Source organism: Buchnera aphidicola (Chaitophorus sp. 3695), assembly GCF_964058985.1.
Lineage (GTDB): Bacteria > Pseudomonadota > Gammaproteobacteria > Enterobacterales > Enterobacteriaceae > Buchnera_J > Buchnera_J aphidicola_BQ.
The window spans coordinates 1-461,373 of the sequence record NZ_OZ060379.1 but is presented as its reverse complement, the minus strand read 5'-3'; the positions used below and the strand labels follow the sequence as shown (position 1 = coordinate 461,373).

402 protein-coding genes, 30 tRNA genes, 3 rRNA genes, 3 other RNA genes and 5 pseudogenes (1 of these 443 only partly in view) are annotated in these 461,373 nt (G+C 20.3%); 213 read left to right on the top strand and 230 right to left on the bottom strand.

Annotated features, from left to right (window positions below; all coding sequences use genetic code 11):
- The 4 genes from rho to AB4W58_RS02200 form a co-directional block, all read left to right on the top strand.
- Positions 1-39 carry the 3' portion of a transcription termination factor Rho gene (gene rho, locus AB4W58_RS02215; protein ID WP_367674048.1) on the top strand. Its footprint begins 1,221 nt before the window's first position, so the window shows 39 of its 1,260 coding nt (coding positions 1,222-1,260); the start codon falls outside the window, past its left edge; it ends in the stop codon at positions 37-39.
- A 216-nt stretch (positions 40-255) separates the two neighbouring features.
- A tRNA-Arg gene (locus AB4W58_RS02210) sits at positions 256-329 on the top strand.
- A 77-nt stretch (positions 330-406) separates the two neighbouring features.
- A tRNA-His gene (locus AB4W58_RS02205) sits at positions 407-482 on the top strand.
- Between the two features lie 61 nt (positions 483-543).
- Positions 544-617: transfer RNA gene (locus AB4W58_RS02200), tRNA-Pro, on the top strand.
- 22 nt (positions 618-639) lie between these two features.
- Here AB4W58_RS02200 and cyaY read toward each other — a convergent pair.
- Entirely contained in the window at positions 640-966 is a 327-nt protein-coding gene (cyaY, locus tag AB4W58_RS02195; RefSeq protein ID WP_367674047.1) for an iron donor protein CyaY, read from the bottom strand.
- Positions 967-1,112: 146 nt separating this feature from the next.
- Here cyaY and dapF point away from each other — a divergent pair, with 146 nt between their 5' ends.
- The 3 genes from dapF to AB4W58_RS02180 all read left to right on the top strand — a co-directional run bounded on the left by dapF (position 1,113) and on the right by AB4W58_RS02180 (position 4,856).
- Positions 1,113-1,949 carry a diaminopimelate epimerase gene (gene dapF / locus AB4W58_RS02190; RefSeq protein WP_367674046.1) on the top strand — a complete coding sequence of 279 codons (837 nt, stop codon included), beginning with the start codon at positions 1,113-1,115 and terminating at the stop codon, positions 1,947-1,949.
- Positions 1,950-2,031: 82 nt separating this feature from the next.
- On the top strand, positions 2,032-3,291 hold the full coding sequence (locus tag AB4W58_RS02185; protein ID WP_367674045.1) for an MFS transporter: 1,260 nt from the start codon (positions 2,032-2,034) through the stop codon (positions 3,289-3,291).
- Between the two features lie 611 nt (positions 3,292-3,902).
- Positions 3,903-4,856: a hypothetical protein gene (locus AB4W58_RS02180; protein WP_367674044.1), complete on the top strand. Its 954-nt coding sequence runs from the start codon at positions 3,903-3,905 to the stop codon at positions 4,854-4,856.
- Between the two features lie 217 nt (positions 4,857-5,073).
- Here AB4W58_RS02180 and AB4W58_RS02175 read toward each other — a convergent pair whose 3' ends face one another.
- The 3 genes from AB4W58_RS02175 to hslV form a co-directional block, all read right to left on the bottom strand.
- Positions 5,074-5,826, bottom strand: a complete 753-nt coding sequence (locus AB4W58_RS02175; protein ID WP_367674043.1) for an FAD-binding oxidoreductase — start codon at positions 5,824-5,826, stop codon at positions 5,074-5,076.
- A 160-nt stretch (positions 5,827-5,986) separates the two neighbouring features.
- The gene (gene hslU / locus AB4W58_RS02170; RefSeq protein WP_367674042.1) at positions 5,987-7,321 is read right to left on the bottom strand and encodes an ATP-dependent protease ATPase subunit HslU; all 1,335 of its coding nucleotides are present in this window, start codon (positions 7,319-7,321) and stop codon (positions 5,987-5,989) included.
- Positions 7,322-7,330: 9 nt separating this feature from the next.
- A complete protein-coding gene (hslV, locus tag AB4W58_RS02165) occupies positions 7,331-7,861 on the bottom strand; it encodes an ATP-dependent protease subunit HslV (RefSeq protein ID WP_367674041.1) in 531 nt (176 codons plus the stop codon).
- Between the two features lie 159 nt (positions 7,862-8,020).
- On the opposite strand from hslV, the gene rpmE reads away from it, so the two are divergent.
- Positions 8,021-8,230, top strand: coding sequence for a 50S ribosomal protein L31 (gene rpmE, locus AB4W58_RS02160; protein WP_367674040.1), 210 nt, complete (start codon positions 8,021-8,023; stop codon positions 8,228-8,230).
- A 186-nt stretch (positions 8,231-8,416) separates the two neighbouring features.
- On the opposite strand, the gene AB4W58_RS02155 is transcribed toward rpmE, so the two are convergent.
- The 4 genes from AB4W58_RS02155 to orn all read right to left on the bottom strand — a co-directional run bounded on the left by AB4W58_RS02155 (position 8,417) and on the right by orn (position 11,770).
- Entirely contained in the window at positions 8,417-8,995 is a 579-nt protein-coding gene (locus AB4W58_RS02155) for an aminodeoxychorismate/anthranilate synthase component II (protein ID WP_367674039.1), read from the bottom strand.
- Positions 8,996-9,014: 19 nt separating this feature from the next.
- On the bottom strand, positions 9,015-10,562 hold the full coding sequence (locus AB4W58_RS02150) for an anthranilate synthase component 1 (protein ID WP_367674038.1): 1,548 nt from the start codon (positions 10,560-10,562) through the stop codon (positions 9,015-9,017).
- Positions 10,563-11,032: 470 nt separating this feature from the next.
- Positions 11,033-11,105, bottom strand: a tRNA-Gly gene (locus tag AB4W58_RS02145).
- Positions 11,106-11,203: 98 nt separating this feature from the next.
- A complete protein-coding gene (gene orn / locus AB4W58_RS02140) occupies positions 11,204-11,770 on the bottom strand; it encodes an oligoribonuclease (RefSeq protein WP_367674037.1) in 567 nt (188 codons plus the stop codon).
- Positions 11,771-11,959: 189 nt separating this feature from the next.
- On the opposite strand from orn, the gene pgi reads away from it, so the two are divergent.
- The 8 genes from pgi to dut all read left to right on the top strand — a co-directional run bounded on the left by pgi (position 11,960) and on the right by dut (position 19,973).
- A complete protein-coding gene (pgi, locus tag AB4W58_RS02135) occupies positions 11,960-13,624 on the top strand; it encodes a glucose-6-phosphate isomerase (RefSeq protein WP_367674036.1) in 1,665 nt (554 codons plus the stop codon).
- Positions 13,625-13,679: 55 nt separating this feature from the next.
- On the top strand, positions 13,680-14,633 hold the full coding sequence (gene miaA / locus AB4W58_RS02130; RefSeq protein WP_367674035.1) for a tRNA (adenosine(37)-N6)-dimethylallyltransferase MiaA: 954 nt from the start codon (positions 13,680-13,682) through the stop codon (positions 14,631-14,633).
- A 394-nt stretch (positions 14,634-15,027) separates the two neighbouring features.
- Entirely contained in the window at positions 15,028-16,341 is a 1,314-nt protein-coding gene (locus AB4W58_RS02125; RefSeq protein ID WP_367674034.1) for an adenylosuccinate synthase, read from the top strand.
- A gap of 48 nt (positions 16,342-16,389) precedes the next feature.
- A complete protein-coding gene (locus tag AB4W58_RS02120; protein ID WP_367674255.1) occupies positions 16,390-18,030 on the top strand; it encodes a VacB/RNase II family 3'-5' exoribonuclease in 1,641 nt (546 codons plus the stop codon).
- Between the two features lie 195 nt (positions 18,031-18,225).
- Positions 18,226-18,594: a 30S ribosomal protein S6 gene (gene rpsF / locus AB4W58_RS02115; RefSeq protein WP_367674033.1), complete on the top strand. Its 369-nt coding sequence runs from the start codon at positions 18,226-18,228 to the stop codon at positions 18,592-18,594.
- A 72-nt stretch (positions 18,595-18,666) separates the two neighbouring features.
- The gene (gene rpsR, locus AB4W58_RS02110) at positions 18,667-18,894 is read left to right on the top strand and encodes a 30S ribosomal protein S18 (RefSeq protein WP_367674032.1); all 228 of its coding nucleotides are present in this window, start codon (positions 18,667-18,669) and stop codon (positions 18,892-18,894) included.
- Positions 18,895-18,965: 71 nt separating this feature from the next.
- Positions 18,966-19,418: a 50S ribosomal protein L9 gene (rplI, locus tag AB4W58_RS02105; protein WP_367674031.1), complete on the top strand. Its 453-nt coding sequence runs from the start codon at positions 18,966-18,968 to the stop codon at positions 19,416-19,418.
- Positions 19,419-19,517: 99 nt separating this feature from the next.
- Positions 19,518-19,973 carry a dUTP diphosphatase gene (dut, locus tag AB4W58_RS02100; protein ID WP_367674030.1) on the top strand — a complete coding sequence of 152 codons (456 nt, stop codon included), beginning with the start codon at positions 19,518-19,520 and terminating at the stop codon, positions 19,971-19,973.
- Positions 19,974-19,979: 6 nt separating this feature from the next.
- Here dut and pyrE read toward each other — a convergent pair whose 3' ends face one another.
- Together pyrE and AB4W58_RS02090 are read right to left on the bottom strand one after the other, a co-directional pair.
- A complete protein-coding gene (gene pyrE, locus AB4W58_RS02095; protein ID WP_367674029.1) occupies positions 19,980-20,627 on the bottom strand; it encodes an orotate phosphoribosyltransferase in 648 nt (215 codons plus the stop codon).
- 82 nt (positions 20,628-20,709) lie between these two features.
- Positions 20,710-20,783: transfer RNA gene (locus AB4W58_RS02090), tRNA-Ile, on the bottom strand.
- A gap of 139 nt (positions 20,784-20,922) precedes the next feature.
- Here AB4W58_RS02090 and AB4W58_RS02085 point away from each other — a divergent pair.
- Positions 20,923-20,995, top strand: a tRNA-Asn gene (locus AB4W58_RS02085).
- Positions 20,996-21,010: 15 nt separating this feature from the next.
- Here the strand turns inward: AB4W58_RS02085 and AB4W58_RS02080 are convergent.
- Entirely contained in the window at positions 21,011-21,364 is a 354-nt protein-coding gene (locus AB4W58_RS02080; protein WP_367674028.1) for a DUF496 family protein, read from the bottom strand.
- A gap of 71 nt (positions 21,365-21,435) precedes the next feature.
- Between AB4W58_RS02080 and sbcB the strand changes: the two genes are divergently transcribed.
- A complete protein-coding gene (sbcB, locus tag AB4W58_RS02075; protein ID WP_367674027.1) occupies positions 21,436-22,875 on the top strand; it encodes an exodeoxyribonuclease I in 1,440 nt (479 codons plus the stop codon).
- A gap of 32 nt (positions 22,876-22,907) precedes the next feature.
- Here sbcB and AB4W58_RS02070 read toward each other — a convergent pair whose 3' ends face one another.
- Both AB4W58_RS02070 and AB4W58_RS02065 read right to left on the bottom strand, forming a co-directional pair.
- The gene (locus AB4W58_RS02070) at positions 22,908-23,144 is read right to left on the bottom strand and encodes an oxidative damage protection protein (protein WP_367674026.1); all 237 of its coding nucleotides are present in this window, start codon (positions 23,142-23,144) and stop codon (positions 22,908-22,910) included.
- A gap of 17 nt (positions 23,145-23,161) precedes the next feature.
- On the bottom strand, positions 23,162-24,208 hold the full coding sequence (locus tag AB4W58_RS02065; protein WP_367674025.1) for an A/G-specific adenine glycosylase: 1,047 nt from the start codon (positions 24,206-24,208) through the stop codon (positions 23,162-23,164).
- A 150-nt stretch (positions 24,209-24,358) separates the two neighbouring features.
- Between AB4W58_RS02065 and trmB the strand changes: the two genes are divergently transcribed.
- A complete protein-coding gene (trmB, locus tag AB4W58_RS02060) occupies positions 24,359-25,054 on the top strand; it encodes a tRNA (guanosine(46)-N7)-methyltransferase TrmB (protein WP_367674024.1) in 696 nt (231 codons plus the stop codon).
- Positions 25,055-25,074: 20 nt separating this feature from the next.
- On the opposite strand, the gene hemW is transcribed toward trmB, so the two are convergent.
- The 5 genes from hemW to dusA all read right to left on the bottom strand — a co-directional run bounded on the left by hemW (position 25,075) and on the right by dusA (position 29,991).
- Positions 25,075-26,208, bottom strand: coding sequence for a radical SAM family heme chaperone HemW (gene hemW, locus AB4W58_RS02055; protein ID WP_367674023.1), 1,134 nt, complete (start codon positions 26,206-26,208; stop codon positions 25,075-25,077).
- A 242-nt stretch (positions 26,209-26,450) separates the two neighbouring features.
- Complete coding sequence (gene ruvX / locus AB4W58_RS02050; RefSeq protein ID WP_367674022.1) at positions 26,451-26,867, bottom strand: Holliday junction resolvase RuvX; 417 nt, start codon at positions 26,865-26,867, stop codon at positions 26,451-26,453.
- Between the two features lie 3 nt (positions 26,868-26,870).
- Positions 26,871-27,443 (bottom strand): YqgE/AlgH family protein, encoded by a 573-nt coding sequence (locus AB4W58_RS02045; protein WP_367674021.1) that lies wholly within the window; start codon positions 27,441-27,443, stop codon positions 26,871-26,873.
- 134 nt (positions 27,444-27,577) lie between these two features.
- Positions 27,578-28,987 carry a replicative DNA helicase gene (gene dnaB, locus AB4W58_RS02040; protein WP_367674020.1) on the bottom strand — a complete coding sequence of 470 codons (1,410 nt, stop codon included), beginning with the start codon at positions 28,985-28,987 and terminating at the stop codon, positions 27,578-27,580.
- Between the two features lie 23 nt (positions 28,988-29,010).
- The gene (gene dusA / locus AB4W58_RS02035) at positions 29,011-29,991 is read right to left on the bottom strand and encodes a tRNA dihydrouridine(20/20a) synthase DusA (RefSeq protein WP_367674019.1); all 981 of its coding nucleotides are present in this window, start codon (positions 29,989-29,991) and stop codon (positions 29,011-29,013) included.
- Positions 29,992-30,099: 108 nt separating this feature from the next.
- Between dusA and ssb the strand changes: the two genes are divergently transcribed.
- Positions 30,100-30,606: a single-stranded DNA-binding protein gene (gene ssb, locus AB4W58_RS02030; protein ID WP_367674018.1), complete on the top strand. Its 507-nt coding sequence runs from the start codon at positions 30,100-30,102 to the stop codon at positions 30,604-30,606.
- Positions 30,607-30,695: 89 nt separating this feature from the next.
- On the opposite strand, the gene AB4W58_RS02025 is transcribed toward ssb, so the two are convergent.
- Positions 30,696-31,457, bottom strand: a complete 762-nt coding sequence (locus AB4W58_RS02025; protein ID WP_367674017.1) for an alpha/beta fold hydrolase — start codon at positions 31,455-31,457, stop codon at positions 30,696-30,698.
- A 148-nt stretch (positions 31,458-31,605) separates the two neighbouring features.
- Here AB4W58_RS02025 and AB4W58_RS02020 point away from each other — a divergent pair, with 148 nt between their 5' ends.
- Positions 31,606-32,181, top strand: a complete 576-nt coding sequence (locus AB4W58_RS02020; RefSeq protein WP_367674016.1) for a NifU family protein — start codon at positions 31,606-31,608, stop codon at positions 32,179-32,181.
- Positions 32,182-32,239: 58 nt separating this feature from the next.
- Here AB4W58_RS02020 and ansA read toward each other — a convergent pair whose 3' ends face one another.
- Positions 32,240-33,253, bottom strand: a complete 1,014-nt coding sequence (gene ansA, locus AB4W58_RS02015) for an asparaginase (protein WP_367674015.1) — start codon at positions 33,251-33,253, stop codon at positions 32,240-32,242.
- A gap of 201 nt (positions 33,254-33,454) precedes the next feature.
- Between ansA and AB4W58_RS02010 the strand changes: the two genes are divergently transcribed.
- Positions 33,455-35,056, top strand: coding sequence for a peptide chain release factor 3 (locus tag AB4W58_RS02010; RefSeq protein ID WP_367674014.1), 1,602 nt, complete (start codon positions 33,455-33,457; stop codon positions 35,054-35,056).
- 1,619 nt (positions 35,057-36,675) lie between these two features.
- On the opposite strand, the gene AB4W58_RS02005 is transcribed toward AB4W58_RS02010, so the two are convergent.
- Positions 36,676-36,762 (bottom strand) — tRNA-Ser (locus AB4W58_RS02005).
- Between the two features lie 265 nt (positions 36,763-37,027).
- Here AB4W58_RS02005 and aroK point away from each other — a divergent pair.
- The 39 genes from aroK to rplQ all read left to right on the top strand — a co-directional run bounded on the left by aroK (position 37,028) and on the right by rplQ (position 61,310).
- Positions 37,028-37,552: a shikimate kinase AroK gene (gene aroK / locus AB4W58_RS02000; protein ID WP_367674013.1), complete on the top strand. Its 525-nt coding sequence runs from the start codon at positions 37,028-37,030 to the stop codon at positions 37,550-37,552.
- Between the two features lie 23 nt (positions 37,553-37,575).
- Positions 37,576-38,673, top strand: a complete 1,098-nt coding sequence (aroB, locus tag AB4W58_RS01995) for a 3-dehydroquinate synthase (protein ID WP_367674012.1) — start codon at positions 37,576-37,578, stop codon at positions 38,671-38,673.
- 58 nt (positions 38,674-38,731) lie between these two features.
- Complete coding sequence (gene rpe / locus AB4W58_RS01990) at positions 38,732-39,418, top strand: ribulose-phosphate 3-epimerase (protein ID WP_367674011.1); 687 nt, start codon at positions 38,732-38,734, stop codon at positions 39,416-39,418.
- Between the two features lie 27 nt (positions 39,419-39,445).
- Positions 39,446-40,459, top strand: a complete 1,014-nt coding sequence (gene trpS / locus AB4W58_RS01985; RefSeq protein WP_367674010.1) for a tryptophan--tRNA ligase — start codon at positions 39,446-39,448, stop codon at positions 40,457-40,459.
- A gap of 1,571 nt (positions 40,460-42,030) precedes the next feature.
- The gene (tusD, locus tag AB4W58_RS01980; RefSeq protein WP_367674009.1) at positions 42,031-42,420 is read left to right on the top strand and encodes a sulfurtransferase complex subunit TusD; all 390 of its coding nucleotides are present in this window, start codon (positions 42,031-42,033) and stop codon (positions 42,418-42,420) included.
- A gap of 30 nt (positions 42,421-42,450) precedes the next feature.
- A complete protein-coding gene (gene tusC / locus AB4W58_RS01975) occupies positions 42,451-42,810 on the top strand; it encodes a sulfurtransferase complex subunit TusC (protein WP_367674008.1) in 360 nt (119 codons plus the stop codon).
- Between the two features lie 7 nt (positions 42,811-42,817).
- The gene (gene tusB, locus AB4W58_RS01970) at positions 42,818-43,108 is read left to right on the top strand and encodes a sulfurtransferase complex subunit TusB (RefSeq protein WP_367674007.1); all 291 of its coding nucleotides are present in this window, start codon (positions 42,818-42,820) and stop codon (positions 43,106-43,108) included.
- A gap of 57 nt (positions 43,109-43,165) precedes the next feature.
- A complete protein-coding gene (gene rpsL / locus AB4W58_RS01965; protein WP_265226446.1) occupies positions 43,166-43,540 on the top strand; it encodes a 30S ribosomal protein S12 in 375 nt (124 codons plus the stop codon).
- Between the two features lie 48 nt (positions 43,541-43,588).
- Complete coding sequence (gene rpsG, locus AB4W58_RS01960) at positions 43,589-44,059, top strand: 30S ribosomal protein S7 (protein ID WP_367674006.1); 471 nt, start codon at positions 43,589-43,591, stop codon at positions 44,057-44,059.
- Between the two features lie 27 nt (positions 44,060-44,086).
- Positions 44,087-46,198, top strand: coding sequence for an elongation factor G (gene fusA / locus AB4W58_RS01955; RefSeq protein ID WP_367674005.1), 2,112 nt, complete (start codon positions 44,087-44,089; stop codon positions 46,196-46,198).
- A gap of 46 nt (positions 46,199-46,244) precedes the next feature.
- Positions 46,245-47,429, top strand: a complete 1,185-nt coding sequence (gene tuf, locus AB4W58_RS01950; RefSeq protein ID WP_367674004.1) for an elongation factor Tu — start codon at positions 46,245-46,247, stop codon at positions 47,427-47,429.
- 314 nt (positions 47,430-47,743) lie between these two features.
- A complete protein-coding gene (gene rpsJ / locus AB4W58_RS01945) occupies positions 47,744-48,055 on the top strand; it encodes a 30S ribosomal protein S10 (protein WP_367674003.1) in 312 nt (103 codons plus the stop codon).
- Between the two features lie 31 nt (positions 48,056-48,086).
- Positions 48,087-48,740: a 50S ribosomal protein L3 gene (gene rplC / locus AB4W58_RS01940; protein WP_367674002.1), complete on the top strand. Its 654-nt coding sequence runs from the start codon at positions 48,087-48,089 to the stop codon at positions 48,738-48,740.
- Complete coding sequence (rplD, locus tag AB4W58_RS01935; protein WP_367674001.1) at positions 48,731-49,339, top strand: 50S ribosomal protein L4; 609 nt, start codon at positions 48,731-48,733, stop codon at positions 49,337-49,339. The genes rplC and rplD overlap by 10 nt, the downstream gene beginning before the upstream one ends.
- Positions 49,333-49,632, top strand: coding sequence for a 50S ribosomal protein L23 (rplW, locus tag AB4W58_RS01930; protein ID WP_367674000.1), 300 nt, complete (start codon positions 49,333-49,335; stop codon positions 49,630-49,632). The genes rplD and rplW overlap by 7 nt, the downstream gene beginning before the upstream one ends.
- 16 nt (positions 49,633-49,648) lie before the next feature.
- Positions 49,649-50,470 carry a 50S ribosomal protein L2 gene (rplB, locus tag AB4W58_RS01925; RefSeq protein ID WP_367673999.1) on the top strand — a complete coding sequence of 274 codons (822 nt, stop codon included), beginning with the start codon at positions 49,649-49,651 and terminating at the stop codon, positions 50,468-50,470.
- A 24-nt stretch (positions 50,471-50,494) separates the two neighbouring features.
- Positions 50,495-50,773 carry a 30S ribosomal protein S19 gene (gene rpsS / locus AB4W58_RS01920; protein WP_367673998.1) on the top strand — a complete coding sequence of 93 codons (279 nt, stop codon included), beginning with the start codon at positions 50,495-50,497 and terminating at the stop codon, positions 50,771-50,773.
- Between the two features lie 30 nt (positions 50,774-50,803).
- A complete protein-coding gene (rplV, locus tag AB4W58_RS01915; protein ID WP_367673997.1) occupies positions 50,804-51,136 on the top strand; it encodes a 50S ribosomal protein L22 in 333 nt (110 codons plus the stop codon).
- Between the two features lie 17 nt (positions 51,137-51,153).
- On the top strand, positions 51,154-51,852 hold the full coding sequence (gene rpsC / locus AB4W58_RS01910; RefSeq protein WP_367673996.1) for a 30S ribosomal protein S3: 699 nt from the start codon (positions 51,154-51,156) through the stop codon (positions 51,850-51,852).
- An 18-nt stretch (positions 51,853-51,870) separates the two neighbouring features.
- Positions 51,871-52,284 (top strand): 50S ribosomal protein L16, encoded by a 414-nt coding sequence (gene rplP / locus AB4W58_RS01905; RefSeq protein WP_367673995.1) that lies wholly within the window; start codon positions 51,871-51,873, stop codon positions 52,282-52,284.
- A complete protein-coding gene (gene rpmC, locus AB4W58_RS01900; RefSeq protein ID WP_367673994.1) occupies positions 52,281-52,487 on the top strand; it encodes a 50S ribosomal protein L29 in 207 nt (68 codons plus the stop codon). The genes rplP and rpmC overlap by 4 nt, the downstream gene beginning before the upstream one ends.
- Positions 52,471-52,716, top strand: a complete 246-nt coding sequence (gene rpsQ / locus AB4W58_RS01895) for a 30S ribosomal protein S17 (RefSeq protein ID WP_367673993.1) — start codon at positions 52,471-52,473, stop codon at positions 52,714-52,716. Before rpmC ends, rpsQ begins: the two co-directional genes overlap by 17 nt.
- A gap of 87 nt (positions 52,717-52,803) precedes the next feature.
- Positions 52,804-53,172 carry a 50S ribosomal protein L14 gene (gene rplN / locus AB4W58_RS01890; RefSeq protein ID WP_367673992.1) on the top strand — a complete coding sequence of 123 codons (369 nt, stop codon included), beginning with the start codon at positions 52,804-52,806 and terminating at the stop codon, positions 53,170-53,172.
- Positions 53,173-53,191: 19 nt separating this feature from the next.
- Positions 53,192-53,506 (top strand): 50S ribosomal protein L24, encoded by a 315-nt coding sequence (gene rplX / locus AB4W58_RS01885; protein ID WP_367673991.1) that lies wholly within the window; start codon positions 53,192-53,194, stop codon positions 53,504-53,506.
- Between the two features lie 14 nt (positions 53,507-53,520).
- On the top strand, positions 53,521-54,060 hold the full coding sequence (gene rplE, locus AB4W58_RS01880; protein WP_367674254.1) for a 50S ribosomal protein L5: 540 nt from the start codon (positions 53,521-53,523) through the stop codon (positions 54,058-54,060).
- Between the two features lie 22 nt (positions 54,061-54,082).
- Positions 54,083-54,388 carry a 30S ribosomal protein S14 gene (gene rpsN / locus AB4W58_RS01875; RefSeq protein WP_367673990.1) on the top strand — a complete coding sequence of 102 codons (306 nt, stop codon included), beginning with the start codon at positions 54,083-54,085 and terminating at the stop codon, positions 54,386-54,388.
- 32 nt (positions 54,389-54,420) lie between these two features.
- On the top strand, positions 54,421-54,813 hold the full coding sequence (gene rpsH, locus AB4W58_RS01870) for a 30S ribosomal protein S8 (RefSeq protein WP_367673989.1): 393 nt from the start codon (positions 54,421-54,423) through the stop codon (positions 54,811-54,813).
- A 14-nt stretch (positions 54,814-54,827) separates the two neighbouring features.
- Positions 54,828-55,373: a 50S ribosomal protein L6 gene (gene rplF / locus AB4W58_RS01865; protein WP_367674253.1), complete on the top strand. Its 546-nt coding sequence runs from the start codon at positions 54,828-54,830 to the stop codon at positions 55,371-55,373.
- A gap of 1 nt (position 55,374) precedes the next feature.
- Positions 55,375-55,740, top strand: coding sequence for a 50S ribosomal protein L18 (rplR, locus tag AB4W58_RS01860; RefSeq protein ID WP_367673988.1), 366 nt, complete (start codon positions 55,375-55,377; stop codon positions 55,738-55,740).
- A 13-nt stretch (positions 55,741-55,753) separates the two neighbouring features.
- Complete coding sequence (gene rpsE / locus AB4W58_RS01855) at positions 55,754-56,257, top strand: 30S ribosomal protein S5 (protein ID WP_367673987.1); 504 nt, start codon at positions 55,754-55,756, stop codon at positions 56,255-56,257.
- A 7-nt stretch (positions 56,258-56,264) separates the two neighbouring features.
- Positions 56,265-56,441, top strand: a complete 177-nt coding sequence (gene rpmD / locus AB4W58_RS01850) for a 50S ribosomal protein L30 (RefSeq protein WP_367674252.1) — start codon at positions 56,265-56,267, stop codon at positions 56,439-56,441.
- A 10-nt stretch (positions 56,442-56,451) separates the two neighbouring features.
- Positions 56,452-56,883 (top strand): 50S ribosomal protein L15, encoded by a 432-nt coding sequence (rplO, locus tag AB4W58_RS01845; protein ID WP_367673986.1) that lies wholly within the window; start codon positions 56,452-56,454, stop codon positions 56,881-56,883.
- A gap of 9 nt (positions 56,884-56,892) precedes the next feature.
- Positions 56,893-58,230 (top strand): preprotein translocase subunit SecY, encoded by a 1,338-nt coding sequence (gene secY / locus AB4W58_RS01840; protein WP_367673985.1) that lies wholly within the window; start codon positions 56,893-56,895, stop codon positions 58,228-58,230.
- Between the two features lie 29 nt (positions 58,231-58,259).
- Entirely contained in the window at positions 58,260-58,376 is a 117-nt protein-coding gene (gene rpmJ / locus AB4W58_RS01835) for a 50S ribosomal protein L36 (protein WP_265226468.1), read from the top strand.
- A 72-nt stretch (positions 58,377-58,448) separates the two neighbouring features.
- Complete coding sequence (rpsM, locus tag AB4W58_RS01830; RefSeq protein ID WP_367673984.1) at positions 58,449-58,805, top strand: 30S ribosomal protein S13; 357 nt, start codon at positions 58,449-58,451, stop codon at positions 58,803-58,805.
- A gap of 20 nt (positions 58,806-58,825) precedes the next feature.
- Positions 58,826-59,215 (top strand): 30S ribosomal protein S11, encoded by a 390-nt coding sequence (gene rpsK / locus AB4W58_RS01825; RefSeq protein WP_367673983.1) that lies wholly within the window; start codon positions 58,826-58,828, stop codon positions 59,213-59,215.
- 41 nt (positions 59,216-59,256) lie between these two features.
- Positions 59,257-59,877 (top strand): 30S ribosomal protein S4, encoded by a 621-nt coding sequence (rpsD, locus tag AB4W58_RS01820; protein ID WP_367673982.1) that lies wholly within the window; start codon positions 59,257-59,259, stop codon positions 59,875-59,877.
- A gap of 22 nt (positions 59,878-59,899) precedes the next feature.
- Complete coding sequence (gene rpoA, locus AB4W58_RS01815; RefSeq protein WP_367673981.1) at positions 59,900-60,892, top strand: DNA-directed RNA polymerase subunit alpha; 993 nt, start codon at positions 59,900-59,902, stop codon at positions 60,890-60,892.
- Positions 60,893-60,920: 28 nt separating this feature from the next.
- Positions 60,921-61,310 carry a 50S ribosomal protein L17 gene (gene rplQ / locus AB4W58_RS01810; protein WP_367673980.1) on the top strand — a complete coding sequence of 130 codons (390 nt, stop codon included), beginning with the start codon at positions 60,921-60,923 and terminating at the stop codon, positions 61,308-61,310.
- Positions 61,311-61,393: 83 nt separating this feature from the next.
- On the opposite strand, the gene fmt is transcribed toward rplQ, so the two are convergent.
- Both fmt and def read right to left on the bottom strand, forming a co-directional pair.
- Complete coding sequence (gene fmt, locus AB4W58_RS01805; RefSeq protein ID WP_367673979.1) at positions 61,394-62,338, bottom strand: methionyl-tRNA formyltransferase; 945 nt, start codon at positions 62,336-62,338, stop codon at positions 61,394-61,396.
- Complete coding sequence (gene def / locus AB4W58_RS01800) at positions 62,325-62,834, bottom strand: peptide deformylase (protein ID WP_367673978.1); 510 nt, start codon at positions 62,832-62,834, stop codon at positions 62,325-62,327. The genes fmt and def overlap by 14 nt, the downstream gene beginning before the upstream one ends.
- 115 nt (positions 62,835-62,949) lie before the next feature.
- On the opposite strand from def, the gene AB4W58_RS01795 reads away from it, so the two are divergent.
- From AB4W58_RS01795 to cspE (AB4W58_RS01770), 6 genes are all read left to right on the top strand, one after another.
- Positions 62,950-63,510 (top strand): Sua5/YciO/YrdC/YwlC family protein, encoded by a 561-nt coding sequence (locus AB4W58_RS01795; RefSeq protein ID WP_367673977.1) that lies wholly within the window; start codon positions 62,950-62,952, stop codon positions 63,508-63,510.
- Positions 63,503-64,330 (top strand): shikimate dehydrogenase, encoded by an 828-nt coding sequence (gene aroE, locus AB4W58_RS01790; RefSeq protein ID WP_367673976.1) that lies wholly within the window; start codon positions 63,503-63,505, stop codon positions 64,328-64,330. Before AB4W58_RS01795 ends, aroE begins: the two co-directional genes overlap by 8 nt.
- A gap of 228 nt (positions 64,331-64,558) precedes the next feature.
- A tRNA-Glu gene (locus AB4W58_RS01785) sits at positions 64,559-64,631 on the top strand.
- Between the two features lie 146 nt (positions 64,632-64,777).
- Positions 64,778-67,701: ribosomal RNA gene (locus tag AB4W58_RS01780) — 23S ribosomal RNA — on the top strand.
- 134 nt (positions 67,702-67,835) lie between these two features.
- A 5S ribosomal RNA gene (rrf, locus tag AB4W58_RS01775) occupies positions 67,836-67,951 on the top strand.
- 221 nt (positions 67,952-68,172) lie between these two features.
- Positions 68,173-68,382, top strand: coding sequence for a transcription antiterminator/RNA stability regulator CspE (gene cspE, locus AB4W58_RS01770; protein ID WP_265226478.1), 210 nt, complete (start codon positions 68,173-68,175; stop codon positions 68,380-68,382).
- 90 nt (positions 68,383-68,472) lie between these two features.
- Here the strand turns inward: cspE (AB4W58_RS01770) and AB4W58_RS01765 are convergent, their stop codons facing one another.
- On the bottom strand, positions 68,473-68,736 hold the full coding sequence (locus AB4W58_RS01765) for a DUF493 family protein (RefSeq protein WP_367673975.1): 264 nt from the start codon (positions 68,734-68,736) through the stop codon (positions 68,473-68,475).
- A gap of 72 nt (positions 68,737-68,808) precedes the next feature.
- On the opposite strand from AB4W58_RS01765, the gene cysS reads away from it, so the two are divergent.
- Entirely contained in the window at positions 68,809-70,185 is a 1,377-nt protein-coding gene (gene cysS / locus AB4W58_RS01760) for a cysteine--tRNA ligase (protein WP_367673974.1), read from the top strand.
- Positions 70,186-70,187: 2 nt separating this feature from the next.
- Here cysS and folD read toward each other — a convergent pair whose 3' ends face one another.
- Positions 70,188-71,054 carry a bifunctional methylenetetrahydrofolate dehydrogenase/methenyltetrahydrofolate cyclohydrolase FolD gene (gene folD, locus AB4W58_RS01755; protein ID WP_367673973.1) on the bottom strand — a complete coding sequence of 289 codons (867 nt, stop codon included), beginning with the start codon at positions 71,052-71,054 and terminating at the stop codon, positions 70,188-70,190.
- A 128-nt stretch (positions 71,055-71,182) separates the two neighbouring features.
- On the opposite strand from folD, the gene AB4W58_RS01750 reads away from it, so the two are divergent.
- A tRNA-Arg gene (locus tag AB4W58_RS01750) sits at positions 71,183-71,256 on the top strand.
- Positions 71,257-71,277: 21 nt separating this feature from the next.
- Here the strand turns inward: AB4W58_RS01750 and AB4W58_RS01745 are convergent.
- From AB4W58_RS01745 to dnaX, 3 genes are all read right to left on the bottom strand, one after another.
- Positions 71,278-71,928: a nucleoside monophosphate kinase gene (locus AB4W58_RS01745; RefSeq protein ID WP_367673972.1), complete on the bottom strand. Its 651-nt coding sequence runs from the start codon at positions 71,926-71,928 to the stop codon at positions 71,278-71,280.
- 57 nt (positions 71,929-71,985) lie between these two features.
- A complete protein-coding gene (locus AB4W58_RS01740) occupies positions 71,986-72,318 on the bottom strand; it encodes a YbaB/EbfC family nucleoid-associated protein (RefSeq protein WP_367673971.1) in 333 nt (110 codons plus the stop codon).
- A 98-nt stretch (positions 72,319-72,416) separates the two neighbouring features.
- Positions 72,417-73,505: a DNA polymerase III subunit gamma/tau gene (gene dnaX, locus AB4W58_RS01735; RefSeq protein ID WP_367673970.1), complete on the bottom strand. Its 1,089-nt coding sequence runs from the start codon at positions 73,503-73,505 to the stop codon at positions 72,417-72,419.
- A gap of 167 nt (positions 73,506-73,672) precedes the next feature.
- On the opposite strand from dnaX, the gene ffs reads away from it, so the two are divergent.
- Positions 73,673-73,759, top strand: an RNA gene (ffs, locus tag AB4W58_RS01730) — signal recognition particle sRNA small type.
- 27 nt (positions 73,760-73,786) lie between these two features.
- Here the strand turns inward: ffs and AB4W58_RS01725 are convergent.
- The 8 genes from AB4W58_RS01725 to AB4W58_RS01690 form a co-directional block, all read right to left on the bottom strand.
- Positions 73,787-75,532, bottom strand: a complete 1,746-nt coding sequence (locus AB4W58_RS01725) for a SmdB family multidrug efflux ABC transporter permease/ATP-binding protein (protein ID WP_367673969.1) — start codon at positions 75,530-75,532, stop codon at positions 73,787-73,789.
- A 1-nt stretch (position 75,533) separates the two neighbouring features.
- Complete coding sequence (locus AB4W58_RS01720) at positions 75,534-77,294, bottom strand: ABC transporter transmembrane domain-containing protein (protein ID WP_367673968.1); 1,761 nt, start codon at positions 77,292-77,294, stop codon at positions 75,534-75,536.
- Positions 77,295-77,388: 94 nt separating this feature from the next.
- Complete coding sequence (locus tag AB4W58_RS01715; RefSeq protein WP_367673967.1) at positions 77,389-79,272, bottom strand: SurA N-terminal domain-containing protein; 1,884 nt, start codon at positions 79,270-79,272, stop codon at positions 77,389-77,391.
- Between the two features lie 77 nt (positions 79,273-79,349).
- Positions 79,350-81,683, bottom strand: a complete 2,334-nt coding sequence (gene lon, locus AB4W58_RS01710; protein WP_367673966.1) for an endopeptidase La — start codon at positions 81,681-81,683, stop codon at positions 79,350-79,352.
- A gap of 135 nt (positions 81,684-81,818) precedes the next feature.
- Positions 81,819-83,075 (bottom strand): ATP-dependent protease ATP-binding subunit ClpX, encoded by a 1,257-nt coding sequence (gene clpX, locus AB4W58_RS01705; RefSeq protein ID WP_367673965.1) that lies wholly within the window; start codon positions 83,073-83,075, stop codon positions 81,819-81,821.
- 45 nt (positions 83,076-83,120) lie between these two features.
- Complete coding sequence (locus tag AB4W58_RS01700) at positions 83,121-83,762, bottom strand: ATP-dependent Clp protease proteolytic subunit (RefSeq protein WP_367673964.1); 642 nt, start codon at positions 83,760-83,762, stop codon at positions 83,121-83,123.
- A gap of 40 nt (positions 83,763-83,802) precedes the next feature.
- A complete protein-coding gene (locus tag AB4W58_RS01695; RefSeq protein ID WP_367673963.1) occupies positions 83,803-85,134 on the bottom strand; it encodes a trigger factor in 1,332 nt (443 codons plus the stop codon).
- Between the two features lie 55 nt (positions 85,135-85,189).
- Positions 85,190-85,486, bottom strand: coding sequence for a BolA family protein (locus AB4W58_RS01690; protein WP_367673962.1), 297 nt, complete (start codon positions 85,484-85,486; stop codon positions 85,190-85,192).
- 283 nt (positions 85,487-85,769) lie between these two features.
- Between AB4W58_RS01690 and cyoA the strand changes: the two genes are divergently transcribed.
- Genes cyoA through cyoE form a run of 5 tightly spaced genes read left to right on the top strand, consistent with a single transcriptional unit; the run spans position 85,770 to position 90,461 of the window.
- The gene (gene cyoA / locus AB4W58_RS01685; RefSeq protein ID WP_367673961.1) at positions 85,770-86,597 is read left to right on the top strand and encodes a ubiquinol oxidase subunit II; all 828 of its coding nucleotides are present in this window, start codon (positions 85,770-85,772) and stop codon (positions 86,595-86,597) included.
- Positions 86,598-86,640: 43 nt separating this feature from the next.
- Positions 86,641-88,626, top strand: a complete 1,986-nt coding sequence (cyoB, locus tag AB4W58_RS01680) for a cytochrome o ubiquinol oxidase subunit I (RefSeq protein WP_367673960.1) — start codon at positions 86,641-86,643, stop codon at positions 88,624-88,626.
- 10 nt (positions 88,627-88,636) lie between these two features.
- Positions 88,637-89,260 carry a cytochrome c oxidase subunit 3 gene (locus AB4W58_RS01675; RefSeq protein ID WP_367673959.1) on the top strand — a complete coding sequence of 208 codons (624 nt, stop codon included), beginning with the start codon at positions 88,637-88,639 and terminating at the stop codon, positions 89,258-89,260.
- On the top strand, positions 89,257-89,586 hold the full coding sequence (locus AB4W58_RS01670; RefSeq protein ID WP_367673958.1) for a cytochrome o ubiquinol/quinol oxidase subunit IV: 330 nt from the start codon (positions 89,257-89,259) through the stop codon (positions 89,584-89,586). The genes AB4W58_RS01675 and AB4W58_RS01670 overlap by 4 nt, the downstream gene beginning before the upstream one ends.
- A 35-nt stretch (positions 89,587-89,621) precedes the next feature.
- The gene (gene cyoE / locus AB4W58_RS01665; protein WP_367674251.1) at positions 89,622-90,461 is read left to right on the top strand and encodes a heme o synthase; all 840 of its coding nucleotides are present in this window, start codon (positions 89,622-89,624) and stop codon (positions 90,459-90,461) included.
- A gap of 3 nt (positions 90,462-90,464) precedes the next feature.
- Here cyoE and AB4W58_RS01660 read toward each other — a convergent pair whose 3' ends face one another.
- From AB4W58_RS01660 to ribH, 4 genes are all read right to left on the bottom strand, one after another.
- Positions 90,465-90,749 carry a TusE/DsrC/DsvC family sulfur relay protein gene (locus AB4W58_RS01660; protein ID WP_367673957.1) on the bottom strand — a complete coding sequence of 95 codons (285 nt, stop codon included), beginning with the start codon at positions 90,747-90,749 and terminating at the stop codon, positions 90,465-90,467.
- A 93-nt stretch (positions 90,750-90,842) separates the two neighbouring features.
- Entirely contained in the window at positions 90,843-91,259 is a 417-nt protein-coding gene (nusB, locus tag AB4W58_RS01655) for a transcription antitermination factor NusB (RefSeq protein WP_367673956.1), read from the bottom strand.
- A 29-nt stretch (positions 91,260-91,288) separates the two neighbouring features.
- On the bottom strand, positions 91,289-92,404 hold the full coding sequence (gene ribD, locus AB4W58_RS01650) for a bifunctional diaminohydroxyphosphoribosylaminopyrimidine deaminase/5-amino-6-(5-phosphoribosylamino)uracil reductase RibD (protein ID WP_367673955.1): 1,116 nt from the start codon (positions 92,402-92,404) through the stop codon (positions 91,289-91,291).
- Positions 92,405-92,489: 85 nt separating this feature from the next.
- A complete protein-coding gene (gene ribH / locus AB4W58_RS01645) occupies positions 92,490-92,963 on the bottom strand; it encodes a 6,7-dimethyl-8-ribityllumazine synthase (RefSeq protein WP_367673954.1) in 474 nt (157 codons plus the stop codon).
- Between the two features lie 155 nt (positions 92,964-93,118).
- Between ribH and AB4W58_RS01640 the strand changes: the two genes are divergently transcribed.
- Positions 93,119-93,192 (top strand) — tRNA-Met (locus tag AB4W58_RS01640).
- A gap of 3 nt (positions 93,193-93,195) precedes the next feature.
- Here AB4W58_RS01640 and recD read toward each other — a convergent pair.
- From recD to AB4W58_RS01605, 7 genes are all read right to left on the bottom strand, one after another.
- Positions 93,196-94,989 (bottom strand): exodeoxyribonuclease V subunit alpha, encoded by a 1,794-nt coding sequence (recD, locus tag AB4W58_RS01635; RefSeq protein WP_367673953.1) that lies wholly within the window; start codon positions 94,987-94,989, stop codon positions 93,196-93,198.
- A gap of 11 nt (positions 94,990-95,000) precedes the next feature.
- Entirely contained in the window at positions 95,001-98,480 is a 3,480-nt protein-coding gene (gene recB / locus AB4W58_RS01630) for an exodeoxyribonuclease V subunit beta (protein WP_367673952.1), read from the bottom strand.
- An 18-nt stretch (positions 98,481-98,498) separates the two neighbouring features.
- Complete coding sequence (locus AB4W58_RS01625) at positions 98,499-101,633, bottom strand: exodeoxyribonuclease V subunit gamma (RefSeq protein ID WP_367673951.1); 3,135 nt, start codon at positions 101,631-101,633, stop codon at positions 98,499-98,501.
- A gap of 85 nt (positions 101,634-101,718) precedes the next feature.
- On the bottom strand, positions 101,719-102,381 hold the full coding sequence (locus AB4W58_RS01620; protein ID WP_367673950.1) for a mechanosensitive ion channel domain-containing protein: 663 nt from the start codon (positions 102,379-102,381) through the stop codon (positions 101,719-101,721).
- 229 nt (positions 102,382-102,610) lie between these two features.
- Positions 102,611-103,696, bottom strand: coding sequence for a class II fructose-bisphosphate aldolase (fbaA, locus tag AB4W58_RS01615; protein ID WP_367673949.1), 1,086 nt, complete (start codon positions 103,694-103,696; stop codon positions 102,611-102,613).
- 28 nt (positions 103,697-103,724) lie between these two features.
- Complete coding sequence (locus AB4W58_RS01610) at positions 103,725-104,894, bottom strand: phosphoglycerate kinase (protein WP_367673948.1); 1,170 nt, start codon at positions 104,892-104,894, stop codon at positions 103,725-103,727.
- A 238-nt stretch (positions 104,895-105,132) separates the two neighbouring features.
- Entirely contained in the window at positions 105,133-105,726 is a 594-nt protein-coding gene (locus AB4W58_RS01605) for a YhgN family NAAT transporter (RefSeq protein WP_367673947.1), read from the bottom strand.
- Positions 105,727-105,981: 255 nt separating this feature from the next.
- Between AB4W58_RS01605 and asd the strand changes: the two genes are divergently transcribed.
- A complete protein-coding gene (gene asd, locus AB4W58_RS01600) occupies positions 105,982-107,097 on the top strand; it encodes an aspartate-semialdehyde dehydrogenase (protein ID WP_367673946.1) in 1,116 nt (371 codons plus the stop codon).
- A 21-nt stretch (positions 107,098-107,118) separates the two neighbouring features.
- On the opposite strand, the gene AB4W58_RS01595 is transcribed toward asd, so the two are convergent.
- The 9 genes from AB4W58_RS01595 to prfB form a co-directional block, all read right to left on the bottom strand.
- On the bottom strand, positions 107,119-107,346 hold the full coding sequence (locus AB4W58_RS01595) for a sulfurtransferase TusA family protein (protein WP_367673945.1): 228 nt from the start codon (positions 107,344-107,346) through the stop codon (positions 107,119-107,121).
- A 57-nt stretch (positions 107,347-107,403) separates the two neighbouring features.
- Positions 107,404-108,396, bottom strand: a complete 993-nt coding sequence (gene holA / locus AB4W58_RS01590; RefSeq protein ID WP_367673944.1) for a DNA polymerase III subunit delta — start codon at positions 108,394-108,396, stop codon at positions 107,404-107,406.
- 50 nt (positions 108,397-108,446) lie between these two features.
- Entirely contained in the window at positions 108,447-110,948 is a 2,502-nt protein-coding gene (leuS, locus tag AB4W58_RS01585; protein WP_367673943.1) for a leucine--tRNA ligase, read from the bottom strand.
- Positions 110,949-111,041: 93 nt separating this feature from the next.
- Positions 111,042-111,590: a CBS domain-containing protein gene (locus AB4W58_RS01580; RefSeq protein WP_367673942.1), complete on the bottom strand. Its 549-nt coding sequence runs from the start codon at positions 111,588-111,590 to the stop codon at positions 111,042-111,044.
- Positions 111,591-111,677: 87 nt separating this feature from the next.
- Positions 111,678-112,124, bottom strand: a complete 447-nt coding sequence (ybeY, locus tag AB4W58_RS01575; RefSeq protein WP_367673941.1) for an rRNA maturation RNase YbeY — start codon at positions 112,122-112,124, stop codon at positions 111,678-111,680.
- Between the two features lie 68 nt (positions 112,125-112,192).
- Positions 112,193-113,512 (bottom strand): tRNA (N6-isopentenyl adenosine(37)-C2)-methylthiotransferase MiaB, encoded by a 1,320-nt coding sequence (gene miaB, locus AB4W58_RS01570; protein WP_367673940.1) that lies wholly within the window; start codon positions 113,510-113,512, stop codon positions 112,193-112,195.
- Between the two features lie 646 nt (positions 113,513-114,158).
- A complete protein-coding gene (gene lysA / locus AB4W58_RS01565) occupies positions 114,159-115,403 on the bottom strand; it encodes a diaminopimelate decarboxylase (RefSeq protein WP_367673939.1) in 1,245 nt (414 codons plus the stop codon).
- 28 nt (positions 115,404-115,431) lie between these two features.
- The gene (gene lysS / locus AB4W58_RS01560) at positions 115,432-116,931 is read right to left on the bottom strand and encodes a lysine--tRNA ligase (protein WP_367673938.1); all 1,500 of its coding nucleotides are present in this window, start codon (positions 116,929-116,931) and stop codon (positions 115,432-115,434) included.
- A 3-nt stretch (positions 116,932-116,934) separates the two neighbouring features.
- Positions 116,935-117,993 carry a peptide chain release factor 2 gene (gene prfB, locus AB4W58_RS01555; RefSeq protein WP_367674250.1) on the bottom strand — a complete coding sequence of 353 codons (1,059 nt, stop codon included), beginning with the start codon at positions 117,991-117,993 and terminating at the stop codon, positions 116,935-116,937.
- 250 nt (positions 117,994-118,243) lie between these two features.
- Between prfB and ygfZ the strand changes: the two genes are divergently transcribed.
- Together ygfZ and gmk are read left to right on the top strand one after the other, a co-directional pair.
- Positions 118,244-119,200 carry a tRNA-modifying protein YgfZ gene (ygfZ, locus tag AB4W58_RS01550; RefSeq protein WP_367673937.1) on the top strand — a complete coding sequence of 319 codons (957 nt, stop codon included), beginning with the start codon at positions 118,244-118,246 and terminating at the stop codon, positions 119,198-119,200.
- Positions 119,201-119,340: 140 nt separating this feature from the next.
- Entirely contained in the window at positions 119,341-119,967 is a 627-nt protein-coding gene (gene gmk, locus AB4W58_RS01545) for a guanylate kinase (RefSeq protein WP_367673936.1), read from the top strand.
- Positions 119,968-119,977: 10 nt separating this feature from the next.
- Here gmk and typA read toward each other — a convergent pair whose 3' ends face one another.
- Positions 119,978-121,795: a translational GTPase TypA gene (gene typA, locus AB4W58_RS01540; RefSeq protein ID WP_367673935.1), complete on the bottom strand. Its 1,818-nt coding sequence runs from the start codon at positions 121,793-121,795 to the stop codon at positions 119,978-119,980.
- 227 nt (positions 121,796-122,022) lie between these two features.
- Between typA and yihA the strand changes: the two genes are divergently transcribed.
- Positions 122,023-122,631 carry a ribosome biogenesis GTP-binding protein YihA/YsxC gene (gene yihA / locus AB4W58_RS01535; protein WP_367673934.1) on the top strand — a complete coding sequence of 203 codons (609 nt, stop codon included), beginning with the start codon at positions 122,023-122,025 and terminating at the stop codon, positions 122,629-122,631.
- Position 122,632: 1 nt separating this feature from the next.
- Here yihA and AB4W58_RS01530 read toward each other — a convergent pair whose 3' ends face one another.
- From AB4W58_RS01530 to AB4W58_RS01520, 3 genes are all read right to left on the bottom strand, one after another.
- Positions 122,633-123,541: a 5'-3' exonuclease H3TH domain-containing protein gene (locus AB4W58_RS01530; protein ID WP_367673933.1), complete on the bottom strand. Its 909-nt coding sequence runs from the start codon at positions 123,539-123,541 to the stop codon at positions 122,633-122,635.
- A 317-nt stretch (positions 123,542-123,858) separates the two neighbouring features.
- Positions 123,859-125,166, bottom strand: coding sequence for a phosphopyruvate hydratase (gene eno / locus AB4W58_RS01525; protein WP_367673932.1), 1,308 nt, complete (start codon positions 125,164-125,166; stop codon positions 123,859-123,861).
- 1,058 nt (positions 125,167-126,224) lie between these two features.
- Positions 126,225-127,889, bottom strand: coding sequence for a glutamine--tRNA ligase/YqeY domain fusion protein (locus AB4W58_RS01520; RefSeq protein WP_367673931.1), 1,665 nt, complete (start codon positions 127,887-127,889; stop codon positions 126,225-126,227).
- A 267-nt stretch (positions 127,890-128,156) separates the two neighbouring features.
- Here AB4W58_RS01520 and AB4W58_RS01515 point away from each other — a divergent pair.
- The 4 genes from AB4W58_RS01515 (at position 128,157) to rpiA (ending at position 129,309) form a co-directional block, all read left to right on the top strand.
- A tRNA-Met gene (locus AB4W58_RS01515) sits at positions 128,157-128,230 on the top strand.
- 45 nt (positions 128,231-128,275) lie between these two features.
- Positions 128,276-128,359: transfer RNA gene (locus AB4W58_RS01510), tRNA-Leu, on the top strand.
- Between the two features lie 18 nt (positions 128,360-128,377).
- Positions 128,378-128,449: transfer RNA gene (locus AB4W58_RS01505), tRNA-Gln, on the top strand.
- Positions 128,450-128,643: 194 nt separating this feature from the next.
- Positions 128,644-129,309: a ribose-5-phosphate isomerase RpiA gene (gene rpiA / locus AB4W58_RS01500; RefSeq protein WP_367674249.1), complete on the top strand. Its 666-nt coding sequence runs from the start codon at positions 128,644-128,646 to the stop codon at positions 129,307-129,309.
- A 319-nt stretch (positions 129,310-129,628) separates the two neighbouring features.
- Here rpiA and AB4W58_RS01495 read toward each other — a convergent pair.
- The 4 genes from AB4W58_RS01495 to alaS form a co-directional block, all read right to left on the bottom strand.
- Positions 129,629-129,702, bottom strand: a tRNA-Arg gene (locus AB4W58_RS01495).
- A gap of 57 nt (positions 129,703-129,759) precedes the next feature.
- A tRNA-Ser gene (locus tag AB4W58_RS01490) sits at positions 129,760-129,849 on the bottom strand.
- A gap of 140 nt (positions 129,850-129,989) precedes the next feature.
- Entirely contained in the window at positions 129,990-130,172 is a 183-nt protein-coding gene (gene csrA / locus AB4W58_RS01485) for a carbon storage regulator CsrA (RefSeq protein WP_367673930.1), read from the bottom strand.
- Between the two features lie 80 nt (positions 130,173-130,252).
- A complete protein-coding gene (gene alaS / locus AB4W58_RS01480) occupies positions 130,253-132,919 on the bottom strand; it encodes an alanine--tRNA ligase (protein WP_367673929.1) in 2,667 nt (888 codons plus the stop codon).
- Positions 132,920-133,164: 245 nt separating this feature from the next.
- Between alaS and AB4W58_RS01475 the strand changes: the two genes are divergently transcribed.
- Positions 133,165-134,124, top strand: coding sequence for an RluA family pseudouridine synthase (locus AB4W58_RS01475; RefSeq protein WP_367673928.1), 960 nt, complete (start codon positions 133,165-133,167; stop codon positions 134,122-134,124).
- Positions 134,125-134,275: 151 nt separating this feature from the next.
- Here the strand turns inward: AB4W58_RS01475 and aroQ are convergent, their stop codons facing one another.
- Positions 134,276-134,728, bottom strand: a complete 453-nt coding sequence (gene aroQ, locus AB4W58_RS01470) for a type II 3-dehydroquinate dehydratase (protein ID WP_367673927.1) — start codon at positions 134,726-134,728, stop codon at positions 134,276-134,278.
- Between the two features lie 188 nt (positions 134,729-134,916).
- Here aroQ and tldD point away from each other — a divergent pair, with 188 nt between their 5' ends.
- Positions 134,917-136,365, top strand: a complete 1,449-nt coding sequence (gene tldD, locus AB4W58_RS01465; protein WP_367673926.1) for a metalloprotease TldD — start codon at positions 134,917-134,919, stop codon at positions 136,363-136,365.
- Positions 136,366-136,481: 116 nt separating this feature from the next.
- Here tldD and rplS read toward each other — a convergent pair whose 3' ends face one another.
- The 7 genes and pseudogenes from rplS to AB4W58_RS01430 all read right to left on the bottom strand — a co-directional run bounded on the left by rplS (position 136,482) and on the right by AB4W58_RS01430 (position 140,735).
- Positions 136,482-136,826, bottom strand: coding sequence for a 50S ribosomal protein L19 (gene rplS / locus AB4W58_RS01460; RefSeq protein ID WP_367673925.1), 345 nt, complete (start codon positions 136,824-136,826; stop codon positions 136,482-136,484).
- A 5-nt stretch (positions 136,827-136,831) separates the two neighbouring features.
- Positions 136,832-137,553, bottom strand: a pseudogene (gene trmD / locus AB4W58_RS01455) (tRNA (guanosine(37)-N1)-methyltransferase TrmD).
- 69 nt (positions 137,554-137,622) lie between these two features.
- Positions 137,623-138,132 carry a ribosome maturation factor RimM gene (gene rimM / locus AB4W58_RS01450; protein ID WP_367673924.1) on the bottom strand — a complete coding sequence of 170 codons (510 nt, stop codon included), beginning with the start codon at positions 138,130-138,132 and terminating at the stop codon, positions 137,623-137,625.
- Positions 138,133-138,375: a 30S ribosomal protein S16 gene (rpsP, locus tag AB4W58_RS01445; RefSeq protein ID WP_367673923.1), complete on the bottom strand. Its 243-nt coding sequence runs from the start codon at positions 138,373-138,375 to the stop codon at positions 138,133-138,135.
- Positions 138,376-138,435: 60 nt separating this feature from the next.
- Positions 138,436-139,779: a signal recognition particle protein gene (gene ffh / locus AB4W58_RS01440; RefSeq protein ID WP_367673922.1), complete on the bottom strand. Its 1,344-nt coding sequence runs from the start codon at positions 139,777-139,779 to the stop codon at positions 138,436-138,438.
- 105 nt (positions 139,780-139,884) lie between these two features.
- Positions 139,885-140,301 (bottom strand): prephenate dehydratase domain-containing protein, encoded by a 417-nt coding sequence (locus tag AB4W58_RS01435; protein ID WP_367674248.1) that lies wholly within the window; start codon positions 140,299-140,301, stop codon positions 139,885-139,887.
- Positions 140,302-140,318: 17 nt separating this feature from the next.
- Entirely contained in the window at positions 140,319-140,735 is a 417-nt protein-coding gene (locus AB4W58_RS01430; RefSeq protein ID WP_367673921.1) for a chorismate mutase, read from the bottom strand.
- 271 nt (positions 140,736-141,006) lie between these two features.
- On the opposite strand from AB4W58_RS01430, the gene rplM reads away from it, so the two are divergent.
- Both rplM and rpsI read left to right on the top strand, forming a co-directional pair.
- On the top strand, positions 141,007-141,435 hold the full coding sequence (gene rplM, locus AB4W58_RS01425) for a 50S ribosomal protein L13 (RefSeq protein WP_367674247.1): 429 nt from the start codon (positions 141,007-141,009) through the stop codon (positions 141,433-141,435).
- A gap of 20 nt (positions 141,436-141,455) precedes the next feature.
- On the top strand, positions 141,456-141,848 hold the full coding sequence (gene rpsI, locus AB4W58_RS01420; RefSeq protein ID WP_367673920.1) for a 30S ribosomal protein S9: 393 nt from the start codon (positions 141,456-141,458) through the stop codon (positions 141,846-141,848).
- 116 nt (positions 141,849-141,964) lie between these two features.
- Here rpsI and cgtA read toward each other — a convergent pair whose 3' ends face one another.
- The 4 genes from cgtA to AB4W58_RS01400 form a co-directional block, all read right to left on the bottom strand.
- Positions 141,965-142,963 carry an Obg family GTPase CgtA gene (gene cgtA / locus AB4W58_RS01415; protein ID WP_367673919.1) on the bottom strand — a complete coding sequence of 333 codons (999 nt, stop codon included), beginning with the start codon at positions 142,961-142,963 and terminating at the stop codon, positions 141,965-141,967.
- A 96-nt stretch (positions 142,964-143,059) separates the two neighbouring features.
- Positions 143,060-143,329, bottom strand: coding sequence for a 50S ribosomal protein L27 (gene rpmA / locus AB4W58_RS01410; RefSeq protein ID WP_367673918.1), 270 nt, complete (start codon positions 143,327-143,329; stop codon positions 143,060-143,062).
- Positions 143,330-143,332: 3 nt separating this feature from the next.
- Positions 143,333-143,653, bottom strand: coding sequence for a 50S ribosomal protein L21 (gene rplU / locus AB4W58_RS01405; protein ID WP_367673917.1), 321 nt, complete (start codon positions 143,651-143,653; stop codon positions 143,333-143,335).
- 161 nt (positions 143,654-143,814) lie between these two features.
- A complete protein-coding gene (locus AB4W58_RS01400; RefSeq protein WP_367673916.1) occupies positions 143,815-144,060 on the bottom strand; it encodes a BolA/IbaG family iron-sulfur metabolism protein in 246 nt (81 codons plus the stop codon).
- Positions 144,061-144,324: 264 nt separating this feature from the next.
- Here AB4W58_RS01400 and greA point away from each other — a divergent pair, with 264 nt between their 5' ends.
- The 12 genes from greA (at position 144,325) to AB4W58_RS01340 (ending at position 158,351) form a co-directional block, all read left to right on the top strand.
- Positions 144,325-144,804, top strand: coding sequence for a transcription elongation factor GreA (gene greA, locus AB4W58_RS01395; RefSeq protein WP_367673915.1), 480 nt, complete (start codon positions 144,325-144,327; stop codon positions 144,802-144,804).
- 217 nt (positions 144,805-145,021) lie between these two features.
- Positions 145,022-145,651 carry an RlmE family RNA methyltransferase gene (locus tag AB4W58_RS01390; protein WP_367673914.1) on the top strand — a complete coding sequence of 210 codons (630 nt, stop codon included), beginning with the start codon at positions 145,022-145,024 and terminating at the stop codon, positions 145,649-145,651.
- A 56-nt stretch (positions 145,652-145,707) separates the two neighbouring features.
- Positions 145,708-147,501: an ATP-dependent zinc metalloprotease FtsH gene (gene ftsH / locus AB4W58_RS01385; protein WP_367674246.1), complete on the top strand. Its 1,794-nt coding sequence runs from the start codon at positions 145,708-145,710 to the stop codon at positions 147,499-147,501.
- Positions 147,502-147,714: 213 nt separating this feature from the next.
- Positions 147,715-147,945, top strand: coding sequence for a preprotein translocase subunit SecG (secG, locus tag AB4W58_RS01380; protein ID WP_367673913.1), 231 nt, complete (start codon positions 147,715-147,717; stop codon positions 147,943-147,945).
- 50 nt (positions 147,946-147,995) lie between these two features.
- A tRNA-Leu gene (locus AB4W58_RS01375) sits at positions 147,996-148,086 on the top strand.
- A 234-nt stretch (positions 148,087-148,320) separates the two neighbouring features.
- Positions 148,321-149,802 carry a transcription termination factor NusA gene (nusA, locus tag AB4W58_RS01370; protein ID WP_367673912.1) on the top strand — a complete coding sequence of 494 codons (1,482 nt, stop codon included), beginning with the start codon at positions 148,321-148,323 and terminating at the stop codon, positions 149,800-149,802.
- 201 nt (positions 149,803-150,003) lie between these two features.
- Positions 150,004-152,166: a translation initiation factor IF-2 gene (infB, locus tag AB4W58_RS01365; RefSeq protein WP_367673911.1), complete on the top strand. Its 2,163-nt coding sequence runs from the start codon at positions 150,004-150,006 to the stop codon at positions 152,164-152,166.
- Between the two features lie 51 nt (positions 152,167-152,217).
- Positions 152,218-152,568, top strand: coding sequence for a 30S ribosome-binding factor RbfA (gene rbfA, locus AB4W58_RS01360; protein WP_367673910.1), 351 nt, complete (start codon positions 152,218-152,220; stop codon positions 152,566-152,568).
- Positions 152,569-152,608: 40 nt separating this feature from the next.
- Positions 152,609-153,583: a tRNA pseudouridine(55) synthase TruB gene (gene truB, locus AB4W58_RS01355; protein ID WP_367673909.1), complete on the top strand. Its 975-nt coding sequence runs from the start codon at positions 152,609-152,611 to the stop codon at positions 153,581-153,583.
- Between the two features lie 25 nt (positions 153,584-153,608).
- Positions 153,609-153,878, top strand: a complete 270-nt coding sequence (gene rpsO, locus AB4W58_RS01350; RefSeq protein WP_367673908.1) for a 30S ribosomal protein S15 — start codon at positions 153,609-153,611, stop codon at positions 153,876-153,878.
- Between the two features lie 180 nt (positions 153,879-154,058).
- Positions 154,059-156,143 (top strand): polyribonucleotide nucleotidyltransferase, encoded by a 2,085-nt coding sequence (pnp, locus tag AB4W58_RS01345; RefSeq protein WP_367673907.1) that lies wholly within the window; start codon positions 154,059-154,061, stop codon positions 156,141-156,143.
- A 405-nt stretch (positions 156,144-156,548) separates the two neighbouring features.
- Positions 156,549-158,351, top strand: coding sequence for a DEAD/DEAH box helicase (locus tag AB4W58_RS01340; RefSeq protein WP_367673906.1), 1,803 nt, complete (start codon positions 156,549-156,551; stop codon positions 158,349-158,351).
- 126 nt (positions 158,352-158,477) lie between these two features.
- Here AB4W58_RS01340 and AB4W58_RS01335 read toward each other — a convergent pair whose 3' ends face one another.
- Positions 158,478-158,861 carry a Rid family detoxifying hydrolase gene (locus AB4W58_RS01335; RefSeq protein ID WP_367673905.1) on the bottom strand — a complete coding sequence of 128 codons (384 nt, stop codon included), beginning with the start codon at positions 158,859-158,861 and terminating at the stop codon, positions 158,478-158,480.
- Positions 158,862-159,254: 393 nt separating this feature from the next.
- On the bottom strand, positions 159,255-160,271 hold the full coding sequence (gene argF, locus AB4W58_RS01330; protein WP_367673904.1) for an ornithine carbamoyltransferase: 1,017 nt from the start codon (positions 160,269-160,271) through the stop codon (positions 159,255-159,257).
- Between the two features lie 553 nt (positions 160,272-160,824).
- On the opposite strand from argF, the gene AB4W58_RS01325 reads away from it, so the two are divergent.
- The 4 genes from AB4W58_RS01325 to AB4W58_RS01310 all read left to right on the top strand — a co-directional run bounded on the left by AB4W58_RS01325 (position 160,825) and on the right by AB4W58_RS01310 (position 167,633).
- On the top strand, positions 160,825-163,695 hold the full coding sequence (locus AB4W58_RS01325; protein WP_367673903.1) for a valine--tRNA ligase: 2,871 nt from the start codon (positions 160,825-160,827) through the stop codon (positions 163,693-163,695).
- A gap of 81 nt (positions 163,696-163,776) precedes the next feature.
- A complete protein-coding gene (locus AB4W58_RS01320) occupies positions 163,777-164,718 on the top strand; it encodes a rhodanese-related sulfurtransferase (protein WP_367673902.1) in 942 nt (313 codons plus the stop codon).
- A 219-nt stretch (positions 164,719-164,937) separates the two neighbouring features.
- Complete coding sequence (asnS, locus tag AB4W58_RS01315; protein ID WP_367673901.1) at positions 164,938-166,323, top strand: asparagine--tRNA ligase; 1,386 nt, start codon at positions 164,938-164,940, stop codon at positions 166,321-166,323.
- Positions 166,324-166,499: 176 nt separating this feature from the next.
- Complete coding sequence (locus tag AB4W58_RS01310) at positions 166,500-167,633, top strand: porin (protein ID WP_367673900.1); 1,134 nt, start codon at positions 166,500-166,502, stop codon at positions 167,631-167,633.
- A 302-nt stretch (positions 167,634-167,935) separates the two neighbouring features.
- Here AB4W58_RS01310 and AB4W58_RS01305 read toward each other — a convergent pair whose 3' ends face one another.
- The 11 genes from AB4W58_RS01305 to AB4W58_RS01255 all read right to left on the bottom strand — a co-directional run bounded on the left by AB4W58_RS01305 (position 167,936) and on the right by AB4W58_RS01255 (position 175,737).
- Positions 167,936-168,277 carry a histidine triad nucleotide-binding protein gene (locus tag AB4W58_RS01305; RefSeq protein WP_367673899.1) on the bottom strand — a complete coding sequence of 114 codons (342 nt, stop codon included), beginning with the start codon at positions 168,275-168,277 and terminating at the stop codon, positions 167,936-167,938.
- A 113-nt stretch (positions 168,278-168,390) separates the two neighbouring features.
- On the bottom strand, positions 168,391-169,824 hold the full coding sequence (gene ptsG, locus AB4W58_RS01300) for a PTS glucose transporter subunit IIBC (protein ID WP_367673898.1): 1,434 nt from the start codon (positions 169,822-169,824) through the stop codon (positions 168,391-168,393).
- A 25-nt stretch (positions 169,825-169,849) separates the two neighbouring features.
- The gene (locus AB4W58_RS01295) at positions 169,850-170,377 is read right to left on the bottom strand and encodes a TatD family hydrolase (protein ID WP_367674245.1); all 528 of its coding nucleotides are present in this window, start codon (positions 170,375-170,377) and stop codon (positions 169,850-169,852) included.
- A gap of 35 nt (positions 170,378-170,412) precedes the next feature.
- The gene (locus AB4W58_RS01290) at positions 170,413-170,655 is read right to left on the bottom strand and encodes a TatD family hydrolase (protein WP_367673897.1); all 243 of its coding nucleotides are present in this window, start codon (positions 170,653-170,655) and stop codon (positions 170,413-170,415) included.
- 32 nt (positions 170,656-170,687) lie between these two features.
- The gene (locus tag AB4W58_RS01285) at positions 170,688-171,671 is read right to left on the bottom strand and encodes a DNA polymerase III subunit delta' C-terminal domain-containing protein (protein WP_367673896.1); all 984 of its coding nucleotides are present in this window, start codon (positions 171,669-171,671) and stop codon (positions 170,688-170,690) included.
- Entirely contained in the window at positions 171,671-172,303 is a 633-nt protein-coding gene (tmk, locus tag AB4W58_RS01280) for a dTMP kinase (RefSeq protein WP_367673895.1), read from the bottom strand. The genes AB4W58_RS01285 and tmk overlap by 1 nt, the downstream gene beginning before the upstream one ends.
- Positions 172,304-172,453: 150 nt before the next feature.
- Positions 172,454-172,687: an acyl carrier protein gene (gene acpP / locus AB4W58_RS01275; RefSeq protein ID WP_367673894.1), complete on the bottom strand. Its 234-nt coding sequence runs from the start codon at positions 172,685-172,687 to the stop codon at positions 172,454-172,456.
- 42 nt (positions 172,688-172,729) lie between these two features.
- Positions 172,730-173,458: a 3-oxoacyl-ACP reductase FabG gene (gene fabG, locus AB4W58_RS01270; RefSeq protein ID WP_367673893.1), complete on the bottom strand. Its 729-nt coding sequence runs from the start codon at positions 173,456-173,458 to the stop codon at positions 172,730-172,732.
- 32 nt (positions 173,459-173,490) lie between these two features.
- The gene (locus tag AB4W58_RS01265; protein WP_367673892.1) at positions 173,491-174,393 is read right to left on the bottom strand and encodes an acyltransferase domain-containing protein; all 903 of its coding nucleotides are present in this window, start codon (positions 174,391-174,393) and stop codon (positions 173,491-173,493) included.
- 43 nt (positions 174,394-174,436) lie between these two features.
- Positions 174,437-174,607 (bottom strand): 50S ribosomal protein L32, encoded by a 171-nt coding sequence (rpmF, locus tag AB4W58_RS01260; protein ID WP_367673891.1) that lies wholly within the window; start codon positions 174,605-174,607, stop codon positions 174,437-174,439.
- Positions 174,608-174,738: 131 nt separating this feature from the next.
- Positions 174,739-175,737, bottom strand: coding sequence for an RluA family pseudouridine synthase (locus tag AB4W58_RS01255; protein ID WP_367673890.1), 999 nt, complete (start codon positions 175,735-175,737; stop codon positions 174,739-174,741).
- Between the two features lie 33 nt (positions 175,738-175,770).
- Between AB4W58_RS01255 and AB4W58_RS01250 the strand changes: the two genes are divergently transcribed.
- The gene (locus AB4W58_RS01250) at positions 175,771-176,958 is read left to right on the top strand and encodes a ribonuclease E/G (protein ID WP_367673889.1); all 1,188 of its coding nucleotides are present in this window, start codon (positions 175,771-175,773) and stop codon (positions 176,956-176,958) included.
- Between the two features lie 143 nt (positions 176,959-177,101).
- Here the strand turns inward: AB4W58_RS01250 and AB4W58_RS01245 are convergent, their stop codons facing one another.
- On the bottom strand, positions 177,102-178,031 hold the full coding sequence (locus tag AB4W58_RS01245; RefSeq protein ID WP_367673888.1) for a FlgK family flagellar hook-associated protein: 930 nt from the start codon (positions 178,029-178,031) through the stop codon (positions 177,102-177,104).
- Positions 178,032-179,419: 1,388 nt separating this feature from the next.
- Here AB4W58_RS01245 and AB4W58_RS01240 point away from each other — a divergent pair.
- Positions 179,420-180,391 carry a hypothetical protein gene (locus AB4W58_RS01240; RefSeq protein ID WP_367673887.1) on the top strand — a complete coding sequence of 324 codons (972 nt, stop codon included), beginning with the start codon at positions 179,420-179,422 and terminating at the stop codon, positions 180,389-180,391.
- 183 nt (positions 180,392-180,574) lie between these two features.
- Here the strand turns inward: AB4W58_RS01240 and AB4W58_RS01235 are convergent.
- Positions 180,575-180,659, bottom strand: a tRNA-Ser gene (locus tag AB4W58_RS01235).
- Between the two features lie 257 nt (positions 180,660-180,916).
- Between AB4W58_RS01235 and AB4W58_RS01230 the strand changes: the two genes are divergently transcribed.
- Both AB4W58_RS01230 and AB4W58_RS01225 read left to right on the top strand, forming a co-directional pair.
- Positions 180,917-180,989: transfer RNA gene (locus tag AB4W58_RS01230), tRNA-Cys, on the top strand.
- Positions 180,990-181,035: 46 nt separating this feature from the next.
- A tRNA-Leu gene (locus AB4W58_RS01225) sits at positions 181,036-181,121 on the top strand.
- 33 nt (positions 181,122-181,154) lie between these two features.
- On the opposite strand, the gene AB4W58_RS01220 is transcribed toward AB4W58_RS01225, so the two are convergent.
- Positions 181,155-182,171, bottom strand: coding sequence for a methyltransferase (locus tag AB4W58_RS01220; RefSeq protein WP_367673886.1), 1,017 nt, complete (start codon positions 182,169-182,171; stop codon positions 181,155-181,157).
- Between the two features lie 231 nt (positions 182,172-182,402).
- Between AB4W58_RS01220 and minC the strand changes: the two genes are divergently transcribed.
- Genes minC through minE form a run of 3 tightly spaced genes read left to right on the top strand, consistent with a single transcriptional unit; the run spans position 182,403 to position 184,187 of the window.
- On the top strand, positions 182,403-183,089 hold the full coding sequence (minC, locus tag AB4W58_RS01215) for a septum site-determining protein MinC (protein WP_367673885.1): 687 nt from the start codon (positions 182,403-182,405) through the stop codon (positions 183,087-183,089).
- Between the two features lie 34 nt (positions 183,090-183,123).
- Entirely contained in the window at positions 183,124-183,933 is an 810-nt protein-coding gene (gene minD, locus AB4W58_RS01210) for a septum site-determining protein MinD (protein WP_367673884.1), read from the top strand.
- A gap of 2 nt (positions 183,934-183,935) precedes the next feature.
- Positions 183,936-184,187, top strand: coding sequence for a cell division topological specificity factor MinE (gene minE, locus AB4W58_RS01205; protein WP_367673883.1), 252 nt, complete (start codon positions 183,936-183,938; stop codon positions 184,185-184,187).
- 46 nt (positions 184,188-184,233) lie between these two features.
- Here minE and tsaB read toward each other — a convergent pair whose 3' ends face one another.
- The 5 genes from tsaB to zwf form a co-directional block, all read right to left on the bottom strand.
- On the bottom strand, positions 184,234-184,887 hold the full coding sequence (tsaB, locus tag AB4W58_RS01200; protein ID WP_367673882.1) for a tRNA (adenosine(37)-N6)-threonylcarbamoyltransferase complex dimerization subunit type 1 TsaB: 654 nt from the start codon (positions 184,885-184,887) through the stop codon (positions 184,234-184,236).
- Positions 184,888-184,977: 90 nt separating this feature from the next.
- Positions 184,978-186,534, bottom strand: a complete 1,557-nt coding sequence (locus AB4W58_RS01195) for a TerC family protein (protein ID WP_367673881.1) — start codon at positions 186,532-186,534, stop codon at positions 184,978-184,980.
- Between the two features lie 223 nt (positions 186,535-186,757).
- Complete coding sequence (gene cspE, locus AB4W58_RS01190; protein ID WP_367673880.1) at positions 186,758-186,967, bottom strand: transcription antiterminator/RNA stability regulator CspE; 210 nt, start codon at positions 186,965-186,967, stop codon at positions 186,758-186,760.
- 268 nt (positions 186,968-187,235) lie between these two features.
- The gene (gene htpX / locus AB4W58_RS01185; RefSeq protein WP_367673879.1) at positions 187,236-188,117 is read right to left on the bottom strand and encodes a protease HtpX; all 882 of its coding nucleotides are present in this window, start codon (positions 188,115-188,117) and stop codon (positions 187,236-187,238) included.
- 285 nt (positions 188,118-188,402) lie between these two features.
- Positions 188,403-189,878 (bottom strand): glucose-6-phosphate dehydrogenase, encoded by a 1,476-nt coding sequence (gene zwf / locus AB4W58_RS01180; protein WP_367673878.1) that lies wholly within the window; start codon positions 189,876-189,878, stop codon positions 188,403-188,405.
- 338 nt (positions 189,879-190,216) lie between these two features.
- Here zwf and pyk point away from each other — a divergent pair, with 338 nt between their 5' ends.
- Complete coding sequence (pyk, locus tag AB4W58_RS01175) at positions 190,217-191,662, top strand: pyruvate kinase (protein ID WP_367673877.1); 1,446 nt, start codon at positions 190,217-190,219, stop codon at positions 191,660-191,662.
- A 627-nt stretch (positions 191,663-192,289) separates the two neighbouring features.
- On the opposite strand, the gene aspS is transcribed toward pyk, so the two are convergent.
- The 3 genes from aspS to trxB form a co-directional block, all read right to left on the bottom strand.
- Positions 192,290-194,035 carry an aspartate--tRNA ligase gene (gene aspS, locus AB4W58_RS01170; protein ID WP_367673876.1) on the bottom strand — a complete coding sequence of 582 codons (1,746 nt, stop codon included), beginning with the start codon at positions 194,033-194,035 and terminating at the stop codon, positions 192,290-192,292.
- 202 nt (positions 194,036-194,237) lie between these two features.
- On the bottom strand, positions 194,238-194,456 hold the full coding sequence (infA, locus tag AB4W58_RS01165) for a translation initiation factor IF-1 (RefSeq protein ID WP_367673875.1): 219 nt from the start codon (positions 194,454-194,456) through the stop codon (positions 194,238-194,240).
- 99 nt (positions 194,457-194,555) lie between these two features.
- Positions 194,556-195,506, bottom strand: coding sequence for a thioredoxin-disulfide reductase (gene trxB, locus AB4W58_RS01160; protein WP_367673874.1), 951 nt, complete (start codon positions 195,504-195,506; stop codon positions 194,556-194,558).
- A gap of 185 nt (positions 195,507-195,691) precedes the next feature.
- On the opposite strand from trxB, the gene serS reads away from it, so the two are divergent.
- The 6 genes from serS to tpiA all read left to right on the top strand — a co-directional run bounded on the left by serS (position 195,692) and on the right by tpiA (position 202,927).
- Positions 195,692-196,984, top strand: coding sequence for a serine--tRNA ligase (serS, locus tag AB4W58_RS01155; protein ID WP_367673873.1), 1,293 nt, complete (start codon positions 195,692-195,694; stop codon positions 196,982-196,984).
- Positions 196,985-197,087: 103 nt separating this feature from the next.
- Positions 197,088-198,173 (top strand): 3-phosphoserine/phosphohydroxythreonine transaminase, encoded by a 1,086-nt coding sequence (gene serC, locus AB4W58_RS01150; protein ID WP_367673872.1) that lies wholly within the window; start codon positions 197,088-197,090, stop codon positions 198,171-198,173.
- Positions 198,174-198,245: 72 nt separating this feature from the next.
- Positions 198,246-199,532: a 3-phosphoshikimate 1-carboxyvinyltransferase gene (gene aroA / locus AB4W58_RS01145; protein WP_367673871.1), complete on the top strand. Its 1,287-nt coding sequence runs from the start codon at positions 198,246-198,248 to the stop codon at positions 199,530-199,532.
- 63 nt (positions 199,533-199,595) lie between these two features.
- A complete protein-coding gene (gene cmk / locus AB4W58_RS01140) occupies positions 199,596-200,285 on the top strand; it encodes a (d)CMP kinase (RefSeq protein WP_367673870.1) in 690 nt (229 codons plus the stop codon).
- An 88-nt stretch (positions 200,286-200,373) separates the two neighbouring features.
- Complete coding sequence (gene rpsA / locus AB4W58_RS01135) at positions 200,374-202,035, top strand: 30S ribosomal protein S1 (protein WP_367673869.1); 1,662 nt, start codon at positions 200,374-200,376, stop codon at positions 202,033-202,035.
- 130 nt (positions 202,036-202,165) lie between these two features.
- On the top strand, positions 202,166-202,927 hold the full coding sequence (gene tpiA, locus AB4W58_RS01130; protein WP_367673868.1) for a triose-phosphate isomerase: 762 nt from the start codon (positions 202,166-202,168) through the stop codon (positions 202,925-202,927).
- Between the two features lie 35 nt (positions 202,928-202,962).
- On the opposite strand, the gene pfkA is transcribed toward tpiA, so the two are convergent.
- The 6 genes from pfkA to AB4W58_RS01100 form a co-directional block, all read right to left on the bottom strand.
- A complete protein-coding gene (gene pfkA / locus AB4W58_RS01125) occupies positions 202,963-203,925 on the bottom strand; it encodes a 6-phosphofructokinase (protein ID WP_367673867.1) in 963 nt (320 codons plus the stop codon).
- Positions 203,926-204,012: 87 nt separating this feature from the next.
- Positions 204,013-204,702 (bottom strand): 2,3-diphosphoglycerate-dependent phosphoglycerate mutase, encoded by a 690-nt coding sequence (gpmA, locus tag AB4W58_RS01120; RefSeq protein WP_367673866.1) that lies wholly within the window; start codon positions 204,700-204,702, stop codon positions 204,013-204,015.
- 245 nt (positions 204,703-204,947) lie between these two features.
- Positions 204,948-206,087: a dihydrolipoyllysine-residue succinyltransferase gene (gene sucB / locus AB4W58_RS01115; RefSeq protein WP_367673865.1), complete on the bottom strand. Its 1,140-nt coding sequence runs from the start codon at positions 206,085-206,087 to the stop codon at positions 204,948-204,950.
- A gap of 21 nt (positions 206,088-206,108) precedes the next feature.
- Complete coding sequence (locus tag AB4W58_RS01110) at positions 206,109-208,883, bottom strand: 2-oxoglutarate dehydrogenase E1 component (RefSeq protein ID WP_367673864.1); 2,775 nt, start codon at positions 208,881-208,883, stop codon at positions 206,109-206,111.
- A 53-nt stretch (positions 208,884-208,936) separates the two neighbouring features.
- Positions 208,937-209,683 (bottom strand): Nif3-like dinuclear metal center hexameric protein, encoded by a 747-nt coding sequence (locus tag AB4W58_RS01105; RefSeq protein ID WP_367673863.1) that lies wholly within the window; start codon positions 209,681-209,683, stop codon positions 208,937-208,939.
- Positions 209,676-211,106, bottom strand: coding sequence for a deoxyribodipyrimidine photo-lyase (locus AB4W58_RS01100; protein WP_367673862.1), 1,431 nt, complete (start codon positions 211,104-211,106; stop codon positions 209,676-209,678). Before AB4W58_RS01100 ends, AB4W58_RS01105 begins: the two co-directional genes overlap by 8 nt.
- Positions 211,107-211,305: 199 nt before the next feature.
- On the opposite strand from AB4W58_RS01100, the gene fldA reads away from it, so the two are divergent.
- On the top strand, positions 211,306-211,812 hold the full coding sequence (gene fldA / locus AB4W58_RS01095) for a flavodoxin FldA (protein WP_367673861.1): 507 nt from the start codon (positions 211,306-211,308) through the stop codon (positions 211,810-211,812).
- Between the two features lie 85 nt (positions 211,813-211,897).
- Here the strand turns inward: fldA and gap are convergent, their stop codons facing one another.
- Entirely contained in the window at positions 211,898-212,893 is a 996-nt protein-coding gene (gap, locus tag AB4W58_RS01090; protein WP_367673860.1) for a type I glyceraldehyde-3-phosphate dehydrogenase, read from the bottom strand.
- 285 nt (positions 212,894-213,178) lie between these two features.
- Between gap and mfd the strand changes: the two genes are divergently transcribed.
- Together mfd and AB4W58_RS01080 are read left to right on the top strand one after the other, a co-directional pair.
- Positions 213,179-215,239 carry a transcription-repair coupling factor gene (mfd, locus tag AB4W58_RS01085; RefSeq protein ID WP_367673859.1) on the top strand — a complete coding sequence of 687 codons (2,061 nt, stop codon included), beginning with the start codon at positions 213,179-213,181 and terminating at the stop codon, positions 215,237-215,239.
- 50 nt (positions 215,240-215,289) lie between these two features.
- Positions 215,290-216,303, top strand: a complete 1,014-nt coding sequence (locus AB4W58_RS01080; RefSeq protein WP_367673858.1) for a beta-propeller fold lactonase family protein — start codon at positions 215,290-215,292, stop codon at positions 216,301-216,303.
- 2 nt (positions 216,304-216,305) lie between these two features.
- Here the strand turns inward: AB4W58_RS01080 and bioA are convergent, their stop codons facing one another.
- Complete coding sequence (gene bioA / locus AB4W58_RS01075; RefSeq protein ID WP_367673857.1) at positions 216,306-217,604, bottom strand: adenosylmethionine--8-amino-7-oxononanoate transaminase; 1,299 nt, start codon at positions 217,602-217,604, stop codon at positions 216,306-216,308.
- 87 nt (positions 217,605-217,691) lie between these two features.
- On the opposite strand from bioA, the pseudogene bioB reads away from it, so the two are divergent.
- Both bioB and bioD read left to right on the top strand, forming a co-directional pair.
- A pseudogene (gene bioB, locus AB4W58_RS01070) lies at positions 217,692-218,609 on the top strand (biotin synthase BioB); the annotation flags it as partial.
- A 226-nt stretch (positions 218,610-218,835) separates the two neighbouring features.
- Positions 218,836-219,516, top strand: coding sequence for a dethiobiotin synthase (gene bioD / locus AB4W58_RS01065; RefSeq protein WP_367673856.1), 681 nt, complete (start codon positions 218,836-218,838; stop codon positions 219,514-219,516).
- A gap of 10 nt (positions 219,517-219,526) precedes the next feature.
- Here bioD and glyA read toward each other — a convergent pair whose 3' ends face one another.
- Both glyA and hisS read right to left on the bottom strand, forming a co-directional pair.
- A complete protein-coding gene (gene glyA, locus AB4W58_RS01060; RefSeq protein ID WP_367673855.1) occupies positions 219,527-220,780 on the bottom strand; it encodes a serine hydroxymethyltransferase in 1,254 nt (417 codons plus the stop codon).
- Between the two features lie 54 nt (positions 220,781-220,834).
- Positions 220,835-222,121: a histidine--tRNA ligase gene (gene hisS, locus AB4W58_RS01055; RefSeq protein ID WP_367673854.1), complete on the bottom strand. Its 1,287-nt coding sequence runs from the start codon at positions 222,119-222,121 to the stop codon at positions 220,835-220,837.
- A gap of 241 nt (positions 222,122-222,362) precedes the next feature.
- Here hisS and AB4W58_RS01050 point away from each other — a divergent pair, with 241 nt between their 5' ends.
- The 6 genes from AB4W58_RS01050 to yciA all read left to right on the top strand — a co-directional run bounded on the left by AB4W58_RS01050 (position 222,363) and on the right by yciA (position 228,255).
- A complete protein-coding gene (locus AB4W58_RS01050) occupies positions 222,363-223,136 on the top strand; it encodes an inositol monophosphatase family protein (RefSeq protein ID WP_367673853.1) in 774 nt (257 codons plus the stop codon).
- A 132-nt stretch (positions 223,137-223,268) separates the two neighbouring features.
- Entirely contained in the window at positions 223,269-224,273 is a 1,005-nt protein-coding gene (gene trpD, locus AB4W58_RS01045) for an anthranilate phosphoribosyltransferase (RefSeq protein WP_367673852.1), read from the top strand.
- Positions 224,270-225,658 carry a bifunctional indole-3-glycerol-phosphate synthase TrpC/phosphoribosylanthranilate isomerase TrpF gene (trpCF, locus tag AB4W58_RS01040; RefSeq protein WP_367674239.1) on the top strand — a complete coding sequence of 463 codons (1,389 nt, stop codon included), beginning with the start codon at positions 224,270-224,272 and terminating at the stop codon, positions 225,656-225,658. Before trpD ends, trpCF begins: the two co-directional genes overlap by 4 nt.
- The gene (gene trpB, locus AB4W58_RS01035; RefSeq protein WP_367674238.1) at positions 225,655-226,857 is read left to right on the top strand and encodes a tryptophan synthase subunit beta; all 1,203 of its coding nucleotides are present in this window, start codon (positions 225,655-225,657) and stop codon (positions 226,855-226,857) included. The genes trpCF and trpB overlap by 4 nt, the downstream gene beginning before the upstream one ends.
- Positions 226,857-227,663, top strand: a complete 807-nt coding sequence (gene trpA, locus AB4W58_RS01030; protein WP_367674237.1) for a tryptophan synthase subunit alpha — start codon at positions 226,857-226,859, stop codon at positions 227,661-227,663. Before trpB ends, trpA begins: the two co-directional genes overlap by 1 nt.
- A gap of 169 nt (positions 227,664-227,832) precedes the next feature.
- Positions 227,833-228,255 carry an acyl-CoA thioester hydrolase YciA gene (gene yciA / locus AB4W58_RS01025; RefSeq protein WP_367674236.1) on the top strand — a complete coding sequence of 141 codons (423 nt, stop codon included), beginning with the start codon at positions 227,833-227,835 and terminating at the stop codon, positions 228,253-228,255.
- 123 nt (positions 228,256-228,378) lie between these two features.
- Here the strand turns inward: yciA and ribA are convergent, their stop codons facing one another.
- The 9 genes and pseudogenes from ribA to mnmA all read right to left on the bottom strand — a co-directional run bounded on the left by ribA (position 228,379) and on the right by mnmA (position 237,670).
- A complete protein-coding gene (ribA, locus tag AB4W58_RS01020) occupies positions 228,379-228,975 on the bottom strand; it encodes a GTP cyclohydrolase II (protein ID WP_367674235.1) in 597 nt (198 codons plus the stop codon).
- Positions 228,976-229,016: 41 nt separating this feature from the next.
- Positions 229,017-229,757, bottom strand: coding sequence for an orotidine-5'-phosphate decarboxylase (pyrF, locus tag AB4W58_RS01015; RefSeq protein ID WP_367674234.1), 741 nt, complete (start codon positions 229,755-229,757; stop codon positions 229,017-229,019).
- A gap of 50 nt (positions 229,758-229,807) precedes the next feature.
- Positions 229,808-230,665 (bottom strand): annotated as a pseudogene (lipA, locus tag AB4W58_RS01010) (lipoyl synthase); the annotation flags it as partial.
- 100 nt (positions 230,666-230,765) lie between these two features.
- On the bottom strand, positions 230,766-231,431 hold the full coding sequence (gene lipB, locus AB4W58_RS01005; protein ID WP_367674233.1) for a lipoyl(octanoyl) transferase LipB: 666 nt from the start codon (positions 231,429-231,431) through the stop codon (positions 230,766-230,768).
- Between the two features lie 77 nt (positions 231,432-231,508).
- On the bottom strand, positions 231,509-232,165 hold the full coding sequence (locus AB4W58_RS01000; protein WP_367674232.1) for a YchE family NAAT transporter: 657 nt from the start codon (positions 232,163-232,165) through the stop codon (positions 231,509-231,511).
- Positions 232,166-232,214: 49 nt separating this feature from the next.
- On the bottom strand, positions 232,215-234,149 hold the full coding sequence (locus AB4W58_RS00995) for an exoribonuclease II (RefSeq protein WP_367674231.1): 1,935 nt from the start codon (positions 234,147-234,149) through the stop codon (positions 232,215-232,217).
- Between the two features lie 163 nt (positions 234,150-234,312).
- Positions 234,313-235,083, bottom strand: coding sequence for an enoyl-ACP reductase (locus AB4W58_RS00990; protein ID WP_367674230.1), 771 nt, complete (start codon positions 235,081-235,083; stop codon positions 234,313-234,315).
- 39 nt (positions 235,084-235,122) lie between these two features.
- Positions 235,123-236,505, bottom strand: a complete 1,383-nt coding sequence (gene purB, locus AB4W58_RS00985; RefSeq protein WP_367674229.1) for an adenylosuccinate lyase — start codon at positions 236,503-236,505, stop codon at positions 235,123-235,125.
- Positions 236,506-236,539: 34 nt separating this feature from the next.
- Entirely contained in the window at positions 236,540-237,670 is a 1,131-nt protein-coding gene (gene mnmA, locus AB4W58_RS00980) for a tRNA 2-thiouridine(34) synthase MnmA (RefSeq protein WP_367674228.1), read from the bottom strand.
- Between the two features lie 261 nt (positions 237,671-237,931).
- On the opposite strand from mnmA, the gene lepA reads away from it, so the two are divergent.
- From lepA to acpS, 5 genes are all read left to right on the top strand, one after another.
- Positions 237,932-239,731, top strand: a complete 1,800-nt coding sequence (lepA, locus tag AB4W58_RS00975) for a translation elongation factor 4 (protein WP_367674227.1) — start codon at positions 237,932-237,934, stop codon at positions 239,729-239,731.
- A gap of 15 nt (positions 239,732-239,746) precedes the next feature.
- Positions 239,747-240,616, top strand: coding sequence for a signal peptidase I (gene lepB / locus AB4W58_RS00970; RefSeq protein ID WP_367674226.1), 870 nt, complete (start codon positions 239,747-239,749; stop codon positions 240,614-240,616).
- Between the two features lie 74 nt (positions 240,617-240,690).
- Positions 240,691-241,371 carry a ribonuclease III gene (gene rnc, locus AB4W58_RS00965; RefSeq protein ID WP_367674225.1) on the top strand — a complete coding sequence of 227 codons (681 nt, stop codon included), beginning with the start codon at positions 240,691-240,693 and terminating at the stop codon, positions 241,369-241,371.
- Complete coding sequence (era, locus tag AB4W58_RS00960) at positions 241,368-242,246, top strand: GTPase Era (protein WP_367674224.1); 879 nt, start codon at positions 241,368-241,370, stop codon at positions 242,244-242,246. The genes rnc and era overlap by 4 nt, the downstream gene beginning before the upstream one ends.
- Positions 242,247-242,285: 39 nt before the next feature.
- Positions 242,286-242,666 (top strand): holo-ACP synthase, encoded by a 381-nt coding sequence (gene acpS / locus AB4W58_RS00955; protein ID WP_367674223.1) that lies wholly within the window; start codon positions 242,286-242,288, stop codon positions 242,664-242,666.
- A 4-nt stretch (positions 242,667-242,670) separates the two neighbouring features.
- On the opposite strand, the gene tadA is transcribed toward acpS, so the two are convergent.
- From tadA to dnaQ, 5 genes are all read right to left on the bottom strand, one after another.
- Positions 242,671-243,171 carry a tRNA adenosine(34) deaminase TadA gene (tadA, locus tag AB4W58_RS00950; RefSeq protein WP_367674222.1) on the bottom strand — a complete coding sequence of 167 codons (501 nt, stop codon included), beginning with the start codon at positions 243,169-243,171 and terminating at the stop codon, positions 242,671-242,673.
- Complete coding sequence (gene smpB, locus AB4W58_RS00945) at positions 243,165-243,641, bottom strand: SsrA-binding protein SmpB (RefSeq protein ID WP_367674221.1); 477 nt, start codon at positions 243,639-243,641, stop codon at positions 243,165-243,167. The genes tadA and smpB overlap by 7 nt, the downstream gene beginning before the upstream one ends.
- 144 nt (positions 243,642-243,785) lie before the next feature.
- Positions 243,786-244,316 (bottom strand): nucleotide exchange factor GrpE, encoded by a 531-nt coding sequence (locus AB4W58_RS00940; RefSeq protein ID WP_367674220.1) that lies wholly within the window; start codon positions 244,314-244,316, stop codon positions 243,786-243,788.
- 447 nt (positions 244,317-244,763) lie between these two features.
- Positions 244,764-244,837 (bottom strand) — tRNA-Asp (locus tag AB4W58_RS00935).
- 56 nt (positions 244,838-244,893) lie between these two features.
- Positions 244,894-245,616 carry a DNA polymerase III subunit epsilon gene (gene dnaQ / locus AB4W58_RS00930; protein ID WP_367674219.1) on the bottom strand — a complete coding sequence of 241 codons (723 nt, stop codon included), beginning with the start codon at positions 245,614-245,616 and terminating at the stop codon, positions 244,894-244,896.
- Positions 245,617-245,672: 56 nt separating this feature from the next.
- Here dnaQ and rnhA point away from each other — a divergent pair, with 56 nt between their 5' ends.
- Together rnhA and AB4W58_RS00920 are read left to right on the top strand one after the other, a co-directional pair.
- A complete protein-coding gene (gene rnhA, locus AB4W58_RS00925) occupies positions 245,673-246,143 on the top strand; it encodes a ribonuclease HI (RefSeq protein ID WP_367674218.1) in 471 nt (156 codons plus the stop codon).
- Positions 246,144-246,156: 13 nt separating this feature from the next.
- Positions 246,157-246,915 carry an MBL fold metallo-hydrolase gene (locus AB4W58_RS00920; RefSeq protein WP_367674217.1) on the top strand — a complete coding sequence of 253 codons (759 nt, stop codon included), beginning with the start codon at positions 246,157-246,159 and terminating at the stop codon, positions 246,913-246,915.
- 2 nt (positions 246,916-246,917) lie between these two features.
- On the opposite strand, the gene AB4W58_RS00915 is transcribed toward AB4W58_RS00920, so the two are convergent.
- From AB4W58_RS00915 to AB4W58_RS00905, 3 genes are all read right to left on the bottom strand, one after another.
- A tRNA-Ala gene (locus AB4W58_RS00915) sits at positions 246,918-246,990 on the bottom strand.
- Positions 246,991-247,048: 58 nt separating this feature from the next.
- Positions 247,049-247,123: transfer RNA gene (locus AB4W58_RS00910), tRNA-Ile, on the bottom strand.
- A 60-nt stretch (positions 247,124-247,183) separates the two neighbouring features.
- Positions 247,184-248,742, bottom strand: a 16S ribosomal RNA gene (locus AB4W58_RS00905).
- 259 nt (positions 248,743-249,001) lie between these two features.
- Here AB4W58_RS00905 and argS point away from each other — a divergent pair.
- Together argS and proS are read left to right on the top strand one after the other, a co-directional pair.
- A complete protein-coding gene (gene argS, locus AB4W58_RS00900) occupies positions 249,002-250,750 on the top strand; it encodes an arginine--tRNA ligase (protein WP_367674216.1) in 1,749 nt (582 codons plus the stop codon).
- Between the two features lie 762 nt (positions 250,751-251,512).
- Positions 251,513-252,715: a proline--tRNA ligase gene (proS, locus tag AB4W58_RS00895; protein ID WP_367674215.1), complete on the top strand. Its 1,203-nt coding sequence runs from the start codon at positions 251,513-251,515 to the stop codon at positions 252,713-252,715.
- A 39-nt stretch (positions 252,716-252,754) separates the two neighbouring features.
- On the opposite strand, the gene dnaE is transcribed toward proS, so the two are convergent.
- From dnaE to rpsB, 7 genes are all read right to left on the bottom strand, one after another.
- Positions 252,755-256,249: a DNA polymerase III subunit alpha gene (gene dnaE / locus AB4W58_RS00890; RefSeq protein ID WP_367674214.1), complete on the bottom strand. Its 3,495-nt coding sequence runs from the start codon at positions 256,247-256,249 to the stop codon at positions 252,755-252,757.
- A 62-nt stretch (positions 256,250-256,311) separates the two neighbouring features.
- Positions 256,312-256,755, bottom strand: a complete 444-nt coding sequence (gene fabZ, locus AB4W58_RS00885) for a 3-hydroxyacyl-ACP dehydratase FabZ (protein ID WP_367674213.1) — start codon at positions 256,753-256,755, stop codon at positions 256,312-256,314.
- Positions 256,756-256,877: 122 nt separating this feature from the next.
- Positions 256,878-259,415: an outer membrane protein assembly factor BamA gene (gene bamA / locus AB4W58_RS00880; RefSeq protein WP_367674212.1), complete on the bottom strand. Its 2,538-nt coding sequence runs from the start codon at positions 259,413-259,415 to the stop codon at positions 256,878-256,880.
- Between the two features lie 692 nt (positions 259,416-260,107).
- Positions 260,108-260,665, bottom strand: a complete 558-nt coding sequence (frr, locus tag AB4W58_RS00875) for a ribosome recycling factor (protein ID WP_367674211.1) — start codon at positions 260,663-260,665, stop codon at positions 260,108-260,110.
- Between the two features lie 104 nt (positions 260,666-260,769).
- On the bottom strand, positions 260,770-261,498 hold the full coding sequence (gene pyrH, locus AB4W58_RS00870) for a UMP kinase (protein WP_367674210.1): 729 nt from the start codon (positions 261,496-261,498) through the stop codon (positions 260,770-260,772).
- A 97-nt stretch (positions 261,499-261,595) separates the two neighbouring features.
- Positions 261,596-262,393, bottom strand: a complete 798-nt coding sequence (gene tsf, locus AB4W58_RS00865) for a translation elongation factor Ts (RefSeq protein ID WP_367674209.1) — start codon at positions 262,391-262,393, stop codon at positions 261,596-261,598.
- A 98-nt stretch (positions 262,394-262,491) separates the two neighbouring features.
- The gene (gene rpsB, locus AB4W58_RS00860; protein ID WP_367674208.1) at positions 262,492-263,211 is read right to left on the bottom strand and encodes a 30S ribosomal protein S2; all 720 of its coding nucleotides are present in this window, start codon (positions 263,209-263,211) and stop codon (positions 262,492-262,494) included.
- A 253-nt stretch (positions 263,212-263,464) separates the two neighbouring features.
- On the opposite strand from rpsB, the gene map reads away from it, so the two are divergent.
- On the top strand, positions 263,465-264,235 hold the full coding sequence (map, locus tag AB4W58_RS00855) for a type I methionyl aminopeptidase (protein ID WP_367674207.1): 771 nt from the start codon (positions 263,465-263,467) through the stop codon (positions 264,233-264,235).
- A gap of 48 nt (positions 264,236-264,283) precedes the next feature.
- Positions 264,284-265,108 (top strand): 2,3,4,5-tetrahydropyridine-2,6-dicarboxylate N-succinyltransferase, encoded by an 825-nt coding sequence (gene dapD, locus AB4W58_RS00850; protein ID WP_367674206.1) that lies wholly within the window; start codon positions 264,284-264,286, stop codon positions 265,106-265,108.
- Positions 265,109-265,202: 94 nt separating this feature from the next.
- On the opposite strand, the gene AB4W58_RS00845 is transcribed toward dapD, so the two are convergent.
- Complete coding sequence (locus AB4W58_RS00845; RefSeq protein WP_367674205.1) at positions 265,203-266,723, bottom strand: trypsin-like peptidase domain-containing protein; 1,521 nt, start codon at positions 266,721-266,723, stop codon at positions 265,203-265,205.
- 592 nt (positions 266,724-267,315) lie between these two features.
- On the opposite strand from AB4W58_RS00845, the gene ilvB reads away from it, so the two are divergent.
- The 6 genes from ilvB (at position 267,316) to erpA (ending at position 273,548) form a co-directional block, all read left to right on the top strand.
- Positions 267,316-269,028, top strand: a complete 1,713-nt coding sequence (ilvB, locus tag AB4W58_RS00840) for a biosynthetic-type acetolactate synthase large subunit (protein WP_367674204.1) — start codon at positions 267,316-267,318, stop codon at positions 269,026-269,028.
- Between the two features lie 12 nt (positions 269,029-269,040).
- A complete protein-coding gene (gene ilvN / locus AB4W58_RS00835; protein WP_367674203.1) occupies positions 269,041-269,271 on the top strand; it encodes an acetolactate synthase small subunit in 231 nt (76 codons plus the stop codon).
- Between the two features lie 197 nt (positions 269,272-269,468).
- Positions 269,469-270,401 (top strand): 16S rRNA (cytosine(1402)-N(4))-methyltransferase RsmH, encoded by a 933-nt coding sequence (gene rsmH / locus AB4W58_RS00830; protein ID WP_367674202.1) that lies wholly within the window; start codon positions 269,469-269,471, stop codon positions 270,399-270,401.
- Between the two features lie 185 nt (positions 270,402-270,586).
- Positions 270,587-271,834: a cell division protein FtsA gene (gene ftsA / locus AB4W58_RS00825; RefSeq protein ID WP_367674201.1), complete on the top strand. Its 1,248-nt coding sequence runs from the start codon at positions 270,587-270,589 to the stop codon at positions 271,832-271,834.
- A gap of 65 nt (positions 271,835-271,899) precedes the next feature.
- A complete protein-coding gene (gene ftsZ / locus AB4W58_RS00820; protein WP_367674200.1) occupies positions 271,900-273,048 on the top strand; it encodes a cell division protein FtsZ in 1,149 nt (382 codons plus the stop codon).
- 155 nt (positions 273,049-273,203) lie between these two features.
- On the top strand, positions 273,204-273,548 hold the full coding sequence (gene erpA, locus AB4W58_RS00815; protein ID WP_367674199.1) for an iron-sulfur cluster insertion protein ErpA: 345 nt from the start codon (positions 273,204-273,206) through the stop codon (positions 273,546-273,548).
- 695 nt (positions 273,549-274,243) lie between these two features.
- Here erpA and lpdA read toward each other — a convergent pair.
- From lpdA to truA, 5 genes are all read right to left on the bottom strand, one after another.
- Positions 274,244-275,656 (bottom strand): dihydrolipoyl dehydrogenase, encoded by a 1,413-nt coding sequence (lpdA, locus tag AB4W58_RS00810; protein ID WP_367674198.1) that lies wholly within the window; start codon positions 275,654-275,656, stop codon positions 274,244-274,246.
- A 52-nt stretch (positions 275,657-275,708) separates the two neighbouring features.
- Positions 275,709-276,941, bottom strand: coding sequence for a 2-oxo acid dehydrogenase subunit E2 (locus tag AB4W58_RS00805; RefSeq protein WP_367674244.1), 1,233 nt, complete (start codon positions 276,939-276,941; stop codon positions 275,709-275,711).
- A gap of 26 nt (positions 276,942-276,967) precedes the next feature.
- Positions 276,968-279,634: a pyruvate dehydrogenase (acetyl-transferring), homodimeric type gene (gene aceE / locus AB4W58_RS00800; RefSeq protein WP_367674197.1), complete on the bottom strand. Its 2,667-nt coding sequence runs from the start codon at positions 279,632-279,634 to the stop codon at positions 276,968-276,970.
- A gap of 522 nt (positions 279,635-280,156) precedes the next feature.
- A complete protein-coding gene (gene secA, locus AB4W58_RS00795; RefSeq protein WP_367674196.1) occupies positions 280,157-282,874 on the bottom strand; it encodes a preprotein translocase subunit SecA in 2,718 nt (905 codons plus the stop codon).
- Between the two features lie 241 nt (positions 282,875-283,115).
- The gene (gene truA, locus AB4W58_RS00790; RefSeq protein ID WP_367674195.1) at positions 283,116-283,898 is read right to left on the bottom strand and encodes a tRNA pseudouridine(38-40) synthase TruA; all 783 of its coding nucleotides are present in this window, start codon (positions 283,896-283,898) and stop codon (positions 283,116-283,118) included.
- A 202-nt stretch (positions 283,899-284,100) separates the two neighbouring features.
- On the opposite strand from truA, the gene dksA reads away from it, so the two are divergent.
- The 5 genes from dksA to thrC all read left to right on the top strand — a co-directional run bounded on the left by dksA (position 284,101) and on the right by thrC (position 292,045).
- Positions 284,101-284,553 carry an RNA polymerase-binding protein DksA gene (dksA, locus tag AB4W58_RS00785; RefSeq protein WP_367674194.1) on the top strand — a complete coding sequence of 151 codons (453 nt, stop codon included), beginning with the start codon at positions 284,101-284,103 and terminating at the stop codon, positions 284,551-284,553.
- A gap of 159 nt (positions 284,554-284,712) precedes the next feature.
- Positions 284,713-285,906: a polynucleotide adenylyltransferase PcnB gene (gene pcnB, locus AB4W58_RS00780; RefSeq protein ID WP_367674193.1), complete on the top strand. Its 1,194-nt coding sequence runs from the start codon at positions 284,713-284,715 to the stop codon at positions 285,904-285,906.
- 1,428 nt (positions 285,907-287,334) lie between these two features.
- Positions 287,335-289,794: a bifunctional aspartate kinase/homoserine dehydrogenase I gene (gene thrA, locus AB4W58_RS00775; RefSeq protein ID WP_367674192.1), complete on the top strand. Its 2,460-nt coding sequence runs from the start codon at positions 287,335-287,337 to the stop codon at positions 289,792-289,794.
- Positions 289,795-289,812: 18 nt separating this feature from the next.
- Entirely contained in the window at positions 289,813-290,763 is a 951-nt protein-coding gene (gene thrB, locus AB4W58_RS00770) for a homoserine kinase (RefSeq protein WP_367674191.1), read from the top strand.
- Positions 290,750-292,045 (top strand): threonine synthase, encoded by a 1,296-nt coding sequence (gene thrC, locus AB4W58_RS00765; RefSeq protein WP_367674190.1) that lies wholly within the window; start codon positions 290,750-290,752, stop codon positions 292,043-292,045. Before thrB ends, thrC begins: the two co-directional genes overlap by 14 nt.
- 57 nt (positions 292,046-292,102) lie before the next feature.
- On the opposite strand, the gene ychF is transcribed toward thrC, so the two are convergent.
- From ychF to AB4W58_RS00750, 3 genes are all read right to left on the bottom strand, one after another.
- Positions 292,103-293,152 (bottom strand): redox-regulated ATPase YchF, encoded by a 1,050-nt coding sequence (gene ychF / locus AB4W58_RS00760; protein WP_367674189.1) that lies wholly within the window; start codon positions 293,150-293,152, stop codon positions 292,103-292,105.
- Positions 293,153-293,242: 90 nt separating this feature from the next.
- Positions 293,243-293,776, bottom strand: coding sequence for an aminoacyl-tRNA hydrolase (gene pth, locus AB4W58_RS00755; protein WP_367674243.1), 534 nt, complete (start codon positions 293,774-293,776; stop codon positions 293,243-293,245).
- A gap of 149 nt (positions 293,777-293,925) precedes the next feature.
- A complete protein-coding gene (locus AB4W58_RS00750; protein ID WP_367674188.1) occupies positions 293,926-294,540 on the bottom strand; it encodes a superoxide dismutase in 615 nt (204 codons plus the stop codon).
- 293 nt (positions 294,541-294,833) lie between these two features.
- On the opposite strand from AB4W58_RS00750, the gene rnt reads away from it, so the two are divergent.
- A complete protein-coding gene (rnt, locus tag AB4W58_RS00745) occupies positions 294,834-295,487 on the top strand; it encodes a ribonuclease T (protein ID WP_367674187.1) in 654 nt (217 codons plus the stop codon).
- Between the two features lie 128 nt (positions 295,488-295,615).
- Here rnt and grxD read toward each other — a convergent pair whose 3' ends face one another.
- Positions 295,616-295,951, bottom strand: coding sequence for a Grx4 family monothiol glutaredoxin (gene grxD, locus AB4W58_RS00740; RefSeq protein WP_367674186.1), 336 nt, complete (start codon positions 295,949-295,951; stop codon positions 295,616-295,618).
- Between the two features lie 154 nt (positions 295,952-296,105).
- Here grxD and ssrA point away from each other — a divergent pair.
- Positions 296,106-296,502: a transfer-messenger RNA gene (ssrA, locus tag AB4W58_RS00735) on the top strand.
- Between the two features lie 308 nt (positions 296,503-296,810).
- Positions 296,811-297,386: a nucleotide exchange factor GrpE gene (gene grpE, locus AB4W58_RS00730; protein ID WP_367674185.1), complete on the top strand. Its 576-nt coding sequence runs from the start codon at positions 296,811-296,813 to the stop codon at positions 297,384-297,386.
- A gap of 68 nt (positions 297,387-297,454) precedes the next feature.
- On the opposite strand, the gene ung is transcribed toward grpE, so the two are convergent.
- Positions 297,455-298,108, bottom strand: coding sequence for a uracil-DNA glycosylase (gene ung / locus AB4W58_RS00725; protein ID WP_367674184.1), 654 nt, complete (start codon positions 298,106-298,108; stop codon positions 297,455-297,457).
- Positions 298,109-298,292: 184 nt separating this feature from the next.
- On the opposite strand from ung, the gene AB4W58_RS00720 reads away from it, so the two are divergent.
- Entirely contained in the window at positions 298,293-298,892 is a 600-nt protein-coding gene (locus AB4W58_RS00720; RefSeq protein ID WP_367674183.1) for a redoxin domain-containing protein, read from the top strand.
- A 180-nt stretch (positions 298,893-299,072) separates the two neighbouring features.
- Here the strand turns inward: AB4W58_RS00720 and AB4W58_RS00715 are convergent, their stop codons facing one another.
- On the bottom strand, positions 299,073-299,936 hold the full coding sequence (locus AB4W58_RS00715) for a DUF2076 domain-containing protein (protein WP_367674182.1): 864 nt from the start codon (positions 299,934-299,936) through the stop codon (positions 299,073-299,075).
- A gap of 250 nt (positions 299,937-300,186) precedes the next feature.
- Between AB4W58_RS00715 and gyrA the strand changes: the two genes are divergently transcribed.
- The 4 genes from gyrA (at position 300,187) to yfaE (ending at position 306,516) form a co-directional block, all read left to right on the top strand.
- Positions 300,187-302,685, top strand: coding sequence for a DNA gyrase subunit A (gene gyrA, locus AB4W58_RS00710; RefSeq protein WP_367674181.1), 2,499 nt, complete (start codon positions 300,187-300,189; stop codon positions 302,683-302,685).
- Positions 302,686-302,792: 107 nt separating this feature from the next.
- On the top strand, positions 302,793-305,075 hold the full coding sequence (gene nrdA / locus AB4W58_RS00705) for a class 1a ribonucleoside-diphosphate reductase subunit alpha (RefSeq protein WP_367674180.1): 2,283 nt from the start codon (positions 302,793-302,795) through the stop codon (positions 305,073-305,075).
- A gap of 34 nt (positions 305,076-305,109) precedes the next feature.
- A complete protein-coding gene (nrdB, locus tag AB4W58_RS00700) occupies positions 305,110-306,237 on the top strand; it encodes a class Ia ribonucleoside-diphosphate reductase subunit beta (RefSeq protein ID WP_367674242.1) in 1,128 nt (375 codons plus the stop codon).
- The gene (yfaE, locus tag AB4W58_RS00695; protein WP_367674179.1) at positions 306,238-306,516 is read left to right on the top strand and encodes a class I ribonucleotide reductase maintenance protein YfaE; all 279 of its coding nucleotides are present in this window, start codon (positions 306,238-306,240) and stop codon (positions 306,514-306,516) included.
- 1 nt (position 306,517) lies between these two features.
- Here the strand turns inward: yfaE and pta are convergent, their stop codons facing one another.
- The 5 genes from pta to prfA all read right to left on the bottom strand — a co-directional run bounded on the left by pta (position 306,518) and on the right by prfA (position 312,836).
- Positions 306,518-308,647, bottom strand: a complete 2,130-nt coding sequence (gene pta, locus AB4W58_RS00690) for a phosphate acetyltransferase (protein WP_367674178.1) — start codon at positions 308,645-308,647, stop codon at positions 306,518-306,520.
- 35 nt (positions 308,648-308,682) lie between these two features.
- The gene (locus AB4W58_RS00685) at positions 308,683-309,897 is read right to left on the bottom strand and encodes an acetate kinase (protein WP_367674177.1); all 1,215 of its coding nucleotides are present in this window, start codon (positions 309,895-309,897) and stop codon (positions 308,683-308,685) included.
- Between the two features lie 124 nt (positions 309,898-310,021).
- Positions 310,022-310,831 (bottom strand): tetratricopeptide repeat protein, encoded by an 810-nt coding sequence (locus tag AB4W58_RS00680; protein WP_367674176.1) that lies wholly within the window; start codon positions 310,829-310,831, stop codon positions 310,022-310,024.
- Between the two features lie 89 nt (positions 310,832-310,920).
- Positions 310,921-311,754 carry a peptide chain release factor N(5)-glutamine methyltransferase gene (prmC, locus tag AB4W58_RS00675; protein ID WP_367674175.1) on the bottom strand — a complete coding sequence of 278 codons (834 nt, stop codon included), beginning with the start codon at positions 311,752-311,754 and terminating at the stop codon, positions 310,921-310,923.
- Positions 311,751-312,836 carry a peptide chain release factor 1 gene (gene prfA / locus AB4W58_RS00670; protein ID WP_367674174.1) on the bottom strand — a complete coding sequence of 362 codons (1,086 nt, stop codon included), beginning with the start codon at positions 312,834-312,836 and terminating at the stop codon, positions 311,751-311,753. The genes prmC and prfA overlap by 4 nt, the downstream gene beginning before the upstream one ends.
- Before the next feature lie 357 nt (positions 312,837-313,193).
- Here prfA and AB4W58_RS00665 point away from each other — a divergent pair, with 357 nt between their 5' ends.
- Positions 313,194-314,141, top strand: a complete 948-nt coding sequence (locus AB4W58_RS00665) for a ribose-phosphate pyrophosphokinase (RefSeq protein ID WP_367674173.1) — start codon at positions 313,194-313,196, stop codon at positions 314,139-314,141.
- Between the two features lie 59 nt (positions 314,142-314,200).
- On the opposite strand, the gene AB4W58_RS00660 is transcribed toward AB4W58_RS00665, so the two are convergent.
- From AB4W58_RS00660 to ndhC, 15 genes are all read right to left on the bottom strand, one after another.
- The gene (locus AB4W58_RS00660; RefSeq protein ID WP_367674172.1) at positions 314,201-314,686 is read right to left on the bottom strand and encodes a TIGR00645 family protein; all 486 of its coding nucleotides are present in this window, start codon (positions 314,684-314,686) and stop codon (positions 314,201-314,203) included.
- 97 nt (positions 314,687-314,783) lie between these two features.
- Positions 314,784-315,233 (bottom strand): CvpA family protein, encoded by a 450-nt coding sequence (locus AB4W58_RS00655; RefSeq protein ID WP_367674171.1) that lies wholly within the window; start codon positions 315,231-315,233, stop codon positions 314,784-314,786.
- A gap of 891 nt (positions 315,234-316,124) precedes the next feature.
- Positions 316,125-317,591: an NADH-quinone oxidoreductase subunit N gene (locus AB4W58_RS00650; RefSeq protein ID WP_367674170.1), complete on the bottom strand. Its 1,467-nt coding sequence runs from the start codon at positions 317,589-317,591 to the stop codon at positions 316,125-316,127.
- Positions 317,592-317,643: 52 nt separating this feature from the next.
- On the bottom strand, positions 317,644-319,116 hold the full coding sequence (locus AB4W58_RS00645; RefSeq protein ID WP_367674169.1) for a NuoM family protein: 1,473 nt from the start codon (positions 319,114-319,116) through the stop codon (positions 317,644-317,646).
- A gap of 53 nt (positions 319,117-319,169) precedes the next feature.
- Entirely contained in the window at positions 319,170-321,032 is a 1,863-nt protein-coding gene (locus AB4W58_RS00640; RefSeq protein WP_367674168.1) for an NADH-quinone oxidoreductase subunit L, read from the bottom strand.
- Entirely contained in the window at positions 321,029-321,331 is a 303-nt protein-coding gene (gene nuoK, locus AB4W58_RS00635) for an NADH-quinone oxidoreductase subunit NuoK (protein WP_367674167.1), read from the bottom strand. Before nuoK ends, AB4W58_RS00640 begins: the two co-directional genes overlap by 4 nt.
- A 15-nt stretch (positions 321,332-321,346) precedes the next feature.
- Positions 321,347-321,853: an NADH-quinone oxidoreductase subunit J gene (locus AB4W58_RS00630; RefSeq protein WP_367674166.1), complete on the bottom strand. Its 507-nt coding sequence runs from the start codon at positions 321,851-321,853 to the stop codon at positions 321,347-321,349.
- Between the two features lie 12 nt (positions 321,854-321,865).
- Positions 321,866-322,408: an NADH-quinone oxidoreductase subunit NuoI gene (nuoI, locus tag AB4W58_RS00625; protein ID WP_367674165.1), complete on the bottom strand. Its 543-nt coding sequence runs from the start codon at positions 322,406-322,408 to the stop codon at positions 321,866-321,868.
- Positions 322,409-322,421: 13 nt separating this feature from the next.
- On the bottom strand, positions 322,422-323,399 hold the full coding sequence (nuoH, locus tag AB4W58_RS00620) for an NADH-quinone oxidoreductase subunit NuoH (RefSeq protein ID WP_367674164.1): 978 nt from the start codon (positions 323,397-323,399) through the stop codon (positions 322,422-322,424).
- Position 323,400: 1 nt separating this feature from the next.
- Positions 323,401-326,118, bottom strand: a complete 2,718-nt coding sequence (gene nuoG / locus AB4W58_RS00615; RefSeq protein ID WP_367674163.1) for an NADH-quinone oxidoreductase subunit NuoG — start codon at positions 326,116-326,118, stop codon at positions 323,401-323,403.
- 118 nt (positions 326,119-326,236) lie between these two features.
- Positions 326,237-327,550, bottom strand: coding sequence for an NADH-quinone oxidoreductase subunit NuoF (gene nuoF, locus AB4W58_RS00610; RefSeq protein ID WP_367674162.1), 1,314 nt, complete (start codon positions 327,548-327,550; stop codon positions 326,237-326,239).
- Positions 327,547-328,047, bottom strand: coding sequence for an NADH-quinone oxidoreductase subunit NuoE (gene nuoE / locus AB4W58_RS00605; protein WP_367674161.1), 501 nt, complete (start codon positions 328,045-328,047; stop codon positions 327,547-327,549). Before nuoE ends, nuoF begins: the two co-directional genes overlap by 4 nt.
- A 7-nt stretch (positions 328,048-328,054) precedes the next feature.
- Positions 328,055-329,845 (bottom strand): NADH-quinone oxidoreductase subunit C/D, encoded by a 1,791-nt coding sequence (gene nuoC / locus AB4W58_RS00600; protein ID WP_367674241.1) that lies wholly within the window; start codon positions 329,843-329,845, stop codon positions 328,055-328,057.
- A gap of 72 nt (positions 329,846-329,917) precedes the next feature.
- Positions 329,918-330,580, bottom strand: coding sequence for an NADH-quinone oxidoreductase subunit B (locus AB4W58_RS00595; protein WP_367674160.1), 663 nt, complete (start codon positions 330,578-330,580; stop codon positions 329,918-329,920).
- A gap of 18 nt (positions 330,581-330,598) precedes the next feature.
- Positions 330,599-331,000 (bottom strand): NADH-quinone oxidoreductase subunit A, encoded by a 402-nt coding sequence (gene ndhC, locus AB4W58_RS00590; protein ID WP_367674159.1) that lies wholly within the window; start codon positions 330,998-331,000, stop codon positions 330,599-330,601.
- 335 nt (positions 331,001-331,335) lie between these two features.
- Between ndhC and dnaK the strand changes: the two genes are divergently transcribed.
- Both dnaK and dnaJ read left to right on the top strand, forming a co-directional pair.
- Positions 331,336-333,258, top strand: a complete 1,923-nt coding sequence (gene dnaK, locus AB4W58_RS00585; RefSeq protein ID WP_367674158.1) for a molecular chaperone DnaK — start codon at positions 331,336-331,338, stop codon at positions 333,256-333,258.
- 109 nt (positions 333,259-333,367) lie between these two features.
- A complete protein-coding gene (dnaJ, locus tag AB4W58_RS00580) occupies positions 333,368-334,504 on the top strand; it encodes a molecular chaperone DnaJ (RefSeq protein WP_367674157.1) in 1,137 nt (378 codons plus the stop codon).
- Positions 334,505-334,598: 94 nt separating this feature from the next.
- On the opposite strand, the gene rpsT is transcribed toward dnaJ, so the two are convergent.
- Entirely contained in the window at positions 334,599-334,865 is a 267-nt protein-coding gene (rpsT, locus tag AB4W58_RS00575; RefSeq protein ID WP_367674156.1) for a 30S ribosomal protein S20, read from the bottom strand.
- A gap of 177 nt (positions 334,866-335,042) precedes the next feature.
- On the opposite strand from rpsT, the gene ileS reads away from it, so the two are divergent.
- The 5 genes from ileS to carB all read left to right on the top strand — a co-directional run bounded on the left by ileS (position 335,043) and on the right by carB (position 343,786).
- Positions 335,043-337,865, top strand: coding sequence for an isoleucine--tRNA ligase (gene ileS / locus AB4W58_RS00570; RefSeq protein WP_367674155.1), 2,823 nt, complete (start codon positions 335,043-335,045; stop codon positions 337,863-337,865).
- The gene (lspA, locus tag AB4W58_RS00565) at positions 337,866-338,345 is read left to right on the top strand and encodes a signal peptidase II (RefSeq protein WP_367674154.1); all 480 of its coding nucleotides are present in this window, start codon (positions 337,866-337,868) and stop codon (positions 338,343-338,345) included.
- 166 nt (positions 338,346-338,511) lie between these two features.
- Entirely contained in the window at positions 338,512-339,324 is an 813-nt protein-coding gene (gene dapB, locus AB4W58_RS00560) for a 4-hydroxy-tetrahydrodipicolinate reductase (protein WP_367674153.1), read from the top strand.
- 79 nt (positions 339,325-339,403) lie between these two features.
- Positions 339,404-340,537, top strand: coding sequence for a glutamine-hydrolyzing carbamoyl-phosphate synthase small subunit (carA, locus tag AB4W58_RS00555; RefSeq protein WP_367674152.1), 1,134 nt, complete (start codon positions 339,404-339,406; stop codon positions 340,535-340,537).
- An 18-nt stretch (positions 340,538-340,555) separates the two neighbouring features.
- Entirely contained in the window at positions 340,556-343,786 is a 3,231-nt protein-coding gene (carB, locus tag AB4W58_RS00550) for a carbamoyl-phosphate synthase large subunit (protein WP_367674151.1), read from the top strand.
- Between the two features lie 422 nt (positions 343,787-344,208).
- Here the strand turns inward: carB and AB4W58_RS00545 are convergent, their stop codons facing one another.
- Both AB4W58_RS00545 and rsmA read right to left on the bottom strand, forming a co-directional pair.
- Complete coding sequence (locus AB4W58_RS00545; RefSeq protein WP_367674150.1) at positions 344,209-345,027, bottom strand: symmetrical bis(5'-nucleosyl)-tetraphosphatase; 819 nt, start codon at positions 345,025-345,027, stop codon at positions 344,209-344,211.
- A 79-nt stretch (positions 345,028-345,106) separates the two neighbouring features.
- Positions 345,107-345,925 (bottom strand): 16S rRNA (adenine(1518)-N(6)/adenine(1519)-N(6))-dimethyltransferase RsmA, encoded by an 819-nt coding sequence (rsmA, locus tag AB4W58_RS00540; protein WP_367674149.1) that lies wholly within the window; start codon positions 345,923-345,925, stop codon positions 345,107-345,109.
- Between the two features lie 597 nt (positions 345,926-346,522).
- Here rsmA and AB4W58_RS00535 point away from each other — a divergent pair.
- Positions 346,523-347,287 (top strand): DedA family protein, encoded by a 765-nt coding sequence (locus AB4W58_RS00535; RefSeq protein WP_367674148.1) that lies wholly within the window; start codon positions 346,523-346,525, stop codon positions 347,285-347,287.
- Between the two features lie 137 nt (positions 347,288-347,424).
- On the opposite strand, the gene rplY is transcribed toward AB4W58_RS00535, so the two are convergent.
- Entirely contained in the window at positions 347,425-347,709 is a 285-nt protein-coding gene (rplY, locus tag AB4W58_RS00530; protein WP_367674147.1) for a 50S ribosomal protein L25, read from the bottom strand.
- 70 nt (positions 347,710-347,779) lie between these two features.
- Positions 347,780-348,625: a deoxyribonuclease IV gene (gene nfo / locus AB4W58_RS00525; protein WP_367674146.1), complete on the bottom strand. Its 846-nt coding sequence runs from the start codon at positions 348,623-348,625 to the stop codon at positions 347,780-347,782.
- 228 nt (positions 348,626-348,853) lie between these two features.
- On the opposite strand from nfo, the gene glyQ reads away from it, so the two are divergent.
- Both glyQ and glyS read left to right on the top strand, forming a co-directional pair.
- On the top strand, positions 348,854-349,735 hold the full coding sequence (gene glyQ / locus AB4W58_RS00520) for a glycine--tRNA ligase subunit alpha (RefSeq protein WP_367674145.1): 882 nt from the start codon (positions 348,854-348,856) through the stop codon (positions 349,733-349,735).
- Between the two features lie 20 nt (positions 349,736-349,755).
- A complete protein-coding gene (glyS, locus tag AB4W58_RS00515; protein ID WP_367674144.1) occupies positions 349,756-351,828 on the top strand; it encodes a glycine--tRNA ligase subunit beta in 2,073 nt (690 codons plus the stop codon).
- 498 nt (positions 351,829-352,326) lie between these two features.
- On the opposite strand, the gene pheT is transcribed toward glyS, so the two are convergent.
- From pheT to ydiK, 8 genes are all read right to left on the bottom strand, one after another.
- A complete protein-coding gene (gene pheT, locus AB4W58_RS00510; RefSeq protein ID WP_367674143.1) occupies positions 352,327-354,729 on the bottom strand; it encodes a phenylalanine--tRNA ligase subunit beta in 2,403 nt (800 codons plus the stop codon).
- Positions 354,730-354,741: 12 nt separating this feature from the next.
- Complete coding sequence (gene pheS / locus AB4W58_RS00505; RefSeq protein ID WP_367674142.1) at positions 354,742-355,728, bottom strand: phenylalanine--tRNA ligase subunit alpha; 987 nt, start codon at positions 355,726-355,728, stop codon at positions 354,742-354,744.
- Between the two features lie 171 nt (positions 355,729-355,899).
- Positions 355,900-356,259, bottom strand: coding sequence for a 50S ribosomal protein L20 (rplT, locus tag AB4W58_RS00500; RefSeq protein WP_367674141.1), 360 nt, complete (start codon positions 356,257-356,259; stop codon positions 355,900-355,902).
- Between the two features lie 45 nt (positions 356,260-356,304).
- The gene (gene rpmI / locus AB4W58_RS00495; RefSeq protein ID WP_367674140.1) at positions 356,305-356,502 is read right to left on the bottom strand and encodes a 50S ribosomal protein L35; all 198 of its coding nucleotides are present in this window, start codon (positions 356,500-356,502) and stop codon (positions 356,305-356,307) included.
- A gap of 53 nt (positions 356,503-356,555) precedes the next feature.
- Positions 356,556-357,092, bottom strand: a complete 537-nt coding sequence (gene infC, locus AB4W58_RS00490) for a translation initiation factor IF-3 (protein ID WP_367674240.1) — start codon at positions 357,090-357,092, stop codon at positions 356,556-356,558.
- Positions 357,093-357,113: 21 nt separating this feature from the next.
- Entirely contained in the window at positions 357,114-359,024 is a 1,911-nt protein-coding gene (gene thrS, locus AB4W58_RS00485) for a threonine--tRNA ligase (RefSeq protein ID WP_367674139.1), read from the bottom strand.
- A gap of 83 nt (positions 359,025-359,107) precedes the next feature.
- Complete coding sequence (locus AB4W58_RS00480) at positions 359,108-360,154, bottom strand: 3-deoxy-7-phosphoheptulonate synthase (protein ID WP_367674138.1); 1,047 nt, start codon at positions 360,152-360,154, stop codon at positions 359,108-359,110.
- A gap of 479 nt (positions 360,155-360,633) precedes the next feature.
- Positions 360,634-361,725, bottom strand: coding sequence for an AI-2E family transporter YdiK (ydiK, locus tag AB4W58_RS00475; protein ID WP_367674137.1), 1,092 nt, complete (start codon positions 361,723-361,725; stop codon positions 360,634-360,636).
- 215 nt (positions 361,726-361,940) lie between these two features.
- Here ydiK and AB4W58_RS00470 point away from each other — a divergent pair, with 215 nt between their 5' ends.
- On the top strand, positions 361,941-362,309 hold the full coding sequence (locus tag AB4W58_RS00470; RefSeq protein ID WP_367674136.1) for a HesB/IscA family protein: 369 nt from the start codon (positions 361,941-361,943) through the stop codon (positions 362,307-362,309).
- Positions 362,310-362,339: 30 nt separating this feature from the next.
- Here the strand turns inward: AB4W58_RS00470 and tyrS are convergent, their stop codons facing one another.
- The 3 genes from tyrS to AB4W58_RS00455 form a co-directional block, all read right to left on the bottom strand.
- Positions 362,340-363,620: a tyrosine--tRNA ligase gene (gene tyrS, locus AB4W58_RS00465; protein ID WP_367674135.1), complete on the bottom strand. Its 1,281-nt coding sequence runs from the start codon at positions 363,618-363,620 to the stop codon at positions 362,340-362,342.
- A gap of 33 nt (positions 363,621-363,653) precedes the next feature.
- Positions 363,654-364,286: an endonuclease III gene (nth, locus tag AB4W58_RS00460; RefSeq protein WP_367674134.1), complete on the bottom strand. Its 633-nt coding sequence runs from the start codon at positions 364,284-364,286 to the stop codon at positions 363,654-363,656.
- Between the two features lie 148 nt (positions 364,287-364,434).
- The gene (locus AB4W58_RS00455; RefSeq protein WP_367674133.1) at positions 364,435-365,043 is read right to left on the bottom strand and encodes a riboflavin synthase subunit alpha; all 609 of its coding nucleotides are present in this window, start codon (positions 365,041-365,043) and stop codon (positions 364,435-364,437) included.
- Positions 365,044-365,181: 138 nt separating this feature from the next.
- Here AB4W58_RS00455 and AB4W58_RS00450 point away from each other — a divergent pair.
- Together AB4W58_RS00450 and tilS are read left to right on the top strand one after the other, a co-directional pair.
- A tRNA-Val gene (locus AB4W58_RS00450) sits at positions 365,182-365,255 on the top strand.
- 53 nt (positions 365,256-365,308) lie between these two features.
- Positions 365,309-366,628 (top strand): tRNA lysidine(34) synthetase TilS, encoded by a 1,320-nt coding sequence (tilS, locus tag AB4W58_RS00445; RefSeq protein WP_367674132.1) that lies wholly within the window; start codon positions 365,309-365,311, stop codon positions 366,626-366,628.
- Between the two features lie 6 nt (positions 366,629-366,634).
- On the opposite strand, the gene metG is transcribed toward tilS, so the two are convergent.
- Together metG and dcd are read right to left on the bottom strand one after the other, a co-directional pair.
- Positions 366,635-368,266, bottom strand: a complete 1,632-nt coding sequence (gene metG / locus AB4W58_RS00440) for a methionine--tRNA ligase (protein ID WP_367674131.1) — start codon at positions 368,264-368,266, stop codon at positions 366,635-366,637.
- A 105-nt stretch (positions 368,267-368,371) separates the two neighbouring features.
- The gene (dcd, locus tag AB4W58_RS00435) at positions 368,372-368,953 is read right to left on the bottom strand and encodes a dCTP deaminase (RefSeq protein WP_367674130.1); all 582 of its coding nucleotides are present in this window, start codon (positions 368,951-368,953) and stop codon (positions 368,372-368,374) included.
- A gap of 298 nt (positions 368,954-369,251) precedes the next feature.
- Between dcd and leuB the strand changes: the two genes are divergently transcribed.
- The 4 genes from leuB (at position 369,252) to leuA (ending at position 374,045) form a co-directional block, all read left to right on the top strand.
- On the top strand, positions 369,252-370,343 hold the full coding sequence (gene leuB, locus AB4W58_RS00430) for a 3-isopropylmalate dehydrogenase (RefSeq protein WP_367674129.1): 1,092 nt from the start codon (positions 369,252-369,254) through the stop codon (positions 370,341-370,343).
- Between the two features lie 2 nt (positions 370,344-370,345).
- Entirely contained in the window at positions 370,346-371,761 is a 1,416-nt protein-coding gene (gene leuC, locus AB4W58_RS00425; RefSeq protein ID WP_367674128.1) for a 3-isopropylmalate dehydratase large subunit, read from the top strand.
- Positions 371,758-372,381: a 3-isopropylmalate dehydratase small subunit gene (gene leuD / locus AB4W58_RS00420; protein ID WP_367674127.1), complete on the top strand. Its 624-nt coding sequence runs from the start codon at positions 371,758-371,760 to the stop codon at positions 372,379-372,381. The genes leuC and leuD overlap by 4 nt, the downstream gene beginning before the upstream one ends.
- A gap of 122 nt (positions 372,382-372,503) precedes the next feature.
- Positions 372,504-374,045: a 2-isopropylmalate synthase gene (leuA, locus tag AB4W58_RS00415; RefSeq protein WP_367674126.1), complete on the top strand. Its 1,542-nt coding sequence runs from the start codon at positions 372,504-372,506 to the stop codon at positions 374,043-374,045.
- A gap of 179 nt (positions 374,046-374,224) precedes the next feature.
- On the opposite strand, the gene gndA is transcribed toward leuA, so the two are convergent.
- The 10 genes from gndA to smrB all read right to left on the bottom strand — a co-directional run bounded on the left by gndA (position 374,225) and on the right by smrB (position 383,552).
- Entirely contained in the window at positions 374,225-375,640 is a 1,416-nt protein-coding gene (gndA, locus tag AB4W58_RS00410) for an NADP-dependent phosphogluconate dehydrogenase (RefSeq protein WP_367674125.1), read from the bottom strand.
- Between the two features lie 97 nt (positions 375,641-375,737).
- Positions 375,738-376,352 carry a bifunctional phosphoribosyl-AMP cyclohydrolase/phosphoribosyl-ATP diphosphatase HisIE gene (gene hisIE / locus AB4W58_RS00405; RefSeq protein WP_367674124.1) on the bottom strand — a complete coding sequence of 205 codons (615 nt, stop codon included), beginning with the start codon at positions 376,350-376,352 and terminating at the stop codon, positions 375,738-375,740.
- Entirely contained in the window at positions 376,346-377,122 is a 777-nt protein-coding gene (gene hisF, locus AB4W58_RS00400; RefSeq protein ID WP_367674123.1) for an imidazole glycerol phosphate synthase subunit HisF, read from the bottom strand. The genes hisIE and hisF overlap by 7 nt, the downstream gene beginning before the upstream one ends.
- Positions 377,092-377,838, bottom strand: coding sequence for a 1-(5-phosphoribosyl)-5-[(5-phosphoribosylamino)methylideneamino]imidazole-4-carboxamide isomerase (hisA, locus tag AB4W58_RS00395; protein WP_367674122.1), 747 nt, complete (start codon positions 377,836-377,838; stop codon positions 377,092-377,094). The genes hisF and hisA overlap by 31 nt, the downstream gene beginning before the upstream one ends.
- Positions 377,835-378,434 carry an imidazole glycerol phosphate synthase subunit HisH gene (hisH, locus tag AB4W58_RS00390; RefSeq protein WP_367674121.1) on the bottom strand — a complete coding sequence of 200 codons (600 nt, stop codon included), beginning with the start codon at positions 378,432-378,434 and terminating at the stop codon, positions 377,835-377,837. The genes hisA and hisH overlap by 4 nt, the downstream gene beginning before the upstream one ends.
- Positions 378,434-379,501, bottom strand: coding sequence for a bifunctional histidinol-phosphatase/imidazoleglycerol-phosphate dehydratase HisB (hisB, locus tag AB4W58_RS00385; protein ID WP_367674120.1), 1,068 nt, complete (start codon positions 379,499-379,501; stop codon positions 378,434-378,436). Before hisB ends, hisH begins: the two co-directional genes overlap by 1 nt.
- Positions 379,502-379,530: 29 nt before the next feature.
- On the bottom strand, positions 379,531-380,598 hold the full coding sequence (gene hisC, locus AB4W58_RS00380) for a histidinol-phosphate transaminase (protein WP_367674119.1): 1,068 nt from the start codon (positions 380,596-380,598) through the stop codon (positions 379,531-379,533).
- Positions 380,595-381,905, bottom strand: coding sequence for a histidinol dehydrogenase (hisD, locus tag AB4W58_RS00375; protein WP_367674118.1), 1,311 nt, complete (start codon positions 381,903-381,905; stop codon positions 380,595-380,597). Before hisD ends, hisC begins: the two co-directional genes overlap by 4 nt.
- A 7-nt stretch (positions 381,906-381,912) precedes the next feature.
- Entirely contained in the window at positions 381,913-382,812 is a 900-nt protein-coding gene (gene hisG, locus AB4W58_RS00370; RefSeq protein ID WP_367674117.1) for an ATP phosphoribosyltransferase, read from the bottom strand.
- Positions 382,813-383,027: 215 nt separating this feature from the next.
- Positions 383,028-383,552, bottom strand: coding sequence for an endonuclease SmrB (gene smrB, locus AB4W58_RS00365; RefSeq protein ID WP_367674116.1), 525 nt, complete (start codon positions 383,550-383,552; stop codon positions 383,028-383,030).
- A 225-nt stretch (positions 383,553-383,777) separates the two neighbouring features.
- Between smrB and aroC the strand changes: the two genes are divergently transcribed.
- Together aroC and dapA are read left to right on the top strand one after the other, a co-directional pair.
- Positions 383,778-384,863, top strand: a complete 1,086-nt coding sequence (aroC, locus tag AB4W58_RS00360) for a chorismate synthase (protein WP_367674115.1) — start codon at positions 383,778-383,780, stop codon at positions 384,861-384,863.
- A 157-nt stretch (positions 384,864-385,020) separates the two neighbouring features.
- A complete protein-coding gene (gene dapA, locus AB4W58_RS00355) occupies positions 385,021-385,935 on the top strand; it encodes a 4-hydroxy-tetrahydrodipicolinate synthase (RefSeq protein ID WP_367674114.1) in 915 nt (304 codons plus the stop codon).
- 118 nt (positions 385,936-386,053) lie between these two features.
- On the opposite strand, the gene dapE is transcribed toward dapA, so the two are convergent.
- The 4 genes from dapE to AB4W58_RS00335 all read right to left on the bottom strand — a co-directional run bounded on the left by dapE (position 386,054) and on the right by AB4W58_RS00335 (position 391,554).
- Complete coding sequence (gene dapE, locus AB4W58_RS00350; protein ID WP_367674113.1) at positions 386,054-387,187, bottom strand: succinyl-diaminopimelate desuccinylase; 1,134 nt, start codon at positions 387,185-387,187, stop codon at positions 386,054-386,056.
- A gap of 49 nt (positions 387,188-387,236) precedes the next feature.
- Positions 387,237-389,237, bottom strand: a complete 2,001-nt coding sequence (tkt, locus tag AB4W58_RS00345) for a transketolase (protein ID WP_367674112.1) — start codon at positions 389,235-389,237, stop codon at positions 387,237-387,239.
- 45 nt (positions 389,238-389,282) lie between these two features.
- Positions 389,283-390,239: a transaldolase gene (gene tal / locus AB4W58_RS00340; protein ID WP_367674111.1), complete on the bottom strand. Its 957-nt coding sequence runs from the start codon at positions 390,237-390,239 to the stop codon at positions 389,283-389,285.
- Between the two features lie 73 nt (positions 390,240-390,312).
- Complete coding sequence (locus AB4W58_RS00335) at positions 390,313-391,554, bottom strand: beta-ketoacyl synthase N-terminal-like domain-containing protein (RefSeq protein WP_367674110.1); 1,242 nt, start codon at positions 391,552-391,554, stop codon at positions 390,313-390,315.
- Positions 391,555-391,636: 82 nt separating this feature from the next.
- Between AB4W58_RS00335 and rsmI the strand changes: the two genes are divergently transcribed.
- Complete coding sequence (rsmI, locus tag AB4W58_RS00330) at positions 391,637-392,485, top strand: 16S rRNA (cytidine(1402)-2'-O)-methyltransferase (RefSeq protein WP_367674109.1); 849 nt, start codon at positions 391,637-391,639, stop codon at positions 392,483-392,485.
- A 35-nt stretch (positions 392,486-392,520) separates the two neighbouring features.
- Positions 392,521-392,896: RNase P RNA component class A (rnpB, locus tag AB4W58_RS00325), an RNA gene on the top strand.
- 62 nt (positions 392,897-392,958) lie between these two features.
- On the opposite strand, the gene pmbA is transcribed toward rnpB, so the two are convergent.
- A complete protein-coding gene (gene pmbA / locus AB4W58_RS00320; RefSeq protein WP_367674108.1) occupies positions 392,959-394,308 on the bottom strand; it encodes a metalloprotease PmbA in 1,350 nt (449 codons plus the stop codon).
- Between the two features lie 161 nt (positions 394,309-394,469).
- Between pmbA and ppa the strand changes: the two genes are divergently transcribed.
- The 3 genes from ppa to rpmG all read left to right on the top strand — a co-directional run bounded on the left by ppa (position 394,470) and on the right by rpmG (position 395,511).
- Positions 394,470-395,006, top strand: coding sequence for an inorganic diphosphatase (gene ppa, locus AB4W58_RS00315; RefSeq protein ID WP_367674107.1), 537 nt, complete (start codon positions 394,470-394,472; stop codon positions 395,004-395,006).
- A gap of 102 nt (positions 395,007-395,108) precedes the next feature.
- The gene (rpmB, locus tag AB4W58_RS00310; RefSeq protein WP_367674106.1) at positions 395,109-395,333 is read left to right on the top strand and encodes a 50S ribosomal protein L28; all 225 of its coding nucleotides are present in this window, start codon (positions 395,109-395,111) and stop codon (positions 395,331-395,333) included.
- Positions 395,334-395,343: 10 nt separating this feature from the next.
- On the top strand, positions 395,344-395,511 hold the full coding sequence (rpmG, locus tag AB4W58_RS00305) for a 50S ribosomal protein L33 (RefSeq protein WP_367674105.1): 168 nt from the start codon (positions 395,344-395,346) through the stop codon (positions 395,509-395,511).
- Between the two features lie 1,012 nt (positions 395,512-396,523).
- Here rpmG and AB4W58_RS00300 read toward each other — a convergent pair.
- The 4 genes from AB4W58_RS00300 to gltX form a co-directional block, all read right to left on the bottom strand.
- Entirely contained in the window at positions 396,524-397,264 is a 741-nt protein-coding gene (locus tag AB4W58_RS00300; protein WP_367674104.1) for a flagellar type III secretion system pore protein FliP, read from the bottom strand.
- 46 nt (positions 397,265-397,310) lie between these two features.
- Positions 397,311-397,649, bottom strand: a complete 339-nt coding sequence (locus tag AB4W58_RS00295) for a flagellar biosynthetic protein FliO (RefSeq protein ID WP_367674103.1) — start codon at positions 397,647-397,649, stop codon at positions 397,311-397,313.
- Positions 397,650-398,110: 461 nt separating this feature from the next.
- On the bottom strand, positions 398,111-399,673 hold the full coding sequence (locus tag AB4W58_RS00290; protein WP_367674102.1) for a hypothetical protein: 1,563 nt from the start codon (positions 399,671-399,673) through the stop codon (positions 398,111-398,113).
- A gap of 518 nt (positions 399,674-400,191) precedes the next feature.
- Positions 400,192-401,601 (bottom strand): glutamate--tRNA ligase, encoded by a 1,410-nt coding sequence (gltX, locus tag AB4W58_RS00285; RefSeq protein WP_367674101.1) that lies wholly within the window; start codon positions 401,599-401,601, stop codon positions 400,192-400,194.
- A 145-nt stretch (positions 401,602-401,746) separates the two neighbouring features.
- On the opposite strand from gltX, the gene AB4W58_RS00280 reads away from it, so the two are divergent.
- Positions 401,747-401,819 (top strand) — tRNA-Val (locus AB4W58_RS00280).
- Between the two features lie 14 nt (positions 401,820-401,833).
- Positions 401,834-401,906 (top strand) — tRNA-Lys (locus AB4W58_RS00275).
- Between the two features lie 8 nt (positions 401,907-401,914).
- On the opposite strand, the gene ligA is transcribed toward AB4W58_RS00275, so the two are convergent.
- Positions 401,915-403,933 (bottom strand): NAD-dependent DNA ligase LigA, encoded by a 2,019-nt coding sequence (gene ligA, locus AB4W58_RS00270; protein ID WP_367674100.1) that lies wholly within the window; start codon positions 403,931-403,933, stop codon positions 401,915-401,917.
- 385 nt (positions 403,934-404,318) lie between these two features.
- Between ligA and AB4W58_RS00265 the strand changes: the two genes are divergently transcribed.
- From AB4W58_RS00265 to crr, 3 genes are all read left to right on the top strand, one after another.
- Positions 404,319-404,576: an HPr family phosphocarrier protein gene (locus AB4W58_RS00265; RefSeq protein WP_367674099.1), complete on the top strand. Its 258-nt coding sequence runs from the start codon at positions 404,319-404,321 to the stop codon at positions 404,574-404,576.
- A 110-nt stretch (positions 404,577-404,686) separates the two neighbouring features.
- On the top strand, positions 404,687-406,414 hold the full coding sequence (gene ptsI, locus AB4W58_RS00260) for a phosphoenolpyruvate-protein phosphotransferase PtsI (protein ID WP_367674098.1): 1,728 nt from the start codon (positions 404,687-404,689) through the stop codon (positions 406,412-406,414).
- Between the two features lie 17 nt (positions 406,415-406,431).
- On the top strand, positions 406,432-406,938 hold the full coding sequence (crr, locus tag AB4W58_RS00255; protein ID WP_367674097.1) for a PTS glucose transporter subunit IIA: 507 nt from the start codon (positions 406,432-406,434) through the stop codon (positions 406,936-406,938).
- A 102-nt stretch (positions 406,939-407,040) separates the two neighbouring features.
- Here crr and AB4W58_RS00250 read toward each other — a convergent pair whose 3' ends face one another.
- Positions 407,041-408,273, bottom strand: coding sequence for a tRNA CCA-pyrophosphorylase (locus AB4W58_RS00250; RefSeq protein WP_367674096.1), 1,233 nt, complete (start codon positions 408,271-408,273; stop codon positions 407,041-407,043).
- Positions 408,274-408,472: 199 nt separating this feature from the next.
- On the opposite strand from AB4W58_RS00250, the gene ribB reads away from it, so the two are divergent.
- On the top strand, positions 408,473-409,114 hold the full coding sequence (gene ribB, locus AB4W58_RS00245) for a 3,4-dihydroxy-2-butanone-4-phosphate synthase (protein WP_367674095.1): 642 nt from the start codon (positions 408,473-408,475) through the stop codon (positions 409,112-409,114).
- On the opposite strand, the gene tsaD is transcribed toward ribB, so the two are convergent.
- Positions 409,115-410,125 (bottom strand): tRNA (adenosine(37)-N6)-threonylcarbamoyltransferase complex transferase subunit TsaD, encoded by a 1,011-nt coding sequence (gene tsaD, locus AB4W58_RS00240; RefSeq protein WP_367674094.1) that lies wholly within the window; start codon positions 410,123-410,125, stop codon positions 409,115-409,117. It lies immediately after the preceding gene.
- 116 nt (positions 410,126-410,241) lie between these two features.
- On the opposite strand from tsaD, the gene rpsU reads away from it, so the two are divergent.
- The 3 genes from rpsU to rpoD all read left to right on the top strand — a co-directional run bounded on the left by rpsU (position 410,242) and on the right by rpoD (position 414,231).
- A complete protein-coding gene (rpsU, locus tag AB4W58_RS00235; RefSeq protein WP_367674093.1) occupies positions 410,242-410,457 on the top strand; it encodes a 30S ribosomal protein S21 in 216 nt (71 codons plus the stop codon).
- A 94-nt stretch (positions 410,458-410,551) separates the two neighbouring features.
- Complete coding sequence (gene dnaG, locus AB4W58_RS00230; RefSeq protein WP_367674092.1) at positions 410,552-412,324, top strand: DNA primase; 1,773 nt, start codon at positions 410,552-410,554, stop codon at positions 412,322-412,324.
- A gap of 80 nt (positions 412,325-412,404) precedes the next feature.
- Positions 412,405-414,231 (top strand): RNA polymerase sigma factor RpoD, encoded by a 1,827-nt coding sequence (gene rpoD / locus AB4W58_RS00225; RefSeq protein ID WP_367674091.1) that lies wholly within the window; start codon positions 412,405-412,407, stop codon positions 414,229-414,231.
- Positions 414,232-414,366: 135 nt separating this feature from the next.
- On the opposite strand, the gene secB is transcribed toward rpoD, so the two are convergent.
- The 5 genes from secB to metF all read right to left on the bottom strand — a co-directional run bounded on the left by secB (position 414,367) and on the right by metF (position 419,131).
- On the bottom strand, positions 414,367-414,825 hold the full coding sequence (gene secB, locus AB4W58_RS00220; protein ID WP_367674090.1) for a protein-export chaperone SecB: 459 nt from the start codon (positions 414,823-414,825) through the stop codon (positions 414,367-414,369).
- Positions 414,826-414,901: 76 nt separating this feature from the next.
- A complete protein-coding gene (locus AB4W58_RS00215; RefSeq protein ID WP_367674089.1) occupies positions 414,902-415,333 on the bottom strand; it encodes a rhodanese-like domain-containing protein in 432 nt (143 codons plus the stop codon).
- 153 nt (positions 415,334-415,486) lie between these two features.
- Entirely contained in the window at positions 415,487-416,875 is a 1,389-nt protein-coding gene (gene argH, locus AB4W58_RS00210) for an argininosuccinate lyase (RefSeq protein ID WP_367674088.1), read from the bottom strand.
- Between the two features lie 45 nt (positions 416,876-416,920).
- Positions 416,921-418,123, bottom strand: a complete 1,203-nt coding sequence (locus AB4W58_RS00205) for an argininosuccinate synthase (protein ID WP_367674259.1) — start codon at positions 418,121-418,123, stop codon at positions 416,921-416,923.
- A gap of 135 nt (positions 418,124-418,258) precedes the next feature.
- A complete protein-coding gene (gene metF / locus AB4W58_RS00200) occupies positions 418,259-419,131 on the bottom strand; it encodes a methylenetetrahydrofolate reductase [NAD(P)H] (RefSeq protein WP_367674087.1) in 873 nt (290 codons plus the stop codon).
- 453 nt (positions 419,132-419,584) lie between these two features.
- Here metF and AB4W58_RS00195 point away from each other — a divergent pair.
- The 14 genes and pseudogenes from AB4W58_RS00195 (at position 419,585) to purH (ending at position 433,932) form a co-directional block, all read left to right on the top strand.
- Positions 419,585-419,657 (top strand) — tRNA-Thr (locus tag AB4W58_RS00195).
- A 36-nt stretch (positions 419,658-419,693) separates the two neighbouring features.
- Positions 419,694-419,775 (top strand) — tRNA-Tyr (locus AB4W58_RS00190).
- Positions 419,776-419,787: 12 nt separating this feature from the next.
- A tRNA-Gly gene (locus AB4W58_RS00185) sits at positions 419,788-419,859 on the top strand.
- Between the two features lie 49 nt (positions 419,860-419,908).
- Positions 419,909-419,982, top strand: a tRNA-Thr gene (locus tag AB4W58_RS00180).
- Positions 419,983-420,035: 53 nt separating this feature from the next.
- Positions 420,036-420,416, top strand: a complete 381-nt coding sequence (gene secE / locus AB4W58_RS00175; RefSeq protein WP_367674086.1) for a preprotein translocase subunit SecE — start codon at positions 420,036-420,038, stop codon at positions 420,414-420,416.
- Positions 420,417-420,452: 36 nt separating this feature from the next.
- A pseudogene (gene nusG, locus AB4W58_RS00170) lies at positions 420,453-420,986 on the top strand (transcription termination/antitermination protein NusG); the annotation flags it as partial.
- A gap of 28 nt (positions 420,987-421,014) precedes the next feature.
- Positions 421,015-421,449 carry a 50S ribosomal protein L11 gene (rplK, locus tag AB4W58_RS00165; protein ID WP_367674085.1) on the top strand — a complete coding sequence of 145 codons (435 nt, stop codon included), beginning with the start codon at positions 421,015-421,017 and terminating at the stop codon, positions 421,447-421,449.
- Positions 421,450-421,454: 5 nt separating this feature from the next.
- Entirely contained in the window at positions 421,455-422,132 is a 678-nt protein-coding gene (gene rplA / locus AB4W58_RS00160) for a 50S ribosomal protein L1 (protein WP_367674084.1), read from the top strand.
- A 226-nt stretch (positions 422,133-422,358) separates the two neighbouring features.
- A complete protein-coding gene (rplJ, locus tag AB4W58_RS00155; protein ID WP_367674083.1) occupies positions 422,359-422,856 on the top strand; it encodes a 50S ribosomal protein L10 in 498 nt (165 codons plus the stop codon).
- Between the two features lie 28 nt (positions 422,857-422,884).
- Positions 422,885-423,250, top strand: a complete 366-nt coding sequence (gene rplL, locus AB4W58_RS00150) for a 50S ribosomal protein L7/L12 (protein ID WP_367674082.1) — start codon at positions 422,885-422,887, stop codon at positions 423,248-423,250.
- A gap of 171 nt (positions 423,251-423,421) precedes the next feature.
- Positions 423,422-427,444, top strand: coding sequence for a DNA-directed RNA polymerase subunit beta (rpoB, locus tag AB4W58_RS00145; RefSeq protein ID WP_367674081.1), 4,023 nt, complete (start codon positions 423,422-423,424; stop codon positions 427,442-427,444).
- A 70-nt stretch (positions 427,445-427,514) separates the two neighbouring features.
- Positions 427,515-431,747, top strand: coding sequence for a DNA-directed RNA polymerase subunit beta' (rpoC, locus tag AB4W58_RS00140; RefSeq protein WP_367674080.1), 4,233 nt, complete (start codon positions 427,515-427,517; stop codon positions 431,745-431,747).
- A 152-nt stretch (positions 431,748-431,899) separates the two neighbouring features.
- On the top strand, positions 431,900-432,172 hold the full coding sequence (locus AB4W58_RS00135) for an HU family DNA-binding protein (RefSeq protein WP_367674079.1): 273 nt from the start codon (positions 431,900-431,902) through the stop codon (positions 432,170-432,172).
- 179 nt (positions 432,173-432,351) lie between these two features.
- On the top strand, positions 432,352-433,932 hold the full coding sequence (purH, locus tag AB4W58_RS00130) for a bifunctional phosphoribosylaminoimidazolecarboxamide formyltransferase/IMP cyclohydrolase (protein WP_367674078.1): 1,581 nt from the start codon (positions 432,352-432,354) through the stop codon (positions 433,930-433,932).
- Positions 433,933-434,112: 180 nt separating this feature from the next.
- On the opposite strand, the gene metE is transcribed toward purH, so the two are convergent.
- From metE to ftsY, 3 genes are all read right to left on the bottom strand, one after another.
- Positions 434,113-436,386 carry a 5-methyltetrahydropteroyltriglutamate--homocysteine S-methyltransferase gene (gene metE, locus AB4W58_RS00125; RefSeq protein WP_367674258.1) on the bottom strand — a complete coding sequence of 758 codons (2,274 nt, stop codon included), beginning with the start codon at positions 436,384-436,386 and terminating at the stop codon, positions 434,113-434,115.
- 85 nt (positions 436,387-436,471) lie between these two features.
- A complete protein-coding gene (gene rpoH, locus AB4W58_RS00120) occupies positions 436,472-437,338 on the bottom strand; it encodes an RNA polymerase sigma factor RpoH (protein ID WP_367674077.1) in 867 nt (288 codons plus the stop codon).
- A gap of 133 nt (positions 437,339-437,471) precedes the next feature.
- Complete coding sequence (ftsY, locus tag AB4W58_RS00115) at positions 437,472-438,605, bottom strand: signal recognition particle-docking protein FtsY (protein ID WP_367674076.1); 1,134 nt, start codon at positions 438,603-438,605, stop codon at positions 437,472-437,474.
- Positions 438,606-438,703: 98 nt separating this feature from the next.
- Between ftsY and rsmD the strand changes: the two are divergent.
- Together rsmD and AB4W58_RS00105 are read left to right on the top strand one after the other, a co-directional pair.
- Positions 438,704-439,267, top strand: a pseudogene (rsmD, locus tag AB4W58_RS00110) (16S rRNA (guanine(966)-N(2))-methyltransferase RsmD); the annotation flags it as partial.
- Between the two features lie 58 nt (positions 439,268-439,325).
- Positions 439,326-440,066, top strand: coding sequence for an ATP-binding protein (locus AB4W58_RS00105; protein WP_367674075.1), 741 nt, complete (start codon positions 439,326-439,328; stop codon positions 440,064-440,066).
- Positions 440,067-440,101: 35 nt separating this feature from the next.
- Here AB4W58_RS00105 and efp read toward each other — a convergent pair whose 3' ends face one another.
- The 3 genes from efp to AB4W58_RS00090 all read right to left on the bottom strand — a co-directional run bounded on the left by efp (position 440,102) and on the right by AB4W58_RS00090 (position 442,800).
- The gene (efp, locus tag AB4W58_RS00100; RefSeq protein WP_367674074.1) at positions 440,102-440,671 is read right to left on the bottom strand and encodes an elongation factor P; all 570 of its coding nucleotides are present in this window, start codon (positions 440,669-440,671) and stop codon (positions 440,102-440,104) included.
- A gap of 136 nt (positions 440,672-440,807) precedes the next feature.
- On the bottom strand, positions 440,808-442,463 hold the full coding sequence (groL, locus tag AB4W58_RS00095; RefSeq protein WP_367674073.1) for a chaperonin GroEL: 1,656 nt from the start codon (positions 442,461-442,463) through the stop codon (positions 440,808-440,810).
- Positions 442,464-442,506: 43 nt separating this feature from the next.
- On the bottom strand, positions 442,507-442,800 hold the full coding sequence (locus AB4W58_RS00090) for a co-chaperone GroES (protein WP_367674072.1): 294 nt from the start codon (positions 442,798-442,800) through the stop codon (positions 442,507-442,509).
- Between the two features lie 193 nt (positions 442,801-442,993).
- Here AB4W58_RS00090 and AB4W58_RS00085 point away from each other — a divergent pair.
- Positions 442,994-443,066, top strand: a tRNA-Phe gene (locus AB4W58_RS00085).
- Positions 443,067-443,146: 80 nt separating this feature from the next.
- On the opposite strand, the gene mnmE is transcribed toward AB4W58_RS00085, so the two are convergent.
- The 4 genes from mnmE to rpmH form a co-directional block, all read right to left on the bottom strand.
- Positions 443,147-444,505 carry a tRNA uridine-5-carboxymethylaminomethyl(34) synthesis GTPase MnmE gene (gene mnmE, locus AB4W58_RS00080; RefSeq protein ID WP_367674071.1) on the bottom strand — a complete coding sequence of 453 codons (1,359 nt, stop codon included), beginning with the start codon at positions 444,503-444,505 and terminating at the stop codon, positions 443,147-443,149.
- A gap of 64 nt (positions 444,506-444,569) precedes the next feature.
- On the bottom strand, positions 444,570-446,195 hold the full coding sequence (gene yidC / locus AB4W58_RS00075; RefSeq protein ID WP_367674070.1) for a membrane protein insertase YidC: 1,626 nt from the start codon (positions 446,193-446,195) through the stop codon (positions 444,570-444,572).
- A gap of 166 nt (positions 446,196-446,361) precedes the next feature.
- Positions 446,362-446,679, bottom strand: coding sequence for a ribonuclease P protein component (rnpA, locus tag AB4W58_RS00070; protein WP_367674069.1), 318 nt, complete (start codon positions 446,677-446,679; stop codon positions 446,362-446,364).
- A 46-nt stretch (positions 446,680-446,725) separates the two neighbouring features.
- Positions 446,726-446,869: a 50S ribosomal protein L34 gene (rpmH, locus tag AB4W58_RS00065; protein WP_367674068.1), complete on the bottom strand. Its 144-nt coding sequence runs from the start codon at positions 446,867-446,869 to the stop codon at positions 446,726-446,728.
- A gap of 214 nt (positions 446,870-447,083) precedes the next feature.
- Between rpmH and dnaA the strand changes: the two genes are divergently transcribed.
- The 3 genes from dnaA to gyrB all read left to right on the top strand — a co-directional run bounded on the left by dnaA (position 447,084) and on the right by gyrB (position 452,008).
- The gene (gene dnaA, locus AB4W58_RS00060; RefSeq protein ID WP_367674067.1) at positions 447,084-448,406 is read left to right on the top strand and encodes a chromosomal replication initiator protein DnaA; all 1,323 of its coding nucleotides are present in this window, start codon (positions 447,084-447,086) and stop codon (positions 448,404-448,406) included.
- Between the two features lie 7 nt (positions 448,407-448,413).
- The gene (dnaN, locus tag AB4W58_RS00055) at positions 448,414-449,520 is read left to right on the top strand and encodes a DNA polymerase III subunit beta (protein ID WP_367674066.1); all 1,107 of its coding nucleotides are present in this window, start codon (positions 448,414-448,416) and stop codon (positions 449,518-449,520) included.
- A gap of 76 nt (positions 449,521-449,596) precedes the next feature.
- Positions 449,597-452,008, top strand: coding sequence for a DNA topoisomerase (ATP-hydrolyzing) subunit B (gyrB, locus tag AB4W58_RS00050; RefSeq protein ID WP_367674065.1), 2,412 nt, complete (start codon positions 449,597-449,599; stop codon positions 452,006-452,008).
- A gap of 97 nt (positions 452,009-452,105) precedes the next feature.
- On the opposite strand, the gene atpC is transcribed toward gyrB, so the two are convergent.
- The 9 genes from atpC to mnmG all read right to left on the bottom strand — a co-directional run bounded on the left by atpC (position 452,106) and on the right by mnmG (position 460,840).
- Positions 452,106-452,525, bottom strand: a complete 420-nt coding sequence (atpC, locus tag AB4W58_RS00045; RefSeq protein WP_367674064.1) for an ATP synthase F1 subunit epsilon — start codon at positions 452,523-452,525, stop codon at positions 452,106-452,108.
- A gap of 18 nt (positions 452,526-452,543) precedes the next feature.
- The gene (gene atpD / locus AB4W58_RS00040) at positions 452,544-453,959 is read right to left on the bottom strand and encodes a F0F1 ATP synthase subunit beta (RefSeq protein ID WP_367674063.1); all 1,416 of its coding nucleotides are present in this window, start codon (positions 453,957-453,959) and stop codon (positions 452,544-452,546) included.
- A 27-nt stretch (positions 453,960-453,986) separates the two neighbouring features.
- Positions 453,987-454,865 carry an ATP synthase F1 subunit gamma gene (atpG, locus tag AB4W58_RS00035; RefSeq protein WP_367674062.1) on the bottom strand — a complete coding sequence of 293 codons (879 nt, stop codon included), beginning with the start codon at positions 454,863-454,865 and terminating at the stop codon, positions 453,987-453,989.
- A gap of 42 nt (positions 454,866-454,907) precedes the next feature.
- Positions 454,908-456,452 (bottom strand): F0F1 ATP synthase subunit alpha, encoded by a 1,545-nt coding sequence (gene atpA / locus AB4W58_RS00030; protein WP_367674061.1) that lies wholly within the window; start codon positions 456,450-456,452, stop codon positions 454,908-454,910.
- An 11-nt stretch (positions 456,453-456,463) separates the two neighbouring features.
- Entirely contained in the window at positions 456,464-457,000 is a 537-nt protein-coding gene (atpH, locus tag AB4W58_RS00025; protein ID WP_367674060.1) for an ATP synthase F1 subunit delta, read from the bottom strand.
- Positions 456,997-457,482 (bottom strand): F0F1 ATP synthase subunit B, encoded by a 486-nt coding sequence (locus AB4W58_RS00020; RefSeq protein WP_367674059.1) that lies wholly within the window; start codon positions 457,480-457,482, stop codon positions 456,997-456,999. The genes atpH and AB4W58_RS00020 overlap by 4 nt, the downstream gene beginning before the upstream one ends.
- 128 nt (positions 457,483-457,610) lie before the next feature.
- Complete coding sequence (gene atpE / locus AB4W58_RS00015; protein WP_367674058.1) at positions 457,611-457,850, bottom strand: F0F1 ATP synthase subunit C; 240 nt, start codon at positions 457,848-457,850, stop codon at positions 457,611-457,613.
- Positions 457,851-457,907: 57 nt separating this feature from the next.
- A complete protein-coding gene (gene atpB, locus AB4W58_RS00010) occupies positions 457,908-458,729 on the bottom strand; it encodes a F0F1 ATP synthase subunit A (protein ID WP_367674057.1) in 822 nt (273 codons plus the stop codon).
- A 209-nt stretch (positions 458,730-458,938) separates the two neighbouring features.
- A complete protein-coding gene (gene mnmG / locus AB4W58_RS00005; RefSeq protein ID WP_367674056.1) occupies positions 458,939-460,840 on the bottom strand; it encodes a tRNA uridine-5-carboxymethylaminomethyl(34) synthesis enzyme MnmG in 1,902 nt (633 codons plus the stop codon).
- Positions 460,841-461,373: the final 533 nt, after the last annotated feature.

Genomic DNA, 461,373 nt, shown 5'->3' with positions numbered 1-461,373 from the left:
ACTAATGAAGAATTTTTTGATTTAATGAAACGTGGTTAAATATATTACTAGAATTTTTGTATATAAATTATATTTATAAATATATTAAATTAATATAATTCTTTATTTTTTTTTTTTTTTTTTTGTAAGATTTTTAAGTATTAAAAAAAAATAATTTATCTAATTTATTTTTTAATTATAATTAATATTTTTATAAATATTAGTAAAAAAAATTTTTTATTATTATATTATATTTTTAAGAATATATTTATAGATACGCCTGTAGCTCAGTTGGATAGAGCACTATTTTCCGAAAATAGAGGTCTCAGGTTCAAATCCTGTCAGGCGTATATAAATAGAATTATTATTATTTATATTGATAATTTTTTTAATTTATAATATATTTATTTAAATACAAATAAATTTGGTGGCTATAGCTCAGTTGGTAGAGTCCTGGATTGTGATTCCAGTTGTCATGGGTTCAAACCCCATTAGCCACCCCATAAAATTATATTTAATATTTTTTAAAAAAAATTAAATATTTTTATTTATAAATAATTTTATCGGCGAATAGCGCAGCTTGGTAGCGCAACTGGTTTGGGACCAGTAGGTCAGAGGTTCAAATCCTCTTTCGCCGAAATAATAATTTAAAATATTATATTACTTCAAATCTTTAAAAAATTTTTTTATAAATTGAAATATTTCACATTTATTTCTTTTGCAAAACCATTTATTTTTAATATATTCAAAATAATATCCTTTATATTTTGTAGCAATCCAAATTTGTTTTAAAAATTCTTGTTTACTAATAATTATTTCTTTTTGACATTTAATACTTATTTGAATGATTTGAAAATTAGATTCATAATCTATATCCATTTTCCCATTATAATTATCTAAATATTTTTCTATTTTGAAAAATATTTTATTAACTAAATTATTAAATTTAAATGTATTTATTTTTTTTATTTTATCTTTTTTAATCATATTTTTTCCAGAAAGACAATTTTAATATTATTTAATAATATTTTTTCTTTATTATTAAAATTTTATTATAATAATTTTTATTTTTTTTATATTAGTTTTTTTTTATCTTCTTTAAATTACATTAATTTAAATTTAAATATAATATTATGCAAAATAAACTATTTTTTTCTAAAATGCATGGTTTGAAAAATGATTTTATGGTAGTAGAAACTTTAACTCAAAAATTTTTATTAACAAAAAAAATTATTCAAAAATTATCGCATCGTTATACAGGTATAGGTTTCGATCAATTATTAGTTATTGAATCTCCTAAAATTAAAAATACTGATTTCAATTATCGTATTTTTAATTCTAATGGATTAGAAGTAGAACAATGTGGAAATGGAGCAAGATGTTTAGCTAAATTTGTTTTTCAAAAAAAATTTATCAAAAAAGATAGAATTATAGTAAGCACTAAGAATAGAATTATGACTTTGAAAATTAAAAAAAAAAATAAAGTTTTAGTAAATCTTGGAACTCCAAATTTTAATCCAAAAAATATTCCTTTTTTAAGTTCAATAGAAAAAAATATATATTCTTTAAAAATTAATTCTACAAAAGTTTATTTTGGAGTTGTTTCTGTAGGAAATCCGCATTGTGTAATTATAGTTAATGATATTTTAACGGCAAAAGTAAAAGAAATTGGTTCTATTTTAGAAAGTCATAAATTTTTTCCTAATAAAGTGAATGTAGGATTTATGCAAATATTAAATCGAAATAATATATCTTTACGTGTCTTTGAAAGAGGAGTTGGAGAAACACAATCTTGTGGTAGCGGTGCATGTGCAGCAGTTATGATCGGAATTAAACAAAATAAATTATCGAATATAGTTCATGTAATATTAAAGGGAGGAAGTATTACTGTAAAATTTAATCCAAAAAAAAATTGTATATATATGCTTGGATCTGCTGATCATGTATATGATGGATATATATATTATTAAAATTTTTTATATTAAGTTTTTAAATATTTATTTTTAAAAAATTTTATAGATTCATAAAAAAATGTAATTAAAGGAAATTTAGATGTGTCGAAATATCATACAGATAAAGGTTATGCAAAAAAAAAATACTTTAAGAGCTCAGTATGTCAAAAAAATGTATTTAAAAAATTATATCCAAAAAGATACAAAAGAATTTTATAAAGTTGTAATATCTTTATTTTTAGCTGGTTTTTCAACTTTTTCAATTTTATATTCTATACAGCCTATTTTACCTATTTTTTCAAGAATTTTTTTTTTAACTCCTGCAGAAAGTAGCTTATCATTATCTATTGCAACCGCTTCTATGGCTTTTGGAATATTATTTATTAGTCCAATTTCTAATAAGTTAGGTAGAAAAAATGTTATGTCAATTTCTTTATTAATTGCTGCATTTTTGACATTAATATGTTCTTTTTCTACAAATTGGATAGAGATTATTATTATTCGAGCACTAATTGGTATATCTCTAAGTGGAGTAACATCGGTTGCTATTATTTATTTAAGTGAAGAAGTAGATTTAAAGATTTTACCATTATGTATTGGATTATATATTAGTGGAAATACTATTGGTGGTTTTGTAGGAAGATTAATTAGTAATGTAATTGTTCGTTTTTTTTCATGGCGTTATGTATTTATAGTTATTGGATCTGTATCTTTATTTTTTACAATATTATTTTTTTTAAATTTACCTCAATCAAAAAATTTTAAAAAATCTGTTATAAATTTTAAATCTTGTATAAAAAATTTTTTTATTCCATTTAAAATACAATCTTGTGTAATATTTTTTATAGTTGGTTTTCTTTTTATGGGAAGTTTTGTAGCTTTGTTTAATTATATTGGATACAGATTTATTATGAAACCATTTTTATTTCATCCAATATATATATCTTTTTTGTCAGTAATATATTTGATTGGTGTATATAGTTCTCCTAAAGCAAGTCTTTTATCTGAAAAATATGGAAGAATGAATGTATTTATTGGAGCTTTATGTTTAATGATTCTAGGTGTAATGTTTACATATTATAATTTTATTATTTTAATATTATTTGGTTTAATATTATTTACTACTGGTTTTTTTATTGCACATTCTACAGCAAGTAGTGCAATTAGTATTATGTCTAAAAAAAATAAATTAGATATGTCTTCTTTATATTTTTTTTTCTATTATTTAGGTTCTAGTTTATTTGGAAGTTTTGTTGGTATATTTTGGTTTTATTGGGGATGGAATGGTGTTTTTTTAATATTAAATTTAGTGTTAATCTTAAGTGTAATACTTATTAATAAAATTAAAGATGATATATAAATTTATTATTTAATAATATATATAATGAATTATATTTAATTTTTTTTTAAAATATTTTTTATTCAAAAATTTTAAATTAAAAAAATTTAGTTTTAAAAAATTTTAATTTTAAAAATTTTTTTAATTTATAAATTTTTTTATAATTTTTTTAAATATTTGAAATATTTGAAATATTTTTTTGTATTATAAGTATAATTAAATTTTATTTAAAATTCTTAATTATAATAAATGTATTTATTTTATATAAATAATATGAATTTTATTAAAAAAATTATTTTATTAAATTAAATTTTTATATTTATTAAATTATATAATTTTAATTATAAATTTATAAATATTAATAAAATTATTTAATTTTTTTAAAATATTAATTATTTTTAATATGAAATAATTTTATTTTTTTTTTTTAGAATTTTTATTTAATATATTTTATTATCAAATATTCTTATAATAGTAATGATTTATAAGATTTTTTTAATATAAAAATATTTTATAATTTTTTAATATAAATTTAAAAAAAAAAAGAAATAAAAAATATATAATTTTTTTAAGAATTTGTATTTAAAAATTTAAAATATTTTTAAATAAATTTGATATTAAGGAATTAATATATGATACATAATTTTTATGTGAAAATGAAAATTAATCCAAACAATGATAATAATTTTTCTTATATGAATCAAAAAGTTTACATAAATTATGATATAAGTAAAATTTTATCTCAAGAAAAAAATATTAATAAAATTCCAAATATATTTTTTGAAAAAAAGTTTAAAACAGATGCTAAATTTACTTATGAAATGAATAATTTTATTATGTATACACAAATTTTTTTTAAAAATAAATTATATTCAACATATAATAAATTACACTCTGATATAACATATAAACCACAGTTTTTAAATCAAAAAAATAATATACAAAAAGATCATGATGAAGACAAATATTGTTTTAATAGTTTACAAATAAAATTATTAGATATTTGTAATTTAATTTCAGATTCATCTTATCAAGATAGTATTTTTATGCCTGAAATAAGTAATATAAATTGGATTAATATAGAAAATATAATTGATCCACAATCAAATGCGATGTTATTAGAAGATTTACAAATAAATTTTAATTTTTTAAAAAAGACTCATCATTTAAGTGTAAATTTTGATTTAGATGATTTAAAAAATACTCATTATCAATTTAATGATGTGTATGTAGATTCAGAATTTTCTAGAGTAGTAACTGAAAGTTTGCAAAAAAACTTTCCAAATTTAAAAGATAGACAATTAATTTCTAATTATTCTAATCATAAAATTTTATCTGAAGCTGTAAAAACTTTTTTAAGTTTATTTCCACAATTTAAAAATTATCCTCAAATAGATGGATCCACTACTTATATTATAAAAAAATTATCAGATGGAAACATTGCATTTACGTTATTATATCATTCTCGTTTAATCAATCCTAATATGACATTAAGTTTTCCTTTTAAATATTTTGGAATTCGTGCACAGTGTATTTTATCTAAAGATAGTATTCCAGTTGCTCAATATTCTTATTTTCTTCAATAATCTTACATTTTTTTTTAAAAAAGTATAATATTATAAAAATTATTAAAAAAAAACAGAGTACATATTTTAAAATATGATATTTTGCACTCTGTTTTATTTTTTATATTAAAAATATTTTTTAGGAAGTTTATTAATTACATCAATTTTTTAAAATATTTTTTATTAAAATTTAAAAATATTAAATATATAGAAAATAAAATATTATATAAAAATATATTTACCAATAATTTTCTCTAGTAATATTTCCAGGTTTTTTTCGAAGATTTTTTGTCATATTTTTTTCTTTAACTAAAATTTTAAATAAATCTTCAACCATATTAGGATTTCCACATAACATAATATTAGAGTTTTTTGGATTCATATTTATAGAGATATCTTTTTCAAGTTTATTATTTAATAATAGTTTTTGAATTCTTCCATAATAAAAATGTTGTTTATTTTCTCTACTAATTGTAATGATTGTTATTAATTTTCCTTGATATGTTTTTTTTATATTTTGAATTAATTTTAAATATTTTAAATCAGAAAAATATCGTACTGAATGCACTAAAATAATTTTTTTAAATTTTTTTGTATCATTTTTTTCTTGTAATATAGAAAGATATGGACCAATTGCAGTTCCAGTAGAAAACATCCATAAGATTTTTGATGGTTTAATTTCTTTCAGAGTAAAAAAACCATAAGATTTTTTAGAGATTAAGATTTCTTGTTTTATTTTTAAGCTGGCTAGTTTTTTACTCATTATTCCGTTTTTAATTAATGTTATAAAAAACTCTATTTTATTTGATTGAGGAGGATTGACAAATGAATAAGCTCTTTGAATTTTTTTATGCGTATATGAATTTTCAATACGTATTTTAGAAAATTGTCCAGCAATAAATTTATCTATTGGAGCTTTTAAAGATATATATAATAAATTTTTTTTCCAATATTTGATTTTTTGAACTTTAGCTTTTACCCATAAGGTCATATATATATCCTGTAAATTATATTTTTTAAATATTAATATATCGTTTTATTTACATATTAATATTTAAAATTTAAATTTCTATATTATTAAAAATTTTTTATAATTTTCTATAAAATAGAATAAAATTTTTAAATACAAATTATAATTGATAAAAATAATTTTATAAAATATATTTATTTAAATCTTCTTTAGAAATTAGTTGATTTAAATGTTTTTTAACATAACTAGAATTAATAATAATATTTTTTCCATAATTTTCACTAGCATAAAAAGATATTTCTTCTATTAATCTTTCTAACACTGTATATAATCTTCGTGCTCCAATATTTTCCATACTTTCATTAATTTTCCATGATGTTTCAGCAATTTTTTTAATTCCATTTTTTGTAAATTCTATATTTACGTTTTCTGTCTTTAGCAAAGCTTTATATTGTGTAGTTATTGAAGCTTTTGGTTCTGTTAAAATTTTTTCAAAATCATTTATAGTTAATGCATTTAGTTCAACTCGAATAGGTAGCCTGCCTTGTAATTCAGGTATTAAATCTGATGGAGAAGATATTTGAAATGCTCCAGAAGTAATAAATAATATATGATCTGTTTTTACAGTACCATATTTAGTTGAAACAGTACAACCTTCTATAAGAGGTAATAAATCTCTTTGTACTCCTTCTCTAGATACGTCAGGTCCTGAAGAATTATTTCTTTTACAAATTTTATCGATTTCATCAAGAAAAACTATTCCATTTTGTTCTACTGCATGAATAGCATTTTTTTTTAAAGATTCAGGATTAATTAATTTTGAAGCTTCTTCTTCAATCAAAAGTTTCATAGCATCTTTTATTTTAAGTTTTCTTATATTTTTTTTTGATCCACTTAAGTTTTGAAATAATGATTGTAATTGATTAGTTAATTCTTCCATTCCCGGAGGTGCCATAATTTCAATTCCCATAGAAGATCCTAAGACATTTATTTCGATTTCTTTATTATCTAATTTTCCTTCTTTTAATTTTTTACGAAAACTTTGAATAGTTTTTCTAGGGCGTTCGTTGGTTTGATCATTTTCTTTTAAATGTTTTTTTGCACCTGGAACTAAAACATCTAAAATTCTTTCTTCTGCAAGTTTTCTAACTTTTTTTTTATTTTCTTGTAGAGTTTGTACTCGAAGCATTTTAATTGAAATATCTGTTAGTTCTCTAATAATAGAATCTACTTCTTTTCCAACATATCCTACTTCTGTAAATTTTGTTGCTTCTACTTTAATAAATGGAGCATTAGCAAGTTTTGCTAATCTTTTAGCAATTTCTGTTTTTCCTACTCCTGTTGGTCCAATCATTAAAATATTTTTTGGAGTAATTTCATTTCTTAATTCTGGATTTAATTGCATTCGTCTCCATCTATTTCTTAATGCAATAGCGACTGCTTTTTTTGCTTTATCTTGACCAATAATAAATTTATTTAATTTTTTTACTATTTTTTGAGGAGTCATATTAGGCATATTTTTTCCTTATTCTTCTATCGATAATTCTTTTATAGTAAAATTATGATTTGTATATATACAAATATCAGCAGCAATTTTTAAAGATTTTTTTACAATGGTATAAGCATTAAATTCTGTATTTTTTAGTAAAGCTAATGCTGCAGATTGAGCGTAATATCCTCCTGATCCAATTGCTATTATATTGTTTTCTGGTTTAATAACATCTCCATTTCCTGTAATTATTAATGAATATTTTTTATTAGCAACTGCTAATAGTGCTTCTAATTTTTTTAAAATTTTATCATTTCTCCAATCTTTAGCAAGTTCTATAGCTGATCTTTTTAAGTGTCCATTGTACATAGCTAATTTTTTTTCAAATAATTCAAATAAAGTAAATGCATCTGCTGTACTTCCTGCAAAACCAGCCAATATTTTATTGTGATATAAAGATCGAACTTTTTTAACATTACTTTTCATCACTGTATGGCCTAAAGTTGCTTGTCCGTCTCCACCAATTACTATTTTATTTTTAGATCGCACGCTTAATATAGTTGTCATTTTTTTTTCTTTATAAAAGTTTTTTAAAAAATTTTAAATTAAATTATTATATTTTTATATTTTTAAAATTATATAATTTTATTTTTCTAAAAATAAATATTTATTTTTTATATTTAATATATTATATTAACTCTATACATTTTTTTTATGGGAATTTTTATGAAAAAAAATATTCATCCTAAATATTTTTCTAATTCTGCACGTTGTTCTTGCGGGAATATTATTACTTTTTTTAATACTTTAGGAAAAGATATAAATTTAGATATATGTTCTAAATGTCATCCATTTTATACAGGAAAACAAAGAATTATTGATACCGGAGGAAGAATTGAATTATTTAATAAACGATTTAATATTTTAAAAAAATAAATATTTTATAAATAAAAAAATAATATAAAAATATTAAATAATTGTTTTATTTTTAAAAATATTATTTTAATAAATTATTAATTTATTAATGAAATATATGTTAAAAATTTTTTTATAATTTTAAATATATAATAAATACATTATTTAATATTTCTATATTATAAGTGATTTAAATAAAGTTATTTATTATGTATCCATCCATTGAATTGTATTTTTTAAGATTTTTTCTCCTATAGGTGTTAAAATAGATTCAGGATGAAATTGAAAACCACATATTTTAGAAATATTATCTCGAACAGACATTACTATATTTTTTTTTTGTGCATTAATAATAAAATTTTTTGGAATATTTTTGCAAATTAAAGAATGATAACGTGCTACTTTCATTGGATTTTTTATATTATGAAACATTTTTTTTTGATCATGATATATTAAAGAAGATTTTCCATGAATAATTTTTTTTGTATGACAAATCTTTCCTCCATATAATTGTATGATTGCTTGATAACCTAAACATATTCCTAAAATAGGAATTTTATTTTTAAAAATAGAAAGTATTTGCATCATATTTCCTGCTTTTATTGGATATCCTGGACCTGGAGATAATATTAATATAGGATTTTTCATATGAGAAATTTTTTTTATAATTTCTGATATAGATACATTATTTCTATACACAGTAACTTTACTTGAATTTTTTCTTAATAAATCTACTAAATTATAAAGAAATGAATCAAAATTATCTAAGAGTAATATTTCAGACATGTGTTTATATTTTCCTAATTCATTTATAATCATTAATAGATTTAATTACAGCATATGCTTTATTCCATGTTTCTAAACATTCTTCTCGAGGAATAGAATTTAATACGATTCCTGCTCCAACTTGTATAGTAGCAATGTTTTTTTCAATATAAGCAGATCTAATAATTATACAAGTGTTAAAATTTTCTTCTCCAGTAAAATATCCAATCGATCCTCCGTAACTCCCTCGTGTTTCTTGTTCTATATTTGCAATTAATTTCATAGCTTTAATTTTTGGTGCACCTGTTAAAGTTCCCATATTCATGCATGCACGATAAGCATGTAAAATATCTAATTTTTTTTTTAAAATTCCAGTAATAATTGAAACTAAATGCATTACATGTGAATATTTTTCTACTTTAATTAATTTTTTTACGTATCTACTTCCTGTTTTACAAATTCTAGATAAATCGTTTCTTGCTAAATCTACTAGCATAATATGCTCTGATAATTCTTTTTCATTTGTTTTCATTTCTAATTCTATTTTATTATCTAAATCATAATTAATATCTCCGTTTTTAAATCGTCCTCTAGGCTTAGTTCCTGCTATAGGATGAATTTCTATATTTCTAGTATATGGATCATATTTTAAAAAACTTTCAGGAGATGCTCCAAATAATGTAAATTCTTCATCTTGCATGAAAAACATATAAGGACTAGGATTATTTTTTTTTAAATTTTTATATGAATATAATGGTGATAAACATTGCATATAAAATTTTCTAGATGGAACGATTTGAAATATATCACCGTTTTTGATATATTTTTTTGTATATCTTATTATTTTTGAAAATTGAGTATCATTTTTATTGCATGTGATTTTAGAATTATTTTTTTTATATTTAATTGAATTAAATTTTTTTGTATTAATTATTTCTTTAATAAATTTAATTCTTTTTCTAATTTTATTTATTTCATAATTTTTTTTATTAAAAATTGTAGATTGAATTATACATTTTTTTTTTGTATGATTAATAAAAATCATTGTTTCAGATAAATAAAAACAAAAATCTGGACATTTTTGTACTTTTTTAATTTTTGGTAATGATTCAAAATACGATATTAAATCATATGAAAATAAACCTCCAAAAAAAATAGATTTTGGATATTTTTTTATATGTTTAATATTATCTTTAATTATTCTAAATATATCAAAAACAGATTTTTCTTTTAATTTAGAATCTTCATCTATATTTTTATTTAATATATTTGGAAATTTTAGTTCTAAAATATTTTTTTTTTTTTTTTTTTTAATATATTTTGGAATAATTAATTTTAGATATTTAATAAAATTAGATCCATTTTTTGTTAATGATTTTATGTAAACAATATTTTTTAATAAAGATATTCTTAATGCACTATCTATAATAATAATACTTTTTAAAATTTTTTTATTGCTTACATTAGCCGATTCTAAAAGTAATGTATTTTTATTAGTTTGACAAATATGATTAAATATTTTTAATGGATTTTTATAATAATTAGATTTTTTTTGAATGACTTTAATTTTACATTTCCTATTTTCCATTTTTTTTTCCATGTTTTTTTATAAAAAATAAATAATTATTTGAATATAATAAAATAATTTTAGATTTTTATAAAAATATTTTTAAAAAGTTCTTTGAGAGAAATTTTATACAATATTATTTATATTAATCAAATTTTAAAAAAATAAATATTTATATTTTATAAAATATTTTTAAAGTGATTCATTAACATCATTTATAAATAATTTATTCAGAGCAGATTGTTATAATAAAATTTTTAAATTATATGCAATATTTTTATAATATATAAATTTTTAATTTAATAAACTTTAAAATATTTTATATTTTAAAAATTATTTTCAGATTTTAAATAAATATTAAAAAATTTATTTTTTTTAAAAAAAATATATGTTTAAAAATTATATGATTTAAATAATTTATTTCATTATATTAATTTTTTATTTAATAAATTTATGTTTTATTAAATTTTTTTATAATGTTTAAAAATTTGAGCGGGAAACGAGTCTCGAACTCGCGGCCTTAACCTTGGCAAGGTTATGCTCTACCAACTGAGCTATTCCCGCATATGAAGATTTGATCGGAATAAAATTTTTTTAAATATACTTATAATTATATCTTATATAAATTATATTTTCAAGTTTTCTATAAAAGACATAATTTTTTAGATTGGATTCTTTATATTAAAAAAATTTTTTTTATAATATCTGAGTTCTAAAATAGATTCTTGAATATCATATAATGCAGAATGTTTATTAGCTTTATTAAATTTTTTAAATGAATTTTGATTCCATCTTGAACAGAGTTCTTTTATAGTACTTACATCGATATTTCGATAATGAAAATATGATTCTAATTTTGGCATATATTTTTTTAAAAATTCTCGATCTTTCCAAACAGTATTTCCACATATAGGAGATTGATTTATTGGAACCCATTTTTTTAAAAATTGAAGAATTTCTATTTCAGTTTTTTTTTCATCATATTGACTATAAACAACTTTTTGAATCAGTCCGGTTTTATTGTGAGTTCTTTTGTTCCAATTGTTCATTCTTTCTAAAATTTTTTTAGGTTGATAAATACTAATTACTGGACCTATTTTTAAAACATTTAAATTAGAATCTGTAATTATTACTGCAATTTCTAAAATACGATTTTTTAAATGACATAAACCTGTCATTTCTAGGTCAACCCAAATTAAATTTCTTGCGTAATTATTTTTAATATTCATATTTTTTTAAAAATTATTTAAGTAAAATATTAGATATATAATATAATAAGATGAAAAAGATTTTTTTAAAAATTTATTTTATAAAATTAGTATATTATTTATATTTTATTTTTATAGATATATATTTATTTAAAATTACTATATTTTTAAAATTTTATTATTTTAAAAAATTGCAATATGAGACAAATTATGAAAAGTTTAAATCCTACGACTACTAAATCTTGGAAAGATTTAAAAAAACATTATTTAAAAATAAAAGATATCCATTTAAAAGATTTATTTCAGAATGATTCTAATCGTTTTGAAAAATTTTCTTTAAATTTTAAAGATATAATTTTGTTTGATTATTCTAAAAATAGATTAACTACTAAAACTATGTCTTATTTATTAAATTTAGCACAAGAATTTAATTTAAAAGATTCTATTTTATCTATGTTTGAAGGTAAAAAAATTAATTTTACAGAGAATAAACCAGTTTTACATACTGCTTTAAGAAATTTTCATAGAAAAAATATTATTTTAAATAAAAAAAATATTTCATTAGAAATAAAAAATGTTTTAAAAAAAATTAAATTATTTTCAGATGCTGTCATTAATAAAAAATGGAAAGGTTACAGTGATAAGTCTATTACAGATGTAGTAAATATTGGTATTGGTGGATCAGATTTAGGTCCTTTTATGGTTACTGAAGCATTAAAACCTTATAAAAATCATTTAAATATGCATTTTATTTCAAATCTTGATGGAACTCATGTAATAGAAACTTTAAAAAAAATAGATATGAGTACAACAATTTTTTTAATTTCTTCCAAAACTTTTACTACACAAGAAACTATAACAAATGCTAATACAATTAAAAAGTTATTTTTAAATCAAAATAAAGTTTTAGAATCTGATATGTCTAAACATTTTTTTGCTATATCTATGAATAAAAATGAAGTATTAAAATTCGGTATTTTAGAAGAAAATTTTTTTCCTATATGGGATTGGGTAGGTGGAAGATATTCTGTGTGGTCAGCTGTAGGTTTGTCTATTGCTTTATCTATTGGATATAAAAATTTTTCTTTATTTTTAAAAGGAGCTGATGTAATGGATGAACATTTTTTAAATACTCCTTTAAAAAAAAATATTCCAGTATTATTAGGTTTAATTAGTATATGGTATAATAATTTTTTTAATGCTCAAACAGAAGCGATATTTGTATATGATCAATATATGTATAAATTTTCTACATATTTACAACAAACAAATATGGAATCTAATGGAAAAAATATAGATCGTAATAAAAATATTGTATCCTGGCAAACTGGATCAATTATTTGGGGAGAACCTGGAAGTAATGGACAGCATTCTTTTTATCAATTATTACATCAAGGTACAAAATTAATTCCTTCAGATTTTATTATTCCTATCAATACTCATAATCAAATTAATAATCATCATATAAAGTTATTATCACATTTCTTTGCGCAAACGAAATCGTTAGCTTTCGGAAAATCTATAAAAGAAATTCTAAAAGATAATAATTTAGAAAAAAATACGTTCCAATATATAAGTGATTTAAATAATGATATAAATATTTATAAATTATGTCATGGAAATCAACCAACTAATTCTTTTTTATTAGATAAAATTACTCCTTATACTTTAGGTATTTTAATGTCTTTATATGAGCATAAAGTTTTTACACAAGGTGTAATAATGAATATATTTAGTTTTGATCAATGGGGAGTTGAATTAGGGAAATCTGCAGCTAATAATATTTTAAATGAATTAAAAAAAAAAAAATTAACTAAAAAATATGATTCTTCTACAAATGCATTAATAAATTTTTATAAATTAAATAAAAAATGAGATTTTTATTTTTTATAATAAATTTATTTTTATAATTTTAAAAAATAAGAAATATATGCATAAAAAAAAAAAAATAATTTTTCTAATGGGTCCAACTACTTCTAATAAAACTAAATTTGCTATAAAATTAACTCAAATTTTACCTATTGATCTAATTAGTGTAGATTCTGGTTTAATTTATAAAGAATTAAATGTTGGCACAGCAAAACCTAATTTGGAACAATTACGTATTGCTCCACATAGTTTAATTAACATAAAAAACATTACAGAGTATTATTGCGCACAATCTTTTAGAAAAGATGCTTTATGTGAAATTGAAAAAAGTCTTTCTAATAAAAGAATTCCTTTATTAGTAGGAGGAACCATGTTTTATTATCATGCTTTAATACATGGTTTATCTCCTTTACCTTCGAGAAATATTCATATTAGAAAAAAAATTTTAAAAAAATTTTATTTGAAATCTCAAGATGATTTATATAAAAAATTACTATCTATAGATCCTATTTCTGCATCACGAATTCATCCTAATGATTTTCAAAGAATATTAAGAGCATTAGAAGTTTATTTTTTATCAGGAAAGACAATGAGCGATTTAATAAAAAATCATACATATAAATTTCCATATCATGTATTACGATTTATTTGTTTTCCGAAAAATAAATACATTTTGCACAGAAAAATAGAATATAGATTAAGAAAAATGTTATCTTCCGGTTTTAAAGAAGAAGTAGAGAATTTACTTATTAATAGTAATTTTAATAAAAACAATCCAGGGATGAAATGTTTAGGATATCGAGAAATGTGTGACTATCTTTTAGATAAAATTAGTTATAAAGAAATGTTTTATAGAACACTCTTATCTACTAAAAGATTAGCAAAAAATCAAATTACTTGGTTAAAAAAAGAACAAAACTCTTTTTGGTTAGACAGTGAAAAACTTACTTCTATAAATTTTATTATAAAAAAAATTTGTACGTATTTTAATAAAAAAAACAATAAATATTACTGATTAATTTATTATATATTTATTTCAGATAGATATTTTACTCTTTAAAATTTATAATTTTAAAGATTTTTTTAAAGTTATTTATTTTTATTTAATTTTTATATAATTCATAAAATTATAATAATTAATTCTACATTGAAATATTTTTTAAATTATTTTATATAATATAAATTTATTTAATAATAAAATACAATGTTTTTATTTTATTTGTTTAAAATTATATTAAAAATTTTATATAAATATATTTATATCAAAATTTCTATTAAATATAATTAATAATTAAAAAATATAATTGATAAAACAAATATAATTTTAGTATATAAATATAAATAGTATAATACTATATTATAAATATATTTTTTTGTATTATAAATACAAATTTTGGAGTAAATAAATTTTGATTAATAGTATTGTTATTTTAGGTATACAATGGGGTGATGAAGGAAAAGGTAAAGTTGTTGATTTGTTATCTAAAAAATCTAATTATGTAGTTAGATATCAAGGAGGAAATAATGCTGGTCATACTTTGTTAGTTAATAAAAAAAAAACAATTTTACATTTAATTCCTTCATGTGTTTTACATAAAAATGTGATTGCTGTATTGGGAAACGGTGTTGTAGTATCTTTAATAGATTTAGTAAATGAAATTAATTTTTTAAAAAAAAAAGGAATATTAATAAAAAATCGTTTAATATTATCTCCGTCAATTCCTTTAATATTTAAATATCATATTAAATTAGATAAAGCTCGTGAATCTAGTATTTTAAATAAATCTGTTATTGGTACTACGCATAAAGGAATTGGACCTGCGTATGAAGATAAAATTTCTAGACGCGCAATTCGAATGAATGATTTATATAATTTAGATTATTTTTATAATCTTTTAAAAAAAAACGTAAAATATTATAATTTTCAATTAGAACATTTATATCATAAAAAAACTATAAATTTTAAAAAAATATTTAATCAATCAATAACAGCATTTGAAAAAATTAAACATATGATTCAAGATGTTTCATATTTATTAAATAATAAAATTGATAAAAATAAAAAAATAATATTTGAAGGTGCTCAAGGTTCTCTTTTAGATATTGATCATGGAACATATCCATATGTAAGTTCTTCTAACAGTAGTATTGGAGGAGTGATTACTGGTACAGGTATTGGTATTAATAAAATTAAATATATTATTGGTGTATCTAAAACATATTGTACAAGAGTTGGAAACGGTCCTTTTCCAACTGAAATATTTAATCATATTAGTAAATATTTATGTACAAAAGGAAAAGAATTTGGTGCTACGACAGGAAGAAAAAGAAGAATTGGATGGTTAGATTTATTTTTACTAAAAAAAATGATATTAATTAATTCTTTATCTGGATTATGTTTAACAAAAATAGATGTTTTAGATTATTTACCAGAAATTAAGGTTTGTACTAAATATCTAGATAAAAATTCTAATAAAGAAATATATTCTTACCCTTTTACTATAGAAAACTGGAGAAATATTATACCAGTTTATAAAACTTTTAAAGGATGGAATCAATCTACAAGAGGTTTAACTTTATTTTTAGATTTACCTATAGAAGCACAAAATTATATTAATTTTATTTCATCTTTTTTAAATATTTCAATAGATTTAATTTCCACAGGACCTAATAGACATGAAACGATTATAAATAATAAGTTTTTAAAAGATTTTATTCAGTAAAATGAAATTTATTTAAAAATAATTTTGTTTTATGTTGTAGGTGTATAAATTAAAATATATAAATTAAATAAAATTTTTAATACTATAATATTAATATTATTAAAAATTAACTTTATATTTAATAGGATAATTAATATTAAAATATTTAAAAACAAAATAAATTTTATTAAAGTGTATCAGAAAGCTTTGAGAAAATATAATATTCCTTCAAAATGGTCAAAAAATGTAAAAAATGAAGTAAATATTATTAAAAATAAAGATATATCTAAAGAAATATATATTAGAAAAGACTTAAGATTATTTCCCTTTATAACAATTGATGAAGAAAATTCATATGATTTTGATGATGCTATTTACTGTTATTTAATAAAGAATACTTTAAAATGGAAGTTATTAGTAGCTATTTCAGATGTTAGTTTTTATATAAAAAAAAATTCTATTTTAGATAAAGAAGCGTTATGTCGAGGAACATCAATATATTTTCCTTTAAAAGTTATACCTATGTTTCCAGAAGATTTATCTACAAATTTTTTATCTTTATTACCAAATAAAGATCGTTTATGTGTAATTTGTGAAATGACTTTATCTGAATCTGGAGATTTAATTAAATATAAATATTATGAAGCTATTATTCAATCGCATGCTAGAATTACATATAAAAATATTATAAAAATATGGAATAAAGATCATTTTTTATGTCATAAGTTTAAAAAAATAAAAAAATCTTTAATAGATTTAAATAATTTAAATAATATCTTATTAAAAAATAAAATGTTAAAAAAAATTATTTCATTTAAAAATGATGAACCTTATTTCGTTTTTAATACTTTTCATATGATAGAAAAAATTGTATTACAAAAAAGAACTTTAGCACATGATTTAGTAGAATCTTGTATGTTATTAGCAAATAAAGCTTCTGCTTTGTTTATACATAAAAATAATACAATATCTTTATTTAGAAATCATGCATATCCAACATATCATAAAATTAAAAATTTTAGAAAAATTTTAAATAAATTTAATTTGAGATTAAAAGGAGGGAAAAAACCTATTTTAAAAGATTATTTTCAATTATTACACCAATTAAGAAATAAACATTTTAAGGAAATAATTGAATTATCTTTGTTAAAATCTACAAAAAAAGCTTTTTATAGTGAAAAAAATCTTGGTCATTTTGGTTTAGCAGAAAAATTTTATACCCATTTTACTTCTCCAATTAGACGTTATTCAGATTTGATTATTCATAGAATTATTAAAAATATTATATATTTTCAAAAGAAAAATATTATTCAAAAAAATATTTTTTTCAAAAAAAATGTATATAATTTAAAAAATTTAAAAAAAATTGCAGAAAAATGTTCTATATCTGAAAAAAAATCAGATAAAGCATGTAAGTTTGTTATAAATATATTAAAATTTGAATTTATAAAGAAAAAAATTAAAAAAAAATTTTATGGGATAGTTTCTCATATTACAAAATTTGGACTTTTTGTTAGAATAAATAATTTATGTATAAATGGATTAGTTCATGTTTCTACATTAAAAGATGATTATTATTATTATAATAAAAATACAATGATTTTACACGGGAAATATTCTAAAAAAAAATTTTTTATTGGAGATCAAGTTTATGTAAAATTAATTTCTATTGATCCAAGAAAGCAAATAATTTATTTAAATTTAATATAATTATGTTTAAAAATATTTTTTTAAATCTCTATATTTCTTGTGTTAAGATAAGATTATATTTTTGTAAAATGATTTAATTAAAAATTTTTAAAATTAAATATTATATATTATAAATGTATATATTTTAAATATTTAAATTATTAGGTTATCTTATAATTATTTTAATAAAAATTTTTAAATAAGGAGATTATTTAAGTGCGTCATTATGAGATCATATTTATGATTCATCCAGATAAAAGTGAAAAATCAAATACTATTGTAACAAATTATACAAATATTATTAAAAAATTTTCAGGAAAAATACATCGTTTAGAAGATTGGGGAAAAAGACATTTATCATATCCAATTAATAAATTAAAAAAAGCACATTATATTTTAATGAATATAGAAATTTCACAGAAAAATATAAAAAAAATAGAAAATTTATTTAAATTTGATGATGCTATTATAAGAAATATGATTCTTTCTATGAAAACAGCAGTTTTAGAAGTTTCTTCGATATTAAAAGAAAATAATGTAGAATCAAATAAAAAAGAGTCAATAGTAATCAAAAAAATAAATTAATAATTTTTAAATATTTTATAAATAAATTTTTATAAATAATTTTTTAAAATATAAATAATAAGGATTCAAAATATGGTTAGATATTTTCGTCGTAGAAAATTTTGTAAATTTACTGCAGAAGGTATTAAAGAAGTAGATTATAAAAATATTTTAATTTTAAAAAGTTATATTACTGAAAGTGGAAAAATTATTCCTAGTAGAATTACTGGAACTAAAGCAAAATATCAACGTCAATTATCAAAAGCAATTAAAAGAGCTAGATATCTTGCTTTAATTCCATATACAGATCATCATAAATAATTTTAAAATTTAATTTAAAATTGTAATTTTAATGTAATATATATTTTTTTATATTTATTAGGACACTTTTTATGAAAGTAATTTTAATCACTTCTTTTAGAAATTTAGGTGAAGTAGGAGAACTTATACAAGTAAAATCAGGTTATGCAAGAAATTTTTTATTTCCTAAAGAAATTGCTTTACCTGCTATTAAAAAAAATATAGAATATTTTGAAAATCGTAAAAAATCTTTAGAAGCAAAAAAAATTAAAAAATTAAAAATAGCTAATTTTCGTATTCAAGAAATTAAAAAAATTAAATCTATTAAAATATTTGCTAAATCTGGAGATAAAGGTAAATTATTCGGATCAATCAACACAAGAGATATTTCTAGAAAATTAAATAAAATGGGAATTAAAATACATAAATCAGAATTAAAATTAAAAAATGGAGGATTGCGTTCTATAGGAGAATATGTAGTTTTATTCCAACCACATAAAGATATTTATACAAATATTAAGTTAATTATTTTACCTAAAGAATAGTTATTTTTGTTTCAATTAAATCTTTTATTATAATTTCTATATATTATAATATTCCAATATAAATATTTTATTTTTCTAAAAAAAAATATAAAAAAAAAAATGAAAAATATTGATATAAAAATTTTAAATAAAAATATAAAACATAAAAAATTATTTCCAAAGTATGCGACTTTAGGATCAGCAGGAATCGATTTAAGAGCATCCATAATCAGTGAAATTAACATAAAACCTAATCATTCTTATTTATTTCCAACTGGTATCTCTATATATATTAAAGATATGTCTATAGGAGCGATTATTCTTCCGCGTTCTGGATTAGGACATAAATACGGAATTATATTAGGAAATTCAGTAGGTTTAATTGATTCAGATTATCAGGGAGAAATTATGATTTCTTTATGGAATAGAAGTTGTAATAATTATCTTATACATCCATATGATAGAATTGCACAAATAGTTTTTATTAAAATTGAACAAGTAAAATTTAATGTAGTTCAGAGTTTTTCAGATCAAAGTGTAAGAGGTAAAAGTGGTTTTGGACATACTGGACAGTAAATTTTTTTATTCTAGATAACTTTTTTCTTGATGTTTGATAAGAATATTTAATTGTTCTTTTAGAATATTTTTATTTTTTAAATATAAAATAATATCGTTTATGTCAATTATTGAAGATATTTGACATAAATATTTATTTTGAATTTCTTTTTTTGCAGATATTTTATTTTTTTGATGTTCTTTTCTATCAATTGCAACTAAAATATGTAATATTTTAGAATTTTTATTTTTATTTATAATGTTTATTGCATTTTTTATTGCTGTACCAGCAGTAATTATATCATCTATAAGAACAATTCTTCCTTGTATTTTATGACCTACAATTTCGCCTTTTTCACCATATTTTTTTATTTCTTTTCTATTAAAAGAATATGGTATATTTAAATTAAAATCATTTTTTAATGCTAGAATTGTAGAAATTAAAATAGGAATACCTTTATAAGCAATTCCAAATAATACATCGAATTTTATATTTAAATTTATTAAGGCTTGAGCATAGAATTTTCCAATTTTTTTTAGATCGTCTCCAGTAGAAAGTAAAGACATATTAAAAAAATATGGACTTTTTTGATTAGATTTTAATACAAAATCTCCAAAAATTAGAATTTTTTTATTTAAAATAAATTCAATAAATTGATTTTTCCAGATTTTCATTATAAACCTTTGTTTTAATTCAAAATTTTGTATTTTTTTATAAATTTAAATTATTAGAAAAATATTTATAATTAATTTTCTATGGCCCTTGCTGGATTTGAACCAGCGACCAAGCGATTATGAGTCGCCTGCTCTGACCAACTGAGCTAAAGGGCCTATATTTTAATTTACTCTATAAAATAAATTATAATAGAAATATTAATAATAATCTAGTAGTCTTTTAGCAAAATTAAAAAATTTTTAAATATATATTTTAAAATTGATTTTAAAAAAAAAATATGATAAAATTTAATTTTCCTCTGTAGTTCAGTTGGTAGAACGGCGGACTGTTAATCCGTATGTCACTGGTTCGATCCCAGTCGGAGGAGTATTAAAAATTAATTTTAAATATTTTTTTTTATGATTCCAATAGATTTTAATTCATAAGTAATTTTTCTTTTTTCTTTAGATATATCAGCACATTGTACAACATAATCATCAATACGGTCTTCATAATCGTTTTTCATACTTAAAATTATTTTTTTAATATCTTTATATTTCATCTCTGGTTTAATATAATCATTTAAATTTTTAATTAATAAAATTCTTTTTTGATTATCACGTATTTTTTTTCCAAGATCATTTATTTCTCTTTGCAATTTATTTTTTCTTCGAAATAAATGCACAACGTTTAAAACGTTTTTAAAAGACTCTTTAGAATTATTACTATCATTTATAATTTTATTATTTTTTTTCATTTTTTTTCATTTTTAATTGAAAGTTTATTATATATATCATACATTATTTTATAAGAAAAAAAGATTTTATTATGAACAATATCTTTAAACAGAATTTTTTATTTTATGATTATGAAACTTTTGGAATTAATCCTGTTTTAGATAAACCTGCACAATTTGCATGTGTGAGAACAGATTTTAATTTAAAAGTTATTTCTCAACCTGTGATATTATATTGTTATCCTCCTATAGATTATTTACCTAATCCTAAATCTGTATTAATCACTTCAATTACTCCACAACTTACTTTACGTTTAGGATTAAATGAATCAAATTTTTCAAAAAAAATTTATTTTTATTTAAATAAACCTAATTCTTGTATAATAGGATATAATAATATTTCTTTTGATGATGAAATTACTCGAAATATTTTTTATAGAAATTTTTTTGATATTTATTCATGGAGTTGGAAAAACAATAATACTAGATGGGATGTAATTAATGTTGCTCGCGCTTTTTATGCATTACGTCCTAAAGGCATTAAATGGCCTAAAAATAAAGATAATATAGTTTCATTTAAATTATCAAAATTAACTCAAGAAAATTTAATTAATCATACAAAATCTCATGATGCTTTATCTGATGTATATGCTACAATTAATTTATTAAAATTATTTAAAAAAACTAATGAAAAGTTTTTTAATTTTTTATTTTTAATTAGAAAAAAAAAAAATATACTAAAATTAGTAAATAATTATTATCTGAAATCTTTAATTTATATTTCTAATTTTTATGGATCAAAAAAAAAAAACTTAGGTTTTGTTTTTCCTTTAACTTTACATTCTGAAATTAAAAATATTTTAATTGTATTTGATTTGGATATAGATTATTCATCTAAAAAAAGTATAAAAAGTTTTAAAAATTTTAATTATGATTTAAATTATTTATTCTGTTTAGGTATGAAATTAATTTATTTAAATAAATGTCCAATATTAATTCCTATGACTGCGTTACGTGATTCAGATATTATTAGATTAAAAATAAATACAAATCAACATAAAAAAAATATAATTTTTTTAAAAAAATTTATGAGTTTTAAAAAAATTTCAAAGATTTCCAAGATTTCTTTTAAGAAAATAAATTATAAACATGTAGATTTAAGATTGTATGAAAAATTTTTTAGTTATTCCGATCAAAAAAAAATAAATATTTTACGTTTTTTTATTAATCAGAATAAATTTAATGATAAAATAAAAATTAAAGATAAACGTTTTTCTAAATTAATATTTTTTTTTAAAGCAAGAAATTTTCCACGTTATTTAAATATCAAAGAAAAAATACTTTGGATTAAGTATTTAAAAAAAATTTTTCATAAAAAAAAAATCTTGAAATATAAAAAAAAAATTTATATTTTAAAAAAAAAATATTTATCTCAACAAAAAAAAATAAATTTGTTAAATAGTTTGTTAAATTATTTAAAATATTTAAAAAAGTCTATTCAAATATTTCAAAAAAGTATATTTTTTAAATAAAAAAATTTTTTTATGGATATTTTTGTTTTATATTATTTTTTTTTGAAAAGAAAATTATACATTTTTTTATATATTATTTTTTGATCTTTTAAATTAAGCATATTTAGTTTGTTTTCATTAATTAATATGGTTTGTTTTTTAATCCATTGATTCCAAGCTTTTTTTGAAATATTCTTATATATTTTTTCTCCTAATTTTCCTGGATATACAATATATTTTAAACCTGTCATTTTCTTTTTAAAAAAAACACAATATATTTTTCTTTTCATATGATCTTACTCTGTTGTTATTTTTTTTTATTTTTTTCTAAAATACTTGAAAAAATTTTTTTTACTGGAGAAGGAATACCAATTTCTGGAGGTTTAAATATATTAAACCAAATATTTTTTGTTTCTTTAATTTTTTTTTTTATATTGATTGAAACTGAAATAAGATGAATAAAAAAAGAATAATGATTAAAATGATGTAAAAATTTTTTTGTATGTTTTATTTTTTTAAATTTTAATTTATTTTTTTGTATCCATATAATTGCTTTTTTTTTTTTAAAAAACATGGGGAAGTAATATAAATTCTTCCAAACATTTTGTTTTTGTTGTTTTAAATAAAAAAAATTTTTATATTTTAATAATATAAACCAACATTTCTTTATGTTTTTTTTTTTATTTTTTTTTAGGTTTATTTTTTTTAGATAATATTTTTTTTTATAAAATAAACATTTTATTTTTAGAGGGCATTGAATACATATAGGATTTTTTATTTTACAAATTAATGTACCTAAATCCATTAAAGCTTGATTAAATTTTCCACAGTTATGTATTGGGATTAAAAAATTTATTTTTTTCCATAATTTTTTTTCTAATTGATATTTTTTTAATTTATAATTATAAAATCTTTTTAAAATTCTTTTTACATTTCCATCTAGTATTGGAAAAGAATAATCATATGTTAAAGATAATATTGCTCCTGCAGTAGATTTTCCTATTCCTGGAAAATTTATTAATTCATTAAAGTTTTTTGGAAATTGATAATTGTATTTTTTTTTAATAATTTGAGAAGTTTCATAAATATTTTTAGCTCTTTTATAAAATCCTAATCCACTCCATATATAAAGAACTTCATCTAAAGAAGATTTAGATAACTTTTTAATATTAGGAAATTTATGAATAAATTTTTTAAAATATGGAATAACTACTTTAACTTGTGTTTGTTGTAACATAATTTCAGAAATCCATATTTTATAAATATTTTTATTTTTTACCCAAGGTAATTTTTTTCTACCATAGATATGAAACCAATTTAATATATTATTTGAAAAATTAAAAATATCATTCATATTTTTTAAATATCCTATTTTCAGAATATATTAACAAAATATTTATTTGTGTTTTAATTATATCAGATATATTTATATATTTTAAAATATATAATATATTATAATACAATATATAATTTAAAAATTTTTATTATTTATAATCATAAAATTATGCACAACAAAACTAATAAAACTAATAGAACTATTAAAACATTTAGAATAAGAAGTAGAAAATTAAGTATAAAACAACGTAATAATATAAATATATATTGGCCTTTAATAGGAGTGAATTTAATACAAGAAAAATTTTTAATAAATGATTTTTTAAATCCATATACTCCTATTATTTTAGAAATTGGTTTTGGTTTTGGAGAATATTTAATTAATTTATGTAAGAAACATAAAAATATTAATTTTATAGGTATTGAAGTATATGTTCCAGGAATATCTTTTTGTTTAGAAAAAATATTTAAATTAAATTTAAAAAATATAAGAATTATTTATAGTGATGCATTATATTTTTTTTTAAATTATAGTCAAAATATAAAATTTTATAAAATTAATATATTTTTTCCTGATCCTTGGCCTAAAAGAAAACATCATAAAAGAAGAATTATTCAAAAATCTTTAATAAAAATTATTTTTAAAAATTTATTTATTAATGGAATTTTACATATTATAACTGATTCTTTTTCTTATTATGAAAGTATTTCAAAAATTTTAAAAGAATTTCATGGATTGCATGATATATCTAAAATTTTTAAAAGTTTTTTAAGTACGAAAAATATTTTTAATAGTCGTTTTCGAAATAAAGCATTAATGAAAAAAAATAAAATATATAATATGGTTTATAAAAAAATTTTTTAAATATTTTTATATTATATATTTTAAAAAACAAATAATTCTAATAAATTGTTTAAAAATAATTTACCTTTTTGAGTAGTTGTCCAAGATTTTTTATTTTGAATTAAAAATTTTTTTTTTATAGCTTTTTGGATAGGTTTTTGAATAAAATTTTCTTTAAGACCAGTGTATTTTTTAAAATTTTTGCGTAAACATGGTTGATATAATCTAAAATTATTCATAAAAAATTCTAATGGTATATTTTTTTTTTTAACGAAATATTTTTTTTCTATATATTTTTTATTCATAAATTCATAAATCTTTGTATTTTTTATTATACGTATAATTTTATTTTTTTGTATAGTAATTTTACTGTGTGCTCCGCAACCAATACCTAAATAATCTCCAAATTTCCAATAATTTAAATTATGTTGACATTGATATTTTATTTTTGAATAAGAAGATATTTCATATTTTAAATAATCATATTTTTTTAAAATTTTAATACTTTGAGAATGCATTTTAAATATTTCTTTTTCTTTAGGTAAAATAGGAGTATTTTTATAAAATATAGTGTTAGGTTCTATAGACAATTGATATAAAGATATATGTTGTGGTTTAAAATTTTTTGCATATTTTAAGTCTAAGATAAAATCTTTTAATGTTTGTTGTGGTAAACCAAATATTAAGTCAAAATTTAATGAATTAAAATTTATTTTTTTAATAATATTAATTGTCTCTATTAATTCTTGAAAAGTATAGTGTCTTTTAATAGTATTTAAAATCTTTTCATTAAAACTTTGAATACCTAGAGATAAACGGTTAATACCAGCTTCTTTATATTCAAAAAATACCTCTTCATTAATAGATTTTGGATTAGCTTCTAAAGTAATTTCAATGTCTTTATAAAAAGGTACTTTTTTTTTTATTTCTTGAATAAGAAATCCTATATGTTTTGGATTAATAAGGTTTGGTGTACCTCCACCGATAAAAATAGAATATATTTTTCTAGATTTTATTAAATGAATACTTTGATTGAAATCTATTAATAAATGTTGTATGTATTGTTCTGAAGGTATGTTTTTAATATCTATTGTTTTAGAATAAAAATCACAATAAGGGCATTTACTTAAGCACCATGGGATATGAATATATAAACTTAATAATGGAAATTTCATAGTTAAAATATTTTCGATATTTTTAAAAAATCTTATAATTGGATTATTTTGATTATAAAAAAATAGTTTTGATAAAATTTTTTAAGATTTATAGTGTATATAAATAAAAATTTATAGTTAAAAATATTATTTTTTGTATTTTTATTAATTTAATTTAAATATTATAAATATTATTTATTATAGTTTTAATTAAAATTTTTTTATATTATTTTTGTATAATTCTTTATTTTTTTTTAAAATTATTATTTTTTCGTATTTTGATTAAACCAACTATTTAAAATTATTAATGCTGACATAGAATGAATTCTAGATGGAGTTAAAAATTTTTTTCCTCCAGTATCAAATAAAATAGATTTTGCTTCGATTGTAGTGTATCTTTCATCGTGTAATTTTACTTTTATATTAAATTTTTTAAATAATTTTAATGCAAAAATTTCTGTTTTAATAGTAGTTTTTTGTTTTTTTCCTTTAATGTTTAAAGGTAATCCTACAATAATTTTTTTCGGTTTCCATGTAGATAATAAAATATTTATTTTTCTCCAATACATTTCTTTTTTCGTATAAGAAATGAAATTTAATTGTCTTGTAGTATAAGTATAACATTCACCTATAGCGACACCTATGTTTTTTGTTCCAAAATCAAAAGCTATAATAATCATTTTTTAAATTATTTGTCCATATGTAAGGTTAAGTTGATTAATATTTTTTATTCCTAATAATTTTATAGAATTTTTCCATTTATTTTTTATTTTTGTATGAAATAAAATTTTTTTATTAGAAGGAGATATTAACCAATCGTTATTTGAGATTTCTCTTTCTAATTGTTTTTTTTTCCATGAACAATGTCCTAAAATAATTAATGTGTTTTGTAGATCTTTTTCTTTTAAGGATTCTAGAATATCTTTGGATAAAGTAATAGAAATAGATGAAGAAACGTATATATCAGATAAAAAATTTTTTTTTAAAGAGTGTAAAATTAATCCTTTGTTATTTTCAAGAGGTCCGCCTAATATAATTGATTTATTTATATTATTTTTTTTTTTTAAATAAAAATTAATTTTAATTTTTTTATAAAAATTTTCTATTTTTAAATTTTTTATTTTTTTATTAATTATTACTCCATTAATTCCATAATAATCATCTTGATATATATATATTACAGAGCGATCAAAAAATGTGTTTGATAAATTAGGCATAGAAATTAAAAAATGATTTTTAAAATTAACAATATTCATTTAATATACTCAATTTAAATAAAAACGTTTAAAGTACAAAATTAAATTACATAAATTTTTTTAGAAAAATAAATTTAAATAAACATTTTAATATATTAAAAAATTATTAAACATGTATTTCTATATTTTTTAATTTAATACATAATTTCATTTTTATTATTATATAAATTTTCAGCATAGTTATCAAATCTAGAGAAATGCCCATTAAATGTTAAACGTATAGTACCTATAGGTCCGTTTCTTTGTTTACTAATAATAATTTCTGCAATACCTTTTAAATTTGTATCTTGATGATATATTTCATCTCGATAGATAAACATTATTAGATCTGCATCTTGTTCAATAGATCCAGACTCTCTTAAATCAGAATTAATAGGTCGTTTATCAGATCTTTGTTCTAAAGATCTATTAAGTTGAGAAAGAGCAATAATGGGTATTTTTAATTCTTTAGCTAATATTTTTAATTTTTTTGAAATTTCTGCTATTTCTAATGTTCGATTTTCAGAAAAAGATGGAACGCTCATTAATTGTAAATAATCTATCATAATTAAGCTAATTCCATTATTTTCTTTATATATTTGATAAGCACGAGTTCGAATTTCATTTGGAGTGAGAGAAGAAGAATCATCAATATATATGTTTTTTTTTTTTAGTAAAATATTTATGGTACTAGAAATTCTAGACCATTCTTCATCATTTATATTTCCTGTACGTATATTTGTTTGATCTACTCTAGATAAAGAAGATAATATTTTTATCATAATTTGTTCACTAGGCATTTCTAAACTAAATATGAGAATTGGTTTGTTGTATAACATAGAAGCATTTTCACATAAATTCATAGCAAATGTAGTTTTTCCCATAGAAGGTCTAGAAGCAATAATAATTAAATCTGATGCTTGTAATCCAAATGTTTTTTGGTTTAAATCTTTATATCCAGTATCAAGTCCTATTATTTTTTTATGTGGGTTTTTTATAAGTTTTTCAAGATTTGAAATAGTAATATTTAAAATTTCTTCAATGTTTTTAGGTCCTGTATTATTAATTTTATTTTTTGAAAGTTTTAGAAAATAAGATTCTATATAATTTAAAATATCGTTACTATTTTTTCCGTTAGGAGAATATCCTAAATTATAAATTTTTTTAGAAATATTAATTAATTTTCTCATTATTGCATGCTCTTTAATAATGTTAGAATAAAAAGAAATATTTGAAATACTAAAAGTATTTTTAGTTAATTTAGCTAAATAAGAAAAATTTATAATATTTCTAAATTTTTTTTTATTTTTAAAAGATTCTGATAGTGTAATTAAATCTATAGGTTTATTTGCATGTACTAATGTTCTCATTTCTTTAAAAATTATTTTATGTAATGAATTAAAAAAATCTTTTTCTGTTAAAATTTTTTCGATTTTATTCCATTTTTTATTATTTAACATTAATCCACCTAAAACAGATTTTTCAGCTTCTATTGAATGAGGTAATATTTTATTTTTTTTAAAATCATTTTTTAAATATATATCTTTAATTTTTTTTTTGAACATAAATAATTATCCAGAATTTATTTTTATTTATTATTATTTAATAATAAATACATTTTATGTAATTTTTTTTCAAAATTTATATTTTCTTTTGTTTTAATATTTAAGTTATTTAAAAAATATTTCCATTTTTTTGATCCTTTTTTTCCGTAAAAAATTCCATACATATGACGTGTAATAGCTTTTAAAGGTGTATTTTTTTGTCTTTCTTTATAAATATATTCAGACATATAATGTAGAATTTTTTTTATTGTTAACTTTTTGTTTTTTTCAAAAAATATTTTTCGGTCTATTTTTTTTAAAATTAACGGATTTTTATATGCTTCTCTTCCAATCATTACTCCATCAACTTTTTTAAAATGATTTTTAATTTCGTTAACAGACTTAATACCACCATTAATAATAAATGTTAAATGAGGAAAATCTTTTTTTAATTGATATACATATTTATATTTTAGTGGTGGAATATTACGATTTTCTTTTGGATTAAATTTATTCAGAATAGCATTTCTTGCATGAATAATAAAAATTTTACATAATTTATTTTTAGAAATTTCATGAATAAAATTACTGAGAAAATTATATGTATTGTTATTGTTAAATCCTGTTCTTGTTTTAATACTTACAGGTATTGGAACAGATTTTTTTATTAAATATAAAGATTTTAAGATAATTTTAGTGTTTTTCATTAAAATTACTCCTAAATTATTTTTTGTCATAGATAAAGAAGGACAACCAATATTTAAATTAATTTCATTATATTTTTTTTTATATGCTATTTTTGCACATTTTGCTATATCTTGAGGTTTGTTTCCTATTATTTGTAATGAAATTTTTTTTTCTGGATCTTTATTTTTAATTAGTTTAAATTTTTTATTTAAAATATTCTGAGTAGTGAGCATTTCCGTATATAAAAATGCATTTTTTATCAATAATCTATGAAAATATCTGCAATGTTTATCTGTATAATTAAACATTGGAGCTACACAAAAACGTTTTTTTTTCATTTATTTTAAAAATAATTTTTTAGTATAATAATTAAATTAATTATAAAGTATTTATTTTTTAAATATAGTACTATTAAAATAGTTTTTTTATATTGGAGATATATTAATATGGCAAGTCGTGGAATCAATAAAGTTATTTTAATAGGATATCTTGGACAAAATCCAGACATTCGATATATGACAAATGGATCAGCAGTAGCAAATATTAATGTAGCTACTTCAGAGAATTGGAAAGATAAAAATACAGGTGAAATTCGAGAGAAAACTGAATGGCATAAAGTAGTTTTATTTGGAAAATTAGCTGAAATTACAGGAGAATATTTAAAAAAAGGATCACAAGTATATATTGAAGGATCTTTACAAACTAGAAAATGGAAAGATCAAAATAATTTAGAAAGATATACAACAGAAATTATTGTAAATATTAATGGATCTATGCAAATGCTTGGTAGTAGACAAAATAAATTTAGTACAGATCAATTAGATAATAAAAAAACTTTTTTTAAGAAAAATTCTTTATCAAAAAATAATAAGCATTCTAAAAAAAAATCTAATAAAAATTTATTATTAGAAGATGAATCAAATATAGATTTTGAAGATGAAATTCCTTTTTAAATATACAATATTCATTTAATTTAATTTAAATTTTAACTTTCGTATCATTAGATTGTTTAATATTTAAATCTAATTTTACGAAAGTTTTCTCATAAGATAAAATTTTTTAAATATATATTTTTTTGAATAAATTTTAAAAGTATATTATTAAAATTATCTAAATGAGAAATAAAAGGAGCATGATTAGATTTTTTTATAATATAAGAATTATTATCATTTAATAAATTATTTAATAAATATGAAATTTTTTTTGGAACTATAGCATCAAATTCTCCATATATTCTTAAAATTGGAATTTTAATTTTTTGAATGATTTTTCTTAAATCAATTTTTATTAACATTTTTACATTAAATTTAATAGATAAAATATTAGGTTTAGCTATAGATATGATTTTTTTTTTTAATATTTTAATATTTTTTTTATTATTTTTATTTTTTTGTAAATTTATAAAGTTTTTTATAGAATTTTTATAATTATAAATAAGTTCTTTTTGTAATTTTTTAATTTGAGAGTATTGCATTCCCGGCCAAAATTTTTTTTTTAGAAAACATGGAGAGGATGAAATAGTAACTAATGATAATATTTTTTCTGGAATTTTTAAAGTTAATAAAGTTGCTAGTATACCTCCTAATGACCATCCAATTAATATAGAGTTGTATGGAATTTTTAATATTTTTTTATAAATAAATTTATTTAATTCTATATAGAAATTTTTTGTTGTATTTGGAGTAGGGAGATTAATCATATATATTTTAAATTTTTTTTTTAATTTTTTTCTTAGAAAAAACCATATTTTTTTATTAAATCCAAGTCCATGTATAAATATTAAATTTATTTTTTTTGTATTCATATTATCTTTTTTCTTATTTTTTATTATTTTTTAATGTATTATAATTTATTTTAAAAAATATAAAATTAATATATTGTAATTAAATATATATTTAATTGAATTTTTAATATAAAATTAAGTTTATTAATAAATAAAAGTTTATATTATTATGATTAAAATTTCTAAAAACGCGCAAAAATATATTCATAAATTATTATCTAAAAAAGATAAACATACACATATAAAAATTTTTGTAACTAATCCCGGTACTGAAAAAGCGGAATGTAATATAGAATATTTATATAAAAAAAATATAAATAATAAATATAAAAAATTTAAATATAAAAAATTTAATGTTTATATTCAAAAATCTCATCTTGCTTTTTTACAAGATTCTGAAATAAAATTAGTTCAAAATAATTTAAATTTTGAATTAATTTTAAGATCTCCTTATATAAAAAAAAATATACAAAAAAATTTTACATCATTTGAAGAAAAAATTAATTATTTTATAGAAATTAATATAAACCCGCTTTTATATTCACATGGTGGAAAAATAATTTTAATTAAAGTAAATAAAAAAAAAGAAGTTATAATTCAGTTTCAAGGTGGTTGTAACGGTTGCTCTATGGTCGATTCTACTTTAAAAAATATGATTGAAAAGCGTTTACTTGAAAGATTTCCTGATCTTACTGCGGTATGTGATGTTACTAATCACAAACCAAGTTTGTATTCTTATTATTAATTATATATATAAATAAAATAAAGTTATAAATATATTATTTGAGATAATATAAAATAATTTAACTAGAATCTGTGATTTCTCCTCTTAAATTTTTTTGGATTTTTGTTTTAATTAAATTAAAAGAAAATTTTTGACTGAATAAAAAATGTAGTTTTGTAATTGCAGCTTCAAGAGTTAAATCTTTTCCGCTAATAATTCCTGAAGTAAAAAGAGTTTTTCCAGTGAAATAGTTATTCATATTAACTCTTCCTGAAAAACATTGAGTAAGATTTAATATAATAATTTTTTTTTGTGCTGCTTTATGTAACTGCATTAAAAATTTTTTATTTTGAGGAGCATTACCTGTACCATATGTATATAAAATTAAACCTTTAGTCGGTTTTAAAAGACAATTTTTAATAATTTTATTCGAAATTCCTGGATATATTGTAAGTACGTTAATTGGTTGAGAGGAAATATTATGAACAATTAAATTTTTTTTAATTTTTTTTGGTAATTTTCTTTTGATATATTTAATATCTATTCCAATTTCTAATAAAGGATGTAAATTAGGTGAAGAAAATGCATTTAATCCATTTGCATGCATTTTTGTAGTTCTATTACCTCTATATAATTTATTATGAAAAAGTAATGTTACTTCATTAATAGGATAATGTGCTGCAATAAATAGAGCGTTAATTAAATTTTGACGACCATCTGATCTTACTTCAGAAAGAGGAATTTGAGATCCTGTAATTATTATTGGTTTATTTAAATTTTCTAAAATAAAAGACAAAGCTGATGCAGTATAAGACATAGTATCTGTGCCATGTAAAATAATAAATCCATCATATTTTTTATATTTTTTTTGAATATCATATGCAATTTTTTTCCAATTTTTAGGTGTCATATTAGATGAATCTATCAAAGGTCGATATTCATTAATAATAAATATAGGAATTTCTGTTTTATAAAATTCTGGCATATTTTTTATTTGTTTTTGTAAAAAACCTGGAATTGGAATATATCCTTTTTTAGATTTTTTCATTCCAATAGTTCCACCTGTATATGCTATATAAATTTTTTTTTTCATATATATATTTTTTGAGATAAATAATCTTAGCTTAGCATATTTTTTAAATAAAATTTTTACTTAATTTTTCTAAAAAATTAAATTTTACATAATAACTTTTTAAAATATTGTAAAATAAAATACAATATATGAAATTTTATTTATATAATTTATGATTTTTAGAGAAATATTAATAAATTTATAAGAGAAAATATTTAATTAATGAATAAAAATACAATATTAAATAAAAATAATTTTTCAAAAATTAAAAAAAGACGAACTTTTGCTATTATTTCTCATCCAGATTCAGGAAAAACTACTGTTACAGAAAAATTTTTATTATTAAGTAAAGTGATTCATCAAGCTGGTACTATTAAATCCAAAAAATCTAAAAAGTATGCTAAATCAGATTGGATGGAAATTGAAAAAAAAAGAGGAATTTCAGTTACTACTTCAGTAATTCAGTTTTCTTATTTAAAACATTATTTAAATTTATTAGATACCCCTGGACATGAAGATTTTTCTGAAGATACATATAGAGTGCTTACAGCAGTAGATTCATGTTTAATGATTATTGATGCTTCTAAAAGTGTAGAAAAAAGAACAAAAAAATTAATTAAAGTAGCTCGTTTAAAAAAAATTCCCATTATTACTTTTATTAATAAATTAGATAGAAATACATATGAATTTATAAAAATTTTAGATGATATTGAAGATAAATTAAAAATTTTTTGTATACCTATGACTTGGCCTATTGGTAGTGGAAAAAATTTTAAAGGAATTTTTAATTTTTATAATCGTCAAGTGTTTTTATATTTTAAAGATTTTAAAACAGGTCATTTTACTTCAATTAAGTCTATTTCAATTATAGATTCTTTTAGTTTAAAAAAATACTTAAGTAAAACTGAAATATCTACTTTATTAGAAGATTTAGATTTAATTAAATCGTATTATCATAAATTTAACCAAAAAAAATTTTTACAAGGATTAGAAACACCAATATTTTTTGGAAGCGCGTTAAATAATTTTGGATTAAATGATGTTTTAGATGGATTAATTAAATGGGGTCCTCATCCAAAATATAGAATTAGTAAATTTAGGAAAATTTATTCAACAGAAAAAAATTTTTCAGGTTTTGTTTTTAAAATTCAAGCTAATATGAATTTAAAACATCATGATAGAGTAGCTTTTATACGTATAGTATCTGGAAAATATATTAAAGGTATGAAAATTTTTCATGTACAAACAAAAAAATTTAGCATTATAAATAATGCTATGAATTTTGTTGCAGGAGAAAGATTTATTATAAATCAAGCTTATCCTGGAGATATAATTGGAATATATAGTAAAGGGAATATTAAAATTGGAGATACTTTTACAGAAGGAGAAAATATTCAATTTTCTGAAATTCCAAAGTTTGCACCAGATTTTTTTAAATGTATCTTTTTAAAAGATTCATTTAAACAAAAAACATTATTGCGTGGATTAAAGCAACTTTCAGAAGAAGGTGTAGTACATATATTTAGACCTATGGTAAATACTTCTTTAATATTAGGAGTAATAGGAAATTTACAATTTGATGTGATATTAGATAGATTAAAAATAGAATATAAAGTTTTAGCATGTTATAAAAGTACTAATATATCTCATATTCGATGGATTCATTCAGATAATATAAAATTATTAGAAAAATTTAAAAATGAAAATTATTCTTCTTTAGCATATGATTATGATAATTCTATAGTTTATTTTTCTACAAGTTTGTTTAGATTAAAGACAATTATTTCTAAATATAAACATATAAATTTTTTAAAAATTAAATAATTTTACAAAGATAGATATTTTAAAATATAAAAAGATGTATTTATACATAAATAAAATTTTTATGAGAAAATATATGAAAAGAGTTTTTCATTTTTTTTTTTTTTATATATTTTTTTAAATTTTTTAAAAGTTAGATCTAAAAATATTTATATAAATTTAATGATTACAGAGTAAATACTTTAGAAAATAAATATATTTAATATTTATATACAATAAAATTAAATTTATTAAAAAAGAATTCTTAAAATTTTTGTATTGAGTTTTTTAGAATTATTTAAATTTTTATAAAAACTTCATAAAGAAATTTTTAAAAAAAAATTAAATATATTGAAACTCAACAATTATAGTAGTTATTTTTATAGTATTTAATATTTCTAAAGATACAGATATTTTTTCTAGACATTAGAAAATAAAATTTTATTTTATATGAAAAAAAATAAGATATTTTAAAAAATTTAATAATAGTATTTAAAATTCTTTTGATAAAAATTTTTTACAAAAAACAATTTTTTATGTTTTAAGAAATAAATATTTTTTAGGAATAAATATTATAAATTTTCATAGAATGAAGAATATTCAAAAAAATATTTAATTATATATTTTATATAATTCTTTAGCATAAATTTTTCATTATAAAAATTATTTTGGATAAAAAAATATATTCTTTATTCAAAATAATGAGATTTATTTGAAATAATACTGAATATAATATTTATAAAATAAGTTAAATATTTTTTTAGGAATAAATAAAAATTTTATATGTATTTAAAATAGAAAAAATATTATTTAGTAATATCTATTTATAATACGATCTTAGACAATTTTTATTAAAAATAATTTTATTTTTATAGAAAAATTTATAATATTTTTTAAAAAAAATTTTTTATGAAAAATTTTATTTATATTTTATTCCAGATATTTTTAAATTTTTAAAGAAAAAATTATTAATTAAAGTACAGAATAAATAATAGAAATATAATTATTTGTATTAATTTTATGATTTCTATTTTTATATAGATATCAAAGAGATATATTGAAATATAGAAAAAAATTAGAATAATTTAATTACAAATGATATCAATTTTTAAATTTAATAAAATTTAATAATTTATTTATTTTAATATCTTATTATGAATATATTTTGATTTGGATAGGTATAGATTATATTATATAAAATATATCTATCATTTTTATATAAAAAGTTTTTAATATAAAATAATTTATATTATAGAAAAAATTTTTCAGATATTTTATAACTTATTTCTGAATTTTTTATATATTTACAATAAAATTTTCTATAATTTTTTTAATTGATATTGTTTTATATATTTAAATAAATTCTTTTTATTTTAAGAATTAAATATTTTTAAATCTAATAAATATTTTTAAAATATGAGATTTAGATATAGATAATTTTAAATGATATGTTTTTTATCTGATGAATGATATGTAAAATTTATACTAATATATTATTTATTTAAACGATATATTAAGTAAATAAAAATAATTTCTTTCGATTATGAAAAAATTTTATATAATATTACTTAAATTTATTTAGAAATATTTATGTTATAAATTTTTAAGTTTTAAATTTAATATTTAAATATACCAAAAATTTTTGGTGAGAAAGGGATTCGAACCCTTGATACAATTTCTTGTATACACGCTTTCCAGGCGTGCTCCTTAATCCTCTCGGACATCTCACCTTTATTTTTTTATTAATATATCTATTTTATATAGTTTAGTTTAAAAAAAAAAAACGTCAAGAGTTTTATATAGAAATTCAAATTAATATATTTTTATTATTTAAAATAAAATTTAAAATATATAAATAAATATAAATTTAAAAATATTAGATTTTGTATATAAATTTATTTTTTAAATGTTATTTATTTTTAAATTCATTTTTACATTTTAGAATAATAAAATTTATAATATTATTCACTTATTAATTTTTATAGATCAATGAATATGAAAAAAAAAGATAATTTATTTTTAATAGGACCTATGGGTGCAGGAAAAAGTACAATTGGAAGGTATTTAGCGAATCAACTTAAAATGAAATTTTATGATTCAGATCAAGAAATTGAAAAACGTACTGGAGTAGATATAAATTGGGTTTTTGATATAGAAGGAGAAATAGGTTTTAGAAAAAGAGAATCGCGTATTATTTATGAATTAACTAAAAAAAAAGGAATTGTTTTAGCTACTGGAGGAGGTTCTGTAATTTCTAGTAAAAATAGAAAATATTTATCTTCTCATGGAATAGTAATTTATTTAAATATTACTATAGAAAAACAATTAATTAGAACTAGAAAAAATAATAAAAGACCATTATTGCAAACTTCAGATTCTGTGCGATCTACTTTAGAAAATTTAGAAAAAGAACGTAATCATTTTTATAAAAGTATCTCTGATATAATTATTAATGCTGATGATTATAGTCCTCGTAAAATAGTGCAAAATATAATTCAATCATTAGATTTGCAAATATAAATACTTATAGATGAGAAAAAAATATGTTAAAAAAATTTATAGTTAATTTAAAAGAAAAAAGTTATCCAATTATCATCGGTTATAAATTGTTTAATAAAGATTATATATTAAAATATTTTAAAGAAAAAAAAAAATATATTGTAATTACTAACAATACATTACTTAATTTATGGAAAAATTATTTTCATAAATATTTAAAAAAAAATAATATCTTTATTGATATTATATCTATATCTGATGGAGAAAGTTATAAATCTTTAGCTCAAGTTAATGATATTATTACAAAACTTTTAATTAAAGATTATGGTAGAGATTCTATTTTAATAGCATTTGGGGGAGGTGTAATAGGAGATTTAACAGGTTTTATAGCATCTATTTATCAAAGAGGTATTGAATTTATTCAAATTCCTACAACTTTATTATCTCAAGTAGATGCTTCAGTTGGTGGTAAAACAGGAGTAAATCATAATTTAGGAAAAAATATGATTGGATCTTTTTGGCAACCAAAGTATGTTATTATTGATTTATTTTTTTTATCTAGTTTACCACAAAAAGAATTTTTATCTGGATTTGCAGAAGTAATTAAATATGCGATTATTTTTGATAAAAAATTTTTTTGCTGGATTGAAAATAATGTTCATAAATTAAAAAATTTAGATAAAAATACTTTATCATATTGTGTGCAGAGGTGTTGTGAATTGAAAACAAAAATTGTTTTATTAGATGAAAAAGAAAAAAATTGTCGGGCGTTATTAAATTTAGGACATACTTATGGTCATGCTATTGAATCGCATATGAATTACAAAAATTTATTGCATGGAGAAGCTGTTTCTATAGGTATTGTACTTGCATTAGAAACTTCAAAAATAATAGGTATTTTAAAAAAAGATGTGTATCAAAGAATTATTTTATTATTAAAATGTTTTAATTTACCTGTAATGCCTCCAAAAAATATTCCTTTATCAAGTTATATTTTATATATGAAGAAAGATAAAAAAAATATTTTAGGTAAAATTAGATTAGTTTTACCATCTAACATTGGTATAGTTAAAATTTATAATAATATTAGTCCAAAAATTATTTTATCTGCTATTAAAAAAACATTAATAAAAAAACATTAAAATATTTATTTTAATTATTAAATGTTTATAACATTTATGAATATGGTTATTTAAAATTATGAATAAAATATTTATATCACCTTCTATTTTATCAGCAAATTTTTCTACATTAGGAAAAGAAATACAAAATGTTTTAAAAGCAGGTGCAGATATTATTCATTTTGATGCTATGGATAATCACTATGTACCAAATTTAACTTTTGGACCAATAGTTTTAGAATCTATAAGAAGATATCCAATTTTAGCACCTATTGATGTACATATAATGGCTAAACCAGTAGATAATTTAATTCCATTATTTGCTAAAGCAGGTGCAACGTCTATTACTATTCATCCTGAATCTACATATCATTTAGATAGAACTTTAGATATTATTAAAGAAAATGGTTGTAAAGTAGGATTAGCTATTAATCCATCTTTATCTGTTAATATTATAGATAATGTTATAGATAAATTAGATTTAATTTTATTGATGTCTGTAAATCCTGGTTTTCCTGCACAAAAATTTATTTTAAACACTTTTAAAAAAATTTTTGAAGTTAAAAAAAAAATAAATTCAATAGAAAAAAAAATATATATTTCTGTTGATGGTGGAGTAAAATTTTGTCATATTCAGCCTTTATTAAGATCTGGAGTAAATATTTTAGTTATAGGATCATATATATTTAATAATATAAATTCTAAATCGATTATAAAAAAAATTAAAAATGAAATTAAGAATTTTAAAAATATTTCGATAGTTTAAAAATGATAATTGAGTATATTAAAACTAATGAAAAAAAAAAAAATAACAGTGTTTAGCGCAATTCAACCTTCAGGGAATTTAACTATAGGAAATTATATTAGTGTTTTAAAACATTGGAAAAAAATGCAAGATAAGTATAAATGTATTTTTTGTATAGCAGATTTACATTCATTAACTTCTATTAAAAAAAAAAATTTTTCATATAAAAAATCTATTCTAGATACTTTAGCTTTATATTTAGCATGTGGAGTAAATCCTAAAAAAAGTATTGTTTTTATACAATCTTTAGTTCATGAACATGCAGAATTAAATTGGATATTAAATTGTCAAACATATTATCAAGAACTTATTAGAATGACTCAATTTAAAAGCAAAGTACATGAAATAAAAAAAAAAATTAATACTGGTTTATTAAATTATCCTACATTAATGGCAGCAGATATTTTATTATATCAAACAGATAAAGTACATGTAGGTCAAGATCAAAAACAACATATCGAATTAACGCGAAATTTAGCTATACGTTTCAATACTTATTATGGAAATGTTTTTAAATTACCAGAACTTTTAATGTTTAAGTTTGGTTCAAAAATTATGTCTTTATTAGAACCTAATAAAAAAATGTCTAAATCTGATTTAAATCAAAAAAATGTAATTTATTTATTAGAAAATTTAAATGAAATATTCAATAAAATTAAATCTTCTATAACAGATTCAGATAATCCTCCAAAAATATTATATGATACTGTACATAAACCAGGTTTATCTAATTTATTAATTATTTTATCTACTTTAAGTGGACAATCTATATTTGAAATAGAAGATTTTTTTTTAGGAAAATCATACTTAGAATTAAAAAAAGAAGTTTTTAATATTATAAATAAACATCTGAGTAAAATTCAAAAAAAATTTTTTATTTATAGACATGATAAATCATATTTATTAAATATTGCACATGAAGGAGCAAAAAAAGCTTCTATTATAGCAAAAAAAACTTTGAATCGAGTTTATAAAAATTTAGGTTTTTTAAAAAAAAATTAATTTTTAAGACATTCATGCTATTTTTAAAAATATATTATAGTTAATTTTTAAGATTTATTTTATTTCCAATAATTTTTTATATTTTTTTTTATTATTTTTTTTTAAAAAATACAATAAAAAATTATAAATATAACATATACAATTAAATATAATATATTAGATATGATAAAAAATATTTGTAATATTATTATTTTTATAATTTAAAAATTTATAATAAGATATTTAGATAATTCCTATTTTTCAAAATTTAAAAGTAAAATTAATAATTTTTAAAGATAGTATGTTATGTAAAAAATATAAAAGATTGATAATCATGCTATAAATTAAATTTGAAAAAACTTAATAATCAAAAAAAAAAAAAAAAAAAAAAAAAAAAAAAAAAAATAAAAATAAAAAAAAAAAAAAAATAAATAAAAAAAAAAAAAAAAAAAAAAAAAAAAAATAGTTATTATTATAAATAAATAAAAATATTATAGTAGATAATTTTGAAAAAAATATGTTTATTTTTTAAAATTAAAAAATTTTAAAAGATAAATATAAAATTATATTCTAATTATATAATTTTTATAAAAATTCTAATTATGTGACTAAATTTTTAAAGTTTAATATAAATATTTTTATAAAATATTAAAGAATGAAAAAAATTAAGTTAATTTGATCTAAAATATGAAATTAGGTAGATATATAAAATTATATTTTAACACTTAAATATTATGGTTAATTTATTAAGTAATTTTTATTTTGATATCGAAATTGCATTAATAATATTAATTTTTTTAATAAGAAAAATATAATTATATAAATTAAATATAATGATATTACATAAATAGTTCTAATAAATTTTATAAGATATAAGTAATACATAAATTATTGTAAAAAAATACCAGATATATTAAAAAAATAATTTAGCAATAAAACTTTTTGATACGTTATTTCTTTATATAAATTTTTTAAAAAAATTTGTTGATTGACAGAAAAATCATTCTACTTAAAAAATAAAAAATACAATAAATAAAAAAGTATTAAATTTTTTTACGAAAATATTATTTGAATTATATAAAATTATTTAAAATTAAAATTATTTTTTAATAAAAATTTCTATAGATTAAAAATTAAAAAATATAGAAATAGTATTTTTATATTTAAAAAATTAAATTATATTACTTATTTGAAAAAATATATATTTATAAACATGATTAAATAAATTATTTATGATTTGTCTTATTATTTTAATTAAAGTACTTATCAATATACATAACATAATACCAATATAAATTAGTTAAATATTATTATATATATCACAATTAATTAAATAATCTTGATAAATAAATAATTTTATAAGTTTAATATTATTTTTTTAGAAAATAAAGTTATTTTACTTTATAAAAAAATTTAAGTAAATTTTATATTTTAATATTTTTAACAAAATAATTTTAAAAAAATATTTTATTTTTTTTTTTTTTTTTTAAAATGAGATTTTAAATGTATTGTACATATTTAAAAAAACATAAAAAAATAATTATGAATATATGTTAAATTTTAAAAAATAATTTTTTTTAGGAGAAGTATTTTTGATTTATACATTAATAGTTAAAGGTCCTGCATATGGAACAGAAAACTCCATCAGTGCTTTATTTTTTGCTAAAGCATTAATATCTAAAAATAAACATATTTTAAAAAATATTTTTTTTTATTGTGATGGTGTATTAAATGCTAATAAATTTTTATCACCTGCAAAAAATGAATTTGATATGAGAAAAAAATGGAGCATGTTTAGTTTAAAAAATCAAGTAAGATTAAATGTTTGTTTTAGCGCAGCGTTAAGACGTGGTATTATTGGTATAAAAGAAACATGTAATCAAAAAATTTTAGAAGGAAATTTAGATATTTTTTTTAAAATTTCTAGTTTAGAAAATTTATCTAGAGATATAAAAAATTCTGATAGAGTTATACAGTTTTAATAAAATTTATAAATTTTAAGAATAATGTATATGAAAAATATAGGATTTATTTTTTCTTATTCTCCTTATGGAAACAGTTTCAGTCAAGAAGGATTAGATTTTTTAATTTCTTTAACTGGATATACAAATAAAATTGGAGTGTTTTTTATTGGAGATGGTATTTTAAATTGTATAAAAAAACAATATGCAGAAAATATTGGTTTATTAAATTATACTAAAAGATTTCAAATATTAAATATTTTAGGAATTAAAAAATTTTATTGTAATATTTCTACTTTAAAAAGTAGAGGTTTATTAGGGACAAAAAATTTTTTTTTAAAAATAAAAATTTTAAATGATTTTAATTTTAAAAATAAATTATGCACTTTTGATCATATTATAAATTTTTAGGAAAAAAATGTTACATACGTTTATTAATTCTCCTTTTAAAAGTGATTTTTTATTATTTTCTACAATAGTTACAAAAAGAGACGCTGTAATCTTATTACAAGATGGTGTTCTATTAGCTTTAAAAAATAATTGTTTTTTACAAAAAAAAGATTTTAATTTTAAAAATAGTTATGTTTTAATAAATGATTTAAAAGCTAGAGGTATTTTACATTCTCAAATATCAGATTTTTTTATTCCGATAAATTATATAGGTTTTGTTCATTTAACTGAAATACATAAACAACAAATTATTTGGTAAATAATTTATTATATTTAATAAAAAACTATTAAATAATTGAAATATTAGGATTTTATTATGACTACAATTAATCAATTAGTACGTAAACCTAGATTAAAGAAAAAATTTAAAAGTAATGTTCCTGCTTTATCTAAATGTCCTCAAAAAAGAGGTGTGTGTTTAAGAGTTTATACGACTACTCCAAAAAAACCAAATTCTGCTTTAAGAAAAGTGTGTCGAGTGCGACTAACAAATGGATTAGAAGTTACAGCTTATATAGGTGGAGAAGGTCATAACTTACAAGAACATTCTGTAATTTTAATTCGAGGTGGTCGAGTTAAAGATCTTCCTGGAGTAAGATATCATATTGTTAGAGGTGCTTTAGATTGTGCTGGTGTAAAAGATCGTAAAAACGCACGATCTAAATATGGAGTCAAAAAGAAAAAAAATTAATTTTTTATTAATTATTTTGTGAGATATATTTATATAAAAGGAAAGTATATGCCTCGTCGTAAAGTGATTGGTGCTAGAAAAATTTTACCAGATCCAAAATTTTCTTCTGAATTATTGAGTAAGTTTATTAATATATTAATGGTAGACGGAAAAAAATCTATTGCTGAAGTAATTATTTATAGTGCTTTAAAAATGTTATCTAAAAAAATTGGAAAAAAACCACTAGATGCATTTGAAAATGCATTAGAACAAGTTCGTCCTGTTGTGGAAGTTAAATCTAGAAGAGTAGGTGGGTCTACATATCAAGTACCTATTGAAGTAAGACCAATTAGAAGAAATGCTTTAGCTATGAGATGGATAATTGAATCTGCTAGAAAAAGAACTGATAAATCTATGTCTCTTAGATTATTAAATGAATTATTAGATGCTATTTCTAATAAAGGAAACGCTGTAAAAAAAAAAGAAGATATGCATAAAACAGCAGAAGCAAATAAAGCTTTTGCGCATTATAGATGGTAAGTTTAATTTTAAATTAAAGGCAATAAAATGGCTCGTCTAACACCTATTATAAATTATAGAAATATTGGAATTAGTGCTCATATTGATGCAGGTAAAACTACTACTACCGAAAGAATTTTGTTTTATACAGGTGTAAATCATAAAATTGGAGAAGTACATGATGGAGCTGCTACTATGGATTGGATGGAACAAGAACAAGAAAGAGGTATAACTATTACTTCAGCAGCTACTACAGCATTTTGGTCAGGTATGGCAAAACAATATTCATCGCATCGAATTAATATAATTGATACTCCAGGACATGTAGATTTTACAATTGAAGTAGAAAGATCTATGCGAGTTTTAGATGGAGTCATTATGGTTTATTGTGCTGTAGGTGGTGTTCAACCACAATCTGAGACGGTTTGGAGACAAGCTAATAAATATAATGTTCCGAGATTAGCGTTTATAAATAAAATGGATCGGTTAGGTGCTAATTTTTTAGAAGTTGTAAAACAAATTAAAAAACGTTTAGGTGGAAATCCTGTTCCTATACAATTATCTATAGGTTCAGAAGATAATTTTATCGGAATTATAGATTTAATTAAGATGCAAGCAATTTATTGGAAAGATAAAGATCAAGGTGTTAGTTTTATTTATAAAGATATTCCTCAAGAATTATTAGAAGAATCTATATATTGGAATCAAAAAATTATTGAATTAGTTGCTGATTCAAATGAATATTTGATGGAAAAATATTTTAATGAAGAAAAGTTTTCTGAACAAGAAATTAAAAACGTTTTAAGAAAAAAATCCTTGAATAATGAAATTGTTTTAGTCACTTGCGGATCAGCATTTAAAAATAAAGGTGTACAAGCTTTGTTAGATGCGGTTATCGATTATTTGCCGTCTCCTATAGATGTAAGTAATATAAAAAATAAAAAAAATTCTAATAATAATACTAATAAAAATCTTCAAAAAGATCAAGACAAAGACTCGTTTTCAGCTTTAGCTTTTAAAATTTCCACAGATCCTTATGTAGGAAATTTAACTTTTTTTAGAGTATATTCAGGAATGATTTCTTCTGGTGATACTATTTTAAATTCTATAAAAAATAAACGTGAACGTGTAGGTAGAATAGTTCAAATGCATGCAAATAAAAGAGAAGAAATTAAAAAAGTGTATTCTGGAGATATAGCAGCAGCTATTGGTCTAAAAGATGTTAGTACTGGAGATACTTTATGTCATCCAGAGCATCCTGTGATTTTAGAAAAAATGGAATTTCCAGAACCTGTAATTTCAATTGCTGTTGAACCTAAAACTAAAGTTGATCAAGAAAAAATGGGTATTGCGTTAAATAGATTAGCTAAAGAAGATCCATCTTTTAAAGTATCTACAGATATAGAGTCGAATCAAACAATTGTTTCTGGTATGGGTGAATTGCATTTAGAAATTATTATTGATCGCATGAAAAGAGAATTTAGTGTTGATGCGAACATAGGAAAACCACAAGTAGCATATAGAGAAACGATTGGAATAGAAGTAAAAAATATTGAAGGAAAATATATCAAGCAATCTGGAGGAAGAGGTCAATATGGACATGTAGTAATAGATATTTTTCCATTAAAGCCTGGTAAAGAAGGTTATCAATTTATTAATAAAATTAAAGGAGGAATTATTCCTGGAGAATATATTTCTGCAGTAAATAAAGGTATTCAAGAACAATTAAAATTTGGACCTTTAGCTGGATATCCTGTTGTTGATATTGGAATTATATTACATGATGGTTCTTATCATGATGTGGATTCTTCTGAAATTGCATTTAAATTAGCTGCTTCTATGGCATTTAAAAATGCATTTAAAAAAGCTCAACCAATTTTGTTAGAACCAATTATGTCTGTTGAAGTAGAAACACCAGAAATTTATATGGGGGATGTCATTGGTGATTTAAATCGACGTCGTGGAATAATTGAAAGTATGCTAGACCAAGATTTAAGAAAAATTATTAAATCTTTAGTACCTTTGTCTGAAATGTTTGGATATGCTACTGATTTACGTTCACAGACTCAAGGTAGAGCTTCATATTCCATGGAATTTTTAAAATATATTGAAGCTCCATCTAATATTTCAAAGAAGATTATTGAAACAAAGAATAAATAATATATCATTAAAATGAATAAATTTTAATTTTTTATAAGGTAAAATTATGTCAAAAGAAAAATTTGAACGCTCTAAAGTTCATATTAACGTTGGAACAATTGGTCATGTTGATCATGGAAAAACTACTTTAACTGCTGCAATTACTACTGTTTTATCTAAAAAATATGGTGGTTCAGCTCGTGCTTTTGATCAAATTGATAACGCTCCAGAAGAAAAAGCTAGAGGTATTACAATAAATACTTCTCATGTAGAATATGATACTAAAAATAGGCATTATGCTCATGTAGATTGTCCTGGACATGCGGATTATATAAAAAATATGATTACTGGAGCAGCGCAGATGGATGGAGCAATATTAGTAGTTGCTGCTACTGATGGTCCGATGCCGCAAACTAGAGAACATATTTTATTAGGTAGACAAGTAGGAGTTCCATATATCGTTGTTTTTTTAAATAAATGTGACATGGTAGATGATGATGAATTATTAGAATTAGTAGAAATGGAAGTAAGAGATTTATTAACACAGTATGAATTTCCAGGAGATGATACTCCAATTGTTCGAGGTTCAGCGTTAAAAGCATTAGAAGGAGATACGAAATGGGAATCTAAAATTATTGATTTAGCAAATTTATTAGATTCTTATATACCAGAACCAAAAAGAGCAATAGATGAACCATTTTTATTACCTATTGAAGATGTTTTTTCTATCTCTGGAAGAGGAACAGTAGTAACTGGAAGAGTAGAAAGAGGAATTATAAAAGTAGGTGAAGAAGTAGAAATTGTAGGAATTAAACCTACTACAAAAACTATTTGTACTGGTGTAGAAATGTTTCGAAAATTATTAGATGAAGGGCGTGCAGGTGAAAATATTGGTGTACTTTTAAGAGGTACAAAAAGAGAAGACATTGAAAGAGGTCAGGTTTTATCTAAACCAGGAAGTATTTTGCCTCATATAAAATTTGAATCTGAAGTATATGTTTTATCTAAAGAAGAAGGTGGTAGACATACTCCATTTTTTAAAGGATACCGACCTCAATTTTATTTTAGAACTACAGATGTCACTGGTTTAGTTGAATTACCAAAAGATATTGAAATGGTAATGCCTGGAGATAATATAAAAATTACAGTAACTTTAATACATCCTGTAGCTATGGAAGATGGATTACGTTTTGCTATTAGAGAAGGTGGAAGAACTGTAGGTGCAGGAGTAGTATCTAAAGTTATTAGTTAAAGTATAAGTTATAATATATTAAGTTTTCAAATATAACTTTTAATCAAGAAAAGAAATGTTTCTTTTCTTGATTTTTTTACAGTAATTTTATATTTTAAAATTAATATTAATATAGTATAAACAATAATAAAGTATTAATTTGTAAAAAAATTTGTTTTATAATATTATTTATACATAAATTATTAAAATTTAATTATTTTTTTAAAAATATTTAATGTTTTTAATATAAAGTTACTTATCTCTAAGATACTTTCTATATTTTGTAGAAAGAAATTTTTAGTTTTTATTATAATTATAAATGGAGTTCTGACCTTATGCAGAACCAAAGAATTAGAATACGTTTAAAAGCATTTGATCATAAATTAATAGATCATTCAACTGCAGAAATTGTAGAAACTGCAAAACGCACTGGAGCTCAGGTAAATGGTCCGATACCCTTACCTACAAAAAAAGAAAAGTTTACAGTTTTAATTTCTCCTCATGTAGATAAAGATGCACGTGATCAATATGAAATTCGTACTCATAAAAGATTAATAGATATTGTAGAACCAACAGAAAAAACTGTAGATGCATTAATGAGACTAGATCTTGCAGCAGGAGTAGATGTTCAGATAAGTTTAGATTAATAATTTATTTTAAAGGAGTTAATAAAAAATCGTGCTTGGATTAGTAGGTAAAAAAATTGGAATGACAAGAATTTTTAATAAAGAAGGAAGTTCAATTCCGATAACTGTTATTGAAATAGTTGAAAATAGAATCACACAAATTAAAAATCAATATTTAAAAAAATTTTTTACAGTACAATTAACTACTGGAGAAAAAAAAAATAAAGATTTAAATAAACCAAAATTGGGACATTTTAAAAAAAATGATGTGAAACCAGGTCGTGGATTATGGGAATTTAAAGTATTAAATAAAAGTAATTTTTTTATAGGGCAAAATTTTTATGTAGATTTTTTTAAAGATATTAAAAAAGTGGATGTTACAGGAATATCTAAAGGAAAAGGTTTTGCTGGAACTATTAAACGTTGGAATTTTTCTTCTCAAGACGCTTCACATGGAAATTCTTTATCGCATAGAGCACCTGGATCGATTGGACAAAATCAAACTCCAGGACGTGTTTTTAAAGGTAAAAAAATGTCAGGTCATTTGGGAAATAAAAAGGTGACTATACAAAGTTTATCAGTAATTGAAATAAATAAGAATAAAAATTATATTTTAATTAAAGGTTCGGTTCCTGGCATGTTAGGTGGAGATTTAATTATTAAACCTTCTATAAAAAACATTAAAGGAGTAAAATCATGGAATTAACCTTAAAAGATACTCAAGAAACAATAAAAATATCATCTAATATATTTAACTGTGATTTTAATGAATTATTAGTAAATCAAGTTTTAAAATCATATTATTATTCTCAAAGACAGGGTACTAAATCTCAAAAAAGTCGAGCAGAAGTTTCTGGATCTGGAAAAAAACCTTGGCGTCAAAAAGGTACAGGAAGAGCTCGTGCAGGATCTTTAAGAAGTCCTCTATGGCGTTCTGGAGGTGTTACATTTGCTGCTAAACCTAAAGATTATTTTAAAAAAATTAATAAAAAAATGTATCGTGGAGCATTAAAATGTATATTATCTAAATTAATTAGAGAGAATTGTATTATTGTATTTAAGACATTTGAAATTAAATTTCCTCGTACAAAAGTATTATTAAAAAAATTAAATACAATTTGCATAAAACATGTAATGATTATAAAAAAAGAAATTGATAAAAATATATTTTTAGCATCTAGAAATTTATATAAAATTACAGCTGTAAGTGTAAATTCTATAAATCCTTTAATTTTATTAAATTATAGAAAAATTTTAATAACATTAAAAGCGTTAAAAAAATTAGAGGAAATTCTTTCATGTTAAAGAAAAATTTTTTATTTCAGACTATTCAATCTATATATGTTTCGGAAAAATCTAATCAATCTAAAGAAAATAATGTATTAGTATTAAAAGTCAATAAAAATGCTACAAAAAAAGAAATTAAAATATCTGTCATAAATATGTTTCAATTAAAAGTAAAAAAAGTCAATCTCTTAAATGTTAAAGGTAAAAAAAAAAATAAAGGAAAAAATATATTTTTTAAAAAAAATTGGAAAAAAGCATATGTTTTTTTAAAATCTGATCAAAATTTAGATTTCTTGAATAATTCAGAATAAATTAGAGAATAAATTAATGACAATTATTAAATGTAAACCAACTTCTCCTGGCCGTCGTCATGTAATAAAAGTAGTAGATCCTAATTTATATAAAGGTAAACCTTTTTCAAATTTATTAAAAAAAAATAATAAAAGTGGTGGAAGGAATAATAAAGGTAGAATTACTACTAGACATATTGGAGGAAGACATAAAAGATCATATCGAATCATAGATTTTAAAAGAACAAAAGATAATATTTTTGCTGTTGTAATTCGTTTAGAATATGATCCTAATCGTTCTTCAAATATTGCTTTAATTTTATATAGAGATGGAACATATAGTTATATTTTAGCTCCCAAAGGTCTTAAAGTTGGATCTAAAATATGTTCTGGAAAAAACGTAAGTATTAAAATAGGAAATTCTTTACCATTAAATAAAATTCCTGTAGGTTCATTTATTCATAATGTTGAATTAAAACCTGGAAAAGGAGGACAATTAGCTCGTTCTGCTGGAAGTTATTTACAAATTATTTCTAAAGAACATGATTATGTTAGTGTACGTATGCGTTCTGGAGAAATGAGAAAAATATTGTCATATTGTAGAGCTACTATTGGTGAAGTAGGAAATACAGAGCATATGTTACAAGTTTTAGGAAAAGCAGGAGCTTCTCGTTGGAGAGGAATTAGACCTACTGTACGTGGAACTGCTATGAATCCTATTGATCATCCACATGGAGGAGGTGAAGGTAGAAATTTTGGAAAACATCCAGTGACTCCATGGGGTATACAAACTAAAGGTAAGAAAACAAGAAGAAATAAAAGAACAACAAAATTTATTATTCGTTCTCGAAAAAAATAATTTATTACATATAGGATATATTTTATGCCACGTTCTTTAAAAAAAGGACCATTTATTGATGTAAGTTTATTAAAAAAAATAGATATATCTATATCTCAAAAAAGTCGTAAACCAATTAAAACATGGTCGAGAAGATCTACTATTTTTCCAAATATGGTAGGTTTAACTATTGCAGTACATAATGGAAAACAACATATTCCTATTTTTATTACAGAAGAAATGGTTGGTCATAAATTAGGTGAATTCTCTTTAACTAGAACGTATAGAGGGCATTCAGCTGATAAGAAAATTAAACAACGTTAATTCCCGTTTAGATATACAAGGAAAATATTTGTGAAAGTTTGCGCTACGTATAAAAAAGCTCGTTCTTCTGCTCAAAAATTAAGATTAATTGCAGATGAAATTCGTGGAAAAAAAGTAGAAAAAGCGATTAATATACTGAATTTTTCTAAGAAAAAAGCAGCGTTATTAATAAAAAAAGTATTAGAATCAGTAATTTCTAATGCAGAAAATAATCAAGGATTAGATATTGATTTATTAAGAATTTGTGAAATTTTAATAGATGAAGGTCCAACTATAAAACGTATGATACCTCGTGCAAAAGGAAAAGCAGATCAAATATTAAAACGTACCAGTCATATTAAAATTGTAGTATCAGACTTGTAATTTGGAGAAATATAATAATGGGACAAAAAGTACATCCACATGGTATGAGATTAGGGATTATAAAAAAATGGAATTCGATATGGTTTTCTAATAGTAAAAATTTTTCTGAATATTTAAGTAATGATTTTGAAGTGCGTCAATTTTTAATGAAAAAGTTGGTTCGTGCGTCGATCTCTAAAATTATTATAGAAAGGCATTCTAAAGCTATAAAAGTCATTATATATACTTCTAGACCAGGAATTGTAATTGGTAAAAAAGGTGAAGATATAGAAAATTTAAAAAAAATTATTTCTAAAATTGCTAATGTATCAGCACAAGTTACTATTTCAGAAATACGAAAACCAGAATTAGATGCAAAATTAGTAGCAGATAATATTGCTTCTCAGTTAGAAAAAAGAGTTCTTTATCGTCGAGCTATGAAACGATCTATTCAAAATTCTATGAGACATGGTGCGAAAGGTATTAAAGTAGAAATTAGTGGAAGATTAGGTGGTTCAGAAATTGCTAGAACAGAATGGCAAAGAGAAGGACGTGTTCCATTGCATACTTTACGTGCAGACATTGATTATAGTTCTATACCAGCACATACTATTTATGGTGTAGTAGGCGTAAAAGTTTGGATTTTTAAAGGAGAAATTTTAGGAGGCATGCCTAATATTGAAAATAAAAATAATTCTAATATAAATTTTAATAAAAATAGAATAAAAAAAAGTTAGTAAGGAGAATTTTTTATAATGCTTCAACCTAAACGTACTAAATTTAGAAAAATGCATAAAGGTCGTAATAGAGGTATAATTGTAAATGATAACATTGTTTTTGGAACTTTTGGTTTAAAAGCAATTACTAGAGGTCGTCTAACATCTCGTCAAATTGAGTCTGCTAGAAGAAGTATTGCTCGATATGTTAAAAGATTAGGAAAACTATGGATACGTATTTTTCCAGATAAACCTATTACTCAAAAACCTTTAGAGGTTAGAATGGGAAAAGGAAAAGGAAATGTTGAATATTGGGTTGCATTAATTCAACCAGGAAAAATTTTATATGAAATTACTGGAATTTCTGAGGAAGAATCTCGTCAAGCATTTAAATTAGCTTCAGATAAATTACCTGTAAAAACTATATTCGTTTATAAAATGGAAGAATTATGAAAATTATTGAATTAAGACAAAAAGAATTGTCTTTTTTAAATATAGAGTTATTAAATTTATTTAAAGAACAATTTAATTTAAAATTACAATTTTCTTCTAATAAGTTAAAACAAACTCATTTATTAAAAATAAATAGAAAAAATATCGCGATTATTAAAACAGTCATATCTGAAAAGGATCGAGTCAATGTTCGAAAAAAGTAAATTTTTACAAGGAATTGTCATAAGTAATAAAATGCAAAAATCAATTATTGTTCTTGTAGAAAGGTTTATAAAACATAACGCATATAAAAAATTTATAAAAAAAAGAACAAAATTTTGTGTACATGATGAAAATAATACATGTTCTATTGGAGATTATGTGTATATTAAAGAGTGTCGTCCAATTTCTAAGAATAAATCTTGGACATTAGTAAATATTATAAAAAAATAAATTTAATAAAATACTTTAAAACATAATATTTTATTGAATTTTATTTTTTTTTAAATTTTAAATTTTTTATAACAAGGTAAATGAAAAGTGATTCAAGAACAAACTATATTAAATATAGCAGATAATTCTGGAGCTCGTTCTGTAATGTGTATTAAAGTATTAGGTGGTTCTAAACGTAGATACGCTAATATTGGAGATATAATAAAAATTGCTATTAAAGAAGCTATTCCTAGAGGAAAAGTTAAAAAAGGAGATGTATTAAAAGCAGTGATCGTTAGAACTAAAAAAGGTATTCGCAGATCAGATGGTTCTGTATTAAGATTTGATAATAATGCATGTGTAGTTTTAAATAATAACGAACAACCGATTGGAACACGTATTTTTGGTCCAGTAACTCGTGAGTTACGTACAGAAAAATTTATGAAAATTATTTCTTTAGCACCTGAAGTATTATAAAATTTATAGGTATAATAAAATGGCATTAAAAATTCGAACGAATGATAAAGTAATAGTTATATCAGGAAAAGATCGAGGTAAGATTGGAATAGTACAAAAAATTTTATCGATGAATAAGGTTATTGTTAAAGGTATTAATATAGTAAAAAAACATATTAAACCTGTTCCAGCAGAAAATAAATTAGGAGGTATTATAAAAGTAGAATCTTATATTCATATTTCTAATATTGCTCTGTTAAATCCTAATACAAATAAACCAGATAAAATAGGATTTAAATTTTCTCAAGGAAAAAAAGTTCGCTTTTTTAAGTCTAATAATTTATCTATTCAATAAATTGGAATATAATGATGATTGACATGTATAGTTTTTATAAAAAAAAAGTAATTCCAAAATTTATTAAAAAATTTAATTATACTTCTATAATGCAAGTTCCAAAAATAGATAAAATTACATTAAATATGGGAGTCGGAGAAGCATTAAATAATAAAAAAAAGTTAGAATATGCGATTTCTGATTTAACTTTAATTTCTGGACAAAAACCTATAGTGACGAAAGCTAGAAAGTCTATTGCAGGATTTAAAATTAGACAAGGAAATTCAATTGGATGTAAAGTAACCTTAAGACGTTTAAGAAAATGGCAATTTTTAAATAAATTAATTAATATTGCTATGCCTAGGATTCGAGATTTTAGAGGTTTTCCGAAAAAATCTTTTGATAAATATGGAAATTATAATTTTGGTATCAAAGAACAAATTATTTTTCCTGAAATAGATTATGATAAAATTGATAAAATTAGAGGGTTAGATATATCAATAGTGACTACAGCTAAATCTAATTTAGAAGCATTTTATTTATTATCAAAGTTTAATTTTCCTTTTCGTAAATAATTAAATTTAAGGTATTGACTAAATGGCTAAGCAATGCATGAAAGAAAGAGAAATCAAAAGAAGATACTTATCTAAAAAGTTTTATACTAAAAGAATGCAATTAAAATCTATAATTATAAATACAAAATTGTCTAAAGAAAAACGCTGGAAAGCTGTTTTAAAGTTACAAAAGTTACCTAGAGATTCTAGTATGTCACGTCAAAGAAATCGTTGTTATATTACAGGTAGACCGCATGGTTTTTTAAGAAAATTTGGTTTTAGTAGAATTAAATTAAGAGAAGCAGCTATGAGAGGAGAAGTTCCTGGTTTAAGAAAATCAAGTTGGTAAAAGTATTTTAATTTGTATTAGGGAAATATATTATGAGTATGCAAGATCCTATATCTGATATGTTTGTGCGTATTAAAAATGCTCAGTTTTCAAATAAAATTTCAGTAAATATACCTTTTTCTAATTTTAAAAAAGAAATTACTAAACTTTTAAAAAAAGAAGGTTATATAGAAAATTATTCTGTAAAAAATTTTAAAAAATCTAATTTAAAAATTTTTTTAAAATATTTTAAAGGCAAACCAGTAATAGAAAATATAACAAGAATAAGTAAACCTGGACTAAGAATATATAAAAGAAAAAATGAAATTCCACAAGTAATTTCTGGTCTAGGTATTGTAATTATGTCTACATCTAAAGGTGTATTATCTGATAAAGAAGCTAGAAAAAAAGGTTTAGGTGGAGAGATTATTTGCTATGTCTCTTAATTAAAGGAAAGAATATGTCTAGAATTGCTAAACGTTCTATTATAGTTCCTAATGATATTAAAATTATATTAAAAAATCAAGATATGATCATTACAGGTAAAAAAGGTACATTAAAACGAACTTTTAATAAATTAGTTAGTATTAGTTATATAAATAATATATTAAGTTTTAAAGCGTATTCTGTATCTGATTCATTAGGATGGATGCAAGCAGGTACTGCTAGATCATTAACTAATTCTATGATTATTGGAGTTACATCTGGTTTTTCTAAAAAATTAACTTTAATTGGAGTTGGATATAAGTTTTTTATAGAAGATGTGAATAAAAAGAAACTTGTATTATCTTTAGGATATTCACATAATATTACATATATTATACCATTAAGCATTAATATTAAATTAATTTCATCAACAGAAATTCTAATTGAAGGTATAGATAAACAATTAGTAGGACAAGTTTCTGCAAATTTAAGGAATTATCGTAAACCTGATTCTTATAAAGGAAAAGGTGTACGATATTTTAATGAATTTGTAAAAACAAAAGAGGCAAAGAAAAAGTAATATGAAAGTTTTAAATTTAACGCATAAATCTAGAAAAAAAAGAGCTTTAAAAATACGTAAAAAATTAAAATCTTTAAATAAAATACGTTTAGTAGTACATAAAACTTCTCGTCATATTTATGCTCAGATTATTTCTTCTAATCATTTTTCTGTTTTAGTGACAGCATCAACTTTAGAAAAAAATATTAATAAAAATTTAGGATATACTGGAAATAAGATTTCTTCTGAAATAGTGGGTAAAATTATTGCACAACGCGCTTTAAAAAAAGGAATCATAAAAGTGTCTTTTGATCGTTCAGGTTTTAAATATCATGGAAGAATTGAATCATTAGCAAATTCTGCTCGTAAATATGGTCTTCAGTTTTAAGGTATAAAATTATATGATGTATTTTGAAAAAAAAAATATTAAAGATTTACAAGAAAAATTAATTACTTTAAATCGAGTTTCTACAACTGTTAAAGGTGGAAGAATTTTTTCATTTAGCGCATTAGTTGTAGTAGGAAATCATAAAGGTAAAGTTGGTTTTGGATATGGAAAATCTAAAGAAGTTCCTTTTGCTATTCAAAAAGCAATGGATAAAGCAAGAAAAAATATGATTAGTTTTCAATTAAAAGATCATACTTTACAACATACTATTTATGAAACTTATATTAGTTCTAGAATATTTATGAAACCTGCAGCTGCAGGAACAGGTATCATTGCAGGTGGTGTAATGCGTTCTGTATTAGAAGTATCTGGAATTAAAAATGTGTTAACAAAAGTATATGGATCTACGAATCCAATTAATGTAGTTAGAGCAACTATTAATGGATTATGTAATATGAAATCTCCACAAGATATTGCTAATAAAAGAAATAAATCAATTCGAGATATTTTTGAGTAAAAATACTATGGAAAAATTTTTAATAATTCAACAAGTTAAGAGTAAGATCGGTATCTTACCAAAACATAAAGCTATATTAAAAGGTTTAGGATTGCGTTATATTAATCATATTGTGCAAAGAAAAAAAAATAAATCGATTTTAGGTATGATTAAAAAAATTTCATATATGTTAAAAGTAAAATAGGTAAATATTCATGTATTTAAATACTATATTTAAAAATTCCTATCAAAAGAAAAGAAAACGTGTGGGTAGAGGTATTGGTTCTGGTTTAGGTAAAACAGCAGGTAGAGGACACAAAGGACAAAAATCTAGAACTGGTAGTAGAATTAGAAGAGGTTTCGAAGGAGGTCAAACTCCTTTATATAGAAGAATACCAAAGTTTGGTTTTAATTCAAATAAAAAAAAATATAGATCAGAATTAAAATTGTCAGAATTATTAAATTTAAATAAAAAATTTATTGATTTAAATCTTTTAAAAAAAAGAAATATAATTAAACCATATATTAAATATGTAAAAATTATTTCTTCTGGAAAAATTTTCATTCCTTTAATTATTAAAGGATTGTCTGTAACAAAAGGAGCTCGTTTGCATATTGAATCTTGTGGGGGAAAGATTGAGGAATAATAATATCAAATGGATAAAAAATTAGGTTTAAATTTTAAAAATATTGGAATAAATTTTTATGAAATTAAAAATAGATTATTTTTTTTAATTTTTGCTTTAATAATTTTTCGTTTAGGTTCTTTTATTCCTGTACCTGGAATTGATACAGTATCTTTATCGAAATTATTAAAAAATCAACAAGGTACAATTATAGAAATGTTAAATATGTTTTCTGGAGGATCTTTAAGTCGAGCCTCGATTTTTTCTTTAGGTATTATGCCTTATATTTCATCTTCAATTATTGTACAATTATTAACTTTTATTTATCCAACTTGGAAAGATTTAAAAAAAGAAGGAGAAATCGGTCGTGAAAAGATTAATCAATATACTAAATATTTAACAGTATGTTTATCGATTATACAAGCTTTAGGAATTGCTTTAAGTTTACCTAATATGCCAGGTATGAGAACATTAATTTTTAAGTTAGATATATGTTTCTATTTAACAACTATAGTAAGTTTAGTGACTGGAACAATATTTTTAATGTGGATTGGAGATTTAATTACAGAATATGGACTTGGAAATGGAATTTCTGTAATCATTTTTGCAGGAATTATGGCAAATTTACCAATAGCTGTTTTTCATACTTTAGAAGCATTAAGATTAAATAATTTAAGTATATTACTTTTATTTGTAACGGTTATTTTAATTTTTTTAATTATTTATTTTGTTGTTTTTATTGAACGAAGTCAAAGAAAAATAGTTATTCATTATTCTAATAGACAGCAAAATAAAAGAATGCATATTTCTAATAATATTGCTCATTTACCATTAAAAATTAATATGTCCGGAGTGATTCCAGCAATTTTTGCTTCTAGTATAATACTATTTCCAACAACTATTGCATCTTGGATTAAAGAAAATAATCATAATTCTTGTTATTTGTTAAATTTATTTTGCATAAATTTACAACCAGGAACATTTTTATATATGATTTTATATACTTGTGCTATTATTTTCTTTTGTTTTTTTTATACTAATTTAGCTTTTGATTCTAGAGAAACTTCAGATAATTTAAAGAAATCTGGAGCTTTTATTCAAGGAATTCGACCTGGAGAAAACACTTCTAATTATATTAAAAAAATTATGTTTCGATTAACCTTTATTAATGCAATATATATTGTTTTTATTTGTTTAATTCCAGAATTAATGCATTTTTTAACACATGTTCCATTTTATTTTGGAGGAACTTCATTATTAATAGTTGTTGTAGTAATTATAGATTTGATTACTCAATTGCAAACATTAATGGTGTCTAGACAATATAAATCATCTTTTCGTAGAGCAAATTTAAATTTAACAAGATAAATTATATTGATATTAATTCCGGAGATCTAATGAAAGTTCGTACTTCTATAAAAAAATTATGTAGAAATTGTAAAATTATACGAAGAAAAAATGTAGTGCGAGTAATATGTAGTAATGATCCAAAACATAAACAAAGACAAGGATAAAAAATAAAACACAACATTTTTATATTATAAAAATTTTAAAATAATTTTATTAATGATAATAAGGAGTTAAAATTGGCTCGTATAGCAGGAATCAATGTTCCTGATCAAAAGCGTACTATAATAGCTTTAACATCTATTTATGGAATTGGAAAATCTCGATCTAAAATTATTTGTAACACTTTAAAAATAAATAATATAACAAAAATTTCAGAATTAAGTAAAGATCAAATAGAAGAATTAAGATTAGAAGTTGCAAAGTTTATTGTAGAAGGTGATTTAAGAAGAGAAAATACTTTAAATATAAAAAGATTGATAGATTTAGGTTGTTATAGAGGTGTACGTCATCGTAGAAAACTTCCTGTAAGAGGGCAACGTACGAAAACTAATGCTCGTACTAGAAAAGGACCTCGTAAATTAATAAAAAAATAATTTAGGTAATTAAAATTATTATGCAAAAAAAAAAAAATAGAATTAAAAAACGTGTTAAAAAAAAATTTTTAGATGGTATCGCACATATTTATGCATCTTTTAATAATACTATTGTTACTATTACCGATAAAAAAGGAAACACTTTAGGATGGGCTACTTCTGGTGGTTCTGGTTTTCGTGGTTCTAGAAAATCTACTCCTTTTGCTGCACAAGTAGCTGCAGAAAAATGTTCTGAAAAAGTTAAAGATTATGGTATAAAAAATTTAGAAGTAATGGTCAAAGGTCCTGGACCTGGAAGAGAATCTACTATTAGAGCATTAAATGCTGCAGGATTTAAAATTACAAATATTACAGATATTACTCCTATTCCTCATAATGGATGCAGACCACCTAAAAAAAGACGAGTATAAAATTTTTAAAAATTTAAAAAGAAATTAAAAAGAGTATTTCTATGGGAAAATATTTAGGTCCAAAATTAAAATTATGTAGACGCGAAAAAACAGATTTATATTTAAAATCTGGCTTAAGATCAATTGGTTCAAAATGTAAAATGGATCATTTACCAGGACAGCATTGTATAAGAAAAAAAAGAGTTTCAGAATATGGTAAACAATTGAGAGAAAAACAAAAAGTACGTCGTTTATACGGAATTTTAGAAAAACAATTTAGAAATTATTATAAAATTTCTGCTAAATCTAAAGGTAATACTGGAGAAAATTTATTAAGATGTCTAGAAAATAGATTAGATAATGTAGTTTACAGAATGGGATTTAGTACGACGCGCTTAGAAGCAAGACAGTTGGTTAGTCATAAATCTATTACTGTTAATAATATTATAGTAAACATTCCTTCATATCAATTATCTCCTAATGATATTATTGAAGTTCGAGATAAGTTTAAAAAACATTTAAGAATTAAAGCTGCTTTAGAGCTTTCTGAACAAAAAGAAAAATCAGCTTGGATTGAAGTAAACTCTTTAAAAATGAAAGGAACTTTTATTAGAGTACCAGATAGAATAGATTTATCTTCTGAAATTCAGGAGCATTTAATAGTAGAACTTTATTCGAAATAATTTTTTTTATACAGGTTTAATAATGGAAGACTCATTAATAAATTTTTTAAAGCCTAGATTAGTAAATATTCAACAATTTGATTATAAACATTCTAAAGTTACTTTAGAACCTTTAGAGCGTGGATTTGGACATACTTTAGGAAACGCATTACGTAGAATTCTTTTATCTTCTTTACCTGGATGCGCTGTAACTGAGGTAGAAATAGAAGGTATTTTACATGAATATAGCACGAAAGAGGGAATTAAAGAAGATATATTAGAAATTTTATTAAATTTAAAAGAATTACCTATAAAGATTTATGATAAAGATTTTTCTTACTTAACTTTGCAAAAACAAGGTATAGGTGTAGTTACAGCCTCTGATATTCAATGTGATTCGAGTGTAGAAATTGTAAATTTAAATCACATGATATGTAATTTAACTAATCGTTCATCTTCTATTAATATGAAAATTAAAGTAGAAAAAGGGAGAGGATACTCTCCAGCGTCTACTCGTTTTAAAAATAATACACATGAACATAATAGCATCGGAAAATTATTTATTGATGCATGTTATAGTCCGATTGAACGTATTTCTTATCAAGTAGAAGCTGCTAGAGTAGAGCAAAGAACAGATTTAGATAAATTGATAATAGAAATAGAAACTAATGGTACAATTGATCCAGAAGATTCTATTCGAAAAGCAGCTACTATTTTATCAAATCAATTAGAACATTTTATTGATTTAAAAGATATGCGTGAACCAATAGTACCAGTTGTACAGCCTGAATTTGATTCAATTCTATTAAAACCTGTAGATGATTTAGAATTAACTGTAAGATCTGCAAATTGTTTAAAAGCAGAATCAATACATTATATTGGTGATTTAATACAAAAAAATGAAATAGATTTATTAAAAACTCCTAATTTAGGAAAAAAATCGTTAACAGAAATTAAAGATATATTAGCAGCTAGAAATTTGTCATTAGGAACTAAATTAGAAAATTGGCCTCCAAAAAGTATTTTAGAAGAATAAAATAGATTTAAAAGGAATCTTATAAATTATGCGACATCAAAAAGTTGGTCGTAAATTAAATAGAAAAGGTAGTCATTTAAAATCAATGTTAATAAATTTATCATGTGCATTATTTTTACATGAGAAAATTAAAACTACTTTAGCAAAATCAAAAGAATTAAGAAGAATAGCAGAACCTATGATTACAGTTTCTAAGATTGATAATTTATCTAATCGAAGATTACTTTTTTCTAAAATTAGAAATAATAGTATTTTACATAAGCTATTTTCAGATTTAGGTCCTTTTTTTAAAAAAAGACCAGGTGGATATACTAAAATTATTAAATGTGGTTATAGAAATGGAGATAAATCTCCTATGGCGTATGTATTGTTAGTAAATAGAAATAATATACAAAATAAAATTTTAAAAAATAAATAGAAATTATCTTATGTATAAAGAACAAACGGCATAGGAATGCCGTTTTGTTTTTTGTAGAATTTTTTAATTTTTTAAAATTTTTTTTAAAGTAAAACACGACCTATTTTAAATAATTTTTTATAAGAATGTATTATTTTGCATACTTTGTTTATTTTTTTTCCAGAAATTTGTAATTCTGTAACGTTAATTAAATTATTTTTAGTACTTATTAATATTCCATTTTTATCGGCTTGAATAATTTTTCCTGGTGTTATTTTTTTAGTAGACTTAATAATATTTACTTTCATAATTTTAATCATAATTTTTTTTATAAAAAAGAAAGTTCCTGGCCATGAATTAAAAGCTCTAACTTTTTTTTCTATTTTTGATGCTTTTTTATTCCAATTAATTAAACCATTTTTTTTATATATTTTTTTTGTATAAGTTGCTTTATTTTCATTTTGCGGGATAGATAGTGTTTTTTTTAAAACAATATTTTTTAAGAATTTAATTAAAGATTTTTTTCCTAATATAGTTAGTTTTTTTTTTAATGTATTATATGTATCTGTTTTTTTTATATTAATTGATTTTTTATATAAAATATTTCCTGTATCTAATTTATTATTTATTTGAATTATACTAATTCCTGTTTTTTTTTCTCCTTGTAGTATAGCTGATTGAATAGGTGATGGACCTCTAAACTTTGGCAACAAAGAAGTATGAATATTAATACATCCTAACCGAAAGATTTTAATTATTTTATTTGGTATTATTAATCCAAATGAAACAATAATCATCATATCTGGTTTTTTTTTTTTTAAAATCTTAGAATATTTTTCTAAATTTAATGAATCTAATTGTATAAGTTGTAATTTATGTTTAATAGCTGTTTTTTTTACTTCAGAAAATTGAATTTTTTTTCCTCTACCGATTTTTTTATCTGTTTTTGTAATTACGGTTAATATATTAAATTTTTTTAAAATTAATTCATTTAAATGTATAGAAGAAAATTTATCAGTTCCTGCAAAAATTATTTTAATTTTTTTCATTATATTTTTTTTTTATTAATTTTTTTTTAATTCTATCTTTTTTTAAAGATGATAAATAATCTATAAATAATTTACCGTTTAAATGATCTATTTCATGTTGTATGCAGACAGAAAGTAAATATTCTGCGTCTAAAATAAAATTTTTTCCATAAATATCATATCCAGAAACAGTAATATTTTTAAATCTAGAACTAATTTCATATTCATAATTTGGAATAGATAAACATCCTTCTTTTATTTTTATTTTTCCATTTTTTTTTTGAATTTTAGGATTAATTAAAACTAATGGATATTTTAAAGGATATATTTTATCTATAACTATAATTTGTAATTGAATATTAACTTGTATTGCAGCTAAACCAATTCCTTTTTTTTTATACATTGTTTGAAACATTTTTTTAACTATATATTGAATTTTTTTATCAAAAATTTTTACAGGTTTAGCAATTTTACGGAGATTTTGATCTGGGTATTTTAATATTTTAAAAATATGCATTGTTTTAATTTTTTGATTTTTAAATGTGCAATATTATACATTATTATATGAAAAGAATTTTATAAAATAAAAATATATTTTTATAAAATAATTTTTTATAAAAGGATTATATGTTATGAATAAAAGTTTGTTGTTTTCTTTAAAAAATTGTATAAAAAAATTACATCAAAATGAAGTGATAGCTTATCCAACAGAATCAGTTTTTGGATTAGGTTGCAATCCGGATAGTGAAATTGCAGTAAAAAAATTGTTATTTATAAAAAATAGAAATATAAATAAAGGATTTATATTAATATCTTATCATTACAATCAGTTAATTCCTTATATTATTGAAAAAAAAATTTTAAAAAAAAAACATCTTTTGTTAAATAAAAAAAAATTTTTTACTTATCTGGTTCCCGCTCATTCTAAAGTACCAATTTGGTTAACGGGTAATTCTAAATTAATTGCTGTACGAATTACTCAACATAAATTAATAAAAAACTTATGTTTGTATTTTAATAAACCTATTATTTCTACAAGTGCAAATATATCTGGAGAAAAACCTTGTAAAAATATAAAACAAGTTAAAAAAATTTTTGGAAAAAATTTTCCAATTTTAAACGGATTTTTAGGAAATAAAAAAAAACCTTCTAAGATTATTAATTTATTAACTGGAGAAATTGTACGTGATTAATTTGAATAAAAATATTTATTATGCTGTATTTGGAAATCCAATAAATCATAGTAAATCTCCTAAAATACATAATTTTTTTTTAAAAAAGTATGATTTAAATGAAAAATATATTCGGATTTGTGCATCAAAGAAATTTTTTTTAACAGAAATTTTAAGTTTTTTTAAAAATGGAGGTAAAGGAGCGAATATTACTCTACCATTTAAAGAAAAAGTGTATTCTATTTGTACAAATTTAACAAAAAGAGCAAAGATATCTGGTTCTATTAATACGTTAAAAAAAAATTATATAGGTGAAATTATTGGAGATAATACAGATGGAATTGGTTTACTTACAGATTTAAAATTTAAAAATTTAATAAATAAAAATGATAATATATTAATTTTAGGTGCAGGTGGAGCAGCTAGAGGAATTATTTACCCTTTATTAAAATTTGGATGTAATATTTATATTACTAATAGAACTATTAAAAAAGCTCAAATTTTATCAAAAAAATTTAGAAAATTTGGATATATTAAATGTTTAAAATTACATCAATTAAATAAAAATAAATTTCAAATTATTATTAATGCTACTTCAGCTGGAATTTCTAATAATTCACCTTTAGTAATACCTTCTGATATTTTTAATAAAAAAATTATTTGTTATGATATGTTTTATGGAAATACAGATACTTTTTTTATGAAGTTTTGTAAAAAATTAGGTGCAACAAGAGTGTATAATGGAATAGGAATGTTAGTTAATCAAGCAGCTCATTCATTTTTTTTATGGACTAATATTTTTCCTAATATAAAAAATATTTTAGATATTTTAAAGAATTAATATATTATTTTTTATATTCATTGTTATTATTTTTTTTATAAAATTTATTAATATTTTAAATATATATTTTATATTTTTTTTTATTAATTATTATAAATTACTTGACTCTTATTTTTGAATATGTAAAATAGTTACATTAGCAAAAAAAAAAAAATATTTTATTTTTAAATATTTTGTAATACAATTATAAAAATTTTTTCAAAAATAAAATAATTATTGTAAAAATTAGTCCCCTTCGTCTAGCGGTCTAGGACACTGCCCTTTCACGGCAGCAACAGGGGTTCAATTCCCCTAGGGGACAACATTTAAAAAAAATATTTATTATTTTAAATTATTATGATATAATTGTTTTTTAAGTTAAACTTTATTTAAAATATTATTTTTTTTAAGTTCTTTAAAAATTCGGAACAAGTATAATTTAATTATTAAAACACCTGTGGGTTGTAAGGTTAAGTAAAAAAGCGTATATGGTGGATGCCTTGGCAGTCAGAGGCGATGAAGGACGTACTAATCTGCGAAAAGCGTCGATAAGTTGATAAGAAACGTTATAGTCGGCGATATCCGAATGGGGAAACCCATCATATTTTTATATGATATTATTTATTGAATAAAATAGATAAATAAAGCAAACCAAGGGAACTGAAACATCTAAGTACCTTGAGGAAAAGAAATCAATTGAGATTCCCTTAGTAGTGGCGAGCGAAAAGGGAAAAGCCCAGAGCATAAATTATAATTTTATTTTTAATAGAATAATTTGGAAAAATTAGCGATACAAGGTGATAGCCCTGTAAATGAAAAAAATATATTGTAAGCTCGAAAAGTAAAACGAGACACGAGAAATCTTGTTTGAAGATAGGGGGACCATCCTCTAAGGCTAAATACTCCTGACTGACCGATAGTGAACTAGTACCGTAAGGGAAAGGCGAAAAGAACCCCTGTTAGGGGAGTGAAATAGATCCTGAAACCGTATACGTACAAGCAGTAGAAGCTCAATTTTATAGAGTGACTGCGTACCTTTTGTATAATGGGTCAGCGACTTGTACTCTGTAGCAAGGTTAACCGAATTTTTAAAAAAGGGGAGCCGTAGGGAAACCGAGTCTGAAATGGGCGTTTTAGTTTCAGGGTACAGACCCGAAACCCGGTGATCTAGCCACGGGCAGGTTGAAAGTTAGGTAAAACTAATTGGAGGACCGAACCGACTGATGTTGAAAAATCAGCGGATGACCTATGGCTAGGGGTGAAAGGCCAATCAAACCGGGAGATAGCTGGTTCTCCTCGAAAGCTATTTAGGTAGCGCCTCGTGAAATTCATCTTCGGGGGTAGAGCCACTGTTTCGGTTAGGGGGTCATACTGACTTACCAATCCGATGCAAACTCCGAATACCGTAGAATGTTATCACGGGAGACACACAGCGGGTGCTAACGTTCGTTGTGGAAAGGGAAACAACCCAGACCGCCAGCTAAGGTCCCAAAATCATAATTAAGTGGGAAACGATGTGAGAAGGCATAAACAGCCAGGATGTTGGCTTAGAAGCAGCCATCATTTAAAGAAAGCGTAATAGCTCACTGGTCAAGTCGGCTTGCGCGGAAGATTTAACGGGGCTAAATTATGTACCGAAGCTGCGGCAGTATTTTTTTTACTGGGTAGAGGAGCGTTCTGTAAACCGTAGAAGATATATTGTGAAGTATATTGGAGGAATCAGAAGTGCGAATGCTGACATGAGTAACGATAAAGCAGGTGAAAAACCTGCTCGCTGAAAGACTAAGGTTTCCTGTCCAACGTTAATCGAGGCAGGGTAAGCCGACCCCTAAGGCGAGGCTGAAAAGCGTAGTCGATGGACAACAGGTTAATATTCCTGTGCTTGAATTTATTGCGACGGGAGGACGAAAGAGGTTAAATTATCCAAGCGACGGTTGTCTTGGTTTAAACGTGTAGACGTAAATATTTAGGAAAATCCGAATATTTTTTAAGTTAAGGCGTGATGACGAGTTATTACGGTAACTAAGTAATTTATACCATATTTCCAAGAAAATTCTCTAAGCATCAGATAAATTCAAATCGTACCACAAACCGACACAGGTAGTTAGGTAGAGTATACTAAAGCGCTTGAGAGAACCCAGATGAAGGAACTAGGCAAAATGGTGCCGTAACTTCGGGAGAAGGCACGCTAACTCGTAAGTAAGAGGATTTACTCCTTTAGCTGAAGTTAGTCGAAGATACCAGCTAGCTGCAACTGTTTATTAAAAACACAGCACTGTGCAAACATGAAAATGGACGTATACGGTGTGACGCCTGCCCGGTGCCGGAAGGTTAAATAAAGGAGTTAAAGGTAAAACTTAAAGCTCTAAAATGAAGCCCCGGTAAACGGCGGCCGTAACTATAACGGTCCTAAGGTAGCGAAATTCCTTGTCGGGTAAGTTCCGACCTGCACGAATGGCGTAATGATGGCTAGGCTGTCTCCATCTGGGACTCAGTGAAATTGAAATTGCTGTGAAGATGCAGTGTACCCGCGGCAAGACGGAAAGACCCCGTGAACCTTTACTATATCTTGACATTGAATGTTGATATTTAATGTGTAGGATAGGTGGGAGACGTTGAATCTAATACGCTAGTATTAGTGGAGTCAACCTTGAAATACCACCCTTTAAATATTAATATTCTAACCTAGCACCGTTAACCGGTGTAGAGACAATGTCTGGTGGGTAGTTTGACTGGGGCGGTCTCCTCCCAAAGAGTAACGGAGGAGTACAAAGATTGGCTAATTACGGTCGGAAATCGTAAGTTTAGTGCAAAGGCATAAGCCAGTTTAACTGAGAGCGTGATAACGCAATCAGATGCGAAAGCAGGTCTTAGTGATCCGGTGGTTCTGTATGGAATGGCCATCGCTCAACAGATAAAAGGTACTCCGGGGATAACAGGCTAATACCGCCCAAGAGTTCATATCGACGGCGGTGTTTGGCACCTCGATGTCGGCTCATCACATCCTGGGGCTGAAGCAGGTCCCAAGGGTATGGCTGTTCGCCATTTAAAGTGGTACGCGAGCTGGGTTTAGAACGTCGTGAGACAGTTCGGTCCCTATCTGCCGTGGGCGTTGGAAGATTGAGGGGATCTATTTCTAGTACGAGAGGACCGAAGTGGACGCATCACTGGTGTTCGGGTTGTCATGCCAATGGCATTGCCCGGTAGCTATATGCGGAAAAGATAAGTGCTGAAAGCATCTAAACACGAAACTTACCCCAAGATTAATCTTCCCTGAAACTCTTGTAAGTTTACTGAAGGGACGTTGGAGACTACAACGTAGATAGGCTAGATGTGTAAGCACAGCAATGTGTTCAGCTAACTAGTACTAATGACCCGAGCGGCTTAACCTTACAACACCAGAGGTGTTTTTAAAAATATTAATTAAAAAAATACTTGTTACCGATTAAAAATAAATATATAAAATATGTATACTTTAATATATAATTTTGTATATTAAAGTATACAAAATTTAAAAATTTAATAACCTGGTTAAAATAGTGTAATGGTACCACCTGAATCCATTTCGAACTCAGAAGTGAAACATTATAACGCCGATGGTAGTTCAGGGTCTCCCTGTGTGAGAGTAGGAAATTTCCAGGTTATTAATATTTTTTAAAACATTTCAAAAGTATAAAAATAAAATAAACTTTTATTTTCAAAAAATTAAAATTTGAAAATAAAAGTTTATTTTTTCACATCGTTAATTTAATAATTTATATTAATTTAATTTTTAATATTTCATAAAATTTATTTTAATAAAATTTTAATTAACATTTAATGTAAGTAATTATATATCATTTTCATGTAAAGGTAATAAACAGATGTCAAAGATTAAAGGTAATGTTAAATGGTTTAATGAAGCAAAAGGTTTTGGATTTATTACTCCTGAAGATGGAAGTAAAGATGTTTTTGTACATTTTTCAGCTATTCAAAGTGATGGATTTAAAACTTTAGCAGAAGGACAAAGTGTGGAGTTTGAAATTACAGAAGGAGAAAAAGGTCCATCTGCAATTAACGTTACCGGTTTATAAGAATATCTTATAAAATTTTTTTAAATGTTTTAACACTGTTCAGTGCTTTATTTTGTATAACAGGTGCTGAACAGAATATAATATAATTTTTTATAAAATCATTTTTACAGATTTTAATATTCCAACTTTTTTATAAATATATTCTATATATTTAAATTTATTTGCATATATAGTTAAAGAAAATGATATATATTTTTTTTTTTTACTGTAATGTATATTTTTTTTTTCTATTTTTATTTTTTTTTTTTGAAATATTTTAAAAATATCTTTTTCAATATTTTTTTTATTAAAACATATAATTTTAAAAGTAAAATATAAAGGAAATTTTATAATTTTTTTTAATTTTTTATACATAATTTTCTTAATTATATTTGAGTAATATTCATTTTTATATAGATTCTAAATTAATTTTATAGAGAAATATTAATGTTAAAAATTTTTAATACTTTAACTCGAAAAAAAGAAATTTTCAAATCTATTCTTCAAAAAAAAGTTTCTATTTATGTATGTGGTGTTACTGTATATGATAATTGTCATATTGGTCATGCAAGAACATTTATATTCTTTGATATTGTAAATCGTTATTTTAGAAATTTAGGATATTCTGTAAAATATGTTAGAAATATTACTGATATAGATGATAAAATTATTGAACGATCAAATTTAATTAAAAAAAATATTATTTCTTTTACAAAAAATATTATTAATCAAATGAACATTGATTTTAATTCTTTAAATATTTTAAAACCTTCTTTTGAACCTTGTGTTACTTCTCATATAGTAGATATAATTAATATGATTAGTGTATTAATTTTAAATAAAAATGCTTATATTGATAAAAAAGGAGATGTTTTATTTTCTATTAAAAGTTATGAAAATTATGGTCAATTATTGCATAAAAAAAATAATTTTAATAGTTCAGAAAATAATAATATTTATAAAAATGACTTTGTTTTATGGAAAAAAAGTAAAAATAATGAAATATCTTGGAAATCTCCTTGGGGAGATGGAAGACCAGGTTGGCATATTGAATGTTCAGCAATTAATTATTTATATTTTAAAAATACATTAGATATCCATGGAGGAGGAAATGATTTAATTTTTCCTCATCATGAAAATGAAAGAGCGCAATCAGAATGTTTTTATAAGAAAAAATTTGTAAATTATTGGATGCATACAGGGATGATTATTTTAAAAAATAAAAAAATGTCTAAGTCTTTTGGAAATACTTTTTTAATTAAAGATTTAATAAATTATTTTAGTTCTGATGTAATACGTTATTATTTTTTGTCAACTAAATATAAACATCCAATTTATTATAACGTAAATAATTTAATTAAAATTAATAAAATATTAAAGAAATGGTATTTTTGTATTAATTTATCTATAAATAAAAATTTTAATTTTTCTTTAAATAATTCTTCTTTATATTATGTTAATTTGTTTAAGAAAGCTATGAATGATAGTTTTAATACACCATTAGCAATTTTAATTCTATCAAATTTAGTTAAAAAAATAATTATTTTATATGATATGAAAAAATTTGAAAAAGCTATATTTTTTTCTTCTAAATTATATTACTTAGGTAGTATTTTAGGTTTTTTTAATTTTAATATCGATTCTAATAATTTAAATTATATTAAAAATATAAAGTTATATAAAAAAATAAAAAAAATTATTCAAAAAAGAAATCATGCAAGAAAATTAAAATTATGGGATAAAGCAGATTTTTTGAGAGAAAAGTTATTAAAATTAGGAATACATATTCAAGATACAAAAAATGAAACATTTTGGAACTTTTAGATTTAAAGATTTTTTTTATCATAATAATTTTCACAAATATATAAGGTATTTTGAAGTAAACTAGTTACTGTCATTGGTCCTACTCCTCCTGGTACAGGTGTAATATATGATGCTTTAAGATAACTTGAATTAAATTCTACATCTCCAACTATATTACCATTTTTTAATCTATTAATTCCTACATCTATAATAATTGCTCCTTTTTTAATCCATGTACCATGTAAAAAATTTGGTTGACCAATCGCAATTACTATTAAATCTGCATGTTTAATATATGTATTTAAATTTTTAGTAAATCTATGTGTAATAGTTGTAGTGCATCCGGCTAATAATAATTCTAACATCATAGGTCTTCCAACAATGTTAGATGCTCCTATTATTAATGCATTTAATCCTTTTATATTAATTTTATATTCTTTTAAAAGATTCATAATTCCTAAAGGAGTACAAGCTCTTAAACGTGGATTTCTTTGGCATAACAATCCTGTATTAAAAGGATGAAATCCATCTACATCTTTTTTATATGAAATTTTTCTTAATATTTTTGGTGTATTTAAATTTTTTGGTAAAGGTAATTGTATTAGAATTCCATGTATTTTAGGATTTTTATTAAAATCTTGAATGATATTAATAATTTTTTTTTCTGGAGTAGATTCATATAATTTACATATTTTTGAATTTAAACCAACTTTTTTACATGCAATTTTTTTATTTTTAACATAAATTTTAGAAGATTTATTTTTTCCTATTAATATAACTGCTAATCCTGGTCTAAATAAACCGTTTTTTTTTCTTTCATTAATTTTTTTTTTAATTTTTTTTTGAATTTTTTTTGCTATTTTTAATCCATTAATTATTTTTGCGATCATAGTATTTGATAATCCTATGTATTATTTTTTTTAAAAAAATAAATTTTTAGAGGTATAAACTAGTATTTTTTATAGAAATAATTTATAATATTAAAGTAAAAATTTATATTTATATATTAAAATTATAAGCGCTTTTAGCTCAGTTGGATAGAGCAACGGCCTTCTAAGCCGTGGGTCACAGGTTCGAATCCTGTAAAGCGCATAAAAATATAATACAATAAATTTATTGATTTAAAATTTTCATGATTTTTTTTTGTATTATAAATACTTTTTTTTTTCCATTAATTTTAAAAAATTTTAATTGATTAAGTTTATTTTTTTGTTTATAGTATTGTATAATTTTTTTTTTAAATAAGTTATATTCGTTTAATCTTTTTATAATTACTTTTTTAGTATCATCTTTTCTTGTAATTAATTGTTCTCCTGTAATATCATCTTTATTTTTATGTAAAGGAGGGTTATAAACCTTATGATATATACGTCCAGATTTCATATGAATTTGTCTACCAAGCATTCTTTTTAAAATTTTTTTTTTTGAAATGAGCAATTCAATTACATAATCTATTTTTATTTTATTTTGATCTATGATTTTTGCTTGATTTATAGTTCTAGGAAATCCATCTAAAATATATCCATTTAAACAATCTTTTTCAGCTAGTCTTTTTTTTATTATAGAGATTATTATACTATCTGAGATTAATTTTCCTTGTTCAATTTTTTTTTTTATATCTAAAGATTCTTTGTTTTTTTGAGTTAAAATAATTGATCTTAATAAATCTCCTGTAGAAATTTTAGGAATATTATATTTTTTTGAAATAAATTTAGCTTGAGTTCCTTTTCCTGAACATGGATAACCAATTAAAATAATTCTCATTATGAGTCCTTTTTAAAATTATTTGGATATATATTTTTAATGATAATTATCTATAATTTATATTGGAAATTTAAGATTATTAGACAAAGGCATAATTTCAGATAATTCTGACATTTTTTTTTTTTGTTCTTCTTTAATTTTTCTTGATGCATCATTGAAAGCAGCTATAATTAAATCTTCTATAATTTCTTTATCGTCATCTTTAAATAAAGATGGATCAATTTCAACTATTTTACAATGATGTTCTCCATTTAAAGTTATTTTTATTAATCCAGCTCCAGATTCTCCTGTTACTGTGATAGATTTCATTTTTTTTTGAATTTTTTTCATGTTTTCTTGCATTTTTTGAGCTTTTTGCATTAAATTTCCAAATTGATCTTTTTTAAACATATTATTCTCTTATTGAATTTTAAAATAAAAATAAATTTTTTTATATTTTATACTTTAAAATATTTTTTAATAGTTATAAATTATATTTTTAATGTATATTATTTAGAATCTAGAATTTGTAGTAAAGTTAATTCCATACCTAATTTTTTAGAAGGTGCATATTGTATATTTTTTCTACCATTTAAAATTATAGAATAATAATTTTTAATTTGAGAAAATTTATTCTCTTTGACTATATTATTTAAAATTTTTTTTTGTTGTTGATTGTATGTATTAGATTTCCATTCTATTGTAGAAATTTTTTTAATATATAAATAATGTAATAATCTTAAAATTTCAATTAATATTTTTTCAGGTTCGACATCTAAAGATAAAATTTTTTCTGTAGTATTCATAATTTTTCTTACATCTTTTTTAAATAATGAAATTAATAGAAAAATAAAATTTTCATATTTAAACGTTCCTAACATTTTTTTTACATGATCTATTTTTATTTTTCCATTTCCTATAGAAACTATTTGTTCTATTAAACTTAAAGCATCTCTCATGCTTCCATCAGCTGCTGTTGCGATTAATTCTAAAGTTTTTTTTTCAAATAATATTTTTTCTTGTTTTAAAATGTATTGAATTTTTTTTAAAATTTTTTTTTTTTTTATAGTTTGTAAGTTTAATTTAATACATCTAGATAGAATAGTTTTAGGTAATTTTTCAATATTTGTTGTTGCTAAAATAAATTTAACGTGTGCAGGTGGTTCTTCTAATGTTTTTAAAAGAGCATTAAAACTATATCTAGAAAGCATATGTATCTCATCTATTAAATAGATTTTAAATCTTTCTTTAATAGGAGGATATTTTGCGTTGTCTAGTAATTCTTTTATGTCTTCTACTTTTGTTTTGGATGCTGCATCAATTTCGATTAAATCAGGATTAAAATTTTTATCAATTTCTTGACAAGAATCACATTTTTGACATGGAATAGAAGTAATTTTTTTTTTACAGTTTAAACATTTAGCTAAAATTCTTGCAATAGTAGTTTTTCCTATTCCTCTTGTTCCATATAAAATCCATGCATGATGTATTCTATTTAATTTTAAACTATTAGAAATTGCTTGAATAATATATTTTTGACCTACTACTTCTTTAAAATTTTTAGGTCTCCATTTTCTAGCTAAGGCTTGATATATCATATTTTTCATTTTTTTTTAAAAGATTTTTATATGCTATCATAATTATATTTTTTTTTCATTAATCTTGTGAATTTCTTTTTAAATAAATTATAAAGAATTCTTGTATTTTTTTTATAAATAATGTATATTTCAGAATATATAAATAATATTTTAAAGTGTTTTATTAGTGTTTAATACGATGTTAAATTTTGAATACTTAGTCAGGTCTGAAAAGAAGCAGCTAGCTCAAAATAAAACATGCATATTAAAAATAATTAATAAAGCACTTTAAAAATATTTTTTTATTCTGATTTAAACAACTGTGATTTATACATAGAATAATATTTATTTTTTATATTCATTAATTGTTTATGTGTTCCTTTTTCAATTATTCTACCTTTATGTAAAACAATTATATGATCTGCTTGTACTACTGTAGATAATCTATGAGCGATCATAATTAAAGTTGTATTATTTTTAATTTCTAATAAAGATTTTTGAATTAATTTTTCTGTATAAGAATCAATATTAGCTGTTGCTTCATCTAAAACTAATATTTTTGGATTTCGGATTAGAGCTCTAGCAATAGAAATTAATTGTTTTTGACCAACGGATAGATTATTTCCTTGCTCGCTTAAATTAGTATACATTCCTTGTGGTAAAGATGATATCAATTTATCTAAATGTACTAATTTAATTATTTTTTTAATTTTTTTTGTTGAAACTTTTTTTCCTAAAGTAATATTTTCTAATATGCTTACAGGTAATATCATAGGTTCTTGTTGTATTAATCCAATAGAGTTTCTTAAAGAATAATGACTTAAATTTTCTATTTTATGTCCATCTAAATAGATTGCACCGCGATTAATTTTATAATATCCCATTAATAAATTGGCTAAAGTACTTTTTCCACTTCCTGTTTTTCCAACAAAAGCAATAAATTTATTTGGTTGAATATTAATATTTATATTAGATAAAATATAATTTTCTTGTTTTTTATATTTAAAAAATATTTTTTTAATATAAATTTTTCCGGTACTAATTTTTTTTTTAATTTTACCATATTTTTGTTGTGGAATATCCATAAGTTCAAAAATTCTTTCTCCAGCAACAATAGCTTTTTGTAATAAAGGCTGTTGGCTTGCAACAGAAATTAACGGTTCATTTAAACGAGATAAATAACTAATAAAAGCATATAAAACACCTACTTTAAATGTATTAATATCAGATATAATACATAAAAATATAATTCCACATAATATCATAGATGAAAGCAAGCTTAGTAAAGGTCTTAATAAAATACCTTCTAACTTTAGTATTTTCATTTTAAATTTATAATGCATATAACTAGTTTGAATGATATTTTTTCTAAACTTTTTTTCTTGTTTAAATTGTTTAATTACTTTAATACCATTTACAATTTCATTAAATTCATGATAGATTTTTGATAGATAATATCTTGTTTTTCTTAATAAAGGTACGCTATAGTATTGATAAGTAAATATTATAAATATAACAATTGGAATTAATATTATTGCAATAAGAGCCATTTTCCAAGATAATATAAACATTGCTATTAAAACTATAAAAACTAAAACAGAACTGTTAACTATTGAACCTAATATAGTATCGTATAATTCGCGTATAGATTCAGTATCATTTGTAATTTTTGATATAATATGTCCAATAGGTTGATTATCATATATTTTAATTGGTAATGTTAAAGTAGATTTCATTATATCATATCTAAGATTTTGAATAATTTGAATAGAGATTTTATTAAATATTATATTTTGTGAATAATATAAAATCACTGATGTTATTTGTAAAGTAATGAATCCAATAATATTAAATGCTATAATTGTTTTTGAAAATTCATGTTTTTCTAATATGTTTTTAATAAAATTACTAATTAAGATAGGTCCTAATACTTCAGATAAAGCTGCTGATAGAAGTAAAAAGACTCCAAAAAAAAGTAATTTTTGAAAAGGTTTTCCATATGTTGCTAATCTTTTAAGAGTAGGCCAATATTTCATAAAATTACACATTCTATTTCCTTTTATGGATTTTTTTACTATTTTTATTAATAATTTTGTGATTAGATATTGAATGACTATACCAATTTTTATTTTTAATTAGTTCTATATGTTTTCCTTTATGTTTAATTTTTCCTTTTTTCATGACTATAATTTTATCTGATTTTTGTAATGTAGAAAGTTTATGTGAACTCATAATGATAGTTGTATTTTTTCTTTTCCATTTAAAAATATTTTTTAAAACTAAATATTCTGTATTTCCATCTATTGCAGATAAAGCATCATCTAAAATTAAAATTTCTGGATTTAAAATTAAAGCACGAGCAAGAGCTATTCTTTGTTTTTGTCCTCCAGATAATAATATTCCTTCCGCTCCTATTAAAGTATCATAACCATCTTTTAAAGATAAAATTTCTTTATGCATGTTTACTATTTTTGCATATTTTTTTATTTCAGAAAAATTTAGGTTTTTATTACCCAAAGAGATATTATTTTTAATAGTATCAGAAAATAAAAAAGTTTCTTGATTAACTACTGCAATTTTTTTTCTCCAAGTTTTTAATTTAATTTTATATAATTCAATGTTATCATATAAAATTTTTCCTATAGTAGGATCAAATTCTCTTTGTATTAATTGTATTAAAGTGCTTTTTCCAGATCCTGTAGGCCCACAAATTCCTAATATTTCTCCATTTTTTATTTTTAGATATATATTTTTTAATTGTAAATTATTATTTTTTCTATAGAAAAATTTTTTTATAGAAATTTTTAATGATTTGTTCTTTTTTAAAGTTTTTATACTTCCATCTTTTATTTTAATTGGAGAATTTATTATTTTTTGTATTCTATTCCAAGCTGAACTTCCCCTTTCTACAATATTAAACATCCATGCTAAAGCTAACATAGGCCAAATCATTAATCCAAGATACATAATAAAACTAGTTAATTGTCCTAAGGTTATATGATTATTCCAGACTAACCAACTTCCGAAAGAAATAGCTAAAAGATTAGAAAAAGCAATAGATAAATATATTACTGGATCAAATTTAGCATCTATTTTAGTCACGTTAATATTTTTTTTACTAGATTTTTTTATTAATTTTAAAAAATCTTTTAATTGTGATTTTTCTAATCCAAAAGCTCTAACTATTCTAATACTAGTTAGAATTTCTTGTGTTTTATTATTTAAAATAGAAAAAGAACTTTGGTATTTAAAAAATTCTCTATGTAGTTCTGCTCCATATTTTTTAATAAAAATAGTCATAATAGGCATTGGAAGTAATGCAAAAAATGTTAATTTATAACTAATTTGTGTACACATGACAATTAAAACAGAAATTCCCATGACAGATGAATCTACTAATGTTAAAACGCCTTCTCCAGCAGCAAATATTACCCTTTCAATATCATTACTTACACGTGTAATTAAATCACCAGTTCTATTTTCTAAATAAAAATCTATGTTCTGTTTAATAATAGAATCATAAAAAATAGTTCTTAGTTTAATTGCTAATTTATATGAAGCTCCAAAGAGTAGTATTCTCCATATATATCTAAGAATATAAACTATAATAGCTATTGCTATCATACAGTAAATCCATTTTATAGATGCATCAAAGCACATTTTCTTTTTTACAATTAAATCTACGAGTATTCCAACAATTTTTGGAGGCATTACTTGTAGAAATGCAATTATAATTAATATTAAAACAGACCCTAGATATCTTTTCCATTCTTGAATAAAGTACCAACTTAATTGCTTAAATAGTTGCACAGGATAATCCTAATATTTAATTTTTATAAAAAAATAATTAATAAATTTTTAAATATTATAAAAAATTTTAAAAATAAAATTTTATTTTTAAAATTTAATATTTATTTATATTGTATTGTATTTTAGCTTTAGAACGTAAGGATTCTAATATTAATGTTATTAACAATTTCTGATTTTTAATTTTATATTTTGTATAAATTCTATTTATTTCATTTTTTTTTAATTTAATATAATATTTTTTGTATAGTTTTAATATTACCCATTTATTGTTGTAATTTGTTACTTTGATATAAATAGGTTTTTTATACATATACTTTTTATTAAATTTTTTTATTAACATTAAAGAATTTCTGTTTTTATTTTTTATGAGAAATTTTTTTTTATCAAACAAAATATTTTTTAAATTAAGATTTTTATATGATTTTTGATTTAAATCTTTTTCAAGTTTTTCAATTTTTTTAAATGCTTGAATTTTTGACTTTTTTATTTTAATTAAATCTATAATTTTTTTTTTTATTTTATATAGAGGTTTTATAGTATTGTTTTGATAATCTAGGATTTGTATAAATATATTTTTATTTTTATCAAAAAACCTATAATTTAAAATTTTGTTTTTATTTTTTTTTGTAAATTTGATGTTTTTAAAAAAAAATTTAATATTTTTTAGATTTATATCTTTAGGAATAGAATTTATTGTAAACCAATCAGTTATTATAGGTTTTTTATCTATATTTTTTGTTAATAAATTAAAATATTGGGTATTATTAATAGACATTGAATTAATTTTTTGAATTAATTTTTTATAATTTTCTTTTTTTATCTGATTTTTTAAATTTTTTTTAATATTATGTTTAATTTGATCAATATTTTTATTTTTATATTTTTTAATGTCATCTAGTCGAAATATTATAAATTGATTTTTAAATTTAATAATTTGAGATATTTGATTAATTTTTTTTAAATTTATTTTATTTATAATTTTTAAAAGTTCTGTATTTTTAATCCAACTTAAATGTAAATTTTTTATACAATTATTATTATTCAAGAAAATTTTTTTAAGATTAAATGTTTTGTTTTTATGATTTTTAATTTTTTTTAATTCTAGTATAGCTTTTTTTTTATTATTAAAATTTATAAAACTAATTTCTTTATTTTGTATAATAGAATATTTTTTTATATTATTTTGAAATTCTTTTAAAATATCTGATTTTTTAATTTTTTGATTTGGTTTTAAAAACGGAATAATTTTTAAAAATTTTATTCGAAATTTTTTTTGATAAGTAAAAAATTTTTTATATGTATTATAAAAGTTATTTATTTCTTGTTCAGTATATGTTTGTTTAGAAATATTTTTTTTAAAATTTATAATATATTTTTTACATAATATTCTTTCCTGGTTTAAATTTTTTAAAAATATTTTGTCTTTTTTAAAGAGATTTTCTGAATTTATAATATCATTAAAAAAAAATTTTTCATTTATTTTATTACCTATAACTTCTAAATATTCATTTTCATTAAAGTTAATTTTATTTAAAAATTGATGATATAAATTTGAATCAAATTTATTATTTTTTTTGAAGAGATCTATTTTCATAATTAAATTTTTAGTATTTTTTTGATCATTTTTGATATCATTTTTTTCAATATAATCTTTTATTAAATATTTATTTATTAAGTTAGATAAAATATTTTTATATAAATTTTTGATATATATTTTATTTTTTAACATATCATATGTGTTATTCATAGATTTTTTTTCTAATAATAATATATTATATTCAAATATTTTTTGAATTTGATTTACTTCAATTATTTTATTATTAACTTTAATTAACCATAATTTATCATTATTATTTCTAGTATAGAAATTATTTTTATAATAATTTTTTAAATTTACCATAAAAACAGATGTTAATAAAGTTATTATAATTATACTTAAAATTATTTTTTTAAACCATTTATTACTTTTCAAATTCATTATTTTAATCCTTTAATAAAATATTTAAATTTTAATTATTAACATTATTATTAATTTTTTTAAAAAAATTTTTAAATTTATTTATAAGGATTGTTTTGTAAAGCATATTGGAATACTTCTGTAATATTTTTAACTAAATGTATTTTCATTTCAGAAAGAATTTTTTTTGGAAGTTTTTTTAACTGTCTATGATTATCTTTTGGAATAATAGCTTTTTTTATTCCTTCTCGATGAGCAGCTAATAGTTTTTCTTTTAATCCACCAATAGCTAATACATTTCCATTTAGAGTAATTTCTCCTGTCATAGCCATATTAGCTTTAGCAGGATTTTTTGTTAAAGAAGAAGCTAAACATGTACATATTGCAATTCCTGCACTAGGTCCATCTTTTGGAATCGCACCTTCTGGAATATGAACGTGTATATCTTTTTTTTCAAAAAAATCATCAGATATTTTAAGTTTTTTAGCTTGAGTTCTAATTACAGTCATAGAAGCATAAATAGATTCTTTCATTATTTTTCCTAAATATCCAGTTAGAAATAATTTTCCTTTTCCATTTATACAAGAAGTTTCTATTTGTATAGTTTCTCCACCACAGTCAGTCCAAGCTAATCCTGTTACTTGACCGATCTGATTGACAAAATTTTTTCTATCTGTTGTAAATTTTTTAATACCTAGATATTTATTTAGGTTTTTTTTATTAATTTCTATTTTTTTTATTTTTTTATCTAATAATATTTTTTTTACTACTTTTCTAAATATTTTTGCAATATTTTTTTCTAAACTTCGCACTCCAGATTCACGTGTATATGATCGAATAATTTCTAAAATAGTAGAATTATTAATAATAATTTCATTATTTTTTAATGCATTTTCTTTTATTTGCTTTGGTTTTAAATAAGAATTATATATTTTAATTTTTTCATCTTCTGTATATCCTGGTAATGTAATTATTTCCATTCGATCTAATAATGGATCAGATATATTAAATGAGTTTGCTGTTGCAATAAATAAAACTTCTGATAGATCATAATTTACTTCTAAATAATGATCATTAAATGCAAAATTTTGTTCAGGATCTAAGACTTCTAGTAAAGCAGATTCTGCATCACATCGTGCATCATAAGACATTTTATCAATTTCATCTAATAAAAATAATGGATTTTTAACTCCAGATTTTGAAATATTTTGTATAATTTTACCAGGCATAGATCCAATGTATGTTCTTCTATGACCTCTAATTTCAGCTTCATCTTTAATTCCTCCTAATGACATTCTGATATATTTTCTTCCTGTAGCTTCTGCTATAGATTCTGCTAATGATGTTTTTCCTACTCCTGGAGGTCCTACTAAACATAAAATTGGTCCTTTGATTTTATTTGTTCTTTTTTGTACTGCTAAATATTCTAATATTCTATCTTTAACTTTTTTTAATCCATAATGATTAGAATTTAATATATTACGTGCACTAGAAACATTTTTTTTAACTGTAGTGCGTTTACTCCAAGGAATTTTTATCATCCATTCAATATAACTTCTTACTACAGTAGTTTCAGAAGACATATATGGCATAAATTTCAATCTATTTAATTCTTTTTGAATTTCTTTTTTAATATCTTTTGGTATTTTAGATGATTTAATTTTTTTTTTAAAACTAGAATATTCATTTAAATCTGGATTTTTTTTTCCTAATTCTTTTTGTATAGCTTTAATTTGTTCATTAAGATAGTATTCTTTTTGATTTGTTTCCATCTGATTTTTAATTCTATTTCTAATTTTTTTTTCTATAGTAAATAATTCTATTTCAGATTCAATAATAATCATTAATGTTTCTAATCTTTTTTTAATATCTATATTTTCTAATATTTCTTGTTTTTTATGTAATTTAGATGGAATATGTGTAGCAATAATGTCTATTAATTTTTCTAAATTTTTAATTTTTTTTAATGAATTTAATAAATCAGAAGAAATTTTTGTATTAAATTTAGAATAAGTTTCAAATTGATTAATTAATGTTCTTTTTAATGCTTTATTTTTTTTATTACAGGAATCTTTAGAAAGAATAATTTCAACTTTTCCTAAAAAATTATTTTCTTTATCGCCTAGTTCAATTATTTTAGCTCTTTTTAATCCTTCTATTAATATTTTTACTGTTCCATCTGGTAATTTTAATAACTGTAAGATATTTGATATAGTTCCTATTTTATATAGATCTTTTATATTTGGTTTATTTTTAGAATGTTTTTTTTGAGTTACTAACATAATTTTTTTATCTTTTTTAACTGCGTTTTCAATATATTGAATAGATTTTTTACGCCCTACAAATAATGGCACTACCATATGAGGATATATTATTGTATCTCTTAATGGTAGAATATTTATTTCTACATATTTTGATTTGGTTTTATTCATAAAATTCTCTTTTTTAATATATTTAAAAAAATTATTTTGAAATAACTATTTTTTAAAATTTTTTTTTAATATTTAATTTAAAAATTAGTAATTATAATTTTATAAATTTTTATTTATATTATTATAATAACAACTTTATTTATTTGTTTTTAATAAAATTTTTGGAGCATGATTTTGAGTAATTGTAGATTCATTAATAATTACTTTATCTACATTAGCAATAGATGGTAAATTATACATTGTTTCTAGTAAAATATTTTCTAATATTGATCTTAATCCACGAGCTCCAGATTTTTTTAAAATAGATTTTTCAGCTATTTTTTCAATAGAATTTTTACAAAATTTTAATTTAACTCCTTCTATTTGAAAAAGTGTTTGATATTGCTTAATTAAAGAATTTTTTGGTTGATATAAAATTTTTATTAATTCTGATTTATTTAAATGATTTAATGTTGTTATAATTGGTAATCTTCCTATAAATTCTGGAATCAATCCAAATTTTATTAAATCTTGTGATTCTAATTTTTTTAAATTATTTATTTTAATTTGTGTATGATGTGATTTATTTTTTTTTTGAAATCCTATATTTGATTGTTTGTTTAATCTATGAGAAATAATTTTTTCTAATCCTAAAAATGTTCCTCCGCATATAAATAAAATTTTAGATGTATCTATTTGAATACATTCTTGTTGAGGATGTTTTCTTCCACCTTGAGGAGGAATACATGCAATTGTTCCTTCTATAATTTTTAAAAGAGATTGTTGTACACCTTCACCAGATACATCACGTGTAATAGATAAATTATTTGATTTCTTAGATATTTTATCTATTTCATCTATATAGATAATTCCAGATTCAGCTTTTTGTACGTTATAATCGCATTTTTGTAATAATCTTTGAATAATATTTTCTACATCTTCACCAACGTATCCTGCTTCTGTTAAAGTAGTTGCATCAGATATTGAAAATGGAACGTTTAATGATTTAGCTAAAGTTTCTGCTAATAAAGTTTTTCCACTTCCAGTAGGTCCTATAATTAGGATATTACTTTTTCCTAATTCAATCATTTTTTTATTTGTATTTATTTCTATAGTATGTAATTTTTTATAATGATTATGTACAGCAACTGATAATACTTTTTTTGCATGTTTTTGTCCAATAACATAATCATCTAATTTTTTTTTAATTTGACGAGGTGTAGGTACATCTTTATATTTTTTAAAAAAATATTGGTTTTTTAAATTTTCTTCATGCAAAATATTATTACATAAATAAATACATTGATCACATATATATGCTTTTGTTCCAGCTATAATTTTTTTTACCTCTTTTTGGCTTTTTTTACAAAAAGAACAAAATAATTTTTTATTTTTTTTTTTGTCTTGATCCATAATTATTATCTCTATGATTAAAAAATTTCTTTATGTTTTAAAATATTACTTTAAATCTTGATGCGAATTTTTTTTATTTTTTAAGATAGAATCTATTATGCCATATTTTAATGCTTTTTTAGCTGAGAGAAAATAATCTCTTTCAGTATCTTTTTCTATTTCTTTTATATTTTTATTTGTATTATGAGACAATATTTTATTAATATTTTTTTTTACTTTATCTATCTCTTTTGCGTGTATTTGAATATCAGAAGCTTGTCCTTGAAACCCTCCTAAAGGTTGATGTATCATAATTCTAGAATTAGGTAAGCTAAATCTTTTTCCTTTTTTTCCAGAAGATAAAATTAATGCAGCCATAGAAGACGCTTGTCCTAAACAGACTGTATTTACATCTGGTTTTATAAATTTAATAGTATCATATATAGATAAACCTGAAGAAACAATTCCTCCTGGTGAATTGATATATAAAAATATATCTTGTTTAGAATTTTCAGATTCTAAAAATAAAAGTTGTGCAATAATGAGATTAGATAAATTATCATCAATTGATCCTGTTAAAAATATTATTCTATCTCTTAATAAACGAGAATATATATCAAATGATTTTTCTCCAAGATAATTTTTTTCAATTACTATAGGTATTATATTTTGATTATTTCTTATTGAAAAATTTTTTTCATATACCACGTGATAATCCTTTTAAAATTATTAAATTTTTAAAAAAAATTTATAAATAATTATTTTTGTTTTTTTTTAAAGCGTTTTTGAAGTCTATTTTTTTATTTTTTATAACTACATTTTTGAAAATAAAATTAAATGCTTTTTCTTGTAATAAAAAATTTTTAATATGTTGTATAATAATTTTTTTATTAACTACAGTATTTTTTTGTTTGTCTTTTAAAAAGTCTTCTGATGTACTTTTAAATATTTTTTTTATTAATTTTTGACTTATAGATAAAGATTTTTTATGAATAATTTTTTTAATTAAAATATCTATTATAGATTTTTTTTGAGAAGCTTTATGAATATTTTTATTATACAATTTTTCGAAAATGTTTTTATTTTTTTTATATTGAGATAAAAATGTTTCTTTATATTTAAATATATTTTTTTTTATAATTGGAGTTATTTTATTGTTTTTTTTAAGATATTTTTTTATTTTTTTTATTTTAATCCATTTTTTAATAAATTGTTTTTTTAAATATTCTCTTGTTATTTTTTTTGATTCTTCTTGCATTTGTATGTAAATATTTTTTTTTAATTCTTCTATATTTTTCTCGATAAAACCAAATTTTTTGAATTTTTTAAAATTTATTTTTTTGATTTTTTTTTCTTGAACATTAATAATTTTTATTAGAATAGTTGTTTTTTTTCCAGCAATTTTTTTTTCTGGATGATATTTAGAAAAATCTATGTTTAAAGTGATTTGATCTCCTATCTTTTTTTCAATTACAGCATAAAAAATTTTTCTTAATAAAAAATTTTTATTCATAAATATTAAAAAATTTTCTTTTTCTAAAATATTTATATTATGATTTTTTAATTTTAAGTAATAATTAATAGTCACTTTATCATTTTTTTTAATTGCTGTATTTTTTACTTTCCAGTTTGAAATATTTTTTTGAAAATTTAATATAACTTGATTGATATTTTCTTCAGATATATATATATTTAAATTATATAAAGTGATTAATTTAAATTGTTGTATTAATTTGTCTAAAATAACATCAAATTTTATTGTATAATTAAAATCGGTTCCTGGAGTGTATTTTCCGAAGGAATATTTAATATTTTTGTAATTTTGAATATTTTTTTTTTGAATAAGTTGAATAAAATTTTTATGTATTATTTTTTTTAAAATTTTATTAAAAATATTATTTTTATAACGTTCCTCAATAATTTTTTTTGGTACTTTTCCTTTACGAAATCCATTTATTACAATTTTTTTTTGTAAATCTAATAATTTTTTATTAATTTTTTTTTCTATATCAGATGTAGAAATAATATATTTTTTTTGGATAGAAGTGATATTTTTTTTTTTGATTAAGATAGAATTCATTTTTTTCTCGATTTCAATAAATTTTAATAAATTTTTAATAATATAATTTATGAAATTATTTTTTACATTTTACAGAATATATTTTTTTTTTTGATTTTTTTATCCATTCTATTGGAGTATATGTAAAAATTTCTATTCCATGTATTATTTTTTTTAATTCTTTAGATAAAATATTATAAATTATTTGATGTCTTCTTAATATATTTATTTTAAAAAAATTTTGAGCAACAATAATGATTTTAAAATGAGAGTTATTATTTTTTAATTTTGGATGCATAAAACTTATATTATATATTTTTAAATAACTAACCTGAATGGTTTTTTTTATTTTTTTTTCTATTAAATTTATCATATTTAGTATTTTTTTTTATTTATAAAAATTTTTTATTTTTAGTTGTACATATAAAATAAAATAATTTAGTTTAAAATTTTTTATTTATATAGTATATAAATTATTTTTTAATTTAAAATAAATTTATTAAGATAATATTATAATGTTTATAAAAATTTTTAGTATTTTTTAATTTTTTAAATATCTATTTATTTTAATAAGTTAAAAAATTATATTATAAAATAGTTTAAAATTTTAATTTTATAAAATATAAATTTTATTTAAATGGTTTGAGGTTTTAAGTATGAATTTTGATGAATTTAAAAAATCTTTAGTATTTTTTTTATCATTTTTATTAATTGGATGTCGTGGAGGCATTATTTCTCCTAAAGGCCAAATAGCTTTAGAGCAAAAAAAATTAATTATTATTGCATTTTTAATAATGTTAATTATAGTGATACCAGTAATTTTTATGACTATTTTTTTTTCTATAAAATATTATCATAAATATAAAAATTCTATGTATAATCCTAATTGGAATCATTCCTATATTATTGAATTTTTTTCTTGGGGTATTCCTATAGCTATTATTTTATTTTTATCTGTTTTGTCATGGAATAAAACACATGATTTAGATCCTAAAAAATCTATTTATATAAATAACTTAAAACCTTTAAAAATATATGTATTATCTACAAACTGGAAATGGATATTTATATATCCTCAACAAAAAATTATTACAATAAACAAATTAATTATTCCTAATAATATCCCAATCAAGTTTTATATAACTTCTAATACAGTTATGAATTCTTTTTTTATTCCATCTTTAGGAAGTCAGATATATTCTATGCCAGGAATGATTACAAATTTAAATTTAATTTCAAATATTTCTGGTTTATATAAAGGAATTTCTTCAAATTATAGTGGAAAAAAATTTTCTGATATGAAATTTAATGTGTTTTCTGTATCTAATCATGATTTTTTTTATTCATGGATTAATAAAGTACATAAAAAATGCAAAATAGTTTCAAGTTTTAATAATCTTAATAATTTTTATAAAATTAATCATGTAAATTTTTTTTATTTTACAGATATGAAATTTATAAAAGATATTATGAATATAAAATAGTTATTTAATAAAATTTATTTTATAAAATTTAGGAAAACATTATATGTTTGGAAAATTATCATGGGCAGATATACCTTTTCATGAACCAATTATTTTAATTACATATATTTTTATTTTTTTAACTACAATATTTATTGTATCTGGGATTACGTATTTTAAAAAATGGAAGTATTTATGGAACCATTGGTTTACTACTGTAGATCATAAAAAAATTGCTATAATGTATATAATATTATCTTTCATAATGTTATTTCGAGGTTTTGTTGATGCTATTATGATGAGAATTCAACAATATTTAGCTTCTTTTGAGAATCCCGTTGGATTTTTACCATCTTATCATTATGATCAAATATTTACTGCTCATGGCGTTATTATGATTTTTTTTGTAGCAATGCCATTAATTATTGGTTTGATGAATTTTGTTGTACCTTTACAAATTGGTGCTCGTGATTTAGCATTTCCATTTTTAAATAATTTAAGTTTTTGGATAACTGTAAGTGCAGTTATATTAATTAATTTATCTTTAGGAATAGGTGAATTTGCAAAAACAGGTTGGTTAGCATATCCTCCTTTATCTGAAATGCAATTTAGTCCAGGAGTTGGAGTAGATTATTGGATTTGGTGTTTACAAATTGCTGGTTTAGGAACTACTTTAACTGCAATTAATTTTTTAGTAACTATATTAAAGATGCGAGCTCCAGGAATGACAATGTTTAGAATGCCAGTTTTTACATGGACTGTTTTATGTTCTAATCTTTTAATTATTGCTTCTTTTCCAGTATTAACAGTAACTTTAACTTTATTAACTTTAGATCGATATTTAGGATTTCATTTTTTCACTAATGAATTAGGTGGAAATATGATGATGTATATTAATTTAATTTGGATTTGGGGACATCCTGAAGTTTATATTTTAGTACTTCCTGCTTTTGGTATTTTTTCTGAAATAGTATCTACATTTTCTAGAAAATCTTTATTTGGATATGTTTCATTAGTTTGGGCAACTTTAGTTATTACTGTTTTATCTTTTATAGTATGGTTACATCATTTTTTTACCATGGGAGCTGGAGCTAACGTAAATGCTTTTTTTGGAATTACTACAATGATTATTGCAGTACCTACTGGAGTAAAAATTTTTAATTGGTTGTTTACGATGTATAGAGGGCGTATTTATTTTCATTCTTGCATGTTATGGACTATTGGTTTCTTAATAACTTTTTCTATAGGAGGAATGGCTGGAGTATTATTATCTTTACCTCCGGCAGATTTTGTTTTGCATAATAGTTTATTTTTAGTTGCTCATTTTCATAATGTTATTATTGGAGGAGTGGTATTTGGTTGTTTTGCAGGAATTACATATTGGTTTCCTAAAGTTTTTGGATTTATATTAAATGAATTTTGGGGAAAAGTTTCTTTTTTCTTTTGGATTATAGGTTTTTTATTTGCTTTTATTCCATTATATTTTTTAGGATTTATGGGTATGACTCGTAGATTAAGTCAAAATATAGATTTTAATTTTCACTTTTTATTATCTATTGCTTGTATTGGAGTATTTTTAATTGGTTTAGGAATTATATCTCAGGTTATACAATTTATAGTTTCTATTGTACAACGTAAAAAAAATTTAGATGTTACAGGAGATCCTTGGAATGGAAGAACTTTAGAATGGAGTATATCTTCTCCAGTTCCAGATTATAATTTTTTTATTATACCAAAAGTATATGCTAGAGATATATTTTGGAAAATAAAAGAAAAAAATTCTTTTTTAAAAAATGATTTAAAAAATTTGTATAAATATAAAGATTTATATATTCCTCAAAATAATATATATGGAATTATTATTAGTTTATTTCTATTAATTTTAGGATTTTCTGCGGTATGGCATATTTGGTGGCTTTTCTTTTTTTCTATTATTAATGTTATTTTTATTTTTGTATATAAAAGTTTTTTTAAAGATAAAAAGAAACGTATTAAAAAGAAAATAATTAGAAAAATAGAAAATAATTATTATAAAAATTTAAATAAATAGAGTAAAAATTATGCTTAAAAATTTTTTAAATAACTTTTTTCCAAAAAAAAAAAATAATTTATCAGAAAAAGTTAAAGTTTGTCGAAAAACTATTTTTGGTTTTTGGATTTATATTATGAGTGATTGTATTATTTTTTCTACTATTTTTGCAGTTTATTTTGTAATGATTCATAATATTTCAAACGGTCCATCTGGAAAAGATTTTTTTAATTTAAAATTTGTTTTTTTAGAAACATTTTTTTTATTATTAAGTTCTTTATGTTTTAGTATAGCAATTAATTTTGTAAAAAAATGTAATTCGTTTATGGTAATGTTATTTCTATTTTTTGTATTTATATTAGGATTTTTTTTTATTACTATGGAAGTAATAGAATTTTTAAATCTATTTAAAAATAATTATCTTCCTAGTAGAAGTGGATTTCTTTCATCATTTTATACTTTATTATGGTTACATGGTTTTCATGTAATTTGTGGTTTATTTTGGATTATTTTAATGATTTTTCAAATTTATATTTTAGGAATAGACAAAATTGTTAGAACTAGAATTTTATGTTTAAGTATTTTTTGGCATTTTCTTGATATTATATGGATTTTTTTATTTACTTTTGTTTATTTATGTGGAGCAATACAATGATTTTAAATATTAAAAAAAAAAGTTTTTTTAAGACATCAATTTTTTTTTATATATTAGTTTTTATTTTATCTTTAATTTTATCTATTTTTCCTTTTTATATAGTAATTTATAATATATTTTCAAAAAATTATTTATATTTTTTTATTACATTATGTTGTTTTATACAAGTTTTAATGCATATATTATTTTTTTTACATCTAGATGATTTTAATAAAAACTATTGGAATTTTTTCTCCATAATATTTACATTAACCATTGTATCTATTATTTTAACTGGTTCTATATGGATTATGAGGAATATCAATCATTATGCAATATGTTTTTAAAAAATATGTAAAATTTTTTTTTTTATTATTTTGAAATTATAAAACCACGGATTATTGTAGCTAATATATTTTCAGCTTTAGCTGGATATTTTTTTGCTTTAAAAACAAATATTTTTAATTATAGAATATTTCTAGCTATAATTATAGGTTTATTTTTTATGATAGCTTGTGGATGCGTTTTAAATAATATTTTAGATATAAAAAATGATAAAAAAATGAAAAGAACGAAAAAAAGAGTTTTAGTAAATAAATATATTTCAATAAATTCTGCTTATATTTTTTCTTTTTTTTTATTTTTTCTTGGAAGTTTAACATTATTATTATTTTTAAATAAATTAGTATATATGATATCTTTATTTGGTTTATTTATTTACGTTATTATATATACTATTTTATTAAAAAAAAAATCTCAATATGCTACTATTATTGGAGCACTTTCTGGATCATGTCCAATTATAATAGGATATTTTTCAATAGAACATTATTTTAATTTTATTTCTATTATATTATTTTTAATTCATTTTTTTTGGCAAATACCTCATTCATATGCAATTTATTTAATATATTTAAAAGATTATAAAAAAGCTAAAATACCTGTTTTTCCTATAGTAAATAATTTTCGTACAACTTTAGATCATATGTATTTTTATGTAATTATTTTAACTTTTTTAATTTTTATTTTAAATATTGTATATTTTTTAAATTTTTTAAATAGTTTTATTTTTTTATTTTTAGGTTATTTTTGGTTATCAATAATTTCAGAAGGTTATTATAATATTTATTTTTATAAAAAAAAATGGGCAATAAAAATTTTTAAATTTTCTATTATTTATATAATTTTATTTAATATTTTTTTATGTATTGATTTTTTTTAAATTTTATAAACATTTATTCGGTTTTGGAATACCAGCAATTTTACTGATTTGCATTGAGGGATTTTTAGGAAATAATTTAATTAAAGAAAAACTATTAATTTTTTTTTGAGATTTTTTATTAATAGCTATTAATAATATTCTTATAGGAGGAGACATATTAAATTTTAAATAAAAATTTCTTGCAAAATAAATTATGTTCCAATGTTTAGATTGCATTTTAATACCTTCATTTTTTGCTACATTAATAGCATATTTTTTATTCCATTTTTTTATTTTTTTTATCATCATAATTATTTTAATACTTATATAAATTTTAAGAATTATTATTTTTTATAATTATTGTAAATTATTTATATTTTTATGGAAATATATAAATAAATATTATGCAATTTTTTTAAAACGTATTTTAAATGCTGCTTTATCTAATACACCGTTAATAAATTTATGACTATCTTTAGATCCAAAAATTTTAGATATTTCTATTCCTTCATTAATAATTACTTTATAAGGAATATCTTTTCTTTTAAACAGTTCATAAACAGACATTCTTAAAATTGATTTTTCTACTTCACTTAATCGATTTAAATTTCTTAAGATATATGGTTTTATTAAATTATCTATTTTAATTTTATTTTTTATAATTCCTGTAAAAACTTCATTAAAATATTGAAAATCTATTTTTTTATACTTTTCATAAAAAAATTTTTTTATTTTATAAATTTTATTATTAGATAATTGCCAAGAATATAATGCTTGTACAATACATATTCTAGAATTTTTACGTAAATAAATCTTCATTTTTTTCTCATTAGATTGGATTATATAATTTATTGTTTTTTTTTAAAATTAATTTTAATACATAAATCTTTACCTATTTTAGATATTTTTCTAAAAATTATTTTTTTAGATTGAGAAATTTTTTTTATATGATTAAGTAAAAAAATAGGTTTAGATTTATTACCTAATATAATTGGAGCGCAATATATTATAAGTTCATCAATGATATTTAATGATAGTAAAGAAGATGAAAAAATAGATCCGGATTCTACTAAAATATTTTTTATATTTAAGGTTCCTAAAAATTTAAATAATAGTATTAAATTTATTTTTTTTTTATATTCCGGAATAATTATTTGTTTTACATGATTTGGCCAATTTTTTTTATCTTTTTTTAATCTAATTAAGAAAATTTTACTCTTAATTTGAATTATTTTATGATTTTTTTGAATTCTATTTTTACTATCGATTATAATTCTTATAGGTTGTATAAATTTTTTTTTATAAAAATATTTTTTATCTAAACAGTTCATTTCTTTTAAACGAACGTTTAATAAAGGATTATCATGAAGAACTGTATTACTTGTTGTCAGTATTGCTGCATTTTTTGCACGTAATTTATGTACTTCTTGTCTTGATTTTTTTGATGTAATCCATTTACTTTCTCCAGATTTAGTAGCTATTTTACCATCAAATGACATTGCTATTTTAAGATTTATCCAGGGATTTTTTGTTTTAATCCATTTAAAAAACTCTCTATTTAGAAATTTATTTTTTTTTTTTAATAATCCCACATGTACTTTTATTCCTGACTTTTTTAATTTTTGTATACTTGTACCATTTACTTTAGGATTAGGATCTTTAATAGAAATAAAAATTTCACGTATTCCAGAAGAAATAATTTTTTTATAACATGGACTTGTTAAACCATAATGTGAACATGGCTCAAGTGTAACATACATTATTGCTCCGTAAGATAGATTTTTAGCCATATTTAAAGCAATAATTTCAGCATGTTCAGAACCTCTTTTTTTATGCCATCCTTTTCCCACTATAATATTATTTTTAACAATAACACAACCTACTATTGGATTTGAAGAAGTAGTAAAAGTTCCTTTTTTTGCTAATTTTATTGCATATTTCATATATTTCTTATGATTAATCATATGTTCTCTATGAAAATTATTTAGAAATAGTGAATGATTTAATCAAGTATAAAATATTTTATATAAAGTATTTTTTTAAAAAATTTTATTTTTGATTAATTTTTTTAATAATATTAATAATTTCTAAAGTGGATATAGCTGCTTCAGATCCTTTATTATTTATTTTAATTCCACATCTTTCTAAAGTTTCATTAATATTTTTTGTCATTAATATACCTGTAATAATGGGAATTCTATGTTGAATACTAATTTTAGATAATCCATATGTAAGTGAATTTTCTATAAATTTATTATGCCTCGTTTCTCCTTTTATAATAGTTCCTAAAACTATAATTGCATGATATTTTTTTTGATATGCAATAATTTCTGAAATAATAGAGATTTCATATGCACCTGGTATTTTTATTACAGTTATATTATTTGATTCTATATTTCCGATTCTCTTTAATGTTTGAATACAACTTTTTAGTAATTTATCATTAATAAATTCGTTAAATCTTGTAGTAATAATAGCGATTTTTGCTTTTTTTGTTATTAGTTTAGCTTGAATAATTTTCATTTTTTTCCTTTGTAAAAATTATTTTATAAAATAATTATTTTGCGTAGATATTTTTATTATATATTAAATATTTTTTTTTCATAGATATTAAAATAATATATTTATATATAAAAATATTGTATTTTAATAATATAAATGTTATATTAACTAAATATCGCGGGGTGGAGCAGTTTGGTAGCTCGTCGGGCTCATAACCCGAAGGTCGTTGGTTCAAATCCAACTCCCGCAAATATTAAATTTTTATTTTCTTTATAAATCCACTTTGTCTAATAATTTTATTTTTTGCTGATTTTAAAAAAATACTTTTTTTAGAAAATATATGTATTTTTTTTTTAGACCTAGTTATTCCTGTATAAATAATTTCTCTACTCATAATTTTATTAATTTTTAATGGAAATATTATATTTATTTTTTTAAATTCTGATCCTTGTGATTTATGAATAGTAATAGCCCATGTAGTTTTATATTTAGGTAATAAATTTATTGGAATATTTTTTATTTCTCCATTATTCATTAAGAAAAATACCTGCATATTTTTTTTTTTATCTAATAGAGTAATACCAATACTTCCATTAAATAAGTTTAAATTTTTTTTATTTTTTAAAATAATTATAGGTTTACCTATATACCATTTATTTGTTTTGATAGATTTAATAAAATATTTTTTAAAAATCATTTTTTTAAATATTTTATTAATCCCACTTACACCAAAAATTCCTTTTTTTAATACACATAAAATTCTTATTTGATTAAAGTATTTTAAAATTTTTTTATATGGATATTTTTTAAAAATCATATTCCAATAATTTTTATACATTTTAAATATTTTTTTAATCATATTTTTATATGAAAAACAAGAGTTATTTATAACAAAAAATTTAATGTTATTAAATTTATTATTAAAAATATTTTTAATTTTTTTTTTTTGAAAGTTTTTAATTATTTTAGCGCATTTGTTAATATCAGATTTTTTTTTAAATCGATATTTTTTTTTTAAAAAAAAAATATTTTTTTTTATAAATTTTTGGTTTTTTTTAAAATATTTTTTTTTAATTAGATCTATTAATTTTAAGTATATATCTTTATTTTCTATTTTTTTATATATAGAAAAAATATCTTTTAAAAAAGATCCACTGTTGATAGAAGGTAATTGATTTGGATCTCCTAAAAATATTACTTGTCCATTTTTATCAATACTATCAATAATTTTTTCTAACATAAAAATATCTATCATAGATGATTCATCAATGATTAATAAATCATAATTAATTTTTTTTATTTTATAAAAAAAATTATTTTCATAATAATTATTTATTTTAAATAAATCATGCAAAGTAAATGCAATATTAGGAATATATTTTTGATATTTATTTTTGATATTTAATAAATATTTATTTTTTTTAATAGATTCAATTAATACTGAACTTGCTTTTCCTGTAGGAGAAGCTAAGATAATTTTTCTTTTTTTTGAAATTTTAATAAATGCATAAATAATCTTAGAAATTAATTGTGTTTTTCCTGTTCCTGGAGAACCTAATATAATTGTAAATTTATTTAATAAACATAAAATAATTGCTATTTTTTTTTCAATATGAGATTTTTTATAAAAATTTTCTTGAAAAATTTTTTTCCATACATTTAAACTATATTCTTTTAGATTATATTTATATGTTAAAAACTTTAATATTTTTTGTTCAATAATCCATATTTTATTTAAATATAAATTTTTTCTATCAATTATTAATGGAAAATTTTTATTTTTTTTTCCTACAGATTTGCTTTTTAATAATTCTTTTTTTATATTTTTAATATTCTTAATTTTATCAATAATTTTTTTTGAAAATATTTTATTTTTTTTAATTTTTTTTAAAGACAAAAAAGTGTATCCTTTTCTATTTAATAAACTTATATATGCTGCAGTGATCAATAGTAATGATTCAGATTTATCTGCTATATTTTTTGCAAAATAATAATCTATTTTATGAAATATTTTTTGTTTAACTAGTTTTTTTATTAATTTAATCATGATTTAATATTTTATTTTTTTTTTGTTTGTTTTTTAAAAAAATAATTATTTAATTTTTTAATTAAATAATATTTAGGTTTACAAAAAAAAATCCCATTTTTATTTTTTTGATTGATTCCACGTAAAAAAATATAATAAAACCCTCCAAAATTTTTTTTAAATTTATAATTTTTTAATTTTAATTTAAGAAATCTATGCAGTGCAATAGAATATAAATAATATTGAATATAGTATTTATTTGTTATAATTTCTTTTTTTAAATATTTTTTATTATAAAATTTAGAATTTTTTCCTAAAAAATTAGATTTATAATCTATTACATAAAATTTTTTATTAAATGTAAAAATTAAATCAATACTTCCAGTTAAAATTTTATGTTTTGTATTAAAATTTTCTTTAAAATTTTTATTGATATTTTTATTTTTTATATTTAATATTTTATCAATTAAATGAATATTAATATTTTTTTTTAATGGTAAAGAAAATTTAAATTCTTTTATGTAATCTTTTTTATTTAAACTGTATAGATTTATTTTAATTTTATTTAAAGGTTTTAATAAAATTAAATTAATCCATTTTTCTATTATAGAAAACCAATTTTTTTTTAATTTTATATTTTTTAAAAATTTTAAAATTAAATAATGATTTTTTTTTTTAAAATTTATGTGTTCAAGTATTTTATGTAAAAAAATTCCATATTTTTTTCCTTTAGGAAAATAATTTTTGGTTAATTTATTTGTTTTATTTTGACAATTATTTTTTTTATTTTTTTTTTTTATATTTTTTATTTCTATTTTTTTTTTACATATTTTAGTATAACTTGTATTTTCTTCTATTTTAAAGATTCTTTGAAGATAATTTTTTTCTATAATATTTTTTTTATTTTTATTTTTTTTTATATAATCTGGAATTAAATTTTTAGAAGTAATATGAATATTTTTATTTAAATTAATTTTTTTAATTTCATTTTTAAATTCTTTAATATTCATTTTTTTTCCTTTCTGCAATATGTATCCTAATCCACTATTATGAAATTTTGTTTGATTGTGTATTTTTTTCATATTTATAAATGGACTAACACCTATACTGCAATGAAATATAGCGCGAGTGATAGCAACATATAATAAACGAATTTCTTCTGATAATTTTTCTTCTTTTTCTAATTTTATTTGTTTTTCTTTTTTTTTAATATTTGTTAGAATATGAAATTTTTTTCTATCATGGAAAATAAGTTTTTGAAAAGATAAAAAATTTGAAATAAATGGAATCCAAATAATTGGATATTGTAATCCTTTAGATTTATATATAGTAGTTATATTAATACAATTTTTATTATTATAAGTTAATCTTTGAGAATAATTTTCATTATATTGATTATCTTGATATATTTTTTTTTTAAGCCATGTTAATAAAAAAAATAAATTTTTTTTCAGTATAGATTTTTTTTCTAAAATTTCTCCTAAATGAATTAAATTTGAAATACAGTTTTTTTTTTGACCATTAAAAAAATATTTTTCATAAATAGGGCTTTGATAAATAATATTTTTAATGAGATTTAAAATTCCTTTTTTTTTCCATATATTCAAAAATTGAATAAATTTGTTTTTTAATTTTGATAGTTTAAGATATTTTTTTTTTAATTGAATTAAAGTATAAAAATTTTTTGATATAATAGAAGTAGTAATAGCTCTATTAAAATAATATTCATTCGAATAATTTAAAATAGATTGTAGTATATAAAAAATTTCTTTTATGATGCTTTTTTTAAAAATAGATTTTTTATTAGAAGTATAATAAGTATTGATATTTTTTTTTTTAAATTGTAATTTTAATATTTCAAATTCTTTAAAATTTTTTACTAAAATACAGATATCTTTTATTTTTAATTTTTTTTTATTATTTTCAGTTTCTAAGATAGCTTTTTTATTTTTTATCTTTGAAATTAAATAAGAAATATTCTCAGCGCATTTTTTAGAAATCCAGTTGTTATAATCATCTATTTTTTTATTTTTATTTTTATGTAACCAAAATGTAATTGCAGGTTGTTCTTTGTTATCAATAATAAATTTTTTTTTTGAAGAATTTTGAGAAGATAAAATAGATTTATATTGTATTTCTTTAAAGATAAAACTATTTTTATGTCTTTTAAATAATAAATTTATACTATCTATTAATTTTTTTGAAGATCTCCAATTTATTTTTAAAGTATATAAATTAGATATTTTAAATGTATTTTTTAGATAAAAAAATATATCAGCTCCTCTAAAATTATAAATAGATTGTTTAGGATCTCCTATTAATATTAAAGAAGATTTTTTTTTATTTCGGTATATTTTTTTAAAAATATTGTATTGTTGATTATCTGTGTCTTGAAATTCATCAATAAATGCTATCGGAAATTTTTTTTCTATAAACTGTGCTAAATTTTTTTTATTTTTTAAAAATAACAGCATAGAAGTAATTAAATTATCAAAGCAAAATTTTTTTTTTTTAATTTTTTTTAAAATTTTTGGTATTTTTTTGATTGCATAAAAAATAATGTTTTCTTTTAAAGAAAATTTAATTTTTAAAAATTTTTTTATAATTTTTAAAAATAAAAAATCTGTTTTATGAAATTTATAACAATTTAATTCTATCTTTTCTTTTACAAAATATTTCAATTCGTTTGGAATGCTATAATTTTTAGTTTTTTTTAAAGTCCATTTTGTAATTTTTTTTATCCATCTAGAAATGTTTTTCTGATTATATATTCTTTTATTAAATTTTTTTTTTAAAAAATTTTCGTTTAATAAAATATTTATGTTAGTCCATTTTTTTTTAAAATTTTTTATTTTTTTTATATTATCATAATGTTTTTCATAAATATTTTTTACTTTTTTTTTATTTTTAAAATATATTTTTGATTTAATGCTTAAAAATTGAACAATTTCTAATAAAAGATTATCTGGATTTTTCCAGTATTTAAAAATTATATTTGATATTTCTGTGTCTAAAGGATAAAAAAATTTTCTCCAAAAAGTATATACAGATTTTTTATATAAAATTTCTTCTTGATATTTTTTTTTTGTACAAGAATAATCATGATTAAAATTTTTAATGTTTAATATATATTTACAAAATCCATGAATAGTATAAATTGATGCATTATGAATTTCTATATAAGCTTTTTTTAATAAAATACTTGCATTTTTATAATCTTTAATTTTTTGAAATAATTGTTTAAAATGCAAATTTTTTGTTTTTTTAGACAAACAGTCTATATAGCAATGATAGATGTTTTTTTCTAATCTATTTTGAATTTCTATTTTGGCATTTTTAGTGTAAGTAATAATTAAAATTTCTTTTACTAAATATTTTTTTTTATTATTAATTCCTAATAATAAACGTAAATATAATAAAATAATTGTAAATGTTTTACCTGTTCCTGCTGAAGCTTCAATTATTTTAATTCCTTTAAATGGAATTAAAAATATATTATTTAATATATTCATTTTTTAATAGTAAAAATTTTATATTGAATTTTCATATATTGGAAGCATCCAATATTTGCATGTTTGACATGTTTTTTGTATAAAGTTATGATGAAATAATGTATAAAGTTTTTTAATATACGGATCTTTTTTTTCTCCTAATACATATTTATTTCCATTCCATATATCTATAATTTTTTTTTTACTATATTTAATAATTTTATTTTTATTGGAGATCTTTTTTTTTTTTTTATCATACATATAATGAAACCAACTTAATCCTGTGTTTGTTAAAATTATTGGTTTTTTTAATCCTTGAATATATCCTAAAATATATTTTAATAAATATTTTTCAGCTAAATCTTTTTTAAGATTTCTAAAAGTAATTTTATTATTCATACCTATATAAGAGCTATGATATTTTCCATTTTGAATACAATATATTAAATGTTCTATCCAGAAAGTAATTTTGTTATAGTGATTTAAATTAAAAGATTTCCAACGTAATAAACCTTTTTCAGTAATATTTTTTAAATTTCCTTGAATAATATATCTATTTATTTTAAATTCAATATATTTATTTTTTAAAGATATATTCATTTTTTTAATTTTTATAAATATTTTTTTTATTTTTTTAAATTGATAATTTAAGTAAGTTTTGCCAAGATTTCCATGAGGTAAAATTCCCATAGAAGATATTATTTTAAATAAACTATCTAGATCTTTTTTAAAAATCATATAGTTAAGAATTTTTTCACTTAATAAATAATGATTTTTTTTATCTATGTAAAAAGGTTCTTGATTATAATTATCTAATATTTCTCTTTGATAAAAAATTTTTAATCTATTATGAAAAAAATATTTAATAGGATTATTCCAAAAAGATAATAAATTTTTGATATGTATATTTTTTATTTTATATGATAATGGTATTTTAATATTTTTTTTAAAGCTAATTTTTTTTTTTGTATTTTTTGATAAAATCCATTTTGAATGAAAACTATGAAAATTATTTTTTATATGAAAATTTTTTCTTTCAAAACTATATTTTGGATGTATAAATAATAAATTTTTAAAGAAATCTTTTTTTAAAAAAAAATTTTCTTGTATGTATATATTAAATTGATTTAAAATTATAGAATAAGATTGGTTTTTTATTGAATCATATGAATTATTTATATAACTAATAAAAATTTTTTTTTGAGTAAAATATAATAGTTCTAAGAACATAAAATATTCTTCTGAATTTTTTTTATAGTTATTATTTTGTTTGTCTATATATAATAAATTTTCATGTTTTTGAATATTTTTTTTAGGAAATTCATGATAATTCATACCTAATATATAGGTAATTTTAAAAGGGATTGTTCTAAAATTTTTAAAATGAGAAAATGTTATACAATTATAATTATTTTTGTTATATGTTAAAATATTTTTTAATTTTTTATTAATTTCATATTGAATAATTTTAATTGATATTCTTTTTTTATATGAACTGTTTGAAATATTTTTTAAAATTATATTCCATTCTTTTTCAATATATTTAATTTTTTTTTTTTGTTTTACATTTAAATAAAAAAAATCATTAATTATTTGTAAATATATTTTTTTCCAAGAATAAATATTTTTTTTAGTAGATAACTTTTTTCTCCATTTTTTTAAAATTTTTATAAAAAATAAAATCTTTTCTAATATTTTGATTTCTTTTTTTTCGTTAATATTATATGGAAGAATTTTTTTCCATAAAATATAATTTTTTACTCCATATCCCATAATAATTTTTTTAATACCTTCATTCCAAGTATTTTGATTAATAGGGATATGATGTATTTTTTTTTTATGATTTTGATCAATTCCCCATCTAATATTTGTATCTTTAATCCATTTTTTTATTATTTTAAATTCTTTTTTATTAATTAAAAATTTTTTAGAAATAAAAGAAAAATTTAAAAAATTTAATATTTTTTCAGATTTAAATTTATTTTCTGGTAATTCTAAAATTTTATTAAAAATATACAAAATTTTACTATTAGAAAATTTTTTTTTATAAATTTTAAAAGGAATTTTATTTTTTTGATTTTCTGAAATGAAAACTGATTGAATAAATGGAATATAGTTTTCAATGTTTTCTGTTTTAACGATAATATGTTTAGGTTCAATATTTTTATTTGTATTTAAGATGTATGATATATTATCATATAAAATTTCTATTTCTCTTAAATAACTATGGCATTCATGAATTGAAATTGAGTCATCATTAGAAAAATTATTTTTTTTTTTTAAAATATTATTTGTATGTATATTTTTAATTTGATTTTGAATATTTCCTAATAAGGTTTTATTATAATTAATGATATATTTTTGTTTAATATTTGTTGTTAAATTAAAGATGTATTTTATTTGTTTTAAATGATCTTTATACCAATGAGAGATAAAAGAATTTGAATTATTATAATTTTTTTTTTTCAGAGAATTTAAATTTTGAAATGGAGTACATATAAAAAAATAAATTTCTGTAATATTACTAATTTTTTTTAAAATTTTAAAATATGTAAATGCATAATTACATGGATTTAATAAGAATAATCGATTAGGTAAATTTATAGATTGAATATTATTTTTATTAAAATTTTTAATTAGATAGGGAATATGATATTTTTTTTGTATTTTTTTAGTATAAATTATTTTATTCCAGATTTTTTTTTGTATATTATATAGTGTATTATTTTTATTTAATATAGTATATTTTTTATTTTCCCAATCTACAATCCAATTTGGACGATGAATAGAGTATTCATATAAAATTTTTGATAAAGTTTTAAAATATTTAAATTTAATTAAATCTGAATCTTTTTTGTTAAATGAAAAATATTTCGTATATTTTGGAGATAAACTTATTAATTCCCATAAAATGCATGATTCGTTGAATAAAAATTTTTTATTATATATATTTTTTTTTAAAATATTAAATATAAATTTTTTAATTGAAATATAAGAAATATTACTATTTATTCCAAGAATTTTTGATATTTTATTTTCAATAAAAGAAATCATTGCTTTATCTTCTACAATAATTATTTCTTTTAAAAATATATTGTTATTTTTTTTTTTTATAAAACTACATATTTTTCTTATTAAATAATTTAAATCATTAGAAGTATAAATTTTTATCATAATTTTTTTTAATACATTTCAAGTAATTAAATTGAATTATTTTAATGCTAAATAATTTTATAATTTAATTACTTTTTATGATTTGTTATTTTTTTTTTGATATTTTTTTTATTTTTTTAGATTTTAGAAATTTTGAAAAATGATCAGAACATGCAATGTGAATATTATTTTTATCTAATTCTTTTTTAAACTTATACATTAGGTCCCAATATACTATTTGTAATTCTTGTGTTTTACTCCAACATCTTACTACAAAATTTAAAGAATTTGGAGATAATTCATGAAGTCCAATTAATACATCTGGATTTTGCACAACGCGTTCTTCTTTATTGACAACTTTTTTCAATACTGAAATTACTAGTTTGATATCAGAATCATGAGCAACATGTATAAAAAATTCATTTCTTCGAATAGAAGCTCTAGAATAATTTACAATTTCTCCAGACATAATTCTATTATTAGGAATAACAGCAATTTTACCATCTATTGTACGTAAAATTGTATAAAATATATCTATGTTTAATATTGTTCCTGATATTTTTTCTAAACTGACATATTCTCCTAACTTGAAAGGTCTAAAAATTTTTAATAAAATTCCAGCAGTAAAATTTGATATAGTTCCTTGCAGAGTTAATCCTGTAGCCATTCCTAATGTTCCAAGAATTGCAATAAAAAATGTTGGTTGAACAGTACTTATATGACCTAATGCTAGAACGATCGCAATAATTATAAGTATGTATTTCAACATATTTTTAAATCCAATGAAATTGTATTTATTAAATAAATGAAATATTTTTAAAAAATTTCAATTATTATAAATAAAGTTATAGTTTTATAAAATAAAATTTCTTAATAATTTTATTTTGTTTGATCTTTTATAATAAACGATTTTATATTTTTTTAAAATATTAATTTTTATTTTATATTATAAAAGATTGAATAAATTTATATAAATAATGATAAATTATAATAATTTTTTATAGTATATTGATTGCATTTAAATTTTTAAAGATTTTTTGTAGTTTTAAATAAGTATTATTTTGCGATTTTTTTATCCAATTTCTTGGATCATAATATTTTTTATTAGGTTGGTTAATACCTTGAGGATTACCTAATTGACTTTGTAAATAATTTTTATATTTTTTATAAAATTTTAATATACCTTCCCATGTAAACCATTGTATATCTGTATCAAAATTTATTTTTACAACACCATATTTAATAGATTTATGAATATCTGATAAAGATGATCCTGAACCTCCGTGAAAAACGAAATTTAAAGGATTAACTTGAGATATATTGTTTTTGTGTTGTACATATATTTGAGATTTTTTTAATATTTTAGGTTTTAAATCTATATTTCCTTTTTTATATACTCCATGAACATTTCCAAAAGATGCTGCAATTGAAAAAAGTGGACTAATTTTAGAAAGTTTTTGATAGGCGTAATTGACTTCTTTTGGTTTTGTATACAAGTATTTTTTTTCTAAATTTGTATTATCAATTCCGTCTTCTTCTCCTCCAGTACAACCAAGTTCAATTTCTAAAAGCATATTTATCTTATTCATTTTTTTTAAATATTTAGAACAAGTTTTGATATTATTTTTTAATGATTCTTGTGATAAGTCTAACATATGAGAAGAAAATAAAGGACGTTGATGATCTTTAAAAAATTTTTCTCCAACCTTAATTAAACCTTGAATCCAAGGTAATAATTCTTTATTACAATGATCAGTATGTAAGATAATTGGAATATTATAATATTTTGACATTAAATGAATATGTTGAGCTCCTGATATAGCTCCATCTATTGCTTCTTGAAATAATTTTTTATTATTAGTGTTTTCTTTTCCAGAAAGAAAAGTAGATCCTCCATATGAAAACTGTATAATTACAGGAGATTTCATATAGTTAGCTGTTTTTAATATAGTGTTTATAGAATCAGTATTAATACAATTAATAGATGGTATAGCATAATTATTTTTTTTAGCTAATTCAAAAATTTCTTTAGTTTCAGATCCATTTAAAACACCTATAGGCATTTTTTTATTAATTTTTTTCATATAATTTTTATAATTCCTTATAGTTATATTAATTTTTTATATATTTTTTTTGTAACATTTGAATAGATGGCAATTTTTTTCCTTCAATGAATTCTAGGAATGCTCCTCCTCCAGTAGAAATATATGAAATTTTTTTTTTTATATTAAACATCTCTATAACAGCTAATGTATCTCCTCCTCCAGCCAAAGAAAAAGAATTTTTATTATTTGCAATAGCATAAGAAATTTTTTCTGTTCCTAAACGAAATTTTTTAGATTCAAAAACTCCTACAGGACCATTCCAAATAATAGTTTTTGCTTTTTTTATTATTTTAATTATTTTTTTTATACTTTGATCACCTATATCCATAATTTCTTCATTATCAGAAATTAAATTAGAATCTTTCATTAGATATGTATTTTTTTTATCATGTACATTTAATGTTCTTGAATCAATAGGTATAATAATATTATATTTTTCTAGAAGTTTTTTAGCTAATTTAACAAAATTTTTTTCATAAAGAGATTTTCCAATATTATTTTTAATGGCTAAAAACGTATTTGCTATACCTCCTCCTACTATTGTAGTATCTGATATTTTAGCTAATTTTTTTAAAACATTAAATTTTGTAGATATTTTTGATCCTCCTAATATTGTTATTAATGGTCTTTTAGGTTTTTTTATAGATTTTTTTAAAGATTTAATTTCAGACATAAGTAAAGGTCCTGCACATGAAATTTTTGCGAACATTCCTACTCCGTAAGTAGATGCTTCCATTCTATGAGCAGTACCAAATGCATCCATAACAAAAATATCACATAAAGAAGCATATTTTTTTGCTAATTTTGTATTATTTTCTTTTTCACCGAGATTAAATCGTACGTTTTCAAATATTATAATTTCTCCATAATTAATTTTTATTTGATCATATATGTTTTTTAAAAAATGAATCTTTGTATTTTTTATTTTCTTTTTTAAATATTTAAATATTGGAAATAATGAATATTTTTTATCAAATTTATTTTCTATAGGTCGTCCTAAATGAGATAAAATCATAATTTTTGATTTATTTTTTAATGCTAACTTTATTGTAGGCAAAGATGCTTTAATACGAGCATATGATGTAATTTTATTATTTTGAATAGGTACATTTAAATCTAATCTAATTAATATTTTTTTTTTTTTTATATTAATTTTTTTCATTTCATTGATAAGCATATTTTACTCTTAAAATTTTTTATAATTAATGAAAATATATAAAGAATTTTATATTTAATATATTTTTTTATTTATATTAAATATAAATTATTTTGTTATTAAAGATAATTTAATTTTTAAAAAATTTATATTTATTAAATATAAAAAATTTTTTTATTTTGTATTAGATAATAAATTTTTTATATTCGATTTTTTTCTAAATATTTATGTAAAATATAATTTTTTAATTTGTTTTAAATTAACTTTTTAACCATATTTTTATACCGTTAAGAAACATTTGTGTGGATAACATAATTAATATTAGTCCCATTAATCTTTCTAAAACATTTACTACTTTTTTTCCAAAGATATTTAGAAAAGCATCAGACATTAATAATGTAATTAATGTTATACTCCAAGAAATGAATAAAGAAATAATTAAATAATTCATATTTTTTGCATATTGATGAGATAGTAACATTAAAGTAGCTAAAACAGAAGGTCCAGCTACTAAGGGTACTGCTAAAGGCACTAAAAATGGTTCTTCATGAACAACTTTTACATGATTTTCATTTTCATGATTTGGAAAAATCATTTTTATAGCAATGAAAAATAATATTATTCCTCCAGAAATAGATACAGTTTCTGTTTTTAAATTTAAAAAATTTAAAATATTTTCTCCAGAGAATAAAAAAAGTATCATAATACATAAAGCGATACACATTTCTCTAATTAATATTAGACGACGTTCTTTTGAATTAAAGTTTTTTAAAACAGTCATAAATACAGGTAAATTACCTAATGGATCCATAATTAAAATTAGTAATATAGTAATAGAAATTATTGTTTGCATTATTTTTTTCCATTTTTATTTTTTTTTTTAAAATCGGTTATAATAAATATTATTAATTATATAATAATAATTTATTTAAAATAATTTTATTTTTTAAATTTTATATATATAAAAATATTTTTTTAAAATATTTTAATATAATATTATAAAATTAATTTTTTAAATATTTTTATTTTTTTTTAAAAATTCTAAGAGGTGATTATTTTTTAAAAATTTTATTAAAAAATTTTTAATATTTAATCTTTAATGAATATTATGAAAAAAAAAGTTGGATTTATTGGTTGGAGAGGTATGGTAGGATCTGTATTGTTAAAAAGAATGTTAGAAGAAAAAGATTTTTTACATATTAAATCAATTTTCTTTTCTACTTCTCAAATTGGTGAAAAAAATCCTAAATTTAGTAATTTTTTATTTCCAGGTTTCTTAAAAGATGCCTATAATATAGAAGAATTAAAGAAATTAGATATTATTATAACATGTCAAGGTAGCTTATATACTCAAAAAGTTTTTCCAATTTTACGTTCTTCTGGATGGTCAGGATATTGGATAGATGCGGCATCAGATTTAAGAATGAATAAAGATGCTTTAATTGTTTTAGATCCAATTAATCATATGCATATAAAAAATGCTATTTATAATGGAATTAAAACTTTTGTAGGTGGAAATTGTACTGTTAGTTTAATGATGTTAGCTTTAGGTGGATTATTTCGTCAAAATTTAATTAAATGGGTTTCTTTTTCTACTTATCAAGCTGCTTCTGGAGCTGGATCCAAATATATTAAAGAATTATTAGAGCAAATTAATTTTTTAAATCAATATTTATCTAAAAAATCTACGTTTTCTCAATCTATTTTAAAAATTGAAAAAAATATTACTAGTATTACAAAAAATTTTGATTTTCCAAAAAAAAATTTTCTGATACCTTTAATCTTAAATTTAATTCCATGGATTGATTCTAGTATGCCAAATGGGCAAAGTAAAGAAGAATGGAAAATGGAATCAGAAACTAATAAAATTTTATCAACTGAAAATAACAACAGAGTTTTAATTGATGGAACATGCGTACGAGTAAGTTCTTTGCGTTGTCATAGTCAATCTTTTGTTATCAAATTAAAAAAAGATATAAGTTTACATAAAATAGAAGAAATATTATCAAATGATAATAAATGGGTGAAAGTTATTTCAAATGATAAAGAATCTACTTTAAAAGAATTAACTCCATTATCTGTAACAGGAACTTTAAACATTCCTATAGGTAGATTGAGAAAATTAAACATTGGATCAAAATATTTATCTGCTTTTACTATAGGAGATCAATTATTATGGGGAGCAGCTGAACCATTAAGAAGAATGTTAAAATTTTTAGTTTAAAAATTTTTAAATTTAAAATATTCATTTTTTTTTTAAAAAATATGAGTAAGGAATTTTTAAAATATTAGATTTGATTAAAATATAATTTAAAAAATTACATAAAAGAGGTATTTCTTTTTTTGTTGTTATATCATCTGTGATAATTATAATTAAATCTCCGATTTTTAATGATCGGAGTTTTTTTTTTAAGAAAAGCATAGTATCCGGACATCTAAGTCCTATTAAATTTAAAATATTTTTTTTTTTCATTGTTTATATAATTTAATTATCAATCTTTATAAAATTTTTATATTAATTTATTTTTTTTTAATTAAACATTAAAGATATTTCTTTTAGAATTATCCATATTGATTTTTTCTTAATTTTTTTAATAGATACTTCGATTCTCGTTAAATACCTTATAATTTTTAACAAACTTTTATAATTATTTTTTTTACTAGCATAAATATAAAATTTTTGTGTATTTTTCCAAATTCTTTTTTCATTCAAAATTTTTTTTTTTTTAATATAATTTTTTTCTTTTTTTAACAAAATCAATATAATTATTTGATTTTCTAAGTATCTTATTAAACTTAAAGGAGAAATTTTATTTTTATATAAATTATTTAATATTAATAAAGATTTTTTATATTTCCCTAAAAATAAATAATGAATCCATTGAAATATTGTATATGTTTCTTCTGTAAAAATTATTTTTTTTATATGATTGATAGTAATTTCTTGGTTTGGAAAAACTAACGCAATCATATCTAAATTTTGATGTAATAATTCAATATTTGAATAATAATTTTTATATAAAAAAATTTTTGCTGTATTTTTAATTAAATTATTTTCTAGATATTCTTCGATCCAATTTAAAAATTCTTCTTTGTTTAATTCAAAACATGGAATAAAAGTAAAATTATGTAAAAAAATATTTTCCATATTTTGTTTAATAATATTTTTATAATTTTTTTCGTTTAAAATTAATAAAATAATATTAGATTTAAATAAAATATTATTTTTTTTTATTTTATCAATAATTTTTTTTTGTATATTATTAGTAAATATTTTTAAAATAATTATTTTTTTTTTAAATAAAAAATCTTTTTTTTTACATTCATAAAAAAAATTTTCCCAATTTTTTTGATTTTTTATTTCAATTTTTTTATAGTTTATAAGATTTATCTTATTAAATGTTTTTAAAATTATATCTTGATACTTTTGTATGAGAATATTTTTTGTTCCATAAATTATATAGTTATATTTTTTTTTTTTATAAATATTATTTATAATTTTTTTTAAATTTATATGATTCATTGAATATACATATGATGTTATTATTTTTTATTTTTTAAAAACTCATTTAACTATGTTGTGATTAAATTTAAAATTTTTTCAGGAATAAAAAATGTTTTTATAATTTTTTTTGTATTAAGTTTTTTTATGACTTGATTTTTTTTGATAGCTTTATTAAAAATTTCTTTTTCAGATAATTTTTTTTTAGTTGAAATAATGCAACATATTTTTCCGTTAATTTGAATAATAATTTTATTTATTGGAGATAAAATATATTTTTTATTTATTTCAGGCCAATTATGTATATTAAAATTAGATTGTTTTTGAAATTTTTTTAAAATTTTATAACTAAAATGTGGAGTAAATGGATTTAATAATTTTAAAATAACAATTAAACATTCTCTAATTATTATATAATGATTATTTTTTTTTATAACATTTTTTTTTAAATATTTAAAAAATTTCATAATATGAGATATAGCAGTATTAAACGATTGTTTTTTTTGAATATCTTGAGAAACTTTTAATATTGTTTCAAATAAATAAGAGTATGTTTTATGATTTTCTTTTTGATATGAATTAAAATTTTTTTTTTTATTTTTTTTAAAAATAGATATATTTATATAACATATATTCCATATTTTTTTTAAAAATTTATGCATTCCTTTTAATCCACGTTCATTCCAATATAAATCAGATTCTACTGGTGCTGCAAACATAATAAATAATCTTATTGAATCTGCTCCATATTTTTTAATAATTTTTTGAGGATTGACGCCATTATTTTTAGATTTAGACATTTTCATTATTCCTGCATAAATAACTTTTTTGTGATTTAAGTTTTTTATAGAAATAATTTGTCCTTTATCATTTTTTTTTATTTTAAGATTTTTTTGATTAATCCATACTCGTGTATTTTTATTTTTTAAATAATAAAATGCATCTGATAAAACCATACCTTGGCATAATAATTTTTTGACTGGTTCATTATGCGAAACTAAATTAAAATCTCTTAATAATTTATGATAAAATCTAAAATATATTAAATGCATAGTAGAATGTTCAATTCCTCCTACATATTGATCTATTGGTAACCAGTATTTTGCAGTATTAAAATCAATCATACCTTTTGAAAAGTTTGGACATGTATATCTAGTATAATACCAAGAAGATTCCATAAAAGTATCAAATGTATCATTTTCTCTTATTGCGTTTACTCCATTTATTTTTATATTAGTCCATTTTTTTAATTTATCTTGATTATGATAATCATTAAATTTAGGCAATAATACTGGTAATTTTTTTTCTGGAATAGTTATGATTTTATTGTTTTTTGTTGTTGCTATTGGAATTGGAGCGCCCCAATATCTTTGTCTAGATATGTTCCAATCTTGTAATTTATATTTTTTTGTAATTTTTCCTATTTTTTTATTTTTTACTTGAAATAATATTTTTTTATTAATTTTAAAAATATTTTTTTTTGAAATTTTCAAAGAATTATTTTTTAAATAATTTATATTTTTTTTATAAAAATTAAATTCTATTAAATTATGTTTAGGAGATGCAATAATAATATTTTTTCCATATTCAATAGAAACAAAATTAGCGATCCAAATTGGTAATTCTTTTTTATTTAAAGGATTAATTGCAATTTCATTTGTATTTATTCCGATATTTTGAATTTTTTTAAAATTTGAAACAGATGCTAATTTTTTTTTTTGTTTTTTAATAAATTTATAAAGTTTAGAATTATTTTTAATTAATTCTATAACAGATTCATGATCTGGAGCTATTGCTATATATTCTGCATCTAATAGACTATAAGGTCTAATAGTATATCCTTGAATAATTTTTTTATTTTTTTTTAATGTTAAATTTATTTCTATTCCTTTAGTTCTTCCAATCCAGTTTTTTTGCATATTTTTAACTTTTTTAGGCCACATTTTTAATGTTTTTATATCTTGATATAATTCTTCTGCATATTTTCTTATTTTTAGAAACCATTGTGGAATATTTTTTAAAATAACTTTAGTATCACATCTCCAACATTTTCCTTTAATAACTTGTTCATTTGCTAAAACAGTTTTATCTTTTTTACACCATTTTACTAAAGAAGTTTTTTTATATACTAATTTTTTTTTATATAGTTGAATAAAAAACCATTGTTCCCATTTATAATATTTTGGATTACATGTAGAGATTTCTCTGTTCCAATCATAACTAAAACCTAAAGATTTTAATTGTTTTTTCATATATTGAATATTTTTTTGTGTCCAATCTTTTGGTTTTTCTTTATTTTTGATTGCTGCTATTTCAGCAGGTAATCCAAATGCATCCCATCCTATTGGTTGTAAAACATTTTTTCCTAGCATTCGTTGATATCTTGATATGACATCACTAATTGTATAATTTCTTACATGACCTATATGTAATTTTCCAGAAGGATAAGGAAGCATAGGAACACAATAATATTTTTTTTTTTTTAAATTTTCGAAAGCTTGAAAACTATTTTTTTTTTTCCATTTATATTGTATTTGTTTTTCAATTTTAATAAAATCATATTTTTTCTTCATTTATATTCCTTATATGTAATTTCTTATAAATACTTTAAAATTTTTTATTATTTTTTTAAAAAAAATTATATGAGAATCTTAAAAGAATTTTAATTATTTTATTTTTTTGAACAAATGCTTTAAAATATCTTTAATAGTTATTAATCCAGTAATAATTCCAAATTCATCTATAACGATAGACATATAATTTTTATTAAGATAAAATTCTTTTAAGGTTCTATTAAGATTTTGGCTATCAGGAATAATTACAGGTTTTTTAATTATTTTTTTTAATAAAAAATTTTTTTGATCATTGTATATATTTTTAAATAAATCTTTAGCTATTAAAAATCCTATGATGTGATTTTTATCATAACTCATGATTGGAAATCTTGAATACGATGATTGAATAGTGATTTTTAAACATTTTTTTAATGTATCATGAATATTTAATGTAATCATTTGAGTTCTAGGAACCATGATATCTTTTACTTTTTTATTTTCTAAATTAATTACTTTTTTAACAATGTTATAAGTATTTTGTACAATTAATTTATTTTTTTTAGATTTATTTATAAAATATAATAGTTCTTTTTTATCTTGTGGTTCTTCGCTAAAAATTTTGTTAAAAAATTTTAAAATAAATCCTTTTTTGTTATACATATTCTGTATATCTCTTTTAAATTAATATTATAAATATTTTTATATAAATTATATTTATAATTAAAGTTAAATATTTTTAAATTAACATTATTTATTATAAAAATATGGATTTTTAAATCCTAAAGAAATCATGTTTTTGATTTCTAATGTTTCCATTTTTTTTTGACTAGATAAATTATTATGTACATAACCCATTAAATGCAATACACCGTGAATAATCATATGTGCCCATCGTTCAGATATTTTTATACAATATTTTTTTGATTCTTTTTCAATAATGCTTTTACAAATTACTAAATCTCCCATTAAGAATGTATTATTATTTTCTTGAGGATCTATAATAGTAAAAGATAAAATATTTGTTTGTTTATTTTTATGTTTATAAAGATAATTTAATTTTTTTATTTTATTTTTATTAACAATTTTTATTGTAATTATTGTTTTTTTTATAGAATTTTTTATAATTTTTTTAACCCATTTTTTTATTAATTTTTTTTTTGGAATATTTTTTTTTATTTCTACGGAATATTTCATATTTATTTTAATCATTTAAAATTATATAAAATTAAATATTTTAAAAATTTTTATTTTAATAAAATATTTTATAATTCTCCTTTTAAAGTTTGCATATGTGCGTTTTTAATTTTAACATTAATAATTTTTCCAATTAATTTTTTAGATCCTTTAAATAAAACTGTTCTATTATTTTGAGTTTTTCCAAATAATTTTTTTATATTATTTTTGTATATAAATTTTTCTACTAATACTTTTTGACGTGTTCCAATCATTTTTTTACTCCAAAATTTTGTATTTTTTTGTATTTTTTTTTGTAAAAAATATAATCTTTCTTTTTTTTCTTGTAAACTAACAGAATCTAATAAACGTGCTGCTGGTGTACCAGGTCGTTTTGAATAAATAAAACTAAAACTCATATCAAATTTTATTTCATCAATTAATTTTAATGTTTTTTGAAAATCTTCTCTTGTTTCTCCAGGAAAACCAATAATAAAATCAGAAGTAATTTGTATATTCGGTCTATATAAAATTAATTTTTGTATAATTTTTTTATATATTGAAATATTATAGGCTCTTCTCATTTTTTTTAAAATTCTATTTGAACCACTTTGTACAGGTAAATGTAAATAGCTAACTAATTTTGGTACTTTTTTATAAATTTTAATTAAATCATCTGTAAATTCCATAGGATTGCTTGTAATAAAACGTATTCTTTTTATTTGATCAATTTTAGATATTAATTTTATTAAATTTGATAATTTTAAAATAGATTTATTAATAGATTTACCTTTATATGAGTTTACATTTTGCCCTAATAAAATTATTTCTTTAGTTCCGTTATTCGCTAAAAAATTTGCTTCAGATAAAATTTCTTCAGGATTTCGACTGATTTCTTTGCCTCGAGTATGTGGAACAATACAAAACGAACAGCATTTATTACACCCTTCCATAATAGAAATATATTCACTAATCTTTTTTAAAGAATGATGTTTATAAAATTTATATTTTTTTAAACTATTTGATTGAATATTTATAATTTTTTTTCTTTTTTTATAAATTTTTTTAATGATTTTAGGTAAACGATGAATTGTTTTTGGTCCAAAAATTATATCTACATATGGTGCTCTTTTATAAATATTTTTTTTTTCTTGTGCAGCTACACATCCTCCTACAGCTATAATTAATTTTTTATTTATATGTTTTAATTTTTTCCATCTTCCTAATTGATCAAATAGTTTCTCTTGTGCTTTTTCTCGTATAGAGCATGTATTTAAAATGATTAAATCAGATTTTTCTGCATTTTTTGTTGCAATATATTTTAATTTTTTTTGAAGTACATGAAATATTATAGATGAATCATATTCATTCATCTGGCAACCCCATGTTTTTATATGTATTTTTTTCATGATTTTTTTTAATAACATTTATATTTTGAAATATATTTATATTTTAATATCAGACTTTATGTAAAAAACAATATTTTTAATTTTTTAATTTTAAAATTTTAGATTTTATTTTTTGTATTTTTATATTATTTTTATAGATTAATTAATTTTAAATATTTTTTTTAAAATATATTGAATTTTTTTAATAAATATAATATTTTGAAATAATAATAGAAATATTATTTTTTTAAAATAATTTATATATTATTTTTTTTAAAATTGATTTTTTATTTAGTAACTAAAAAAAATAAAGTTCTAATTTTTTTTATATTGTTTATTTTTCTTATTTTTTAATAATTTGAAATATATTTTTAATTTTTTTAATTTTTTATATGTAAAAATATTAGTAATGTCTTTTATAATATAATTTATTTAATTATTTTTTATAAAATTAATAAATATATTAAATTATTTAAAAATTTTAAATATAAAATAATTTTTTATTTATATAAAATATTGTGTTAATTATAATTAAAAATATTTAAAATAATTTTTTAAATAAACATTTAAAAATATTATTTTAAAGAAAACAAACATATTCTATTTGTTGTTTCAATTTAATATTTAAAATATTAATAAATATTTTATATGAAATTTAAGCATAGCATTAAAGTTCTAAAGATAACATTTCTTTTATAGTTTGTCGTCTTCTTATTTGTATAAAACTATTTTTTTTTACTAAAATTTCAGGAATTAAAGGTCTGCTATTATAATTAGAAGACATTGATGATCCATATGCTCCTACATCATGAATTATTAAGTAATCACCAATTTTAACTATTGGTATTTTTATGGTATATAAAATATTATTTTCTTTTTGTGTAAATATATCTCCTGATTCACATAAAGGACCGCCAACAATTACTTCTATTTTTTTTGCATAATCTAAAGTTCTATTATCCATAGGTAACACAGAAATATAATGGTAACTTCCATATAATACTGGACGTATTAATTCATTAAATCCACAATTTAAAAGTATAAATGTTCTATTTTTTACAATTTTTATACTTTCTATTTTAGATACTAATAAACCAGATTCAGCAACTAAAAATCGTCCGGGTTCTATTTCTAGTTTAATTTTACAATTTAGTTTTTTAGAAATTTGATTTCTGGATTTATTCCATATTTGATAATAGTCTTCAATATTAACTTTGTCCTGATAACTTTTATAAGGAATAGTTAAACCTCCACCTGCTGATATATAAGATATTTTATGATTTATAGATGTTGCTTCTTTTAACATTGCATGACAGACTTTTTTTAAATGAATATAATTTACACCAGATCCAATATGGATATGTAGTCCAATTAATTTTAAGTTGAATTTTTTAATTAATTTAAAAGCTTTTTTTAAATTCCAAATTCCATGTTTACTATTTTTTCCTCCTGTATTTGTTTTTTTATTATGTCCATGTCCAAATCCTGGATTTATTCTTATCCACACTTTATGTTTTGGAGATCTTTTACCAATTTTTTTAATCATATCTATAGATCCAATATTAATTGGAATATTATGTAAAATAACTTTTTCTAATGTATCATCTTCAATAATATCAGAAGTATAAATAATATCTTCACTGTTTCCTTTAAAACCAGCGTATAAAGCTCGTTCAATTTCTCCTAAAGAAACAGCATCAACTTTTACTTTATTTTTTCTCATAATTTTTAATATATGAATATTCGAACATGCTTTTTGAGCAAATCTAATAATATCAAATTTTTTTAGTTTTGATATTTTTTTTTGAATTGTTTTTTTATTATATATCCAAATTGGAGTTTTATACTTTTTAATAATTTTTAAAATTTTTTTTGAATTAACTTTATTTTTTTTTCTTATTAGAATGTTCATTTTTTATTATTTTTTTATTTAGTAAAGTTTATTTTTTAATAAATCTCATATTAGGAAACATTATGACATCTTTAATGTTTTTTTGATTTGTAAAAATCATGGTTAATCGATCAATTCCAATACCTAATCCAGCTGTAGGAGGCATACCATGTTCTAAAGCTAATATATAATCTTTATCGTATTTTTTTTTTTTATTTTGCATTTTAAATCTTTTCTTTTGTTCTGTAGGATCATTTAATTCTGAAAATCCATTTCCTATTTCATAACCTCCAATAAAAAATTCAAATCTGTCAGAAAAATATTTATCGTGATTCTTTTCTCTTGCTAAAGGAGATACTTCTATTGGATATTCTGTAATAAAAGTTGGATTTATAAGTTTTTTTTCTACTGTTTTTTCAAATATTTCTGTAATAATTTTTCCTATTCCCCATGTATGTTTAATTTTTAATTGTAATTTATTTGTAATTTTTTTTAATTGAGTTAAATTTTTTAAATCTTTTGGATCTATAAAATTATTAAATTTAATAATAGATTCTTTCATTGTTAGTTTTAAAAATGGTTTACTTAAATCAAAAAAATTTTTTTTATATTCAATTATATAATTATGGTGAATTTTTTTTGATAAATATTGCATTAAATTTTCTAAAAATTTCATTAGATATTTATAATTAGAGTAAGCAATATATATTTCCATCATTGTAAATTCTGGATTATGACGTGAAGATACACCTTCATTTCTAAAATTTCTATTAATTTCAAATATTTTTTCAAATCCTCCTATAATTAAACGTTTTAAATATAATTCCGGAGCAATTCTTAAATACATTTTTTTGCTTAAAGAATTATGATATGTAATAAAAGGTTTAGCAATAGCTCCTCCAGGAAGATTATGTAACATAGGTGTTTCTACTTCTAAAAATTTTTTTTTATGCATATAATTTCTAATCATAGATATTAATTTAGATCGTATTTGAAATGTTTTTTTTAAACTATTATTAGAAATAAAATCTAAGTATCTTTTTCTATATCTTGTATCTTTATTTACTAATCCATGAAATTTTTCTGGAAGAGGTCTAAGTGCTTTTGTTAATAAAATAAATTTTTGACAATGTATAGTTAATTCATTCGTTTTAGTTTTAAAAATTATACCAATTACTCCTATAATATCTCCTAAATCAAGACTTTTAAATTTTTTAAAATTATTGGTTTTAGAAGTTAAAGAATTTTGTTTAGAATATATTTGAATTTCTCCTTCAGAATCTTGTAAACGCATAAAAATTGCTTTACCCATAATTCTTTTTTGGATTATTCTTCCTGCGGTTTGAATGTTATTTTGATTATCTTGAAGTTCATTTCTATTTTGAGAATTATATTTAATATATATTTGATTAAAATAATGTTTTTTTTGAAATTTATTTGGAAAGTTAAATCCTTTTTTTTTTAGTTCTTTTAGTTTTAATTTTCTATTTATAAATTCGTTATTTGTATCTTTTTTTTTAAAGGGAATTTTTTTAATTTTTTTTTTCATATTTTATAATCCTAGTTTTAAGCTTTTTTTAATAAATTTATTGATGTTTCCATTTAAAAATTTTTGTGTATTTCTCGTTTCTAATTTCGTTCTTTCATCTTTAATACGAGAATCATCTAATATGTATGATCTAATTTGATTTCCCCAATTAATTTCTAACTTTTTAAAATCGATCTCTTTTTTTTTTAAAGCTTGATTTTTTAATTGCATAGTAAAAATTTTTGAAATGATTTGTTGAATTGCATATTTTTTATTTTTATGTTGAGATCTATTATTTTGACATTTAACAATAATTCCAGTTGGTATATGTTTGATTCTAACAGCTGATTCTGTTTTATTTACATGTTGGCCTCCTGCTCCAGAAGCTTTATATACATCTATTTTTAAATCTGATTTTTTAATGTTAATTTTTTTATTTTTTTTAATAATAGGATAAACGAAAATTGAACTAAAAGAAGTATGTCTTTTATTTCCTGTATTAAAAGGACTTTTACGTATTAATCGATGTATTCCTGACTCTGTTCTCAGCCATCCAAATGAATATTGTCCTTTAATTTGAATAGTAGCAGATCTTATACCATTAAATTCATCATATAATACTGAAATTATTTTAGTGTTAAAATTTTTTTTTTGAGCCCATTTTAAATACATTTTAAATAACATTTTAGACCAGTCTTGAGCTTCTATTCCACCAGATCCAGATTGAATTTCAATATAACAATTTTTTTTATCATATTCTTTTTTAAACATATTATAAAAATTTAAATTTTCAATTTGATTTTTTATTTTGGATAAATTTTTTTTAATTTCATGTAATATTGATAAATCATTAAGTTCATGAGATAAATTTAATAAATTTTTATTTTCTTTTAATTCATTTTTTATAGATATTAATAAATTCATTTTTTTATTAATATATTTTTTTTTTTTATTAAGATTTGTAATTAAATTTATTTTTTTCCAATTTTTTTTATTTTCTAATTTTTTATTAATTTCTTTAGATTTTTCTTGATATTTTGTTAATTTAAAGATATTCCTTAGTTTTTTTAAATTTAGTAGAATATTTTAAAATTTTTTTTAAAATTTTTTTAATTATTTTCATATTTTTATTTTCTTATTTAAATAAATATAATATAAATGATATTTATTAGAAATTCCTTATATATTTTTTAATGTATAAAGATTTAATATTTTAAAATGATTTAAAAAATTATGTATTTTAATTTAAATATTTTTCTTTTCAATAATTATATTTTCATATAATATTTAATTATTATTTATTTGAAAAAAATTTCTCGATAAGTTTAAAATTATGAAAAATTTCTATTTCCAAAAGAATGTTATTTTACCTACAGAAAATATATTTTTTTCTATTGTATGTTTAGATAAATTGATTTTAGTAAAAATTTCTGGAAAAGATAAAAAAAAATATTTGCAAAGTCAAATTACCGCAGATATTAAATTTTTTTCTATTAATCAATATTTTTTTTGCGGACATTGTAATTATCAAGGAAAAGTTTGGAGTACAATGTTGCTTTTTAAAAAAAAAAATAGTTATTTTTATATTTTACATAAAAGTACATATAAAAAACAAATTAAGGAAATGAAAAAATATGCTGTATTTTCTAATGTAAGAATTACTGTAGATAAAAAATTTACTTTATTAGGAATATTAGGAAAAGAAGCACGTTTTTATTTAAATAAAAAAATTAAAATTTTACCAAATAAAAAAAGTCCTGTCGTACATAAAGATGATATAACAATTTTATGGTTTAAAAAAAATATAGAAAGATTTTTATTTATTTATCCGCGTCAAAACGTTTTCAATTTTTTAAAAAAAATTCAAAAAAATGCTGTATTTAATCAAAGTGAACAATGGTTATCTGTAGATATTGAAGAAAATATTCCAATTATTGAGAAAAATAATTGTATTAATTTTTTTCCACAAAATATTAATTTACACAAATTTCCTTATGCAATAAGTTTTAATAAAGGATGTTATATTGGACAAGAACAAATATCTAAAATAAAATATAAAAAATTAAATAATAAATGTTTATGTACTTTATATAGTTTATATCAATATGATAAATTTATTTCTGGAGATTTAGTTTACATAAAAAATAAACATTCTTGGATAAAAAAAGGTGTTTTATTAACTTCAGTAATAATAAATAAAAAATTTGTTTATGCTCAAGTAGTTCTAAATAAATTTTTTAAAAATAATTTTATTTATAAAATAAATAATAGTTATTTCTATAATTATTAAAATTTTTATTGTGTATGAAAATTTATATATTTAAATTTTTAATAAATAATAATTTTATGAAAATTTTTTTAAATCTTTTAATAAAGAAATATTTTAAGTAATTTTTATTATATTAACATTTATGAGTATAAACTTTTTATATGAAAAAATTAGGAATGCTTTTTATAATTTCTGCACCTAGTGGTACTGGTAAATCTAGTTTAATTAAGTCTTTTATAAAAAAAGAAAAATCTTTAAAAATGAATATATCTATTTCATTTACAACTCGAGATATCAGATCTCAAGAAATAAATGGAGTAGATTATAATTTTATTTCTAAAAAAAAATTTAAATTAATGATTTATAAAAAAGAATTTTTGGAATATGCTAAAGTTTTTGATCATTATTATGGAACGTCATTAAAAAATATTAATTTATTATTATCTACAGGAAGAAATATATTTTTAGATATAGATTGGCAAGGAGCTCAACAAATAAAAAAAAAAATTCTTAATGTAAAAAGTATTTTTTTATTACCTCCATCTAAGAACGAATTATTTTTAAGATTAAAAAAAAGGAATCAAGATAATGAACAAGTAATTTTAAATAGAATGAAAAATTTTTCAAAAGAAATTAAACATTATTTAGAATATGATTACTTAATAATTAATGATAATTTTAATTTAGCTCTTTCTAATTTAAAATCTATTATTTCTTCTTGTAAATTATCTATTTATTATCAAAGTCTTAAATATAAAAGTTTAATTAGTAATTTATTAAAAAAATAGATTTTTTAATTTATATTTTTTTTCTAGAAGCTTGTTTTCTTTGACTTTCTGTTAATATTTTTTTTCTTAAACGAATAGATTTAGGTGTAATTTCTATTAGTTCGTCATCATTAATAAAACTCATTGCTTGTTCTAGTGTAAAATTTATTGGTTTAACTAAATTTATAGCTTCATCAGTTCCAGAAGCTCGCATATTAGTTAATTTTTTTCCTAATAAACAATTTACAGTCAGATCGTTAGATTTACTATGCATTCCAATAATTTGACCTTGATATACTTGAGCTCCATGACCTAAAAATAATTTTCCTCGATTTTGTAAGTTAAATAAAGCAAAAGCGACTGCATTTCCTGTATTATTTGATATTAATACTCCATTTCTTCTTTGTCCAATATTTAATTTAGAGGATTTTGCATAATGACTAAAAGATGAATAAAATAATCCTGTTCCAGAAGTAATATTTATTAATTCAGAGCGAAAACCAATTAAAGCTCTGCTAGATATAATGTATTCTAATCTAATTCTATCTTTATTATCTGAAATCATATTTTTTATTTCTCCTTTTCTTTCTCCTAGATGTTTCATAATCACTCCTTGATGTTTTATTTCTATATCTAAAACAATATTTTCAAATGGTTCATTTTTTATTCCATTTATTTTTTTAAATATTACTTTAGGACGTGATACTTCTATTTCATATCCTTCTCTTCTCATATTTTCTATTAAAATAGATAAATGCAATTCACCTCTTCCTGATACACAAAAAACGCTTGCATCGTTTGTTTCTTCTACTTTTAGTGCTACATTATGTTTTTTTTCTTTGTTTAATCTTTCTAAGATATGTCTTGAAGTAATATATTTACCTTCTTTCCCAGAAAAAGGAGAAGAATTTACTGAAAAAAACATTTTTACTGTTGGTTCATCAATATTTAATTTAGGAATAGGTTTATTATTTTTTATATCACATATTGTATCTGAAATTTTCAAATTTTCTATACCAGTAATTGCTATAATGTCTCCTGAATATGCTTTTTTTATTTCAATTTTTTTTAATCCACAATATGTTAATAATTTGTTAATTTTTCCAAAATAGTTTTTTCCCTTTTTATCGATAATTTTTATATTTTGATTTAATTTTACACATCCTGATCGAATTCTTCCTATACCAATAACTCCAAGATAATTATCATAATCTAATTGTGAAATTTGCATTTTAAATTTTCTTTTAATATTTTTTTTTGGAGCAGGAGTGTACTTAATTATAGATTTAAATAGTGGAGTCATATTTTTTTCTAATGCGTTGTAATCTAATCCAGATAAACCTAATAAAGCAGATGTATATATTATAGGAAAATCTAATTGAGAATCAGTAGCATTTAAATTAACAAATAAATCAAAAATTTGATCTATAACCCAATCTGGGCGTGCGTTTTTTCTATCTATTTTGTTAATTACTAAAATTGGATGAATATTATATTTAAATGCTTTTTCTGTAACAAATCTAGTTTGAGGCATAGGTCCATCTAAAGCATCAACTACTAATAAAACTGAATCTACCATTGATAATACTCGTTCTACTTCACCTCCAAAATCAGCATGTCCTGGAGTATCTACGATATTAATTTTATATCCATTCCATATTAAAGAAGTATTTTTGGAAGTAATAGTAATACCTCTTTCTTTTTCTAAATCATTGCTGTCCATTACTCGTTCTTTTTTTTCTTCATGATTTTTAAATACTCCTGATTGTTGAAGTAATTTATCGATCAATGTAGTTTTTCCATGATCCACATGAGCAATAATTGCTATATTTCTAAATTTTTGATTCATTAAAATAATCCTTATAAAATATCTAGTTTGTATAAAAAGATAATATATGATTTTTAAAAAAAAAAATAGATTTTTTAATTTAATTAATATTTATGAATATTATATATAATATATATGATATTTATAAAAATTATATTATATAATATATATTTTAATTTTTATTTGTATAAAAATATTCTTATTTTTTTTTTATTTTTAAAAATTTTTAATTTAAATATAAGGAATACATGAAAAATTTAAATTTTCATTCTGCTATTTTTTTAAAGAGTTTTTTAAATATTTATGATATAAATATTTATTCTGGCATTGAAGTAGCGTGCCTTGGTTATTCAAATACAGGAAAATCTACTTTGATAAACGTATTATGTGATCAAAAGAAATTATCTCGTGTTAGTAAATCACCTGGACGTACTCAATTAATAAATTTTTTTCAAATTCATGAAAATTTTAGAATCATAGATTTTCCAGGATATGGTTATTCTAAATTTAGTAAAAATTTTAGTATGATATGGATACAAAAAATTAAAGAATATTTAAAGTTAAGAAAGATTGTTGTTGGCGTAATAATTATAGTAGATATTAATTTTTTTTTTAAAAAAATTGATTTAGAAATTATGAATTTTTTAAATAAAATGAATGTTAAAATAATTATTTTATTAAATAAATGTGATAAAATTAATTATAATTTAAGATATAAAAAATATATTTTAGCAAAAAAAATACTTTCATGTTTAAAAATTGTTGCATCAGTTCAATTATTTTCATCTGTAAAAAAAATTGGAGTTTTAGAATTAAAAAATATTTTAAATAATTTATATATTGAAAGATATAGATAATTTATTTTGGGATATTTTCATTGAACCAATTTTTTTTTTTAAAAGATTTTATTAAACTAGTAAAATCATTTTTTTTAAATTGATTTAAAATTTTTTTTATTATAGGTTTTTTTAATTTAAATTTTTTTTTTAGTAATGATGGTTCTATTTTTAATTGTATTTTTGATAAATTATAAGACATAAAAGCAATTTTTTTATTTTTTTTAAATATTTTATGTAAATTTTTTGCATTTCTAATATTTAATAATGATAATTTTTTTAAATTTTTATAAATTTCTTTTAAAGATTTAAATTTTTTAAGAATTTTTTGAGCTGTTTTAATTCCAATTCCAGGTATTCCAGGAATATTATCTGATTGATCTCCAGCTATTGCTAATAAATATTTTATTAATTTAGGTTTTATACCAAATTTTTTAATTACTTCTTTTTTAGTAATGATTTTATTTTGATGATTTAATATTTGTATTTTAGAATTAATTAATTGTGTAAGATCTTTATCATTTGTTAAAATTAATATTCTTTTTTCAATTTTACTTTGATTTTTAGCAACTGTTCCAATAATATCATCTGCTTCAATTCCTGGTATTTGTAAAACTGTAATTCCCATATATTTTATAATTTTAATAATTTTTTTAATTTGATTTTTTAAATCTTCTGGGATTTTAACTCTATTAGATTTATATTTTTCATATATTTTTTTTCTAAAAGTTTGTTTTTTATGATCAAAGACTATAATTATTTTTTTAGGTTGATATTCATAAAAAATTTTTCTTAACATGAGTAACATGCCATATATTGCTCCTGTTGGTTGACCATTTTTATTTTTAAATTTTTTAAAAGTAAAGTATGCTCTATATAAATAATTTGTTCCATCAATAATTATAACAATTTTTTTTTTATAAAATTTCATGTGTATAATATTTTTTTATAGTAATAAATATATTAAATGTTTAGAATAATTTTATTAGAAATATTAATTTATTTTTAGAGTATTTTGTATATTTAAATTAATTAAAAATAATAAAAATATTTTTGATAAATAGTTTGATTCTATTAATTTATTTTTTTATAAATTAGATATCAATACATAATAATAATATTAATTTTTTATGTATTTTATAATACAATATTTTTAATTTTAAAAAAATTTACAAATATTAGATGTAGTAAAATAGAATATTTTTCAATAAAGTATTTTACTACGTATTTAATTTTTTAAAAAATATATTATTTTTTTTTAATTCTTAATTCTTTAATACCATTATATTTTACGTGAGAGTGTCCTAAATATTCTTCAATTCTAATTAATTGATTGTATTTTGCAATTCTATCTATTCTACTTAATGAACCAGTTTTAATTTGTCCAGCTGATGTACCAACAGATAAATCTGAAATACTAACATCTTCAGTCTCTCCAGAACGATGTGAAATAATTACATTATAATTTGATTTTTTTGCTGTTTGAATAGTTTTTAATGTTTCTGTTAATGTTCCAATTTGATTTGGTTTGATTAAAATAGAATTAGCAATATTATTTTTAATTCCTTTTTTTAAAATTTTATTATTTGTTACAAACAAATCATCTCCTACTATTTGAATATTTTTTCCTAAAATTTTAGTTTGATAAGAAAATCCTTCCCAATCAGATTCATATTGTCCGTCTTCAATAGATAAAATGGGATATTTAGATGATAGTTCTTTTAAATATTGAGTAAATTCATAAGAATTAAATTTTTTATTTTCTCCTTTTAAATAATATGTTTTAGAATTAATATCATATAATTCAGATGCTGCACAGTCTATTGCTAGAGTAATATCTTTTTTAATAATATATCCAGATTTTTCTATTGCTTCTAATATTAAAAGAATAGCTTCTTCATTAGAATTTATGTTTGGAGCATATCCTCCTTCATCTCCTACAGCTGTACTCATATTCTTTTTTTTTAATATTTTAGATAATGAATAAAAAATTTCACATCCTATTCTCACAGCATGTTTAAAATTTTTAGCAGATATTGGTTGTATCATAAATTCTTGAATATCAATATTATTATTTGCATGTTTTCCTCCATTAATGATATTCATCATAGGAAGAGGCATAGAATATTTTTTAGAAGTATGATTTAAATCTGCAATATGTTCAAAAAAATAAATTTTTTTAAACATAGAAGCAACTTTTGCGTTAGCTAGAGAAACAGCTAATATAGTATTTGCTCCTAATATAGATTTGTTTTTAGTTCCGTCTAATTCTATCATTACTTTATCAATATTTTTTTGATCTAAAGAGTCTTTATATAATAAATTTTTAGATATTAAATTATTGATTAATGAAATAGATTTTTTTACACCTTGACCGTGAAAACGTTTTTTATTTCCATCTCTAATTTCTAAAGCTTCTTTAGAACCTTTAGATGCACCAGAAGGAACTGAAGCTCTTCCAATTAAACCATTTTTAAGATGTACTTCTGCTTCTACAGTAGGATTTCCTCTAGAATCAATAATTTCTCGACCAATAATTCTCATTATTTTAGACATTTTTACCTCATCATATTTTTATATATAAATGAATATTATTATTTTATTAATTTTTTATGTTTTTTAGATTTTTGAATTAATCCTGTAAATAAGAAATGTTTATTTTGAGATTTAGATATAAATTCTAAATGAAATTTATATGTAATAAAAAAAAATACTTTTTAATAATTTTAATTAATTTTTTTTTCACAAATTCTTTGATTTTTTAAATCATTTATTTTTGATTTTATAAAAAATTTTTGTTTTCTTAGTTTTTATATTTATTTCATTTTAAAATAGTATTTTTTGATATAAAGAGTTAAGATAAATTACTTTTTTAAGATATAATTTTTATTTCTCAATCTCATATATTTAAATTTTTTTATTAACATGTTTTAAAATAATTTATCTTTTATTTGATTTTTTAAATTAAAGATATAATAAGAGTTTTTTATAATATATAAAGAAAATTCAATAGAATTTTATTTTTTATTTCTATTGTATTTCTTAAAAATTTAATAATAAAAACTTTTAATTTTCAGTAAATTTTTAAAAATATTATATTTTTTATTTAATATATTGTATATAATAGTTTAACACTAGATACTTTTATTTTTAAAATCTTTGAGGAATTAATATTTTATTTAATTTTTATCTCATTTTAATAAATTTCTTTTTGGTTTATTTAAATTAAAAGATTTATAAGTATAATTTATTTAATTTTTTTTAAAATTTTTAAATATACTTGATCTATAGTAATGCATTATAAAGATTAATTTTTAGTATAATTAAATATTTTATAGCAATTTAGATCTTAATCTTTTTATATAATCTTTTATTATAAATTTTTTTATATTTTTAATAAGTATTTATAATACTTTGATTTAACTTAATATAGTTTTAATTTTATAATTATATAAATTTAATTTATTTTTTTTTTTTTAAATATACTTTTAAGATAGTATAGTAATTTATTTTTTTAAAATAATATTACTTTATTAACAAAATACTTTTTTATTCTTTTAGATAATAATTTTTATATATTTTATATAAAAATATTTATTATAAAATTCTAATTATTAGTATTTTTTTCCTTTTAACGAGATAGTTTTATTAAAAGTAATTTTTTTATTTTTAATAGTTTCTTTTTTATCAATTATAAAATAACCTTCTCTTTCAAACTGAAAAAATTTTTTTTTGACGTTTTTAATAAGACTTTTTTCAACAAATCCATTTTGAATTTTAATTGATTCATGATTAATATATTTTAAATAATTTTTCACTGAATCTGGATTTTTAATTGAAAAAATATGTTGAAATATTCTAAATTTAGCTGGAATAGAATTTTTTTTAGAAATCCAATGAATAACTCCTTTTATCTTTCTATCTACAGGATTTTTATTTAAAGTATTTTTATCATATGTACAATAAATTTTTTTTATATAACCAAGACTATTTTTTTTAATTTTTTTTACTTTAATAACATATGAATAACGTAATCTTACTTCTTGATTTATAGTTAATCTTCTATATTTTTTATTTGCTACTTCCTGAAAATCATTTTTATCAATATATATAATTTTATTAAAATAAATTTTATGAGTTCCCATATCTGGATATAAAGGATGATTATTAACGATTATTTTTTCTTTATATTTTCTAGGTAAATTTATAATAACAATTTTTAATGGATTTATAATCGCCATAAATCGACAAGCGATATTATTCAAATGATTTCGTATACAATATTCTAATAAAGAAAATTCAATTAAATGATTCTTTTTAGATACTCCTATTTTTTTACAGAAATTTTTAATGGATTTAGGAGTATATCCTCTAATTCTTAATCCAGATATTGTTGGCATTCGAGGATCGTTCCATCCTGAAACAATTTTTTTTTCTATTAAAACTTTTAATTTTCGTTTAGAAAGAATAGTATATTCTAAATTTAATCTAGAAAATTCATATTGTTTAGCATGTTTTTTTATGTTTAAATTTCTTAAAATCCATTGATACAATTGATTATTATCTAAAAATTCTAATGAACATAAGGAATGAGTGATTTTTTCTATAGAGTCTGAGATACAATGACTAAAATCATATGTTGGATATATACACCATTTATTTTTTGTACGATAATGTAATTTTTTTTTTATTCTATATAGAACAGGATCTCGCATAACTATATTTGCAGAATTCATATTAATTTTTGCTCGGAGACATAAATCTCCATCTTGAAATTTTCCATTTTTCATATCTTTAAATAGTTTCATATTTTTTTCAATAGTTTGATTTCTATAAGGACTATTTTGTCCTTTTTTTTTTAAAGTACCTCTATATTCCTTTATTTCTTTTTTAGATAATTTATCTACATATGCTAAATTATTTTTTATTAATTTTTGTGCATATTTATATAGTTTATTAAAATATTGAGATACGTAAAAACTTTTTTTATTCCATATATAACCCATCCATTTAATATCTTTTTTAATAGATTTAACATAAATTTTACTTGCAGTATTAGGATTAGTATCATCAAATCTTAAATTACATTTTCCATTGTATATTTTTGAAATTTCAAAATTTAAATATATTGATTTAGCATGTCCAATATGTAGAAATCCATTTGGTTCTGGTGGAAATCTAGTATGTATTTTTTTATATTTTTTATTTTTTAAATCTTTATTAATAATTTTATAAATAAAATTATTAATTTTATGAATTTTCATTATTTTATTTTCCATTAATTTATAAGATAAAAGATATTATTTTCATAAATATTTTTAATAAATAATCTTTTTAAAATGTTTATTTCTTAATAGAATTTTTATGTTTTATATGATATAATTTTAAAAATTTAAATTTAAGAAATATTAATAAAATTATAATTTTTATGTTAAAATATTAATTCATCATATTTTTTTATAAAGAGTATTTTTTAATTTATTTTTATAATTAAATAATAAAAAATATTTTAAATTCATTTTAGAATAATATAATATAAAAAAATTAGCTATGTAGCTCAGTTGGTCAGAGCACAGCACTCATAACGCTGAGGTCATGGGTTCAATTCCCATCATAGCTAAAATTATTAATTTATATTATAATATAGAAAGTTAAATATAAAAAAGCGGAAGTGGCGAAATTGGTAGACGCACCAGATTTAGGTTCTGGCGCCTAATTGGGTTTGCGAGTTCAAATCTCGCCTTCCGTATATTTTAATTAAAAAATTTGGGGTATAGCCAAGAGGTTAAGGCATCGGTTTTTGATACCGACATCCCTGGTTCGAATCCAGGTACCCCAGTTAAATAAATATAAATGTAATTTAAACTTTTTTTTTAAAATTAAATAAAAAAATAATATTATTTTTAAATTTATTAAAAATATTTCTTTAAATATTTTTATATTTTAACTTGAATTAATTTTATTTTTTAATATAAATAGTATTTATAAAATTATATTAAAATGTTTTATAAAATAATTATTGGTATTGATCAAATGACATTAAAAAATTTAAAGAAAATAGTAGCAAAATATGCTTTAAGATATATACCTAAAAAAAAAATAATTGGTATAGGAACGGGTTCAACTATATCTTATTTTATTAAATATTTAAGAAAGATTAAAGATAGTATTCAAGGCGCTGTGTCTTCATCTAATCATACCACAATTAGTTTAAAAAAAAATGGTATCCCTGTAATTGCATTAAATGATGTAGATTATATTTCAATTTATTTTGATAGTGCAGATGAAATAAATAATAATATGGATATGATTAAAGGTGGAGGAGCTGCTTTAATGCAGGAAAAAATTATAGCATCAGCATCTAAAAAATTTGTTTGTATGATTGATTATACTAAAAAAGTAAATGTTTTAGGAAAATTTCCTTTACCAATAGAAGTTTTGCCTATGTCTTATAAATATGTAAAAAAAGAATTAGAAAAACTTGGTGGAATAGTGAAAAAAAGAAAAAAAGTTATTACCGATAATAATAATTATATATTAGATATTAAAAATCTGTATATTAATAATCCTATATACTTAGAAAAAAAAATTAACAATATACCTGGAGTAATTTCTGTAGGAATTTTTTCACAAAGACAACCTGATATTTTATTAATTAGTAATTATACTCAAGTTCAAACTATTTTAAATAAAAGTTAAAATTTGTTTAAATATTTTTTTTAATTTTTTTTTAAAATATATATTTAAAATGAATTATATAAAAATTTCAGATCTATTTTAATTGAATTTTTTTTTAATTTTATATAATATTTTTTTTAAATATAATTATCAGATAAAAAAATTTTATAAATTATGTATTTTTTAAATTTAATATTTATAAAAAATTTTTTATTTTAGACAAGATATTTTAAATATTGTATAAATTATAATTATAAATTTATTTTAAATAAATATTTTTAATAATTTTATAAATTTACAGATTTTATTAAAAATAATTTTTTATTTTTTAAATTTTTATTACATCCGGAAGGATTTGAACCCTCGACCTCTCGGTTCGTAGCCGAGTGCTCTATCCAACTGAGCTACGGATGCGTAAATCAAATATATTTAAAATATAATTTTTATTATTAAAAATAAAATTTAAGAAAATAGTGAGAGAGGGATTTGAACCCTCGATGCATTTTTTAAATACATACTCTCTTAGCAGGAGAGCGCCTTAAACCACTCGGCCATCTCACTTTAATAAATTTTATTTTTTAAATAATTTAATACATCTATTTTATACTTTTTTCTTTTATAAAGTCAATTTTTTATATTTTTTTTATATAATATAAATATTTATAGAAAATAATTTTATTGAAATATTTTTTATAAAAAATTTATATTTTTTTATTTTTTTTTTCAGCTTGTATTCTTTGATATATTTCTTCTCTATGTACAGAAATTTTTTTTGGAGCGTTAACACCTATACGTACTTGATTTCCTTTTATTCCTAATACTGTTACTGTAATCTCATCTCCTATAATTAATGTTTCTCCAATTCTTCTGGTTAAAATCAACATTTTTTTTCTCCTTAAAATATTTTTTTTAAAATTCCATATAATTTTAGTATATAGATATAAAATTATTTTATATAATTTTTTTAATAATTTTTTGTACTAAATTTATAATTATTTATTTTTTTTTGAATTTTAGCAAAAGTTAATTTTTTGCATTTTTTTATTATTTTATTTATAGATAGAGAAGAATTTATAATTCCTTCAGAAAAATTCATATTTCCTCCTCCTTTACCTGAAATTTTTTTAAAAATTTTTAAAATAAGTGTATTTGCTGGAATAATTTTACTTAATTTTTTACTAATTTTAATTTTTAAATAAATTTTTTTTGATATATTTATTAATATAATAACACTTGATTGAAATTTTTTTTGTAACTGATCTATAATTTTTAAAATATATGAATTTTTTTCATTATATAGTATGTAAAAAAAGATATAATGATTATTAATTTTAATATATTTTTTAGATATTTTTTTTATTAATAAAATTAATAATTTTTCTGTAATATTTTTATTATTTTTTAATAATTTTTTTTGCATTATTAAAATATTTTGAATTTTTTTTATTAAATCAGAATCATTTGATTGTATTAGCTTTTGTATGGTATTTAATTTTTTTTCTTTTTTATAAGTTTCTTTAAAAGCTTTTTTATAAGTTACAGCTTCAATTCTTCTAGTTCCAAATGATATACTACTTTCATTTATTATTTTAAAAAGAATAATTTCTCCTGTTTTAGATACATGAGTACCACTACATAATTCATTTGAAATTGAATTAATTGAAATAATTCTAACATTATTTTGATAAATTTTATTTTTAAGAAATACGTATTTTTTTTTTTTAGCATTTTTAAATTTTGTAGTAAAGCTTATCACTTTAATATTTTTTTGAATATATTTATTAACTGTTTTTTCAATTTTTTTAATTTTTTTAAAACTTAAATTTTTAAAATAAGTATAATCAAATCTAATTTTTTTTTCGTTAACTAAAGAACCTTTTTGTAAAACATTTTCTCCTAAAATTTTTTTTAATCCAGCGTGTAGTAAATGCGTAGCAGTATGATTTTTTTCAATTAATTTTCTTTTTTTTATATCAATTTTAGCTGTAACTAAAGTATTTTTTTTTATTTTTCCTAAAGAAATTTTTCCATGATGAATAATAATGTTTCCATATTTTGTGGTATTGTAAACTTTAAAAATTCCATCTTTTGATTTTATTGTTCCACTATCTCCAATTTGCCCACCAGATTGTCCATAAAAAGGAGTGCTTTGTAAAATTATTTGTCCTTTATTTTTTTTATTAATTTTATTAATTGATTTATTTTCAATATAAATTTTTTTTACAATAGTTTTTTGTTTACTAAAATTATATCCAATAAAATTTGTTTTTTTATTAATAGATATTGATAATTTATTTTTATTTTGATATTTTTCTTGTATATTTAATTTTTTGTGTTTTTTGATTTTTTTTTTAAGTTTATTCATATCTATTTGAATATTTTTTTCTTTGCAAAAGTCTTGAGTTAAATCTATTGGAAATCCTAATGTATCATATAAATAAAATACTATATTAGCATCTAATATATTATTTTTTAAATTCTTGACTTCTTCTTTTAAAATTTTTAATCCTTTATTTAAAGTATCTGAGAATTGTAACTCTTCCATTTTTAATATGTTTTCAATTTGATTTTTATTATGAATTAAAATATGATTAGCTTGATTCATAGATTTAATTAATATAGGTACTATCTTATAAAAAAAACATTTTTTTAATCCAATAGATCGTCCATGTCTAATAGCTCGTCTAATAATTTTTCTTAAAACATAACCTCGATGTTCGTTAGAAGGAAAAACATTATTAGCAATAATATACGCACTAGAACGAATATGATCAGATATTACTTGTAAAGCTTTATGGTTTACTTTATTAGATATATTAAATTTTTTTTTAATACCTTGTATAATTTGACGAAAAATATCTATATCGTAATTTGATTTAACATTTTGCAAAACAGAAGATATTCTTTCTAAACCCATACCTGTGTCTACTGATGGAGATTTTAATTTAATAAATTTTTTTTTTGGTAATTTATGATATTCAATAAAAACAATATTCCATATCTCTAGAAAACGATCTCCTATATCTTTTTTAGATCCGGGAATATTTCCATGTACACTTTCTCCATAGTCATAAAAAATTTCTGTACAAGGACCGCATGGTCCATATTTTTCCATATTCCAAAAGTTATCTGATGTATATTGAACATTATTTTTATTTTTTATAGAAATTATTTTATTATTAGATAATCCTATGATATTTTTCCAAATTTTATATGATTCTATATCATATTCATATATAGTTACTAAAAGTTTATTTGGATCAATATTAAACCATTTTTTTTCAGTAAGAAGTTCCCATGCGTATATGATAGATTTTTTTTTTAAATAACTGCCAAAACTAAAATTTCCTAACATTTCAAAAAATGTATGATGTCTAGATGTATAACCAACATTTTCTAAATCATTATGTTTTCCACCTGTACGTAAACAATATTGTGCACTTGCAATTTTTTTATCTTTAGTTGTTTTATAACCTAAAAAAATATCTTTGAATTGATTCATTCCTGCATTAGTAAATAGTAATGTTGGATCATTATCAATAATTAAAGAGCTGCTAGGATAAATTATATGATTTTTATTTTTAAAAAAATTCAAAAATGTTTGACGTATTATTTCTGTTTTTTTATACATATTAATCCAAAATATTATGATGATTTAAAATTTTTTTATTAATTTTTTAATAATTAAATAATTTTATTATATTGAATATTTAATTAGTAATAATTTTAAATAACATTTATATATTTTTAGTATATAAAAAATTTTTATTAATTTTTACTAAATGATATACTTTATAATTAATATTTAAAGTTTTTAATAAGTTATATTTTAAATTAATTATTTTAAAATTTAAATTTTACAAAGGATAAAGGTATTTGAAAAATTTTATTTTATTAGAAAAAAAAGTTCCTAAAAAAATATTTAATCAATTTAGAATCGATAAAGCGTTATCAAAATTATTTCCTATATGTTCTAGAAATTATTTTAAGAGATGTATACATAAAGGTTATGTTTTAGTAAATAATATAATTATTAAATCTCCTGATTTTAAAATTATGGAAGGAGATATTTTAAATGTGAAAAAATTTTTTAAGAAAGACAAGTCCTTAGTATCTGAAAAAATAAATCTAAGTATTGTTTATGAAGATAAATTTTTATTGATAATAAATAAACCATCATCTTTAGTTGTGCATCCAGGCTATGGAAATAAACATAATACTTTATTAAATGGATTAATATTTTATTATAAAAATATTAAAAAAATTCCTCAAACAGGAATAGTTCATCGATTAGATAAAGATACTACAGGATTAATTATTATTGCTAAAACAATTTCTTCATATTTTATTTTAAAAAAAATGATAAAATTAAGAAAAATTAATCGAGAATATGATGCTGTTGTTTTAGGAAAAATAAAATTTGGAGATGTAATTAATGCTCCTATTAAAAGACATAAATTTTATAGAACTCATATGACAGTTTCTTTAGATGGAAGGAATGCAGTAACACATTATAAAGTTAGAAAAAAATTTAGTACATGTACATGGTTAAAAATTAGATTGGAAACAGGTAGAACACATCAAATACGTGTTCATATGTTATATATTAAACATCCTATAGTTGGAGATAAAAAATATAAATATTATTTAAATTTTTTTAAAGATTTAAATAATAATAGCAAATTATTTAATGTAATTAAAAATTTTCCTAGACAAGCTTTACATGCTTCTAAATTGAAATTTTTTCATCCAATTACAAATAAAAAAATGTCTTTTAAGATTGGTTTACCGCAAGATATGATTGAATTAATCTATAAACTAGATCAAAAAATTTAATTTAAATTCAAAATTTTTTATTTAATAAAATTAAAATTTATACAGATATTTTTTAAAATACACATTAAATATTTAAAATTTTTTGTATAAGTATATTAAATATTTATATTTTTATAAGTATTTTTATACTATATAACATAAAAAATATTAATTATATTTTTTTATATAATCTTTGAATTGCTGTTTTTAATGCCCATTTATAACCGTCTATACCTAATCCACAGATAACTCCATTAGAAATGTCTGAAATCCATGAATGTGAACGAAAATTTTCTCGAGAATAAATATTAGATATATGTACTTCGATAAATGGAATATTTACAGCTAATAAAGCGTCTCTTAAAGCAATACTAGTATGTGTAAAAGCAGCAGCATTAATGATTATATAATTAATTTTTTTTTTTGCACGATGTATTTCATCAATTAATACATGTTCCGCATTAGATTGTATATGACTAATTTTTATATAATATTTTTGAGCATATTTTTTTAAATTTTTGACTAATTTTAATAAAGATATATTCCCATAAATTTTTTTTTCTCTAGATCCTAAAAGATTTAAATTTGGTCCATTAATTAATAATATATTAAATTTATTTTGCATATTATATTTCTGTTGATTAATTAAATTAAATTATATTATACAATATATATTATAAGATACAAAATATAAAATAAATTTTGAAATATAAAATTTTTTTATATCTAAAAAATAAAATTTAAAATAATTTTATAATTTATTTTATAAAATTTGAAGATCTTAAATAATTTGTATTTAAAAAGTGAGCGTATATGAATTTTAATACAGTGATAAATAATATATTATTAAAAAATAATATTAGTATAGAAGATATTTTTTCTATATTATCTGATTTATCTAAGAAAACTATAGATTATTCTGATATATATTTTCAATTAAAATTAAGTGAATCATGGATATTAGAAAACAAAATTATTAAAAATGGAACATATGATGTTGATACAGGAATAGGATTACGAGCAATTTATAATCAAATGAATGGCTTTGCTTATACAAATCAAATAAATTTAACTGGATTAAAAAAAATTACAAATCTAGTACAAAATATTTTAAAAAATAAAGAACGTCAAAAAAATAAAAATTTTATTTATAATTCGAATAAATCTTTTTATAGATCTGAAAATCCTTTAAATTCTTTAACAAATAAAGAAAAATTAAATATTTTACGTCAAGTAGATGAAATTGCTCGTAGATATGATTCAAGAATTTCTCAAGTAAACGCATGTTTATCTGGAACATATGAAAATATATTAGTTGCATCTACGGATGGTGTTTTATCTACAGATATTAGACCTTTAGTATCTCTTTCTATTTATATTTTATCTGAAGATCATGGAAAACGTGAAATTGGAACTAATGGAGGAGGTGTTAGAAGTACATATCAATATTTTTTAAAAAAAAATAAAAATGGTTTTTTAAATTTAGAAAATTTAACGAAAGAAGCAGCTAGAATTTCTATTTTAAATTTAAATTCCAAAAAAGCTCCTTCAGGTTCATTTCCTGTAGTATTAGGTTCAGGATTTCCAGGAGTATTATTACATGAAGCTGTGGGTCATGGGTTAGAAGGTGATTTTAATCGTAAAAATTTATCTATATATAGTAATAAAATAAATAAAAAAGTAGCTTCTAATTTATGTACAATAGTTGATGATGGTACAAAAAAATATTCTAAAGGTTCTATATCAATTGATGATGAAGGAACTCCAGGTAAATACAATGTTTTAGTAGAAAAAGGTATTTTAAAAAAATATTTACAAGATAAATTTAATGCGCACCTTATGAATACAATTTCAACAGGAAATGGGAGAAGAGAATCTTATGCATATCTTCCTTTACCTCGTATGACTAACACATATATGCTTTCTGGAAAATCTACTATATCAGAAATTATAGAAAGTGTAGATTATGGAATATATGCAGTTAATTTTAGTGGAGGTCAAGTTGATATTACTTCTGGAGAATTCGTTTTTTCTACATCTGAAGCATATTTAATTAAACAAGGAAAAATTATTTATCCAATTAAAGAAGCAACTTTGATTGGTTCTGGAATAGAAATTATGAAAAAAATATCCATGGTTGGAAATGATTTGAAAATGGATAATGGCACTGGTCTATGTTCTAAAGAAGGACAAAATATTTCTGTTTCTGTAGGTCAACCAACTATTAAAATAGATTCTTTAACTATAGGAGGAACAAATTAATTTTAAATTGTATAAATTTATAAATTTTTAAATATTTTTATATGCAGTCACACTTAATGCTATGACTGCTTTTTTTTATTTAAAAAATAATTAATTATAATAAATTATTTAACGAATTAAATTTTTTCTTTAATTCTTGCAGATTTACCAAATTTTTTACGTAAATAATATAATTTAGATTTTCTAACAAAACCTTTACGTTTGATAAATATTTTTTCAATATTTTTAGAATGAGTTTGAAAAACTCTTTCTACTCCTTCACCATTTGATATTTTTCTAACACAAAAAGATGATTGTAAAAATCTATTTTTAATAGAAATAACAATTCCTTCAAAAGATTGTAAACGTTTTTTAGTGCCTTCTATCACCCAAACTTGTACTTCTATTGTATCTCCTGAGCGAAATTTTGGTATATCTTTTTTTATTTGTCTTTTTTCTATAATATTTAATATATTATTCATTTTTTTTATTTTTTAAAAGTAGTGATATTTTTATTTTTTAATTGAAGTATTTTACTTAAAAAAATTTTTTCTTTGGCATTAAATTTTTTTTTTTTAAATAATTTTGGTTTTTTAAAAAGAGTATATTCAATGGATTTTTTTAATCTCCAAATTTTAATTTTTTTATGATTTCCTGATAAAAGAATATCTGGTACTTTCATCTTGTCTATAATTCTTGGTCTAGTATAATGAGGATAATCTAATAAAGTTTTAGAAAAAGAATCTTGATGTTTAATATTTTTTTTTTTAATAACACCTGGTATAAATCTGCAAATTGCATCTATAAATACCATTGCTGCCAATTCACCGCCTGTTAATATATAATCTCCAATAGATAATTCTTGATCTACAAATTTTTTTATAAATCTTTGATCAATTCCTTGATATCTTCCACAAATTAATATGATGTTTTTAATTTTAGAAAAGTTTTTTAAATTATTTTGATTAATCTTTTTTCCTTGAGGAGATAAATAAATTATATAATATTTTTTTTTTTTATATATTTTATTATTGCCATTTTTAATGGAAGAAAACTCATAATCATTCCTGGTCCTCCTCCATAAGGTCTATCATCTACACTTTTATTTTTTTTTTTACTAAAATTTCTCAAATTTAACACAGTTAATTTTATAATTTTTTTTTTTATTGCTCTTGAGAGAATTCCATAATTTATTATTGAATTAAACATTTCAGGAAAAATTGTAATTATTTTAAAATTTATAAAAAATTTTTTTATAATATTTTTTTTTTTCAAATTCTATTCTCTCCAATTAACTAGAATTATTTTTTTTTTAATATTAATTGTTTTAATAATTTTTTTTTTTACAAAAGGAATTAATATTTCTTTATAGTCATTTTTTTTAATTACTAAAATATCATTTGTATGTGTTCTAATAATATTTATTACTATTCCTAAAAAATTTTTATTTATATTAAAAACTTGACATGAAAGAATTTCTCTCCAAAGATACTCATTATTTTTTTTTTTGATTTGTTCAGAATAAATAAATATATTTATATTTTTAAATGAAGAAGCTTTATTTCGATTATTTATATTTTGAATTTTTATTAGAAAATAATTTTTTATAGTTTTCCATTGAATAATTTTTAAAGAATATATAATATTTTTTTTACAATAAAATAAAGGATTATATTTAAAGATAGATTTTTTGTTTTCAGTAAAAGAAAACATTTTATTCCATCCTAAAATTCCATAAGGTGAACAAATTTTACCTATAATGATTTGATTTAAATGTTTATTAATCATTTATTTAATATATATTTTCATTATTTTTTTTACTCTTTTAGAAGTTTGTCCGCCTTTTTGAATCCAATATTTTAATTTATCTAGATTAATTTTACATGAATTTAATTTATTTTTACAAATTGGATCAAAAAAACCTATTTTTTCAATAAAACGACCATTTCTTGCTGATCTACTATCAGTAACAATAATTTGATAAAAAGGTTTTTTATTAGATCCGTGTCTAGATAATCTTATTTTCACCATTTTTAATCTTCCTTTAAAAATTAAATAAAATTTTGTATTTATATAAGAGAAATTATATATTTATAAAATCATTTGTTTAATTTTATTAAATAGTTTTATAAATCCAATATTTTTTATTTTTTTCATAATTTTTTTTATAGATTTAAATTGTTTTAAAAGTTTATTTATATCTTGTATGGTTGTTCCAGAACCTAATGCAATTCTTTTTTTTCTCGATATTTTAATAATATTAGGATAATTTCTTTCTTTTATGGTCATAGACTTAATTATTGATTCTATTTTTAATATCATAGAATCATTCATTTGAAATAAAATATTATTTTTAATATCAGAACTAATTGGTAATTTTTTTAATAAAAACTGAATATTTCCGATTTTTTTTATTTGATATATTTGTTTTAAAAAATCGTTTAAATTAAATGAATTATAATCTTTAATTTGTGTATTTAATTTATTAATATAATTTTTATCAAGTTTTTGTTCTATAGATTGAATTTCAGATAAAATATTTTCCATGCCTAAAATCTTAGAAGCAATATTTTTTGCATTAAAAAGTTCGATATCATCCACTTTTTCTCCATTACCAATAAATTTAATTGGAATATCCGTTAAATATTTTATTGATAATGCAACTCCACATCTTGCATTTGAGTCTAATTTAGTTAAAAAAATGCTTGTGATTAAAATAAATTTTTGAAATTTTTTAATTATATTAATAGAATCTTGACCAATCATTGAATCAATTACAAAAATTGTTTCTATAGGATTAATATATTTATGCAAATTTTGTATTTCTTTCATTAATTTTGTATTAATATGTAATCGTCCAGAAGTATCTATAATTAAAATATCGTATTTTTTTATTTTAGCATATTCTATAGCTTTTTTTGAAATATCTATTGGTATTTCTGAATTGTTAGATTTAAAAACATCAATTTGAATTTTAGAAGCAATAATTTTTAATTGTTTAATGGCAGCAGGTCTATATATATCTGTAGACGTTACTAAAACTTTTTTTTTAAATTTATCTCGAAATACTTTAGATAGTTTTCCAATACTTGTAGTTTTTCCTGCTCCTTGTAATCCTATAATTAAAAAAATAGATAATTTTTTTGGCAAGATTTTTATAGAATGATTTTTATTTCCAATTATTTCTATCAATTCATGCTTAACAATTTTTATAAATTCTTGTCCAGGTGTTAAAGAATTATTTATAACTTTACCAATACATTTTTTTTTAATTTTTTTAATAAATTTTGTAATAACTATCAAAGATACATCTGCTTCTAGTAATGCAATTCTTATTTTTCTCAATGTTTCTTTAATATTTTTTTCTGTAATTCGTCCTCTATTAGAAATATTTTTTATAATTCTTTTAAAACGCTTAGTTAGGTTTTTAAACATTTGATTTTACTCAAAATTATTTTAATAAAATTATTTATTTTAATAAATTTTTATATAATAGTTATTTTTTATAATTTTTTTTTTAATAAAATTATTTTAACATTTTTAATGATTTTTTTTTAATACATAAAACAATGTTTTATTTTTTTTGTGATTAGAAATATTTTTTTTAATAATATATAAATTATAAAGTATACAAGATTCTTTATTTCCTATTGCTGCTATATATTTTTTTTTTTTTTGAGATATTTTTTTTATAGCTTCTGAAGAACTATTAGTGTATTTAATTTTCCATAAAGGAAATTTTTTTATAAATAATTGACATTGTTTAATAGGTTCTATATGGCTATAAATTAATTTTATATTTTGAAAAGAATTTTTTTGTGCTGAAATAAGACAATGATTAATGTTCATTATAATTTTTTTTTTAATAAAAAATTTATTTTTTTTTAATAATTTGTTAGTTTCTTTAATATTTCCAGAAGAATTATTTTTTACAGGTAAAATAGCATATTTTACAATATTTTTTTTTAATTTTTTTATAACTTGAGTAAATGTTTTACATGGGACTTCATGGAAAATTTTATTTTTTTTTTAACATATTTTAAAGCAGCTAGATAAGAATATGATCCTTTAGGACCTAAAAAAGATATTTTAATAATTTTAGATTTTTTTTTTTTATAAATTTTATTTTGAATTTTTACTGAATTTTTGATAATGATTGTAAAAATTTTTTTTATATATTTTTTATTCAAATTATATTTTTTTCCTTTATCTGTAATTTTTTTAAAAATTTCTTTTTCTCGCACAGAATCTTTTATTGGATAATTAATATTAATTTTTTCATTTATAATTTTTTTTGAAATTAATTTTCTTTTATATAATAATTTTAAAAAAGATTTATCAATACGATTAATTTTTTTTCTCAATTTAAGTAAATTTTTTTGATTTTTCATAAGTAACCTATTTTTTATTTGTATTTTTTTATTTTATATAAAACAAAGTTTATTAGTTCTTATTATAAAGATTTTTATTTTTTTTTAAATAAAATTTTTATTTTAAATAACATTTTTATAAAATTTTTTCATGTAAAAAAAATGTATTTAAAAAAAAATAATGTTATTATTTTAATAATTCATAAAAAATTATATTTTGTCTTTTTTTTTTTTTTTTTTTTTTTTTTTTTTGATTTCTAAAAATTATATATTATAAGGATAAGATATGAATATAAAAAGTTTTTCAGCATCTAAGAAAGATTTTGTAAGAAATTGGTATTATGTTGATGCGACTGGAAAAATACTAGGACGTTTATCTAGTGTAATTGCACATTATCTTCGTGGAAAGCATAAAAGTATATATACTCCAAATATTGATGTTGGAGATTATATTATCGTAATTAATTCTTCTAAAATTCATGTTACGGGAAAAAAATTTAAAAAAAAATTATATTATTACCATACTGGTCATGTGGGAGGATTAAGAAAAAAGAAATTTTCTGATCTTTTTTTAAATAATTCGGAAGAAATTATTAAAAAATCTGTATATGGAATGTTACCAAAAGGCCCGTTAGGAAGATTAATATTCAAAAAATTAAAAGTATATTCTAAAGATTTTCATAATCATCAATCTCAAAAACCGATTTTACTTACAATTTAAATTTAGGATATAAAATTAAAATGGAAAAAGTACGAAATTATGGTACAGGTAGAAGAAAATCATCTTCTGCACGTGTTTTTTTAACACTTGGAAATGGAAATATTATTGTTAATAATTTAAAATTAAATAAATATTTTAGTCGAAAAACATCATGTATGCTTATTGAACAACCTTTACAAGCTGTAAATATGATTAACAAATTAAATTTTTATATTACTGTAAAAGGCGGAGGTATTTCTGGACAAGCAGGAGCAATTAGACAAGGAATTACACGTGCTTTAATTGAATTTGATAGTACTTTTTTAAAAATTTTAAAAAAATTAGGTTTTGTGACTCGTGATTCTCGTCAGGTAGAAAGAAAAAAAGTTGGATTTAGAAAAGCTAGACGTAGACCGCAATTTTCTAAAAGATAATTTATTTTATATTATTATATACAAGTTAAATATTTTAAATTTTTTGCGATCAATTTTTAACTTGTATAAGAGCATCTTTATTTAAATCTTAAATTAGATTTGATATTAAGATGTATCTATATAGTTTTAATTAAATTTTTACACAGAGTATTTAATCCATTTTTTTTAATTGCAGAAATAATAAAATATTTTGTAATATTTTTTTCTTGTTTTAAAATTTTATTTATTTTATATTTAATATCTTTTTTGTGTAAAGTGTCTGATTTATTAAAAACTAACCATTTTTTTTTTTTATATAAATCTTTTTTATAAAGTTTGATTTCTTTATTTATAATTTTTATATCTTCTATAATTTTTTTATAACACGGTATAGAAAGATCTATTATGTGAAGAAGAATTTTACATTTTTCAAGATGTCTTAAAAATTTTAATCCTAGTCCTGCTCCTTTTGATGCTCCTTTTATAATTCCTGGAATATCTGCAAATGTAATACTTTTTTTTGATTTTGTAAAAAACACTCCTAAATTAGGTTGTAAAGTAGTAAAACAATAATTTCCTATTTTAGGTTTAGCAGAAGAAATACTTCTAATAAAAGTAGATTTTCCAACGTTTGGTAAACCAATAATCCCAACATCTGCTAGTAATGATAATTCTAATTTAATTTTTATGGTTTTTCCAATTTTTCCTACAGTTCTTTTTTTTGGAGTACGATTAGTAGAAGATTTAAACCGATAATTTCCTAATCCATGCCATCCTCCTTGTAAAATTAAAAATGATTGTTTATGATATGTAAATTCTTTAATTATTTCGTTCGTATCATAATTAATTATTTTTGTTCCTAATGGTACAAAAAGATTTATATGTTTTCCTTTTTTTCCAGATTGATTACGATTTTTTCCAGATTCTCCATTTTCTGCTTGTATAAATTTTTTAAAAGTATAATCAATTAGTGTATTTATATTTTTATTAGCTTCAAAAAATATACTTCCTCCATCTCCTCCATCTCCTCCATCTGGACCTCCTTTAGGATTGTTTTTTTCACGTTTAAAACTAATAATACCATTTCCTCCGTTTCCTGATTTTAATGTAATAATTGCTTGATCAATAAATTTCATAATAAGAATTACTCCAAGATTTATTTCTTTATAATACTTCCTCTAATATTTAAAAGAGGAAGATAATTTTATAATAAAAATATAAATATAAATTATTTATAAAATTTTATTTTTTTCAATAATATTAATAATTTTTTTTTTATATAGACCATTTTTTTTAAATTCAACAATCCCAGATTTCACTGCATAGATTGTATGATCTCTTCCGCATTTAGTATTTAAACCTGAATGAAATTTTGTTCCTCGTTGTTTAATGATTATTGAACCTGCATTTACAAATTCCCCACCAAATCTTTTTATTCCTAATCGTTTCGAATGTGAATCTCGTCCGTTTCGACTAGATCCTCCAGCTTTTTTCTGTGCCATTTTTTATTCCTTAAATAAATTAATATGTATAATTTTTACACTTGTATAATTTTGTCTATGTCCTTGTTTTTTTTTATAATGTTTTCGACGATTAAATTTAATTATATTAATTTTTTTTTTTCGTCCATGTTTATAAACACAAGCTTTTATGACAGTATTTTTTAAAATAGGTTGACCTAAAAAAATTTTTTCATTTTTTTTAACTAGTAAAATATTATTAAATTTTATAACTTTTCCAATTTTACAATTAATTTTTTCTAGTCTTAATATTTGACCTATTTTAACTCTATACTGTTTTCCTCCATTCATAAGTACTGCATACATAAAAATACTCCAATTTATAGTTGTATTTATATTTATAAGTAAAAGATATTAAATACATAAAATTTTTTGTATAATGTCAACAAAAAATAAAAAATTTTATTGTATATAAAATTTTTTTAAAAATTTATATTTTATACAAAAATTTATTTATTCAAAATTTTTTATTTTTTTTTATTAATTTTTTTCCATTCATTCGTAGAATATGCTTTAATTGAAATTGCATGTATTTTATTTTTTTGAATATAAGATATTAAAGGAGAATATATTATTTTTTGTCTATTAACTATGTTAATTTCGGAAAATATATCTCCTACTGCTATTATTTTATAATAATTATTATCTTGTATAATTTTTATATAGTTTAATTTTAATTTTTGGTTTAGAATTTCTTTTATTTTATTTTTCATTTTTTTTTAAAATTTTTTAACTTATAATATATTTAAAATTTATTCATAATATATTTTTTTAAATAAAATTAATTTTATTAATATATCATGTATTAAAATAAAATTTTATATTTTTATTTATAGATTAATGTATTTATTATTTTACTATTGAATTTTAATTTATTTATTAATTAATATATTATATTTTTTTAAATTAAATTTATGATAAGTCAATATAATTATTTTTTTTTCGTATAAATCAATTATAAAAATCAAGGCATAAATGTGATCAATAAAATTTTAATGACGGTACAAGGTCAAAAAAAGTTGTTAAAAGAATTAAATTTTTTAAAGAAAATCAAGAGACCTAAAATTATTTTATCTATTGCTATAGCTCGGTCTCATGGAGATTTAAAAGAAAATGCAGAATATCATGCTGCTAAAGAAGAACAAAGTTTTTGTGAAGGAAGAATTAGAGAAATTGAATTTAAATTATCAAATGCTAATGTTATAGACATAAAAAATCTATCTACGTTTAAAAAAATATTTTTTGGTGCTACAGTGACTGTTTTGCATGTTTTATCAAAAAATATTTATACTTATAAAATTGTTGGAGATGATGAATCTAATTTTAAAAAACAAATGATTTCAATTAATTCTCCTATTGCAAGAAGTTTAATAGGTAAAAAGAAAAATGATTTTTTAAAAGTTCATACTCCATCTGGAAAAGTAACATATAAAGTATTAAAAATTGAATATATATGATAAATATATTTTTAATATACTTTTTTATTTAACCTTTATTAGATCTTTATTATTTTTTATAAAAAGTGTTAATATAAATTTAAATTAAAATAATCTTGATTATAACTGATAATATCAGTTTTAAATGATTTTTTAAAATAAGTTTTTTAAAATATTTTTTCTGAAATTTTTAAAATTAATAATTAAACATATTTTTTTAAATATTTTAAAATGATATATGAATAACAAAAAAAAAAATTCTAGTTCTAAAATTTGGTTAAGACGTCATTTTAAAGATTTTTATGTACGTAAAACTCATCAAAATAAAATACGTTCTCGCGCTTGGTTTAAATTAGATCAAATACACAACAAATTTAATATTTTCAAAAATGGAAATATTATTTTAGATATTGGATGTTCTCCAGGCAGTTGGTCAGAATATGCTTTACAAAAAATAGGATCTCAAGGGAAGATTATTGCATGTGATATTTCTTTTATGAAACCTATTTTAGGTGTAATTTTTATAAAAGGAGATATTCAAGATATGCATACATGTTCTTTAATATTGAAGAATTTAAAATATAAAAAAGTAGATGTATGTATGTCTGATATATCTCCAAATATAAGTGGATATCCTATAATTGATATGCATAAATCAATATCTTTAAGTAGATCTGCTTTAAATTTATCAATTAAAATATTATCAAAAAATGGTGTATTTATAACAAAAAGCTTTCAAGGAGAAAGTTTTAATATATATTATCAATTTATAAAAAAAAAATTTTCTCAAGTTAAAATTTATAAACCACAAGCTTCTAGATTCCGATCTCGTGAAATTTTTATTATTGCAAAGTATATAAAAAAATAGTTTTTAAAGTTTAAATATTTTAATTTAAGTAATGAGGAGTGAATCTCTTGAGAAAAATAGTTAAAAATTTTATTCTGTGGTTTATTTTAATTATGATTACAATGTCCATATTTCAAAATTTTAACTTTACACATTCACATAATTATCAAGTGAATTATTCTACTTTTTTATCAGAAGTAAATCAAAATAAGATTCGTGAAGTAATTTTAGATGGACACAATATTCATGTTTTTAAAAAAAATCATAGTAAATATTTTACATTTATGCCTATGAATGATCCAAATTTATTAAATACTCTTTTAAAAAAAAATATTAAAATTGTAGGGATCAAACCTTATAAAATGAATTTATTTTTATCTATGTTTATTTCTTGGTTTCCTATGATAATATTATTTTTAATGTGGATGTTTTTTATTAAACAAATACAAATGGGAGGAAAAGGAGCGTTATCTTTTGGTAAAAGCAAAGCAAAATTTTTAAAAGAAAACGAAATTAAAATAAATTTTTCAGATGTTGCAGGTTGTGATGAAGCTAAAGAAGAAGTAAAAGAATTAGTAGACTATCTCATAAATCCAAAAAAATTTCAAAAAATAGGAGGGAAAATACCAAAAGGAGTTTTAATGATAGGACCTCCAGGTACTGGAAAAACTTTATTAGCAAAAGCTATAGCTGGAGAAGCTAAAGTACCATATTTTACAATATCAGGATCAGATTTTGTTGAAATGTTTGTAGGTATAGGTGCATCGCGAGTAAGAGATATGTTTGAGAATTCAAGAAAATTATCTCCATGTATAATTTTTATTGATGAAATTGATGCTGTTGGAAGAAAAAGAGGAACTGGTTTAGGAGGAGGAAATGATGAAAGAGAACAAACATTAAATCAAATATTAGTTGAAATGGATGGATTTGATAGAAATCAAGGAGTAATCGTAATAGCAGCAACAAATCGTCCAGATGTTTTAGATCCTGCTTTATTACGACCAGGAAGATTTGATCGTCAAGTTTTTGTACCATTACCTGATATCAAAGGTAGAGAAGAAATATTAAAAGTGCATTCTAGAAAAGTTTTATTAGAAAAAGATTTTGATCCTTTAATTATTGCTCGTGGTACTCCTGGATTTTCTGGAGCAGATTTAGCAAATTTAGTTAATGAAGCTGCTCTTTTTGCTGTTCGTCATAATCACGCTTTTGTTGCTATGGAAGATTTTGAACAAGCTAAAGATAAAATTATGATGGGCGCAGAAAGAAAATCTATGATTATGACTGAAATACAAAAAGAAGCTACTGCATACCATGAAGCAGGTCATGCTATTGTAGGTAGATTAGTTCCAGAACATGATCCTATACATAAAGTTACCATTATTCCTAGAGGAAGAGCGTTAGGTGTAACTTTTTTTTTTCCTGTTGAAGATCATTTAAGTATTAATAAACAAAAATTAGAAAGTCAAATTTCTACTTTATATGGAGGAAGATTAGCAGAAGAAATAATATATGGAAAAGAATATGTTTCTACAGGAGCATCAAATGATATTAAAGTTGCAACGAATTTAGCAAGAAATATGGTTACACAATGGGGTTTTTCAAAAAAATTAGGTCCTTTATTATATTTACAAGAAGAAGAAGAAATGTTTTTAGGAAAATCATTTCAAAAAAATTTAAATTGTTCGAGTAGTACAGCAAAAATTATTGATCAAGAAATAAAATTTTTCATTGATAATAATTATAATAGAGCTAAAAAAATTTTAAAATCAAACATAGATATATTACATGCTATGAAAAATGCATTAATGAAATATGAAACAATTAATTCTGATCAAATAGATTCTTTAATGCAAAGAAAAAAAATATAAATTTATATATTTTAAAACATTTATTTATATAAATAGATTAATATTATTTTTATATAAAAATATAAGTTATATTAAAATTTTTTTTAAAAATTTTTAATTGAATATTTCATGAGTTTTATTATATTTATTTTTAAAAAAAATTATTTAAAATAATTTTTTAAGTCAATATTAATATAATATATAAAAATTATAATTTAAAATAGGTATTTTACAGTGCGTATTTTCTTTTTATGTTTATATTTATTTATTTCGATAACATTAATTATTTTAATTTTATTGCAAAAAAATCTTAGTTCTATAAATATTGGAACTAAAAATATTAATAAAAATTTATTTGATATATCTACTTCGAATGAATTTTTGACTCGTTTAACTATTATTTTTGCATTTTTATTTTTAATATTAAGTCTTTTGCAATGTAATATAAATAATTGTATATTATAAAATATTAGTTTTACTATAGAAATTATAGTGTGTTTTTATAATTTTCAATAACCGAGGTGGTGAAAATGGTATACACGCTACTTTGAGGTAGTAGTATCTAAAATAACATTAGATGTACGGGTTCAAGTCCCGTCCTCGGTATTAAATAATATTTAAAATTAAATCTTTTTTAAAGATTTTATTATAAATGTTTATTTTTAAAATATTTTAAAATTATTATTTTGAATAAAAACCCCGTATAAACGGGGTTTTTTATTAAAATAAATAAATTTTTTAAAAATTTTTTAATTAAAAAAAAGTAAATAATAATTTTATATTATATAATTTTAAAAAATTTATAAAATGCATTAAAAAATTTTATATAAGGTAAATTAAATGAAAAAAAATATTTTATCAGTAATTGAATCTGTTTCTAACGAAAAATCTATTCCTAAAAAAATTATTTTTAAAGCATTAGAAAAAGCGTTATCTAAAGCTACAAAAAAAAAATATAAGCAAGATATATGCATTAAAGTAGTTATTAACGAAATAGATGGAAGTTTTAAAACATATCGTAGATGGTTAGTTGTACAAAATGTTACGCATCCTACAAAAGAAATTACTTTTGATGCAGCATATTATGAAAATAAAAATATTAAATTAAATGATTATATAGAAGAACCAATTAAATCAATTAAATTTGATAGAATTACTACACAAACAGCTAAGCAAGTAATTGTTCAAGAAGTCAGAGAAGCTGAAAGATCTATTATTGTTAAGAATTTTAAAAATAAACAAGGAAATATTCTTACTGGAATAGTAAAAAAAATAAACAGAAGTTTCGTAATTTTAGATTTGGGAGATAATGCAGAAGGATTATTATTTAATAAAGAGATGCTTCCTAGAGAAAATTTTCGTTTAGGTAATAGAGTGAAAAGTATACTTTATAAAATTAAATATGAAAAACAAGGATCTCAATTATTGTTAAGTAGATCTAGACCAGAGATGTTAACAGAATTATTGAAAATTGAAGTCCCAGAAATCGGAGAAGGAATTATTCAAATTAAAAGAATAGCAAGAGATCCAGGTTCAAGATCAAAAATAGCTGTTAAAACTACTGATCAAAGAATTGATCCTGTAGGAGCTTGTGTTGGTATGCGAGGAGCTCGAGTACAAGCAGTATCAAATGAACTTTTTGGAGAAAGAATTGATATAGTTTTATGGAATAAAAATCTTTCTTCTTTTGTTTTAAATGCAATGGCTCCAGCGGAAATAGTTTCTATTACAGTGAATAAAATTAAAAAATTTATAGATATTTCTGTAGATTTTAGAAATTTAGCTCAAGCTATTGGTAGAAATGGACAAAATGTTAGATTAGCATCACAATTAAGTAGATGGGAATTAAATGTAATGACTACACAAGAATTAGAGATAAAAAATAAAAAAATTCAAAACAAAACTTATCAAATTTTTAAAAAATGTTTAAATATTGATAAAAAAACTTTTTCTTTGTTCTTTAAAAATAATATTAAAACAATTGAAGAGATATTATCAATTCCTGAAAATATTTTTTTAAAAAAAACTAATATGAATAAAGAATTATTTTTATCAATAAAAGAACGTGCAAAACAAGCATTATCATTAACATCTAAAAATTTTGAAAAACCAAAAAATCTTATTTTTTTAAAAGAACAAATGCTGAATATAAAAGGTATGAATGAATCTATTGTATCTAAGTTCTTTCAACATAAAATATATACTATAGAAGATTTAGCTAATCAAAGTATAAGTGATTTATTAGATATTCAAGAATTAAGTTCTAAAAAAATAGGAGAATTTATCATGTCTGCAAGAAATATTTGTTGGTTTAATAAATAATTCATCATATTATAAATTTTTCATAATTTGTTTGGAATTAAAAAAAAATACATGTAAAATATTATTATATAATATGTATTTCTTATTTTTTTTTTTAAAGTAATTAAATTAATAAAAAATATTATATTAATAAAAAAATAGATAAAAATAATTAATTCGTAAAGTTATTGTATTTTTTAAACTAAATAAATAAGAGAAAAAATGAGAAAAAAAGATTTTAAAAAAGATATAAAAAAAAAATATATATATAATGTTGATAAAAAACCTTCATTTAAGAACAAAAAATCTGTCTTTAAAAAAGTTTTGAATAGTTCAAAAAAAAAAAATAAAAATGATTTTAAATTTAGTAAAAAAAATGCTCAATCAAAAAAATCTTTCTTAAAAAAAAAAAATATATACAAAAAAGATTCTTTTTTTAATAAAAAAAAAAAAAATATAAAAAATTTTAAATCAGAATTAAATATAAAAGATAAATTAAAAAAAAATTTTATAAAAACAAAAAAATATTATAATATTTCTACTAGATTTAAAAAAAATTTTAAATATTCACAACAAAATATTCAAAAAAATTTTTTAAAACAAGTTTTTCATAAACCTAAAAATATTATAAATAAAAAAATTACTATTTTTGATAAAATAACTGTCATAGAATTATCTAATAAAATGGGTATAAAAAATTCTATAGTAATTCAAAAAATGTCCGATGCAGGTATTAATCTTTCTATAAATCAATCTTTAAAATTAGATCTAGCTCAACTTATTTCTGAAGAAATGGGATTTCAAGTAAAACTAATTCATAAAAACTTTTTAGAAAAATCTATTATAAAAGATAGAAAATTTGATATATCTAAAGAAAAAATTTTAAGACCCCCAATTGTGACTGTTATGGGTCATGTAGATCATGGAAAAACTTCTTTATTAGATTGTATTCGTAAAACTTCTATGGCTTTAAAAGAAAAAGGAGGTATTACCCAAAGTATAGGAGCTTATCATGTTGTAATAAATAATAAAAAAATTACTTTTTTAGATACTCCAGGGCATGCAGCTTTTACTTCTATGCGCGCGCGAGGAGCTCAAATTACTGATATTGTAGTTTTAATAATTGCAGCAGATGATGGAGTGATGCCTCAAACTATTGAAGCCATTCAACATGCACAATTTGCTAAAGTTCCTATTATCGTTGCGATTAATAAAATTGATAAAAATAATATTAATCTTGAAAAAATTAATAATGAATTAATGAAATATAATATTTTACCTGAAGAATTAGGTGGAGAAAATATTTTTGTTAAAATTTCTGTAAAATTAAAAAAAGGAATTAAAACTCTATTAAATAGTATATTATTACAATCTGAAATTTTAGAATTATCTACTTATTCAAAAGGAATGGCTACAGGAATTGTAATAGAATCTTTTCTTGCAAAAGGTCGAGGAATAGTATCAAATATTATAATTAAAGAGGGTGAATTAAAAAAAGGAGATATAGTGCTATGTGGATTAGAATATGGTAAAATTAAATCTATCAAAAATGAGCATAAAAAAGATCTTTTAAAAGTAGGACCTTCTATTCCAGTAGAAATATTAGGATTATCTGGTTTACCTGTTTCAGGAGATATTTTAACTGTAGTACGTAATGAAAAAAAAGCTAAAGAAGTTGCATTATATAGAAAAGAAAAATATAAACAAAAATTTTTTTCTAAACAAAAGAAAATTAATTTAGAAAATTTATTTGATAATATTAATAAAAAAAATGTTTCAGAATTAAATATTATTTTGAAATCTAATTCTAAAGGATCTTTAGAAGCTATTTCTTCTGCTATTAAAAAATTATCTCATAAAGAAGTAAATATAAATATTATTAGTGCAAATGTTGGTAGAATTAATGAAACAGATGCATATTTAGCACATACATCACATTCAATTATTATAGGATTTAATGTACGTGCAGATATTTCTGCTAAAAAAATTATTAAAAAAGAAAATTTAGATTTAAGATATTACTCTGTTATATATAATTTAATTAATGAACTTAAATCTTCTATGTATGGTATGTTGTCTCCAGAATATAAACAAGAAGTTATTGGATTAGCAGAGGTAAGAAGTATTTTTAAATCTCCAAAATTTGGTTTTATTGCAGGATGTATGGTAACTGAAGGATTAATTAAAAGAAAACATCCTATTAAAATTTTAAGAGATCATATAGTAATTTATGAAGGAGAATTAGAATCAATAAGACGTTTTAAAGAAGATGTTAAAAAAGTTAGAAATGGAACTGAGTGCGGTATTGGAATAAAGAACTATAATGATATTCGTGTTAATGATATAATAGAAGTATATAAAATTAAAAAAATTAAAAAATTATAGTAAACTTTATTAAATAAAAATTTTTAAATAAATTTTGGAAAGAATGAAATAGTGTATAAAAACATTTATAGATTAAATAGAATATCTCAAGAAATCAAAAAAGAAATTTCTTATATTATTCAAAAATTTCTTCATGATCCTAGATTAAATCAATTTTCTACTATTTTAGATGTTATAATTTCTAAAGATTTATCTTATGCTAAAATTTATGTTAGTGTGAATAAAATTAATAATAATTTAAAAACATCTTCTATAAAAATTTTAAATCAGGCATCTTCTTACATACGATTTTTATTAGGAAAAAATTTAAAATTAAGAATTGTTCCTCAATTAGTTTTTATAGATGATTGCTCTTATATAGAAGGAAATAAAATATCTAATTTATTAAAAACATTACAATAATTTATTTTTTTTAATATATTAGTTATAATGAAAAATATAAATGGTTTCTAATAATTTAAGAAATATTCATGGAGTTTTTTTATTAGATAAACCTACTGGAATTTCTTCGAATCAGGCATTACAGATTACAAAAAAAATATTTTTAGCGAAAAAAGCAGGTCATACTGGATCTTTAGATCCTTTAGCTACAGGAATACTTCCAATTTGTTTTGGAGAAGCAACAAAATTTTCTAAATATTTAATCAAATCTAATAAGCAATATAGAGTAATTGCAAAATTAGGTGAAAAAACTTCAACTGCAGATTCTTATGGAGAAATAAAAAATGTTATTAGCGCTAGGTTTAGTTCTAATCAATATTGGCTTGCATTGGATAGATTAAGAGGAAATATACTTCAAATTCCTCCTATTTTTTCAGCCATTAAATATAAAGGAATAAGATTGTATCAATATGCTAGAAAAGGAATTCAAGTGCCTTTAAAAGCTCGTCCTGTTAAAATTTATAAGTTAAATAGTTTATATAGAAGTAAAAATATTGTAGAATTAGAAATTTCTTGCTCGTCTGGAACATACATTCGTTCTATTATTAATGATTTAGGTAATTTTTTGAAATGTGGAGCACATGTAATTTTTTTAAGAAGAATGCGAGTATCATCTTATTCTTGTCATTCATCAATAACTTTAGATCAATTAAATTTTTTTAAAAATAAGTACTTTAAAAAATCTAAGAAAATTTTTTTTGACAAACTTAAAAAGTTACTAATTCCTATTGATTCTATAGTTTCTAATTTTAATAAAATTTACATTAGTTTAAAAGACACTTTAATTATTCAAAATGGACAATTTATAAAATTATTTACTAAATATCAAAATGGATTAATTTGTATTATGAATACTAAAAAAAACTTTATTGGTTTAGGAAAAATAAGATGTCAGATATTTTTATATCCTTATAGACTAATAAAAAAAGATTTGTATAATAAATATAATTTTAATCATACGTTCAAAAACAAATAAATTTATTAATTAATAGGAACGAAGTATGTTAGCAAGTAATTTAAATAAGAAAAATATAATAATAAAATATGGAAGAAATAATTTAGATAGTGGAAATACAGCAGTACAAATTTCACTTTTAACATATAAAATTAATGATTTACAAAACCATTTTTTAATCCATAAAAAAGATTTTTCTAGTAGAAGAGGATTATTAAAAATGGTTTCTAAACGTAGAAAGTTATTAAAATATATGCGTAAAAAATCTGTTTTTCAGTATAATTCTATCATTAAAGATTTAAAAATTCGTCGATAAATCTATAAATTTAAACTTTTACAAAAAAAAATGTTTTACAAATTAATAATATAAAAATATACAAAGGGCGATTTTAGCCCTTTTTTTTTAATTATATTTTCTTTTTTTTTTTTTAAGTTTTATTAAGTTTAAAATATTATAAAATAGTATTTTTAATTTGATATTTTAAGGATATTTATTTTGCTCAATCCATTTATATTTAAATTTAAATATGGAAATCATATAGTAACTTTAGAAACTGGATTAATTGCTAGACAAGCAACATCTTCTATTATGGCTAGTATAGATGATACTTCTGTACTTGTCACTGTAGTTGGACAAAAAGAAGTTAAAGAAATTAAAGATTTTTTACCTTTAACTGTAAATTATCAAGAAAGAACGTATGCTGCTGGTAAAATTCCAGGAGGGTTTTTTAGAAGAGAAGGTCGTCCTAGTGAAAATGAAATATTAATTGGACGATTAATAGATAGACCTATTCGTGCGATTTTTCCAAAAAATTTTTATAATGAAGTACAAGTTATTATCACAGTCGTTTCATTAAATCCAAAAATTAATCCTGATATTGTTTCTATGATTGGAGTATCTGCTGCATTATATATCTCTGGCATACCAGTAAAAAAAATGATCGGTGCAGCAAGAGTTGGTTTTATTGATAATAAATATGTTTTAAATCCTAATACAGATGAAATGAAATCTAGCTTATTAGATTTAATAGTATCTGGAACTGATGAGAATATTCTAATGATTGAAGCAGAATCTAATCAATTAGATAAAAAAATTATATTTAAAGGTATTTTATATGGATTTAAAAAGCAAAAAAAATTAATTCAAAGTATGAAAAATTTATTATCTTCAATAAAAAACAAAAGTTGGACATATGATTCTCATATTTTAAATAATATTCTTTATGAACAAGTTTTAAAATTATCTAAAAAAAAATTAGAAAAATATTATTGTATTTCTGATAAAATTAAACGTGTTCAAAAATTAAAAACATATAAAAATATGATAATTTCTAAGATTTTATGCCAAGATTTAAATACAAATATTTTAGAAATAAATAAAATTTTTTCTGATATAGAAAAAAAAATTGTTCGAAAAAAAATTTTAATAAAAAAAATAAGAATTGATGGTAGATGCCCAGATACTATTCGTAATTTAGATATTAAGACTAGCGTTTTATCCAGAGCACATGGTTCTTCTTTATTTACTAGAGGAGAAACTCAATCTTTAGTATCAGTAACTTTAGGAACTTCAAGGGATGCTCAAAATTTAGATGAATTATTAGGTGATAAAACTGATAGTTTTTTATTTCATTATAATTTTCCTCCGTATTCTGTTGGAGAAATAGGAATGATAAATTCTCCTAAAAGAAGAGAAGTTGGACATGGAAAATTGGCTAAAAAAAGTATCTTAGCTGTAATGCCTTCTATAGAAAGTTTTCCTTATACTATTCGTATAGTTTCTGAGATTACTGAATCTAATGGATCTTCTTCTATGGCTTCTGTATGCGGTGCTTCTTTAGCTTTAATGGATGCTGGTGTTCCTATTAAACAACCTATAGCAGGTGTTGCAATGGGATTAATTAAAGAAAATAATAATTATGTAATTTTAACAGATATATTAGGAGACGAAGATCATTTTGGAGATATGGATTTTAAAGTTTCTGGAAGTATTATAGGTATTACTGCTCTACAATTAGATATGAAAACTGAAGGAATGACATATGATATTTTATATGAAACTTTAAATAAATCTTTTCGTGCTATTACTTTTATTTTACAAGTAATGTCTAAAACAATAAATGTTCCTAATAAAGAAATTTCTAAATTTGCTCCTCGTGTACATGTTATTAAGATTAATCCAGAAAAAATTAAAGATGTTATAGGAAAAGGAGGGTCTGTGATTCGTATGTTAACAGAAGAAACAGGAACTACAATTGAAATTGAAGATAATGGCACAGTAAAAATTTCAGCTGTAATGGAAAAAAAAGCTAAACATGCTATACAACGTATTCAAGAGATTACATCAGATTTAGAAATCGGAAAAATATATACGGGAAAAGTAACCAGAATAGTTGATTTTGGTGCATTTATTTCTATAGGAATTGGAAAAGAAGGTTTAGTACATATTTCTCAGATTTCAGAAAAGCATATAGAAAAAGTTTCAGATTGTTTAAAATTAAATCAATTGGTTAAAGTAAAAGTTTTAGATATAGACCGACAAAAAAGATTAAGATTAAGTATGAAAAAAATTTCAGAATAATTAAATTCATATAAAAATTTTTTATTAAAAAATAGAATTTTATAATTCTATTTTTTATGATAATCTAAATTTATTGAATAAAAAATTTGACATTTTTTTAAATTATAAAATTATAATTTATTTCAAAAAAAATATTTATTGGTTTTTTAAAATATTTTATATAATTATATGAATAAATTTTATGAGTTATTTAATAATATTTTATTATTTATTTTTTTAAATAAACAAAAATTTTACAAAGTATACTAAATAACTGATAAAATTTTAATATAGTTAAATAAACGTTCAAATTTTAAATAAAAATATTTTAAGCCAGTTCACAATTTCAATAAATGTATAAAAAAATTTATCGTGTATAATGTAAACTGGCCCTCCTTCTTTAATTCAATGAGGTACATGTTTTACATGGTTCTTATTAAAAACAAATTTTTAGAATTTAAATTAAATAATTCCATTTTAAAAGTATTAAAAGAAATTGGATATCAAAAACCTTCTCCTATACAAGAAAAATGTATTCCTTACTTATTAAAAAATCATGATGTTTTAGGAATGGCGCAAACTGGAAGTGGAAAAACAGCTGCTTTTGCTTTGCCTTTATTAAATAATGTTAAAACTTTTTTAAAAATTCCACAAATTTTAGTTTTAACGCCAACTAGAGAACTAGCTATTCAAGTGTCTGAAGCATTTTCTTTATTTTCTAAGTATATTTCAGCTATTCGTGTTTTACCATTATATGGTGGTCAAAGATATGAACTACAGTTACGTGCTTTACGTAGTGGTCCACAAATTATAGTTGGAACTCCTGGAAGATTATTAGATCATTTAAAAAGAAAAACTTTAAATTTATCTAGATTAAGCTCTTTAGTTATAGATGAAGCAGATGAAATGTTACGTATGGGATTTATTGAAGATGTAGAAACTATTCTTTCAAAAATACCAAATAAACGACAAACAGCATTATTTTCTGCTACTATGCCCGATGTTATTAAAAGAATTTCTCATCGTTTTATGAATAATCCCAAAGAAATAAAAATTAAATCTAATATTATGAATAAACCAGATATTAATCAAACTTATTGGTTAGTGTATGGAAAAAAAACGGATGCTTTAATAAGATTTTTAGAAACAGAAGATTTTTCAGCTACTATAATTTTTGTGCGAACAAAAAATTCTACTGTAGAAGTTTCTGAAGTATTAGAAAAAAATGGATATAATAGCGCTGCTTTAAATGGGGATATGAATCAAACATTACGTGAAAAAACTTTAGAAAGATTAAAAAATGGAACATTAGATATATTAATTGCAACAGATGTTGCTGCAAGAGGATTAGATGTTGATAGAATTAGTTTAGTAATAAATTATGATATTCCAATAGATGCTGAATCTTACGTACATAGAATTGGTAGAACAGGTCGTGCAGGACGTAAAGGAAAAGCTTTAATGTTTGTTGAATATAGAGAAATGAGATTATTAAGAAATATTGAAAGAATTATGAGACAATCTATTAAACAAATACAATTACCAAATTCAGATTTATTAAGTCAATGTCGTTTACAAAGTTTTTCTAAAAAAATTCAAAAAGAATTAAAAAGTTCTAATTTAAAAAAATATCAACTGTTATTATCTAAAATAAATTCAAATATTTCTGTTTCTCTTGAAAATTTATCTGCAGCACTTTTAAAAATAGCTCAAGGAAAACGTATTTTAATTATAGAAAAAGATAAAAATATTCCAAAGATTCGAGAAAATTGGATTAAAAAAAATAGAAATAACAATTTAACATATAAAAATACAAAACAATTTAAAAAAAATTCTAATATGGATGTATATAAATTAGATTTAGGAAGAGTAGATAAAATAGAAGTTAGACATATCGTGGGGGCTATTGCGAACGAAGGTAATTTAAATAATAAAGATATTGGTCATATAAAAATATTTTCTTCATATTCTACTATCGAATTACCAAAAAATTTAATTCAAAGTGGTTTATTAAAAAATTTTCATGAAACAAAAATTTTTAATAAGTTTATTAATTTAAAATTATTTAAAAATTTTAAATATTTATCTAAAAAACCTGTTAAAAAGAAATTTAGAAATTATATTACAAAAAAAGTTTCTAAAATTTCTTATAATCGTAAATTTCATTCTAAAAAAAATCGTTTAAAAAAACCATATTTTAATAAAAAAATTCATAAAAATATAAAATAAGAAAAAAAATTCATTTTTTAAATTACAAATTTTTTAGAATAATTATATTAAAATAACTTTTATAGAAATTATATAAGATTAAAGAGCGCACTTAGAATTTTTTGGTTAGTGCACTCTTTAATATATTTATTTTTTAAAAGCTATAGCTTCAATTTCAATTTTTACATTTTTTGGTAATTTAGATACTTCTACACAAGATCGAGCTGGAAAAATTAATATATTTTCTTGCATAAAAAAATTTTCATATGAATGATTAATATCATTAATTTTATCTAAACAAGTTGTAAAAATTGTTGTTTTAATAATATTTTTTATAGAAAAATTAGATTTTTTTATAATAGCTTTAATATTATTTAATACTAAAAAAGTTTGATCACTAATATTATTTGGTATATTTTTAGATATAGAATTAATAGGAATTTGTCCAGAAATCATTAATAATTTGTTTATTTTAATAGCTTGAGAATAAGGTCCAAAAACTTTCGGTGCATGTTTAGTGTAAATTTTCATTTTTTTATATTTACCTTATTTATTTTTATTTTGAAATAAAAATCTAATATTTAATTAATTTATATTTTTTACATTGATATATATAAATATATTTTATGTTTATTTAAAATATTTTATGATAAAATAAAAAAATTTTGTTTATTTTAAAAATTTTTAATATCTAAATTTTTATTGTATAAATATTTAATATGAAAATAAAATAAAATATAAAAAAATTTTAATTTAGTTTAATTTAATTTAATTGAAATTCTTTTATTTATAAATTTATTATTTTAATATATTTATTTTGAAAAAAATATTTGATATAATTTTATAAAAATAATTTTTAAAAATAGATATTAAATATAAAAAATTTTTATATAATTTTTTTAAATATTTTCTAGAATAAATGTTTTAAAAATTAATTTTTTTAATTAAACTACAAATCATTAATGCTTTTACAATATGCACGCGATTAGAAGATTGTTGAAAAATTATTTTCTGATTAGATTTAAATACTTCATCAGTAATTTCTACTCCATTTTTTAAATTAAATTTTTGAATAATTTTTTTTCCAAAAATAGTTTTTTTATCATGTAATGCAGGTAAACAATGAAAAACTTTTACAAAAGGATTTTGAGTTAATTTCAAAATTTTTTTATTTACTTGATAATTTTTTAATAAAGATATTTTTTTTTTTATTTTATCAGAATTTTCACCCATAGAAATCCATACATCTGTATAAATTATATCTGCTTGATAAATTCCTTTTTTTATATTATCTGTAAATAATATATTATTTGATTTTTTGTTAATTTTAATATTATAAAAATTTAAAAACTCTTTATTAGGTAAATATTTTTTTGGAGAAATAACACTTAAATTAAAATTTAATAAATTTGCAGCTTCTATTAAAGTGTTTGAAATATTATTTTTAGCATCTCCAATATAAGCAATTTTTATATTTTTAATATTTTTTTTTAAAAAAATCTCTTTAATTGTAAGAATATCAGATAAAATTTGAGTGGGATGAAAAGATTTAGTTAATCCATTCCAAACTGGAATTTTAGCATATTTTGCTAATTTTTCTATATTTTTATGTTGATGTCCTCGATATACAATACCATCATACATTTTTCCTAAAGTTAACGCTGTATCTGCGATAGATTCTTTATATCCTATATGTATATCTTTTGCATTTAAATATGTAATTTTAGCACCTTGATCAAATGATGCTACCTCAAACGCGCATCTAGTTCTAGTAGATTCTTTTTCAAAAATCAAAACAATATTTTTGTTTTTTAGATTTTTTTGTTCTTGTTTCATTATTTTTTCAAATTTTAATTTTTGTGCATATTTTATTAAAAATAAAATATCTTGTTTTTTAAAATTTTTTAATCTTAAAAAATTTCTTAAATAAAATGAGTTCATATTTTCTCTTTTTAAAATAATTATAGTTTATTTATCTGTTATAAAAATTTTAAAAATATAAAATTTTAAAATTTTAATATATTATATAAAAAACAATAAAAATTATCTATTAATTAAAAATTAATATAATTATTTAATAAATATTCAAATGTAAAAATTTTATTAAATAAAAAATTTATTTTAAAGAATAAAAAAAATAATGTTATATTATAGATAATTAGAATATTTTTAAAAAATATATGTTATATATATTATTAAAAAATTAAATTTAATTAAAAATATTTTTTATTTTTTTATAAAAGAATAAATTTTTTTAAAAAATATATTTATATTTAAAATATAAAATAAAATTATTAAATATTTTGTTTTTTTATATTAACTTTTTTTTAAAAAATAAATTTATTTCAAGATATTATAAGCATTATAAAAGTAAAAAATTTTATGTAAAAGAGTTATACTAATTTATAAATATTTTATAATATTTTCATATAATCAATAAAATATTTTTATTTCAATAAAAATTATTTAAAAAGTATATAAAGTTATTAAACATATGAAAAAAAACTACAATCCGAAGTTAATTGAAAAAAAATTATATGAATTTTGGGAAAAACAAAAATATTTTCAAACTTCTATTAAAAAAAGTTCTAAAAAATCTTTTTGTATTATTATGCCTCCACCAAATATTACTGGTGTCTTACATATGGGGCACGCTTTCCAACAAACAATTATGGATATTTTAATCCGATTTAATCGTATGAATGGAAAAAATATTTTATTTCAAATTGGTTTAGACCATGCTGGTATAGCTACTCAGTTGTTAATAGAAAAAAAAATTCTAAAAAAAAATAAGAAAAATCAATTAAAATATGATCGAAAGTATCTTATAAAAAAAACATGGACATGGGTTGAAAAATATAAAAGTAAAATATTTGATCAAATTAAACGTTTAGGTCATGCTATTGATTGGAATAGAAAAAAATTTACTTTGGATTCAGATGTGTCTGAAGGAGTTAAAAAAGCATTTATAATATTATATAATCAAGGATTAATTTATAAAAAAAAAAAAATAGTAAATTGGGATGTACATTTACAAACTGTAATTTCAGATTTAGAAGTAATAAATAAAAATATAAAATCTAAAATATATTATATAAAATACTTTTTTTATAGTAAAAAGTGTTTTATTAATAATAAAAATTATATAGTAGTAGCTACTACTAGACCTGAAACTATATTTGGAGATTCTGCTATAGGAGTAAATCCACAAGATATTAGATACAAAAATTGTATTGGATTAAAAGTTATTGTACCTATTGTTAATAGAATCATTCCAATTATTTCTGATATTGAAGTTGAAATAAGTAAAGGAACTGGATGTGTTAAAATTACTCCAGCGCATGATTTTCTTGATTACAAGATTGGAATGAAACACAATCTTGCTATAATTCAAATATTTTCATTAAATGGAAATATTTTGAAAAAATTATTAATATATAGTTATACTAATAAAATAGAAAATCAATATAATTGTTATATTCCGTTATATTTTCAAAAAATGAATCGTTTTTTAGCACGTAAACAAATTATTATATATTTAAAAGAACACAATTTATTAGATAAAATAAAATTATTAGATTCTAGTATACCTTATGGTGAAAGAAGTAATTCTATTATAGAGCCGATGTTAACAAGTCAATGGTTTTTAAAAACTTCAATATTTGTAGAACAGTCTATATCAACTGTACTCAATAAAAAAATTAAGTTTTTTCCAAAAAAATATAAGAATATGTATTTATCTTGGATGAGAAATGTAGAAGATTGGTGTATATCTAGACAATTATGGTGGGGTCATAGAATACCTATTTGGTATGATAAAAATAAAAATATTTATGTAGGATTAAATAAATTAGATATTATTCAAAAGTATAAATTAAAAAAAAATTGTTTTTTAAAACAAGAAACAGATGTTTTAGATACTTGGTTTTCTTCTAGTTTATGGACTTTTTTAGCTTTAGATTGGCCTAAAAAGAAAAATTTATTAAAAAAATTTCATCCTACTAATGTTGTTGTAAGTGGTTTTGATATTATTTTTTTTTGGATTGCGCGTATGATTATGTTAACTACTCATATAATTAAAGATAAACATGGAAAATTACAAATTCCTTTTAAAAATGTATATATAACAGGTTTAATACGTGATGAAGAAGGAAAAAAAATGTCTAAATCTAAAGGAAATATTATTGATCCAATAGATTTAATTGATGGAATTAGTTTAAAAAAATTAATTAATAAACGTACTAAAAATATAAAAAATAATGAATTTAAAAAAAAAAATATCATAAAAAATTTAAATAAACTTTTTCCAAACGGAATTCAAGCTTTTGGAGCTGATTCATTAAGATTTACTTGTACAGCTTTATCTACTTATTCTAGAAGTATTTTTTGGGATATGAATCGTTTACAAGGTTATCGAAATTTTTGTAATAAATTGTGGCATGCAAGTCGATTTGTGTTATTAAATAAAAATATTATGTATAAAAGTAATAAAATAATTTCTAAAATTTTATTATTACAAGATAAATGGATCTTATCAGAATTGCAGATTTTGATTCAGAACTATAAAAAATTTATTAAAAATTATAGATTTGATCGTGTTTCTTATTTAATATATGAATTTGTTTGGTTTAAGTTTTGCGATTGGTACTTGGAAATTTCTAAAATTATAATAAGATCTGGTACAGAAAAAGAAAAAATTAATACACAAAATATGTTAATGTATATTTTAAAAACAATATTAAAGTTATTACATCCAATAATTCCTTTTATTACAGAATATATTTGGAAAAAAATTTTTGTACTACAAGATAATTATTATAAAAATAGTTTAATTAATCATAATTTTCCAAAATTTAATTTAAAGAATATTGATTATCAATCTTTAGAACAAATGAATATTATTCAAAATTTTTTTAAAGAAGTACGATCTATTAGAAATTCTATGAAGATAAAATATAGTAAAAAAATTAGAATTTTTATTAAAAATAGTAGTCAAAAATTTTTATTAATAATTCAAACTCATAAAAAATTTTTAAAAAATATTATGTATTTAAAAAAAATTCAAATATTTACTAAAGTAGATAAAAAAATAATTAAAAAATTCATAGTTAGAAAAATTAGTGAATGTGAATTACTTATTCCAATTAAAGAATTTATTAATAAAGAGCTAGAATTAGAGACCGTATTAAAAAAAATAAAAAATTGTTTTTTTAAAATTCAATTTTTAAATACAAAAATAATAAATAAAAACTTTTTGAAAAATGCACCTAAAGAAATTGTTAATAAAGAAAAAAATAAATTAAATATTTTAAAAAATAATTTAAAAAGTTTAAAAAGTTATAAAAAATTATTATTATCTATATAATATTAAATTTATAATAATAAAATTAATAAAAATAAATATATTTTATATAATATTTTTAAAATTTAAATGGAATAACAAATAATGTCTTGTATATCTAATTTTATATATAATAAAAAATATTTAAAAAAAAATTTTAAAAATTATTTAAGAATTAATATCTCTTTATATAAATATTTTTTTATAGAAAATCCTGAGATTATTAAAAAAAAAATAAAATCTTTGTGTCATAAGTTAAAAATTTTTGGTAGAATTTATATTTCTTATGAAGGAATTAATATACAAGCTAATATTTTAAAAAAATATTTTGATATTATAAAAAAAAAAATATCTAACTTACATCAAGATTTAAAAAATATTCATATTAATGTGGGTATAGATAATTCTAGAATATCTTTTAATACTTTAAGTGTTAAAATTAAAAAACGTATTATATTTGATGGATTAGATTCATTTAAATTAAATAAAAATTTTAAGAATAAATATTTAAATTCTCAAGAAGTTAATAATTTATTATATAATAAAGAAGCTATATTTATAGATATGAGAAATAATTATGAACATAAAATTGGTCATTTTAAAAATGCAATTTTAATGAATACTTCAATTTTTAGAGAACAATTAAAAAAAATATTTAAATATATTTCTAAATATAAAAAAAAAAAAATAGTTTTATACTGTACAGGTGGTATCAGATGTGAAAAAACATCATTATGGATGCAAAAAAATGGATATAAAAATGTTTATCAAATTCGAGGAGGAATTATAGGATATATAAATGATTGCATAAAAAAAAATCATTCTATTCATTTCTTAGGAAAAAATTTTGTTTTTGATTTAAGATTATATGAAACTATAACAGAGCATATATTATCTTATTGTAACCAATGTTATCGTAAATCTGATTATTATGTAAATTGTATTAACAATAGATGTAATATACTTTTTATACAATGTTTATTTTGTTCTAAAATTTATCGTTCTTTTTGTTCAAAAAAATGTTATATAGAGTTTCATTGTAAATAATAAAAAATTTTAATGTTATTATTTATAAATATGTATTATTATAACAAAACAATTTTTATTTTAAATAATATAAAAAAATGTAATATGTAATAGTACTTTTTAAAAAATTTTATTTAAAAATATTTTTATTTATTTTAAATAATTTAATTTTTTTAATATTTATAGATATTTTATAAATATTAAATTTTTTAAAGAATGATATTTATTAAAGGAAGTATAATGAAAAGTGTATCTATAAAAGATATATTTAAAAATAAAATCTTGATAAATTCAATAGTAAAAGTTCAAGGTTGGATAAAAAATAAAAGAAATTCTAAATCTAATTTATTATTTATAGATGTATATGATGGTTCATGCGTAAATACTTTACAAATTATAGTAAATAAAAATTTATTAGTGAATAAAAATCATGAAATTATAAAATCTACTCCTGGATGTTCAGTATATGTTGAAGGAAGATTAGTATCTTCATTAAATACAAAGCAAAAATTTGAAATTCATATGTATAAAATAAATGTTATTGGTTGGGTAAAAAAACCTGATTTATATCCGATGTCTTCTAAAAGACATTCTATGGAACATTTAAGAAATTTTGCACATTTGAGACCAAGAACTAATATTATTGGTTGTATTTCTAGAATTAGAAGCTCTGTTTTTTATTCTATTCATGATTTTTTTCATAAAAATAATTATCATTGGGTTGCTTCACCAATTATTACTTCTTTAAATACAGAAGGTGCAGGAGATATGTTTTCTGTTAAGTATTCTAAAAAAAAAGAAAATAAAAAATTAACTTATAAAAATTTTTTTGGTAAAGAAGTATTTTTAACAGTTTCAGGACAATTATCTATTGAAGCATATGCCTGTGCATTATCTAAAGTATATACTTTTGGTCCAATTTTTAGAGCTGAAAATTCAAATACTACACGTCATTTATCAGAATTTTGGATGTTAGAAGTAGAATTAGCATTTTCAAACTTAAATAATATTATTGAAGTAATTCAAAAAATGTTAAAATATATTATTAATTTTATATTACAAAATAATAAAAATGATTTACGATTTTTTGAAAAGACTTTTCATGATAATATTATAAATAAATTAAAAAATTTTTTGGAAACTAACATTAAAAGAATAAATTATAAAGATGCTATTAAAATTTTAAAAGAAAATAAAATTATTGAAAAAGATTCTATTTATTTAGATATTGAATTAAATTTAGATCATGAAAAATTTCTTGTAGATAAATATTTTAAACAACCTATTATAATTCAAAATTATCCTAAAAGTTTTAAGCCATTTTATATGAGAATTAATAGTGATAAGAAAACAGTTGCTGCTTTTGATATTTTATTTCCAAAGATAGGAGAAATTATTGGAGGTTCACAACGTGAAGAAAGAATTTTATATTTAGATAAAAGGATTCAAGAATTAAAATTAAACATAAATGATTATACATGGTATAGAGAATTAAGATTTTATGGAACAGTGCCACATTCTGGATTTGGATTAGGTTTAGAAAGATTAATTATGTATATTACTGGAATAAAAAATATTAAAGATGTGATTCCTTTTCCAAGAACTCCAAAAAATGCGAATTTTTAATTTATATTTTAAGATATTTTTGAAATATTTTTTTAAAAAAATAACTTTAAATAAAAATTTTAAAAAGATATTAAAAAAAAATTTTAAATAAATAAATTTTTTAGATAATATGATTATATTAAAAAATAAATATTTAAGTTTAAAAATTATTATACAAATAAGGTAATATAATTATTATGATAAAACGTAATTTTTTAGCTGTTTTAATGCCTTTATTTTTGTCTTCTAGTTGTTCTGTAAATGCTATGGAAATATATAATAAAAATGGAAATAAAGTAGATATTTATGGAGAATTAAATCCGCTTTATTTTTATTCTCATAGCAATGATCCTTTTCTATTAAATTCATTAGGAAACTATACGCATTTTACATTTGGAATGTATAGTAGATCTGATATTAATCAATTTATATCAGGATATTTTTCTTTTGAATATAAACCTAAATTTTGTACATATAATGAAAAAATTTATGTAAATTCTACTAAAAATGATATTGATTTATCTTATGTTGGATTAGATTTAGGAAAATGGGGTACTATAGATTATGGAAGAAATTATGGTGTAATGTATTATGCGAAACAATTTACTGACAAAGCTTTTGACAATAGTGAAAATATTACATTGCATGAAGATGATAATTTCTTAGTTGGTCGAGCAAATGGTTTATTAACATATCATAATAAAAATTTATCAGGATATATTAAAGGGTTAGAATTAACTTTACAACATCAAAGTTATTATAACAAAGAAAATATGTTCTTAAGTGATAAATATAATGATTCATGGGGTACATCTTTAAGATATAATACAGATTTCGGATTTACTTTAGTCGGATCCGCTTTTTTTAGTCCTTATGATAATACTCGAAATAAAGTCAATCTTGAAAATCATTGGGTTAAATCTTATGGTATAGGTTGGAATTATTCATTTCATAATGTTTCTGTTTCAGGATTTTATGGACATTCTAAAAATTCAGCTGCAAGTTTTATAAAAAATCATTGTATATATGATGTATTAGATAATATTGAAATTGCCGGAAGTTATGATTTTAATAATGGATTAAAATCTTCTATTGGTTATATAAAATCTTTTGGAACAGAATATAGTTTTGGACAAAATATAAAAAATGCAAAATCAGCTACTTTAAACAATCATATTAATTTAATAGTAACATATAATTTTAATAAAAATTTTGTTGCAAATTTTCATTATAAACTAAATTTATTAAAAAATTTTCCTGTAAATTCTAATTCGGAATTGTCACATTATTTTGATAATTGTGTAGGAGCAGGATTTTCTTATATTTTTTAAGTAATATTTAAATAGATTAGTAAAAAATATTATTATCAGTCTCAAACATAATATTTATTTTTTTTAAAACTTTGATTATTTTTAAGAGTACTTTGAGTTTTATATACAATTTATATATTAAATTTTAATTATTTTTTTATTATTTAATATTTGAATAAAAAATTTATATTTATTTTTATAATAAATTTGAAAAGATTTTTAAATATTAATAATTATTTTATGTAATAGTTTGTAAGAAATATTCTTCTTACAAACTTATTACTATAAAATATTTTTTTGATATTATTTTGAATTTATTTATTTTAAAAATTTTTTAGTTTTTCTCCTCCTAATAAATGTAAATGTAAATAAGAAATTTTTTGACCACCATTTTTGTTGCAGTTTATAACAATTCTGTATCCAGATTTATTAATTTTTTCTTGTTTTGCTATTTTTATGGACTTGTATAACATATAAGTTAATATATTTAAATTTTCTTTATTTATATGATTAAGATTCTTTATAAATTTATTAGGAATAATTAAAATATGTATTTTAGCTTTCGGAGATATATCATGAAAAGCAGTAATTTTTTTATCTTGAAAAACAATTTTTGATTGCGTTTTTTTATTTATAATATTCTGAAAAATTTTTTTATTAGTCATTGTGAACGTATTTATCCTTATAAACAAATAAAATATTTCAAATAATTAAAAGTATATTAAAATAGTATAATATTTATTTTTTATATATATTTTTTAAGAAAAATTAAAAAAATTTATTTTATTTTTTTTTCAATTAAATTTTTAATACTATCTGATTTAGTTCCAAATATTACTTGTACACCTAAACCAGAAATAAAAACTCCTGCAGCTCCTAACGATTTTAGTTTATTTGAATTTATTTTAGAAGAATCTAAAACTGTAATTCTTAATCTTGTAATACAAGCATCTACATTAACTATATTTTTTTTTCCTCCTAAATATTTTATTATTTTAGAAATTTTTTCATCAATATTTACATAAGATTTTTTAAACAAGTTATTTTTTCTTCCTAAAGTTTTTAAATCAAATTTTGTAATAAAAACTGAAAAAATTATATAATATATTAAAAAATATATAATTCCAACAATTGGAAATAATAAAATGTTATTACTATTTCCACTTAATAAAATAAAATCAATTAATCCATGAGAAAAACTAGTTCCAGCTTGCATGTTTAAGAAAATACATATAGAAAAGGATAATCCAGCTAATATTGAATGTATAAAATATAATATAGGGGATATAAAAAGAAAAGAAAATTCTATAGGTTCTGTAATACCTGTTAAAAAAGCAGTTAAAGCTGCAGAAATCATAATTCCACTAACTCGTTTTTTATTTTTATCTTTCGCACAACTCCAAATTGCTAATGCTGCTCCAGGTAAACCATACATTTTAAAGATAAAACCTCCAGATAGTTTTCCTGCACTTGAATCACCTGCCATATATCTAGCTATATCTCCATGAAAAACTTGTCCTATATTGTTCACATATTCTCCAATTTGCATTTGAAACGGAACATTCCAGATATGATGTAATCCAAAAGGAACAAGTGCTCTTTCTACAAAACCATATATTCCAAAAGCAATGATTGGATTTTGATAAGCAGACCATATTGAAAATTTTTGTATAATAAATCCTATTGGAGGCCAAATAAAAGATAAAAATAGACCTAAAATTATAGAAGATAAACCAGAAACAATAGGTATAAATCTTTTACCAGAAAAAAATCCTAAGTATTCTGGTAATTGTATTTTATAAAATTTATTAAACATAAAAGCAGAAATAGCTCCAGAACAAATACCTCCTAAAATTCCTGTATCATTTATATTTTTTATAGTTTCATGAAGAGAAAATAATGAATGATTAGAAAAAACTGGTAACATTATAGAAGATGTTTTTATCATAATATTATATGAAATTACCGCAGCTAAAGCTGCAACTCCATCATTTTTAGTGAATCCTAAAGCTACACCAATAGAAAAAATTAATGGCATATTTTTAAAAATTGTACCTCCAGTATTTTCCATTATTTCTGAAACATAATGAGGAATTATAGAAAAATGCGCTGATCCAATTCCTAATAAAATACCCGCAATAGGTAATACTGATACTGGAAGCATTAAGGATTTTCCAATCTTTTGAAGATTAGCGAATAAGTTTTGAAACATATTTAAGACCTTTATTTTAAAATAATTATATATCTTCAAAAATAGAGTTATTTTTTTTTAAATTAAATAATTTAAAGAAATTTTTTGATGTAATATAACTTAATTCTTCTAAATCTATTTTAAGTAAATTAGAGAGATATTTAGCTATATAATATACATAAGAAGGTTGATTTTCTTTTCCTCGATAAGGAAATGGTGTCAAATACGGAGAATCTGTTTCTAGTAATATTCGATTTAAAGGTATTTTTTTTATTACAGAACGAAGTTCTATAGAATTTTTAAATGTAAAAATTCCAGAAATAGATATATAAAATCCCATATCTAAGAATTTTGATGCTGTTTTAAAATCATAATTAAATGAATGTAAAATACCTTTACATCCTTTAGATTTTTCTGATTGAAGAATTTTTATTGTATCTTTATTTGCATTTCTAGAATGAATAATTAATGGTTTATTAATTTTTTTACTTAAATAAATATGTTTGTAAAATAATTTTATTTGATCTTTTAAATTTTTTTTTTGATAAAAATAATCTAATCCTGTTTCACCTATTGCGATTACTTTTTTATCTTTTGAAAAAGATTTTATTAGTTTAAAAGATTTTTTTTTTTACAAATAGATAATGGATGTATACCACATGAATAATAAATATTGTATTTTATATTTTTAAATTTTTTTTTAATTTTTTTAAAATTATTTAAAGAAGTAGATACTACTAAAATTATTTTAACACTTTTTAAATAAGCATTATTTAATACATCTGTTAATCCATTTTTAAAATTTTTTAAATTAATTTTATCTAAATGGCAATGTGAATCTATTAAAAACATGCAAGATTTCCTTTTTCTTTAGATTAATACTTTTAAAAATTAAATATTTTTTCCCATTGAATTAAAGGTTCTAATAAAATAAAATTTATATTTACTTTAGGAATATTTTTTAGATAAAAAAAACATTTAATCCATATTTGAATTATTATAAATAAATTTTTTTTTGAATTTTTTTGATTAATTATATAAATTAATTTTTTTTGATCAATATTTGTTAATTTTATATTTTTATTATAAGAATATTTAATGACATCTAAAATTAAAGAGCATATCCAATAAATTTTTTTTAATATTTTTTTCTTTAAATATTTATACAACAAAAAAAGATTTTTAAGTTTTATGGATTTATATATTTTTTTAAATAATTTTTTTCTAGCATTCCAAATTTTATTTTTAAGAATTTTTTTTGCTAATATAGGAGAATTTTCTGATATATTTAATGCGAGTAATAAGTTTTCTGATGTATATTTTTGAGAAATATTTTTTTTTAACCATAAAATGCCTTCTTTATTTGAAGGAGAATATATATTATAAATTATACATCTACTTTTTAATGTGTCTTTTAATAAAAAATTATTTCTATTTTCTAAAAAAAATAATGTGTTAAGAGGTGGTTCTTCTAAAACTTTTAAAAAAGAATTAATTGCTGACTCAGTCAATAAATGAATTTTAGGAACCCAGATTATTGTAATTGATCCTAATTGAGATGTATTATTTATTTTATTTAAACAATTTAATATTGTATTTACACCTATAAATTTTTTTTTTTTTTCTAATGTAATAATATGTAAATCTAAATAATTTTTTTTATTAATTAATTGACAACTATGACATACATTGCAACTAAATAAATTATTTTTTATATCACATAATATTGTTTTACATATTTTTAAAATTAATTTGGAAGATCCAAGATTTATTTGAGATTGTATAAGAATTGTATGATGATTTTTTTTATTTAAACATTGATTAATAATTTTTTGATATATTGGGTAAAGCCATGGATATTTTTTCATTAATTATTTTTTATCCAATTTTGTAATTGACTTTTTATATTTTTTTTTACTATTTTAATGTTTTTATTTGCATTAATTATAATTTTATTTTTTTCAGATGATAAAAATTTAAAATAGTATTTCATAACTTTAAAAAAAAATTTTTTAGATTGTTTTTCAATTCTGTCGAAATTAGAACGTAATAAAGCTCTTTTTAATCCAATTTTTGGTTTTACATCAAGAAAAACTGTTAAATTCGGTTTAGAAATTTTATTTATAAGAGTATTAAGTATTTTAATAAGAGATATATTAATTCCTCTTCCTCCGCCTTGATATGCTATAGAAGATAAATTATGTCTATCTGAAATAATCCATTTTCCTTTTATTAATGCTGGTTTAATAATATTTTCCATAAGTTGAAAACGTGCAGAATATATTAAAAATAATTCGGAAAATTTATTTAATTTTTCTTTTTTATAATCATTTTTAATTATTGCACGAATTTTTTCAGAAATGAATGTACTTCCTGGCTGTCTTACAGTAATAACATTTTTTATGTTATTTAAATACAGAATTTTTTTTATTATTTTACAAGCAGTTGTTTTTCCAGATCCTTCTAAACCTTCTACTACAATAAATTTATTTTGTTTCATAAAATTTCTTTATTTAATATAATGAATATTTTTTATATTTTTAAAAAAAATAAAAAAGTAAATTTTTATATAAATTAAATTTATTATTCATAAATTAAGTATAAAATTTTTTATACGCTTAAATTGATATTTTAATTTCAAAAAAAAATATTACTTTTTAATTTTTTTTTTTACTAAATTAATTAATGAATATACGGTTGTAATATTTTCTGCTTCTTTATCTTTAATATTAATATTGAAATTTTCTTCTATAGACATTATTAATTCAATCATATCCAGAGAATCAGCTTTTAAATCATTTTTAATACATGAATGATCTGAAATTTTTTTTTTTAAAGATAAACAATTTAGAATAATTTTTTTTATTTTTGTTTTTAAATCCATGTTAATTTTCCTTATTTTTAAAAAATTATTTTATTAAAAAATTTATAATATACATATTCCTCCATTTATATGGATTGTTTGCCCAGTTATATATGATGCTTTTTTTGAAGATAAGAATTTAACTAAATATGCGATATCTTTAGGATTTCCAAATTTTCTCATAGGTATTTTTTTTAAACATTTTTTTAATTGTAATACAGTTAATTTATTTAGCATATTTGTTTTAATAAAGCCAGGAGATATTAAATTTACTGTAATTCCTCTACAAGCAACTTCTAAAGATAATGACTTTGTAAAACCTATTAATGCAGATTTAGAAGAAGAATAATGAGTTTGTCCAGGATTTCCTACAAATCCAGATATAGATCCAATACTAATAATTCTTCCAAATTTTCTTTTGATCATATGTTTAATAATTTTTTTAGTAATATAAAACACTGATGTAAGATTAGTATTTATAATATTATCCCAATTTTTTTTTGATATATTATTTATTAAACGATCTTTAGTTGTTCCAATATTATGTATTAATATATCTATATTTCCTATTTTTTTCATAATTTTTTCTAAAAAAAAATTAATTTCAGAATAATTATTAATTTTTAAAATCATTCCAAAACCATTTTTTTTTACAATTTTTTGAATTTTTTTAGCTCCAGTCAATGTTCTAGAAGTCCCTATAATAAAAAATTCTTTTTTTATAAATCTTTTTAAAATAGATTTTCCTATACCCTTTCTAGCTCCTGTAACTAAAACATTTTTTTTCTTCATTTTTATTTTTTTTAAATTATAAATTAAAATTATTATTTTAAATTAAGAATTTTTTTAATATCAAAAGAAATATATTTTTCTTCATTTTTATGAAATTGCGTTAATGTATTTTTTAATCCGATTTCTAAAAAATTTGTAATTTTTTTTTGTATAATAAAATTAACTGTATCATTCCATTTAACAGTTTTGCATAATTGATTTATTAAACAATTTTTAATTTTTACTGGGTTTTTTAAAATTTTTACTTTTGTGCTATCTATGATTAAAGTTTGTGGTGAATAAAAATTTATTTTTTTAAATTTAAAAGATAATTTTTTTTTTAAATTTTTCATGGAAGGGCAATGAGAAATAGTAGTATTATTTAATTTAATAACTCTTTTAGCACCATTATTCTTACATTTTTTAGAAATTTTTTTAGAATATTTTGTATTTCCAGTAATTACAATTTGATTAGTAGAATTTATACAAGCTATAGATACAAGATTTGTTTTAGAATATTTTTTACAAAATTTTTCTATTATTGATTTTTTTAATCCAAAAATAGCATACATTGAACCTTTTTTTTTTTGCATTATTTTAGTTCTGTAAGCAACCATCTGAATTGCGTCAGAAAATTTTAAAACTTTACTACATACTAATGCAGAATATTGTCCTAGACTATGTCCAGTCATTATTTTTGGATTCAATCCAATATGAAATTTCCATAATTTATATATGGCATAAGAAGTAGTTAAAATTCCTAATTGTAAGAAATCATTTTTTTGAGATTTTTTATTTAATATTTTTTGGGTAATAGATTTAAATAAATTATATTTCAAATATTCAGAAGCTTTTTTAAAAGTATCTTGTATAATTTTGTTTTTTTTGTATAATTTTTCTAAAAGTTTAATATTTTGTTTATCTTGTCCTGGAAAAATCATTGCAAATGGAATCATAATGAATTTTGTTTAGATTAATTTAATTTAAAAAATTTATTTTTTAAAAAATTTTTTTACCTTTATAGTATCCTTTTTTGGTTATATGATGTCTGATATGATATTCATTAGAAAATTTATCTTTAGATATTAATTTTATTTTCTTTTTTAATGAATCATGAGATCGACGCATTCCTCTTTTAGATCGAGTGGGTTTACTTTTTTGTACAGCCATGTTTTTTCCCTATTCTTGATAGTTTTTTATTATTATATACAATAATTTTAAACATTATTCAAGAAATAATTTTTTTATATTATTCACAAGAATTTAATTAATATAATAATTATTTTATTATTTTTAATATACTAAAATAAGTGTTTGATTGCGTTTTTAAAGTTTTTTTGTAAAGGAGCACAGATAGTAATTTTTTTTTTTAATATAGGATGTACAAAAGTTATTTTTTCAGCATGCAATAATAATATTTTATTTATTTTTTTTGTTTGTATTTTTTTATCCAAATTGTTATTTCCATAACGATTATCAAAAATTATAGGATGTTTTAAAAATGCTGCATGAACACGTATTTGATGAGTTCTTCCTGTATATGGAATAATAGATACTAGACTATATAATAAATTTCTTTTTTTTGTATAAAAAATAGTTTTTGATTTTTTTCCAATTTTATTGACTGAAACCATTTTTTTTTTGTTTACAACGTTTATTTTTAATAATGGAGAATCAACAATTTTTTTTTGAAATAAGCATTTACGATGTACTAAAGCTAAATATTTTTTTTGAATACAATGTTTTCTAAATTCTTTATGGAAATAACGTAAAGAAGATCTTTTTTTAGCAATCATTAAAATTCCAGATGTATATCTATCTAAACGATGTATTAGTTCCAGATATTTTTCATGTGGTCTTAATATTCTTAAGCTATCTATTATATTAAAATTTATTCCACTTCCTCCATGTACCGAAATTCCTGCAGGTTTATTAATAATAAGTAAAATTTTATCTTCATATAATATTTTTTTTAAAAGAATTTTTTTATTTTTTATATTTAAATTTTTTTTTTTTATATTAGAATTTATTTTTAATGGAGGAATACGTATTAAGTCTCCTAATTTTAATTTATATTTTGCTTGTACTCTTTTTTTATTTATTCGAATATATCCTTTTCTAATAATTTTATACAATTTACTTTTAGGTATTTTTTTAAATTTTTTTATTAAAAAATTATCAATTCTTTGCTTGAAAAAAATTTTATTTACTGTAATGAAAGATAATTTTGTTATGATAGAGACCATAAAATATCCTAATAAAGATTTTAAATTTATTTTTAAAACTTTATATAATTTCATATTAATTTATATTTTTATATTAAAGAGAATGTAATGAAAAAAATTTTAGTTCATGTTACTAAAAATAATGTCAAAGTAGCAGTTATTTATAAAGAAAAATTACATAGTTTATATATAAAAAATATGTATATAAAAAAAATAAATAATATATATATAGCTAAAGTAAAATATATTAGTCTAAGTTTAGAAGCTTTTTTTATAGATTATGGAAATAAAAAAAACGGATTTTTACCTTTTAATAAAATATATAAAAAAATTTTAAATTTAAAAAATATAGATGTATTAAATAAAAATGTTTTAAATAAAATTTTAAGAAAAAAATTTTTAGTGCAAATTATAAAAAAAAAAAGTAAATATAAAAGATCTATATTAACTACATTTATAAAATTTTTTGGAATATATTTAATTTTAATTTTCAATAAACCAAATATTAAAAAAATTTCTAAAAAAATTAAAGGAATTGAAAGAAATCGTTTGAAAAATTTTTTATATTTATTAAAAATTCCAAATTATGTAGGAATTATTCTACGTACATCAAGTTATAAAATATCTTTTCAAGATCTTAAATTTGATTTTAATTATCAACTTAAACAATTAAATTTAATTCAAAATAAAAATTTTATACACAAAAAAAACATCAGTTGTATAATTTATAAAAATCATTATATTTTTATTTCTATTTTAAGATATTATTTAACTAACAATATTGATGAAATAATTATCGATAATAAAATTTTATTTTATGATTTTATAAAATTTATAATTTATTTTAAAAAAAATATATTTATTCAAAAAATTAAATATTTTAAAGAATCTACATCTATTTTTTATTTTTATAAAATAAATCTACAAATTAACTCTATTTTTGAAAAAAATATAAAATTATTATCTGGAGGATCTTTAACTATTGATATAACAGAAGCTTTAACTGTAATAGATGTAAATTCTTCTCATTATAATAAAAGTTATAACATAGAAGAAACAGCTTTTAATATAAATTTTGAATCTATATTTGAAATTGTTAATCAATTAAGATTACGAAATATAGAAGGTATAATTGTTATAGATTTTATTAATATGTCAAATATTAAAAATATTAAAAAAATTGAAAATACTTTTGCAAACGTTATTCAAAACGAACCATCTAGAATTCAATTAGGTAAAATTTCAAAATTTGGATTATTAGAACTATCCAGAAAAAAATTTAATTTTTTTGAATAATATTAAATTAAACTTTATAAAGATTTTTTATAAAATATTTAAATTTTTTATTTTTTTAAATATTTTAAAAATAAAATGTTTTATTAATATTTTATTTATTTTATAATTTATTAAAATTTTTTATCAAAACAAATTTTACAAAATTAATTTTTATTATTAATATCTAAATATTGAGATAAATCAAAAATAATTTGTCTAATTTGATTCATTGCAGGTACTAAATCATTTAAATAAGCTTCGGATAAACCAGACATTTTTCCTTCTCCAATAATTTGACTTAAAGGTATGTCAATAGTATTAGATGATTTATTTACAAAACATAATCTATTTTCAATTTTATTAATTGGATCATGATTATTTTGTATATGATATTTTAATTTATCTGAAACTAATAATATATTATCAAAAATTCTAACACTATCTTCAGAATCTATAATATTTTTATGAACAGCTATAATTTTGTTTAATTGATTTATTAAATTTTCTCTCTCTGTATTGAAAATATTTATATATATTGAATTATTATCAATTTTTTCTTTTTGAATTTTTTTATTTAATAAATAAATTTGATCAATAATATTATTTATTTTGTTAATATTATTTTTAATTTTATTACTAATATACTTTTCTATACTTACAAAGTTATCATAAAAAAAGTTATATTCATCAAGTAATTCATGTAATTGACTTATAAATTTTTCTTTATTTTTTTCTGAATTTTTTATATTTAAAAATATATTATTTTCAAAAGGACTTTTTTTGAGTAAAATATCTTGATTTCTTAAAAAAACATTTTGAATTTTAGAAATAATATTTAAAAAAATTTTATCTTTTTCTGCTTGAGCTTCTAATTTTCTTTTTTCTTGAATTTTTTTAGTATAATTATTTACATATATATTAAAAGAATTTGTATTTACTTTAATTTTTAATGTTTGATGTATTTTATATTTAATATATTTGTTATAATTTAAATAATTTTTTTCATTTAATTGTTTCATTTCATTAAAGTAATCTGTAGAAGGCGTATTTAATAATTTTTCGTTATTCATTATAAAACTGTTAATATCGTACATGTGATTTTCCTAAATAAAAAATTTTTATATGTATTTATTTGAGATTTTATTGATTAAATATTAACATAATATAAATTTAAATTATCTATATTATATTTCTAATTTTATTTATAAATAAAAAATTCCTTTTAATTTTAGAATTTTTTTATAGAATTCAATTTTTAATAATATAATTTATTATAATGAAAATATATTTAATTTAAATATATTTTATTTTTAATTTTAAAAAAGTATAATTTATATTAACAAATATTTTTGGATAAATATATGTATTATATTTTTTAATTTTTTAAAATAAAAATATTAAATAAAGATTAATTAAATAAATTTTTGAAATTACAAGAAGAGAATTCATTTAAATAAGTATTTAATTAAATTTTATTATTTTTAGTGCCATGTAAAATTTTATATTATAATGTTTTTATTACATTTATATTTTTTCATTTTTTTTTTAAAATTTAAAAAGTGATTGTAAAATTTATTTTTTAAAATATTAATTTAATTCATAGAATTTATTTAAAAAATATCTATAAATTTGTTTTTTAGATTAATATTTATAAAAAATTTTTAATTTTAAATAAATTATTTTCAAATATATATTTTTTTTGTAATTTTAATCTAAATAGCATTTTAAAATTTTTTGTTGTTTTTATTTATAATAAAAATAATTTTATAATTTTATATTATATATGTTTACATATATAAATTTTTATTTTAGTATTAAATTATATTTAAAATATAAATTTTAAGATTTATGTATTTTTATACAAAAAATTAAATTAGTAAATTTATATAGTAATAAAATTATACTATGTTATATTTCAGTTTATAAAAAATTTATAAAAAATTTAAATATTAAGAATTTTTTATTAACTGTTTTATATAAAAATATTTATAATATCTTTAAAAATAAATTTTAATAATGATTTATTTATAATATAAAAATTTTTTAATATTATCTAATTTTTTAACTTTCTATTTTTATGTTAGAATATTCTTTAAATGTTTTATTTAAATTTATAAAAATTATTTATTTGATATTTTTTTAAATAAAACGATATAATAACATTATTATAAATAATAAATTTAAAGGATGTAATAAAATTAATAAAATTATATTTTTTAAAATATTTTATTGAAAAAATTTCATATATATTTTAAAATTTAGTAAATATTTTTATAAAAAAATATTTTATATAAAATTTTTTAATTAATAAAAATTTCTTTAAAAAATAGTTTAAAATGTTTAGTTATATTAAAAATATAGTTTTATTTTATTTATCAAATTTTAAAGATTTATTGATACAATGTTTTTAAATTTATTTAAAAAATTATAAATATAAGTAATAATAAATTTTATTTATAATTTTTAAAATGGAGTAAAAGATATGAATAATAAAGCTATAGTAGTTTCTCTTTTATTAAACACTTGTATAGCTACTCATGTTCATGCGAATACGTTAGATAATAATTATTTTTATTTTGGTTCAAAATTTAATATATTACAACCTAACTATATTAATAAAAAATCTGATTTATTTAATTTTAAAAATTTATATAATAATTATTGGTCACATTCATTATATGGTTTTTTAATAGGATATCAAAATAATTCATATTTTGGATTCGAGATTTCTTATAACGACCCTTTTATTAATCAAGAAAAAATTAATAATATTTTCAAACAAGAAAAAAATTTTAGACTTGAAAAAAATTATTTAAGTTCTATAAAAAAAGTAGAAGATAAAGAGTCTGAAGAAGAAGAAAAAATAAATCAAATTCAAATGCAACAAATTAACGAGAGTCAAACATCTTATGTTAACTTTAGCAATAGCAATCCTCACAATAGTAAATTACTTTCAATAAGAAATAATAATATTCAAAAAGCATACGGACAATCAGAATATACATCTAGCAGAACAAATGCCAATAGAAATTCAAAAATACATGATAAAATAAATATTATGTATCCACAAAAAAATTTAGAAATTGCTACAAAAATTTCTATTCCAGTATTAAATTCTATAGATATATATAGTCGTTTAGGTTGTTCTCTGAATCTTAATCAGAATCTTCTTAAAATAAGAAATTCTGATACACATTATTTATTTAAAGATAATATTTTTCCATTAATTAGTTTTGGATTACAATATAAAATTAATAAAAATTTTTATTCAAGAATTGAATTTGAGAAAAAAATTACTTATTATAGTAATTCTAAAAGTAGAAATTTAAATTCCATAAATTTTAATTTTATATGGAACTTTCAAGATATTTTCTCAAATAATTCATACCATAATCCATTATCTTTAAAATATTCTAATCAATTAAAAAATTTCACTTTTAAGAAAGATTTATAATTTAAATTTAAAAAATTATAAATATAAATTAAATTTATCTTTTAATAACTTTTAAATATAAATTTTTTAGTATTAGATAAATGAAAGAATATAAAATAAAATAAAATTATTTTATTTACTTCACGTTATTTTAATTTATAAAATAAGAATTTATAATAAATTTTGTTGTAAAAGTTTTTTATTTGGAGGGAGAGGGATTCGAACTCTCGGATGATTTCTCATCGGCGGTTTTCAAGACCGCTGCCTTAAACCACTCGGCCATCCCTCCTATTTTTTAGAATAAAATATTTTTAAATATTTTATTAAATATAAATTTTAATTAACTTAATTGTTAGAAATTAATAATTTAATTATATAACATTTTATATTATTATTTCAAGTTTATTTTTATCATATATTTAATATATATTTTTAAATTAACTATAAATATTTTAAAATGTTGAAAAATTTGTATTGACATAATCAAATATTTTGTTATATATTAATTTATATTATTATATTTTATAATTTTAATAAAAAATTTATGGTGCATTGGCAGATCGGCATTATGCAGCGGATTGCAAATCCGTATAGCTCGGTTCGATTCCGAGGTGCGCCTTTTTTATATTTAAAAATATTTGTTTTATTATTAAATAAAAGATTTTGCCCGAATGGTGAAACTGGTAAACACAAGGGACTTAAAATCCCTCGGTTATTAATGACTTTGCGGGTTCAAGTCCCGCTTCGGGTATATAAATTATTTTATATAAAAAATTTTTTATTATTATTTTTTAAATCCTTGATATATTTTAAAAAAATTATTTTCTTTTAAAATATTAAATTTATAAAATGTTTTAGTAAAATCTTTTTCATATGAATAAGATTTGTTAGAAATTAATCTTAATTCTCCTTTTTTTTTCAGATAAAAAAGAGATTTATAAATAATTTCTTTTGTAAATTCCACTGATCTCTTTAAATGATTATGCATAGGTGGATTTGATATAATTAAATCAAATTTTCCTTTTATAGATGAATATATATCACTAATTTTAAAATATGCGTGTAAATTATTTAATTGAAATGTCTTTTTACAACATTTCATAGATGTTAAACAACTTTCAGATACAGTAATTTTATTTTTTTTCATAATTTTTAAAATAGCAATAGATAAAAAACCTGATCCTGAACCTACATCTAAAATTTTTTTGTTATATAATTTATTTTTATAAAATGTTGAAATTAAAAATTTACTACCTAAATCCAATTTTTTATATCCAAACATGCCAGGTAAAAATATGATTGGAACTTTTTTCCAATAGTGAATTTTATAAAATTTTTTTAATTGAAAAGAAATTTTTTTATGTATAATATGAACATAAATTGTACATTTTTTACCATACGTAAATTTTTTAAAAAATATTTCTTTTTTAAAATATTTTACAAAACTATGTATACCGCTTTTATTTTCTCCAACAAGAAATATTTTTTCTTTTTTTTTTAATAAAGATATAATATTTTTTATTTGAAAAAATGTTTCTTTTTTGTTTTTTGAAAAGAAATAAATAACTGTATTACAATGTTTTAAAATATCTTTATTTACTAAACACTCTATAAATATGTTTTTTTTGTTTGTTTTAGAAAAATATTTTAAAAAATTATATTTTTGAAGATGTATATAGCTTAATTTTGTTTTTAAAATTTCTGGTAAAGAATCTTGAATATTTCCAGAAAATAATATTTTTTTTTTTAAAAAAATATTTTTTTTTTTTAATATTAATTGACTAGTATTATTTATATTCAAAAATAATTTCCTCATATGAAAAAAAAATAATTATTTTTTTTAATTTTTTTTAATAAAATTAATTATGATATATATATTATCATTTTTAAAAAATAAATATATATAAAAATAATTTTATTAGTATTATCAATTTTACATTTTATATATTTAAATTTATATAAATAAAAAATTTTTATAAAATGTATTTACATAAATAATTTAAATATTTTCAGTAATCAAATTTTAAAAACAATGAATGTTAAATCTATTAAGACACCGATTAAGTTAAAAGGAAGTGTTTTTACAACATTAGTATTATATATATGTAGTAATAATATTAATTTAATTAATAATGCATTAAAAAAAAAAGTTCAAGAATCTCCTAATTTTTTTCATAAAGCGCCAATTATTTTAAATTTATCTTTACTTCCAAAAAATTCTGATTGGATAAAAATTCAAAAAGTTATTTTTTCTAATGAATTTTTAATTATTGGTGTTAGTGAATGTAATGATTTAACATTGAAAAAAAAAATATTAAATTCAGGATTACCTATATTTTCAAATAAAGAAAATTTTATTCATAAAAATAATAAAATTTTAGATAAAAAAATGCGTAAAAGTGTTTTATATCATCATACTATTCGTTCTGGACAAACAATTTATGCAAAAGAATCTGATTTAATACTAATTAATAATGCAAATAAAGGATCTGAATTAATTGCGGATGGAAACATTCATGTATATGGACAACTTAGTGGAAGAGCATTAGCAGGTGCTCATGGAGATTATACTAGAAAAATTTTTTGTCAATATTTAGAAGCGGAGCTTTTATCTATTTCTGGAGAATATTGTTTAATAGATTCCATACCAAAAGATATTTTAAATAAACCAGCTCAGATATATTTTAAAAATCATAGTATACATATAAAAAAATTATAATTTTTAGTATTTTAATTTAAGGATATATTTTAGTATGACACGTATTATAGTAGTAACATCAGGAAAAGGAGGAGTCGGAAAAACTACTTCAAGCGCATCTATTTCTACTGGTTTAGCTAAATCTGGAAAAAAAACAGTAGTAATAGATTTTGATGTAGGATTAAGAAATTTAGATTTAATTATGGGTTGTGAGCGTAGAGTGGTGTATGATTTTATTAATATAATACAAGGTGAATCTACAGTTAACCAAACTTTAATTAAAGATAAACATACTACAAATTTATTTATTTTACCTGCATCGCAAACTAAAGATAAAGAATCATTAACTTATGAAGGTGTTGAATTAGTTTTTAAAAAATTATTAGAAATGAAATTTGATTTTATTATTTGTGATTCACCTGCGGGAATAGAACGAGGAGCTTTATTAGCTTTATATTTTGCAGATGAAGCAATTATTACTACTAATCCTGAAATTTCTTCTGTAAGAGATTCAGATAGAATTTTAGGAATTATTTCTTCTAAATCAAAAAGAGCAAAAGATCAAAGAACACCAGTTAAAGAGCATTTGTTATTAACAAGATATTCTCCTGAAAAAGTTAGTTCAGGAGATATGTTAAGCATGAAAGATATATTAGAAATTTTAAGAATTCCATTAATAGGAGTTATACCAGAAGATTCATCTATTTTAAAATCTTCTAATCAAGGATTTCCTATTATATTAAATAAAACATCAAATGCAGCAAAAGCTTATTCAGACGTTGTAAAAAGATTGTTAGGACAAAAAACTCCATTAAGATTTATCACAGAAAAAAAGAATTTTTTTCAACGTTTATTTGGACGATAATTATGATTCTATTAGATTTTTTTTTATCTAAAAAAAAAAAAAGTGCTTTTATTGCAAAAAAAAGATTAAAAATTATTTTAGATAAAGAAAACAAAACACTAAACACACAAAAATATATTCCTACACTTAAAAAAGAAATTTTAAATTTAGTTCAAAAACATATGAATATTGATCAAAAATTTATAAAAATTCAATTAGAATATAAAAAAAATAATAAATCTATTTTAGGATTTAATATCATATTACAAAAATAATTTTTTATATATCGATAAAAAATATAAATTAAAAAAATTGCTGTATTCATTTAATTATTTTATTTAAATAATTTGGAAAAATTTTTTTAAAAGAATCATTTTTTTTATCTTTAATAGATTGAATTGCTAATGGTAACATATCTATTGCAGAGGGTTTATATAAATTTAAATCTTTTATACGTTTAATTTTTTTATATAAAATAAAATTATTTAAAACACCTACAATTTTCCAGATTTTATTTAATTGATAAAGTTTTTTTAAAGCTAGTTCGTTAGAAATATATAATTCTTTATTTTTTAAATACCATTTTTTTTTATAAAATATATACTTTCCCCAATATAAATTTTTTTTATTAGCTTGAATAATAGTAACAAAATTTTTATTATTTGTATTTTGTCTCGCATGTTCAGCTAAAATTTTTAATGTAGATATTCCAATTATAGGAATGTTTAAACCTATATAAAATCCCTGAGATATATTTATTGCAATTCTAATTCCAGTAAAAGACCCAGGACCTATAGAACATGCGATATAATTTATATCTGATAATAGTAAATAATTTTTAGATAAAATATTTTTTATCATAAAAATTATATCAGTATGATTCAAAGTAAATTTTTTAATATAACTAATATTACCTTTATTTTTTAATGCTACAGAACAATAATGACTAGAACTATCAAAAGTTAATAATTTCATAATAATAAAAAAACTGATTTAATTTAGAGTATTAATTTTATAATTTATTCATGTTTGTATTCATGAATAAACTATAAAAATTTTAAAAAATTATTTGATATGTTTTTGTATTTTAATTAAATCTATTTTATAATTTGTTGCTTTAAGAATTTTAAAAGTAAATGAAGACATTTTAATTACTTTACCTGATATAGGAATTGCCCCATATTTTTCAATAATAAATCCAGATATAGATACATTCATAGTATTTTTTTTAATAAACTGATGTGTATTTAATGATTGCTGCAAAGAATATAAATCTGTATGACCTTTTACTAACCAACTTTTGTTTTTTTTTATAATATTAGGTGTTTCATCAGAATCTGGAAAATCTCCAGCTATAGCTTTTAAAAAATCTAATGGAGTAATTAATCCTTGAAGCATATTAAATTTATTTCGAACTAAAATAATGTTACCTTTAGATTGTTTTAATATTTTTAATAATTGTATAAGATTAATTTTTTCTGAAACTATAATTGGTTTATGTTTAGAAACAAATTTTAAAATATTGTTTTTATTATCTATTTTTGAAATAAGTTCTTTAGCTCGTACTACTCCTATTACTTTATCTATATTACCCTCACATACAGGAAATATATTATGAGGTGTACTTAATAATTTCTTTTTAATAATATTAAAAGATTGATTAATATTAATCCAAGATATTTCTGTTCTCGGAGTCATTATACTTTTTACAGATCTAATAGATAAATGTAATAAGCTATAAATCATATACTTTTCTTCTTTATTAAAATCTATATATTCTTTTTTAGAATATTTTTTTGTATTATCTTTATTAAATTTTTCAATAACTTTAATATCTTTATTTTCTTCTCTTTTTAAAATTTTTAAAAACTTTTCTAATATTCTTCTTCTAAAAGGTCGATTATATTGATATAGTAAAAAATGATATTTAGAAATTTCATTAAATAATTCTATAAGTACACAAAATCCTACAGCTGTATATAGATATGTTTTAGAAAGATACAATCCTAATGATTCTAATACTAAATTCACACCAATTATTAATAGAAATCCTAAACATAAAATAAAAATTTTTTTATATTTTTGTACAAATTTTTTTAAAGAATTAGCAATTATTAACATACAACACATAGAAATTATCATAGATGTAGAAATAATAAAAAAGTTATTTATTATTCCAATCGCTGTAATAATTGAATCTAATGAAAAAATTGTATCTAAGATTATTATTTGTAAAATTATTAACCAAAAATAAGAATATTTTTTGTTTTTTTGTATTTGAATACGTTTATGATAAATTTTATCATATAATTCAATTAATGAAATAATAGATAAAAATATTCCTCCTAATAATAAAATAAATTCACGTATTGAAAGAATAATGTATTTATTTGAATATAAGGGATGAGTAAGAGACGTAGACCATGATATAAAATATAAAAAAATAATTCTTATTACAAGAGATAATACTAAACCTATGTTTCTAGCTTTATTTCTTTGGTTAGGATTTAATTTTTTAGTAATAATAGTTAAAAAAATTAAATTATCAATACCTAATATTATTTCAAGTAATACTAAAGCAAGTAAACCAGTCCACGTTGACGGGTCTAAAAGAATTCCCATTAAAATAACTCCATTAAACAGGAAAAATTTTATTGAATGATTTGATATTATGATTATACAAATATTTTTCAAAAATATTTTTTTTTAAAAATAAAAATTTATTTATATTATATAAAATTTTATTATATGAATTGTTTACAAACCTCCGTATATAAAACAGAGGTTTTTAAAAATTTTTAATGTTTAAAAAAATTTTTAATAAAATTTAAGTAAATAATTTTTATTAACTTGCAAAAACATTTATCGCTGATGGTCCCTTTGGCCCTTCTTGAATTTCAAATTCAACATTTTGACCTTCTTCTAAAGTTTTAAATCCGTCTCCTTGGATAGAAGAAAAATGTACAAAAACATCTTTACTTCCATCTTCGGGAGTAATAAATCCAAATCCTTTAGCTTCGTTGAACCATTTAACTTGACCTTTAATTTTTGACATTTAAAATTTCCTTAAACATTGATACTACAGAAAAATTATTTTAAAAATTTTTAATTTTTAATAATAATTTTGATTTGTTATAAATATATTTTGTTTAATATATTCTTAATATTTTTAAAATTAGTATTTATATACTATATAAAAAATTTTATAAAATATCTTTTTAACAAATATTGATTATTATATCATAGAGGATTTTTAAATAAAAAACAATATTTAACATTTATCTATTATTTAAAATAAATTAAATTTATATATGAAATATAACTTACATATAAGTTTTATTATGTAATGCTTGAATTCGAACATGTAATGGAGGATGAGACATAAATAAGTTTAAAAAAGAATTTTGTTGTCCGTTAATACAAAATGTTGCAAGAGTTTTTGGAATTTCTAAAGAATATGGATTATATTGCATTTTTTGTAAAGCAGAGATCATATTTTCTACACCTACTATTTTTGCAGATCCTGCATCAGCATAAAATTCACGTCTTCTAGAAAACCACATTGTGATAAAGCTTGCAATAGTTCCAAATATAATTTCTAAAAAAATTGTTAAAATTAAATATGCAGCACCAGTTTTTTGGAATATAGATTGTGAAGAATTATTATTAGAATCTAAATTAGAAAATAAATATGCAATTCCACGAGATAGAAATATTACAAATGTGTTTAAAACGCCTTGTATCAGCGTCATAGTAATCATATCTCCATTTGCTATATGAGTCATTTCATGAGCAATTACTGCTTTTATCTCATTTTTAGTCATTTTATTAAGCAAACCTGTAGAAATCGCAATTAAAGAAGAATCTTTTCTAGATCCTGTAGCAAATGCGTTAATACTATTTGAACTATATATAGTTAGATCAGGAGTTTTAATATTTAATTGAGATGATTGTTTTTTTAATACTTTTAATAACCATATTTCAGATTTATTTATAGGATTTTTAATAATATACGATCCAATAGAAAATAAAGCAATTTGTTTTGATAATAAAAGTGATATGAAAGCTCCTCCAAAACCAAATAAAAATCCTGAAATAATTAGATATAATATATTATTTGTTTGTATTCCAGTAAAAAACGCTATTATACATAATAAACTTATTACAGATAAGTTTGTTACTACAAATAATAAAACTCGAATCATACTTTTTCCTTTTTTTAAAAAATTCTTTTTTAAATATTTATAATATATTTTATAAATATTATTATTTAATATATAAGATTAATTAAAAGAATTTTAATTGTATAAATTTTTTATATAACAAAAATATTTTTTTAAATTTAAAATTTATAAGTTTATATAAATTAAAAAAATTTTTTATGTAAAAAATATAATATAAAGATAAATTTTAATCCAAATACAAATATAACAAAATTCTTTCAAAGAAGTCTATAAAAAATTTTAATAAAAATTTTAAAAAAGTAATTTTTAACTATAAATGTTCCAATATTTTCCATCTCGTTTTAATAAATCATTAGAAGATTGAGGGCCCCAAGTACCTGCTTTATAAAATTCTAATTTAGATTTTTTATTTTTCCATGCATGAATAATAGAGTCTATCCATTTCCAAGATTCTTCTATTTCATCTCTTCTTACAAATAAAGATTGAATGCCTAAAGAACTATCTAATAATAATCTTTCATAAGCATCGTATATACGTAAATTTTTAAAACTGTGTTTATAATCAAAATTTAATTTTGTTTCTTTTAGTGTATAATTTGAATCTAATCCCGGAATTTTATTCATAATAAAAATATCAATTCCTTCATTAGGTTGTAATCTTATAACTATTTTGTTTAAAGGAAATTTTTTTGAAGATTGACAGAATAGATTCATATTTAATGGTTTAAAGTAAATTACAATTTCAGAATATTTTTTTGGTAATCTTTTTCCAGTTCTCAGATAAAAAGGTACTCCATACCATTTCCAATTATCAATATTTACTTTTATAGCAACAAAAGTTTCAGTATTGCTATAATTTTTTTTCCCAATTTCTTTTAGATAAGAGGGTACTTTTATATTATTTATTTTCCCTGATTGATATTGTCCACGTATAGTATTTTTATTAATATTTTTTTCATCTATAGTTCGTAATGATTTTAAAATTTTTAACTTCTCATTTCTAATATTGTTTGCTTTTAAATTAATTGGAGGAGACATTGCTAAAATGGATAAAATTTGTAGTAAATGATTTTGTACCATATCTCGCATTTGTCCAGTTTGTTCAAAATAACTTAATCTTCCTTCTATACCTACTTCTTCAGAAACGGTAATTTGTACATGATCAATAGTTTTATTACTCCAATTTGTAAATAAAATAGAGTTAGAAAACTTTAATGCTAAAAGATTTAAAATTGTTTCTTTACCTAAATAATGATCAATTCTAAAAATTCTTTTTTCTTTAAAAACTTTATTGATTTGAATATTAATTTTTTTAGAAGTTTGTAAAGAATTTCCAAGAGGTTTTTCTAGAATCACTCTATCTTTTTTTAAATTTAATTGAAATTTTTTTAAACCTTTACATAAGGATTTAAATGTATGTTGAGGTAATGCGAAATAATTTATTAAAATTTTTCTATCTTGATTAATAATTTTTTGTAATTTAATAAAACTAGATGTATCATTAACATCAATATTACAAAACAATAATTTTTTAGAAAATTTATTCCAAATTTTTTTATTTATTTTTTCATTAGAAAACTTCATAATACAATCTTTTACTATTTTTCTATAATTTTCTTTATCCCAATTAGCTCTTCCTACACCAATAATTCGTGTATTTATATGTAATTTAAATGATTTTTCTAATTGATATAAAGCAGGTAAAAGTTTTCTTTTAGATAAATCACCTTTTGCTCCAAAAATAATTAAATCATATGCTGAAATTTTTTGATCATAATTCATTAAATTTTAATTTCCTAAAAAGTAAAAGTATTAAAATAATATTTTTTAAATTAAATTATATTTCTATTATATATAGAGTTTATTTTTAATAAAACTATTTTAATTTAGTCTAATTTTTAGAAAAATATAAATTTTTAATTAAAATGAATAAATTTATATATTAAAATTAATTTATATAAAATTATTTTTTTAAATATTGTATATAAAATGTGATACATTTAAATAAATTCAAAGAATTTAATAATAAAATTTAAAATACTTTAAAATTAATATATTTTTAGTAAAAATCATATAATTTTGTCTGAAAAAATGTATAAATATTAAGGAACATTATATAAATGTTAAATCCAATTAGAAGAACCAAAATTGTTGTAACGCTTGGCCCTGCTACAAATTCAAAAAAAATTTTAAAAAAAATTATTTTATCTGGTGCAAATGTATTAAGACTAAATTTTTCTCATGGAACAAAAGAAGAACATCAAATAAGAATTAAAAAAGCTAGAAAAGTGATTCAAGAAACTGGAAGTAATATTGCAATTTTAGGAGATTTACAAGGTCCTAAAATTAGAATTTCAAAATTTTTAAATAATCAAATATTTTTAAAAAAAGGAGATTTATTTTTATTAGATTATTGTTATAAAAAAAAATTAGGAAATAAAAAGAGAGTAGGTTTTAATTATAGAAATTTACCAAACGATATTTTTGTGAAAGATATTTTATTATTAGATGATGGTAAAATTCAATTAATAGTTTTGAAAGTATATGAATTAAAAATTTTTACACAAGTTTTAATTGGAGGAATATTAGCTAATAATAAAGGAATAAATAAATTAGGAGGCGGTTTAAATGCAGGTTCTATTACTAATAAAGATAAAAGAGACATTTTAACTGCAGCTAAAATTGAAGTAGATTATTTAGCAATTTCTTTCCCTAAGTCTGCTAAAGATTTAAAAAATGCTAGAAAATTAATGAATCAAGCTGGAAGTACAGCTAAAATTATAGCAAAAATAGAAAGAGCTGAAGCTGTAAAAAATGATCAAGTAATTGAAGAAATGATATTAGCTTCAGATGCAATTATGGTAGCAAGAGGTGATTTAGGAATTGAAATTGGAGATCCAGAATTAGCTGGAATGCAAAAAAAACTTATTCGAACAGCACGTAGATTAAATAGAGTTGTAATTACAGCTACTCAAATGATGGAATCTATGGTATTTAATCTCATACCAACAAGAGCAGAAGTGATGGATGTTGCTAATGCTGTTTTAGATGGAAGTGATGCTGTTATGTTATCTTCAGAAACTGCTTCTGGAAACAATCCTGTAGAAACAGTAATATCAATGTCAAAAGTATGTCAAGGAGCAGAAAAAGTACCTAGTATGAATATTTCTCGACATCGTATTAATATTTCTTTTGATAGTATTGAAGAAATTATTGCTATGTCAGCTATGTATTCTGCAAATCATTTAAAAGGAGTAAAAGCTATAATTACTTTAACAGAATCAGGAAAAACAGCTTTAATTACTTCTAGAATTAGTTCTGGATTGCCTATTTTTGCTTTATCAAGAAATCAAAAGACATTAAACTTAGTATCTTTATATCGCGGAGTTACTCCTTTATTTTTTGAAACTAAAGAAGAAGGATTATTAGCATCGCAAGAGGCTGTTAAATTATTATATGATAAAAAATATTTACAATTAAATGATATAGTAATTATTACTCAAGGAGATATCAAAGGAATTACTGGAAATACTAATACTAGTAGAATATTAAAAGTAAATTTTTAATATAATTAAAATATATTTTTACACTTTAAATATAATTTAAAAATAAATAAATTTATAAAAATTTTTATAAAAAATAATTGTATCTCAATTAATAAAAATTTAATAAAGTTGTTTTAATATAAAATATAAAATATTTTACATATTTTGATTAAATATTTTTAAAATACTATGATTCTAGAATAAATAGATTTTAATTAATTTAATTTAAATATATAAAAATATTAATATTTTTAAATTTTTTTGATAGAAATTTTTATTAATTAATATAGAACTTTAATAAAAATATTGTATTTATTTAAAATTATTTAAATAAATTATTTATTTCCATATCAATATAGAAAATATATTTTTTAAATATATTAAATATAAATGTATAATGATACTTAAATAAATTCATTAAAAAAATAAAAGTATTTATTAAAAAAATTATTTTTTTCAAACGTAATATATTTTATTTATAAATATTTTTTTAAAAGTTTATATTTTTTATAAAAAATTAAATATTTTAAAATTAATTTTCAATGTAAAATTTTTTTAAAGAATAATAAATATTTAAAAAAAATTAATCAACATAATTTTTTTTAAATATAAAAAGAAATAATAACTTTTATTAAAATTATATTTTATTTATTTTAATTTAATTCCAAGTTCATTTAAAAAATTTTTATTTATAAATTCTGGAGCATGCGTCATTAAACATTTTCCTGAAGTAGTTTTTGGAAATGCAATTACATCACTAATATTTTTACTATCTGTTAATAACATAGTAATTCTATCTAGTCCAAAAGCGATTCCAGCATGTGGCGGAGTTCCATATTGTAATGCATTTAAAAAAAAACCAAATTTATTTTTTTGTTCTATTTTATTTAATCCGATAATTTTAAAAACTGTTTCTTGTAATTTTTTGTGATGAATACGTACAGATCCACCACCAACTTCTTCTCCATTTATAATCATATCATATGATCTAGAAATAGAATTTATAGGATTTTTTAATAATTCTGAAATATTTAAATTTTTTGGAGAAGTAAAAGGATGATGCATGCAAGAAAAAGTATTATTTGAATTTTTTTTAAACATAGGAAAATCTTTAATCCATACTGCAGAATATTGATTTTTATTTATTATTTTACAATCTTGTCCTAAAATATTTCTTAGTTCACCTAAGGTTTTAGTTACTAATTTTTTCAATCCATTAACAAATAATATTATATCTCCTTCTTTACTTTGATTTCTTTGAATAATTTCTATACCTATTTTAGAATTAAAATTTTTTAATATCATACAATTAGTATAAACTTGTTTTAATTTGAAATCTTTAACAATCATCATAAAAAAATTTGTAATATTTTTATTTTTTAACATTTTTATATAAAAATTAATTCTTTCAGATGTTATATTTATTCCGTTTGGAATATTTAAACTAACTGTTCGATTAGATTCACATTTTATATTTTTAAAAATTAATGTATTTTTTAATAAATCATCAATGTCAAAAATTTCTAGAGTATTTCTTAAATCTGGTTTATCTGTTCCAAAACGTTTTAAAGAATCATAAAAAGAAATTTTTTTTATTTTGTTTAATTCAACATTTTTTATTTTTAACCATAAATATATAATCATTTTTTCCATAAGGTTACATAATTTCTTACTTTTCATAAATGACGTTTCTATATCTATTTGAGTAAATTCTGGTTGTCTATTAGATCTGAAATCTTCATCACGAAAACACTTTACAATTTGATAATATCTATCTATTCCTGACATCATTAATATTTGTTTAAATAATTGTGGCGATTGTGGTAATGCATAAAATTTTCCTAAATTTAGTCTACTAGGCACTATATAATCACGAGCACCTTCTGGAGTTGATTTAGTCAAAAAAGGAGTTTCTATATTAAAAAATTTATTAGTATTTAAAAAATTTGAAATGTATTTAATAATTGAATGTTTGATTCTAAGGTTATTAATAATATTTGATCGTCTAATATCCAAATAACGATATTTTAATCGATTTTTTATCGTATTATATTTATTAAAATCTAATGGTAATTTTTTTGATATATTTAAAATTTTTAATTTATGTGCAAAAATTTCTATTTTTCCAGTATAAATTTTTAAATTTATATTGTTTATATTTCTTTTTTTTACTATTCCACAAATTTGTACACAGTATTCTATTTTCAATTGTTTTGCTTGTTGAAATATTTTTTTTATTTTAGAAGAAAATATTACTTGAACTATTCCTTCTTGATCTCTTACGTCAATAAAAATTATTTTTCCAATATTTCTAGTCTGATGAATCCATCCACATATTTTAACTTTTTTGAAGAGATATTTTGTATTAATTTTTCCACAGTAATTAGTACGCATTTTTTTCCTAATATATTTTTTAAAAATACAATTATAAATTTTATTTAAAATTTTTTTAAATATTTTATAAGAAATTAGATAAAAATTTTTAGTAATTTTAAAATTTTTATCAAAAAAAAATAATATTATATAAAATATGTATTTAAAAAATACAATATTTTTAATTTTTATTGAAATTATATAATTAAAAAAATATTTTAAATTATCTACTTCGAAATATTATTCGACCTTTAGTTAGGTCATATGGAGTAAGTTCTACTGTGACTTTATCTCCTGTTAAAATTCTAATATAATTTTTTCTCATTTTTCCTGAAATGTGTGCTAGAATTATATGTTTATTTTCTAACTGTACACGAAACATAGTATTAGGTAGAGTATCTATAACTGTTCCTTGCATTTCAATGTTGTTTTCTTTAATCATAATGATAAATCTCTTATAAATTTAAATTTATAGTTAAATATTACTTCAATAATACATTATTTTTTTTTTACATTCTAGATATTATTCAAACTGAAATTTTTATAAAGATTCTAAATATTTTTCAGAATCAAGAGCAGCTATACATCCACTAGAAGCAGCAGTTATAGCTTGTCTATATGAATTATATATAACATCTCCAGCTGCAAAAACTCCTGGAATATTAGTTTGAGAAAAATATTTTTTAGAATATTTTCCAATAATAATATATTTATCTTTCATTTTTATTTTATTTTTAAAAATTTTTGTATTAGGATCATTTCCTATAGCTAAAAATACTCCAGATACATCAATTTTTTTAATTTTTTGATTTATTGTAGATTCAATTTTTATTTGCTCTAACTTTGTATCACCTAAAAATTTTTTTACTTGAGAATATTTATGAAAAATTATTTTTTTTTCATGAATTTTCTGCATGATTTTTTTAATTAATATTTTTTCAGCAGTAAAATATTTTTTTCGATGTATTAAATGTATTTTTTTTACAATATTAGACAAATATAAAGATTCTTCTAAAGCTGTATTTCCTCCTCCAATTACAGATATAATTTTATTTTTATAAAAAAAACCATCACATATAGCGCAAGTTGATATACCTTTTCCAAAAAATTCAGATTCAGAACGAATATTTAATCGTCTAGGTATAGCTCCTGTAGATATTATAATAGAATCTGCTGTATAAATATTATTATTGCCAATTAAAATAAATGGTTTAGAACTAAAATCTATGGCACTAATATGATCATTTATAATATGAGTATTAAATTTTAAAGCATGATTTTTTAATCTTTTAATAAAATCTGAACCTCTTAAAGTCTTATAATCTCCAGGCCAATTTTCAATCATATTAGTTTGCATTAATTGCCCACCTGGAATGTTTCCAGTAATAATAATAGGATTTAAATTAGCTCGTGCAGAATATATTCCAGCTGTATAACCTGCTGGTCCTGAACCTAATATAATTATTTTACTATGTATTTTTTTTTTATTCATGAATTTGAATTTTTATTATCTATTTATCTATAGAAGTTATAGTATAATATAATCATTAAAATTTATATAGAAATTATATTTAAAATCTTTAAAATATAGTATATTTCAAATAATTTTTTTTAAAATAAATGATTATTTTTATATTAATTTATTATATTGAAAATATATCTTATGAGTAAAATTCAATGATTAATCCAAAATTTTTAAGAAAAAATACAGAGAAAATTGCTTTAAATCTTTTAAAAAAAGGTTTTTTTTTAGATGTTAAAAAGTTTAAAAAATTAGAAAAAAAAAGAAAAGATATACAAATTAAAACAGAAAATTTAAGATCAGTGCAAAAAAATAATTCTAAATTTATTGGAAATATAAAAATTTTAAAAACAGATCAAGAGAATTTTATAAAAAAAAATATTCTTTTAAGTAAAAAATTAAATGAATATAAGAAAAAATTTAAAATTATACAAGAAAGTATTTATAACTTTTCTATATCTTTACCTAATATTACATTAGAAGATGTACCTTTTGGAAAAAATAAAAATGATAATAAAATTATATATACTTGGGGAAAAATAAAAAAAAAAAATTTTTCAATAAAAAATCATCTAAAATTAGGAGAGCAAATAAATGGTTTTGATTGGAAAACATCTGCAAAAATTTCAGGTGCAAATTTTCTTATTATGAAAGGAGTACTCGCTAAATTATATAGAATTTTAGGTCAATTTATGTTGGATATACATATTGATAAACATAAATATAAAGAAATATATGTTCCATATATTGTTAATAAAAATTGTTTATATAGTACAGGACAACTACCTAAATTTCATTCTGATTTATTTAGTATTTATTCAAATAAAGAAAATAAAATTCAACAAAACTTTTTAATTCCAACTGCTGAAGTACCTCTAACTAATTTAATACAAAATAAAATTATTAATAAATCTAAATTACCCTATATGTTTGTTTCTAATACTCCATGTTTTAGATCAGAATCTAATTCTTATGGTCGTAATTTTCAAGGTTTAATTAGATTACATCAATTTGATAAAGTAGAGTTAGTACAAATTACACATCCAAAAAAATCTTCTTATGCATTAGAAGAAATAACATTACATGCAGAAAAAATTTTAAAATTATTGAAATTACCTTATAGAAAAATTCTTTTATGCACAGGTGAAACAAATTTTTCTTCTGCAAAAACATATGATTTGGAAGTATGGTTTCCTTCACATCAATCTTATCTAGAAGTGTCTTCATGTTCTAATATGATTGATTTTCAAGCTCAACGTATGAAAGCACGTTATTTTAGTATAAAAAAAAAAAAATATAATTCTGTACATACATTAAATGCTTCTGGATTAGCTATAGGAAGAATATTAGCAGCTATACTTGAAAATTATCAATTAAAAAATGGTAAAATAGAAATACCTAAAATACTACGTAAAAAATACATGAATGGTTTAAAATTTATTGAATAAAATACACATAATATTATATTTGAAATAAAAAAATTTATAAAAAATAAATTTTAATATTTGATATTTTTTATATACATACTAATTTAATTTAAATTGGAAAAAAATGAATAATATTTATAATTTTAGTGCAGGTCCATCTATGTTACCAATTGCAGTAATGAAAAAAGCGCATCAAGATTTTAGAAATTGGTGTAATCTTGGATCTTCTGTTTTAGAAATTAGCCATAGAAGTAAAGAATTTTTAGAATTAGTAAAAAATTCTAAAAATGATTTACGAGAATTATTAAATATACCGAATAATTATAAAATATTATTTTGTCATGGAGGTGCAAGAGGTCAATTTTCTGCTATTCCTATGAATTTAACAAAAAAAAAAAATCAAGTCGATTATATTTGTAGCGGATATTGGTCTAAAAAAGCAGCTGAAGAAGCACAAAAATATTGTCGAACTAATATTATTAATGTTGTACAAAAAATTAATAATGTTAAATATATACTTCCTTATCAACAATGGAATATTAATTCAAATACTGATTATATACATTATTGCCCTAATGAAACAATTGAAGGTATAGCAATTTATGAAGAACCAGTTTTTAAAAATAAAAATATTATAGGAGATTTTTCATCTACATTATTATCACGTGTAATTGATATTAGTAAGTATGCATTAATTTATGCAAGCGCGCAAAAAAATATCGGAGCATCAGGTATTACAATTATTATTGTAAATAAAAAATTTTTAAATAAATCAAACAAATTAGTACCATCTATATTAAATTATAAAATTATGTATGATAACAATTCTCTTTTTAATACTCCAACAAATTTTTCATGGTATTTATCAAGTTTAATCTTTAAATGGTTAAAAAAAATAGGAGGAGTTCACAAAATAGAAGAAATTAATCAAGAAAAATCTAAATTATTATATCAAATTATTGATTCAAGCAATTTTTATAAAAATTTTATACATGAAAAAAATAGATCTCAAATGAATATTGTATTTGAATTAAAAAATGAATTTTTAAATAATTTATTTATAAAAGAAGCGCAATTAAATAACTTATATGCATTAAAAAATCATAAAATAGCTGGAGGTATACGCGCATCTATATATAATGCAATGCCTTTAAAAGGAATAAAAAAATTAGTTAAGTTTATGTTATATTTTAAAAAAAAACATAGTTAGTCATAATTTAATATTTTATAATCTTTTTATAAATATTTATTTTATAAAATAAAATTACATGGTTTATATAATATGATCAAAAAAATCATTCTTCAATCTCCTACAAAAATAGAAGGTGATATATATCTTCCTGGTTCAAAAAGTATTACAAACCGTGCTTTACTTCTTGCTGCAATGTCTAATGGTACTACTATTTTAAAAAACATTTTATATAGTGATGATGTTCAATATATGTTAAATGCGTTAAAAAAATTAGGTATAAAAAGTATTCTTTCAAAAAATAATACTTCTTGTAAAATTTACGGACAAGGAAAAAGTTTTCCTGTAAATAAAAATATTACTTTATTTTTAGGAAATGCAGGTACTGCAGTACGATCTTTATTATCTGTATTATCTATTAAATATAATAATATTATTATTACTGGAGATAAAAGAATGCAAGAAAGACCTATTAAACATTTAATAGATGCATTAAAACAAGGTAATGCAAAATTTCAATATTTAAAAAAAAAAAATAATATACCAGTTTTAGTGAAAGGAGGGTTTCAAGGTGGAAAAATTGTTTTAAATGGAAGTATTTCTAGTCAATTTCTTACTGGTTTATTATTAGCATCTCCAACATTAAAAAATAATACAAAAATTTTCATTCAAGGAAATTTAGTTTCTAAACCATATATTAATATTACTATAAAAATGATGAATATTTTTGGAATTAAAATTATTAATGATAATTATAAAGAATTTTTAATTATAGGGAATCAAAATTACGTTTCTCCAAAAAAATACTTTATAGAAAGTGATGCTTCATCAGCATCTTATTTTTTATCTGCAGCTGCAATTAAAGGTGGAACAGTAAATATATTTGGAATTGAAAAAAAAAGTATACAAGGAGATATAAAATTTGCTTCTGTTTTAAAAAAAATGGGAGCTCAAATTGTTTTTGGAAAAAATTATATTCAATGTTCTAAAAAAGAATTATATGCTATTGATATGGATTTAAATGATATTCCAGATGCTGCTATGACAATTGCTGTTACAGCCTTATTTGCTAAAGGAACAACTATTATTAGAAATATTTATAATTGGAGAGTAAAAGAAACAGATCGTTTATATGCTATGTCTACAGAGTTAAAAAAAGTTGGAGCTATTATTAAAGAAGGAAAAGATTATTTAATTATCACTCCTCCAAAAAAGATTCCAACAGTAGAAATTAACACATATAATGATCATCGTATGGCAATGTGTTTTTCTTTATTATCTTTATCTGGAGCGCCAATAATTATTTTAAATCCTAAATGTGTTAATAAAACTTTTCCTGATTATTTTATAAAATTTGCTTCTATATGCAAATATAATTAAAAAAATTTTAATAATAAAAAATCATTAATTAATAAAATTATATTAATATAATAACAATAATATATGAAAAAAAATATTCCAGTAGTGACTGTTGATGGACCTAGTGGTGTTGGGAAAAGTACTTTAACTTATGCTATATCAAGAAAATTAAAATGGAATTTTTTAGAATCAGGATATATGTATAGAATTACTGCTTTTTTTATTATTAAACATAATTTATCTTTAAATAAAAAAATAATTTCTAAACTAAAGTATTTAGAATTCAATTTTAAAATTATTAATAAAAAATTAAAAATATTTTTTTATGATATTGATATTTCAAATAAAATACATTCTCAAGAAATTTCTATGATGGCTTCCAAAATTGCTAGATTGCCCTACATACGAGAATGGCTTTTATATAAACAAAGATCATATAAAAAACATCCAGGTTTAATTACTAACGGAAGAGATATGGGAACAATTGTTTTTCCTGAAGCGATGTTAAAAATATTTTTAAAAACAAAATTTAAAGAAAGGTTAAAAAGACGTTTTATAGATTTACAAAATAGAGGTTTTAAAATTAATTTAAATATCTTACATAAAGAATTAAAAAAACGTGATTATCAAGATAAAAATCGTATAATTTGTCCTTTGAAACCTGCTAAAGATGCTATAATTATTAATTCTACTAATATGAATATTGAACAAACTATAAAAATATCTATGCAATACATTTATCAAAAATTAAAAATATTTAACAACATTCTTTAACATGGAAATAGTTAAAGCAATCTTACAAACTTTTTCTTAAAATTGACTTTTTAAAAGTTTATCAATATTGAATACAAAGAAAATTAATATGAAAGAATCCTTTTCTCAATTATTTCAAGATTCATTAAAACTCAATAATACAAAACCAGGATCAATTATTTCAGGAGTTATAATTTCTATTAATAAAGAAAATGTTGTAATAGATTCTGGATTAAAATCAGAATCCCAAATACCTATTGAACAATTTAAAAATGAAACTGGAGAAGTAGAAGTTAAAATAGGAGATATAGTTCAAGTAGCATTAGATACAGTAGAAGATGGTTTTGGAACTACTATTCTATCACGTGAAAAAGCAAAAAGATATCAATCATGGTTAAATTTAGAAAAAAATTATGAGAATTCTACTACTATTGAAGGAATTATAAATGGAAAAGTAAAAGGAGGATTTACTGTTGAATTAAAAGATATTCGAGCATTTTTACCAGGATCTTTAGTAGATATTAGACCAATTCGAGAAACATCACATTTAGAAGGAAAAAAATTAGAATTTAAAGTAATAAAAATAGATCGTAAAAGAAATAATGTTGTAGTTTCTAGAAAAGCAGTAATTGAATCTGAAAATAGCGCTGAACGTGATCAACTATTAAATAGTCTTGAAGAAGGCTTACAACTAAAAGGAATTGTAAAAAATTTAACAGATTACGGTGCTTTTATTGATTTAGGGGGAGTAGATGGATTATTACATATTACAGATATGGCTTGGAAAAGAGTAAAACATCCTAGTGAAATAGTTAATATTGGAGAAGAAATTTTAGTTAAAGTACTAAAATTTGATAAAGATAAAACAAGAGTATCATTAGGATTAAAACAATTAGGAGAAGATCCATGGAATATGATTGCAAAAAAATATCCAGAAAAATCTAAGATTTCTGGAAGAGTAACTAATTTAACAGATTATGGATGTTTTGTAGAAATTGAAGAAGGAATTGAAGGTTTAGTACATGTTTCTGAAATGAATTGGACAAACAAAAATATACACCCATCAAAAGTAGTAAAATTAAATGATATAATTGAAGTTATGGTTTTAGACATTGATGAAGAAAGAAGACGTATTTCTTTAGGATTAAAACAATGTACATTAAATCCATGGAAAAAATTTTATAAACTAAATAAAAAAGGCACAAAAGTAGATGGAATAATAAAATCTATTACAGATTTTGGAATTTTTGTAGGATTAAAAGATGGTATTGATGGATTAGTTCATTTATCTGATATAGATTGGATAATTCCAGGAGAAGAAGCTGTTAAAAAATATAAAAAAGGACAACAAATTTCTGTAATAGTTTTACAAGTAGATGCAGATAGAGAAAGAATATCTTTAGGAATTAAACATCTTAAAAAAGATCCGTTTAATAAATATTTTCAAAAAAATAAAAAATATTCTATCGTAAATGGACAATTATATTCTATTGATTCAAAAGAAAAAGTGATTATTTCTTTAGAAAAAAATATTACTGGTATAATAATTTTTTCAAATCCTGAAAAAATTGATATCAATAAACAAATGTCTATTTTAAAAAAAAATAAAATGATAAAATTTTTAATTTATGATATTGATTATAAAAATAAATTAATTTATTTATCTTTTTTAAAATATGATTTATTAAAAAAAGATTGTTTAAAAAAAAATAAAAATTGTTTTACTAATACTATGAAAAATGCTTTTACAAAAGCTAATACTGTAGAATAAAATTTATTTTAATTATTTTTTTAAATTTATAGTACTAAAAAGATTAATCTGTATATAAATACTTTGAAATACTATAAATTAAATAAAAATTTCAAAAAATATAATAATTTTTTAAACAAAAGAGAAATATATGCTTAAACCAATAATTATTGCTAATTGGAAATTAAATGGAAATAAAGTTTTAGTAAATAAATTCATTAAAAAAATAAATAATGATTATGAAAAATATTTTAAAAAAAGTACAGTAATTATATCACCTCCAATGATATATATAGAATACATGAAAAAATTTATGAAAAATTTAAAATTATCTTTTGCTGCTCAAAATGTTGATTATAATTATCAAGGAGCTTTTACTGGAGAAATATCCACTTATATGATTCAAGAAATTGGAGCAAAGTATATTATATTAGGTCATTCTGAAAGAAGAAAGCACCACTTTGAAAATAATTCATTAATAGCAAAAAAATTTTATTGCACGAAAATAAATAATTTAATTCCAATATTATGTATTGGAGAAACTGAAAATGAAAAAAAATCAGGATTAACAGAAAATATTTTAACAAAACAAATTGATAAAATATTTTTAATATGCGGAAAAAATGCTTTTCATAATACTTTAATTGCTTATGAACCAATATGGGCTATTGGAACTGGAAATAATGCATCTCCAATTTTAATAAATAGAACTTTAAAATTTATAAAAAATTATATAATTTTTAAAAGTGAAAATACTGATATAAAATTTTATATGCAATATGGTGGTTCTGTATCTACTGAAAATATAAAAGATATTATATGTCAAAAAAATGTAGATGGAGTATTAATTGGATCAGGATCTTTAAATTATAAAAATTTTTTAGAAATGATTAAAATATCTTCTAAAAATTAATCATTATCAATATTATATAAAACTAAAAAGCTAAATTAATATAAATTAGAAGCTAATTTTATTAATTTTTTTTTTAGTTTTGTATGTTTAGATTGAGAAAAGTAATTTAAATCATAGTAAATTATTTTATTATTTTTAATTCCTATACATTTTCCAAATTTTTTTTTCAATAATAATTTAATGGCAAATAAACTCATTTTAAAAGCTAAAATGCGATCGAAAGAAACAGGGGATCCTCCTCTTTGTATATGACCGAGAATAGTAGCTCTAGTTTCTTTTTTAATGTGTATTTCAATTTTTTTTGCTAATTCTTTTACATTGCAAATCTTTTCAGTTATAGCAATAATAGCATTTTTATTTCCTAAATGTATATTTTTTTTTATATTATCAATTAATTTTTTTTCATTATATGGAATTTCTGGAATAACAATAAATTCACAACCTCCAGCAATGGCAGAAAAAAGAGTTAAATCTCCACAATTTCTTCCCATTATTTCTATTATAGAAATTCTTTGATGTGAACAAGATGTATCTCTAATTTTATCAATTGCTTGAACTACTGTTTCTAATGCTGTGCTATACCCAATAGTATAATCTGTTCCATAAATATCATTATCTATAGTTCCGGGAATACCTATACACGGAAAATTCATTTTATATAATTTATAAGCTCCAATATACGTTCCATTTCCTCCAATGACAATTAATGCATTAATACCTTTTTTTTTCATGTTTTCAATTGCAATTTCTCTATTTTTTTTTTTATAAAATTTTAAATAACGAGCTGTACCAAGAATTGTTCCTCCTCTATTTAAAATATTAGATACAGTGGATAGATTTAATTTAATCATATTATTTTGACACAATCCTAAATAACCATTTAAAATACCTACAACTTTAATTTTTTTATGATAAGCAATTCGAACTATGCTTCGAATAGCAGCATTCATTCCTGGAGAATCACCTCCACTAGTTAGAACTGCTATTTTTTTAATCATGTGATTCCTTTAATTTTATTATTTTTTTAAAATATATTATAAAATTTTTATAAATTTATAATGTATTATTTATATTAATCTATTTTTTTATAAATAATAATATTTGATAGGTTCGCCATTTTTATTAAATTCATATATAATTGGTTTTCCTGTTGGAACATTTAAATCTGGTACATCTTTATCATGTATGTTATCTAAAAAAGTTATTAAAGCTCGTAATGAATTTCCATGAGCTACTACAATTATTTTTTTATTATTTTTAATTTCTGGAAGAATTACATTTTTCCAATATGGTAAAACTCTTTTTAAAGTTAATTTTAAACTTTCTGTATAAGGAATATCTTTCTCTTTCATATTAAAATATCTTTCATCATATCCAGAAAATTTGTTTTTTAGAGTTTTCATTTTAGGAGGAACTACTTGAAAACTTCGTCTCCAATCTATAATTTTTTTTTTACCATATGTTTTAATTACACTTTCTTTATTAAAACCTTGTAATTCTCCATAATGTCTTTCGTTTAATCTCCAAGTTTTATTAACTTTTAACCATGGTTGATTGATTTTTTTTAATACACTCCATAAAGTATAAATTGCTCTTTTTAAAACTGATGTATAAGCAATATCAAAAGAAAAATTATTTTTTTTTAAAAGTATTCCTGCTTGTTTTGCTTCTTTAATTCCATTTTTTGTTAAAGAAGAATCATACCATCCAGTAAATCTATTAGATTGATTCCATTCACTTTCACCATGTCTTAAAAAAACTACTTGAAACGTCATTAAAAATTTCCTTAATAATAAAGATTCAATATTAAATAATTTTATTATATTAAATATATTTAAAAATAAATTAAATTAGTAAATTTTATTATTTATATTATTTAATAATATAATTCTTTGTAAACCTGATTATAAAAAATTATATTAAATAAAATGTATTAAATTAAATTTGATAAATTTAACAATTAAATTAATAATATTTTACTATATTTAAATATGAATTTCTATGAAAGAATTTAATAAAATTAAATATCTAAAATAATTTGAATAAAATTTTCTAAAACATTTTTAATTTGATTTAAAAATCCAATAGCATCTTTTCCATCTATTAATCTATGATCATAAGATAAAGATATATACATCATAGGAGCAATTTTTATTTTTTTTTCTTGTGTAACAATTACTCTATCTTGAATAGTATGCATTCCTAATATAGCAGATTGCGGTAAATTAATAATAGGAGTAGAAAATAAAGATCCGAATACTCCTCCATTTGTTATTGTAAACGTTCCTCCATTTAATTCTTGTATAGTAATTTTATTATTTTTTCCTTGATTTGCATAATATTTTATTTTTTTTTCTATATCTGAAATGCTCATTTGATCTGCATTAAAAATTACAGGAGCTATTAAACCACGATCAGTAGAAACTGCTATGTTTATATTATAATCTTCATAAAAAATTATTTTATCTTTATTTATAACAGCATTAATTATAGGATATTTTTTTAATGCTGATATTGCAGATTTTATAAAAAAAGACATAAATCCTAATTTAACATTATTTTTTTTTAAAAAAATTTCTCCAAATTTTTTTCTAATTTTAATAATTGAAGACATATTTACTTCATTAAAAGTAGTTAACATAGCTGTGTTATTTTGAGTTTCTATTAATTTTTCTGCAATTCTTTTACGTAATGGAGACATTGAAATTATTTTTTTAATTTTTATTTTTTTTTGTAATATATTATCAGAATTTTTTAAAATATTATTAATATTTTTTTTTTTTTCTTGTTTTTGAAGTAGTTTTATTTCTTTAATCTCTGATATGTTTTTTTGATTAAGAAGTTTATTTTTTCTTCTTAATGAAGGAGATAAATTTTCTCTTATATTGTTAAAATTTAATTTTTCATTGATTTTATTTTCTTTATTTATATAACATAATATTTCATGAGAACGAACTACACTTCCAGGATTTTTCATAATAGAAATTAATTTTCCTGTTTCTGAAGCAGGAACTTCAATCATAATTTTATCTGTTTCAAGATCTACTAAAATATCATCTCTATAAATATAATCACCAATATTTTTATGCCATTTAACAATTGTAGCAGTATTTACAGATTCAGGTAGCTCAGGTACTAAAATTGTTATTTTTTTTTTCATATTTACCTTGTATTAATATTTTTAAAATATAGAATTAATAATTTTTAACTGTTCTTTTTTATGTACATAAAGATTTCCAGTAGCAGAAGAAGATGAAGCAGGTCTTCCAATATATTTAATTATGATTTCATTAGAAAGAATTTTATCAAAAACATTTTTAATATAAGTCCACGCACCTTGATTTCTAGGTTCTTCTTGATACCAAAAAATATTTTTAACATAAGAATACTTTTTAAAAATTTTTAATATATTTTTTTTTGGAAATGGATATAGTTGTTCTATCTTGATTAAAAGAATATTTGAAATTTGATGTTTATTATATACTTCTAATAATTCATAATATATTTTTCCAGAACATAAAATAATTTTTTTAATGTGTTCTTGATTTAATAAATTAGTTTTATATATAACTTTTTTAAATTTTCCTGAATAAAATTCTATAAATGAAGATTGAGATAATGGATGTCTTAACAACGATTTAGGAGAAAAAATAATTAAAGGTTTTTTCATTCCTTTAAAGGCATGCGAGCATAATAAATGAAATATTTGAGATGCAGTAGTAGGTATACAAATTTTTATATTTTTTTTAGCAGATAATTGTAAATATCTTTCAATTCTCGCAGAAGAATGTTCTGGACCTTGACCTTCATATCCATGAGGTAAAAGCATAACTATTCCAGAACTTTGATTCCACTTTTCTTTACTAGAAGTAATAAATTGATCAATAACTACTTGAGCTACATTAGAAAAATCTCCAAATTGAGCTTCCCAAATGTTTAAAGTATTACGATTTCTTAAACTATATCCATATTCAAAAGCTAAAACAGCTTCTTCAGATAATACAGAATTCCAAATAAAAAATTTTCCATTAGAAATATTTTTTAAAGGTACATAAGTATTATTATTTTTTTGATCATATATTTTAGCATGACGATGAAAAAATGTTCCACGAACTACATCTTCTCCAGAAATTCGACAAGAAATTCCGATATTTAATAAATATGCATAAGCTAAATTTTCTGCAGCTCCCCAATCAATATATTTTTCTTGATTAGCCATATACATTCTATTCATATAAATTTTTTTTACTAAAGGATGTATATGCATGTTTTGTGGTAATGTATTAATAATTTTAAATAATTCTAGTAATTTATTTTTTGAAAATTTGTGTTTATTTAAGTTTACAAAAATATTTTCTTTTTTTTTATGATTAGATTTTAATTTAAATTTTAAAGAGTCATAATTTGGAGTAATAGTTAATTTATTATCTAATTGTTTTTGATAATTTGATATAATTTTTAAAAATTGATTTTTTGTAATTAAATTTTCTTGAATTAATTTATCTGAATATATTGTTTTTATAGTAGAATGATTTTTTATTTTTTGATACATTAATGGCTGAGTTACAGTGGGTTCATCTGATTCATTATGTCCGTAACGTCTATAACCAATTAAATCTATAAAAACATCTTTTTTAAATTTTTTTTTATATTTTATAGCCATTTGAACAGCAAAAATAGCAGCTTCTGGATCATCTGAATTAACATGAAAAATTGGTGATTCAATCATTTTAACGACATCTGTACAATAATTACTAGATCTCATATGATTAACATTAGATGTTGTAAAACCAATTTGATTATTAATAATAATATGTAAAGAACCGCCTACAGTATAACCTGGAGTTTGAGACATATTTAAAGTTTCTTGTGTAATACCTTGCCCTATAAAAGATGCATCACCATGAATCATTATTGATAATACTTTGTTTTTTTTAAAATATTTTAAAGAATCTATATACGAGCGAGAAATTCCCATAACTACTGGATTAATAATTTCTAAATGAGAAGGATTATATTCTAAATTTAAAAATGCTGATCCATATTTTGTTATAGCTTGTGAATAAAATCCAAGATGATATTTTACATCTCCTGTATTTATAAAATTTAAAAATTTTCCAGAAAATTCTTGAAATAAATTTTTTACAGGTTTGCCTAAAACATTAATTAATACGTTTAATCTACCACGATGTGCCATACCTATATATAAATGTTTAACGTTCTTTTGAATAGAAAATATAATAGCTTCATATAACATTGGAATTAAAGCATCATTTCCTTCTAAAGAAAATCTTTTATACCCTGGATATTTTGAATTAATATAATTTTCAAAAGTTTCAGAAGAAATAATTGCATTCAATATATCTAATTTTTTATTTTTTGTACAAAAGTTTTTATTCCATTTTTTTTCAATATAATTTATACACCATATTTTTTCTTTTTTAATACTAAGATGATTAAATTCAAAACCTATAGTATGACAATATTTTTTTTTTAACCAAGACAAAAAAGAAAAAAAATTAGAGAAAATTTTATTTTTATTTTTATTTATATTTAAAATTATTTTTTTATCTAATTTTTTAGAAGATATTTTAAAAAAAGAATCATCAATTTTATTAATTTCTTCTTGATATTTTAAATTTTCTAAGGGATTAATATTAGAATATTTATAACCTTTTTTTCTAAAAAAACTTAATATTTTAAAAATTTTTTCTTTACTTATAATATGAAATTTTGATTTTATATTCTCATTTATAACGTTTATTTCATTATTTTGTATATTATGGTTAATATTTTTATTACGAACATATAAATTTAATTTTTTAAAGTTTTTTTTCCAAAATACATCTAAAGAATTTTTATTTTTTAAATATTTTTTATAAATATTTTCTAAATATTCTTGATTCATAGAATTTATCCATGATTCATTAAAATTTTTTATTTTTTTTTTACTCATTATTTACTCTTTGAATTTTATTAAACGTAATAAAAATATTTTTATACTAATTTTTAAGCTGGATTTTCAACATTAATAAATTTTATATTTAAATTTTTATATTTTTTAGATAACCAATTACTTAATAATTGTATTCCTCCAGTTTCTGTTGCATGGTGCCCAACAGAAAAAAAATGTATATTAGATTCACGTGCATAATGTGTAGTTTCTTCAGAAATTTCACCAGTAATAAAACAATCAATGTTATGTTGAATAACCTTTAAAATAAAATGTTGTCCTTTTCCGCTACACCAAGCCACACTTAAAATTTTTTTATTTTTTTTTCCACTAATATATATAGGTTTTTTTTTAAAAATAGAAACAATTTTTTTATATAATTTTTTTCCACTAATTTTTTTTTTAAAATTTCCAGACCATAAATATGGTGTAATAATTTTTTTTTTATGAATATTTAAAGATTTTTCTATATAAGCATTATTTCCTAATTTTAAATGAGCATCTAAAGGTAAATGCCAGCTATATAAATTAATATTATGTGATAAAATTGTTTTTAAACGTTTTCTAGTAAAACCATGAATATATTTTGGATCATTTTTCCAAAAATATCCATGATGTACTATAATGGCTTGAGCACGATATTTAACAGATATATCTAATAAAATTTGACAAGCTGTAACTCCAGTAATAATTTTTTTTATTTTTTTACAACCTTCAATTTGTAATCCATTATAAGTAATATCACTAAAAGCGTTAGAATTTAATTTTTTATTAATTATATTTTCCAAAAATTTATTATTCATGTATGTATTTTTTTTGATATAGTATAGTTTTAATTTGTTTAATAAAAATATTTTTATTCTTTTGATAATCTATAATAGGATTTGGATATATTTTTGATAATTTATTTTTATTTAACCAAATATGCGGATTATGTATATATTCTTTTGGAACATTTTTTAATTCTGGAATATATTTTTTAATAAACAATCCTTGAGAATCAAATTTTTTCGATTGAAGATAAGGATTAAAAGTACGTATATAAGGCATAGAATCTGTTCCTACAGATGCTATCCACGCCCAATTTCCATTATTTAAAGAATAATCGAAATCGATTAAATGCATCATAAAATATTTTGCTCCAAATCTCCAATTAATTAATAAATTTTTTACTAAAAAATTTGCAGTAATCATTCTTAATCTGTTATGCATCCAACCTAATTTATTTAGTTGTCTCATTCCTGCATCAATTATAGGAATACCAGTTAATCCATTTTTCCAAGCATAAAAATGAGAATAATTTCTACTCCATTGAATTTTTTTTTCCCAATTTTTTAAAAATGTATTTTTATGTGTAATAGAAAATTTAAAAAATAAATGTTTAAAAAATTCTCTCCATAATATTTTATCTAAAAAAACAGAAACGTTCATATTTTTTTTTTGACTATATAATATTATATGATTAAAAAATTCCCTTATAGATATAATCCCTAAAGAAAAATAAACTGAAAATTGACTAGTATTATTTAAATATGGAAAATCTTTATTTTTTTCATAATATAAAATTTTTTTTTTAAAAAAACGTTTAATTTTTTTTAAAATATCATTATCTATATAAGGAAATTTATTTACATTAAATTCTTTAAATTGATTATTTAAAAATAATTTTTTTTTTTTAAAAAAAACATTAGATTTATGCAAAACTTTTAATTTTAATATAGAAAATTTTTTATTTTTTTTTAAAATATTTAAAATCTTTTTTTTAAAAAAACTAAATACTTGATATGTTTTACCTAAATTATTTTTTATTAAATTAGGATTAACTAAAATATTATCATGTAAAATTTTTATTTTAATTTTATGAATTTTAAAAAAATTTTTAATATAAGTATTTTCTTTTTTATCATTAAAATGATATTGATGGTTATAAAAAATAGAAGTAATTTGATATTTTTTACATATTAACAAAAGATATTTTATAGATTCTTTAAAATTTTTTAATTTTCTATAGATAAAAGAAATATTCAAGTTTAAAAACTCTTGCTGTAAAAAAAATAATCTTTTATGTAAAAAACTGTATTGAATATTTAATTTTCTATTTTTCCAAACTTTAGAAATTAACATAAATAATGCAATAATTTTTTTATTTTTATTTTTACATGCAGAATATAAAGCACGATTATCATGAATTCGTAAATCATTTTTGATCCATACTAAATTTGTCATAAAACTACCTATGTATATAAAATTTAAATTTAATATAACTCATCAAATTTAATATAAAATAAAAATATTATCAATATTTTTAAAATTTAATAATAAAAATAATAAATATAGAACTGTATTTATATTTTTTTAGTAGTTTATAATAAAATTGAATTAAATATTTTTAATATAATTCAATATACATATCAGGATTTTAAAAATGAAAAAAATTGGAATTTTTTTTGGAACTGATACTGGAAATACAGAAAAAGTATCTAAAATGATTTGTAAATATATTGGAGAAAATAAAACTGTTTTACATGATATATCTACAACTGAAATAAAAGATTTTTTAAAATATGATTTTTTAATTTTTGGTGTTCCTACTTGGTATTATGGAGAATTACAATGCGATTGGGATGATTTTATTCCAGTCTTAAAAAAAATTAATTTTCATAGCAAAAAAATTGCAATTTTTGGATGTGGAGACCAAGAAGATTATGGAGAATATTTTTGTGATGGTATGAAAGAAATATATGATATTGTTATATCAAAAGGAGCTACAGTTATAGGAAAATGGCCTTCTAAAAATTATTCTTTTGAGTCTTCGAAAGCATTGTTAAATAAAAAATATTTTTTAGGATTAGTAATTGATGAAGACAGGCAATCAAAACTTACTAAAATAAGAATTAAAAAGTGGTTAAAAAAAATTTTAAATACAAAATAATCTTATCAAAAATATTATATAAATAAATTAAATTAGGTATATATAAATTTAATATATACCTAGTTAAAATATTTTAAAAAAAATTTTATATAGAAATTAATTTTACAAGATCCAATACTTTACTAGAATAACCTACTTCATTATCATACCAAGAAATTAATTTCACAAAATTTTTATTTAAAGCTAATCCAGCTGTAGCATCAAAAATTGATGTTAAAGTAGAACCATTAAAATCAGTAGATACTACACTATCTTCTGTATATCCTACAATTCCTTTCATTTCATTCATAGAATATTTTTTAATGGTATCACAAATTTCATTATAACTTGCAGAATTTTTATATTTACACGTTAAATCTACAACAGATACATTAGGTGTAGGTACACGAAATGCTATTCCTGTAAGCTTATTATTTAATTCAGGTAAAACTTTTCCAACTGCAGCCGCAGCTCCTGTAGAAGAAGGAATGATATTTTGTAAAGCTCCTCTTCCTCCTCTCCAATCTTTTAATGATACTCCATCTACAGTTTTTTGAGTAGATGTGGTTGCATGAATAGTAGTCATTAATCCTTCAATAATAGAAAATTCTGTATGAATAATCTTCGCTAAAGGAGCTAAACAATTAGTAGTACAAGATGCATTAGAAACTATTTTCTCTCCTTTATAAGAATCAAAATTTACTCCTTTTACAAACATAGGAATATTATCTTTAGAAGGGCCTGTAATAACTACTTTTTTTGCTCCAGAAATTAAATGTTTTTTAGCGGTATCATGAGTTAAAAAAAATCCAGTAGATTCTATTACTGTGTCTACAGATAATTTTCCCCATATTAATTTTTCTGGATTTCTTTCAGAAGTAATCTGAATAACTTTATTATCTACAACAATGCAATTTTTTTGAACCTTAACTGATTTTGAAAAATATCCATGTGTGGAATCATATTTTAACATGTAAGCAATATATTCTGCATCTAATAAATCATTTATAGCTACTATTTCAATATCTTTTCTTTCTTGTGCAAGCCGAAAAACTATTCTTCCTATTCTACCAAAACCATTAATTCCTACTCTGATTGTCATATTATTCTCATAATTAAAATCAAAAACGAAAAAATTTTTATAATTAATTTATTTATTTTTACATATTTTAAATATAATTTAATTCTGTTTTAAAAAAAAATATATTATAATATATTTTTATTTTTTTTAATTTTAACATATTATTTTAATAATAAATAAAATTTTTTAAGCATTAAAATTTATAAAATTTTTATTTAAAATATCATTAAATATTTTTTAAATAATATAAATATATTTTTAATCAAATAAAAATATTTATTTTAATACGATTTCTTTAATAAATTTATGAAAAAAAAATATTTTAAATTACTCAAAAAAAAAAATTTTAACATAAGTATTAATCAACCAATTATTCATCTCAAACATGGAATTGGAAGATATCAAGGTTTAAAAACAATTGAAACATCTGGAATTAAATCTGAATACATCGTTATTTTATATGCAGACAAAGACAAATTATATGTACCTGTCTCTTCATTAAATTTAATTAATATATATCAAAATAACACTAAAAAAATTATTCCATTACATAAATTAGGAAGTGATAGTTGGGCAAAAGAAAAAAAAAAAATTTCAAAAAAAATATTTGATACTGCTGCAATTTTATTAAATATTTATGCAAAAAGAAGTTCTCATATAGGATTTTCTTTTAAGAAAAATCAAAAAAAATATAAAGAATTTTGTGATCTTTTTCCATTTAAAACTACACCTGATCAATCTAAAGTTATAGATTCAGTTTTAAACGATATGTATTCTTCAAAACCTATGGATCGTTTAGTATGTGGAGATGTTGGATTTGGAAAAACAGAAGTAGCTATGAGAGCAGCTTTTATAGCTAGTTATAATAATAAACAAGTAGCTATTTTAGTTCCTACTACATTACTTGCTCAACAACATTATAATAATTTTATTCATAGATTTTCTAAATATTCTATATATATAGAAATGTTTTCTAATTTTAAAACTAAAAAAGAACAAAAATACATTTTAAAAAATATAAAAAATGGAAAAATAAATATTTTAATAGGTACACATAAAATTTTATTGAAAAAATTAAGATGGAATAATTTAGGATTGTTAATTATTGATGAAGAACATAGATTTGGAGTACATCATAAAGAATTTATGAAAAAAAAATTCTACAATATTGACATATTAACTCTAACTGCTACTCCAATTCCTAGAACTTTAAATATATCTCTATTAGGTATTCGAGATTTATCTATTATTAAAACTCCTCCAGATAAAAAATTACTAGTAAAAACATTTATTCGTAATAAAAATGAAAAAATTATTAGAAATGCAATTCTAAAAGAATTAAATAGAGGAGGGCAAGTATATTATATTTATAATAAAGTAAATAAAATTCAACAAAAATTAGATTATTTATCTAAATTAGTTCCAGAAGGAAAATTTAATGTTGGACATGGTAAAATGAATAAAAAATGTCTAAAAAAAGTAATTCATGATTTTTATACAAATCAATTTAATATATTATTATGTACGACAATTATTGAAAATGGATTAGATATTCCTTTAGCAAATACAATCATTATTGAAAACGCTGATTGTTTTGGTTTATCACAATTACATCAATTACGTGGAAGAGTAGGAAGATCTTATCATCAGGCGTATGCATGGTTATTAGTATCAAATTTAAAAAAAATTACAGAAAATGCAAAAAAAAGACTTAAATCTATATCATCTATACAAGATTTTAGTGCAGGATTTTCTTTAGCTACTCATGATTTAGAAATTCGAGGAGTAGGAGAAATTCTAGGTTCTAAACAAAGCGGATATATAGAAAATATAGGATTAGAATTATATTTAAAATTATTAAAAAAAGCTATTCAAACTTTGAAAAAAGGAAATAAAAATATAACTAAAAATTTATTTAATAAAAAAACTAAAATTAAGTTAAATATTCCAGCTTTAATTCCTGAAAATTACATTTATGATATCAATCAAAGATTATCTTATTATTTAAAAATTTCTAATTCAAGTAATTTAAATCAATTAAAAATAGTTAAATTAAGTTTAAAAAAAAAATTTGGAAAAATTCCAAATTTATTAAAAAATTTATTAAGTATGAAAAAAATGCAAATTATTGCAGAATCATATAAAATTAAACAAATTAATTTTAATAATACAGGTGGTGAAATAAAATTTTTATCTTCAAATACAATTAATACACTATCATTAGTAAATTATATTAAAAAAAAATATAAATATTGGAAACTAAAAGAAAAAAATACTATTGTGTTTAAAAAAGAATTTAAAACTTCAAAAAAAAAAATTTATTGGATAATGAAATTTATATCAAAATTAAAAAAAAATAAAAAATAAGATATTAAAAAATTATATTTATAACTTAAGATTAAAAAAAACTAAATAAAATGAAAAAAATCAAAAAATATATTATTTATGTTTCTATTCCTAAAAAAAATACAATTGAAGTATTTGAATTTAATTCATTAAAAAAAATTAAAAAAATTCAAGAAATATATACATATAATGAGATTCAACCTATTAAATTATCTATACAAAAAAAAAAACTATATGCTGGAATTAGAAATGAAGCGCAAATTATAACATATGATATTAATCATAACGGATTATTAAAAATAAATAATAAAATAAAAACATATGGTAATCCAAATCATATTTGCATTGATCAAGATGAAAAATATTTATTTAATAGTTCTTATGGAAATAATTCTATTAGTTGTCATTTATTAGATTCAAATGGAATACCAAAAAAAATATATAAATTTAAAACAAAAATGTTAGGTTGTCATGCTTCTATTATAGATAAATCTAATCAATTTTTGTTTTTTACTGCTTTAAAATTAAATAAAATATTTATTTATAATATTGAAAATATTAATAAATTATTTAAAACAAATACAAATATTTTACATCATAAAAAAAATTTTGGACCAAGACATTTAGCTATTCATCCAAATAATAAATATTTATATGTTCTTAATGAATTAAATAGTACAATTATTGTATGGGATATAAAAAAAATAATTTATAATAAAGATACCGATCAATATATACAAAAAATAAATATTATACCTGTCTTTTTTAAAAAAAAATGGGCAGCAGATATACATATTACTCCTTGTGGTTTATTTTTATATGCTTCTGAAAGAGCAACAAGTACACTTTCGTTATTTCAAATAAATCCGAATACAGGAATAATAAAATTTATAAAAATTTATAAAACTGAAAAACAACCTCGTAGTTTTAACATTGATAACAAAGGAAAATATCTAATTGTTTCAGGTCAAAAATCAAATTCTGTATCTATATATTCTATAAATAAAAAAAATGGTTTTTTAAATAAAAAATTAAATTTTTTAACTATGACAGAACCTTTATGGATTGAAATATTATTGTTATAAAATTAAATTTTACTATGATATATAAAATTATCTGTATCTAAAGATAAAGCAATAATTTGAGTAATTTTTTGTAAACTATCTTTATCAATAATATATGCAGGAGTAGTATAAATCAAATTTCTAAATGGTTTGAGCCAAACATTATTTTTGATAAAAAAATCTTGCATATTTTTTATCTTAATTAAATATAAACATTCTACTACTCCAATTGCTCCTAATATTCTTACATTAAAAACTTTAGGATGATTAGATAAATTTTCTAAATTTTTTTTTAGTTCTAGTTCTATATTTTTTACTTTTTTTTTCCATTTATTTTCTTTTAATATGTTAATATTTTCATTTGCAACAGCACAAGCTAATGGATTTCCCATATAAGTTGGACCATGCATTAAACATTGTGTTTTACTCTTACTAATTACATCTGCAATATGTCGTGTAGTTAAAACAGCTGATAATGTTAACATACCTGCTGTTAATGATTTTCCAATACATAATATATCTCCAGAAATATTAGAATATTCTGATGCAAAAAATTTTCCAGTTCTTCCAAAACCAGTTGCAATTTCATCTATAATTAAAGGAATATTGTATAAATTACATAATTTTCTTACATTTTTTAAATAATTAGGATGATAAAATTTCATTCCTCCTGCACCTTGTACAATAGGTTCTAAAATTACTCCAGCAAGTTTTTTATGATTTTTATATATTAAATTTTCAAAAGATTTAAAATCAATATCATTCCAAACATCATAAAAAGATAAAGAAGGAGCTTCTGCAAAAATATTTTTTGGTATCACATTATTGTATATTTTATGATAGGAATTTATAGGATCTGAAACTGAAATAGCAAAAAATGTATCTCCATGATAACCGTTTTTAATTGTTAAAAATTTTTTTTTATTAATGTTTAAAGAATTCCAATATTGTAAAGTCATTTTAATAGCTATTTCTATAGCAACAGATCCAGAATCAGCTAAAAAAATACAATCTAAATTTTTAGGTGTTATTTGTAATAATTTACGACATAATGATATTGCAGGTTTATGTGTAATTCCTCCAAACATAATATGAGACATTTTTTTTATTTGTTTTTTTAAAGCTTTATTTAACCTTTTATTATTATAACCATGTATTGCAGACCACCAAGAAGACATTCCATCAATTATTTTTTTTCCGTTAGATAACTTCAAAAAAACTCCTTTTGCAGAAGTTACTAAAAAACAATTACTTTGACCTGTAATTGATTCATAAGGATGCCAAATATGCTTTTTATCAAATAATAAATCTATTTTATTCATATTATTTTTATTTTTTTTTTAGATAAATTTAAATATTAATAAATTATAATCTTTTTCTTTAAAAAATACATTTATTTTGGAGAATATATGAACTTACGTTGGACTTTAGAAGATACTCAAGAACTTTTTCAAAAACCATTTTTTGATTTAATATATCAAGCTCAAAAAATACATCGTAAATATTTTGATCCAAATAGAATACAAATTAGCACATTGTTATCTATAAAAACAGGTTTATGTCCTGAAGATTGTAAATACTGTCCTCAAAGTGCAAGACATTCTACTAATTTAAAGAACAAACCTTTACTTAATAAAAGTAAAATTATGAAAGCTGCAAAAAAAGCTAAAAAAATAGGAGCTAGCCGATTTTGCATGGGAGCAGCATGGAAAAATCCTAAAGAAAAAGATATTCCATATTTAGAAAAAATTATTAAAAAAGTAAAAAATTTAGGATTAGAGACTTGTATGACATTAGGAGAATTAACGGAAAATCAAGCGCAAAAATTATATAATGCTGGTCTAGATTTTTATAATCATAATATAGATACTTCTAAAAATTTCTATTCTAAAATAATTTCTACACGAACATATCAAAGTAGATTAAACACTTTAAAAAATATTAGAAATTCTGGAATAAAAATTTGTTCTGGAGGTATTATAGGATTAGGAGAAAAAATTCAAGATCGAATAGAATTTTTAATGGAATTATCTAATCTTCCTAAACCACCTGAAAGTATACCTATAAATATGTTAGTAAAAGTTCCTGGAACTCCATTAGAAAAAAATAAAAAAGTAAATGATTTTGATTTTATTAAAATTATAGCTATTGCTAGAATTATGATGCCTAAATCATATATTAGACTTTCTGCTGGACGAGAAAAAATGAATTTTCAAACACAAGCAATGTGTTTTATGGTTGGAGCTAACTCTATTTTTTACGGTTGTAAACTTTTAACTACAAAAAATCAAAGTGAAAAAAAAGATATTAAATTATTTAAAAAATTAAATTTAAAACCAGAAAAATTAAAATTTAAATTAAATGATATAAATTATAATAAAAATTTATTTTATAATGCTTTAGAAAAATAATATAATGTTCATATAAAAAATTTTTAATTATTACAAAATACTTATGTTAAACTTAAATATATAAAATATTTCATTAAGTTTAGCATAAAATTACTAAATTTTAAGTTATATAATAAATTTTTTAAAAAATTTTAATTAAAATATGAAAAAAAAATTTTTTATTACAGGAACTGATACTAATGTTGGAAAAACTTTTATTAGTTGTATTTTATTAAAAAAAGCACAGAAATTAGGATTTAAATCTGTAGGATATAAACCTGTTTCATCTGGATTAACAATTATAAAAAATACTCAAAAATTTAATCAAGATGCATACTTATTAAATAAATACAGTTTTAAAAACTTTTCTTTAAAAAAGATTAATCCTATAAATTTTAATCAATCTATTCCTCCACATATTTCTAGTAAACTTAATAAAAAAAAAATTAGTTTTAAAAAAATGTCTCATGGATTAAAAAAAATTTCTAAAGATTCAAATTGGATCTTAATAGAAGGAGCAGGAGGATGGCATACTCCTTTATCTAATAAGAAAAAATTTTCAGATTGGGTAATTTTAGAAAAATTACCAGTATTAATTGTTGTTGCTATTAAAATGGGATGTATAAATCATGCTATTTTAACCAAAAATGCTATTATAAATTCTAAATTAAAATGTTTAGGATGGATTGCAAATCATATTTATAAAAAAAAAGAAATATATTATCAAGAATATATTACATATTTAAAAAAAAAATTAAATATACCATTTATTGGAGAAGTAAAATTTTTAAAAAATAATAAAATTAATTTTAAAAATCTTAAATTAAATATATTATTTATTTAATATTCAAAAATTACAAATAAATTGGATATGTCTGACAAATTTTTAATATATTTTTTTGAATTTTAGTACTTATATTATAATTTTTAAAATTATTTAATAATATTGTAATGAAATAAGCAATTTCTTCTGATTCTGATTCTTTTATTCCTCGATTTGTAATAGCTGGAGTTCCAATACGAATACCTGAAGTAATAAAAGGATTTTTTAAATCATTTGGTATAGTATTTTTATTTACTATAATATTTGATAAACTTAAAAAATTTTCTGCATCTTTTCCTGTAATATTTTTTTTAGTAAGATTTAAAATAAATAAATGATTATGCGTTCCATTAGAAATTATCTCAAAATTTTTTTTTAAAAAATATTTTGACATTACTTTTGCATTTTTTAAAATTTGTTTTTGATATTTTTTAAAAGATCGACTCATAGCATTTTTAAATGCAATAGCTTTAGCTGCTATAACATGCATTAATGGACCACCTTGAGATCCCGGAAAAATTGATTTATCTAATTTTTTATATAATAAAATATCATTTTCATTAGATAATATTAAACCTCCTCGTGGCCCAGAAAGTGTTTTATGTGTAGTAGTAGTAACTACATGTGCATAATTTATAGGACTTGGATATAATTTAGTAGCGATCAATCCAGCAACATGAGCAATGTCTACAATTAAATAAGCTTGAATTTCATCAGCTATTTTTCTCATTTTTTTCCAATTACATTTTCCTGAATAAGAAGAAAAACCACCAATAATCGCTTTAGGTTGATATTTTTTTGCTAAAAATTTTATATTTGAATAATCAATTTTTTCAAATTTATTTAATTTATAAGATATAGATTTATATATTTTTCCAGAAAAATTTACTGAAGATCCATGTGTTAAATGACCTCCATCAGTTAAATTCATTCCTAAAATCAAGTCTCCTGGTTTCAAAAGAGCATTATAAACAGCAAAATTTGCTTGAGAACCAGAATGAGGTTGTACATTTGCGTAATTAGCTTTAAATAATTTTTTAGCTCTATAAATTGCTAATTTTTCTATTTTATCTACATATTTGCATCCTCCATAATAACGATGATCTGGATATCCTTCAGCATATTTATTTGTTAAAATAGAACCTTGAGCTTGCATTATTTCTGAAGTAACATAATTTTCTGAAGCTATTAAAGTAATATTTTCATTTTGTCTTTGACTTTCTTTATATATTAAATTCCATAATTTTTTATCATGTTTAAAATTTTTATTTTGATGAAAATACATTTTTTAAATCCTTATTTTTTATATGTTAAAAATTTTTAATCAAATTTAAATATATTAATTTTTATTGAAAAATTTTTCTAATATTTGAATAATTTTTTTTATATGTACTATTTTTACTTTATTAGTATGAAAATATCGAATTTCAATTACATTATTAATTAATGTATATTTATTTATAATTATAATAACCTTTGATTGAAATTTTTTTGCTCGAATTATTTTTTTTTTAATAGATCCCAGATTAAAATCTTGAATAATTTTTAATTTATTAAAAAAATTTCTAATTTTTTCTGCATATTTAATACATAAAATCTTATTCTCTTGTATATTAGAAATTATATAAACATCATTGATTAAATTTGTATTTATCTTTTTTTTATTTTGTTTTAAAACATATATTAAACGCTCCATACCAATTGCAAATCCTAACGCAGGTGTAGATGGACCTCCTAAAATATTAATTAAATTATCATAACGTCCTCCAGCACAAATAGTATTCTGTAAACCTAATTTTTTACTTTTATATTTCCATTCAAATACAATACTATTATAATAATCTAATCCTCTAATTAAATTTTTATTTACTACAAAAGGAATTTTCATTTCTTTTATTAAAAAACATAAATTTTGAAAATGATTTTTAGAATTATTATCGATATAATCTAATAAACTTGGAGCATTTTTCAATAAATTTTGTACATTTAAATTTTTACTATCTAAAATTCGTAAAGGATTAGTATATAATCTATTTTTAGACTCTACATCTAAAGAGTTTATATTAGATTTTAAAAAAGTTATCAAATCAATTTTATATTTTTCACGAGATTGAATACTTCCAATAGAATTTATTTCTAAAAAAACTTTTTTATTTATTTTCAAATTTTTCCAACAACGGTATAAAAGTATAATTAATTCTAAATCTATAGAAGGATCACTTAAACCATAAACTTCGCAACCAAATTGATAAAATTGTCTATAACGTCCTTTTTGAGGTCTTTCATATCTAAACATTGGTCCAAAATACCAAAATCTTTGATGAATATTTTTTAAAAGATTGTTTTCTAAAACAGCTCTTGCACAACTAGCTGTAGCTTCCGGACGTAATGTAATACTTTGTTTTTTACGATCAAGAAATGTATACATTTCTTTTTCTATAATATCAGTAACCTCTCCAATAGATTTCTTAAATAATTGAGTATTTTCTAATATTGGTAATCTAATTTCGTTATAGCCATAATTTTTAAATATTTTTTTTAAAATATTTTCAGTATATTCCCAAAAATATAATTCTTCAGGAAGATAATCATGCATTCCTCTTATTAATCGTATTTTTTTAATCATAATATATAATCTCTTGTATAAAAAATTAATACTAAAAAATATATTTTTTAATATATTTTAGAAAAAAAATAAATAACATAAAAAACTTGATACAATTAAATTATATAGATATTTTTATATAAGAAATACAAAAGTAAATAAAATTATGAAAAAACTTTAATTTAATAATTTCATTATTATATAACGACTTTTATATTATCAAATAATATTTTTTTAATTTTATCAAACATAGGGAAAAAAAATGCATCCTATATTAAATATAGCCGTTCAAGCAGCTATAAAAGGAGGTAATAATATTATTCAAGCGTATGACAAAAGTACATTTAATTACTTAAAAAATGAAGATATTTTGCAAAAAGAAATTTATAAAACAAAAAATGTTATTATAAACTTAATAAAAAAATCATATTTTCAGCATCATATATTATTTAACTACAATAATTTAAAATTACGAAAATTTAAAAATCCAACATGGATTGTTAATCTTATTCATGGAAAAAAAAACTTTAAAAAAAGATTTCCAAATTTTTGTATTTCAATAACAATTTTTATAAAAAAAAAAATACATTCTTCAGTAATATATGATCCATTAAAAAATGAATTATTTACAGCAGTAAACGGTCATGGAGCACAAATTAATGGTCATAGAATGCGATCTTCACAAACATATGCACTAAAAAAAATTTTTGTTTCTGCAAAAATTAATTATATGTTATTTAAAAATAATATTTTTTATAACGTTTTAAAAAAAATTTTTAAAAAAGGAATTTCTTTTAGAAGTACTAGTTTAATACCTTTAGATTTAGTATATTTGGCTAATGGAAAAATTGATTGCATAATTGAACAAAATTTTCAAATGAAAAATTATTATTCAGGAATTTTACATGTCAAAGAAACAGGAGGAATAATTAGTGATTATAAAGGTGGATTTGATTACAATAATAAAACAGTAATTATTGCAAATAATTCTAAAATTCTTTCATTAATTTTAAAAGAAATAAAATCATTATACTAAAAAAATAATTTTTATATAAATTTTATAATTAAATTATTAAATAAATTATTTTTATATTTTTTCATATAAAATAAAAAAATTATGTATATTTTAAAAAAAATATTAATTCAATAAATAAATATAAAAAACACAATGAAAAAAATTTTAAATAAATTACTATGTTCTAAAAATCTTCAAGTCAAAGAAATGTATAAATTAATGCTTTCAATTGGAAAAAAAAAGCTTAATCAATCACAAATTTCTAGTATTATAACCTCTATCAAAATAAAAGGAATTAAAAAAAGAGAAATATTAGGATTAATACAAGCATCTTGGAAATTAACTAAAAAATTTACTTCTCCAAAATGCAAATATTCTGATATAGCAGGTACAGGTGGAGATTCAAGTAACGGAATTAATATTTCTACATCTAGTGCTTTCATTGCAGCATTATTAGGATTCAAAATTATTAAACATTGTAACGAAAGTATCACTAGTAGTTCTGGATCTTCTAACATACTTAAATGTTTTAATATTGATACACAAATGTCTACAAAATTATCACAAAAAATGTTTAAAAAATTTAATATTTGTTTTTTGAATGCACAAAAATATAATCCTATATTTAGAAATGTACATCAAGTTCGATCTGAATTAAAAATCAGAACTTTTTTTAATATTGCCGGTCCTCTTTTAAATCCTTCTCGACCAAAATTAGCAGTAATTGGAACATATAGTAAAGATATTATGTTTTTTATGGCAAAAATAATAAAGAAAATGAAATATAAAAAAATATTTTTAATTAACAGTGATAAAACGGATGAAGCAACTTTATATAAACCAACTTACTTAATTGAAATTAAAAATCAAAAAATTAATTCTAAAACATATACTCCTATAGATTTTGGTTTAACATGGAGAATAAAAAAAGATATTAGAAAAAGATCTTTACAAGATAACTTTAAAATTTTAAAAAAAATTTTTAAAGGTCAAGGATCAAATGAAGAAAATGAATTAATAGCAATTAATACAGCCATTTTATTAAAAATTTTTGGAGAAAAAAATTTAAAAAAAAATACTACAAATATTTTAAAAATTATTCACAGTGGTAAAATTTATAATTTTATAAAAAATATCTCTAAAATAGGAAAAACATGATTCAAAATATTCTTGAAAAAATTTTAATAAATAAAAAAAAATGGATTTCAAATCAAAAAATTCAAAAACCACTAAAAGATTTAAAAAAAAAAATTTCTATACAAACTAGAAATTTTATTAAATCTTTAAAAATAAATAAACCTTCTTTTATTTTAGAATGTAAAAAATCTTCACCTTCATTAGGTATAATTAATAAAAATTTTAATTTAAATAAAATATCTTCTATTTATAAAAAATATGCTAATGTTATTTCAGTTATCACAGAAAGTAATTATTTTCATGGAAATATAAAAAATATTCCTATTGTTAGGAATCAAGTATCGCAACCAATTTTATGTAAAGATTTTATTTTTGATCCATATCAAATATATTTAGCTAGATATTATCAAGCAGATGCAGTCTTATTAATGTTATCTATTTTAAATGATAATCAATATAATTTTTTATCAAATTTATGCAAAAAAATGAATTTAGGTATTTTAACAGAAATAAATAATATAGAAGAATTAAAAAGAGCGATTTTATTAAAAGCTCAAGTAATCGGAATTAATAATCGTAATTTAAAAAATCTTTCAATTGATATAAATAATACTTATAATCTAGCTCCTTTAATTCATAAAAAATCAATTATAATAAGTGAATCTGGATTTTATAAAAATTCTCAAATTAGAAAATTATCTTCTATTGTTGACGGATTTTTAATAGGTTCTAGTTTAATGAAAAAAAAAAATTTAAATATAGCAGTTAAAAAAATTATTTTCGGACATAATAAAATCTGCGGTTTAACACGTGCAAAAGATGCAAAAATTTCAGAAAAATATGGAGCAATATATGGTGGATTAATTTTTTGTAAAAACTCATTAAGAAAAATAAATATCCAAAAAGCAAAGAAAATTATTTGTATTAAAAACTTGAAATTTGTAGGAGTATTTCAAAATCAAAATATTAATAAAATTATTGAAAAAATTTCATTATTAAATTTAAAAATAATACAATTACATGGAACAGAAAATGAAGAATACATAAAAAAACTTAGAAAAAATTTAGGATATAAAATAAAAATATGGAAATCTATAGGAATAAATCAAAATATATATTTCTATAAAAAACTTTCAAATGTTCATAAATATTTATTTGATAATATCAATCCAGGTAGTGGAAAAAGTTTTAATTGGAACATCTTAAAAAATAAAAATTTAAAAAAAATTATCTTATCAGGTGGTTTAAATACAAAAAATATTCAAAAAGCATTGCAATTAAATTGTTTTGGTTTAGATTTAAATTCTGGATTAGAAAAAAATATAGGGATCAAAGATAAAAAAAAAATAAAAAAAATATTTCATACAATCAGATATTTTGTCATACAAGGAAAAAAAAAAAAATGAAAAAAAATAATTCATATTTCGGAAAATTTGGAGGAAAATTTGTTCCAGAAATACTTATTCCTGCATTAAATCAATTAGAAAAATATTTTCTTCAAGCAAAAAAAAGTACTAAATTTAAAAAAAAATTTTCTGAATTACTTAAAAATTTTGCAGGACGACCTACTCCATTAACATTATGTAAAAACATTACTAAAGGAACAAAAACTAAAATTTATTTAAAAAGAGAAGATTTATTACATGGAGGAGCACATAAAACTAATCAAGTTTTAGGACAAGCATTATTAGCTAAAAAGATGAAAAAAAAAAAAATTATTGCAGAAACAGGAGCAGGACAACATGGAGTCGCATCAGCCATTGTATGTGCTAGATTGAATTTAAAATGTAAAATCTATATGGGAAAAAAAGATATTCAACGTCAATATTCAAATGTTTTACGCATGAAATTAATGGGTGCAAAAGTCATTCCTGTACATTCTGGAAATGGTACATTAAAAGATGCATGTAATGAAGCTATGAGAGATTGGTCAGAAAACTATGATACAACATATTATATGTTAGGAACTGTAGCAGGACCTCATCCTTATCCAAAAATAGTAAAATATTTTCAAAAAATAATAGGTCAAGAAACTATTAAACAAATTTTATTAAAAGAAAAAAAACTTCCAAATGCAGTAATAGCCTGTATAGGAGGAGGATCAAATGCTATTGGGATATTTAAATCATTTATGAAATATAAATCTATATCTTTAATTGGAGTAGAAGCAGCTGGAAAAGGTCTGCAAACAAAAAAACATAGTGCATCATTAACTCAAGGTACTAAAGGTATTTATTTTGGAATGAAATCTTTAATTTTACAATCTAAAGAAGGACAAATTCAAAAATCATGGTCAATTTCTTCTGGATTAAATTTTCCTTCAGTAGGTCCAGAACATGCATGGTTAAAAGAAACAAAAATAGTAAAATATGTTTCTATATTAGATATAGATGCTGTTAAAGCTTTTTTATTATTATCAATAAAAGAAGGTATTATTCCAGCTTTAGAAGCATCTCATGCTTTATCATATGCATTAAAATTAATGAATCAAAACAAAAATAAAAAACAAACTTTTATTGTAAATTTATCAGGAAGAGGAGATAAAGATATTGAAACTGTTAATAAATTTTTAAAAAAAAATAATTACACTATTAAGGAAATTTAATGAATCGATATAAAATTATGTTTGATAATAAAAATATTCAACAAAAAATTTTTATTCCATTTTTAGTTTTAGGTGATCCTAATCTAAAACAATCTATAAATATTATTAAAACTGTTATATCTTCTGGAGTAGATGCTATAGAAATTGGTATACCATTTTCAGATCCTTTATCAGATGGACCTATAATACAAAAATCTAATCAACGCGCTTTAAAAAATAAAATTCATATAAAAAAATTTTTTAAAATTATAAAAAAAATACGTAAAAAAAATAAAAAATTACCTATCGGTTTATTAATATATGCAAATTTAATTTTTAATTTTGGAATTAAAAAATTTTATTATTATTGCTATAAATCTGGAATAGATTCAGTATTAATTCCTGATGTTCCTATAGAAGAATCATATGAATTTCGTAAATATGCTTTATTAAATAAAATATCTTCAATTTATATATGTCCTCCTAATGCTAACAATATATTAATCAAAAAAATATCTAAATATAGTCAAGATTATGTATATTTAGTGTCTAGAACTGGAGTAACAGGACTTCACAAAAAAAATAATAAAATTAATTTTAAAATAGTTGATAAATTAATAAAAAATAAATCAGCTCCAATTTTAAATGGTTTTGGAATAAATAAATATACTAATATGAAATTAATATTTAAATCTGGAATTTCAGGAATTATATGTGGTTCAGAAATAATTTTTTTAATAGAAAAATATTTAAATAATACAAATGAAATGCTTAAAAAAATTAAAAAATTATGCGTATTTTTTAAAAAATCTACTAATTTAAAATAATTATATATTTTATTTAAAAAAAATATATAATGAAAAGTATAAATTTTTTATATTGTTAATTAAATTTTTACTTTTAAAATCTATACAGTTTATTTATTTAAAAATTTTAATTCTATATAATATATTTTTTTATAACTTATAATATTTCAAAATGTTCAAATAAAAAAAAATGAAAAAAAAAAAAATAAATCAAAATATTAAAAATAAAAATAATATGCTTTTAAAAACTTTAGCTATGCCTAATCATACTAATGCTAATGGAAATATTTTTGGAGGTTGGGTCATGTCACAAATGGATATGGGAGGAGCTATTTTAGCTAAACAAATATCTTTAGGAAGAGTAGTCACAGTACAAGCCAAAAAAATTTCTTTTATTCATCCTATATCTATAGGAGATATTATTAATTGCTATGGTCAATGTATTAAAATAGGAAATAGTTCTATGAAAATTAAAATAGAAATTTGGGTAAAAAGATTATATTCTAAACCTATTAAACAAGAATATTTAGCTACACATGGAAAATTTATTTATGTGGCTATAGATAAAAAAGGAAAACCTAGAAAAATTTTACATAAAAATAATAATTTTTGAAAAATATAATTAATATATTTTATATTTCAAATATGTAATAAATAAAAATATTTTAAATATATTATATATTTTTTTAGTATTTTTAATATTTATGCAAAAATTTATCAAAATATTAATTATTTTTTAAAAAAGATGGCCCATTTTATTTTTTTTTGTATGTACATAAAATTTATTTTTTTTATTTAAACCAACAATTAAAGAAACTCTTTCTTGAATATTAATACCAGTTTTACTTAATATTTTAACTTTTTTAGGATTATTAGTTAATAAACGTATTTTTTTAATATTTAATAATTTTAAAATATCTGCACAAATTTTAAAATCTCTTTCATCAGCTGAAAAACCTAATTTATGATTTGCTTCAACAGTATCTAATCCCATATCTTGCAAAGCATACGCTTTAATTTTATTAATTAATCCAATATTTCTACCTTCTTGTCGATGATATATTAAAATTCCAGAACCTTCTTGAGATATTATTTTTAGTGCAGTTTTCAACTGTATTCCACAATCACAACGTAAACTAAATAATGAATCTCCAGTTAAACATTCTGAATGAATTCTAACTAAAATTTTTTTGTTTGGAAAATATATATCACCATAAATTAAAGCTAGATGATTATTTGTTTTAATTTTTGTATTTTCTTCTTTAAAAGCAACGATTAAAAAATTTCCCCATCGTGTAGGTAATATAGATTCTGCAACTTTTTTTAATCTCATGAAATCTCTATAATTTTAAAAATGTTAATGTAATATTTTGATTAATATTCAAAAATATTTTTTTTATTATTTGTTAATAAAAAAATATTTTTTAAATCATTTATTGGATTTTTTGACAAAGTAATTATTCTACCTAAAACAATATAATCTATTTTAAGTTTTACTGCTTGTTCTGGAGTAATTACATTTTTTTGATCATGAAAATTATTATCTAACATTCTAATTCCTGGAGTAATAATTTTAAAATTTTTTCCTAAAAAATTTTTTATATTTTTTACAGCACTTCCAGGGCATACTACACCATCTAAACCCATTTCTTTAGATAGCTTTGATAACAATAAAATCTGTTTATTAATAGAAGAATATATTCCTATATCGCATAAATTTTTAGTTGAAAAACTACTTAAAACTGTTACAGAAATTAATAAAGGAGGTTTTTTAAAATATTTAATTGCTGATTTTGCAGCTATCATCATATCTCTTCCACCAGATGCATGAATACTAATCATCCATAATTTTAAATGAGAAAAAGATTTAATAGCTTTAAAAACAGTATTAGGAATATCATTTAATTTTAAATCTAAAAAAATTTTAAAACCTAAATTTATAATTTTTTTTAAAAAATTTATACCAAATAAAAAAAACATTTCTTTTCCAATTTTTAATCTATAAAATTTTGGATTTAAATTTTTTATTAAACTTAATGCTTTTTTTTTACTAGAATAATCTAAAGCAATTATTATTTTTGTTGTATATATTTTTTTTAAACTTTGATATAACACCTATTATCCTCTAATTTAAAATTGAAAATTATATATTTAATTGTAAATAATTATTTTTTTATTGTCTTATATTGTGAAAAAGCATGATATGATGATCGAACTAGCGGTCCACAAAAAACATACTTAAATCCAATTAAAAAAGCTTGTTTTTTTATTTCTTTAAATTCTTCTAGATTTAAATATTTTTTTACAGATACATGTAATCTACTTGGTTGTAAATATTGTCCAATAGTTAACATAGATACTCCATTATCATATAAATCTTGTATAACTTGAAATATTTCATATTTTTTTTCACCTAATCCAACCATTAACCCAGATTTTGTAGGAATATGAGGAAATTTTTTATGAAATTTATTTAATAAATTTAAAGAATTTTTATAATTAGCACCTGGACGAATATTTTTATATAATCTCGGAACATTTTCTAAATTATGATTAAAAATATCAGGCAAATTTTTTTCAATTAATTTTAATGCTAAATTTTCTTTTTTTCTAAAATCTGGAACTAATATTTCAATCTTAATATTTTTAATTTTTCTAATTTCTTTAATACATTTAGAAAAATGTAAAGCTCCACCATCTTTTAAATCATCACGATTTACAGAAGTAATCACAACATAATTTAAATTCATATGATGAATTACTTTTGCTAAATTTTTAGGTTCATTTTGATCTAAATATTTTGGTTGTCCTTTTTTTACTGCACAAAAAGGACATTTACGTGTACAAATAGATCCTAAAATCATAAATGTAGCAGTTCCGTTATTAAAACATTCATTTAAATTTGGACATTGAGCTTCTTCACATACTGTTTTTAAAGATCTTTGTCTTAATATTTTTTTAAAATTTTTAACATTACTAAAATTATTAGGAAGTTTAATTTTAATCCAATTCGGTTTTTTTAACATATGTAATCAATCTCAATTAAATTTTATTTTTAAAGTAAAATAATTAAAGATTTTTAAAAAAAATATATTTATATAAATAATTAATTTAATAAAAATATTAATTTATATATATTTTATTAAAAATATTATATGAAGATTTATATTTTTCTTGATATTTAAAAATATTCAAAAATGTTTGAATAAATTGTTTTCGAAAAATATTCATTGTAATTGTAGGAATAATATCTATTAGATTTAAAACTTTAATAAATTTATTTCCACAAGGATTAATATGTTTATATAAATTTAAATCAACATTTATATTATAAGAAATTCCATATAAAGAACAATGATTTTTAATGCGTAATCCTATAAAACAAAATTTTTTTTTATTAATATATACACCAGGAGAATCTTTTATAGTATATGCCGTAATCTGAAATTTCTTTAATGTATGAATTACAACTTTTTCAATTAAGAAAAGAAATTTTTTAATATTAATTTTTTTTAATTTTAAATTTATTAACATATAAACTAATTGTTGTCCTGGACCATGATAAGTTATTTTACCTCCTCTATTACATTGTATAACTGGAATATTGTTTATTCGTTTAATAATATTTTTATTTTTTTCTAAAATACCTGTAGTAAAAATTGAATTATGTTCTGTAAACCATAATTCATCTAATGTCTTTTGAGATCTAGAATTTGTAAATAAATGCATAGCACTAGAAGTAACGCTCCAATCAGTTTTTTTTAAATTTCGAATATAAATTTTTTTCATAAATATAATAAATTACATTAAATGATTTTAATATTATATAGATTAAAATAATTTCATAAAAAATTAAACAGTATTTTTTAAATACAAGAAAAATTTTTAATAAAAATAATTTCTATACCAGAAGTAATTAACTCTATTCCCAAAGACATAAGTAATAAACCCATTACTTTAGTAATAATTTCCATACCATTTTTTCCTAAAAAATACATAAAAAAAGGAGATATTCGAAAAATAATATAACAAAATAAAAAAAATATAAAAATTACTATACTACACAAAATAATATTTATTATACTAGGATTTTGTGTACTCCAAATTATTGTTGCACTAATAGCACCAGGACCTGCAATCAAAGGCATAGCTAGAGGTATGACACCAATATTTTGCATTTTTATATTTTTTTTTTGTATATATTTTTTTTTTGAATACACAGTAGTATTTTGATTATTCATCATAGAAAAAGCTACAGTTAAAATTAACAAACCTCCAGAAATTTTAACAGATGACATAGAAATTCCAAAAATTTTTAAAATATTATGACCAAAACATAAAGATATAAATAAAATTATGAATGCAGAAAAATTCGCTATTAAATTAATTCTATTTTTCTCTTTAAAAGAAAAATTATTTGTCATACTAGAAAAAATTGGTATCATACCTATAGGATTAATTAATATAAATAAACTAATAAAAAATTTTATGTAAATTGTACAATCAAAATTTAATATATTCACATATTTTCCTCATATTTTGATTAAGATTTATATAATTAAATTTATTTAATTAATTTGAAATTATTTTTGCTATAATACTTTTTGTATCAACTTTAACATCTACAATTTTGACATAAATAATGTCTGATATTTTGTATAATATTTTTTTTTTAATACTAATTAATCCATCTTCTAAATTTAAATCTAATTCTGAACGTATATTATGAATAAATAAATTAGGAATAAAAATATTTGCACCTATATCTAATAATTTTGCACGAATTCCACCTCTTAAAATATCTACTATCTCTGACTTTAATACTTCATTTTTAAAATTATTTTTTGTAAAATATTGAATATATAATAAATCTTCTATTTCTCTTTCTGACAATCTATGTTTTCTTTTTTGATCAGATATTTTTTTTAAAATATTTTTATGTATTATGACAGGTTTTTCATCTAAGATCATTGATTTTAAAAATCTATGATTAATAATATCACCATATTTTCTAATCGGTGAAGTCCATGTAGCATATCTTTTAAATCCTAAAGCATAATGAGGGTTAGGAATTAAACTAAATTCACTAAAAGACTGAAATTTTCTAATTCTATTATTTAAATATTTATATTTTTTTTTTCTTAAAATTTTATATAAAGTACAAAAACCTTTTAAAGTTAATATTTCTTTTGAAGTAATAAAAATATTATTTTTTTTAAGTAATAATGAAATTTGTTGAGCACTATATATATCAAAACCAGAATGATTATTATATAATCCGAAACCAACTTTTTTAGATAAAATATCTGCTGCAGTTAAATTAGCAGATATCATGCATTCTTCTACTATTTTATGGGCAATTCTTCTTTTATCATTAGAAATTTTTAATACTTCACCATTAGCAGACAAATGAAATTTATATTCTAATCGTTCCGGAAAAATTAAAGCATATTTTTCTCTCCATTTGATTCTAGAAATACATAATTTTTTTAAAAACTTCAATTGTTTTTTAATATTTTCTGTCGATGGCGTCCAATTACTTTTTTTTTCTAACCAATTTGAAACATTTTTATATGATAATTTTTCTTTAGATCGAATCCATGCTAAAAAAAAATTACTGTTTTTTTGTATTTTTCCTTTTTGAGAAATAATCATTTTACATGCTAATACTGGACGTTTTTTATTTGGTTTTAATGAACATAAATCTTCCGATAAGATTCTTGGCAACATAGGAATATTAAATCCAGGCAAATAATTAGTAAAAGCTCTTTTTGAAGCAATAATATCTAATTTACTTTTAATGTGAACAAAAGATGTAGTATCAGATATAGCTACTATTAATTCAAAATTATCATTAATTTTTTGAATAAATAAAGCATCATCAATATCTTTAGTATTATTATTATCTATAGTAATAAAAGATAGATCTGTTAAATCTAATCTTTTTTTAGAATCAAGAAATGAAATATTCTCTATATTAATTTTTGGTTCTGTTTTTTTTAAATTATACTTAGATAAAGTTATCCACCATGGCGTAAATGGATCTTCTTTTTTTGCAATAAATTCAATTAATTCAGCATGAAAAAAATCATTGTTTAACTTATGTTTAGTTAATTTCGCTATAAACCAATCTCCTGATTTAAATTCAGAAATTTTATCTATTAAAAACGTGCATGGAATATACTCTTTTAAAAATGTGTAATTTGGTATAATAAAAAGTTGCTTGTTAATTTTTTGAAGTCTACCTATAAAAATTTTTAAAAAAGAATCTATAAGTTTTTCTGGAACGACTATTTCTCGATTTTTAGAAAATCCTATTCTAGCAACTATTTTATCTCCATGCATTACTTTTTTTATTTTTTTTGGAGGAATAAAATAACTATTTTTTGAATCTGTTTCTAAAAATCCAAAACCTTTTTCAGATTTTTTTACAATTCCTTCAACTCTAAGTATTTTTTTTTTAAATTTTTTTTTTAATTGTATTAATATACTATTATTATAAAACATTATAATTTAACCTAAAATATTACATTAAAATATTTAAAAAATTTATATAAAAGAATTTATTTATATAAATTTTAATATTTTAAACATAAAATACATGAAATTAATATACTATGATTTTAATAAAAGACCAAACGAAATTAAAACATTGTAAATTTAAAAAAAATTAAAATAATCCTACTATGTTAAATCCTCCATCTACATATATAATTTGACCTGTAATTCCAGAAGATAAATTACTGATTAAAAATGCTGCTGCATTTCCTATATCTGTAATAGATACATTTCTTTTTATTGGAGAAAAATTCTTATTTATAGAATACATTTTTTTAAAACTTTTTAAACTATATGAAGAAACTGTTTTTACCGGACCTGCAGAAATCGCATTAACTCTAATTTTTGGACCTAAAGAACCTGCTAAATATCTTACGTTAGCTTCTAAAGAAGCTTTAGCTAATCCCATAAAATTATAATATGGAATAAATTTTCTAGAACCAATATAAGATATAGTCAATAAAGAAGAATAATTATTTAACATAAATTGACAATATTTTGTTATTGCTGAAAAACTATATGAAGTAATATAATGCGATTTTTGAAAAGCTTTTGAGTTAATTGAATTTATATAATTCTTTTGTAAATATTTTTTTTTTAAATATGCTATAGAATGTACAAAACCATCAAAATTCGACCATATTTTTTTTAATTTTAAAAATAAATTTTTAATATTAGAATCTTTTCGCATATCACATTTTAAAATAATATTCGAATTAAATTTTTTAGCTATGTATTTAATCCGATTTTTATATTTCTCATTTTTATATGTAAATGCTAATTGCGCACCTTGATCATAAATAATTTTAGAAATACCATATGCTATAGAGTATTTATTATGTAAACCTATAATTAAAATTTTTTTATTTAATAAAATTCCCATTGTTAAACCTTTTAAAAAAATTAATTATGTTTTAAAAAATTAGTATTTATAAAAAGAAATTTTTTTTGCAAGATCAGAAGATTTTCCTATATAATTCAAAGGAGTTAAGTTATATAATTTTTTTTTTTCAGAATTAGAAATATTTAATTCATCAATAAATTTTTTTATAATTTTAGAATTAATTTTTTTTCCTCTAAATAAATTTTTAATTTTTTCATATGAATTTTTAATTCCCATTTTACGCATTATAATTTGTAAAGGTTCTAATAATATTTCATAATTTTTTTTTAAATCATGATGAATATATTTTTTATTAATTTTTATTCTTTTTATTCCTAATAAAATAAAACGATAACTAATTATAGAATATGATATAATACTTCCTAAATTTCTTAAAACAGTAGAATCACTTAAATCTCTTTGCCATCTAGAAATAGGTAATTTAAATGAAATATGTTGTATTAAAGCGTTAGAAATCCCTAAATTGCCTTCAGAATTTTCAAAATATATTGGATTAACTTTATGAGGCATAGTGGAAGATCCTGTTTCATTAAATTTTATTTTTTGTGTAAAATAATTTAAAGAAATATACCCCCACATATCTCTATTAAAATCGATTAAAATAGTGTTAAATCTAAAAATACAAGAAAAAAATTCTGATAAATAATCATGTGGTTCTATTTGAGTAGTGTAAGGATTCCAAGAAATATTAAAAGAATGTACAAAATTTTTATTAATTTTTTCCCAATTTAAATATGGGTATGCTATTAATAAAGCATTGTAATTTCCTACAGCGCCATTAAATTTTCCTAAAATTTTAATTTTTTTAAATTGATTGAACTGTCTTTTTAATCTATAAGAAAAATTAGAAATTTCTTTCCCCATTGTAGATGGAGTAGCAGATTGTCCATGAGTTCTAGATAAAATTACAGACTTACTATATTTTATTGACATAGAATCCATATAAAAAATTAATTTTTCCCAATATCTTAAAATATATTTTTTTTTAGCATTTTTGAGCATTAAAGCATAAGCTATATTATTAATATCTTCAGAAGTGCATCCAAAATGAATAAATTCAATCATATTATCTGTATTTTTAATTAAAGAAAGCTTTTTATTTAGAAAAAAAATAATAGCTTTTAAATCATGATTTGTCCATTTTTCAATTTTTTTTATTTCATAAGCATCTTTTACGCTAAATTGATCAATAATCATATTTAAAAAATTATTAATTTTATCATTAAATGGATGTAATTCTTTAATTTCTGGAATTTTAGATAAATATTTCAACCAACAAATTTCAACTATTAATCTATATTTAATAAATCCATATTCACTAAATATATCTCTTAAATTTTTAGTAAAATTTTTATATCGACCATCTATAGGTGAAATATTTTTTAAACTAATATATTTCAAAATTTATTTTCCTTTTCAATAATAAAAAATTTTATTAATATTTAAAAATATTTAATTTAGAAAAATTTTTAATTAATGGAATTTTATCTTGAATGATTCCTCCGCCTAAACAAATATTTTTTAAATAAAAAACAGCAGATTGTCCAGGAGTTATAGAAGAAATTGGATTTAAAAAAATTACTTTAATATATTTTTTTTTTTTTTTAATTATACAATTATTTTCAATTTGAGAATATCTTGTTTTAATTTTACATTTTAAAGGAAAAATAATATTTTTTTTATTAATCCAATGTATTTTTTTAAGAATTAATCCTGTAGATAATAAATATTTATTCTTTAAACCTTGAGCTACAATTAAAAAATTATTAGTAAGATCTTTTTCTACAACATACCACGGATTATTATTATATTTTTTTAATCCTCCTATATTCAATCCTTTTCTTTGTCCTAAAGTATAATAAAATAATCCATTATGCTTACCTATAATCTTTTTTTTAACAGTTAAAATTAATCCAGGTTTAGAAGATAAATATTTATTTAAAAATTTTTTATAGAACTTAGGTTGAATAAAACAAATACCTACAGAATCTTTTTTATTATAAACTTTCAAATTTATTTGTTTTGCAATTTTTCTTACTTTTTTTTTTTTTAAATAACCTAAAGGAAATAATATTCTCTTTAATTGTTTTTGTTTTAATGTATATAAAAAATAACTTTGATCTTTAGTTTTATCTCTTCCTTTTAATAAAAAATAACTTTGATCTTTAAAGAAATTTATAGCATAATGCCCAGTAGATATATAATCAGCATTCAAATATTCTATTGCAAATTTAAAAAAAATTTTAAATTTAATCTTTTTATTGCATAATATATCTGGATTTGGTGTTCTTCCTTTTTTATGTTCTAATAAAAAATTTTTAAAAACATATTCCCAATATTCTAAAGAAAAATTTACTTTATGTAAAAAAATTTTTAAAGATTTACATACATTCTCAACATCTTGAAGATCTTGTTTTGAACTACAATAATCAGAATTATCTTCTTCTTCCCAATTTTTCATAAATAAACCTTCAACATGATATTTTTTTTTTAACAACCATGCAGTAACAGAAGAATCTACTCCTCCAGACATAGCTACAATAACTTTTTTTTTTTTACATGTCATAAAATTAACCTTTTAAAATTTTTTATATAAATTCAAACTAACTGAATTTTTTATTCTTATAATTAACTATGGTATAGTATTTTAATAAAAAAATTTAAAAAACAAAATTTTATTATATAATTAATATTTAAATTATTAAATAATATAATATCAACAGATCATAATATAATAAAATAAAAAAAAAAGTATTTATAATAATTTTAATTTTTAAAACTATTGAATGATCATATATTTAAAATAATTTCTGGTATATAAAAATTAATGAAAAGAATAAGAAATTTTTCTATTATTGCACACATAGATCATGGAAAATCTACTTTAGCTGATAGATTAATTCAAATTTGTGGAAATTTAAAAAAAAGAGAAATATCTACACGTATGTTAGATACCATGGATATAGAAAAAGAAAGAGGAATTACAATTAAGGCTCAAACAGTTACTACTACATATTTAGCAAAAAATAATAAAAAATATTACTTAAATTTTATAGATACTCCAGGACATGTCAATTTTTCTTATGAAGTTAAACGTTCTTTATCAGCATGTGAAGGAGCTTTATTAGTTATTGATGCGACTCAAGGAATAGAAGCTCAAACATTAGAAAATTGTTATACAGCATTAAATATGAATATAAAAATTATTCCTGTAATTAATAAAATTGATTTACCGCATGCAGATTCTAATCGTATTTTAAAAGATATAGAAGATATCATTGGAATTTCTTCTAAAAATTCTATATCTTGTTCAGCGAAAACCGGTTTAGGTATTGATCTTTTATTAGAAAAAATTGTTAAAAAAATTCCTTATCCTATAGGAAATAAAAAAAAACCATTACAAGCAATTATAATTGATTCTTGGTTTGATAATTATTTAGGCGTAGTATCTTTAATTAGAATTAAAAATGGATATTTAAAAAAAGGATCTATTATTCAAGTAATGAGTTCAAAAAAAAATTATAAAGTTGAAAAACTTGGAATATTCACACCTAAACAAATATCTTTAAAAACATTAAAATGCGGAGAAGTAGGATGGATTATTTGTGGTATTAAAAATATATTAGCTGCACCAGTTGGAGATACCTTAACTTCTTTTCATAATCCTTGCAAATATCCTCTTTCTGGTTTTAAAAAAATTAAACCTCAAATATATGCTGGATTATATACAATTGATTCTAATCAATATGAAAATTTTAGAGATGCTTTAGGAAAACTTAGCTTAAATGATGCATCATTATTTTATGAACCAGAAAATTCTTCAGCTTTAGGTTTTGGTTTTAAATGTGGATTTCTTGGAATTTTACATATGGAAATTATTCAAGAAAGATTAGAAAGAGAATATAATTTAAATTTAATTTCTACTCCTCCAACAGTAATTTATGAAGTAAAAATTATAAAAAATAATGCAATTTTACATATAAATTCTCCAGTTAACTTTCCTAAAAAAGGAACATATAAAGAAATACGAGAACCAATTGCAGAATGTATTATTTTATTGCCTTCAAAATATATTGGAAATATAATCTCTTTATGTATAAAAAAAAGAGGCGTTCAAAAAAAAATGGTTTACCATACACATCAAATATCTTTAACTTATGATATTCCAATGTCTGAAATAGTTTTAAATTTTTTTGATCAAATTAAATCTGTTTCTAGTGGATATGCATCTTTAGAATATAAATTTAAAAAATTTAAAAAATCTAATTTAGTATGTTTAAATATATTAATTAATAATCAAAAAATTGATGCATTATCTATAATTACACATAAAAAAACATGTTTTAAAAAAGGTAAAGAAATCATTGAAAAAATGAAAAACATTATACCTAGACAACAATTTGATATTTCAATACAAGCTTCAGTAAAAAATAAAATTATAGCACGTACTACTATAAAACAATTAAGAAAAAATGTCTTATCTAAATGTTATGGAGGAGATATTTCAAGAAAAAAAAAATTATTACAAAAACAAAAATTAGGTAAAAAAAAAATGAAAAAAATTGGAAATATAAATTTACCAAAAGAAGCATTTTTTTCTATTTTAAATTTAAACAAAAATTCTTAATAAGGAAAAACATTAATGTATAATATTTTTTCTACATTTTTTATATTACTTATGACTTTTACAGGTTTAATCTGGATATTACAAGTTATTCAAAATTTATATTATAAAAATCATCTAACACAAAAAGAATATGATAATTATAAAAGTAAACAAGAAAATTCTATAAGTAGTTTTTTTCCAATTTTATTTTTTACATTTATTTTTAGAGCTTTTATATTCGAACCCTTTCAAATTCCGTCTACTTCAATGTTACCTTCTTTATTTATTGGAGATTATATTTTAGTAAAAAAATTTGCTTATAATATAATAAATCCATTTAATCAAAAAATACTATTTACGATTACACATCCTCTTAGAGGTGATATCATAATATTTAAATATCCTTGCAATAAAAAATTAAATTTTGTAAAAAGAGTTATTGGAATTCCAGGAGATACAGTAAAATATAATCCTTTCACAAAGCAACTTGCAATTTATAATAAATATAATAAATATTCATATTTAATGAATCTTGTAACATATAGTAAAATTATAAAAAATAATTTTTCAGAACAAAATCTTTTAGATTTAAAAAATCATGTAATAATGGAAGAAATAAATAATGCAAATCATTATAATATTCTTTTATCAAAAAAGTATACGGATCAAGAAAAATTCTATTATAAACAAAAATCAGTAAAATTAGGAACTTGGATTATTCCAAAAGGATTTTATTTTGTCATGGGAGATAATAGAGATAATAGTTCTGATAGTAGATATTGGGGATTAGTTCCTGAATCAAATATTATTGGAAAAGTAAGTATAGTATGGTTTAGTTTAGAACAAAATGCAAATGCATGGCCTACTGGAATAAGATTTTATAGAATTGGAACAATTGTTAAATAAAAATTTTTCAACTTTAAAAAAAACAATTTACATTTTTAATTATTAATTTTTAATTTAAAAAACATTGGTATATCATGGATTACTCTGAAACAGAAAAAGTACAAAAAATAATAGGATATGTATATACTAAAAAAGAACTTTTAACTCAAGCATTAACTCATAGAAGTTCTGGAATAAATCATAATGAAAGATTAGAATTTTTAGGTGATTCTATTCTCAGTTTTGTAATTGCTACAGCTTTATATAAATTCTTTCCTGATGTAAATGAAGGAGATATGAGCCGTATGCGTGCAACATTAGTTCGAGGGCATACTTTAGCAAAAATTGCACATGAATTTGAATTAGGAGAGTATTTAAAACTTGGGCAAGGAGAACTTAAAAGTGGAGGATTTAGACGAGAATCCATATTAGCGAATACTGTAGAAGCTATTATTGGAAGTGTATTTTTAGATAGCAACATTAAAACTATAGAAAAACTAATATTAAAATGGTATAAAAAAAGATTAGAAAAAATTAGTCCTGGAGATGCACAAAAAGATTCTAAAACTAGACTTCAAGAATATCTGCAATCTAAACATTTACCATTACCTACTTATACTGTAGTACAAGTATATGGAGAAGCACATAATCAATTATTTACAGTTAAATGTAAAATTTTAAATATTTCTGAAAATTTAATTGGAATTGGATCTAGCAGAAGAAAAGCAGAACAAAACTCTGCTCAATATGCTTTAATCAAATTAGGAATAGAGTGAAAAAAATAAAAAATCAATATTGTGGAAAAATAGCAATTATAGGGAATCAAAATTCTGGAAAATCTAGTTTAATGAATAAATTAATTGGAAAAAAAGTCTCTATAACTTCTAAAAAAAAAAACACGACTCAAGAAAATATTTTAGGAATTAAAACAATTAAAAATTATCAATTTATATATATTGATACACCAGGATTTAAAAAAAAAAAATATATACATATTTCTAAAGATTTAAAATTTAAATATGATATTTTAAAAGATTTAAAATTAGTAATTTTAGTTATTGATAATATAATTTGGGATAAAAATCATACTGTTTTATTAAATTTTATGAATAAAAAAAATATTCCAAATTTAATTGTTATAAACAAAATAGATAAAATTAAAAAAAAAAATATAATATTACCATTCATAAAATATTTAAATAAAAAATTTTCTCAAATAAAAATCATACCTGTATCATCAAAAACAGGAGATAATATAAAAGTTTTAGAAAAAATTATTAAAAAAAATATCCCTATGCATAAACATTTTTTTCATAAAAATCAAAATAATAATTATTCTTTAAAATTTCAAATATATGAAATAATAAGAGAAACAATAATGAGATATTTTGGAGATGAGTTACCTTATTCATCTAAAATAAAAATTAAATCAATTAAAAAAAATATACGACAAGAAATAATTATTCATTCTGAAATTTTTGTATTATATTGCAGACAAAAAAAAATTTTTATTGGAAAAAATGGAAAAAAAATAAAATTATGTAGTATGATATCTAAAAAAAAGTTAGAAAAAATTTTAAATACTAAAGTACATCTTTTTATATGGATAAAAACATTCAAAAATAATTCATTACATAAAAAATATAAATAATATACTACATATAAAATATGTAATATTTAGAAGAATCAAATGAAAATTATAGGCATTGGAATTGATATATTAAGAATTAAAAGAATAAAAAAAATATTTAATTTATACGAAAAAAAATTTATAAAAAAAATTTTAACAGAAAAAGAATTTTTTTTTTATAATAAAAGTATTAGAAAAATAAAATTCTTAACAAGAAGTTTTGTTATTAAAGAAGCAACATGTAAAGCAATGGGAACAGGAATGAAAAATAGCATATCATTTAAAAATATTGAAATTTACTATAATAAAAAAAAACAGTTAAGAATAAATTATCTTGAACATGCTTTATATAAAAAAAAAGTATTAGGTATTCAAAAATCACATATTAGTTTTACAGATGAAAAAAAATATGCTCAAGCAATAGTAATTTTAGAAGCATAATATTTTATCTTTGATTAATAAAAAACTGTTTAATTAAATTAGAACATTCATTTTTTAAAATATTCTTTATGATTTTAATTTTAAATCCATTAGAATTATAAATAAAATTTGTATCATAAAGAATATTTTTAAAATTATTTTTTCTACTAGCTCCTATTATTAATGTTTGAATTCGGCTATTTAAAATAGCTCCTAAACACATAATACACGGTTCTAATGTAACATATAAAGTAGTATGTAATAATCTATAATTTTTTAAAAATTTTCCTCCATTTCTTAATGCAATAATTTCTGCATGTGCTGTAGGATCATTTTTTTCAATGGAATTATTCCATCCCATACCAATAACTTTATTTGAACTAATTAATACTGAACCAATAGGAATTTCTCCTTTATTAAAAGAAATTTTAGCTAAAAATAAAGCAATTTTCATCCAGTAACGGTTGACATATTGATTGTTTATATTCATCTTCAAAATCTTAAAAAATTTTTGACATACTAACATTGAAAACGTTTAAAATTTTTTGATAATTCTCTTTTTAAAGTTTTATTTTTTTTAGATTGTCTTTTATCATATAAATTTTTTCCTACAGCTAAACCAATTTCTAATTTACAGAAAGATTTTTTCCAAAAAAGAGAAATAGGAATAATAGTATATTTATATTTATTTATTTGATGAGAAATTAAATTAATTTCTTTTCTTAGAAGTAATAATTTTATTTTTCTATTCTTTTTTATATAATTATATTTAAAAAAAGTAGAATTTTGTAAAGGTTGTATTTCACAATTTAATAAATATATTTCATTGAAATTTAATACTACATAACTACGACTAATATCAATTTTCCTTTGACGTATAGATTTTACTTCCCATCCATGTAATACAATACCAGCAATAAATTTTTTTTTAATAAAAAAATTAAACTTTGATTTTTTATTAAATAATATATTTATTTTATTTTTTTTTGTGATCATTTGAAAAATAATTTTTTTATTTATAATAATTAACATCTGAATTGAAATATATGTTTTTAAAATATATTATTTATTCTAATAAATATTTTAATAAAACAAATAGATCTAATTTTAATAATAAAAAACTAATTTTTTTAATTTTTTTTAATTTGTAGATACAGAAACCATAGCTGCTCTTAACAAACGATTATGTAATATATAACCTTTTTGAATGATTTCTACTACATAGTTTTTTTTAAAATGTTTTGTTTTTTTTAAAAACATTGCTTGATGAATTAAAGGATCAAATAAAACATTTGTTTCTTCAATAATTTTAATATTATTTTTTAATAATATATCTCTAAAAAAAATATTATTTTTTAACAATTTTTTATATATTTCTTTATATTCTGGATAATTTTGAATAGATTTACATGCTATTTCTAAACTATCTAATATAGGTAGTATAGAAAGAATAATTTTTTCTAAAGAAAATTTATATGTTAATTCTAATTTTTTATATATTTTTGTATTAAAATTTTTTAGCAAAACTTGATTTTTTTTTTTTATATCTAATAATTTTTCTTTTAATTTTTTTTTTTTTAATTCTAAAATAGAAATATAATTTTTATTTTTTAAATACATTTTACTTTCTTTTAAAATATCTGTATTTATATTTTCTTTTTTAAAATTCATATAATTTCCTTATTTTAAATATTAATATTAAAAATATTAAATTTTAAAAAAAATACAAAATAATTTTAATTCTAAAAATTTTTTATAGTCTAAATCAATATAAAAAATATTTTATCATTTATAATATAAAATCTGAAACAATATTAAATACATACTAATTTAATAAAAAATAATAATTTACAAAAATAACAAAAAAATATAATTTTAAAAATAATTTTTTATATTTTTTTATATTTTTAAACAATTTTATTTTTCATAGAAATAATAATTATAAATTTATATTAAATATTATGTAAATATAACTATAAATAAGTCTTTATAAAAAATTAAAAAATATTTATATTCTTAAAAAAAAATTATTTTATATTTAAAATTAAATATTTTAAACATTATATAATTAATATTAATTTAAATACAATATAATACATTTTTTATAAATAAATGTTTCGGTGCGGACGGGACTTGAACCCGTGACCTCCGGCGTGACAGGCCGATATTCTAACCAACTGAACTACCGCACCAATTAAAATAATTTTATTCCAAATATTATACTATAATTTTATTAAAAAACAATATTTTATTTATTTATATTTTTTATCCATAAACAACGTCCTTTCCTTTTCATATTTTTTAAATATTTTATATGCATATAATTTTCTTTTTTATTAGCATATTTTACGATAGCTTTTTGATTGCATATAGAGTTAATATTAATTTTAGATATTAAACTATTAGAATTATTCATAGAAAAAAATGATTGTTGATGCGCAGTCATTAATAAATATACTTTAGCTAGTAATTTTGCATCTAAAATAGCACTATGTAATTTTCTGTGATAATTGATTTTATAACGTTTACATAAAGCTTCTAAACTGTTTTTTTTTCCAGGGAAAATTTTTCTAGACAATTTTAAAGTATCTAAAACAGTACAATAATTTAATATTTCTGGAATATTTTTGTTTAATAGATTTAATTCATAATTTAAAAAACTTAAATCAAATTTAGAATTATGAATGATTAATTCAGAATTTTTGATATATTTTATAAACTTTTCATAAATATCAGAAAAATTAGGTTTATCTAATAAAAATTTATTTGATATACCATGAATTTTATATGCTCCTTTATCTATTAATCGATTAGGATTAAGATAAACATGAAAATTATTTTTTGTGATGTGACGATCAATTATTTCAATCGCTCCAATTTCAATAATACGATGATTTAAATATACTGATCCATGAGAATTAATTCCAGTAGTTTCAGTATCTAAAACAATTTTGCGATTATATGTATTCATATACAAAAATTTATATTAAAATAAAAATAAAAAGGTGAAATTTAAAAAAAAAAAAAATGAAAAAAACTATTAAAATTTTTACCGATGGTTCGTGTTTAGGTAATCCAGGAAAAGGAGGTTTTTGTACAATTATAAAATATAAAAATAATATTAAAAAATTTAGTAAAGGATTTATATTAACTACTAATAATAGAATGGAACTAATGAGTGTAATTATCGGTTTAGAAAAAATAAAAATTTCTTCTTATATTCAAATTAATACAGATAGTAAATATGTAAAAAATGGAATCACTACATGGATTAAAAAATGGAAAAAAAATAATTGGTTAAAACAAAATAAAAAAAAAGTTAAAAATATTGATTTATGGAAAAGATTAAATAAAATTGTTAAAAAACATATAAAAATTGAATGGTTTTGGATTAAAAGTCATTCTGGACAAAAAGAAAATGAAGAATGTGATATACAAGCTAAAAAATCTGCAAAATACCCAAAAAAAACAGATTATGGTTATATTTTAAATAAATAAAATGGTAAAAAAAATGATTCAAATTAAAGGTATTAAAATTTTAGAAAATAACATAGTTTGGATATTATATAAAAAAAATAAATGTATTATAGTTGATCCTGGATTCGCAGATCCAATAATATACAAATTAAATCAATATAAATTAAAACCTATTTTTATTTTTATTACACATTTACATAGTGATCATATAAATGGTTTATTTAAAATTATACAATTTTATCCAAAAATTTTAATTATTACACCAAAAATGATTAAAGAAATATGCAAAAAAAATCAAATAATTATATCTAATATTAAAAAAATTAATATATTTAAAAATATATTTACAATTTTTCCAACACCTGGACATACTCAAAATGATATATCTTATTTCATTTATCCATATCTTTTTTGTGGAGATATCTTATTTTCTGGAGGATGTGGAAACACTTTAAATGGTGGAGATTCAAAAAAACTATATCATTCACTAAAAAATATTTTTACACTTCCTAATAAAACATTTTTTTTTCATTCACATCAATATACGTTATCTAACTTAAATTTCTCTCATAAATTTTTTAAAAAAGATATTTTAATTAAAGATTATTTAAATTTTATAAATAAAAATTATAAAAAACAAAAAAATTATAATACCTTAATTTTTGAAAAAAAGATAAATATTTTTTTTAGAATTCAAGAAAAAAATTTAAAAGAAATTATTAATTATTGGTATAAATCAGAAAATGAAATAGATTATTTTTCTAATTTAAGAAAAATAAAAGATGAATTTTAAAATGGAGCTAAGCGGGATCGAACCGCTGACCTCCTGCGTGCAAAGCAGGCGCTCTCCCTGCTGAGCTATAGCCCCTTTTATACAGATATTAAAAAATATTAATTATTTTTTACTGAAGATAAAGGTGTTTTAATAGGCCTGAGTGGACTTGAACCACCGACCTCACCCTTATCAGGGGTGTGCTCTAACCAAACTGAGCTACAAGCCTTTAATAATTAATAATATCAGAAAATTTGTGTGGGCACTTTAAAATTTTTAAAGTGACTTTTAAGGAGGTGATCCAACCGCAGGTTCCCCTACGGTTACCTTGTTACGACTTCACCCCAGTCATGAATCACAAAGTGGTAAGCGCTCTCCTTTACAGGTTAAGATACTTGCTTCTTTTGCAACCCACTCCCATGGTGTGACGGGCGGTGTGTACAAGGCCCGGGAACGTATTCACCGTGGCATTCTGATCCACGATTACTAGCGATTCCGACTTCATGGAGTCGAGTTGCAGACTCCAATCCGAACTACGACGAACTTTATGAGGTTGGCTTGTCTTCGCAGATTTGCTTCTCTTTGTATACGCCATTGTAGCACGTGTGTAGCCCTGGTCGTAAGGGCCATGATGACTTGACGTCGTCCCCACCTTCCTCCGGTTTATAACCGGCGGTCTCCTCTGAGTTCCCGGCCGAACCGATGGCAACAGAGGATAAGGGTTGCGCTCGTTGCGGGACTTAACCCAACATTTCACAACACGAGCTGACGACAGCCATGCAGCACCTGTCTCATAGTTCCCGTGAAGGCACTTTCTTATCTCTAAAAAATTCTATGGATGTCAAGACCAGGTAAGGTTTTTCGCGTTGCATCGAATTAAACCACATGCTCCACCGCTTGTGCGGGCCCCCGTCAATTCATTTGAGTTTTAGCCTTGCGGCCGTACTCCCCAGGCGGTCGACTTAACGCGTTAGCTTCGGAAGTCATTTCTCTAAGGAAACAACCTCCAAGTCGACATCGTTTACGGCATGGACTACCAGGGTATCTAATCCTGTTTGCTCCCCACGCTTTCGCACCTCAGCGTCAGTATTCATCCAGGAGGTCGCTTTCGCCACAGGTATTCCTCCAGATATCTACGCATTTCACCGCTACACCTAGAATTCTACCTCCCTCTATGATACTCTAGTCTTTTAGTTTCAAATGCAATTCCTAAGTTAAGCTTAGGGATTTCACATCTGACTTAAAAAACCGCCTACGTGCTCTTTACGCCCAGTAATTCCGATTAACGCTCGCACCCTCCGTCTTACCGCGGCTGCTGGCACGGAGTTAGCCGGTGCTTCTTTTTTAGGTAACGTCACAAAATACATGTATTATATATATTTCTTTCCTCCCTAACGAAAGTACTTTACAACCCTAAGGCCTTCTTCATACACGCGGCATAGCTGCATCAGGCTTTCGCCCATTGTGCAATATTCCCCACTGCTGCCTCCCGTAGGAGTCTGGACCGTGTCTCAGTTCCAGTGTGGCTGATCGTCCTCTCAGACCAGCTAGAGATTGTTGCCATGGTAAGCCTTTACCTTACCATCAAGCTAATCTCGTCTGGGTTCATCCAAAAACGTAAGGCTTTTTATAAAAAAAGTCCCCTACTTTGGTTTTTCAACATTATGCGGTATTAGCTACCGTTTCCAGTAGTTATCCCCCTTTTTTGGGTAGATCCCCAGATATTACTCACCCGTTTGCCGCTCGCCGACAAGAAAAAATAAATTTTTTCTTTCGATGCCGCACGACTTGCATGTGTTAAGCTTGCCGCCAGCGTTCAATCTGAGCCATGATCGAACTCTTCATTTTTTAAAAATTTGAATTAAATAAATTCAATAACTGTGTAATAAATAATTTTTGCACTTAAATTTTTATGTGCCCACACAGATTTTCTGATATTTTTTTAAAGAACATTAATAACTAAAGTTTTTTAATAGTATTATATATTTGTATATTTGTCAAATATATTTTTTATTTTATTAAAAATTTACACAAAAATATATATAATATATACAAATTTAAAAAAAAAAAAATAAAATTTATATATTACATAGAAGGAACAAAAAAAATGAAGATATTATCAATGTTAAAAAAAAAAATTAAAAAAAGTCTTATAAAAAGTCGAATTCAAATAAATCAAAAAATCATAATTCAAAAAAATAAAAATGAAAAAAATGGACATTATCAATTAAATAATCTATATAGTATTGCTAATTTAAATAAAATCGATCCAAAAATTTTATCTAAAAAAATTATTAAAAATATAAATTCTAAGAAAATGATTCAAAAGATAATTTTTTCTAAACCATGCTTCATAAATATTTTTCTCAATTCTTTATGGATAGAAAAATCTATACAAAAAAAATTTTTTAATAAAACTAAAAAAAATTTTCAATACTATAAAGATAAAAATATAAATGTAGTAATTGATTATTCTTCTCCAAATATGGCTAAATCAATGCATGTAGGACATTTACGATCAACAATTATAGGAGATGCCAGTGCGCGTATTATGGAATTTTATGGATATAACGTTATACGTTGTAATCATATTGGAGATTGGGGTACTCAATTTGGAATGTTAATTGCTTATTTAAAAATTATTAAAAAAGAAAAAATATCAAATATTAAAAATCTATCTATTAAAAAAATAGAAAAAATATATTGTCAAGCAAAAAAAATGTATTTAAAAAATAAAGATTTTTTTAAAAAAACTGATAAATATACTGCAAAACTACAAAAAAATGATCAATATTGTTATAAAATATGGAAAAAAATTGTTACATTAAATATCGAAGAAAACAAAAAAATTTATCAATTATTAAATATTACTCTAAAAAATAAACATATTATCGGAGAAAGTTTTTATAAAAAAATGTTACCAAAAATAATTCAAGATTTAATGCAAAAAAAAATTGCTATTAAAAAAAATAATAATATTATTGTTCTTTTAAAAGATATAAAAAACAGAAAGGGTAAATCCATGGGTGTGATTTTAAAAAAAAAAAATGGATCTTTTTTATATTCAGCAATTGATATTGCATGTATGAAATATAGATGTAAAAAATTAAAAGCTAATGTAATATTATATTATGTCGATTCGCGTCAACAACAACATTTAAAACAAGTTTATAAAATTTCAAAAATTGCTGGATACATATCAAAAAAAGTCAAAGTTAAACATCATATATTTGGAATGATGTGCAACAAAAATAATAAACCTTTTCAAACACGCTCTGGAAATACAATTAAATTATCCAATTTAATTGAAGAATCTATAATTCGAGCAAAAAAAATAATATTAAAAAAAAATAGTCACATTCACGCAAAAAAATTATCTCAATTATCTAAAATTATCGGTATCGGAGCAATAAAATATTCTGATCTATCGAAAAATAGAATTACTAATTATATATTTAATTGGAAAAATATACTTTCCTTTGATGGTAATACATCACTTTACATACAATATACTTATACTAGAATTATATCTATTTTAAAAAAAGATTATGAAAATTTAATTAAATCACATGGTTCTATTAAAATTAATAATAATTCTGAAATGCTATTATGTATAAAAATATTACAATTTGAAGAAACTTTATCTCAATCAGCTAAAAAAGGAAAACCGCATTTAATATGTAATTATATTTATGAATTAGCATCTAAATATTCTTATTTTTATGAAAAATATCATATACTTAATACAAAAAATAAAAAAAAATGTATTACTAGATTAAAAATCTCCTATATAATTTCTAAAATTCTAAAAATAGGATTAAATCTATTAGGTATTCATGTTACAAAATCTATGTAATATAAATTTATATAAAAGAAATTTATAAAAATATATTATTCTCATTTAAAATTTTTATTTTTAATATATAAAATAAATTCTAAAAATAAATAATATTATAATATATTTTAATAGAACGTGAAATAATTTATTTAATTTACTGAGTTTATATATTTTAATGTGTTTAACAAGAAATTATTTTTAATAAAAATATTTTTAATAGAAAGTTTTTAAAACTTTTTATTAAAAATATTTATAAATATATTTAATAATTTTTATTTATTTACAATTTTTTTAATAAAAAATTGTATCTGTTTTAAATAATTTTTTATATTTAAAATCTTAATTTATATGATTTAAAATTTATTTAAAAAATTATATAATTTTTTTTTCTTATTTTTTAGTAAATATTTTATATTATAATTTAAATAAATTTAAATTTATATTTAAAATTTTAAATCAGAGAAATAAAAATTACATGAATAAAAATATATTTTTTAAAAAAATAATATTTTTTATAATGTTTTTATATTAAATTTAATTAATTGAAAAATTTTATTTTAAACATAAAAAATTAATAAATTTCTAAAATAAAAATCGCTTAAAAAAAATATGAAAAACTATAAAATATTTTTATTTATTTTTAATTTTTTTTAAAAAATTTAAAAAAATAAAAAATAAATTAAAATATAAAATATATTAAAAATATTTTTAAATTATAGAATTTATATAATTATTTAAATTTTTTTAATGTATATTGTAAAAAAATTTATTAAGGAATATATGAGAAAAACAAAATATTTTCTTTCAACGAAAAAAGAAAAGCCAAATAATACATATAGCATAAGTCATCAATTAATGATTAGATCTGGAATGATCACTCAAAATTCTTCTGGAATATATACATGGCTTCCTAATGGAGTTAAAGTACTTAAAAAAATTATAAAAATTATAAATCAAGAAATGAAAAAAAACAATGCAATAGAAATTAATATGCCTATTTTGCAATCATCGAAATTATGGGAAAAAAGCAAAAGAATTAAAATGTATGGAAAAGAATTATTTAAAATTATTGATAGAAATCAAAATAACCTTATATTATCACCTACACATGAAGAGATTATTACTCAATTAGTTAAAAATAAAATAAATTCTTATAAATCATTACCTATGATTTTATATCAAATTAATACAAAATTTAGAGATGAAATTAGACCAAAATCAGGAGTATTACGTGCAAGAGAATTTATCATGAAAGACGCATATTCTTTTCATATAAATAAAAAATCTCTAGAAAATACTTACGAGAATATATATCAATCATATATCAAAATATTTAAAAAAATGAATCTTAAAATAAAAATTTTACAAGCTGAAAATGGAATCATTGGAGGAAATATTTCTCATGAATTTTATATTAATATTAAAAATTCTAAAAAAATAAAAAAAAACATATTAAAAAAAAAAAATACTCAAATAGAAATTGGTCATATATTTCAATTAAATCAAATTTACTCTAAAATATTTAATGCATTTATTTATACTAATCAAAAAAAAAAAAAATTTTTAGAAATGGGGTGTTATGGTATTGGCATAAGTAGATTAATTGGAGCAATTATTGAAAAAAATTATGATCAAAATGGAATTATTTGGCCAATCTCTATTGCACCTTTTCAAGTTTCTATTATACCAATTAATTTTCTAAAAGATTTTTTAGTAAAAAAAATAACAGAAAAAATATATTTTAAATTAAAAAAATATATGACAGTTTTTCTTTATGATACAAACGAACAACCTGGAATTATGTTCTCTGAAGCTGATTTAATTGGCTTTCCATATAGAATTATAATTAGTCATAATACAATAAAACAAAAATGTATAGAATTACAAAATCGAAGAACATATTCTAAAAAAAATATAAAAATTAAAAATATTTTAAAAATTTTATTAGATAAATTAAAAATTAAAAAAAAAAAATATTTTTAAAATACTTTATTAAAAATATTTTAATAAAATAAAATATTTTTAATAGTAAAATTTACTAATTTTAATTAAGTTAGGAAAAGATTTTAAAAAATAAAATAAATTATCTTGAGGATAAACATAAAACTTCTTTAAAACAATATTTTTTTTTATTGAATTTTTATCAGATGGAATTAAAATATATAAAGCGGTTCGACCACCAATAAAACGAGATAAATAATTATTTATTTTTTGAATTAATATTTCAGAAAAATTAAAATTTTTTATTAAAACTTTTATTTTTAATAATTTTTTTTCTCTAAATTTATATACCGTATATATATTATTTGCAATAACATAAGAAGTTTTTCTAAAATTATTTTTTTTTATATAACCATTTATAATTAATATATTGTCTTTTTTTAAAAGAGATTCAGATTTTAATAATAAATCTTCAAAAATTACTATATCTATTTTAGCTGTATTATCATCTAAATGTAATATAACCATTTTTTTTTTATTTTTTGTTAGCAATTTTTTTATACTTAATATGATTCCAGATACATAAATATCTTTTTTATCTCGCAAAGAAGAAATATATTTTAATAAAAAAACTTTTTTATATTTCATAATTTCTTTTAAATAATAATCATATGGATGATCAGAAAAATAAAATCCTAAGACAGATTTTTCATAATCTAATTCAACTTTATGAGACCAATTTTCATCTATAAAAAAGTGATCTTTATATTTTAAATTTTTATATAAAATATCTTCATTTAAAAAATCTAATTGTCTAGATAATAAAATATTAGTATATTGAATAGAAGATTCAATGATATTAGAAATAGATTTATATAAAAATAATCTATTTTCACAAAAAGAATCACAAGCACCAGAAAATATTAGTTTTTCTAAAATTTTTTTAGTAATAATTTTAGTACCAACTCTAATACATAAATCATATATATTTTTAAAAATACCATTTTTTTTTCTTTCAATAACTATCTTATTAATAGCATTTTCTCCAATTCCCTTAATTGCTCCTAAACCGAAAATTATTTCTTTATTATTATTCACAAAAAAATTTTTTTTACTTAAATTAATATCTAAACCTAAAACATTTACATGTATTTTTTTTGCTTCATCTATCAAAATCATAATTTTATTAGAATAACGCATATCCATAGTCATAGCAGATGCAAGAAATTCAGATGGATAATGAGATTTTAACCAAAGTGTTTGATAAGATATTAAAGCATATGCAACAGAATGAGATTTATTAAATCCATATCCAGCAAATTTTTCTAATAAATTAAAAATTTTATTAGAAAGAATTTTTTTAATACCATTTTTTTTTGCACCTAAAATAAATTTTAAACGATGATTAGCCATATCTTTAGAATTTTTTTTACTCATAGCTCTTCTTAATAAATCTGCTTCACCTAAAGTGTAGTTAGAAAGTATTTGAGCAATTTTCATAACTTGTTCTTGATATAAAATAATTCCATAAGTAGATTTTAAAATTGGTTTTAATAATTTATGCTGCCAAGTTTTATCAGGATAATAAATTTTTTCTCTTCCATGTTTTCTATTAATAAAATTATCTACCATACCAGATTGTAATGGACCTGGTCTAAATAACGCAACGAGCGCTACAATTTCATTAAATGAATCAGGTTTTAATCGAAAAATTAAATCTTTGATTCCGTTAGATTCTAATTGAAAAATAGCAGTAGTTTGAACATTTTTTAATAACTGAAAACTTTGTTTATCATTTAAAGAAATATCATGAAGGCATATTTTATTTTGATTGTTTTTAATATGATTTTTATTAATCATATTAATAGTAGATTGTATAATTGTTAAAGTTTTTAAACCCAAAAAATCAAATTTTACTAAACCAATATCTTCAATATCATTTTTATCAAATTGCGTTACTGAATTTTTTTTTTCTAAGTTATCATAATATAAAGGAGAAAAATCAGTAATTTTAGTTGGAGAAATAACTACTCCTCCAGCATGTTTACCTACATTACGTATTACTCCTTCTAATTTTTTAGAAGCGTTTATTAACTCTCTAACATCATGATCGTATGTATATAAAGATTTTAAATCATTTGAACATGAAATTGCTTTTTTTAAAGTTATACCTGGATCTAAAGGAACTAATTTTGATAATCTATTTAAAAATCCATAAGGATATCCTAAAGAACGTCCCACATCACGTATAACAGCTTTAGCTGTCATTGTACCAAATGTAATAATTTGCGAAACTGAATCTTTTCCATAAACATTAGAAACATGATCTATAACTAAATCACGATTATACATACAAAAATCTATATCAAAATCAGGCATAGATATTCTTTCTGGATTTAAAAACCTTTCAAATAATAAATCAAATTTAATTGGATCAATATCAGTAATATTTAAAGCATATGCTACTAAAGAACCAGCTCCAGATCCTCTTCCAGGACCTACTGGTATATTATTTTCTTTAGCCCATGTAATAAATTCCATAACTATTAAAAAATATCCTGGAAAACGCATTTGATTAATAACTTTTAATTCATGTATTAATCTTTTATTATATAATTTGCGCATTAAAATATTTTTTTTATGATTAATAGAATATATATTTCGTAATTTTTTTTTTAATCCTAAAACAGATTTTTTTACTAAAAAATCTTTCGTACTCATCTTTCCAGTAATAAATTTAGGTAAAAAATATTTTTTAAATTCTATAATAACATTACATCTCTTAGAAATTTCTACAGAATTCGTTAACGCTGTAGGAATATCTGAAAATAATTTTTTCATCTGAAGTTCAGATCTAAAAAATTGATTCTTGGTATATTTAAAAAATAATTTTTTAGATTCATTCATAGATATTCCATAATGAATAGATACTCGAATAATATGAGATATAAAATCTCTTTTTTTTAAAAATCTAACATTATTTGTTGCTACAATAGGAATTTTTCTTAAAATAGATAATTGTAAAACTTTTTTTATATATTTTTCTTCTTCAATACGACCTATTCTAGAAATTTCTAAATAATAATAATTTTCAAAATATTTTTGATAAAAATCTAACGATTGATTTAGAAAATATTCTTTATTATTTAACAAAAATGAACCAATTTCTCCATCTATTCCACTAGATAATATAATTAAACCTTTTCTATACTTTATCAACCATTTTTTTTTAATATAAATGTCTTTTAAAGTAGAATAATTTCTTTTATAAGCTTTTGAAAGTAATAATTTTAAGTTTTCATAACCAGTATTATTACATGCTAAAATAGTTAATTCATTTATACTAAAATCATCAGATAAAATATTAAAATCAACTCCAATAATTGGTTTAATTCCATTCTTATGAGAATATTTATAAAATTTTATTACTCCATATAAATTTGTAAAATCAGTCATTCCTACTGCTGGCATATTAAATAAAACAGAATTATCAACTATTTTTTCTGGTTTTGATAAACCATCTATAATAGAATAATCACTATGTACGCGTAAATGAATAAAAGAAGGATTAAACATAAAATTTAGAATTCATTCCTATAAAATATATAAAATAATTATACTAATTGATAATTAATGCTTTAAAAATTATTTTTAATATAAAGAGTAAAAGTTGCTTCGCATACTAAAAAATTTTTTACATAAGCATAACCTTGAAATTTAAAAAAATTATTAAAACTTTTTAGAAATAATATTTTAATATAAATTATGTCATTTGGAAAAACATTTTTTTTAAATTTAGCATTCTGAATACATACTAAATAATATATTTTTTTTTTTGAAAAAAAATTGACACAACTTATTCCAACTAAAATTCCAGCAGATTGCATCATAGATTCTAATATGTATACTCCTGGAAAAATAGGATTTTTAGGAAAATGACCAGAAAAAAATTTTTTAGAATGTAATGTAACTTTTGAAATCAAATAATTTTTTTTTTTAAAATCTATTACTTTATCAACAAATAAAAAAGGATATCTATGAGGAATAAACATTAAAAAATTATTTTTTTTATGAAAACACATATTATAAACCAAAAAAATTAAATAATTTATGTAAAAAAATAAGATTCATCTTATAAAAACTAAATAGTAAAAATAAGATGAATATAAAATTTTATAGTAACACTAATGTTTAGATCTTTAAATTAAGACCCAAAATGAATTTGAAAACGCTCTAAATCTTCCAAATTATATTTTCCTATAGGAAAAGCATAAGATAAAGATATTAAACCAAAAGGAGATTTCCATTTTAAAGCACAACCATATGAAGAACAAATATTTTTAGGATTAAAATAAATAAAATTTTGTTTAAAATTATTTTTTGAGAAAAAATTATTTTTCCATATGTTTCCAAAATCTATAAATAAAGATATTCTAAAATCTTTAGAATATTTATTTTCAATAATTGGAATAGAAGAAATTAATTCTATACTGTTTATAGATATTAAATTTCCTCCGACTGTATGATTAAAAAAATTATTTTTTTTGTATATTGATGATTTAAAACTTTGATCTAAATTTATATTATTAATATTTTCATTAAAAATAGTATCTTCTTTTAAAACTTTAGGACCAATTCTATCTGAAATATATCCTCTAATAGAATGATTATGTTTATTATAAGAATCAGTAAAATTACTAAATAATAAATTATCTCCTGGAAATACTTCACAACCGAAATAAGAATGAATAAATAATGTTAATAAATTATTTTTTTTTATAATAGGAAAATATTGTTTACTATCGCATATCAATTGTAAATAACTATTTTCTAATGTAGGAAAAAATGATTTAATAGAAAACTCAAACTCATTACCTAAATTTGGAAAAAATGGATTATTTAATTTATTAAAATAAATAGAATTATTTATATAAAAATATTTTTGTATATTAAAAATTTGATTTGAATTAATTGTATGAAATGTATTGTGATCTAAATCAATATTAGCATGAAAAATATTATTATTAAATATACTTCTTGATTCGTTATATTCATAACCAATACATGTATTTAAAATAAATTTTGAAAAAATAGAACAAGATAAAGATTGCTCCATACCATAATTTAAAATTTTATTCTTAAAATTTAATTTATAAATTTTAAGAAAATCTATAAAAGTACTGTATATTTTTTTTAATTTTTGATTCGAAAAATTTAAATTATTATACAAATTATTTTTTGAATTAAATTCATCAATATTAGCAAAAATTTTTTCAACTAAAAAAAATTTATGAACTGTAAAATATGGATTTTGATAACATATTTCTATATTACTCTTATTAAAAGATTTATCTAAATCAATAGAAACTGATTTTCCCATTCCAAAAAAGTGATTTTTTTTAAATTGAAAATTGTAATTTAATTGACTTAAAGTATTATATCCAAAACCAAAATTAAAAGTATTAGATTTTTTTTCATGTACAAAATATATTAAATCAAAACAAGATGAATTTTTATCAACAGATAAAGGTTGAAATTGAAAAGAAATTTGATCAAAAAAATTCGTTTCTTGTAAAATTTTTAAATCCCTTTTAATTAAATCTATATTTAGAACACTATTTTTTTTTTGATATATTATGTTTATTAAATCTTTTTCTGAAATAGATCTATTCCCTTTAATTTGAATACTATTTAATTTACATATATTTTTTTTATCAATATTAATATTAAATTTTACTGTTTTATTTATTTTATCTATAATAGGAATTATATTAATATTAGAATAAAAGTAACCATTTCTTAATAAAATATCTTGAATTTTATTTTGTAAAATAAAAAAATCATCTACATTGTATAATTTATTAATTTTTATAGATGATAAAATATCAGAATTTTTAATAAAATAAGGTTTTATTTCATTAATTAAAATAGAAGATACAATATAAGGACTTCCTTCATGAAGTTTTAATGAAATATCTACATTTTTTTTATTATTAAAATACTTTAGTTTAGTATTTACTATATGAAAATTTAAATAACCGCGACTATTATAAAAATGATATAATTTCTCTAATCCTATTTGAAAATCCTCATAACTAAAATGATCTGGATTCTTTTTTTTTAAAAAAAATGGTTTTTCATAAAAATTAAATAAATTTAATAAATTCTCTGTATTAAAATTTTTATTATCTAAAAAAATTAATTTATGAATATAAGTAGGTCCTTGATCTAATATAGATATTTTTAAATTCTGAACATTTTTACCTTTATCTAAAATTTGAAAATTTACTAAAACATGATTTCTTAAAATATGAGAATAATAGTTTAATATTTCTTTCTTTAAAATTAATAAATTTTGTTTATTAAAAAATTTTTTTTTAAATATATTAGATATATTTAATAAATTTTTTATAACATCAATATTAATTTCATGATTTCCTTGAAGTGAAATTTTTGATAGAATAGGAAATTCTTTTACTTTAAATATTATTTTTTTATTTAACTGAAAAAAATTTACACTTTGAAACTTTTTACTTAATAATAATTTTTGAATACTTTTTTTAATTTCATTATCAGATACAAATTCATTCGTATGAAAAGTTATATAACTTAAAGCTAATTTTTGAGATACTCTTTCTAATCCTTCAAACGAAATTTCTGTAAATAATACTTTATTATGTGCATATCCAATGTTTATACTAAAAATTAATAAAAATAATAAAAAAAATTTTTTTATTTTCATATTATTATAAATTTTCTTAAAAGAAAACCTCTCGATGAATAAATTTATTTATAAAAAATTAAATCAGTAAATATTTATTATTAAATATTTTATGATTTTAATAAAAATTTTTTATAATTATTAAAATTATTTATAAATAAATTTATTATATTTATATATTTTTAACTATATAAAATTTCTTATATTAAAATAAATCTATATATTTTATATATTTAAATACTACATTTAATATATTTAAAAAAAATAATTAATATATTTAAACAGTTATAAAAAGAAAATTTTTTATTATAATAAATATATTTTATTAAAGATGTATTTTAAAAAAAAAGACAGATTTTTAATTTATATAAAATTATATTATATAAGTTAAGAAAACCAAAATATTTTTAATTGCTTATATATTATAATATAATAAACTATTTATCTAATTCTAATTTAAAAAAATCATCTAAATATAATATTTTCTTATTATTATCTATAAAAATATATTAATTATATAGATTTTATAAAAATAATTCTCAAAAAAAAGATTTATAATCACATATTTTGTATAAAATTATTTATTAAATTTAAAAATTTTATTAAAAATATTTTTTTATGATATATATTATATATTTATAAATTTAATTTTTATAAATCTATATTTATAAAAAATTTTATAAAATTAAAACATATAAATTAAATTTCATATTTTAAAAACTATTTAATTGAATTTCTTTTTTTGTTGTTAAATTATTAATTTCTTTAACATAAAAATCAGTTAATAATTGAATTTCATTTTGTAATTTTTTTTCTTCATTTCTACTAATATCTTTATTTTTTAATAAATTTTTTACTAAATCGTTAGACTCTCTTCGCGCTATTCTAATAGATATCTTACTTTTTTCAGATTTATTATATAATATCTTAATTAATTTTTTTCTTCTTTCTTCAGTTAATTGTGGTATAGGAACTCGAATTATATTTCCAATAGAAATAGGATTTAATCCTAAATTGGAATTTATAATAGATTTTTCAACTTGTTTATTAATTTTATGATCAAAAGTATTTATACGCAAAGTACGAGAATCTTCTACAGTAATATTAGAAATATTACTTAAAACTGTTTTCTTACCATAATATTCAATATATAAATTTTTTAATAAATCAGGAGATGCTCTATCAGTTCTTAAAGTATTTATAGAAGAAACAAAATTTTTAACACAAATTTTCATTTTTTCTTCAGTTTCTTTTTTAAGATTACTTATCATAAGTGAACTCTATTATTATTGTTTATTTAAATATACTTACTATAAAAAATTAATTTAAATTCATATTAAATATATTTATATTTGTATTCAAAAATATTTTATAATTAATTAATTAAAGTACCTTCATTCAAACCTTTTATAATTCTAAATAAAGCATTTAATTTATTAATATTAAAAACTCGAATAGGTAATTTATAATCTCTAGCTAAAGCAAAAGCTGATAAATCCATTACCTGTAATTCTTTTTCTAATACTTTTTTATAAGTTAATTTAGAATATAATACAGCATTAACATTTTTTTTTGGATCGGATGTATACACTCCATCTACATTTGTACCTTTTAAAACAATATCAGCTTGAATTTCAATAGCTCTTAAACATGCAGCAGAATCTGTTGTAAAAAAAGGATTTCCAATGCCAGCAGAAAATATTACAACAGTTTTCTGTGATAACAATTTTATTGCTTTATTCCAATCATAAATTTCACAAATTCCGTTTAACGGAATAGAAGACATTAATACAGTTTTAATATTCATTTGACTAATAAAATTATTTAAAGCTAATCCATTTATAACTGTAGATAGCATACCAATATGATCTGCAACTACTCTATTCATTCCACAATTTTGTAATTTATTTCCTCGAAATAAATTTCCAGCTCCGATAACAATTGCTAATTCAACATTTAAATCTATAATTTTTTTAATTTCTTTAGATAAAAAAAGTAAAGATTTAGAATCAATACTAGAATTACTATTTATACTAGTCAATGATTCTCCACTTAATTTTAAAACTACTCGAGGATATTTTAGAAAATGATTATATTTAACCATAATAAAACCTATTAAGACAATATTTATTAAAAAATTTAAATAAAATTTTTTATGTAATGAATATAAAATACTTTAAAATAATATAATATTTTATAATTTATATAATTTTTTCACCAACTCCAAAACGAACAAAATTTTTTAATAAAATATTATGTTCTAATAAATATTGTTCAACAGTTTTTTTGGGATCTAAAATAAAAGGTTGTTTTGTTAAAGATATTTCACTAAAAAATTTTTTCATTCTTCCTTCAACAATTTTTTTAGATATAAAATTAGATTTTCCCGTTTGTAAAGACATATCTAATTGAATATTTTTTTCTCTTATAAGAACTTCATTCGGAATACTTTCAGGATTTAAATATAAAGGTTTACTAGCTGCAATATGCATTGCAATATATTTCATTAAAGAAAAATCCATAGAATTACTTTGTACTAAAACACCTATTCTAGAACGATGTAAATAATTACAAATAAAATCCCCAATTAAAATAGAATATTTAGAAATTTTAATATTTTCACCTAATATAGAAATTAAATTTATTCGATCAACATCAAAATTTTCTTGTATTTGAAGTAAATTTTTTATTTTTTTTCTTAAAGCATACGATATAATTTTATTTCCAAAATCAATAAAATGTTTATCTTTAGAAACAAAATCTGTTTCACAATTTACTTCTAACATGACTCCTATATTTTTTTTAGTTTTATTAAATATAGATCCTTGTAAAGTTTGTCTAGATATTTTATTTAAAGCTTTAGATTTTCCTTTTTTTCTTAAATAATCAATAGCAGCATCAATATTACCTTTTTTTTTTAATAAAGCTTTTTTACAATCTAAAATACCAGATTCAGTTATTAATCTTAATTTTTTTATTAAATTAGATGAAATTTGCATAAAACCTTCTTTATATATTATTAATAAAACATATTTTTTAATATTATAAAAAATTTAAATAAAAAATTTAATAATATTTTTTAAATATATCAAAAAAATTAATTTTTTTTAAAAACATCATCATATGTAAAATTTTTTTTCTTAATATTATCTTGAATAACAAATACTACTTGCTCTAAGTAAAAATTAACAGATCGAACAGCATCATCATTTCCTGGAATAATAAAATTAACACCATCAGGATTAGAATTTGTATCTACAACAGAAAATACAGGAATATTTAAATGATTAGCTTCTTTTATAGCAATATTTTCATAATTAGCATCTATAACAAATAAACAATCTGGAATTCCACCCATATTTTTTATTCCTCCTAAACTATTTTCTAATTTATATAATTTACGAGTTCTAATTAAAACTTCTTTTTTAGTAAGTTTATTAAAAGTTCCATCTTTAGATTGATTTTCCAAATCTTTTAAATGTTGTATAGACTGTCTTACAGTATTCCAATTAGTCAACATTCCACCTAACCAACGATGATTCACATAATACTGTTTACATAAAACAGCAGATTTTTTAATTAAACTTCTAGCAGAACGTTTAGTACCAACAAATAAAATTTTTCCATTTCTTGCATGAATTCTTTTTAATTCTAATAATGCATCTTGAAACATAGGTAATGTTTTTTCTAAATTAATAATATGTATTTTATTTTGTGAACCAAATATAAAAGGTTTCATTTTAGGATTCCAATAACGTGTTTGATGACCAAAATGAACACCTGCTTTTAACATTTCTTTCATAGAAATTTGTATCATATATCACCTATATATTTATAAAAATTTTTAATAAAGCATTTAAAAAAATAAAAAATATTATTTATATTATATATATTAATTATATTCATATATATACCTTAATAAAAATATACATGAAATATTATTTTTGTGAAAGTATAAAGAAATAAATATACATTATAATATATTTAAATTAAATAAAAATATAAAAAATTAATTTTTTAAAATATTTTATTTTAATACAAAAAAATATTTAAAAATATAGGATTTTATAATGATTATTATTAAAAATGAATTTGATATAAAACAAATGACAATAGCAGGAAAAATCACAGCTCAAGTTTTAAATATGATTAAAAAATATATCGTTCCTGGAATTAGTACAGGAGAAATTGATGATATCTGTAAAGATTATATTTATAATAAAAAAAAAATTGTTTCAGCTTGTTTCGGATATCAAGGATATCCAAAATATACTTGTATTTCTAAAAATAATACAGTCTGTCATGGTATTCCAAGTTATAAAGAAAAATTAAAAAATGGAGATATTGTTAATATCGATATCTCTATCATAAAAAACGGTTATTTTGGAGATTCTTCTAAAATGTTTTTTGTAGGTAAATGTTCTAATCTAGCAAAAAAACTATGTAATATTACAAAAAAAAGTTTATATGAATCTATAAAAATTGTAAAACATAATTTACCTTTAAGAAAAATAGGAAAAAAAATTCAAAAAATAGCTGAAAAAAATAAATTTTCTATTGTACGCGAATACTGTGGACATGGAATTGGAAAAAATTTTCATGAAGAACCTTATGTTTTACATTATGATAATCATGATAATACAATATTATTAAAACAAGGAATGATATTTACAATAGAACCTATGATTAATGCTGGAAAAAAAGATATATATTGTGAAAAAGATAAATGGACAATAAAAACTAAAGATAATAGTTTGTCTGCTCAATACGAGCATACAATATTAGTAACACAAAATGGATATAAGGTACTTACTTTAAGAAAAAACGAAAAAATTCTTTAAAAAATAAAATTAAATTCAATATATTTCTAAAAATAAATCGAGATAAATATGAATGATATAAAAAAAATAATTAATGATGCATATAAAAAAAAAGATAATCTGCAAACTATTATAAATAATCAAAAAATTTTAAATACAGTAAAAAATGTTATAAATATGATTAATAAAGGTAAAATAAGAATATCAGAAAAAATTAATACAAAATGGATTACACATAAATGGATTAAAAAATCTATATTACTATTTTTATATTTAAAAAAAAATAAAATATTTAATGCAAATTTTACTTCTTACTATGATAAAGTTTCATTAAAATATAAAAATTATACAAAACAAAACTTTAAGAAAGATAAAATTCGGATCGCACCTTATGCAATTGTAAGATATGGATCGTTTATTGAAAAAAATACTGTTTTAATGCCTTGTTTTGTAAATATTGGTGCATATATTGGTAGTCAAAGTATGATTGATACTTGGGCAACAATAGGATCTTGTGCTCAAATAGGGAAAAATGTTCATATATCTGGAGGAGTAGGTATAGGTGGAGTACTTGAACCTTTACAAAATAATCCTACTATTATTGAAGATAATTGTTTTATCGGAGCTAGATCTGAGATAGTTGAAGGAGTGATTATAGAAAAAGGATCTGTTATATCTATGGGAGTATTTATTGGAAAAAGCACTAAAATATATGATCGTACTACTGGAAAAACATATTATGGTAAAGTTCCTAAAAATTCAGTTGTAGTACCAGGAAGTTTACCTTCTAAAGATAAAAAATATAGTTTATATAGTGCGATTATAGTTAAAAAAGTAGATTCACAAACTTTAAACAAAACAGAAATTAATTATTTATTAAGAAATAAAAAATAATTATTTTAAAATTTCTTATATATAATATAAAACTTAACACCGCCCAATAAATTATGTAAAAAATTCTGGGCGGATTAAACTAAAAATTCTTATTTTAAGAAATAATCTTAAAAAACTTATATTGTTCTCGAACAATTTCTAAAATAATAATATTTTTATAAACAGATAAAGCTTTTTTCAAAGACTTAATATCATTAACTTTAATATGATTTACTGAAATAATCACATCATTTTTACATAATCCAGATCTTTTAGAAAAACTATTTTTATTTAAACTTTTTATAATAATTCCACTTAAATTAGAAATAGATGATTCATTATCATTACAACAATCTGAACAATTTTTTAAATCTTTTTCTTCATTTTTTGAATCATATACATCTATTAAAGAACCTTCTAGTTTATAATGTAATGTTCCTGCATGTCGTAAAGATGATGGATTATATTTTAATGTTACTTTTTTAGTAATATATTTTCCATCTCTTATAATTTTTAATGAAATCACATCACCTTCAACAAAATTTTTTAAAATAGATCGAAAATAAAACATATTATGAAAAGTTTTATTATCAACAGAAGAAATTATATCTCCAGGATAAAGATCGCTTTTTGTTGCAGCAGAATGATTTTGAACTGAATTTATTAATATCCCTCCATTAATAGAAAGTTCTAATTCATCTATTATAGTTTGATTTAACTGTGTTCCTAAAATACCTAATGTTCCTGGATGATATTCTCCATTTTTTTTAATTTGTTCCACAAATCTTAAAATAGTATTCGTAGGTATAGAAAATCCAATACCACTATTACCATCATCTGCAGTATTAGATAATATAGAAGTATTTAGTCCAATTAATTCGCCTTTAGTATTTACTAAAGGACCACCAGAATTTCCATGATTAATGGCCGCATCAGTCTGAATAAAATCATCATATAAATTTAATTCATGATTTACTCTTTTTAATGCAGAAACAATTCCAAAACTTACAGAATTTTTTAAATTATAAGGACTACCAATTGCAATAGCATAATCTCCAACATGTACATTTTTAATATTAGCAATGTTTATAGCTTGCAAATTTTTAGCATTACATAATTTTAATAAAGCTAAATCCATTTTTCTACTTTTTCCAACTACAAGAGCATGATATATTTTTCCATTGGTTAAATAAACATCTATTTTAGCAGCTTTACTAATCACATGATAATTAGTAATAACATAAGAATTCGTAGAATCAATAATAACACCTGAACCTAATTTATTATTCTTTGTATGACTAAAAGTATATGTTATATATTTTTTTAAAAATTTGTTTTTATTACAAAAATTTTTATTTTTTAAAGTATTTTGATTACTATCATGAACATTATCAATCTTGTTTTCTATCAAAGCGTTACAAAAATATCTACCATGAAAATTATGATAATTTGTAATAACACGTACAATAGAAGGCATAATATTTTTTAACATAGGTGCTAAATTTAAATTTTGATCTGCAGTCAAATTAAATTTCACATTAGGGTTATTATCACATAAAGCTAATCTTGAAAAAATAAAAGTAATTAAGAAAAAAAATATTATTATTATTTTTTTTAAAAAAAAATTTATATTCATATTGCTCTCAAAAAATTAAATTAAAATTTAATGATTATCATAATTATAAATAACGTCTAAATTAATTAAATTAAAATAAAAATAATATAAGATTAGAATTAATATTTCTAATAAAAAATATAAAAAAAAGAATTAATTAAATAAAATTTTTTAATAAATACAACTAACTTTAAAATTTTATATATAAAAAAATATACTAAAAATTTTATTAATTAATTTAAATATTTAATATAATTTTTTTTTATAAATCATTTTTAAAATAACATTAGAAATAATTTATATTTATTATTATATAATATTTTTTTTTTCATTCTTCTGTTATTATATTTAATATTTATTTATTAATTTAAAAATTGATAAAAAATATTAAATTTTATAAATTCAAATAACTATATTATTTACATTTACATTACTTCAAATTAATAATTATATGTAAAATGATTTTGTTATAAATAATCATAACATTGGTCAAAAATATTATAAAATTTGTACTTAAAATTTTTATTATAAATTTATAATAATATAGTTTTATAATAAAAATACTTTCATTATTAATGAAAATTATTAAAAATAAAAATATTAGAGAATAAATATGAAAATTTTTTCAGGTGCAGAAATTCTTGTAAAATCATTAATTGATCAACGAGTCAAGCATATTTTTGGATATCCTGGAGGAGCCGTTTTAGAAATATATGATGCTTTGAAAAATATAAATAAAATTAAACATATTCTAGTACGTCATGAACAAGCTGCAACTCATATGGCAGATGGTTATACACGAGCTACAGGAAATATAGGAGTAGTATTAGTAACTTCTGGTCCAGGAGCTACTAATGCAATTACAGGAATTGCTACAGCATATATGGATTCTATTCCTATGATTATTATCTCTGGGCAAGTAGATTTAAAATTAATCGGATACGATGCTTTTCAAGAATGCGATATGATAGGAATTTCAAGACCTATAGTAAAACATAGTTTTTTAGTAAAAAAAACAAAAGATATTGCTTGTATAATAAACAAATCTTTTTGGATCGCTTTAAGTGGAAGACCAGGTCCTGTTGTAATTGACTTACCTAAAAATATTTTATCTTCAGAGAAAAAAATTTCTTATTATAATTCAAAAAAAATTTATATAAAGTCTTATAAACCTTATATTAAAATCAAAAAAAAACTTATTAAAAAATCTATAAAAAAAATTCTTCAATCTAAAAAACCTATAGTATATATTGGAGGAGGAGTTATAAATTCTAATTGCACCAAACAGTTAAAATATTTTGTAGAAAAATTAAATCTTCCAGTTACTAGTTCACTTATGGCATTAGGAGGATTTCCTGGAACTCACATTCAAAACTTAGGAATGTTAGGAATGCACGGAACATATACTGCAAATATGAGTATGCATCATTCTGATATAATTTTAGCATTAGGAGTAAGATTTGATGATAGAACAACAAATAATGTAAAAAAATATTGTCCTTCTGCAAGAATAATACATGTAGATATAGATCCAACATCTATTTCAAAAACTATAAAAGCAAATATCGCAATTATAGGAGATATTAAAAAAGTTTTAAAAAAAATTATAAAATATTTAAATCAAAAAAAATATAAAAATTTTAAAAAAAATATATCATTATGGTGGAAAAAAATTCTTACTTGGAAAAAAAATAATAATTTAGAATATAAAAATAGTACAAAAAAAATTAAACCACAATATGTAATACAAACAATATTAAAATTAACTAAAGGGAAATTTTATATTACTTCAGATGTAGGGCAACATCAAATGTTTACAGCTTTATATTATTTATTTGATAAGCCAAGAAGATGGATTAATTCTGGAGGATTAGGAACTATGGGATTTGGCTTTCCAGCTGCTTTAGGTGTAAAATTAGCACTTCCAAAAAAAAATGTTATTTGTATTACAGGAGATGGAAGTATTCAAATGAACATTCAAGAACTCTCTACTGCTATGCAATATAAAATTCCGATTTTAATATTAAATTTGAATAATCACTCGTTAGGAATGGTTAAACAATGGCAAGATATTATATATAATGGTAGATATTCACATTCATATATGAAATCTTTACCAAACTTTGTAAAATTAGCAGAATCTTATGGACATATTGGTATATCTATTTCTAAACCTAAAAATTTAAAAAAAAAAATAAAAAAAGCACTTTACTATCTTTCTCAAAAAAAACTTGTGTTTGTAGACATTCAAGTAGATTCTACTGAACATGTCTATCCTATGCAAATTAAAGGGGGAGGAATGAATGATATGAAATTTAAAAAATAGGACAAAAAAAAAATGAAACAAACTTTATCTATAATTGCAGAGAATGAATCATATGTACTATCTAGAATTATAAGTTTATTTTCACAACGAGGGTATCATATTGAAAATATGAAAATGAAACCTATTATTAATAAAAAATTATTTTCTATAGTAATTACTACTAAAGGAAACAAAAAATTTATCGAACAAATTTCTAAACAATTATATAAATTAATTAATGTGCTTAAAGTAAAAAAAATTTAAAAAAATAAAATATTTATATAAAAAATTAAAAAAATAATAAACAAATAAATTTTGAAATTAAAATTTTAAAAACATTATAAATACATTATTTATATAATTTAATTATTTTATATATTTACATTTTATATATAAAAACAATATATTTTTAAAAATATTTTTATATAATTTTTTTTTTTTAATTTTTGGTAAATAAATATATGCATATTCCTGTACTATTAAAAAAATCTATACAATCTTTGAAAATAATTAAAAACGGTATTTACATTGATGCAACATTTGGATCCGGAGGACATAGTCGAGCTATTTTAAATCAGCTTAATTCTAATGGAAAATTATATGCTATTGATAAAGATCCAAAATCTATAAATATTGCTCATAAAATTCAAGATCATAGATTTACTTTTATTCCAGATTCATTTTCAAATATACAAAAATATTGTAAAAAATATAATATTATAAAAAAAATAAATGGAATTTTATTAGATTTAGGAATTTCTTCTAAACAATTAGATGATTCAAGTAGAGGATTTTCTTTTAAAAAAGATGGACCTTTAGATATGCGAATTAATACAAAAAAAGGTTTATCTGCTGCACAATGGTTAATGCGTTCTAAACAAAAAAAAATACAAGAAGTATTGAAAAAATATGGCGAGGAAAGATATGCTAAAAAAATTGCGTATAACATTTGTAAACAAAATAATATTAAACCAATATTAAGAACATCTGAATTATATAATGTAATATTAAAATCTACTCCATATCAAAAAAAAAACCCAGCGAGAAGAAGTTTCCAAGCTATTAGAATTTATCTAAATAATGAACTAAAAGAATTAAAAAAAATATTATCATGTATAACAAAAATTTTATCTATAGGAGGTATATTATCTGTAATTAGTTTTCATTCATTAGAAGATAAAATTATAAAAAATTTTATGTTTAGATATAGTCGTAAAACTCCTAATATACCAAAAAATATACCTTTAACATATAAAGAATTAAAATATATAAATAAAAATCAATATAAATTTAAAATTTTTAAAAAAATTTTTCCTACAAAAAAAGAAATACTAAAAAATTCAAGATGTAGAAGTGCTATTTTAAGAAGCGCTCAATTAATTCATGATGATTAAAAATCTTTTAAACAAAGTTTTTTAAAAAAATACGCATAAAAAGATTTTATTAAGTTTGATAAAAATATTTAAATTACTATGTAAAAAAATTATAATATAAGAAATATATATTTCATTAATATTAAATAAAAATATAAAAAAATTAAAATGATTTAAATACATAAAAAATCTATTACGAGTTAAAAATGATAAAATTAACTAATAAAAAATTGATTGTAGGTCTAGAAATTGGAACTACAAAAGTCACTGTTTTAGTAGGAGAAAAATTAAATAATGGAGAAATTAAAGTTATTGGAATAGGAAATTGTCCTTCTCGAGGAATTGATAAAGGAAACATTCATGATTTAGAATCCATTGTAAAATGTATTCAAAAAGCAATTTATCAAGCAGAAAAAATGTCTAATCATAAAATTTACTCTATAAATTTATCTTTTTCAAATAAATATATTCAATATAAAAATGAAATTGGTATGGTTTCAATTAATACAGGAGAAGTAAGTCAAGAAGATATAAAAAATGTAATTAATACAGCAAAATCTGTTAGAATTAATGATAAATATCATATTCTACATGTAATTCCTCAAGAATATATTATTGATGAACAAAGCGGAATAAAAAATCCTTTAGGATTATCTGGTATTCGTATGCAAGCAAAAGTTCATTTAATAACATCCTATTATAACATAGAAAAAAATATTGTTAAAGCTGTTCAAAAATGTAATCTTAAAGTAAATAAAATAATATTTTCAGGTTTAGCCTCTAGTCAAGCTATTTTAACAGAAGAAGAAAAAAAATTAGGTGTATGTATACTTGATATCGGTGGAGGAACTATAGATTTGTTAATATATGTAAACGGATCATTACAACATAGTCAAGTTATTCCATATGCAGGAAATATTATTACAAAAGATATTTCTTATGCTTTCTCAATTTCTATGTCTGATGCTGAATATTTAAAAATAAAATATGGATGCGCTTCAAGTTTTCTTCAAGAAAATTTAAAAAAAATTGAAATTAAACGATCAAAAGAAAATAAATCACAAACTTTTAATCAAGAAAAACTTATTGAAGTAATTGAATTAAGGTGTTTAGAATTATTAGAAATAATTAATAAAAAAATTTTAAAATTACAAAAGAAATTTAAAGACAATCACTCTAAATATAATTTAAATGCCGGAATTGTAATTACCGGAGGAGTATCTAAAACAAAATTCTTTCTTGATTGTGCAGAAAGAGTATTTCAAATGAAAGTGAGAATGGGTTATATAAAAAATATTCATGGATTAAAAAACGATATTAATCAACCTGAATATTCTACGGTAATAGGATTATTAAATTTTCAAAATACAAAATACGCTTTAGAAAATAATTTTTTATATTCAAAAAAAAAAAAGAGTTGGTTATACAAAATAAAAAATTTTTTTAAATTATAACAATTTAAGTAATTTTAATATCATATTTATATATTACATAAAAATTTAAATAGGAAAAAATTTATATGTTCGAACAAGTAGAAGCAAGTAATGATGCTGTAATTAAAGTTATCGGAGTTGGTGGTGGAGGAGGAAATGCTGTTGAATATATGGTAAAAGAAAATATTGAAGGAGTAGAATTTTTTGCTATTAATACTGATGCTCAAGCTTTAAGAAAAATAGAAGTTAGTCAAATTATACAAATTGGAGTTAACGTAACAAAAGGTCTAGGAGCAGGAGCAAATCCTGAAATTGGAAAAACTGCAGCAGAAGAAGATAAAGAAATTTTAAAAAAAGCTTTAGAAGGAGCTGATATGATATTTATAGCAGCTGGAATGGGAGGAGGTACTGGAACAGGAGCAGCTCCAGTAATAGCAGAAGTAGCAAAATCATTAGGAATACTTACTGTAGCAGTAGTAACGAAACCATTTCATTTTGAAGGAAAAAAAAGAACATTATGTGCTGATCAAGGAATTTTAGAATTATCAAAATATGTTGATTCTTTAATTATTATTCCAAATGATAAATTATTAAAAGTTTTAAATAGAGGTATTTCTTTATTAGACGCATTTAGTGCAGCTAATAATGTTTTAAAAGGAGCTGTACAGGGTATAGCAGAATTAATTACTAGACCTGGTTTAATGAACGTTGATTTCGCGGATGTACGTACAGTTATGTCTGAAATGGGTTATTCTATGATGGGAACAGGAATTTCTTCTGGAGAAAATAGATCAGAAGAAGCTGCAGAAATTGCAATTTCTAGTCCTCTTTTAGAAGATGTTGATTTATCAGGAGCAAAAGGCGTATTAGTAAATATTACAGCAGGAATGAATCTAAGGTTAGACGAATTTGAAATAGTTGGAAATACTATACGTGCATTTTCTTCTGATAACGCTACAGTAGTTATTGGTACTTCCTTAGATCCAGATATGAATGATGAATTAAGAGTTACTGTTGTTGCTACAGGTATTGGTCTAGAAAAACAATTAGAAACTTCAAAAATAAATAATCACACATCATCTACAGATAAAATAAATGATTATCGATATAAAAGATTACATCCATTAAATTTTTCTTATAAAAATAAAAAAAAAATGCAAGATAAAAATATTCAAGATATAATTAACAAAAAAAATTCATATTTAGATATTCCTACTTTTTTAAGAAAAAAATAATAATTTAAAAAATTTTAAAAAATAAAATGTATTGAAGATAATATTCAATTAAAATGTTTTATATAAATCAAAAATATATTATTTAAATATTTATTTCTCTTTAAATAATTAATAATTTAAAAAAAAATACATTTATCTAAAAAGAAATCTTATTAATGAAAAAAAATTCTAAAAATATATTTAAACTAACTAAATCTGCTATTTTAAAAATTAAAAGTTTAATTAAAACCAACTATAATAAAAATATAAAATTTAGAATATATGTTACAGGAGGAGGATGTAGTGGATTTCAATATGGATTCAAATTTGAAAAAAAAAGTAATAAAACAGACTTTATCATTTATAAATCAAATATATTTATTATAATTGATCCAATTAGTTTACAATATTTAATCGGAGGAAAAGTAGATTACATTGAAAATTTAAATGGCTCAAAATTTATTATAAAAAATCCAAATTCTAAATCTACTTGTAGTTGCGGAACATCTTTTAGTATATAAATTATTAATAAATAATTATGAAACTCAAAAAAATATTTATATAATAATTTTATATTAAAATAAATATAATTTTTTTCAAAATAGAATAATAAAATTAAATATTCTATAAAATTTATAAAAAATCAACACAAAATATTTTTTAAAGATAATCTAATAAATTAAAAAAATATTTATAATAAATACAATTTATGAATATTTATTTCAAAATATATGATAAATTACTAATAAATTATTTTTAAAATATTATATCAATAAAAACAGAAATTAAATTTTAATTAATTAAAATTTTACTATTATAAATATATATTTATATAAATATAATTAAATAATATTTTTTATATATAAATAATTTAAATATTTTATAAATATTTTAAACATAAAAAAATTAATTAAATTTTATAAATAAAAATTTATACTATATTTATGATTTTTTATATATATTTTCTAAAAATTTTGAAAATATACATAATGTTAAATATAATAATTAAAAAAAATAATTTAAAATAAAAAATACTTTATAATTATTTTATAAAAACGTATAAAATATTTATAAAATATATTTATTATTAAAAAATTTATAAGTTATATATTATAAATTTATTAAATTAATAAAAAATATTTTAAATAAAAAAGTTTTGATGTTATGTATAAATTTATAACGCATAACATCAAAAAAAAAAAAATATTATAAAAAATTATTTTATATTTAATAAATCAGTCACTGTTCCTTCAAAAATTTTTGATGAAGAACTTATAGATTCATATAAAGTAGGATGAGCATGTATAGTTAAAGAAATATCAGAAACATCACAACCCATTTCTATAGCTAATGTAATCTCTCCTAACAATTCTCCTGCATTTCTTCCAATAATTATTCCACCAATAATCTGTTTAGTATTTTTATTAAATATTAATTTTGTTTTTCCTAAAGAAGAATTTGAAGCATGAGCCCTACCAGAAATATTCCATGGAAAAATAGATACAGCATATGGTATATTATTTTTTTCTGCTTCTTTTTCAGTAATTCCTACCCATGCTACTTCTGGATCTGTATAACAAATATTAGGAATAATTTTTGTATCAAAAAAATGATTTTTTCCAGAAATAACTTCGGCAGCAATATGTCCTTCATAAATACCTTTATGAGCTAGCATAGGATGACCAGAAACATCTCCTATAGCAAATATATGTGAAACATTTGTTTTACATTGTTGATCTGTAATAATATACTTTTGTTCATTTAACTGTACTTCTGTATTATTTAATTTTAAAGAATCTGTATTTGGAAATCTACCTATTGAAACAAGGATTATATCATAATAAATTTTTTTAATAATGTTTTTATTTTTAATTTTAACTAAAATTTTATCTTTTAAAAAATCAATACTTTGTAGAGAAGATTTTAACATCAAATTAAATTTTTCTTTAATAATTTTCATAAAAAAACTACTAATATCTATATCAACAGAAGGTAATATTGTATTAGAGCTTTCTATAACATCAACTACAGAACCTAAAGAACTATATACTGTTGCCATTTCTAAACCAATAATTCCTCCTCCAATAATTAACATACGATCTGGAATAAAAGGAATTTTTAAAGCATCTTGAGAATACCAAATTCTTTTATCTGATGATTTAATATATGGTAATTTTATTGATCTTGAACCTGAAGCAATAATAATATGCTTAAAATTTATAAAATAATTTGTATTTATACCATCATTTACAATGATTGTATTTTGGTTTAAAAAAGACGCATTTCCATGAATAATTTGTATATTTCTTTGACTAGATAAAATATTTAATCCATTATTCATTTTTTTAATAATAGATTTTTTCCAAATTTTTAAATTTTTTAAATCAAATTTAGGTTTTTTTAAAATAATATTTAAATCCATAAATTCTTGATATTCTTGTAAAAATCTTGCAAAATGTAATAAAGTTTTTGAAGGAATACATCCTGAATTTAAACAAACTCCACCTAAAACTTTACTTTTTTCTATTAAAATTGTTTTAATTCCTAAATCAGAAGCTCGAAAAGCAGCTGAATAACCTGCTGGGCCTCCTCCTATAACAACTAAATTAGTATTAATTTCTTTATTCATATTTTTAAAAACCCAAAAGTGATATAATTATATATTAAATTTAATTTAAAAATTAAAATAATATTTTATAAAAATTAGATAAATTTTTATTCAAATTTTGCATAAAAAGAGCACTATCTACTCCATTAATTACTCTATGATCATAAGATAACGATAAAGGTAATAATAAACGCGGTATAAAAGATTTTTTATTCCAAACTGGTTCTATCTTAGATCGAGATATACCTAATATTGCTACTTCCGGACAATTAATTATAGGTGTAAATTCTCCAACTTGAAAACCTCCTAAATTAGAAATAGTAAAACTTCCATTACTCATTTCATTTACCATTAATTTATTATTTCTAGATTTTTCTGATAAATATATTAATTCTTTAGTAATCTCTTTAATATTTTTTTTATTTGCATTTTTAATAACGGGTACTACAATACCGTCCTTAGTATTTACTGCAATACCTATATTAATATTTTTATTAACTATAATTCTATCCTTTTTTTGATGTAAAAAACTATTAAATTTATTAAATTTTAATAAATTTATTGCTATTGCTTTAATAATAAACGTTAATAATGTAAATTTTATATTTTTATTATGAAAATATTTATTAATTTTTTGTCTAAATTTCTCTAATTTAGTAATATCTACTTTATCAAATTGAGTAACATGAGGTACTTCTTTCCAATTTCTAGAAAAACGTTGATTTGAAAATTTCTGTATTGTACTAAGAAATAAATGATTTTGATTTATATCAAGATTATTTTTATTTATTTTATTTTTGGAAATATTAAAATCTTTTTTTAAAAATTTTTTTTTAGAAGTATTTTTTTCGGAACATAAATATCTTTCTACATCTTTTTTTAATACTCTATTTTTTCTTCCTGTCCCAGAAATTTTTGTAATAGATATATTCGATTTTCTACATAATCTTTTTACAGCAGGAGACGAACGTACTAAAATAGAAGTATAATTTTTCTTTTTAATATTTTGAGATGTACTACTACTGTGCGTGTGTAATTTAGTGTTGTGAATAAAATTTTTCTTATTATCTTTTATTTCTTTTAGTACTTTTAAAGTAATAATAGAAGTATTTAAATGTACTATATCTCCTTTTTTAACATAAATACTTTTTACAATACCACTTTTAGGAGATGGAATTTCAATTGATGCTTTTTGACCCTCTACAACAATTAATGTCTGATTTTTTTTTATTGTATCTTGAATATTTATTAAAACTTCTATTACTTCTGCTTTCTCTATACCAATATCAGGCATTTTAATTTTCATACTCACTTTAAAATTTACTCCTTATACTATAAACGCGGATTTATTTTATCTATATTAATATTAAATTTTTTTATAGCATCTAAAACTAATTGGACATTTATTTTTCCGCATTTATATAAATCTACTAATGCAGCTACTACAATATAATATTCATCTATCTCAAAATATTTACGAAGATTTTTTCTACTATCAGAACATCCATATCCATCAGTTCCTAAAACTCTATAAAATTTAGAAGGAATATATTTTCTTACTTGTTCAGCATATAATTTCATATAATCTGTAGATGCAATAGTAAGATGATTATTTAAAACAGAACTAATATATGGAACTTTAGGTTTAGATAATGGATTTAACATATTCCAACGATCACAATCTTGTCCATTTCTAGCTAATTCTGTAAAAGATGTAACACTATAAACATCTGATCCAATATGATAATTTTTAAATAAAATTTTAGCTGCTTTTCGAATAATATTTAATATTGATCCTGAACCTAATAATTGTAAGAAAATTTTTTTACTAGGATAAGTTTCTAACTTATATATTCCTTTACATATACCTTCTTCAATTCCATTTATTAATCCAGGCATTAAATAATTTTCATTTGTTGTAGTAATATAATAATAAATATTTTCTTGTTTTTCCCCATACATTCTATCTAAACCATTTTGAATAATAACCGCTACTTCATAAGCATATGCAGGATCATAAGAAATACAATTTGGAATAGTTAAAGATTGAATATGGCTATGACCATCTTCATGTTGTAAACCTTCTCCATTTAAAGTAGTACGTCCTGATGTACCACCTATTAAAAATCCTCGTGCTTGTTGATCACCTGCAGCCCAATATAAATCTCCAACTCTTTGAAAACCAAACATTGAATAATAAATATAAAATGGTATCATAGGAAAATTATTAGTACTATAAGAAGTAGCAGCAGCTAACCAAGACGCAGAAGCTCCTAATTCATTAATTCCTTCTTGTAAAATTTGCCCATTTTTATCTTCTTTATAATAAGATAATAATTCTTTGTCTTGCGGAATATAATTTTGACCATTAAAACTATAAATTCCAACTTTTCTAAATAAACCTTCCATACCAAATGTGCGTGCTTCATCAGCAATAATAGGAACAATTCTATCTTTTATATCTAAATTATTTAATAATATATATAACACTCGAACAAATGCAATAGTCGTAGAAATTTTTTTTGTTTGCGGTAAAAATAAAGATTTAAATTCAATTATTTTAGGAATTAATATATGTTCTGTAAAATTTTTTCGTCTTTTAGGAACATATCCTCCTAATTTTCTTCTTCGACTATGCAGATATTTATATTCATCAGAAAGCTTTGAAAAATTAATATATGGTAATTTTTTTAATTCTTTATCTAAAAAAGGAAGTTTAAAATTATCTCTAATATTTTTAATATCTTCAAAAGTTATTTTTTTAACTTGATGTGCGATATTTGCACCAGCAATATTATTTCCTAAACCATAACCTTTTATAGTATGAAAAAATATCACTACAGGTTTATTTTTAATTCTTTGAGCTTTTTTCAAAGCAGAATAAACTTTATTAAAATCATGACCTCCTCTATTTAAATTCCATATTTCATCATCAGTCATATTTTTTACTAGTTCTGTAGTTTCTGGATATTTCCCAAAAAAATTTTTTCTAATATATGCTCCATTTTTAGATCTAAAAGTTTGATAATCTCCATCTAAAGTTTCATTCATTAGTTGAATTAATCTTCCACTTTTATCTTTTTTCAATAATTTGTCCCAATTACTACCCCAAATTACTTTAATTGTTTCCCAACCTGCTCCATAAAAAAAACTTTCTAATTCATTAATAATTTTTCCATTACCAATAACTGGACCATCTAATCTTTGTAAATTACAGTTAATAATAAATATTAAATTATCCAAATTCTCACGAGAAGCAATATGAATAGCACCTTTAGATTCTGGTTCATCCATTTCTCCATCTCCTAAAAAAGCATATACTTTACGTTTTTTAAGTTTAATTAAATCTCTATTATGTAAATATTTTAAAAATTTTGCTTGATAAATAGCACAAATCGGTCCTAAACCCATAGATACTGTTGGAAATTGCCAAAAATCAGACATTAATTTAGGATGAGGATAAGAAGACAAACCATGTCCTCCTACTTCTTGCCGAAAATTATTTAATTTATCTTCAGAAATTCTATCTTCTAAAAAAGCTCTAGAATAAATACCTGGAGAAATATGTCCTTGAAAATAAATTACATCTCCTAAAAAAAATTTATTATCTGCATGAAAAAAATGATTAAAACATACTTCATAAATCACAGCAGAAGATTGAAAAGAAGCTAAATGTCCGCCTAAATCCAAATTTTTTTTTGAAGCTTTTAATACCATAACTATTGCATTCCAACGTACAGCATTACAAATATTTTGTTCTAATTTAAGATTACCAGGATAATTTTCTTCATTCACAACAGAAATAGTATTAATATAATCAGTAATTAATTCTTTTTTTAAATATGAATTAAAAATATTTTTATACTTTTTTAATATCGAATGAATTAAAAAAATTCCTCTACTATTTCCATCTTCTTTGATTATAGATTCCATAGAATCTATCCACTCTTTTGTTTCTATAGGATCTATATCAATATCTTTATAATTACTTGGAAACATAAAAATAAATACTCCTATTTTATTTAAAAAAAATAAAACATTTTAAAATTTATTTTTTGTAATAAAATAAACGATATTAAATAATAAGATATTTATTTAAATTTTTTATATAAAATAAAAAATAATTAAATTATTTCTATACATATTAAATTTAATTAAAATTTTTAAAATAATTTTTAAAAATATTATAATAAAAAATATTATTAAAAAAATAATTTTAAATATACAAAAAAAGTATTTAAATTTGAATTAATACAAATTTATAATATTAAGTATTTTTATATAAATTTTTTTTTATAATTTTATTTTTTTTTTTTTTTTTTGTTTTTATATAATTTTAAAAATAATGAATATTTTTCAAATATAAATAAATTATATAGTTATTACATAATAAAAAATAATATTACTTATATTTTTTATATTATAATAAAAATAAATTTTTATTCATTCAATAAAATATTAATATTATCTATAATATATTATTAATATAAAAAATTAATAAAAAATTTTATCAATAAAATTTTATTTTAAAATACCATGACAATGTTTATATTTTTTTCCTGATTTACAATGGCATAAACTATTTCTTAATGTATTTTTTGTAAGATTATCATATTCAATACAATAATCTTCAATATTTTTATTTTTTAAAAAATATTTTCTTGCTTTTTTAAGATATTTGTTATCAATAGAAAATTTATAATTTACTTCTTTATTTCCGTATGGATCAAATTGAGATAAATTAATTCGACTTAATTCTAAAATTACTTCATATTTTAATGACTCTAACATATTTGAAAAAATAATAAAAGATTCGCGTTTATATTCTAATTTCGGATCTTTTTGTGCATATCCTCTTAAATGAATTCCTTGTCTTAAATATTCCATATCAGATAAATGTTCTTGCCAAAATAAATCTAATTTTTTTAACATAATTGATTTTTCTATATTTCTCATATTTTCAAAACCAATTAAATTTTCTTTAATAAAATAATTTATTTGAAATTTTCTTAATATTAAATTTAAAATTTTATTTTTATAATATTCACTTTTTTTTTTAAAATAATCTGGAAAAACAATTTTTATATGAAATTTTTTTAATAAAAATTTTTCTAAGCAAAATAAATTATTTAAACTAGATTTCGCATCATTTAAATATAAATACTTTTCAATAACTGATAAAAAAACATCTTTAGATATATCTTTTATAGTATTCAAAATATGATCTTTATTTAGTAAAATATTTCTCTGTTTATATATTACTTTTCTTTGTTCATTAATAACATTATCATATTCTAAAAGTTGTTTTCTTACATCAAAATTTCTATTTTCAACTTTTTTTTGTGCATTTAAAATTGTTCGATCAATCCATGAACTTTCAATAGATTCACCATATTTCATGCCAATGGTTTTCATAAGATTTATAATTTTAATAGAAGAAAATATTCTTATTAACGAGTCTTCCATAGAAACATAAAATCTAGAAGATCCTATATCTCCTTGACGTCCAGAACGACCTTTTAATTGATTATCAATTCGTCTAGATTCATGTCTTTCAGTTCCAATAACATGTAAACCTCCTACAGATAACACTAATTTATGATTTTTTATCCAATCTTTGTGTGTAATATTAAAATTTTTATTTTTAATATTTGTATCTTTTTGATTTAAATTTTTATTTTCAAAATATCCACCTAAAATAATATCTGTTCCTCTACCAGCCATATTAGTAGCAATAGTTACAGCACCTATTTTTCCAGCTTGCGCAATAATTTCAGCTTCTTTTTTATGAAATTTTGCGTTTAAAACATTATGTTTAATACCTAAAATACTTAATTTTTTTGAAATTAATTCAGATTTTTCTATAGAAACTGTTCCAACTAATACTGGTTGTTTAGTACGATAACATTTTTGAATATCTTTAACAATTGCTTCAATTTTTTCTTTTTCTGTCATATATACTAAGTCTGATAAATCTCTTCGAATCATAGGACGATTAGTTGGAATTACTACAGTATCTAAATTATAAATCGTTCTAAATTCAAAAGATTCAGTATATGCAGTACCTGTCATACCAGATAGTTTTTTATATAATCTAAAATAATTTTGAAAAGTAATTGAAGCCAAAGTTTTATTTTCATTTTTTACTAAAACATTTTCTTTAGCTTCGATAGATTGATGTAAACCATCTGACCAACGTCTACCTTTCATAATTCTTCCTGTATGTTCATCTACTATTACAATATCTTGACCTTGTACTAAATAATCTATATCTCTAATAAATAATTTATGAGCTTTTAAAGAAGATATAATATGATGTAACAATTTTATATTAGTAGAAGAATATAATGATTCATTTTGATTCATAATTTTTTTTTGTACTAATATTTTTTCTACTTTTATTAATCCTCTTTCAGTTAAATACACTTGTTTTAACTCTTCATCTAAAAAAAAATCACCAACACCTGTGAATTCTTCTGTGTCATCTTTCTCTTGTTGTATTAAATGTAAAACTATTTTATTAATTTTAATATATAATTTAGAAGAATCTCTTTCTTCTCCTGAAATAATCAAAGGAGTTCGAGCTTCATCAATTAAAATTGAATCAACTTCATCAATTAATGCATAATTTAATTTTCTTTGTACTTGATTTTTTTTTGAAGTAACCATATTATCTCGTAAATAATCAAAACCAAACTCATTATTTGTACCATAAGTTATATCTGCTAAATACGCTTTTTTTTTTTTAGAAAAAGATAATTCAGGTAAATTTAATCCAACTGTTAATCCTAAAAATTCAAATAAAATTTTATTTTTATCTGAATCCCGTTTTGCTAAATAATCATTCATTGTAATAATATGAACTCCATCTCCTGAAAGAGCATTTAAATAAGCTGGCAAAGTTGATGTTAAAGTTTTTCCTTCTCCAGTTTGCATCTCAGATATACATAAATTATTTAAAACAATACCTCCTAAAATTTGTACATCAAAATGACGCATACCAAATACTCGAACACTTGCTTCTCTTACTGTAGCATAAGATTCTACTAACAAATCTTCTAATTTTTCTTTATTTTTTAAACGTTTTTTAAAAATTAATGTATTTTTTTTTAATCTTTTATCTGTAAAATTTTTATAAGTTGGTTCTAATTTATTAATTTTATCTACAATAATATTTAATTTATTTAATATTTTGTCATTTCTACTACTAAAAAACTTCTTAAAAAAATTTAAAAACATATTTTTTCTCTTAAATTAAAATTTAAATAACATTATTTAGAATACAAAATTATATTTTTATATAAAAAAATTTTAAAAATATTTAATAATTTTTTTAATATATCAATCTTTAAATTTTTGATATATAAAAATAAAATTTATACTTTAAAAATTTTATATAATAAAATTTTTTATTTAATTATATAAAATTTATTTTATTAATAAAAAATTTTTAAATATTAAAAAAAATTTCTCAAGCAAACTAAAAAAAATAATTTATATTTTGATTAGATATATTAAAACGCATAGGATAACTTACAGATAATAAATACAAACCTTTAGCTAATACTGTTGGACCAGAAATATTTCTATTTTTTATATTTAAAACATATAATAACCATGATTTACTTTTTCTACCACGTCCTATTTCAACTAAAGATCCAACAATATTCCGAACCATACGGTATAAAAAAGAGTTTGCAGTAATATCAATTACTATAAAATATTTTCTTATTCTATATACATTAATATATATAATTTTTCTAAAAGAACTATAAGATTGACATCGAGAAGCTCTAAAAGAAGAAAAATCATGTTCTCCAATTAAAATTTGACTAGATTGATACATTTTTTTAACATCTAAATCAAAAAAAATATTATTTACTCTATTTTGTAAAATAGATGATCTAATAGTATGATTATATATAATATAACGATAACTTCTTGAAATAGCAGAATAACGTGCATGAAAATCATTTAAAACATGTTGAACCCATATTACTGAAATGTCTTTAGGTAAAAAACTATTTACACCTTGTATCCAAGATTTTTTTTTTCTTTTAGAAATTGTTTTAAAGCTAATAACTTGATTATATGCATGTACTCCAGAATCAGTTCTTCCAGCACAAAAAATTTTAACTTTATGATTAGCTATTTTAGATATAGCATATTCTAATATATTTTTAATTGAATAAATTCGTATTTGACTTTCCCATCCATAATAATTACTTCCATCATATTCGATTCCAAAAGCTAAATTGAACATATATTAACACCTTATTACAAATAAATTTAATTTAAACTAAAAATTTTAAAAACTTAAAAATATTTAAAAAAATTACAAAAAATTTTAAGTTTTTTTTAAAATGAAATATTTCATTTCATATTATAAATATCTAATGTATATTATAAAATCTGTAAATAATGTTATATTTTTAATTTTTAAAAATTTTATTAAGGATTATATTATGCATAAAAAAAAAAAAATAAAAAAATCTTCTTTAAGTATTCTTTCAATTGCAGGAGTATCTTCATATAAAAGTAAAAAAAATGAAAAATATATGAATCCTAAACAAATTAATCATTTTAAAACTATTCTTGAAACATGGAAAAAACAACTTAATACAAATAAAAAAGATGTATATGATATTTCTAAAAAATCTTCTAATTTTCCAGATCCAATTGATAGAGCTGTACAAGAAGAAGAATTTAATTTAGAACTAAGAAATAGAGATAGAGAAAATAAATTAATTAAAAAAATTAATAGAACTTTAAAACAAATACAATCAAAAGAATTTGGTTATTGTTTTTCTTGTGGAGTAAAAATTGGAATTAAACGATTAGAAGCTAGACCTACTGCCAATTTATGTATTGACTGTAAAACACTCGAAGAAATAAGAGATAAACAAATTCTAGGATAACCTTAAAAAAGATAGTGAAAAGGATATAATCTTATTTCACTATCATAGTTATAATTTTTTTAAATAAAAATTGTATTATTTACATAAAAAAATATAAAAATTACTACTAAAAGTCAATATATAAATAAACAAAAAATACATTACTAGAAATAAAATCATATGAGAATAATTACTAAAAAAAAACATAATATATCTCGAAATAAAATAAGTAAAAATGCAATTAAAATTTTATTTAGATTACATAAATCAGGTTATGAAGCTTATCTCGTAGGCGGAAGTGTAAGAGATCTTATTATAGGAAATCAACCAAAAGATTTTGATTTAGCTACTAGCGCTACTCCATTAGAATTACAAAAGTTATTTAAAAACTGTCGATTAATCGGAAGAAGATTTCAAATTGCCCATATTATGTTTAAAAAAGAAACAATAGAAGTATCTACGTTTAGAGGCCATCATCATAATAAAAATCATAAAAAAATTTATAAAAAAAAAGATAAATCAGGAATTCTGTTATACGATAATATTTTTGGACAAATAGAAGAAGATGCACAAAGAAGAGATTTAACTATTAATACTTTATATTTTAATGTAATAGATTTAAGTATTCGTGATTATGTAGGAGGTATTCAAGATATAAAAAAGAAAATAATTCGATTAATTGGAAATCCCGAAATAAGATACCGAGAAGATCCAGTAAGAATACTTAGAGTAATTAGATTTTCTGTACAATTAAATATGAAAATAGAAAAAAGAACTGCAGCAGCCATTCCTAAATTATCTAAATTAATATCGCATGTACCATCAGCTAGATTATATAATGAATTAAATAAACTTTTACAAATGGGATTTGGATATCAAGCTTATCAAAAACTTAAAAATTTTTCTTTATTAAAAATAATTTTTCCTTTTCCTTTTCTATATTATAATAATAAAATTAATTTCTTAATTAAAAAATTAATTATTTATATTTTAAAAAAAAATGATCAAAGATTTCAAAATAAAAAAAAAAATAATGTATCTCTTTTATGGTCTGCAATATTATGGTATCCATATATTTTTAATATCATAAAAATAAAAAAAAAAAATAAAATTACTCATGTAAATGCTATACGTCTTTCTTTAAAATTTATTTTGAAAAAAGCATCTTTTCTATTATCCATACCTAAAAAAATTATCAATCAAATTAAAGAAATATGGAAAATATTAACTTTCATTACTTATAATAAAAAAAAAATTCCATGGAAAATAAAAAAAAATAAAATCTTTTATCAAGCATATATTTTATACATTTTAAAAACAAATCTTGAAAAAAAATATTTAAAAAGAAAATATAAAAATAATTTTTTTAAATAAATTTATCACAAAAATTAATTATAAACACATAGAATTTATATTCTAAATTCAAAAAATTTTATTTTTTCATGATATAATTTTATTAAAATTTATATACATTTTTAAAATATATGTATTTATCTTTTTATTTTTTTTAAATTTAAAATATCTATAAAAATATTTTAATACATTAAAAAAAATTTTTATCAAATATAATTAAATAAATATCTTAACAATAAGTATTTATTTTACAAATATATTTATTTAATTAAAAATATTTATTAATTATAAAATAATTCTTTGATATGAAAACATAAAAGAGATTCATATTTAACAATGTATAATTAAAAAAATTAATTAAATATTAAATATTTAATATAAATTAAATGAATTATTTTAAAAAAATCTCTTTATAAATAATAGTATTTATATTTGATAAATATAAAATATTTATATACAACTTAAATATTAAAAAATTATTTTGTAAAATATTATACATTATAAATAAATTATTTAAAATTTAAAAAATTTATTACTTATATTGTATTAAAACTAAAATATAAAAATATTATATGGTAATAACCATAGAATTTAGAATAATCTATATAATTATCTATATAAAAATAACTTGTTATAGAAAAAATCCTACATAATCTATTTCTTCTCTGTATTATTTTTTATCTAAAATAACGTAATATAGATAAAAATTTTAATTTTATTCAACTTTAACAATTTCAAAAATTTATTTAAAATATATAAAGAATCAATAATATTTTCTATAAAAAAAGTTTTTATCATAAATACTATGATCTAAATTTTTTAATATTTTTATATCTAAATTAAAAAAATTTTTATTTAAATCAATCAAAGTAATAAATTCAAAAAATATATTTAATAATTTATTTGAATAGCTTGATATAAATTTGCAATAAAAAAATAATTTTTTTATAAACATATTGAAATTATTTTATTACAAAAACTTTTTTTAATTTTTTAGAAATGTATATTTATAATTCTATTATTATAGAATTTTACATATATATAGGTATAACAACTTCTATAAAATTTTTTATATATTAATTTTATATTTTATTTAATACAAATATTTATGCAAAAGATAATAAATAATTTAAAAAGAAAAATATTATAAAAAAATTAAATAAATTTATAATTTATAGTACATAAAATTTTATAATATACTAAAATAATAAATTTTTCTATATTAGAATATAAAAAATAGAAATTTATAAGTGTAACTAAAACATTTTATAAATATAATTGTATTCATAAATAAAAAAGAAAAATAAAATATTATGATAAAAAAATTTTAATAAAATTATCAAAAATTTTAAATTACATCGAAAATCTATAGATTTAAAAAATTATAAAAAACTTAAATTAAAAAAAAATTATATAATTTAAAAAATTATTAAAATAGGACAATTTAAAATGACTCATGTTTTAAAATTTGGAGGAACTTCATTAGCTGATGCAAAAAAAATTACATTCGTATCAAAAATTATTGAAGAAAAATCTAAAATAAAAAAAACTGCTGTAGTATTATCTGCTCCAGCAACTATTACAAATTCTTTAGAAAAAGTAATACAGTTGTCTTTAATCAAAGATAAAAATTATAAAAAAGAAATTGAAAATATAAAAAATAAATTTTATACCATAGTTCAAGATATTTATAAAAATAATAAAAAATTTTTATTAAAAAAAATAATAAAAAAAATCAATCATGAAATTTTATTTTTAAAAAATACTTCTAAAAATATATATCTTTTAAATCAATGTTCTGATTATATATTTGCTCAAGTTATATCTCGAGGAGAAATATTATCTACACAAATTATGAAAAATATATTATTTACTAAAGGTCATAGTGTTAAATTAATTAATCCAGTAAAAAATATTTTAGCTGAAGGAAATATTTTAGATTCTTACGTTAATATTTCTAAATCTATAAGAAAAATTCAAAAAATAAATTTTTTAAAAAATTCTATTATTTTAATGCCAGGATTTATAGCAGGAAATAAAAAAAAAGAATTAGTTCTATTAGGTCGTAATGGTTCAGACTACTCAGCAGCTATATTATCCGCTTGTATTAAATCTAAACTATGTGAAATTTGGACTGATGTTGATGGAATTTTAACTTGTGATCCAAAAATTGTTCCTAACGCTAAAATTATAAAAAAAATTTCATATAAAAATATTATGGAAATATCTAATTTAGGAGCTAAAGTACTTCATCCGAAAACTATTTATCCATTAGAAAAATTTAATATTCCTTGTTATATAAAAAATACATTTAATAAAAATTTTATTGGAACTAAAATTTCAAATTATAAAAATAAAAAAATAAAAAATATATATCCAAATATCGCTTATATAGAAGATATAAATATATTTATAATTAAAACATTAAATCCTAAAAATATAAATAAAATATATAAAAATTTACTTAAAATTAATAAAAAAAACTCTATAATATTATTTTTATCTATAAATTTAATTCATATACCATCTATAAACGTTTATTTTAAAGAAAAAAATTTTAAAAAAATAGATTTTATAATTAAAAATTTAATTTTTAATAAAGAAAAAATATATAAAAAAAAAATTTATAAAAAAATTTCTATTATTTCAATTATACAAAATAAATTAAATAAAAAAAGAATAATTCAAAATTTAAATCAAATTTTATATGATTTAAATATAAAAACTATGTTTGATCTACAAAATTTTTCAAATAATTCTATTTCTTTAATTATTAAATCTAAATATCAAAACCAAATTATAAATTTATTACATGAAAAAATAATAAATAATTATAAAATTATTCAAATATTTTTATTTGGAATTGGAGGAATAGGGAAAACTTTAATTAAACAAATACATCGAGAAAAAATATCTTTAAAAAAGAAAAATATTGTAATTAAAATATGTTTAATTTCTAATTCTAATAAAATACTATTTCAAAAAAATGGAATAAAAATTAATACATGGAAAAAAAAATTTAATACTATTACAACAAAATATCTTAAAGAAAAATTTCTTATTAATAAAATAAAAAAAATTATTAAAAAAAATAATTTTATCAACCCTTCTATTGTAGATTGTACGTCTAGTAACGAACTCTCTAAAAAATATTTATACTTCATTAAAAATAAATTTAACATTATTACTGCAAACAAAAAATTTAATACTGGAAATATGATCGACTATAAAAATATTAGAAAAAAAACTTATACAAATAATAAAAAATTTTTTTATGAAACAAACGTTGGAGGAGGCTTACCAATTATTCAAACTATTCAAAATTTAAAACAAACAGGAGATAAACTTATAAGTTTTAAAGGAATATTATCTGGTTCTTTATCATTTATCTTTGGAAAATTAGAAGAAAAAATATTATTTTCAGACGCTATTAAGCAAGCTAAAAAAAAAGGACTAACAGAACCTGATCCAAGAGAAGATTTATCTGGATTAGATGTAGCAAGAAAATTATTAATTATAGCTAGGGAGTTTGGATATTCGCTAGAATTAAAAGATATTAAAATTAAAAAAATTTTACCTCAATTATGTAATTCAAATATTAATATTCAAAAATTTTTACAAGAAACTAAAAATTTTAATCGATATTTTTTAAAAAAAATCAAAATTGCCAAAAAGAATTGTAAAAAAATAAAATTCATTGGAAAAATTAGTAATACAGGAAAATGTACAGTACAACTTGAAGAAGTAGATATAAAAGATCCATTATATGAAATTAAAAATGGTGAAAATGCATTATCTTTTTATACAAAATATTATCAACCTATGCCATTAGTAATTAGAGGATATGGAGCCGGAAAAAAAGTAACTGCATCTGGAGTTTTATCTGATTTATTAAAAACTGTAGTATAAATTATCTGGAGTTCAATAATGATAAAAATATATGCACCAGCTTCAATTGGGAATTTAAGTGTAGGTTTTGATATACTAGGCGCTGCTATTGCTCCAATTCAAAATAAATATTTAGGAGATATGGTGACTATTAAATCTTCTAAAAAATTTCAATTAACAAATACCGGAAAATTCTCTCAAGAACTACCAATATCTACATATGATAATTTAACTTGGAAAGCATGGAATATATTTTGTAAAAAAATTAAAAAAAAAAAAAATGTAAATATTATACTTGAAAAAAATCTTCCTGTAAGTTCAGGATTAGGATCAAGCGCATCTTCTATTGTAGCTACTTTAGTTGCTTTAAATATATTTTTTAAAAAACCTTTAAAAGAAAAAGAATTAATACAATTAATGGGTATATTAGAAAAAGACGTTTCAAGTGCAATACATTATGATAATGTTGTTCCTTCTTATCTTGGCGGTATTAAATTAATTTTAGAAAAAAAAAATAATATTTATCAAAATATACCCTACTTTAAAAATTGGTTTTGGGTTATTGCATGGCCTGGAATTAAATTATCTACATCTAAATCTAGATCTGTTTTACCTCATTCTTATTCTAAACAAGATTGTATACAAAATAGCAAAAATTTATCATGTTTTATACATGCTTTACATACTAAACAAAGTAATTTAGCTGCATCATGCATGCATGATGTTATAGCAGAACCATACAGAAAAAAACTTTTAAAAAATTTTTCTCTACATAAAAAAAATGTTCAAAAAATAGGTTCTATAGCATATGGAATTTCAGGGTCTGGACCAACAATTTTTTCTATTTGTGAAAATAAAATCATAGCAAAAAAAATACAAAAATATTTTTTAGAAAACTATATTCAAAATAAAAAAGGATTTTCTTATATATGTCAAATAGATTCAATAGGTGCTAGAAAAATAGGAAAAAAATCTAATGAAATTATATAATCTTAAAGATAAAAAAGAAAAAGTAAATTTTTCGCAAGCTGTAAAATTTGGATTAGGAAAAAAACAAGGATTATTTTTTCCTAAAAAATTACCAGTATTTTCTAAAAAAAAAATTCAAACATTATTAAATAAAAAATTTGTATCTCGTAGTCAAGAAATTTTATCTATTTTAATAGGATCTGAAATTAAAAAAAATAAAATTAAAGATAGTGTTAAATCTGCATTTAATTTTTCTGGACCTAAAATAGTAAATATTACAAATAATATTTATTGTATGGAATTATTTCATGGCCCAACATTAGCTTTTAAAGATTATGGTGCAAAATTTATGGCTCAAATACTATCTTGCTTGAATAAAAAAGAAAATCAATCAATAACTATATTAACTGCAACTTCTGGAGATACAGGTGCGGCTGTAGCTCATGCATTTTATAAAATGAAAAATATTAAAGTAGTTATACTATATCCTAAAGGAAAAATTAGTGATATACAAAAAAAATTATTCTGTACATTAGGAAATAATGTTACAACTATATCAGTCAATGGAAGTTTTGATGAATGTCAAAAATTAGTTAAAAAAGCTTTTTATGATAATGAAATTAAAGAAAAAACACGACTAAATTCTGCTAATTCAATAAATGTTAGTAGACTATTTGCACAAATATGTTATTTTTTTGAAATTTTTCATTTACTTCCTCAAAATTTACAAAATAATTTAGTAATTTCTATACCATGTGGTAATTTTGGAAATTTAACAGCAGGTCTGTTATCTAAATCTATGGGTTTACCTATTAAAAAATTTATTTTAGCAACAAATTCTAATAACACTGTACCACGCTATCTAGATACAGGAATTTGGAATCCTTATAAAACTATTTCTACTATCTCTAATGCAATGGATATTAGTCGACCAAACAATTGGCCTCGAGTAGAAGAAATTTTTCGTAAAAAAAAATGGAATATTAAAGAATTAAAATATGGATATGTTTCTGAAAAAAAAACTCAAAAAAATATCAAAAATTTATACACCAAATATAAATATATTTCTGAACCTCATGCTTCTGTTGCATATACTGTATTAAAAAAAAAAATAAATCCAGATGAATATGGAATTTTTTTAGGAACAGCGCATCCAATTAAATTTAAAGATACAGTAGAAAAAATTTTAAATATTAAATTAAAACCTAAAAAAAATATTTCTGATATTTTGCATTTAAAAGATTTATCTTACAATATAGAACCAAAATTTAATGCATTAAAAAAAATTTTATTAAAAAAATAAAATCTTAAATTAGAGAGGAAAAATCCTCTCTATAAATTTTAATAAATAGGAAAAATTTTATATATTAAATAAAAAATGAATAATATCTCCATCACGAACTATATATTTTTTACCTTCTAATCTTAATTTTCCTGCTTTTTTTACATTTATTTCAGATTTATATCGAATAAAATCTTCATAACTAATTACTTTTGCTCTAATAAAACCTTTTTTAAAATCACTATGTATAATTTTTGCTACTTTAATAATTTTAGAATTTTTTATGAAAGACCATGCTCGAACTTCTTTTTGACCTACTGTAAAAAAAGTTTCTAAATTTAAAATTTTATATATTGCAATAATAATTTCATTTAATTCTATATAATTTTGTGAATCTCTATCAGCATTATTTTTAATTATTTCTGGACAAATTACATTTTTTAAATCTTTTTTCAAAAAATTTTTTACTTTATCTAAAAAAATATTATTAGAAGTATTTTTATGTATATTAATTAAAAAAATAGTTGGTTTTAATGTTAAAAATTTAAATTTATTAATTAAAATTTTTTCTTTTAAAGAAAAATCTAATGTACGTAATAAATAAAATTTGTTTAAATATAACAAACATTTTTTTAATAAATTTTTTTCTTCAACTAATTCATTTTTATTTAAAGTTTTATTTTTTTGAAGTCTCAAAAGATTTTTTTCACAAATTTCTATATCCGAAAAAATTAATTCTGTATTAATAATATTAATATCACGTATTGGATTAATAGAATTTTCAACATGCATTATATTATCATCTTTAAAAACTCTAACTACATGAATTAAAGCATCTACTTCTCTAATTTGATTTAAAAATTTATTTCCTAATCCTTCTCCTTTTGAAGCTCCTTTAACTAGTCCAGCAATATCAACTATCTTTATTATAGTTGAAATTAATTTACTTGGATTAACAATATTTTTTAAAGTAATCAACCTATTATCATAAACTTGAGAAAATCCTATATTTGGAGAAATGGTACAAAAAGGAAAATTTAAAGATGATACTTTAGATTTAGTTAAAATATTAAAAATAGTAGACTTACCTACATTAGGTAATCCAATTACTCCACATTTTACATGCATAATTTATGCCTTAAATTAAAAATATTTAAATATAATTTATATAAAAAATTTTAAAAAAAAGAATACTAAAAAATTTTTTATTAAATAAATTTAATTATTTTTAATATTTACAGAGAAAATTGAATGAATTGATTTATTAATAGATTTCAAAATTTTTTTTTTTTCATTTAATCTAGGTTTAGAAAGTACAAAACTAGAAACATCTTGTTCTTTATGAGGACGACCAATACCAATTGATAAACGTGTGTAATAAATTTTTTTTTTAAATATTTGAATAATATTTTTTAAACCTTTATGTCCATTACTTCCATAACCATATTTAAATTTTAAAATACCAGGAGATAAATCTAATTCATCATGAACTACTAAAATTTCACTTAAATTAATATTATAAAAGCTTGATATCTGAAATATAGCTAAACCATTTAAATTCATAAAAATATTTGGAATAAACAATATAATTTTTTTTTTTAAAAAAAAAATTTTACTTATATATCCAGAAAATTTTTTACTATTTTTAAAATTTTCATTAAAAAAATTAGATAACAATTTTAAATACCATATTCCCACATTATGACGAGTATGATTATATTTTTTAAAAGGATTTCCTAATCCTACTATCATTTTTATCTTATGCATAATTATTATCCAAAAAATTTTCTATAAAATTTTTTAAAATACAATCACATTTAATTATAAATTAATATAATATTTATATTTACATTCCTAAAAAAATAAATAAAATATTAATATTAATTTATATAAAAATAATTTTAATATTTTAAATATTGTGTACTAGCTTCGTCCCAATTAATAACATTAAAATATGCTTTAATATAATCTAGTTTATTATTTTGATATTTTAAATAATATGAATGTTCCCATAAATCTAAAACAATAATAGGGAAACCTTTAGTTATTATAAAATCATAATTCATTAATGGATTATCTTGATTAGAAGTAGTGGTAATTAATAAATTACCATTTGATTTCACTAACCATACCCATCCTGAACCAAAATGATTCATCGCCTGTCGTATAAATTCTTTTTTAAAATTTTCTATACTTAAAAAATTTTTTTCGATAGATTTTTTTAATTCTCCTTGTAAAATAGTATTTTTTTTTAAATTTTTCCAAAAAAAACTATGATTAAAATGACCTCCTAAATTATTTCTTACTAAAGTTTGATATTTTTTAGGTAAAATATGTAAATTAGATAATAATTTTTTTTGTGTATAATTTAAAAACTCTGTTTTAGATAACACATTATTTAAATTATTAATATATGTTTGATGATGTTTAGTATGATGAATTTTCATAGTTTGTGCATCAAAATAAGGCTCTAAATCATTATACTTGTATTTTAATTTAGGTAATTTATATATCATGAATTTTACTCCAAAAATGTTTTAAAAATAAAATTTTTCAATATACTATGTTTAACGTTTTATATAAATTTCTTACATATTTTTAAATATTTAATTAAATTTAAAATATTTAATTGTAAAAATTTATTTATTATTCTTAACATTATAAGATGAATATGTTAAATTTTAAATTAAAAAATTAAATTAATTTAATAAATATAAAACGTATATTTTATAAAAATTTTTTAAAATAAATTATTATATTTAAAAAATTAGTATCTATTAAATATTAATATATTTATTATGGAATCAAAATGTATAAAAAAAAAAAAAAAAGTTTATTAAGCAAAAGATTTAGAACATTTTATCCAGTTGTTATTGATGTGGAAACAGCTGGTTTTAATCCTATGACTGATGCATTGCTTGAAATTGGAGTTATTACATTAACAATGAATAGCTATGGATGGCTTAAAATTGATAAAAAAATACATTTTCATATTAAACCTTTTGAAGGATCTTTAATACATAAAGAAGCCCTATCTTTTAATAAAATAGATCCATTTAACCCTTTTAGAGGTGCAATTAGCGAAAAACAAATGTTAAAAGAAATTTTTAAAATTGTTTCTAAAGGAATTAAAAAATATGGATGTAGTAAAGCTATTATTGTTGGTCATAATGTAACTTTTGATCATAATTTTATTATGGCTGCATCTCATAGAACAAAATCTATAAATAATCCATTCCATGCATTTTCTACTTTTGATACTGCTTCTTTAAGTGGATTAACTGTAGGTCAAACTGTTTTATCAAAAGCTTGCCGAGCAATGGGAGTATCTTTTGATAATAACCAAGCACACTCTGCTGTATATGATACATTAAAAACAGCGAATTTATTTTGTAAAATTGTAAATCTTTGGAAAAAAATAGGCGGTTGGCCTATTAAAAATAAAAAAATGGAAGAGATATAAAAAAATATATTTTAAAAAAACTTAATATTCAAAAAATATATAATATAAGATATGATGAAATAAATTTATACATCATATCTCATGATATTATAAAATATAGACGTTATACAAATTTTTTTATTTTACTTTCATAAAATATTTTTTTTATTTTTATATAGAGATTTTTCTAAAATCTTTTTTAATTGTCCATTCTCAAACATCTCCATCATAATATCACTACCACCTATTAAATTACCTGAAACCCATAATTGAGGAAAAGTAGGCCAATTAGAAAATTTAGGTAATGCAGAACGAATATCTGAATTTTGTAAAATATCAATATACGCAAATTTTACTTTTAAAGCTAACAAAATATTTATAGCTCTTGAAGAAAAACCACAACTAGGAAACTCTGGAGAACCTTTCATATAAATAATAATAGGATTAATAGAAATTTGATGTTGTATTTTAGAAATTATGTTCATATATAACACCTTAAATAGATATTTAAATTTTATTATTTTTTTTATAAAAAATTAATTTTATGAATAATATTGTATTATGACATAATATAATATTATAATATTAACAAAATAATTTTTTTAAATTTAAAAAATTTTTTATATCATATTAATAAATGGGGTTGATTTTGGATTTGACAAAAAATTTATTTACTAATGCGCATGAAGAGGTTCGGTTTGCCTCTTTAAAAAACCGAAAAAAAATATCTGCAAAAAATAAACAAAATTACGCTTTAGCAGCTTAAAAACTGTTTTAAAAGCCCATTTAAATCTTTATTTGTTTTTTTAATCTTTTACAAAAAAAAGATAAAATTCTTTATAAATGGTCAAAAAAAATAAGAGATTAAATTTTTAAGTTTATGTTTTGGCTTAATAATATTTCAATAAAAACATTACGTTCTTTTTAAATGTCTTTAATAAGAAAAGAATAAAAAAAAATAAATATAAGACTAATCATGTAGTGCTTAAGTAAAATAAATTTTTTTGGACGCGGGTTCAAATCCCGCCAACTCCAATTTTTAACTAAATAACTATTAAAATTTATATTTTTAAATAAAAATTTTAAATATTTTTTTATTAAATTTATATAAAATATATGTTTAATTTATATTTATTTATTAAAAATTTTTTATTATCAATATCTATTTACATTAAATTCATATAATTTCTGTTTAAAATTTGATTAACTTTAATACTTTATAAAATTTTTTTTAAAAACAAATATTTCATTATTTTAAAAATTTTATGCTTTTAAAAAAAATATAAAATCACTTAAAAAAATTCAAATAATAAATTTATCAATCTAACATTATTAGGATCTATTATGAATTTTTCTAAAAAAAATGAAAAAAATGATATAAAAAAAAAAAAAAAAATAAATCAATCTATGAAAGAAATTTCTAATAATATAAGTTCTAAAAAAGATAAAAATAAAAAAATATTAAAAAAAATATTTAAATTTAATAAAAAAATTTTAGATATAGAAAAAAAAATTAAAGAAGCTCCATTAAGACTTTTAGCTAAAATTGAAAATATAAAAAAAGAAAAAAAAAAAGAAAATAAACTAATAAAAAAAAATAAAATTACAGAATTTTTTAAAAAATTTATTCTAATTTTAGAAAATATAAATAAAATTATCCTGATTTTTCCTCAATTAAAGAATAAAAATAATTCAGAAATTCAAGGAATATCTTTAATACAAAAATCTATTCTGGAAATAATACAAAAAAATAAAATTAAAAAAATAGGAAAAGTAGGAGATAAATATAATCAAAATATTCATAAAATAAATAATTATAACAAAATTAAAAAAGATAAAAATTATATAATAAAAGAAATAATTCAAGTAGGATATATTTTTAATCAAAAAATATTAAAAAAAGCTATTGTAAAAATATAAATCAATTAATTATAAAAATGGCTTAATTTAAAAAAGCCATTTTATATAGAACATACTTATAAAATATTTTACTTCGTGTTCCAATTAATTTTTTTTTTATTTTGATTTAATAAAATTTTATTTACTTTAGAAAAATGTTTACATCCAAAAAAACCTCTATATGCTGACAAAGGAGATGGATGAGAAGTAAACAAAATATAATGTTTATTACAATCAATTAAATGTTTTTTTTTTTGAGCATACAACCCCCATAATAAAAATATTATACCAAAATGATAATCATTAATTAATTTAATGATATAATCTGTAATACTTTCCCAACCATATTTTCTGTGTGAACCAGGACAATTAAAAGATACAGTTAGAATAGAATTTAATAAAAAAACACCTTGTTTAGACCAACTTTTCAAACAACCTGATTGAGTTTTTATATTTTTATTAATATCAGATTTTATTTCTTTAAAAATGTTTTTTAAAGACGGAGGAATAGATATATTTTTATTAACTGAAAAAGCTAAACCATTAGCCTGATTAACTTTACAATAAGGATCTTGTCCTAGAATTACTACTTTAATATCATTAAATTTTGTTAAACGAAAAGCTTTAAAAACATCTTTTTGATTAGGAAAAATCATTTCAATTTTTCTTTTTTGATTAATTATTTTAAGAATTTTAATAATTTTATTTTTTTTTTTTTTTAATAAATCTTTCCAAGTATACATAAAAATTATTTATAAATATCCTCATAAAAATATATAATTATTATTAATAATGATATACAAATTAAATATATTATATATAATAATATAAATTTTTTTAGTAAAATAAAAAAATTTTATAAAATACTAGATTTTAAATTTTTATTTAAAACTTACAAATTTTTATAAATAAATAGGATAATATATTATGACACTAGTTGCACAATCTGCTCCTGATTTTATTACATCAGCTATCCTAGAAAATGGGAAAATTACTGATTCTTTTCATTTTAAAAAATATATCTCTAATACTAAAGCTATTTTGTTTTTCTGGCCTATGGATTTTACATTTGTATGTCCATCAGAAATTATTTCATTTAACCAAAATTATGAAGAGTTTAAAAAAAGAAAAGTAAAAATTGTTGGCATATCTTTTGATTCTGTATTCGTTCATTCTGCTTGGCAAAAAACAAAATATAAAAATGGAGGAATTGGTCCAATAAAATATATTATGGCATCAGATATTAAAAGAAATATACAAAAATCTTATTTTATTGAACATCCTACTTTAGGAATGGCTTTAAGAGCTTCTTTTTTAATTGATGAAGAAGGTATCATTCGACATGAAGTAATTAATGATTTACCTTATGGAAGAAATATTCAAGAAATGATTCGAATGATAGATGCATTAGATTTTCATAAAAAAAATGGAGAAGTATGTCCAGCAAATTGGACTACTAAAAAAGAAGGAATTAAACCGAATTTTAAAGGAATTTCTAAATATTTATCTAAAAATAAAATAATATAAATTTAAGATAATAATTGCATTCGATTAATCTTATTTATTAAAAAATAAATATTATTAATCGAATTATTATATGTAAAATAAATTTTTGTTTAATAAAAAATTAATACAAAAATTATTTTATAAAATGTAAAATTAAAAAATATTTAAAAAATATTTATATGAATTTAAGATACATATTATTTATTCACTATCATAATCTTCATCTAATATATCTTCATCATCGAAATATTCTTGATGATTTATATCACGATTTGAAAAATCAGAAAAATTATCTTGATTAATTTCATTTGTTTCTAAAATAGAATCAGAATTATTTGAATCTATAATATTTTCATTATTATCATCATTAGAAAGATCTGAATCTATAGAATTTTGATCTATATGATGATGTTCTGAAGAATTTTCTAAATTATCTGATAAATTATCATGATTTTTAGAATCTTCAAATTCGTTAAAATTATTTTTACTATCATATGGATATTCTTCATTAGAAACAAAATTTTCATCAGAATAATTTAAAATGTCTTCTGCTGGTTTATTATGATCAAATAAATTTAATAACATATTTCCAGCTACGATACCTCCTGTCACTCCTACTGCGGTTTGTAATGCATTTGTAAGAAAACTGCTACTTCCTCCTGACATAGAAGTATTAATATTTTCATTAGATTGATTTAACGGTCTATCATTTTTATTGTAATAAGAATGATTTGTTCGAGAAGTTGAATTAAAATTTTTCGCTTCATTAGATTCATTTGGAATATATTTACTTATTAAATCAGATAAAAAACTTTTTTTAGAAGATGTAGAAGGTGTAGAAGTTTTTAATTCGTTTTCTAATTTTTTAATAATATTATTTAATTTTTTTATAGCTACTTCCTGTACTAAAATAGTTTGAATCATATAATAAATAACATTAGGTTGTTTTTTTAAATTTTTTTGAATAAAATTTTCTGCTTCCAAATCTTTAAAAGATGAATTTTTTTCTGCTAAATTTAATTTTTTAAATAAATCTTTTATTAATTTTTTTTCTTGTATGTTCATATTTTCCTTAAATATTATATATTTTAAATTTATTAATTATTATTTAATTAATATGAATTTACATAAAAATTTTAAAATATAAAAATATTTTAAAATAAAATAAAATAATAGTAAAACTCTATTTATATTTTTTAATTAAAAATCTTATAAAAATAATTAAATTTAGTCAAAATTTAACGAATCTATTCAATATGTTATAATTATATAAAATATATACAACAATAAATTACTCTGAAATAGAAGATATTTAATGAAAACATTTGCAAAAGAAATTATACCAATAGAAATTGAAAAAGAATTGAAAAATTCTTATTTAGATTACGCAATGTCTGTAATTATAGGACGAGCATTACCTGATGTAAGAGATGGATTAAAACCTGTTCATAGAAGAATATTATTTGCTATGCACATATTAAATAATAAATGGAATAAACCATATAAAAAATCTGCAAGAATTGTAGGAGATGTTATTGGAAAATATCATCCACATGGAGATACAGCAGTATATGATTCTATTGTACGTATGGCTCAATTTTTTTCATTAAGATATATGTTAATTGATGGACAAGGAAATTTTGGATCTATTGATGGAGATTCACCAGCAGCAATGCGATATACAGAAATTAGAATGTCTAAAATATCTTCTACTTTATTAAATGATTTAAATAAAAATACAGTAAAATTTGTAAAAAATTATGATGGATCAGAAGAAATACCTGAAATTCTTCCTGCATCTATTCCAAATTTATTAATTAACGGATCATCTGGAATTGCTGTTGGTATGGCCACTAATATCCCCCCACATAATTTAAATGAATCTATTAATGCATGTTTACAGTATATTAAAAACCCAAATATTAGTTTAAGAGATCTAATGAAATATATACCTGGACCAGATTTTCCTACATTTGGAATTATTAATGGAAAATCTGGAATTTATAAAGCATATAAAACAGGAAAAGGAAAAATTTATATTCGAGCACGTATAAAAATTGAAAATAATTTTAAAAACAAAAAAAAATCTATCATTATATATGAATTACCATATCAAACTAATAAAGCAAAATTAATAGAAAAAATTGCACTTTTAGTTAAAGAAAAAAAAATAGAAGGCATTTCAGCTTTAAGAGACGAAAGTGATAAAGATGGTATGAGAATTGTTGTCGAAATTAAAAAAGAATCAATTGCTGAGATAATTTTAAATAAATTATATGCTTTAACAACTTTACAAAATTCATTTGGAATTAATATGGTTGCACTATCTCAAGGACAACCTAAATTAATGAATTTAAAAGAAATCTTAAATGAATTTATTATACACAGAAAAGAAATTGTTACAAGAAGATGTATTTATGATTACAAAAAATATTCTCAAAAAATTATTTTATTAGAGGGTTTAGCTGTAGCTTTAGAAAATATTGATTCTATCATTAAATATATTAAATCTTCTTCTAATACCGAAGAAGCTCAAAAAATTTTATTATCAAAAAAATGGAAAATTAAAAATTCTATAAAAAAATTAATTAATCCAGAAAAAATCGATAAAAAAAATAAATATAAATTTTCTATAAAACAAATTAAAAAAATTTTAAACACTAAATTAAATAAATTAAATAATTTAGAACATAAAAAAATTTTTGATAGATATCAAGAATTTCAAAATAAAATTTGTTATTTAAAGGAAATCTTAAATAACGAAACAAAAATGATTCAAGTTATTCAAGAAGAATTAAAATTAATTAAAAATAATTTTGGAGATCAAAGAAAAACTGAAATTACAGATAAAACTTCAAACATTAAAATAAAAGATATGATTACAGATGAAAATGTTGTAGTTACTTTATCACATTCAGGATATGTAAAATATCAACCTATTAGCGAATATGAAGCTCAAAAAAGAGGAGGAAAAGGAAAATATGCAGCTAAAGTAAAATCAGAAGACTATATTGAAACTTTAATTGTAGCAAATACTCATGACACAATATTATGCTTTTCTAGTAAAGGTATTATATATTGGATGAAAGTATATCAATTACCAGAATCTAGTCGAAATTCTAGAGGAAAACCTATAGTAAATTTATTACCATTACATTCTAAAGAAAGAATTACAGCTATTTTACCTTTAAAAAAATATCAAAAGAAAAAAAATATATTTATGGCTACTGCTCTCGGTATAGTTAAAAAAACTTCTTTAAGTAAATTTCAAAATCCTAGAAATAAAGGTATTATTGCATTAAATTTAAAAAAAAATGATGAATTAATAGGAGTATCATTAACAAATGGAAAAAATAATATAATGTTATTTACATCTCAAGGAAAAGTTGTACAATTTTCTGAAAAACATGTGAGATCTATGGGTAGAACGGCAACAGGTGTTAAAGGAATTAAAATAGAAAAAAAAGATCGAGTAGTCTCTTTAATTATTCCTAAAAAAAATGGAGAAATTTTAGTAATTACTCAAAAAGGATATGGAAAAAGAACTCATATTAAAGAATTTCCTATAAAATCTAGATCAACAAAAGGTGTAATTTCTATAAAAATTACAACAAAAAACAAACTCGTAGTTAAAGCTATTCAAGTTAAAGAAAAAAATCAAATTATGATTATCACAAATTCTGGAAAATTAGTTCGAATACGAGTTTCTGAAATCAATATTTTAAAAAGAAATACACAAGGTGTAATTTTAATAAGAATGATTAAAAAAGAAAAAGTCGTAGGACTACAAAAAATTCAAGAAAAATTAATATAATTTAGTTTAATTATATAAAAATTTTTGATCATACTTATTTTTTATATTAAATATAAATATTTTTATATAAATAATAAAAAAATGTTTTATTATAGGTAAAATTAAAAATGAAACAAAGTCTGTATGTTACTAAAAGAAATGGAAAAAAAGAACCTATTGATTTAGAAAAAATACATAAAATGTTAAATTGGGCTTCAAAAGGATTAGAAAATATTTCTATTTCACAAGTTGAATTAAAATCTAGAATACAATTCTATAACGGAATTACTACTATAAACATTCATGAAACAATTATTAAATCAGCCGCAGATTTAATTTCAAAAGAAAATTCAGATTATCAGTATTTTGCAGCTAGATTATCTATTTTTCATTTAAGAAAACAAGCATATGGAAAATTTAAACCGCCTAAATTATACGATCATGTAAAAAAAATGATAAAAATTAATAAATATGACGATAATTTATTAAATAAATATTCTAAAAAAGAAATAGATATACTAGATAGTTTTATTGATCATAATAGAGATATGAATTTTGCATATGCTGCTGTTAAACAAATGGAAAAAAAATATTTAATACAAAATAGAGTTACAGGAAAAATTTATGAAACTGCTCAATTTTTATATATTTTAATCTCTGCTTATATATTTTTAAACTACCCAAAAAAAAATAGATTAAATTATATCAAAAAATTTTATAACGCAATTTCGACATTTAAAATATCTTTACCTACACCAATTATGGCAGGAGTAAGGACTCCAAATAAACAATTTAGTTCATGTGTATTAATTGAATGTGATGATAATCTAAATTCAATTAATGCAACTTCAAATGCTATTATAAAATATGTTTCTCGAAGAGCAGGAATTGGAATTAATGCAGGAAAAATAAGAGCTGTTGGTAGTCCAATTCGAAATGGAGAAGCATTTCATACTGGATGCATTCCATTTTATAAACACTTTCAAACTGCAGTAAAATCTTGTTCTCAAGGAGGAGTAAGAGGAGGATCAGCAACTTTATTTTATCCAATATGGCATCTTGAAATAGAAAGTTTACTGGTATTAAAAAACAATAGAGGTATTGAAGAAAACAGAATTAGACATATGGATTATGCAGTACAAATAAATAAATTAATGTATAAAAGAATGATTTTAGATAAAAAAATTACTTTATTTAGTCCATCTGATGTACCAAATTTATATAAATATTTTTTTTCTGATCAAAAAAAATTTATCAAGTTATATAAAAAATATGAAAAAAATAATAAAATTAGAAAAAAAAGAATACGCGCAATAAATTTATTTTCTTTAATCTTACAAGAAAGAACATCTACTGGAAGAATATATATTCAAAATGTTGATCACTGTAATTCACATAGTGCTTTTAATCCTAAAAAAGCACCAATTAGACAATCTAATTTGTGCTTAGAAGTAACATTACCAACAAAACCTATAAATGATATTAATGATGAAAAAGGAGAAATTGCACTTTGCACGCTATCTGCTATAAATTTAGGTAAAATTAAATCATTAAAAGAAATATCTAAATTATCAAATTTAATTGTACGTGCATTAGATGAAATACTTGATTATCAAGAATATTCCATACCATCTGCGAAAAAAAGCGCTCAAAATAGAAGATCCTTAGGAATTGGAGTAATAAATTTCGCTTATTATTTAGCTAAAAACAAAGTAAAATATTCTGATGGGAGTGCAAATTCAATTACACATAAAACATTTGAATCTATACAATATTATCTTTTAAAAGCATCTTGTAAATTAGCTCAAGAAAAAGGACCATGTAAATTTTTTCAAGATACTAATTATTCTAAAGGAATTTTACCAATCGATACATATAAAAAAGATTTAGATTTAATTTGTAAAGAACCATTGTATTTAAATTGGGAAAAACTTAGAAAAAAAATACTAAAATATGGATTAAGAAATTCTACATTATCAGCTTTAATGCCTTCAGAAACATCTTCTCAAATTTCTAATGCAACAAATGGTATTGAACCACCAAGAGGTTTTGTTAGTATAAAAGTTTCTAAAGATGGTATATTAAAACAAGTAGTTCCAGAATATAAAAAATTAAAAAAACATTATGAACTTTTATGGGATATGCCAAATAATACTGGATATTTGCATTTATCTGCAATTATGCAAAAATTTATTGATCAATCTATTTCTACAAATACTAATTATGATCCAAAAAAATTTAAAAATGATCAAATACCAATGAAACAACTTATATATGATTTATTAATCTCTTATAAATATGGTTTAAAAACATTATATTATCAAAATACTCAAGATGGATCAAAATTATTCCAAAAAAATTATATAGAATATGATAATTCAAATTGTTCTGGAGGGTCATGTTTTATTTAATAAAAAAAAATTTAAATTTTATAGGCATAAAAAAATGAAATTTACAATATTTTCAAAAAAAAAAAATAATTCATTAAAAGAACCAATGTTTTTTGGACAGCCAGTAAATATTTCTAGATATGATCAACAAAAATATACAATTTTTGAAAAAATTACTGAAAAACAATTATCTTTTTTTTGGAGACCAGAAGAAATTGATCTTTCTCAAGATAGAATTGATTTTCAAAAACTTCCTAAACATGAAAAACATATTTTTTTAAAAAACTTACAATATCAAACATTATTAGATTCTATTCAAAGCAGAAGTCCTAATATAGCATTTTTACCAATTATTTCTATACCTGAATTAGAAACATGGATTGAAACATGGTCTTTTTTTGAAACTATTCATTCAAGATCATATACTCATATAATTAGAAATATTAGTCATTCTCCTTCTAAAATATTTAATGAAATAATCTCTAATAAACATATTATTACTCGCGCAAAAGATATTTCTAAATATTATGATCAATTAATTCAGTTAATATATTATTGGAATTTATTTGGAAAAGGAACATATCAAATTAATAAAACTATTAAAAAAGTAAACTTAAGTACATTAAAAAAAAAACTATATTTATGTTTAATTAGTGTAAATGCTTTAGAAGCTATTCGATTTTATGTAAGTTTTGCATGTTCATTTGCATTTGCTGAACGAGAAATGATGGAAGGAAACGCAAAAATTATTAAATTAATTGCTAGAGATGAATCTCTACATTTAATTGGAACTCAACATATTTTAAATATTCTTCATAATGAACCACAAGAAGGAATGTTAAAAACTAAAGAAAAATGTAAAAAATATGCTTATAAAATTTTTAAAAAAGTTGCTGAACAAGAAAAAAATTGGGCGAAATATTTATTTAAAAATGGATCAATGCTTGGTTTAAACCAAGAAATCATATGTCAATATATTGAATATATTACCAATATTAGAATGCAATCTATTGGATTAAATCCTTATTTTAAAATATATTCGAATCCCATTCCATGGATTAATTCTTGGTTAATTTCTGATAATGTCCAAGTTGCTCCTCAAGAAGCAGAAACAACTTCTTACTTAGTAGGGCAAATTAATTCTAAAATTTCTAATAAAAATTTTTATAAATTCAAATTATAAATGAAACAAAATATTATTAATATCTATAAAAAAAAAAATATAATTATTTCTAAAAACGATCAATCTTCTTTATTACAAATATTAATAAAAAACAATATTAACATTGATTATCAATGTAAAGATGGATACTGTGGAACTTGTAAAGTAATTTTAATTACAGGTAAAATACTTTATTTTAAAAAAAAACCGATAGCTATGTTAAAAAAAAATGAAATTGTTTCATGTTGTTGTAAAGTATTAAGCGATATTAAAATTAAACTATACAAAATAAAATTTTAAATTATATTATATTTGATTGTATAGCTGTTATAACAATAGTATATAGAATATCTTTTATAGAAGAACCTCTTGACAGATCATTTACAGGTTTTTTTAAACCCTGTATAATAGGACCAATAGAAATTATTGAACATGATCTTTGTACTGCTTTATATGCAATATTTCCGCTATTTAAATCAGGAAAAATAAAAACATTAGCGTTACCTAACAATTGTGATTGAGGACATTTTATATTAGAAACAAATATATCATTAGCAGCATCATATTGTATTGGACCTTCTATTAATAAATCAGGGCGTTTTTTACGTACTAAATTAGTAGCAATTCTAACTTTTTCAACCATTGATCCTGATCCAGAATCATTAGTAGAATATGATAACATTGCTATTCTCGGATTTATTCCAAAATTTTTTGCAGAATCTGCAGATTGTATAGCAATTTCAGATAAATCTAGTGCACTAGGGTTAGGATTAATAGCACAATCTCCGTATACCAATACTTTATCTAAAAATAACATAAAAAATATAGAAGAAATTAAATTTGTATCTTTTTTCATTTTTACTAATTTTAAAGCTGGACGTATTACATCAGCTGTAGTATTTATAATACCTGCTACTACTCCATGATATTTTGAATTTTCCATTAAAAGAAGCATTGATAATATAATATTATTTTTTTGTAAAATTTTTTTACATTCGTTTAAACTAATATTTTTATTAAATTTAAAAAAAATTTTAATATATTTTAAAATAATAGTTTTAGGATTATAAATCTTAAATGAATTTGATAATTTCAATCCTAAAGAATTAAATTTTTTATGAATTATTTCAGGATTTCCTAATAAAATACATTTACATAAATTTAATTTATGACATAAATATGCTGCTTGAATTATTTTTTTATTTTCTCCTTCTGGTAAAATTATAGATTTTTGTAATTTATTTGATAATTTTTTTAATTTATATAAAAACTTATAAGATGAAATATTATCTTGTACAAGAGACTTTTGTTTTAAAATAGAATAAATTTGATTAGATATAATAGAAAAAGAATTATTACATAACATATTTTTCTTAACAAAATTATTTTGAATCAAATTTATTTTATTTAAATTAAATAATATACTATATAAATCTTCTTTAGAAGAAAAAATTGAAATACCTATCTTAATTAACTTCTGATATAAAAAACTTTTAATATAGTCTTTTTTATTATTTATAATTATTAATATAGAAAAATAAATTCTATTCTTTTTAATAAAAAATAGAATTTTTTCTAAAGAAAAAAAAATTTTTAAATCAACTATTAATAACGTACTTTTATTAAGATTATGTAAAAAATTTAAATCATGATTTAAAACAAAAATAATAAAATTAATCTTAAAATTATCGGTTTTATTTAAAAAAATTATTTTTGCGTGAAACAAACTTAATAAAGATTTTGTATTTATGAAAAAAGAACTTTTATACATTGAATTAAATGCTAATATTGGTAATTTATTATATTGAAAAAATTTTTTTGTAACTAAATAATCTTTATCTAAGATAAGTTGATTTGTTTTATTCATCTTAAAAGTATTATTTTCTATATTAAACTGATTAAAATAATTATTAAAAATAATTCCTAAAACTTTTAAATCACTTTTATTTAAAAAAAAATTTTCTAAAATATACATCTTATAACTTAATTCTTGAAATAAAGTATTTTCAATAGTTACGACAAATATAATTTCAGCATTTAAAATTCTAGCAATATCTAAATTTAATTGATTACAAAAATACATAGAAATATTATTTAAATATGATATACCTTCTATTAAAACTAATTTTTTATTATTATGTAAATAATATGAATCTAGTATTTTTTCTAAATACTTTAAATATATTTCATGATCGAATAAATATTCTATATTTTTAATAAAAACTGGTTTAATACAATTTATAGATTTATATTCTTTTTTAAAATAAAAATAAGTACTTTGAAAGTACTCTGTTGATTTTTTATTACACAATAAAGGAGAATAGAAATTAAAATCTATTTTATCCTTATTTAAAATATTAGATAAAGATAAAATTAAAGAAGTTAAATTCTTATTTATTCCTATAGGAATTAAAATAATTTTTCGAGCCATATAATCCTTTTAAATAATTTAAAAATATAATATTTTTAAATGTTTTTTTTATTAATTAAATTTTTTGTTTCTTTTGCAATAAATAATTCTTCTTTAGTAGGTATTACTAATATTTTGATAGAATTTTTTTTATTGATAAAATAATTTTTATTAAATTTTACATTATTATTTAAATTTTTATCAATATATAATCCTAATAAATTTAATTTAGAAATTACTTTTTTTCTAATTAAAATAGAATTTTCTCCTATACCTCCAGTAAAAATTACTGCATCTAATCTTTCTTTCATTAAAGTACTATATGCTCCAATGTATTTTGCAACTCTATGACAAAAAATTTCTATTGCAAGTTTAGAATTTTTATTATACTGATAATTTTTTTCAGAATAACGACAATCACTACTTTTAGTACTAATTCCTAATAATCCTGATTTATATGTTAAAATTTTTTCTATAACACGTATACTTAAACCTAATTTTTTATGCATAAAAAAAATTATTGCAGGATCTAAATCTCCACTTCTAGTACCCATAACTAAACCTTCTAATGGAGTTAAACCCATAGAAGTATCTACAGATTTTCCAGATTTAATAGCAGTAACTGAAGATCCATTCCCTAAATGACAACTAATTATATTTAATAAATTTTTTGATTTATTTAAAACTTTAGAAGTTTTATTTAAAATATAATTATGACTAATACCATGTGCTCCATAACGACGAATTTTATTTTTTTTATAAAATTTATAAGGAATAGCATATAAAAAAGATGATTTAGGAAGAGAAGAATGAAAAGCTGTATCAAATACAGCTACATTATTTTTTTTTAAATGCGGAAAAAATTTTTTAGAAATTTTAAAACCTATGATATTTGCAGGATTATGTAATGGAGCAAAAATAGAAAATTTTTTGATTATTTGTAATATTTTATGATTTATAATTACTGATTTATTTAATTTATCTCCTCCATGTACTATTCTATGACCAATACCATAAATTTGATTATAATAATTAAGATATTTATCTTTAATTCTTGTAAAAACAAACTTTAATGCATCTTCATGATTAGTATAATCAGATAAAATTTTTTTATATTCTTTGTGATCTGTATATATATATACTGCAGTTTTTGTTAAAAATAAACGTTCTATGATTCCAGAAACATATGTTTTTTTAGAAGAAGGATCTAAAATAGAAAATTTTAAAGATGAACTACCACAATTTAAAACTAAAATTAATTTTTTTAACATAAAGAAGACTCAAATTACAAACATATAAGTTTATACAATTGAAATATAAAATTTTTAATTAAAATATTTTAATTACAGTAAAAATTATAAAACTTAAATGTTTATTAAGATTTAATTTAATACATTAATGTATAGTATGAATTTTTTTTTTTATAGATTTAATTTTTAAATTTATAATTTCGCTAATTGGATCATCTGGACATTTATGAATAAAATACGAAAAATCTTTTACTGCCAAAGAATAACATTCTAACTGAGAATAAATTAATCCTCGATCTCGAATTTCATAAGGATCGTTTGGATAAAATTTTAATAAAACATTACTTACTTTTAGTGCTAAAAAAATTTTGTTTTCTTCCATTAAAGCTGATTTTAAAGTATTTAATATTTTTTTAAAAATATCTTTAGATTGTGATATTTCTAAATATTTTTTATACAAAACTGCTGAAGAACTAATATTACCTTTTAACCATAATTCTAAAATATTATGATTTAAAATATCTCCATTAAAAGGATTAATTAAAACAGTTTTTTTATTTAAAAAATCTGCTCTTAAAATAAATTGAGTTGGAAAAATAACTGGATTTAAAGGTATTTTTAATTTATTTGCGAAATGTAATAAAATTACTCCTAAAGAAATTGCTGTTCCTTGACATGTTTTTAAAACCTTATCCATCCATAATACATCTGACAAATTATACTTTCCTTCAATTTCTCTAAAATTCCAATGAAAATAAAATAATTCTAATAATTTATTTAATTTATTGATAGAATTTTCTTCATGAGAAATATAATTTTCTGCTTCTTTTAATTTATATTTTAAATTAGAAAAAACTTTTTTTTTACAAAAATTATCTTTAATTTTTTTAAGACAAAATAAAACAGATTCTAAAATAGTAGATTTAGAAAAATTTATATCAGAAAAATAGTTCATATATTAACCAAAGTAGATGTTATTAAATTAATTAAAAATTTAACTTATAAAAAATTTATTAAAATTATTTTATTAAATATAGATTTATACTAATAATATTTTTGACCTGAAGTAATTCTATTTCTTCCATTATAATCTTTATACGTTTGAACATTAATATAATGATATCTTTTAAAAAATTTTTGAATCATATTTTTTTGTTTCCAACCATGTTCAATTAATAACCATCCTCGATTAAATAAATAATTTTGAGCGTATTTAATAATTTTAATTATATCAGAAAAACCATTATTTTTTGATATTAATGCAGTAATTGGTTCAAATTTTAAATTTTTTTGTAAAGATAAAAACTCTTTATAACTAAGATATGGTGGATTACTTACAATAATATGATATTTTTGATTTAATATAGAAGTAAACCAATTACTACAAAAAAAATTAATATTTTTCAAATTTAAAGTATTTGCATTATACTGAGCAATATTAATTACTTCAGGAAACAAATCAATTCCTGTAACATAACAATTTAATTTAGAATAAGCTATTGATATAGCAATATTTCCACATCCCGTACCTAAATCTAAAATTTTATAAGTATTATCTTGAATTTTCATTAAAGATTGTTCAACTAAAATTTCACTATCTGGTCTAGGAATCATAGTTTTATTAGATACAAAAAAATTTAAAGACCAAAATTCTTTTTTTTTAATTAAATATGCTAATGGTTCATTATAAAAACGACGTATTAATAATTTATTCAATATCTTTATTTCTTTTATATTTAAATAATAATCTTCATAACAAAGAATCCAACTACGTGGTTTATTTAATACATTACTTAATAAAACTTCTATATCTAAAATTGAATTATCAATTTTATTTAAGATAGTCAATGCAAATTTTTTCCATTTTTTAATCTTCATTCGTGAATCTCAGATAATTTAGATAATTTTTTTGCTTGATATTCTTGCATAATTGGATTAATTAAAAAATCTAAATTTCCTTCCAAAATTTTATCTAATTTATATAAAGTTAAATTGATTCTATGATCAGTAATTCTATTTTGAGGAAAATTATATGTTCTATTTCTATCAGAACGCATACCGCTTCCTAAAAGATTTTTTTTAATTAATGCAGATTCTTGATTTTTTTTTAAAATTTTTTCAGAATGAATTCTAGAAGATAAAACAGATAGTGCTTTAGCTTTATTTTTATGCTGTGAACGTTCATCTTGGCATTCTACAACAATTCCAGTAGGTATATGTGTAATTCTAATAGCTGAATCTGTTGTATTTACATGTTGACCACCTGCACCAGAAGATCTAAAAGTATCAATTTTTAAATCTTTATTTTTAATTTTAATTTCTTGTTCTTTCGGTAATTCTGGCATAACAGCAATAATACAAGTAGATGTATGTATTCTTCCTTGAGTTTCAGTTTGAGGAACTCTTTGTACTCTATGACCACCAGATTCAAATTTTAAAAAACCATATGCTCCATTACCAATAATTTTTATGATAATTTCCTTAAATCCACCATAATCTCCATTATGCGAATGTATTAAATCTACATTCCAACCTTTCATTTCAGCATAACGAACATACATTTTATATAATTCTCCAGAAAATATAGAAGATTCATCTCCTCCTGTAGCAGAACGAATTTCTATAAAACAATTTAGATTATCTTGAGGATCTGATGATAATAAAGATATATTAATTTTGTTTTCTAATTTATTTTTTTTTTCAATTAAATTTTTTAAATCTTCTTGAGCTAATAAAAAAATTTCTGAATCATTTAATAATTTTTTGGTTTTTTTAATATTAAATTCATTTTTTTTCCATTTTTTAAAAAATAATACTGTATTAGAAATTTTTAAATACTCTTTAGATAAATTTAAAAAATACTTTTTATCTTGTATAGTTTTTTTATTAGATAAATGAGTTTCAATTTCATTAAATCTATTTTCTAAAAATTCTAATTTCTTTAATATATAAATGTTCATAAAAAATTATAAACCTTTTTAAATTCATCAACGTTTTAAAAATATATATATATATTTAATTTAAATTTTATCATATCTTGAATATATTAAATTAAAAATTTATGAAATTAATTTTAAAAAAAAATAATCAATACATAATAAATAATAATTTTTAAAAAAAAAATATATTTTATTTTTTTAAAAAATTCAAATCTATATAAAATTTTTTTAAAGCACTGATTTTTATAAAAAATAAATCTAAAAGTTTATATGTAATCTTTATATATAAAAAATTATTAAGGAAAATATTTATATTATTTTTAATTTTTTTAAAATATTTCAAAAATTTTAAGTTATTTAAACAAAAATAGGATTGATATGTCTAATATAAAATTATTTTCTGGAAATTCTGTACCTGAATTAACATGTGCTATAGTAAAATTACTAAATTTAACTTTAGGAAAAGCTAAAGTAAGTCGATTTAGTGATGGAGAGATTAACGTACAAATTAATGAAAATGTCAGAGGTGGAGATATATTTATTATTCAATCGATTTGTTCTCCTTCAAATGATAATTTAATGGAACTAATTGTAATGATAGATGCATTAAGAAGATCGTCTGCTGGAAGAATTACAGCTGTAATTCCTTATTTTGGTTACGCTAGACAAGATAGAAGAGTACGCTCAGCACGAGTTCCAATTACAGCAAGAGTAATAGCAGATATGTTATCTAACGTAGGAGTAGATCGAGTATTAACTATTGATTTACATTCAGAACAAATTCAAGGATTTTTTGATATTCCTGTAGATAATATTTTTGGAAGTTTAATATTATTAGAAGATATGTTAAAAAAAAAATTTAACAAACCTATAATAGTCTCTCCAGATATTGGAGGTGTAATTAGAGCAAGAGCTATTGCTAAACTTTTACATGACGCAGATATGGCTATAATTGATAAAAGAAGATCTTATGAAAATATTTCTAAAGTAATGAATATTATTGGAGATGTTAGAAATAGAGATTGTATATTAATAGATGATATGATTGATACAGGAGGAACTTTATCTAACGCTGCTTATGCTTTAAAAAATAAAGGAGCTAAACGTGTTTTTGCATATGCTACTCATCCAATTTTTTCTGGACAAGCGTATGTTAATATTAAACAATCACACTTAGATGAAATTATTGTATGTAATACAATTCCATTATCTCAAAATATAAAAAAAATAAAAAAAATAAAAATATTAACTGTATCTAATATGCTTGCTGAAGCTATTCGAAAAATAAGCAATGAAGAATCTATTTCAGCTATGTTTGAACATTAATATTTATAATAATTTTTCTATAAAATTGAGTAAATTAATAAAAAAATAAATAAATTTTTTTATTTTATTTTTTTACTCATTTTATCAATATAAGCCATACCGAAAGCAGAAATTACAAAAGTTAAATGAATAATTACACATAAAATTATTTTATTATCTGAAACTTTTTCTGCTTCCATAAATAATTTCAATAAATGTACAGAAGAAATAGCTACAATAGAAGAAGATACTTTATTTTTAATAGAATTTACATCCATTTTACCCATCCATTCTAACCTATTTTTATCATCTTCCATATGCATTTTAGATATAAAATTTTCATATCCTGAAAACATCACCATTACTAATAAACCTCCAACTAAAGCAATATCAATTAAAGATAACACTACTAAAACTAATCCTGATTCTGAAATTACTAATATTTCTGGAAGAACATAAAAAACTTCTTGAAAAAATTTTAAAGTTAATAAAATAAAACCCAAAGATAAACCAAAATATACGGGAAACATAAACCATCTAGATGCATAAATCATTTTTTTAATCATATTTTTATTTCTTCGCGTTATACTAATAATTTATTCATAATAAAATATTTATTTTTTAAAAAATTAAATTATACACATTTAATTTAATTTTAAAAATTTAAAATAAATACAAAAACTTAATTAACATTGGAAAAAAATAAGAATTTATTAAAAAAAATTTATTATTTATATGTAAAAATTTATTTATAAATAAAATTATAAATAATATTATAAAAATACCTCTAAATAATCCAAATAAAAATCCTAAAATATAATTATTAAAACCAAGTATACCTAGATCGTCAAAAAAATTTTTTAAAAAATAATAAGATATCAACTCTAATAGTAAAACAATAAAACTAAAAAAAATAACACAAAAAGATATTTGAAATGCACCACTATACATTAAAATAATTTTTTTTGAAATCATTAAATTAAATAAATAAAAAAATATAATACTTACAAAAAAAATTAATATAGATATTATTTCTCTTAAAAAACCTCTTATTAAACCAAAAATAGTAGATAAAAAAACAAAACTAATTATAGAAAAATCATATAAATTCATATATCTTCCAAAAAAAAAAAATTATAATTTAATTAAGTTTAAATAAAAATGTATTTTTATGAAAGTATTTATTAATAAATTTTTATTAAAATCAAATATCTTCGATATGAATATATCTAATATATTTAAAATATATAATATATAATGTATTTTTATTAATATAAAAAAAAAAAAAAATAAAAAAATAGCTAATAAAATTTTATAAAAATATTGTTTTTAAAATTTTTAAAAATTTTTTATATTAATAATCTTAATTTTATATTTAAAAAAAATATTTTTATAATAAAAATTATTTTATTATTTTAAATATAATTTATATTTTATCTTTCGTCATTTAAAAAAATAATTTTAAAAAATATTAAATAAAAAATAATTATTAAATTTATGAAATTTTTTTATTTGTTTTTTTTTATTTGATTAATAAATATAATATATTTAAAATATTTAGAAAAATTATAAAAATATGATTAAAAAAAATATTACATATAAATCTGTATTTCCATATACTCTATATTAAGAATACATATATATAAATAAAAAATATTTAATATAATTTTTGATTTAATATAAAAATTTAAAATAAATTAACTTTTTTTTATTAAATAAATATAAATATTCATTATAAAAAATTAAATAATTATATATTTTATACTTAAATAAAATTTATTTAATAATATGTATCCTTATATCACATAGAGTTTCAAATTTTAATTAATTTTATAAAAATTTAAAATTCTTAAATTAAAAATATAGCATTTCAATATTTTTTAATATTTTTTTTATGAAAATATTTTATAAATAATATTTTAAATTTAAAAAAAAAACTCAAAAAAAAAATAAAAAATTTTAAAAAATATATTTATATAAAAATATACGCATTTAAAAAAAATTCTATATATGAAATCTTTGTAATAAATATACAAAATTGTCAATTAAATTTGGAAAAATACCAATCGTTATAATTAATAATGAAAAAATAAAGCAAAAAATTTCCAAGATTATATATAATTTTGTTGGTCTAAAAAAGTGTTTAGAATATTTAATATTTTTAGTATAAAAAAATAATTTTATAAAATTAAAATAATAATATATACTCATAACACTTCCAAACAATACAATTATTATAAATAATATAGAATTTTGTTCAATTAAAAATTTTAATAAATAAAATTTACTAAAAAAACCAATAGTTAAAGGTATTCCAGTCATAGAAAATAAAGAAATAATTATAGAAATAGATAAAATTTTATTTTTCCAAAATATTCCTAAATAATTTTTAAAAGAATTAGAATGTTTATCTTTTAATAAAACTGATATTAATGTCATAGATCCAAATAATACAAAGCTATTAATTAAATATCCTAATAAATAGAATTTAATAGATGTATAAAATATAGAATTTTGATGAAAAAATATTAAAAAAAGAGTTAAATATCCAGAATTTACTATAGTAGAATATCCTAATAATCTTTTAACATTATCTTGAAAAAAAGCTAATACACTTCCTACAATAATAGATAAAAAAGACATAATTTTCAAAACTAATAAAAAAATACTGTATTGATTTGGCAATAATAATAATATATTTGATAAAATTAAAAAAATTACAATTTTTGTTGCATTAGAAAAATATATTAAAATTGGATAAGGGATACCTTCATAAATATCAGGAATCCAAGAATAAAAAGGAAATAAAATAAATTTAGTCAATAATGCTAAACATGTAATCATTATTCCTAAAAAAAATAAATAATTAAAATGCGTTAAAAATAAAGAATTAATAGATATTAATGTAATAAAATCTAATGTGCCAAAAGATAAATAAATAAAAGCTATACCAAATAATAAAAATATAGAAGCTAAGCACGATACAATAAAATATTTAAAAGACGATTCTAAATTTTTAAAACTTTTAGAAGAAATATATCCTATTATTCCAAATAGTGGTAAAGATAATAATTCTATTCCTAAAAATAAAGATATCATATCATTAAATAATAATAATACATAACCTCCAATATTAGATAATAATAATAATATAAAAAATTCTTCTTTATTAATATTTTTATTTCTTAAAAATATATAGGAAAAAATACACGTCAATACACTACTACAAAAAAATATAAACATATAAAAAAAATTAATAGGTTTTAAAAATAATAAAAATAATATATGTAAATCTACATCATGATTTAATTTAATTAAAAAATAAAAAGATATAAATAAACTAATAAAAGTAACTAAAAAAGATAAAAAAAAATTTCTTTGAAAAATAATAATTAATAAATTTATTATAACTGCAGAAATCAATACAATAAAAGGAAGCAACAAAGAAAAATTGCTTAAAATAAAAGGCATATTAAATTCACCTTACAATTGAAATAAAAATAAATATTTTCTATAGTTAAGTTTATATTATTGAAGAATCAGAAATATTAAATATAAAATTCGGATATAATCCAATAAATATTAATAAAAAAGATAAAACAAAAAGAATTAAAAATTCTAAAATAGAAATTTTATGTACAATTAAAAATTTATTATTTGATCCATAAAAAATTTTATGAAACATATTCAAAAAGCAAACTGCAAAAAAAACTAATCCTATCATAGAAATTAAAGTAAATATAGGATGTGCTTTAAAACTACCCAATAATATTAAAAATTCTCCAATAAAATTTCCTGTTCCAGGTATTCCTAAACTAGACATAACAAAAAATAAAAAAAATCCTGGCACGAAGAACATATTTTTCCACACACCACCCATTTTTTTAAAATTATCAGTTTTAAAATTTTTATATAATATTCTTGTTAAAATAATTAATGCTGATGTAGACAAACTATAAGAAATTATATATAAAATAATACCTTGATAAGATAAATTATTTCCAGAAATAATTGCAATTAATATCAAACCCATATGTGCAATAGACATATATGCTATAACTTTTTTAATACTATTTTGAGTACAAGCTAAAAATACACTATAAAAAATACAAAATAATCCTAAAATACAAAGAAAAATAGAATATTCTTGTGATAAATCAGAAAATAAAAAAATATTAAAACGTAATAAACCATATACTCCTGCTTTAATTATAATTCCGATTAAATCAAATGCACCAAAAACTGGAGTATTTTTATGAAAATTTGGAAACCAACTATGAAAAGGAACCAAAGGAATTTTAATCATAAAAGATATAAAAAATCCAATCATAATAAATAATCTATATGTATTATTTAAACAAATATTCTTTAAAATACTCAAATCAAAAGTTAAAATATTAGTTTGATCAAAATAAATTTTTACTAAACTAATCATAGAAATTAAAAATATTAATCCAGATATTTGTGAATATATTAAATATTTATTTGCAATTCTAGATCTACTATTAGAAGTATTTTTTTTTCCCCAAAGTATCATTAAAAAATACGTAGGTATAGACAATATTTCCCAAAAAATAAAAAATAAAAATAAATCTACAGATAAAAATATACCTATTAAATTAGAAACAATACACATCATACAAAAATAAAAAAAACCTATATTTTTTATATCTTCATTCCAAGTTAATAAAATTGAAATAAAAGTTAAAAAAATAGTTAATAATATCATTAAAAATGATAAACCATCTAAAGCTAAATGAAAATTTATACCTAAATTAGAAATCCAAGGAATATTAAAGTCTGTATACCAAAAATGATTAGTATATATATTTAATAAAAAAATTTTTTGATTATAGAAGAATCTTAAAAGTAAAAAAAAATTTAAACTGATGCAAAATAATACAATCCAACGAGGTAATTTTTTTCCTAAAGATTCTATATTCCAAGAAAAAATTCCTCCTAATAAAGGTATAAAAATTAATGCGCAAAGAAACATAATAAAAAGTCCTATTTGAAAAATATTAATGAAACTTAAAAAAATATATGAAATTAAAAAATATTCTTACAAAATATATAAAAAATTACATTAATAAATAAAATAGATATCATGATTCCTAAAGAAATAGATAAAATATATAAACGTAATGATCCATTTTGAAAAATTATTAAAAATTTATTTGCTTTTTTTAATAAAAAATAAAAAATATTAAAAATTTTTCCTATGTAGTCTATATAAAAAATTCTTTTAATAAACATAAAAAAATTTATAAAAAATATATTATAAATATAATCTAAACCAAAATTTTTTTGTAAAAAATATAATATACAAGAAAATTTTTTTTTATTTATAACTTTTAAAGTTCTTTTTTTATGTATTAAAAAATAATAATAGGAAATAAATATTCCTAAAAATACGATCATAGATAAAAATATTTCAAATATATTTTTCTTTAAATTTATAATTTCAGAATGTATTGAAATATCTAATAAAGGACGAAAATAAAAGATACCTAAAAAAGAAGATAATATACATAAGATAAATAAAGAAAACATATGAAAAAAATTATTTGAAATTTGAGGTGAAATTTTTAACTTATTATGAAAAATTAAGAAGAAAAATCTAGATGCATATATAGATGTTAAAAATGATCCAATAACACCAATTATGAAAAAAAAATAATGTTTCTGAATAAAAGCACCCCAAATAATAGATCCTTTAGTATAAAAACTAGAAGTAAATAAAGGTAAAGCTATTAAAGAAGATACACCTATCATAAAAATAAAATATAATGTTCGTAATTCATATTTTAAACCACCCATATTCAAAATATTAATTTCATCATAACAAGAAAAAATTAAAGAACCGGATGAAAGAAACAATAAAGCTTTAAAAAAAGAATGAATAACTAAATGCGCTAAAACAATATTCCATAGCTTCATTCCTAATCCTAAAAACATATAACCAATTTGACTCATAGTAGAATAAGCAAGAATTTTCTTTATATTATTTTCAAAAATAGCGGATAGACTAGATAAGATAATAGTAATTGATCCAATGATAGAAATTAAAGTTAATAATTGTGAAGATAATTGAAATAAATTATGCATTCTAATTATTAAATATACTCCTGCTGTAATCATAGTTGCTGAATGAATTAAAGCAGATACAGGTGTTGGTCCAACCATAGCTTTAGTTAACCATACTTGAAAAGGAAATTGAGCTGATTTCGTCATCGTACCTAAAAAAATAAAAAATGCACTTAAAATTAAAACATTAGTAAAAGGTAAACACGTATATTTTAGAAATATTATATTTAATTTATTAAAATCTAATGTTTGACATTGAAATAAAATTAAAAAAATAGCTAACAAAATAAATAGATCACCAACTCTTGTAATAATAAATGCTTTCATTGCAGATTTTATATTTTTTTGTTTTACATAATAAAATCCAATTAAAACATATGAACAAAAACCTACTATTTCCCACGCTATATAAGTTAATAAAAGATTATTAGATAATACTAATAAATTCATACTAGAAATAAATAAATTCATATAAGCAAAAAATCTAGAAAAATCAATTTTATTACTCATATACCAAATGGAAAATATTTGTATTAAAAACCCAACTCCTGTAATTACCTGTAACATAGTCAAAGATAAATTATCTATATATAAACCAAAATCAATATGAAAATTATGTATACAAAAAATAGTCCAAAATGTTTTTTCAATATAAGAATTTTCATCAAAAAAATTTATATAAAAATAATTTGTTAATACAAAACAAATAAAAACTGGAATAACTCCGATAATATTGTATATAAAATTTGAAAATTTTTTTCGAGAAAAAATTATTAATATAAAACTTATTAATGGAATAATAATTGTTAAAAACAAAAAATTCATTTTTTTATCTCACTTAATACATTAATATCTAAAGTATTTTTATATTTATAAATATTTATTAAAAAAGCTAAACCAATACTAGCTTCAACAGCAGCAATAGTAATTATAAAAACATACATGATTTGACCATCTACTTGCTTCCAATAATTACCTATAAAAATCATCATTAAAGCTAATGCATTGATCATAACTTCTAAACCTATCAAAATATATAATAAATTTCTTTTAATAATTAAACATATAAATCCTAAAAAGAATAAAAACATTGATAGAATTAAACCACTAAAAATAGTAACCAAAATAAACTCCAAAAATTAATCAATTTTAATATTTTTTTTATGAATACATAAATGCACAACAACAATTAATGAAGCTAATAAAATCATAGAAACGATCTCTATAAAAAATATATTATTATGAAATAAATACATTCCAATCATACTCATATCTATAACACTGATACAAATTGATTTATAATCTAATATATAATTTATATACAGTATATAAGTTATAAAAGACATTGATAAAAAAAAAGTAAATATAGAAAAAAATTGTATAATAAATTCTTTTTTTTTATAAAAATTTTTATTTTCTAAATTAAACGTCATAATTACAAAAACAAATAAAACCATTATAGCTCCAGCATATATAATAGTTTCTATAGAACCAATAAAAAATAACCCTAAAGAAAAATAAATACCTGATATAGATAAAAAAGATAATATTAAATATAATAAAGAATATATAGGGTTTTTTTGAAAAATAACACATACTGTAAAAAAAATTGTCATTAAACTAAATATATAAAAAAAAACCGTCATAAAATTTTCTCCTTAAGGTAAAATACTTTTTATATTTATAGTTTTATTTTTTTTAGGTTTGAATTTATTCTCAGGTTCTTTAATTGATACTCCAGAAAATTGATAAAAATCATAATCAGAATATTTTCCAGGACCTGAAATTAATAAATCTTCTTTTTCATATATCAAATCTTTTCTTTTATATTCAGATAATTCAAAATCTGGAATTAATTGAATTGCTGCTGTAGGACAAGCTTCTTCACATAATCCACAAAAAATACATCTAGAAAAATTAATTCGAAAAAATTTTGCGTGCCAACGATTATTAGATAAATTTTCTTTTTGTAAAGAAATACATCCTACAGGACATGCTACTGCACATAAATTACAAGCTACACAGCGTTCTTCTTTATTTTTATTTCTAGTTAATATTACTCTTCCTCGATATCTAGGAAATAAAGAAATAGGAATTTCAGGATACAGCTTAGTTTCTCTTTTAGAAAAAGCATTTAAAAATACTAAAAATATACTTTTTATTTGTGATATTATTCCCATAATTAATTTTTTAAAAAACATATAAACCTCAATACTAAACTTTATAAATTAACGTAAAAAAAGCAATAATAAGTAAATTTATTAATGCAATCGGAAAACATATTAACCATCCAAATATCATCATTTGATCATATCTTGGTCTAGGTAAAGACGCTCTAATTAACATAAAAAATAATATAAAAAACAAAGATTTTAAAAAAAACCAAACAAAAGAAGAGCAATATATACCATAATAACCTCCAAAAAAAAGAGATGTAATTAAAAAAGACATTATTATAATAGAAATATATTCTCCTATAAAAAACATTCCAAATTTCATTCCAGAATATTCTATATGATAACCATCAGCAAGTTCTTGCTCAGATTCTGGTTGATCAAAAGGATGTCGATGACATATTGCTAAAGCGGAAATCAAAAATATAACAAAACTAAAAAAATGTGGAATAACATTCCATAAATATTTTTGATTATTTATAATATCTATCAAATTAAAAGAACCACTTTTAATTACAGTTGGCATTATTGATAAACCTAAAAAAATCTCATAACTTATAGTTTGAGCTGCAGATCTGATTGCACCTAATAAAGAATATTTATTGCCACTAGACCAACCTGCTAATAATATTGAGTAAACAGATAAACTTGCCATCATTAAAAAAAATAATATTCCTATTTTTAAATTAAAAATACAAAAGTTAATATCAAATGGAATTATTATACATACTAAAAAAATAGAACTAAATGCTAATATTGGAGCAATATTAAAAATTAATTTATTTGAAAAAGATGGTGTCCAATCTTCTTTAAAAAATATTTTTATCATATCAGCAAATAATTGTAATGAACCAAAATAACCTACTCTATTCGGACCATATCTATTTTGAAATAAAGCTAAAACTCGTCTTTCTACTATACTTAAAAACGCTCCAAAAAAAACTATTGCAATAAAAATAAAAAAAATTCTAAAAAAATTTAATAAAAACTCATAATTTTTTATAAATAAATAATTCATTTTATACTTCCTTTAAATCTTGTATTTCTTTTCCAATTAAAGAAACAGGAGTTCTAAACCGACCTATAGGTAAAGCTATATGTCCTAAAGCTAAGCTATTAGAAAATATTACAAAAAAAGTATATGTATCTGATAAATATGTAAAAGAAACTTTACTTCTATTTGAAATATTTAAGCGTTTAGCATCGATTTTATTAATTATTAAATATGGATTAATTATTTTTTTTTGAATAATTGGAGAATATTGACTAAGCTCTTCACTTCCAAATAACAAATAATATGGAACAATAAAGAAATTATTAGTTTTAATAAATCTTTTTGGAATTTTAGAAAAACTTATATATTTATTATTCAATTTAGAATTTAATAAAAATTTTCCTGTATTTCCAGCTAATAGACTTCCAGAAACTTCTTTTTGAAATTTATGAATACCTTGAGAAGAATTCCATTCAGGAGACCATATAAAAGGAAAAAAAGATGTATATTTTTTATAAATACTACTACCTTCCATAGAAAATGAAAACATTGTCTCAGTATCTTGCATTTGAGAAATTTCATGAACATCAATATCAGCTCTTAAAGAAGTACGTCCACTTGATCTATTAGATGAGCGAGGAATTTTTTGTCCACATACTTTAAATGATGCATTAGGTGCAGATTTCTTTATGTTTTTTAAAAAAGATATTTTTTTTGTGCATAAATTAATAATATCATCTAAATGATTAGAAACATTATTTTTATGATTTATTTCTCTATTAATTAAATTTAAAAATTTCCAAGAAGGAAAAACATTAATTTTATTATCATAAAAATTTACATTATATACTTGGAAAAATCTTTGAGATCTAAGTTCATAATTTATTAAAGTACCTGAACTTTCAAAAATATTTGCAGCTGGAAAAAAAATATTAGAATAATTAAAAATTTTTGTTTTTTGATGATCTATAACAATAATATTTTTTATATTTTCTAAATTCTTTTTTAAATCAGATTTAGATAATAAATTAAACAAATCATTTTCTACAATAATTAAAGAAGAATTTTTTTTTTGAGATTTTTTTAATACATGATTTAAAGAATGCCCATTAATAATAGTTACTCCCATAGAATTTGCAGAAGGTGTTAAAAATATTAAACCAACTTTTAATCCTATTTTTTTTAAATTACTCGCAATATTATAAGAAGATTTAATTAAATCTAAATTTCTAGAATGCGAACCAGAAATAATTAAAACTTTTTTTGCTTTAAGTAAAATATTCGTAATATATATAGATTTTTCTTTTAAATAATCTGTTAATGCGTTTGAATATATAAAATTATTTTTTAAATTTTCTGAAATACAAAATGCAAAATAAGCTTGTTCTTGTGGATTTGCTTCGTAAGAAAAATTCGATATATCTTTTAATTTAGTTTTATGTGTATTTGTAATAAATAAAAAGTTATTAGCAATATTAGATAAATTTTGAATTGCTAAAGTATGCCAATTATGTATATTATTAAATTTTAATTTATCTGAAGAAATTTTCTTTAAAGCTTGTCTAATAGAAAGAGCTAATCTTGAAGATGTTTGTGTAATATCTTCTCCTAAAACAAAAATTGCATCATAATTTTCTACTTCTTTTAAAGATGGTATTTTAATAGTATTTTTTTTTAATATCTTTAAAATTAAAGATATACATTCATGATCTATATCAATCATACCAGTAGAAAAATTTTCTTCTCCAACTAAACTCTTTAACATAAAATTTGTTTCAACACTTGCACGCGCCGAACCAATTCCAATTATATTTGAAGAATTACGAAGCATTTTTACAACTTTTTTAATTGCTATATCAAAATTTACTTTTTGATGTATATTTTTATTTTTTATATAACAATGTTTTAATCTATCTTTAAAATTAGAATATCCATATGAAAAACGACCTAAATCACATAAAAAATAGTTATTTATATCTTCATGATATCTATTTTCTATACGTCTGATTTCATTATATCTTTCTCCAACAATAGTATTACATCCAATGCTACAATGCACACATATACTAGGTGCATTTTGTAAATCCCATTTTCTAGTATAATTTTGTGAATATGTTTTATCAGTAAAAACACCTGTTGGACATACTTCTATCAAATTTCCAGAATATTCACTTTCTAATTCTCCGCTTTGAAATCGTCCAAAAAAAATATTTTGATTAACACCATATACATCAAAATCTTTTCCATCTGCATAATCTTTATAATACCTAACACATCTATAACATGAAATACATCTATTCATTTCATGAGAAATAAAAAATCCTAAATACTGACTTTTATATTTTTTTTTATCAAATCTATAACGACGATGTAAATGTTGATTCATAACTGTCATATCTTGTAGATGACAATTTCCTCCTTCTTCGCATACTGGACAATCATGAGGATGATTTAACATTAATAATTCAATAATATTTTTTCTAAAATTTTTAGATTCAATATCATTAACAGTAATTATAGAATTTTCTTCTACAGGTGTCATACATGACATAACAATTCTTCCTGACTTATCTTTTGAATCTTGATATTTTTTTACAGCACATTGTCTACATGCTCCAATACTACCTAATTTAGGGTGCCAACAAAAATAAGGAATATTAAAACCTAAAGTTAAACACGCTTGAAGTAAATTACTTGATGGATTCACATCATAATTTTTTCCATCTATATTAATTTTAAACATATCTAAGTTTCCAAATTTTTTCTTAAAATAAATAATAATATAAAATAATTTTTTAAATATTTGTCAAATATCTGAAATAAATTAAAAATTTTTATTTAATCTATTTTTTAAAATTAACTTATATACCAGGAATTTTAATTTTTATATCATCTTTATTAATTGTAATTTTATTTTTAAATTCTTCTATAAAATATTTCATAGCGCTTCTTAAAGGTGAAATAGCTCCTGGAGCATGCGCACAAAAAGTATTTCCCGGACTCATTTGTAAGCATAAATTTTTTAAAATTTCTATATCTCCTTTACATCCTTTATTTTTTTTCATAGATTGTAAAATTTTTACTATCCATGGTAAACCATCTCTACAAGGTGTACATAAACCACAAGATTCTCTAGAAAAAAATTTTTCTAAATTAAGTAATAAATGAATAATATTTGTTTGATTATCTATAGCTAAAGACAATCCTGTACCTAATCTACTTCCAATTTTTTGAATACTTGCAAAACCCATTTCTACATCAAGATGTTCTTCTAACAATAAATCTGTTCCTGCTCCTCCAGGTAACCATGCTTTTAATTTTAAATTATTTTTCATACCTTTTGCATATTTTTCTAAAATTTCCCTTGCAGTAATACCAAAAGGCAATTCCCATATTCCTGGATTTTTTACAAGACCAGAAAAACCCATTAATTTTGTTCCAGAATCTTCATTTCTTGAAAGATTTTTATACCAACTAATTGGATTAGAAAGAATTACTGGAATATTAGTTAATGTTTCAACATTATTTATACAAGTAGGATTACCCCATAATCCTATATTAGCTGGAAATGGAGGTTTAATTCTAGGATTTGCTCTTTTGCCTTCCAATGAATTAATTAAAGCTGTTTCTTCTCCGCAAATATATCTTCCTGCTCCAGTATGCAGATAAAGATTAAAAGAAAAATTACTATTTAAAATATTTTTACCTAAATAACCATTTATATATGATTCATTTAAAGCTTTAATTAATATTTTTTCTGGAGTAACATATTCTCCACGTAAAAAAATATATCCAAATGAAGTATTTAAAGCATATGCTGCAATAATCATTCCTTCAATTAATTGATGAGGAGAATTTTCAATTATCCATCTATCTTTATAAGTTCCTGGTTCCATTTCATCTGCATTACATATTAAATACTTTTGAGTATATTTTTTATCTTGAGGCATTAAACTCCATTTAATACCTGTTGGAAATCCAGCTCCTCCTCTTCCTTTTAAACCTGATTGAATCACTTTCTCAATAACTTGTGTAGAAGTCATTTCATTTAAACATTTTTTTAAAGAAAAATAACCATTTTTTTTAATATATTCTTCGATCCATATTGTTTTTTTATCTTTTCTAAAACGCCATGTTAGAGGATGTGATTCTTCTAATAAATTTGTATTATTCATTTTAATGAATCCAAAATTTTTAAAATAGAACTTCTATTTAAATGAAAATATGTTTTATTATTAATCATAAGTACAGGTCCTTTATCACATGCACCTAAGCAACAAATTGGTAATAATGTGAAATTATTATCTGCAGTAGTTTCACCACATTTGATACATAATTTTTTTTCTAATATATTCTTAATTTTTTTATATCCAGTAATATAACATACAACACTATCACAAAATTTTATCACATAACGCCCTACAGGATTTCTAAAAATTTGACTATAAAAAGTAGCTACACTTTCTATTTCACTTACTGAAATTTTTAATTTTTTCGAAAGAAATATCATAGAACTATCAGAAACCCATCCATAATATTTTTGTACAATTTTTAACGATTCAATTAAAATTGATCGATTATCTAGAGTATGTTTTTTTAGAGAATGAATCTCTTTACATATTATATTATTAATAATAAATATTTTTTTATTAAAAATTTTTTTTTTATTCATTTTATCTTCACCTATCTACATCTGACATAACAAAATCAATACTTCCTAAATATACGATTAGATCTGATATACAACTATTTTTTATAACAGAAGGAATTTGTTGTAAATGAGCAAAACTAGGAGTTCTAATTCTAGTACGATAACTCATTGTACCTCCATCGCTAATTATATAATAACTATTAATACCTTTTGTCGCTTCAATCATTTGTAAACTTTCTCCAAATGGAATTACAGTACCCCATGAAACTTGTAAAAAATGTGTAATTAAAGTTTCTATATCTTGTAATGTATTTTCTTTATTAGGAGGAGTAGTTAAAGGATGACTAGATTTATACTCACCTTCAGGCATATTCTTTAAACATTGTTTTAAAATTTTTAAACTTTCATATATTTCTTCTACTTTTAAAAGAACTCTATTATAACAATCACTAATTCCATTACCTATAGGTATTTCAAAATCAAAATTTTCATATCCTGAATATGGTCTATTTTTTCTTAAATCAAAATTTACACCTGTTGCTCTTAATCCAGCTCCTGTAATTCCCCAAGACAGAGCTTCTTTTTTATTATAAGCTGCAATACCTTTAGATCGTGCAATTAAAATACTATTTTTTAAAGCTATATTTATATATAAATTTAATCTTTTAGGAATCCAATCTAATAAATCCTGCAATAATTTTTCCCATCCTTTAGGTAAATCATGTGCTAATCCTCCAATTCTAAACCAAGCAGGATGCATACGAAATCCTGTGATTAATTCTATAACATCATAAATTTTTTGACGATCAGTAAATGCTAAAAAAACAGAACTCATTGAACCTACATCCTGAATAAAAGTTGAAATATATAATAAATGACTATTTATACGAAATAATTCTGAAAGCATTACTCGAATGAATTTAACGCGAGAAGATACAACTATTCCAGATAATTTTTCCAGAGTTAAAATATATGGCATTTCATTGACACATCCACCTAAATATTCAATACGATCAGTATAAGGAATATAACTATGCCAAGATTGTCGTTCACCCATTTTTTCAGCTCCACGATGATGATATCCAATATCTGGAACACAATTAATAATTTTTTCTCCTTTTAATTGTAATATAATACGAAAAGCACCATGTGCAGAAGGATGATTTGGTCCTAAATTTAAAAACATAAAGTCTTCGTTATGATAACTTCTTTTCATACCCCAATCTTTTGGATCAAATTTTAAAGCAGACATTTCTAATTCTTGTATTTCTTTTGTTAAAGTGTATGGAGAAAATTCTGTTGCTCTTGCAGGATAATCTTTTCTTAGAGGATGACCTATCCAATTTTTAGGCATTAAGATACGTTTTAAATATGGATGTCCTAAAAAAGAAATACCAAACATATCCCATATTTCTCGTTCATACCAATTTGCATTTGAATAAATATTAGTTATCGTTGGAATACTTAAATTATCTTCAAATAAAGGAACTTTTAACATTAAATCCAAATTATTTTCAATAGATAAAAAATAGTAAAAAACAGAAAAATCAGATTTAGGAAAATGATTTTTATTTATACGTACTCTTTCATCTATTGCATGTAAATCAAATAACATATCATAAAAATTACTTTTATATAAAAAATTTACAAAATTTAATAAATTATCTTTACTAATCCAAATAACTGGATGATTAATACAAGTTTTTTGTACAAAAAAACTTTCTGGGCCAAACACATCACATAAAGTCTTAATAATAGGAAATTTAAAATATTTTTCCCATGTATTTTTTTTAGAAAAAAAAATATTATTATAATTCATCATAAGTTTTGTCATACCTTGCTATAAAATTCTATAATCAAACTAATTTATACTGTTTAAAAATTTAAAAAATTATACTTTTTTTGGATTTTTAAAATCATATAAAGAATTTACTTTAGAACGATTTTTTTCTTTTCTAGATTTTAAATTCGCTTTATAAATTTTTTGATCACCTATAATCCAAGATAAAGGTCTTCTTTCTTTTGAAATAGAATTTTGTAAAAGCATTAATCCTTGAATATAAGCTTCAGGTCTAGGAGGACAACCAGGTATATAAACATCTACAGGCAAAATTTTATCTATACCTTGTACAACTGAATAAATATCATACATTCCTCCAGAATTTGCACAAGAACCCATAGAAATTACCCATTTAGGTTCTAACATTTGATCATATAAACGTTTAATAATCGGAGCCATTTTAATAAATGGTGTTCCAGCAATAATCATTACATCTGCTTGTCTTGGAGATGCTCTTAATACCTCTGATCCAAAACGAGATACATCATGTACTGCAGTAAAAGATGTCACCATTTCAACATAACAACATGATAATCCAAAGTTATAAGGCCATAAAGAATTTTTTCTACCCCAGTTTACTAAATAATTTAAAATCTTTTTTAAATTTCCAAAAAAAATATTGTTTTTTATTGCAAGTTTAATAGGATCATCAGTAATTTTTTCTATTTTTTTATCATTTTTTTTAAAATTAATTTTGGTTAAAGTATATTTCATTACATCCTCATATATCCATTAAGATAAATTATTATTTTTAAACTTATTATTTTCAAATAATTTTAATGCTCTAATTCTAAATAAATATATTAAAGATAATAATATCATAAAAATAAAAAAAGACATTTCAATTAATCCAATCCATTGTATTTTTCTAATACATATAGACCAAGAATATATATATAAAGATTCTATATCAAATATTACAAAAAACATGGCTATTAAATAAAATTTTACTGAAAATCTTAAGCGAGAATTTCCCGTAGAAGGAGCTCCAGATTCAAAAGGAATATTTTTTTCCTCAGAAATAGATCTACCTCCTAAAATCCAACTTAAAAATAATACAATACAAGAAAATGAAAATATGAAAAATATAAACGAAAAAAAATTCATATATTGTATAATATTTTGATAATGCATGTTCTCTCCAAAATAAAAAATATTTTTATAAAGAAAATAATATTTATTATTATAAATATTTTAATTCTATTGATATATCACATGTAAAATAATTATTTTTACAGTATAATAACATTGTTAATATGTTTTTAAAAAATATTATAAAATTATAAAAAAATATTTTAATTATATTTAAGATAATTTACTCTCAAAGACTTGAGGTATTTTAAATAGTCCCCATTTTATTGTTATTGATAATAATTAAATTTATATAATTTCTTTAAAAAATCTCAAAATTTTTGAAAATTTTATTAAAAATTTTAAATTTTCAAATAACGCAACAAAAGGAGATATACATGGGTAAAATTATTGGAATTGATTTAGGTACTACAAATTCTTGTGTGGCTATTATGGATGGAAACAAAGCGAAAGTATTAGAAAATTCAGAAGGAGAACGTACTACACCTTCAATTATTGCTTATTCTGAAAATGGAGAAATTTTAGTTGGGCAGCCTGCTAAAAGACAAGCAGTTACTAATCCAAAAAATACACTTTTTGCAATTAAAAGATTAATCGGAAGAAAATTTACAGATCAAGAAGTACAACGTGATCTTTCTATTATGCCTTATGAAATTGTTAAATCAGATAATAATGATGCATGGATTAATATAAAAAATAAAAAAATATCTCCTCCTCAAATATCAGCTGAAGTTTTAAAAAAAATGAAAAAAACTGCAGAGGATTATTTAGGAGAAAAAGTCACAGAAGCTGTAATTACAGTACCAGCATATTTTAATGATACTCAAAGACAAGCGACTAAAGATGCAGGGAAAATAGCAGGTTTAAATGTTAAAAGAATAATTAATGAGCCTACTGCAGCAGCATTAGCATATGGATTAGACAAAAATAAAGGAAATAAAACTATTGCTGTATATGATTTAGGTGGAGGAACATTTGATATTTCTATTATCGAAATAGATGAAGTAGATAAGGAAAAAACATTTGAAGTATTAGCAACTAATGGAGATACACATTTAGGTGGAGAAGATTTTGACAGTAGATTAATTAACTACTTGGTTCAAGAATTTCAGAAACAACAAGGATTTAATTTAAAAAATGATTCATTAGCTATGCAAAGATTAAAAGAAGCAGCAGAAAAAGCTAAAATAGAATTATCTTCTACTCAAGAAACAAATATTAATTTACCATATATTACAGCAGATGCAAATGGACCAAAACATTTAAATATAAAAGTTACTCGATCAAAATTAGAATCACTTGTAGAAGATTTAATAGAAAAATCTATTAATCCTTTAAAAATAGCATTAAAAGATGCAAAACTTTCTGTTAAAGATATACATGATATAATATTAGTCGGTGGACAAACAAGAATGCCGATGGTACAAAAAAAAGTATCAGAATTTTTTGGAAAATTACCAAGAAAAGATGTAAATCCGGATGAAGCAGTAGCTGTAGGTGCTGCAGTACAAGGTGGTGTCTTAGCAGGAGATGTAAAAGATGTTTTATTATTAGACGTTACACCATTATCTTTAGGAATTGAAACAATGGGTGGTGTAATGACTAGTTTGATTAATAAAAATACAACTATACCAACTAAACATAGTCAAATCTTTTCTACAGCAGAAGATAATCAATCAGCTGTAACTATTCATGTATTACAAGGTGAACGTAAAAAATCTCACGATAACAAATCTTTAGGACAATTTAATTTAGATGGTATTCAACCAGCTCCTAGAGGAATGGCTCAAATAGAAGTAACATTTGATATTGATGCAGATGGAATTTTACATGTATCCGCAAAAGATAAAAAAACTGGAAAAGAACAAAAAATTACAATACAATCCTCTTCTGGATTAAAAGAAGAAGAAATAAAAAAAATGATTTCAGATGCTGAAAAGCACGCTGAAGAAGATAAAAAATTTGAAGAATTAGTTCAAATTAGAAATCAAGGAGATCAAATCTCTCATAGTACTAAAAAACAACTAGAAGAATGTAAAAATAAACTTAATATTAAAGATAAAGAATCTATCGAATTAGCATTAAAAAATTTAGATGAAGTATTAAAAAAAGAAAATAAAAAAGATATTGAATCTAAAATACAAGAATTATTAAAAATATCATCAAAATTAATAGAAGCTACTAAAAAAACAACTGCATCTCCAGAAGAATCTAATACAAATAATAATTCTTCTACTGCGCCAAAAGATCCTAAAGTCGTAGACGCAGAATTTGAAGAAGTCAAAGAACCGAAAAAATAAAGTTAATACTTATTATATTTATTAATTTTTAAATGAAAACGGGCGCAGAATAAAAAAATCTACGCCCGTTTAAAATATATAAAATAAATATTTTAAATGAGATAAAAAAATGAATAAAAAAGATTATTATAAAACTTTAAATATTTCTAAATCAGCTAATGATAGAGAAATAAAAAGAGCTTATAAAAGATTAGCAGTAAAATACCATCCTGATAGAAATAACAATAGTAAACTTTCAGAAAAAAAATTTAAAGAAATCAAAGAAGCATATGAGATTTTAATTAATCCAGAAAAAAGATCAGCATATGATCAATATGGACATTCTGCTTTTGAACAAAATTCTTCTGGAAATGATTTTAATGGATCCTTTACTAGTTCTACTGATTTTGGTGATATATTTGGAGATGTATTTGGAGATATATTTGAAAACAGTAATTCAAGAGAAAATCATCGCGGTTCTGATCTTCAATATAATATTTCATTAAACTTAGAAGAAGCAGTCAAAGGTACAATCAAAGAAATTCATATTCCATCGTTACAGAGATGTCATACATGTAATGGAAATAAAACACAAACAGGAACTATACCAGAAAATTGTAATACATGTCATGGAAAAGGAAATATACATATGCGAAAAGGATTTTTTACAGTACAACAAACTTGCCCATCTTGTCAAGGACAAGGAAAATTTATAAAAAATCCATGTTACACTTGTAATGGATATGGAAGAATTCAAAAATCAAAAAAACTATCTATAAAAATTCCAGCTGGAATAGATAATAACGATAAAATTAGATTAAACAATGAAGGTGAAGCAGGAGAAAATGGAGCTGCTTCTGGAGATTTATATATACAAGTAAATATTAAAAAACATCCTATTTTTAAAAGAAAAAAAAATGATTTATATTGTGAAATCCCTATCAATTTTACTCTAGCTGCATTAGGTGGAAAAGTTGAAGTACCTACTTTAAATGGAAAAGTAAAAATTCAAATTCCACCAGAAACACAAACAGGAAAACTATTTAGAGTTAAAGGAAAAGGAGTACAATCAATTAGAAATTACATTACAGGAGATTTATTATGTAAAATTATAGTAGAAACACCAATTAATTTAAATCAATATCAAAAAAAATTATTAAACGATCTAAATTATAGTTTAAAAGGGAACCAAGGAGAAACAAACAATCCTCGCTCTAAAAGATTTTTTGATGGAGTAAAAAAATTTTTTCAAGATTTAACAAAATGATAATAAAATATAAAGCGGTATTAATTTCATAAATTAATATAAAATTTAGAAACAATACTGCTTTTCTTAAAATTTTTTATTAAATAGGGTATATTTATTTTGAAATGTTTCTAATTTTTTTTAATAAATTAGATTTATATCGTGCTGCTTTATTTTTATGTATAATTTTTTTAATAGAATATCGATCTACTAAAGATTGCATTTTATTAAAAGCGCTCATTGATTTGTTAAAATCATTAATCATAATATATGATAAAACTTTTTTTACATATGTTTTAATAACAGAACGATTTCTATTATTAGAAATTTTTCTTTTAATAGATGAAAAAATACTTTTTTTAGAAGATTTTAAATTAGCCATAATAAACTCCTACATTTAAATACTTATAATATAAATTTATTATACTAAAATAATTATTTTAGTACAAAAAAATATAAAAAAATATATATTAATTTATAATTAATAAAATTTATTTTTAATATATTATTGAATTAATACTTACATATATACTATTAATACAAAACTAAGAAAAGACTTATGACGAATTATAAAAACACTTTAAATTTACCTAAAACAAAATTTTCTATGAAAGGAAATTTATCACAAAAAGAAATAGAAATATTAAAAGAATGGAAAAAAAAAAATTTTTATAAAGTAATGATTCAATTAAAAAAAAATAAAAAAAAATTTATTATTCATGATGGACCACCATATGCAAATGGAAAAATACATATAGGTCATGCTTTAAATAAAATTTTAAAAGATATAATAATTAAATTTAAAAATTTATCAGGATATCAAGTACCATTTATACCATGTTGGGATTGTCATGGTTTACCTATTGAACATAATATTGAAAAAAAATATAAAAAAAATTTTCATAGTTTAACTAAAGAAAAAATTCGTTTAAAATGCAGAAAACATGCTCTAAAACAAGTGCTCAAACAAAAAAAAGATTTTATAAGATTAGGTATATTAGCTGATTGGAAAAATCCCTTATTAACTATGGATTATCATAATCAAGCTAATATAATTAAAATTATTTATAAAATTTTTAAAAAAAATTTTTTATATCAAGGATTAAAACCAATACATTGGTGTATACAATGTCAATCTTCTTTAGCAGAAGCAGAAGTAGAACATAAAGAAAAAATATCAAATTCCATATATTTTTCTTTAAAATCTTGTAATCCAAAAGAAATATTTAAAATTTTTAAATATCATATAAAAAATACTAATATAAATAATGTATATATTATTATTTGGACTACTACACCATGGACTTTACCTGCTAGTCAAGCTATTTCAATCAATCCTAATTTTCTCTATTATTTAGTAAAAATAAAAGATAGAATATTTATTCTTGCTAAAAAAACAATTAAAAAAGTATTTAAAATTCTTAAAATAAAAAAATATGAAAAAATTGGATCTATTAAAGGAAAAAAATTAGAAAATTTAAATTTTCTACATGCATTCCTAAAAATTCATATACCAATAATATTAAGTTCACATGTGACTTTAGAAATTGGAACAGGTATTGTACATACTGCACCTGCACATGGGCAAGAAGATTATATTGCATGTCAAAAATATAATATTCAGCCAAAAAATTTAATTACTTCTTATGGATTTTATAAAAAAAATATACATAAAAAAATATATAAAAAAAATGTTTTTAAATCTAATTCAATAATTATTTCTTTACTAAAAAAAAATAATTCTTTATTAAAAATACATAGTATTAAACATAGTTATCCTCACTGTTGGAGACATAAATCTCCAGTAATATTTAGATCTACTAAACAATGGTTTATAAATATTAATAAAAAAAATTTTCAAAAACAAACAATTAATATGACAAAAAAAGTATCATGGATACCTAAATGGACAAAAAATCACTTACAATTATTGATAAAAAATAGACCAGATTGGTGTATTTCTAGACAAAGATCTTGGGGTGTACCATTACCTTTTTTTACACATAAAAAAACAGGATTGCTACATAAAAATACAAAAAAGTTATTTAAAAAAATTATTCGTCTTGTTAAAAAAAAAGGAATTGAAGGATGGTGGAATTTAGATAAAAATATTTTTTTAAAAAAAAATGGAAAACTTTATCATAAATCTTCAGACATTTTAGATGTATGGTTTGAATCAGGATGTATGCATACTTCTCCTATATATTTAAATAAAAAAAATAAAGAAATCGCCAATTTATATATAGAAGGATCAGATCAACATAGAGGATGGTTCATGTCATCTTTAATTATTTCTTCAATTATTCAAAAAAAAGCTCCATTTAAAAAAGTAATTACACATGGATTTACAATAGACCCAAAGGGACAAAAAATGTCTAAGTCTATTGGAAATACTATTAGCCCAAATGATATAATTAAAAAATTTGGAGCTGATGTATTACGATTATGGGTTGCGTCTAGTAACTATTCTAAAGATGTTTCTATTTCTCAAGAAATTATTAATCAAACTATAGATTCTTATAGAAAAATACGAAATACAGCTAGATTTTTATTAAGTAATCTTTATGACTTTCATCCTGAAAAAAATTTTTTAGCTAAAAAAAATATGCTAAAAATAGATCTTTGGGCAATAGAAAAAACTTTAAAAACACAAAAAAAAATTATAAATCTTTATAAAAAATATAAGTTTCATAAAGTAACTAAAAAAATTTTACATTTTTGTTTTATAGAAATGAGTTCTATATATTTAAATATTATTAAAGATCGTTTATATACTTCTTATAAAAATAGTCAAAATAGAAGAAGCTGTCAAACAGCAATATATCTTATTATACAAGCTTTTACCATTTGGATTTTTCCTCTCATTCCATTCACATCTTATGAAATATGGAAATATATTCCTAATGTAAAGAAAAATATTTTTATACAAAAATGGTTTAAAAAACTTTTTTTAATTCCGCATACAGATATAATTAATACAAAAACTTGGAAAATAATTTTTCAAATTAAAAATGAAATAAATAAACTTCTTGAAAAAGAAAAAAAAAATAAAAATATTCAAAGTTCTTTACATATATCGTTAATATTATATTTAGATAAAAAAATTTTAAAAAAATTTATGATTTTTAAAAATGAATTAAAATTCATATTTTTAACTTCTGAATGTTCTATTAAAAAATATTCATATGCTCCAGAAAACTTAAAAAACAATAAAAAAATTAAAGGATTAAAAATAGAACTAAAAAAACATACTGGTCAAAAATGTCAAAGATGTTGGAATTATTATAAAATTAAAAAAAACGAACAAAAAGAAAAATTAAATATTTGTAATAGATGTATAAAAAATATTCATAAAAAAGAAGAAAATAGAATATTTGCATAGATGAATAAAATTATTTTTCACATAAAAAATTATAATAAAATTATTATTATTTTATTAATATTATTTATAGATTATCTAACTAAATTTTTAATTTTTAAAAATTTTAAAATTTATAATAAAATTAAAATTTTTAATATACTAAATATAGTATATGTAAAAAATTATGGATTTATATTTGGATGGTATGAATATAAAAAAATTTGGAACTGTATTTATATTAATATCATTAATATAATTTTTATTATAATAATAATATTTTTAATATATTATTTTTTTTTAAATAATTCGTCCGCAAAAAGTTATGAAATTTTATTTATCATTAGCGGTTTTATTGGAAATACTATAGATAGAATAAAATATGGATATATTATAGATTTTTTTGATTTACATTATAAATATTTACATTTACCTATATTTAATATATCCGATGTATGTATTATATTTGGCTGTATATTATGTTTTTTTAAGAAAAAGTTATAAAAATTTTTTCAATAATATTTTTATTTTTTTAAATTAAAAAAATATTTTACTTATATTATGAAAAAATTTATATTTTTAAAATATATAACTGAAATATTTTAAAAAATTATTTTATATAAAATATACTTTATAAAATAATAAAAAAAATTATAGGATAAATTAAATCATGCATAAAAAAATTATTAAAATTGCTATTTCTGGAGCACTAGGAAAAATGGGTAAATGTTTAATAAAAGAAATAAAAAATTTTGAAAAACTTAAATTAAATACAATTATTATTAAAAAAAATAAAGATATAAAAAAAAAAGATTCAAAAATACTTAAAAAATTAAAAAAAAATAAAATAAATATTTATACAAAAATAAAAAATCCAAAAGATTTTGATATATTAATAGATTTTACAAATCCTCAAAATACTATAAAAAATTTAAATTTTTGTTATAAACATAATAAAAAAATAATAATTGGAACAACTGGTTTATCTCAAGAAAATTATCTAGATATAAAAAAAAAATCTAAAAAAATTAGTATTTTACATTCTACAAATTTCAGTATAGGAATTAATTTAATTTTAAATCTTTTAAAAACTACTACGAAAAAAATTGGAAAAAGATCTGATATTGAAATCATAGAATCACATCATCGTCATAAAATTGATTCACCATCTGGAACAGCTATTACTTTAGGAAAATTTATTGCAAAAAACATGAAACTAAATTTTCATGATATTGCTGTATATGATAGAAATAAATCAAATTATCATAGAAAAAAAAATGAAATAGGTTTTAGTAGTATTAGAGCAGGAAAAACAGTAGGAAAACATTCTATATTATTTTCAACTAAAGGAGAAGAAATTACTATTAAACATCAAGCATTTAATAGAAAACCTTTTTCTCAAGGAGCTCTTGAAGGAGCAATATGGATATATAATAAAAAAAATGGTTTATTTACTATAAACGATGTATTAAATAAATTATAAATTTCTATAAATCTCATACATGGAATTAATATTTTTATACTTTATTCACATAAATTAAATTTAAAATATAGAGGAAATTTTGAAAAAAAATGCTATTTTAATTTTAGAAGATGGAAGTAAATTTTATGGAAATTCTATTGGAATTCAAGGTATTGAAACTGGAGAAGTTGTTTTTAATACATCTATGACAGGATATCAAGAAGTCTTAACTGATCCATCTTATAAAGATCAAATAATTACATTTACTTATCCACATATTGGTAATGTAGGAGTAAATATAAACGATGAAGAATCCTCTTCAATACATATTAAAGGATTAATAATACGTGAACTATCTCCTATATCTAGTAATTATAGAAGTACAAAAAGTCTCTTAGAATATTTAAAAGAAAATAAAATATTAACTATTACAAATATTGATACTCGAAAGTTAACAAAAAAAATTAGAAAAAGTGGTTCTCAACAAGGATGTATTATATGTCTAACTAAAATACCAAAATTTAATAATTATAAAGATATAATATTATACAAAAAAAAAAAAATAATAAAAAAAAATAATAATCATAATAAAATATATAAATGGAAACAAAAAAGTATTAATATTCATTCTAAAAAAAATAAAAATTATTATATTCATAATATGAAAAAAAAAAATATTATCGCATATGATTTTGGAATTAAAAGAAATATTTTAAGAATGTTAAAAGATAGAGAATGCAATCTAACAGTAGTACCAGAAAATACAAATTTTAAAGATATACTCAAACTTTCTCCAGATGGTATATTTTTATCAAACGGGCCAGGAGATCCAAGATATTTTATTCAAGCAATACAATCTGTAAAAAAATTAATTCAATACAACATACCAATGTTTGGAATATGTCTTGGACATCAAATTTTAGCATTAGCAAGTGGAGCTAAAATAAAAAAAATGAAATTTGGGCATCATGGAAGTAATCATCCTGTACAGAATATTTATACAAAAAAAATATTTATTACTTCTCAAAATCATAATTTTGTTGTTAAAAAAAAAAGTTTACCAAAAAAAATAAAAATCACATATATATCATTATTTGATAATACTATACAAGGAATAAAAATTTTTAATAAACCTATATTTAGTTTTCAAGGACATCCAGAAGCGTGCCCAGGACCTAATGATTCTTCATTTTTGTTTGATCAATTTGCAAAATTAGTAAATAAAAAAAAATAAAAAATTAAAGAGAAAAAAATGCCTAAAAATAAAAATATTAAATCTGTATTAGTACTTGGAGCAGGTCCTATAATTATTGGTCAAGCATGTGAATTTGATTACTCTGGAGCTCAAGCTTGTAAAGCTTTAAAAGAAGAAGGTTATAAAGTTATTTTAATCAATTCTAATCCAGCAACAATTATGACTGATCCAGAAGTCGCAGATCAAACATATATTGAACCAATTCATTGGAAAATAGTAAAGAAGATTATTAAAAAAGAAAAACCAGATGCATTACTTCCAACTATGGGTGGTCAAACAGCATTAAATTGCGCATTAGATCTTTATCATAAAAAAATATTAGATAAATTTAAAGTAAAAATGATTGGAGCAACAGTTAAATCTATTAAAAAAGCTGAAGATAGAAGTTTATTTAGACAATCTATGAAAAAATTGAATCTAAATGTTCCAAAATCAGGTATTGCTCATTCTTTAAAAGAAGCATTTATCATATTAAAAAAAATTGGATTTCCATGTATTATAAGACCATCTTTTACCATGGGTGGAACAGGAGGAGGAATTGCTTATAATGAAAAAGAATTTCAAGATATTTGTACAAGAGGATTAAATTTATCTCCAACAAAAGAATTATTAATTGATGAATCTATGATCGGTTGGAAAGAATATGAAATGGAAGTGGTAAGAGATAAAAATAATAATTGTATTATAGTGTGCTCAATAGAAAACTTTGATCCTATGGGTATACATACAGGTGATTCAATTACTGTTTCTCCAGCTCAAACATTAACTGATAAAGAATATCAAATTATGAGAAACGCTTCAATAAATATTCTTAAAGAAATTGGTATTGAAACTGGAGGTTCAAACGTACAATTTGCAGTTAATCCAAAAAATGGAAAAATGGTTGTTATAGAAATGAATCCGAGAGTATCTCGTTCTTCAGCTTTAGCATCTAAAGCCACTGGATTTCCTATTGCTAAAATTGCTACAAAATTAGCTATTGGATATACATTAGATGAGTTAAACAATAAAATTTCTGGAACAAATATTCCTGCTTCTTTTGAACCATCTATAGATTATGTAGTCACTAAAATTCCAAGATTTAATTTTGATAAATTTCCTAATAGTAACAATAGATTAACAACTCAAATGAAATCTGTAGGAGAAGTTATGGCTATTGGTCGTACTTTTCAAGAATCTTTACAAAAAGCTATCCGAAGCTTAGAAATTGATTCTGATGGTTTTAATTCAAAAATTAAATTTAACAAAAAAAATGCTGTAAAAAAAATAAAAAAAGAACTAAAAAAACCAGGATCTGATAGATTATGGTATATAGGAGATGCATTTAGAAATAATATTAATATTAAAAAAATACATAAATTAACACAAATTAATAAATGGTTTTTAATACAAATTAAAGAAATTATTAATTTAGAAAAAAAAATCATACAAAATCCTAATAAAATTAAAAAAATTAGTTTTTTAAAAAAAATGAAAGAAAAAGGATTTTCTGACACCAGATTAGCTAAATTAACTAAGAAAAAAGAACACCAAATTAGAAAATTAAGATATAAAAATAAAATATATCCAGTATATAAAAGAGTAGATTCATGCGCCGCAGAATTTAAAACTTCTATTGCATATATGTATTCAACTTGGGAAGATGAATGCGAATCTAAACCTATATTCAATAAAAAAAAAATTATTATCTTAGGAAGCGGACCAAACAGAATTGGACAAGGAATTGAATTTGATTACTGTTGTGTACATGCAGCGCAAGCTTTAAGAGAGAATAATTTTGAAACAATTATCATCAATTGTAATCCAGAAACTGTATCTACAGATTATGATATTTCCGATCGATTATATTTTGAACCAATTACGTTAGAAAACGTTCTCGAAATAATTAGAATTGAAAAACCTCAAGGAGTCATTATTCAATTTGGCGGACAAACACCATTAAAATTAGCTAAATCTTTAAAAAAAGAAAATATTAAAATTATTGGAACTAATGCAAAATCTATTGATCAATCTGAAAATAGAGAAATATTTCAAAAAATTATTCATAAATTAAATCTTAAACAACCAAGAAATTCTACAGTAATGCACCTAACAGAAGCTATTAAAGAATCAAAAAAAATTAAATATCCAATTATGATTCGACCTTCATATGTTTTAGGAGGAAAATCTATGGAAATTGTATATAATGAAAAAAACCTTAAAAAATATTTTAAAAAAAAAATAAAAAAAAATAATAAAAACCCAGTTTTAATCGATCATTATCTGAATAACGCTATAGAAATAGATGTAGATGCTGTTTGCGATACAAAACAAGTATTAATCGGAGGAATTATGGAACATATTGAACAAGCAGGAATACATTCAGGAGATTCAGCTTGCTCACTTCCTTCATTTTCACTTAATCATAAAATTTTAAAATTAATTAAAAAACAAGTTAAAAAAATAGCTTTAGAATTAAATATTAAAGGACTAATAAATATACAATTTGCAGTAAAAAATGATAAATTATATATTATTGAAGTTAATCCAAGAGCAGCTCGCACAATACCTTTTATTTCTAAAGCTACTAGTATTCCATTGGCAAAAATAGCTACTAAAGTTATGATCGGAATATCTTTACAAAAACAAAAATTTTTTAAAAAAGAAATTAAAACTATTTATTTTTCTGTAAAAGAATCAATTTTTCCATTCAATAAATTTTCTCATTCAGATCCAATTCTTGGTCCAGAAATGAAATCTACTGGAGAAGTAATGGGAATTGGAAAAACTTTTTCAGAAGCTTTTGGAAAAGCAATGGTTAGTACTCAAACAATGATTAATAATAAAAAAAGAGTATTATTATCTATTGAAGATAATAATTTAAATAAAATTCTTAAATTATCAAGAAAATTAATCAAATTTAATTTTAAAATTGATGCTACATATAATACATTTAAACTATTAAAAAAAAATAATGTTCCTGTAAGAAAAGTAAATCATATTAATGAAAATCATCCTAATATTCAAGATCGCATAAAAAATAATAAATATTCATATATTATTAATACTGCTTATTCGACAGAAGAAATTAAAAAATCAAAAATTATTCGAAGATATGCTATTAAAAATCAAATTTACTATAATACAACAATGAATGGAGCATTAGCTTCAATTCAATCATTAAAAACAAATCCATTTGAAAATATTATAAGTTTACAAGAATTACATAAAAAAATAAAACATAATTAATATTATTAGATATAATATAAAAAAACATATTATTTTTAAAAAAAATAAAATTCTATAGTGGTATTTCTAAAAAATTTATTGTAATTTAATCAAAAATATTAATAAATAATTATGAAATATAATTTATCATAAACTATAAAATTATTTTATCTAAGAAAAAATTATATTATTATATGATATAAAAAATAATAAATTCAAAATCTATAAAAAAATGTATAAAAATATTTTTAAAATAATTATAGGAAGAAAAGAAATATAAATTCTCTATTTCTCCCTATGATAAATATAATATATCCTACTTATATAAAATAATTTTAAAAAATATTTTTTAAAAAAAATTATATCAAATATATCAAAAAATTTTTATAGATAAAATTAATTTTATTTATTTCTATAAAATTTTAGAAAAATTTAAAAATATATTATTTTAATGCAGTACATTTAATTGTAAAAAATTTTTTATCTTCCCATCTTAAAATAGTTAATTTTCTACCCCAACAACAACCAGTATCTAAAGGAAAAAAATTTTCTGGTGTTGTTGTGTTTTTTAAAGAAGACCAATGTCCAAAAAATATAGAATAATTTGAACTTAATTTATTTTCAATGACAAACCAAGGAAATAAACTCTGATTAAAATGAGGAGGAGTATCTTTGTAACTAAAATCTAATTCTCCATTTAAATTACAATACCTCATTCGAGTAAAGGAATTTATAATAAAACGAAAGCGATCATATTTATTTAAATTTCTAGACCAAGTATTTGGAAAATCACCTTTCATATATTTTAAATATTTTAAAAAATTTTGTCCGGATAACCTACTCTGAGCTTCTTTAGAATATTTTATTATTTCTTTGATAGTCCATTTTGGAAAAATACCAGCATGAGACATTAATAATTTTTTGTTTAAATCGTATTGAACTAAAGGAGTCTTTTTTAATTTATTAATTAAAAATTCTAAATTAGAATAATTTAATAATTCAGAAATTTCTTTTTCTATAGAATTTTTTTCTATATTAAAATATACAGATAATAAATTTAAATCATGATTACCTAATACTAATCTTGCTTTATCTTTTAAAGAAAAAATATATTCTAATACTTCTAAAGATTTAGGTCCTCGACCTACTAAATCTCCTGTAATCCATATTTCATCTTTTTCTCTATCAAATTGTATTTTTTCTAAAAGTGAATAAAATTGATCATAACATCCATGAATATCACCTATAAAATAAGTACTCATAAATAAATCTTCCTATATTAAAAATTCAATAAACATTAAAATTTATAAACCTAATAAATATTTATATTTTTTATAAATTTCATATATCTTGACGTATTAAATAATCTGTTAATTGACAATACTTTTTTAAAGATAAATTTTCCGCACGCAATTTAGAATTAATATTTAATTTTAATAAAACATCTTCTGTAAATAGATTCTTTAAACTATGTTTTAATATCTTTCTTCTTTTAGAAAAAGCTATTTTTGTAATTTTACTTAATATATTTAAATCAAAATTAAATTGCGAAAAAATTTTATGTGGAGAAAATTTTAAAAAAGTTGAATAAATTTTTGGAGAAGGATAAAAAGATTTAGGAGATATGTCAAACATTTTTTTTACTTTAAAAAAATATTGTATTAAAATACTTAAACGTCCATATAATTTACTATTAGGATGTGATAAAATACGATTTGCTACTTCTTTTTGAAACATAAAATGCATATCTTTAATAATAAAGTTAAATTTAATTAAACGAATTAATAAAATAGTAGATATATTATATGGAAGATTTCCAAAAATTCTAATTTTTTTTTTTTTGTTATTTAAGTAAAATTGCATCAAATTAAATTTACAAATATCTTTTAAAAAAAAATTTATTTTTGAAAAAATTTTTTTATTCTTAAAAAAATTTAATACATCAAGATCTATATCTACTACATTTAATTTGCTTATAATATTACATATAGGAATAGTTAAAGCTCCTAATCCTGGACCAATTTCAAGTAATAAATCATTTTGAATGGGATTAATACATTTAATTATTTTTGTAATAATTAATGGATCTGTTAAAAAGTTTTGTCCAAATTTTTTTTTTTGAAAAAATTTTATATATTTATATTTATTCTTATATATCATAGAATCTCTTATAAATGAAAAATATTAATAATCTTTATAAAGTTATTAACAAATTTTTTTTTATTTTATTAAATAATTTTTAAATATAAATTTAAATAAAATTAAAATTGTTTTATTATTTTTATAAAAATACAAAAATAAAATATATATTATTTTAAACGATTATAATGAAATATTAATTTATAAATTTATATTATTTAATATATTTTAAAGAAGTTTTGAAAAATATTTAACATTATTTATAGAATATATTATAAAATAAAATATATTTTTTAAATGAATACAAAAAAAAAAAAAAAAAAAAAAAAAAATATAAAAAATCATATATATTGAATAATGTTTTTATTATTTTTTAAAAATTTTTTATAAAATATAATAAAATTTATTTTTTATCTAAATGAATTAAAAAAATGTTTTAAAAAAATTTATAGTGTAAAAAATTTTTTTATTAAATTATTTTTTTAAAACTTGTTTTATAAAATTAAATCACTATAATTTAATATAAAAAATAATATTTGCATTTAATATCATAGATTTAAAACTATGATTTTATCTTTTTTAAATACATAAAAAAATTTATTAAAAGGATCTAAAACAATGGAAACTATTTTAAATTATATTTCAAAACAATCAAGTTTTTTTTTTATTCTAATTACTATGTTTATTTCATTTATAGAATCTTTTGCTCTAATAGGTTTTTTTTTACCTGGAATAGTAATAATGTCAGCTTTAGGAGCTATGATTATAAATACACATAATAAATTTTATCCTATTTGGATTTGTTCAACTATAGGATGTTTATTAGGAGACTGGATTTCTTATTTTATAGGATGGAAATTTAAATATTTTATTAAAAATTTAAAAATTTTTAAAAATAATTTAATTATAATTAAAAAAATTAAAAAACTATTAAAAAGATATAATTTAATTACTATATTTTTTGGTAAATTCATTGGAATTACTAGACCAATAATTCCAGTTTTATCAGGAATGTTAGAAATTTCTTTTTTTAAAAAATTTTTTTTTCCAAATTTAATTAGTTGTATACTTTGGCCTATATTATATTTAATGCCAGGTATGATAACTTGTATATTTACTCAACTTCCTAATCATTCTAATGATAATTGTTTTAAAAAATTTTGTATATTTAATGTTATAATTATGTTTTTAAGTTTATGGATAATTTTAAAAAATTTTAAAAACAAAAATTATAAAGAAATAATATATATTTTAAAAAAAAAAGATATATCTTGGTTACCTATAATAATTCTTATAATTGTAATAATAAATTTTATAATGTTACAATTTCATAAGGAAATGATTATATTAAAATCTTTAATTGTGCAAAATATTTTATTATAAATAATTTTTTTTTAAATCTTTAAAAATGTTTTAAAATATAAAATCTTAACTATATTTATATTTTTATATATTTAAAAAATTATTATTAAATTAATTATAACAAAATATTAAAGTTTAATTTTTTAATAAAAATAAAATTATATTCTTACAAAATCAATATGAATAAATTTATTTTTAAACGGATGTTTTTGTATTTCTTTTAATTTAACATTAATCTGTATATCTTCAATAATAATTAAAAAATTTGCATTTGTTAAAGTATTTTTATTAAATAAATTAAGTATATCATCTTGTTTTAACTGAATTAATATAGATGATTTTTTTTTACCATAAATAATTGATGGAAAATAATTTTTTAAACGTAATTTTCTACTATTTTTTGTTCCGCAAAAATTTCTTTTACTAGCATTTATAGTAATCATATTTTATTCCTTTATATAATAAAACTATTTTATAAAATTTAAAAAAAAAAATTAAAAAATCTATTTTATTTTAAAATGTAACTTTAGATTGTAACCAAGAAATTTCTTCTAACCATAAATTTTTATTAATTGTTTCTAAAATTATTGGTATGTTTTCAAATCTCAAATCTTGCATCATCCATTTAAAACAATTTTTTCCAATATATCCTAATCCCAAATTTTCATGTCGATCTTTTCTACTTCCTAAAATATTTTTAGAATCATTTAAATGTAAACCTTTTAAATAATTAAAACCAATTCTTTCATCAAAAGAATTAAAAGTTTTAATATAATTTTCTTTAGTCCTTAAATCATATCCTGCTGCAAATAAATGACATGTATCTAAACAAATTCCAATTCTTTCTTTATTTTTTACTTTATTAATAATTATAGATAATTGATCAAAATTATAACCTAAATTTGTTCCTTGTCCTGCAGTATTTTCAATAACTAAAATAACTTTTTCAGTTTTTTTTAAAATAAAATTTATTGAATCAGAAATTAGTTCTAAACATTTTCTTTTTGAAATTTTATTCAAATAACTACCTGGATGAAAATTTAAATATTTTAAACCTAATTCTTGACATCTTATTACTTCTTCTATTAAAGAATCTCTAGATTTATTTAAAAAAATTGGATTTGGATGTCCTAAATTAATTAAAAAACCACTATGTGGTAAAATTTGCTTAGGTAAATAATTGTATTTTTTACATATTTTTTTAAAATCTTTTATCATTTTTTGAGTAATATTAGAAATTTTCCATCGTAAAGGATTTTTAATAAATAAACCTATAGCCGTAGATTTTAAATTATAAGAATGTTCTATAGCAGATAAGATACCTTTAGAAATACTAACATGTGATCCAATATATTTCATTATTTATTTATCCTATATAATTATAAAAAAATAAAAAATTTGAATATATTAAATATTATAATTAATATAATATTTTTATTAAAGAAGATAAAATCTAAAATTAATATATTTATTAAAAATTTATAAATTTTATGTAAATATTCAACTTTTAATTACACTTATGAAATTTTATAAAAAATACAAAAATTCATAAATTTATCAATATAAATTTAAAAAAAATCAAAAATTATGCAAAAAAAAAATCAAAAAAAAACATTTTATGAAATAATTTTATCCTTAAAAAATTTTTGGATAAATCAAGGTTGTACAATTATACAACCATTAGATCTTCCAATAGGAGCTGGAACATTTCATCATAAAACATTTTTTTCATGTTTAAAAAAAAAACCAATATCATATGCCTATACTCAAGCTTCTAGACGACCTACTGATGGAAGAAGTGGAAAAAATAAAAATAGATTACAACATTATTATCAATTTCAAGTAATTATTAAGCCAGCACCTGAAAATATTCAAGAAATATATTTACAATCTTTATTAAAATTAAATATTCAGCTATGTAATAATGATATAAAATTTATAGAAGATAATTGGGAAAATCCAACGTTAGGAGCATCTGGAATAGGATGGGAAATATGGTTAAATGGAATAGAAATTACACAATTTACATATTTTCAACAAATTGGATCTATAAATTGTGAACCCATATCAGTAGAAATTACATATGGTTTAGAAAGATTAGCCATGCATATACAAAAATTAGATAATATTTATAAAATAATCTGGTCTAAACATCAAGAAAAAAAAATTTCTTATAAAGAATTATTTTATAAAAATGAAATAGAACATTCTCAATATAATTTTAATCAATCTAATGAAAAATTTTTATTCAAAAACTTTAAATTATATTTTCTAGAATCTAAAAGATTATTATCTTTAAATAAACCTCTTTTAATTCCTGCATATGAATGTATATTACAAGCAATTCATTGTTTTAACTTATTAGATGCAAAAAAAGTTATATCTGCAACAGAAAGACAAAATTATATTTTTAAAATAAGAAATGTTACGAAAAATATTGCTATTTCTTATAAAAAAAATAAAATTTAAAAAAAAAAGAGAATTTTGAAATGAAAAAAAAAACTTTTTTAGTAGAAATAAATACAGAAGATCTACCAGCAAAAAAATTAAAAAAAATTTCTTTATTTTTTTATAAAAAATTTATTCAAAAATTAAAAATCGAAAATATTATTTATAATAAAATAAACTGGTTTGCTACATCTAGAAGAATAGCTATTCAAATAAAAAATTTTAAATATAATCAAAAAAATGAATATATTATACAAAAAGGTCCTCCTATTTCTATTGCATTTAATGAAAAAGGAATTATACAAAAACCAGCATTATCATGGATAAAAAAATTTAATATTAATAAAAAAAATATTCAAATCTTTCAAAAAGGTAAAAAAAAATGGTTAATATATAAAAAAAAAAAAAAATATAAAGATTTTTCAGAAAAATTATTTAAAATTACAAAAAAAATTTTTTATAAATGTTCACATCCTCATTTAATGAAATGGAATGATACAAAATATAAATTTATTCGACCAATTAGAAATATTATCATGTTAATTAATAAAAAAATTATTTCTAAAAAAATTTTTGGTTTAACTCCAACCAGACAAACACAATGTCATTATTTAATTAAAAATAAATCTAAAATAAATATTTCAAATGCTAAAGATTATTCATCTATTTTGAAAGAAAAAGGAAAAATAATTGTAGACTATAAAGTTAGAAAAGATAGAATTCAAAAAAATATTTTAAATTTAGCAAAAAAAAATCAAAGCTTTCTTATAATAAATAAATATTTGTTAGAAGAAATTACAGCTTTAGTAGAATGGCCTTCTGCAATAATTATATCTTTTAAAAAAAAATTTTTATCTTTACCTAAAAAAATTATTATTTATATTATTGAAAATCATCTAAAATGTTTTCCATTATTTAAAAAAAATAAAAAATTAAAATCTAAATTTATTTGTATTATTAATACACAAACTAAAAAATCCAATAAAATTATATCTAGCTATAAAACAGTAATATCTTCTAAACTACAAGATATAAATTTCTTTTTTAAAAAAGATATGAAAAATAAATTATCTGATAATAAAAAACTACTAAAAAATGTTTTATTTCATGAACATTTAGGTAATTTAGAAGATAAAACAAATAGATTAAAAAAAATAATATTATTATTACAAAAAAAAATTTTATTTAATATTAAAAATGCTCAGAGAGCAGCTTTTCTATCCAAATGTGATATTATTAGCTATATGGTATTAGAATTTCCAGATCTACAAGGAATAATTGGATCTTATTATGCAAAATATAATAAAGAAAAAAAAGAAGTCTACAAAGCTTTACAAGAATATTACTTGCCAAAATACAAAAATGATAAATTACCTACTTCAAATATAGGTATTGCATTATCTATAACAGATAAATTAGATACATTGATAGGTATGTTTATTATAGGTAAAGTACCTAAAGGAGATAAAGATCCATTTGCATTAAGAAGAATTTCTATAAGTATTATAAAAATAATAATTTGTTATAAAATTTCATTTAATTTAAATAAATTAGTAAAAAAAATAATTTTAATATATAAAATTAAAACGAATATAAAAAAAATTATATATAAAATAAATTTATTTATTATAAATAGATTTTATTATTTTTATAAAAACGAAAAAAATATTAAAAATATTATTAAATCTATAATTAACTTAAAAAAAATTAATATACTACAAATTAATAAAAAAATTATAATGATTATTAAATTTCTTAAATCAAAATACGCAAAAAAAATATTAAATATTAATAAAAGAATTACAAATATTTTAAAAAATAAAAATTTTTCAGATTCATTTAAAATTAATCCTAAATTATTTAAATACGATTTAGAAAAAAAATTATTTGAAAAAATTCAACACATAAATATTAAAATTAATGTTTTAAATCAAAAAGAAAAATATAAAAAATCTATTAAAGAAATCATAAATATTCATGATCTTTTAGAAAAATTTTTTAATGAAATTCAAATTAATCATAAAATTAAAAAAATACAAAAAAATAGATTAAATATTTTATATATGATAAAAAAAACTTTTCAGAAAATAGCTATTTTTAATTATTTATACTAATAATATTTTTTATAATTTTAACTTGACTAAAAATATTTAAAAATAAAATATTTTTAAATTTTTTAGTCAAAGAAATTCATTTGCAATACATTATTTTATTATAAACATTAAATATTTTTACTTAGTAAAACTATTTAATATAAAATTTTTTTATTAAAAATTATATTTTTTAATAAAATTTAAAAATTTTAATCTATATAAATTTTTTATATTTCTAATAAAAAATATTTTTATAATAAATTTAATTATTTTTTAAATAATATTTATCAGATTAATTTTTTATTTTTTTTAATGATATTAAAAATAAATAAAAAAAATAAAAAAATTTATAAAACGATTAATTAAAATAAATTGAAAGAAAAAAATCTAACATAGATTATTCCTTTTATTATAAATGTAAATATAATAATTAAAATTAATATAAAGTATATTTTAAAAAAATATACATGAATTGTATAAAAAATTATCTCTTAAATAAGAGATATACTATAAATATTTTTAAACAAATTTATTATCTCGCAATACTGCTTTAAATTTATCTTGAATTCTATAAATACATTTTCTAAATAACACTTCTATATCATTATAAGTAAAATTTTTTTTTATACTTTGAAAAAAAATTCTTAAAGATAAACTTTTTTTATTTATAGGAATTTTATTTCCTTGATATATATCAATAATTATAACTTTAAAAATATTTTTTAAAGAAATTTTATAACATTCTTGAATAACATCTGCAGCAGCTATAGAATTAGAGATAATAATTGAAATATCTCTTATACTATAAGGATAAAAAGAACATTCTTGTATAGAATTATTTTTTAATATAGGAATTCTTTTTACAAAAATTTCAAAAGCAAAAATATGGTTTATAATATTAAAAAATTTATTAATAGAAGAACTTAATAATCCAATGTATCCTAATTTAATATTCTTAAAATAAATTTTTGCGCATATATTTAAATCAAATCCATTTATATAAGATTTTTTAAAAAAAATATTATTTATATTATAAACATATGATAAAAATTTTTCTATATCATATTTTAAATCATAAAAATTAAATTTTATTTTTTTATTACACCAATTTCTTTGATATTTACTTCCACTAATAATACCTGACAAATATAAATTTTGATCAATTTTAGATTCTTTATTTTTATTTTGAATAAAACATAATCCACTTTCAAATAAACGAAAATTTTCTTGTTGACGATTTAAATTATAACTTATATTTTTTAATAATCCAGAAAATAAAGATGTTCGCATATAAGCTAAATCTTTAGAAATTGGATTAACTATTTTTATAAGTTTTCTATTTTTAAAAAATAATTTCTGAGAAATTTTATCAGTAAAACTATAATTTATAACTTCAGAATACCCTCTATTAGATAAAAATTTCTTTATTTGAGATAATTTATTTAAAATTAAATTTTTTTTTGGTACTATTGTATTTAATTCTAAAGGTAAATTAGGTAATTTATGATATCCATAAAAACGTATTATATCAGATATAACATCTTCTGGAAATATAATATCTGAACGAAAAAAAGGAGGAATAACTATTAATCTATGTAATGATTCAAAAATTAAATATTCTAATTTTTTTAATATATCTAAAATTATAAATTTATTAATAGTAACACCTAAGACTTTATTAATTTTTTTATATGATAAAAATATTTTTTTTTTAATATCTTTTTTATTTTTAATCATACAAATATTAGATATATTCATACAAAAAAATAAATTAGATAATATTTTTGAAATACGCTCTAAAGAAAAAACACATAGATTATGTTCGCATCGTCTATAATGATTATCATAAGATTTATAATATTTATTATATTTTGTTTTAATATAATTAATTAAATTATCTTTAAAAACTCCAGTTCCTATATAAATATTTTTTGTGTTTTTATTTATTAAAAAATCTTGAGAATTAATAAAACCACCCAAAGAAATAATTTTTTTATCATTTTCAAAAACTAATGTATCTTTAAAAATTTTAATTAAAGAATTATTTTTAAATAAAATATTGTCATTAATATTAGACAACCTAATCTTTATTTTTTTTTTTTTAAATTTATCTAAATCAAAAACATGAATAGATTGACCAAATTCAAGCGAAACATAATGAATAACATCATAAACAATATTAATAGACTGAATATGAGATTTTCTTAATCTTTCTTGGATCCAAAAAGGAGTCTTTATAGATAAATCTATATTTTTAATAATTTTTATAAAATAACTAGAACAAATATTGTTATCAGATATAGAAATTTTAAAATTATTTTTATATTCTATTTTATTAAAATTATTCAATTTTTTAAATTTATTTTTTAATTTTAAATTATTAATAACAGATAATTCTCTTGCTATACCTAATATTCCTAAACAATCATTTCTGTTAGGAGTAACATTTAAAGTTAATAAATCATCTGGATATTTTTTAAAATATTTTTTAACTAAAATTCCTATTTCTTGATCTTTAGGAAACTCTACGATATAATCTTTATTACCAAAAATTCCAAAATCATAATACGTATATATTTTCCAAGACAAAGAATTGTTGTTATTATTTTTTTTAATATACTTTTCTAAATCTATTGAATATTCTTTCTTTAATCCAACAGCTAACTTCATACCTACATAAAAATTTTTTTTTTCTGTAAAAACATCAATTAAAAAATTTTTTTTTAATTCAATTTTTAAAAATTTTTGATGATTTTTATTAGATATAGAAATAATTTTTCCAATATAAGAATTTTTAAAAAAATATTTTTTTTTTTGTAAATTTTCTACTTCTAAACCAAGTTCTGTTAGTTGATTGCAAATCAAGGAATTTTTTAAATCTTTTTTAAAAAATGTTTTTAACCATGATAAACTAAATTTCATTTGTTCTCACTATTATTTAAATTGTTTTAATAATCTTAAATCATTTTTAAAAAATGAACGAATATTTAAAATATTATATTTTAACATAATTATGCGTTCAATCCCGATTCCAAAAGCACATCCAATATATTTTTTAGAATCAATGTTTACATTTTTTAAAACTGAAGGATGAATCATACCACATCCAAGCACTTCTAACCATTTTTTAGACATTTGATTAAAAATATCTATTTCTGCAGATGGAGTAGTAAAAGGAAAATATGAATTTCTAAAACGAATTTTACATTTTTCTTTAAGAAAATATAATAAAAAATTACTCATAATCCATTTTAAATTAGAAAAGTTAACTTTTTTATCTATAATAAAACCTTCTACTTGATGAAACATAGGACTATGAGTTAAGCTAGAATCATTTCTATATACTTTTCCAGGAACAATAATTCTCACAGGAGGTTTTCTCATTTCCATAGTACGAATTTGCATACTAGAAGTTTGTGTTCTTAATAAAATATTTTGATTAAACCAAAAAGTATCATGACTATCTCTAGATGGATGATTTTTCTTAATGTTTAATGCATCAAAATTATAATAATCATTTTCTATTTCTGGACCATATAATGCTTCAAAACCTAATTTAGAAAAAAATTTTATTATACGATTTATAGAATGAGTAATAATATGTGTTGAACCAAGATTAACTTCTTTGCTGGATAAAGACAGATCAATATTATTGTTTTTATGTAAATTTTGAATTAATTTTTCTTCTAAAGATTTTTTTTTTAAAAAAAACAATTTTAAAATCTTTTTTTTAATTTTATTTATTTTAATACTTATTTTTTTTTTACTTTTTATATCTAATGTTTTTAACGTTCTAAACTTTTTAGTAATAATTCCATTAGAACCTAAATATTTTGACCGTATGATATTTAAATCATTTTTATTCTTACATTTTTTTAATTTTAATAAAATATCCTGAATATAATTTTTATCATCACTCATAACTTAAAATTTCCATAAAAATTCATAATATACTAAAAAGCTTCCTTTTAAGGAAGCTTATCAGTTGTATTCAAATTTAAAAAAAAAATTTTTAAATTTTATATTAAATTTAATTCAATATTCATTATTATAATATTAAATCAAATAAAAAATATTATATAAAACATGTTCTTATTGAGGTAAATGTGTATTCGCAGTGTGTACTAATTTTTTAAAAGATATTGAATCAAAAACTGCTATATCTGATAATATTTTACGATTAATAAAAATAGATGCTTTTTTTAACCCATATATAAAATTACTATAAGATAAATTATTTTCTCTAGCAGCTGCATTAATACGAGTAATCCATAATTTTCTAAAAATTCTTTTTTTTTGACGTCTATCTCTATAAGAATATTGACCAGCTTTTAAAACTGCTTGAACAGCAACTCTATAAACTCTAGATCGCGCACCATAATATCCTTTTGCTTTTTTTAAAATCTTTTTATGACGAGCATGAGAGAATACACCTCTTTTAACTCGAGCCATTTTAGAATCCTTAATTTATTGAAAAATGTTATAAAATATTTAATTTTAATTATACGGAAAAAAAGATTTTACTACTTTAATATCTGATTTAGAAATAATTTTCTTTATTCTTAAATTTCTTTTTCTAGAAGTGGATTTTTTAGTTAAAATATGTCTTAAATTAGCTTGTTTTCTTTTAAATTTACCAGAAGAGGTTTTCTTAAAACGTTTTACTGCGCTTTTTAAAGTTTTTAATTTTTTCATTAGCATACCTAAAAATATATAAAATAAATTAATATTTATCTTATCTCATAAATCTATTTCTTAGGAGATAAAATCATAATCATTTGTCTACCTTCTATTCTAGAAGGAAAAAACTCTACTAAAGAAAAATTACTTAAATCTAATTTAATTCTATGTAATACCTTTATTCCAATTTTTTGATGAGCCATTTCTCTTCCTCGATATCGAAGAGTAATTTTAACTTTATGACCATCTTTTAAAAAACGTTTTAAACTTCTTAATTTAACTTGGTAATCTCCTTCATCTGTATTTGGTCGAAATTTAATTTCTTTAATATGAATAACCTTCTGCTTTCTTTTTTTTTCTTTTAAAGCTTTTGTTTGAGTATAAATAAATTTTCCATAATTCATAATTTTACATACAGGAGGTTCTGCATATGGGCTAATTTCAACTAAATCTAAACCTTCTTTTTTAGCTTTTTTTAAAGCATCATATATATTAAATATTCCTATCTTTTCTCCTTTTAAACCGGTTAAACGTACTCTTAGAGCACGAATTTCATTATTTATTCTATGTGGTCTTATACTTGAAGTTCTTTTCCAGACTTTAATATTTTATCCCTCCATATAAATTTATTTAAAATTGTTATTTTTTTTATAAATTTTTTGTAAAAAATCTGATAAACTCATATTATAAATATGCTTTTTTCGAATTTTTCTAAAAGAAATAGTATTATTTTTTTCTTCTTTATCTCCACAAATTAAGATATAAGGAATTTTAAGCAAAATACTTTCTCTAATTTTCAAACCTAAACTTTTGTTTCTTAAGTCTAATTCAGATCTAATATTATTTTTCTTTAAAACATTTAATATAATCTTACAATATTCAATATTTTGTTGTGAAATATTTATAATTTTAACCTGTATAGGCGATAACCAAATTGGAAGAAATCCTTTATATTCTTCAAGTAAAATTCCGATAAAACGTTCTAAAGAACCTAATGCAGCTCGATGAATCAAAACTGGAAATTTTTTTGTATTATTTTGATCAATATAAAATGATCCTAATCTTTTAGGTAAATAAAAATCTAATTGAATTGTTCCACATTGCCATTTTCTATTAAAAGAATCCTGTAAATCAAATTCAATTTTAGGTCCATAAAATGCACCATCTCCAATTTGATAAGAAAAAGATATATTATTTTTTTCTAAAACTTTTTTTAATATTGATTCAGTATAATCCCATACAGAATTGTCACCAATTCTTTTATCAGGACGAGTTGATAATTTAACAATAATTTTTTTAAAAGAAAAAATATTATATATTTCATAAATCATTTTTATACAAAGATTAATTTCATCTTCTAATTGTGATTTAGTACAAAAAATATGCGCATCATCTTGAGTAAAATTTCTTAAACGCATTAAACCATGTAATGCTCCAGAAGGCTCTTGACGATGACAACTTCCAAATTCTGACATACGAATTGGCAAATCTCTATAAGATTTTAATTTATGATTAAAAATCTTTATATGACCAGGACAATTCATTGGTTTAACGCAATAATCTTTATTATCAGAATAAGTTGAAAACATTAAATTTTTATAATTTTCTAAATGACCGCTTTTTTTCCATATTAATCTATTCATTAATATAGGTGTTTTAACTTCTTGATAATTATATTTTTCTAATTTTTTTCTAATAATATGTTTTAATTTTTTAAATATAAATAATCCGTTATGATGCCAAAAAACCATTCCCGGAACATCTTCTTGTAAATGAAATAAATTTAAATTTAAATTTAATTTTCTATGATCAAAATTTTTTTTTAATTTTAAATTTTTAAAATATAAAAAAAATTTTTTTTTATTTAAAAAAGATATTCCAGAAATTCTTTGAATCATTATATTTTTTCTATCTGAATTTACATATACACCAGATAATTTATTTAATTTAAAATATTTACAAAAACTTATTTTCGGAGCTTCTATATCTATCATAAAATCAATATGATTTTCATGAAAATAACAACTAATATAATTATTTTTTTTAAAATTTAATTTTAAAATTTTAATTTTATAATCTTCATTTAAATCTTTTAAAATTTTATTTAAATCTTTATAATACAAGTCTTTTTTTAAAATATAATATTTTTTTTTTATTAAATCTTGCATTTTTTTTTCAATTATTAATAGATCTTTTTCTTTTAAAGAATTTTTTTTATAAAAATCATAATAAAATTCATTATTATTTGAAAAAAATTTATATAATTTAATTTCTGGCCATAAAGTTTTTATGCTATAACCTAATAAATGTACATATGTATTATTAATAATTTGTCTAGATAAATTATCTTTTTTTTCAATAAAATATAACTTTGAATCTTTTGTAACAATAGTATTAAAATCTACAATTTTATTATTTAAAAATCCAGCGATATATTTTTTTTTATAGATATCTTTACAATTTTCTAAGATTTTATTAATCGAAATTGAATTTTTATACTTTTTTTTTAAACCATCAGGAAAAGTTATAACTGGCATTTTGAAAACCCTTAACTACAAGCAATTAAATAAATTTTTTTATGAAATATAAACATCTATATAAAAAATTATTTTTAATATCTTTATAAATTATTTAAAACTGCTCTAGACAATTCTTTTATTACAAAAACACTATCTTCCCAATTTAAACAAGAATCAGTAATAGATTGACCATATTTCATTTCATGCATTTTTTTAATAGGTTGAGATCCTTCTACTAAAAAACTTTCTATCATAACACCAAAAATATTTTTTGAACCATCTTTTAATTGTTTACATATTGATTCACATACATTTAATTGCAATTTATATTGTTTCAAACAATTTCCATGGCTAAAATCAATCATTACTTTTTCTGGCAAATGAAATTTTTTTAAATAAGATACAGCTAAATTAATATCTTGAAAATGATAATTTGGTTTTTTTCCTCCTCGCATAATAATATGTGAAAGAGAATTTCCGCTAGTATGATTAATAGTCATATGACCATTTTTATCTGGAGCTAAAAATATATGACGTACTTTTGCTGCTCTAATAGCATCTATTGCAATTAATATATTTCCATCAGTTCCATTTTTAAATCCAACTGGACAAGATAAAGCTGAAGCCATTTCACGATGAATTTGACTTTCAGTAGTACGTGCGCCAATTGCTCCCCAACTAATTAAATCATTAATAAATTGTCCAACAACCATATCTAAAAATTCTGTTGCAGCAGGTAAACCAATTCTATTAATTTCTAATAATAATTTTCTAGCTAAAGTTAATCCTTTGTTCACTTTAAAAGTATTATTAATATCGGGATCAGAAATTAATCCTTTCCACCCAATTACAGTACGAGGTTTTTCAAAATATGTACGCATAATAATTTCTAATGAACTTGAATATTTTTTTCTTAAATCATTTAATTTATTTGCATAATCCATAGTAGCCAAAGGATCATGTAATGAACAAGGACCAATAATAACTAATAAACGCTTATCTTTTCCAGAAATTATATTTGCAATATTTTTTCTTGTCTTAATAATATTATCCATAATTTGAGAAGTAATAGGATAACATTCCGATAAATGCGCAGGAGTAATAAGTGGATCTATTCTAACTGTTCTTAATTCATCTGTTTTTTTCATGTTTGTCTCTAAACTGTTAATATATTAAAAAATAATATAAAATAATTATGAGAATTTTATATTTATTTAACTTATTTTTGTTTGATAAAATAATATTTTTGTATAAAAAAATTTAAGATTTATATTTATTTCATATAAATAATTTATATAAATTATATTTAAAATAATTATATTATATATAATAATTAACTTTTCACAAATTCATTTTTATTAATAAAATATAGAAAACATAAATAAAATTTTTTTAAAATATATCTATATTTAAAATTTTATATATATAAAAAATTTATTTTTTTAAATTTTTTTATTTTTTTTTTTTTATATAAAATATATTCAATGTAAAGTAATTATTTTTCTATAAATAATTCAAATAATTTTAATTAAATTCAATAAATATAAAAAAATAAAATAAATATTTAAAAAATTTATAAATTTTAAAAAAAACTATATAAAAAAATATTTAAAATAATAATTAAAAATTATTTTTTAATAAATTTAATATCTTTTATAATATTCTTAGAAGAATAACGTTTATTAATAAAAATTAAAATTATTCTATAAAATATATCTAATATAACTGGACCTATAAATATACCAATTATACCAAATGCTAATAAACCACCTATAATACCAGAAAAAATAAAAAAAAATGGTAAATTAATTCCTAATCGAATAAAAATTAATCGAATTAAATTATCTAAAACAGATAATATAAGACTCCATAATAATAAAAATGTTCCATACATAAAACAATTTTTGAAATATAACCATAAAACAATAGGAATAAGAACAGGTAAAGAACCTAATTGCATTAAAGATAAAAAAATAATTATCATTACAAAAAAAATTATATATGGAACTCCTACAATAATTAATGCTAATCCTCCTAAAGTACCTTGAATTAAAGATGTAATCACTACTCCCAAAAAAACTGCTCGAATAGATTTTTGAATAATTAAAAATATTGAATACTTTGATTTAAAATTTAGTTTTAAAAAAAAATTTTGAAATATATTACATATTTTTTCACCTTTCCAATATAAAAAACAAGTAAACACAAATATAAAAAATAAATTTATTAATAGATTACTTAATAATTTAATCTTATAAAATAAAAAAACTATTATTTGACCAAAATAAGGTTGTAAATAATTAAAAATATTTTCAGATTTCCCTTGCAATAAATTTTTATAATATAATGAAAATTTTAAACCAAATATAGGAATATTTTGTAAAAAATCTAATTTAGGAAATATAAATTTCTCTAAACTAATATGACTAAAAAAATAAAAACTATTTTTTATTACAGAGCTGACTATAATAAAAAAAGGAATAAAAAAAGATAATAATAAAAAAAATACCATAAAAAATATAGATAAGTATTTTCTATTTCCAAGAAAATTTTGGATATATAATAAAATCGGCCATGTTGAAATAACAATAATACTAGCCCAAAAAAAACTTTGTAAAAATGGACGAATAACATAAAAACTTGCTATAATAATAATAAAAATCGACGTAGATAAAATAATAGTTTTTAAAAAATCTTGATTTTTTTTATAATATTTCACAAAATTATACCTCTATTATTTTGGTATTATCCTTAAAAAATTATTGCATGAAATTCAAATAAAAATTAAAGAAAAAATTTATCAATAAATCTTCAAATAAAAAATTATTTTATCATATTGATATATATAAAATTTATATTTTGCTTTAGATAAAAAATTTTTAAATTCAAACTTTATACAATAATAAATTAATGAAAAAAAAGAGTCTTATTGATATGAAAAAATATTTATTAAAATCTAAAAAAAAAAAATTTATAGGTGTTTTTATTACCAAAAAAGCTTTAAAAAAAATATTTCAAATATATAAAATAAAAAAAAATATCATAGGAATTAAAATTGATATAAAAAAAACAGGATGTGCAGGATATAAATATATACTAAAATATGTTATAAAAAATACTAATACAGATGTAATTTTTATTAAAGATAATATCTCAATTTTTATTTCAAAAGATAAAATTCATATATTAGATGGAATAACTATTGATTTTATTGAAAAAAAATTTCATAACTATTTTGATTTTTATCATAAAAATTCTCAGAATAAATGTGGATGTGGAGAAAGTTTTCAAATAAAATTATAATTTTATATAAAAAATATAAATTAAATATATTTATTTCCATATTATTAAACAAAACTTTTTTTTTCCTTTAGTAATTAGAGTATATTTATTAAACAATTTATCTGAATCTAAAAGAAAGTAATTTAAAATATTCATTTTTTTATAATTTATGGAAATAGCGTTTGAAGAAATTAAATTTCTTGCTTGTTGCTTTGAATTAGCTAAATTAGATAATAATAATATTTCTTGTATGGAATATCGTAAATTTTTTATAGTAATACATGGTGCACCATCATCTTTAAAATTTTTTAAATTCTCTTCAGTTAAATTATTTATAGTATATGAAAAAAATATAGTAGAAATTTTCTTTACAGACATATATTTATTTTTTCCATGTACTAAAATTGTCATATCTTTAGCTAATTTTTCCTTAAATTTAATACATTTAATTTGATTGTTTTCTAAATTTTTTATTTCATCTATTTTTTTTAAATTAATAAAAGTAAAGTATTTTAAATAATTATATACTTCTTGATCTGTAATATTAATCCAAAATTGATAAAATTCATAAGGTGTAGTTTTTTTTGGATCTAACCAAATAGTTTTTAAACCAGTTTTTCCAAATTTCACACCATCAGATTTTATTAATAAAGGAAATGTTAAACCAAAAGCTTCAGATTTTGTCAAAGAATGAATTAAATTAATTCCAGAAGTAATATTCCCCCATTGATCAGATCCACCAATTTGTAAACAAACATTATATTTTTTATATAAAAAATAAAAATCGTAAGCTTGTAATAAACTATAAGAAAATTCAGTAAAAGAAATTCCTTGATCTGCTCTAGTAATTCTTTGTTTTACAGATTCTTTATTAATCATTTGAGTAATAGAAAAATATTTACCGATATTTCTTAAAAAAGAAAGAATATTAATTTTTTTAAACCAATTATAATTATTTAAAATTATTGCTTTATTTGAAATATTAGAAAAATCTAAAAATTTATAAATTTGATTTTCAATTTTTTTAATCCATTTAAAATGTTTTTTAGAAGAATCTAATAATTCACGTTCTTTAGATCTAAAACTTGGATCTCCTACTAAACTAGTCGCTCCACCAATAATAATAATTGGAGTATGTCCTGCTAATTGGAATCTCTTTAAATATAATAAAGGAAGAATATGTCCTACATGTAAACTATCAGCTGTAGGATCAAAACCACAATACACAGTAATCTTTTTATTTATAAGAATATCTGAAACTTTATTATAATTAGTAATTTGCGCTATTAATCCACGATTCTTTAATTCATAAAAAAAATTTTTTTTTAACATAAATATTTCCTAAAGAATAAATATATATAACAATTATAATTTTTTATTAAATTCACATAAATTATTTAAAAAACATATTTTACAATGCATTTTTCTTGCTTTACAAAAATTTTTACCATGTAATAAAAACCAATTATGCACATATAATTTATAATAATTTGGAACTACTTTTAATAAAATACGTTCGACTAATCGAGGATTTTTTCCTACAGCAAATCCAGTACGATTACACACTCTAAATACATGTGTATCTACAGCTATTTTTTTTTTGTTAAAAATAATATTTAATATTACATTAGAAGTTTTTCGTCCTACTCCAGGAAGACTTTCTAAACTCTCTCTATTATTTGGAACTATACCATTATATTTTTTTAATAAAATTTTACAAGTTTGAATTAAATTTTTAGTTTTATTTTTATAAAGACCAATATTTTTAATTAAATTTATTAAATTTTTTTCTCCTAAAGAAATTATTTTTTTAGGATTATTTGCAATAGAAAAAAGAACTTTGGTAATTCTATTTACAGTTATATCTCTTGTTTGTGCTGATAACATTACAGCTATTAAACATTCAAAAGCAGTAGAAAAAATTAGTTCTGTATTACGATTTAATTTATATTTATTTTTTAATAATGATAAAATCAAAATCCTTTTTTTTTTTTTCATAAAATTATATGATCTCTTTTGAAAATATAAATATTTTATTAATTTAAAAATGTATTAAATAAAATCTGATACATTAAAGTTTTTTTAAAATTTTTTTGAGATATATATATTTAAAATATTTTAAAAAATTTTATTAATAATCATAAAATTATTTTTTAAAAAATTTTATACAAGTATCTACAATAGTTTGTGATAAAGTATCAATTTCAATATTTAAAAAAGAATTGATTTTTTTATAAGAAAAATTTGTACTTAATAATGTTTCCGGAATAATATGTACATAAAAATTATTATCTAAAATTTTACTAACAGTTAAACTAACACCATCTAAACAAATAAATCCTTTATAAAAAATATATTTCATAAATACATTTTTTTTTAATTTTAAAATAAAAGTGCAAGTGTTTTTCTTTTTTAAAATATTCATGATTTGAGCAGTCGTAATAATATGACCAGACACTATATGTCCCCCAATTTCATCACCAAATTTAGCTGCTCTTTCGATATTAATTTTATCTCCTTTTTTTAAAAATTTAAAATTAGCTATATTAAAAGTTTCTTGAATCAAATGAAATAATACAATATTTTTAAAAATTTTTACTACTGTTAAACAACATCCATTATTTGAAATAGAAATTCCAATTTTTATATTTTTTAATAAAATATCTGGTATTTTAATACAATATTCATAATACATAGAATTTATTTTTTTTATATATAAAAAAGTTGCAATTCCTTGAACAATACCTGTAAACATTTTATTCTCCTTAACATATATTTCAAAAAATTTTTAATTTTTATAAATTAATAAAAAATAAATTTTTTTATTTACAAATAAAAAATTTATCTTTAAAATAAAAATATAAATTTAAAAAAAAATTTAAAAATTATACAAACGTTCGTAGCTCAGATGGTTAGAGCACTACTATGACATAGTAGTGGTCAGTGGTTCAAGTCCACTCGAACGTATAAATTTTAAAAATATAAATAATTTTTTCAAATAAATTCATATAATTATTCTTGTGATTACAATTCAAAAAAAAATAATAAAATATAAAAAATTTCTATTAGGTTACAGTGGCGGTGTAGATTCCACTGTTTTATTATATCAATTAATAGAAATAAAAAAAAAATATAAAATTCATATTCGTGCTATTCATATTGATCATCAAATTTATTCAGAATCTAAAAAATGGAGATTACATTGTAAAAAAATTTGTAAAATAAATAATATTCCATTTATATATAAAAAAATTTTTTTAAATGTTAAAAAAAAAAATATAGAATCTCAAGCTAGAAATAAACGCTATAAAATTTTTAAAGAAAATTTACATCCAAAAGAAATATTATTAACTGGTCATAACTTAAATGATCAATGTGAAACATTATTATTAGCTATTAAAAGAGGAAGCGGACCGAAAGGATTATCTGGAATTGCTTATAAAAAAAAATTTTTTAATAATTACTTAATTAGACCATTACTAAATTTTTCTAGAAAACAAATAAAAATATGGGCTAAATATAAAAAAATAAAATGGATTGAAGATCAAAGTAATAAAGATACCTCATATGAAAGAAATTTTCTTCGAAAGATAATAATTCCTCAAATAACTCAAAGATGGAAATATTTTCCACAAACTTGTTTAAGAACTACAAAATTAATTTCTGCAGAACATAAATTATTAAATAAATTTATTCAACCTATTTTTAAAAAAAATTTAATTAAAAAAAAAATTTTAAATATTAAAAATATTAAAAAAATGGATATAGATATTCAATATTTTATTATCAGAAAATGGATTCATCTTCAAAAAATGAAAATGCCTGCATTAAAATTTTTAAAATCTATTTTAAAAAACATTGTTCATAATAAAAAAAAAAAAATACCAAAAATACAATTTAAAAAAAAACATGAAATCTGGAATTATAAAAATAAGTTATTTTGGATAAAAAAAACTTATGACATACGAAAATATATTATATTTTGGCATAATATACAAAAAAAAATATTTTTACCAAAAAAAAATGGATATTTAAAAACAAAAAATATAGAAAATAAAAAAAGTATTTTAAATATTCAAGCACCAAAAAAAAAACAACTAGTAAATATTAGATTTCATACTAATCAAAAAATTAAAATAAATCAAAATATAAAAAAATATACAACAATTAAAGAATTATTTAATAAATTTAAAATACTTCCTTGGAAAAGAAAAAAAATACCACTTTTATTCTATGATAACAAATTTATTTCTGCAATTGGATTATTCTCAATACAAGAAAAATATAACATACATTGTAAAAAAATATCTATTATTTGGAATAATAAAAAAAAAAGATGAAAAAATTTATACAAAAATTTTAGAAGAAACATGATTTAATCGATGATATAAATGATTAAACTTAGAAATTTTATGATTTAACAAAGGAGTACTTAAACTTTCCCAAGAAAGTTTAATATTTAAAAATTTTTCAACGCGGCTGCTTAAATCAGGCATAATAGGTTTTAACCAAGTTATTAAAAAACGAAATAAATTGATTCCCATAGTACAAATTAATTGTATTTTTATATTATATTTATCATTCTTAAATAAATTCCAAGGTTTCTCGTTATTTATATAATAATTTGATTTTTCTGCATATCTAACAATAATATATATAATAGAAGAATATTTTCTATATTTAAATAATTTATAAATTTTTTTATTCTTTTGTAAAAACAAACTATATAAATCTAAATCTAATAATTTATTACCTAATAAACCATTAAAATCATTATTTATAAAACTAGAACATCTAGAAGCAAGATTCACAATTTTATTTACTATATCTGAATTTATTCGATTTATAAATTCTTTTAAATTAAATTCAATATCTTTAACAGAAGATGAAGATTTAGATGCATAATAATATCTTAAACTATCAGAATCAAAAAATTTTAACCATGTACTTGCTTTAATTAATTTATTTTTTGATTTAGACATCTTTTCTTTATTAAAAGTAACATATCCATGTACAAAAATTTTTGTTGGTTTTCTAAAATTAATTCCTTCTAAAATAGCTGGCCAAAATATACTATGGAAATAAATTATATCCTTACCTATAAAATGATATAAATCAGTAGTTTTAGAATTTTTCCAAAATTCTTTAAAATTAATTCTTTTATTTTTAATACAAAGTTTTTTAAATGTACTAATATAACATATTGGTGCATCTAACCATACATAAAAATATTTATTTATATAACCTGGAATATTAAAACCAAAATAAGGTGCATCTCTAGATATATCCCATAATTTTAAACCTTTTTTAAACCATTCTTTTATTTTATTTTTAATATTTATATCTAAAATTCCAGAATTAATCCATAATTTTAATTTTTTTTCAAAATGAGGAAGATTTAAAAACAAATGTACTGAATCTTTTAAAATAGGAGTAACTCCAGATATCTGTGATTTTGGATTAATTAAATCTTGAGCATTATATACAGATCCACAGTTTTCACAATGATCACCATATTGATTAATCACAAAACATTTAGGACACTGACCTTTTACTAATCGATCAGGTAAAAAAATATTTTCTATAGGATCATATAATTGAAAAATATTTTTTTCTTTAATATATCCTTTATTTTTTAATATTAAAAATATTTTTTGTGAAAAATATAAATTTTCTTTACTATGAGTATGCGAATAATTATCATAAGAAATATTAAAATTTGATAAGTCTTTTAAATGTTTTTTAAAAATAATTTTTATCAAATCTTCTGGACAAATATTCATTAATTTAGATTTTAACATAATAGCAGTACCATGAGAATCATCAGCACAAATAAAAAAAACAACTTTTCCTTTCATTCTATGATATCTAACCCAAATATCCGCTTGAATATGTTCTAATAAATGCCCTATATGTATAGGACCATTAGCATATGGTAACGCACAAGTAACAAGAATTTTTTTATTTTTATTAATCATAATATCTATTATTCCATATATGTCTACAAAAATTAATGTATTTTTAAAAAAAATATTATATAAGTAATTTCGAAATAATATTTATTTATATTCATAACTTTAATTTTATTCTTTATATATTAAACTAGAAATAATATTTTCTTGATTAAAATATTTAGATCTATTGTTATAATTATAAGGTTTACTACATATACCAGATAACACTTCAAAACTTAAAGCTGCAATAAACATCCCTGGAGTTAAAGCTAAAATAAAGTTTCCTGCATTAAACAATTCTAAAACAATTTTTCCATTCCATCCTGGATCAATTCTATGAGAAGTCATATGAATCATTAATCCTAATCTAGCCAAAGAAGAACGGCCATCTAACCATCCAATTAAATCATTTGGCATTGAAATTTTTTCTATTGTTAATGCTAATACAAAATTTCTTGGTTTTAAAATAAAAGATTTATTATTAGCAATACAAATTTCATCACTAATATTTTGTTCTAAAACATATTTAATATTTTTAGAAGATTTTTTTAAATCTATAATAGAATTATAAGATTTTTTAAAAATTCTAAATTTATTACTTAAACGTATATCAATAGTAGCTCCATGAATTTTTTTCATATTAGGAATAGGAGTAATAATTAATTTTTTTTTAAAAATCCATTTTTTAATATCTTCATCACATAATCTCATATAACCTACTTTTTTAAATAAAACACTTTAGTTAAAAAAAATTTTTATTAGAAACGATTATATCGTAAAAATATTTTTAATATTAAAAAATTTTATATAAAATTGAAATGTTTATTTTAAAATTTTCAAAAAAAAAAATATTCAAAGTAATTTTCTTTTATTTAAAAAATAATTTTATATAAAATTATTTTTTAAAAGTTATATTTCAAAAGTTTGAAACTATTTATATATATGATACGATCAATCATATTTAAATAATAATATTAATATCATACACTAAACTATATAGAAAAAAAATATGTATAAAAAATACAAAATAGCAATATTACCAGGAGATGGTATTGGACCAGAAGTTATGCAAGAAACCTATAAAATTATTGAAATTATTCAAAAAAAATTACTAATTAATATAAAAACTTCAGAATATGATATAGGAGGAGTTGCTATTGATAAATATGGAACTGCTTTACCTAAAAAAACTTTAATAGGATGTAAAAAATCTAATGCTATATTATTAGGTTCTGTAGGGGGACCAAAATGGGACACATTACCTCCACAAAAAAGACCAGAAATTGCATCTTTATTACCTATTAGAAAATACTTTAATTTATTTGCAAATTTAAGACCTTCTACGTTATATAAAAAATTAAATTATTTATCTCCATTAAAAAAAAATAATATAAAAAATGGATTTGATATTTTATGTGTTAGAGAACTTACTGGAGGTATTTATTTTGGAAAGCCTTCTGAAGAAATTAATAAAAAAAATATGCATTACGCTATAGATACCTCTATTTATCATAAATATGAAATTCAAAGAATTGCAGAAATAGCTTTCCAAGAAGCTCTAAATAGAAAATGTAAAGTCACTTCCATAGATAAAGCAAACGTTTTATATACTTCAAAATTATGGAGAAAAACTGTTAACGAAATTTCTAAAAAATATCCTAAAGTACATTTATCTCATTTATATTTTGATAATGCTATTATGCAAATAATTAAGAATCCAAATCAATTCGATGTTATTCTGTGTCCAAATTTAATTGGAGATGTAATCTCAGATGAATGTGGAATTTTAACTGGTTCTATTGGAATGCTACCTTCTGCAAGTATTAATACAAAAGATTTTGGATTATATGAACCAGCAGGAGGAGCTGCTCCAGATATTCAAGGAAAAAATATTGCTAATCCTATTGCACAAATTTTATCTTTATCTATGTTAATTAAACATAGTTTAAAAATAAGTCATATTTCAAATTTAATTAACATTGCAGTACATAAAACTTTATTAAAAGGATTCAGAACACATGATATTTCTCACAATAAAAATTTTGTTACAACAGAAAAAATGGGTAACGAAATTGTTAAATCATTTATTGAGGAACTATAAATATGAGAAAAACTCTTTATCAAAAAATATATGATTCTCATTTGATTCAAACAAATAAAAAAGAATCTATTATATATATTGATCTACACTTAATTCATGAAGTCACATCTCCACAAGCATTTTATGAATTAAAAATAAAAAATAGAAAAGTACGTAGACCTGATAAAACTTTTGCTACAATGGATCATAATGTTTCTACTGTAAAAAAAAATATCTCAGCTTCTGGAAAAACAGCAGAAATACAAATGAAGCAACTCATAAAAAATTGTAAAAATGAAAATATACCATTATATGATATATTACATAAAAACCAAGGCATTGTTCATGTAATCGCTCCTGAACAAGGTATGATATTACCTGGAATGACAGTAGTATGTGGAGATTCACATACATCTACTAATGGAGCTTTTGGAGCTTTATCTTTTGGTATTGGAACATCAGAAGTAGAACACGTACTAGCCACACAAACAATACAACAAAATCAATTTAAAAACATGAAAATTGAAGTAAATGGTATACGAAAACCTGGAATTATGGCAAAAGACATCATTTTATATATTATTAAAAAAATTGGATCATCAGGAGGATCAGGTTATGTAATTGAATTTTGTGGTGAAGTTATTAAAAATTTTACTATGGAAGAAAGAATGACAGTTTGTAATATGGCCATTGAAATGGGAGCAAAATCTGGATTAATAGAGCCTGATAATATTACTTTTAATTATTTAAAAAATAAAAAATTCTCACCTAAAGGAATAAATTGGAATCAATCTATAAAATATTGGAATACATTAAAATCTGATAAAAAAGCTCATTTTGATAAAATTTTTTATATAGATATTTCTTCTATAGCTCCGCAAATTACATGGGGTACAAATTTAGATCAAATAATTTCAATTGATGAAAAAACACCAAAAATAAATGATTTTTTCGATAAAAGTAGTAAAAAAACTGCTAAAAAATCTTTTAAATATATGGGAATCAAAGAAAATTCTTATCTAAAAAAAATACCTATCAATACAGTATTTATAGGATCATGCACTAATTCTCGAATTGAAGATTTAAGAGAAGTAGCTAAAATTGTTGTAAACAAAAAAGTACATTCAAATGTAAAAGCTATTATAGTTCCAGGATCAAATCCAATTAAAATACAAGCAGAAAAAGAAGGATTAAATAAAATTTTTATCAAGGCTGGTTTTGAATGGAGAAATCCAGGATGCTCAATGTGTTTAGGTATGAATAAAGATAGATTAAATTATAAAGAAAGATGCGCATCTACTAGTAATAGAAATTTTGAAGGTAGACAAGGAAGAGGAGGAAGAACACATTTAATGAGTCCTTCTATGGCTGCTGCAGCTGCAATATTTGGATTTTTTATAGACGTTAGAAAAATTTATCGTGAGAATAATATTCTATGAAAAAATTTACTATACATACTGGAACAATTGTTCCTATAAATATTATTAATATTGATACAGACATTATAATACCTAAACAATTTTTAAAAAAAACTACAAAAATTGGATTTGGAAAAAATCTTTTTTACAATTGGAAATTTTTAGATAATAAAGAAAAAAAAATTAATAAAAAATTTATATTAAATAATGAAATATATAAAAAATCTAGTATTTTAATTACAGGAAAAAACTTCGGATGCGGATCATCTAGAGAACATGCAGTATGGGCTTTGTTAGATTATGGTTTTAAAGTAATTATTTCATCTAAATTTTCAGATATTTTTTATAATAATTCAGTAAATAATAATTTATTATTAATTAAATTACCTGAAAAAAAAATTCAAAAAATAATTTTAATTCTTAAAAAAAATAAAAAAACTAAATGTACAGTAAATCTTATAAAAAAAAAAATTATTATAAAAAAAATAGAATATATATTCGAAATTAATCCAAACTATCGTTCAAAATTATTATATGGATTAGATAATATTGATTTAACATTTAAATATATTAAAAATATTATAAATTATGAAAAAAAAAATCAACCTAAATATTTAAAAAATAGAAAATTATATTCTTAATTTAAATATAAAATTAAAAATTCTAATATATAAATATAAAAGTATATTAAAAAATTATTGTTCTTACACTTTAAGATTTTATATATTTAATAAATAAATATAACATTTTATATAAGAAAAAAATGAAAGAAAAAATTATTATTTTTGATACTACTTTACGTGATGGGGAACAAGCGCTTCAATCTAGTTTAAATACTCAAGAAAAAATTGAAATTGCATTAGCTCTAGAAGATATGCATATCGATATTATAGAAGCTGGATTTCCTATATCTTCACCAGGAGATTTTAAATCTGTACAAGAAATATGTAAAAAAATAAAAAATAGTACAATATGTAGTTTAGCTAGATGTATCGATAAAGATATAGAAATTGCTGCACAAGCCATGTCTCAACTAAAAAATTTCAGAATTCATTTGTTTTTAGGAACATCTAAACTACATATAGAATCAAAATTAAAAAAAAATTTTCAAGAAATTAAAGATATGGCTATAAGATCTATTAAATATGCTAAAAAATATACTGATGATATAGAATTTTCATGTGAAGATGCTGGAAGAACATCTATAGATAACTTATGTGCAATTGTAGAAACACTTATAAAAAACGGTGTCAAAACAATTAATATTCCAGATACAGTAGGATATACTATTCCAAATGAATTTAGTAAAATCATTTCCGAACTATTTATACGCGTTCCTAATATTGACCAAGCAATAATATCAGTACATTGTCATAACGATTTAGGAATGGCAGTAGGTAATTCTATTTGTGCTATTCAATCTGGAGCACGTCAAATCGAAGGTACAATAACTGGAATAGGTGAAAGAGCAGGAAATACAGCATTAGAAGAAGTAATTATGGCTATTAAAACAAGAAAAAAAATGTTAAATTTTTTTACTAATATAAAACATCACAAAATTTATAAAACCAGTAAAATTATTAGTAAAATATGTAATATTTCTATTCCTATTAACAAAGCTATTATTGGTTCAAACGCATTTTCTCACTCTTCTGGTATTCATCAAGATGGAATCATAAAAAATAGAAAAAATTATGAAATTATGTCTCCAAAAGATATTGGATTAAAAAACATTAAATTTAATTTAACATCTCGCTCTGGTAGAGCTGCAGTAAAAAATAGAATGCAAGAAATGGGATATACAGAAAAAGATTATAATTTAAAAACACTGTATAAAAAATTTCTAAAATTAGCTGATAGAAAAGGTCAAATTTTTGATTATGATTTACAAATGCTAGCTTTTATTAAAAATTATTCTAAAAAAAATCTACATATTATTTTAAAAAATATTTCTTTTTCTTCTCAATCTTTAAATCAAATAAACATTTGTATTCAATTATTTTATAATAATATAATTCATAAAGCTAAAATTCATACAAAAAATGGAATTGTTAATGGAATATATAAATCCTTACAAAAAATTACTAAAATCAACTTTTTACTAAAAAAATTCAAAATTAAATCTATAAAAAAAAATAAAAAAATTTGGGAAAAAGTATATATAATAGCTAAATATAAAAATGAAATATTTTATGGAAAAAATACATCACAAGATATAATACAAGCTTTTACTCAAAGTATGATTGATATTTTAAATAATATTATACAATTTAATGAAATTAAAAAAAAAATAAAAAACAATTAATTAAAAACCTTCTTAGATAAATTATAATGAAATTTTTCTAAGAAGGTTACATAATAAATAACATAATATAATAAAAATTTTTAAAAATATGCAATAAGATATAAAAAATTACTGTTAAAAACAATTTTGTTTAAAATAATTGATGTATATTAAATTAAATTTAAATTGTATACATAAATTTATTTTTTATCTATCCAATTAGTGTGAAAAGTACCTTTTTTATCAATTCTAGAATAAGTATGAGCTCCAAAATAATCTCTTTGCGCTTGTAATAAATTTGCTGGTAAGATAGGAGATCTATAAGAATCATAATAAGAAATTGCTGCAGAAAATGCTGGAATTGGTATACCATTCATTACAGAATAAGACACAATTTTTCTTAAAGAATTTTGATATTCTTTAGAAATTTTTGTAAAATACGGAGCTAATAATAAATTTTCTAAATCTTTATTTTTTTTATATGCATAAATAATTTCTTTTAAAAAATCTGCTCTAATTATACAACCTGCACGAAAAATTTTTGCAATTTTAGAATAATTTAAATTCCAATTATACACTTTTGAAGCTTTTTTTAATTGAGAAAATCCCTGAGCATAAGAAATAATTTTTCCTAAATATAAAGAACGTCGAATTTTTTCAATAAAATCTTTTTTATTTAAAATATCTTTATAAAATTTCGGACCATAAAGAATTTTAGAAGCTTGTAATCTTTGATTTTTAAAAGAAGATAAATATCTAAAAAAAACAGATTGTGTAATTAAAGATAAAGGTTCACCTAAATTTAATGCACTTTGACTAGTCCATTTTCCTGTACCTTTATTATTAGCTTTATCTAATATAACATCTATTAAATATTTTCCAGAAGAATTTTTTTTTAAAAAAATATTTCTAGTAATTTCAATTAAATAACTTTTTAATTCGCCTTTATTCCAATTAGAAAAAATTTTAGCAAGTTGCTTATTATTTAAATTTAAAGAGTTTTTTAAAATAAAATAAGACTCAGAAATTAACTGCATATCTCCATATTCAATTCCATTATGTACCATTTTTACATAATGACCAGAACCATCTGAACCAATATAATTTACGCATGATTCATTATTTTCTGTTTTAGCTGCAATATTTTTCAATAAAGAAGATATTCTCTTATAAATTAATTTATTACCACCTGGCATAATTGCTGGACCTTTTAATGCACCTTCTTCACCACCAGATATACCTATACCAAAAAAATGTATTTTTTTTTTAAATAATAAAGAACTACGTTGCATAGTATCTTTATAAAAACTATTACCGCCGTCAATTAAAATATCTTCTGGATCTAAATAAGGAATAATAGATTGAATAGTTAAATCTGTTGCAGTTCCTGATTGAACCATTAATAAAATAATTCTAGGTTTTTTTAAAGATAATACAAAATCTTGAACTGTAAAAAACGGCACAAGATTTTTATTTTCATTATGTAAAATCACTTCTTTTGTTTTACTCTTTGATCTATTAAAAATAGAAACAGTATATCCTTTACTTTCTATATTCAAAGCTAAATTTTTTCCCATTACTGCCATTCCTATTACACCAACTTTTTGTAAAGACATACAATACTCCTAAATATTTTCTAAATAATATATTTAATTCAACATATTATATAATAATAATTTTTAAATCCATTAAAAAATTTAATTTAAAAAATAATTATGTGTTTCTTTTTTTTAAAATTTTAATTACATCAATAAATTGTATATTAGTATAACTAAATAAAACTAATATATGATATATTAAATCTGCACATTCTTCGAGAATATTTGTTTTATCTTTATTAATAGCGGAAATTACTAATTCTACAGCTTCTTCTCCAACTTTTTGAGAAATTTTATTAATTCCTTTTTTATATAAATTACTCGTATATGAAGAATTATTATTATTTTTTTTATAATATTTTAGAATACGTTCTAATTCTAAAATAAAAGAAACATTTATATTTTTTTTGTTTTTAAAACAACTTTTATTATTTAAATGACATGTATGACCTTTAGCTTGCACTAAAGCTAATAAACTATCTTGATCACAATCAGGAATAATATCAATTACTTTTAAATAGTTTTTAGAAGTTTCACCTTTAGTCCATAAACGATTTTTAGTTCGAGAAAAAAATGTTAATTTCTTCTTTTGTAATGTAATTAAAAGTGATTTTTTATTTGCATATCCATGCATTAAAATTTCATTAGAAAATACATCTTGTACAATAATTGGCATTAACTTATTTACTTTATCCCAGTTTAAATCTAAAATTTCATTAATAGTTAGCATTTTCTAATCTCAATATTTTTTCTAGACAAAAAATTTTTTAATTTATTTATATTAACAATATTTTCATGAAAAATAGATGCTGCTAAAGCTCCATCTACATCTGAAAATTTAAATACATCATAAAAATGATTTATATGTCCAGCTCCTCCAGAAGCAATTAAAGGTACTTTACATATTTTTCTTATTTTTCTTAATTGTTTAATATCATATCCATTTTTTACTCCATCTTGATTCATACAATTTAAAACAATTTCTCCTGCACCATATTTTTGTACAACTTTTACCCATTTAGAAGTTTCTAAAACTGTTTTCTTTTCATATTTAGAATCTCCAGTGTATTGATGAACAAAATACTTTTTTTCTATTTTATGAAAATAAGAATCAATTCCAATAACTACAGCTTGTACTCCAAATTTATCTGCAATTTCAGTAATTAAAGCAGGATTGTTAATAGCATGAGAATTTATAGATATTTTATCCGCTCCATAATTAAAAATTTCTTTTGCATCTTGAAGATTTTTAATTCCTCCAGCTACGCAAAATGGAATATTAATTACTTCAGCAATCATAGAAATCCAATTTTTATTAACTAATTTTTTTTGTACAGATGCAGAAATATCATAAAAAACTAATTCATCAGCTCCTTCTTTAATATATCTTTTTGCTAAAGATAATATATTTCCTACAATTCGATGATTCTTAAATTTAATACCTTTAACTACTAAACCATTTTTTACATCTAAGCAAGGAATGATTCTTTTTGCCAACATTGTACAGCCTCAGTCATAGTAAATTTATTTTCTAAAAAAGCTTTTCCAATAATTATATCCTTAATACCAATTTTTTTAAGATCTTTAATATCTTGTAAACGACTTACTCCTCCAGATGATTGAAAATTAATATAAGGGTATTTTTTAACCAAACTATGATATAAAGATATATTCGGACCATTTAAAGTTCCATCTTTTGTAATATCAGTACATAATATATTTTTTACTCCTGTTGAAGAAAAATCATATAAAATATCATTTATATCTTGTCTAGTATTTTTTTTCCATCCTGAAATTTTAACTTCAGTAAAATTATTTTTTACTACAACATCTAAAGCTAAAACAATAGAATTTATCCCATATTCTTGAATCCATTTTTTTACTTCATTTCTTTTTTCAAAAATAGCAGATCCAATTACTACTTTTTTTACACCTAAAGAAAATAGTTTTTCAATATCTTTTCGACTTCTAATACCACCTCCAACTTGAAAATCAATATTTTTTATCTGTAAAATTTCTTTTAATAAAAAATTTTGTTTATTATTAAAATTCTCAGCTCCATCTAAATCAACTATATGTATATTTTTTATTTTATTTTTTATACATTTTTTTATATATATATAATAATTTTGTATATATATTTTTTTTAAATTATAATTACCTTGATATAAACGTACTATTTTTCCCTGATAAAAATCTAAAGATGGAATAATCATATAATATCAATCTCTAAAAAATTTTTTAATAAATGCATACCTTTTAAACCAGATTTTTCTGGATGAAATTGCACTCCGAAAAAATTATCTTTTTGTACAGCAGAACTAAAAAAAGAGTCATAATAAGTTTTTGCAATCGTAATAGAACTAATTAATGCAATATAATTATGAATAAAATAAAACCATTCTCCATTACAAATATTTTTAAATAATGGATGTTTCTTTTTAAAATAAACTTTATTCCATCCCATATGAGGTAAAATAATTTGATTATTAAATTTATAAATACATTTTTTGTTAAAAATATTTAACATTAATGTATTTTTACTTTCTTCACTATAATGAAAAAATAAATGCATTCCTAAACAAATTCCTAAAATAGGATTTTTATATCTTTGAATAACTTCTATTAATTTTTTATTAGATAAATTTTTCATAACAGCATATGGTGTACCAATTCCAGGAAAAATCAATTTATCAGAATGTCTAATTATTTCTGGATTATCACTAATAATTGGATTATATTTAAGTCTTTTTATTGCCCAATAAATAGAAGATAAATTAGAAAATCCAGGATCTAAAATAACAATATTCATTATAAAACACCTTTAGAACTAGGTATATTTAGTCCATTTATTTGAATAGCTTGTCCTAATGCTTTTCCAAAAGATTTAAATAAACTTTCAGCACAATGATGATCATTAGATCCTTTAGATTTTAAATGTAAAGTAATATTCATAGAATACACTAAAGAATAAAAAAAATGATAAATCATTTCAGTACTCAAATCCCCTACTTTCTGATATTTAAAATTTGCTTTAAAATTTAAATATGGTCTATTAGAAATATCTAAAACACATGAAGCAATACTTTCATCCATAGGTAATGTAAATCCATATCTATTAATTCCTTTTTTATTAATTAAAGATTTAGATAAACATTGTCCTAAAACAATACCAACATCTTCAACTACATGATGATCATCAATATTAATATCACCTTGAGCATTAATATAAAAAAAAATATTTGAATGTATAGAAATTTGTTCTAACATATGATCAAAAAAAAATATTCCTGTATGAATAAAACTTTTTTTTGTTTTATCTAAAAATGTTTTAATATAAATATCAGTTTCAAGAGTTTTCCTATGTATACAAAAAAATCTATTTTTATATACAATTTTATTATAAATATCTTTCCAACTTAAATAATTTTTTCCATATTTTAAACCCTTTGCTCCAATATTTTTTGCTAATTTCATATCAGATTCACGATCACCTATTACAAAACATTTTTTCATAAAATTTTTTTTTTTATTAAAAATCCATTTATGTAATAAAGAAAATTTTGGTTTACGACATATACAATTATCTTGAGGCAAATGAGGACAGATCAATATATCACTAAAAAAAATTCCTTGAGAGGAAAAAATTGAAAGCATTAAATTATGATATAAATAAAAATTGTTTATGGAAAAAGATTTTCCTAATCCATCTTGATTTGTAATCATAATAAATTTATAATTTAATTTACTTAATTTTAATAAAACAGAAATTACATTAGGTTCAAATTCAAATTTTTTTAAAGTATCAATTTGATAATTAAATTTAGGTTCTTTAATTAAAGTTCCATCTCTATCAAGAAATATAAATTTTTTATTCATTACAATATTCTCTTATTTATTAAGTTTAATTATTTAATTTGAATCACTTTAAAAATATTTATTAAATTCATACATTCTTTATATGTTCCTACTGAAATTCTAATACAATTTTTTAATAAAACTTTAAAATTTTGATCTCGTGTTACAATCTTATGTTTTAATAATTGTACAAAAACTTTATTAGAAGAATTAAAACATACTAAAATGAAATTTGTTGAACTCGGAAAAATTTTTTCTATATAAGGTAATTTTTTTAATTCTTGAATTAAAATTTTCTTATTTTTATTTAATTCTAAAATATTTTTTTGTAAAATGATAAGATTACTTTTAACAAGAAAAGATTGCGCTATCTGTAAAGTAGGAGTAGATAAAGGATAAGGCGCAATTATTTTTTTTATAACATTAATGATGTTAATATGTGCAATAATAAAACCACATCTAATACTAGCCAATCCAAACGCTTTAGATAATGTTCTTAAAATAATTAAATGATCAAACTTATACATTAAATCTATTGCAGTTTGTTGTAAACAAAACTCTATATAAGCTTCATCAATTACAACTAAACATTTATTTTTAGTAAACTTTAAAATTTCTATAATATCTGTACGATTAATTAAAGTAGAAGTAGGATTATTTGGATTACAAATATAAATTAATTTAACTTTCTGTATCAATTTTTTTAAATTTATTAAATCTATCTGAAAATTTTTTAATTGTAAAATCGAAATAACTTTAACATTTAATATATTTGCATATACTTTATACATATCATATGTAGGAGGAAAAATCATAATATAATCTTTTTTTGGTTCACAAAAAGCTTTAATCAATAACTCAATAGCTTCATCAGAACCTCGTGTTGCTAAAATATTTTTATAACTAATTTTTATATATTGAGAATAAGATTGTAATAATACTTTATATTCTTTATCAGGATATCTATTTAAATTATTAAATAAAAAAGTTTTTTTTTGTACAAAAGGTAATTCATTTGCATTTAGCCAAATATCTCCATTGTCTTTAATTCTTCGAGCGGATTGATATGGTATTAATTTTTTAATATTCTTGCGAGTAAATTTATTAATATCAATCATTTTTTTATATTCCTTAATGCAGATAACCTAATTTCTACAGCATTCTTATGAGCTAACATATTTTCTTCTAAAGATAATTTTTGTAATATTGGTGATAGTTTTAAAAAACCATCTTGAGTTAACTCTTGTACACTAATTTTCTTTAAAAAATCAGATACACTAATACCAGAACAACTTTTAGACAATCCATAAGTAGGTAAAACATGATTTGTTCCAGAAGCATAATCTCCAGCAGATTCAGGTGACCATGATCCTAAAAAAATTGAACCGGCATTTTTAATTTTCTTTAAAACATCACGTGGATATCGTGTTTGAATAATTAAATGCTCTGGAGCATATTGATTAGAAATTTTAATGCATTCTTTAATATTTTTTGCAACTATAATACAACTTTTTTTAAAAAATTTCTTTATACATATAGAATTTTTAAAAGTATTTATTTGAATATATAGTTTTTTTATTACTAAACACGCTATTTTCTCTGAATCTGTTAATAAAATCACTTGTGATTTATTTCCATGTTCCATTTGAGATAATAAATCAGATGCTATAAAATCACTATTTGAATTTGAATCAGCAATAATTAATAATTCAGATGGTCCTGCTAACATATCTATAGAAACTGTTTGAGAAAATAAACTTAATTGACGTTTAGCTTCAGTCACATATTCATTTCCAGGACCAAATATCTTATCTACTTTTGGAATACTTTGAGTACCAAAAGCTAAAGCTGATATTGCATGAGCTCCTCCTACTTGATATATATTATATATTTGAAATAACTTAGCAATATATAGTATTTTTTCTGATACAGGAGCAGGAGAACATACAAAAATTTTTTTACATCCTGCAATTTTAGCAGGTATAATTAACATTAAAAAAGTAGAAAAAAGAGGAGATATACCACCAGGGATATATAAACCAACAGAATCGATTGGTCGTATTAATTGTTCACATATAATTCCAGGCATAGTTTGAATCTTTAAATTATTTAGTTTTTGTTGAATATGAAACGAATAAATATTTTTTATAGCTTGATTAATACATTTTTTAAAATTTCTATCAATTTTTTGATTTGCTATATTAATTTGTTCTATTGGAATTTTAATATTATTTAATTTTACTTTATCAAATAATAAAGAATATTTTTTTAATGCATCATCTTTTTTTAAAATTACATTTTTTATTATGTTAGAGACATTTTTTTTAATTTTTTTATTTTTATTAAAAATAGGTCTACTTAATATTTTTTTTTTTTCTTTTTTAGATAAAGCGTTCCAAAAAACCATACCCTTTAAATTATTCATATTAAATTTATTCCATCATTTTTTCAATTGGTAAAACTAATATAGAAGTTGCACCTGCTTTTTTTAAATTTTCCATAGTTTCCCAAAAAAGATTTTCTTTACTAACCATATGTAAAACTACTTTTTTAGGATGTCCTACTAATTTAGATATAGTAGGATTTTCAATTCCATTTAATAAAGACATAACTTGATTTAACTTAGAAGTAGGCGCATGTAACATAATATATTTTGATTCTCTAGCTTGCATAACACCTTGAATACGGGTAATTAATTTATGAATTAATTCTTTTTTAAGAGTAGAAATATTTCCTTTTCTAGAAATAATTTGCGCATTAGATTTATATATTACATGAACTTCTTTTAAATTATTTGCTTCTAAAGTAGCTCCTGTAGAAACTAAATCACATATCATATCTGATAATCCTACTCTAGGTGCAATTTCCACAGATCCTTTTAAAGTAAATGATCTAAAATTTATATGTCTTGTATTAAGATATTTTTTTAAAATATATGGATATGAAGTAGCAATAGTAAAATTTTTTAATGATTGTAAATTTTCATATTCACTACTTTTACGACATGCTAAAGACAGTCTACAAATTCCAAAATCTAAATTTAATAATAATTTATATAAGTTTTTTGTATTAAAAGACTTTTTACTTAATATGTTCTCTTTTAAAACATTTCCTCCTACTATACCTAAATCTACAATTTGATTCATAACTAATCCAGGAATGTCATCATCTCTTACACGAATGACATCAATTGGCATATTTTCAGAAAACGAAATTAATTTTTTTTGCTCTAAATTAATTTTAATTCCACAATTTAATAATAATTTTTTAGAATCATAACTTAAACGACCAGATTTTTGCATAGCTATACGTAATCTATTTTTTTTTAACATTCAAACCTCAATTTTATAAAAAATTATTAATAATATTTTTTTAATATTATAAAATAATTAAAATAAAATTTTAATAAAATATTTTTTAATCAAATATTATACAAGAAATATTCTAACAAATATGAATAAAAACTGTTAATATTGAATTAAAAAATATTTAAAATTTATTTGATAAAAAAATTAATATAAATATACAAAAAAGTAAAAAATTTACATCATAAAAAATCAATTAAAACTAAAATTGCTGCATCATATCCAAGTATTTTAGGAGCTTGATGAAAAGCCATTACATTTGGATGCCTAGAAAGCCATATTGGAATTTGTTTTTTTAAAATATTTCTTCCATATCCATGCATAATATTAATACAATTAATTTTTTTTTGAATACAAAAATATATTAATTTTCCTAATTCTTGTTTAGTTTGATCTTGATTAAATCCATGTACATCTAAAATAACCTCAGGAATATAATATCCTTTTCGTAATTTTTTTAATTTTTTTTTATTAAAATCATCTCTACAATAATAAAGTGGATCTTCATGAAAATTATTTTTTATAGTAGAACATGAAAAATAATTACTGTGCAATTGTTCTTGATATTTTTTTCTTTTTTTACGAGATATAAAACATATATTATCTTTTACATGATATACAGTATCCTGAATCATTTTTTTAGCTTCTTTAAAATATTTTCTAAAAAAAAACTTATCTTTCAATTTTAAAAAATTTTGTTTACTCATTTTCTTACTACCACAATATTACGTTATAATATTATTTATATATAAAAAAATTACATACAATGAAAATATAAAGAAATTTTTATTAAAAATTTTATTTATGAAATATTGAAAACATAAAATTTTATTTATAAAATTATTTTATAATAATAACTTATCAAATTTATATTTTCAAATTTTATTAAAATAAATTATTTATAAAATAAATCTATTTAAAAAAGGTAAATTATGTCTGGAAATACTATAGGAAAATTATTTACAGTAACTACTTTTGGAGAATCTCATGGTCATTCTATAGGATGTATAATTGATGGAACACCTCCAGGTTTAAAAATATCTAAATCAGATATACAAAAAGAATTGAATAGAAGAAGACCTGGTCAATCTAAATATACTACACAACGTAGAGAACTTGATATTGTAAAAATATTATCTGGAGTTTTTAAAAAAAGAACTACAGGTACAAGTATTGGATTAATAATAAAAAATACAGATCATAGATCAAAAGATTATCAAAATATAAAAGATTCTTTCCGTCCAGGACATGCTGATTTTACTTATCAAAAAAAATATGGAATTAGAGATTATCGAGGAGGAGGAAGATCGTCTGCCAGAGAAACAGCAATGAGAGTAGCAGCTGGAGCAATAGCAAAAAAATACCTAAAAGAAAATTATGGAATATGCATACAAGGATATTTATCTCAAATTGGAAATATTAAATGTACGTTGAAATCTTTTAAAGAAATTGAAAAAAATGATTTTTTTTGTCCAGATCAAACAAAAATTATTAAAATTGATAAATTAATACGTACTATTAAAAAAAATGGAAATTCAATAGGAGCTGAAATTACTACTATTATTAAAAATGTCCCAATAGGATTAGGAGAGCCTGTATTTGATAAATTAGATGCAGAAATTGCGCATTCTGTTATGAGTATTAATGCAGTTAAAGGAGTAGAAATAGGAGATGGATTTAATGTAATTCAAAAATTAGGAAGTGAACATCGAGATGAAATGAATAATAAAGGTTATTTAAGTAATAGAGATGGAGGAATTATTGGAGGAATTAGTAATGGACAAGATATTATTGTCAAGGGTGCTTTTAAACCTACATCTAGTATTCGTATTCCAGCAAAAAGTATTAATATCAATAATGAATCTATAAATGTTGTAACTAAAGGAAGACATGATCCATGTGTAGGTATTCGTGCTGTTCCTATAATGGAATCTATGATTGCAATAACAATCATGGATCACATACTTAGATTTAAAGCTCAATGTTTTAAACAAAATAAACATATAATTTTAAAATAATATTTTTTAAATAAAAAAATATATTTTAAAAGTATTTTTAAAAATTCTAATTTAAAATTTAAATAAAAATATTTTATAAAAATAATTTTATTAAACTTTAATTTTTATATATTTTTTTTAAACCAAAAAATATACAATTATACTGATGGTGAAGAAAATGTTTAAAGGAAATATCGTTGCATTAATCACTCCAATGAATAAAAAAGGAAACATTTGTATAGATAGTTTAAAAAATATTATTAATTATCATATATATAATCGAACTAAAGCTATTGTATCTGTAGGAACTACTGGTGAATCTTCAACTTTAACTAAAAAAGAACATATTAAATTAGTATTATTGACTTTAAAAATTGCCGATAATAGAATTCCTATTATTGCAGGAACTGGAGCTAATTCTACAAAAGAAGCAATTATATTAACAAAAAAATTTGAAAATAGCGGTATATCTGCATGTTTGAGCGTCACACCATATTATAATAAACCTTCACAAGAAGGATTATATCAACACTTTAAAAAAATCTCAGAACATACATCTATTCCTCAAATATTATATAATGTACCATCTAGAACAGGTTGTGATTTATTACCTAAAACTATATATAAATTATCTAAATTAAAAAATATTATTGGAGTAAAAGAAGCTAGTGGAAATTTATCTCGTGTAAATCAAATAAAATCTTTAGTAGATTCAAAATTTATTATTCTGAGCGGAGATGATTCCACTGCATTAGATTTTATACAATTAGGAGGGCATGGAGTTATTTCAGTAACATCTAATATAGCAGCTAAAGAAATTTCTAAAATATGTCAATTAGCTTTGAACAAAAAATTTTCTAAAGCAAGAAAAATTAATAAAAGATTAATTAATTTAAATAAAATTTTATTTTTAGAATCAAATCCAATACCAATTAAATGGGCTGCTAAAAAAATTGGTTTAATTAAAAATAGTATATTAAGATTACCTATGATACAACCAAAAAAAAAATTAAAAAAAATTATATTAAATGAATTAAAAAAAAATCCACTATCCATTATGAAAAAAAAATATAATCATTTTATTTTATTTTAAAATATAATATTTATATAAAATAAAATTGAAATATATTTCTAAAGAAATATATTTCAATACAAATTTATATTGTTTTATTTGAATGTCTATAACTTTATAAAGTTCAAAATATAAAATTTTAAATAAATAAATTTTTTAAAATATTTATATATATTTTACTTAATTTATATAAATCATTAATATTTACACATTCATTAGCTTTATGTATGGTCTTATTCACTAATCCTAGTTCTATAATTTCAGAATTCATACAAGTTAAAAATCTTCCATCAGAAGTACCTCCTGAAGTAGATAATTTTGGAAAAAATTTATTAACTTGAAAAATAGATTTTTGTACAGTCTCTAATAAAAATCCTGAATTCGTAATAAAAGGTTTACCTGAAAAAATCCAATTTATTTCATATTTTAAACTGCATTTATCTAAAATTTTCTTTATTTTCATAACAATTATTTCTTTCGAAATTTCTGTACTATATCTTATATTTAATCCAACTTTCATTGATCCAGGAATCATATTTGTAATATTTTTATTTCCTGATGATATATAAAAAATTTGTAAACTACTAGGTTGAAAAAAATTATTTCCTAAATCTAATTTTAAATTCACAAAATTTTTAATTGCATATAAAGAATTATGAATTGGATTAGTTGCTAAATGAGGATAAGCTATATGTCCTTGTACACCATAAAAAATTATTTTAGCACTAATTGAACCTCTTCTCCCATTTTTAATTACATCTCCGACATGTACATCACTAGTAGGTTCTCCAACTAAACAATAATCTATTTTCTCATTTCTATTTTTTAAAATTTTTATTATCTTTTTGGTACCATCATGTCCAAATGATTCTTCATCTGAAGTAATTAAAAAAGATATTCTTCCATTAAAATTCGTAAAATTTTTTAAAAATGATTCTGTAGCAACGATCATAGCAGATAGGGAACACTTCATATCTGCAGATCCTCGTCCAAATAAAAAATTATCTTTAATAATTGGATAAAAAGGATCTGTTTTCCAATCATTAATATTTCCAGGTGGAACTACATCTGTATGACCTAAAAAAGTTAATGTTTTACCTCCTTGTCCTTTATAAGCCCATAAATTATTTGTATTATTAATTTTAATATTTTCTATAAAAAAACCAATTTTTTGTAATCTTTTAGAAAGAATTTTTTGACAACCTAAATCTAAAGGACTAATAGAAGGTAATTTAATTAACTTTTTACTTAAATAAAGAACATCTTCTAACATAAAAATATCCCAAATTATCAAATCAATAAAAATATTTTAAACATGTGTATTATGATTTTTTTATTAATTTTAAAGCTTTATGAACAATATTTTTTACAGTAAATCCAAATTTTTTAAATAAATCATTCGCAGGAGCTGATTCTCCAAAAGTATTAATTCCTATAATTTTTCCCTTTAATCCAACATATTTGTACCAATAATCTGGAATTCCAGCTTCAATCGCAATTCTATTAGTAATATTATCTGGTAAAACATGTTTTCTATAAGATATTTCTTGCTTATCAAATACATCTGTAGAAGGCATAGAAACGACTCTCACAGAGTAACCTAAATTTACTAATTTTTTACTAACATTCATAGTTAATTCTATTTCTGATCCTGTAGAAATTAAAATTATATCTAAATCTTGAGAACTATTTTTTAATATATACCCTCCACGATTAATATTTTTAATTTGTATATCAGTTCTTTTATTAAAAGATAAATTTTGTCTAGACAAAATTAAGGCAGTAGGTCCTGTCTGATTCTCTATGGCATATTTCCAAGCAAAAGCCGTTTCTATAATATCAGATGGCCTCCATACACTTACATTTGGAGTTAAACGTAAACTAGAAATTTGCTCAATAGGTTGATGAGTAGGACCATCTTCACCTAATCCAATTGAATCATGAGTATATATTAAAATTTGTCTAGTTTTCATTAAAGCTGCCATTCGAACTGCATTTTTAGAATATTCTAAAAACATTAAAAAAGTAGCTGTATAAGGAATAAATCCAGAATGTTGAGAAATTCCATTTGCTATAGATGTCATTCCAAATTCTCTTACACCATAATGAATGTAATTACCATAAAAATGTTTATTAATAGATTTAGAACCTGACCATTTAGTTAAATTACTAGGAGATAAATCAGCTGATCCACCAATTAATTCAGGAAGATATTTACCTAAATATTCAATAATATTTTGAGATGCTTGTCGAGTAGATAAAGATTGTGTAGAATTTTTTAAAGAATTTATTAAATCTTTATTAATTTTTATCCAATTTTTTGGTAATTTCTTATGTATACGACGTAAATATTCTTTTGCTAATTCAGGATATTTTTTTGAATATTTAAAAAATAATTTATTCCATTTATCTTCTAATTTTTTTCCTTTTTTAGTAGCATCCCATTCTTTATAAATAAAATCTGGTATTTCAAATGGTTTATATTTCCAATTTAATTTTTTTTTACATAAAATTATTTCTTCTTCACCTAAAGGTGCACCATGTACATCAGACGTATTAGCTTTATTAGGTGAACCAAATCCAATAATAGTATTAAAAATTATAATCACAGGTTGATTCTTTATAGTTTTTGCATGTTTAATAGCTTCAAAAATTTCTTCCGAATTATGTCCATTAACATTATTAATTACATACCAATTATAAGCTTGAAATCTTTTTTTTGTATCATCAGAAAACCAAGAATCTGTCTTTCCATCTATAGAAATATTATTTTTATCATATAGTAAAATTAATTTTTCTAAACACAAAGTTCCAGCTAAAGAACACGCTTCATGCGATATTCCTTCCATTAAACAACCATCTCCAGCAAATACCCAAGTATAATGATCTATAATTTTAAATTTAGGACGATTAAAATGAAATCTTAATAAACGCTCAGATATAGCCATTCCTATTGCTGTAGATAAACCTTGTCCTAAAGGACCAGTAGTAGTCTCTATACCTGGAGTATAACCAATTTCTGGATGACCAGGAGTTTTAGAACCTAATTGACGAAAATTTTTTAAATCAGATATACTTAATTTATATCCAGTTAAATGTAATAAACTATAAAGTAAAATCGAACCATGTCCATTAGACAGAATAAATCGATCTCTATTATCCCATAATGGATTGTTAGGATTATGTTTAAAAAAAAACCTCCATAATATGTCTGCAATATCAGCCATACCCATTGGCATACCTGGATGCCCAGATTTTGCTCTTTGTACAGCATCTATACTAATAGCTCGAATAGCGTTAGATAAATATTTTTTAGAAAACACTTTTTACTCCTAATATACAATTTTTAAAAATAATTAAATAAAACATTACATATTTTTAATAACAATTTCTTCGAGTAAATATTGATCTGTTCCAAATTGACGTATACCTTGAGATAATTTTTCTACAGCCATCGGATCTTGGTTATGTAACCAAAGAAAATCAGAATGAGATAATGTATGAATAGGAGTAGAACAAATTTTATTTGGAATGATTAATTTTTTTTGAATTAACGTATCTTTAGATTGTAAAACTGATAATAATTCTGGAGATATAGTTAAACAATCACATCCTGATAAAGATAACACTTGTTTAATATTTCTAAAACTAGCTCCCATAATAATAGTTTTATAAGAATATTTTTTATAATATTTATAAATTTTTTTTACAGATTGAACACCTGGATCTAAAGATGATTGATATTGAGAGCTAGAATAATTTATATTATACCAATCAGAAATTCTTCCAACAAAAGGTGAAATTAAAAATACTTGAGATTCTGCACATGCACGAGCTTGTGCAAAAGAAAATAATAAAGTCAAATTACAATGAATATTTTCTTTTTCTAATTCTTTTGCAGCTTGTATACATTCCCAAGTAGCTGCGAGTTTAATTAAAATTCTAGATCGATTAAGTCCAAATTCTTGTTCATACATTGAAATTAGTTTTTTTGCTTTTTTTATGCTTTTTTCCGTATTAAAAGATAAACGTGAATCTACTTCACTAGATACAACTCCAGGTATTTTTTTTAATATTTCTGCTCCTATGCTTACAATAATTCTATCAGTAGCATTAGTAACTATTTTATTTTTCTTTCCTCCTTTTTTTTTAGCATAATTAATAGATTCTTGTAATAAATATTGATATTTTTGCATTTGTATAGCTTTTAATACTAAAGAAGGATTAGTAGTTGCATCATATGGAGTATATTTTTCAATATTTTCAATATCTCCGCTATCAATAACAATTTTTGTATATTTTTTTAACTGTTCTAATTGATTCATTTATAATCACCGTATATGAATAAATAAAATATATTTATGTATTATGATTTTAATAAATTTATTATAAATATTTTTATTTATAAAATTTTTTAAATATTATTGCTGTATTTACTCCACCAAAACCAAAACTATTAGACATAACTATATTTAATTTAATTTTTTTATAACGAGTAATAATTTTTATATCTTTAATTTGTGGATCTAATGTTTGAATATTAATACTCGGAGCTATAAAATTATTTTCTAACATTAATAAAAGAAAAATTATTTCGTGTACTCCTGATGCACCTAGAGAATGTCCTGTCATTGATTTTGTAGAAGAAACACATGGAACATGTCGATCTTGAAAAACATTTTTTATTGCATTAATTTCCTTAATATCACCAATTTTTGTTGAAGTCGCATGAACATTAATACATTCTATAGGTTGTTGTATTTTTTTTATAGCTGATTTTATACATCTTTCTATACCTTTTTTTGATGGTATAAATAAACTACATCCGTTGGAATTCGAACTATAAGATATAATTTCTCCATATATATGTGCATTTCTTAATAAAGCAGAATTTAATTCTTCAAGAACTATTATACCGCTACCTTCTGATATCACAAATCCATCACGATTTAAATCATAGACTCTGGACGATTTTTTAGGGTTATTATTAAAATTTTTTGATAAAACATTAATTTTATCAAAATAACATGCTGTTTCTAAAGTTAATGCTTCTGCACCTCCTGCAAATATAATATCTTGCTGTCCAGATTTAATTAATTCATAAGCATTTCCAATACAATTAGCAGAAGTGGCGCAAGCTGAACTAATAGAATAACTGATTCCATAAATTTTAAAAAAAGTAGATAAACAAGCTGAAATAGTAGAATTCATAATTTTAAATACAGTATATATACTAACATGATCTAAATTATCACAAATACTTTTAATATGTAATTTTCTTCTTAAATTTAAGTCTAAAAAATCATTTCTAGAAGAACAAAATCCACTACCAGTTATAATTCCTACTTTTTTATTTCTTTGATATTCAGATCTTTTTAAAAAAGAATCCTTAATAGCATCTTGCATAGCTAAATAGGAATAAAAAGTTTCTGTATTCATATATTTTAAAAATTTATTTTGAGTATATTTTCTAAAATTTAAAAATATTTTTCCCCAAACATGACTTTTCATACCTACTTTTTTCATTTCATTTGAAAAAAAAATTCCAGGTAAGCCTTTTTTTAAAGATTGTAAGACTTCAACTTTAGTATTTCCTATACTAGATATTAATCCTATTCCAGTTACTACTACTCTTTTCATATAAACCTTATATTTTTTTATAAAAATAAAATTAATATAAATAGATATGATATAATTTTTAAAAAAATATTAACGAAAACATATGAAAATAAATAAATATGGGACTCTTTTTATTATACCTACTCCTATAGGAAATATATATGATATAACATATAGGTCCGTTCAAGTTTTACAAAAAATAGATTATATTGCAGCTGAAAATTATAATAAAATAAAAAAAATTTTAAATAAATTTAATATTAACAAACCAATTATATCTTTTCATCAACATAATGAAATTCAAAATACCAAAATAATATTTCATAAAATTAAAAAAAAAAAAAATATTGCATTGGTATCAGATGCTGGAACTCCAACTATTAATGATCCAGGATTTCATTTAATTAGAGAATGTCATAAAAAAAAAATAAAAATCATTCCATTACCTGGAGCTTGTGCAGCTATTACTGCTTTAAGTGCATCTGGAATTCCTTCTAATAAATTCTGTTTTGAAGGATTTTTACCATCAAAAGAAATTCAAAGAAAAAAAGCATTAAATTTATTAAAATATGAAAAAAGAACAATAATTTTTTATGAAGCTCCTCATAGAATTATACATAGTTTACAAAATATAATAGAAGAATTTGGAAAAAAAAAAAAGATTGTATTAGCTAGAGAACTAACTAAATCCTGGGAATCAATTATATTTGATACAGTCGAAAATATACTTTATAAGTATAAAAATAATCAATCAATCTGTAAAGGTGAAATAGTTTTAATTTTATCAGGTTATAAAAATAAAAAAAAAAAAATAATTTCAAAAAAAATTCAATATACAATATCTGTTTTAAAATTATTTTTACCAAAAAACAAAATTGCTGTAATAATTTCTAAAATTTATAACATAAAAAAAAACTATATATATAAATATCTTATTGATAAAATAAAATAATGACAGATTAAAAAAAATATTATAAAATTTATATTGAAGTTGACCAGACAATCGCTCTTAAAAAATTATTTATATATTCTTAAAATAAAAGAGAGGAAAGTCCGGGCTCCATTAGGACAAAGCGCCAGATAACATCTGGGAGATGAAAATCTACGAATAGTGCCACAGAAAATAACCGCCTATAAAATATTTTAGGTAAGGGTGAAAAGGCGTGGTAAAAGCACACCGTATATATTGGTAACAATATATAGACAATTAGGTAAACTCCGCTTGGAGAAAGGCTAAATATAGGTTATTTATGTATGGTCCATACTTTGCAAACCTGGGTAAGCCGATAGAACTAAAAAGCAATTTTTAGTCAAGATTAATGATTGTCTAATACAGAATCCGGCTTATAGGTCAACTTCATCATTTTATAAAACAATTTAAAAATCATATGTTATAGTTTTATTTTATAAAATTTAAAATAACATTTATTGTCCAGAAATAATCATTTTAGAAATAAAAATTGAACCACATTGTATATTTTGTCTAATATCATAATCATTACTCATAGCAACAATTCTTTTATATATATCATATAAATTTCCAGAAATTGTAATTTCTTTTACTGAATATTTAAATAATCCATTTTCTATAAAATATCCTGAAGCTCCTCTAGAATAATCTCCATTAACAATATTTACTCCATCTCCCATTAAATCTGTTATTACTAAACCTGTATTCATTTTATTTAATAAATTCTTAAAAGAAATATTATTTTTCTGTAAAAATATCCAATTATAAATTCCTCCTAAATGACCTGTATTTTTTAAATTTAATTTTCTGGCTGAATAGGAATCTAATAACCATGTTTTTAAAAATCCATTTTTAACAATAAAACGTGGAATCGTTAAAGTTCCTTCACAATCAAATGGAGATGAAGCAATTCCTCTTTTAATATGAGGATTTTCAAAAATACTTAACCATTTTGGAAAAATTAACTTTCCTAATCTATTTAATAAAAAAGTAGATTTTTTATACACTTGATACCCAAAAATAGATTTTGCAAAATGATTAAATAAACTTACAGCCATATCAGAAGTTAAAATAACAGAACAACGTTGAGTTAAAATTTTTTTTGAATTTAATTTTAATAAAACTTTTTTTGCACATTTTTGACTTATAGATTGAGGAGATTCTAAATCATCTAATTTTCTTGAAATAGAATAATAATAATCTCTTTCTTTTGTATTTGATTGATCGTTTTTTGCTATAACGCAAATAGATAAAGAATGTTTACTAGATTTATATGTTTGAATAAGACCTTTAGTATTTCCAAAAGCAATAATTGTATTTCCACTATAAAAACATCCACCTTCAGAATTTATAATTTTTTTATCAAAATCTAAAGTATATTTTTCTGTTAAATATGCCATTTTTAAACTTTCTTTTAAACTTATATTAGATGGATGAAACAAATCTAAATCTAATACTTGATATGTTTTTAAATTTACACTAGGAAGTTTAGAAAAAATATCTTTAGATGTATATTTAGAAATTTCAATTGCAGTAGAAATAGTATTTTTAATAGATTGAATATTTAAATTTGTAGATGAAGCGGATCCTTTATGATAATTAGAATAAACTGTAATAGAAAAATAGACATCTTCATGAAATTCTATATATTCTTTATGTCCGTTTCTTATAACTGTATTAATATCATAATTTTTTCTAATAAATACAAAAGCTTCATCAACTTGACTCTGAACTATTAATAAAGATTTTAAAATGATATTTTTTAAAAATTTTTCTTCATTTAAAATATCTTTTATAATATACATTTTTACCTCTACTTATAATTTATTTAAAATAATTATTATATTTTTAATATTTCAATCAAAAAGTATATTTTTATTCAAATTTTAAATATTGCTATAATAATATACATAACATATGATATAAAAAATTCTTTAAAAACTATAAAATTATTTAATAATAAAAAATGAATCTAAAAAAAATAAAAACTGGAAAAAAAATCCCAAAAGAAATATACGTTATTATTGAAATATCATCTGGTTCTAAACCAATCAAATATGAAATTAATAAAACTAATCAATTATTAATGGTAGATAGAATTATTCCTACCTCTATGTTTTATCCTTGTAATTATGGTTTTATTAATAAAACGTTATCATTAGATGGAGATCCTTTAGATGCTTTAGTAATTACACCTTATCCATTACTTCCTTATTCAATTATCGCATGTAAACCTATCGGAATATTAAATATGGAAGATGAATCTGGAAAAGATTATAAAGTGATCTGTATACCAATAAAAAAAATATGTAATATATATAATCATATCAAAAATATTTATGATATATCTCCATCTATATTACATCAAATAGAGCATTTTTTTAAATATTATAAAAAATTAGAAAAAAATAAATGGACAAAAATATTAGGATGGAAAGATAAAAATTATACATATAAAGAAATTATAAAATCTGTTCGAAGATACAAAAAAAATAAAAAATAAAAAAAATTTTCAAAATATATTTTATCTAAAAAAATATAAAATTGTCTAAAAAATTAAAAATTTAAAACTAAATTATTTAAATATATAGGTAAATATTTTAATATGTCTAAAATTTGTCAAATTACTAAAAAAAAAGCTATTTTTGGTCATAAAAGATCATATGCTTTAAATACTACTAAAAGAAAGTTTAATATTAATTTAAAAAATCATAAGTTTTGGATAAAATCCCAAAAAAGATTTATTAAACTTAAAGTATCTACACAAGCAATTCGATTAATTAACAAAAAAAGTATAGAATATTTTTTAAAAAAATTAAATAAAAAATAGGAACACACAAATGGCTAAAAGTTCTAGAATCAAAATTAAATTACTTTCATCTTTAAAAACTGGACATTATTATACAACCACAAAAAATAAAAGAAACACTACACAAAAATTAAAATTAATAAAATATGATCCAATTGCACGTAAAAGAACTTTATATACAGAATTTAAGTTAAGATAAATATATTTTTAAACATTTAAATTAGTATAAAAATACTATATATTTTTATACTATTTTACAAAAAATTATCTAAAAAAAATTTTACAAAATATGTTTAAAAATAATAAATAAAAAATTACATTAATAATTCTCCAAATTAATAAAAAATTTAAATTCCACAAATTAAATTAATTAAAATGTATTATAAATAAATTTATATAATTAAAAAATAAAAATTTTATTTAAAAATATTTACATAAAATAAAATATTTTATATAATTAAAAAATTTTTATTTAAAAATAAATTAAAAAATAAAATTTTAATAACTTTTATTGTATATATTTTATTTACTTAAAAATTTAAGAAATTAGATGATATATTAAAATTAAAAAAAATAAAATAAAAAAATTTTAATTATATTAATTTATTTTTTATAAAAGATTATTTTAAAATATATAAAATTAATCTATATTTTTATTAATATATAAAATATCATCTATTTCAAAAATATTAATATAATCTTATATATTAAGCGTCAAAATAATAAAAAACTTTATTCTGAAATAAAAATATTAATAAATATAAAATATAAAAAAATTAAATCATATACTAAATAATTATAAAAAATTTAAATACATATTCTCTTAAGTATTTATTATTAAATATAAAAACTTATCATATAAAATACATTTTTTCTAAAATAAATTACTTTATAATAATCATAATGAATCAAATATTTTACAACACTATAATTAAATTATTAAAAATTAATTAAAATATTTTACATAAAAAAAATAATATAAAATTTAAAATGACATAAAATATTTAAAAAATATTTTTTTATAATATTTTTTTTTTTTTTTTTTTGTAAATACCTATTAATTAAATAAATCATATAAATTATTTCAACATTAATAAAATTTTATTTAATGATTAAAATTATATAAAAAAAATTTAAGAATATGTTTTATAACATTAAATATATTTATATAAATTTTTGTATAAAATATTAATATAAATTACTCTTTTTATTTAAAAATAAAAACTACGTGCTATAAAACTAATAAAAAGAGTCCATCCATTAGCAAAATAAAAAAATATTAATTTTAATGGTATAGAAATAACAGCAGTTGGAATTATCATCATTCCTAAAAGCATTAAAATACTTGATACTAATAAATCAATAATTAAAAAAGGAAGCAAAATTGTAAATCCTATTTTAAATGCAAATTTTAATTCACTTATTATAAAAGAAGGAACAAGAACTCTAAGTGAAGAATCCTTAATACTATTATTGAATTTAATATGTGTTAATTTTGACAATACTAATAAATCTGATTTTTTTGTTTGATGCAACATAAATTCTTTTAAAGGTAAAATTCCTTTATTTATTGCAGTTTTAATATTAATGTGATTATTTATAAAAGGAATATAAGAATTTGAATAAATTTTATTAAAAGATGGCTGCATAATAAAAAAAGTTAAAAATAAAGATATACCCACTAAAATTTTATTTGGAAAACAAGACGAAAACCCTATAGATTTCTTTAAAAATCCTAAAATAATCAAAATTCTTGCAAAACAAGTCATTGTTAATACAATACATGGCAAAATTACTAATAAAATCAGAAAAAATACTATTTGAGAAGATAAAGATAGATTCACAGAATGATAAGTATGAGATAAAAAATGTTCTAGAGAAAACATACTATATGCATATGCATTCGGTGAAAAAAATAAAAACATTATTATAGAAAAATAAAAATATGTCATAATATTATTCCAAATTTTTTCACGATATTAATTTAAAAAAACAGTTTCATAAATTCTTTTCATTGTATTTAATTTGTTTTTGAATTTCTTTTTTTGAATCAAATTTTTTATTATCAAAACGATGTAAAACAATCATTTTTTTTGAAATTACTCCTAAAACTAACGTAACTTTTTTTAAATCTATAATAATAATTTTTTGATTTGGACCAAGCGAAATACTAGACTTAATTTTTATATAAGAATTATTTCTATAGTTAGAAAAATAAATATATCTATTTATAATAAATATTATTGCAAGAATAATCATACAATAATATAAATATAAACAATGGTTAATATTATTTAATGAAAAATAATAATTAATGGATTGTAATAATGTTTTCATATTTTATGATATTTCGTATAGTAATAATGTTGTTATTGAATTAAAATTTTATAATATATTTTATAAAAAATATATTATATTTTAATTTATATTCTTTAAAAGATATTTAATTTCTCTAATAAAATATTTTATAAAAATTATATTCTAAAATTTTTATACATAATAAATTTATATCTCATATATTAATTATTTTAATTATAAAAAAATTTATAGATGCTTTTCAATACACGTTCTAATACTTGATTTATATAAATTTTATAATTTATGATACATATTTTGTTTATTAGAAAAATTTTAATATAAATAATATTTAAGTAAAAAATTATTGAAAAAAATATATTAAATTTAATTAAAAAAATTTTACATGTTATATATTTAAAATATTATTTTATAATCAAAAATTATATTTTTTTTAATTATATATAATATTTTTTATTATTTTCATTAGAAATATTCATATCTTATGTGTTTTTAAAATTCTTTGGTAAATTATACATAATATTTATATTACTATCTTGAATTTTTTTTGTTAATTTTTTAAAAGAAAAAAAAGACGTTATTAATAAAATTATAAAAAAAAATAATATAAACCATGGAACTAAATGCAATGTCCTATCAACAGATTCATTTTTTTTAATAGGTATATATGAAATAATATAATTCTCCGGTTCTATATAATTACAATTTAAAATTTCTATAGAATCATCTCTTAACATAGAGCATCCGACAACATCTTTTATTAAATTTTTTATATTAAAAACTTCATTATTTACTAAAAAAATATATTTATTTTCATTATCTTTTTTATACTTCATTAATTCATTCATAGATGAAGGAGTACTCTCTTTAATATCTAATATAAGATTTGATTTAAAATTATCAAATTTATAATTAGAATCTTCAAGATTACTTGCATTTAAATCAATTAACTTTAATATTTTTTTTTTTTTGAAATCAGAATCATATTTTTTATATTGATAAAAATTTAATTCATGAAATCTTTGTTTTACATCATATTTTTTACAAGAATTACTAAGAATAATATTACTATAATTTTTTTTATTCTCTTTAAGTGTATTGTTTATATAATTATTATTAAATGTATACGTACTTTTAAATAAATTCAAGTTTTTTGAATTAATAAAATTTTTTTTATATAATTTATAAAAATTATTTTTATAATTCGATTGATTCATACTACCTTGAATTATAATTTTATCTAATGTGTTCTTTTTTCTAAAACTATACGATACAAAATTTTCTATATTATTTTTATATATATTTTGAATTAAACTAATATCATAAATATTTCTATAATTTTCTTTAGTATATAAAATATTTTTTTTTAAATACAATAATTCTCCAAATTTATTTAAAAAAATAATATTTTTTTTAGGAAAATTTGGTATACTCGTACAAATTAAAGAGATAATTGCATCTAAAAAATCTTTTGAAATTATATTTTTTTGTGTATTAATATTTACTAAAATTAATGCAAAAGATTCATTACATGCATCTAGAATCAAATCATTTTCATAAAAATTAATATTAAAAATAGTATGGTTTATGAAACTTAATTTTTTTATATTTTTTAATAACTCTTTTTCTAAGATATCTTGATTATTAATTTTATTGTTAAACATACTTCTTATTTTAAATCTTTTCAAATTAAATAATTTAGATTCTCTAAAATTACTTGTTAATTTAATATTTTTAAAATCAATATTAAAAATATTGATTTGATCTGCAGGAATGCATAAAGATTTTTCAATCTTAGAATCTTTATACGAAATTTTTAAATTTATCAATTTTTTAATAATTTTTTTACTATTTTTTATACATAAATTTTTATAAATTATTTTATAATTTATTGATTTAATCCAAAAAAATAAAGAAAAAAATATAGTAATGGTAAAAAAAAATATTAAAAATATTGTTTTTTTAGTATGAAGTAAATATAGAAAAATATTAAAAATACAAGATTTTTTTTTAATATGTTTATTATCTTGAAAATAAAAATTCATAATGTTAAATAACCTAAATCATATATTTTAATATATTATATTTTTAAAAACTATACAAAACAGATTTAATTTATATATTTAACATAAAAAAGTAAAATTATAAAAAGTATATAAAATTTTTTATATTAAAAATAATCACAAAAACTGTAAATAAATATAAAAATATCAAAAAAATAGAAAACTTTTGTATTTAAAAAAAATATATTTATAAATAAAAATATCACATATTGATAAAAAATTTTTAAATATATCGTAAGTAAATTAAAAAATTTAAATTTTAAAATATCATAATATAGAAATCATAATTTTAATTTATTTATATTTTGAAAAAAATTAATATAAATTTTATAAAATTAAATTATTTTTTTAAAATTATGTAAAACTAATTAATTTAAAATTAAAATAATTTTTTCAATATATAAAAATTAATTTTTTTAATTATTATTTTTTTATAATAATACATAATTTTTAAAAAGAAACCACAATATAAAAATATTTTTATAAAAGTATTTATATATCTATAATGATATTTCTATATATTTTATAAATTTTTTTATTCTAAATAAAGATTTTTCTTTTCCTAAAAAATACATAATTTGATTAATTCCTATAGAATGAGTTTTTCCAATTAAAGCTAAACGTATCGGAATAATAATTTCTTTTAATAAAATCTTTAAACGTAAAGATATATTTTTTATTATATTTAAAATTACATTTAAATTCCAATCTTTTAATATTAAAATTTTTTTATATACTATTTTTAAAATTTTTAATGTATCAAAATTTAAATAATTATTAATACAATCTGGATAAGAAATTTTATTATCTTTAATATAAAAATATAAAATTGAATTAAATAAATTTTTAATAGTGTAAACATGTGGTAAAAAATTTGGTATAATTTTATCTAGATCTGGTCCTAATTTATAATCTAAATTATTTTTCTTAAAGTAATATACAATCATTTTTTTAATATATTTTTTATGAGATATATTCATATAATATTTATTAATCCAGAGTAATTTATTTAAATCAAAAATACTAGAAGATTTGGTAATTGATTTTAAATTAAATAGATGAATCATATCTTTTATACTAAAAATTTCTTGATTACCATGTGACCAACCTAATCTTAAAATATAATTTAAAATCGCTTCTGGCAAATATCCTAATTTTTTATAAGTCAATATTTTAATTGAATTATCTCTTTTAGAAAAATTAATTTTATTATTGTTCATTACCATGGATAAATGAGCATATGATGGTACATTAGCTTGTAAAGACCTTAAAATATTTATTTGACGAGGAGTATTATTAATATGATCTTCACCTCGAATAACGTGTGTAATTTTTGAATCAACATCATCAATTACTACACAAAAATTATATGTTGGTATTCCATTTTCTCTTTGAATAATTAAATCATCTAATTCAGAGTTATTAAATTTTATTTCTCCCCGAATCATGTCATTAAAAGATACTATACCAGTTATAGGATTTTTAAATCTCACTACATATTTATTTAAACTATTAAAATTTTTATCTAGATTTCTACATCTACCATCATATCTTGGTTTTTCTTGTTTTAAAATTTTTTCATTTTTCATTCTAAGTAAAGTTTCGTTATTACAATAACATTTATATGCAAGTCCTTTTTTTAACATATATAAAATAATTTCTTGATAATATTTTATTTTTTTACTTTGAAAAAAAGGACCTTCATTCCAATTTAATTTTAACCATTTTAACGTATCAAAAATATTTTTAGAATAAATATCTTTAGATCTTTTTTGATCAGTATCTTCTATTCTCAATACAAAAATTCCGTTATTTTTTTTAGCATATAACCAAGAATATAATGCTGTTCGAATATTCCCAAAATGTAAATTCCCAGTTGGACTAGGTGCAAAACGTGTTTTTATAATCATATTTTCTCTTGTCAATAAATATTATTGTATTTTTTAATAAAAATATTATATAATGAAATAAAAATTTTTAAAATTTAAAAAATAATTATAATATTAAATTTTTAATAAATATTAATAAAATTTTTTAAATTATTTTTATAAAATAGGGTGATTAGCTCAGTTGGTAGAGCGCCTCTCTTACACGGAGGAAGTCGGCGGTTCAAGTCCGTCATCACCCAAAAACTTTTTTCATGGGTCGTTAGCTCAGTTGGTAGAGCAGTTGACTTTTAATCAATTGGTCGCAGGTTCAAATCCTGCACGACCCAAATAAGAATTATATTTTAGAAAATACTTTTAAAACTTTATCTTCAGTAATTATTTTTTTTTTTAAATTAACAGCATATATAAATTTCTTACCAGGATTTTTACCTAAAATAACTAAATCAATATTTTTTGAAATATAATTTTTTACTATTCCTCCTAAACTCTCTAATTTTTGTGTAATTTCAATTCTAGAAAAATTTTTTAATTGCCCTGTAATTAAAATATTTTTTTGATAAAAAATAGATTTTTTAATAATTACAGATTTATTTTTTTTAAAGAAAACTTTAATATGAAATTTATTAATTAATTGATGAATAATATTTAAATTATTTGGATTAGATAAAAAATTAATTAAATTTGTACAAATTGATTCTCCAATTCCTGGAATATTTAAAATATTTTTTTTTGGTATGTTTAATAAATTTTTTAAAGAACCACAAGAATTAGCTAAATTATATGAAACACTTCTTCCAATACCTTTAATTCCCAAAGAAAAAATAAATTTTTCTAAAGAAATACAATTAAATTTTTTTAAAGAATGCAAAATATTATTTGCAGTTTTTTGACCAACATTTTTTAATGATTGTAAAATATTAAAATTTAATTTAAAGAAATCTATTGGATTACGAAAATTATTTTTTTTAATCAATTGATTAATTATATGAGGACTTAATCCTTTGATTTTAAAAGTATTTTTAGAAAAAAAATGGATAATACGTTTTTGTATTTGCGGTATGCAAAAAAAACTATTAGTACAATAAAAATTATTTTTTTTTATACATGACTTTAAAATAAATAAACAAGAAGGACATTTTTTTGGAAAAATTACTTTTTTTTTTGAAACTTGAGTAAAAACAGTTTCTTTATTTACAATTTTTGGTATTACATCTCCTGCTCGACATATAAAAATTTTATCTCCAATATATAAATTTAATTTCTTTAATTCTTTATTATTATAAATAGATGCTTTTTTAATTTTTACTCCAGAAATAATTACGGGTTTAAAATAACCTACAGGAGTAATTACACCTGTTCTACCAACTTGAAATTTTACTTTTAAAAGTTTAGTTTTTTGCATATCATTTGGAAATTTATAAGCTATAGCCCAACGTGGAGAACGAGAAATCAAACCAATTTTTTGTCTTAACTTTAATGAATCTACTTTTATAACCACACCATCTATATCAAATTTTAAAATAGATCTTAAATTCTTAATTTTTTTAAAAAAATTTAATATTTTATTTTTCGAGGAACATAATAATATTTTTTCACTTATATGAAAACCCCAATTTTTTATTTTTAATAAATTAAAATAATAACTATCGATATTTTTAAAATAATTAAATAGTTCAAAACCGTGACAAATAAATAATAAATGTTTTTTAAATGAATGATCTAAAATTTTTCTACGTAACAATCCAGATGCTAAATTACGTGCACTAGAAAAATTGCTATTATTCATAGAATAATTTTTTTTGTTTAAAGAAATAAAATCTTTTTTTAAAATAAAAATCTCCCCTCTAATTTCCATTATTTTAGGAAAATTTACACCATTTAAAACTAACGGAATGGATTTAATAAAAAATATATTTTTTGTAATATCTTCTCCTTTTTCTCCATTACCTCGTGTTGATGCTTGCTTCAATAATCCATTTATATAAATTAAATTTACAGCTACACCATCAAATTTTAATTCACAACAAAATTGTATATTTTTTTTATTTGAAAAAATTAACATTTTTTTATAAAAATTTATAAATTTTTTTTTATCAAAAATATTTTCTAAAGATAACATCGGAGTTAAATGATTTATAAATTTAGATTTTTTAAAAATTGATGAACCAATTACACGAGTAGGAGAATTAATAAATTTTTTATTAATTACTTTACTTTCAAGATCTTTTAATTTATTTAATAAATAATCATATTTTATATCAGAAATAATAGGTTTATCTAAACAAAAATATAAATAATTATGATAAGTGATTTTATTTTGTAAATTTTTTATTTTTTTAATTATTTTATTCATAGAAAATATTAAAATTACTCAGTATTATAGTTTATTATATATTATTTTTAATATAAAAATATTTAATATTAACTTAAACTTGTTATTTTTTAAAAAATTTTTGAAAATATATTTTCAAATAATATGAGAAATATTTAATTTAAAAATTTATAAAATATTTGTAATTAAAAATTATATTTTTATTAAAACATTATTTAAAATTATAAAAAATAAAAAAAATTTTCAAAATATATTCTTTATTTTTTTTCAGAATTTAAATATTAATGTTAATATAAAGTGATTTATTTTCTAAATAAACTCAAATAAAATATATAAATATTAAAAAATTAAATAAAAAATTTATTATATAAATTATATGAACTTTTTAATTAAGGATAAACTAATTATGTTTCAAAAAAAAATACATATTAATTCTCCTAATGGATTACATACAAGACCTGCAGCACAACTAGTTCAAAAAGCAAAAAAATATGTTTCAAAAATTACAGTAATTTTAAATGGTAAAAAAGCTAGCGCTAAAAGTTTATTTAAATTACAAACTCTAGGAATTACCAAAGGAAGTACTATAATTTTATCCGCTGAAGGAGAAGACGAAAAAAAAGCTATTAATAAATTATCTAATTTTATAAAAAAACTTATATAAAATAAAAATTTTTCTATAAAATAAATTTTTATTCATAATTCTAAATTAAATTTTATTCAAAAAAATTTTATTTATCACTTTTATTATTTATTATATTCAACGGTAATGTCATGATTTCAGGAATTTCAGCATCACCAGGAATTGTTTTTGGAACAGCACTTCTTTTTAAAGAAAAAAAAATTAAAATTAATAAAACAAAAATATCTTCTCAAAATATTCAAATAGAAATTAAAAAATTCTTTAAAGCTAGAAAAAAATCAGCTCAACAAATTCATGAAATAAAAAATCAAGCAAAAAAAAAATTTGGAAAAAAAAAATCTTTAATATTTAAAGGTCACATACTATTACTTGAAGATGAAGAATTAGAAAAAGAAATTATTGATTTAATTAAAAAAAAAAAAATTACAGCAGATTTTGCTATAGAAAATATTATTCAAGAACAAATTAAAACTTTAAAAAATTTAAAAGATGAATATTTAAAAAATCGAACTATAGATATCAGAGATATAGGAAATAGATTATTAAAAAATATTCTTCATATTCCAGTAGTTGATTTAAGTAATATAAAAAAAAAAGTTATTTTAATTACTAAAGATTTAACTCCATCTCAAACTGCACAAATGAATTTAAAAAAAATTATCGGATTCATTACAGATTTAGGAGGTAATACATCACATACTTCAATTATGGCTAGATCTTTAGAAATACCTGCAATTGTTGGTACTAAAAATATTACAAAAAAAGTTAAAAATGGAGATTTTTTAATTTTAGATAGCGTTAACAATAAAATTATAATTAATCCTTCAGAAAAAAAAATACAATACTTTAAAAAAGAAAAAAAAAAATATTTTAACATACAAAAAAAATTAAAATTATTAAAAGATCTTCCCGCAATTACAAAAGATGGAAAAAAAATAGAAATTGGATCAAATATAGGAAACTATAAAGATTCTATTAATGCAAAAAAATATGGTGCTGAATCAATTGGTCTATATCGAACAGAATTTTTATTTATGGGAAGAAATAATTTACCTTCAGAAGAAGAACAATTTCAAGCTTATAAATCTATAGCTCAAAAAATGCATGGAAAAAGTATTATTATTAGAACTATGGATATAGGTGGAGATAAAAATTTATCTTATATGAATTTTCCTAAAGAAGATAATCCCTTTCTTGGATGGAGAGCTATTAGAGTTTCTATTGATAATATAAATATTTTACATGATCAAATTCGAGCGATCTTAAGAGCATCAGCTTTTGGAAAACTTAAAATAATGTTTCCCATGATTATTTCAATGGAAGAAATTTATTATTTAAAAAAAGAAGTAGAAAATATCAAAAATCAATTAAAAAAAGAAAATATTATTTTTGATAAAAAAATAAATATAGGTATTATGATAGAAACACCTTCATCTGCTATTATTTCTAAATATTTAATTCAAGAAGTAGATTTTTTTAGTATTGGAACTAATGATCTCACACAATATACATTAGCCGTAGATCGCGGAAATGAAATCATTTCTAAATTATATCAACCAATTAGTCCCTCTATATTATACCTTATTAATAAAGTTATTACTGAATCGCATAAAGCTAAAAAATGGACAGGTATATGTGGAGAATTAGCAAGTAATACAGAAATTATTGCATTATTAGTCGGCATGGGTATTGATGAACTTAGTATGAGTTCAATTTCTATTCCAATTATAAAAAATATTATACGGAAAATAAATTATAAAAAAGCACAAAAATTAGCAAACAAAGTTTTAAAAGAAAAAACAGTAGAAAACATTCAATATCTTATTAAAAAATTTAATAAAAAAGAAAATTTATTATGATAAAAAAGGAGAATCTAATGAACTTTATTTTAAATTTTTTTAAAAAAAAAGATTCTCATTTAAAGAAAAAAATAAAAATTATTGCTCCTATTTCTGGAAAAATCATACCTATTGAAAAAGTTCCAGATGTAGTTTTTTCTAAAAAGATAGTAGGAGATGGAATAGCAATTAAACCTACAAGTAAATATATCGTTTCTCCTATAGATGGAAAAATAGGAACAATTTTTAAAACATTACACGCTTTTTCTATTGAATCTATAAATGGTATTCAAATTTTTGTGCATTTTGGTATCGATACAGTTCAACTTCAAGGAAAAGGTTTTGAAGCTTATGCAAAAGAAGGACAAATAGTTAAAAAAGGAGATATAATTTTAAAAGTTAATTTAAAAATTCTAAAAAAAACTGCAAAATCTTTAATTACTCCTATAGTTATATCTAACATAGAAAAAGTAAAAATTATAGAGAAAAAAGAAGGTATCACTATTGCTGGAGAAAGTGTAATTATGTATGTGCATAAAAAATAAAAAAAATCATTTAAACGGCGTTTAAACGCCGTTTAAATAAATTTTTAAAAATTTAAAACTATTTCTTTTATAGAATTTTTATAAAAAAATCTTTAAAAATTCTTATTTTAATAAAAATACTTTTAATCTGTAAATATCTAAAACAAATACCCTTAATCGAGTTAATTCTTTTTTAATTAAATATCCCTTAAATCCTTCTTGTATAATAAATTTTATAGAAATAGAATTAATAATTAAAAAAATTATTTTAAAAAAACAATTAATATAATTTTTTTTATAATATTTACATTTAGAAAAGAATATACAATATTTACTTAAAATAGAAATTTTAAGAATTTTAGACGGATCTCTCCATACATCCATGCGATTAAATAAATTTACAATTTCTTGAGAAGTAATAAAAAAAATATTATGCAAAAAAAAATAATTTTTTGCAACAATATATGATAATTTACGAATTGCAATAGGAATATCTAATCTAATAAACATTTTTTTTATCAAATTAGATTGATAATTATCATCTTTATTCAAATAATCTTTTTGATAAAAATTTTTATAATAAGTAAAAAATTGGCAAAAAAAAGCAAATCTCATATCTATAGATTTATTTTTTTTTGAAAAATTAAATAAAGAAAATAAAAAATGATTTCCTAAATTTTTACTATTATAAAAATAATATTTTTGTTTAATTTTATATAAATTATCAATTTCTGGAAATAAAACAGATAATGCATTACATTTTTTTAAGGTAATAAAATATACATGAGGAGAATATGTTAGTAATGCTTTTTTTGTTTCATTCCAAACTCTATGTGAAGTTAAAAAAGATAATTCTCCATTTTTAACAATAATATTCATTAATTGCATTGTTTTCTTATCTATTTGAAATCCTAAATGTGCTAGTTGAGCAGCAAATCTAGCTACTCTTAAAACTCTTAATGGATCTTCTTGAAAAGATTGAGAAATATGTCTTAATAACCTTAATTTAATATCTTGAATTCCATTTACCGGATCAATAAAATTTCCATATTCATCTTGTGCAATAGCATTAATTGTAAGATCTCGTCTAAACAAATCTTCATGTAAAGTAACTGTTTTAGAATAATTAGTTTTAAAACCAGTGTAACCTAAACCGAATTTTTTTTCAGTTCTAGCTAATGCATATTCTTCAAAAGTATCTGGATGTAAAAATACTGGAAAATCTTTTCCTACTTGTTTAAATTTCTTTTTAAGCAATTGTTTAGGAGTAGATCCTACTACTACCCAATCTCTATCTTTAATAGGTAATTTTAAAAAATAATCTCGAACTGCTCCTCCTACTAAATAAATTTTCATGAATTATCCTATATTTTAAAATATAAAAAAATTATCTTTATATAATAATTAAATTTTTTATTAATTTAAAAAAATATTAAATTATAAATTTAAAAATATCATGATCTAATAATAAAAAATATGATAAAATTTCTGTCTTAAAAAAAAATAGAGTAAAAAAAAATAATTTTATAAATTAAGTTTTTTGATAAGGTGTATTATGTATTTATTATCCAAATTTGGTAATTTTAAAAAACGTATTCAAAATGCCATTTCTGATTTAAAAAGTAAAAAAGGAATTATTATTATAGATGATAAAAATAGAGAAAATGAAAGTGATTTAGTGTTTGCAGCTGAAACAATGACTATAAAACAAATGGCTTTTATGATCAGATATGGAAGCGGAATAGTATGTTTATGTATTACAGATAAAAAAAGAAAAAAGTTAAATCTTCCAATGATGGTTAAAAATAATACAAATGCTTATAAAACAGGATTCACAATCAGTATAGAATCTGCTACAGGTATTACAACTGGTGTTTCTGCTCAAGATAGATTAAAAACTATTCAAACAGCAATTGCATCAGATGCTCAACCTAATCATTTAAATAAACCAGGGCATGTTTTTCCATTAAGAGCTCATATTAAAGGAATAAAACATAGAGCAGGACATACAGAATCATCTATAGAAATAATTAAACTTGCTGGATTTAGAAAATATAGTGTTATTTGTGAATTAACTAAAAAAGATGGTTCAATGTTTCGTATTCAAGATAGTCTTAAGTTTGCAAAAAAATATGATATGACTATAATTTCTATTCAAGATATTTTAAAATACTTATCTTTAGAAAAAAATATTTAATTATTCATGATAAATTTTCCATTTTGGAAAAACTTGTATATTGAAATTGTTATCTATTTTATTTTGTTTAAATTTTAACATACCAGCATAGGCTATCATAGCACCATTATCAGTACAAAATTCCTGTCTAGAAAAAAAAACTTTACCTTGATATTTTTTTATCATAATGTTTAATTTTTTTCTTAGCTCTTGATTAGCACTTACCCCTCCAGAAACTACTAAACGATTAATTTTTTTTTGTTGAATAGCTTTTTCACATTTACTTACCAAAACATCTGTGATAGATTGTTCAAATGCTTTAGCTACATCTGCTTTAAATTGAAAATTTAAATTTTTTTTTCTGTTAATAAAATTAATAACAGAAGTTTTTAAACCTGAAAAACTAAAGTCTAAATTATTTTTTTTTAACATAGGTTTAGGAAAAATATATTTATTTAAAATTCCAAATTTAGATATTTTAGAAATTTCTGGTCCACCTGGATAATTTAAATTTAATTTTTTTGATATCTTATCAAAAGCTTCACCAGCTGCATCATCTATAGATTTACCTAACAAACTATATTTTCCTAAAGAATGAGCATAAACTATTTCTGTATGTTTTCCCGAAACCAATAAAGTTAAAAAAGGGAAAACGGGACATCTATCTTCCATCATAACAGATAATAAATGAGCTTCCATATGATTAATTATGATAGTAGGTATATTTAAAGAATATGCTAAGGCATTACTAAAAGCAGAACCTACTAATAAAGGACCTACTAGTCCGGGTCCAGCAGTATAAGCTATCGCATCAATATTTTTTATATCATTTTTATTGTTTTTAAATATATTTTTAACTAAATAAAAAATATTTGAAACATGTTCTCTAGAAGCTATTTCTGGAACAATTCCACCATACTTATTATGAATTTTTATTTGACTACATACTTTATTTATCATTAAACCATAATAATCGTCATAAACAGCTATTCCTGTTTCATCACAAGAAGTTTCAATACCTAAAATTCTCATTTTTAATTATCCTAATATAATATTTATTGAATATAACTGATTTAAATCTTTAAATTTGATAAAATACTTTATACGAAAAATATCTACTTAAATATTAAAATAAGAAAAAATTACATATGCCAATAATAAAAGTTCGTGAACATGAACCATTCGACGTTGCTTTAAGACGCTTTAAAAGATCTTGTGAAAAAGCAGGCATTTTAGCAGAAATTCGCAGAAGAGAATGTTATGAAAAACCTACTACAAGACGAAAACGTGCAAAAGCTTCTGCTATAAAAAGATTAACAAAAAAATTATGTAGAGAAAATTTAAAAAGAAAAAAAATGTATTAAATAAATTTTATTAAAATATAATTTAAACCGTTCATATAAAAATACGAACGGTTAAAAAAAATATTTCATAAAAAAATTCATTCTAATGAGACATATGACTCGAAAAATTCCAAAATCATTTATTAACGAATTATTATTAAAAACTAATATTGTAGATTTGATACAATCTAAAATTAATTTACAAAAAAAAGGAAAAAATTACCAAGCAAAATGTCCGTTTCATGAAGAAAAAACTCCTTCTTTTATTGTTAATTATGAAAAACAATTTTATCATTGTTTTGGATGTCATACACATGGTAATGCAATTGATTTTTTAATAAATTATGATGGTTTAAACTTTATAGAATGTATAGAAGAATTAGCAATTTTAAATAATGTTCATATTCCATCTAAAAAAAACAGTTCAAACATTGAAAAAATATATAATTATAGGAAAAATTTATATGACTTAATGAATAATATATCTTATATATATCATAAAAATCTCTTTAATAAAAATTCAATAAATGCGTTAAAATATATAAAATCTAGAAAAATAAAAAAAAAAATTATAAACTTATTTTTAATAGGATATTCTAACAAATATACAATTAATAAAATTCTAAATACTCAATTAAAAAACTATAAAAAAAAAGATTTAATTGAAACTGGAATTATGAATACAAATTATTTAGGTATTATATATGATAAATTTGATCAAAGAATTATATTACCTATACGTGATAAATATGGAAGAATTCACGGTTTTGGAGGACGCTCTTTACAAGAAAATAAATTACCTAAATATATAAACTCTCAAGAAACAGAAATTTTTCATAAAAAAAAAATCATATATGGATTATATGAGATTCAAAATATAAAAAAAAATATAAAATACCTAATTGTTGTAGAAGGATATTTTGACGTCATTCTACTTACTCAATTTAAAATTAAAAATGTAATTTCTATTTTAGGAACAGCATGCACAAAAGAACATTTTCAAATTTTATTTAATATAACTAAAACAATTATATTTTGTTATGATGGAGATATAGCAGGACGAAATGCATCTTGGAAAACATTAGTTAATTCTTTACCACATTTATATCAAGATCGTAATATTAAATTTATTTTTCTTGAAAAAAATGAAGATCCAGATTCTTTTATAAAAAAAAAAGGAAAAAAAGCTTTTAAAAAAAAAATAAAGAAATCTATATATATGTCAGAATATTTATTTCAATATCTTATAAAAAAATATGATCTTTGTACAATAGAAGGAAAAAAAGATTTTATATATCAAGCTATATCTTTAATTAAAAACATTCGTAGTAAAACCTATAAATTATTTTTATATAAATTATTAGGAAAAAAAGTCGGAATATTAAATAAAAATTATTTTAATAATATTTTAAAAAAAAAAAAAATAAAAAATAATTATACCGTACAAAAAAAGTATAGTTTAATGAAAATTTTAATTAGTCTTATCATTCAAAATCCAAAATTATATATATTAATTTCAAAAAAAAAACTCTCTAAAATAAAATATAAAGGTATGAAAATTTTTTTCAGTATTATTAAAAAATGTTATCTCAATCCTCAAATAAATACTGGATTTCTATTAGAACAATATAGAGGAAAAAAAATATATTCAATTTTAAAATATTTATCTATATGGAATCATATGATTTCAAAAACAAAAATAAAAAAAACATTTTTAGAATTAATTAATTTTTTATATATAAAATCATTAAAAAATAAATTAAAAAAATTATTACTAAAAGAACAAAAAAATGGTCTAAATCATACAGAAAAAAATAAATTTTGGTCAATTAATAAAAAAATAATTAAAAAATATAATAAAATTTCTATTAAAAACTATTTACTGTAATAAATTTATTATAATTACTTATTTTTATATAATACAACAAAATTTCCTTAATTAAAAATTTATAAAATGGATATTATCTTATGGATAAAAACCAAAAATCACAGCTTAAAGCGCTTATTACTTATGGTAAAGAGCAAGGATTTTTAACTTTTGCTGAGATTAACGATCATTTACCAGAAGATATGATTGATTCAGAACAAATTCAAGATATCATTCAAATTATTAATGATATGGGAATCCAAGTAGTAGAAAAAGTACCCGATTCAGACGATTTACGCTTAAATCATACTAATCATGCAGATGAAGAAATAGTAGAAGCAGCTACACAAGTATTATCTAATGTTGAAACAGAATTAGTACGTACAACAGATCCAATACGAATGTATATGAGAGAAATGGGTACAGTAGAATTATTAACTAGAGAAGGAGAAATTAAAATAGCAAAAAAAATCGAAGCTGGAATTAAACAAATTCAAGCTTCAGTTTCAGAATATCCTAAATCTATTCAATATCTTTTAAAAAAATATAATCAAATTCAATCTGGAAAAATAAAAATTTCTGATGTTATTACAGGATTTTTAGATCAAAATATTGAATATACATATACTAATATTAAAAATAATCACTTTCATTTAGAAATACATGATATAAATGAAAATTTTCAAAAAGAAAACAAAAAAAGTACAGAAGAAGATTTTATCGACAAGAAATTAATGAAAAAAAAATTTTCTGAATTAAAAAATCAATATATTCTTACAAAAAAAATTGTTCAAAAAAAAACTCGGAATCATAAAGATTCTATTCGAGAAATAAAAAAATTATCTATAATTTTTAAACAATTTAAATTGGCTCCAAAACAATTTAATTATTTAAAAAAAAGCATGCATTATATAATTCAACGTATTCGGATGCATGAAAATATTCTGATGAAACTATTTGTAGAAAAATGTCATATTCCCAAAAATATTTTTATAAAACTTTTTTTAGGAAATGAAACAAATCAGAAATGGTTAATGAAAATAAAAAAAATGAATTTAAATTGGTCTAAAAAAATTCATAAATTAGAAAAAATTATTCAATATAGAATAAATAAATTAATTCAAATCGAAAAAAAAGTTCAATTAAAAATTAGTCAAATTAAAAAAATTAATAAAAAAATTGTTCTTGGAGAAAAAAAAGCTAAATATGCAAAAAAAGAAATGGTTGAAGCTAATTTAAGATTAGTAATTTCAATTGCAAAAAAATATACAAACAGGGGATTACAATTCTTAGATTTAATACAAGAAGGAAATATTGGTTTAATGAAAGCAGTAGATAAATTTGAATATCGTAGAGGATATAAATTTTCTACTTATGCAACATGGTGGATTAGACAAGCAATAACTAGATCAATAGCAGATCAAGCTCGCACAATCAGAATACCTGTACATATGATCGAAACTATTAATAAACTTAATAGAATTTCTAGACAAATGTTACAAGAAATAGGTCGTGAACCTACTCCAGAAGAATTATCTGAAAAAATGTTAATTTCAGAAGATAAAATTAGAAAAGTATTAAAAATTGCTAAAGAACCAATTTCTATGGAAACACCTATAGGAGATGACGAAGATTCTCATCTAGGAGATTTTATTGAAGATACTACATTAGAATTACCTCTAGAATCCGCTACTTCTAAAAGTTTAAAAAATGCTACTCATAATATTCTATCTAGCTTAACTCCTAGAGAAGCAAAAGTATTACGTATGAGATTTGGAATTGATATGAATACAGATCATACATTAGAAGAAGTAGGTAAACAATTTGATGTTACAAGAGAAAGAATTCGCCAAATTGAAGCAAAAGCATTAAGAAAATTACGGCATCCAAGTAGATCTGAAATATTAAAAAGTTTTTTAGATAATTAAAAGAAATAAAAAAAAAAAAAATATTTATAGATAAAATTAAATATTTAAAAATATCGTTAACAATAATTAAATATGATTATTGTTAACAGAATAATTAAAATTTTAAGAATTTATTTTAAAAATATTTTTTTACAATTAATCTTTAAAATTTTTTTTAGATTTAATTTGATTAAATGCTAAATCAAAATTAACAGGTTCTAAATTTAATTGAGGAAAACCACCTTTAGACGTTAAATTAGAAATATTTTCTCTTACATAAGGAAAAAGAATACTTGGACAATATACATTTAAACAATGAGATAATTCTTTTTTCTTAATACCTTGAATATAAAAAATTCCAGCTTGATGTACTTCACATAAAAATACTAATTTACGTTTAATATTAACCTTAACTGTTACTCGTAAAATTACTTCAAATAAATCACCTTCTAATTGATCACAAATAGTATTTAAATCACAAGAAATTTTTGGATCCCATTTCTCTTTAAAAATTTTTGGAGTATAAGGAGATTCAAAAGAAATATCTTTTGTATAAATCTTCTGAATATGAAACTTTTTTATTTTTTCTTCTGTTTGTATTTTTTCTTCTAACATAAATGATCTCTAATAAGTTATGAATATTTTTATTTATATACAATAATTCATATTAAAAAAAATATTTAAAATTAAATTATTTCCTACATATTAACGGTAATTTTTTTATATTCCAATTTTTTAATCCATTTTTTAGAATAAATAAATTTTTAAAATTGTTTTTATAAAAAATATCAACACAATCCTGTAAAAAAATATTATTATCAGATACAAAAATAATATTTTTATTTTTAAAAGCATTTAATTTATTTAAATCATAACTGTAAATTTTTTTCAAAGGAATATTTATAGAATTTGGAATAAAACCTTTTAAAAAATTTTTTTTTGAACGAACATCAATAATAATTGCAGATTGATTATTAATAAATAATTTAACATGATTTATATCAATTAATTTTGCTTTTGAAAATAATTTTTGAGTAATAGAAGAAATTATTGAAAAAAATAATATTAACCATGCAGAAAAAAGAAATAAATGATTATGTATAAAATAGAAAAGATTTTTCATTTGAAACCCTATTAAAATTATTCTAAACAATATATATTTTATTTAAATTTTGATCAAAAGATTTAATAATTTATATAAATTACTTAAAAAAATTTTAATTTTTTTATGAAATAAAATATTTTTTTTAAATTTTATTTAAAAAATTACTTCAATTTATATAGAAATATTTTTTAAAATTTGTTTTTTAGATCGAGATATTGCTTTTAATATTTGCTTTTTTGATGTACCACCACGAGATATTTTTTTTTCTAAACAATTTATTAAATTAATATGTGTATAAACATCATTTTTAAACAAATCTGAAAATTTTTTAAATTCAGATAACTTTAATTCTGATAAACATTTTTTTTTAGAAATAGCATATAATACTATTTTTCCAGACAAATCATGTGAATCTCTAAAACTCATACCTTGACGTACTAAATAATCTGCTAAATCAGTAGAATTTATATATCCTTTTTCAGCAGTTTTATAACATTTAGAAATATTTATTTTTAATCCAAACAATACTATTTTAGACATATTTAAACAGGATTCCCATGTCTTTAACGAATCAAATAAATTTTTTTTATCTTCTTGCATATCTTTGTTATAAGCTAATGGTAATCCTTTAAGTAAAACAAGAATATTTAATAAAGAACCATATACACTTCCAGTTTTTCCTCGAATTAACTCTAATGCATCTGGATTTTTTTTTTGAGGCATTAAAGAAGATCCTGAAGTAACTTCATCTGATAATTCAATAAAGTTACATTCTCCTGAATTAAAAAAAATTAAATCCTCTGAAAATCTAGATAAATGCATCATTCCTATAGAAGCAATAGATAATAATTCTACTACATAATCCCTATCAGAAACACTATCTAAACTATTATTAGTAGCTTTAGAAAAACCCATTAAATAAGCTAATTTTTTTCTATTAATTTTCCACCCTGTACCAGATAAAGCACCAGATCCTAAAGGACTAATGTTGACACGTTTAAAACAATCATTTAGTCTAGAAAAATCTCTTTGTATCATTTCAAAATAAGCTAAACACCAATGTGAAAAAATAATTGGTTGAGCTTGTTGTAAATGTGTATATCCAGGAAAAATAGATGAAATATTTTTTTCAGATAAAAATATTAAAGATTCTTGTAATCTTACAATACTTTTTTTTAAATAATTAATTTTTTCTTTTACCCATAATCTTAAATCTGTTGTTACTTGATCATTACGACTTCTACCAGTATGTAATTTCTTTCCAATATCTCCTAAAATATAAATTAATTTTTTTTCTACCCAAGAATGTATATCTTCTGCTTCACTTAATAAAATTTTTTTAGGATTTTTTTGAATTTCCTGAAAAATAAAATTTAATGTTGTTTCTAATTGTTTTTGTTCATAATCTTTAATAATTTTGCTTTCTAAAAGAATTTTAGACCAAGCAATAGAAGCTTGTATATCTTGTTTTACTAAAACATAATCAGTTTGTAAAGAATTATTAAATTTTTTAAAAAAACTATTAGATTTTTTTAAAAATCTTCCACCCCAAAGAGCCATATTTTAAATTTTCCATAAAAATTTTAGAAGACAAATTACACAAAATTATTTTTCTTTAAGAGCACGAATTTTAGAAGATAAAGAAAAAAGATTAATAAATCCAGATGCATCCGATTGTTTATATACAGAATCTCGACCAAAAGTAGAATAAGATTTTAAATATAATGAATTCAGAGATTTTTTTTGTATCGCAGAAACAACACCTTTATATAATTTTAATACTACTTCTCCAGTAACTGATTTAGATAAAGAATTAGACGCAGATTGAATAGATTTTCTTAAAGGTGTAAACCAACGACCATCATAAATAATATGAGACATTTCTAACGCTAATTTCTCTCTCCATTTCATGGATTCTTTATCTAAAGTTAATTGTTCAATAGCTCTAATTGCATGATATATAATTGTTCCACCAGGAGTTTCATAACAACCTCTAGATTTTAATCCAACTAATCTATTTTCTACTATATCTACACGACCAATTCCATGTATTGCACCAATTTTATTTAATTTTTCTAAACATTGTACAGGATTTGTAATTTTATTATTTATAGATACAACACAACCATTTTTAATATATAAAGAAATATATTCAGGTTGATTCGGTGAATCTTCTGGATTATTCGTCCAAACCCAACAATCCTTATTTGACTGATTCCATAAATCTTCTAAAACACCACCTTCTGTAGAAATATGAAAAATATTTTCATCCCTACTATAAATTTTTTTTAAAGTAGCTGTAGTAGAAATATTTTTTTTATGTAAATATTCCAATAAATCTTCACGAGACTTAAATTTCCATTCTCTCCAGGGAGCAATAATTTTTAATTCAGGAGCTAAAGTAGAATAAGCCATTTCAAATCTTACTTGATCATTACCTTTACCCGTAGAACCATGTGCTACAGCAATAGCTCCAATTTCTTTAGCTAATTTTACTTGAGCTTTTGCAATGATTGGTCTAGCAATTGCTGTACCTAATAAATATGTACCTTCATATAAAGAACCTATTTTTAATAAAGGATAAATATAATTTTTCGCAAAATTTTCTCTTAAATCAAAAATCTTGCATCCAATTGCTCCTGATTTTATAGCTTTTTCTTGAATACCGTATAAATCATCTTCAGATTGTCCTATATTCACTACTAAAGCAAAAATATCTAAATTATAATTTTCTTTGATCCAAGGAATAATCGCTGAGGTATCTAAACCACCAGAATATGCTAAAACAACTTTTTTTTTATTCAAAATTTTTTCCTCAAAAATTTTATATAAAAATATTTTTTTATAATTTAAAAAAATAAATATTAAATTAAAAAATTTTAAATATATCATTTAAAATATATAAAATTTATTTTATTAAATCAAATGCTTTTAATTAAAAAATTATAGATCGCAACAAATAGAATATATAAAATCTGATTTATTTAAAGTATATAAATGAAAATCATAAACTCCTTCTTCGTATAAAGATTGTATCATATTAATTGCTAACTGAGATCCTATTTTATTTTTTTCTTCTAGACTTTGATTTGATTTTAAATATAAATTTTTTATCCAAGTTGGAACATATATATTTGAAAGTAAACAAAATTTATATACTTGATTAAAATCTTTAATTGGTAAGATTCCAGGTATAATTTTTGCTTTAATACCAACACCTAAACATCTATCTCTAAATCGTAAGAAATTATCTATATCAAAAAAAAATTGCGTAATTGCTTGATGTGCTCCAGATTCAATTTTATCTTTTAGATACATTAAATCACTTTGTAAACTTTTAGATTCTGGATGAATTTCTGGATAAGCTGCAACAGATATTTTAAAATCAGCTATGTTTTTTAATAATATAACTAAATCTTTAGCATACATTTTTATTTTAGTATTTTTATGAAGATAATCTCCACGAAGAGCTAAAATATGTTTAATATCATTATTCCAATATTTTAAAGCAATTTTTATTAATTGTGACTTATTCTCATGCACACAAGTCATATGAGGTACAGAATTTATTTTGGTATAATTTCTTAATTTTTTTACAAAATTATATGTATTATTTTTATTACCATTATTAGCTCCATAAGTCACAGACATAAAAATCGGATTTAAAGAACTTAATTTTTTAATTGAATCCCAAAATAGTTGATTTAAATTTTTTTTTGAAGGTGGAAAAAATTCAAAAGATAAATTAATTTTGTTCAAAATAGATAAATAATTTTCATTTCTATAATGCATAAATTTTTTTTTTAATAAGTTCATAAACTTTTTTCTCATAATTATAAATAATTTAAAATAATAAAATACAAAAATCTAAAATATTATGCTATACAAATAGTAATAAAAATTTATAAATAGACAAAAATTAAAATACATAAAAAATTATATAATTTAAATATTTTATCATATTAAAAAAATTGTAATTAAATTAATAAAAAATGAAAGAAAAAATTATTATAAAAAATTTTATTTATATAATCTTAAGATTAAATCAAATATATTTTTTTTAAACATTAGAAATTAATATATGAAACTTAATTTAGAAATTATTTAAATTTAATTAAATATCATAATTTAAATATATTTATACTATTTAAATAAAAACATACTTAAGTATTTGATTTTTGTTTAAAAAAAAAGTAAAATATACACTTAATTTAAAATATTTTATTAAAATCTTATTTTTTAAAAAATATTTATATTAATTTTTAAATCGCCGGCTTAGCTCAATAGGTAGAGCAACTGACTTGTAATCAGTAGGTCACCAGTTCGATTCCGGTAGCCGGCAAAAAAATAGAAAATTTTATTTTTATGCACCAAAAAAGGTGGGATTCCCGAGCGGCCAAAGGGAGCAGACTGTAAATCTGACGTCTTAGACTTCGAAGGTTCGAATCCTTCTCCCACCATTAAAAAATATTGCGAGCATGGTATAAAGGATATTACCTCAACCTTCCAAGTTGATAATGTGGGTTCAATTCCCACTGTTCGCTCAATTCTATTATAATTTTAAAAAAAAAGATAAAATAAAAAATATAAAAAGCTGGTATGGCTTAGTGGTTTAAAGCGCACCCTTGGTAAGGGTGAGATCCCCAGTTCAAATCTGGGTATCAGCATAAAATTATTTTCTAAATTTAAATTTATAAAATTTTATTTTTTAGGATTTCTAATGAAATCTAATATTTTTAATAAAATCAGCTTAATTCTTAAAAAAAAAATAAATATTCTTATTATTTTAGCGATTATTTTAATAACTTTCTTTTTAAAAAATTATTATTTTTTATCTATAAAATATAGATTTATTAATCTCTTTATATTTTTCATGTGTATATTATTAATCGTTATAATTATTAATACATACTTTTTTAATATTAAAAATATATTGCAAGAAATTAATTATGAGAGACAAAATATTACCTGGCCTACACAAAAAGAAACTTTATATACTACACTTATTATCATTTTAATTAGTTCATTCATATCAATAATATTATGGTGTTTAGATAACATAATATTTTATATTATCTCATTTATAACATCTATTACATAAAATAAAGGTTTATTCAATGAAAATTGAACCTACAAAAAAAAAAAATGGTATGCGATACAAATTTATTCAGGATTTGAAAATAAAGTAGCACAATCTATTAAAGATCATATTAAACAAAAAAATATCCAAGATATATTTGGAAAAATTATGATTCCTTCAGAAGAAGTAATAGAAATTAAAAAAGGAAAAAGAAAACAAAGCGAATATAAATTTTTTCCAGGATATGTATTAATACAAATGATTATAAATGATTTTAGTTGGTATTTAATAAAAAGTATACCTAAAGTCATTGGATTCATTGGAGGATCTCCAGACAAACCATTTCCAATTAATAATCAAGAAATTCAAAAAATAAAAAATAAACTACGTCAAATTGGAAATAAACCAAGACCAAAAACATTATTTGAACCCGGAGAAAATATTCGAGTAAATAGTGGACCATTTTCAGATTTTAATGGAATTGTAGAAACAATTGACTATGATAAAAATAGATTAAAAGTTTCTATATCTATATTTGGACGATCTACTCCTGTAGAATTAGATTTTAATCAAGTAGAAAAAAATACATAAAAAATTTCTATCAAAAAAGAGAATATTCATGTCAAAAAAAATAACAGCATATATAAAATTGCAAATTCCAGCTGGTCAAGCAAATCCTAGTCCACCAGTAGGACCAGCATTAGGTCAAAAAGGATTAAATATAATGGATTTTTGTAAAAAATTTAATACTGAAACTAATAAACTAGAAAAAGGTTTACCAATACCTGTATTAATTAGTGTATTTTCGGATAAAACATTTACATTTATTACAAAAACACCTCCAGCATCTATACTATTAAAAAAATATGCAGGTATCAAAACTGGATCTCAAAAACCTAAAACTGATTTTGTTGGTACAATTAAAAAATCTCAAATAGAAGAAATAGCTAAAATAAAAAAATCAGATATGACTGGAGCAAATCTAGATAAAATTAGTAAATCTATTATAGGAACAGCAAAATCTATGGGTTTAAAAATTGAAGAAAATTCTTAAAAAATATGAAAAATAAAAATTCTAAAATATATAAAAAAAAAATTAATATAACAGACATAGAAAATGCTATTTTAAGTTTAAAAAAAAAATCTAAAAGAAAATTCATTGAAAGTTTTGATGTAGCAATTATGTTAGGAATTAATGCTAAAAAAACTGAACAGAACGTTAGAGGTTCTACAAAACTTCCTCATGGTACTGGAAAAAAAATTAAAGTAGCAGTATTTGCTCATGGAAAAAAAGCAGAAGATGCAAAAAAAGCTGGAGCTGAATATGTTGGTATGGAAGATTTATCACAAAAAATAAAAAATGATCAAATTAAATTTAATGTAACTGTAGCAACACCTGAATCTATGAAAATAGTAGGTTTATTAGGATCTATTTTAGGACCAAAAGGACTTATGCCAAGCTATAAATTAGGAACAATTACATCAAATATTTTTGATATAGTTCAAGAAATAAAAAATGGACAAATAAGATATAAAAATGATAAAAATGGAATTATACATACTTCTATAGGAAAAACAAGTTTTTCTGAAAAAAAAATTAAAGAAAATTTAATACATCTTATTAATTCTTTAAAAAAACAAAAACCTTCTAAATCTAAAGGAATATATATAAAAAAAATATTTTTAACGACTACGATGGGAAAATCAATTGAACTAGAAAAAAATTTTTTAGAATAAACTTATTAAATTTTTTTTTAAAATCTAATATATCCTAGTTTCTTAATTAATTTTATACATTTTAGTAAGAAATTAGGTTTTTTTATTTGTTTATTTTTAAAAAAATAATTTTAAATAATATAAAAATATTAATCTTATAGATTTTATTAAAATTTTTAAAAAATATTTATAAATTTCTTATTATAATAATTATAAAGGATTTCTAAAAAAAAATCTAGGAGTAAAAATGTCAGTTAATCTTCAAAAAAAAAAAATAATTATTAAAAAAATCAAAAAAATATCAAAAAAATCATTATCTGCAGTAGTAGCAAACTCAAATCAAATTAATGTAAATCAAATTAATGCATTACGTAAAAAAGCTAGAAAAAATGGAGTAAAAATAAATGTCGTAAAAAATACTTTATTAAAAAGAGCAATTCAAAATACACCTTTTCAATGTTTACAAAAAACATTGAATCAATTTACTTTAATTGCTCATTCAATAGAACATCCTGGAAGTGCAGCAAAATTATTATATTTTTTTTCCAAAAAAAATAAAACTTTTAAAATTAAAGGAGCTGCATTTGAAGGAAAATTTATTGAACCAAGTCATATAGAAAAATTAGCTTTAATACCTACATATAAAGAATCTATACAAAAACTTATTTTTACTTTAAAAGAAGCAGCAATCGGAAAATTTGTACGTATCTTAACAGCTATTAAAATACAAAAAGATAAAAATTAGAATAAACTTTATTTATATTAGGAAAAATATGTCAATGACTCAAGAAGAAATATTAAAAACAGTATCAAAAATGTCTGTAATGGAAATTATGGATTTAATAAAATCTATGGAAAAAAAATTTGATGTATCTTCTGTTATACCAATAAATAATAATACTCCAGAAATTAAAAAAGTAGAAGAAAAATCAGAATTTAATGTACATATTAAATCTATAGGAAAAAATAAAGTTTCTGTAATACGCGCTGTCAGAAGTTTGACTAGTTTAGGTTTAAAAGAAGCAAAAGATTTAGTAGAATCAGCTCCTGTTCTATTAAAAGAAAAAGTTAATAAAGAAGAAGCAGAATCTTTAAAAAAAACTTTAGAAACTGCTGGAGCTGAAATTGAAATTAAATAATAAAATAAATTTATTAATTTATTAAAAATTAAATTAAACTGGTGATATCAATCACCAGTATACAAAATTTCTAATATAAAAATTTTAAATAAATTTAAAATTTTTTAAAAAATATTAATTATTTTTAAAAAATTTATTTTCAACAAAACTTTTATTCAATAGAGAAATTCAATGGTTTATTCCTATACAGAAAAAAAACGAATTAGAAAAGATTTTGGACAAAAACCTCAAGTCTTAGATATTCCTTACTTGCTATCAATTCAAATTGATTCATTTAAAAAATTTATGGACCATAATAAAAACAAAGCAAATGGAATAGAATCCGCTTTAAAATCAGTATTTCCTATAAAAAGTTATAATGAAAGCGCTGAAATTCAATACGTAAAATATAGATTAGGAAAAAAAAGTTTTAATATGATGGAATGTCATATTAGAGGAACAACATACGCAGTTCCATTAAAAGTTACTTTACGTTTAATTATATATGAAAAAGATACATTAAATAAAAAAATTAAAGATATTAAAGAACAAGAAGTTTATATGGGAGAAATTCCTATTATGACTAAAAATGGAACTTTTATCATAAATGGAACTGAACGTGTCGTAGTATCACAATTACATCGAAGCCCAGGTGTTTTTTTTGATAGTGATAAAGGAAAAACACATTCATCAGGAAAAATACTATATAATGCAAGAATTATTCCTTATAGAGGATCTTGGATAGATTTTGAATTTGATCCAAAAGATCATTTATTTGTTAGAATTGATCGACGTAGAAAGTTTCCAGTTACAATTTTATTAAAAGCATTAGGATATCATACTCCAGAAATATTAAAAATTTTTTTTGAAAAAAATATTTTTGAATTTCAAGATAAATCTTTAAAAATGAAATTAATTCCAGAAAGATTAAGAGGTGAGACAGTTTCTTTTCATATCAAAAAAAATAATATAATATACTTAAAAAAAAACCAAAGAGTAACTGCAAAACATATTAGAAAATTAAAAAAAAATAATGTAAATTCTATTAATGTACCAATTGAATATCTTATTGGAAAAATATCTTCTCAAGATTATTTTGATCAAAATGATAAATTAATTATTTCTTCTAATGAAAAATTTACTTTAGAAATTATAAAAAAGATCAAAGAAGCTAATATTAATATAATAAAAACTATATTTACAAATGATTTAGATCATGGTCCATACATTTCTGAAACACTAAAAATTGACTTTACTACAGATAAATTTAGTGCGTTATTTGAAATTTATAGAATGTTGAGACCAGGAGAACCACCAACAAAAGAAGCTTCTGAAAAATTATTTGAATCTTTATTTTTTTCAAAAGAAAAATATGATTTATCTTCTGTAGGAAGAATGAAATTTAATAGATCAGTTTCTAGAAAAAAAATTACTGGAAAAAATATTCTTAATAAAAAAGATATAATCGATGTTATTCAAAAATTAATTAGTATCAGAAACGGAAAAGGAGAAATTGATGATATTGACCATTTAGGTAATAGAAGAGTTCGTTCTGTAGGAGAAATGGTAGAAAATCAATTCAGAGTTGGACTAATTAGAGTAGAAAGAGCTGTTAAAGAAAGATTATCTATTGGTGATATTGATGTGTTAATGCCTCAAGATATGATAAACGCTAAACCAATTTCAGCTGCTGTAAAGGAATTTTTTGGATCAAGTCAACTATCACAATTTATGGATCAAAATAATCCTCTTTCAGAAATTACTCATAAAAGAAGAATTTCTGCTCTTGGAATCGGTGGTTTAACACGAGAAAGAGCTGGATTTGAAGTCAGAGATGTACATCCTACACATTATGGAAGAGTATGTCCAATTGAAACTCCAGAAGGACCAAATATTGGATTAATAAATTCTTTATCAGTATATGCACGTACTAATAAATATGGATTTTTAGAAACTCCTTATAGAAAAGTATCTCATGGATATGTTACAGATAAAATAGAATATTTATCTGCTATTGAAGAAGGAAATTTTATTATTGCCCAAGCAAATACTAATTTAAATTCTAAAAAAAAAATTATAGATAAATTAATTACATGTAGATATAAAAACGAATCTAGATTGTTTAAAAAAAAACAAATAGATTATATGGATGTATCCAATCAACAAATGGTATCTGTAGGAGCATCTTTAATTCCTTTTTTAGAACACGATGATGCAAATCGTGCACTGATGGGAGCAAATATGCAAAGACAAGCTGTACCAGTACTAAAATCAGAAAAACCTTTAGTTGGTACAGGAATGGAAAGATCAGTTGCAATAGATTCTGGAGTTACTATAATTGCAAAAAGAGGAGGTATTGTAAATTATATTGATGCTTCTAGAATAGTAATCAAAGTTCATAAAAAAGAAATTAAAAAAAATCAAGCTGGAATAGATATTTATCATTTAATTAAATATAAACGTTCTAATCAAAATACATGTATTAATCAAACTCCTTGTATTTCCTTGAAAGATACTATTACGAAAGGAGATGTTTTAAGTGATGGACCAGCTACTGATTTAGGTGAACTTGCTTTAGGACAAAATATGAGAGTCGCTTTTATGCCATGGAATGGTTATAATTTTGAAGATTCTATACTTATTTCAGAAAAAGTTGTTATAGAAGATAGATTTACAAGTATTCATATTCAAGAATTATCATGTATTTCTAGAGATACAAAATTAGGTGCAGAAGAAATCACTTCAGATATACCGAATATCGGTGAATCTGCGCTATCTAAATTAGATGAATCAGGAATTGTTTATATTGGTGCAGAAGTACGTGGAGGAGATATATTAGTAGGAAAAGTTACACCTAAAGGAGAAACTCAACTTACTCCAGAAGAAAAATTACTTCGCGCAATTTTTGGAGAAAAAGCTTCTGATGTAAAAGATACTTCTTTAAGAGCTCCTAATGGAGTTTTCGGAACTGTTATTGACGTTCAAATTTTTACTCGAGATGGAATTAAAAAAGATAAAAGAACAATTGAAATTGAAGAAATGCAAATTAAACAAATTGAAAAAGATTTATTAGAAGAAAAAAAAATGTTTGAATTAGATTTATTGAGACAAGTTAAATCTATTTTAGTTAAAGAAGATCTATTATATGAAAATTTTAAAAATCAACCTATAGAAAAACTTTTTCTTTTAAAATTAAAAAATAAAGAATCGAAAATTATTTTAAAAAAATTACAAAAACAACATAAATTACTTGCAAAAAAATTTCATAAAAAAATAAGAGATAAAAAGAAAAAAATTAAAAAAGGAGATGATCTATCACCTGGAATTTTAAAAATAGTAAAAATTTATTTAGCTGTAAAAAGATATCTACAAACAGGTGACAAAATGGCTGGAAGACATGGAAATAAAGGGGTTATATCTAAAATTAATCCAGTAGAAGATATGCCATATGATGTAAATGGAATACCAATAGACATTGTTTTAAATCCATTAGGAGTTCCTTCTAGAATGAATATTGGGCAAATATTGGAAACACATTTAGGAATGGCAGCTAGAGGTATTGGAGAAAAAATAGAAAAAATTTTAAAAAAATATAAAAAAATTTCAAAAATTAGAAATTTTATGCAAAAAACATTTAATATAGGAAACCATAAACGTCAAAAAATTAACTTAGAACAATTCTCTGATGAAGAAATTTTATGCTTAGCGAATAATTATAAAAAAGGAATCCCTGTTGCAACACCAGTATTTGATGGAGCTAAAGAAAAAAATATCAAAGAATTCTTATCACTTGCAGACATTCCTGATTCTGGTCAAATTTCTTTATTTGATGGACGTACAGGAGAAAAATTTGAAAAACCAGTTACAGTAGGATACATGTATATTTTAAAATTAAATCATTTAGTAGATGATAAAATGCATGCAAGATCTACAGGATCATATAGTTTAGTTACACAACAACCATTAGGAGGAAAAGCGCAATTTGGAGGTCAAAGATTTGGAGAAATGGAAGTATGGGCATTAGAAGCTTATGGAGCTTCTTATACGTTACAAGAAATGCTAACTGTAAAATCTGATGATGTAAGTGGAAGAACTAAAATATATAAAAATATTGTAGATGGAAAACATATTATGGAACCTGGTATGCCTGAATCTTTTAATGTACTCTTAAAAGAAATTCGTTCATTGGGTATTAATATCGCGTTAAAAAATTAAATAAAAAATTTTTTATATTTAAAATAATAGAATTTTTAAAATAATACTTATAAATATAGGAAAAAAATTTTTGAAAGAACTATTTAAATTTATTAAATCTAAAAGCTACATTAAAGATTTTAATGCAATACAAATTTCTCTATCTTCTCCTGAAGTTATTCGATCTTGGTCACATGGCGAAATTAAAAAACCAGAAACAATTAATTATAGAACATTTAAACCTGAAAGAGATGGATTATTTTGTGCTAGAATTTTTGGACCAGTAAAAGACTACGAGTGTTTATGTGGAAAATATAAAAGATTAAAACATAGAGGCGTTGTTTGCGAAAAATGCGGTGTAGAAGTCACTCAAAGTAAAGTAAGAAGAGAAAGAATGGGTCATATAGAACTAGCATCTCCCATTGCTCATATTTGGTTTTTAAAATCTTTACCATCAAGAATTGGGCTACTTTTAGATATGCCTTTAAGAGATATCGAACGCGTTTTATATTTTGAATCCTATGTAGTAATTAATAGTGGAATGACTACTCTAAAAATTGGAACTATTTTTTCAGAAGAACAAAATGCTGAAGCAATAGAAGAATTTGGAGATGATTTTCAAGCAGAAATGGGTGCTGAAGCTATACAAATTCTTTTAAAAAATATTAATTTAAAAAAAGAATATAAGAAACTAAAAAAAGAACTAAATAAAACTCATTCAGAAACTAAAAAAAAAAAAACAACTAAAAGAGTAAAATTAATTGAATCTTTTATTAATTCAAGAAATAAACCAGAATGGATGATTTTAACTGTTTTACCTATTCTTCCGCCAGATTTAAGACCTTTAGTTCCACTAGACGGAGGAAGATTTGCTACATCTGATTTAAATGATTTATATAGAAGAGTAATTAATCGTAATAATCGTTTAAAACGATTAATAGAATTATCTGCTCCAGATATTATAGTAAGAAATGAAAAAAGAATGCTTCAAGAATCAGTAGATGCACTTCTAGATAATGGAAGAAGAGGAAGAGCGATTATTGGTTCTAATAAAAGACCATTAAAATCTTTAGCTGATATGATTAAAGGCAAACAAGGAAGATTTCGTCAAAATCTTCTCGGAAAAAGAGTAGATTATTCAGGAAGATCAGTTATTACAGTAGGTCCGTATCTAAAACTAAATCAATGTGGATTACCTAAAAAAATGGCATTAGAATTATTTAAACCATTTATATATGGTAAACTAGAACGCAAAAATTTAGCAAATACAATTAAATCTGCTAAAAAAATGGTTGAAAGAGAAGATCCTATAGTATGGGACATTTTAGATGAAGTAATTCAAAAACATCCTGTATTATTAAATAGAGCTCCTACTTTACATAGATTAGGTATACAAGCATTTAAACCAATACTTGTTGAAGGAAAAGCAATTCAATTACATCCATTAGTATGTGCTGCATATAACGCAGATTTTGATGGAGATCAAATGGCTGTACATATACCACTTACTATAGAAGCTCAAAATGAAGCTAAAAATTTGATGATGTCTACTAATAATATTCTTTCACCAGCTAACGGTGAACCAATTATTGTACCATCTCAAGATGTAGTACTTGGATTATATTATATGACAAGAAAAAAAATTCATGGAAAAGGACAAAATATGCTTCTTTCTGGACCAAAAGAAGCTGAAAAAGTATATCAATTAGGATTAGCAGACCTACATTCTATTGTTAATGTTCGTATCACTGAATACATAAAAAAAAATAAAAAAATTCACAAAAAATATAGAAAAATAATTAAAACTACTATAGGAAGATCTATATTATGGAACATTGTTCCTAAAGGTTTATCATTTTCTTTAGTAAACCAAACTCTAAGAAAAAATACAATTTCTGCAATGATTAATACATGTTATAGAATCTTAGGTATTAAAAAAACAGTCATTTTTGCAGATCAAATAATGTATACTGGATTTGCATATGCTGCAAGATCTGGATCATCTGTAGGTATGGATGATATAGAAATTCCTAAAGAAAAAACAAGCATTATTAAAGATGCTAAATTAGAAGTATTAGAAATACAAGAACAATTTCAATCCGGATTAGTTACTGCAGGCGAGAGATATAATAAAGTCGTAGATATTTGGTCTACAGCTAATGAAAAAGTTTCTCAAGCCATGATGGAAAATTTATCTACAACGTATATTAAAACAAAAAAAGAAACAATTAAAAAACAAAGTTCATTCAATAACATTTTTATTATGGCAGATTCTGGAGCTAGAGGATCAGCAGCTCAAATAAGACAATTAGCAGGAATGCGAGGTTTAATGGCTAAACCCGATGGTTCAATTATAGAAACACCTATTACAGCAAATTTTAGAGAAGGATTAAATGTTTTACAATATTTTATTTCTACACATGGAGCAAGAAAAGGTTTAGCTGATACAGCTTTAAAAACTGCAAATTCTGGTTATCTAACACGTAGATTAGTTGACGTAGCGCAAGATCTTGTAGTAACAGAAAATGATTGCCAAACTAAAAATGGAATTATAATGACTTCTATAATCGAAGGAGGAAATATAAAAGAACCATTAAGAGAAAGAGTTTTAGGAAGAGTAACATTGAATAATATTTTAAAAAACAACTCTAAAAAAATATTAATTAAAAAAAATACTTTATTAAATGAAAAATACTGTGATATTTTAGAAATGCATTCTATTGATAATGTTGAAGTTCGTTCAGTAGTTCATTGTGAAACAAATTTTGGAGTATGTGCATATTGTTATGGACGTGATTTAGCCAGAGGTAAATTAGTTCAAAAAGGAGAAGCAATAGGTGTTATTGCTGCACAGTCTATTGGTGAACCTGGAACACAATTAACTATGAGAACTTTTCATATTGGAGGAGCTGCTTCAAGAATTGCTACAGAATCTAATATACAAATTAAAAATGATGGAATAATCAAATTAAGTAGTTCCAAATCAGTTATTAATTCATTAGGAAAAACAATTATTACTGCTCGTAATGTAGAATTAAATATTATTGATTCAATAGGTCAAACTAAAGAAAGTTATAAAATTCCTTATGGAGCTATTTTAGAAAAACGTAATGGAGAAAAAGTATATTCTAGAGAAATTGTAGCAGTTTGGGATCCACATACTATTCCAGTTATTACAGAAGTCAATGGATATTTAAAATTTATAGATATGTTAGATGGACAAAGTATCATTAGACAAACAGATGAATTAACTGGATTATCATCTATAATTATTTTAGATGTAGCAGAAAGAAATACTTTAGGTAAAGAATTAAGACCTTCTTTAAAAATTATTCATGCTGATGGAACAGATGTGTTTATTCCTGGAACTACTATGCCTGCACAATATTTTTTACCTGGAAAAACTATTGTTCAACTTCATGACGGAGTACAAATTAAATCTGGAGATACTTTAGCAAGAGTTCCACAAGAATCTGTAAGTACAAAAGATATCACAGGAGGATTACCTCGAGTAGCTGATTTGTTTGAAGCAAGAAAACCAAAAGAACTAGCAATATTAGCTGAAAAAGATGGAATTATATCTTTTGGAAAAGAAACAAAAGGAAAAAGAAGATTAATTATTAATTCTATAAACAAAAAAAATACATATGAAGAAATGATACCAAAATGGAGGCAACTAAATGTTTTTGAAGGTGAACGTGTAGAAAAAGGTGATATCATTTCCGATGGTCCAGAATCTTCTCATGACATTTTAAGACTACGTGGTGTACAATCTGTTACAAGATATATTGTAAATGAAGTACAAGAGGTATATCGATTACAAGGAGTTAAAATTAATGATAAACATATTGAAGTAATTATTAGACAAATGTTAAGAAAAGCAACTATTATTGATCATGGTGATTCAGAATTTTTAGATGGAGAACAAATAGAATATTTTAAAATTAGAATGACTAATAGAGATTTAAAAAAGAAACAAAAAAAAATCATTATATATAATCGAGATTTATTAGGAATTACTAAAGCGTCTTTAGCTACAGAATCTTTTATTTCAGCTGCATCATTTCAAGAAACTACAAGAGTTCTTACAGAATCAGCCGTAGCTGGAAAAATAGATGAATTAAGAGGATTAAAAGAAAATGTTATTGTAGGTCGCTTAATTCCTGCTGGTACTGGTTATGAATATCATCAAAATAGATTATTTCATAATTATATATATCGAACTAGAAATAATATAAAAAATAAAAATCGTATAAATAAAAAAATTAGTGTAGAAGAAGCATCTGCAAATTTATCAGAATTATTGAATTCTCACAATCTTTAAAAATTTAAAAAATTAAAATTTTAAAAATTATGTAAAGATATAAATTTAAATTATTTTTTAAAATATGTTTCTTAAAATTTTTTATTATAAGTAATTTCAACATATAATAAAATTTTTCTATAAATATTATTTTTATTACTAAGGATTAAAAAATGAATAAATCACAACTAATAGACATTGTTGCAAAAAAATCTTTAATTTCTAAAATTAAAACAAAATATATATTAGATACTATATTATCTGAAATTACTAATTCTCTTAAAAAAGAAGAAAATGTACAATTAGTTGGATTTGGAACATTCAAAATTAATAAAAGATCAGCTAGAACAGGAAGAAATCCAAAAACTGGGAAAGAAATTCAAATATTAGCAACAAAAATTCCTTCTTTTATTTCTGGAAAAACTTTGAAAAAAGCAGTTAAATAAATTTTGTATACTAAAAAATATATTCTAATAAAATTAGTAGGGAAATCAAAAAATCCCTGCTAATTAAATCATTATAATAGAATTATTATATACTAAATTTTATAAATTTAACATAAATAATATCTCTAAAAAAATTTTATTATAATTCTATAATTTTATTTTAAATTTTAAAGATAAATATGATAACCTATAAAAATCAAAAAAACGTGTTAATTAGTGTATTTAATAAATCTAAAATTATTACATTATCAAAATCATTTAATAAAAATAACATAAAAATTTTATCTACTTCAGGAACTCGAAAAACTTTAATTAATAATAATATTCCTTGTAAAAAAATATCTCATTATACTAAATTCAAAGAAAGTATGAATGGTCAAATTAAAACGTTACATCCAAAAATATATTCTGGAATTTTAAGTAATTCTAAGAAAAATAATATCGAAAAAAAAAATATCTCGATAGATTTTGTTGTATGTAATTTTTATCCGTTTGAAAAAATTATTAAATCTAATAATAAAAAAATAAAAAATTTTAAAAAATATATAGATATTGGTGGACCATCATTAATTAGAGCTGCTGCAAAAAATTACAAAAAAGTTATAGTTATAGTTGATATTGAAGATTATGATTTCATAATAGAAAAATTTAAACATAAAAAAAATAAATTTTCTAAAAAAGAAAGATTAAAATTAGCTATGAAAGCATTTAAATATTCTTATAATTATGAATATAATATATATAAATTTTTTAAAAAAAAATATAATTTAAAATATAAAAAAAAATTAAAAAATAAATTGTTTCCTAAAAAAATTAACTTAATTCTAAAAAAAGAAAAAGAATTAATTTATGGAGAAAATAAACATCAAAAAGCAGCTATATATTTCAACAATAATATATTTAAAAAAAATAAAAAAATTTTAGAAAAAATTCAAGGAAAAAAATTATCTTATAATAATATTTTAGATTCTAATATCGCTTTAGAATGCGTATTTCAATTTAAAAAACCATCTTGTGTAATTATAAAACATGGTACACCATGCGGCGCTTCCACAAAAAAAAATATTTTAAAAGCATATATTAATGCATACAAATGTGATCCTATTTCTGCATTTGGTGGAATAATTGCATTTAATAAAAAAATTAATTCTCAAACTATAAAATTAATTTTAAAAAATCAATTCGTAGAAATAATAATCGCACCAGATTTTTCTAAAAAAACATTAAAAATTTTAAACTATAAAAAAAATTTAAGAATATTAACAACTAATAATCAAAAAATTGATTTTTTACAAAATTTTGAAATAAAATCTATCAATAATAGATTTTTAATTCAAGAAAAAGATTATGATGAATTTAATTTTAAAAAATGGAATATAAAAACTCAAAAAATTCCTAACAAATCAGAAATAAAAAATGCAATTTTTGGATGGAAAATAGCTAAATTTTCTAAATCAAATGCGATTGTATATATCTATAAAAGCTCTACTATTTCCATTGGAAGTGGACAAACTAGCAGAATTTTTGCAATTAAAAATGCAAATTCTAAAATAAATCAGAATCATAAAAAACTTAAAAATATTACATTAGCTTCAGATGCATTTTTAACATTTGAAGATAATATTTTAGAAGCTAAAAAAAAAAATATATCATGTATAATTCAACCTGGAGGATCTATAAAAGATCCAGAAATTATTAAATTATCTAATAAAAAAAATATATCTATGATATTTACAAATATTAGACATTTTAAACATTAAATATAAATTAATGTAATAATTTTATCTATTAAATATTTAAATATAACAAAATATAATTAAAAAAAAACATCAAAATTTCTATTAAAATAAAAATTATTATATAAAATTTATATTTTAAATTTAAAAAATTAAAATTAGAAATTTTAGCAAATCAAATTTTGCTAAAATTTCCTGTTAAATTTATGATAAAATAGAACGTATTTTTAAAGTTGCTGATACCAAATTTTTTAAAGCATATTTTACTTCTATCCAAGTACGTGTTTTTAAACCACAATCAGGATTTATCCATAATTTTTTAATAGGAATAATTTTCATAGATTTTTTTATTAATTTTATAATATCTATTTCTTTAGGTATATTAGGAGAATGAATATCATAAAATCCAGGACCAATACTATTTGGATATTTAAAATTTTTGAAACAAGCTAATATTTCCATATTAGAACGAGCAGTTTCAATAGTAATAACATCAGCATCTAAATCAGATATAGATTGTATAATATCATTAAATTCACAATAACACATATGAGTATGAATTTGAGTACTGTCTTTTACATCAGAAACAGTTAATTTAAAAGAATTTATAGCCCAATCAAGATATTTTTTCTTATCAATATCTCTTAACGGTAAACCTTCTCTTAAAGCAGGTTCATCAATTTGAATTATATTAATTCCATTTTTTTCTAAATCATATATTTCATCTTTTAAAGCTAAAGAAATTTGTGTAGCAATTGTTTTATGTGAAATATCTTCTCTTGGAAAAGACCATAATAAAATAGTTACAGGTCCAGTTAACATACCTTTTACAGGTTTTTTTGTTAAAGATTGTGCATATTTTATCCAATCTAAAGTAATCGGACTAACACGTGATATATCAGAATATATTATAGGTGGTTTTACACATCTTGAACCATAACTTTGAACCCATCCATAATCTGTAAATAAAAATCCTTCTAAATTTTCTCCAAAATATTCAACCATATCATTACGTTCTGGTTCTCCATGAACTAAAACATCTATATTTAATTTTTCTTGCTCAATAATATTATATTTTATAATTTTAAAAATTTTTTTTTTATATTCTTTTTTAGTAATTAATTTTTCTTTAAAACTAGATCTTAAATCTCTTAAATCTTTCGTTTGAGGAAATGAACCAATCGTAGTAATAGGTAAAATAGGTAAATTTAATTTATTTTTTTGTTTTTTATAACGAATTTTATAAGAATTTTTTCTTTTATAATCTTTTGTCTTTAAATTTAATATTTTATCTTGTATATCATTATTTTTATTATTTTTAATAATATTATTATACGATAATAATGGTAAAATCCATGATTCAAGTAAATCTGTCTTATTTATGTTTAAAGCATTACTTAATAAATATAATTCATAACATTTTTGTACTGCAAAAGAAAACAAAACTTTTAATTCTGTTTTCATTTTTTTTTCTTGATTAATATCTACAGGAACATGCATTAAAGAACAAGAAGATCCAATCCAAATATTATCTCTATATTTTAATATTTTTTTTATTAAAAAATAATATTTTAATAGATCTGTTTTCCATATATTTTTACCATTAACTATTCCTAAAGAAAGAACTATATCTTGAGAAAAATTTGTCTTTAATTCTGATAAATTATAATTCCCAGAAACTAAATCTAAATGAATTCCTTTTATAGGAATTTCTTTAATAATATCTAAATTATGAGAAATATTTCCAAAATATGTAGTTAATAATATATTTATATTACACTTTAAATAATTATAACTTAATATAAAATTTTTTTTCCATACAGGAGAAAGATCTAAAGATAAAATTGGTTCATCTATTTGAACCCATTGAATTCCTTTTTTTTTTAAACAAGAAAAAATAATTTTATATACATGTAAAATTTTATCTAATAAATCAAAACGATTAAAATTTACTTCATAAGTTTTTCCTAACCAAAGATAAGACATAGGTCCTAAAATCACTGGTTTAATATTTTTACCTATTAATAAAGCTTCATCTATCTCTTTTAATAATTGCTTCCAAGAAAAATTAAATACACTATCTGTACTAAATTCTGGAACGATATAATGATAATTAGTATTAAACCATTTAGTCATTTCAGAAGGATTGGTCGAGTTATTATGATCAGAAACTCCACGAGCTATATAAAATAATGTATCAATATCTATTTTATTATTAGAAGTCATAAACCTTTTCGGAATATTTCCTAACATCATTGTTGTAGATAAAACATGATCATACCAAGAAAAATCTCCGACAGATAAAAAATCTAAACCCATTTTTTGTTGTGTTTTTAAATTTTTAATTCTTATTTTTTTTCCAATTTTTTTTAATTTAATTTTAGATATTTTTTTAGACCAATACATTTCTTGAGCTATTTTTAATTCTCTTTGAAAACCAATTCTAGGAAATCCTAATATATGATTAAATATAGTCATAAACATTATCTCTTATAAAATATTTTATTATATTTTTAAAAGTTTATTAAAAATTGAAATAATAAAATTATAATTTATTTAAAAACTATTTTTTATTAATAGATAAACGTAGTTTTTTTATAGCATTTTGTTCTAATTGTCGTACTCTTTCTGCAGATATACCGTAATTTTTAGCAATATCTTTTAAAGTATTTTTTTTATTTGTACAATCTAACCAACGTGAACGTATAATATTTCGACTACGCTCGTCTAAATATGATAATGCAATATTTAATTTATTAATAGTATATTTTTTCCAATTATCTTTTTCAATTACTTGTGTAAAATCTGATAATTGATCTTTTAAAAAAGGTATTGAGTATATATTATTTGTATACTCTTGAGTATTATCTTCTGAAAAATTATTTAAAAGAACATCTTTAGCTGACATTCTAGACTCCATTTCTATAACATCTTGATGTGTTACTCCAAATTCTTGCGCAACATTTAAGATTTCTTTTTTATTAAACCATCCTACTTTTTTTTTTTTTTTTCTTAAATTAAAAAATAATTTTCTTTGAGATTTAGTTGTAGCAATTTTAACAATTCTCCAATTTTTTAAAACATATTCATGAATTTCAGATTTAATCCAATATATAGCAAAAGAAACTAATCGTACTCCTAGATTAGGATTAAATTTTTTAACAGATTTCATTAATCCTATATTTCCTTCTTGAATTAAATCAGATTGAGGTAATCCATAGCCAGAATAATTTCTTGCAATTCTAATTACAAAACGTAAATGTGATAAAATTAAAATTTTTGCGGCTTTTAAATCATTTTTATAAAACAATTTATTAGCTAACTTTTTTTCATCATCTGCAGATAATATCGACCAACGATGAATAGTTTTCATATAAATACTTAAAAAATTTAAAGATTCTTTGGATGAAAATTTCATCTTATTAACCATATTTAATGCCTATATTCAATAATATACTTTCAAATCATTTTATAAAAAAATACGTATTTAAAAATATATTTATATAAAAATTCTAAATAAATTTTAAAAAAAAGATTATTTTTTAATATAACATATTTAAATTTTATTTAGATTTAAATATAGAATTAATAAAATCTAAATTATTAAAAACACAAATATCTTTTGTTGATTCACCTGTAGTTATATATTTAATAGGAATAGAAAACTTATCTGCTATAGAAAAAATAATTCCTCCTTTTGAAGTACTATCAAATTTTGTTAATATAATTCCAGTAATTTTAAGAAATTTATTAAAAAATTTAGTTTGTTCTAAAGAATTTTGACCTGTACAAGAATCAATAGTAAGAAAAATATCTATTAATGAATTTTGATTTAATTTTTTAATAACATTTACAATTTTTTTTAATTCATTCATTAAATTAATTTTAGTATGAAATCTACCAGCTGTATCAATAATTAATATATCAAAACTTTTTAAAACAGATTTTTGAAATGCTTCATATACAACAGAAGATGGATCAGAACCATATTTTTTAGAAATCATTGATATTTTATTTTTTTTACATAAAATCTCTAATTGATCTATTGCTGCAGCTCTAAAAGTATCTGCTGCTGCTACTAAAACTTTTTTGTTTTGATTTTTATATAATTTTGATAATTTTGCAATCGTAGTAGTTTTTCCTGATCCATTTACACCTACTACTAATATAACATAAGGATATTTTGAACTTAATGATTCTATAGGTACAGAAGATAATTCACTTTTTTTTAAAATTTCACTCATATAATAAAAAATTTTTTTATAAATAACAGATGAATTTTTAAAATCTTTTTTTTGTAAACTATTAATAGATTTATTTATAATTTTTTTTACTGTATAAATATTAATATCAAAAGATATTAATTTATCTTCTAATTTCTTTAAAAACTTTTTATTGATTTTTTCTTCTGAAAAAAAATTTTTAATGACTGAAAAAAAACTTGTTCTTGCATTAGTAAATTTTTTTTTTAAAAAATATAATAAACTATTTTTATCTTCTTTCTTTTTTGAAAAAATAATAGATTTCATATTATTTTTTTTTAAATATTCTTTATTTACATGTAATACATTTTTATTTGAATCAATTTCTTGATTTTTTTTTTTTAAATTTTTTAAATCTACTAAATCATCTTTTTTTTTAAAAAAATTTAATTTATCTATTAAAAATGTAAATATATTTTTTTTATTTTGAGACATAAATATACCTTTTATAAAAAATTTTTATATAATATAATTTATTTTACCAAAGTATATTAATATATATTAAGTTTTATTAAAAAAATTATGAAAAAAAAAAAAAAAATAAAAAAAATACTTTAAGAGTAATTAGTGGAATTTTTAAAAAACAAAAGATATATATTCAACATTCAAAATATTTAAGACCTACAACAAATTTAATTCGAGAAACTTTATTTAATTGGTTGAGTAATTATATTCAAAATGCAAAATGTTTAGATTGTTTTTCTGGAAGTGGAATATTAGGAATAGAAGCAATCTCTAGAAATGCAAAATTAGTTACTTCTCTCGATATTAATATAAAAAATATTTATTCAATAAATAAAAATTTAAAAAAACTTAAAATAAAAAATATACAATCTATTTGTACAAATACTATTAATTGGTTAAAAAAAAAAAGTCAACCATATGACATAATATTTCTGGATCCACCATATAATCAATATAATTTATTAAATAAAACTATATTTTTATTAGAAGAAAAAAAATGGACTAAAAAAAACACTATTATTTATATAGAACAAAATATACATATAAATAATATTAATATTCCAAAAAATTGGATACTCAAAAAAAAAAAACAAACAAAAAAAATAGAATATAAAATTTATTATAAAAAATAATAAATATAAAATTTTTATATTAAATTTTAGATTATACATAAAATAAGGATTTTAATATATGCAAAAATATATAAAATTACTTAAAAAAATTAAATCAATTATTCCTAATCATATTAAACCTAAATTTAAAAATGAAATAGATTTATTAAATTGGAATAAAAAAGAAGGATTTTTATCCTCAAAATCTATTTTAAGACAAAATAAAGCTAGAAGAATGAAAAAAATTCTTCAAAATTCTGGTATTAAAAAATTATATATAAATTGTTCATTTGAAAATTATAAAGTATTTCATATAGGACAAGAAAAAGTTTTAAATGCTTCTAAAGAATACGTAAAAAATTTCAACAGTCAATTTTCTAATTTTGTATTTTCTGGAAAACCAGGAACAGGTAAAAATCATTTAGCAGCAGCTATTGGAAATTATTTAATTTTAAATGGAAAAAGTATATTAATTATTACAATAGCAGATTTAATGTCTAAAATTAAAAAAACATTTAATTTAAAAAATGAACATACTGAAGAATATTTTATTAAAAAATCTAGTGAAGTAGATCTATTAATAATAGATGAAATTGGTATTCAAAAAGAATCAAATTATGAAAAAATAATTATTCATCAAATTATTGATCGTCGTTCAGCATCAAAGAAATCTACAGGAATATTATCAAATTTAAATTTAAATCATTTAAATATATTATTAGGAGAAAGAATTATTGATCGAATGCGATTAGGAAAACTTTTATGTTTAAATTTTAATTGGGATAGTTATCGTTCTTTTGTGAACGTTAATGATATATAAATAATCTAATATTTTTAATTTATAGAAATATTTTTTTATAATCTAGAAATATATGAACAAGTACGTGTATCTATTTTAATAAGATCATTTACTTTAATAAATTCAGGTACTTTAATAGAAATACCTGTACTTAAAGTAGCTAATTTTATACCACTACTATTTAAAGATTTTTTTTGAAGAGCAGGAGTTGTTTTAACAACTATTAAAGATACAAAATTCTCTAAAACAATAGCAATTGTATTATTTTTCCAGATCGTTAATAAACACTTAGATTGTGGAGTTAAAAAAAAACGCTTAGAATTTAAAATTTTTTTTGAAATAGATATTTCTTCAAAAGTTATACTATTTATAAAATACCATAATTTATGATCATTATACAAATAAATAGATTTAATATCATGTACATTAGCTTTTTTTAAACGATCTGTAGATTTAAAAGTCGTTTCCACTATTTTACCAGATAAAATACTCTTAAATTTAACACGTGCAAATGCTTGACCTTTTCCAGGTTTTACAAATTTACTATTTTGAATAATACATGGTTGATTAAAAATAATTACTTTTAAACCAGATTTAAGCATATTAATTGAATAATCTTGTGTCATATTTTATAATTTCTTAAAAAATTAAATAATTATATATAAATAATTTTATTTTCCCTTAAGATTAAAATTTAAGGGAAAATAAATTAAAATATTTTAAAATAAAAAAAGTATAAATATTTTATTTAAAATAAATAAATTACATCATTCCGCCCATTCCTCCCATTCCACCCATTCCACCAGCAGATGGAGAAGGCATGTCAGAAGATTTATCTTCTTTAGGAGAATCAGTTACCATACATTCTGTAGTAATCATTAATCCGGCTACAGAAGCAGCATATTGTAATGCAGATCGAGTTACTTTAGTTGGATCTAATATTCCAAATTTAATCATATCTCCATATTGATCAATTGCTGCATTATATCCATAATTACCAACACCATCTTTAACATTATTTGTTACAACAGATGGTTCTTCTCCTGAATTAGCAACAATTTGACGTAAAGGAGCTTCCATTGATCTTACAGCTACTCTAATTCCAACATTTTGATCTTCATTCTGACCTTTTAAACGAGAAATTTTTTCTGCCACTCGAACTAAAGCTACTCCTCCACCAGCAACAACACCTTCTTCTACTGCAGCACGAGTAGCATGTAAAGCATCTTCTACACGAGCTTTTTTTTCTTTCATTTCTACTTCAGTTGCAGCTCCTACTTTTAATACAGCAACCCCACCAGATAATTTTGCTAATCTTTCATTTAATTTTTCTTTATCATAATCTGATGTAGATTCATTAATTTGTTGACGAATATTAGAAATTCTGTTTTGAATATCTAATTTTTTTCCTAATCCACCAATAATTGTTGTTGAATCTTTTGTTATTACAACTCTTTTAGCTTGACCTAAATCTTCTAATGTTGTTTTATCTAAATCCATTGCTAATTCTTCAGAAATTACAGTTCCAGCAGTTAATATAGAAATATCTTGTAACATAGATTTTCTACGATCTCCAAATCCAGGAGCTTTAACAGCTGCAATTTTTACAATTCCTCTCATAGAGTTAACTACTAATGTTGCTAATGCTTCACCTTCTAAATCTTCTGCAATAATTAAAAGTGGTTTACCAGATTTTGCTACTGATTCTAATAAAGATAATATATCTCTAATATTAGAAATTTTTTTATCAACCATTAAAATATAAGGATTTTCTAATTCTATATTACCAGTTTCTGGTTTATTAATAAAATAAGGAGATAAATATCCTCTATCAAATTGCATACCTTTAACTACATCTAATTCATCTTCTAAACCTGTTCCTTCTTCTACAGTAATTACTCCATCATTACCAACTTTTTCCATTGCTTCTGAAATTAAAGATCCTACGGTTTCATCAGCATTAGCAGAAATTGTTCCAACTTGTGTAATTGCTTTAGAATCTGAACACGGAACAGATAGTTTTTTTAATTCTTTAACTGCTTTAATAACTGCTTGATCAATCCCTCTTTTTAAATCCATGGGATTCATTCCTGCTGCAACTGCTTTTAATCCTTCATTCACAATAGATTGTGCTAATAAAGTAGCAGTAGTAGTTCCATCTCCTGCAACATCATTTGCTTTGGAAGCTACTTCTTTAACCATTTGTGCGCCCATATTTTCAAACTTATCTTCTAATTCAATTTCTCTAGCTACAGACACACCATCTTTAGTAATACTTGGAGCTCCAAAAGATTTATCTAAAACAACATTTCTTCCTTTTGGTCCTAAAGTAACTTTTACTGCATCTGCTAATATATTTACACCACGAAGCATTTTAGCTCGTGCTTCACTTCCAAACTTTACATCTTTAGCTGCCATATTGAAATCTCCTTAATAATTTTTTTATAAATGATAAAAAATATTACTTTTCAACAATTGCTAAAATATCATTTTCAGTCAAAATTAATACTTCTTCATTATTAATTTTTTCTGTCTTAGCGCCATATCCTTCATTAAATATTACAATATCATTTACTTTAACATCTAACTTTTTTATATTTCCGTTATCTAAAATTCTTCCATTTCCTACAGCTAAAACTTTTCCTCTATTTGATTTACTTGCAGCAGAACCTGTTAATACAATTCCACCTGATGATTTAGATTCTACTTCTTGACGTTTTATAATAATACGATCATGCAAAGGACGTATTTTCATTTTTTTTAAAGTTCTCCTTGTACATATGTTTCTATAATTGATTTAAAATATTTTTTAAAAAATTATATTCTATTAAATAGTATATGGACGATTATTTAAACTTTCAAGGTTTATAAAAAAATAGATAGTATATAAAAATTTAAAAAAAATATTGACAAACTATTATCATTAATGTTTTACTATAATTTTAAAAGCCCGAATAGCTCAGTTGGTAGAGCAGGGGACTGAAAATCCCCGTGTCGGTGGTTCAATTCCGCCTTCGGGCATAATTAAATATTAAAAAATTATTATTTTGTATAATATTTTAAAAAATATTGTTTCAAATATTTTTATATAAGTTTAAAATTTATTTACCAATACAAAAATTAGAAAATACTTTATTTAAAATATCTTCAGAATTAATTTTTCCTGTAATTTTATTTAAAAAATTTTGCGTGTTTTGTAAATGATAAGCTAAAATTTCATAATTTTTATTTGTCTTAAAATTTTTTTTTCCAATTAATAATTCTTTTTTAGCTAATTTAATTTCTTCTATATGTCTTTGTCTTGCTATATATATATTTTCTCCTGAAAAATTTTTATAATCTTTTAAAATTTCTTTTAAAGATTTATAAAAATATTCTAATCCTATTTTTTTTTTTATAGAAATACATAAAAAATTTATTTTATTATCTAGAAAAATACTAGGATCAATATTATTTAAATCAATTTTATTAAAAATTAAAATAACATTGACTTTAGAAAAAACATTTTTTTTTAATTTAAAAAATTTATTTATTTGAATTTTAATATTTTGACTAGAATCTATCATAAATAATAATATATCTGTCTGATTCATTTCTTTTTTTGCTAAAGAAATTCCTATTTTTTCTACTTTATCTGTTGTTTTTCTAATTCCTGCAGTATCTACTAATTCTATTATTTTATTATGAAAATTAATTTGATTATAAATTAAATCTCTAGTTGTTCCTTTAATATTTGTTACTATAGAAGATTTTTTACAAGATAACATATTAAATAGACTAGATTTACCAGAATTTGGAAAACCTGAAATTACAATTTTAATAGATTCATGTAAACAAACTCCATTTTTAGCAATAAATAAAATATTTTTTAAATATTTTATAATTTTTTTTATCTCATTATAAAAATTTATTTGAATAGAATTTATATTTTCTTCTGAAAATTCTAATTCATATTCTATATTTACACGTAAATTAGTAATTTTATTTATAATTCTATTAATAAAATTAGAAAAATCTCCTTGTAATGATTTTACAGAAGCTTTAATTGCTGCTTCAGAAGAAGCATTAATTAAATCTGATATTGCTTCTGCTTGTATTAAATCTATTTTTTTATTCAAAAAAGCTCTTTCTGAAAATTCTCCTGGACGCGCAATTCTAATGTTTGAAATTTTTAAAATTCTTTTAATTAATAAATTAGCTAAAATATTATTACCATGTCCTTGTAATTCTAAAACATCTTCTCCTGTATAAGAATTTGGAGATGGAAACCAAATACTAATACCTTTATCTAAAATCTCATTATTAACATCATAAAATGGCAAATAAGTTGCATATCTAGGTTTTAATACACAATGTAAAACAGATTTTAAAACAATAGAAGATTTTTTCCCAGAAATTCTTAATATATATACTCCACCGTTTCCTATCGGTGTAATCTGCGCTATTATTGTATCTGACATAAATTTCTTATTTTTTATAATTTTTTTAAAAAAAACATATAATAATTTTTTATAATGAAAATCATTATTTTTTTTTATTTTTATTTAAATTAATATGAATTAATCTTTGTTGTATTAAATTAAATATATTACTGACTAAATAATACAGTACTAATCCAGAAGGAAACCATAGAAAAAATATTGTAAAAAAAAATGGAGTTAAAAGCATCATTTTTTCTTGAACATTTTCAGAAATATCATTATTAAATGTATTTGAAGTATTCATTTTTTGCCCAATAAACATACTTAAACCCATTAATACAGGAAGAACATAAAATGGATCATAACTTGAAAGATCTTTAATCCAAAAAATAAAAGGAGAATATTTTAATTCAATAGAATTAGTTAATGTATAATAAAAAGATAAAAAAATAGGCATTTGTAAAATTACAGGTAATAATCCAGATAACGGATTAATTTTTTTTCTTTTATAAAGAAGAATAATTTCCGCACTCATTCTTTTAGGATCATTTTTATATTTATTTTTTAAATAATCTATATCTGGTTTTAATGATTTCAATCTAGCCATAGAATAAAATTGAGATTTAGTTAAAGGATACATTACTAAACGCATTATAATTGTAAGTAAAATTATAGAAAAACCCCAATTACCTAATATAGAATGAAACATATTTAAACAATTTAATAATGGTTGAGATAAAAACCATAAAAATCCATATTCTACAGTAAAATTTAAATTCGGAGCTAAAGCAGCCATTTCTATTTGATTTTTAGGACCAATCCATAATTTTGAATGAAATTCTTTAAAAGAATGAGGAGGAAGACAAATAGAAGAATTATGATATCCAACAGCAACAGTATTTTGATTAATTTTTTTTGTATAAATAGTATTTGGTTGAAAATCAATATTTGGTATCCAAACCGAAGCAAAATACTTTTGTACCATAGCTACCCATCCAGTATGAATTCTTTTATACAAACTTTCTTTATTATTTGATATATCATTTAATTCAAACCGAATATATTTATCATTATCAGAAGAATATGAAATACCTCTATATTGATTAATATTTAAATTATCATTATCTATAAAAAATGGATTTACAGTTTGAATACATTCTCCAAATATTCTAACTTTAAAATTTTTTTTAGTATTATTATAAACATGATATTTGATTTGGATATCATATCGACCTCTATGAAAAATAATTTTTTTAACAAACTTAATTCCGTTTTTTGTAATAAATGTCATCGGTACAATTAACTTATTATGTAAAGGAAGCAATTGATAAATTTTTTTTTTAGTATTATAAATACCATTTATATTATGAGTTAATTTATTCACATTATTAATTTCTGTAAATCCAGTTTTCATTTGAAAAATATAGTTTGCATCAGTTCTTAATAAATTTAAATACTGAGAAGAATCTTTTTCATCTCGATATTTTAATAATTTAGCAGATTTAATATATCCACTATTTTTATCTATAATAATATTAAAAACATCTGTTTGAATGCAGACATCACTATCTTTTAAAACATGTAATCTAGTTTTGAATTTATTAATTAAAGAATTTTCTTTTATAACATTAGATTGTGTAAATATATTTCTATCTTTTTCCCATGCTTTCCATAAAAAAAAAGAACATAGCACAAAAGATAAAATAAAAAAAATACGTTGAAAATACATTTTTTTAAAATCTCTTTATTTTATTTATTATTTATTAAAAACTAAAATATTTATAATTTTTTATAAAAATATTTTTCTTAAAAAAAATAAAATTAGATTAAAAAATCTAATCTAACTTTAATTTTATTCAAATATATTTATTTTTTTTAATTTAATGAAATGTTTATTAAGAAAAATATCTTGACCATAAAAATTTTAATTTACTTAAAAATAATTTTCCGTTATTTTTAGATACTTTTTTTTTTACAACAACTATAAAATCCATTAAAAGAAACTTATGTTGATATAAACGAAAAAACTCTCGTATCAATCTTTTTAAATAATTTCTTTGATGAGCTTTTTTGATATATTTTTTTGAAATAGAAATACCTAATCTAGAATGTTGAATATTATTTATTTTTCCAAAAATTGTTAATTCTTTAAATGTTATTTTATAAGCATATCTAAAAACTTTTTTATATTGTAAAACACTTAATAATCTCAAATGTTTCTTATAAGAATATTTAATCACAATAGTATAAAAAATAAATTTATTTAGAACATACTGTTAAATAAAATCTATTTTTAGATCTTCTTCTAGATAAAATATAACGACCATTTTTAGTAGACATTCTTGATCTAAAACCATGCATACGATTTCTTTTTAAAATCGAAGGCTGAAAAGTTCTTTTCATAATTTTTTTTTAAACCTTAATAAAATTAATTTTAATAATTATTATATTTTAATTTTAATAAAAAATACATTGAAAAACAATAAACTAAAAATAAATTTATATTAGATAAATTATAACATAAACAATATAAATTTATTTTATATGCCAAAAAAAATTAATAATATATTTATTTATTTTTTTATATAAATTTTTTAGTATTTTGGAGTTTTTAAAAATGTTAAATTTAAGATGGGAAAAATGTTTGAATTATTTTAAAAAAAAACTTTCAAAGTATGAATTTAGTATGTGGATCAGATCATTAAAACCTAAATTTAAAAAAAATAAATTAATTTTATATGTTCCTAATCAATTTATTTTAGATTGGGTAAAAGAAAATTATTTGAAAAAAATTAATTCTTTAATAAAAAATTTTAGTAATGATAAAATTATTTATGTTGAATTAATAATTAACAAAAAATTAAAAATTACTCAAAAATATATCAATTCTTATATAAATCAAAAAATTTCAAAAAAAAAAATATTGCTAAATATTAAAAAAAAAAAATTTAAAAATTTTATCTTATGTAAAACAAATAAAATAGCATATGAATCTGCTTATAAAATAGCAAAAAATCCTGGAAAAAATTATAATCCATTATTTATATATGGAAAAACAGGATTAGGAAAAACTCATTTATTATATGCTATTAAAAATTTTATTATAAAAAAAAATAAAAATTTAAAAATAATTTATATAAATTCAGAAAATTTTGTACAAAAAATGGTGAAATCATTAAAAAATAACTCTATAGAAAAATTTAAAAAATATTATCGTTCTGTAAATATTTTATTAATTGATGATGTTCAATTTTTTTCTAATAAAAAAAGATCACAAGAAGAACTATTTCATACATTTAATAATTTAATCGAACAAAATAAACAAATTGTCTTAACTGCTGATTGTTATCCTACAAAAATTAAAGGTATACAAAATAAATTAAAATCAAGATTAGATTGTGGATTAAGCATTCCTATCAAATCTCCAAAAAAAAATACTAGAATTAAAATTCTAATAAAAAAATCTTCTGAAAAAAATATTTATTTATCATATCAAGTAGCTAAATATATTGCAAAAAAATTAAAATCCAATATTCGAGAGTTAGAAGGAGTAATAAATAAAATTCATGCAAATTTAGAAATTAATCCTAATAATATTGTTACTATTAAATTTATTAAATCCATTTTAAAAGATTTATTTCATACTAAGATAAAAAAAATTACAATAAAAAAAATTCAAGAAATGGTTGCAAATCATTATAACGTAAAATTATCTGATATGTTATCAAGAAAAAGATCAAAATCAATTATTCTACCTAGGCAAATATCTATGAGTCTTATTAAAAAATTAACTAAATATAGCCTAAAAGAAATCGGAGGATTTTTTAATAATAAACAACATAGTACAGTATTATATTCATGTAAAAAAATAAAAAAATTATTATATAATAATCTTGAAATAAAAAAAGATTACTTCTATCTACTTAAAAAATTATCTTAATAAAACTATGAAATGCATTGTTGAAAAAAAAGACTTAACTAAACCTTTACAAAAAATTAGCACTTTATTAATTAAAAATCATCCTAATGAAATTTTAGGAAATATCTTAATAGAAGTAAAAAAATCTTATATTTTATTAATTAGTACAAATACAGAAATTCAGCTAATTTATAAAATTCCTAATAATTACAATTGTATTACTGGAAAAATTACTGTTTCTGGAAAAAAAATTTTAGATATTTTTCGTATTATTTCTGAAAAATTCTTAATTTATATAAAAATCATCAATAAAAAATTATATATATATTCTAAAAATAGTAAATTTTATTTACTTACTTTACCTGCAAAGCAATTTCCTTATTTTAAAAAACAAAAATATAACAAAAAATTTTATATAAACCAAAAAATTTTTAAAAATATGTTAGAATATACTTATTTTTCAATGTCCGTAAAAGATGTAAGACCATATTTGAACGGAATTTTTATAGAATTTACAAAAAAATATATTCGTTCAATAGCTACAAATGGACATAGAATCGCTATTTTTAAAAAAAAAATAAAAAAAAATCTATCTTTTCCAATTTTTAATATTATATTACCTAGAAAATCTGCTATCGAGTTAAATAAATTATTAACTAAACAAGATATGTTAATAAAAGTTTTATTTAATCAAAATAGTATAAAAATTTATATCAATAACATCATCTTTATTTCGAAATTAATAAATAGTAATTTTCCAAATTTAGATCATATCTTATTAAAAAAAAAAAAGTATAAAATTCAGATAAAAAAAGATTTATTAAAAAAATCTTTAGCTCACGTATCAATTTTAGTACATTCACAATTAAAAGGAATATGTTTAATATTTAAAAAAAGTATTTGTACAATTACTTCCGATAATCAAGAAGAAAAAGCAAAGTATAAATTCAAAATAAAATATAAATATACTAAAAAAATAAAAATATCTATTAATATAAATTATTTATTAGACGTTTTAAACGTTCTAAAATATGATCTTATTGATTTAATTTTTGACAAAAAAATTAAACTTTTTGAAATCCAAACATCTAAAAAAAAAGAATTAAGATATATTATTTTGCCTTTATATCTTTAATGTAAATAAAATAAAATTTTTTAATAAAAATTTTATTTTATAAAAAAATTTAAAGAACATAAAAGAAAGAGAAAAAATGTCAAAAAATTATAACTCATCTAATATAAAAATATTAAAAGGTTTAGAAGCGGTTAAAAGACGCCCAGGAATGTATATAGGAGATACAGATGATGGAACAGGTCTACATCATATGGTTTTTGAAGTTGTCGATAATTCAATTGATGAAGCACTTGCAGGATATTGTAAAAAAATAATAGTGTCTATACATAAAGATCATTCCATATCAGTAAAAGATAACGGTAGAGGAATTCCGATCGATATTCATCCTGAAGAAAAAATTCCTGCTTCTGAAGTCATTATGACTATGTTACATGCTGGAGGAAAATTTGATGATTATTCATATAAAATTTCTGGAGGTTTGCATGGAGTAGGAATATCTGTTGTAAATGCTTTATCTTCAAAACTTAAATTAACTATCTTTAGAAATAAAAAAATTTATCAACAATATTATTCTCATGGAAAAAAAATAAGTAAATTAAAAATTGTTGGAATAAGTAAAAATACTGGAACAAAAATTAGATTTTGGCCTAATTATAAAATATTTAATAATATTCAAAAATTTGAACATTCTATTATTTCAAATAGATTAAAAGAATTATCATTTTTAAATCCAAAAATTTCTATTCATTTAAATAATAATATTAAGAAAATTAAAAAAATATATTACCATCGTGGCGGAATAAAAGAATTTATAAAATATCTTAATAAAAACAAAAATTTTATACATCCGAACACTTTTTATTTTGTATCAAAGAAAAAATCTGTTTTAATTGAAATTGCGATGCAATGGAATAATTCTTTTAAAGAAAGAATTTATTGCTATACTAACAATATTCCACAAAAAGAAGGAGGAAGTCATTTATCAGGATTTAAATCAGCTTTAACAAGAACTATTAATAACTATATAGATAAAGAAAATTTTAATAAAAAAAATAAAATAAATATTATAGGAGATGATGTTAGAGAAGGATTAATAGCTATTGTATCTATAAAAATTAATGATCCTAAATTTTCTTCTCAAACAAAAGAAAAACTAGTATCTTCTGAAGTTAAACCTATTATTGAATCTCTAGTACATGAATATTTAATAGATTTTTTATTAGAAAATCCACATGATACAAAAATTATTATTAATAAGATTATTGAATCAGCAAAAACTAGAGAAGCTGCAAAAAAAGCTCGAGAAATTACAAAAAAAAAAAGCGCATTAGAATTATCAGGATTACCTGGAAAACTTGCAGATTGTCAAGAAAAAAATCCAATGCTCTCAGAATTATATTTAGTAGAAGGAGATTCTGCAGGAGGATCAGCTAAACAAGGAAGAAATAGAAAAAATCAAGCTATATTACCATTAAAAGGAAAAATCTTAAACGTAGAAAAATCTACTTTTGAAAAAATGCTTTCTTCACAAGAAGTAACTTCAATTATTACAGCATTAGGATGTGGAATCGGAAAAGATAATTATGATTTAAAAAAATTAAGATATCATAATATAATTATTATGACCGATGCAGATATAGATGGTTCTCATATTAAAACATTATTATTAACATTTTTTTATCGATATATGCCTGAAATTATTGAAAAAGGATATGTATATATCGCTCAACCTCCATTATATAAAATTAAAATAGGAAAGAAAGAAAAATATATTAAAAATTATGTTTCAATGAAAAAATATCAAATTCAAACTGCACTTGAAGAAATACAAATTACTAGTCAAAGAAAAAAATTTAATATATCTGATTTAAAAAAATTTAAAAAAATTATTAAAAAATATATTAATATCAAAAATATTATTAAAAAAGAATATTCTAAAACATTTCAAAAAATATTAAAAGTATTTATTCATCAAAAAATTATAAAAAATTTTAAAAATCAAAAAAATATTAATACTTGGGCAAAAAAAATTATTTTACAATTAGATAAAAAAAAACAAGATAATGCAATATATTCATATAAAATAAAAAATAATATCAATAAAAAATATTATGATGTATATATATATATTAAAATATATGGAAATACAAAAAAATATCGTATTACATATGAATTTGTAAAAAATAAAATTTATAAAAAAATACTTATAGTACAAAATATATTAAAAAATTTTATTAAAAATAAAACATATATTTTAAAAAAAAATAAAAAAATATTACTAAAAAATTTAGAATCATCTCTAAAATGGATTATGAATAAATTTAATAAAAAATTTCTAGTTCAACGTTATAAAGGATTAGGAGAAATGAATCCATCACAATTATGGTACACAACTATGAATCCAAAAACACGTAGAATGATTCAAGTCAAAATAAAAGATGCTTGTTATGCTAATCAATTATTTAATATTCTTATGGGAGATTCAGTAGAACCTAGAAAAAAATTTATTCAAGATAATGCATTAAAAGCAGAAAATATAGATTTTTAAATTCATTGTTATTTCAAAAAATCATTATAAATGTTTTAAAAATATTAGCGGCAGGATAAAAAATTATATATACCGCCGCTAAATACATGAAATAAATTTATTTTTTTTTTAGCTTTTTAACTTTAGAAATACAATTTAATTGCTCTAAAATTATAAAATATTTTATTTTGATTTTATTTGATGATGTCAAATTTTTAATATTTTTATATTTATCTTCAATTTTATTTTTTTTATGAATTAAGACAGATTTATTTAAACATTTAATATTCATAGAATAATTAGTTAATATATTAACTATATTAGATCGAACTTCTAAAATTCCCTTAAAAATAAAAAAATATTCTATATTTCTATTTTTTTTATTTATAATTATTAAACCTGATTTTAAAAAAGTTAATAACGAAATATGATTTATAAAAATACTAAAGTACCCTAATTCACCTGGAACAGAAACAGAATTAATTTTTTCAGAAAAAAGTGTTTTTTTTAAACTTAAAATATTTAAATTTAGACACATAAATTTAATCCTAACTTATTACTTCAATTCAACTTTATTATTTTCAAATTTTTTAATAACTTCTTCAATAGATCCAGTCATATAAAAAAAATTTTCAGGTATATAATCATAAAGACCATCTAAAATACCTTTAAAACCTAAAATAGTATTTTTTAAAGATACATATTTTCCAGGAAATCCAGTAAAAACTTCTGCAACAAAAAAAGGTTGCGATAAAAATTTTTGTATTTTACGTGCTCTTGAAACAAGTAATTTGTCATCTTCAGATAACTCATCCATTCCAAGAATCGATATAATATCTTTTAATTCTTCATATTTTTGTAAAATATATTGAACTCTTCTAGAAATATTATAATGTTCTTCTCCTACTGTAAAAGGATTTAGATGATTGCTAGTAGAATTTAAAGGATCAATAGCAGGATATATACCTAAAGAAGAAATTTTTCGACTCAAAGTAATAGTTGAATCTAAATGTGCAAAAGTAGCTACTGGAGCAGGATCAGTGAAATCATCTGCAGGAACATATACTGCTTGTATAGAAGTAATAGATCCAGTTTTAGTAGATGTAATACGTTCCTGTAATATTCCCATTTCTTCTGATAAAGTTGGTTGATATCCTACAGCAGAAGGAATTCGTCCTAATAAAGATGATACTTCAGTTCCAGCTAATATATATCTATATATATTATCAATAAATAAAAGAACATTTTTTCCTTCATCACGAAATTTTTCAGCTAAAGTTAATCCTGTAAAAGCAACTCTAAATCTATTACCAGGTGATTCATTCATTTGTCCATATACTAAAGATACTTTATTAATAACTTTAGACTCTTGCATTTCATTATAAAAATCATTTCCTTCTCGAACTCTTTCACCTACTCCTGTAAAAACAGAATAACCTTGATGTTCAATAGCAATATTTCTTATTAACTCCATCATGTTTACAGTTTTTCCAACTCCTGCTCCACCAAATAAACCTATTTTTCCACCTTTAGAAAAAGGACAAAGTAAATCAATAACTTTAATACCTGTTTCTAAAATTTCATTAGTATTTAATTGTTCTTCAAATGATGGAGGTTTGCGATAAATTTCCCAATATTCTGCTTTAGAAAGATTATTTTTATCAAAAATAGGTCCTTTATTATCTATAGGATCACCAAGCACATTAATAATTCTTCCTAAAGTAAATTTTCCAACAGGAACTTTAATAGAATGTTTTAAATTACGTACTAATAATCCTCTTTTTATTCCATCTGAAGAACCCATAGAAAGAGTTCTAACAACTTTAGAACCAATATGTTGCTGAACTTCTAAAATTAATAAATTTTTTTTATCTTGTACTTCTAAAATATGATTAATTTTTGGCAAATTTCCTTGAGAAAACTTTACATCTATTACCGGTCCTATTATTTGTACAATTTTTCCAAAAAACATGTATTTTTCTTAAACCTCAATATAATTTTAATCCATTAAAACTGCTGATGCTCCTGAAATTATTTCAGTTAATTCTTGAGTAATATTATCTTGACGTAACTTATTATAAACTAAATTTAATTCTTTAATTAAATCAATACTGTTTTCTGTAGCATTTTTCATAGAAATTATACGAGAAGAATGCTCAGTAAATAAATTTTCTAAAATACTATAGTAAATTTTAATATTAAAAAATTGATTAAATAAATTTTCTAATAATAAATTTGTATTAGATTCATAAACATAATCCAAAGAATTTTTATTAATTTTATTATTATTTTTTAAAGAAATTGGAAGTAATTTTTCTATAACTGGTTTATAATTAATCTTATTTTTAGACTTATTAAAAGCAATAAAAATTTGATCAAACTTATTAAGTTTATAATCAGAAAATAAAATTTTAGAAATTTTATTTGCATTTGAATAATTTAAATTTTTAAAAAAATCATTGTTATATATTTGAATATCATTTTGAAATTGATTTGAAAAATTTATTTCTCTTTTACCTAATATAATTAATTTATAAATAATTTTTTTTAAAGATAAATTTTTTAAATAAGGAATAATTTTTTTAAACAAATTATTATTTAATCCACCACATAATCCTTTACTTGTTAAAACAATAATAAAAGCTATTTTTTTAACTTTTCTTGAAGATGTAAAAATATTTTTTTCTTTTTTAGATTTCAATAAATAAATTATTTTTTCAACAATCTCTATAAGAGTATTAAAATAATGAAAAATGTTATTTATTTTTTTTTCTACTTTTTTCATTTTAATTATTGAAATCATTTCCATAGCTTTAGTAATTTTTTTTGTATTTGTAATACTATAAATTTTTTTTTGTATTTCTTTTTTATTAAGCATAATATACAACCTATATAAAAATCTTATAAATTAAATTTGTTATTATTTGAAATTATTTTTATTTTTAAATTCTTGAATTAACTTATAAAATTTTTTTTTTATTTCTAAAGTATATATTTTTCTTTCATTTATATGTTTTAATAACACACGAAAATTTTTATGCATATAAACCAATAAATTATCTTTAAATAAACATATATTTTTTAATTCAATATCATTTAGCAAATTCTTTTCAATAGAAAATAATAATAATGCTTGCTCGCCTATAGATAAAGATTGGTATTGATTTTGTTTTAATAATTCAATAATTTTCTTTCCTGTTATTAATTGATTTTTTGTAGATACATCTAAATCTGAAGAAAATTGTGAAAAAGATTCTAATTCTTGATATTGCGCTAAAGTCGTTCGAATTCCTCTAGATAATTTTTTAATAATTTGTGTTTGAGCAGAACTTCCTACACGAGAGACAGAAATACCAGAATTTACTGCAGGACGAATACCTGAATGAAATAAATTAGATTCTAAAAATATTTGACCATCTGTAATAGAAATAATATTTGTTGGAATAAAAGAAGATACATCTCCTGACTGTGTTTCTACAATAGGTAAAGCAGTTAAAGAACCAGTTTTATTACAAATAGAATTATTTGTAAAATTTTGAACATATTTTTTATTAACTTTAGCGGATCGCTCTAATAATCTTGAATGCAAATAAAATATATCTCCAGGAAAAGCTTCTCTACCAGGAGGTCTTTTCAATAATAAAGAAATTTGTCTATACGATATTGCATGTTTAGATAAATCATCATAAATAATTAAAGCATCTTCTCCTTTATTACGAAAATATTCACCCATAGAACAACCAGAATATGGAGACAAATATTGTAAAGCTGCACAATCAGAAGCAGAAGCAACAACAATAACTGTATTTTTTAAAACATTATAATCATCTAAAATTCTAGCTATATTTAATATAGTAGACATTTTTTGCCCAATAGCTACATATATTGATTTTATTCCAGAATTTTTTTGATTAATGATAGTATCAATAGCAAGAGATGTTTTACCTGTTTTTCTATCACCAATAATTAATTCTCTTTGTCCTTTACCAATCGGTATCATAGAATCAATGGATAAATAACCAGTTTGAATAGGTTCATTAATTACTTCTCTATCGACAACTCCAGGAGCCTCGTTTTCTATAGGTAAATATCCATCATTTTTAATTGATTCTTTCCCATCAATAGGAATTCCAAGAGAATTAACTATACGACCTAAAAAATTATCTCCTACTGGAACTTCTAAAACACGACCTGTGCATCTAACTTTCATACCTTCATAAATATTTTGAGCAGATCCAAGTACAACAGCACCGATAATCTCTTTTTCTAAATTTAAAGCAATAGCATATTTATTTTTAGATAAAAATAACATTTCTCCTTGTATAGCATTACGTAACCCATAAATTCTAATTATTCCATCTATAACAGAAATTATCTCTCCTTCGTTATAAAATTTTTTTTGAATTTTAAATTCTATAATTCTTTTTTCAATTATTTTAGCAATTTCTACAGAATTGATCTGCATAATTCTTTCTCTTATGTTTGTAAAAAATTTTTTAAATATGTTAAATTATTTTTAATAGATAAATCAATTAAAATATCATCAATAAATATTACAAATCCACCAATTAAACCTAAATCTATAATAAAATTAATCTTAATTTTGGAAAGTAAAATTTTTTTTAAAATTAATTTAATTTTATTTTTTTGTATACTATTTATCACGCCTGATGATTTAAAAACGACATATATAACTTTATTATGTTTTCTTATGATTGAATTATATGCTATATAAATTTTTTTTAATAAAAACAATCTTTTATTTTTAATAAGTAATTTTAAAAAATTTTTTTCATAATTTTTAATATTCAAATCATGTAATAAAAAAATAAAAAGTTCATATAAATTTTTAGAATCAGAATATTCAGAAAAACAATTTTTTATTTTTTTATGCAAAACAATATAAGACATTAAAAATAATATTTTTTTCATACGATCGATTTGATTATTTTTTAATGATATATTAAAAATAGACTGAGCATAAAGATATGCTAATTTTTTATAAAAAATCATATTTTAAAACCTTTTAAATCAGAATGTAAATTCTCAATTAATTTATTTGTATATTTTTTTGTAATTTTTTCTTGTATAATCTTTTTAGCAATTTTAACAGCTAATAAAACAGCATGTTTTTGCAAATTTCTTTTAGCTTTATTTTTTTCTATAAAAATTTCAGATTTAGCTTGTTTTAAAATTTTATTTTTTTCAAATAAAGCTTGTTCAATAGATTTTTTTATAATAATATCTTTTTTTATTTCTGCTTGTCGAATAATATCAATAGATTTTCTTTTAACATTAAGAATTTTTTTTGAAATTTTAGATTTTATTTTAATATATCTTTTTTGTTCTTTATCTGCTAAAAAAATTGCTTTACGTATATTTTTTTGTCTTGTTTTAATAACATGAATAATATTAGGCCAAACAAATTTCATACAAAAAAATACAAAAAAAATAAAAGAAATTGATTGCCCAAAAATAGTTGCATTTATATTCATAAACTTTATTTTTTTCCATTAAATAAAATTCAATTTTTTTAATAATTTTTTATTAAAAATTTCAATCTTTGTATAAATTTCTATAAAAATATAACTAGAGTTAACGCATGAAAAAAATTAACTCTGTATTAAGAAATTCCAAAAATCATATATAAACCTAAACCTACAGTTATCATTGGAATAGCATCTACTAAGCCCATTACAATAAAAAATTGAGATCTTAAAAGAGGAATAGAATCAGGTTGTCTTGCAGCACCTTCTAAAAATTTTCCTCCTAATATACCAATACCTATTGCAGCACCAATTGATCCTAATCCAATCATAATTGCTGCTGATAAATATATAAACTTCATATCAATATTATGCATTTAAATCCCCAAATTTTTTTAAAAAAATATATAAAATTTTTTTTTAATTTAAAATAATTATCTTTTTTTATCTGTCATAGAAAGATAAATAATAGTTAAAACCATAAAAATAAAAGACTGTAAAAAAATTATTAAAATATGAAAAATAGCCCATGGTACGCTTAATATCCACTGTAACCACCAAGGCAATAACGCTGAAATTAATATAAAAATCATTTCTCCTGCATATATGTTTCCAAACAATCTTAAACCTAAAGAAATAGGTTTAGAAAGAAGAGAAATAAATTCTAGAAAAAAATTTAAAAAAATAAAACAAAAATGATTAAAAGGGTGAAAAAATAAACTTTTCAAAAATCCATTTAATCCTTTATATAAAATACTATAATAAATAATTAAAAAAAACACACTAAAAGACATAGAAAAAACAATATTAATATCTGCTGAAGGAACAAATCTAATATTAGAAATATTTAAAAAATATTGACAAAAAAAAGGTATAAAATCTATAGGTAATAGATCCATAAAATTCATTAAAAATATCCAAATAAAAATCGTTAAGGATAAAGGAGCAATTAAATAATTTTTATTATGAGGATATAAATCTTGAATATTTTTATAAACAAAATCAACAGAAATTTCAACAATAGATTGTAATTTTCCAGGAACTCCTATATTTAAATTTTGAGAAATATAATAAAAAAAAATCAAAAAAACACAACCTAAAAAAAATGAAAAAAAAATAGAATCAAGATTTAAAATAAAAAAATTAGTACTATTATTTTCTAAATTTAAGATCTTAAAAGTTTTTAAATCAAATTGAAAATTTTTTAAATGATGATGAATATATTCTTTGGAATGAAATGTAATTCTAGAAAACATTATAATCTTAACCTTTCCATAGTTTAAAAATAAATTTAAAAATAAAATAATAACATTTTAATAAAAAATTTTAATACAAAAAAAATATAAAAAATTTCTTAAAGAAGTTCTTGAATATGTAATTTATTAATTTTAATTTTATAATTAAAAATATTTTTTTAATAATATTATTTAAATATATATCATATAATATTTTTTTTATAAATAAATTATTTATTTTTTATATAAATATTTTTTTTAAGATATATTAATAATATTGATATTGCGGCAGGAGTGATACCAGAAATACGATATGCTTGTCCTATTGAAGATGGTTTACTAAGATTTAATATACTAATTACTTCACTCGATAAACCTCGAATTTTATTATAATTAATATTTGAAGATAAAAATAAATTTTCATACTTAATATGCTTTTTAATTTCTTTATTTTGTCTATGAATGTAACCTGCATATTTTATTTGAATTTCTATTTGTTTTAAAGATTCTAAATCATATAAAATATTAGATTTATAAATACCTAATTTAATTAATTTCTCAATCGTAATTTCTGGTCTTTTTAAAATATCACTTAAATATGTTTTAGAAGAAAATACAGAAATTGAAAAAAATTTTTTAAGTTTTTTAGAAATAAAAGTATTAGGTTTAATTTGGATAGAATGAATATATTTTTTTTCATTTATAATGTTTTCACATTTTTGATTATAACGAATCCATCTAAATTTATCAACTAAACCTAAGTCTCTTCCAATTTTAGTTAATCTAAGATCTGCATTATCCTCTCGAAGAAATAATCTATGTTCTGCTCGTGAAGTAAAAATTCTATAAGGTTCTTTAGTACCTTTAGTGCATAAATCATCAATTAATACACCAATATAAGCTTGATCTCTTCTAGGATACCAAAAAGGTTTTTTAAATACATGAGAAGCAGCATTAATTCCTGCTATTAATCCTTGCGCTGCAGCTTCTTCATAACCTGTAGTACCATTAATTTGTCCTGCCAAAAATAAACCTGAAAAAAATTTAGATTCTAAAGTTAAATGTAAATCTTGAGGATTTAAATAATCATATTCTACTGCATATCCTGGTTTTAATATTTTAGAATTTTCTAATCCTAATATCGTTCTAATAAAATTTTTTTGAACAGAAAAAGGTAAACTAGTAGAAATTCCATTTGGATATATTATATCACTTTTTAAACTTTCTGGTTCTAGGAAAATTTGATGTCGAGATCGATCAGAAAACCTTGAAATTTTATCTTCAATAGAAGGACAATAACGAGGACCAATACCTGAAATTTGTCCAGAATAAACTGAACTTAAATGTATGTTTTCTTTAATAATTTGATGTGTATTAAAATTAGTATATGTAACATAACAAGGAACCTGTTTTAAAATATTATTATTTTTATTTAAAAAAGAAAAAAAAGGAATAGGATTATCCCCTAATTGTTTTTCTAAACCATCTATATTAATACTTTTTTTATCTAATCTAGGTGGTGTACCTGTTTTTAAACGATTAATACGAAAAGGTAATTTTTTTAAATTATTTGAAAGCATAATGGAAGATTTATCATTAATTCGTCCACCAGAAAAATTATTTTTTCCAATATGTATTTTCCCATTTAAAAAAGTTCCTGCAGTTAAAATAATTGATCTAGAAAAAATTTTTATATAATCAGATGTTAAAATACCAATAATTTTTTCTTTTCTTAAAATAAAATCAATCACTTCTTTTTCTAAAACTATTAAATTTTTTTGGGAAAATAAAAATTTTTTAACAATTTTAGAATAAATATTACGATCAATTTGCACTCGAGTAGAGCGAACAGCTGGTCCTTTTTTTGCATTTAAAATTCGAAATTGAATACCAGATTGATCTGCAAAAATACCCATAAAACCACCTAAAGCATCAATCTCTTTTACTAAATGACTTTTCCCAATACCACCAATAGCAGGATTACACGATAAACATCCTAAATTTTTAATATTTTGTGTTACAAGTAAAGTTTTACAACCTAATCTTGAAGAAGCTAAACAAGCTTCAATACCAGCATGTCCACCTCCAATAACAATTACATCATAAGAATTTTTATATATATTATTATTCAAAATAATTTTTTTCCTATATATTTAAATTAATTATATACATATATAAACCTAAATTGATATTAATAAATTAATTATATACATATATAAACTTAAATTGATATTAATAAATTAATTATATACATATATAAACTTAAATTGATATTAATAAATTAATTATATACATATATAAACCTAAATTGATATTAATAAATTAATTATATACATATATAAACCTAAATTGATATTAATAAATTAATTATATACATATATAAACCTAAATTGATATTAATAAATTAATTATATACATATATGAAATTAAATTTATATATTTATATATTTTTATTTTCATTTATTAAAGAATAAAAAATAAAAATAAAAAAATTAAAGAAAAATAAAAGAATTAAATAAAGATAAAGAAATAATAATTAGTAGTTAATAAATAAAAAAATATAAAAATTATTATTAGTTTATAAAAAAATGTTTATAAATTTAATTTTTAATTGTTTTTAAAAAAGAATTTTCAATAATTTTTTGTGATCATAACATGTTTATAA

Coding starts and splice junctions, on each gene's coding strand:
- aroA (WP_367673871.1), top strand. CDS start 198,246: ATGATCAAAAAAATCATTCTTCAATCTCCTACAAAAATAGAAGGTGAT.
- AB4W58_RS01290 (WP_367673897.1), bottom strand. CDS start 170,655: ATGTTTTTAATAGATTCACATTGCCATTTAGATAAAATTAATTTAAAA.
- hisD (WP_367674118.1), bottom strand. CDS start 381,905: ATGAATAATTTAAAGGGTATGGTTTTTTGGAACGCTTTATCTAAAAAA.
- rpsP (WP_367673923.1), bottom strand. CDS start 138,375: ATGGTGAAAATAAGATTATCTAGACACGGATCTAATAAAAAACCTTTT.
- AB4W58_RS01670 (WP_367673958.1), top strand. CDS start 89,257: ATGATTTTAAATATTAAAAAAAAAAGTTTTTTTAAGACATCAATTTTT.
- dapA (WP_367674114.1), top strand. CDS start 385,021: ATGTTTAAAGGAAATATCGTTGCATTAATCACTCCAATGAATAAAAAA.
- rpmF (WP_367673891.1), bottom strand. CDS start 174,607: ATGGCTGTACAAAAAAGTAAACCCACTCGATCTAAAAGAGGAATGCGT.
- aroQ (WP_367673927.1), bottom strand. CDS start 134,728: ATGCAAAATAAATTTAATATATTATTAATTAATGGACCAAATTTAAAT.
- AB4W58_RS00630 (WP_367674166.1), bottom strand. CDS start 321,853: ATGACGGTTTTTTTTTATATATTTAGTTTAATGACAATTTTTTTTACA.
- leuC (WP_367674128.1), top strand. CDS start 370,346: ATGAGAAAAACTCTTTATCAAAAAATATATGATTCTCATTTGATTCAA.
- AB4W58_RS00300 (WP_367674104.1), bottom strand. CDS start 397,264: ATGACATATTTTTATTTTTCTATAATAATGTTTTTATTTTTTTCACCG.
- AB4W58_RS00940 (WP_367674220.1), bottom strand. CDS start 244,316: ATGAATTTTAAAAAAGAAAATATAAATACAGATATTTTAAAAGAAAGT.
- AB4W58_RS00105 (WP_367674075.1), top strand. CDS start 439,326: ATGCAAAAATATATAAAATTACTTAAAAAAATTAAATCAATTATTCCT.
- trpS (WP_367674010.1), top strand. CDS start 39,446: ATGAAAAAAAAAAAAATAACAGTGTTTAGCGCAATTCAACCTTCAGGG.
- dapF (WP_367674046.1), top strand. CDS start 1,113: ATGCAAAATAAACTATTTTTTTCTAAAATGCATGGTTTGAAAAATGAT.
- pyrE (WP_367674029.1), bottom strand. CDS start 20,627: ATGAAAATCTGGAAAAATCAATTTATTGAATTTATTTTAAATAAAAAA.
- ftsZ (WP_367674200.1), top strand. CDS start 271,900: ATGTTCGAACAAGTAGAAGCAAGTAATGATGCTGTAATTAAAGTTATC.
- AB4W58_RS00720 (WP_367674183.1), top strand. CDS start 298,293: ATGACACTAGTTGCACAATCTGCTCCTGATTTTATTACATCAGCTATC.
- thrB (WP_367674191.1), top strand. CDS start 289,813: ATGATAAAAATATATGCACCAGCTTCAATTGGGAATTTAAGTGTAGGT.
- csrA (WP_367673930.1), bottom strand. CDS start 130,172: ATGTTGATTTTAACCAGAAGAATTGGAGAAACATTAATTATAGGAGAT.
- lipB (WP_367674233.1), bottom strand. CDS start 231,431: ATGAAAAAAATTTATATTCGAAATTTAAAAAAAACTGATTGGAGCGTT.
- hslU (WP_367674042.1), bottom strand. CDS start 7,321: ATGCCTAATATGACTCCTCAAAAAATAGTAAAAAAATTAAATAAATTT.
- gndA (WP_367674125.1), bottom strand. CDS start 375,640: ATGTCTTTACAAAAAGTTGGTGTAATAGGAATGGCAGTAATGGGAAAA.
- acpS (WP_367674223.1), top strand. CDS start 242,286: ATGAAAATTATAGGCATTGGAATTGATATATTAAGAATTAAAAGAATA.
- secA (WP_367674196.1), bottom strand. CDS start 282,874: ATGTTTTTAAATTTTTTTAAGAAGTTTTTTAGTAGTAGAAATGACAAA.
- yidC (WP_367674070.1), bottom strand. CDS start 446,195: ATGTATTTTCAACGTATTTTTTTTATTTTATCTTTTGTGCTATGTTCT.
- rplT (WP_367674141.1), bottom strand. CDS start 356,259: ATGGCTCGAGTTAAAAGAGGTGTATTCTCTCATGCTCGTCATAAAAAG.
- leuS (WP_367673943.1), bottom strand. CDS start 110,948: ATGAAGAAAAAATATGATTTTATTAAAATTGAAAAACAAATACAATAT.
- grxD (WP_367674186.1), bottom strand. CDS start 295,951: ATGAACATAATTTCTAAAATACAACATCAAATTTCTATTAATCCTATT.
- gpmA (WP_367673866.1), bottom strand. CDS start 204,702: ATGACGTTTCAAGTAGTTTTTTTAAGACATGGTGAAAGTGAATGGAAT.
- rplD (WP_367674001.1), top strand. CDS start 48,731: ATGGAATTAACCTTAAAAGATACTCAAGAAACAATAAAAATATCATCT.
- acpP (WP_367673894.1), bottom strand. CDS start 172,687: ATGGATTTAAAAACAAAAATAAAAAAAATTATTCTAAATTGTTTATCT.
- AB4W58_RS01080 (WP_367673858.1), top strand. CDS start 215,290: ATGAAAAAAATCAAAAAATATATTATTTATGTTTCTATTCCTAAAAAA.
- AB4W58_RS00990 (WP_367674230.1), bottom strand. CDS start 235,083: ATGGGAATTTTATTAAATAAAAAAATTTTAATTATAGGTTTACATAAT.
- rpmD (WP_367674252.1), top strand. CDS start 56,265: ATGGAAAAATTTTTAATAATTCAACAAGTTAAGAGTAAGATCGGTATC.
- rpsN (WP_367673990.1), top strand. CDS start 54,083: ATGGCTAAGCAATGCATGAAAGAAAGAGAAATCAAAAGAAGATACTTA.
- AB4W58_RS02045 (WP_367674021.1), bottom strand. CDS start 27,443: ATGAATATTGTTAATTTTAAAAATCATTTTTTAATTTCTATGCCTAAT.
- rpmH (WP_367674068.1), bottom strand. CDS start 446,869: ATGAAAAGAACTTTTCAGCCTTCGATTTTAAAAAGAAATCGTATGCAT.
- tusB (WP_367674007.1), top strand. CDS start 42,818: ATGTTACATACGTTTATTAATTCTCCTTTTAAAAGTGATTTTTTATTA.
- dnaJ (WP_367674157.1), top strand. CDS start 333,368: ATGAATAAAAAAGATTATTATAAAACTTTAAATATTTCTAAATCAGCT.
- purH (WP_367674078.1), top strand. CDS start 432,352: ATGATAACCTATAAAAATCAAAAAAACGTGTTAATTAGTGTATTTAAT.
- infA (WP_367673875.1), bottom strand. CDS start 194,456: ATGATTAAAGAAAACAACATTGAAATGCAAGGAACAGTTATAGATACT.
- atpC (WP_367674064.1), bottom strand. CDS start 452,525: ATGTGTCTAAATTTAAATATTTTAAGTTTAAAAAAAACACTTTTTTCT.
- lepA (WP_367674227.1), top strand. CDS start 237,932: ATGAAAAGAATAAGAAATTTTTCTATTATTGCACACATAGATCATGGA.
- nuoI (WP_367674165.1), bottom strand. CDS start 322,408: ATGTTTTTTAAAAAATTAATTATGGGAATAATATCACAAATAAAAAGT.
- recD (WP_367673953.1), bottom strand. CDS start 94,989: ATGATTAAATTAATAAAAAAACTAGTTAAACAAAAAATATTTCATAAA.
- frr (WP_367674211.1), bottom strand. CDS start 260,665: ATGATAAGTAATCTTAAAAAAGAAACTGAAGAAAAAATGAAAATTTGT.
- dapB (WP_367674153.1), top strand. CDS start 338,512: ATGCATAAAAAAATTATTAAAATTGCTATTTCTGGAGCACTAGGAAAA.
- secY (WP_367673985.1), top strand. CDS start 56,893: ATGGATAAAAAATTAGGTTTAAATTTTAAAAATATTGGAATAAATTTT.
- AB4W58_RS01795 (WP_367673977.1), top strand. CDS start 62,950: ATGAATAAAAGTTTGTTGTTTTCTTTAAAAAATTGTATAAAAAAATTA.
- AB4W58_RS02175 (WP_367674043.1), bottom strand. CDS start 5,826: ATGACCTTATGGGTAAAAGCTAAAGTTCAAAAAATCAAATATTGGAAA.
- AB4W58_RS02185 (WP_367674045.1), top strand. CDS start 2,032: ATGTGTCGAAATATCATACAGATAAAGGTTATGCAAAAAAAAAATACT.
- pta (WP_367674178.1), bottom strand. CDS start 308,647: ATGGCTCGAAAAATTATTTTAATTCCTATAGGAATAAATAAGAATTTA.
- fabG (WP_367673893.1), bottom strand. CDS start 173,458: ATGAAGAAAAAAAATGTTTTAGTTACAGGAGCTAGAAAGGGTATAGGA.
- thrC (WP_367674190.1), top strand. CDS start 290,750: ATGAAATTATATAATCTTAAAGATAAAAAAGAAAAAGTAAATTTTTCG.
- tyrS (WP_367674135.1), bottom strand. CDS start 363,620: ATGTTAAAAAAAAATTTTTTTTATGAATTAAAGAATCGTGGATTAATA.
- dnaB (WP_367674020.1), bottom strand. CDS start 28,987: ATGTTCAAAAAAAAAATTAAAGATATATATTTAAAAAATGATTTTAAA.
- AB4W58_RS01250 (WP_367673889.1), top strand. CDS start 175,771: ATGAAAAAAATTTTAGTTCATGTTACTAAAAATAATGTCAAAGTAGCA.
- prmC (WP_367674175.1), bottom strand. CDS start 311,754: ATGAAGATTAAAAAATGGAAAAAATTTGCATTGACTATCTTAAATAAA.
- nusA (WP_367673912.1), top strand. CDS start 148,321: ATGAAAAAAAATATTTTATCAGTAATTGAATCTGTTTCTAACGAAAAA.
- AB4W58_RS01675 (WP_367673959.1), top strand. CDS start 88,637: ATGCTTAAAAATTTTTTAAATAACTTTTTTCCAAAAAAAAAAAATAAT.
- yciA (WP_367674236.1), top strand. CDS start 227,833: ATGAAAAAAAAAAAAATAAATCAAAATATTAAAAATAAAAATAATATG.
- AB4W58_RS00470 (WP_367674136.1), top strand. CDS start 361,941: ATGAAAAAATATTTATTAAAATCTAAAAAAAAAAAATTTATAGGTGTT.
- rpsK (WP_367673983.1), top strand. CDS start 58,826: ATGCAAAAAAAAAAAAATAGAATTAAAAAACGTGTTAAAAAAAAATTT.
- ptsI (WP_367674098.1), top strand. CDS start 404,687: ATGATTTCAGGAATTTCAGCATCACCAGGAATTGTTTTTGGAACAGCA.
- AB4W58_RS01595 (WP_367673945.1), bottom strand. CDS start 107,346: ATGAAAAAAAAAAATATTTTAAATTTAATAGGACTTAGATGTCCGGAT.
- cmk (WP_367673870.1), top strand. CDS start 199,596: ATGAAAAAAAATATTCCAGTAGTGACTGTTGATGGACCTAGTGGTGTT.
- rsmA (WP_367674149.1), bottom strand. CDS start 345,925: ATGATATATAAGAATAAATATAAATATATAAAATTTTTTCAAAAAAAA.
- minD (WP_367673884.1), top strand. CDS start 183,124: ATGACACGTATTATAGTAGTAACATCAGGAAAAGGAGGAGTCGGAAAA.
- AB4W58_RS00265 (WP_367674099.1), top strand. CDS start 404,319: ATGTTTCAAAAAAAAATACATATTAATTCTCCTAATGGATTACATACA.
- eno (WP_367673932.1), bottom strand. CDS start 125,166: ATGTCTAAAATAATGAGAATTATTGGTCGAGAAATTATTGATTCTAGA.
- AB4W58_RS01105 (WP_367673863.1), bottom strand. CDS start 209,683: ATGAATAATAAATTTTTGGAAAATATAATTAATAAAAAATTAAATTCT.
- AB4W58_RS02080 (WP_367674028.1), bottom strand. CDS start 21,364: ATGAAAAAAAATAATAAAATTATAAATGATAGTAATAATTCTAAAGAG.
- hisB (WP_367674120.1), bottom strand. CDS start 379,501: ATGAATAAAAAATTTATATTTCTTGATAGAGATGGAACTTTAATTAAA.
- tldD (WP_367673926.1), top strand. CDS start 134,917: ATGAATTTTAATACAGTGATAAATAATATATTATTAAAAAATAATATT.
- rpsT (WP_367674156.1), bottom strand. CDS start 334,865: ATGGCTAATTTAAAATCTTCTAAAAAAAGTATTTTTTCATCTATTAAA.
- fbaA (WP_367673949.1), bottom strand. CDS start 103,696: ATGAAAAAAATTAATAAAAAAATGCCTATAGGTGTTTTAAATGGATCT.
- rpoD (WP_367674091.1), top strand. CDS start 412,405: ATGGATAAAAACCAAAAATCACAGCTTAAAGCGCTTATTACTTATGGT.
- rpoB (WP_367674081.1), top strand. CDS start 423,422: ATGGTTTATTCCTATACAGAAAAAAAACGAATTAGAAAAGATTTTGGA.
- cgtA (WP_367673919.1), bottom strand. CDS start 142,963: ATGAAATTTATTGATCAAGCAATTATTACATTAAAATCAGGAAACGGA.
- atpA (WP_367674061.1), bottom strand. CDS start 456,452: ATGCAGATCAATTCTGTAGAAATTGCTAAAATAATTGAAAAAAGAATT.
- fusA (WP_367674005.1), top strand. CDS start 44,087: ATGGCTCGTCTAACACCTATTATAAATTATAGAAATATTGGAATTAGT.
- rpsD (WP_367673982.1), top strand. CDS start 59,257: ATGGGAAAATATTTAGGTCCAAAATTAAAATTATGTAGACGCGAAAAA.
- AB4W58_RS01610 (WP_367673948.1), bottom strand. CDS start 104,894: ATGCTTATCAATGAAATGAAAAAAATTAATATAAAAAAAAAAAAAATA.
- AB4W58_RS02010 (WP_367674014.1), top strand. CDS start 33,455: ATGAATAAAAATACAATATTAAATAAAAATAATTTTTCAAAAATTAAA.
- AB4W58_RS00920 (WP_367674217.1), top strand. CDS start 246,157: ATGATTCAAATTAAAGGTATTAAAATTTTAGAAAATAACATAGTTTGG.
- AB4W58_RS01765 (WP_367673975.1), bottom strand. CDS start 68,736: ATGTATAAAAAATTAAAAAAAATTATAAAATTTCCTTTATATTTTACT.
- pth (WP_367674243.1), bottom strand. CDS start 293,776: ATGATAGTAGGATTAGGAAATCCTTTTAAAAAATATAATCATACTCGT.
- cyoA (WP_367673961.1), top strand. CDS start 85,770: ATGAATTTTGATGAATTTAAAAAATCTTTAGTATTTTTTTTATCATTT.
- trxB (WP_367673874.1), bottom strand. CDS start 195,506: ATGAATAAAAAAAAAATACATAGTAAAATAATTATATTAGGTTCAGGA.
- ffh (WP_367673922.1), bottom strand. CDS start 139,779: ATGTTTAAAAACCTAACTAAGCGTTTTAAAAGAATTATAAAAAATATT.
- AB4W58_RS00295 (WP_367674103.1), bottom strand. CDS start 397,649: ATGAAAACATTATTACAATCCATTAATTATTATTTTTCATTAAATAAT.
- alaS (WP_367673929.1), bottom strand. CDS start 132,919: ATGTATAAAAAAACAGAAATAATACGTCAAACATTTTTGAATTTTTTT.
- ndhC (WP_367674159.1), bottom strand. CDS start 331,000: ATGCATTATCAAAATATTATACAATATATGAATTTTTTTTCGTTTATA.
- lysA (WP_367673939.1), bottom strand. CDS start 115,403: ATGAACATTCTAATAAGAAAAAAAAATAAAGTTAATTCAAAAAAAATT.
- AB4W58_RS01255 (WP_367673890.1), bottom strand. CDS start 175,737: ATGAAATTATATAAAGTTTTAAAAATAAATTTAAAATCTTTATTAGGA.
- dnaK (WP_367674158.1), top strand. CDS start 331,336: ATGGGTAAAATTATTGGAATTGATTTAGGTACTACAAATTCTTGTGTG.
- AB4W58_RS02025 (WP_367674017.1), bottom strand. CDS start 31,457: ATGAATACAAAAAAAATAAATTTAATATTTATACATGGACTTGGATTT.
- AB4W58_RS00750 (WP_367674188.1), bottom strand. CDS start 294,540: ATGATATATAAATTACCTAAATTAAAATACAAGTATAATGATTTAGAG.
- dnaG (WP_367674092.1), top strand. CDS start 410,552: ATGACTCGAAAAATTCCAAAATCATTTATTAACGAATTATTATTAAAA.
- yfaE (WP_367674179.1), top strand. CDS start 306,238: ATGAAACAAAATATTATTAATATCTATAAAAAAAAAAATATAATTATT.
- atpB (WP_367674057.1), bottom strand. CDS start 458,729: ATGTTTTCTAGAATTACATTTCATTCCAAAGAATATATTCATCATCAT.
- AB4W58_RS00595 (WP_367674160.1), bottom strand. CDS start 330,580: ATGAAATATACTTTAACCAAAATTAATTTTAAAAAAAATGATAAAAAA.
- tusC (WP_367674008.1), top strand. CDS start 42,451: ATGAAAAATATAGGATTTATTTTTTCTTATTCTCCTTATGGAAACAGT.
- recB (WP_367673952.1), bottom strand. CDS start 98,480: ATGAATATATTAAATAATATATTTTTAATTCCATTTAAAGGAATTAAA.
- tuf (WP_367674004.1), top strand. CDS start 46,245: ATGTCAAAAGAAAAATTTGAACGCTCTAAAGTTCATATTAACGTTGGA.
- hslV (WP_367674041.1), bottom strand. CDS start 7,861: ATGACAACTATATTAAGCGTGCGATCTAAAAATAAAATAGTAATTGGT.
- typA (WP_367673935.1), bottom strand. CDS start 121,795: ATGAATCAAAAATTTAGAAATATAGCAATTATTGCTCATGTGGATCAT.
- dnaE (WP_367674214.1), bottom strand. CDS start 256,249: ATGTTTAATCCTTCTTTTATTCATTTACGCGTACATAGTGATTATTCT.
- rimM (WP_367673924.1), bottom strand. CDS start 138,132: ATGATTAATAAACATTTAAATCAAATCATTATAGGTAAAATTTGTTCA.
- hemW (WP_367674023.1), bottom strand. CDS start 26,208: ATGAAATTTCCATTATTAAGTTTATATATTCATATCCCATGGTGCTTA.
- rpoA (WP_367673981.1), top strand. CDS start 59,900: ATGGAAGACTCATTAATAAATTTTTTAAAGCCTAGATTAGTAAATATT.
- AB4W58_RS01580 (WP_367673942.1), bottom strand. CDS start 111,590: ATGTATAACAAAAAAGGATTTATTTTAAAATTTTTTAACAAAATTTTT.
- def (WP_367673978.1), bottom strand. CDS start 62,834: ATGCATATTTTTAAAATATTAAAATACCCAGATCAAAATCTCCGTAAA.
- ybeY (WP_367673941.1), bottom strand. CDS start 112,124: ATGAAATATTCCGTAGAAATAAAAAAAAATATTCCAAAAAAAAAATTA.
- mnmE (WP_367674071.1), bottom strand. CDS start 444,505: ATGTCAGATACAATAATAGCGCAGATTACACCGATAGGAAACGGTGGA.
- tmk (WP_367673895.1), bottom strand. CDS start 172,303: ATGAAACAAAATAAATTTATTGTAGTAGAAGGTTTAGAAGGATCTGGA.
- rnt (WP_367674187.1), top strand. CDS start 294,834: ATGTATAAAAAAAAAAAAAAAAGTTTATTAAGCAAAAGATTTAGAACA.
- hisH (WP_367674121.1), bottom strand. CDS start 378,434: ATGAATATTGTTATTTTAGATCCTGGATTTTCTAATTTATCTTCTATT.
- rpmE (WP_367674040.1), top strand. CDS start 8,021: ATGAAAAAAAATATTCATCCTAAATATTTTTCTAATTCTGCACGTTGT.
- argF (WP_367673904.1), bottom strand. CDS start 160,271: ATGAACTCATTTTATTTAAGAAATTTTTTAAGATTAAAAAATTTTAAA.
- secE (WP_367674086.1), top strand. CDS start 420,036: ATGAAATCTAATATTTTTAATAAAATCAGCTTAATTCTTAAAAAAAAA.
- groL (WP_367674073.1), bottom strand. CDS start 442,463: ATGGCAGCTAAAGATGTAAAGTTTGGAAGTGAAGCACGAGCTAAAATG.
- rnc (WP_367674225.1), top strand. CDS start 240,691: ATGGATTACTCTGAAACAGAAAAAGTACAAAAAATAATAGGATATGTA.
- AB4W58_RS01340 (WP_367673906.1), top strand. CDS start 156,549: ATGGTTCTTATTAAAAACAAATTTTTAGAATTTAAATTAAATAATTCC.
- hisF (WP_367674123.1), bottom strand. CDS start 377,122: ATGTTGGCAAAAAGAATCATTCCTTGCTTAGATGTAAAAAATGGTTTA.
- lpdA (WP_367674198.1), bottom strand. CDS start 275,656: ATGAATAAAGAAATTAATACTAATTTAGTTGTTATAGGAGGAGGCCCA.
- AB4W58_RS01695 (WP_367673963.1), bottom strand. CDS start 85,134: ATGAATTCTATCTTAATCAAAAAAAAAAATATCACTTCTATCCAAAAA.
- nusB (WP_367673956.1), bottom strand. CDS start 91,259: ATGAAGATTTATTTACGTAAAAATTCTAGAATATGTATTGTACAAGCA.
- orn (WP_367674037.1), bottom strand. CDS start 11,770: ATGAATATTAAAAATAATTACGCAAGAAATTTAATTTGGGTTGACCTA.
- dnaN (WP_367674066.1), top strand. CDS start 448,414: ATGAAATGCATTGTTGAAAAAAAAGACTTAACTAAACCTTTACAAAAA.
- serS (WP_367673873.1), top strand. CDS start 195,692: ATGATTAATCCAAAATTTTTAAGAAAAAATACAGAGAAAATTGCTTTA.
- AB4W58_RS01740 (WP_367673971.1), bottom strand. CDS start 72,318: ATGTTTAAAAAAGATCAATTTGGAAATTTAATGCAAAAAGCTCAAAAA.
- rpmG (WP_367674105.1), top strand. CDS start 395,344: ATGGCTAAAAGTTCTAGAATCAAAATTAAATTACTTTCATCTTTAAAA.
- bioA (WP_367673857.1), bottom strand. CDS start 217,604: ATGAATAAAATAGATTTATTATTTGATAAAAAGCATATTTGGCATCCT.
- AB4W58_RS00020 (WP_367674059.1), bottom strand. CDS start 457,482: ATGAATATAAATGCAACTATTTTTGGGCAATCAATTTCTTTTATTTTT.
- AB4W58_RS00995 (WP_367674231.1), bottom strand. CDS start 234,149: ATGTTTTATAATAATAGTATATTAATACAATTAAAAAAAAAATTTAAA.
- AB4W58_RS01430 (WP_367673921.1), bottom strand. CDS start 140,735: ATGAAAAATCAAAAAAATTTACTTAAATTGAGAAAAAAAATTAATCGT.
- ppa (WP_367674107.1), top strand. CDS start 394,470: ATGAATCTAAAAAAAATAAAAACTGGAAAAAAAATCCCAAAAGAAATA.
- rpsJ (WP_367674003.1), top strand. CDS start 47,744: ATGCAGAACCAAAGAATTAGAATACGTTTAAAAGCATTTGATCATAAA.
- AB4W58_RS00715 (WP_367674182.1), bottom strand. CDS start 299,936: ATGAACATACAAGAAAAAAAATTAATAAAAGATTTATTTAAAAAATTA.
- hisG (WP_367674117.1), bottom strand. CDS start 382,812: ATGTTAAAAAAAAATAGATTACGTATAGCTATGCAAAAATCTGGTCGT.
- prfA (WP_367674174.1), bottom strand. CDS start 312,836: ATGAACATTTATATATTAAAGAAATTAGAATTTTTAGAAAATAGATTT.
- rpmC (WP_367673994.1), top strand. CDS start 52,281: ATGAAAATTATTGAATTAAGACAAAAAGAATTGTCTTTTTTAAATATA.
- rplB (WP_367673999.1), top strand. CDS start 49,649: ATGACAATTATTAAATGTAAACCAACTTCTCCTGGCCGTCGTCATGTA.
- ygfZ (WP_367673937.1), top strand. CDS start 118,244: ATGAAAAATTTCTATTTCCAAAAGAATGTTATTTTACCTACAGAAAAT.
- hisA (WP_367674122.1), bottom strand. CDS start 377,838: ATGATTATTCCATCTTTAGATTTTTATCAGGGAAAAATAGTACGTTTA.
- AB4W58_RS00250 (WP_367674096.1), bottom strand. CDS start 408,273: ATGAAAATTTATTTAGTAGGAGGAGCAGTTCGAGATTATTTTTTAAAA.
- metE (WP_367674258.1), bottom strand. CDS start 436,386: ATGACTATATTTAATCATATATTAGGATTTCCTAGAATTGGTTTTCAA.
- rpsH (WP_367673989.1), top strand. CDS start 54,421: ATGAGTATGCAAGATCCTATATCTGATATGTTTGTGCGTATTAAAAAT.
- AB4W58_RS01100 (WP_367673862.1), bottom strand. CDS start 211,106: ATGACAAATTTAGTATGGATCAAAAATGATTTACGAATTCATGATAAT.
- rpsL (WP_265226446.1), top strand. CDS start 43,166: ATGACTACAATTAATCAATTAGTACGTAAACCTAGATTAAAGAAAAAA.
- pcnB (WP_367674193.1), top strand. CDS start 284,713: ATGAGAATAATTACTAAAAAAAAACATAATATATCTCGAAATAAAATA.
- rpsG (WP_367674006.1), top strand. CDS start 43,589: ATGCCTCGTCGTAAAGTGATTGGTGCTAGAAAAATTTTACCAGATCCA.
- ychF (WP_367674189.1), bottom strand. CDS start 293,152: ATGCATGTAAAATGTGGAGTAATTGGATTACCTAATGTAGGTAAGTCT.
- dapD (WP_367674206.1), top strand. CDS start 264,284: ATGAATGATATAAAAAAAATAATTAATGATGCATATAAAAAAAAAGAT.
- yihA (WP_367673934.1), top strand. CDS start 122,023: ATGAAAAATTTAAATTTTCATTCTGCTATTTTTTTAAAGAGTTTTTTA.
- AB4W58_RS01400 (WP_367673916.1), bottom strand. CDS start 144,060: ATGAAAAATAAAATAAAAGAAATTCTAAACCAAAAATTAAAATTAAAC.
- tsf (WP_367674209.1), bottom strand. CDS start 262,393: ATGCAAATTTCATCTAATTTAATAAAAAAATTAAGATTAATAACTGAA.
- argS (WP_367674216.1), top strand. CDS start 249,002: ATGAAGATATTATCAATGTTAAAAAAAAAAATTAAAAAAAGTCTTATA.
- cysS (WP_367673974.1), top strand. CDS start 68,809: ATGTTAAAAATTTTTAATACTTTAACTCGAAAAAAAGAAATTTTCAAA.
- bamA (WP_367674212.1), bottom strand. CDS start 259,415: ATGAAAATAAAAAAATTTTTTTTATTATTTTTATTAATTTTTAGTATA.
- AB4W58_RS01325 (WP_367673903.1), top strand. CDS start 160,825: ATGAAAAAAAACTACAATCCGAAGTTAATTGAAAAAAAATTATATGAA.
- AB4W58_RS01660 (WP_367673957.1), bottom strand. CDS start 90,749: ATGATGATAAAAAAAATAAAAAAATGGAATAAAAAATATGCTATTAAT.
- mfd (WP_367673859.1), top strand. CDS start 213,179: ATGAAAAAAAAATATTTTAAATTACTCAAAAAAAAAAATTTTAACATA.
- AB4W58_RS01320 (WP_367673902.1), top strand. CDS start 163,777: ATGTCTTGTATATCTAATTTTATATATAATAAAAAATATTTAAAAAAA.
- truA (WP_367674195.1), bottom strand. CDS start 283,898: ATGTTCAATTTAGCTTTTGGAATCGAATATGATGGAAGTAATTATTAT.
- glyS (WP_367674144.1), top strand. CDS start 349,756: ATGAAAAAAAAAACTTTTTTAGTAGAAATAAATACAGAAGATCTACCA.
- erpA (WP_367674199.1), top strand. CDS start 273,204: ATGAAAAAAAATTCTAAAAATATATTTAAACTAACTAAATCTGCTATT.
- htpX (WP_367673879.1), bottom strand. CDS start 188,117: ATGATTCGAGTTTTATTATTTGTAGTAACAAACTTATCTGTAATAAGT.
- AB4W58_RS00680 (WP_367674176.1), bottom strand. CDS start 310,831: ATGAACTATTTTTCTGATATAAATTTTTCTAAATCTACTATTTTAGAA.
- rplK (WP_367674085.1), top strand. CDS start 421,015: ATGTCAAAAAAAATAACAGCATATATAAAATTGCAAATTCCAGCTGGT.
- AB4W58_RS01520 (WP_367673931.1), bottom strand. CDS start 127,889: ATGGAAAATAAAATAATGAAAATTCATAAAATTAATAATTTTATTTAT.
- pyrH (WP_367674210.1), bottom strand. CDS start 261,498: ATGGTTAAATATAATCATTTTCTAAAATATCCTCGAGTAGTTTTAAAA.
- rpsR (WP_367674032.1), top strand. CDS start 18,667: ATGGTTAGATATTTTCGTCGTAGAAAATTTTGTAAATTTACTGCAGAA.
- fldA (WP_367673861.1), top strand. CDS start 211,306: ATGAAAAAAATTGGAATTTTTTTTGGAACTGATACTGGAAATACAGAA.
- gap (WP_367673860.1), bottom strand. CDS start 212,893: ATGACAATCAGAGTAGGAATTAATGGTTTTGGTAGAATAGGAAGAATA.
- AB4W58_RS01195 (WP_367673881.1), bottom strand. CDS start 186,534: ATGGGAATTCTTTTAGACCCGTCAACGTGGACTGGTTTACTTGCTTTA.
- nrdA (WP_367674180.1), top strand. CDS start 302,793: ATGAAACAAAGTCTGTATGTTACTAAAAGAAATGGAAAAAAAGAACCT.
- AB4W58_RS01285 (WP_367673896.1), bottom strand. CDS start 171,671: ATGAAAAAATATCCATGGCTTTACCCAATATATCAAAAAATTATTAAT.
- map (WP_367674207.1), top strand. CDS start 263,465: ATGATTATTATTAAAAATGAATTTGATATAAAACAAATGACAATAGCA.
- dusA (WP_367674019.1), bottom strand. CDS start 29,991: ATGAAAAAAAAACGTTTTTGTGTAGCTCCAATGTTTAATTATACAGAT.
- rplI (WP_367674031.1), top strand. CDS start 18,966: ATGAAAGTAATTTTAATCACTTCTTTTAGAAATTTAGGTGAAGTAGGA.
- clpX (WP_367673965.1), bottom strand. CDS start 83,075: ATGGATCAAGACAAAAAAAAAAATAAAAAATTATTTTGTTCTTTTTGT.
- tsaD (WP_367674094.1), bottom strand. CDS start 410,125: ATGAGAATTTTAGGTATTGAAACTTCTTGTGATGAAACAGGAATAGCT.
- minC (WP_367673885.1), top strand. CDS start 182,403: ATGAATGTTAAATCTATTAAGACACCGATTAAGTTAAAAGGAAGTGTT.
- rplE (WP_367674254.1), top strand. CDS start 53,521: ATGATTGACATGTATAGTTTTTATAAAAAAAAAGTAATTCCAAAATTT.
- rpsC (WP_367673996.1), top strand. CDS start 51,154: ATGGGACAAAAAGTACATCCACATGGTATGAGATTAGGGATTATAAAA.
- rsmI (WP_367674109.1), top strand. CDS start 391,637: ATGAAAATAAATAAATATGGGACTCTTTTTATTATACCTACTCCTATA.
- rpmJ (WP_265226468.1), top strand. CDS start 58,260: ATGAAAGTTCGTACTTCTATAAAAAAATTATGTAGAAATTGTAAAATT.
- rplJ (WP_367674083.1), top strand. CDS start 422,359: ATGTCAGTTAATCTTCAAAAAAAAAAAATAATTATTAAAAAAATCAAA.
- ilvN (WP_367674203.1), top strand. CDS start 269,041: ATGAAACAAACTTTATCTATAATTGCAGAGAATGAATCATATGTACTA.
- AB4W58_RS01335 (WP_367673905.1), bottom strand. CDS start 158,861: ATGAAAATTTACACTAAACATGCACCGAAAGTTTTTGGACCTTATTCT.
- dnaX (WP_367673970.1), bottom strand. CDS start 73,505: ATGATATATCAAGCCTTAGCTAGAAAATGGAGACCTAAAAATTTTAAA.
- bioD (WP_367673856.1), top strand. CDS start 218,836: ATGAAAAAAAAATTTTTTATTACAGGAACTGATACTAATGTTGGAAAA.
- rplU (WP_367673917.1), bottom strand. CDS start 143,653: ATGTATGCAGTACTTATGAATGGAGGAAAACAGTATAGAGTTAAAATA.
- nuoG (WP_367674163.1), bottom strand. CDS start 326,118: ATGTTTAAAATTAATATAGATGGAAAAAATTATGATGTGAATCCATCA.
- rplP (WP_367673995.1), top strand. CDS start 51,871: ATGCTTCAACCTAAACGTACTAAATTTAGAAAAATGCATAAAGGTCGT.
- AB4W58_RS00455 (WP_367674133.1), bottom strand. CDS start 365,043: ATGTTTACAGGTATTGTTCAAGGAATTGCAACTTTTTTATATATAAAA.
- AB4W58_RS01245 (WP_367673888.1), bottom strand. CDS start 178,031: ATGTACGATATTAACAGTTTTATAATGAATAACGAAAAATTATTAAAT.
- lon (WP_367673966.1), bottom strand. CDS start 81,683: ATGAATAAAACCAAATCAAAATATGTAGAAATAAATATTCTACCATTA.
- rnhA (WP_367674218.1), top strand. CDS start 245,673: ATGAAAAAAACTATTAAAATTTTTACCGATGGTTCGTGTTTAGGTAAT.
- rpmI (WP_367674140.1), bottom strand. CDS start 356,502: ATGAAAAAATTAAAAACTTTAAAAAGCGCAGTAAAACGTTTTAAGAAA.
- efp (WP_367674074.1), bottom strand. CDS start 440,671: ATGACACAAGATTATTCAATTAATATGCTTAAATCTGGTTTAAAAGTA.
- cyaY (WP_367674047.1), bottom strand. CDS start 966: ATGATTAAAAAAGATAAAATAAAAAAAATAAATACATTTAAATTTAAT.
- lysS (WP_367673938.1), bottom strand. CDS start 116,931: ATGAAAAAAAAAATTAAAAAAATTCCCTTTAAAAAAAAAGATACAAAT.
- atpD (WP_367674063.1), bottom strand. CDS start 453,959: ATGTTTTTTGGAAAAATTGTACAAATAATAGGACCGGTAATAGATGTA.
- AB4W58_RS01745 (WP_367673972.1), bottom strand. CDS start 71,928: ATGAGAATTATTTTAATTGGTTATCCATGTTCAGGAAAAGGAACTCAA.
- trmB (WP_367674024.1), top strand. CDS start 24,359: ATGCACAACAAAACTAATAAAACTAATAGAACTATTAAAACATTTAGA.
- trpCF (WP_367674239.1), top strand. CDS start 224,270: ATGATTCAAAATATTCTTGAAAAAATTTTAATAAATAAAAAAAAATGG.
- rplA (WP_367674084.1), top strand. CDS start 421,455: ATGAAAAATAAAAATTCTAAAATATATAAAAAAAAAATTAATATAACA.
- AB4W58_RS01725 (WP_367673969.1), bottom strand. CDS start 75,532: ATGTGTAATTTTATGAAATATTGGCCTACTCTTAAAAGATTAGCAACA.
- AB4W58_RS01240 (WP_367673887.1), top strand. CDS start 179,420: ATGAATAATAAAGCTATAGTAGTTTCTCTTTTATTAAACACTTGTATA.
- rsmH (WP_367674202.1), top strand. CDS start 269,469: ATGCATATTCCTGTACTATTAAAAAAATCTATACAATCTTTGAAAATA.
- ribH (WP_367673954.1), bottom strand. CDS start 92,963: ATGAAAATTATTCAAGCTAAACTAATAACAAAAAAAGCAAAAATCGCT.
- atpG (WP_367674062.1), bottom strand. CDS start 454,865: ATGCTTAATAAAAAAGAAATACAAAAAAAAATTTATAGTATTACAAAT.
- AB4W58_RS01265 (WP_367673892.1), bottom strand. CDS start 174,393: ATGATTCCATTTGCAATGATTTTTCCAGGACAAGATAAACAAAATATT.
- ftsA (WP_367674201.1), top strand. CDS start 270,587: ATGATAAAATTAACTAATAAAAAATTGATTGTAGGTCTAGAAATTGGA.
- AB4W58_RS00545 (WP_367674150.1), bottom strand. CDS start 345,027: ATGAGTACTTATTTTATAGGTGATATTCATGGATGTTATGATCAATTT.
- cspE (WP_367673880.1), bottom strand. CDS start 186,967: ATGTCAAAAATTAAAGGTCAAGTTAAATGGTTCAACGAAGCTAAAGGA.
- AB4W58_RS02020 (WP_367674016.1), top strand. CDS start 31,606: ATGATTAAAATTTCTAAAAACGCGCAAAAATATATTCATAAATTATTA.
- AB4W58_RS01690 (WP_367673962.1), bottom strand. CDS start 85,486: ATGATAAATTTAATAGAAAAAAAAATAAAAAAAACCATTCAGGTTAGT.
- ung (WP_367674184.1), bottom strand. CDS start 298,108: ATGTATACTTGGAAAGATTTATTAAAAAAAAAAAAAAATAAAATTATT.
- AB4W58_RS01110 (WP_367673864.1), bottom strand. CDS start 208,883: ATGAGTAAAAAAAAAATAAAAAATTTTAATGAATCATGGATAAATTCT.
- AB4W58_RS00335 (WP_367674110.1), bottom strand. CDS start 391,554: ATGAAAAGAGTAGTAGTAACTGGAATAGGATTAATATCTAGTATAGGA.
- lepB (WP_367674226.1), top strand. CDS start 239,747: ATGTATAATATTTTTTCTACATTTTTTATATTACTTATGACTTTTACA.
- pgi (WP_367674036.1), top strand. CDS start 11,960: ATGAAAAGTTTAAATCCTACGACTACTAAATCTTGGAAAGATTTAAAA.
- AB4W58_RS00845 (WP_367674205.1), bottom strand. CDS start 266,723: ATGAATATAAATTTTTTTTTAAAAAAAATAATAATAATATTTTTTTTC.
- AB4W58_RS01625 (WP_367673951.1), bottom strand. CDS start 101,633: ATGATAAAAATTTATACTTCTAATGATTTAAATTATTTAATAAGAAAA.
- smpB (WP_367674221.1), bottom strand. CDS start 243,641: ATGATCACAAAAAAAAATAAAATAAATATATTATTTAATAAAAAATCA.
- leuA (WP_367674126.1), top strand. CDS start 372,504: ATGAAAGAAAAAATTATTATTTTTGATACTACTTTACGTGATGGGGAA.
- aroK (WP_367674013.1), top strand. CDS start 37,028: ATGAAAAAAAAAGATAATTTATTTTTAATAGGACCTATGGGTGCAGGA.
- serC (WP_367673872.1), top strand. CDS start 197,088: ATGAATAATATTTATAATTTTAGTGCAGGTCCATCTATGTTACCAATT.
- atpH (WP_367674060.1), bottom strand. CDS start 457,000: ATGATTTTTTATAAAAAATTAGCATATCTTTATGCTCAGTCTATTTTT.
- tsaB (WP_367673882.1), bottom strand. CDS start 184,887: ATGAAATTATTAACTTTTGATAGTTCTAGTCATTATTGTTCTGTAGCA.
- smrB (WP_367674116.1), bottom strand. CDS start 383,552: ATGAGTAAACAAAATTTTTTAAAATTGAAAGATAAGTTTTTTTTTAGA.
- nth (WP_367674134.1), bottom strand. CDS start 364,286: ATGAAAAAAAAAAAAAGGATTTTGATTTTATCATTATTAAAAAATAAA.
- gyrA (WP_367674181.1), top strand. CDS start 300,187: ATGAAAACATTTGCAAAAGAAATTATACCAATAGAAATTGAAAAAGAA.
- crr (WP_367674097.1), top strand. CDS start 406,432: ATGAACTTTATTTTAAATTTTTTTAAAAAAAAAGATTCTCATTTAAAG.
- lspA (WP_367674154.1), top strand. CDS start 337,866: ATGAATAAAATTATTTTTCACATAAAAAATTATAATAAAATTATTATT.
- AB4W58_RS02155 (WP_367674039.1), bottom strand. CDS start 8,995: ATGTCTGAAATATTACTCTTAGATAATTTTGATTCATTTCTTTATAAT.
- AB4W58_RS00660 (WP_367674172.1), bottom strand. CDS start 314,686: ATGATTAAAAAAATGATTTATGCATCTAGATGGTTTATGTTTCCCGTA.
- pfkA (WP_367673867.1), bottom strand. CDS start 203,925: ATGATTAAAAAAATAGCAGTTCTAACTAGTGGAGGTGATTCTCCAGGA.
- atpE (WP_367674058.1), bottom strand. CDS start 457,850: ATGCATAATATTGATATGAAGTTTATATATTTATCAGCAGCAATTATG.
- rplW (WP_367674000.1), top strand. CDS start 49,333: ATGTTAAAGAAAAATTTTTTATTTCAGACTATTCAATCTATATATGTT.
- carB (WP_367674151.1), top strand. CDS start 340,556: ATGCCTAAAAATAAAAATATTAAATCTGTATTAGTACTTGGAGCAGGT.
- leuB (WP_367674129.1), top strand. CDS start 369,252: ATGTATAAAAAATACAAAATAGCAATATTACCAGGAGATGGTATTGGA.
- ftsY (WP_367674076.1), bottom strand. CDS start 438,605: ATGTCTCAAAATAAAAAAAATATATTTACATTTTTAATAGATAAATTA.
- rpmA (WP_367673918.1), bottom strand. CDS start 143,329: ATGGCACAGAAAAAAGCTGGAGGATCTAGTCGAAACGGACGAGATTCA.
- AB4W58_RS00655 (WP_367674171.1), bottom strand. CDS start 315,233: ATGAATTTATATGATTTTTCTATAATTAGTTTTGTTTTTTTATCTACT.
- AB4W58_RS00480 (WP_367674138.1), bottom strand. CDS start 360,154: ATGAAAAAAACAGATGAATTAAGAACAGTTAGAATAGATCCACTTATT.
- aspS (WP_367673876.1), bottom strand. CDS start 194,035: ATGCGTACTAATTACTGTGGAAAAATTAATACAAAATATCTCTTCAAA.
- AB4W58_RS00215 (WP_367674089.1), bottom strand. CDS start 415,333: ATGAAAAATCTTTTCTATTTTATACATAATCATTTATTTCTTTTTTCT.
- AB4W58_RS00665 (WP_367674173.1), top strand. CDS start 313,194: ATGTCTAATATAAAATTATTTTCTGGAAATTCTGTACCTGAATTAACA.
- hisIE (WP_367674124.1), bottom strand. CDS start 376,352: ATGCTAACTATTAATGAAATTTTAGATTTAAACTGGGATAAAGTAAAT.
- sucB (WP_367673865.1), bottom strand. CDS start 206,087: ATGAAAAAAAAAATAACAATTTTAGTACCTGAGCTACCTGAATCTGTA.
- rpsO (WP_367673908.1), top strand. CDS start 153,609: ATGTTAGCAAGTAATTTAAATAAGAAAAATATAATAATAAAATATGGA.
- hisS (WP_367673854.1), bottom strand. CDS start 222,121: ATGATTAAAAAAATACGATTAATAAGAGGAATGCATGATTATCTTCCT.
- miaB (WP_367673940.1), bottom strand. CDS start 113,512: ATGAAAAAAATACATATAAAAACATGGGGTTGCCAGATGAATGAATAT.
- minE (WP_367673883.1), top strand. CDS start 183,936: ATGATTCTATTAGATTTTTTTTTATCTAAAAAAAAAAAAAGTGCTTTT.
- ileS (WP_367674155.1), top strand. CDS start 335,043: ATGACGAATTATAAAAACACTTTAAATTTACCTAAAACAAAATTTTCT.
- rpe (WP_367674011.1), top strand. CDS start 38,732: ATGAATAAAATATTTATATCACCTTCTATTTTATCAGCAAATTTTTCT.
- AB4W58_RS01050 (WP_367673853.1), top strand. CDS start 222,363: ATGCATCCTATATTAAATATAGCCGTTCAAGCAGCTATAAAAGGAGGT.
- rpmB (WP_367674106.1), top strand. CDS start 395,109: ATGTCTAAAATTTGTCAAATTACTAAAAAAAAAGCTATTTTTGGTCAT.
- zwf (WP_367673878.1), bottom strand. CDS start 189,878: ATGAATTATGATCAAAAAATTTCAGCATATGATTTAATTATTTTTGGA.
- AB4W58_RS01390 (WP_367673914.1), top strand. CDS start 145,022: ATGAATAACAAAAAAAAAAATTCTAGTTCTAAAATTTGGTTAAGACGT.
- AB4W58_RS01530 (WP_367673933.1), bottom strand. CDS start 123,541: ATGAAATTTTATAAAAAAAAAATTGTTATAATTATTGATGGAACAAAT.
- ansA (WP_367674015.1), bottom strand. CDS start 33,253: ATGAAAAAAAAAATTTATATAGCATATACAGGTGGAACTATTGGAATG.
- secB (WP_367674090.1), bottom strand. CDS start 414,825: ATGTTAGAAGAAAAAATACAAACAGAAGAAAAAATAAAAAAGTTTCAT.
- asnS (WP_367673901.1), top strand. CDS start 164,938: ATGAAAAGTGTATCTATAAAAGATATATTTAAAAATAAAATCTTGATA.
- tpiA (WP_367673868.1), top strand. CDS start 202,166: ATGCTTAAACCAATAATTATTGCTAATTGGAAATTAAATGGAAATAAA.
- AB4W58_RS00805 (WP_367674244.1), bottom strand. CDS start 276,941: ATGAAAATTAAAATGCCTGATATTGGTATAGAGAAAGCAGAAGTAATA.
- tal (WP_367674111.1), bottom strand. CDS start 390,239: ATGAATCAATTAGAACAGTTAAAAAAATATACAAAAATTGTTATTGAT.
- rpoH (WP_367674077.1), bottom strand. CDS start 437,338: ATGGTTAATAAGATGAAATTTTCATCCAAAGAATCTTTAAATTTTTTA.
- dcd (WP_367674130.1), bottom strand. CDS start 368,953: ATGAGATTATGTGATGAAGATATTAAAAAATGGATTTTTAAAAAAAAA.
- AB4W58_RS01310 (WP_367673900.1), top strand. CDS start 166,500: ATGATAAAACGTAATTTTTTAGCTGTTTTAATGCCTTTATTTTTGTCT.
- mnmA (WP_367674228.1), bottom strand. CDS start 237,670: ATGACATGTAAAAAAAAAAAAGTTATTGTAGCTATGTCTGGAGGAGTA.
- metF (WP_367674087.1), bottom strand. CDS start 419,131: ATGAACTTATTAAAAAAAAAATTTATGCATTATAGAAATGAAAATTAT.
- holA (WP_367673944.1), bottom strand. CDS start 108,396: ATGAATCATATAAATTTAAAAAAAATTATAAATAATATTTATAAAAAA.
- metG (WP_367674131.1), bottom strand. CDS start 368,266: ATGATTAATAAAAATAAAAAAATTCTTGTTACTTGTGCGTTACCATAT.
- AB4W58_RS02150 (WP_367674038.1), bottom strand. CDS start 10,562: ATGGAAAATAGGAAATGTAAAATTAAAGTCATTCAAAAAAAATCTAAT.
- dksA (WP_367674194.1), top strand. CDS start 284,101: ATGCATAAAAAAAAAAAAATAAAAAAATCTTCTTTAAGTATTCTTTCA.
- nuoE (WP_367674161.1), bottom strand. CDS start 328,047: ATGAATAAAAAAAAAATTTTTAATAAAAAAATATTTATTATTAATAAT.
- tadA (WP_367674222.1), bottom strand. CDS start 243,171: ATGTTAGTATGTCAAAAATTTTTTAAGATTTTGAAGATGAATATAAAC.
- trpD (WP_367673852.1), top strand. CDS start 223,269: ATGAAAAAAATTTTAAATAAATTACTATGTTCTAAAAATCTTCAAGTC.
- nfo (WP_367674146.1), bottom strand. CDS start 348,625: ATGAAATATATTGGATCACATGTTAGTATTTCTAAAGGTATCTTATCT.
- dut (WP_367674030.1), top strand. CDS start 19,518: ATGAAAAATATTGATATAAAAATTTTAAATAAAAATATAAAACATAAA.
- AB4W58_RS02070 (WP_367674026.1), bottom strand. CDS start 23,144: ATGAAAAGAAAAATATATTGTGTTTTTTTTAAAAAGAAAATGACAGGT.
- gltX (WP_367674101.1), bottom strand. CDS start 401,601: ATGATTATAAAAACACGTTTTGCACCTAGTCCAACTGGGAATTTACAT.
- fmt (WP_367673979.1), bottom strand. CDS start 62,338: ATGAAAAAAATTAAAATAATTTTTGCAGGAACTGATAAATTTTCTTCT.
- gyrB (WP_367674065.1), top strand. CDS start 449,597: ATGTCAAAAAATTATAACTCATCTAATATAAAAATATTAAAAGGTTTA.
- rpsA (WP_367673869.1), top strand. CDS start 200,374: ATGAAAGAATCCTTTTCTCAATTATTTCAAGATTCATTAAAACTCAAT.
- ribA (WP_367674235.1), bottom strand. CDS start 228,975: ATGAGATTAAAAAAAGTTGCAGAATCTATATTACCTACACGATGGGGA.
- rpsS (WP_367673998.1), top strand. CDS start 50,495: ATGCCACGTTCTTTAAAAAAAGGACCATTTATTGATGTAAGTTTATTA.
- pyk (WP_367673877.1), top strand. CDS start 190,217: ATGTTAAATCCAATTAGAAGAACCAAAATTGTTGTAACGCTTGGCCCT.
- AB4W58_RS02065 (WP_367674025.1), bottom strand. CDS start 24,208: ATGAATGATATTTTTAATTTTTCAAATAATATATTAAATTGGTTTCAT.
- glyA (WP_367673855.1), bottom strand. CDS start 220,780: ATGTATTTTCATCAAAATAAAAATTTTAAACATGATAAAAAATTATGG.
- AB4W58_RS00135 (WP_367674079.1), top strand. CDS start 431,900: ATGAATAAATCACAACTAATAGACATTGTTGCAAAAAAATCTTTAATT.
- infB (WP_367673911.1), top strand. CDS start 150,004: ATGAGAAAAAAAGATTTTAAAAAAGATATAAAAAAAAAATATATATAT.
- AB4W58_RS00290 (WP_367674102.1), bottom strand. CDS start 399,673: ATGAATTTTTATTTTCAAGATAATAAACATATTAAAAAAAAATCTTGT.
- rplF (WP_367674253.1), top strand. CDS start 54,828: ATGTCTAGAATTGCTAAACGTTCTATTATAGTTCCTAATGATATTAAA.
- aceE (WP_367674197.1), bottom strand. CDS start 279,634: ATGTTTCCAAGTAATTATAAAGATATTGATATAGATCCTATAGAAACA.
- rpsE (WP_367673987.1), top strand. CDS start 55,754: ATGATGTATTTTGAAAAAAAAAATATTAAAGATTTACAAGAAAAATTA.
- rplR (WP_367673988.1), top strand. CDS start 55,375: ATGAAAGTTTTAAATTTAACGCATAAATCTAGAAAAAAAAGAGCTTTA.
- AB4W58_RS01605 (WP_367673947.1), bottom strand. CDS start 105,726: ATGCAAACAATAATTTCTATTACTATATTACTAATTTTAATTATGGAT.
- thrS (WP_367674139.1), bottom strand. CDS start 359,024: ATGCCAGTTATAACTTTTCCTGATGGTTTAAAAAAAAAGTATAAAAAT.
- argH (WP_367674088.1), bottom strand. CDS start 416,875: ATGGCTCTTTGGGGTGGAAGATTTTTAAAAAAATCTAATAGTTTTTTT.
- leuD (WP_367674127.1), top strand. CDS start 371,758: ATGAAAAAATTTACTATACATACTGGAACAATTGTTCCTATAAATATT.
- pheS (WP_367674142.1), bottom strand. CDS start 355,728: ATGAGTGATGATAAAAATTATATTCAGGATATTTTATTAAAATTAAAA.
- ligA (WP_367674100.1), bottom strand. CDS start 403,933: ATGAATAAAATAATTAAAAAAATAAAAAATTTACAAAATAAAATCACT.
- AB4W58_RS00640 (WP_367674168.1), bottom strand. CDS start 321,032: ATGAATTTTTTGTTTTTAACAATTATTATTCCATTAATAAGTTTTATA.
- AB4W58_RS00685 (WP_367674177.1), bottom strand. CDS start 309,897: ATGTTAAAAAAATTAATTTTAGTTTTAAATTGTGGTAGTTCATCTTTA.
- ribB (WP_367674095.1), top strand. CDS start 408,473: ATGTATTTATTATCCAAATTTGGTAATTTTAAAAAACGTATTCAAAAT.
- dnaQ (WP_367674219.1), bottom strand. CDS start 245,616: ATGAATACATATAATCGCAAAATTGTTTTAGATACTGAAACTACTGGA.
- asd (WP_367673946.1), top strand. CDS start 105,982: ATGAAAAAAAAAGTTGGATTTATTGGTTGGAGAGGTATGGTAGGATCT.
- ptsG (WP_367673898.1), bottom strand. CDS start 169,824: ATGTTTCAAAACTTATTCGCTAATCTTCAAAAGATTGGAAAATCCTTA.
- cyoB (WP_367673960.1), top strand. CDS start 86,641: ATGTTTGGAAAATTATCATGGGCAGATATACCTTTTCATGAACCAATT.
- rplY (WP_367674147.1), bottom strand. CDS start 347,709: ATGATTACTATAAATGCTAGTAAAAGAAATTTTTGCGGAACAAAAAAT.
- dapE (WP_367674113.1), bottom strand. CDS start 387,187: ATGTTAGAAGATGTTCTTTATTTAAGTAAAAAGTTAATTAAATTACCT.
- rplL (WP_367674082.1), top strand. CDS start 422,885: ATGTCAATGACTCAAGAAGAAATATTAAAAACAGTATCAAAAATGTCT.
- rpsQ (WP_367673993.1), top strand. CDS start 52,471: ATGTTCGAAAAAAGTAAATTTTTACAAGGAATTGTCATAAGTAATAAA.
- aroB (WP_367674012.1), top strand. CDS start 37,576: ATGTTAAAAAAATTTATAGTTAATTTAAAAGAAAAAAGTTATCCAATT.
- folD (WP_367673973.1), bottom strand. CDS start 71,054: ATGATCGCAAAAATAATTAATGGATTAAAAATAGCAAAAAAAATTCAA.
- nuoF (WP_367674162.1), bottom strand. CDS start 327,550: ATGAATAATACAAATTTATTAGAAGAATCACATCCTCTAACATGGCGT.
- ssb (WP_367674018.1), top strand. CDS start 30,100: ATGGCAAGTCGTGGAATCAATAAAGTTATTTTAATAGGATATCTTGGA.
- rplS (WP_367673925.1), bottom strand. CDS start 136,826: ATGAATAATATATTAAATATTATAGAAAAAAGACAAATAAAAAAAGAT.
- dnaA (WP_367674067.1), top strand. CDS start 447,084: ATGTTAAATTTAAGATGGGAAAAATGTTTGAATTATTTTAAAAAAAAA.
- rplO (WP_367673986.1), top strand. CDS start 56,452: ATGTATTTAAATACTATATTTAAAAATTCCTATCAAAAGAAAAGAAAA.
- fabZ (WP_367674213.1), bottom strand. CDS start 256,755: ATGTGTTTTCATAAAAAAAATAATTTTTTAATGTTTATTCCTCATAGA.
- proS (WP_367674215.1), top strand. CDS start 251,513: ATGAGAAAAACAAAATATTTTCTTTCAACGAAAAAAGAAAAGCCAAAT.
- nrdB (WP_367674242.1), top strand. CDS start 305,110: ATGAAATTTACAATATTTTCAAAAAAAAAAAATAATTCATTAAAAGAA.
- AB4W58_RS00090 (WP_367674072.1), bottom strand. CDS start 442,800: ATGAAAATACGTCCTTTGCATGATCGTATTATTATAAAACGTCAAGAA.
- AB4W58_RS01715 (WP_367673967.1), bottom strand. CDS start 79,272: ATGAATTTGAAAAGTAATAAATGGTTTAAAAAAATAATTTTAAGTATA.
- rplX (WP_367673991.1), top strand. CDS start 53,192: ATGGCATTAAAAATTCGAACGAATGATAAAGTAATAGTTATATCAGGA.
- trpB (WP_367674238.1), top strand. CDS start 225,655: ATGAAAAAAAATAATTCATATTTCGGAAAATTTGGAGGAAAATTTGTT.
- ribD (WP_367673955.1), bottom strand. CDS start 92,404: ATGATTAATCATAAGAAATATATGAAATATGCAATAAAATTAGCAAAA.
- miaA (WP_367674035.1), top strand. CDS start 13,680: ATGCATAAAAAAAAAAAAATAATTTTTCTAATGGGTCCAACTACTTCT.
- pmbA (WP_367674108.1), bottom strand. CDS start 394,308: ATGTATATTATAAAAGATATTTTAAATGAAGAAAAATTTTTAAAAAAT.
- AB4W58_RS00535 (WP_367674148.1), top strand. CDS start 346,523: ATGGAAACTATTTTAAATTATATTTCAAAACAATCAAGTTTTTTTTTT.
- thrA (WP_367674192.1), top strand. CDS start 287,335: ATGACTCATGTTTTAAAATTTGGAGGAACTTCATTAGCTGATGCAAAA.
- ilvB (WP_367674204.1), top strand. CDS start 267,316: ATGAAAATTTTTTCAGGTGCAGAAATTCTTGTAAAATCATTAATTGAT.
- trpA (WP_367674237.1), top strand. CDS start 226,857: ATGAATCGATATAAAATTATGTTTGATAATAAAAATATTCAACAAAAA.
- AB4W58_RS00645 (WP_367674169.1), bottom strand. CDS start 319,116: ATGTTTCTTTGCGCATTAATTTTTATACCTTTATTAGGAGGAATTTTT.
- AB4W58_RS01305 (WP_367673899.1), bottom strand. CDS start 168,277: ATGACTAATAAAAAAATTTTTCAGAATATTATAAATAAAAAAACGCAA.
- AB4W58_RS01620 (WP_367673950.1), bottom strand. CDS start 102,381: ATGTTGAAATACATACTTATAATTATTGCGATCGTTCTAGCATTAGGT.
- ruvX (WP_367674022.1), bottom strand. CDS start 26,867: ATGATTATTATAGCTTTTGATTTTGGAACAAAAAACATAGGTGTCGCT.
- AB4W58_RS02180 (WP_367674044.1), top strand. CDS start 3,903: ATGATACATAATTTTTATGTGAAAATGAAAATTAATCCAAACAATGAT.
- grpE (WP_367674185.1), top strand. CDS start 296,811: ATGAATTTTTCTAAAAAAAATGAAAAAAATGATATAAAAAAAAAAAAA.
- pheT (WP_367674143.1), bottom strand. CDS start 354,729: ATGAAATTTAGTTTATCATGGTTAAAAACATTTTTTAAAAAAGATTTA.
- glyQ (WP_367674145.1), top strand. CDS start 348,854: ATGCAAAAAAAAAATCAAAAAAAAACATTTTATGAAATAATTTTATCC.
- aroC (WP_367674115.1), top strand. CDS start 383,778: ATGTCTGGAAATACTATAGGAAAATTATTTACAGTAACTACTTTTGGA.
- sbcB (WP_367674027.1), top strand. CDS start 21,436: ATGAACAATATCTTTAAACAGAATTTTTTATTTTATGATTATGAAACT.
- truB (WP_367673909.1), top strand. CDS start 152,609: ATGGTTTCTAATAATTTAAGAAATATTCATGGAGTTTTTTTATTAGAT.
- rpsI (WP_367673920.1), top strand. CDS start 141,456: ATGGAAAAAGTACGAAATTATGGTACAGGTAGAAGAAAATCATCTTCT.
- rpsB (WP_367674208.1), bottom strand. CDS start 263,211: ATGATACAAATTTCTATGAAAGAAATGTTAAAAGCAGGTGTTCATTTT.
- cspE (WP_265226478.1), top strand. CDS start 68,173: ATGTCAAAGATTAAAGGTAATGTTAAATGGTTTAATGAAGCAAAAGGT.
- rpiA (WP_367674249.1), top strand. CDS start 128,644: ATGACATTAAAAAATTTAAAGAAAATAGTAGCAAAATATGCTTTAAGA.
- gmk (WP_367673936.1), top strand. CDS start 119,341: ATGAAAAAATTAGGAATGCTTTTTATAATTTCTGCACCTAGTGGTACT.
- rplQ (WP_367673980.1), top strand. CDS start 60,921: ATGCGACATCAAAAAGTTGGTCGTAAATTAAATAGAAAAGGTAGTCAT.
- rpsU (WP_367674093.1), top strand. CDS start 410,242: ATGCCAATAATAAAAGTTCGTGAACATGAACCATTCGACGTTGCTTTA.
- AB4W58_RS00650 (WP_367674170.1), bottom strand. CDS start 317,591: ATGCCTTTTATTTTAAGCAATTTTTCTTTGTTGCTTCCTTTTATTGTA.
- nuoH (WP_367674164.1), bottom strand. CDS start 323,399: ATGAATTATTTATTTATAAAAAATTATGAGTTTTTATTAAATTTTTTT.
- nuoC (WP_367674241.1), bottom strand. CDS start 329,845: ATGAATTATAATAATATTTTTTTTTCTAAAAAAAATACATGGGAAAAA.
- hisC (WP_367674119.1), bottom strand. CDS start 380,598: ATGATTGATATTAATAAATTTACTCGCAAGAATATTAAAAAATTAATA.